At 66.6% G+C, this 455010-nt stretch carries 464 protein-coding genes, 2 tRNA genes, 1 other RNA gene and 7 pseudogenes (2 of these 474 only partly in view); 186 read left to right on the forward strand and 288 right to left on the reverse strand.

From position 1 onward, the window contains the following. The 3 genes from QXK92_RS10545 to QXK92_RS10555 form a co-directional block, all read left to right on the forward strand. A protein-coding gene (locus QXK92_RS10545) for a cytochrome P450 (RefSeq protein WP_306241581.1) crosses the window boundary here: on the forward strand, positions 1-253 show its end. 1067 nt of this gene lie to the left of the window's left edge; only the last 253 of its 1320 coding nucleotides appear in the window; its start codon lies beyond the left edge, outside the window; it ends in the stop codon at positions 251-253. A gap of 69 nt (positions 254-322) precedes the next feature. Further along, positions 323-1852, forward strand: a complete 1530-nt coding sequence (locus QXK92_RS10550; RefSeq protein ID WP_065162324.1) for an Hsp70 family protein — start codon at positions 323-325, stop codon at positions 1850-1852. Beyond that, entirely contained in the window at positions 1839-2504 is a 666-nt protein-coding gene (locus QXK92_RS10555; protein ID WP_065162323.1) for a nitroreductase family protein, read from the forward strand. The genes QXK92_RS10550 and QXK92_RS10555 overlap by 14 nt, the downstream gene beginning before the upstream one ends. A 44-nt stretch (positions 2505-2548) precedes the next feature. Here the strand turns inward: QXK92_RS10555 and QXK92_RS10560 are convergent, their stop codons facing one another. After that, positions 2549-3247 carry an MspA family porin gene (locus QXK92_RS10560; protein WP_172834720.1) on the reverse strand — a complete coding sequence of 233 codons (699 nt, stop codon included), beginning with the start codon at positions 3245-3247 and terminating at the stop codon, positions 2549-2551. Between the two features lie 177 nt (positions 3248-3424). On the opposite strand from QXK92_RS10560, the gene QXK92_RS10565 reads away from it, so the two are divergent. From QXK92_RS10565 to QXK92_RS10575, 3 genes are all read left to right on the forward strand, one after another. Continuing rightward, positions 3425-3688, forward strand: a complete 264-nt coding sequence (locus QXK92_RS10565) for a hypothetical protein (protein ID WP_306241582.1) — start codon at positions 3425-3427, stop codon at positions 3686-3688. A 72-nt stretch (positions 3689-3760) separates the two neighbouring features. Continuing rightward, positions 3761-4591, forward strand: a complete 831-nt coding sequence (locus QXK92_RS10570) for an oxidoreductase (protein WP_306241583.1) — start codon at positions 3761-3763, stop codon at positions 4589-4591. Beyond that, positions 4591-5319, forward strand: coding sequence for a hypothetical protein (locus QXK92_RS10575; protein ID WP_306241584.1), 729 nt, complete (start codon positions 4591-4593; stop codon positions 5317-5319). The genes QXK92_RS10570 and QXK92_RS10575 overlap by 1 nt, the downstream gene beginning before the upstream one ends. Here the strand turns inward: QXK92_RS10575 and QXK92_RS10580 are convergent. Continuing rightward, positions 5312-5737, reverse strand: coding sequence for a DoxX family protein (locus QXK92_RS10580; RefSeq protein ID WP_306241585.1), 426 nt, complete (start codon positions 5735-5737; stop codon positions 5312-5314). The genes QXK92_RS10575 and QXK92_RS10580 overlap by 8 nt on opposite strands. Positions 5738-5839: 102 nt before the next feature. Here QXK92_RS10580 and QXK92_RS10585 point away from each other — a divergent pair, with 102 nt between their 5' ends. The 3 genes from QXK92_RS10585 to QXK92_RS10595 all read left to right on the forward strand — a co-directional run bounded on the left by QXK92_RS10585 (position 5840) and on the right by QXK92_RS10595 (position 7438). Then, the gene (locus QXK92_RS10585; RefSeq protein ID WP_065162319.1) at positions 5840-6475 is read left to right on the forward strand and encodes an HD domain-containing protein; all 636 of its coding nucleotides are present in this window, start codon (positions 5840-5842) and stop codon (positions 6473-6475) included. An 85-nt stretch (positions 6476-6560) separates the two neighbouring features. After that, positions 6561-6884 (forward strand): multidrug efflux SMR transporter, encoded by a 324-nt coding sequence (locus QXK92_RS10590; protein ID WP_082977773.1) that lies wholly within the window; start codon positions 6561-6563, stop codon positions 6882-6884. After that, positions 6881-7438 (forward strand): TetR/AcrR family transcriptional regulator, encoded by a 558-nt coding sequence (locus tag QXK92_RS10595; RefSeq protein WP_065162318.1) that lies wholly within the window; start codon positions 6881-6883, stop codon positions 7436-7438. Before QXK92_RS10590 ends, QXK92_RS10595 begins: the two co-directional genes overlap by 4 nt. Here QXK92_RS10595 and QXK92_RS10600 read toward each other — a convergent pair. Further along, complete coding sequence (locus QXK92_RS10600; RefSeq protein ID WP_133436723.1) at positions 7435-7668, reverse strand: CD225/dispanin family protein; 234 nt, start codon at positions 7666-7668, stop codon at positions 7435-7437. The two genes, QXK92_RS10595 and QXK92_RS10600, sit on opposite strands and share 4 nt — an antisense overlap. 345 nt (positions 7669-8013) lie before the next feature. Between QXK92_RS10600 and helR the strand changes: the two genes are divergently transcribed. Then, on the forward strand, positions 8014-10227 hold the full coding sequence (gene helR / locus QXK92_RS10605) for an RNA polymerase recycling motor ATPase HelR (RefSeq protein WP_253872619.1): 2214 nt from the start codon (positions 8014-8016) through the stop codon (positions 10225-10227). Here the strand turns inward: helR and QXK92_RS10610 are convergent. Then, on the reverse strand, positions 10164-10805 hold the full coding sequence (locus QXK92_RS10610) for a TetR/AcrR family transcriptional regulator (RefSeq protein WP_370530860.1): 642 nt from the start codon (positions 10803-10805) through the stop codon (positions 10164-10166). The genes helR and QXK92_RS10610 overlap by 64 nt on opposite strands. Before the next feature lie 149 nt (positions 10806-10954). Here QXK92_RS10610 and QXK92_RS10615 point away from each other — a divergent pair, with 149 nt between their 5' ends. Then, complete coding sequence (locus QXK92_RS10615; protein ID WP_371934503.1) at positions 10955-13471, forward strand: glycogen/starch/alpha-glucan phosphorylase; 2517 nt, start codon at positions 10955-10957, stop codon at positions 13469-13471. Between the two features lie 19 nt (positions 13472-13490). Further along, on the forward strand, positions 13491-14927 hold the full coding sequence (locus QXK92_RS10620) for an APC family permease (protein WP_306241586.1): 1437 nt from the start codon (positions 13491-13493) through the stop codon (positions 14925-14927). Positions 14928-14939: 12 nt separating this feature from the next. Here QXK92_RS10620 and QXK92_RS10625 read toward each other — a convergent pair whose 3' ends face one another. Beyond that, positions 14940-15146 carry a long chain fatty acid-CoA synthetase Faa4p gene (locus tag QXK92_RS10625; RefSeq protein WP_306241587.1) on the reverse strand — a complete coding sequence of 69 codons (207 nt, stop codon included), beginning with the start codon at positions 15144-15146 and terminating at the stop codon, positions 14940-14942. A 149-nt stretch (positions 15147-15295) separates the two neighbouring features. Here QXK92_RS10625 and QXK92_RS10630 point away from each other — a divergent pair, with 149 nt between their 5' ends. The 3 genes from QXK92_RS10630 to QXK92_RS10640 are packed head-to-tail and all read left to right on the forward strand — an operon-like array spanning position 15296 to position 16799. Further along, positions 15296-16039: an alpha/beta fold hydrolase gene (locus QXK92_RS10630; protein ID WP_306241588.1), complete on the forward strand. Its 744-nt coding sequence runs from the start codon at positions 15296-15298 to the stop codon at positions 16037-16039. A 38-nt stretch (positions 16040-16077) separates the two neighbouring features. Continuing rightward, the gene (locus tag QXK92_RS10635; RefSeq protein ID WP_306241589.1) at positions 16078-16422 is read left to right on the forward strand and encodes a hypothetical protein; all 345 of its coding nucleotides are present in this window, start codon (positions 16078-16080) and stop codon (positions 16420-16422) included. Continuing rightward, on the forward strand, positions 16419-16799 hold the full coding sequence (locus QXK92_RS10640) for a PaaI family thioesterase (protein ID WP_306241590.1): 381 nt from the start codon (positions 16419-16421) through the stop codon (positions 16797-16799). The genes QXK92_RS10635 and QXK92_RS10640 overlap by 4 nt, the downstream gene beginning before the upstream one ends. Here the strand turns inward: QXK92_RS10640 and QXK92_RS10645 are convergent. Beyond that, on the reverse strand, positions 16784-17122 hold the full coding sequence (locus tag QXK92_RS10645) for a nitroreductase/quinone reductase family protein (protein WP_306241591.1): 339 nt from the start codon (positions 17120-17122) through the stop codon (positions 16784-16786). The two genes, QXK92_RS10640 and QXK92_RS10645, sit on opposite strands and share 16 nt — an antisense overlap. A gap of 54 nt (positions 17123-17176) precedes the next feature. Beyond that, on the reverse strand, positions 17177-17653 hold the full coding sequence (locus QXK92_RS10650; RefSeq protein ID WP_306241592.1) for a DUF1772 domain-containing protein: 477 nt from the start codon (positions 17651-17653) through the stop codon (positions 17177-17179). Positions 17654-17758: 105 nt separating this feature from the next. On the opposite strand from QXK92_RS10650, the gene QXK92_RS10655 reads away from it, so the two are divergent. The 5 genes from QXK92_RS10655 to QXK92_RS10675 all read left to right on the forward strand — a co-directional run bounded on the left by QXK92_RS10655 (position 17759) and on the right by QXK92_RS10675 (position 23621). Further along, the gene (locus QXK92_RS10655; RefSeq protein ID WP_306241593.1) at positions 17759-18331 is read left to right on the forward strand and encodes a TetR/AcrR family transcriptional regulator; all 573 of its coding nucleotides are present in this window, start codon (positions 17759-17761) and stop codon (positions 18329-18331) included. Positions 18332-18439: 108 nt separating this feature from the next. Next, a complete protein-coding gene (locus QXK92_RS10660) occupies positions 18440-18898 on the forward strand; it encodes a hypothetical protein (RefSeq protein WP_306241594.1) in 459 nt (152 codons plus the stop codon). A gap of 91 nt (positions 18899-18989) precedes the next feature. Then, entirely contained in the window at positions 18990-22184 is a 3195-nt protein-coding gene (locus QXK92_RS10665) for an AAA family ATPase (protein ID WP_306244334.1), read from the forward strand. Between the two features lie 52 nt (positions 22185-22236). Next, positions 22237-22701, forward strand: coding sequence for a ribonuclease HI (gene rnhA, locus QXK92_RS10670; protein WP_306241595.1), 465 nt, complete (start codon positions 22237-22239; stop codon positions 22699-22701). Between the two features lie 116 nt (positions 22702-22817). Continuing rightward, on the forward strand, positions 22818-23621 hold the full coding sequence (locus QXK92_RS10675; protein WP_306241596.1) for a DUF1906 domain-containing protein: 804 nt from the start codon (positions 22818-22820) through the stop codon (positions 23619-23621). Positions 23622-23645: 24 nt separating this feature from the next. On the opposite strand, the gene QXK92_RS10680 is transcribed toward QXK92_RS10675, so the two are convergent. Then, positions 23646-24509 (reverse strand): bestrophin family protein, encoded by an 864-nt coding sequence (locus QXK92_RS10680; protein ID WP_306241597.1) that lies wholly within the window; start codon positions 24507-24509, stop codon positions 23646-23648. A 222-nt stretch (positions 24510-24731) separates the two neighbouring features. Further along, positions 24732-26153 (reverse strand): DUF2252 domain-containing protein, encoded by a 1422-nt coding sequence (locus tag QXK92_RS10685; protein ID WP_306241598.1) that lies wholly within the window; start codon positions 26151-26153, stop codon positions 24732-24734. Positions 26154-26278: 125 nt separating this feature from the next. Between QXK92_RS10685 and galT the strand changes: the two genes are divergently transcribed. From galT to QXK92_RS10700, 3 genes are all read left to right on the forward strand, one after another. Beyond that, complete coding sequence (gene galT, locus QXK92_RS10690; protein ID WP_306241599.1) at positions 26279-27376, forward strand: galactose-1-phosphate uridylyltransferase; 1098 nt, start codon at positions 26279-26281, stop codon at positions 27374-27376. Beyond that, entirely contained in the window at positions 27373-28476 is a 1104-nt protein-coding gene (locus tag QXK92_RS10695) for a galactokinase (RefSeq protein WP_306241600.1), read from the forward strand. The genes galT and QXK92_RS10695 overlap by 4 nt, the downstream gene beginning before the upstream one ends. A gap of 108 nt (positions 28477-28584) precedes the next feature. Continuing rightward, positions 28585-29721 (forward strand): cellulase family glycosylhydrolase, encoded by a 1137-nt coding sequence (locus QXK92_RS10700; protein WP_306244335.1) that lies wholly within the window; start codon positions 28585-28587, stop codon positions 29719-29721. A 128-nt stretch (positions 29722-29849) separates the two neighbouring features. Here QXK92_RS10700 and QXK92_RS10705 read toward each other — a convergent pair whose 3' ends face one another. Next, on the reverse strand, positions 29850-30107 hold the full coding sequence (locus QXK92_RS10705; protein WP_306241601.1) for a DUF3297 family protein: 258 nt from the start codon (positions 30105-30107) through the stop codon (positions 29850-29852). Between the two features lie 222 nt (positions 30108-30329). Between QXK92_RS10705 and QXK92_RS10710 the strand changes: the two are divergent. Next, positions 30330-30539: pseudogene (locus QXK92_RS10710) on the forward strand (hypothetical protein); the annotation flags it as partial. A gap of 19 nt (positions 30540-30558) precedes the next feature. Here QXK92_RS10710 and QXK92_RS10715 read toward each other — a convergent pair. Further along, positions 30559-31242, reverse strand: a complete 684-nt coding sequence (locus QXK92_RS10715; RefSeq protein ID WP_306241602.1) for a TetR/AcrR family transcriptional regulator — start codon at positions 31240-31242, stop codon at positions 30559-30561. Positions 31243-31469: 227 nt separating this feature from the next. Between QXK92_RS10715 and QXK92_RS34075 the strand changes: the two genes are divergently transcribed. The 4 genes from QXK92_RS34075 to QXK92_RS10730 all read left to right on the forward strand — a co-directional run bounded on the left by QXK92_RS34075 (position 31470) and on the right by QXK92_RS10730 (position 37288). Further along, positions 31470-31808 (forward strand): hypothetical protein, encoded by a 339-nt coding sequence (locus QXK92_RS34075; protein ID WP_371934504.1) that lies wholly within the window; start codon positions 31470-31472, stop codon positions 31806-31808. Next, entirely contained in the window at positions 31736-34504 is a 2769-nt protein-coding gene (locus QXK92_RS10720) for an MMPL family transporter (protein ID WP_371934548.1), read from the forward strand. The genes QXK92_RS34075 and QXK92_RS10720 overlap by 73 nt, the downstream gene beginning before the upstream one ends. A gap of 271 nt (positions 34505-34775) precedes the next feature. Next, positions 34776-35534, forward strand: a complete 759-nt coding sequence (locus tag QXK92_RS10725) for an SDR family oxidoreductase (RefSeq protein WP_306241603.1) — start codon at positions 34776-34778, stop codon at positions 35532-35534. An 872-nt stretch (positions 35535-36406) separates the two neighbouring features. Next, on the forward strand, positions 36407-37288 hold the full coding sequence (locus QXK92_RS10730) for a PE family protein (RefSeq protein WP_306241604.1): 882 nt from the start codon (positions 36407-36409) through the stop codon (positions 37286-37288). 54 nt (positions 37289-37342) lie between these two features. Here the strand turns inward: QXK92_RS10730 and QXK92_RS10735 are convergent, their stop codons facing one another. The 30 genes from QXK92_RS10735 to QXK92_RS10880 all read right to left on the reverse strand — a co-directional run bounded on the left by QXK92_RS10735 (position 37343) and on the right by QXK92_RS10880 (position 66515). Beyond that, complete coding sequence (locus tag QXK92_RS10735; RefSeq protein WP_306241605.1) at positions 37343-37624, reverse strand: hypothetical protein; 282 nt, start codon at positions 37622-37624, stop codon at positions 37343-37345. Continuing rightward, the gene (locus QXK92_RS10740; protein WP_306241606.1) at positions 37621-38055 is read right to left on the reverse strand and encodes a hypothetical protein; all 435 of its coding nucleotides are present in this window, start codon (positions 38053-38055) and stop codon (positions 37621-37623) included. Before QXK92_RS10740 ends, QXK92_RS10735 begins: the two co-directional genes overlap by 4 nt. Next, entirely contained in the window at positions 38052-38501 is a 450-nt protein-coding gene (locus tag QXK92_RS10745) for a hypothetical protein (RefSeq protein ID WP_306241607.1), read from the reverse strand. Before QXK92_RS10745 ends, QXK92_RS10740 begins: the two co-directional genes overlap by 4 nt. Next, positions 38498-38878 carry a hypothetical protein gene (locus QXK92_RS10750; protein WP_306241608.1) on the reverse strand — a complete coding sequence of 127 codons (381 nt, stop codon included), beginning with the start codon at positions 38876-38878 and terminating at the stop codon, positions 38498-38500. The genes QXK92_RS10745 and QXK92_RS10750 overlap by 4 nt, the downstream gene beginning before the upstream one ends. Further along, positions 38871-39320, reverse strand: a complete 450-nt coding sequence (locus tag QXK92_RS10755; protein ID WP_306241609.1) for a hypothetical protein — start codon at positions 39318-39320, stop codon at positions 38871-38873. The genes QXK92_RS10750 and QXK92_RS10755 overlap by 8 nt, the downstream gene beginning before the upstream one ends. A gap of 64 nt (positions 39321-39384) precedes the next feature. Then, positions 39385-40590: a peptidoglycan-binding protein gene (locus QXK92_RS10760; protein WP_306241610.1), complete on the reverse strand. Its 1206-nt coding sequence runs from the start codon at positions 40588-40590 to the stop codon at positions 39385-39387. Then, positions 40590-41699, reverse strand: a complete 1110-nt coding sequence (locus tag QXK92_RS10765) for a M15 family metallopeptidase (RefSeq protein WP_306241611.1) — start codon at positions 41697-41699, stop codon at positions 40590-40592. The genes QXK92_RS10760 and QXK92_RS10765 overlap by 1 nt, the downstream gene beginning before the upstream one ends. A 67-nt stretch (positions 41700-41766) precedes the next feature. Further along, positions 41767-41976 carry a hypothetical protein gene (locus tag QXK92_RS10770; RefSeq protein ID WP_306241612.1) on the reverse strand — a complete coding sequence of 70 codons (210 nt, stop codon included), beginning with the start codon at positions 41974-41976 and terminating at the stop codon, positions 41767-41769. Continuing rightward, positions 41973-42413, reverse strand: a complete 441-nt coding sequence (locus QXK92_RS10775) for a hypothetical protein (protein ID WP_306241613.1) — start codon at positions 42411-42413, stop codon at positions 41973-41975. The genes QXK92_RS10770 and QXK92_RS10775 overlap by 4 nt, the downstream gene beginning before the upstream one ends. A gap of 9 nt (positions 42414-42422) precedes the next feature. Next, a complete protein-coding gene (locus tag QXK92_RS10780; RefSeq protein WP_306241614.1) occupies positions 42423-46376 on the reverse strand; it encodes a hypothetical protein in 3954 nt (1317 codons plus the stop codon). Beyond that, on the reverse strand, positions 46373-48169 hold the full coding sequence (locus tag QXK92_RS10785) for a hypothetical protein (RefSeq protein WP_306241615.1): 1797 nt from the start codon (positions 48167-48169) through the stop codon (positions 46373-46375). The genes QXK92_RS10780 and QXK92_RS10785 overlap by 4 nt, the downstream gene beginning before the upstream one ends. 1 nt (position 48170) lies before the next feature. Beyond that, complete coding sequence (locus QXK92_RS10790) at positions 48171-48506, reverse strand: hypothetical protein (RefSeq protein WP_133436623.1); 336 nt, start codon at positions 48504-48506, stop codon at positions 48171-48173. Between the two features lie 60 nt (positions 48507-48566). Continuing rightward, positions 48567-49427 (reverse strand): hypothetical protein, encoded by an 861-nt coding sequence (locus QXK92_RS10795; protein WP_306241616.1) that lies wholly within the window; start codon positions 49425-49427, stop codon positions 48567-48569. Beyond that, complete coding sequence (locus tag QXK92_RS10800; RefSeq protein WP_306241617.1) at positions 49427-54595, reverse strand: hypothetical protein; 5169 nt, start codon at positions 54593-54595, stop codon at positions 49427-49429. Before QXK92_RS10800 ends, QXK92_RS10795 begins: the two co-directional genes overlap by 1 nt. Continuing rightward, positions 54596-55033, reverse strand: coding sequence for an endonuclease domain-containing protein (locus QXK92_RS10805; RefSeq protein WP_306241618.1), 438 nt, complete (start codon positions 55031-55033; stop codon positions 54596-54598). A 1-nt stretch (position 55034) separates the two neighbouring features. Continuing rightward, positions 55035-55274: a hypothetical protein gene (locus QXK92_RS10810; RefSeq protein WP_306241619.1), complete on the reverse strand. Its 240-nt coding sequence runs from the start codon at positions 55272-55274 to the stop codon at positions 55035-55037. 58 nt (positions 55275-55332) lie between these two features. Beyond that, the gene (locus QXK92_RS10815) at positions 55333-56058 is read right to left on the reverse strand and encodes a hypothetical protein (protein WP_306241620.1); all 726 of its coding nucleotides are present in this window, start codon (positions 56056-56058) and stop codon (positions 55333-55335) included. Between the two features lie 48 nt (positions 56059-56106). Next, on the reverse strand, positions 56107-56976 hold the full coding sequence (locus tag QXK92_RS10820; protein ID WP_306241621.1) for a fibronectin type III domain-containing protein: 870 nt from the start codon (positions 56974-56976) through the stop codon (positions 56107-56109). Between the two features lie 237 nt (positions 56977-57213). Next, the gene (locus QXK92_RS10825; RefSeq protein ID WP_306241622.1) at positions 57214-57672 is read right to left on the reverse strand and encodes a hypothetical protein; all 459 of its coding nucleotides are present in this window, start codon (positions 57670-57672) and stop codon (positions 57214-57216) included. Positions 57673-57705: 33 nt separating this feature from the next. Then, positions 57706-58143 (reverse strand): hypothetical protein, encoded by a 438-nt coding sequence (locus QXK92_RS10830; protein ID WP_306241623.1) that lies wholly within the window; start codon positions 58141-58143, stop codon positions 57706-57708. Next, positions 58144-58554 carry a hypothetical protein gene (locus QXK92_RS10835; protein WP_306241624.1) on the reverse strand — a complete coding sequence of 137 codons (411 nt, stop codon included), beginning with the start codon at positions 58552-58554 and terminating at the stop codon, positions 58144-58146. It lies immediately after the preceding gene. Continuing rightward, complete coding sequence (locus tag QXK92_RS10840) at positions 58547-58948, reverse strand: hypothetical protein (protein ID WP_306241625.1); 402 nt, start codon at positions 58946-58948, stop codon at positions 58547-58549. Before QXK92_RS10840 ends, QXK92_RS10835 begins: the two co-directional genes overlap by 8 nt. Continuing rightward, positions 58945-59391, reverse strand: a complete 447-nt coding sequence (locus QXK92_RS10845) for a hypothetical protein (protein ID WP_306241626.1) — start codon at positions 59389-59391, stop codon at positions 58945-58947. Before QXK92_RS10845 ends, QXK92_RS10840 begins: the two co-directional genes overlap by 4 nt. Further along, on the reverse strand, positions 59388-59696 hold the full coding sequence (locus QXK92_RS10850) for a hypothetical protein (protein ID WP_306241627.1): 309 nt from the start codon (positions 59694-59696) through the stop codon (positions 59388-59390). Before QXK92_RS10850 ends, QXK92_RS10845 begins: the two co-directional genes overlap by 4 nt. Before the next feature lie 12 nt (positions 59697-59708). Further along, positions 59709-60767 carry a major capsid protein gene (locus QXK92_RS10855; RefSeq protein ID WP_306241628.1) on the reverse strand — a complete coding sequence of 353 codons (1059 nt, stop codon included), beginning with the start codon at positions 60765-60767 and terminating at the stop codon, positions 59709-59711. A 3-nt stretch (positions 60768-60770) separates the two neighbouring features. Further along, positions 60771-61238, reverse strand: a complete 468-nt coding sequence (locus QXK92_RS10860; protein ID WP_306241629.1) for a head decoration protein — start codon at positions 61236-61238, stop codon at positions 60771-60773. 15 nt (positions 61239-61253) lie between these two features. Then, the gene (locus QXK92_RS10865; RefSeq protein ID WP_306241630.1) at positions 61254-61922 is read right to left on the reverse strand and encodes a hypothetical protein; all 669 of its coding nucleotides are present in this window, start codon (positions 61920-61922) and stop codon (positions 61254-61256) included. Between the two features lie 147 nt (positions 61923-62069). Then, complete coding sequence (locus QXK92_RS10870; RefSeq protein ID WP_306241631.1) at positions 62070-63152, reverse strand: hypothetical protein; 1083 nt, start codon at positions 63150-63152, stop codon at positions 62070-62072. An 82-nt stretch (positions 63153-63234) separates the two neighbouring features. Further along, the gene (locus QXK92_RS10875; RefSeq protein ID WP_306241632.1) at positions 63235-64776 is read right to left on the reverse strand and encodes a hypothetical protein; all 1542 of its coding nucleotides are present in this window, start codon (positions 64774-64776) and stop codon (positions 63235-63237) included. 35 nt (positions 64777-64811) lie between these two features. Next, a complete protein-coding gene (locus QXK92_RS10880) occupies positions 64812-66515 on the reverse strand; it encodes a hypothetical protein (protein WP_306241633.1) in 1704 nt (567 codons plus the stop codon). A 100-nt stretch (positions 66516-66615) separates the two neighbouring features. On the opposite strand from QXK92_RS10880, the gene QXK92_RS10885 reads away from it, so the two are divergent. Then, positions 66616-66963, forward strand: coding sequence for a hypothetical protein (locus QXK92_RS10885; RefSeq protein WP_306241634.1), 348 nt, complete (start codon positions 66616-66618; stop codon positions 66961-66963). Positions 66964-67009: 46 nt separating this feature from the next. On the opposite strand, the gene QXK92_RS10890 is transcribed toward QXK92_RS10885, so the two are convergent. The 21 genes and pseudogenes from QXK92_RS10890 to QXK92_RS10990 all read right to left on the reverse strand — a co-directional run bounded on the left by QXK92_RS10890 (position 67010) and on the right by QXK92_RS10990 (position 76212). Beyond that, the gene (locus tag QXK92_RS10890) at positions 67010-67606 is read right to left on the reverse strand and encodes an HNH endonuclease (protein WP_306241635.1); all 597 of its coding nucleotides are present in this window, start codon (positions 67604-67606) and stop codon (positions 67010-67012) included. Between the two features lie 177 nt (positions 67607-67783). Further along, positions 67784-68101 carry an HNH endonuclease gene (locus tag QXK92_RS10895; RefSeq protein WP_306241636.1) on the reverse strand — a complete coding sequence of 106 codons (318 nt, stop codon included), beginning with the start codon at positions 68099-68101 and terminating at the stop codon, positions 67784-67786. Then, complete coding sequence (locus tag QXK92_RS10900; protein WP_306241637.1) at positions 68101-68256, reverse strand: hypothetical protein; 156 nt, start codon at positions 68254-68256, stop codon at positions 68101-68103. Before QXK92_RS10900 ends, QXK92_RS10895 begins: the two co-directional genes overlap by 1 nt. Positions 68257-68266: 10 nt before the next feature. Further along, complete coding sequence (locus QXK92_RS10905) at positions 68267-68488, reverse strand: hypothetical protein (RefSeq protein ID WP_306241638.1); 222 nt, start codon at positions 68486-68488, stop codon at positions 68267-68269. After that, the gene (locus tag QXK92_RS10910; protein ID WP_306241639.1) at positions 68488-68643 is read right to left on the reverse strand and encodes a hypothetical protein; all 156 of its coding nucleotides are present in this window, start codon (positions 68641-68643) and stop codon (positions 68488-68490) included. The genes QXK92_RS10905 and QXK92_RS10910 overlap by 1 nt, the downstream gene beginning before the upstream one ends. A 145-nt stretch (positions 68644-68788) precedes the next feature. Continuing rightward, positions 68789-69001, reverse strand: coding sequence for a hypothetical protein (locus QXK92_RS10915; protein WP_306241640.1), 213 nt, complete (start codon positions 68999-69001; stop codon positions 68789-68791). Positions 69002-69356: 355 nt separating this feature from the next. Then, positions 69357-69923 carry a GIY-YIG nuclease family protein gene (locus QXK92_RS10920; RefSeq protein ID WP_306241641.1) on the reverse strand — a complete coding sequence of 189 codons (567 nt, stop codon included), beginning with the start codon at positions 69921-69923 and terminating at the stop codon, positions 69357-69359. Between the two features lie 18 nt (positions 69924-69941). Next, positions 69942-70889, reverse strand: a complete 948-nt coding sequence (locus tag QXK92_RS10925; protein ID WP_306241642.1) for a hypothetical protein — start codon at positions 70887-70889, stop codon at positions 69942-69944. Between the two features lie 179 nt (positions 70890-71068). Further along, positions 71069-71371: pseudogene (locus QXK92_RS10930) on the reverse strand (WhiB family transcriptional regulator); the annotation flags it as partial. Next, positions 71335-71523, reverse strand: coding sequence for a hypothetical protein (locus QXK92_RS10935; protein WP_306241643.1), 189 nt, complete (start codon positions 71521-71523; stop codon positions 71335-71337). The gene QXK92_RS10935 and the pseudogene QXK92_RS10930, both read right to left, overlap by 37 nt. Further along, complete coding sequence (locus QXK92_RS10940; protein ID WP_306241644.1) at positions 71520-71771, reverse strand: hypothetical protein; 252 nt, start codon at positions 71769-71771, stop codon at positions 71520-71522. The genes QXK92_RS10935 and QXK92_RS10940 overlap by 4 nt, the downstream gene beginning before the upstream one ends. Further along, positions 71768-72043 carry a hypothetical protein gene (locus QXK92_RS10945; RefSeq protein WP_306241645.1) on the reverse strand — a complete coding sequence of 92 codons (276 nt, stop codon included), beginning with the start codon at positions 72041-72043 and terminating at the stop codon, positions 71768-71770. Before QXK92_RS10945 ends, QXK92_RS10940 begins: the two co-directional genes overlap by 4 nt. 233 nt (positions 72044-72276) lie before the next feature. After that, on the reverse strand, positions 72277-72648 hold the full coding sequence (locus QXK92_RS10950; protein WP_306241646.1) for a hypothetical protein: 372 nt from the start codon (positions 72646-72648) through the stop codon (positions 72277-72279). Further along, positions 72641-72892 carry a hypothetical protein gene (locus QXK92_RS10955; RefSeq protein ID WP_306241647.1) on the reverse strand — a complete coding sequence of 84 codons (252 nt, stop codon included), beginning with the start codon at positions 72890-72892 and terminating at the stop codon, positions 72641-72643. The genes QXK92_RS10950 and QXK92_RS10955 overlap by 8 nt, the downstream gene beginning before the upstream one ends. Beyond that, on the reverse strand, positions 72885-73898 hold the full coding sequence (locus QXK92_RS10960; RefSeq protein WP_306241648.1) for a hypothetical protein: 1014 nt from the start codon (positions 73896-73898) through the stop codon (positions 72885-72887). The genes QXK92_RS10955 and QXK92_RS10960 overlap by 8 nt, the downstream gene beginning before the upstream one ends. Further along, positions 73895-74254, reverse strand: a complete 360-nt coding sequence (locus QXK92_RS10965) for a hypothetical protein (RefSeq protein ID WP_306241649.1) — start codon at positions 74252-74254, stop codon at positions 73895-73897. Before QXK92_RS10965 ends, QXK92_RS10960 begins: the two co-directional genes overlap by 4 nt. A 12-nt stretch (positions 74255-74266) precedes the next feature. Continuing rightward, positions 74267-74431 carry a hypothetical protein gene (locus QXK92_RS10970; protein ID WP_306241650.1) on the reverse strand — a complete coding sequence of 55 codons (165 nt, stop codon included), beginning with the start codon at positions 74429-74431 and terminating at the stop codon, positions 74267-74269. Beyond that, positions 74412-74741 (reverse strand): hypothetical protein, encoded by a 330-nt coding sequence (locus QXK92_RS10975; protein ID WP_306241651.1) that lies wholly within the window; start codon positions 74739-74741, stop codon positions 74412-74414. Before QXK92_RS10975 ends, QXK92_RS10970 begins: the two co-directional genes overlap by 20 nt. A 120-nt stretch (positions 74742-74861) precedes the next feature. Further along, a complete protein-coding gene (locus QXK92_RS10980; RefSeq protein ID WP_306241652.1) occupies positions 74862-75011 on the reverse strand; it encodes a hypothetical protein in 150 nt (49 codons plus the stop codon). Further along, positions 75008-75211, reverse strand: a complete 204-nt coding sequence (locus QXK92_RS10985; RefSeq protein WP_306241653.1) for a hypothetical protein — start codon at positions 75209-75211, stop codon at positions 75008-75010. Before QXK92_RS10985 ends, QXK92_RS10980 begins: the two co-directional genes overlap by 4 nt. Next, positions 75208-76212 (reverse strand): annotated as a pseudogene (locus QXK92_RS10990) (site-specific DNA-methyltransferase). The gene QXK92_RS10985 and the pseudogene QXK92_RS10990 overlap by 4 nt, the downstream one beginning before the upstream one ends. A 31-nt stretch (positions 76213-76243) precedes the next feature. Between QXK92_RS10990 and QXK92_RS10995 the strand changes: the two are divergent. After that, positions 76244-76756, forward strand: a complete 513-nt coding sequence (locus QXK92_RS10995; protein WP_306241654.1) for a hypothetical protein — start codon at positions 76244-76246, stop codon at positions 76754-76756. Between the two features lie 109 nt (positions 76757-76865). Here QXK92_RS10995 and QXK92_RS34080 read toward each other — a convergent pair whose 3' ends face one another. From QXK92_RS34080 to QXK92_RS11025, 7 genes are all read right to left on the reverse strand, one after another. Beyond that, positions 76866-77093: a helix-turn-helix domain-containing protein gene (locus QXK92_RS34080; RefSeq protein WP_371934505.1), complete on the reverse strand. Its 228-nt coding sequence runs from the start codon at positions 77091-77093 to the stop codon at positions 76866-76868. Positions 77094-77318: 225 nt separating this feature from the next. After that, entirely contained in the window at positions 77319-77639 is a 321-nt protein-coding gene (locus QXK92_RS11000) for a hypothetical protein (protein WP_306241655.1), read from the reverse strand. After that, positions 77636-79147, reverse strand: a complete 1512-nt coding sequence (locus QXK92_RS11005; RefSeq protein ID WP_306244336.1) for a DNA cytosine methyltransferase — start codon at positions 79145-79147, stop codon at positions 77636-77638. Before QXK92_RS11005 ends, QXK92_RS11000 begins: the two co-directional genes overlap by 4 nt. Before the next feature lie 17 nt (positions 79148-79164). Continuing rightward, positions 79165-79623, reverse strand: a complete 459-nt coding sequence (locus QXK92_RS11010; RefSeq protein ID WP_306241656.1) for an HNH endonuclease — start codon at positions 79621-79623, stop codon at positions 79165-79167. Further along, positions 79611-79847: a hypothetical protein gene (locus QXK92_RS11015; protein WP_306241657.1), complete on the reverse strand. Its 237-nt coding sequence runs from the start codon at positions 79845-79847 to the stop codon at positions 79611-79613. The genes QXK92_RS11010 and QXK92_RS11015 overlap by 13 nt, the downstream gene beginning before the upstream one ends. Beyond that, on the reverse strand, positions 79847-80257 hold the full coding sequence (locus QXK92_RS11020) for a hypothetical protein (RefSeq protein ID WP_306241659.1): 411 nt from the start codon (positions 80255-80257) through the stop codon (positions 79847-79849). Before QXK92_RS11020 ends, QXK92_RS11015 begins: the two co-directional genes overlap by 1 nt. 33 nt (positions 80258-80290) lie before the next feature. After that, positions 80291-80983 (reverse strand): DUF6745 domain-containing protein, encoded by a 693-nt coding sequence (locus tag QXK92_RS11025; protein ID WP_306241660.1) that lies wholly within the window; start codon positions 80981-80983, stop codon positions 80291-80293. Between QXK92_RS11025 and QXK92_RS11030 the strand changes: the two genes are divergently transcribed. Continuing rightward, a complete protein-coding gene (locus QXK92_RS11030) occupies positions 80970-81392 on the forward strand; it encodes a hypothetical protein (RefSeq protein WP_306241661.1) in 423 nt (140 codons plus the stop codon). The two genes, QXK92_RS11025 and QXK92_RS11030, sit on opposite strands and share 14 nt — an antisense overlap. A 145-nt stretch (positions 81393-81537) precedes the next feature. Here the strand turns inward: QXK92_RS11030 and QXK92_RS11035 are convergent, their stop codons facing one another. The 5 genes from QXK92_RS11035 to QXK92_RS11055 are packed head-to-tail and all read right to left on the reverse strand — an operon-like array spanning position 81538 to position 84591. Further along, the gene (locus QXK92_RS11035) at positions 81538-81774 is read right to left on the reverse strand and encodes a hypothetical protein (protein ID WP_306241662.1); all 237 of its coding nucleotides are present in this window, start codon (positions 81772-81774) and stop codon (positions 81538-81540) included. Then, positions 81771-82028 (reverse strand): YegP family protein, encoded by a 258-nt coding sequence (locus tag QXK92_RS11040; RefSeq protein WP_306241663.1) that lies wholly within the window; start codon positions 82026-82028, stop codon positions 81771-81773. The genes QXK92_RS11035 and QXK92_RS11040 overlap by 4 nt, the downstream gene beginning before the upstream one ends. Next, positions 82028-82915, reverse strand: a complete 888-nt coding sequence (locus QXK92_RS11045) for a DUF2303 family protein (RefSeq protein WP_306241664.1) — start codon at positions 82913-82915, stop codon at positions 82028-82030. Before QXK92_RS11045 ends, QXK92_RS11040 begins: the two co-directional genes overlap by 1 nt. A 33-nt stretch (positions 82916-82948) precedes the next feature. Beyond that, positions 82949-83302 (reverse strand): hypothetical protein, encoded by a 354-nt coding sequence (locus QXK92_RS11050; protein ID WP_306241665.1) that lies wholly within the window; start codon positions 83300-83302, stop codon positions 82949-82951. 11 nt (positions 83303-83313) lie between these two features. After that, positions 83314-84591, reverse strand: coding sequence for a hypothetical protein (locus QXK92_RS11055; protein WP_306241666.1), 1278 nt, complete (start codon positions 84589-84591; stop codon positions 83314-83316). Between QXK92_RS11055 and QXK92_RS11060 the strand changes: the two genes are divergently transcribed. Continuing rightward, on the forward strand, positions 84590-84712 hold the full coding sequence (locus QXK92_RS11060; protein ID WP_306241667.1) for a hypothetical protein: 123 nt from the start codon (positions 84590-84592) through the stop codon (positions 84710-84712). The two genes, QXK92_RS11055 and QXK92_RS11060, sit on opposite strands and share 2 nt — an antisense overlap. A 16-nt stretch (positions 84713-84728) precedes the next feature. On the opposite strand, the gene QXK92_RS11065 is transcribed toward QXK92_RS11060, so the two are convergent. The 4 genes from QXK92_RS11065 to QXK92_RS11075 are packed head-to-tail and all read right to left on the reverse strand — an operon-like array spanning position 84729 to position 86699. Next, positions 84729-85574, reverse strand: coding sequence for a PD-(D/E)XK nuclease-like domain-containing protein (locus tag QXK92_RS11065; RefSeq protein ID WP_306241668.1), 846 nt, complete (start codon positions 85572-85574; stop codon positions 84729-84731). Beyond that, a complete protein-coding gene (locus QXK92_RS34085) occupies positions 85571-86143 on the reverse strand; it encodes an NUMOD4 motif-containing HNH endonuclease (RefSeq protein WP_371934506.1) in 573 nt (190 codons plus the stop codon). Before QXK92_RS34085 ends, QXK92_RS11065 begins: the two co-directional genes overlap by 4 nt. After that, positions 86125-86313, reverse strand: coding sequence for a hypothetical protein (locus QXK92_RS11070; protein ID WP_306241669.1), 189 nt, complete (start codon positions 86311-86313; stop codon positions 86125-86127). Before QXK92_RS11070 ends, QXK92_RS34085 begins: the two co-directional genes overlap by 19 nt. Positions 86314-86366: 53 nt before the next feature. Beyond that, on the reverse strand, positions 86367-86699 hold the full coding sequence (locus QXK92_RS11075; protein WP_306241670.1) for a hypothetical protein: 333 nt from the start codon (positions 86697-86699) through the stop codon (positions 86367-86369). Positions 86700-87097: 398 nt separating this feature from the next. Between QXK92_RS11075 and istA the strand changes: the two genes are divergently transcribed. Beyond that, positions 87098-88774, forward strand: coding sequence for an IS21 family transposase (gene istA, locus QXK92_RS11080; RefSeq protein ID WP_055578112.1), 1677 nt, complete (start codon positions 87098-87100; stop codon positions 88772-88774). Then, positions 88771-89661 (forward strand): IS21-like element helper ATPase IstB, encoded by an 891-nt coding sequence (gene istB, locus QXK92_RS11085; RefSeq protein ID WP_082275278.1) that lies wholly within the window; start codon positions 88771-88773, stop codon positions 89659-89661. Before istA ends, istB begins: the two co-directional genes overlap by 4 nt. 177 nt (positions 89662-89838) lie before the next feature. On the opposite strand, the gene QXK92_RS11090 is transcribed toward istB, so the two are convergent. The 10 genes from QXK92_RS11090 to QXK92_RS11135 form a co-directional block, all read right to left on the reverse strand. Further along, complete coding sequence (locus QXK92_RS11090; protein WP_306241671.1) at positions 89839-90090, reverse strand: hypothetical protein; 252 nt, start codon at positions 90088-90090, stop codon at positions 89839-89841. Beyond that, on the reverse strand, positions 90087-90293 hold the full coding sequence (locus QXK92_RS11095; protein ID WP_306241672.1) for a hypothetical protein: 207 nt from the start codon (positions 90291-90293) through the stop codon (positions 90087-90089). The genes QXK92_RS11090 and QXK92_RS11095 overlap by 4 nt, the downstream gene beginning before the upstream one ends. A gap of 216 nt (positions 90294-90509) precedes the next feature. Beyond that, positions 90510-91229 (reverse strand): hypothetical protein, encoded by a 720-nt coding sequence (locus QXK92_RS11100; protein ID WP_306241673.1) that lies wholly within the window; start codon positions 91227-91229, stop codon positions 90510-90512. Continuing rightward, positions 91226-91489 carry a glutaredoxin domain-containing protein gene (locus QXK92_RS11105; protein WP_306241674.1) on the reverse strand — a complete coding sequence of 88 codons (264 nt, stop codon included), beginning with the start codon at positions 91487-91489 and terminating at the stop codon, positions 91226-91228. The genes QXK92_RS11100 and QXK92_RS11105 overlap by 4 nt, the downstream gene beginning before the upstream one ends. Next, on the reverse strand, positions 91486-91752 hold the full coding sequence (locus QXK92_RS11110) for a hypothetical protein (protein ID WP_306241675.1): 267 nt from the start codon (positions 91750-91752) through the stop codon (positions 91486-91488). The genes QXK92_RS11105 and QXK92_RS11110 overlap by 4 nt, the downstream gene beginning before the upstream one ends. After that, positions 91749-91919 carry a hypothetical protein gene (locus tag QXK92_RS11115; RefSeq protein ID WP_306241676.1) on the reverse strand — a complete coding sequence of 57 codons (171 nt, stop codon included), beginning with the start codon at positions 91917-91919 and terminating at the stop codon, positions 91749-91751. Before QXK92_RS11115 ends, QXK92_RS11110 begins: the two co-directional genes overlap by 4 nt. 363 nt (positions 91920-92282) lie before the next feature. After that, a complete protein-coding gene (locus tag QXK92_RS11120) occupies positions 92283-92516 on the reverse strand; it encodes a hypothetical protein (RefSeq protein WP_306241677.1) in 234 nt (77 codons plus the stop codon). Continuing rightward, positions 92513-92905, reverse strand: coding sequence for a hypothetical protein (locus tag QXK92_RS11125; RefSeq protein ID WP_306241678.1), 393 nt, complete (start codon positions 92903-92905; stop codon positions 92513-92515). The genes QXK92_RS11120 and QXK92_RS11125 overlap by 4 nt, the downstream gene beginning before the upstream one ends. Beyond that, the gene (locus QXK92_RS11130) at positions 92906-93727 is read right to left on the reverse strand and encodes a phage antirepressor KilAC domain-containing protein (RefSeq protein WP_306241679.1); all 822 of its coding nucleotides are present in this window, start codon (positions 93725-93727) and stop codon (positions 92906-92908) included. Continuing rightward, positions 93724-94038: a helix-turn-helix transcriptional regulator gene (locus QXK92_RS11135; protein WP_306241680.1), complete on the reverse strand. Its 315-nt coding sequence runs from the start codon at positions 94036-94038 to the stop codon at positions 93724-93726. Before QXK92_RS11135 ends, QXK92_RS11130 begins: the two co-directional genes overlap by 4 nt. A 169-nt stretch (positions 94039-94207) precedes the next feature. Between QXK92_RS11135 and QXK92_RS11140 the strand changes: the two genes are divergently transcribed. Together QXK92_RS11140 and QXK92_RS34090 are read left to right on the forward strand one after the other, a co-directional pair. Further along, positions 94208-95086: a hypothetical protein gene (locus tag QXK92_RS11140; protein ID WP_306241681.1), complete on the forward strand. Its 879-nt coding sequence runs from the start codon at positions 94208-94210 to the stop codon at positions 95084-95086. A 176-nt stretch (positions 95087-95262) separates the two neighbouring features. Continuing rightward, a pseudogene (locus QXK92_RS34090) lies at positions 95263-95382 on the forward strand (hypothetical protein); the annotation flags it as partial. A 15-nt stretch (positions 95383-95397) separates the two neighbouring features. Here QXK92_RS34090 and QXK92_RS11145 read toward each other — a convergent pair. Then, positions 95398-95565 carry a hypothetical protein gene (locus tag QXK92_RS11145; RefSeq protein ID WP_306241682.1) on the reverse strand — a complete coding sequence of 56 codons (168 nt, stop codon included), beginning with the start codon at positions 95563-95565 and terminating at the stop codon, positions 95398-95400. Between the two features lie 17 nt (positions 95566-95582). Between QXK92_RS11145 and QXK92_RS11150 the strand changes: the two genes are divergently transcribed. Beyond that, complete coding sequence (locus QXK92_RS11150) at positions 95583-95813, forward strand: DUF3263 domain-containing protein (RefSeq protein ID WP_306241683.1); 231 nt, start codon at positions 95583-95585, stop codon at positions 95811-95813. Here QXK92_RS11150 and QXK92_RS11155 read toward each other — a convergent pair. From QXK92_RS11155 to pgm, 7 genes are all read right to left on the reverse strand, one after another. Next, positions 95788-96108 carry a type II toxin-antitoxin system PemK/MazF family toxin gene (locus QXK92_RS11155; RefSeq protein WP_306241684.1) on the reverse strand — a complete coding sequence of 107 codons (321 nt, stop codon included), beginning with the start codon at positions 96106-96108 and terminating at the stop codon, positions 95788-95790. The two genes, QXK92_RS11150 and QXK92_RS11155, sit on opposite strands and share 26 nt — an antisense overlap. 295 nt (positions 96109-96403) lie before the next feature. Next, positions 96404-96739, reverse strand: coding sequence for a hypothetical protein (locus tag QXK92_RS11160; protein ID WP_306241685.1), 336 nt, complete (start codon positions 96737-96739; stop codon positions 96404-96406). A 104-nt stretch (positions 96740-96843) separates the two neighbouring features. Continuing rightward, positions 96844-97989, reverse strand: a complete 1146-nt coding sequence (locus QXK92_RS11165; protein ID WP_306241686.1) for a site-specific integrase — start codon at positions 97987-97989, stop codon at positions 96844-96846. Beyond that, on the reverse strand, positions 97989-98270 hold the full coding sequence (locus tag QXK92_RS11170) for a hypothetical protein (RefSeq protein ID WP_306241687.1): 282 nt from the start codon (positions 98268-98270) through the stop codon (positions 97989-97991). Before QXK92_RS11170 ends, QXK92_RS11165 begins: the two co-directional genes overlap by 1 nt. Before the next feature lie 91 nt (positions 98271-98361). Next, on the reverse strand, positions 98362-98955 hold the full coding sequence (locus tag QXK92_RS11175) for an HNH endonuclease signature motif containing protein (protein ID WP_306241688.1): 594 nt from the start codon (positions 98953-98955) through the stop codon (positions 98362-98364). A gap of 89 nt (positions 98956-99044) precedes the next feature. Beyond that, positions 99045-99117 (reverse strand) — tRNA-Ala (locus QXK92_RS11180). Positions 99118-99261: 144 nt separating this feature from the next. Further along, complete coding sequence (gene pgm / locus QXK92_RS11185) at positions 99262-100890, reverse strand: phosphoglucomutase (alpha-D-glucose-1,6-bisphosphate-dependent) (protein ID WP_306241689.1); 1629 nt, start codon at positions 100888-100890, stop codon at positions 99262-99264. An 80-nt stretch (positions 100891-100970) separates the two neighbouring features. On the opposite strand from pgm, the gene crcB (QXK92_RS11190) reads away from it, so the two are divergent. The 3 genes from crcB (QXK92_RS11190) to QXK92_RS11200 are packed head-to-tail and all read left to right on the forward strand — an operon-like array spanning position 100971 to position 102825. Beyond that, on the forward strand, positions 100971-101366 hold the full coding sequence (gene crcB / locus QXK92_RS11190; RefSeq protein WP_306241690.1) for a fluoride efflux transporter CrcB: 396 nt from the start codon (positions 100971-100973) through the stop codon (positions 101364-101366). Next, positions 101363-101731 (forward strand): fluoride efflux transporter CrcB, encoded by a 369-nt coding sequence (gene crcB, locus QXK92_RS11195; protein WP_306241691.1) that lies wholly within the window; start codon positions 101363-101365, stop codon positions 101729-101731. The genes crcB (QXK92_RS11190) and crcB (QXK92_RS11195) overlap by 4 nt, the downstream gene beginning before the upstream one ends. Continuing rightward, a complete protein-coding gene (locus tag QXK92_RS11200; protein ID WP_306241692.1) occupies positions 101728-102825 on the forward strand; it encodes a DUF190 domain-containing protein in 1098 nt (365 codons plus the stop codon). The genes crcB (QXK92_RS11195) and QXK92_RS11200 overlap by 4 nt, the downstream gene beginning before the upstream one ends. Before the next feature lie 24 nt (positions 102826-102849). Here QXK92_RS11200 and QXK92_RS11205 read toward each other — a convergent pair whose 3' ends face one another. The 3 genes from QXK92_RS11205 to QXK92_RS11215 are packed head-to-tail and all read right to left on the reverse strand — an operon-like array spanning position 102850 to position 105012. Further along, entirely contained in the window at positions 102850-103719 is an 870-nt protein-coding gene (locus QXK92_RS11205; RefSeq protein ID WP_306241693.1) for an LLM class F420-dependent oxidoreductase, read from the reverse strand. Between the two features lie 21 nt (positions 103720-103740). Continuing rightward, a complete protein-coding gene (locus tag QXK92_RS11210) occupies positions 103741-104088 on the reverse strand; it encodes a DUF488 domain-containing protein (protein ID WP_306241694.1) in 348 nt (115 codons plus the stop codon). Between the two features lie 6 nt (positions 104089-104094). Continuing rightward, complete coding sequence (locus tag QXK92_RS11215) at positions 104095-105012, reverse strand: CoA ester lyase (RefSeq protein ID WP_306244338.1); 918 nt, start codon at positions 105010-105012, stop codon at positions 104095-104097. Between the two features lie 213 nt (positions 105013-105225). Here QXK92_RS11215 and QXK92_RS11220 point away from each other — a divergent pair, with 213 nt between their 5' ends. The 3 genes from QXK92_RS11220 (at position 105226) to QXK92_RS11230 (ending at position 109058) form a co-directional block, all read left to right on the forward strand. After that, positions 105226-105684 carry an SRPBCC family protein gene (locus QXK92_RS11220; protein WP_306241695.1) on the forward strand — a complete coding sequence of 153 codons (459 nt, stop codon included), beginning with the start codon at positions 105226-105228 and terminating at the stop codon, positions 105682-105684. Further along, positions 105677-107479, forward strand: coding sequence for a sulfatase-like hydrolase/transferase (locus QXK92_RS11225; protein WP_306241696.1), 1803 nt, complete (start codon positions 105677-105679; stop codon positions 107477-107479). Before QXK92_RS11220 ends, QXK92_RS11225 begins: the two co-directional genes overlap by 8 nt. Before the next feature lie 109 nt (positions 107480-107588). Beyond that, positions 107589-109058, forward strand: coding sequence for an NAD(P)/FAD-dependent oxidoreductase (locus tag QXK92_RS11230; protein WP_306241697.1), 1470 nt, complete (start codon positions 107589-107591; stop codon positions 109056-109058). On the opposite strand, the gene QXK92_RS11235 is transcribed toward QXK92_RS11230, so the two are convergent. Then, positions 109059-109448: a DUF5994 family protein gene (locus QXK92_RS11235; RefSeq protein WP_371934549.1), complete on the reverse strand. Its 390-nt coding sequence runs from the start codon at positions 109446-109448 to the stop codon at positions 109059-109061. It abuts the gene before it with no gap. A gap of 278 nt (positions 109449-109726) precedes the next feature. Between QXK92_RS11235 and QXK92_RS11240 the strand changes: the two genes are divergently transcribed. Continuing rightward, positions 109727-109960: a hypothetical protein gene (locus tag QXK92_RS11240; RefSeq protein ID WP_306241698.1), complete on the forward strand. Its 234-nt coding sequence runs from the start codon at positions 109727-109729 to the stop codon at positions 109958-109960. Positions 109961-109976: 16 nt separating this feature from the next. Continuing rightward, positions 109977-110471 carry a nitroreductase family deazaflavin-dependent oxidoreductase gene (locus tag QXK92_RS11245; RefSeq protein WP_306241699.1) on the forward strand — a complete coding sequence of 165 codons (495 nt, stop codon included), beginning with the start codon at positions 109977-109979 and terminating at the stop codon, positions 110469-110471. Here QXK92_RS11245 and QXK92_RS11250 read toward each other — a convergent pair. Continuing rightward, a complete protein-coding gene (locus QXK92_RS11250; RefSeq protein WP_306241700.1) occupies positions 110452-111009 on the reverse strand; it encodes a TetR family transcriptional regulator in 558 nt (185 codons plus the stop codon). The genes QXK92_RS11245 and QXK92_RS11250 overlap by 20 nt on opposite strands. Positions 111010-111114: 105 nt before the next feature. Here QXK92_RS11250 and QXK92_RS11255 point away from each other — a divergent pair, with 105 nt between their 5' ends. Then, positions 111115-111948, forward strand: a complete 834-nt coding sequence (locus QXK92_RS11255; RefSeq protein ID WP_306241701.1) for a mycofactocin-coupled SDR family oxidoreductase — start codon at positions 111115-111117, stop codon at positions 111946-111948. A 14-nt stretch (positions 111949-111962) separates the two neighbouring features. Beyond that, on the forward strand, positions 111963-113165 hold the full coding sequence (locus QXK92_RS11260) for a cytochrome P450 (protein WP_306241702.1): 1203 nt from the start codon (positions 111963-111965) through the stop codon (positions 113163-113165). A 4-nt stretch (positions 113166-113169) separates the two neighbouring features. Here QXK92_RS11260 and QXK92_RS11265 read toward each other — a convergent pair. Further along, positions 113170-113382 (reverse strand): annotated as a pseudogene (locus QXK92_RS11265) (LLM class F420-dependent oxidoreductase); the annotation flags it as partial. Between the two features lie 166 nt (positions 113383-113548). Between QXK92_RS11265 and QXK92_RS11270 the strand changes: the two are divergent. Further along, positions 113549-113968, forward strand: coding sequence for a PPOX class F420-dependent oxidoreductase (locus QXK92_RS11270; RefSeq protein ID WP_306241703.1), 420 nt, complete (start codon positions 113549-113551; stop codon positions 113966-113968). A 9-nt stretch (positions 113969-113977) separates the two neighbouring features. On the opposite strand, the gene QXK92_RS11275 is transcribed toward QXK92_RS11270, so the two are convergent. Then, positions 113978-114376, reverse strand: coding sequence for a DUF4267 domain-containing protein (locus QXK92_RS11275; protein ID WP_306241704.1), 399 nt, complete (start codon positions 114374-114376; stop codon positions 113978-113980). Between the two features lie 46 nt (positions 114377-114422). Between QXK92_RS11275 and QXK92_RS11280 the strand changes: the two genes are divergently transcribed. From QXK92_RS11280 to QXK92_RS11290, 3 genes are read left to right on the forward strand one after another with little or no spacing between them, the layout of a single operon-like run. After that, positions 114423-115310 carry an SPFH domain-containing protein gene (locus QXK92_RS11280; RefSeq protein WP_306241705.1) on the forward strand — a complete coding sequence of 296 codons (888 nt, stop codon included), beginning with the start codon at positions 114423-114425 and terminating at the stop codon, positions 115308-115310. Between the two features lie 36 nt (positions 115311-115346). Next, the gene (locus QXK92_RS11285; RefSeq protein WP_306241706.1) at positions 115347-117086 is read left to right on the forward strand and encodes a patatin-like phospholipase family protein; all 1740 of its coding nucleotides are present in this window, start codon (positions 115347-115349) and stop codon (positions 117084-117086) included. Positions 117087-117115: 29 nt separating this feature from the next. Then, on the forward strand, positions 117116-117712 hold the full coding sequence (locus QXK92_RS11290; RefSeq protein WP_306241707.1) for a DUF732 domain-containing protein: 597 nt from the start codon (positions 117116-117118) through the stop codon (positions 117710-117712). On the opposite strand, the gene QXK92_RS11295 is transcribed toward QXK92_RS11290, so the two are convergent. Continuing rightward, positions 117713-118648 carry a TIGR03619 family F420-dependent LLM class oxidoreductase gene (locus QXK92_RS11295; RefSeq protein WP_306241708.1) on the reverse strand — a complete coding sequence of 312 codons (936 nt, stop codon included), beginning with the start codon at positions 118646-118648 and terminating at the stop codon, positions 117713-117715. A 74-nt stretch (positions 118649-118722) separates the two neighbouring features. On the opposite strand from QXK92_RS11295, the gene QXK92_RS11300 reads away from it, so the two are divergent. Then, positions 118723-119151 (forward strand): arsenate reductase ArsC, encoded by a 429-nt coding sequence (locus QXK92_RS11300; RefSeq protein ID WP_306241709.1) that lies wholly within the window; start codon positions 118723-118725, stop codon positions 119149-119151. On the opposite strand, the gene QXK92_RS11305 is transcribed toward QXK92_RS11300, so the two are convergent. Next, the gene (locus tag QXK92_RS11305) at positions 119148-119507 is read right to left on the reverse strand and encodes an Rv2640c family ArsR-like transcriptional regulator (RefSeq protein ID WP_306241711.1); all 360 of its coding nucleotides are present in this window, start codon (positions 119505-119507) and stop codon (positions 119148-119150) included. The genes QXK92_RS11300 and QXK92_RS11305 overlap by 4 nt on opposite strands. 103 nt (positions 119508-119610) lie before the next feature. Between QXK92_RS11305 and QXK92_RS11310 the strand changes: the two genes are divergently transcribed. The 7 genes and pseudogenes from QXK92_RS11310 (at position 119611) to QXK92_RS11340 (ending at position 125131) form a co-directional block, all read left to right on the forward strand. Then, positions 119611-120039, forward strand: coding sequence for an ArsI/CadI family heavy metal resistance metalloenzyme (locus tag QXK92_RS11310; protein ID WP_306241712.1), 429 nt, complete (start codon positions 119611-119613; stop codon positions 120037-120039). Next, entirely contained in the window at positions 120036-121007 is a 972-nt protein-coding gene (locus QXK92_RS11315; protein ID WP_306241713.1) for a TauD/TfdA family dioxygenase, read from the forward strand. Before QXK92_RS11310 ends, QXK92_RS11315 begins: the two co-directional genes overlap by 4 nt. Then, a pseudogene (gene arsB / locus QXK92_RS11320) lies at positions 121004-122077 on the forward strand (ACR3 family arsenite efflux transporter); the annotation flags it as partial. The gene QXK92_RS11315 and the pseudogene arsB, both read left to right, overlap by 4 nt. 22 nt (positions 122078-122099) lie before the next feature. Then, positions 122100-122861 (forward strand): LLM class F420-dependent oxidoreductase, encoded by a 762-nt coding sequence (locus QXK92_RS11325; RefSeq protein ID WP_306241714.1) that lies wholly within the window; start codon positions 122100-122102, stop codon positions 122859-122861. A gap of 86 nt (positions 122862-122947) precedes the next feature. Next, positions 122948-123514 (forward strand): hemerythrin domain-containing protein, encoded by a 567-nt coding sequence (locus QXK92_RS11330; RefSeq protein ID WP_306241715.1) that lies wholly within the window; start codon positions 122948-122950, stop codon positions 123512-123514. A 7-nt stretch (positions 123515-123521) separates the two neighbouring features. Next, entirely contained in the window at positions 123522-123656 is a 135-nt protein-coding gene (locus QXK92_RS11335; RefSeq protein WP_306241716.1) for a hypothetical protein, read from the forward strand. Positions 123657-123739: 83 nt separating this feature from the next. Next, on the forward strand, positions 123740-125131 hold the full coding sequence (locus QXK92_RS11340; protein ID WP_371934550.1) for a YdiU family protein: 1392 nt from the start codon (positions 123740-123742) through the stop codon (positions 125129-125131). On the opposite strand, the gene QXK92_RS11345 is transcribed toward QXK92_RS11340, so the two are convergent. After that, positions 125107-125367: a hypothetical protein gene (locus tag QXK92_RS11345; RefSeq protein WP_306241718.1), complete on the reverse strand. Its 261-nt coding sequence runs from the start codon at positions 125365-125367 to the stop codon at positions 125107-125109. The genes QXK92_RS11340 and QXK92_RS11345 overlap by 25 nt on opposite strands. Between QXK92_RS11345 and QXK92_RS11350 the strand changes: the two genes are divergently transcribed. Further along, positions 125366-125815 carry a GAF domain-containing protein gene (locus QXK92_RS11350; RefSeq protein WP_306241719.1) on the forward strand — a complete coding sequence of 150 codons (450 nt, stop codon included), beginning with the start codon at positions 125366-125368 and terminating at the stop codon, positions 125813-125815. The genes QXK92_RS11345 and QXK92_RS11350 overlap by 2 nt on opposite strands. Here QXK92_RS11350 and QXK92_RS11355 read toward each other — a convergent pair. From QXK92_RS11355 to QXK92_RS11365, 3 genes are all read right to left on the reverse strand, one after another. Further along, positions 125812-126741 (reverse strand): DUF808 domain-containing protein, encoded by a 930-nt coding sequence (locus QXK92_RS11355; protein ID WP_306241720.1) that lies wholly within the window; start codon positions 126739-126741, stop codon positions 125812-125814. The genes QXK92_RS11350 and QXK92_RS11355 overlap by 4 nt on opposite strands. Before the next feature lie 61 nt (positions 126742-126802). Next, positions 126803-127807, reverse strand: coding sequence for a tocopherol cyclase family protein (locus tag QXK92_RS11360; RefSeq protein WP_306241721.1), 1005 nt, complete (start codon positions 127805-127807; stop codon positions 126803-126805). A gap of 109 nt (positions 127808-127916) precedes the next feature. Further along, positions 127917-128564: a TetR/AcrR family transcriptional regulator gene (locus QXK92_RS11365; RefSeq protein WP_306241722.1), complete on the reverse strand. Its 648-nt coding sequence runs from the start codon at positions 128562-128564 to the stop codon at positions 127917-127919. Positions 128565-128657: 93 nt separating this feature from the next. Between QXK92_RS11365 and QXK92_RS11370 the strand changes: the two genes are divergently transcribed. Genes QXK92_RS11370 through QXK92_RS11380 form a run of 3 tightly spaced genes read left to right on the forward strand, consistent with a single transcriptional unit; the run spans position 128658 to position 131845 of the window. Further along, a complete protein-coding gene (locus QXK92_RS11370; RefSeq protein ID WP_306241723.1) occupies positions 128658-129686 on the forward strand; it encodes a Rieske 2Fe-2S domain-containing protein in 1029 nt (342 codons plus the stop codon). Continuing rightward, complete coding sequence (locus QXK92_RS11375) at positions 129683-130762, forward strand: dihydrodipicolinate reductase (protein ID WP_306241724.1); 1080 nt, start codon at positions 129683-129685, stop codon at positions 130760-130762. The genes QXK92_RS11370 and QXK92_RS11375 overlap by 4 nt, the downstream gene beginning before the upstream one ends. Then, on the forward strand, positions 130763-131845 hold the full coding sequence (locus tag QXK92_RS11380) for a dihydrodipicolinate reductase (protein ID WP_306241725.1): 1083 nt from the start codon (positions 130763-130765) through the stop codon (positions 131843-131845). It begins immediately after the preceding gene. Here QXK92_RS11380 and QXK92_RS11385 read toward each other — a convergent pair. From QXK92_RS11385 to QXK92_RS11400, 4 genes are read right to left on the reverse strand one after another with little or no spacing between them, the layout of a single operon-like run. Next, positions 131822-132274 (reverse strand): universal stress protein, encoded by a 453-nt coding sequence (locus tag QXK92_RS11385; protein ID WP_306241726.1) that lies wholly within the window; start codon positions 132272-132274, stop codon positions 131822-131824. The two genes, QXK92_RS11380 and QXK92_RS11385, sit on opposite strands and share 24 nt — an antisense overlap. 44 nt (positions 132275-132318) lie before the next feature. Next, positions 132319-133329: an NADP-dependent oxidoreductase gene (locus QXK92_RS11390; RefSeq protein ID WP_306241727.1), complete on the reverse strand. Its 1011-nt coding sequence runs from the start codon at positions 133327-133329 to the stop codon at positions 132319-132321. Further along, a complete protein-coding gene (locus QXK92_RS11395) occupies positions 133326-134300 on the reverse strand; it encodes an LLM class F420-dependent oxidoreductase (protein WP_306241728.1) in 975 nt (324 codons plus the stop codon). The genes QXK92_RS11390 and QXK92_RS11395 overlap by 4 nt, the downstream gene beginning before the upstream one ends. Continuing rightward, positions 134297-135424, reverse strand: a complete 1128-nt coding sequence (locus QXK92_RS11400; protein ID WP_306241729.1) for an acyl-CoA dehydrogenase family protein — start codon at positions 135422-135424, stop codon at positions 134297-134299. Before QXK92_RS11400 ends, QXK92_RS11395 begins: the two co-directional genes overlap by 4 nt. Before the next feature lie 79 nt (positions 135425-135503). Between QXK92_RS11400 and QXK92_RS11405 the strand changes: the two genes are divergently transcribed. From QXK92_RS11405 to QXK92_RS11420, 4 genes are all read left to right on the forward strand, one after another. Then, positions 135504-135971: a helix-turn-helix domain-containing protein gene (locus QXK92_RS11405; RefSeq protein ID WP_306241730.1), complete on the forward strand. Its 468-nt coding sequence runs from the start codon at positions 135504-135506 to the stop codon at positions 135969-135971. 72 nt (positions 135972-136043) lie between these two features. After that, positions 136044-136385: a hypothetical protein gene (locus QXK92_RS11410; protein ID WP_306241731.1), complete on the forward strand. Its 342-nt coding sequence runs from the start codon at positions 136044-136046 to the stop codon at positions 136383-136385. Between the two features lie 159 nt (positions 136386-136544). Beyond that, positions 136545-136913 (forward strand): DUF4189 domain-containing protein, encoded by a 369-nt coding sequence (locus QXK92_RS11415; protein ID WP_371934155.1) that lies wholly within the window; start codon positions 136545-136547, stop codon positions 136911-136913. Positions 136914-136977: 64 nt separating this feature from the next. After that, complete coding sequence (locus QXK92_RS11420) at positions 136978-137418, forward strand: hypothetical protein (RefSeq protein WP_306241733.1); 441 nt, start codon at positions 136978-136980, stop codon at positions 137416-137418. Positions 137419-137430: 12 nt separating this feature from the next. Here QXK92_RS11420 and QXK92_RS11425 read toward each other — a convergent pair whose 3' ends face one another. Further along, positions 137431-137685, reverse strand: coding sequence for a hypothetical protein (locus QXK92_RS11425; RefSeq protein ID WP_306241734.1), 255 nt, complete (start codon positions 137683-137685; stop codon positions 137431-137433). A gap of 8 nt (positions 137686-137693) precedes the next feature. Beyond that, entirely contained in the window at positions 137694-138593 is a 900-nt protein-coding gene (locus QXK92_RS11430; RefSeq protein WP_306241735.1) for an oxygenase MpaB family protein, read from the reverse strand. An 83-nt stretch (positions 138594-138676) separates the two neighbouring features. On the opposite strand from QXK92_RS11430, the gene QXK92_RS11435 reads away from it, so the two are divergent. Continuing rightward, complete coding sequence (locus QXK92_RS11435; protein WP_306241736.1) at positions 138677-138901, forward strand: hypothetical protein; 225 nt, start codon at positions 138677-138679, stop codon at positions 138899-138901. A 5-nt stretch (positions 138902-138906) separates the two neighbouring features. Here the strand turns inward: QXK92_RS11435 and QXK92_RS11440 are convergent, their stop codons facing one another. From QXK92_RS11440 to QXK92_RS11455, 4 genes are all read right to left on the reverse strand, one after another. Next, positions 138907-139296 (reverse strand): VOC family protein, encoded by a 390-nt coding sequence (locus tag QXK92_RS11440; protein ID WP_306241737.1) that lies wholly within the window; start codon positions 139294-139296, stop codon positions 138907-138909. Next, positions 139293-140189, reverse strand: a complete 897-nt coding sequence (locus QXK92_RS11445; RefSeq protein ID WP_306241738.1) for a lytic transglycosylase domain-containing protein — start codon at positions 140187-140189, stop codon at positions 139293-139295. The genes QXK92_RS11440 and QXK92_RS11445 overlap by 4 nt, the downstream gene beginning before the upstream one ends. A 152-nt stretch (positions 140190-140341) precedes the next feature. Further along, positions 140342-140836, reverse strand: a complete 495-nt coding sequence (locus tag QXK92_RS11450; protein WP_306241739.1) for an LppP/LprE family lipoprotein — start codon at positions 140834-140836, stop codon at positions 140342-140344. Between the two features lie 105 nt (positions 140837-140941). Beyond that, positions 140942-141730: a spirocyclase AveC family protein gene (locus QXK92_RS11455; RefSeq protein ID WP_306241740.1), complete on the reverse strand. Its 789-nt coding sequence runs from the start codon at positions 141728-141730 to the stop codon at positions 140942-140944. 145 nt (positions 141731-141875) lie between these two features. Here QXK92_RS11455 and QXK92_RS11460 point away from each other — a divergent pair, with 145 nt between their 5' ends. Further along, complete coding sequence (locus QXK92_RS11460) at positions 141876-142520, forward strand: TetR/AcrR family transcriptional regulator (RefSeq protein ID WP_306241741.1); 645 nt, start codon at positions 141876-141878, stop codon at positions 142518-142520. A 22-nt stretch (positions 142521-142542) separates the two neighbouring features. Here QXK92_RS11460 and QXK92_RS11465 read toward each other — a convergent pair whose 3' ends face one another. The 5 genes from QXK92_RS11465 to QXK92_RS11485 form a co-directional block, all read right to left on the reverse strand. Continuing rightward, positions 142543-146064, reverse strand: coding sequence for a PE family protein (locus tag QXK92_RS11465; RefSeq protein ID WP_306241742.1), 3522 nt, complete (start codon positions 146062-146064; stop codon positions 142543-142545). A 136-nt stretch (positions 146065-146200) separates the two neighbouring features. Then, positions 146201-146842: a TetR/AcrR family transcriptional regulator gene (locus QXK92_RS11470; RefSeq protein ID WP_306241743.1), complete on the reverse strand. Its 642-nt coding sequence runs from the start codon at positions 146840-146842 to the stop codon at positions 146201-146203. 7 nt (positions 146843-146849) lie between these two features. Continuing rightward, the gene (locus QXK92_RS11475; protein ID WP_306241744.1) at positions 146850-147668 is read right to left on the reverse strand and encodes an NAD(P)-dependent oxidoreductase; all 819 of its coding nucleotides are present in this window, start codon (positions 147666-147668) and stop codon (positions 146850-146852) included. Beyond that, positions 147665-148468, reverse strand: a complete 804-nt coding sequence (locus QXK92_RS11480; protein ID WP_306241745.1) for an SDR family oxidoreductase — start codon at positions 148466-148468, stop codon at positions 147665-147667. The genes QXK92_RS11475 and QXK92_RS11480 overlap by 4 nt, the downstream gene beginning before the upstream one ends. Then, positions 148465-149919 (reverse strand): aldehyde dehydrogenase, encoded by a 1455-nt coding sequence (locus QXK92_RS11485; RefSeq protein WP_306241746.1) that lies wholly within the window; start codon positions 149917-149919, stop codon positions 148465-148467. Before QXK92_RS11485 ends, QXK92_RS11480 begins: the two co-directional genes overlap by 4 nt. Positions 149920-150003: 84 nt before the next feature. Between QXK92_RS11485 and QXK92_RS11490 the strand changes: the two genes are divergently transcribed. The 3 genes from QXK92_RS11490 (at position 150004) to QXK92_RS11500 (ending at position 152449) form a co-directional block, all read left to right on the forward strand. Beyond that, entirely contained in the window at positions 150004-150777 is a 774-nt protein-coding gene (locus QXK92_RS11490; protein WP_306241747.1) for an SDR family oxidoreductase, read from the forward strand. A 62-nt stretch (positions 150778-150839) separates the two neighbouring features. Next, the gene (locus tag QXK92_RS11495) at positions 150840-151568 is read left to right on the forward strand and encodes a carboxymuconolactone decarboxylase family protein (protein WP_306241748.1); all 729 of its coding nucleotides are present in this window, start codon (positions 150840-150842) and stop codon (positions 151566-151568) included. A gap of 35 nt (positions 151569-151603) precedes the next feature. Beyond that, the gene (locus QXK92_RS11500; protein WP_306241749.1) at positions 151604-152449 is read left to right on the forward strand and encodes a mycofactocin-coupled SDR family oxidoreductase; all 846 of its coding nucleotides are present in this window, start codon (positions 151604-151606) and stop codon (positions 152447-152449) included. Positions 152450-152454: 5 nt separating this feature from the next. Here the strand turns inward: QXK92_RS11500 and QXK92_RS11505 are convergent, their stop codons facing one another. From QXK92_RS11505 to QXK92_RS11515, 3 genes are all read right to left on the reverse strand, one after another. Beyond that, a complete protein-coding gene (locus QXK92_RS11505; RefSeq protein WP_306241750.1) occupies positions 152455-154590 on the reverse strand; it encodes a hypothetical protein in 2136 nt (711 codons plus the stop codon). A 128-nt stretch (positions 154591-154718) separates the two neighbouring features. Continuing rightward, a complete protein-coding gene (locus QXK92_RS11510; RefSeq protein ID WP_306241751.1) occupies positions 154719-155273 on the reverse strand; it encodes a TetR/AcrR family transcriptional regulator in 555 nt (184 codons plus the stop codon). Then, complete coding sequence (locus tag QXK92_RS11515; RefSeq protein ID WP_306241752.1) at positions 155260-155703, reverse strand: SRPBCC family protein; 444 nt, start codon at positions 155701-155703, stop codon at positions 155260-155262. The genes QXK92_RS11510 and QXK92_RS11515 overlap by 14 nt, the downstream gene beginning before the upstream one ends. 103 nt (positions 155704-155806) lie before the next feature. Between QXK92_RS11515 and QXK92_RS11520 the strand changes: the two genes are divergently transcribed. The 5 genes from QXK92_RS11520 to QXK92_RS11540 are packed head-to-tail and all read left to right on the forward strand — an operon-like array spanning position 155807 to position 159088. Continuing rightward, the gene (locus QXK92_RS11520) at positions 155807-156031 is read left to right on the forward strand and encodes a three-helix bundle dimerization domain-containing protein (RefSeq protein WP_306241753.1); all 225 of its coding nucleotides are present in this window, start codon (positions 155807-155809) and stop codon (positions 156029-156031) included. 42 nt (positions 156032-156073) lie between these two features. After that, positions 156074-157141, forward strand: coding sequence for a DUF2855 family protein (locus QXK92_RS11525; RefSeq protein WP_306241754.1), 1068 nt, complete (start codon positions 156074-156076; stop codon positions 157139-157141). 24 nt (positions 157142-157165) lie between these two features. After that, a complete protein-coding gene (locus QXK92_RS11530) occupies positions 157166-157537 on the forward strand; it encodes a DUF4345 domain-containing protein (protein ID WP_306241755.1) in 372 nt (123 codons plus the stop codon). A 7-nt stretch (positions 157538-157544) separates the two neighbouring features. Continuing rightward, positions 157545-158402, forward strand: coding sequence for a VOC family protein (locus QXK92_RS11535; protein ID WP_306241756.1), 858 nt, complete (start codon positions 157545-157547; stop codon positions 158400-158402). Next, entirely contained in the window at positions 158399-159088 is a 690-nt protein-coding gene (locus tag QXK92_RS11540) for a M15 family metallopeptidase (RefSeq protein ID WP_371934507.1), read from the forward strand. The genes QXK92_RS11535 and QXK92_RS11540 overlap by 4 nt, the downstream gene beginning before the upstream one ends. 2 nt (positions 159089-159090) lie before the next feature. Here QXK92_RS11540 and QXK92_RS11545 read toward each other — a convergent pair whose 3' ends face one another. Beyond that, complete coding sequence (locus QXK92_RS11545; RefSeq protein WP_306244342.1) at positions 159091-160449, reverse strand: serine hydrolase; 1359 nt, start codon at positions 160447-160449, stop codon at positions 159091-159093. Between the two features lie 226 nt (positions 160450-160675). Here QXK92_RS11545 and QXK92_RS11550 point away from each other — a divergent pair, with 226 nt between their 5' ends. Beyond that, positions 160676-161536: a phytanoyl-CoA dioxygenase family protein gene (locus QXK92_RS11550; protein ID WP_306241757.1), complete on the forward strand. Its 861-nt coding sequence runs from the start codon at positions 160676-160678 to the stop codon at positions 161534-161536. Here the strand turns inward: QXK92_RS11550 and QXK92_RS11555 are convergent. Further along, a complete protein-coding gene (locus tag QXK92_RS11555; RefSeq protein WP_306241758.1) occupies positions 161533-162912 on the reverse strand; it encodes a PE domain-containing protein in 1380 nt (459 codons plus the stop codon). The genes QXK92_RS11550 and QXK92_RS11555 overlap by 4 nt on opposite strands. A 125-nt stretch (positions 162913-163037) precedes the next feature. On the opposite strand from QXK92_RS11555, the gene QXK92_RS11560 reads away from it, so the two are divergent. Together QXK92_RS11560 and QXK92_RS11565 are read left to right on the forward strand one after the other, a co-directional pair. Continuing rightward, positions 163038-163805 carry an N-acetylmuramoyl-L-alanine amidase gene (locus QXK92_RS11560; RefSeq protein ID WP_306241759.1) on the forward strand — a complete coding sequence of 256 codons (768 nt, stop codon included), beginning with the start codon at positions 163038-163040 and terminating at the stop codon, positions 163803-163805. A 271-nt stretch (positions 163806-164076) separates the two neighbouring features. Further along, positions 164077-166101, forward strand: a complete 2025-nt coding sequence (locus QXK92_RS11565; RefSeq protein WP_306241760.1) for a sensor domain-containing diguanylate cyclase — start codon at positions 164077-164079, stop codon at positions 166099-166101. 41 nt (positions 166102-166142) lie between these two features. On the opposite strand, the pseudogene QXK92_RS11570 reads toward QXK92_RS11565, so the two are convergent. Continuing rightward, a pseudogene (locus tag QXK92_RS11570) lies at positions 166143-166271 on the reverse strand (alcohol dehydrogenase); the annotation flags it as partial. A 112-nt stretch (positions 166272-166383) separates the two neighbouring features. Between QXK92_RS11570 and QXK92_RS11575 the strand changes: the two are divergent. From QXK92_RS11575 to QXK92_RS11585, 3 genes are all read left to right on the forward strand, one after another. Then, positions 166384-166716 (forward strand): hypothetical protein, encoded by a 333-nt coding sequence (locus tag QXK92_RS11575; protein ID WP_306241761.1) that lies wholly within the window; start codon positions 166384-166386, stop codon positions 166714-166716. Between the two features lie 73 nt (positions 166717-166789). Further along, positions 166790-168571, forward strand: coding sequence for a serine/threonine-protein kinase (locus tag QXK92_RS11580; RefSeq protein WP_306241762.1), 1782 nt, complete (start codon positions 166790-166792; stop codon positions 168569-168571). 92 nt (positions 168572-168663) lie between these two features. Then, the gene (locus QXK92_RS11585; RefSeq protein ID WP_306241763.1) at positions 168664-169569 is read left to right on the forward strand and encodes a 2-oxo acid dehydrogenase subunit E2; all 906 of its coding nucleotides are present in this window, start codon (positions 168664-168666) and stop codon (positions 169567-169569) included. 8 nt (positions 169570-169577) lie between these two features. Here the strand turns inward: QXK92_RS11585 and QXK92_RS11590 are convergent, their stop codons facing one another. Further along, positions 169578-170741: a PE domain-containing protein gene (locus tag QXK92_RS11590; protein WP_371934508.1), complete on the reverse strand. Its 1164-nt coding sequence runs from the start codon at positions 170739-170741 to the stop codon at positions 169578-169580. Between the two features lie 119 nt (positions 170742-170860). Here QXK92_RS11590 and QXK92_RS11595 point away from each other — a divergent pair, with 119 nt between their 5' ends. Next, entirely contained in the window at positions 170861-171316 is a 456-nt protein-coding gene (locus tag QXK92_RS11595; RefSeq protein ID WP_306241764.1) for a PE family protein, read from the forward strand. 27 nt (positions 171317-171343) lie between these two features. Here QXK92_RS11595 and QXK92_RS11600 read toward each other — a convergent pair whose 3' ends face one another. The 4 genes from QXK92_RS11600 to QXK92_RS11615 all read right to left on the reverse strand — a co-directional run bounded on the left by QXK92_RS11600 (position 171344) and on the right by QXK92_RS11615 (position 176705). Beyond that, positions 171344-172111, reverse strand: a complete 768-nt coding sequence (locus QXK92_RS11600; RefSeq protein ID WP_306241765.1) for a hypothetical protein — start codon at positions 172109-172111, stop codon at positions 171344-171346. Between the two features lie 17 nt (positions 172112-172128). Further along, positions 172129-174672 carry a glycoside hydrolase domain-containing protein gene (locus QXK92_RS11605; RefSeq protein ID WP_306241766.1) on the reverse strand — a complete coding sequence of 848 codons (2544 nt, stop codon included), beginning with the start codon at positions 174670-174672 and terminating at the stop codon, positions 172129-172131. Positions 174673-174777: 105 nt separating this feature from the next. Then, positions 174778-175923: a peptidoglycan-binding protein gene (locus tag QXK92_RS11610; protein WP_306241767.1), complete on the reverse strand. Its 1146-nt coding sequence runs from the start codon at positions 175921-175923 to the stop codon at positions 174778-174780. Between the two features lie 215 nt (positions 175924-176138). Continuing rightward, positions 176139-176705, reverse strand: coding sequence for a hypothetical protein (locus tag QXK92_RS11615; RefSeq protein ID WP_306241768.1), 567 nt, complete (start codon positions 176703-176705; stop codon positions 176139-176141). Between the two features lie 152 nt (positions 176706-176857). On the opposite strand from QXK92_RS11615, the gene QXK92_RS11620 reads away from it, so the two are divergent. After that, positions 176858-177277 carry a hypothetical protein gene (locus QXK92_RS11620; RefSeq protein WP_306241769.1) on the forward strand — a complete coding sequence of 140 codons (420 nt, stop codon included), beginning with the start codon at positions 176858-176860 and terminating at the stop codon, positions 177275-177277. Between the two features lie 18 nt (positions 177278-177295). On the opposite strand, the gene QXK92_RS11625 is transcribed toward QXK92_RS11620, so the two are convergent. After that, complete coding sequence (locus QXK92_RS11625; protein ID WP_306244346.1) at positions 177296-177598, reverse strand: hypothetical protein; 303 nt, start codon at positions 177596-177598, stop codon at positions 177296-177298. Between the two features lie 196 nt (positions 177599-177794). On the opposite strand from QXK92_RS11625, the gene QXK92_RS11630 reads away from it, so the two are divergent. Further along, entirely contained in the window at positions 177795-178694 is a 900-nt protein-coding gene (locus tag QXK92_RS11630) for a universal stress protein (protein ID WP_306241770.1), read from the forward strand. 17 nt (positions 178695-178711) lie between these two features. On the opposite strand, the gene QXK92_RS11635 is transcribed toward QXK92_RS11630, so the two are convergent. From QXK92_RS11635 to QXK92_RS11645, 3 genes are all read right to left on the reverse strand, one after another. Further along, positions 178712-179515, reverse strand: a complete 804-nt coding sequence (locus QXK92_RS11635; protein ID WP_306241771.1) for a crotonase/enoyl-CoA hydratase family protein — start codon at positions 179513-179515, stop codon at positions 178712-178714. Positions 179516-179561: 46 nt separating this feature from the next. Beyond that, positions 179562-180332, reverse strand: a complete 771-nt coding sequence (locus tag QXK92_RS11640) for a DUF1206 domain-containing protein (protein ID WP_306241772.1) — start codon at positions 180330-180332, stop codon at positions 179562-179564. Positions 180333-180514: 182 nt separating this feature from the next. Further along, positions 180515-180730 carry a hypothetical protein gene (locus QXK92_RS11645; RefSeq protein ID WP_306241773.1) on the reverse strand — a complete coding sequence of 72 codons (216 nt, stop codon included), beginning with the start codon at positions 180728-180730 and terminating at the stop codon, positions 180515-180517. A gap of 161 nt (positions 180731-180891) precedes the next feature. Here QXK92_RS11645 and QXK92_RS11650 point away from each other — a divergent pair, with 161 nt between their 5' ends. From QXK92_RS11650 to QXK92_RS11660, 3 genes are all read left to right on the forward strand, one after another. Beyond that, entirely contained in the window at positions 180892-181203 is a 312-nt protein-coding gene (locus QXK92_RS11650; RefSeq protein WP_306241774.1) for a hypothetical protein, read from the forward strand. Positions 181204-181324: 121 nt separating this feature from the next. Then, positions 181325-182116 carry a methyltransferase gene (locus QXK92_RS11655; RefSeq protein ID WP_306241775.1) on the forward strand — a complete coding sequence of 264 codons (792 nt, stop codon included), beginning with the start codon at positions 181325-181327 and terminating at the stop codon, positions 182114-182116. Positions 182117-182316: 200 nt separating this feature from the next. Further along, positions 182317-182691, forward strand: a complete 375-nt coding sequence (locus QXK92_RS11660) for an FKBP-type peptidyl-prolyl cis-trans isomerase (protein WP_306241777.1) — start codon at positions 182317-182319, stop codon at positions 182689-182691. Positions 182692-182780: 89 nt separating this feature from the next. On the opposite strand, the gene QXK92_RS11665 is transcribed toward QXK92_RS11660, so the two are convergent. The 4 genes from QXK92_RS11665 to QXK92_RS11680 all read right to left on the reverse strand — a co-directional run bounded on the left by QXK92_RS11665 (position 182781) and on the right by QXK92_RS11680 (position 188806). Then, positions 182781-183989: an MFS transporter gene (locus tag QXK92_RS11665; protein ID WP_306244347.1), complete on the reverse strand. Its 1209-nt coding sequence runs from the start codon at positions 183987-183989 to the stop codon at positions 182781-182783. Positions 183990-184138: 149 nt separating this feature from the next. After that, positions 184139-187291 carry a cytochrome P450 gene (locus QXK92_RS11670; protein WP_306241778.1) on the reverse strand — a complete coding sequence of 1051 codons (3153 nt, stop codon included), beginning with the start codon at positions 187289-187291 and terminating at the stop codon, positions 184139-184141. A gap of 43 nt (positions 187292-187334) precedes the next feature. Further along, a complete protein-coding gene (locus tag QXK92_RS11675; protein WP_306241779.1) occupies positions 187335-187529 on the reverse strand; it encodes a ferredoxin in 195 nt (64 codons plus the stop codon). Beyond that, a complete protein-coding gene (locus tag QXK92_RS11680; protein ID WP_306241780.1) occupies positions 187526-188806 on the reverse strand; it encodes a cytochrome P450 in 1281 nt (426 codons plus the stop codon). Before QXK92_RS11680 ends, QXK92_RS11675 begins: the two co-directional genes overlap by 4 nt. Positions 188807-188908: 102 nt before the next feature. On the opposite strand from QXK92_RS11680, the gene QXK92_RS11685 reads away from it, so the two are divergent. Then, positions 188909-189544 (forward strand): TetR family transcriptional regulator, encoded by a 636-nt coding sequence (locus tag QXK92_RS11685; protein ID WP_306241781.1) that lies wholly within the window; start codon positions 188909-188911, stop codon positions 189542-189544. A gap of 41 nt (positions 189545-189585) precedes the next feature. Here the strand turns inward: QXK92_RS11685 and QXK92_RS11690 are convergent, their stop codons facing one another. The 8 genes from QXK92_RS11690 to QXK92_RS34100 all read right to left on the reverse strand — a co-directional run bounded on the left by QXK92_RS11690 (position 189586) and on the right by QXK92_RS34100 (position 198383). After that, a complete protein-coding gene (locus QXK92_RS11690; protein WP_306244349.1) occupies positions 189586-190512 on the reverse strand; it encodes an alpha/beta fold hydrolase in 927 nt (308 codons plus the stop codon). 996 nt (positions 190513-191508) lie between these two features. After that, on the reverse strand, positions 191509-192672 hold the full coding sequence (locus QXK92_RS11695) for a PE domain-containing protein (protein ID WP_306241782.1): 1164 nt from the start codon (positions 192670-192672) through the stop codon (positions 191509-191511). Positions 192673-193195: 523 nt separating this feature from the next. After that, positions 193196-193990 (reverse strand): type II toxin-antitoxin system death-on-curing family toxin, encoded by a 795-nt coding sequence (locus QXK92_RS11700; protein WP_306241783.1) that lies wholly within the window; start codon positions 193988-193990, stop codon positions 193196-193198. Positions 193991-193992: 2 nt separating this feature from the next. Continuing rightward, positions 193993-194232, reverse strand: coding sequence for a DNA-binding protein (locus tag QXK92_RS11705; protein WP_306241784.1), 240 nt, complete (start codon positions 194230-194232; stop codon positions 193993-193995). 164 nt (positions 194233-194396) lie between these two features. Beyond that, the gene (locus QXK92_RS11710; RefSeq protein ID WP_306241785.1) at positions 194397-195323 is read right to left on the reverse strand and encodes a restriction endonuclease; all 927 of its coding nucleotides are present in this window, start codon (positions 195321-195323) and stop codon (positions 194397-194399) included. 741 nt (positions 195324-196064) lie between these two features. Continuing rightward, positions 196065-196361, reverse strand: coding sequence for a hypothetical protein (locus QXK92_RS11715; RefSeq protein ID WP_306241786.1), 297 nt, complete (start codon positions 196359-196361; stop codon positions 196065-196067). Between the two features lie 1085 nt (positions 196362-197446). Continuing rightward, entirely contained in the window at positions 197447-197782 is a 336-nt protein-coding gene (locus QXK92_RS34095; protein ID WP_371934509.1) for a hypothetical protein, read from the reverse strand. Further along, entirely contained in the window at positions 197766-198383 is a 618-nt protein-coding gene (locus QXK92_RS34100) for a hypothetical protein (protein WP_371934551.1), read from the reverse strand. Before QXK92_RS34100 ends, QXK92_RS34095 begins: the two co-directional genes overlap by 17 nt. Here QXK92_RS34100 and QXK92_RS11725 point away from each other — a divergent pair. Continuing rightward, positions 198294-198554 (forward strand): hypothetical protein, encoded by a 261-nt coding sequence (locus QXK92_RS11725; RefSeq protein ID WP_306241788.1) that lies wholly within the window; start codon positions 198294-198296, stop codon positions 198552-198554. The genes QXK92_RS34100 and QXK92_RS11725 overlap by 90 nt on opposite strands. A 105-nt stretch (positions 198555-198659) precedes the next feature. On the opposite strand, the gene QXK92_RS11730 is transcribed toward QXK92_RS11725, so the two are convergent. From QXK92_RS11730 to QXK92_RS11745, 4 genes are all read right to left on the reverse strand, one after another. Further along, a complete protein-coding gene (locus QXK92_RS11730) occupies positions 198660-199751 on the reverse strand; it encodes a hypothetical protein (RefSeq protein ID WP_306241790.1) in 1092 nt (363 codons plus the stop codon). 302 nt (positions 199752-200053) lie between these two features. Further along, complete coding sequence (locus tag QXK92_RS11735; RefSeq protein ID WP_306241791.1) at positions 200054-203194, reverse strand: hypothetical protein; 3141 nt, start codon at positions 203192-203194, stop codon at positions 200054-200056. Positions 203195-203417: 223 nt separating this feature from the next. Then, complete coding sequence (locus QXK92_RS11740; protein ID WP_306241793.1) at positions 203418-204230, reverse strand: hypothetical protein; 813 nt, start codon at positions 204228-204230, stop codon at positions 203418-203420. Positions 204231-204999: 769 nt separating this feature from the next. Further along, positions 205000-206141, reverse strand: a protein-coding gene (locus tag QXK92_RS11745) for an IS3 family transposase (protein ID WP_306241794.1) whose coding sequence is annotated in 2 segments (ribosomal slippage) — positions 205000-205874 and positions 205874-206141 — 1143 coding nt in all. Because the reading frame shifts where the segments join, the coding sequence is not laid out codon by codon here. A 263-nt stretch (positions 206142-206404) separates the two neighbouring features. On the opposite strand from QXK92_RS11745, the gene QXK92_RS11750 reads away from it, so the two are divergent. Further along, positions 206405-206971: a hypothetical protein gene (locus QXK92_RS11750; RefSeq protein ID WP_306241795.1), complete on the forward strand. Its 567-nt coding sequence runs from the start codon at positions 206405-206407 to the stop codon at positions 206969-206971. 103 nt (positions 206972-207074) lie between these two features. On the opposite strand, the gene QXK92_RS11755 is transcribed toward QXK92_RS11750, so the two are convergent. The 5 genes from QXK92_RS11755 to QXK92_RS11775 form a co-directional block, all read right to left on the reverse strand. After that, on the reverse strand, positions 207075-207440 hold the full coding sequence (locus QXK92_RS11755) for a hypothetical protein (RefSeq protein ID WP_306241796.1): 366 nt from the start codon (positions 207438-207440) through the stop codon (positions 207075-207077). A gap of 18 nt (positions 207441-207458) precedes the next feature. Continuing rightward, positions 207459-207878, reverse strand: a complete 420-nt coding sequence (locus QXK92_RS11760) for a hypothetical protein (RefSeq protein ID WP_306241797.1) — start codon at positions 207876-207878, stop codon at positions 207459-207461. Beyond that, positions 207875-209140, reverse strand: coding sequence for an amidase domain-containing protein (locus QXK92_RS11765; protein ID WP_306241798.1), 1266 nt, complete (start codon positions 209138-209140; stop codon positions 207875-207877). Before QXK92_RS11765 ends, QXK92_RS11760 begins: the two co-directional genes overlap by 4 nt. A gap of 115 nt (positions 209141-209255) precedes the next feature. Then, positions 209256-209579 (reverse strand): YbaB/EbfC family nucleoid-associated protein, encoded by a 324-nt coding sequence (locus QXK92_RS11770; protein ID WP_306241799.1) that lies wholly within the window; start codon positions 209577-209579, stop codon positions 209256-209258. A 104-nt stretch (positions 209580-209683) separates the two neighbouring features. Continuing rightward, a complete protein-coding gene (locus QXK92_RS11775) occupies positions 209684-209896 on the reverse strand; it encodes an Ltp family lipoprotein (protein WP_306241800.1) in 213 nt (70 codons plus the stop codon). 314 nt (positions 209897-210210) lie between these two features. Between QXK92_RS11775 and QXK92_RS11780 the strand changes: the two genes are divergently transcribed. Beyond that, positions 210211-210405 carry a hypothetical protein gene (locus QXK92_RS11780; RefSeq protein WP_306241801.1) on the forward strand — a complete coding sequence of 65 codons (195 nt, stop codon included), beginning with the start codon at positions 210211-210213 and terminating at the stop codon, positions 210403-210405. Positions 210406-210831: 426 nt separating this feature from the next. Here QXK92_RS11780 and QXK92_RS11785 read toward each other — a convergent pair whose 3' ends face one another. From QXK92_RS11785 to prfB, 12 genes are all read right to left on the reverse strand, one after another. Beyond that, positions 210832-212607, reverse strand: a complete 1776-nt coding sequence (locus QXK92_RS11785) for an IS481 family transposase (protein WP_306244350.1) — start codon at positions 212605-212607, stop codon at positions 210832-210834. 487 nt (positions 212608-213094) lie between these two features. Beyond that, positions 213095-213462: a transfer-messenger RNA gene (gene ssrA / locus QXK92_RS11790) on the reverse strand. Between the two features lie 153 nt (positions 213463-213615). Further along, positions 213616-214578 carry a ferritin-like domain-containing protein gene (locus tag QXK92_RS11795; protein ID WP_306241802.1) on the reverse strand — a complete coding sequence of 321 codons (963 nt, stop codon included), beginning with the start codon at positions 214576-214578 and terminating at the stop codon, positions 213616-213618. A gap of 133 nt (positions 214579-214711) precedes the next feature. Next, a complete protein-coding gene (locus QXK92_RS11800; RefSeq protein WP_306241803.1) occupies positions 214712-215557 on the reverse strand; it encodes a maleylpyruvate isomerase family mycothiol-dependent enzyme in 846 nt (281 codons plus the stop codon). Positions 215558-215681: 124 nt separating this feature from the next. Next, positions 215682-216707, reverse strand: a complete 1026-nt coding sequence (locus tag QXK92_RS11805; RefSeq protein ID WP_306241804.1) for a tetratricopeptide repeat protein — start codon at positions 216705-216707, stop codon at positions 215682-215684. After that, positions 216707-217915 carry a 26S protease regulatory subunit gene (locus QXK92_RS11810; protein ID WP_306241805.1) on the reverse strand — a complete coding sequence of 403 codons (1209 nt, stop codon included), beginning with the start codon at positions 217913-217915 and terminating at the stop codon, positions 216707-216709. Before QXK92_RS11810 ends, QXK92_RS11805 begins: the two co-directional genes overlap by 1 nt. Beyond that, complete coding sequence (gene smpB / locus QXK92_RS11815) at positions 217912-218400, reverse strand: SsrA-binding protein SmpB (protein ID WP_306241806.1); 489 nt, start codon at positions 218398-218400, stop codon at positions 217912-217914. Before smpB ends, QXK92_RS11810 begins: the two co-directional genes overlap by 4 nt. A 2-nt stretch (positions 218401-218402) precedes the next feature. Continuing rightward, positions 218403-219296, reverse strand: a complete 894-nt coding sequence (ftsX, locus tag QXK92_RS11820; protein ID WP_306241807.1) for a permease-like cell division protein FtsX — start codon at positions 219294-219296, stop codon at positions 218403-218405. Then, positions 219297-219986: a cell division ATP-binding protein FtsE gene (ftsE, locus tag QXK92_RS11825; protein ID WP_306244352.1), complete on the reverse strand. Its 690-nt coding sequence runs from the start codon at positions 219984-219986 to the stop codon at positions 219297-219299. 44 nt (positions 219987-220030) lie between these two features. Continuing rightward, on the reverse strand, positions 220031-220504 hold the full coding sequence (locus QXK92_RS11830) for a hypothetical protein (RefSeq protein ID WP_306241808.1): 474 nt from the start codon (positions 220502-220504) through the stop codon (positions 220031-220033). Then, positions 220501-221490: a mechanosensitive ion channel family protein gene (locus QXK92_RS11835; protein ID WP_306241809.1), complete on the reverse strand. Its 990-nt coding sequence runs from the start codon at positions 221488-221490 to the stop codon at positions 220501-220503. The genes QXK92_RS11830 and QXK92_RS11835 overlap by 4 nt, the downstream gene beginning before the upstream one ends. Further along, a complete protein-coding gene (gene prfB, locus QXK92_RS11840; protein ID WP_306241810.1) occupies positions 221480-222595 on the reverse strand; it encodes a peptide chain release factor 2 in 1116 nt (371 codons plus the stop codon). Before prfB ends, QXK92_RS11835 begins: the two co-directional genes overlap by 11 nt. A gap of 42 nt (positions 222596-222637) precedes the next feature. Between prfB and QXK92_RS11845 the strand changes: the two genes are divergently transcribed. After that, positions 222638-223996 carry an FAD-dependent oxidoreductase gene (locus QXK92_RS11845; protein WP_306241811.1) on the forward strand — a complete coding sequence of 453 codons (1359 nt, stop codon included), beginning with the start codon at positions 222638-222640 and terminating at the stop codon, positions 223994-223996. 58 nt (positions 223997-224054) lie between these two features. Here the strand turns inward: QXK92_RS11845 and QXK92_RS11850 are convergent, their stop codons facing one another. Genes QXK92_RS11850 through QXK92_RS11860 form a run of 3 tightly spaced genes read right to left on the reverse strand, consistent with a single transcriptional unit; the run spans position 224055 to position 227254 of the window. Next, positions 224055-225644 carry an FAD-binding oxidoreductase gene (locus QXK92_RS11850; RefSeq protein WP_306241812.1) on the reverse strand — a complete coding sequence of 530 codons (1590 nt, stop codon included), beginning with the start codon at positions 225642-225644 and terminating at the stop codon, positions 224055-224057. A 10-nt stretch (positions 225645-225654) separates the two neighbouring features. After that, complete coding sequence (locus QXK92_RS11855) at positions 225655-225858, reverse strand: hypothetical protein (RefSeq protein ID WP_306241813.1); 204 nt, start codon at positions 225856-225858, stop codon at positions 225655-225657. 40 nt (positions 225859-225898) lie between these two features. Further along, positions 225899-227254, reverse strand: a complete 1356-nt coding sequence (locus QXK92_RS11860; protein WP_306241814.1) for an HNH endonuclease signature motif containing protein — start codon at positions 227252-227254, stop codon at positions 225899-225901. A gap of 173 nt (positions 227255-227427) precedes the next feature. Here QXK92_RS11860 and QXK92_RS11865 point away from each other — a divergent pair, with 173 nt between their 5' ends. Continuing rightward, positions 227428-228417, forward strand: coding sequence for an NAD(P)H nitroreductase (locus QXK92_RS11865; protein WP_306244354.1), 990 nt, complete (start codon positions 227428-227430; stop codon positions 228415-228417). After that, positions 228414-228842, forward strand: coding sequence for a pyridoxamine 5'-phosphate oxidase family protein (locus QXK92_RS11870; RefSeq protein WP_306241815.1), 429 nt, complete (start codon positions 228414-228416; stop codon positions 228840-228842). Before QXK92_RS11865 ends, QXK92_RS11870 begins: the two co-directional genes overlap by 4 nt. Positions 228843-228846: 4 nt before the next feature. Here QXK92_RS11870 and QXK92_RS11875 read toward each other — a convergent pair whose 3' ends face one another. Both QXK92_RS11875 and QXK92_RS11880 read right to left on the reverse strand, forming a co-directional pair. Then, entirely contained in the window at positions 228847-229260 is a 414-nt protein-coding gene (locus QXK92_RS11875; RefSeq protein ID WP_371934159.1) for a group III truncated hemoglobin, read from the reverse strand. Continuing rightward, positions 229260-230645 carry a wax ester/triacylglycerol synthase family O-acyltransferase gene (locus QXK92_RS11880; protein ID WP_306241816.1) on the reverse strand — a complete coding sequence of 462 codons (1386 nt, stop codon included), beginning with the start codon at positions 230643-230645 and terminating at the stop codon, positions 229260-229262. Before QXK92_RS11880 ends, QXK92_RS11875 begins: the two co-directional genes overlap by 1 nt. A 176-nt stretch (positions 230646-230821) precedes the next feature. Here QXK92_RS11880 and QXK92_RS11885 point away from each other — a divergent pair, with 176 nt between their 5' ends. Continuing rightward, on the forward strand, positions 230822-231811 hold the full coding sequence (locus tag QXK92_RS11885; protein ID WP_306244358.1) for a nitroreductase family protein: 990 nt from the start codon (positions 230822-230824) through the stop codon (positions 231809-231811). Here QXK92_RS11885 and QXK92_RS11890 read toward each other — a convergent pair. The 3 genes from QXK92_RS11890 to QXK92_RS11900 are packed head-to-tail and all read right to left on the reverse strand — an operon-like array spanning position 231800 to position 234994. Further along, entirely contained in the window at positions 231800-233533 is a 1734-nt protein-coding gene (locus QXK92_RS11890) for a GAF domain-containing sensor histidine kinase (RefSeq protein WP_306241817.1), read from the reverse strand. The two genes, QXK92_RS11885 and QXK92_RS11890, sit on opposite strands and share 12 nt — an antisense overlap. Next, entirely contained in the window at positions 233530-234177 is a 648-nt protein-coding gene (locus QXK92_RS11895; RefSeq protein WP_306241818.1) for a response regulator transcription factor, read from the reverse strand. Before QXK92_RS11895 ends, QXK92_RS11890 begins: the two co-directional genes overlap by 4 nt. A 25-nt stretch (positions 234178-234202) precedes the next feature. After that, positions 234203-234994, reverse strand: coding sequence for a universal stress protein (locus tag QXK92_RS11900; RefSeq protein WP_306241819.1), 792 nt, complete (start codon positions 234992-234994; stop codon positions 234203-234205). A 224-nt stretch (positions 234995-235218) separates the two neighbouring features. Here QXK92_RS11900 and QXK92_RS11905 point away from each other — a divergent pair, with 224 nt between their 5' ends. The 5 genes from QXK92_RS11905 to QXK92_RS11925 all read left to right on the forward strand — a co-directional run bounded on the left by QXK92_RS11905 (position 235219) and on the right by QXK92_RS11925 (position 241278). After that, the gene (locus QXK92_RS11905; RefSeq protein ID WP_306241820.1) at positions 235219-237513 is read left to right on the forward strand and encodes a nitric-oxide reductase large subunit; all 2295 of its coding nucleotides are present in this window, start codon (positions 235219-235221) and stop codon (positions 237511-237513) included. Beyond that, positions 237510-238136 carry a hypothetical protein gene (locus QXK92_RS11910; protein WP_306241821.1) on the forward strand — a complete coding sequence of 209 codons (627 nt, stop codon included), beginning with the start codon at positions 237510-237512 and terminating at the stop codon, positions 238134-238136. The genes QXK92_RS11905 and QXK92_RS11910 overlap by 4 nt, the downstream gene beginning before the upstream one ends. Next, positions 238133-238930, forward strand: coding sequence for a slipin family protein (locus QXK92_RS11915; protein ID WP_306241822.1), 798 nt, complete (start codon positions 238133-238135; stop codon positions 238928-238930). Before QXK92_RS11910 ends, QXK92_RS11915 begins: the two co-directional genes overlap by 4 nt. A gap of 186 nt (positions 238931-239116) precedes the next feature. After that, positions 239117-240241, forward strand: coding sequence for a PPE family protein (locus QXK92_RS11920; protein WP_306241823.1), 1125 nt, complete (start codon positions 239117-239119; stop codon positions 240239-240241). Beyond that, complete coding sequence (locus QXK92_RS11925) at positions 240238-241278, forward strand: PPE family protein (RefSeq protein ID WP_306241824.1); 1041 nt, start codon at positions 240238-240240, stop codon at positions 241276-241278. Before QXK92_RS11920 ends, QXK92_RS11925 begins: the two co-directional genes overlap by 4 nt. 4 nt (positions 241279-241282) lie before the next feature. Here the strand turns inward: QXK92_RS11925 and QXK92_RS11930 are convergent, their stop codons facing one another. Next, positions 241283-241639: a hypothetical protein gene (locus QXK92_RS11930; protein ID WP_306241825.1), complete on the reverse strand. Its 357-nt coding sequence runs from the start codon at positions 241637-241639 to the stop codon at positions 241283-241285. A gap of 23 nt (positions 241640-241662) precedes the next feature. Between QXK92_RS11930 and hisN the strand changes: the two genes are divergently transcribed. From hisN to QXK92_RS11945, 3 genes are all read left to right on the forward strand, one after another. Further along, entirely contained in the window at positions 241663-242454 is a 792-nt protein-coding gene (hisN, locus tag QXK92_RS11935) for a histidinol-phosphatase (protein WP_306241826.1), read from the forward strand. Positions 242455-242529: 75 nt separating this feature from the next. Continuing rightward, entirely contained in the window at positions 242530-243921 is a 1392-nt protein-coding gene (locus QXK92_RS11940) for an acyl-CoA dehydrogenase family protein (RefSeq protein ID WP_306241827.1), read from the forward strand. Positions 243922-243951: 30 nt separating this feature from the next. Beyond that, on the forward strand, positions 243952-245154 hold the full coding sequence (locus QXK92_RS11945; RefSeq protein ID WP_065133823.1) for an acyl-CoA dehydrogenase family protein: 1203 nt from the start codon (positions 243952-243954) through the stop codon (positions 245152-245154). Here QXK92_RS11945 and QXK92_RS11950 read toward each other — a convergent pair. Further along, positions 245147-245767: a TetR/AcrR family transcriptional regulator gene (locus tag QXK92_RS11950; protein WP_306241828.1), complete on the reverse strand. Its 621-nt coding sequence runs from the start codon at positions 245765-245767 to the stop codon at positions 245147-245149. The genes QXK92_RS11945 and QXK92_RS11950 overlap by 8 nt on opposite strands. A gap of 161 nt (positions 245768-245928) precedes the next feature. Then, complete coding sequence (locus QXK92_RS11955) at positions 245929-246783, reverse strand: oxidoreductase (RefSeq protein ID WP_306241829.1); 855 nt, start codon at positions 246781-246783, stop codon at positions 245929-245931. A gap of 161 nt (positions 246784-246944) precedes the next feature. On the opposite strand from QXK92_RS11955, the gene QXK92_RS11960 reads away from it, so the two are divergent. The 12 genes from QXK92_RS11960 (at position 246945) to QXK92_RS12015 (ending at position 256914) form a co-directional block, all read left to right on the forward strand. Beyond that, positions 246945-247913 (forward strand): NADPH:quinone oxidoreductase family protein, encoded by a 969-nt coding sequence (locus tag QXK92_RS11960; RefSeq protein WP_306244360.1) that lies wholly within the window; start codon positions 246945-246947, stop codon positions 247911-247913. Positions 247914-248009: 96 nt separating this feature from the next. Continuing rightward, positions 248010-249119, forward strand: a complete 1110-nt coding sequence (locus tag QXK92_RS11965) for a homogentisate 1,2-dioxygenase (RefSeq protein WP_306241830.1) — start codon at positions 248010-248012, stop codon at positions 249117-249119. Then, on the forward strand, positions 249116-250285 hold the full coding sequence (locus QXK92_RS11970) for an alpha/beta fold hydrolase (protein WP_306241831.1): 1170 nt from the start codon (positions 249116-249118) through the stop codon (positions 250283-250285). Before QXK92_RS11965 ends, QXK92_RS11970 begins: the two co-directional genes overlap by 4 nt. Further along, positions 250282-251481 (forward strand): CaiB/BaiF CoA-transferase family protein, encoded by a 1200-nt coding sequence (locus QXK92_RS11975; RefSeq protein WP_306241832.1) that lies wholly within the window; start codon positions 250282-250284, stop codon positions 251479-251481. Before QXK92_RS11970 ends, QXK92_RS11975 begins: the two co-directional genes overlap by 4 nt. Continuing rightward, positions 251478-252374, forward strand: coding sequence for a hydroxymethylglutaryl-CoA lyase (locus tag QXK92_RS11980; RefSeq protein WP_306241833.1), 897 nt, complete (start codon positions 251478-251480; stop codon positions 252372-252374). The genes QXK92_RS11975 and QXK92_RS11980 overlap by 4 nt, the downstream gene beginning before the upstream one ends. After that, positions 252374-252985, forward strand: a complete 612-nt coding sequence (locus QXK92_RS11985) for a TetR/AcrR family transcriptional regulator (RefSeq protein ID WP_306241834.1) — start codon at positions 252374-252376, stop codon at positions 252983-252985. Before QXK92_RS11980 ends, QXK92_RS11985 begins: the two co-directional genes overlap by 1 nt. Before the next feature lie 20 nt (positions 252986-253005). Then, on the forward strand, positions 253006-254244 hold the full coding sequence (locus QXK92_RS11990; protein ID WP_306241836.1) for an acyl-CoA dehydrogenase family protein: 1239 nt from the start codon (positions 253006-253008) through the stop codon (positions 254242-254244). 18 nt (positions 254245-254262) lie between these two features. Further along, entirely contained in the window at positions 254263-255216 is a 954-nt protein-coding gene (locus tag QXK92_RS11995) for a phosphotransferase family protein (protein WP_306241837.1), read from the forward strand. Next, positions 255213-255569 (forward strand): DUF6285 domain-containing protein, encoded by a 357-nt coding sequence (locus tag QXK92_RS12000; RefSeq protein ID WP_306241838.1) that lies wholly within the window; start codon positions 255213-255215, stop codon positions 255567-255569. The genes QXK92_RS11995 and QXK92_RS12000 overlap by 4 nt, the downstream gene beginning before the upstream one ends. Next, on the forward strand, positions 255566-255961 hold the full coding sequence (locus tag QXK92_RS12005; protein WP_306241839.1) for a nuclear transport factor 2 family protein: 396 nt from the start codon (positions 255566-255568) through the stop codon (positions 255959-255961). The genes QXK92_RS12000 and QXK92_RS12005 overlap by 4 nt, the downstream gene beginning before the upstream one ends. After that, on the forward strand, positions 255958-256500 hold the full coding sequence (locus QXK92_RS12010) for a YceI family protein (protein ID WP_306241840.1): 543 nt from the start codon (positions 255958-255960) through the stop codon (positions 256498-256500). Before QXK92_RS12005 ends, QXK92_RS12010 begins: the two co-directional genes overlap by 4 nt. 15 nt (positions 256501-256515) lie before the next feature. Beyond that, positions 256516-256914: a hypothetical protein gene (locus QXK92_RS12015; protein WP_306241841.1), complete on the forward strand. Its 399-nt coding sequence runs from the start codon at positions 256516-256518 to the stop codon at positions 256912-256914. A gap of 5 nt (positions 256915-256919) precedes the next feature. On the opposite strand, the gene QXK92_RS12020 is transcribed toward QXK92_RS12015, so the two are convergent. After that, entirely contained in the window at positions 256920-258197 is a 1278-nt protein-coding gene (locus tag QXK92_RS12020) for a PPE family protein (RefSeq protein WP_306241842.1), read from the reverse strand. Between the two features lie 319 nt (positions 258198-258516). Here QXK92_RS12020 and QXK92_RS12025 point away from each other — a divergent pair, with 319 nt between their 5' ends. From QXK92_RS12025 to nuoN, 15 genes are all read left to right on the forward strand, one after another. Further along, on the forward strand, positions 258517-268701 hold the full coding sequence (locus tag QXK92_RS12025; protein ID WP_306241843.1) for a PE family protein: 10185 nt from the start codon (positions 258517-258519) through the stop codon (positions 268699-268701). Positions 268702-268860: 159 nt separating this feature from the next. Further along, positions 268861-269238, forward strand: coding sequence for an NADH-quinone oxidoreductase subunit A (locus tag QXK92_RS12030; RefSeq protein WP_306244362.1), 378 nt, complete (start codon positions 268861-268863; stop codon positions 269236-269238). A gap of 12 nt (positions 269239-269250) precedes the next feature. Next, positions 269251-269805, forward strand: coding sequence for an NADH-quinone oxidoreductase subunit B family protein (locus QXK92_RS12035; protein WP_055580867.1), 555 nt, complete (start codon positions 269251-269253; stop codon positions 269803-269805). Continuing rightward, a complete protein-coding gene (locus QXK92_RS12040; RefSeq protein WP_306241844.1) occupies positions 269802-270530 on the forward strand; it encodes an NADH-quinone oxidoreductase subunit C in 729 nt (242 codons plus the stop codon). The genes QXK92_RS12035 and QXK92_RS12040 overlap by 4 nt, the downstream gene beginning before the upstream one ends. Further along, entirely contained in the window at positions 270530-271828 is a 1299-nt protein-coding gene (nuoD, locus tag QXK92_RS12045; protein ID WP_306241845.1) for an NADH dehydrogenase (quinone) subunit D, read from the forward strand. Before QXK92_RS12040 ends, nuoD begins: the two co-directional genes overlap by 1 nt. Continuing rightward, positions 271825-272586, forward strand: a complete 762-nt coding sequence (nuoE, locus tag QXK92_RS12050) for an NADH-quinone oxidoreductase subunit NuoE (RefSeq protein ID WP_306241846.1) — start codon at positions 271825-271827, stop codon at positions 272584-272586. Before nuoD ends, nuoE begins: the two co-directional genes overlap by 4 nt. Continuing rightward, the gene (nuoF, locus tag QXK92_RS12055) at positions 272583-273911 is read left to right on the forward strand and encodes an NADH-quinone oxidoreductase subunit NuoF (RefSeq protein ID WP_306241847.1); all 1329 of its coding nucleotides are present in this window, start codon (positions 272583-272585) and stop codon (positions 273909-273911) included. Before nuoE ends, nuoF begins: the two co-directional genes overlap by 4 nt. Before the next feature lie 7 nt (positions 273912-273918). Continuing rightward, positions 273919-276348, forward strand: coding sequence for an NADH-quinone oxidoreductase subunit G (locus QXK92_RS12060; RefSeq protein ID WP_306241848.1), 2430 nt, complete (start codon positions 273919-273921; stop codon positions 276346-276348). Positions 276349-276353: 5 nt separating this feature from the next. Continuing rightward, complete coding sequence (gene nuoH / locus QXK92_RS12065) at positions 276354-277625, forward strand: NADH-quinone oxidoreductase subunit NuoH (RefSeq protein ID WP_306244363.1); 1272 nt, start codon at positions 276354-276356, stop codon at positions 277623-277625. Then, positions 277618-278166, forward strand: a complete 549-nt coding sequence (gene nuoI / locus QXK92_RS12070; protein ID WP_306241849.1) for an NADH-quinone oxidoreductase subunit NuoI — start codon at positions 277618-277620, stop codon at positions 278164-278166. The genes nuoH and nuoI overlap by 8 nt, the downstream gene beginning before the upstream one ends. After that, positions 278163-278939, forward strand: coding sequence for an NADH-quinone oxidoreductase subunit J (locus QXK92_RS12075; RefSeq protein WP_306241850.1), 777 nt, complete (start codon positions 278163-278165; stop codon positions 278937-278939). The genes nuoI and QXK92_RS12075 overlap by 4 nt, the downstream gene beginning before the upstream one ends. Next, positions 278936-279235, forward strand: a complete 300-nt coding sequence (gene nuoK / locus QXK92_RS12080) for an NADH-quinone oxidoreductase subunit NuoK (protein ID WP_055580875.1) — start codon at positions 278936-278938, stop codon at positions 279233-279235. The genes QXK92_RS12075 and nuoK overlap by 4 nt, the downstream gene beginning before the upstream one ends. A 10-nt stretch (positions 279236-279245) precedes the next feature. Beyond that, positions 279246-281135: an NADH-quinone oxidoreductase subunit L gene (nuoL, locus tag QXK92_RS12085; protein WP_306241851.1), complete on the forward strand. Its 1890-nt coding sequence runs from the start codon at positions 279246-279248 to the stop codon at positions 281133-281135. Further along, entirely contained in the window at positions 281129-282700 is a 1572-nt protein-coding gene (locus QXK92_RS12090) for an NADH-quinone oxidoreductase subunit M (RefSeq protein ID WP_306241852.1), read from the forward strand. Before nuoL ends, QXK92_RS12090 begins: the two co-directional genes overlap by 7 nt. Continuing rightward, positions 282697-284274 carry an NADH-quinone oxidoreductase subunit NuoN gene (nuoN, locus tag QXK92_RS12095; RefSeq protein ID WP_306241853.1) on the forward strand — a complete coding sequence of 526 codons (1578 nt, stop codon included), beginning with the start codon at positions 282697-282699 and terminating at the stop codon, positions 284272-284274. The genes QXK92_RS12090 and nuoN overlap by 4 nt, the downstream gene beginning before the upstream one ends. Here nuoN and QXK92_RS12100 read toward each other — a convergent pair. The 6 genes from QXK92_RS12100 to QXK92_RS12125 form a co-directional block, all read right to left on the reverse strand. Continuing rightward, a complete protein-coding gene (locus tag QXK92_RS12100; RefSeq protein WP_306241854.1) occupies positions 284271-287468 on the reverse strand; it encodes a PPE family protein in 3198 nt (1065 codons plus the stop codon). The genes nuoN and QXK92_RS12100 overlap by 4 nt on opposite strands. 137 nt (positions 287469-287605) lie before the next feature. Next, complete coding sequence (locus QXK92_RS12105) at positions 287606-288040, reverse strand: hypothetical protein (protein WP_306241855.1); 435 nt, start codon at positions 288038-288040, stop codon at positions 287606-287608. A gap of 1 nt (position 288041) precedes the next feature. Further along, entirely contained in the window at positions 288042-289292 is a 1251-nt protein-coding gene (locus tag QXK92_RS12110) for a DUF58 domain-containing protein (RefSeq protein WP_306241856.1), read from the reverse strand. Then, a complete protein-coding gene (locus QXK92_RS12115) occupies positions 289289-290251 on the reverse strand; it encodes an AAA family ATPase (RefSeq protein WP_371934209.1) in 963 nt (320 codons plus the stop codon). The genes QXK92_RS12110 and QXK92_RS12115 overlap by 4 nt, the downstream gene beginning before the upstream one ends. 31 nt (positions 290252-290282) lie before the next feature. Next, a complete protein-coding gene (locus tag QXK92_RS12120; protein WP_306241858.1) occupies positions 290283-290765 on the reverse strand; it encodes a hypothetical protein in 483 nt (160 codons plus the stop codon). Continuing rightward, positions 290762-291712, reverse strand: coding sequence for a DUF4129 domain-containing protein (locus QXK92_RS12125; protein WP_306244365.1), 951 nt, complete (start codon positions 291710-291712; stop codon positions 290762-290764). Before QXK92_RS12125 ends, QXK92_RS12120 begins: the two co-directional genes overlap by 4 nt. A 285-nt stretch (positions 291713-291997) precedes the next feature. Between QXK92_RS12125 and QXK92_RS12130 the strand changes: the two genes are divergently transcribed. After that, positions 291998-293278 (forward strand): HNH endonuclease signature motif containing protein, encoded by a 1281-nt coding sequence (locus tag QXK92_RS12130; protein WP_306241859.1) that lies wholly within the window; start codon positions 291998-292000, stop codon positions 293276-293278. 4 nt (positions 293279-293282) lie between these two features. On the opposite strand, the gene QXK92_RS12135 is transcribed toward QXK92_RS12130, so the two are convergent. Beyond that, positions 293283-294080, reverse strand: coding sequence for an SDR family NAD(P)-dependent oxidoreductase (locus QXK92_RS12135; RefSeq protein ID WP_306241860.1), 798 nt, complete (start codon positions 294078-294080; stop codon positions 293283-293285). Then, on the reverse strand, positions 294077-294679 hold the full coding sequence (locus QXK92_RS12140; protein WP_306241861.1) for a TetR/AcrR family transcriptional regulator: 603 nt from the start codon (positions 294677-294679) through the stop codon (positions 294077-294079). The genes QXK92_RS12135 and QXK92_RS12140 overlap by 4 nt, the downstream gene beginning before the upstream one ends. Before the next feature lie 46 nt (positions 294680-294725). Between QXK92_RS12140 and QXK92_RS12145 the strand changes: the two genes are divergently transcribed. Together QXK92_RS12145 and QXK92_RS12150 are read left to right on the forward strand one after the other, a co-directional pair. Further along, positions 294726-295844 (forward strand): phosphotransferase family protein, encoded by a 1119-nt coding sequence (locus QXK92_RS12145; protein ID WP_306241862.1) that lies wholly within the window; start codon positions 294726-294728, stop codon positions 295842-295844. After that, the gene (locus QXK92_RS12150) at positions 295844-296959 is read left to right on the forward strand and encodes a hypothetical protein (protein ID WP_306241863.1); all 1116 of its coding nucleotides are present in this window, start codon (positions 295844-295846) and stop codon (positions 296957-296959) included. The genes QXK92_RS12145 and QXK92_RS12150 overlap by 1 nt, the downstream gene beginning before the upstream one ends. Here QXK92_RS12150 and QXK92_RS12155 read toward each other — a convergent pair. Beyond that, positions 296942-297928: a TIGR03617 family F420-dependent LLM class oxidoreductase gene (locus QXK92_RS12155; protein ID WP_306241864.1), complete on the reverse strand. Its 987-nt coding sequence runs from the start codon at positions 297926-297928 to the stop codon at positions 296942-296944. The genes QXK92_RS12150 and QXK92_RS12155 overlap by 18 nt on opposite strands. 73 nt (positions 297929-298001) lie before the next feature. On the opposite strand from QXK92_RS12155, the gene QXK92_RS12160 reads away from it, so the two are divergent. Continuing rightward, positions 298002-299348, forward strand: coding sequence for a flavin monoamine oxidase family protein (locus QXK92_RS12160; protein WP_306241865.1), 1347 nt, complete (start codon positions 298002-298004; stop codon positions 299346-299348). On the opposite strand, the gene QXK92_RS12165 is transcribed toward QXK92_RS12160, so the two are convergent. Further along, the gene (locus QXK92_RS12165) at positions 299343-300305 is read right to left on the reverse strand and encodes an alpha/beta fold hydrolase (protein WP_306241866.1); all 963 of its coding nucleotides are present in this window, start codon (positions 300303-300305) and stop codon (positions 299343-299345) included. The genes QXK92_RS12160 and QXK92_RS12165 overlap by 6 nt on opposite strands. Before the next feature lie 127 nt (positions 300306-300432). Here QXK92_RS12165 and QXK92_RS12170 point away from each other — a divergent pair, with 127 nt between their 5' ends. Beyond that, on the forward strand, positions 300433-301809 hold the full coding sequence (locus tag QXK92_RS12170; RefSeq protein ID WP_306241867.1) for an NAD(P)/FAD-dependent oxidoreductase: 1377 nt from the start codon (positions 300433-300435) through the stop codon (positions 301807-301809). 13 nt (positions 301810-301822) lie between these two features. On the opposite strand, the gene QXK92_RS12175 is transcribed toward QXK92_RS12170, so the two are convergent. The 3 genes from QXK92_RS12175 to QXK92_RS12185 are packed head-to-tail and all read right to left on the reverse strand — an operon-like array spanning position 301823 to position 303645. Next, positions 301823-302206: a nuclear transport factor 2 family protein gene (locus tag QXK92_RS12175; protein ID WP_306241868.1), complete on the reverse strand. Its 384-nt coding sequence runs from the start codon at positions 302204-302206 to the stop codon at positions 301823-301825. Further along, positions 302206-302937, reverse strand: coding sequence for a DUF2652 domain-containing protein (locus tag QXK92_RS12180; RefSeq protein ID WP_306241869.1), 732 nt, complete (start codon positions 302935-302937; stop codon positions 302206-302208). The genes QXK92_RS12175 and QXK92_RS12180 overlap by 1 nt, the downstream gene beginning before the upstream one ends. A gap of 24 nt (positions 302938-302961) precedes the next feature. After that, positions 302962-303645, reverse strand: a complete 684-nt coding sequence (locus QXK92_RS12185; RefSeq protein ID WP_306244367.1) for a TrkA family potassium uptake protein — start codon at positions 303643-303645, stop codon at positions 302962-302964. A 157-nt stretch (positions 303646-303802) separates the two neighbouring features. Between QXK92_RS12185 and QXK92_RS12190 the strand changes: the two genes are divergently transcribed. Further along, complete coding sequence (locus QXK92_RS12190; protein ID WP_306241870.1) at positions 303803-305299, forward strand: potassium/proton antiporter; 1497 nt, start codon at positions 303803-303805, stop codon at positions 305297-305299. Here the strand turns inward: QXK92_RS12190 and QXK92_RS12195 are convergent. Genes QXK92_RS12195 through QXK92_RS12210 form a run of 4 tightly spaced genes read right to left on the reverse strand, consistent with a single transcriptional unit; the run spans position 305296 to position 308907 of the window. Next, entirely contained in the window at positions 305296-306006 is a 711-nt protein-coding gene (locus QXK92_RS12195) for an acetoacetate decarboxylase family protein (protein WP_306241871.1), read from the reverse strand. The two genes, QXK92_RS12190 and QXK92_RS12195, sit on opposite strands and share 4 nt — an antisense overlap. A gap of 2 nt (positions 306007-306008) precedes the next feature. Next, positions 306009-306842 carry an SDR family oxidoreductase gene (locus QXK92_RS12200; protein WP_306241872.1) on the reverse strand — a complete coding sequence of 278 codons (834 nt, stop codon included), beginning with the start codon at positions 306840-306842 and terminating at the stop codon, positions 306009-306011. Between the two features lie 38 nt (positions 306843-306880). After that, the gene (gene hpnE, locus QXK92_RS12205) at positions 306881-308233 is read right to left on the reverse strand and encodes a hydroxysqualene dehydroxylase HpnE (protein WP_306241873.1); all 1353 of its coding nucleotides are present in this window, start codon (positions 308231-308233) and stop codon (positions 306881-306883) included. Beyond that, positions 308230-308907, reverse strand: coding sequence for a GntR family transcriptional regulator (locus QXK92_RS12210; RefSeq protein ID WP_306241874.1), 678 nt, complete (start codon positions 308905-308907; stop codon positions 308230-308232). Before QXK92_RS12210 ends, hpnE begins: the two co-directional genes overlap by 4 nt. A gap of 102 nt (positions 308908-309009) precedes the next feature. Between QXK92_RS12210 and QXK92_RS12215 the strand changes: the two genes are divergently transcribed. After that, on the forward strand, positions 309010-309990 hold the full coding sequence (locus QXK92_RS12215) for a cupin domain-containing protein (protein ID WP_306241875.1): 981 nt from the start codon (positions 309010-309012) through the stop codon (positions 309988-309990). Here the strand turns inward: QXK92_RS12215 and QXK92_RS12220 are convergent. From QXK92_RS12220 to QXK92_RS12245, 6 genes are read right to left on the reverse strand one after another with little or no spacing between them, the layout of a single operon-like run. Beyond that, positions 309944-310267 (reverse strand): STAS domain-containing protein, encoded by a 324-nt coding sequence (locus tag QXK92_RS12220; protein WP_306241876.1) that lies wholly within the window; start codon positions 310265-310267, stop codon positions 309944-309946. The genes QXK92_RS12215 and QXK92_RS12220 overlap by 47 nt on opposite strands. Continuing rightward, complete coding sequence (locus QXK92_RS12225; protein ID WP_306241877.1) at positions 310267-314370, reverse strand: SpoIIE family protein phosphatase; 4104 nt, start codon at positions 314368-314370, stop codon at positions 310267-310269. Before QXK92_RS12225 ends, QXK92_RS12220 begins: the two co-directional genes overlap by 1 nt. A 50-nt stretch (positions 314371-314420) precedes the next feature. After that, positions 314421-315872, reverse strand: a complete 1452-nt coding sequence (locus QXK92_RS12230) for an MFS transporter (protein WP_306241878.1) — start codon at positions 315870-315872, stop codon at positions 314421-314423. 36 nt (positions 315873-315908) lie between these two features. After that, complete coding sequence (locus tag QXK92_RS12235; RefSeq protein ID WP_306241879.1) at positions 315909-316313, reverse strand: hypothetical protein; 405 nt, start codon at positions 316311-316313, stop codon at positions 315909-315911. A gap of 11 nt (positions 316314-316324) precedes the next feature. Continuing rightward, complete coding sequence (locus tag QXK92_RS12240; protein WP_306244371.1) at positions 316325-316966, reverse strand: DUF1345 domain-containing protein; 642 nt, start codon at positions 316964-316966, stop codon at positions 316325-316327. Between the two features lie 5 nt (positions 316967-316971). Next, positions 316972-318396, reverse strand: coding sequence for a wax ester/triacylglycerol synthase family O-acyltransferase (locus QXK92_RS12245; protein ID WP_306241880.1), 1425 nt, complete (start codon positions 318394-318396; stop codon positions 316972-316974). A gap of 92 nt (positions 318397-318488) precedes the next feature. Between QXK92_RS12245 and QXK92_RS12250 the strand changes: the two genes are divergently transcribed. Next, a complete protein-coding gene (locus tag QXK92_RS12250; RefSeq protein ID WP_306241881.1) occupies positions 318489-319106 on the forward strand; it encodes a TetR/AcrR family transcriptional regulator in 618 nt (205 codons plus the stop codon). Positions 319107-319187: 81 nt separating this feature from the next. Further along, complete coding sequence (locus QXK92_RS12255) at positions 319188-320492, forward strand: FAD-dependent oxidoreductase (protein ID WP_306241882.1); 1305 nt, start codon at positions 319188-319190, stop codon at positions 320490-320492. On the opposite strand, the gene QXK92_RS12260 is transcribed toward QXK92_RS12255, so the two are convergent. Both QXK92_RS12260 and QXK92_RS12265 read right to left on the reverse strand, forming a co-directional pair. After that, on the reverse strand, positions 320469-321299 hold the full coding sequence (locus QXK92_RS12260; protein ID WP_306241883.1) for an enoyl-CoA hydratase/isomerase family protein: 831 nt from the start codon (positions 321297-321299) through the stop codon (positions 320469-320471). The genes QXK92_RS12255 and QXK92_RS12260 overlap by 24 nt on opposite strands. Next, the gene (locus QXK92_RS12265) at positions 321299-321733 is read right to left on the reverse strand and encodes a nuclear transport factor 2 family protein (protein WP_306241884.1); all 435 of its coding nucleotides are present in this window, start codon (positions 321731-321733) and stop codon (positions 321299-321301) included. The genes QXK92_RS12260 and QXK92_RS12265 overlap by 1 nt, the downstream gene beginning before the upstream one ends. A gap of 63 nt (positions 321734-321796) precedes the next feature. On the opposite strand from QXK92_RS12265, the gene QXK92_RS12270 reads away from it, so the two are divergent. Beyond that, complete coding sequence (locus QXK92_RS12270; RefSeq protein WP_306241886.1) at positions 321797-322423, forward strand: TetR/AcrR family transcriptional regulator; 627 nt, start codon at positions 321797-321799, stop codon at positions 322421-322423. Here the strand turns inward: QXK92_RS12270 and QXK92_RS12275 are convergent. Together QXK92_RS12275 and QXK92_RS12280 are read right to left on the reverse strand one after the other, a co-directional pair. Continuing rightward, complete coding sequence (locus QXK92_RS12275; RefSeq protein WP_306241887.1) at positions 322399-323748, reverse strand: DUF5933 domain-containing protein; 1350 nt, start codon at positions 323746-323748, stop codon at positions 322399-322401. The two genes, QXK92_RS12270 and QXK92_RS12275, sit on opposite strands and share 25 nt — an antisense overlap. A gap of 180 nt (positions 323749-323928) precedes the next feature. Next, positions 323929-325179, reverse strand: coding sequence for a KasA/KasB family beta-ketoacyl-ACP synthase (locus tag QXK92_RS12280; protein WP_306241888.1), 1251 nt, complete (start codon positions 325177-325179; stop codon positions 323929-323931). 272 nt (positions 325180-325451) lie between these two features. On the opposite strand from QXK92_RS12280, the gene QXK92_RS12285 reads away from it, so the two are divergent. Beyond that, positions 325452-326741: an alpha/beta hydrolase family protein gene (locus QXK92_RS12285; RefSeq protein WP_306241889.1), complete on the forward strand. Its 1290-nt coding sequence runs from the start codon at positions 325452-325454 to the stop codon at positions 326739-326741. Here the strand turns inward: QXK92_RS12285 and QXK92_RS12290 are convergent. After that, positions 326696-327805 (reverse strand): phosphotransferase, encoded by a 1110-nt coding sequence (locus QXK92_RS12290; protein WP_306241890.1) that lies wholly within the window; start codon positions 327803-327805, stop codon positions 326696-326698. The genes QXK92_RS12285 and QXK92_RS12290 overlap by 46 nt on opposite strands. 102 nt (positions 327806-327907) lie before the next feature. Between QXK92_RS12290 and QXK92_RS12295 the strand changes: the two genes are divergently transcribed. Continuing rightward, complete coding sequence (locus QXK92_RS12295) at positions 327908-328534, forward strand: TetR family transcriptional regulator (protein ID WP_306241891.1); 627 nt, start codon at positions 327908-327910, stop codon at positions 328532-328534. Positions 328535-328560: 26 nt separating this feature from the next. On the opposite strand, the gene QXK92_RS12300 is transcribed toward QXK92_RS12295, so the two are convergent. Further along, positions 328561-329505, reverse strand: a complete 945-nt coding sequence (locus tag QXK92_RS12300; protein WP_306241892.1) for an alpha/beta fold hydrolase — start codon at positions 329503-329505, stop codon at positions 328561-328563. Positions 329506-329671: 166 nt separating this feature from the next. Continuing rightward, a tRNA-Met gene (locus QXK92_RS12305) sits at positions 329672-329745 on the reverse strand. Positions 329746-329896: 151 nt separating this feature from the next. Between QXK92_RS12305 and QXK92_RS12310 the strand changes: the two genes are divergently transcribed. After that, a complete protein-coding gene (locus tag QXK92_RS12310) occupies positions 329897-331099 on the forward strand; it encodes an RtcB family protein (RefSeq protein ID WP_306241893.1) in 1203 nt (400 codons plus the stop codon). Between the two features lie 3 nt (positions 331100-331102). Here the strand turns inward: QXK92_RS12310 and QXK92_RS12315 are convergent, their stop codons facing one another. Further along, positions 331103-331630 (reverse strand): Dps family protein, encoded by a 528-nt coding sequence (locus tag QXK92_RS12315; protein WP_371934510.1) that lies wholly within the window; start codon positions 331628-331630, stop codon positions 331103-331105. Next, entirely contained in the window at positions 331623-332273 is a 651-nt protein-coding gene (locus QXK92_RS12320) for an HD domain-containing protein (protein WP_306241895.1), read from the reverse strand. Before QXK92_RS12320 ends, QXK92_RS12315 begins: the two co-directional genes overlap by 8 nt. Before the next feature lie 135 nt (positions 332274-332408). On the opposite strand from QXK92_RS12320, the gene QXK92_RS12325 reads away from it, so the two are divergent. Further along, entirely contained in the window at positions 332409-333323 is a 915-nt protein-coding gene (locus QXK92_RS12325; RefSeq protein ID WP_371934210.1) for a GlxA family transcriptional regulator, read from the forward strand. A 4-nt stretch (positions 333324-333327) separates the two neighbouring features. Here the strand turns inward: QXK92_RS12325 and QXK92_RS12330 are convergent, their stop codons facing one another. Further along, positions 333328-336309 carry a UPF0182 family protein gene (locus QXK92_RS12330; RefSeq protein ID WP_306241896.1) on the reverse strand — a complete coding sequence of 994 codons (2982 nt, stop codon included), beginning with the start codon at positions 336307-336309 and terminating at the stop codon, positions 333328-333330. Positions 336310-336378: 69 nt separating this feature from the next. Next, the gene (locus QXK92_RS12335) at positions 336379-337401 is read right to left on the reverse strand and encodes a PDZ domain-containing protein (protein ID WP_306241897.1); all 1023 of its coding nucleotides are present in this window, start codon (positions 337399-337401) and stop codon (positions 336379-336381) included. A gap of 78 nt (positions 337402-337479) precedes the next feature. Here QXK92_RS12335 and QXK92_RS12340 point away from each other — a divergent pair, with 78 nt between their 5' ends. Both QXK92_RS12340 and QXK92_RS12345 read left to right on the forward strand, forming a co-directional pair. Then, positions 337480-338850 (forward strand): zinc-dependent metalloprotease, encoded by a 1371-nt coding sequence (locus QXK92_RS12340; RefSeq protein WP_306241898.1) that lies wholly within the window; start codon positions 337480-337482, stop codon positions 338848-338850. Between the two features lie 37 nt (positions 338851-338887). Next, a complete protein-coding gene (locus tag QXK92_RS12345; protein WP_306241899.1) occupies positions 338888-339727 on the forward strand; it encodes a cyclodehydratase in 840 nt (279 codons plus the stop codon). Here QXK92_RS12345 and QXK92_RS12350 read toward each other — a convergent pair. After that, a complete protein-coding gene (locus QXK92_RS12350; RefSeq protein ID WP_306241900.1) occupies positions 339724-339897 on the reverse strand; it encodes a hypothetical protein in 174 nt (57 codons plus the stop codon). The two genes, QXK92_RS12345 and QXK92_RS12350, sit on opposite strands and share 4 nt — an antisense overlap. A 122-nt stretch (positions 339898-340019) precedes the next feature. On the opposite strand from QXK92_RS12350, the gene QXK92_RS12355 reads away from it, so the two are divergent. Beyond that, positions 340020-341363 carry an AarF/ABC1/UbiB kinase family protein gene (locus QXK92_RS12355; RefSeq protein ID WP_306241901.1) on the forward strand — a complete coding sequence of 448 codons (1344 nt, stop codon included), beginning with the start codon at positions 340020-340022 and terminating at the stop codon, positions 341361-341363. 7 nt (positions 341364-341370) lie between these two features. Here the strand turns inward: QXK92_RS12355 and QXK92_RS12360 are convergent, their stop codons facing one another. Together QXK92_RS12360 and QXK92_RS12365 are read right to left on the reverse strand one after the other, a co-directional pair. Continuing rightward, a complete protein-coding gene (locus tag QXK92_RS12360) occupies positions 341371-341634 on the reverse strand; it encodes a WhiB family transcriptional regulator (protein WP_306241902.1) in 264 nt (87 codons plus the stop codon). Positions 341635-342006: 372 nt separating this feature from the next. Then, the gene (locus QXK92_RS12365; RefSeq protein WP_306244373.1) at positions 342007-344106 is read right to left on the reverse strand and encodes an ATP-dependent DNA helicase UvrD2; all 2100 of its coding nucleotides are present in this window, start codon (positions 344104-344106) and stop codon (positions 342007-342009) included. Between the two features lie 99 nt (positions 344107-344205). Here QXK92_RS12365 and mrx1 point away from each other — a divergent pair, with 99 nt between their 5' ends. Together mrx1 and QXK92_RS12375 are read left to right on the forward strand one after the other, a co-directional pair. Continuing rightward, positions 344206-344451: a mycoredoxin Mrx1 gene (gene mrx1, locus QXK92_RS12370; RefSeq protein ID WP_306241903.1), complete on the forward strand. Its 246-nt coding sequence runs from the start codon at positions 344206-344208 to the stop codon at positions 344449-344451. 70 nt (positions 344452-344521) lie between these two features. Continuing rightward, a complete protein-coding gene (locus QXK92_RS12375) occupies positions 344522-345163 on the forward strand; it encodes a sensor domain-containing protein (protein ID WP_306241904.1) in 642 nt (213 codons plus the stop codon). Between the two features lie 15 nt (positions 345164-345178). Here the strand turns inward: QXK92_RS12375 and nudC are convergent, their stop codons facing one another. Genes nudC through QXK92_RS12395 form a run of 4 tightly spaced genes read right to left on the reverse strand, consistent with a single transcriptional unit; the run spans position 345179 to position 353557 of the window. Continuing rightward, positions 345179-346096 (reverse strand): NAD(+) diphosphatase, encoded by a 918-nt coding sequence (nudC, locus tag QXK92_RS12380; RefSeq protein ID WP_306241905.1) that lies wholly within the window; start codon positions 346094-346096, stop codon positions 345179-345181. Positions 346097-346105: 9 nt separating this feature from the next. Further along, complete coding sequence (locus QXK92_RS12385; RefSeq protein ID WP_306241906.1) at positions 346106-347191, reverse strand: TrkA family potassium uptake protein; 1086 nt, start codon at positions 347189-347191, stop codon at positions 346106-346108. Between the two features lie 10 nt (positions 347192-347201). Next, entirely contained in the window at positions 347202-350468 is a 3267-nt protein-coding gene (locus QXK92_RS12390; protein WP_306241907.1) for an ATP-dependent DNA helicase, read from the reverse strand. Further along, the gene (locus QXK92_RS12395) at positions 350459-353557 is read right to left on the reverse strand and encodes an ATP-dependent DNA helicase (protein WP_306241908.1); all 3099 of its coding nucleotides are present in this window, start codon (positions 353555-353557) and stop codon (positions 350459-350461) included. Before QXK92_RS12395 ends, QXK92_RS12390 begins: the two co-directional genes overlap by 10 nt. Positions 353558-353674: 117 nt before the next feature. On the opposite strand from QXK92_RS12395, the gene QXK92_RS12400 reads away from it, so the two are divergent. Further along, positions 353675-354409 (forward strand): alpha/beta fold hydrolase, encoded by a 735-nt coding sequence (locus tag QXK92_RS12400; protein ID WP_306244374.1) that lies wholly within the window; start codon positions 353675-353677, stop codon positions 354407-354409. 2 nt (positions 354410-354411) lie between these two features. Then, positions 354412-354708, forward strand: coding sequence for an MGMT family protein (locus tag QXK92_RS12405; protein ID WP_306241909.1), 297 nt, complete (start codon positions 354412-354414; stop codon positions 354706-354708). A gap of 14 nt (positions 354709-354722) precedes the next feature. Here QXK92_RS12405 and QXK92_RS12410 read toward each other — a convergent pair whose 3' ends face one another. The 4 genes from QXK92_RS12410 to QXK92_RS12425 form a co-directional block, all read right to left on the reverse strand. Beyond that, complete coding sequence (locus QXK92_RS12410) at positions 354723-359465, reverse strand: PE family protein (RefSeq protein ID WP_306241910.1); 4743 nt, start codon at positions 359463-359465, stop codon at positions 354723-354725. Between the two features lie 242 nt (positions 359466-359707). Continuing rightward, positions 359708-360562 (reverse strand): TIGR02569 family protein, encoded by an 855-nt coding sequence (locus QXK92_RS12415; RefSeq protein ID WP_306241911.1) that lies wholly within the window; start codon positions 360560-360562, stop codon positions 359708-359710. Positions 360563-360767: 205 nt separating this feature from the next. Further along, complete coding sequence (gene moeZ, locus QXK92_RS12420; RefSeq protein WP_306241912.1) at positions 360768-361946, reverse strand: adenylyltransferase/sulfurtransferase MoeZ; 1179 nt, start codon at positions 361944-361946, stop codon at positions 360768-360770. Between the two features lie 37 nt (positions 361947-361983). Next, positions 361984-363018 carry a DUF3152 domain-containing protein gene (locus QXK92_RS12425; protein WP_306241913.1) on the reverse strand — a complete coding sequence of 345 codons (1035 nt, stop codon included), beginning with the start codon at positions 363016-363018 and terminating at the stop codon, positions 361984-361986. Between the two features lie 181 nt (positions 363019-363199). Here QXK92_RS12425 and QXK92_RS12430 point away from each other — a divergent pair, with 181 nt between their 5' ends. Further along, positions 363200-363886 (forward strand): TetR/AcrR family transcriptional regulator, encoded by a 687-nt coding sequence (locus QXK92_RS12430; protein ID WP_306241914.1) that lies wholly within the window; start codon positions 363200-363202, stop codon positions 363884-363886. On the opposite strand, the gene QXK92_RS12435 is transcribed toward QXK92_RS12430, so the two are convergent. Then, entirely contained in the window at positions 363883-364137 is a 255-nt protein-coding gene (locus tag QXK92_RS12435) for a DUF3107 domain-containing protein (protein ID WP_306241915.1), read from the reverse strand. The two genes, QXK92_RS12430 and QXK92_RS12435, sit on opposite strands and share 4 nt — an antisense overlap. 217 nt (positions 364138-364354) lie before the next feature. On the opposite strand from QXK92_RS12435, the gene QXK92_RS12440 reads away from it, so the two are divergent. Further along, the gene (locus QXK92_RS12440) at positions 364355-365095 is read left to right on the forward strand and encodes an MmpS family transport accessory protein (protein ID WP_306244375.1); all 741 of its coding nucleotides are present in this window, start codon (positions 364355-364357) and stop codon (positions 365093-365095) included. Here QXK92_RS12440 and QXK92_RS12445 read toward each other — a convergent pair. Then, positions 365092-365796, reverse strand: a complete 705-nt coding sequence (locus QXK92_RS12445) for a ferritin-like fold-containing protein (RefSeq protein ID WP_306241916.1) — start codon at positions 365794-365796, stop codon at positions 365092-365094. The genes QXK92_RS12440 and QXK92_RS12445 overlap by 4 nt on opposite strands. A gap of 254 nt (positions 365797-366050) precedes the next feature. On the opposite strand from QXK92_RS12445, the gene QXK92_RS12450 reads away from it, so the two are divergent. Both QXK92_RS12450 and QXK92_RS12455 read left to right on the forward strand, forming a co-directional pair. Continuing rightward, positions 366051-367562, forward strand: a complete 1512-nt coding sequence (locus QXK92_RS12450; protein WP_306241917.1) for a DEAD/DEAH box helicase — start codon at positions 366051-366053, stop codon at positions 367560-367562. 16 nt (positions 367563-367578) lie between these two features. Further along, complete coding sequence (locus tag QXK92_RS12455; protein ID WP_306241918.1) at positions 367579-368793, forward strand: hypothetical protein; 1215 nt, start codon at positions 367579-367581, stop codon at positions 368791-368793. Here the strand turns inward: QXK92_RS12455 and QXK92_RS12460 are convergent. Next, complete coding sequence (locus QXK92_RS12460) at positions 368790-369593, reverse strand: ParA family protein (RefSeq protein WP_306241919.1); 804 nt, start codon at positions 369591-369593, stop codon at positions 368790-368792. The two genes, QXK92_RS12455 and QXK92_RS12460, sit on opposite strands and share 4 nt — an antisense overlap. A gap of 87 nt (positions 369594-369680) precedes the next feature. Here QXK92_RS12460 and QXK92_RS12465 point away from each other — a divergent pair, with 87 nt between their 5' ends. From QXK92_RS12465 to QXK92_RS12475, 3 genes are read left to right on the forward strand one after another with little or no spacing between them, the layout of a single operon-like run. Then, positions 369681-370292, forward strand: a complete 612-nt coding sequence (locus tag QXK92_RS12465; protein WP_306241920.1) for an acid phosphatase — start codon at positions 369681-369683, stop codon at positions 370290-370292. Further along, positions 370289-371386 carry an isochorismate synthase MenF gene (locus QXK92_RS12470; RefSeq protein WP_306241921.1) on the forward strand — a complete coding sequence of 366 codons (1098 nt, stop codon included), beginning with the start codon at positions 370289-370291 and terminating at the stop codon, positions 371384-371386. Before QXK92_RS12465 ends, QXK92_RS12470 begins: the two co-directional genes overlap by 4 nt. Next, positions 371383-371865: a GNAT family N-acetyltransferase gene (locus QXK92_RS12475; RefSeq protein WP_306241922.1), complete on the forward strand. Its 483-nt coding sequence runs from the start codon at positions 371383-371385 to the stop codon at positions 371863-371865. Before QXK92_RS12470 ends, QXK92_RS12475 begins: the two co-directional genes overlap by 4 nt. Here QXK92_RS12475 and QXK92_RS12480 read toward each other — a convergent pair. Continuing rightward, on the reverse strand, positions 371817-372248 hold the full coding sequence (locus tag QXK92_RS12480) for a hypothetical protein (RefSeq protein WP_306241923.1): 432 nt from the start codon (positions 372246-372248) through the stop codon (positions 371817-371819). The two genes, QXK92_RS12475 and QXK92_RS12480, sit on opposite strands and share 49 nt — an antisense overlap. 122 nt (positions 372249-372370) lie before the next feature. Here QXK92_RS12480 and QXK92_RS12485 point away from each other — a divergent pair, with 122 nt between their 5' ends. Beyond that, the gene (locus QXK92_RS12485; protein ID WP_306241924.1) at positions 372371-373327 is read left to right on the forward strand and encodes a diacylglycerol kinase family protein; all 957 of its coding nucleotides are present in this window, start codon (positions 372371-372373) and stop codon (positions 373325-373327) included. A gap of 290 nt (positions 373328-373617) precedes the next feature. Continuing rightward, entirely contained in the window at positions 373618-373872 is a 255-nt protein-coding gene (gene whiB1 / locus QXK92_RS12490) for a transcriptional regulator WhiB1 (protein ID WP_036353357.1), read from the forward strand. 57 nt (positions 373873-373929) lie between these two features. On the opposite strand, the gene QXK92_RS12495 is transcribed toward whiB1, so the two are convergent. After that, positions 373930-375432, reverse strand: a complete 1503-nt coding sequence (locus tag QXK92_RS12495; protein WP_306241925.1) for a sensor histidine kinase — start codon at positions 375430-375432, stop codon at positions 373930-373932. A gap of 22 nt (positions 375433-375454) precedes the next feature. Continuing rightward, positions 375455-375670, reverse strand: a complete 216-nt coding sequence (locus QXK92_RS12500) for a biotin/lipoyl-binding carrier protein (protein ID WP_306241926.1) — start codon at positions 375668-375670, stop codon at positions 375455-375457. A gap of 173 nt (positions 375671-375843) precedes the next feature. On the opposite strand from QXK92_RS12500, the gene QXK92_RS34105 reads away from it, so the two are divergent. Next, entirely contained in the window at positions 375844-375918 is a 75-nt protein-coding gene (locus QXK92_RS34105; RefSeq protein WP_089025046.1) for a 50S ribosomal protein bL37, read from the forward strand. A 6-nt stretch (positions 375919-375924) separates the two neighbouring features. Here the strand turns inward: QXK92_RS34105 and rsrA are convergent, their stop codons facing one another. Together rsrA and QXK92_RS12510 are read right to left on the reverse strand one after the other, a co-directional pair. Continuing rightward, complete coding sequence (gene rsrA, locus QXK92_RS12505) at positions 375925-376224, reverse strand: mycothiol system anti-sigma-R factor (RefSeq protein WP_306241927.1); 300 nt, start codon at positions 376222-376224, stop codon at positions 375925-375927. After that, entirely contained in the window at positions 376221-376865 is a 645-nt protein-coding gene (locus QXK92_RS12510; protein WP_306244376.1) for a sigma-70 family RNA polymerase sigma factor, read from the reverse strand. Before QXK92_RS12510 ends, rsrA begins: the two co-directional genes overlap by 4 nt. Positions 376866-377120: 255 nt before the next feature. Between QXK92_RS12510 and QXK92_RS12515 the strand changes: the two genes are divergently transcribed. Continuing rightward, positions 377121-377969, forward strand: coding sequence for an NAD(P)-dependent oxidoreductase (locus tag QXK92_RS12515; RefSeq protein ID WP_306241928.1), 849 nt, complete (start codon positions 377121-377123; stop codon positions 377967-377969). A 1-nt stretch (position 377970) separates the two neighbouring features. Next, complete coding sequence (locus QXK92_RS12520) at positions 377971-378459, forward strand: YbaK/EbsC family protein (RefSeq protein WP_306241929.1); 489 nt, start codon at positions 377971-377973, stop codon at positions 378457-378459. Here QXK92_RS12520 and QXK92_RS12525 read toward each other — a convergent pair. Genes QXK92_RS12525 through QXK92_RS12535 form a run of 3 tightly spaced genes read right to left on the reverse strand, consistent with a single transcriptional unit; the run spans position 378437 to position 382436 of the window. Next, the gene (locus tag QXK92_RS12525; protein ID WP_306241930.1) at positions 378437-379237 is read right to left on the reverse strand and encodes an alpha/beta fold hydrolase; all 801 of its coding nucleotides are present in this window, start codon (positions 379235-379237) and stop codon (positions 378437-378439) included. The genes QXK92_RS12520 and QXK92_RS12525 overlap by 23 nt on opposite strands. Then, the gene (locus QXK92_RS12530; RefSeq protein WP_306241931.1) at positions 379234-380922 is read right to left on the reverse strand and encodes an alpha/beta hydrolase; all 1689 of its coding nucleotides are present in this window, start codon (positions 380920-380922) and stop codon (positions 379234-379236) included. The genes QXK92_RS12525 and QXK92_RS12530 overlap by 4 nt, the downstream gene beginning before the upstream one ends. 2 nt (positions 380923-380924) lie before the next feature. Further along, positions 380925-382436, reverse strand: a complete 1512-nt coding sequence (locus QXK92_RS12535; RefSeq protein WP_306241932.1) for a long-chain fatty acid--CoA ligase — start codon at positions 382434-382436, stop codon at positions 380925-380927. A 132-nt stretch (positions 382437-382568) separates the two neighbouring features. Here QXK92_RS12535 and QXK92_RS12540 point away from each other — a divergent pair, with 132 nt between their 5' ends. Continuing rightward, entirely contained in the window at positions 382569-383759 is a 1191-nt protein-coding gene (locus QXK92_RS12540; RefSeq protein ID WP_306241933.1) for a CdaR family transcriptional regulator, read from the forward strand. Here the strand turns inward: QXK92_RS12540 and QXK92_RS12545 are convergent, their stop codons facing one another. Further along, a complete protein-coding gene (locus tag QXK92_RS12545; protein ID WP_306241934.1) occupies positions 383760-384629 on the reverse strand; it encodes a 3-hydroxyacyl-CoA dehydrogenase family protein in 870 nt (289 codons plus the stop codon). A gap of 141 nt (positions 384630-384770) precedes the next feature. Here QXK92_RS12545 and QXK92_RS12550 point away from each other — a divergent pair, with 141 nt between their 5' ends. Beyond that, positions 384771-385910, forward strand: a complete 1140-nt coding sequence (locus QXK92_RS12550; protein ID WP_306241935.1) for a cytochrome P450 — start codon at positions 384771-384773, stop codon at positions 385908-385910. A 3-nt stretch (positions 385911-385913) separates the two neighbouring features. Here QXK92_RS12550 and QXK92_RS12555 read toward each other — a convergent pair whose 3' ends face one another. Genes QXK92_RS12555 through fdxA form a run of 4 tightly spaced genes read right to left on the reverse strand, consistent with a single transcriptional unit; the run spans position 385914 to position 389700 of the window. Continuing rightward, positions 385914-387110 carry a PPE family protein gene (locus QXK92_RS12555; RefSeq protein ID WP_306244378.1) on the reverse strand — a complete coding sequence of 399 codons (1197 nt, stop codon included), beginning with the start codon at positions 387108-387110 and terminating at the stop codon, positions 385914-385916. 31 nt (positions 387111-387141) lie between these two features. Beyond that, positions 387142-388314: a PPE family protein gene (locus QXK92_RS12560; protein ID WP_306244379.1), complete on the reverse strand. Its 1173-nt coding sequence runs from the start codon at positions 388312-388314 to the stop codon at positions 387142-387144. Between the two features lie 31 nt (positions 388315-388345). Continuing rightward, positions 388346-389368, reverse strand: a complete 1023-nt coding sequence (locus QXK92_RS12565; RefSeq protein WP_306241936.1) for a PPE family protein — start codon at positions 389366-389368, stop codon at positions 388346-388348. Positions 389369-389370: 2 nt separating this feature from the next. Beyond that, positions 389371-389700, reverse strand: a complete 330-nt coding sequence (gene fdxA, locus QXK92_RS12570) for a ferredoxin (protein WP_306244381.1) — start codon at positions 389698-389700, stop codon at positions 389371-389373. A 329-nt stretch (positions 389701-390029) separates the two neighbouring features. Between fdxA and QXK92_RS12575 the strand changes: the two genes are divergently transcribed. Continuing rightward, positions 390030-391007 (forward strand): LysR family transcriptional regulator, encoded by a 978-nt coding sequence (locus QXK92_RS12575; RefSeq protein WP_306241937.1) that lies wholly within the window; start codon positions 390030-390032, stop codon positions 391005-391007. A gap of 31 nt (positions 391008-391038) precedes the next feature. Here the strand turns inward: QXK92_RS12575 and QXK92_RS12580 are convergent, their stop codons facing one another. Further along, positions 391039-391770 (reverse strand): phosphoadenylyl-sulfate reductase, encoded by a 732-nt coding sequence (locus QXK92_RS12580; RefSeq protein WP_306241938.1) that lies wholly within the window; start codon positions 391768-391770, stop codon positions 391039-391041. Between the two features lie 423 nt (positions 391771-392193). On the opposite strand from QXK92_RS12580, the gene QXK92_RS12585 reads away from it, so the two are divergent. Both QXK92_RS12585 and QXK92_RS12590 read left to right on the forward strand, forming a co-directional pair. Further along, positions 392194-393678, forward strand: coding sequence for a NarK/NasA family nitrate transporter (locus QXK92_RS12585; protein WP_306241939.1), 1485 nt, complete (start codon positions 392194-392196; stop codon positions 393676-393678). A 73-nt stretch (positions 393679-393751) separates the two neighbouring features. Beyond that, a complete protein-coding gene (locus QXK92_RS12590; protein WP_306241940.1) occupies positions 393752-394015 on the forward strand; it encodes a hypothetical protein in 264 nt (87 codons plus the stop codon). Between the two features lie 4 nt (positions 394016-394019). Here QXK92_RS12590 and QXK92_RS12595 read toward each other — a convergent pair whose 3' ends face one another. After that, on the reverse strand, positions 394020-394784 hold the full coding sequence (locus tag QXK92_RS12595) for an SOS response-associated peptidase (protein WP_306241941.1): 765 nt from the start codon (positions 394782-394784) through the stop codon (positions 394020-394022). 44 nt (positions 394785-394828) lie between these two features. Here QXK92_RS12595 and aroA point away from each other — a divergent pair, with 44 nt between their 5' ends. Then, positions 394829-396112, forward strand: a complete 1284-nt coding sequence (gene aroA / locus QXK92_RS12600) for a 3-phosphoshikimate 1-carboxyvinyltransferase (RefSeq protein ID WP_306241942.1) — start codon at positions 394829-394831, stop codon at positions 396110-396112. Next, positions 396109-397089 carry a ribosome small subunit-dependent GTPase A gene (rsgA, locus tag QXK92_RS12605; RefSeq protein WP_306241943.1) on the forward strand — a complete coding sequence of 327 codons (981 nt, stop codon included), beginning with the start codon at positions 396109-396111 and terminating at the stop codon, positions 397087-397089. The genes aroA and rsgA overlap by 4 nt, the downstream gene beginning before the upstream one ends. Here the strand turns inward: rsgA and QXK92_RS12610 are convergent. Next, positions 397076-397549 (reverse strand): helix-turn-helix domain-containing protein, encoded by a 474-nt coding sequence (locus QXK92_RS12610; protein ID WP_306241945.1) that lies wholly within the window; start codon positions 397547-397549, stop codon positions 397076-397078. The genes rsgA and QXK92_RS12610 overlap by 14 nt on opposite strands. A gap of 96 nt (positions 397550-397645) precedes the next feature. On the opposite strand from QXK92_RS12610, the gene QXK92_RS12615 reads away from it, so the two are divergent. Both QXK92_RS12615 and QXK92_RS12620 read left to right on the forward strand, forming a co-directional pair. After that, positions 397646-398836, forward strand: a complete 1191-nt coding sequence (locus QXK92_RS12615; protein ID WP_306241946.1) for a thiolase family protein — start codon at positions 397646-397648, stop codon at positions 398834-398836. Next, positions 398833-399342 (forward strand): DUF302 domain-containing protein, encoded by a 510-nt coding sequence (locus tag QXK92_RS12620; protein WP_306241947.1) that lies wholly within the window; start codon positions 398833-398835, stop codon positions 399340-399342. Before QXK92_RS12615 ends, QXK92_RS12620 begins: the two co-directional genes overlap by 4 nt. Here QXK92_RS12620 and QXK92_RS12625 read toward each other — a convergent pair. From QXK92_RS12625 to QXK92_RS12675, 11 genes are read right to left on the reverse strand one after another with little or no spacing between them, the layout of a single operon-like run. Then, entirely contained in the window at positions 399316-400617 is a 1302-nt protein-coding gene (locus tag QXK92_RS12625; RefSeq protein ID WP_306241948.1) for a carboxylesterase family protein, read from the reverse strand. The two genes, QXK92_RS12620 and QXK92_RS12625, sit on opposite strands and share 27 nt — an antisense overlap. Before the next feature lie 8 nt (positions 400618-400625). Further along, complete coding sequence (locus QXK92_RS12630) at positions 400626-401501, reverse strand: 3-keto-5-aminohexanoate cleavage protein (RefSeq protein WP_306241949.1); 876 nt, start codon at positions 401499-401501, stop codon at positions 400626-400628. A 4-nt stretch (positions 401502-401505) separates the two neighbouring features. Then, positions 401506-402042 (reverse strand): hypothetical protein, encoded by a 537-nt coding sequence (locus QXK92_RS12635; RefSeq protein WP_306241950.1) that lies wholly within the window; start codon positions 402040-402042, stop codon positions 401506-401508. Continuing rightward, positions 402043-403764 (reverse strand): GMC oxidoreductase, encoded by a 1722-nt coding sequence (locus QXK92_RS12640; protein ID WP_306241951.1) that lies wholly within the window; start codon positions 403762-403764, stop codon positions 402043-402045. Continuing rightward, entirely contained in the window at positions 403761-405242 is a 1482-nt protein-coding gene (locus QXK92_RS12645) for an NAD(P)/FAD-dependent oxidoreductase (protein ID WP_306241952.1), read from the reverse strand. Before QXK92_RS12645 ends, QXK92_RS12640 begins: the two co-directional genes overlap by 4 nt. Before the next feature lie 34 nt (positions 405243-405276). Continuing rightward, the gene (locus QXK92_RS12650) at positions 405277-406359 is read right to left on the reverse strand and encodes an AraC family transcriptional regulator (protein ID WP_306241953.1); all 1083 of its coding nucleotides are present in this window, start codon (positions 406357-406359) and stop codon (positions 405277-405279) included. 37 nt (positions 406360-406396) lie between these two features. Next, the gene (locus tag QXK92_RS12655) at positions 406397-407689 is read right to left on the reverse strand and encodes a fatty acid desaturase (RefSeq protein ID WP_306241954.1); all 1293 of its coding nucleotides are present in this window, start codon (positions 407687-407689) and stop codon (positions 406397-406399) included. Between the two features lie 56 nt (positions 407690-407745). Beyond that, complete coding sequence (locus tag QXK92_RS12660; protein WP_306241955.1) at positions 407746-408879, reverse strand: ferredoxin reductase; 1134 nt, start codon at positions 408877-408879, stop codon at positions 407746-407748. Between the two features lie 42 nt (positions 408880-408921). Beyond that, positions 408922-409428: a hypothetical protein gene (locus QXK92_RS12665; RefSeq protein WP_306241956.1), complete on the reverse strand. Its 507-nt coding sequence runs from the start codon at positions 409426-409428 to the stop codon at positions 408922-408924. Continuing rightward, a complete protein-coding gene (ppk2, locus tag QXK92_RS12670; RefSeq protein ID WP_306241957.1) occupies positions 409425-410261 on the reverse strand; it encodes a polyphosphate kinase 2 in 837 nt (278 codons plus the stop codon). The genes QXK92_RS12665 and ppk2 overlap by 4 nt, the downstream gene beginning before the upstream one ends. A 31-nt stretch (positions 410262-410292) precedes the next feature. Beyond that, positions 410293-411702, reverse strand: a complete 1410-nt coding sequence (locus tag QXK92_RS12675) for a wax ester/triacylglycerol synthase family O-acyltransferase (protein ID WP_306241958.1) — start codon at positions 411700-411702, stop codon at positions 410293-410295. A gap of 172 nt (positions 411703-411874) precedes the next feature. On the opposite strand from QXK92_RS12675, the gene QXK92_RS12680 reads away from it, so the two are divergent. After that, the gene (locus QXK92_RS12680) at positions 411875-412348 is read left to right on the forward strand and encodes an Rv3235 family protein (RefSeq protein WP_306241959.1); all 474 of its coding nucleotides are present in this window, start codon (positions 411875-411877) and stop codon (positions 412346-412348) included. Positions 412349-412351: 3 nt separating this feature from the next. On the opposite strand, the gene QXK92_RS12685 is transcribed toward QXK92_RS12680, so the two are convergent. Genes QXK92_RS12685 through mddA form a run of 3 tightly spaced genes read right to left on the reverse strand, consistent with a single transcriptional unit; the run spans position 412352 to position 414738 of the window. Continuing rightward, positions 412352-413500 carry a cation:proton antiporter gene (locus tag QXK92_RS12685; protein ID WP_306241960.1) on the reverse strand — a complete coding sequence of 383 codons (1149 nt, stop codon included), beginning with the start codon at positions 413498-413500 and terminating at the stop codon, positions 412352-412354. Between the two features lie 4 nt (positions 413501-413504). After that, positions 413505-413987: a cation:proton antiporter regulatory subunit gene (locus QXK92_RS12690; protein WP_306241961.1), complete on the reverse strand. Its 483-nt coding sequence runs from the start codon at positions 413985-413987 to the stop codon at positions 413505-413507. Then, positions 413920-414738, reverse strand: coding sequence for a methanethiol S-methyltransferase (gene mddA, locus QXK92_RS12695; protein ID WP_306241962.1), 819 nt, complete (start codon positions 414736-414738; stop codon positions 413920-413922). The genes QXK92_RS12690 and mddA overlap by 68 nt, the downstream gene beginning before the upstream one ends. Before the next feature lie 77 nt (positions 414739-414815). Between mddA and QXK92_RS12700 the strand changes: the two genes are divergently transcribed. Continuing rightward, entirely contained in the window at positions 414816-416456 is a 1641-nt protein-coding gene (locus QXK92_RS12700; protein WP_306241963.1) for an alkaline phosphatase D family protein, read from the forward strand. On the opposite strand, the gene QXK92_RS12705 is transcribed toward QXK92_RS12700, so the two are convergent. After that, positions 416440-418047, reverse strand: a complete 1608-nt coding sequence (locus QXK92_RS12705; protein ID WP_306241964.1) for an ATP-binding cassette domain-containing protein — start codon at positions 418045-418047, stop codon at positions 416440-416442. The genes QXK92_RS12700 and QXK92_RS12705 overlap by 17 nt on opposite strands. Positions 418048-418097: 50 nt before the next feature. Beyond that, positions 418098-419654, reverse strand: a complete 1557-nt coding sequence (locus QXK92_RS12710) for an HD domain-containing phosphohydrolase (protein ID WP_371934552.1) — start codon at positions 419652-419654, stop codon at positions 418098-418100. A gap of 70 nt (positions 419655-419724) precedes the next feature. Here QXK92_RS12710 and QXK92_RS12715 point away from each other — a divergent pair, with 70 nt between their 5' ends. Then, positions 419725-420600: an adenylate/guanylate cyclase domain-containing protein gene (locus tag QXK92_RS12715; RefSeq protein ID WP_306241965.1), complete on the forward strand. Its 876-nt coding sequence runs from the start codon at positions 419725-419727 to the stop codon at positions 420598-420600. Here QXK92_RS12715 and secA read toward each other — a convergent pair. From secA to QXK92_RS12730, 3 genes are all read right to left on the reverse strand, one after another. Beyond that, the gene (gene secA / locus QXK92_RS12720) at positions 420587-423436 is read right to left on the reverse strand and encodes a preprotein translocase subunit SecA (RefSeq protein WP_306241966.1); all 2850 of its coding nucleotides are present in this window, start codon (positions 423434-423436) and stop codon (positions 420587-420589) included. The two genes, QXK92_RS12715 and secA, sit on opposite strands and share 14 nt — an antisense overlap. 77 nt (positions 423437-423513) lie before the next feature. After that, positions 423514-424206, reverse strand: a complete 693-nt coding sequence (gene hpf, locus QXK92_RS12725) for a ribosome hibernation-promoting factor, HPF/YfiA family (RefSeq protein ID WP_306241967.1) — start codon at positions 424204-424206, stop codon at positions 423514-423516. A 229-nt stretch (positions 424207-424435) separates the two neighbouring features. Next, positions 424436-425068 carry a ComF family protein gene (locus QXK92_RS12730; protein WP_306241968.1) on the reverse strand — a complete coding sequence of 211 codons (633 nt, stop codon included), beginning with the start codon at positions 425066-425068 and terminating at the stop codon, positions 424436-424438. Between the two features lie 169 nt (positions 425069-425237). Between QXK92_RS12730 and QXK92_RS12735 the strand changes: the two genes are divergently transcribed. Continuing rightward, a complete protein-coding gene (locus tag QXK92_RS12735; RefSeq protein ID WP_306241969.1) occupies positions 425238-426134 on the forward strand; it encodes an Ig-like domain-containing protein in 897 nt (298 codons plus the stop codon). Here the strand turns inward: QXK92_RS12735 and QXK92_RS12740 are convergent. Beyond that, positions 426131-427594, reverse strand: a complete 1464-nt coding sequence (locus QXK92_RS12740; protein WP_371934553.1) for an HNH endonuclease signature motif containing protein — start codon at positions 427592-427594, stop codon at positions 426131-426133. The genes QXK92_RS12735 and QXK92_RS12740 overlap by 4 nt on opposite strands. Before the next feature lie 175 nt (positions 427595-427769). Between QXK92_RS12740 and QXK92_RS12745 the strand changes: the two genes are divergently transcribed. Next, a complete protein-coding gene (locus QXK92_RS12745) occupies positions 427770-428135 on the forward strand; it encodes a hypothetical protein (protein ID WP_306241970.1) in 366 nt (121 codons plus the stop codon). A 50-nt stretch (positions 428136-428185) separates the two neighbouring features. Here the strand turns inward: QXK92_RS12745 and QXK92_RS12750 are convergent, their stop codons facing one another. From QXK92_RS12750 to QXK92_RS12805, 12 genes are all read right to left on the reverse strand, one after another. Continuing rightward, positions 428186-428719: a hypothetical protein gene (locus tag QXK92_RS12750; protein ID WP_306241971.1), complete on the reverse strand. Its 534-nt coding sequence runs from the start codon at positions 428717-428719 to the stop codon at positions 428186-428188. 322 nt (positions 428720-429041) lie between these two features. Continuing rightward, the gene (locus QXK92_RS12755; protein WP_306241972.1) at positions 429042-429863 is read right to left on the reverse strand and encodes an LmeA family phospholipid-binding protein; all 822 of its coding nucleotides are present in this window, start codon (positions 429861-429863) and stop codon (positions 429042-429044) included. A 55-nt stretch (positions 429864-429918) separates the two neighbouring features. Further along, positions 429919-431679 carry an MtrAB system accessory lipoprotein LpqB gene (lpqB, locus tag QXK92_RS12760; RefSeq protein WP_306241973.1) on the reverse strand — a complete coding sequence of 587 codons (1761 nt, stop codon included), beginning with the start codon at positions 431677-431679 and terminating at the stop codon, positions 429919-429921. Beyond that, positions 431676-433343 (reverse strand): MtrAB system histidine kinase MtrB, encoded by a 1668-nt coding sequence (gene mtrB / locus QXK92_RS12765; RefSeq protein WP_306241974.1) that lies wholly within the window; start codon positions 433341-433343, stop codon positions 431676-431678. The genes lpqB and mtrB overlap by 4 nt, the downstream gene beginning before the upstream one ends. Positions 433344-433367: 24 nt before the next feature. Next, positions 433368-434054, reverse strand: a complete 687-nt coding sequence (gene mtrA / locus QXK92_RS12770; protein WP_065048905.1) for a two-component system response regulator MtrA — start codon at positions 434052-434054, stop codon at positions 433368-433370. An 80-nt stretch (positions 434055-434134) separates the two neighbouring features. Then, complete coding sequence (locus QXK92_RS12775; RefSeq protein ID WP_306241975.1) at positions 434135-434779, reverse strand: dTMP kinase; 645 nt, start codon at positions 434777-434779, stop codon at positions 434135-434137. Positions 434780-434873: 94 nt separating this feature from the next. Beyond that, positions 434874-436352 (reverse strand): adenosylhomocysteinase, encoded by a 1479-nt coding sequence (gene ahcY, locus QXK92_RS12780; protein ID WP_306241976.1) that lies wholly within the window; start codon positions 436350-436352, stop codon positions 434874-434876. Between the two features lie 103 nt (positions 436353-436455). Continuing rightward, the gene (locus QXK92_RS12785) at positions 436456-437073 is read right to left on the reverse strand and encodes a TetR family transcriptional regulator (protein ID WP_172834810.1); all 618 of its coding nucleotides are present in this window, start codon (positions 437071-437073) and stop codon (positions 436456-436458) included. Between the two features lie 29 nt (positions 437074-437102). Beyond that, the gene (locus QXK92_RS12790) at positions 437103-437285 is read right to left on the reverse strand and encodes a rubredoxin (protein ID WP_055576520.1); all 183 of its coding nucleotides are present in this window, start codon (positions 437283-437285) and stop codon (positions 437103-437105) included. 6 nt (positions 437286-437291) lie between these two features. Beyond that, the gene (locus tag QXK92_RS12795; RefSeq protein WP_306241977.1) at positions 437292-437465 is read right to left on the reverse strand and encodes a rubredoxin; all 174 of its coding nucleotides are present in this window, start codon (positions 437463-437465) and stop codon (positions 437292-437294) included. Continuing rightward, positions 437462-438697: an alkane 1-monooxygenase gene (locus QXK92_RS12800; protein WP_306241978.1), complete on the reverse strand. Its 1236-nt coding sequence runs from the start codon at positions 438695-438697 to the stop codon at positions 437462-437464. Before QXK92_RS12800 ends, QXK92_RS12795 begins: the two co-directional genes overlap by 4 nt. Positions 438698-438809: 112 nt before the next feature. After that, a complete protein-coding gene (locus tag QXK92_RS12805) occupies positions 438810-440294 on the reverse strand; it encodes an amino acid permease (RefSeq protein WP_306241979.1) in 1485 nt (494 codons plus the stop codon). Between the two features lie 93 nt (positions 440295-440387). Between QXK92_RS12805 and QXK92_RS12810 the strand changes: the two genes are divergently transcribed. Then, positions 440388-441767 carry an NAD(P)/FAD-dependent oxidoreductase gene (locus QXK92_RS12810; protein ID WP_306244385.1) on the forward strand — a complete coding sequence of 460 codons (1380 nt, stop codon included), beginning with the start codon at positions 440388-440390 and terminating at the stop codon, positions 441765-441767. Here the strand turns inward: QXK92_RS12810 and manA are convergent. The 4 genes from manA to QXK92_RS12830 all read right to left on the reverse strand — a co-directional run bounded on the left by manA (position 441751) and on the right by QXK92_RS12830 (position 446035). Next, entirely contained in the window at positions 441751-442989 is a 1239-nt protein-coding gene (gene manA / locus QXK92_RS12815; protein ID WP_306241980.1) for a mannose-6-phosphate isomerase, class I, read from the reverse strand. The two genes, QXK92_RS12810 and manA, sit on opposite strands and share 17 nt — an antisense overlap. A 7-nt stretch (positions 442990-442996) precedes the next feature. Beyond that, positions 442997-444067 carry a TobH protein gene (locus QXK92_RS12820; RefSeq protein WP_306241981.1) on the reverse strand — a complete coding sequence of 357 codons (1071 nt, stop codon included), beginning with the start codon at positions 444065-444067 and terminating at the stop codon, positions 442997-442999. Beyond that, positions 444064-445455: a phosphomannomutase/phosphoglucomutase gene (locus QXK92_RS12825; protein WP_306241982.1), complete on the reverse strand. Its 1392-nt coding sequence runs from the start codon at positions 445453-445455 to the stop codon at positions 444064-444066. The genes QXK92_RS12820 and QXK92_RS12825 overlap by 4 nt, the downstream gene beginning before the upstream one ends. An 88-nt stretch (positions 445456-445543) precedes the next feature. Further along, the gene (locus QXK92_RS12830; protein WP_306241983.1) at positions 445544-446035 is read right to left on the reverse strand and encodes a DUF3499 domain-containing protein; all 492 of its coding nucleotides are present in this window, start codon (positions 446033-446035) and stop codon (positions 445544-445546) included. A 127-nt stretch (positions 446036-446162) separates the two neighbouring features. Between QXK92_RS12830 and QXK92_RS12835 the strand changes: the two genes are divergently transcribed. Further along, entirely contained in the window at positions 446163-446621 is a 459-nt protein-coding gene (locus QXK92_RS12835) for a metallopeptidase family protein (RefSeq protein WP_306244387.1), read from the forward strand. 15 nt (positions 446622-446636) lie between these two features. Here the strand turns inward: QXK92_RS12835 and QXK92_RS12840 are convergent, their stop codons facing one another. Beyond that, positions 446637-447008 carry a WhiB family transcriptional regulator gene (locus QXK92_RS12840; RefSeq protein WP_306241984.1) on the reverse strand — a complete coding sequence of 124 codons (372 nt, stop codon included), beginning with the start codon at positions 447006-447008 and terminating at the stop codon, positions 446637-446639. A 331-nt stretch (positions 447009-447339) separates the two neighbouring features. On the opposite strand from QXK92_RS12840, the gene cofD reads away from it, so the two are divergent. The 4 genes from cofD to QXK92_RS12860 are packed head-to-tail and all read left to right on the forward strand — an operon-like array spanning position 447340 to position 451797. Beyond that, on the forward strand, positions 447340-448326 hold the full coding sequence (gene cofD, locus QXK92_RS12845) for a 2-phospho-L-lactate transferase (protein ID WP_306241985.1): 987 nt from the start codon (positions 447340-447342) through the stop codon (positions 448324-448326). Between the two features lie 5 nt (positions 448327-448331). After that, the gene (locus tag QXK92_RS12850) at positions 448332-449681 is read left to right on the forward strand and encodes a coenzyme F420-0:L-glutamate ligase (RefSeq protein ID WP_306244388.1); all 1350 of its coding nucleotides are present in this window, start codon (positions 448332-448334) and stop codon (positions 449679-449681) included. Beyond that, the gene (locus tag QXK92_RS12855; protein ID WP_306241986.1) at positions 449678-451246 is read left to right on the forward strand and encodes a class I SAM-dependent methyltransferase; all 1569 of its coding nucleotides are present in this window, start codon (positions 449678-449680) and stop codon (positions 451244-451246) included. Before QXK92_RS12850 ends, QXK92_RS12855 begins: the two co-directional genes overlap by 4 nt. After that, complete coding sequence (locus tag QXK92_RS12860; RefSeq protein ID WP_306241987.1) at positions 451243-451797, forward strand: NUDIX hydrolase; 555 nt, start codon at positions 451243-451245, stop codon at positions 451795-451797. The genes QXK92_RS12855 and QXK92_RS12860 overlap by 4 nt, the downstream gene beginning before the upstream one ends. Here QXK92_RS12860 and QXK92_RS12865 read toward each other — a convergent pair. The 3 genes from QXK92_RS12865 to rfbD are packed head-to-tail and all read right to left on the reverse strand — an operon-like array spanning position 451779 to position 454663. Then, complete coding sequence (locus tag QXK92_RS12865; protein WP_306244389.1) at positions 451779-452858, reverse strand: NDP-sugar synthase; 1080 nt, start codon at positions 452856-452858, stop codon at positions 451779-451781. The two genes, QXK92_RS12860 and QXK92_RS12865, sit on opposite strands and share 19 nt — an antisense overlap. A 1-nt stretch (position 452859) precedes the next feature. After that, entirely contained in the window at positions 452860-453768 is a 909-nt protein-coding gene (locus QXK92_RS12870) for a glycosyltransferase family 2 protein (RefSeq protein WP_306241988.1), read from the reverse strand. Then, complete coding sequence (gene rfbD / locus QXK92_RS12875; RefSeq protein ID WP_306241990.1) at positions 453761-454663, reverse strand: dTDP-4-dehydrorhamnose reductase; 903 nt, start codon at positions 454661-454663, stop codon at positions 453761-453763. The genes QXK92_RS12870 and rfbD overlap by 8 nt, the downstream gene beginning before the upstream one ends. 63 nt (positions 454664-454726) lie before the next feature. On the opposite strand from rfbD, the gene QXK92_RS12880 reads away from it, so the two are divergent. Then, on the forward strand, positions 454727-455010 hold the 5' portion of the coding sequence (locus tag QXK92_RS12880; RefSeq protein WP_371934511.1) for an LCP family protein. 1192 nt of this gene lie beyond the right edge of the window; only the first 284 of its 1476 coding nucleotides appear in the window; the start codon lies at positions 454727-454729; its stop codon lies off the right edge, out of view.

The following is a 455010-nucleotide window of genomic DNA, read 5'->3' on the forward strand; positions in this document are numbered from 1 at the left end:
CGGCACCCACTACTGCCTGGGAGCAAATCTTGCCCGTCTCGAGCTGGCCGAGGCTCTGTCCGTCATCACCCGCCGCATGCCCAACGCCCGCCGCACCGGCGCGGCCCCGTGGGCGCCGCTGACCGCGCTGACCGGCCCACTGAGCCTACCCATCGCATTCGATCCATCCGCCCAAACCACGAGTTGCCCTCAGCCGGGCATCAGACCTCAGCCGAATCGCAGTGAGTCCTCGCCCACCGGGCGGCGACCCTGACGCGGTAGCCGCGGCGCGCTGGGGCCTGCTGGTGTCGAACTGCGTTGCCGGTCCCTAGAATTGTGCGGAATGAGAGTCGGTATCGACTTCGGCACCACCCACACCGTCGCAGCGATTGTCGACCGTGGCAATTACCCGGTCGTCGCCTACGACGGTGTCGACGCGTGGCCGTCGCTGATCGCGGCCAACGCCGACGGCGAGTTGCGCTTCGGGTTGGATGCGGCGGCCGTGCGCCACGAGCCGGGCTGGGAGGTGCTCCGGTCGTTCAAGCGACTGCTGAACGACGCCGGGCCGCAGACCACCGTGCAACTGGCCGGCCGTGAACACCGATTGGCCGATCTGCTAGCCGGGTTTCTGGCGCAACTGAAAAGCGACCTGACCGAGCGCTCCAATGCCGGGGCCGCCAGCGGTGAGGCCGTGCAGGCGGCGATCAGCGTACCCGCCAATTCGTCCAGCGCCCAACGCTTTATGACCCTCGACGCCTTCGCCGCGGCGGGGTTCGAGGTCGTCGCGCTGTTGAACGAGCCGTCGGCCGCAGGACTGGAGTACGCGCATCGGTACCGCTCCACGATCACGGCCAAACGCGAGTATGTGTTGATCTACGACCTGGGCGGCGGCACGTTCGACGCCTCGCTGCTGAAGATGGCCGGGCACGTCAACGAGGTTGTGGTCAGCGAGGGAATTCAGCGCCTCGGCGGTGACGACTTCGACGACGCGATCGCGCAGTTGGTGCTGGCCGACTCACAGCTGCCGACGCTGCAGGGCGCACCCTACGACTTGCTCGTGGAAGAGTGCGCCACGCGCAAGGAGGCGGTCGGCCCACAGACCCGGCGTTTCCTGGTAGACCTCAGCGTCATCGACGGCGTCGACCGGCCACCGTTCTCCTGTCCGATCGACGACGTGTATGCGGCGTGCGCATCACTGGTCGACAGGACGACGGAGCTGCTGGGGCGCGTCCTGCACGACCCCGTGGGTGACGGCAGGGACGTCCCATGGTCGGAGGTGGCGGGCATTTATGTGGTGGGCGGTGCGGGCAGCTTCCCGATCGTTTCGCGGATGCTGCGCGCGAGTTTCGGCGACAAGCGGGTCAAACGCTCGCCGCACCCGTTCGCCGCGACGGCGATCGGACTCGCCGTATTTCTGGACACCGAGTCGGGTTTCGTGCTGTCCGAACGATTTTCGCGGCATTTCGGGGTGTTCCGAGAGGCGCACGCCGGAGCGGACGTGGTCTTCGACCCGATCGTGCCCAAAGACGCCGCACTTCCCGCCGACGGCCGCACCCCGCTGGTCGTCAGCCGAAAGTACCGGGCGGCGCACAACATCGGGCACTTCCGGTTCGTGGAGTGCAGCCGCGTTGTCAACGGACGACCCGACGGCGACGTCACGCCCTACGATCCCGTTCTGTTCCCGTTCGACCCGGCCCTGAGCGACCGTGACGATCTCGGGCGCCAACCGGTGGGCCGTTGGCACGACGGGCCCGACGTCGAGGAGATCTACACGGTCGCCCCTACCGGTGCGGTGGAAGTCACCGTCACTACCCAGCCGACCGGCATTCAACGCACCTTCCGGCTGGAACGGCGGGGCCATGGAGTTCTATGACGTGCTGCGAAGCACTTTCGCCGCAAGGGAATTCACCGACGATCCACTGCCCGACGACGTCCTGTACCGCATCCTCGACAACGCCCGGTTCGCGCCCAGCGGCGGCAACCGGCAGGGCGCGCACATCACGGTGGTGCGTGACGCCGGCACCCGCCGCCGGCTGGCGGAATTCGGGACGCCCGCCGCCCGCCGCTATTTCGCCCAGCTGACGGCCGGTGAAAACCCTTGGAATCCGGTGCATCCCAGCGCGGTGCCGCAAGACGTCATCGATGACACCGAAATTCCCCAGACGTTTGTCGCTCCGATGATCAACGCCCCCGTCGTCCTGGTCGTCTCCGTCGACCTGACCGTGGTGGCCGCCCTGGATCAGGGGCTGGACCGCGTCGGGCTCGCCGGCGGAGCCTCGGTGTACCCGCTGGTGTGGAGCATCCTGCTGGCCGCCCGTTACGAAGGCTATGGCGGCACCATCACAACGATGGCCATCCCACGCGAAGACGCGATCCGCGAGCTGTTGGCAATTCCGGCCACACACGCGATCGCGGCGCTGGTGCCGCTCGGCAAACCTCCGCGTCAGCTGACCAAACTGCGCCGCCGCCCGGTCCCCGATTTCGTCTCTCTGGAGCGCTTCGACGGTGGGGCCTTCACCCGCTGACCCGGCCTCTCGACGGCCTCTGACCCGGCCTCTCAGACGGCCTCTCAGACGGCCTTGGTGGTGCCGACGTAGGACACCACCACGTCAGACTCATCGGTGATGCGGGTCAGAGTGGAGTACGAGCGGATGAAGGACTGACCCACGCATCCGTCGATCTTGATGTGGAAGTCGCTGATCATGATCCAGGGGTTCGGACCTTTGAACTCTTTCCGCACCACCGGCACCACGACCACGAAGCCGGGCTTCATGCCCACGCTGACGACCCCGTTATACGAGCCGGTGATCAGCGGCAGTAGCACCGGGGGTTGGCCGGGCCCCAGGGGCAGCTCCGCACCGAGCGACGGAGCGATGCCGCCGCCGTTGGCCATGGTGACGCCGTTGGCGGTGCTCATGTCTATCCCGCAGCCGATCTCGTAGCCCACTTCCAAGATGCCGTGCGGCGGTTCGGGCCCGATCAGCGACGCGACGAAGACTCCGCTGGACAGGTATTCGCGGGACGATGCCGCGGTGGTCAGCGGCGCGACGGGAACCTGTTTCTCGTCTTTCGCGCCGAGGGCCAGCGTCCAGCCATCGGGGGTGTTGACCCGCGCGGGCGTGCCGGGGGGCAGGACCCCGTCGGCCGGCGACCCCGTGCCTGACACCGGTTCGGCACCGGGCTGGGCGGTCGCCGCAGCCGCGGGCGTCATCAAGAGAAGGCACACAGCGAATACCGCAGCACGGCGAACAACCGCGAACATCGGCATCACGGCCTCCACGCTAAGCACGGGCTGATCGGTCTCGGGTTTGGCCGGGGCGGCAACTCGAAGTCGTTGCACGTTTGTGGCTGGTTCGCGATGCAAACACGGGAGGCTGGACAAACCGCGTGGCGAGTAGACTCCGCAGGTAGCCGGGATCGTGCCCATCGGCAGGAAGGGCGACCAATGACACGTCACAGGTTCGCTTCAGCACTGCTGGCCGTCCTGATCGCAATGACGGCGTTGCTGGGCTGCGCCGGCGTGGCCCGCGCCGACCCGGAGGATGCGGCGCCTCAGATCATCGACGATCTGCTCATCATCGTTCCGGGATTGACGATTGATCCCCGTGACCGGGACGCCACTGAGAAGGGTCCCGGGCCGAAGGAATGGACCGGTAGCGGAATGTACTGTCAGAACCGAAACGTCAAGTGCCAGAAGATGGGATTCTAGGCCGACCGAGACACGTCGCGAATTCCGTTCCGCCTGCTGGCTTTAACGCCTTCGACCGGAAGGAAGTCGCCGATGTCCACCTGGCTCATCACGGGTTGCTCGACCGGCCTCGGCCGCGCCCTCGCCGAAGCGGTTATCGACGCCGGCCACAACGTCGTCATCACCGCACGCGACATCTCGAAAATCGCCGACCTGGCCGACACCGCATCCGAGCGCACGCTGGCCGTAGCCCTCGATGTCACCGACGCCGAACAGGTCAGCGCGGCGGTACAGCAGGCCCAGGAGCGGTTCGAGGGCATCGACGTCCTGGTCAACAACGCCGGCTACGGGTATCGCGCCGCCATCGAAGAAGGGGACGACGACGATGTGCGCGCCCTGTTCGAGACTCACTTCTTCGGCACCGTCGCGATGATCAAGGCCGTGCTGCCGGGCATGCGGGAGCGCCGCTCCGGTGCGATCGTGAACATCTCCTCTATCGGCGTACAGCTGACACCGGTGGGATCGGGTTACTACTCGGCCGCCAAAGCCGCCGTGGAAGGCATGAGCGGAGCACTTCATGGTGAGCTTGCGCCGCTGGGCATTTCGGTCACCGTCGTCGAACCCGGGGCTTTCCGAACGGATTTCGCCGGGCGTTCGTTGACCCAGTCGTCCGCCGTCATCGACGACTACGCCGACACCGCCGGGCGACGTCGCATCGAGAACGACACGATGCACGGCAGTCAGGCCGGTGATCCCGCCAAGGCGGCCGGGGTGATCATCACGGCAGTCGAGTCCGACGAGCCCCCTGCCTTCCTGCTGCTCGGCGAGGATGCCTTGTTCTCCTACCGCCACATCGCCGAACGCCGAGCGGCCGAGATTTCGGCGTGGGAAGAGTTCACCACCAGCACCAACCTGGACAGCTGATGCAGGCAGCGGTGATGGCGGCGGGAGTCATCGGCGCACTGGTCTGCACCGCGCTGGGTGTGCCCCTGCTGATCATCGGATTGCGCACTCGTTCGGCGCGGCGCAGTCAGGCCCCCATCGGTTACCCGCCGGGCTACCTGCCCGGGTACCCGGCCGGTTATCCGCCCGCGTTCCCCGGCTATCCCGGTGGCGGTTATCCGCCGGTGCCGCAGCCGCCGCGTAAGTCCGGCACCGGCTTGATCGTCACCGGCGTCGTGCTTCTCGCCTTGAGCGCCCTCGGCGTCGTGGGCACGGTGGCCCTGGCCGCCGGCCGGAGTTCCCGACTGGCGGTGGGCGACTGCTTCAGCAACGAGATCCTGGATAAGCAGCGCTGGAAGTCCAAGAGCTGCAGCAGTCCGGAAGCAGTGCTGGAATATGCCGCCACCGCGGACGCCGGGGGGAATTGTCCCGACGGCAAGCTGGACAGCAGCTCGTATCTATCCGTAGAGCATGACGGTTCGCGGCGGTGCTTCATACCCAATCTCCTTGTCAGCCATTGTTATTCCTCCGATCACAATGGCGAGACCATCCGCGCGGTGAGCTGCGGCGCCGGCGGCACCGTCGTTCGAATCACCACGCGGCTGGACAACACGGTGGACACCTCGGCCTGCCCCTCGGGAGCACGCACCGTCACCTTCCCCCAGCCCAGACGGACCTACTGCAGCGAACGCGTCGCCGGAATCATCTGAGCCGCAACCGCTTACCGCCCACCGCGTACCGGCCCGGCCCCATGAAGACCAACAGCAGGAAGCCGAAGCAGAACAAAATCGCCGGAGTTCCCCCGTTGCCGTCCGGCGGATTACTGATCGGCCAAAGCGCCAGCGGTTGATGCATCCAGAAGTACGCGACCGCCATCTGGCCGGAGGCCACGAACGCGGCGACACGGGTGAAGAACCCGAGAGCGATCAACAGCCCGGTGACGAGTTCGATCACGCCGGCATACCAGCCCGGCCAGTCGCCGACCCGGATGGGATGCCCGGACGGAACGGGCCAGTCGAACAGGATCATCGAGCCGTAGCCGGCGAAGAGAAGGCCGTAGACCAACCGGAACAGGCTCAGGACTTCCGGCGACAAGCCGGCCACGCGGTGGTTGAGGTCGTTCGTCATGGTGCCCACGTTACGGTTGCGGCCCGACATGGCCGAAATAGTGGGATCGGTGTCTGCTGCGCCACTCACACCCACACCGCCGCGGCTCGTACAGTCGTGCTCATGCAAACGATACCCTCCCTCGTCGACTCCCAAGTTGCTTGTGCTGCAATAGAATTAGCTCGGTCCACCGAGTCGTCGGCGGTTTTCAACCACAGCGTCCGCAGCTACCTGTTCGGCGAACTGCTCGCCGCACACGAAGGCCTGCAACCCGGATCAGATTTCGACAGCGAGACTCTGTTCCTGGGCTGCGTCCTGCACGATCTCGGCGCCGGCACCGCCGCCGCCGGCAAAGAGCGCTTCGAGGTCGAAGGCGCGGATCTAGCGGCGAAGCTGCTGACCGAGCAGGGCTGCGACCGGGCGGTGGTCGATGCGGTATGGGAAGCCATTGCGTTGCACAGTTCGTTCGGAATCGCCCAGCGCCGCGGGCCGATCTGCTATCTGGTCAACGGAGGCGTCGGAATCGACTTCGGGCGCAACGCCGACTTCATTGATGAGCAGTCGGCCGCTGCCATCCACGCAAGCTACCCGCGTCTATCGATGGCGAAGTCCCTGATGGACGCGATCGCCGCCCAGGCCCAGCGCAGTCCCGAGGCGGCACTGCCCTACACGATGGCCGGAGAGGTCTTGCGCGAACGTCTCGACGGCGGAATCACCCGGTTGGAACAGATGGCCGCGCTCGGCCGCTGGGGCGCTTGACGGTCGCGCAGCACGCCACGCCACAGCCCGCCACAGTGCTAGTGTACATTTGTACATGTACATCTGTGCACAAGGGAGAGTTGTCGTGGCTTATGCGTTCCTCCTGGTCGCCATCTTCGCGGAGGTCGCGGCGACCAGCCTGCTCAAGAGCACGGAAGGTTTCACCCGACCGTGGCCGACGGTGATCTGCCTGCTCGGCTACGCGGTGTCGTTCGCGCTGCTCGCGCTGTCCATCTCGCGCGGGATGCAGACCGACGTCGCCTACGCATTGTGGTCGGCGATCGGGACGGCCGTCATCGTGTTCATCGCGGTGGTCTTCCTCGGGTCACCCCTGTCGGCGGCCAAGCTGATCGGTGTCGGATTGATCATCGGCGGGGTGGTCACGCTGAACCTCGGGGGTGCGCATTGAGTGCTGCACCCGAACGCCGGCCGCGCGACCCGGCCGGTCGCCGTCAGGCGATCGTCGAGGCGGCCACCAGGGTGATCGCCCGCCGCGGGCTCGGCCAGCTGACGCACCGCCTGGTGGCGGCCGAGGCGGACGTCCCGGTGGGGTCCACAACCTACTATTTCGCCGACCTAGGCGAACTGCGGGAAGCAGCCCTGGCGCACGCAGCCACCGCCTCGACGGAGCAGCTGGAGCAATGGCGTCGGGAACTGGACGCCGACGCCGACCTGCCCGCCGTGCTGGCGCGGCTCACCGCCGACTTCCTCGTCGATCACGACCAGTATCGGACCCTCAACGAGTTGTACCTGGCAGCGAGTTACCGGGATGAATTGCGGCCCCTGGCCCGGATATGGAACGAGGGTCTCGTCGCACTGCTGGAACCGCGCGTCGGACGACGGGCCGCGGACGCCATCGCGGTGTTTCTCGACGGCGCCATGCTGCATCCGCTCGCGACCGGCACCCCGCTGAGCACCGACGCGCTGACCGACGCCATCACCCGCCTGGCGGACGACCGTTAGGAAACGTGGGAGCCGATCCTGCCCAGATAGGACAACCACAGCAGCCCGCCGAGAACCGTTCCCACGATGGCCCACGTCTTGGCCGTGTTCGCGGACCTGCTCGCCTCTGCCCAGCGCCCCTGCGCCCACAACCCGTCAACCTTGCTGGAGTACACCGTGGCCACGATGCCCGGAATCATGCACAGGAAGATCGTGATGATGGACCACACCAGGTAGTTGTTGGGCTTCATCGGCTGCCCGTAGGGCCCTTGCGGAGAGAACCCGCCATATGGCTGCGGCGACGGCGGCGGGTAGCCGCCATAGGGCCCTTACGGTGGTGGCGGCTGGTAACCGCCGCCCTGATACGGCGGATAACCCTCGGGCGGCTGGTAGCCACCGTACGGATTGTCGGGCGGCGGTCCGGTCATGGCGACTCCAGACGACGAATTGGAGCTCAAAGCCTTTTTCAAGCCCTTTTCACCTTATAACGGCTCCGGGGGCTTGCGGCAAGGCCCGGTTCATGCCGCACAATTGCTGGCCGGACGTGCTGGCCGGACGCCGCTGCCTGAGTTGGGGTCCATGGATTGGGGGGTGAATTGCGGGAGTCAGCTACCAACTTCGACGACGAACTGCGGTTGGAACAGGACTACGTCACCGGCCTGTACGCCCGGCTCGACGCCGAACGGGCGCAGGCGAAGTCGAGGTACAGCACCGCATTGCGGGGCGACGGCGAGACGCCGATGGATCGCGATGTCGAGGTGCGGGCACTGGCGCGACGGATGAAGCGACTGGATGTCGCCGACGACGGGTTGTGTTTCGGTCGGCTGGACGGCATTTCGGGCAGCCGGGCCTACATCGGACGCATCGGCCTGCTCGACGAGGACAACGAGTACGAACCGTTGTTGATCGACTGGCGGGCGCCGGCGGCACGCCCGTTCTACACAGCCACCGCCGCCAACCCGGAGGACATCAGGCGGCGCCGCCAGTTCCACACCCGCGGACGTCGCGTCGTCGATTTCACCGACGAAGTGCTCGGCCGGCCGGGCGACGGTGACCAGCGCGAAAGTTCAAGCGACGCAGCCCTGCTCGCCGCCATCAACGCCCCCCGTGGCGACGGGATGCGCGACATCGTGGCAACCATCCAGGCCGAACAGGACTCGATCATCCGCCTGGATCACTCCGGCGTGCTGGTGATCGAGGGCGGTCCCGGCACCGGCAAGACGGTGGTCGCACTGCACCGCGTCGCCTATCTGCTCTACACCCAGCGCGAGCGGATGGAACGGCACGGCGTGCTGGTCATCGGTCCCAATCCGGCGTTCCTGGACCACATCAGCCGCGTCCTGCCGTCACTTGGCGAATCCACCGTGGTCTTCATGACCATCGGCGACCTGGTTCCCGGACTGCACATCACCGACGAGGACGAGCCAACGGCCGCGCGGCTCAAGGGTTCCCTGGAAATCCTCGATGTGCTCGCCGCCGCGATCGCCGATCATCAACGGCTGCCGGAGGATCCGCTGTTCATCAAGCTGTCCGATGTGACTTTGCGCATCGACGCCGAGACGGCGCAGTGGGCCAGGGAGGAAGCGCGCGCCACCGGACTGCCGCACAATGCGGCCCGCGCCGCTTTCACCGACATCGTCACCTGGGTCCTGACCGAGCGCGCGATCGGCAGGATCGGGCGGGGCTGGCTGACCCGGTCGGACCGGGACGCGTGGGAGAAGCTTCGCGAGGAGCTGATCGAGGAACTCGCGGACAACACCGCGTTCGCCGCCGCCCTCGACGATCTCTGGCCGATATTGACTCCGGATGCGCTGTTGTCCACGCTGTTCGAGTCACCAGAAAGGCTGCGCGCGGCCGGTGCCGATCCAGCGCTCTGGCGGGAAGTCGGCGATGCGTGGACGGTGTCCGATGTGCCCCTGCTGGACGAACTGGTGGACCTGCTGGGCGTCAACAAGGAAGCCGAGGAACTCGCCAGACGGACCGCTGAACGCGAGCAGGCTGAAGAGGCGGCATATGCGGCCGGGGTGCTCGACCTCATGGTCAGCCGGGAAGACCTGATGGACGACGAAGACCAGTTGCTCGCGCAGGACCTGCTCTATGGCGCGGACCTGGCCGACCGGTTCGTCGAACACGACCTGCGTGAACTGGCGGAACGAGCTGCGGCGGACCGGAATTGGACCTACCGGCATGTGGTGGTCGACGAAGCGCAGGAACTGTCCGAAATGGACTGGCGGGTGTTGATGCGACGCTGCCCGGCCCGATCCTTCACCGTGGTCGGCGATCTCGCGCAACGACGGTCCGCGGCCGGAGCGACGTCCTGGGACGCGATGTTGCGACCGTATGTGCCCGGCCGCTGGGTGTACCGGTCGCTGACCGTGAACTACCGCACGCCGGCGGAGATCATGGCCGTCGCCGCGGCGTTGCTGGCTGAGTTCGCACCCGATGTCGTGGCGCCCGAGTCGGTCCGCGCATGCGGTGTCCCGCCGTGGTCGCGGCAGCTACAAGAAGGCCAATTGGCTTCGGCTATAGCGGAATTCGTGCAGTACGAGGAGTCCCGCGAGGGCACCAGCGTGGTGATCGGGCCACCCGGCGTTCCCGGCGCGGTGCCTCCGTCGGCGACCAAGGGGCTGGAATTCGACGCCGTTCTGGTGGTGGATCCGCAGCGGATACTCGCCGACGGCCCACGCGGCGCCGCCGAACTCTACGTCGCGCTCACCCGCGCCACGCAACGCCTCGGCGTCCTGCATCAGGAACCGCTGCCCCCGGTACTGGCCGGCCTGGCGACCACGTCTCCGTCGATGTACCGCTGAATATTGGGCGCGACGGCGGCTACCACGTCCTCCTCGGACATCGAGGCGACGGGTTCGATTCTCCAGATGAAGCGAATCAGGGCGAAGCCGATCAGCTGACTGGCGATCAACCCGCTGCGCCGCAACCGATCCGTCTCGTCGGTACCCAGTGTCGATCCGCCGATGAGGCTGCGCTCGACCACCGCGCGCAGCTTCTCCCGGGTGCGCTCGTCGTGCGCAGCCGTCAGCACCACCGCGCGCAATACCGGGCCGATCTCGTCGTCGGCCCAGGCGCCGAGCACGGCCCGCACCAGCTGGGTGCCCAACTCGGCGCGGGGCGTGGCCCACGTCGCGGCGACGGTCTCCAGCCATTTGGCCGGCGGGTCGGTCGCCGCGTCGAGCAGGCGCTCCTTGGAACCGAAGTAGTGATACACCAGCGCCGGATCGACGTCGGCGGCGCGGGCGACAGCCCTGATGGTGGTCCCCGCCCAGCCGTGCGTGGCGAATTCCTGCCTGGCGGAGTTGAGGATTCGTGCTTGCAGCACCCCGCGCTCGTCGCGCGGCCCGGGAGTCACCGCCTTCTTGGCCATCTGTTTCATCGTAGCGTGAGACTAATGCATAACGAGTACATAGCCCGCTGTTCATGTTTCGGAAGGCATTCGCGTGCCGGGTGTGCAAACATCGCTGACAGACTGTCTGCCGGTCTTCTGCCATGTTTCGGTGCGATTCCTAGGGAATAGGACCCACGATGACTGATCTCGATCAGACACCCTCCGACGAAATTCCTGCCGCCGGGAGGGCCGAACTGACCGAGCACTCCCGTACGGGGATGGGCGCCGCCGCGCTGCAACGCGCGATCACCGATCATCTGCGCTACTCGATCGGGCGCCCCGCGGCCGCGCTGCGGCCCGAGCATTACTACAAGGCACTCGCACTGGCCGTGCGCGACCGCATGCAGGACCGCCGGGTGGCCTCGACGCAGGTGTCCCTCGATCTCGGCCGCAAGGTGACCTGCTACCTGTCGGCGGAGTTCCTGATGGGCCCCCAGCTGGGCAACAATCTGCTGAACCTGCGCATGGAGCGGGCGGCCAGACAAGCGCTGTCCGCGATGGGCCAGAACTACGACGAGGTGCTGGCCTGCGAAGAGGAGCCCGGTCTGGGCAACGGCGGCTTGGGCCGACTCGCCGCGTGCTACCTGGACTCGCTGGCCACCCTCGAGCGTCCGGCGATCGGCTACGGCATCCGGTACGAGTTCGGCATCTTCGACCAGGAGATCCACGACGGCTGGCAGGTCGAGCAGACCGACAACTGGCTGGACAGCGGAAACCCTTGGGAGATAGCCAAACCCGACGTCAATTACCTGGTCAAGTGGGGCGGCCATGTCGAGCACTACACCGATGACGCCGGGCGCGACCACTCCCGGTGGGTGCCGGGTCTGATGCTCAAAGGCGTCGCCTACGACACCCCCATCCAGGGTTACGGTGTCAACACCTGCAACGTGCTGACGCTGTGGAGCGCGCGCGCGGTGAAGTCGTTCGCGCTGGAAGCGTTCAACACCGGCGATTACTACAAGGCGGTCGAGGACGAGGTCACCTCCGAGACGGTCACCAAGGTGCTCTACCCCAACGACGAGCCGGAAGCCGGCAAGCGGCTACGACTGCTGCAGCAGCACTTCTTCGTCTCCTGTTCGCTGCAGCACGTGCTGCACATCATGGACGACCTGGCCGACGTCTCGGTGCGTGAACTCCCCCAGCGATTTGCGCTGCAGCTCAACGACACTCACCCGTCGATCGGGGTTGCCGAGTTGATGCGGCTACTGCTCGACGAACGTCACCTGGACTGGGACGAGGCGTGGGACATCACCGTCGCCACGTTCGCCTATACCAATCACACGCTGTTGCCCGAGGCACTGGAAACTTGGCCGCTGCAGATGTTCGGTGAGTCGCTGCCACGTCACCTCGAGATCATCTACGAAATCAACCGCCGGTTTCTCGACGAGGTGCGCATCCGGTTCCTCGGTGATCACGACCGGGTGAGCCGGATGTCGCTGATCGGTGAGGACGGTGGCCGCAACGTCCGCATGGCACATCTGGCGACGGTCGGCAGTCACGCCGTCAACGGCGTAGCCGCGCTGCACACCGAGCTGCTGAAAGACAGTGTGCTGAAGGATTTTTACGAGATGTGGCCGGAGCGGTTCAGCAACAAGACGAACGGCGTCACGCCACGCCGTTTCCTGGCGCTGGCCAATCCCGGTCTGCGGGAACTACTGGACCGCACCATCGGTGACGGGTGGCTGACCGATCTGAGCCGGCTGCGTGGGTTGGAGCAGTACGTCGACGACTCCTCCTTCCGGGAGCAGTGGCGGGACATCAAGCGCAACAACAAGGCGCGCCTGGCCTCCTTCGTGCGGTCGGCGACGGGAGTCGAGCTGAACCCCGAGTGGATTTTCGACATTCAGGTCAAACGAATTCACGAGTACAAGCGTCAGCACCTCAACGTGTTGCACATCATTGCGCTCTACTACCGGCTCAAGCAGAACCCCACGCTGGCGATTCCGCCGCGCGCCTTCATCTTCGGTGGCAAGGCGGCACCCGGGTACTTCCTGGCCAAGCGAATCATCAAGCTGATCAACGCCGTTGCGGAAACGATCAACAACGACCCGGAGGTGAACAAGTTCCTCAAGGTGGCGTTCATCCCGAACTTCAACGTGCAGAACGCGCATCTGATCTATCCGGCGGCCAATGTGTCCGAGCAGATCTCAACCGCCGGTAAGGAAGCCTCGGGCACCGGCAACATGAAGTTCATGATCAACGGAGCCCTCACGGTCGGCACCCTGGACGGCGCCAATGTCGAAATCCGCGAGGAGGCCGGACCGGAGAACTTCTTCCTGTTCGGCCTCGACGTGCAGGAGGTCGAAGCGCTCAAGGCGAGCGGTTACCGACCCTCGGATTACATCGACAGCAACGAGGAGCTCACCGCGGTCTTGGACCTCATTTCCGGCGGGACGTTCTCGCACGGCGATCATCAGGTATTCCGGCCGCTGGTCGACAACCTGCGCTACCACGACTCCTTCCTGGTGTGCGCCGACTTCGCGTCCTACGTCGAATGTCAGGAGCGAGTGAGCCGGGCATGGCAGGACCGCGATGCCTGGACCAAGATGTCCATCCTGAACACCGCGCGTAGCGGAAAGTTCTCCTCGGACCGCGCCATTGCCGAATACTGCGAAGACATCTGGAAAGTCTGGCCGCTGACCGTCAAGATCTGAGAAGACTCAAGGGGGCTCAATGACCGAGTTTCGCGAGGAATACGGCTACGAGCCCGAGCTCAAGCGCACGCTGGGCTCCTTCCAGGTGTTCGCGGTCTCCTTCGCCTTCATTTCGGTGGCGGTGGGCATCTTCGGAACCTACGACGACCTGTTACGCAACTCGGGCCCGGTGGGAATCTGGACGTGGATCGTCGCGGCGGTCGGTCAACTGCTGATCGCGTTGGTGATCGCGCAGTTCGCGGCGCGCATCCCGCTGAGCGGTTCGTCCTACCAGTGGGGATCCCGGCTGGCCAACCCCAAGATCGGCTGGTTTTTCGGCTGGCTCACCTTCTGCTATCTGATCACCGGGTTGATGGCGATCGACAGCGCGATGGCGAGCACGTGTCTGATGCCGTTGTTCAACGTGGCGCCCGATGAGGGCACCGCGCGCCTGATCACCGTGACGGTCATGGTGATTCAGGCCGTGCTGGCGATCGCCTCGACACGGCTTGTGGCACTGATCAATTCGGCGGCCGTGGCGATCGAGTTGTCCATCGTGGTGGTGTTGGCCATCGCGCTCGTGGTGGCCGTCTCGGTGACGGGGAACGGCTCGGTGGGCAATCTGACGTCGCGCGGCATCACCGAGGGGGCCCCGAATTACTTCGCCTTCGGCGGCGGGTTGATGGCCGTCATGATCGTGGGCCTGGGAACGCTGGTGGGCTTCGACTCTGCGGCCAATATGGCCGAAGAGGCCAAGGACCCTTTCCGCAGTGTCCCGCGCGCCATCGTGGGATCGGTGGCGGCCGCCAGCGTGCTCGGCCTGCTGTTCCTGATCGCATTGACGATCGCCATCGACGACATCCCGCATGTGTCGGCCGCCGGTTCACCGGTGGCGATGATCATGCACGATCAGCTCGGCACGGTGACCGAGCGAATCTTCCTGGTCGCCATAGCGATTGCCTTCTTCGGCGGTGGAATGGTCACGCTGACCAGTTGCTCGCGCATGATTTTCGCGATGTCGCGCGACGATCGTTTCCCCGCGCACCGGCTCATGCGACGGGTGAATTCCCGCACCCAGACGCCGATTCCGGCGACCGTCGTGCCCGTCGTCATAGGAATCGCGGTGCTGGCGGTGCTGCCGGGCGACGCCCTCTTGGAGCTCATCACCTCCGGCACCGTGTTTCCGGCACTGACGTACGGCATGATCGTCGTTCTGTATTTGGGGGTGCGGAAGCGACTCGATCGTCAGGAGGGAGCCTTCGACATCGGGCGGTTCGAGCTACCGATCGCGATCGCTGCGCTCATCTGGTCGGTCTGCGCGCTGGTCATCCTGCTCTCCCCCGACGCCGCAACGGTCCCGATGATCATCGTGGCCGGCCTGCTCGGCACGGGCGCCCTCTACTTCGGGTACATGATGATCTTCAACCGCGAGGTGCTCGAGCACGAACCCGGAGACCTCACCGTCTTCTCGCACTGACGAGGGGTCAGGTCAACCGATCTCGTTGGCGACCCACACCGCGACGTAACCGATGGGAATGCCGGTCTTGCGCGCGATGCACTGCCGCGCTGCGAGTTCTACTGCCGACCGGCGGGCGGCCCGGGCGAACCCGTCCACCTCGGGTATCCGGATCAACCATCCGTCGGCGTCCCGGGTGATGTCGATGTCGAAGCACTGGCCAACCGTTACGCAGTTCATACGCTGTGTACGACCTCTGCGCGCGGAATGTGGGCGGCGCAGAGTGGGCTGAAGAGGCATAGGTGAGTTCCTGAGTCGATGACGGACCGCGCGCAAGACTAATGCGACTTGGGAGTAAAACCTAATCGGAACCCGTCGAAGGAGGCAGCGTGTCGATTGTTCTGGTGCATGGCAATCCGGAGACGGACGCCCTCTGGGGTCCGCTGGTCGAGGCGCTGGGGCGCGAGGACGTGGTGCGGCTGTCCCCGCCCGGATTCGGCGCTCCCCTGCCGGAGGACTTTCCGGCGACCTACCTTGCCTATCGTGACTGGCTCGAGGGCGAGCTGGAGCGGATCGGCGGCCCGATCGACCTGGTCGGCCACGACTGGGGTGGCGGGCACGTGATGAATGTGGTGATGCACCGCCCTGAGCTGGTCCGCAGCTGGGCGAGCGACGCCGTCGGCCTGTTCGATGCGGACTACGTGTGGCACGACATGGCCCAGGTCTGGCAGACGCCCGGTGACGGCGAGCAACTGGTCGACACCATGCTGGGCGGGACGGTGGCGGACCGGGCCGCCCAGATGGGTGCGCTCGGCATACCACCCGACATCGCCACCTCGATTGCCCGCGAGCAGGATGCGGCGATGGGCCGGGCGATTCTGGCGCTCTACCGCTCGGCCCAGCCCGCGATGGCCGAAGCGGGACGCGCACTCGAGAACGCCGCAACCCGGCCCGGGCTTTCGTTGCTGGCGACCGACGACCCGTACATCGGCGGTGCAGAGACGCGGCGCCGCGCGGCTGACCGGGCCGGCGCTCGCACCGCAGTGCTCGATGGCCTCGGGCACTGGTGGATGGTGCAGGACCCCGCCCGCGGCGCGGCCGTGCTGACCGAGTTCTGGAATTTGCTGGACTGAGCGCTGCCGACTCGCGCCGAGGCCTTACGCTTCGTCCCGTGGGGAAATATCTGGTGCTGTATTCGTCGGCCCACCGAACCGGCCAGGAACTTCGGTGGCGCCTCGCCGAGGACGCCGATGCCACCGACGTACGCCGTCGCCTCGACAAGGCGCAACCAGGCGAATTCGTTACGGTCCCCGTGGTTCTCGAGGACGAACTGGACACGCTGCTACTGCGCGTGCAGCCCCACCATTTCGGGGCGTGGCTCGTCCTCGACCTGCCGGAGGCACAGCGCTCGACCGCCCCACTGCCCGCCGCACGCGCCCGAGTGCCCGACTTTGGGCAGATCTTCCGCGATGCGGCCGAGGCGGTGCGCGAATCCACCCGCCAGCAGCGCAAGTGACGCAGCCCGCGGTGGGGAGTCATTTTGCTGCGTTCCTGGGTTTTCGCTACGTGCCGTCCGAGGGGCAGGACGCGATTGTGGAGGCCCTGCCGTCGGCCGAGCACTGCAACGAGCGCGGCACCATCCACGGCGGATTCCTTGCGGCTCTGCTGGACACCAGCACCGGCCTGGCGGTTCACTCTGCGCTCGCTGACGGAGTGGCGGCACCGCACTTCGACCTCACCATCCAGTACCTGCGACCGGCGGTTCCCGGGACCCTGTTGACCTGCACAGCACGCACGACGAGGGTCGGCCGCCGCGTCGTCGCCTCGGAGGCGGAGGTCTTTCAGGACGGCAAGCTGATCGCCCGTGCGATCGGCAGTCACGCGGTCGTCTGACCCAGCCGAACGATGACGGTGACGCGGCCGTTGTCGTCACGGGTGGCCACCGCGTGCCCGGCGCGCGCGATCCCGTTGAGTCGCAGGGTCAGCGGGCCGCCCTCGCCGAGAAAGTTGCGCCACCACGTCTTCGTCTGAGGCAGGTTGGCGTGGATGATGACCTGTTCACCGCTGCGCCGGTAGGCCACCGGGATGCTGAACTCGCGCCCGGACTGCCGCCCGGTGTAGGTCAGCATTGTGATGTTGCGATTCACCAGCCCGCCGAATCGGCGCGAACCGGCCGCCGCGGCCACCGGCGCATTGATCAGAGGTGCGGCCCGCATGAGAAGGCGCCCAACGGTTTTCGGTGCGTTTATCATTCGGGTGCACTTTCCCGATCAGGCGATCATGGCCAGGCACAGCGCGACGAGCGCGAGTCCTTGCAGTAAGGCGCGTGCGTCGATGATCCGATCCCAATCAGCCTGCAGTGCTCGCAAATTCGGCAACACCCGGCCGTCGTCGGCGGCGGCGGTGAGCTTTCGGTTGATCGGCGCACTCACGCGCAGGTATAGCAGCAGCCAGGCCACCAACAGCACCACAGCCACCCCGGCCGAAATGGCCTGGGTCCACTGCGCGGCCAGTGCGGCGAAAACGGTGCTGACGGCGGCCATGGCGACACCTAGCACCCCCGGCACGGGCATCCGCCGGTCACCATAGCGGTGCACGAATCCACTGACCGCGGACAGGGCCCGGTCGTCAACTTGGGCCAGCGCCGGTCGCAAGACGATCGCGCAGAACACATCGGTGCCGTAGACCACCCCGTTGCCGACTACGGCGAGCAACGCCGCAAGTTGTGCGAGTTGGGAAAGGGGCATATTAGGCACTCCTCGTATCGACGCTAGACATGCTAGCGATGCTAGGTAGCGCATCCTGGGCTGTCAATAGCGACGCTATTAGTTCTAGCGATGCTATCGTCGGGTATGTCAGCTGAAGATCGCCGTAGCCGCGAGCGAGCCGCACGCCAGCGGCTGATCGTCACCACCGCGCGGCGGCTGGCGGAAACCGAAGGCTGGGACGCCGTTACTACTCGGCGGTTGTCCACCGAGATCGAATACAGCCAGCCCGTGCTCTACTCGCACTTCACCAACATGGACCAGCTCGCGCGGGCTGTCGCTCTGGAGGGGTTCAGCGAACTAACCGAGAAACTGCGCGCTGCGCGCTCGGGCGCGGAGGCCACCACCGACGCGCTGAGTCGACTCGCGGACGCCTACGTGGACTTTGCTCGCGAGAATCCCGCGCTCTATGACGCGATGTTCACCCGCACGACCACCCTGCACTTCGCCGACGAAGACACCCCGCCCGAACTCGTAGCAGCCTTCGCCGAGTTGCGCGCAGTTGTCGCACCACTGGCCGAGCACGGAGACGCCGACACCCTCGCCGAAGTGCTCTGGTCGGCGCTGCATGGACTGGTCAGCCTCGGCGGCACTGGCCGGCTTCGTGCCGATTTTGAGGCCGAACGCGTAGCGCTTCTGATCGCTCAGCTCTCCGGATAAATCCGGCCGCTCCCCGCGCCCAATGCCGATGCATGAGTAGGCATGAAAAGCCCGGCACCGGGTAAACACCTGTGCAATAGACGCCTTGCAGAACCGGAGGACAGCGCAGTGAGGTGGGTGTTGGGTGTGCTGGGCACCGCGGCCGTGCTCGGAGCACTGTTCGGACTGTCGCTGCCGCTGTCGCTGCACGTCGTCGATCGCAGTGGCGCACCGATCGCCTGTGGCACCGGATTCCACCCCGACCATCGCCGCGCAGCCCGCGAAGACGACGTCAATCAGGACCTGCACGCCAGCTTCGGCGCACCGTACGAACTCAGCGATTACACCGATCAATGTGACGCACTGGTAGCCGCCCGGCGCAGCATCTCGCTCGATGTCATTGCCGTTGGCGGCGCGTTGCTGGCGACCACGTGCCTGCTGGGTTTGCGCGCAGGCGGATACCTGGACCTCTCCCGCGCCGGTCGACCGGGGCAATGGGTCGGCGCCAGTGCCTCGCAGCCGTCCGTCCCCTACTGCGATGATCTGCACCAAGCCCTCGGCACCATCGGCATCCGCGTCCAGCACTGAGCCGAGGCCCGAAGGCGGCGATTGGACGGACACCGCCGACACCCGGTGACACCATATTGAGGTGGGCCCCAAGGTGGACGACGGTCGCGGTGTGCGGACGGCCGCGCTCCGGTCGTGCGGGTCGTGTGGGACCCAGCTCTCGGCGAACGCCAAATTCTGCAGTGAGTGCGGTACGCAGGTCACGCGCGTCGGCCCGGCGGCTCAGTACAAACAGGTGACAGTGCTCTTTGCCGACGTGGTGCGCTCGATGGACATCGCCGCCGCCCTGGACATGGAGCGGTTGCGCGAGGTCATGACGGAGCTGCTGGTGCGCTCGGCCGCGGTGGCACGCCGTTACGGCGGCGGGACCGTCGAGTACACCGGTGACGGCTTGATGGTTATCTTTGGCGCCCCAGTTGCGTTGGAAGATCACGCTTTTCGCGGGTGTCTCGCTGCCCTGGCGATCCAGAAGGAAGTCGACCGACTGGCGGCGGGGGTCGCGCAGCGCGACGGCGTGGCACTGCGGTTGCGGGTGGGCATGAATTCCGGCCGGGTCATCGTCGGTGAAATGGGTGCGTCGACGTACGCCGCCACGGGTGAGACCGTCGGGTTCGCGCACCGGATTCAGTCCGTGGCACCCCCGGGCGGAGTGATGTTGTCCGAGGCGACCGCGCGGTTGGTCGAGCGCACGGTGCAGCTGGCTGAGCCCGAATGGGTGCAGATCAAAGGCGTCGACGACCCGGTGCGCGCCCAGCGACTTCTCGCAATCGACCCGCGCGATGGCCTGGTCGGGCGCGTCGAGACCAGTCTCGTCGGGCGGCGCTGGGAGGTGGCGGCCCTCGACGCGATGCTCGAGCGCACGATCGGCCGGCGCGGCGGGGTGATCAATGTGGTCGGACCGCCGGGCATAGGCAAGAGCCGACTGGCTCGAGAGGCTGCGGCCTTGGCGGCCGCTCGCGGGGTGGAGGTGTCCTGGGGATTCTGCGAATCTCACGCCCGGGATATCCCATTTCACGCCCTGACCCGGCTGCTGCGTGCGCGAACCGGCGTGGCCACCCTGGACGACCGGGCCGGCCGTGCCCTTTTGCGGCGGCAGCTGTCCGACGCGGACCCGCAGGACCTGCTGCTGCTCGATGACCTGCTTGGCATCGCCGACCCGGATGCGCCCTTGCCCCAGATGGACCCGGACGCCCGGCGGCGGCGGTTGACCGCGTTGGTCAAGGCTTATGCGCTGGCACAGACGCGACCGGTGCTGTTGATCGTCGAGGACGTGCACTGGATCGACGCGGTCAGCGAGTCGATGCTGGCCGACTTCCTGGCGGTGACTCCGCACACTGCGTCCATGGTGCTCATCACATCCCGCCCGGAGTATGCGGGGGCACTTCTGGGGGCGCCGGGCGCTCAGACCATACCCGTTGCGCAACTGAGTGATTCGCAGACCACCGTGCTGCTGCAGGAGCTACTGGGGTCGGACCCGTCGGTCGCACAGCTCACCGCGGTGATTGCCGAGCGCGCAGCCGGAAATCCGTTTTTCGTCGAGGAGATGGTGCGCGAGTTGGCTCAGCGCCGGGTGCTGGCCGGTGACAGCGGTGACTACACATGTGCCGCCGCCGTCGGCGAGGTGAGCGTGCCGGCCACGGTAGCGGCGACAATCGAGGCCCGCATCGACAGCCTGAGCCAGGCGGCGCGGCGGACGCTGCACGCGGCGTCGGTGATCGGAGCCCGCTTCGGGGCGGAGCTGTTGTCCACCCTGGGTGTCGAGGCGGAGTACGACGAGTTGCTGCGCGCCGAACTCATCGATCAGATGCGACTCGGCCAGCGCCCCGAATATGCCTTCCGCCACCCGTTGATCCGGTCGGTGGCCTACGAATCGCAGCTGAAGTCCGATCGCGCCGAGTGGCATCGGCGCCTGGCAACCGCCATCGAAACTGGTGCGCCGGGTTCGGCGGACGAGCATGCGGCGTTGATCGCCGAACATCTGGATGCGGCGGGCGAGTTGCACGGCGCGTACGCCTGGCACATGCGCGCCGGCGCGTGGTCAACCAACCGCGATCTCGTGGCGGCCCGGCTCAGCTGGGAACGGGCAAGCCGGATCGCCGATGCGTTGCCGGCCGATGACCGCGACCGGCTGGTCATGCGGATCGCGCCCCGGACCATGTTGTGTGCCACCGACTGGCAGGCCCGAGAGGCTCAGGAAAGCCAGGAACGTTTCGCGGTGTTGGGTGAGCTGTGTGAGGCGGCCGGCGACAAGGTGTCGCTGGCCATCGGCATGACCGGGCCTGCGACCGAGCACTGCTATGCAGGGCGCACGCAAGCGGCGGCGGCTGTTTCCTCCCGGCAGATGGAGCTGCTCGAGTCGACCGGTGATACCACCCCGGCCATGGGGCTGGTAGGCATCGCGTTCGTCAATTGGATCGGGGTCGGCGCGTTCGACAAGATCATCCGGTGGTCGCAGATCGTCATCGACCTGGCCGGCGGCGATCCCGGCAGAGGCGCCGGCTTTGGTGTGGCCTCACCCTTGGCGATCGCGTCGGCGTGGCGTGGCACCGCCCGTTGGTGGCTGGGCCGTACGGGATGGCGCGAGGATCTAAACGACGCCATGACGATTGCTCAACGCAGCAATGCTGAGACCTTCTCCGGAGCCTCCGCGTGGGCCTACGGTTTCGCGCTGCAGTACGGGGTCCTGCGGGCCGAAGACTCCGTGGTGCGACTGAGCGAGGACGCACTTCGGACGGCCCGGGCGGCCAGCAGCGATCGCGCCATGGGTCTGGCCACCTACACGTTGGCTGTCGGACTTCTCAATCGAGACGCCGCCGCCGAACGGCAGCGGGGCCTGGAACTGATGATGCAGACCCGCGACATCTGGCTGCGCAAGCGAGCCCTCTTCCTCATCCCCGTCACCGACATGTGGGCCGCTCGCGAAACGTCACTTCGCGGCGACCTCGCAGCCGCGATTCCGGTGATGCGTCAGGCGGTCGGGGAGTTGCGCCGGGCGGGACACCTCTTCTACGGCGTATGGGCCGCCGGCGTCCTGGTCCAGACGCTGCTGCAGCTCGGGGCGGAGGATGATCTGGTCGAAGCTCGAGAGGCGATCGACTGGTTGGCGAGCCTGGGGGCCGAGGGCGATTCGGCGATCCTGGAGGTCATGCTGCTGCGACTGCGTGCGCTGCTGTGCCGAGCCGTCGGCGACCAGGGCGTCTACCCCGACGTGGCGGAACGGTACCGCGCAAGGGCGACGGATTTGGGCTTCGAGGGTCATATGGACTGGGCGAACGAGATGCTGCAGGTCGGCCCGGCCGGAGGTTAGCGCATCGCGAGTCGGGCGCCCGATCGCGCGGCGCAGTGCCTATTCTCAGCGCATGGTCGACACCGTCAGCGACATCGTCGTCATCCACACCGACGGCGGGTGCAGACCCAACCCCGGTCCCGGCGGGTGGGGTGCCGTGCTGCGCCAACGGCACCACGTCCGCGAAATGTACGGCGGTGAGTCCACTGCGACCAGCAACAACCGGATGGAACTGACGGCGCCGATCATGGCGCTGGAGGCGCTCACCCGCGCGGTGGAGGTCCATCTCTATACCGACAGCACCTACGTCCGCAACGGCATCACGAAGTGGGTTCTCGGCTGGGAGCGCAACGGCTGGATGACCGCCGCCAAGCAGCCGGTGAAGAACGTCGACCTGTGGATGAGGCTGCAGGCGGCGTGCGCGCGACATCGAGTCGAGTGGTTCTGGGTCAAGGGGCACGCGGGTGTCGCCGACAACGAACTCGCTGACCAACTAGCCACCCGGGGTTTGCAGGAGGCGATCGGCCTGGCTCGGTGAGCGGGGCTGAGGATAAGCGGCCCTGTGGCTCTGGCCGGTGAACGACACGGACCGATTTGGTATCAGCTGTCAAACGCCACTTCTGTTAGCAACAGTCACATACTTAACATCGCGCGATGCAGGACTTGTCGTTTCAATTTTGCCTCCGGCCGCCGCGCCCCCTTGCTCGCCGTGACGTTTTGCGCTACGCCGTCGCGCTGTCCGCACTGCCAGGGCTGTCTGCGGCACTCGCCGCCGTTCCTGCTTCTGCCGCCGCCGCACCCAAGCTGATCGACTTCGCCATGCATCAGATTGCAGCAGAGCACATCAAAGCTGCCGGCTACTCCGGGGTCATCAACTACGTCTCACTCTCGCGTCCCGGGTCGTCCTTCGGCGCGAAGCCGATCACCCGGCCCTACGCCGAAGAGCTGACCGCTGCCGGTCTGATGATCGTGAGCAACTACCAATACGGCAAGCCGGGCGGGACGGCACAGTCGGACTTCAAGCGGGGGTTCGAGGGCGGCGTCGACGATGCCCGCACCGCGTGGAAGCTGCATACCGCCGCGGGTGGCGGCCAGAGCGCCCCGATCTTCTTCACCATCGACGAGGACATCAACCGCGACACGTGGAACAACGTGGCGCTGAAGTGGTTTCGCGGAATCAACTCCGTGCTGGGCGTGCAGCGCACCGGTGTCTACGGCGGCATCGCCGTGTGCCAGTGGGCGGCTGCCGACGGGGTGATCGGGAACTCGCGCACACCCGGCAAACGCTGGGCCTGGCAGACCAAGGCCTGGTCGGGCAGCAAGATCGACCCCGCCGCGGTCCTGTACCAACGGGTGGTCAGTACGGCGTCGAACCCGGGCCCGAAAGTGGGGGGACAAGAAGTGGACGTCAACGACGTGCTTGCCGCGGATTGCGGTCAGTGGCACCTGCATCGCTGAGCGCGGCACGGCGACCGGCAGCTCTTAAATGCCCGCCTGGGCGTAGATGTTTTTGTGGATGGTTTCGCAGATGTCCTCGAGGGGAAGGTCATTCGCGTCATGCCCGAAGGGGCTCTCGATTTCGACGCCGATTTCCTCGATGCCGAAAAATGTGTACGCGATGATAAGGACGTCGACAATGGTCGTCCAGCCGAAGGTGTCGACCATGGCAAAGGGCAGGGTGAAGCAATAGAGGACTAGCGCCCGGCGCAGATGAACGGCGTAGGCGAAGGGCATCGGCGTTTTGTGAATTCGTTCGCAACCACCGAGGTAGTCCACCAGGAGCTGAATGTTCTGGTCCATCGACGTGAGCATGATGTCAGAGATCAGGCCCCGCTCGTGCGCTTCCCGGAGGCAACCGGACATGTTGCCGGCAACAGCGAGAGCGGGATGCTGGGCGTTGATCGCCTCCTGTACCTCCGTGGGCGGAAGTTCGGGGATTTGTGGTCCGAGGCCTTCGGTACCGCGTAGGCGGTGCATGGCCGCCCAGGCAAAGGCAGCTGTCCATCGGGTGAGTCGGGCGACCAGCGCTGGATCCCCTGAGATGTATACGCTGGCGCTGCGGACGAGGTTGCGTGATTCGTTCACGATCCCGCCCCACAGCTTGCGCCCCTCCCAGAAACGTTCATAGCTGGAGCTGGTGCGAAAAACCAGAAGGAGACCGAGGGCGAGGCCCATCAGTGTGTGCAGCTGGATGGGCATGCCGACCGGTGCGACATATGTGTGAAAGGCGACAACCGCCGCCGACCAAGCGACGCACAGGGAGACCCGACCGATGATCTCCCGGACCAGCGAGCCGCGGATGTCAAAAAAGTGGTCCAGCCATTTGTGCGAATCGTATTCAATCATGGTCTATTTCGCGTTGTTGGGATAAACGGAGTCAGCAAGCGTGGGTTCTTCGGGTGCGTTCCATGGACTGCTACGACGGGACAGCTATGGCGCGATCCAACTGCGATCATGCCGCTTCCGCGCCGCCGCCGGATGGTTTCAGATTTCGGTGTCTGGCGCAACACCTTCCACCTCGTGGTTTCGCGAGTCCCACGCCGTTCTCTCCAACGCTTGGTGACCTGGCTAAACTCCGCGTTCAACTGGCAGCAATCCTCGATCGACGGCGCTGACCAATGCGGCGTGGTCTTTTTCGGTCTGATCGGCGTAACGCCGCGCGAAGGTGCACAGCGCCTTGTCGACCCGGGCGGAACTCCCCAGGTAACCGGCAATCATCGAGGCGCCGCTTGTCCTGGCGTGCCCCTTGGCCAGAAGCTGACCCACCACTCCGGCATAGTCAGCCAGCGCGGCCGCATCGATCGCCTCTAAAGGTATGCTTCCCTTCATGTTTCGGAACTGGCGCACGTAGTATTGCAAGCCGCCCATCGTGGTCCAACCCAGCAATGGATCGCTCACCGTCTGCAGTGACTGTTGGTATTCCACCACCCGTTGCCCCTGGTGCGCGTGCCATGCAGATTCACCGTGCACGTAGCGCGCAAGCACCGATCGACGAGCTTGCTTGAGCTGCAGAAAAACTACGTCCTCTTCCGACGAGCCTTCCAACAGCGCCACGTAGGCGCGCAGGCCGACACTGCCCACCCCGACGACCTTGTGTGCAACGTCGACCAACGTGTAGCCACCGAGCACGCGTCGCCAGTACGACGGCAGGGTTTCGACATACTCGTCGAGTGCTTCCGCCAGTAACGCGGATTCACCGGAGGACACCCGGGTGATCAAAGGTGGTTCCTCGACAATCTTCCGCTCGCCATCGACCTCATGGGTGAAGCGTGGCAACGCCCGGTCGCCGGTGCGGTGGCGTGCCCGCTTTGCCGATCTCACGACCTGTTTCCTGAGCCGACCTGACGTCTCGGCCGCCAGCCTGTCAACATCAAGCCTAACGAAAGACCTTGTGAATAAGGGCAAGTCGGCAAGCCGCCGCACTTCGTGACGATACGAAGCCACGCAGGACCGCACGGCATCGCAGCAGTCCTCTTCCGACGTCCCGTTCTGGCGCCCGGCCACCCAGATGCTCGCGGCCAACCGTCGCAGGTCCCACTCCCAGCTGCCTGGGTGGGCCTCGTCGAAGTCGTTGAGGTCGATCACCAGATCCCGCTCAGGAGATGCATAGAACCCGAAGTTGCCGACGTGCGAGTCACCGCACACGACGGGTGTGATACCGGTTGCCGGCAGATGCGCGACGTCCTCGGCAATCACCACGGCAGCGCCGCGCAGAAATCCGTATGGCGAGTCGACCATGCGGCCGACCCGGATCGGGATCAGCCGGTCGTCCCTCCCCTGGTGACTCATGTTGACCAGTTCCACGGGGTCGGGACGGTCGGAGGGCGCCGTCCAGTCGGCCAGCGACTTGCGCGGCACACGCTTACGCAGACTCTTCCCAAGCGCGTAGCGCTCGGCCCGTGTTACCGGTCGCTGCCGCAACGACCGATACGCGGCGGCGTCGGCGTCGGCGAGTACGGTGTGCACGCCGGCGCCTGCATCGCGATCCATATCGGCTAGATACCCCGATCGTTACGAGGTAAGTCCAGCAAAACCTGGCGAACGCTGACCCCGGTGCCATCGGGGCTGCGTCATCCACATCGGCCAAGCTAACCTTCAACGTCGTGGAGTCGCCGATGCGGGCAAAGCTGGCCGATGGCCGCGACTTGCTGTTTTTCTCGTTGCCCGGGCACCGTCCAGCACCGGTTCCGGATCGCCGGCCTTTGCCTCCGCAAGACCCCGACCAGTCGGAGTTGCGCTTCGACCGGTCAACCGGACAGTGGGTGATCATCGCCGCGCTACGCCAGGGCCGCACCTACAAGCCGCCCGCCGACCAGTGCCCGCTGTGTCCGGGTCCGACCGGACTATCCAGCGAGGTGCCCGCCCCCGACTATGACGTGGTCGTTTTCGAGAACCGGTTCCCGAGCCTCTCCGGCGCCGCACGGTCTACCCCGGCGTCACATGCCGCACGAATCCTGGCGCCTGCGGATGGCGGCTTTGTGTCCGCGCCGGGACACGGTCGATGCGAGGTGATCTGCTTTTCCAGCAAACACTCCGGGTCGTTCGCGGATTTGGAGCCGGCCCATGCCCGATTGGTCGTCGAGGCGTGGCGGCACCGCACCGCTGAACTGATGGCCGAACCGGGCATCGAGCAGGTGTTCTGCTTCGAAAACCGCGGCGAGGAAATCGGGGTGACGCTGACCCACCCGCATGGTCAGATCTACGGCTATCCCTTTCTGACGCCGCGGCTCACCGAGATGCTGGGTCAGGCACGCGAATTTCGGATGCGCCACGGCGGCAACCTCTTTGCCGACCTGTTGGCGCGCGAGGTGGCCGACGGCAGTCGCGTAGTGGCGCGCACCGAGCACTTCACCGCATTCGTGCCGTTCGCGGCGCGCTGGCCGGTTGAGGTACACCTCTACCCGAACAGGTTGGTGCGCAGTCTGGTCGATCTTGAGGACGACGAACTGGACGGGTTCGCGCAGCTCTACCTCGATGTCCTGAAGAGATTCGACAACATGTACGCCCCCACTCCGCTGCCCTACATTTCCGCCCTGCATCAGTTCACCGCGACTGAAGCCCAAGCCGACGGCTACTTCCACGTCGAGTTGATGTCGATCCGGCGCAGCGCCACCAAGCTCAAATACCTGGCGGGCTCCGAGTCCGGGATGGGGGCGTTCATCAGCGACGTCACGCCCGAAAGCGTGGCCCAGCGGCTGCGGGAACTCGGATGACGGTCCGCTTCGCCGCACCCGGGCGGATCAACCTGATCGGGGAGCACACCGATTACAACCTCGGCTTTGCACTGCCTATTGCGCTACCGGAGCGCACCACCGTCTCTTTCACCCCCGACGACAGCGATGCGATCACGGTCAGCAGCGATCGCGCGGACGGCTCCGTGCGCATTCCGCTGGGTACCGCACCGACTGACCCCGAGAGCTACATCGAGGGCTGGGCCGGCTACATCGCCGGGGTGATGTGGGCGCTGCGTGAAGCCGGCCACCCGGTGCCCGGCGGCGCGATGTCGATCACCAGCGACGTGCCGATCGGATCGGGCCTGTCTTCGTCGGCTGCGTTGGAGTGTGCGGCGCTGGGGGCGATCGCGTCGGCCGCCGATGCACACATCGACCGAATGGAACAGGCGCGGCTTGCGCAGCGCGCTGAGAACGACTATGTCGGCGCGCCAACGGGTTTGCTTGACCAGTTGGCATCGCTGTTCGGTGAACCGGCCACCGCTGTGCTGATCGATTTTCGCAACCTCACCCTCACGCCAGTCGCATTCGACCCGGACGCTGCCGGCGTCGCGCTGCTGCTGATCGACTCCCGAACACGCCACCGTCATGCCGGCGGAGAGTATGCCGCCCGACGCGCATCGTGCGAGAGAGCGGCCCAAGATCTCCAGGCGTCATCACTGCGTGAGGTTCAAGACCGAGGACTGTCGGCCTTGGCCGCGGTGACCGACCCTGTCGCTGCCCGGCGTGCTCGTCATGTGCTGACCGAGAACCGCCGGGTGCTTGACTTCGTTGTTGCCCTGGGTGATTCGGATTTCGCCCAAGCCGGCCGGATCATGACTGCCTCCCACGTGTCGATGCGTGACGATTTCGGCATCACCACCGAGCACATCGACCTGATCGTCGACGCCGCCATCGATGCCGGGGCTCTGGGTGCCAGGATGACCGGCGGCGGCTTCGGGGGCTCTGTGATCGCGTTGGTGCCGATCGACCGGGCGGATATGGTCGGCGAGGCGGTGCGCCGGGCGGCGTGTGACGCCGGGTTCGTGCGGCCGGTGATCACCCGAACCCGGGCTGCCGGGGGCGCCGGGGCGCTCGGGTGAGTATCCGGAAGCATTGGCGCCCTAGTACCGTCCATGTCAGCGCACCTCAAATGGTGGAAATCGTTTAAAGCTGCGCAATCACCTCATCCGGGGAACTATCGTCAATTCGTGCGGCGTCGAATGGTGCTGAAGCTGCCGGCGCTGCTGGCGGCGGGGCCCACACTGACGCGCGCGCCCCGCGCCGCCGCACAGCAGAGCCGGTGGTCGGCTGACCGGGCCAACCGTTGGTATCAAGCGCAGGCCTGGCCCGTCGGCGCCAACTACATCACCTCGAACGCCATCAACCAGCTCGAGATGTTTCAGGCCGACACCTTCGACCCACAACGCATCGATGTCGAGCTCGGCTGGGCCCAGCTGCACAAGCTGAACACGGTGCGGGTATTCCTGCACGATCAGCTCTGGGCCCAGAATCCCTGGGGCTTCCGAATGCGTCTGGCGGAGTTTGTCACCATCGCGGCGAAACATCGCATCAAGCCGATCTTCGTCTTCTTCGACTCCTGTTGGGATCCGTTCCCGAAGTTGGGCCCGCAGCGCGCACCGACGCCCGGCGTGCACAATTCCGGCTGGGTGCAAAGTCCGGGGGCTCAACACCTCGACGACCTGGACTACCGCCGCACGCTGCACGACTACGTAACGGGAGTGCTGAACCAATTCCGCTCCGACGATCGCATTCTGGCTTGGGATCTGTGGAACGAACCCGACAATCCATCGCGTGCCTACCGCAAGGTCGAGCGGAAAGACAAGCTGGAGCGGGTCGCCGACCTGCTCTCATTGGTATTCGATTGGGCACGTTCGGTGGATCCCAGTCAGCCCTTGACGAGTGCCGTGTGGCAAGGCGAGTGGGGAAACCCTAACCGCCGCAGCACAATTGCCAATATCCAACTGGACAATTCCGATGTGATCACATTTCACAGCTATGACCGGCCAGCGGCATTCGAGGCTCGGATCGCCGAACTCTCCCCGCTGGGGCGGCCGATGATCTGCACCGAGTACCTGGCCCGGACGCTCGGCAGCACCGTCGAAGGAATATTGCCAATTGCGAAGCGCTACAACGTAGGTGCGATCAATTGGGGTTTCGTCGCCGGGAAGACCCAGACCTACCTGCCCTGGGACTCATGGGATCATCCGTACACGACGGATCCCCAGACCTGGTTTCAAGACCTGATCCACCCGGATGGAAAGCCGTACCGAGACAGCGAGATTCAAACCCTCGCCAAACTGAGCGGTCCCGACGGCCCGGGATGACCGCCCGGGGTGAGTGTCGATCCGAATGAGCGTAACGGTCGAAGGAAGGCGGCTGAATTGTTCACACCGGACGCGGCGTGAGCTTTACCTCTACGACACGTCGTGGTCGCCAGGATGGGGCGGTAGCGCTATTCCGCCGGGCGGAAATACGGTTCGACCGTACCGTTGAGCTTGACGACCATAGGATTTCCGCGGCGATCTTTGGCTGTGGGAACTTCAACACGCACCCAACCCTCGGCAACGTCGTATTCGTGAACGTTGGTTTTCTCGACGCCGTTGAAGCGAATACCCACGTCGCGGCGCAGGGCCTCTTCGCTATAGAACGGGCTGCGCGGATCAATGGAGAGGCGATCCGGCGGGACGTCTTTCGTCTGGTCCTCGGACATCATGGCTTTCGATAGATCCTGCGTTGAGTCATGGGCTGACCTGAGCCTAACCCCACCCTGTCGTAGCGGGTTGCGGGGAGCGGCTTGGAAGGCTGCCTCGGGGGATGACGACGGTATGCACCGTCAGATCAGCTGACCACCTCACGAATTCCGGCGCAGCAAAAAACCCGAAGGATCTGACTTCGGGTTTTTGTGAGTGGAGCTAAGGGGGGCTTGAACCCCAACGTAGGTGCGATCAATTGGGGCCTCGTCGCCGGGAAGACCCAGACCTACCTGCCCTGGGACTCATGGGATCATCCGTACACGACGGATCCCCAGACCTGGTTTCAAGACCTGATCCACCCTGACGGAAAGCCATACCGAGACAGCGAGATTCAGACCCTCGCCAAACTGGCCACCCCCGACGACGGCGGCAACCGCCGCCCAGGGTGACCGTCGCTCCGAACGACGGTCACGTGATCAAATGCTGGCCAGTGCTTTCCGGCCCCGATTTTCCTTTGCGCCGCGGCTTGAGTTGACGCCCCAGCTTCCCGCTGATGTCCGTGGTCGTCACGACGAGGGCAGTGATGAATTCGATGAGTTCGGTTCGGCTGACGCTGATTTGGTGTCGATACCACTGCGTGACGAGTTCAAGTAGACCGCTGATGACGGTCAACGCCGTCAGTCTGAGGTTTTCGTCGGTTCCGGCGGCGTCACCGAGTAGTGCGCGTGCTTGGCCGACCATGATCTGAACGAGGACATCGATGATCTCGTGGCGCCGTTCGACAAGCGCCTCGGCGGTCTGCAGCTCGATCAGCAGCCGTGGTCGCCGCGGATCCTCGTCGATGAACGCCAACACGAACTCGAGGACGGCCTTCGCGCGGGGTTGCAGTTCGGGTGGCGAATCGGCGACCGTTCCCATGATTCCGGTCAGTGCGCGGGTGAACTGGTCATCGAAAGTGGCGAGAAGTAGCGCCTGGCAATCGGGAAAGCTCTCGTAGAAGTAGCGGTCGTTGAGTCGCGCACGTGCACTGATGGCGCGTACCCGTAGGGTGCTCACACCGTGTTCGGCAATCGCGTCGAGGGCCGCCTCCATGAGTTGCCGGCGACGTTCTTCACGCCGTTGATCGGCAGTTCGGCCGCGATGGATGCTCATCGACGCGTCGACGCTCCTTTAACTCTGCGGACACGGCTTGCATTGCCGCGCCGATTTGGTGAAGAATATCACCAATTACTTTGGTGAAGTACTTCACCATCAGGGGGGTCGACAATGACACGGGATGACCAGCCGCTCCAAGACCCGCCAGCGTTGCGCGCGTCTCCCCCAGCTGAAGCACCGACGTCGGAGGTCGAAGTTCGGCTCATTGCCGGCGGTTTGGCGTGATGCGGTCAAACGGGAGGACAACCCTTGATTCGCCCCGAAGTGGCCCGACGGGCCTGAGCCCGCTGCGTGAATCCACCGGTGAGTACAGCGCTCGCCTCGCGGCGCTGGGTGCATTCGCCCTGCGGCACAAAGCGCTGGTGATCGGGGCGTGGATCGGTGCGGCGGTCATCCTGGACGTGGTCTTCCCCCAGTTGGAGACGGTCGTGCGTCACCAGTCGGTACAGCTGCTGCCCAATGACGTCGCGTCGTTTCGCGCCGTCGACGACTGGCGGCCGCGTTTGACGAGCGGGGCGCCAAGACCACGGTCGTCATCGCAATGGAAGACCCCGCAGGTTTGACCCCGTCGGCACGGCAGCGCTATGACACGGTTGTTTCCGCGCTGCGCGCCGATCAAGCGCACGTCCTGCTGGTACAGGATCTCCTGGCTGACCCCGTCACCCGAACCGGCGCGGTGAGCACAGACGAGAAAGCGTGGTTCCTTCCGGTCGGGATCGCGGGCACACTCGGCGACCCCAAGTCAGCCGCGTCGGTCGACGCCGTGCGCGCGACCGTCGCCTCGGTATTCCACGGATCTCCGACTACCGCGTATGTGACCGGGCCCGCCGCGACGTTTCACGATCAGATCGCCGCCGGCGAGCACGACGCACTGATCGTCTCGGTTGTCACCGCCGTTCTCATCGCGCTGATATTGCTACTGGTCTACCGATCGGTGTTCACCGCACTGCTACCGCTGCTGGTCATTGGCGTCAGCGTGGCCGTCGCCCGCGGTGTCCTCTCGGCGCTCGGTCAACTCGGTGTGCCCGTCTCACAATTCACCATCGCCTTCCTGGTTGCCATCCTGTTGGGCGCCGGGACCGACTACACCGTGTTCTTCCTCAGCCGCTACCACGAACAACGACGACAAAACGTCGACCCGGAACAGGCGATCGCCCACGCGTGCGGCAGCATCGGACGCGTCATCCTGGCCTCAGCAGCCACCGTCGCGCTGGCGTTCGCCGCAATGGTGTTCGCCCGTCTCAGTGCCTTCAAGGGTGTCGGCCCGGCTTGCGCTGTGGCCGTGCTGCTCGGATTTATGGCTACCGTCACGCTGCTCCCGCCGGTGTTGGCACTCGCCGCCAAGCGAGGTATCGCCGAGCCCCGCGCCGACCTCTCCCGCCGGTACTGGAACCGTGTTGCGGTCGTGGTGGTGCGGCGGCCGGGCCGAATGCTGGCCGCCAGCGTAGTGGCGTTGCTGGCTTTGGCCGGCGTCGTGGCCGGGATGCGGATCACCTATGACGACCGGGCAGGCCAACCCGCAAGCACCGGTAGCAACCTGGGGTACCAGCTGCTAGACCGGCACTTCCCCAAAGACACCGCCATCCACGAGTTCCTGCTCGTCCGATCCAGTACCGACATGCGCACCGCGAAGGGCCTCGCCGACCTCGACGAACTGGCGTCCCGGGTCGCGCAACTCCCCGGCGTGAAGCGTGTTTCCGGCGTCACCCGCCCCACCGGAAAACGGCTCGACGAAGCGCAATTGTCATGGCAGAACGGACAAATCGGCGACAGAATGGCTGGTGCGGTCGCCGACGGACAAGCCCACCGAGACGACCTCGCCAAGCTCACCAATGGAGCCGACCAACTCGCTGCCGGCCTCGGGCAACTCGACACCACGCTACGGCGCGCACTGGCTCCGCTGACCGGCCTGCTCAGCCAAGCCCAAAACGCCGGCCAGAATTTGCAGAACGCCCGTCCCCTGCTGCAACAACTCAACGCCACCGCGCCGGGTCTCGATCAAGCCGCGCGCAGCGCCGGAGGACTGCGGCCACTGGCCGAACAAGCCGCGACCGCTATTGCGGTCATCGAGCCCCTGGTCCAGAGCCTCGACACCTCTGCGTGGTGTGCCACTACCCCCGAATGCCTGCAGCTGCGCGACCAAACCCGGGCACTCGTCACGCTGCGCAACGGCGGATTCTTCGATCAGATCGTCGGCCTGAGCGACCAATTCAGCCAGAACACATCCCTGGCCAGCACGCTCACCGGCATCGAAAACGCCGCCACCACCATGCAACAAACCCTCGGCGCCGCAGGGAACCCCGCGGACCTCGTCGGCAACATCCACCGCCTGCAAGACGGCGTCAGCCGTCTCGCCTTCGGCGCCCAGGCACTGGCGACCGGAGTTCACACCCTGGCCGACAGCAACATCCAACTGCTTGGCGGCATGAGCCAGATCGCCACCCAGCTGCAGAACTCTGCACGCGCTACCTCCGGATCAGACGCCGCCTCTGGCTTCTATCTGCCACCAGATGCATTCGGCGACCGCCGATTTGGCGATTTGGCCCGCCAATTCGTGTCTCCTGACGGGCGCACGGCCCGGTTCGCCATCGCCTCGTCCTATGATCCCTACTCGGCCGACGCCATGGCCTTGAACCGCACCATCGTCGACACGGCCAACGCCGCCAGGCCCAACACGTCGCTGGCGAACACTGTGATCTCCATGGTCGGCTTTCCCGCCGTGAACTCCGACCTGCAAAATCTGCTGTCCACCGACTTCGTCCGCCTGGCCACCGCTACCCTGCTGGTCGTCGGGATCGTCTTGATTCTGCTGTTGCGCGCTTTGATCGCCCCGCTCTACCTGCTGGGCACCGTCGTGCTGAACTACTTCGCCGCCCTGGGGTTGGGACTTCTCGTGTTCCAGTATGGGTTCGGCCACGACATCGCTTGGCCCGTACCGGTTTTGGCCTTTATCTTGCTGGTCGCCGTCGGTGCCGACTACAACATGCTGCTGGTATCCCGACTCCGCGAGGAAACGACCAGCAATATGCGCGTCGGCGTCCTGCGCACCGTCGCCAACACCGGGTCCGTTATCACCTCGGCGGGAATCATCTTCGCCGCCAGCATGTTCGGCATGATAATCGGATCAGTCGGCATGATGATGCAAGCGGGGTTCATTATCGGTTGCGGCCTTCTGCTGGATACCTTCGTCGTCCGAACCGTCACTGTGCCTGCCATCGCCACGCTGTTACGTGAGAAGAGTTGGTGGCCACATCGATGAGGCCAGCTGAGGTCGGTCAGGCCTCCGGCGTCCTGCAACAAACGTGCCGATAGCAGGGAACCCAGTCGGCTAGATCCGACCCATCAGCAGTCGGTCATGCGCTTTGGCCGGGTGCGCGGAGCGCTGTCGGTGCTAGATGTCATGCTGCCTTGGGGGGAGAACAGCGCATGGCGGTGAACGGAACTGGCGGCAACGGCTCGATTAGGAAAAGCCAACGACCGACTCCTCCAAGACATTCGACCGCCTGCACTAGAAGGAGGATCAAGCGGCAATGAGTGAACCAGCGAAGAAGATCACTGTCGTCGGCGCCACCGGTCTGATCGGGCGCCAACTCGTCCCCCTGCTCAGCAACGCCGGCCACGACGTCACCGAAGTGTCCCGCTCCTCCGGCGTCGACCTGCTCACCGGCGACGGCCTTGACAATGCCCTCGTCGGCGCCGACGTCGTCATCGACGTGATCAACTCCCCCACTCCCGAAGACTCCTCCGAAGCGTTCTTCATGCAGACTTCGGCCAACTTGTCCGCCGCCGCCGCCAAGGCCGGGGTCGGACATTACGTCGTCCTGTCGATCGTCGGCGCGGACGTAATGGCGCCTCACGCCGGATACCTGCGCGGCAAGGTTGCACAGGAAAGCGCGGCCGCGACCTCGGGACTTCCCTGGACGGTCGTGCGGGCCACACAGTTCCACGAACTAGCCGAATCCATCACCGAATCGCTCACCGTCGGCGACGAGGTGCGCGCACCGGTGGCTCTGATACAGACCATTGACTCCGCCGAGGTCACGGCGATCCTGGCACGCATCGCGACGGGCCAATCGCGAAACGCCATCCACAACATCGGCGGCCCGCAGAAAATTTCATTCGCCGACATGGCCCGCGCGGTCCTGCTCCATCAGAGCCGAACGCTCGATGTAGTCGACGACCCGTCGGCGACGTACTCCGGGCTGCACGTAGACGACACGACGCTCGTCACCGACGATGACGCCGAACTGGGCACCATGCGGCTGGCCGACTGGCTGGCGCGCCGCTGACCTGCTCGGACGATCTGCGCGTCCGGCTTATCAACGTGCCATGTGGGGAAGCCGGCTCTGCGCATTGGGGAGCGTCAGCGTGGGGCCTTCAGGTGTTCCACAAACGCTCGAATAGCGAAAGTCGTCAAGACTGCCGTTAGCTGCGCAACAGACGGTCCCTGTGCAAATGAGTGGAGCTAAGGGGACTCGAAAATATTATCCCCCGCCACAAAAGGCCTGCTGAGCAGCAGTTATCCGGGAGTAGGGCGGCAGCGGCGGACTGCAGTGGACTGGAAAAGACCAGGACGGTCACGCGTCGCATTGACGGTGTCAATCGATGAACGCGTGTGAGCCTGCAAGCGGTTTGCGCGACTGGGTCGGCGGTCTTCTGTCCCGCTGGGCGGATTGGCTGTTGTACGGCGATGGCCACGACCTCGTCATCCGCGATGGTGAGGGCAGTTGGGTCTGTACTGTTTCGGTGCCCGGGGGTTACGTTGCGTCTGGGCCGGTCAGCCCGTACACGATAGAGTGCTGTGAGGTTGAGTTATGAAGCACGAGTGCCCGCGGTGTGGTTACGAGACGGACAGGAAGTCGTGGGCGGAACGTCACCCGGCCGCGACTGCGGTGATCGCGGTCCCGCTGCTTCTCTCCGCCGTGTCGGTGACGCTCGCGCATCCGTGGTTCTTCGTGCCGCTGCTGATCGTTTCGTGTGCGGTGTGGGTTGATCGGCGGCAGCGGAGGCGTTCAGCGATTCTGGCCCGGGCGGATCACGATCACCGTAGCCTGATGGCGCGCGCTGTTTTCGGGGACCGGCCGCGGCTGCGGAGCCGACGTGGGGCTGATCATTGGTCGCCCACTCAACCAATCAAGCACTGACCGGGGGAAAAAGAGACATGTCGTTCGGGATTGTTCCGGAGTTCGTTTCGTCTGCGGCGGCGGACGTGGCGCGGGTCGGGTCGGCGGTCAGCGATGCGGCGGCGGCGGCCAGCTCGCCGACGACGGGTGTGCTGGCGGCCGCGGCTGACGAGGTGTCGGAGGCGATCGCAACCATGTTCAGCTCGCACGGGCAGGCGTTCCAGGCTGCCTCTGCTCATGTGGCGGCGTTCCATGATCAGTTCGTGGGGCTGCTGAACGCGAGTGTGGGCCGGTATGTGTCGGCTGAGGCGGCGGCGGCGAACCCGCTGCAGCCGCTGCTGGACGTCATCAACAGCCCGTTCCAGACGTTTCTCGGGCGTCCGTTGATCGGGGACGGCGCCAACGGGTACACCGACGCGTTCGGGAACGGCACGAACGGCGGGGCGGGTGGCCTGTTGTGGGGCAACGGCGGCCGGGGCGGCGATGCGACCAGGATCGGCGGCTCCGGGGGTACTGGTGGTGCGGGCGGCACGATCGGCAACGGCGGCGCGGGCGGCACCGGTGGCCCGTCCGGTCAGGTGATCATCGTGAAGAACGGTGTCCCGACTCCGGTGGAGTTCCGCGCCGGCGCGGGCGGCAGCGGCGGGCAGGGCGGCTGGTTGTTCGGTAACGGCGGCACCGGCGGCACGGGTGGGGTCGGGTTGAGTAACGGGATGGGTGGCTGGGGTGGTTTCGGTGGCTCGGCGGTGTTGTTCGGTCAGGGCGGGGACGGCGGCACCGGTGGTGACGCGAAGGCGGGGTTCCCTGATTCGATGCCGGGGATTGGTGGCCCGGGCGGTGTTGGTGGCGGGATCCCGAACCTGTTCCCGGGGATCTTTCCGAACGGGCGGATGGGTGTCAGCGGAATCCTGCTGCCGTAGGAACGACGAAAGCGCCCCCAGCCTCGCGGCCGGGGGCGTTTCTGTTGTGCGGGTTCAGTCGTCGATGACGACGGTGATGCGTGGGTGTCGGCGCAGTGCCTTGACGAGTGCGACGAACAGCAGATGGATCGGATCGAATCGGTCTGGGATTTTGTTTGAGAGATGCGCGTAGACCGCGAACAGCACCGCTTCGAAGGTCCATCGGTGCGACTTCAGATAGCGGTCCATCGCCATCGAAAGCTGCTCCGTCAGTGTGATGTTCACGCCGAGGACGTAGGCGATCAGCACGATCCACGCGATGTCGGTGGGCTGCAACTTCACAATGATCCGGCTCATGGCTGGGCCCTGATGATGGCGAATTTCACGGCCTGGTTTTCGCGGCGGAACTCGCGGAGCTTGTCTTCGGGGAGCCCGTCGACGTAGGGCAGGAGTTCGTCGACGACGTCGGTGCGTTTGATGAGCGCCATCTTGAAATCGACAAGCACCTCCCGCATGGCGTTGATCTCGTCGGTGTGCTGCTGGCGGATCGACGCCATCTCGTCGCGGTGCTCCCGCTTGGCTTTGGCCAGTTCCTTTTTGCAGTCGTCGCACTGGTCCTCGAGCCGCTGGAACGCTTCACGGGATTCGCTGATCCACGTTTCGGATTCGGTGCGGGCGGCTTCCGCGCGCTTCCCGCGGTAGGAGAACACGGCCTGCACAATCGCGACGACGATCCCGGCGCCGCCAGCACCCGTTGCTCCGTTGATCAGGGTGTCGGCGACGCTCATCTCCGAACCAGCTTTTCGATGCCGATGAGGCGGCGGACGTCGCGGGTGATGAACAGTCCGGCGGAGGCGCAGAGGGCGCTGGCGGCGTAGGAGCCGAAGCCGCCGGTGCCGAACGGTTCGACCTGGACGGTTCCGGAGATGTAGGCCAGCAGGGCGAGGAACACCATCAGGTCGCCGACGAACTGGAGCAGCATGCCTGTGTAGGTGAGGCGGCCGCGCATGATTTTCCCGATGAGCGATACCAGGGTGCCGGCGAGTAGCAGCCCGTACCAGAGGGTTGCGGTTTCGTGGTCGAGCTGGCCGCGCAGGGTGATTGGGGGTTGGCTGGCGGAGAAGAAGATGCCGTTGAAGCCGCAGAGGATGAATGCGACGCCGAACACGGCCTGGAACACGGCGATCGTTTCGGCGTCGATGGCGGCCCAGAATTGGGCTAGGAGCCGCTTCACGATGTCTGCCTTTGAGAGAGCATGACGGCGTGGAGTAGGAAGATCGCGGCGATGGTGCCCCAGTTGAGTGCGGCGATGGCGGCGTTGCCGCCGAGGACGCTGGCCGCGCCGGCGCAGACGGTGCCGCCGAGGATGTCGCCGGTGATGACGATGCGGCTCAATCGGAGGGTGTGGCCGATGACCTGGGGGACGGCGACGCATGCGAGGGCTGCGGGGAACAGCCAGTGGGGTGCGCCGAGGGTTTGGGCTGCGGTGCCGACGAGTGAGTTGGCGGGTGCGGTGAGTAGGGCGGCGAGGGTGGCCCATCCGGCGAGGAATAGGCCGAGCAGCCAGAGTCCGGTGCGGAGGTGGTCTGGGCTGACGTTGCGTTCAGGCATCGGGGTTGGTGATGTCGCCGTCCCAGTTGCGCAGTTTGGCGTTCTGGTTCGTTGCGACCACCGCGCCGGTGTCGGGTGTGGTGGTTTCGGTTCGGCGGACGTTGGCGGCCGCGAATCCGGACGTGATGAACGCGCCGAGTAGTGCGATGACGAGCATTCCGAGGGCGTTGTGGGAGATGCCGCCGATGCCGACCAGCAAGCCTTGGATGGGTGTGGCGAGTCCGAATAGCCATGTGCGCCAGCCGTTCGGGGCGAACACGGCGGCTAGGGCGGGCCCGATCGCGGCGAGGACGACCGCGATCACCAGATCAGCGCGGTCCTGCGACAAGCGCCCATCGGTGACGAGCTGGTACAGCCAGGCGGGGATCGCGACGTAGAGCAGCGCGCGCCCGTAGTTGAAGAACGGTGTGGTGAAGAACGCCTTCACGGATGAGAGGTTCATGCGGGTTATTCCTCTCGGGAGATGCGGGGGCCAGGCTCGCTGTTGAACCTGGTCGGGTGGGGAACTAGCGGCGGAAGCCGGCGATGTGGTCGTAAGCGCGGTCCATCATCACCGGATCGAACGGGTAGTTACCGTGCGCTTGCAGACCGGGCAGCGCGCCGATCAGCGTGCTCAGTCCGGGAATGTTGGACAGGACGCCGGTCGGCTTGAGCAGGTTGTAAAGGTCGTCGTCGACTTTCGTGTCTCCGGCGCCGCCGGCCATGCCCATCAGCTGCCCGAGCGCGGGGTTGCCGCCGAGTCCGGTCATGGCGCCGACGGACAGCTGCGCCACCGGCCCGAACGCGCCGCCGATCCCGCCGAGCATTCCGCCGATCGGGAGGAACGTCAGCCAGTCGGGGATGATGCGCGCGGCCAGCCGCAGAACGTGGACGAAGAACGGTAGCTCCATCTCGGCCTGGACGATGATCGCGTACATCGGCGGGCGGATCGCGTCGAGCGCGACGGCATAGAAGTCGTTGTCGTAGTTGACGTTCCGAACTAGCGCGTCCAGCCACGCCGGCCGGACCTTGCGCGCGATACCGGTTCCCTTGGTCGAGGGGTTGCCGAACTGAACCAGCCCGTTGATCCGCGACCGTAGGTGCCGATACTTTCCGGGTCCCACGACTTCGCCGGTCTTCGGGATGCGGAACCCGCCGTCGCCGAACAAGATCTCGAGTGCGTCTTCCATGCCGTCCGCCGACTGCGAGTAGCCCGAGAACCACAGTTCGACGTCGGGGTCGTTGATGTCGGGGTTGTGGTCGAGCAGCCATTCGAGCGATTTGTACTGGTCGTAGGTCACGTCGACGTAGGAGTACGTCGGGTCGCCGCCCATGAACCCCAGATAGCCGCCCTTCTGAAACGAGATGGGCTGGTGGTTGATGTGCAGCACGTCTTTGCAGCGGTTGCCCAGGTCGAACGAGGGGCCCTGGTCCCAGTTGCCGCCGGATCCGGGCGCGGAGTACAGCCAGATTTTCCGGTACACCGGCGCGGGCGGCGGGGTGGCGGTGCCGGTCCAGCGGTAGCCGGTGCGGTTGGCTTCGACGTCGCCGAAGCGGCCGGTGATCGGCAGCCCGAGGCGGCGTTGCAACTCAGACGTGAACCGGGCTTCGTCGTTGCCGTAGTAGCCGTCACGCTTGCCGAGCAGGTTCGCATACGACTTGGCCCACCGGGTGAAGTAGTCGTAGAACCGGAGGACTTCAGCACCTTGGCTGCCGATCTTGAGTTCGGGCATCACTTGTCCGCTGGCTGTTGCAGCACTACGACGGCTACGCCCGGCGCGGTGATCGCGGCGAGCAGCTTTTCGACGTCGCGCTTCTGTTCTGCCACGCCATCGCGGAAGGTCATTTCGTCGCCGTTGGGGTAGGCGCCCATTGACGAGTCCGGCCCCCAGTCGGGGTGTTTGGGTCCGAGCTGGTCGAAGATGTAGCGGACCTTGGTCAGGAGTTCGGTCTGTTCGTCGTCGGTGAGTGCCATGAGCGGGCCTTTCGTTGCGGGGGTGGTGAGTGGGACGAGGCCGGCGGCGAGTTGCTTCGGGTCTTCTCGCCCGGGAAGTCCAGCGCCCCAATCTGACCCGCTGGGGTTGCGGGTGAAGATGCGTGCGGCGACTATCGCCTGCTGCTGTGGAGTCGCAAACCGGGCGCTCGGCGCGAACTCGGTGCCGTTGTTCGCCCGCCACGTCCTCGGGGTGATCTGGAACAGCCCCTCTGCTTCGTTGCCGCCGGAGTTGACGTCGATGATCTGTTGGATGATGGTCGGGTTGCCGCTCGATTCGCGCATGATGAGATGTGCCCAGGCAGGATTTGGGGAGGTCCATGTGCCGTTCGCGTTCTGGACGAGCGGGACCGTCAACACCGACGGCGCGGCGGGTGTTGAACCGCGTCGGGCAGAGAAGCCGTCGGGGCGGATCTTCCGGTTGATGAAGTCGTCCACGAACGGGTTGCCGTAGGTGTTGATGTTCCCGCCGTTGGCGAGCGACGCCAACTGGAAGTGCATGGCGTCCTTGGGATCTGACCAGTCGTTGCCCCAGAAGATCGTGCCTTCGTACCAGTTCAGAAGCTCGCGGACCTTGGCCCGCTTCGCCTGGTCGAAGCCGGCGTCGGCGATCTGGAATGGGTGCGAGTTCCAGTTGAGGTCCATTGCGGTGCCGGACAGGTGGTTGGAATCGGCGACGGAGTTGCCGGGTGTCCAGCACGCCGAGTCGGCGTCACGGAGTGGTTCGACTTCTGCGTTGAAGTCCGCGGCGAACGCCCGCAGGATTTGGAGAGGTTGCCCGTTCTGGATTTGGAGGCTCACATCAGTGCCGGGGACGGTGACCCAGGTGCAGGAGCCTTCGTCGACCATCGGCCATCCGTTTGATGACCAGTTGTTTCCGTAGACAGTGCGACGCGCCATCAGGAGCCTTTCGTTTTCATCGCCGCAGCGGCCGGAGCCAGCGGGCGATGCGTGCGGGCAGTAGGTGCATGAGGTAGGGGCGGATCCAGTAGCGGAACGGCAGGTGATCTCGGCAGGGGTAACCGCAGCGCACGCAACGACTTTCCGGTGCTGGTGTGGGGTTGATGGTGAGTCGGCCGTGCGCGCGGCCGAGGTGGTATCCGTCGGTGGCGGCGCAGCTCGTCATGGCTGCCCCTGGTCTTCCGGCCCGGTCTCCGGCGCCGGTTCGGGTGTCGGTTCGGGATCCGGGTCTGGTGTCGGCTCCGGCTCGGGTTCCGGAGCCGGTGTCGGTGGTACCGGGTCCGGCTCCGGCGGGGCGTCCTTGATGTCGTAGACCGCCGCGACTTCCGTGTAAGGTTTCACGACGAAGTTGATGCCGTCCCACGTGATGCAGTCCTGTTCAGTGGCTTTCAGCGTGTTCTGGTCGGTCGCCACACCGTTGGTCGGGCGCAGCGTGACCGCGCACAGGATGTGATCAGGTGCCGACGGCGACGGGTCGAGATACCACTTGTTCGCGAGGGTGAATCCTAGGGGCGTGCACACCTTCGCCAGGTCGGGAAGGTCTTCCGGAATCTTGTATGCCTTCGTCTCGACAGGCTCTTTCGGGGTGATCAGCATCGGCATAGCCGTCTCCTATGAGTCTTGGACTGCGGTGATGTAGCAGGCGCCGGGAGCGCCAGGCGTGGAGTTGTAATCCGAGTTCTCGTATTGGTTGTGGGTCGATACTCCGCGCGCTCCACCAGCGCCGGGACTGGTTGCTAAGCCTGGCCCCGCAGGTAAGGAGGTGCCGCCAGCTCCGCCGAAGTATTTGACTCCTTGGAAGACCACATCTCCCGGGCTTCTCCCACTTCCGCCCGATGGCGCGGAGCCGGCGCCACCAGCGGCGGTGATTGTTGGGTGGCCAGGGATTGTGACTGTGGTATTGCCCCCGGCGCCGCCGTGTTGGGGAGTGTGAGTTGCGTGTACGGCGGGGGCCGCTGCCCCGGGTGCGCCCACCGTCACCGAGAATGATGTTGTGCCGGTTGGGATGTCATAAGCGTCGCCGTACCTGAGCCGGACCGGGTTCCATGAACCGGCTAGGCCGCCGTACTGGTACGCGGGGTTCGTTGTTCCCCCTTGTATTGGCGACGCCAGAACCCCCCAGTAGTCCCCGCCTGCCCCGGCCCCGATGGGGACGATGTCGATGTAGTCGCCGTCTTGGACCCAGGACGGAACCGTGTAGGTGAATGTTCCGGCGGTCTCGAATTCGGCTGTCTCGGGTAGGTGTTGCGCGCGGCCGGCGCCGCCCGCCAGAGAAATCCACGGCACGGCTGCGTCATATACGGGGACAGCGATCGAGCTAGGGGCCGAGCCAACCGTTCCATTTAGCACTACGGACACAGCGCCCCAGTTGTACGTCTGACTCCCGCCGACGTTTCTAGCTGTTTGGTTGAAGGCCGCGCCTGTCCCCGCCGCGTCTCCCATGATGATGTTATTGCTAGAAGTAGCCCCCCGGACGGTACCTCCACCAAAGTTGTCTATGCTGCCAGCCTGCCAAGAGGTGAATCCGGTGACAATCGTTGTGTTGGAGGGGGTTACGGGCGCTGCTTTTGTCATGGTACCCCCGGCTGCCACGGCTCCGGTGGTGGAACTAGCGGCGCCAACTGACGAGACACCCACCAAAGTCATTGCCTCACAGGAGATGTTGGCTGATGCGCCAGTGCATGTCGCGGATACGGAAACAGCAGAGCCTGTGGTTCCTGCCGCTGCCTGGGTTATACCCCAGATTTGGGTATACGCCGCGGTCCCACCAGACGGCCCATACTGGGCAACCGCTCCCAGTTGCGTCATAGCAACACCGTTGCAATACGCTTGGAGCCCAGTCACCTTGAAGACCAGGGCGCTGGTAACTGCCACGATGTAATCGCCTGCCGCAACGTTTAATGTCGTTGAGGCTGTGGAAATTCCACCTGTTCCGCCAAGCGCGAAGGTGCCGACGGTGCGAACGGTGGGCCGAGTGTCGCTGTTGCGGGTTGCGCCTAAACCCTTGGGGTAGACGCTGGTGTGCGCCGGCATCCACGCGTTGCTGACCCCAACGATGTTGTATGTGCCGGTTCCAGTTACCTGGATTTCGGCGACGTACCATTCCCCCTGCAGTGTGGGGAAGAAGTCGGTCATCGGCAGGTTGTAGAACTGCCAGCCGTAGCTGTAGCCCGGAAGGGGGCTCGTCAGCGACCCGATTATGTTTAACGACCGGTGCGTGCGGGTGAACACCCCTGTCGTGGTGTTCACTTTGTAGATGTTGACATAGACGCCGGTGATACCGGTGAGCGAACCACCAAGCCACACAACAGATTTCTTCAAACCGTTATCAGGTAGCCCTATGACCCCCATGACGCTTTTCGTCTGTGTCACCGCGACAGTTGTCGGGGATGCGCCGTTGATGTTGGACAGCGGGAACACTGGATCCGCGGAAGGGTCGATCGACAGATACGACTGCTTGGAGATGGATTGTTTGGCCTGGAACGCCGCCGCGGTCGCGGCGATGTCGGAGGCGTTGTTCAGGTCGGTGCGGACTTGCTGCGCCGCGGTCGACACCTGCGGCGGCGCAACACCAGACGGGATGCCGAGGAACGCCCGCAAACCCTGCCACACACCATCGGTGAGAGCCTGGACGGTGTTGCCCATGTTGGTGCCGAACCCCGTCAAACCTTGCACGGCGGTGTTCGGGATGTTCGCCAGGTAGGCGACGTTGGCGTTGAACCATTCCTGCACCTGGGAAACCGTGGTGTTGACCGGGGTGACGACGGTGCCGTTGAAGATGTCGGAGATCTGGGTGAGCATCGTGACGAGCTGCGTGATCAGCGCACCCAACGCGGCCGTCGTGGCTTCGCCGGCGCCGGAAAGCAACGCCGCGATATCGTCGCCGACGTCGCTGATCGCAGTCGCGGCGTCCGCTAACCCGGTGTCGAGGTTCCCGATCAGCGACCCCAACTGATTGAGCGTCGACAGGCCGAGGTCCGACAGCATCGCGCCGAGGTTGTCGGCCACCGTCGCCGCAGTCGACAAACCGGACGAGATGAACGTGACCAACTGCCCGAACGTGTGCCCCGTGCCGAGTATCCCGTCGATCATCGCCGCGAAATTCGCGAAGATCTCCGTCAGATCATCAACCAGCCCGGAAATGAACCCCTTCTGCATCAGCGACGTCCGGCGGATCGTGGCGTCGTCGAACCACACCTGCCCCGCCGACGCGGAATCCTTCACGCACAGGCGGATCCGGATCGTCTCAACACCCGACGGCACCGTGTAAGAACCGGCGATTTGCGCCCACCCGCCCGACGCGCCCGGCGACGCGACGGCCGCGACATCGGTGATCGCCCCGGTGTCGGTCAACACCTGCAGCGCGAACGGCGACCCCGTCGCGGACACCCCCGTCCACGTCACCCACGCCGCCAGGTCGAACGTCTGCCCCGCCTCGACCGGCACCACCGACCCCTGCAGGCCGTGTTCGGTTCCGGTCGCATGCACCGTCGCCGACCCGTCCGCAGTGTGCCCGATCAGATCCCACACGAAGTCGGGGTCGGTGATCAGCGGGTCCGGGTATTCCCGCGTCCACGCCGGCCCATCATCACCCAGCGATTCCGAATCGTCGAACCCGGGGTCGACCTGCAGGTTCGGTTGCACGTTGCTGATCGACCCGGCCGGGATCAGGAGCCGCGAAATGAACTGCTGCGCAGCAAGGATCGGGTTGAACGACTCAACACCAAGCCGCACGTTGCCGAGGAACTGCATCAGGTTCCGGAACGGCACCGTCAACTGGGGCAGCGGAGAATTCAACACGTCCCCGCCAGCGCCGAGCACGCGCACCACTTCGTTCAGGAAGTTGATGATCGACGTCAACTGCACGATCCACGGGTCGATCGCGTCGGTGATGAACTCGATCGCGTTGCCGAACCGCGCCAAGTCGATACCAGAGAACAGGTCGATGATCGGCTTGAGCACCAGCCCCAACGGACCCAAACCCGCGGCGGTGATACCGAGCGCCCCGAACAGCTCATTGATCGACGGCATCAGCCCGGCCAGCCCGTCGAACAGATCACCGACCGCCGTCAGCAACGCCTTCGTGTCCTTCACGAACTTCGGGTCGATGCCGAACACCTGCATCCAGGCGCCGATCATGTTGTTGATGACGTCGGTGAACTGCCGAGTCGGAACCACGTAGCCCAGGAAGAACCGTTCCGCCGCCTCGAACAGCGACAGCGGGAACGGGCCGTCGCCGAGCCCGAACAGCGCCCCCAGCGTGGGCAGGATGTATTGCAGGTCGCCGAAGTCGAGTAGCCCTTCGGCGAGCTGCCCGCCGCCCATCAGGACGATGACGTCGGCGATGAACTGCTGCAACTGCTGAATCGGGTTCTGCGTCGCCTCGTTAACGCCCTGCTGCAGCTTCTTCTGGTTCCCCGCAAGGTATTTGATCTGCGCGTCGTGCTGCTGCAGCAACCTGGTGAAGTCGGTGTCCTGCCCGATCCCGGGGGAGTCGGTGATCGAGGTGAGTGCCCGCGACTCCTGCCCGCTGTAGGGGCGGCCGCCGAACCCCGGCCGGGTCATATTTGGATGCTCGCGTCGTCGAACCAGACCTGGCCGGTGGTCATCGCCGCGTCGACGTGCAGGCGCATCGCAACCGAGGCGGCGCCGGTCGGGGCGAGCAGGTTACCGGCCAACCTGGTCCACGGGATCTGCCCGTTGCCGCTCACCGCGCCAACCAGGAACGCCGTCGTCGGGTTGTCGTCCTCATCGTAGAACTGCGCCACCAATTGCACTGCCCCACCACTGGATACGCCGTTCGCGCATTTCACTGACACCCCCATCGGGAAAATCTGGAACGGCGCCAAGCCGTACGGTTGCGTCATCAGGTCGTGGTGGCCGCCGTCGGCGTGCACAGTCGCCGAGCCGAGCCGGTTCGCGCCCTGCGCGTCGTCGTGCGACCAGCCCGGCCCCGTCGGCGTCCAGCCGTTCAGATTCAGGTCGAACGCCGAGTTGAAGATGATGTTCGTGACACCGGACGGGAAGAAGATCGGGTCGTAGTTGAACGCGCCCTCAGCCTTCAAAGTCAGTTGCACCACACCCTTTTCGGTGTCGACGGTGATCGCGATGACCTTGTGGTACTGGGCGACCTCACCGACCCACGGCATGTTGCCCTTGACGATGATCGAATCGCCGACATCGAACGAACCCAGCGGCGCGTTCGGATGGTTCGGCAGGATCGTGATCGTCTCCCAATACGGCGGCGTCTGCCGGCGCGCGAGACGCCGGTGCGCCCACGCCGCGGAGCGTTCGTTGGAGTCGATGAACGCGGTGTCTTCGTCGAGGTAGCGGCGCAGCCGATCCGGATCCGCATTCGCCAACCTCGACGAATACTCCTGGCCGGGGAAGTAGCCGGTGATGCCGACGTCAGACACCCAGTCGACCTGAGATTCGGTGTGCGGCTTCGCCGAAATCACGTTCTCGTTCAGGATGAACGCCAGATTCTCCTGAATCACACCCAGCCGCGGATAGCCCAGCTTGATCTTCTTCACCACGTCGGTGCGGTCGGTGTTCCACGCGGACTGCTCGACATAGTCGAACGGGACGTCGCGGGCCAGAGCGTCGATGTAGTCGCCGGAGTCCAGGCGGTCTGTTTGGCGGACTAACGTGGCGAAGAAGTTCAGGTTCAGCAGGTCACCGTCGAACGCGTACCCGGGCAGCATCTCCACACCCGCGGTCGTCGGATAGATCTCGACACCAAGGTCACCGTTGGGGAAATCTTTCTGCAGGTGCCGCCAGATCTCCACGACCGGCCGGTACACGTCGTTCGCCAACCAGTTCAGGTCTTCGAGCCACGGAATTCCCTTGGGGTAGCAGGAGAATCCCTTGGCTTTCAGTTGAAGGACGCCGGTGTTCTCGTCGATATCGGACGGCTGCACGATCCCGGTCCCCCAGAGGCGGCGCTTGCCCTGCATGATCTTCTCGACGTGGATGAGCTGCCGCCACGGCTTGAAGTAGATCCCGGCCGCCGAAGGGTCGTTCGGGTTGACGTCGCACTGCAGATCGAACGGGCCCGACAGGGCGCGGGTGATCCGCAGTTTCGTGACGTTCAGGTCGTAGGTGACGAACTCGCGGGCGCCGCGGGACTCTTGGACGCTGATCCGCCACCGGTCGTCTTCGGGCAGGAACACACCGTTCTCGGCGACGGATTCCAGAAACGTCCACGTGAAGGTGCCGGACGTGCCTGCGTGTTTGGTGCTGATACCGACTACGTTCGCGTCCCACGCGAAGGTGCCGGCGGCCTGGGCGTTGGCTGGGCGGCGCGCGGCGACGCTGCCGGTGAAGGTGTAGTCGCCGGCAGCGGTGGCTGACGTCATGTCAGGTGGCGGAGCCGTTCAGGTCGAACGTTTCGATCGTGATCACGCCGTTGGAGTCGAACGTGTTGTCCCCGGTCAGCGCGAAGTTGCCCTTCCACACTCCGGAGCCGGATGTGTTGGACCACAAAGAAATCCAGGTGACGGGTCCGTTTGGTGTGCCGCCTTCGAACACCATCGGCGCGGCCAGGCCGAAGTCTCCGTCGGCGGTCGGCGACGTCCACGACGGCACTTCCATCCCGGCGCTGGACTTACTGGCCGCCCCACCGGTGCCCGGGTTGGCGGTGTGCAGTTGCGCACCGCCCAGGTTGGAGCGGATACCGTTCGCCCCGTCAACCATCGCAGAATTCGATAAACCCATGCTTCTACCCCAACAATCAAGTGAGAGTGAATAATTCGATCAGATGGTGTGGTAGGCGTCGCGCCACAACACCAAGCATTTACTCGCAGAGCTGGTCGACGACGCCTCCCACGACATCGCCACCGGCGACGACGCAGGAAGCCGCAACTGGTCCAGATACTTCGTCGCCCCGATCACCGCGTTCCGCCAATTCACACCGTTCGAGTCGACGACCCGCCGCATCCACGGATAGCTCGAGACCTCGACCGTCACCCCGGCCAGAATGTCTAGGTCCAGCTCGATTTCGTTGTTCCCGACATTGACGATCGGATGCGACTGCGGCCCGATCAGCAGCACCCGGAACCACGCCGGGGCGTCACCGCCCGTCGCATAGAACACCGGATCCGCGCCCACCGTCAGCGACGCCAACGTCTCACTATCGGCGTGGCACAGCGTGTCCAGCCGCACGAACTCCGCGTTCACCGTCCGCCACAGGCTCGTCTGCGTCTTCGGGGTGTACTCGAACTTCCGCGGCCGACCCCAGATCTGCTTCGTCACCCCGTAGCGGTCGCAGTGGATCAGTGCCTTCGCCGCGCCGAACTGCTGTTTGACCTCGTCGGCCTTCCACTCCCCCTGCAACACACCCAGCAGCTTCGACGCCTTCGTCACCAAATCCGCCGGCAGCGTGTTCGGCATGTACCGGACCGGGGCGTTGTCCTTCACCCCGATCTTGAACGTCAACGTCCCGCCCTGAAATGTGTCCTGCCCGAACAGCATCGTGTCCGACAACGGAATCTGGGTGTCCTGGTTCTGCACGTTGTAGGAGCCGATCTTCGGCGGCATCACGTCGTACTGCGTGCCCGGACCCATCACCAGATCACCGATCTGCCACTGCCCGCGAACCAGATTCTTGGAAGCCATCAGAAGTTCGCCGGGGACAGGGCGCCAGCGGTGGCGCCAGAGTTCACCAGCCACATCGCCTCAGACATCATGTCATGCGGCGACTGGCCCGGACCGGCATAGATATTCAACTGCCCCACACCAGGATTCGCATTACCACTCCCGTTGTAGTCGTAGGTTTGATTCAGCCACGACGGCACGTTCTGCACGTTCTGATTCCCCGGGTTGTCCTGGCTGTAGGAGATCAACTGCCCGGTGTTCTTGTTCAGCAGGAACCGAACATCACCCATCAGCGGCGTCCCCAGCCCTCCGGCGGTCAACTGCGACAAGAACCTGCCAACGTAGGTTCCGGCGATGTGATACACCTGCTGACCGAAGTCGATCGCCGCGTTCACCCCCTGCAGAATCCCCGAGATCATCTGCGCGATCTGCCCCGCCGCCGACAACGCCATCGCCGCGCCCTGCGACCCACCCGACGGGTCACCCGAGCCGCCCGCACCGACCAGGCCGCCGATCATCGACAACACGCTGCCGGTGGCCTGGGCGACCTGCGAGGCGAACGTGATGTACTTCTGCACGTCGTCGATGATCTTGTTCACGTCTTCGGTATTCCGCACCCCGTAGACCAGCCGGTCAGCGATATCCTGCGTCGCCGCAATCGAATCCAGCCCGCCCTGAACGGCCTGCAGGACACTGCTGACCGCGTTCGACGCCCCACCCATGAACTGCGAGAACACCTGCATCGAGTTCGGGCCCTGCGCGAACCCCTGGCTCTGCGCGATCTGCTGCTGCGTCGACTGCAACGACTGGATCAGGTTCTGGTTCCCGACGGCGTCCTGTGCGCGCAGCCCGGCGATGGTGGTGTCGATGCCGGTGAGCGCGCCGAGCACCGCCTGGTCACCGGCGCCGGGGGTTTGCGCGGAGTTGATCTGAGCGGCGAGCGCAGGGTTTCCCTGCAGATAGGCTTGCAACTGCTGCTGGTTGATCGTCATCGTCTTGCCGCTGGAATCGACGAGCTGATCGAGCTGACGGCCGCCCGGCAGCGTGACACTGCCCGCGCCGAGCCCGGTCGCGGCGCCGAGCATCGACCCGGGCGGCACCTGGCCGTTCAGCAGCACGGGAACGTCTGTGCCCCAATGCACGTGATCGGTATGTTCCTGATAGCCGCCGCTGCCGGTGTAATACTGACCCTGTCCCTGCACCTGCCCGCTGGCGATGCCGTAATCCTGGCTACCGCGATAGATCAACTGCAGCGTCTGATCCCGCAGGTTCGCCATGATGAACTTCGCGAACGCTTCTTTGTTCGCCGACGGCCCATTGGGTGCGGCCGGGTCGTTGAAGTCGAACGCGTAGCCCATCTGATGCAGGCTGCCGCCGGTGGCGTAGGTCGACGCAGTCAGGTTGAATGCGGCGGCGAGTTGCTGCGCCCACGCCGGCACCTGATAGGCGTTCGGACCGGTGGTTGGGTACAAGGTGGGCAGGCCGCCGATCGCGCGGATACCGGCCTCAACGTTCGGCGCGTTCGGAACGCGCGTGGCCTGCGAGGCCGGGTTCAGCCCGATTCCGCCCTGCCCCGCAGGCGGCGCCGCGGCGGGCGGGGGCGGTGCCGGGGCTGCGCCGCCAGCGGCCGCCAGCGGCCCCAACTTCCCCGGGCCCCGCCACTGCTGCCCGGTCGGGTTCTTGCCGCCCTGATCGGAGAACACGGTGCCGTTGCCGTCGACCCAGCCCTTGGCTTCCGCGACGTACGTCAGCGGGCCCTTCGGCGCGATCGAACCCGCCGCCGGTGCAGCGATCGGCGGCACAGTGGGCGCCGGGCCGGCACCAGCACCGCCAGTCACCTGCGGCCACGTCGGCTGCTGACCCATGATCTGCTTCGCCAGCCCGAGCTGGTTCATCACGTCCTGCATGTACTTCGAGCCCTGAGCGCCGGACCCCAACTGCGGGTTCTGCGTCAACACCGCCGCCAACAGCGGATTACCCGGGTTCTTCGCTAACTCCCTGGTGAACGCGTCATAGAACGCGTTGATCGCATACTTCGGGTCGTTGACCTGATCCAACGTCCCCCACCCCGACGACGGCGACTGCTGGAACAACCCAGACACCAGACCGGCGCTGCCCTGCACGCCACCGGGGATCGTGGGGTTGAAACCGGATTCGGCGGCCGCGACCGCCAGCGCGGTCTGGATCGCCGCGTCGTCCAGGCCGCGCGCCTTCCCCGCCGCGATGATCGCCTGCTGAATCTGCTCCTTCGACGAGGACGCGGTGACGTCGATCGGCGCCAAATGCCCCGCCAAACCACCCGCCGGCCCGCCGGTGCCCAGGACGTCGTTCCACGACGGGCCCCGCTGCCCCGCCTTACGCATCAAATCCTCAGTCTGCTGGCGGGCGAACGCCTCCGGAGACATCTTCCGCCACGTCTGCTGATTACCGCCCGGCAGCGACGTCAACGTCTGCATCACCTGCTGAATGCCGTACTGCATCAGGAAATTCGAGCCCGACTGGAAACTCTGCACCAACGCGCCGAGATCCTTCGCCAAACCCTTCAGGCCGCGGTTCTCGGGGAACTCATGCCGCAGATACGCGGACAGGATGCTGGTGTCGGCGTTGGCGATGTTGTCGGGCAGCAGCGCCCCGCCGAGCCCGTCAGCACCGCTGGCGATCGCCGCGCGCCGCCCGCCCGCGCCCGCTCCTGCGCCGGACATGGCCCCCGAAGCGGCCTCTGCGGTCGAAGCGCCCGCCGCCTCAACAGCGCCCCGGGCAGACACCATGCCTGCGGCCAGATTGCCAACCAGCCGCTCCCCCATCTCGTTAGGCGAAGTGTCATGCAAAGGGCCGCGTTTGGCTGGCGACCGTGTCTTCAAGAAGTCCGGAATCAGACTGGCAACGCCACTGAGCGCACCGGAAAGTAGCCCGGAAACGCTGCTATCCGTGATCCCCCGGATAAGTCCCATGATCAGGTTCTTACCCCAGTCCATAGCCTTATTCGGCAGGTCGTTGAAGAAGTTGCCGAGCGTGTCCCAGATCCCGCGGATCGCCTGCGGCAACTCCTTCCCCAACGCGTCATTCAGGCCGCGGATGCCGTCGATGACGGAGCCGATGACTTCAACGAACTTCGTTATCACCGAAACGAATTCGCGGGTCAGCTCAATGATCACCGGCAGCAGCGGCACCAAAGCATTCAGCGCGTCGGTGACCGCCTGGAACAGCGTCGGCAACTGCGGGCCCACGTTCTGCACCAGCCGCAGGAACGCATCAACCAACGGCGGCAACTGCGGCAACAACGCCACGAACGCGTTCGCCAACGTCTGGAAAATCTGCGGCAACTGCGGCCCAACCTGCGCCATCAACTGCGAGAACGCCTGCGCCATCCCCGTCAGGAACGTGTTCAACGCCGGCGCCATCGCCACAATCTGCGGGCCGAGCTGCGCCATCGAATCACGGAACGTGTCGAAGAACGTCTGCCAGCCCGGCGCGATCCCGATGCCCAGCTTCACGAACGCCTCACCCAGCGACGCCAACCCCTGCACCAACGGCTTGAGCATCGGCACGAACGCATCAGTCGCCGTCCGCAACGTCTGGAAGAAATTCGTCAGCGTCTGCTGGCCCTCAGCGGACTGCGTCCACTTATCGAACTCCGCCGTCACCTTGTCCAACCATCCCAGCAGCCCGCCGCCGCCGAACCGGTCGGCCATCGTCATCACCGTGTTGAACGCCGACGCCACGTTCTCCACGATGTTCACCAGATGCCCAAACGCGTTGATACCGGTCTGAATCCACGCCTGCAACGACCCGTTGGCCGCCGACCGGTTGATGAAGTCACCGAACTGCTGCGCCAACTGCGCGATGTTGCCGCCGATCTGCTGAAAGAACGACGACCCCACCGTCACCAACTGCGTGAACACCCCCATCAGCGGGGCGATCGCAGGCTGCAACGCCTTCAAACCCGCCGCGAGGTTGTCGGTGAATGTGGTGAACGCCGCCATCGTCGCCGGCTGCTGCAAAATCCCCGCGAACTGGTGCGCGAAATCGCCGAAAATACCAGCCACCTGCGACATCGCCGACGTTACCGCCGGGAACCAGTTTTGAATCAACGGGGCGATGTCGGCGGCAATCTTCTCGAAGAACGACTGCTGAATCGCGCCCGCACCGGCCTTGAACATGTCGCGGAACTGCGCGATCTGCAGCATCGACTGCGCCGCCGCCGGCGCCATGTTCGCGATGTCCTCAAGGAACTTCTTCGGGTCCGAGTCCATCATGTCTTTCAGCGCGTCACCGACGCCGTGGAAAGCGATCTTCAACGTGCCCATCGAGAACGCCGCACCCGAAATCGCCGCCGGCAGCAACCCCAGCACACCCGACAGTTGCCGCACCGCGTCGACGATCTCGATGATGCCTTGCGCGCCGGCCGCGCCGCCCAGACCGGCCAGGCCGCCCACCGACGGCAACGCCAGTGTCAACCCCGAGATTTTCGCGAAAGACATCTCGAACTTCGCGATATCACGGATGAAATTCCGCAGATGCTCTCCGCTACGTGAAACCGCCGAACCGAGCTGCTGAAAATTGTCAGCGCCACCCGATGCGCTTTTCGACAGCACTTCAAGGCCAACACCTGCAGCTCTGCCCTCCGGACCAAGCACTGAAACGGCTTTTCCGGCAATCCCGAGCACTTTCGCCAGCGCGTTCGACTTATTCGCAACGTCGGTCTGCGCGTTACCTAGTTGCGTCAACCGCGAACTCACGTTAGGAATCAGGTCACGGAACGCTCCCATAGCCCGGTGCCCAATGTTCAATTCACTATGCAGCACCCGGTGCGCGTCACGCTCATCGCGGGTGGCCTGCACGTGCCGCTGCTTGGCTTCCTCAACCCGCTTGTAGGAACGCTCAATGTCGTCCATCGTGGATTTCGAGTTCAGCAGCACCTGCTGGTGATTACGCTCCGCCTGCGCGACGTTCTCACTGGCCTGACGGACCTCGTTCAGCCGCGCCTCGTACGCCTTCGCCGAGTTCCCCGACGTCTGCATCTGCTTGTCGGTATCCGACAGCGTCCGCTGCGTTTTCGACAGCGACGTATCAGCCTTCTCCGACGAAACGATGACCTTGTCGAGACCTTCGGCCGCCCGATCCGCGCCATCACCTGAGTAGTCGATCTCAATTTTTCCATAAGCCCTACCGAGGTTGTAATCGGCCAACTAGTCCACCACCCAAGATGCGTCGTGCCCCAGGTACTCGAGCGCCTTGCGGAGCCAGTCGGGACGTGCTTCGAGCACGCCCAGTTGGTAGTTGCAGGTGCGGCAGAGAAGACCGCGAATGCACGCCTTGCAACCGTGCTTGCAGCAACGGTGGTCATGATCGACTGAGAGCCGGTGCAGGCGGCCGCTTCTGTTGTCGACCACCGTTTCGTCGCGGCCACACAGGTTGCATACCGTGCCGTAAATAGCTTGCAGTTCTTCGTAAGTGATTCCCCACAGCCGAAGGTCTTCGATCCGGCGGACGCAGGTCTTGCACCTTCCGTTGTACCCGCTGGCTAGATTCGACTTCACACAGAACTCATCGAACGACTTCAGTTCTCCGCACGCTGTGCAGTTCTTCCAAAGTCCACTCACAGGCGGCGATTTCACGTCGGGCATGTCAGATCATCCAGCCGTCGCCGAGCGCGATTTCGTCCGGGTCGGCCGGGTTCTCCCCGACGACACGCACATACGGAGACTCCGCCTCACTCGGATCGGCGAAGCCAGTCGCTGAAATGTCCATGTCACCGCCCATCATTCGTTCGAACTCACGCTGACGCTGCGTCTGCGCGATCACCGGATTGCTCGACGTCGCCGCTTTCTGAACCTTCGTCTGCACCGCCTGACCGAACGCGGCCACATCCCGGTTGAAGCAAAATTTGCTGAATTCGGTTAGCTCGCAGTCGAATATCGCGACTTCACTCGGCAGCTTCCCGAACGTCTTCGCCGTCTCCCATACTTCCCAGACCAGCGGCTTGTTCCGGGCGTACCCTTTTGAGCGCGTCGTGCTGCGCCTCCAACGCAGCATTCTTCATCTCATCAGGCATCGCGTATTCGAAGATGATCCGCTTGTCGACCAAATCGATTTCCTCGACGTTGATCTGCTCATCGGTCGTCGAGCCGACCAGCACCACCGTCGGGCAGACGACCGCGGCGGCGGTGATACGGTTCAGCGGCCCGAACAGCTTCTCCCGGCTCTCCGCATCCTGAAGCGCCGCCTCCGCGCTCTGCAACGCCTCCGGGGAGAACCCGCCGTCGTCCTCGACACCCTGGAACAGTTCAGCGGCGAACGAGTCCTTCATGTTGAGTACGCCGAGTTCGATGACCTGGGTCATGGTCAACTGGCGGACCCGGACCAGCGCGCCGGACGGCAGGTCGACGTCGAACTCCGGGCGCTTGCGGAACCCGTACACGCGCGGCCGCGGCGCGGGCGTGGGTGCCTCAGACGCAGGCGAAGCCGCCGGCGCCGGCCCCGGCTGGGGGTCGGCGGCCGGCGGCTCCGGTGCAGCAGCTCGGGTGTCGCGCGGCTCGTACGCGCAACCCGCGACGTGCGGGCCCGTGACCAGGGTTCCGCAACACCAGTCCCGTTTCTTTCCTGCCGGGACTGATGTGATCTTCTGCTGCTTCTCGATTGGTGATGTCATCACGGCCTCCTACGGGCTCAATGGATGGGAGGGGCCGCCGCCAGCGGGCTAGCTGGCGGCAGTGGTGGCAGAGACCGGGGTGCAGTACTCGCCGGTCGTCGAACCGAACACGCCCGCGACGCGGAACTTGTACGCCGTGGACGCGGTCAAACCGGTGACCGTGGTGTCGGCGTCGGTCGGCTCGCCACCGGCACCGGAGCTGACGTCGGTCCACGACGTGAACGGCGAAACGGAACGTTGCACCTTGTAACTGTTCGCGGTCGGGATGTCCGTCCACGCCAGGTCCACAGTGGCCGCCGCGATCGTGCCCACGGTCAGGTTCATCGGGATCGGCAGCGGGTTGGCCACCGGCGTCGAACCCAGCGTCGTCTTCGTCGCGTTGTAGTCGATCTCCCACAGGTAGTCGGCGTCCTCGCCCGGCATCGGCGTGCCCATGAAGTCGATGCTCGGGATCATGAACGCGCCGTACTTCGAGTCGAGCGCGATCTTCCCGTTGGCCTTGCAGCGGAAGATGCGGATGACGTTGTCGCCGCCGCCGTTGGAGATGACCTGCCCCTCCACGCGCCAGTAGGGGCGCTGATCGCTGGCGCGCTTCCGGACCGTCCGCTTGAGCGTCGGACCGACACCGGACTCGATGAGCTGGGCGCCGGTGATGATCGCCAACGTGGTCAGGTCCAGGCCGCCGCCCTCGAGCGTGCCGGACACCGTGGAGCCCTTGCCCTGGATCGCCGCGGCCGGCTTGTCGTCGCCGTCGAGGGTGTCCGTGTCCTCGTTCTCGGTGAACGCCAGCGTGCGCGCCAGCGGCAGCCGGAAACTGGTTTCCGCCAGGATCGTGCCGTCAGTGTCGGTGTAGCCGGTGATCCAGAGCCGGTGAAGACCGTAAGGCTTGGTGTCCGGGTTCCCAAGTGATGCAACCATTTAAGGGGTTTCCTTTCGGGGGGAACGGGCTCCACGGCCTCTGAGTTCTTTCAACCTGATCGTTTTCTGCGGGGTGAAATCCGGCAGCGAGTATCGGTGCAGGACAACGGAATCCTTGTCGCTGCAATGCCTGCACTTGACTTCGACGGTGTCTCCGTCAACCACCTTGAAATGCAGCCCGCCCTGGCAGCGGACATCGACAATGTCCTCGGATGCGTCGGGCTGCGGCTGCACGGTCTACTTGTCGACGACTTTGTTGCCGGCGCCGTCGACCAGCTCGAACCGAACACCGTTGTACTTGCGGTCTTCCTTCAGCAGGTAGTTCAACTGCAGCTCCGACAGCTTCGACACCGGGATCCGCCAGTTGTTCTCGAAGTTCCACACCAGCGGTTCGCTCGCGGGGATGCCGACGGCGTTCCACTGCTGCGGGGTGATGCTGGTCTCCGCCGACGCCACACCCACCCGCGAAGCGGGGCTGCCGTCACCATCGAAGCCGCTGGGCCGCGACACGGTCTGGGCGGCGGCGCGCAGCGGAATCACGTACTGCACGAACCGTTCGCCCGGGTCACCCGGCTCGGCCTTCTGCTCGGCGGCCTGCGCCTGGGCCTTCTCGTCCTCCGACACCGCTGGCGCCGCACCCTCGGGCGACTCGATCGGCGGAGTGCTGCCGCCGCTACGCGGGGTTCCTGCTGCCATTACCGTTGTCCCTTCCTGATGGTTCCGCACCCGTTAAGGCGCAATTACCTTGCTGGCCAACGCCATATACGACGCCGACTTACAGATCGTCTGATAGCCCTCGTCCTCGAAATCCAGGCCGCGGCCCTCGAACCCGACGTAGTCCAGTTGCCAGCCGTCCTCACCGACAACCGGATCGGTGGAGTCCTCGACGGCCTTGAACAGCTCGTCGCAGCGGTCGATCATGTTCTCGATCCGCACGAAGTCCGTCGACACCTTCACCGGGATATGCACGTACAGCTCAAAGTGACGCTCGGCGTTCGCCTGAATTTCCTCGCTGAAATCGGTGTGCCGCCAACAGATCACGATGAACGCCGCCGCATCCGGCCGCTGATCAGTGGCGTACTGCTCGATCACCATGAACCCGGCCCCGCCCAACTCCGCGAGTCGGGCGTCGGCGTTCAGCAGCGTCCAAACCGCGTCGCGCGCCATCTATCCGGCGTTCTTCCGAACCTGCGACAGCGAGCCGCGGAGGTTCTTCATCATCCGCTTACCCATCTCCGCGACGGCCGGCATGATGATCTGCCACTTGCCGTTGTTCTTGATCTCCAACCAGATCCCGTAATCGACGCCGTGCAGGAACCAGATTGTTTTGTGGGAGCCCTTCAGCTCCGGAACCGTCTTCAGCCCAGCCCGGGCCGCCCCGGGAATCCGGTCCTTGCGGTTACCGGTGTCGTCACGCCAGCGGGCGTGTTGCTTCATGTAGGCGGTGCCGTCGACCGCCGTCAAACCCATGACTGTGTTGATGGTCCGTTCGTAGTCGTCCTTCAACTCGGACACGTTGCCGCGCAACTTGATCAGGCCGCGATTCAACTCCGTCAGGCGGCCGAAGGACTTAGCCAAAGCTGTGCCCCGCCACCTTCAGCCATGCCGTCACCGTCGCCTTCACCTGGTAGGGCTGGGTGCGGTCGACAACCTGCACTTCGTAGCTGGCAGCGTCGTCCTCCCACGTGTCACCCTCACCGATCACCGCGTCGTAGGCGCCGATCATGTCGAACTGAAACTTCCGCGACGTGCCGCGATCGGTCTGAGAATGCTCAGCACCGTCCAGTCCGCTGGTCTTGAACTTCGCGAACACCTGCGCCGGACGTGGAGCCGCGGGCGCGTAATCCCTACCCCGCCCCTCAGCCCCGGCCCCGGCGGCGACCGGTGTCAGCGCGATCGGCTGGCCGCGCAGCTCGAGCAGTTCCGCGACGAGTGACCTTGCGTCGCCGGTCATCTCGTCGGCGGGAATCATGGGCGGATGCTGTAGGGCGGAGGTTGAATTGTGATGGTGCCGAACTTTGTTCGGCGGGTGTGCAGCCGCACGCGGTCCAGCTCGTCGGAGGTGAACTGCACGCGTCCGCGCGTCGGATCTGCCCCGAAGGTGCGGCTGACCGTGATATCGGGCATGGTGCGCGTCAACTGATTCGCGCCGTCGGGGTGGCGGTACAGGTCGAGCACCTTATCGGCGACCAGCCGCACTACCCGTTGCCGCCGATCGGGGTCGCCGGCGGCTTCGGACTCGGCGTCGATGGCCGCGGCGTCCTTGCGCAGCGACGGCACCTGGAACATCAGTTCGTCTTCGACGTCGATGATCCGCTTCACTACCCAGGCCAGCCGGTTCGAAGGGAAATCGCCTTCGAACCGGCTGGTGACATCATCCTGGGTGGCGAACTTGCCGCCGGTGGGGTCGGTCATTCGACCGGGACACCGGCTTCCTGGCAGGCCGCGATGATCTCGTCGCGGTCCTTGCCTTCCACGTCGACTTCGTGGGATTCGGCGTAGGCCGCCCACGCGTCGCGGCTGGAACCGCGCCCGGACTGCGGCGGCGGCCCGTCGGTGCCCGGCTCGTCGTCCTCCGCGTCGGGGTCGACGCCGAGAACATACGGGTTGGTGATCTGCTTGCCCGCCCACGACGGGATCTCGTCACCGGGCAGCAGGCAGTGCTGCTTGCCCTTCTTGTCGGTCACGTACACCGCGAAATCGCTTTGATTGGTTGCCATTTCAGCTTCTCCTTATGCGACTGTTGCGACGAGGATCTTGCGGGGGTCCGCGAGCACCGGCAGCACAACGCCGTCGACGAACGTGGTCTTGCGGAACGGCGGCTGCTCCTCGCGGACCAGGATGCCGATGATCCCCTGCGCCGACTGAACCTGAACGTTGTTGGCGTTCAACTCCATCGACGTCGTCGGGACGCCCCATGCGGTGAAGCCGAGCGTGGACAGATCCGACGGGAGGAACAGCAGCTTGTTCGCGGGGAACGCAGCCGTGGTGGCACCGTCGACGTCGAAGCTCGAGTTGTAGATCGAGCCGCCGGGCTGACCGTCGGTCGGCACGACGAACGGCGGGATACCGAAGCCGGCCAGGAACGCGTTGATCTCCGCGATCGACACCCACGTCACACCGGTGTTGGCGCCCTTGATCGCGTTGATCAACTGGGTGTTCTGCATCAGATGCTGAACGACCGCCAGCGACGTCTTGAACTGGCCCTGCGGCATCCCGTTGACGGCCGCGTACACGCCGGTCCACGTGATCAGGTCAGTCAGCGGCGTCGACGCGCTGTGGTTGGACCACAGAGTGCCCGCGGTGACCAGTTGGCCGCCCGCGATGCCGTAGTCGACCTGCTGCTGCACACCGTTCTCGTTGATGGTCAGCACACCGTCGGTGAGAACGTCACCCCACGCCAGCTCGACACGGTTTTGGGCGTACCGGGTCAGGTTTGTCAGGTCGTCGTAGATCGCGTCGACCAGGATGTTCTGAATGGTGCCGCCGTAGCGGGCCATTTCCTTCTGCCGGCGCTCGTACTCGCCCACGCTTAACTGGCCGCCGAGCGGGAGCATCCGCACGCGCTTCTCGGCGCCGGTGTCACGCGGAGCGACCCAGAACGAACCATCCCAGTTCCGGAACTTCGCAGCCCGGTTGGTCTTGGTGATCGTCGCGAAGTCGATCTCGTCGGTGTCGTAGTTCCGCGTCGGGAACATCTGCGTGAACATGTTGTTCGACGGCAACGGCACCTGCTGTGTGAACGTGATGGTGTCTTCCAACGGCAAAGGGCCGTCCAGGAAAAGAGCCATTTGTTACGCCTCCCAACGGATCTGGTTCACAGCCGCCTTCGCGGCGGTGAGGCTGGCTGAAGCGGTGACGGTGCCCGTGTTCGACGTTCCGTCGAGCGCACCGGTGATGCCGGTGCCGGTCGCGAAGGGCAGCTTGCCCACCGACACGATCGCGTCGTTCACGACGGCTCCGGTGCCGACCTTCGCTGCGGTCGAACCGTTCTGCCGCACCGCGCGCACATCGGCGTAGGTCAGGCCATAGGCGGTCTGCCGGCCGTCGCTGGCCGCCGCGTCGTACGGGCCGAACAGTCCGGTCGCGGTGACCTTGCCCAGGACGGTGCCCGACGGGATGAACCCGTTCGGGTAGTGGGTGCCCGACGTGAACTTCGAGATGTCCAGGGTCACGTTGAGCTTGACGTCGGGCTCTTGCAGGAGCCACTGCTTGTTGCCGACCTGATAGGTCGTCGTCTGCAACGAAATGTCGGTCGACATAGCGTGCGTCCTTTCTTACGGGGTTTTGGTTTTGCCGAAGCGTTTTTCCGCCGCGGCCTTGCCGGCATCGCCGGGTCGAGCGGGAACACCTGTCCCGCCGCTGTGCTGTCCCCACGACCGCTGCTGGTGCCCGTTGTTGTGGCCCTGCTGCTGGTCCTGTCCACCCGTGCCGAAAATGGCTGTCAGGTGGCCCATCACCTTGTCTTCGTCGATCACGCCGTTCTCGTCGGCGAACTTGGCGGGGTCCGTAACCGCCATGAACGACTTCAGTTGCTCACCCTTGAGCACCTGGCCCGCCAAGCCCTTCAGCTCAGCAGCCTGGTACTTCGGCCGCCACTCAGCGTCGGCCGCCGCGCGAGCTTCCTCCGCGGCCTTCTTCGTCGCCGCGTTCAGCGCCTTCTCGTCAGATGACAACTTTTCGTTCCGCAGGTTTTCGTTCTCCTGCTGAAGCTGCGCAACCTGTTCTGGTGTAACACCTTTGAACGCTGCCAGCTTGTTGTCCGTTTGACGATTCTGGTGCTTGTAGTAGTTCGCGCGCTGCTCCGGGTTCATGTCAGCGACGGGCGTGTTCTCCGGGAACCCCTTATCGGGCGCCCCGAATTGCTGCCCTTGGCCGCCCTGCTGCTCGCCGCCCTGCTGGGCGCCGCCGTCTTGGGCTGCCTGCTGCTGGCCTTCGCCGTTCATCGCCGCCCCCCTGTCCGTGCACCCATAACGGGCTGCGCCAGGCCGAGGCCGGAGGTTAGGTGAAAAGGTAACGTGGACAATGCAACTCCCCATATCGGGTGGTGTTTCGCCCATAACGGGCGTCCCGCCGGAATCGGCGGAAGTTCTTTACTTGGCGAGTTCGGCTTCGAACTTCGCGATCTGCGCCAGGTGGTATGTGACCTGCGGAGAATCCTCAGCCAGACCGCGTGCGCGCAGGTCTTCCAGGCTTTTCTTCAGCAGCGGCAGGTGCCGGGCCGCTATGTCCGCCTTCGACTCAGGCTTCGCACCCGGATCGATACCGGTGCCGCCGGCTTTCTTCACCGACTGCGCAGTTCGTGGCCGGTACTTCTTCTGCGGCACCAACACCGGCCCCAGCTCGCCGTGCTCGTCGACCTGATAGCGGGTGCGCTTGAGATGCGCCACCGATGTACCGCCCGCGTCCTTGTACAAGGCATTCAGATCGACTGCGTTCAGATCATCGGCCGGATCGTAGTCCTCGGTTACCGCCGCGATCGTGCACTTGCAGTGCGCGTGGATCGGCATCAGTTCGGCGATCTTGTAGATCCGGTCAGACGCCGCGATGCACATGCCACACGTCCCGCCGCGCGACAGTTCCGGATGGATAACCCGCCGGTACCCGGTGATCTTCACGCGGTTACGGCCGCGCTGCCCGCCGCCGTCCAGGTTCACCGCCTGCGCGAGCACCTGCTGTTGCGCCAACCGCTGCGCCAGCATCAGGTTGTCGTCGATCAGGCTGTCGAGTCGCTGGCTGGCCTGCTGCGCGGCGTCCAGGCCGTCCTGCGACTGCACATACCGGAACAGCGCGGCCGGGCGCTGCAGCACACTTTCGGTGGTCATATCGGCCGCCGACACCTTCACGCCATCGACAGCCGCGTAATCGACCGTCACCGCGTGTCGGTGTAACTGCAACTGACCCTTCCGGAGCGACGCACCGGGCGCGCGCACATCAACAGGGTTCGACGGTGTCCCGGTGATCCGGATCCCCAGCGCGGCGAGCTGCTGGCTCTGCCCCGCCGCAGCCACCCGTGTTGCGGCAGTCTGCGCCGACGACAACAGCCCCGCCGCCTTCACCGTGAACTCGCGGACCTGCGCGTCGTCGTACGGGTTCACCGACAACCACAACTGGCCGATCGCCGCCTTCGCCCAAGCAGCCGCACTATCCCTGGCCGTGATGATCTGCTCCGACATTGCCGCCACCGCCGCGGCGGGATCAGGCGGGGCGCTACGCGCTGCCTGGACAGCCTCAGCGGCCGCCAGCGCCTCCGCGTAACTACTGGGTTTGGCTGGCGCTGTCATTCGCCGCCGCCGAGACACCAGGCGCCGCCGAAGGCGCAGCAGCAGGCGCAGCAGCCGGTGCCGCCGACTGCGACGACGTCGGCGCCGACGGCAGCCCAGCCAGTTGATCAGCCATCAGCCGCTGCACATTGCGCGCAGTCTCATCCGGAGACATGTTCCAGATCCGCTCGCACCGATCCTCAAGGGACAGTGTGCCCATCGCCTGCGACGACGCCGACCCCATCTCAGCCAGCGTCCGGAACTCAATCGGACCCCAATGCAGCCGCATCTTCCGGCCCCGGTCCTGTGCGCCGGCCAACGCGAACGCGATACGCCACAACAGCTTCAGCGACGGCGCCGAACGGGTCCGCCGGTCACGGACCTTCGACGTCAACGATTCCCGGATCAGGCCGGCTCCCTGTGCGGAACCATTCGCCGCGTCCGGCGTGATCAGGTGCAGCGGCGTGCTGGTCAGTGCGGCGAATTCCTCAACATCATCCCGCTTGCCCTTGAGTATTCCGCCGAAATCCGTCTGCTGCGACTCCCAGATCTTGAACCCAGCCGGTATGCGCCACATCGCGCCCGGGCCCGCCCGGAAAATCTTGTTCCAGTCGACAGGCTCAGATGATTCGGGGCTGTCTTGATCGTCTTCGTCTTCGTCGCCCTCGAGCGCGCGCTGCCGCAACGCCTGATACCAGAACCCGATGATCCGCTGCAGCGTCGTGTCGATGATCCGGTCCAACAGATCCAGGTGAGGCTCGTATTCGCCCAGCCCGTCGAGGTTTTCGAACCGCACAATCGGAATCCCGCCGAGCGCATCAAGACCTTCGATCGGCTCCGGCTCTGCGTCGGCCTGCCACAACCCCATACCGCCCTGATAGCGCAGCGTCCACTTCTCACCCGGCAAGAACAGAAACGCAACGTTCTCCTGCGTGATCGGGTCGAACTGATGCACCACAGCAGCACGCAGCCGAACGGGGTTCTGCCAGTCCGGGATCCCGATGCACCGCCGCGGATCAATCGCATGAATCGACGGCACCGGACGCCCATTCGACAACGTCGGCCCACCCTCAACACCCGGAACGACCATCGCATACGACTCGCCCATCGCGAACTCGAAAGCGTAAATGTCCTTGAGAACCGCAGCGAACCCAGTCTCATCCATGATGTCGGCGGCCATGTCATCGCCATCAGTGTCCGAATCCACCAACGTCGAAACCGACTGCAACTCAAGACGATCCAACATCGGCGCAATACACATCGGCGCATAATTCGACCGCGCCTTCCGCAACACACCGCGGAACACATCGTGATACTCCGGATCGAGCTGCGGCAGCGGCGGATCACCAACCTTGTACGACCACAACGTGTCCAAATATCGGTCCCGCGGGGTGCAGTACCGGGCAATGTGACCCGGCCCCTCAAGGCTGTGCACCGTCGCCGGCCGCGGCATCCGATCCCGCCACACCGGCCGCGTCGGCGCCGTGAACATCGCGTTGATCCGGTTAAACCATTCCTCGGGTTCAAGGTCAGTCACAGGGGCAGGAGCGGTCAAAGTCGTTCCACCTCCCCTTATCTGATTCGGGTGATCACACGTTTCTTGCGCCTGTTGCCGATACCGGCAGCGACTGCGTCCAGGCGCGCCTGCCATGCCATGACAGCCGCGTACGCGGCGTCGATCTTGTCTGGCGAGTCCGGGTACGCCTTGTAAAGCAGGTAGCCGGTCCGTACCTGGCGCCGGCGCGCGTTCAGTACGTGCCTGGTGAGTGCCGAAGACCCATCGTGGGTGCATTCTCCGTGCTCAATCGCAGCATGCAGCGACTTGACCGCCTCAACCGCGTTGACGCCCTTACCGCGCGGCCAGGCCGCGATCTTCGACTGCCCTGACGCGCGCACCTTCTGGTGCAGCTTGTCGCCGAACGCCGCTTCCCACTTCGCCACATGCTCAGCCCAACCAGACGGATCCGCGTAGAAGCCGACAACGGTGTACTTTCTGAACGCCATACGGATCACCGCGTCAACCTCAGCCACCGGCGGCTGCCAGCTGCTCTGATCGCCCGTCTTCACGCGATCGCGCCGCGACATCTCCGCGCGCGGAGGCTCCCACACCGACCGATCGCCGATCTCGAACAAGTGCCCATCTCGGACCCGGCAACCGATCAGCGCAGTCGCGTCCGCTTTGCCCTTCGTTCGGCCGCGGGAACCGTCGAACCCAAGAACGATGACGTCCTTGTCGGCGACGATCGCCTCGCCGTCGAAACACGCCCCCCACTCCGGTGCGGACACCCAGGAATCGGAGGCGTGGGTGATCTGATTCAGCAAGTCCGCGCGGAGCTGCTGCACATCCGACGCCGGGTCATACACCTGATCGATGAGCGGATCCAGCTCCGAATGCCCAGGAGGGCATGGCGGGTCGTGAATCACGCAACCGTCAGGGTGTGCAGATGAATCGCCGTAGGCGACACGCAGTCCCCACGTTAGCGACTCGACATCCCACATGTCGGTGTCCGCCGGCGCTTCCCGATGGTCGTACAGCAGACCGGGGTTTCGGGCGCGCCCATCGCGAATGTCGGCGGCATAGGCCGCGCTGGCCTCAGCGACCGAATTCTGCCCCGGGATGAACGCGTTCGGCGACTCAAGCGTCCGGCCACCGTTCTTCGCCGCGTTCGTCCGGATCGCCTGCGCCAACCTGGGACCGTTGTTCGACGGCACCCATTCCTCGGTCTGGTCCAGCGTCGCGAAGATGATCGGCGCTCCCTTGGTGGTGCGCGCCGACGTCGTGATCTGCTTGATCTCACCGCGAGGCAAGAACACAACCGAATCCATCGGCCGAAGCCCCGGGTAATTGTCGACCGCGGGACCGTTACGGACCATCTCAAGCAGCGGCTGCCACGTGTTGGCCGTCTGTTCCTCCGACACCGCGGCGATATGAATCAGCGGAGTCTTGATCGACCGCCACGGCCGACCAACAGGCTGCCCATCGGCATCCCAGCCCGCCGGAACCACATCAGCGAGCCCTTCCGCCAACGCGAGCGCCCCGAGCAGCGGGGACTTGCCCCAGCCACGCGGCCGCCCGAGTAGCCCGCGGTGGTGCTTGAACCGGCCTGTCTCCGGGTCGATCTCGTACCAGCGGAGGATGAAGTCTTCCTGCTCGGTATACGGCACGAACGGCTCGTACTCGTCGCGGCCGGGCGCGGCTAGATTCTCAGTGATCCAGTCAAGGACGTAGTAACCGAGTGTCGGCACCTCCCCGGGTACCGACGGTTTCCACGGCATCTACGCCGAATCTGGAACTGCCCGCAGCGGGCCGCGGCGGGCACGAGAACCGGTCGCATGGGGGGGAGTTGGCTTCGAATTGGCTGCCGGGTCGGCGAACGTGAACTGGATTCCCAACCTGGCCCGATCCTCCGGAGTCGCACCGAACTTCGCGGTACGCAACCGCAACTCCGAAGCCACCTTTAGATCACCGGACCAATACGCCGCGTGCAGCCGCGCTGTGTCCAGCAACTCCGACCAGTCGTTCGCCGTGAACTTCTTCGACAGCTCCGACTCCGACCACATCTTCCACCAAGACCGCGTCTGCGCCGGCCACCGAAACTTCGCCGACCTCGTCACGCCGTCCTCGTCAACCCACGTCACCGTGAACGACGGCAGCGGTGGCTGCTTCGCGACCTTGGCATCGATCTTCTCCGTGCCGGACTCGCGCGCCTTCGCAGCACCATGACCGGCCAGGCGGCCCGCCTCGGTAGGGGCTGGTCCACGTCCCGCCATCAGATCACCGCCAATTGCTCGCCGCCGCCGCGGGCACCTTTGACCGAGTTGCACCGAAAGCACGCCGTGGCCACATTCGCGCGGGTGTGCTCCCCTCCGCGCGACAGCGGAATCAGGTGGTCGATCGTCGGTGCCAACGGGTTCGGCACCACTTCAGACGCCCGGCACTTCTTACGGCAGATGTGGCACCGGTAGCTGTCTCGCAGGAAAATCTCGGCCGCCGTGAACTTCTCCACCACTGCCGTCTTCTTCCGCGCGCGCCGACGACGCCCGTGCTCAGCATGAGCTGCCCAAAACTCGGCCGTCTCCCGCCGCGATTCGTACGACGCCTTCGCGCCGCAGCGATTCGAGCAGTAGCGGCGGCCGGAATACTTCGACGTGAACTCGTCGTCGCAGACAACGCATCGGCCGACTCTCATCGGCTGGCGCTTGCGTTCTGCAGTTGCCTGAGTCCACTTCTCGAAGCGGCCATCCAGGCGAGCAGCAGCAGAACAGTTCGCTGCCTTGCAGGTGTCGTTGCAGTACCTGCGGCGAATATCGGCCTCATCAGGAAGCGGTGTCGAACAGAACCCGCAAATGCGTTGTGTAGCAGCCATATCGGCTTTCCTCCCAGCGCCATATCGGCTCGTCAGAGGTGATCACGAAATCGAAGGTGCCCGAATCGCCAGACCCAGGCTCAGCCCGAGCCACAGAACCCCACGGCGTCCGCCCTTGCCGCCTGGGAGGGGTGGATGCCATGGGGGGTATGCGGTGTACCGCCGGGGGTATCCCGGTCAGGTGTGGTGCAGGCGGGCCGGGTGCGACTCAGGCTGGCGTTTCCAGGCGCTCTGTCCGCGTGTGCTCTCGCCGCGGGTCTTGTCGCGGTGGCAGGGCTCGCAGATGGCGCGGGCATTGCGTGGGTCGAGCTTGGCGCCACCGGCCGCGACGTTGTGGTCGTGGTCGACCTCGTCGGCGTGGCCGATGCAGTTAGGGCCGCGGACTTGGCAGCGGTTGTGGTCTCGCTTGAGGACTTCGACGCGTAGTTTGCGCCATGCTCTGGTGCCGGTGATCTTGCTGCTTGCGGTCCTTGGCCCGGACCAAGCTGGGGGCATCAGTACCAGTAGCGGCGGCCGAGGACGGGGCGTCCGGTGGCGCCGAGTGCGAGTAGCACTGCGCCGATGAACAGCAGGATCCAGCCGAGGGTGACGAGGGGTGCGATGGCGAAGACGTAGCCGAAGATGAGCAGGATGACGGCGATGGCGATCATGGTGTTCCCCCTAGTGTTTGGCTGTTGGGCCGTGGCCGAATACGCGGACGAAGTATTCGGTTGCGAGTCCTTTGGCTTTGGCTTCGCTCATGTACTGGCGCAGCAGGTTGTACAGCGTGGTCCAGGGCTTCGGACTGTCGGCCCACTTGGCGCGGCCTGGCCCCGTGGTCCAATACGCGTTCAGCGATGCGGATGCGCCTACGCCGGGGCTGGTGTCTACTCCTGCGGCCATCAGCGGTTCCCCTTCATCAGCTTGGCCAGTGTGTTGCGGTCGATGAGTTTGTCGAGGATCGCGTTCCACAGTTCGGCGCGGAGTTCGTCGCCGGCGTTGCGGGCTTGGTTCTGGTGTTCGCGGGCGTAGGCGAATAGGCGTGGGAGTGCAGGCATGTTGGCCTCCTGCGGGCACAAAAAAGCCGCTTTGCCCGGGTCTGGGCATAGCGGTTCCAACTGGTTATTCAGGGTACTACAAATTTCGCCGCAGAATCGGCATTATTGCTCCCGACGTGTCTACCCTTACGCCGATCAGCGGTTCTTATGTTGGGTCGCAGTCGAGGTCGACAACGCCACGCTCGCGGTCGCGCGTTTTCCGTAGCAGCCGGAAATAAGCGCCGAGTGCTTCCTTCTCGTCGTCAGTGAAAGGCTGTACCGAGCAAAGGGTTACACCCTCGACGGTGGTGCTGAATTGGGTGGCATCGCCGCCGCCCACGAGATCATCGCGGCCCGTCGTGCCGTGGAAGTCAGGCATGTTTCCTCCTACCGATAATTGAGCGGACGGTCAGCTTGTCGAGACGTGGGGCGTCATGCGACTTGCCCTTTGAGTCTCCGCTTGAGGCGGACGAGTTCGATGTCTTCGATTAGCCAACGATCGTTGGTGGGGCGCACGCCGTACTGGCGTGGCCAGTTGGACCGTATTGACGCTGGCGACAGCTTGAACTCGAGTGCGACTTCGACCGTCGTCATCCAGTTCGGGGGGGCTTCGCTGTCAGGTATCGCCCAGGTCGCGCCGAGTTGATGAATGGCCGGTAGGAGTTGTGATCGGACTGTCTCGGGTGTGGCTTCCCAGAGCAGGGCAACTAGTTTGCTGAGTTTATCTTCCCGATTCATGGTCCGGTGACCCTGTTGTTGAGCAGTTCGATGACGGCGTTGGTCCATTCGTCGTCGGACCATTCTGTTTCGCAGTAGAAGCAGCGCAGGGTGTCGGTGGTTGGGATTCCTTCGGCGTCGACTTCTCGGTAGACGAAGAAGCGGCGGCATTTTAGGCATGGGTAGTGTTGGTGGGAGAATTCTGGTGGCGGGTCGTCGTCGGCGATGCTGTCGGGGCTTTGGAAGTGGTTGGCATCGCGGCCGAAGACGGATTGCGCTTGGGCGCGCGCTTGGCGCAGCCTGATTTCGGATTTGGGCGGCGGCTGGGGTTGCCAGGTGCCGGCGATGTTGTACTTCGGCGATTCACGGCGGATCGCGGACAGTTCGGCATCCATGAGTTCTTGCCAGGAGGTGAAGTGTTCCATGGTGGAGCTGGTGACTTCGGAGAACCAGGACTTTTCATGCTGGTGTGATTTGAAGCGGGAGCTTGGGTTTCGGGTGATTCCGATGTACAGCAGTTCGCCGTCCACGTTGAAGAACCGGTAGAGCACGTGGTGGCGTTCACGTTGCTCGCGTCGTTGCATATTTGTCATTTTATCTTGCTACACAGACGTTTTGGTGTGTTCTAGTACGGCGTTGGCGAAGTCTGCTGCGGATACGTTGGGGCAGTCGAGTGCGAGGGTGAACTTCCACGTCATCTCTGCGAGCAACCATTCCGCCCATGTGCGTTTTGTGCGTTCGTCTTCGATCGTGGTTTCGAACTGTTTGAGTTTCTCGGCGTCCATGTGTGTGGCCTCCATGTCTTCGGCGTCGCGGCGGCATCGGAATTGGTAGATCTCGAACGTCCAACTGCTTTTACATTCGGCGCAGGCAACGAAGTCGTCTACTCCGCCGTTCTTCCGGTGGGTAACGGTTCTGCTGCAGCGGCGTGTGTGGCAGTTCGGGCAGGCTAGTTGCACTGATTGGTGGGTGTTCTGGTCCCCGAGGATGGCATGGGCGACGCGGTGGCATCGGACGATCTCTAGTGCTATGTCGATTCCGGTTTTGTCGACGTAGGTGGTGGATTCTCCGGTCTTGCGCCATACGGTGACGGTTTCTGCTGGTGCTTGGAGCAGGCGGTCGATGTTGGGTTCGACGAGCCGGGTGCACGCTTGGACGATTCGTCGTTGTTCGCGGTCAATGCGGGACTTGGGTTGGGGGGTGTCGGTGTTGAGGTATTCAGATACGCGGGCTGCGGCCGCGATGAGCCATTCCGCCAGCGCGTCTTTCGCTGCGTCGACCTCGACGTCAATGGGAATGGGTGGAGTTTTGGTTCCGGAGATGCGTTCACTGCTGCCGCGCATGGCGCGATCGCCGAGTGCGTTGTGCAATGAGTCCCAGACTGTCAGTGATTCTGTGATAACGGTGTGTACGTTGCGTCGGCAGGAGTCGCAGAGGGTGTCGGGTTTCTCGGTGATGGCTGGAAGTTCGACGTTCTTTCCTTCGACTTCCTCGACGGCTTGGCTGCGGCACGCGCGGCCGGCGAGGCACCGGTGGCGGCTTTCGGTCATGCGGTTGCTCGGGTTTCGAGTCGGTTGCGGCGTGCGTCGCTGCCTGCTTGTTTGCATGCGTCGCAGGAGTTTTCACCTTCGCGGGAGTGTTTTTTCTGCCCCGCTTCGGTGCCGCATTGGGGGTGCTGGGTTGGCGGTTTCAGGGGTATGTGTTCGGTTCGTTGCGGGCGGCGGGGTCGGCCGATGTTGAGTTTCCGGCGTTCGCGTACGGACAGCCCGGCTCTGACTCCGAATCGGTCATCGTGGGAGAGTGCGTCGGTCAGGCATTCTTCGCGGACCTCGCAGTTCGCGCAGACCCGTTTGGCTTCTTTGGTTGACCCACCTTTGTCGGGGAAGAAAATTTCGGGGTCAACTTGTCGGCAGAGCGCCAGATCACGCCAATTCTCTTTGGGTTCATTGGCGTCAAGTCCCCAGGATGATCTGCGTGTGGACGTGTGATCTTCAGTCACGGGTTCCTCCTGGGGTGGGTGCCGGCTTGGCATGCTGGGCAGGTGGTTTGGTCGTTGGCGGTGTGGATGAGCCAGCCTTGGTTGCGTGCGGCCATGTGTGCGGCTTCCTGGTCGGCCGCGGTGACGGTGAACAGGGCGCCGCCGCAGTAGCGGCGGTCCCGGCAGCGGATCGTGTGGTCGGTCATTCCGTCGGACCCGCCAGATCGTCTGTCAGATAGCGGATTCCAAGAGTTGCGACACCCAGCGCGCCCTGCGGTGAAGCGTCAGAGGTTGCGTATCCGGTGACGTAGGAGATTCCGTTCGGTGTGTCTTCGCATTGGGTCATCACGCCGTATGAGACGAACCAGTCGGTGAGTGCGGCGACGTCGCCGTTGGCGTCGGCAATGTGGGCGCGGATCGCTGATTCGATCGCTTGCAGGGTTTCGGCGCTCATCGTTGGATCTTTCGGCGGATGGTGTCGCGGATTCCGCGTCCGCGGCCGTGGTTGGTGGCGTCGATGAGTCGGCGTGTGGCGAGGACGAGTGCGACCCAGGAGTCTGCGTTTCCGGGCCAGGTTGTTTCGAGGATGTCGGCGAGTGCGCAGGCGGCGAGGGGGTCGTCTGGGTCGGTGAAGGTGCCGCGGGTTTGGGTGATGATTTGGTCGAGGTGTTGGGCGGTGTCTTGGACGTACTTCGCTTGGAGGTCGAGTTGGGCCAGTTTCGTCACGGCTGCTGGGCGTGACGAAACTGGCCCGCTGGTGTCGTACCCCTCGCCGGGCGGGTTTTGTGGCTGTGCGTTTGAATCTGCCCCGGCATTGCGGGGTGGGCGCCAGCCGTCGCAGTCGCAGTCGGCGCAGGCGTACGGCTCGAAGTCGCTGTGTTCGTGATCTTCGTCGTGGAGTTGTTGCTTGCCGTCGTCGAAGGTGACCTGGCATTGGCAAATGCCTAGATTCGGCGCGGTCACGACGTCGGCCCGTTCTGCGTGGGGTGTTTGGTGTCGTAGTCGGCGTACAAGGCGCGGATCTGCTCGACGGCCCGTGAGGACAGCAGGGCGTGGTTGTCGGCGATGCGGCGTGCGGCGTGGAAGACCTCGAGCTGGGCGTTGAGTTTGCGTAGGTGTTCGACGGCGGCGTTGATCTTCGTCTGGCGTTCCGGGTCGGGCTGCTGCTCGAGTTCGGGTGTCGGGTAGCCAGGGCCGTCTGTTGCTGGCGCGGGGTTCTTGCCGCATGTGCCGCAGTTGCCGTGTGATCCGTCGCGGCGGGCGCAGGGGTCTGATTCGCGTGGCTGGTCCGGGCAGGCGATGTCGATCCGGAATCCGTCGCTGTCAGGCATGCGGTGCTCCTGTCGTGGTGTTGGCGGCTTTCGTGATCCGTGAGTTGCAGGGCATCTTCCGCAGCTCCCCGTTCTCCGGGTTGGTGCAGAACTCGCCGGCCGGGACGTGGCAGTTGTCGCAGTCGACTTCCAGGGCGTCGGTGTCGACGTACGCCTCGATCACGGGGCTTCGGGCCGGTGGCGGGACGCGGGCGGCGTGCCACGGCGGCGGGTACGGGTCACGGTCGTCGTCGAGGTCATGCATTGATCAGCGGCCAGTTGTGGTTGGGGCAGCGGGTGAGGCCGTCGTCGGTTTCGATGTGGCCGTTGTCGTCGCAGCAGCGCGATGCTCGGACGTCGGCCCAGAAGTCGGCGAGCTGGTCGCGTTGGGCTTGGGTGTGTTGCTCGTCCCAGCGTTCGCGGCGGCGGCGGTAGCCGGCGCACGCGCCGCAGTTGGGCGGGTCGGGGTGGTTGATGTGTTTTGGGCAGCGTTCGGGTGGGGGCCCGTTGGGGTCTGGCGGGGCTGCGGAGGGGACGGTTTCGGTTTCGGCCGCGGCCTCCCCAACGTAACCACCTACGAGGGTGGAAGAACCTGAACCTGAACCTGAACCTGAAATTGGTGGGATGCGGGGTGGGATACCGGATCCCATCTCGGCGGTTTGCGTTTCCGCAGGTCGGCTTATCCCACCAGTGATCCCATCAGGTATCCCATCTGGGTAGTCATCCAGGAAGGGATCTGGGATAGGATCCGGCATCCCTTCCGCGAGCGCGTCCAGATGAGTCACTGCGGCATCCCACGCCCGCTTCAAAGCGTCCTGCAATCTGTTTGCTGCAGCCTCGTTCCTGGCGGTCGAAATCACCGGCAGAGTGAGGCGGCCAAGCTCCGCGCGCAGCGGCACCGCGAACCGGCGACTGTCCAACACAGCGAGCATCCGAAGCGCGGACAGGAAGCTGGTGGGCTGCTTGTCGAGGTCGTCGCGGCGCATCCGCGACCGGATCAGGTACTCCCCGGTCGTCTCATCCACGTACACATACCGGCGACGCCCCTGCCGGATCAGCGACGCCTTCAACTCAAGGTCAGTCGCCAAATGCGGGCCGTCACGCATCATCCGTCGCCAGCGGGTGAAGTTGATGGGTGCGACGCCGATCAGGTTGACCGACCGAGTTCCGTTGAGCGCCTCCCAGAACAGCTTGTCGAACCGCGGCTGGTTCAGCCAGTCATCATCGATCCACTTCGCGAAGAGGTTTTTGGCGTACTCCCGGCTGGTCATCGGGTGGTGCCCTCCATGAGTTGTTGAGCGGCGCGCAGGAAATGCGCGGGGCACGGGTAGGCGCAAACCGCGTGGACGTCATCGACGGCCTGCTCGATCACTTCGGGTGTGACGAGAGGAAGGCAGCGGTCGATCAGGTCGGCCCACGCGGCCACTGCGGGAAGGTCTGCGGGGCTGTAGAAGTCGGGCCAGTAGCGGCGGGCGCGGTCGAACAGGACAGCGGCGACAGCGCGCCCGTTAGCGGTTCCGCCTTGACAGTGGCGTGCATACCACTGTTCCCACGGTTCGTGTCCGTCCGCGCATGACCAGATACTGCGGAGTCGCTGCGTTAGCGGCGTATTGGGAATGGCGGTCACTGTTCCTTCCGATCATTTAGGGCACTGCGTGAGTGCGTTGATGGCTGCTTTCGCCATGCGGCGGAAGCGGTAGCGGCCGTCGTCGCCGAGTCGCGCCCACTGGTATGCGGGTAGGTGTGCGGCGGCGATAGCGGCGGCAACCATGTCGACGTGCGGGTCATGTTGTTGCCGGGGCATCGGTGGTGTCTCGGGTCCAGGGGGTCGTCAGTCGGTGCACGACGTGGCGTTTGGTGCCGACCTGGAACACGGAGTCGAGGTAGGTGACGCGGTCGCGGGCTTGTTGTTCCGTGGGGTAGACGGATGGTGTGTTGTCGCCGAGCTGCCAGCCCCACTGCACTTGCAGGCCGAGCGCATCGATGGCGTTGCGGGCCATGCTTAGGTAGTAGGCTTGTTCCCCGCTGCCGGTCCAAGTGTCGGGGTCGCCCATCTTGAACGGGTCCGCCTGCCAGATGGCTTGTGCGACAGCAGCGATGATGTCGTCTTGCATCAGAACCAGATCCAGAGTGCGACAAGGACGGCGCTGAACACGACGAGCCATGCCGCTGCGAGGGTGAGGAACGGGTGGTCCGGCTGCTGCTTTGATGGTGTGCGTGCGAATGGGTCGTTGTCATGCATTCTGGTTGTCTCCTAACGGGTTTCGGAGGTACTTGTCATGGCAGTTGTCGCACCGCGGCCGTCCGGCGCTGTGCTCCACCTCGCCGCAGTCGACGCACAGGTTGGCCCGGTATCGGGCGTTGCGCTCGTCGCGGGTGCTCACCAGCACTCCCCGGCGTGGACGGTGAAGCAGCTAGCGCACACCTGGGGCGGCGCGGTCTCTTCCTTGTCGGCGCACCAGCAGGATTCGCACAACGGCCTGTCATAGCCGTCCGCGTAGCCGATGCGGTCGCCCTCTTCGATGCGGCAGCCGTTGGCGTCACAGCGGCCGGGGTAACGGGCGTTAAACAGGCGGGTGCTCATGCGCCGGCCTCGAAGTCCAACGTCGCCTCACGCAGCCGCGTGTTCAGCGTCAGGTCGAGGTATTCGCGGTTGATGTCGATGCCGATGTACTTGCGGCCGGTGCGTTGCGCGGCGAGCCCGGTTGTGCCGGAGCCGTTGAATGGGTCCAACACTGTGCCGCCCGGTTTGCAGCCAGCCACGACACAGCGTTCCGCGAGCTGCGGCGGCATCACCGCGAAGTGAGCGCCGGGGAACGGTTGCGCCGAAATCGACCAAACACTCCGCGCGTTGCGTCCGGGCTTACCTGGTCGAGAATGGATGCCGACGTTGTTGACATTCCCCGGCTGCCCACTGGCGGCCGCGCGGGCGGTGTGTGCGGTGTACTCATGGGCGTACCGCTCGTTGTGCGCTTGTTGGCGAGGGTCGGATTCCTCACGGATAGCGTCGGCGTCGTACCAGTAGCGCGGCGACTTCGCCATCAGGAACACGTATTCGTGCGCCCGTGTCGGCCTGTCGGTGACCGACTCTGGCATGAAATTCCTTTTGGCCCAGATGATGTCGGAGCGCAGGATCCAGCCGTCGTCTTGGAGTGCGAACGCGACGCGCCAAGGGATGCCGAGAAGGTTCTTCGGCGACGACCATTCGACGCCGCACCGGTCTTGCGGCCGCACCCAACCACGTCGCGCGGGCTGCTTCTCATCCGCCGAGTTCGGACCAGGGTTACCGCGGCCGCTGTAGTACGAATCTCCGAGGTTGATCCAGAGTGTGCCGTCGTCGGCCAGGACGCGGCGTAGCTCGGCGAACAGTTCACGCAGGCGCTCGACATACTCGGACGGTGTTGCTTCGAGCCCGTACTGGCCTTCGGTGCCGTAGTCCCGCAGCCCGAAGTACGGCTATGGGGGCGAAGTCACGATGCAGTCAACGGAAGTGCTTGGCATACGCCGAGCAACGTCGAGGGCATCCCCTAGATGCAGGGTCACTTGGTCGTCTTGGTAGTACGGCCGCGGAGTTTCTTCGCTCATCTCATCACCCCCTTGACGTAGGCTATTTGACATGACAATCCCCTCAGAACTCGCGGCCTATTTGGCCGGTGCTATCGACTCGGATGGGTCCATCGGAATCCGACGATCGACCTACGCGGCGCGCGTCAAAGGCGATGCGCGACAAGCCACCTACTCGGAGCGCATCTGCTTGAAGCAAGTCACCCCGGAGATACCGAGGCTCCTCAAGGAGACGTTCGGCGGCTCGCTGATGTTGCAGAAGCCATCGGCTACCCAAGGCCGCCCGCTGTACTACTGGGAAGCCACGAACAAGGTTGCATCCGATGCGCTTGCCGTGATGCTGCCGTACCTGCGCGTGAAGCGCGCCCAGGCCGAGAACGCACTGGCGCTGCGCGCGTCGAAGTCCCGCCCGCGCTCCGAAACCCACGCGCACCGTCAAGCGGTCGAAACAATGGCCCGCTGGGGCGCAACTATGGTGCGCCGGCTCGAGGTGTCTGCCGACACAATCGCGGAGCGCGAGGCCATATACGCGCGTGCCAAGGAATTGAACCGAGTCGGCATCTGAGTAGGGCGGGCTGGTGACGATGCAGTCTGCTGCTGCGGTGGGGAGTTCGCGGGCGACGGTGAGCGCGTCCCCGTGGTAGAGGGTGACCTGTTCGTCGGTGTAGTACGGCTCAGGCATCAGTAGCCGCCTCCCCGTTTCTAACCGGCCAGATCTCGGCCTCATGGAGCAACGAATCCCACAATTCAGGGCGTGGCCATGCCTTCCCGTTGAGAATCTGGGATAGGTGCTTCTCGGTGATGCCAACGGCTTTCGCGAGGCTCTTCTGAGGCCTGTTCCAGGTTGTGAGTGCGGCGTCGAGCCGTCCGATGAGTTGTTGTTGGATACCGGGGTCAGGCATCAGTAGCCGCCTCTGCAGCGCCGCCTGTGGTCTCCCAGAATGTCGGAAGCGTGGCAACGTGGCATTCCGCCTCTGGCGGTAGTCCGCACGTGCACAGCTTCGGGTTCCCGCCGAACTCAGGCGCTTGGTGTAGGTACTCGTGTGGGTGGCGGCGGTGTCTTTTCGAAGCCCCACATCGGCAGTTTCCGGCTCCGCTTTGTGGGTCTGGGGTGTAGTGGTGGTCCATCACTTCACCGCCTCTGCAGCGTCAGCAGCAGCCAGGAGAGCAGCCGCGAGAGCGCGGGCGTTCTTGGGATAGACGAGTTGGGCCTCGCCAGCACTGCTATCTAGTACGACCGCAGCCACATGATTGTCAGCTGTGTCGAAATAGACGCTGTCGCCGTCCTCCGCGTTGGCCGGGATGCCGAGCAGTTCGGCGACCTGGGTGCGGAAGCGTTGCAGGCGTTGGGTTTGCGTGGCGGCGTTGTCGGCCGCGGTGAGGACTGCGTCGGCGCCGGACTTGGTGTGTTGGGGGAAGAGGGCGGCGGCGAAGTGGATGTTGGTCATGCGGTGACTCCCAGCGATTCAGCGACGACGCCGACGAGATCCCGTGCGGCTGGCGGTGTTACGGCGTTCCCGGCCTGCCTGACTTGTTCGCGGCGGTTGCCGAGGATGCGGTAGGTGCCGGGGAAGTCCATTGCGGCGGCGATTTCGCGGGGCTCGAGCATCCGGAACAGGACGTCGTCGAGGTCGATGGTCGGCCGTTCGGCGGTCAGCAGCGACTGGTGGCCTGCGGTGGTGACGGTGCGGGCCGGTTCGCTGGCGGGCGTGACCATCTCGGCGCCGTCGCCCTTACTGCTGTTGTTGCGCATCAGCAGCGCGTGACGCTCCACCGCCGTGACGGTGGCCAGCGCGTCCCCGGCTGGGCGCGTCCCCCCGTTGCCGTAGTAGGTCGTAACGAGGCCGTGGTGGTTACCGTTCGCCACAACCGTGCACAGCGGATCGGACACGGGCCGATGCTTCGACCCGCCGCCGCGTAGCTCGGCGATGAACGCCAAGCCGTCGTTCTCTCGTGTCGTGCGGGTGGGCGCCGGATCAGTGAGAGCGGTGGCGCGGTCACGCCACGTGCCGCCAGTAGGTACGAGGAAACCAGTCTCGCTGCGCGTCGTCATCGTGCGCACCGGCTGGTCAACCGGCGCGGCTTGCTTGCCGTCGCGGCCTTCGACGGGCACCAGCAGCGGCGCCCAGTACCGGTCGATCCCGGCCTGGATGCGTGCCAACGTCTTCGCAGCGAGCGGCTTAGCCCTGTCCCCGATCCGCTGGCCCAATAGCGCCCAGTCGATGATGTCGGCAGCCGGACGGTAGTGGGGCTCAACGACGGTCAGGCAGCCGCGTACCGGGCAGGTGTAGACGTACTGTGACCTGTACCGTCCCCACGGTGCCCGGTCGGCGCGCTTGAACACCTGCCGCGCCCGGACGGTGCCATGATTCGGGCATACGGCGGCGGGCGCGGTCACGCGCTCGAAGTCGGGGCGCGGGTTGCCCTTGCGCCAGAACAGCACGTACATGCGGTCGCGCGACTGCGGTGCGCCCGGCCCGAGCGCCTGGGCGTGCATGGAGTTCAGGAACACGACGTGGTGGTTGTAGCCGAGGGAGTCCATTGCCTGCAGCCACGCCTGGAAGGGCTGCCAGTGCCAGGCGTCGACGACATTCTCCACGATGACTGCGCGGTAGCGGTGGTGCTCGGCGAACCGGGGAACGTCCCACATGGTTGCCCGCGATCGTTCGGCCGCCGCGTCCGGCAGGACCTCGCCGAACAGATCCGGTTGCGCGTCGACACGCTTCTTGCCGCGAGCAACACTGTGCGAAGTGCATTCGGGACTTGCCCAGAGAAGATCTGTCCGGGGGAATCGGCGCGGGTTGATCTGCGAAATGTCCGCGCAGATGTGATCCGCCTGGCGATGGTTCGCCCCGTGAGTCTCAATCGCCAACTGCCAGTGGTTAGTAGCCACGCGTACCTCAACACCCGGCACCTGTATCGCACCAGTGCTTGAGCCGCCCGCTCCGCAAAACATATCCAGAAGTTGCAAAGTCACTGTGCTGCAGCCTTTCTAGCCAAATACCGCTGACGTAAACTGATACGGTCACACTCGGCGCAGTACCGGCGACCATTCGGGCGCGTCCGCACATTGCGCGGGTCGCTCCAATCGTGACCCTCCCGGCGGCAACTGGTCTGAGCCTTGCCGAGCCGCTTCATGTTCTCGGTATGGGTGACCGCGTCATGATGGGATGGTCTGACGCAGGCAACATTTCGGCAAACGTGGTCCAGATCGAGCCCAACAATGTCTTGGCCCGTCATCATCTTGAAGACGACCCGATGCGCGGGCTGGTCCCGGCCATCAACGCGGATGTACGGATACCCAGCGGAGTTGTGCCAGGAGTCGAACAGCCAGCACCTGCCTTCAACTGGTCGCAGCGGGCCACTTGGGATCGGGCCATTCGTGTCGATCTTGTATTTGATCCGATCGGGCAGATCCGTCAGTGTGAGCATCCGGCCACCTCCCGCTGCAGCGCGTACGCGGCCCGCACACCCCGGTCTCGCTCGGCGATCTCAGCAGCCGTCAGCGGGCGGCCACCCGGGCGCAGCATCGACCCGAACGCGGTGCGGCAGTCGCAGCACGGCTCACCCACGGCGGCGACAGGGTTCGGGCAGCCCGGGATGACGCAGTCGGGGAAAGCGGCGAGTTGCCCCGCCGCCCCCACCATCGCGTGCATCAGTCCTGCACCATCCGGATTTCTTCTGCCATCTCACGCTGACGACGAATTTCGTAACTACCCGGCGCGATCCCGTTGTAGCCGTGCTCCGGATGCCCCAGATACGCGGTCGACCCCTCCGGCACCGACAGCAAAGCCACCCGCAAATCCCGGGCGGAACCGGGCAGCACGTCGCAGAACACCGGTCCGTCCGCGGCGTAGATGGCGTGCGTGTTACCGCCGGACTCGCCTTGCACCACCGGCGTTCCAGCCGCCGGCACCGGACTCGTGGCCGTCACCGCGGCAGGCCGGACCAAGACATCACCCTGGCGTTGCATCCCGCCCAGCACGGGGATGTCGACATCCGCCATGTCCGTCGCCGTGACGACATCGACGCCAGTGGCCTCGATCATCTCAGTTGTTGTTGCCATTCTTATTTCCTCTCTTTGTGTTTCGACCCGTTGCTAGGTTGCGCGGGCCAGTTTCTTGTACTCCCGTTCGGTGAGGTCGAACGTCCACGCCGACGCCGCTATCGCAGTCCGGCAATCCGTCGGCACGGTCAGCCCGAATGTGTGGCGCGAGCCGTCGCGTTCACGGGTAGCGTTGTGCGCAACCAACACCCGAACCGGCCAGTCCAAGACGTTGCGGGGAACGTCGTACAGGCGCAGCACCTGGCCGGGGTTACCGGGGTCGGGAGCCTCGTCGGCGAGCTTCAACCCTGCCGCGGCCACATACCGGTCCCAGCCCATCTTCTCGATCGCGCAACGCCGGACCTCAGTGTTGCGTTCGGACATGATCCGTTCGATGTCCCAACCGGTTTCGATCAAATCGGCGGGAACACGGGTTCCGTGCCAGTAGTGCAGGCCCCACCCGTCCGACCAAGCGACTGCGGGCCCGGTCTCGCAGTGCAGACGGTGCGCACCGGTCGCCGACTCAACATGCAACACAGCGGGGGTGTCGCACACCATGACGAAGTCGCGGTTGGGCCACCAGTAGCCGGCGGACTGCGCATCTTGGTAGGCCTTGGATCGTTCCCAGGTGTCGCCGTCGAGTTGCAGTTCGACGACGTCGCGGAAGTAGGAGACGAACGCGGGCCAGTAGCACCAGTGGCGGCCGCCGATGTAGCGGTGCCAAAACAGTTTCTTGCCCTTCTTCACGGCGCTGTCCACGGCGCTGTACACGGCGCTGTCCACGGCGCTGCCCACGGCGCTGCCCACGGCGCTGTACACGGCGCTGCCCACGGCGCTGTCCACGGCGCTGTCCACGGCGCTGTACACGGCGCTGTCCACGGCGCTGTCCACGGCGCTGTCCACGGCGCTGCCCACGGCGCTGTCCACGGCGCTGTACACGGCGCTGCCCACGGCGCTGTCCACGGCGCTGCCCACGGCGCTGCCCACGGCGCTGTACACGGCGCTGTCCACGGCGCTGTACACGGCGCTGCCCGGAGAAGAAATTTTCCGGACCGCCTCAATCGCCAAAGCAGCCAACGGAGCCGCGAACGCACCAACCATTGGCGACGACACCCGAATCACCGTGTTCGGCCACGGAATACCAGCGAACTCGTAACACCTCCGCGCCCCGGCTTCCCAAACCGCCCACTCCTCGTCAGTGAGTGGGGTTGTGCGCCAGCCGTATTCGATCCACTCCTGCGCGAAAGAGGACATGCGGTCGCGCTGGGCGGGCGTAAGTTCCGTCAGCTTTTTCTTGGTTGTCATTTCCAGCGTCCTACTCGTGGTTTGCGTGTGAGTCGTTGTCTGCGTGAGCGTTTGGGTTGTTGGTTGGCGGTGTCGCGGGCCATCTGCATGCGGGCGCCGTACCAGGCGGGCGGGTGTTTGATTGCGGTGGATTTGGGGCGGGCCGGGGTGGTGGCAGCCAGCAGGTGGGCGGGGACGTCGTCGACGCCCCATCCGTCTGGGCCGACGCCGGCGCGGATGTCGCGGAACCTCATGCGTGGGCCGCCAGTCGGAGGCAGGTGTTGCCGTGTTCGGCTTCGCGCATGTAGGCGGCGGTGTTGAAGCCGAACAACTGCACGATGGCGTCGATGCAATCCTGACGGTTCGTGTACCGCTCAGAGCTGACGGCGAGGACGCGACCGTTTCCGGCGTTGAGTGCGCGCCAGCGCCAGGGTTGTTGGCGTCCGAGTAGCCGTACGAGCGCGGGCGCCCGGATCAGGTCGACGTAGACGAGAGCGGTATCGGGCATCACTGCACCGCCAGGACGGGCTTGCCGGTCTGCCCGGTGACGGACTGGGTGATGGTGTACCAGGCTTCGCGGAGGATCTGGGCGGTCGGTTGGAGTTTGATCGCGAGTCCAAGGGAGCCGTTGGTGATGCGGGTCCGGAACTTGGCTTCGACGGGGTAGGTCTCGGGGTGTCCTTCCCACGGGCGCAGGTTGAGGATGATCACCTGTGGTACTTCGAGTTCGCGGCCCTTGCCGGCGGTGACGGTGTGGTCTTCGCGGTAGGTGAGTTTCAGGCCGCCGTGTGCGCGTTCGACTTTCGATTCGAATTCGCCGCTGGTTGATGAGCGGATGCTGTCGATGACTTCGAGCAGTTCGGCTTGGTCTGGGCTGGTGATGGTGTGTAGGAGTTCTTCGATTTTGTCGCCGAATTCGTTCTGGGGGTAGAGGCGTCCGGACATGGCGTGCCAGGCGGCCCAGTCGTCGTCTGCGGTGAGTTTCAGGGTGAGTTTGTCGTCGCGCCAGCCTGCGCCGGGGTCGTTGGTGGCGATGAGTCCGGCGTGGTCGTTGTAGATGGCGGTGAGGACGCCGCGCTTGGCGCTGCCCCACAAGGTGCCGGTGTCGCCGATCTGGTCGAGGGGTCGGCGGGCGAGTTCCGCGAGGAAGGAGTCGAGGTCGGCGACGGTGCGCTCGCCTTTGACGCGCAGCGGGGATGGGAATTCCGTGGGGTCGACTGCGATGTCGGTGACCTGCAGTCCGTGTTCTTCGGTGACGGCGACTGCGTGCTTCTGGTGCGGTAGCAGGCCGTTGATGATCTGCGCCTCATGCGGTGTCCGGACTATCGCCCCGGCTGGACCTTCGTAGCTGATAACGCCGAGTTCGGTTGCGGTGTCGTCGTTTGTGCTTGCCATGTTCAGAGTTGCCTTTCAGGGATTGGGTGAGGGTCAGTTGTCGCGGCCGGCGGCGGCGGATTTGTTGTCGGCGGGTTCGTCGTCGTAGAGGGATCGTTGGTTCGGGTCGTTGCGGTGCAGGCCGCCGTGGTCGTCGCCGAACCACATGGATGTGCGGGGGTCTTCGGGGATCTTGGCGGTGATCGAGTCTTGGATGCGGAATGCGTTGGGGATCTTGTCGACTGGCTTGATGTCGAGCTTCACGGTTACCGAGGCGGCTTTGCCGGTCTGCTGGACGGCTTCGACGGCCTCGCGGAGTTTCTTCGTGGCTTCGTCGTGGGCGCGGCCTTTGGCGTGTGTGAGTAGCAGGGTGGCGAATTCGGTTGCTTGATCGTTGTTTTCGGCCATGATGTTTCCTTTCAGTTGGTGCCGTCGAGGGTTTGTTGTTGGCCGCTTTCGGCGTTCATGTCTGCGGCGTCGAGGATTTGGCCGACCATGTCGGAGAGGGTGCCGACCTGGGACCAGGCGGTGAGGGTGTCGCGGATCTTCTTCAGGTCGGTGTCGGTGAGGACCGCCGGGTCGATTTCGTGGTGCGCGCTGCCGTGCATCTGGGCGAGTGCAACGAGCCGGTCGGAGTCGTTGCGGCAGCCGCCTTCGTCGAGCAGCTTCGTGACGTCGTCGGCAAGGTCACGGCGTGAGGCGGCGGGGATGCCGCCCTTCTTCGCTTTCGCCAGGGCGGCGGCTACCCGGTCGGTCTGTCCGGGCGTGGATGGGGTTGGCGCACCCGGGGGTGTGACATCGCGCTGAATCGGTTTCTCCGGAATGTCACTCGGCGCCGGATCGGTGGCCGGTCCCTGGTCACGTGAGTCAGTCAGCACGGTGGCGCCCGACGACGGCTCAGCGCCCTGACTCGCGTCGTTCTCGCCGCCCTGACCAGGATCCGCGGCTGGTGGTGCGGCTGGTGTTTCCTCAACAGCCGCGGACTTCACCTTGCCCTTCAGCTTCGACGCGGCAGGATTCTGCTGCTCGGCGGCGTCGGCTTCGCATGGCGCGGTGACAATTTCGGCGGCGACAGGGGGGAACAGTTCGTCGCGGTTCGCCTCCCCCGCCATGATCGACTTGCCAGCGATCTTCATCTGCGCAACGTCTTCAGCGGTCCACGCGCCCCGCTTCCGGCCGAGCCGCGATTCAAGCTGCTGTTGGCTGACGCCGATCTTCTCGCGGAACCAGGTGACCATCGTTTCGATGCGGTCGCGCAGCGGTTCCCCTTCGCCGTGCTCGAGGGTGCCGCGGCAGATGTCCTGGGCCTTCTCGGTGAACCAGCGCGGCAGGATCGTCTGGATACACTCACGCACGGCGCGGGCGCCGACATTTTGATTGTTGAGGTAAATGTCCGTCAGGTCGACGAGCTGGGTGCGTTGGCCGGCGCGCATCCGCTGATGCGGCACGATGAACGTCCGCGACGACCGGGTATTTTTCTGCATGTCCCAGCACGTCGCCAAGACTTCGGATTCGCCCTTCTCGTCATTGCGGGCCAGTTCCTTGACGCCGTAGTCGACGTTGCCCCAGATCCTGGCCAACTCCCGCATCAGGTGCACCGACGGGCCGGATCCGCGGTTGGTGACCTGGTAAAACGCCTGCTCAGCCATATCGAGGCGGCTGCACACGTACTCCATTTCGCGTTCGGCCTCAGCCATGTCGCGGGGGCAGTTCTGGGCGACGGTGACGGCGGCCTGGACGTCGGCGATCGCCCGGGTCTGCTCGACTGCGGTGGCTTGGCTGATGTTGGTGCGGGCGCCGTTGGCGGGCGGCTGGTAACGCTGCACGGTACTGGTCATGCGGAAAGCTCCTGTTCCTGTTTGAAGACGGCGTATGAGGGAAGGTCGAGTTCGTGGATGTGGTCGCCGTAGCCGGGCCAGACACCGGTTTCGGTGCATTCGCGGTAGACGTTGATCGCGAGGCGGTTGCGGCGCCGGCCCAGGTCGACGTGGTGGGGCCGGATGCGGATCACCGACACCAGGAACGGCGGCGTTTTGGACTGGAAGGCGAGCAGGAAGTCGGGGTCGTCGGCGACTTCGGTAGCGGCCAAACCGTCCAGGTACCAGGCATTCTGCATGTGGTAGCCGTACTCGGCGGCTGACTTGGCGCAGTGGCCCGGCTCGGCGTTGGTGGTCGTCTTGTAGTCGAGTCCGACAATGCGGCCGCCGATCTGGCAGAGCCAGTCGGGACGGAACTTCAATCGAACACCGGTTTCAGCGTCAACATAGACACCTGACAATTCCGGCTGCCCGTCCGCGTCGAACAGTGAACGCGCGACTGGGTGCGCGCGGACCACTTCCGCCATCGCTCTCGCCTTTGCGGCGTCCTTGGCTAGCAACGGAACTTGGGCTGCGGCCCAAGCTTCTTCTCGGGCCGCTCTGGCTTCACTGCTGCGCCAACTGTCGAAGGGCACCTCAACGATCTCGGATCCTTCACCAAGCACTAGTTTGTGAGCGCCGTGGCCAAAGTCATACTCCGGTTTTGGATTTGGTGGGTTCCGGCGCTCACAGTCGAAGATGGCGGGGCAACTCGGTGGCAGCAACGCGCGCGCACCTGAAGATGACAGCGAGCCAAGGTCCCGATGGTAGTCACTATCCGAGATGCCGGAATAGATTCCATCTTCGGCGGGAAGACCCGTCATCTAGCAACCCTTTCTTCGTAGTCTCGCTGGAACTTTCGGCGACACGTTCGGCAGACACGCTGCCCGCTGCCTGGATTGATATAGGTGTTCTCAGGTGTGAACTTGTGGCCACTCTTGCAGTGCGTTTTCGCTGCGTGAATGTGGTTGCCGTGCCGAACTAAGTCGAAGTTGTTCTCCGAAGGTGTTCCGTAGGAGAGGTTTTCGAGGCGATTGTCTGTCTGTTGTCCGTTCAAGTGGCGGACAACCATCCCTTGTGGTCTCGGCCCGACGAATGCTTCTAGAACCACGATGTGTACGCACCGAAGACCGTGTTCTTCAGTCCCGTTCCGCAGGGTTACGCGGGGATATCCGCCGGCCGCCGCGCAGACTGTTTGCTTGAGGACACGTCCGGCGATGCGTTGTCGACGAATGGTTCCGCTAGGCAGTGGATTCGATATCAACCGGTCCAGTGAACGCACCCGGCCCTGTGAGGAAACTTCGTATCGCCCCTCATAGCCGACTACCGGACGCCACTGTTCACGCTCTCCACTGGAGAATTGGGTCACGGGTTTCACCGCGCGGCCTCCCATGCGCGTGACATTTCCCGCGCCGCTTGGGCTTTCACGATCAACTGGTCCAGCGACGTCTGCGACATGTCCATCGAGCCGTGGCGGAACCGGACCGCGTACAGGGGTTCGGGCCAGCGGGACGCGTACGGGTGGATGTGGATCAGTTCGCCGAGGTTGATTGAGGCGGTCACGAACCTGTCATTGGAACGGACCAGGGTTGTGTGCGCGGATGGCTTGTCTGCGCTCATGCGTTGGCCTCGAGCGTTTGGGCGTAGGCGATGGCGCGGCGTAGGCGTGCGCTGTATTGGTCTTTCCGCAGGCCGAGTCGTGCGGCGATCTCGGCGAGACTGGCGTCGGGGTGTTCTACGCGGGCGGTGAGTGCCCGGTGGTACCTACCGAACATGCCGGCGGGCTTGCGGGTTTTGGGGTGGCCGGCCCATTTCCGCATGACCCGTAAGGCTTTCCGCGCGGCGACGACGGTGTGCAGGGCTGCGTGTTCCGTGCGGACGCGGTTGTTGGCGTGTAGTGCTTCGATGCATGTGGGGTTGATCCAGCGGGGCGCGGGGGCGATTGTCATGCTGATCTCTTTTCAGTTGGGCGGAAACGGCGCCGCCCCAATCCGGCCAGTTCGTAGGGTTGTCCGCCCATGGGGCAGAGGTCGATGCCTTCGGAGTCCCAGTGGGAGATGATGTTTCCGCCGCGGGTGGCATGTACGGTCTGCCAGCACACTGGGCAGTGGCGGCGCTTACCGGCCGCGCACTCGGTGCAGGTGTGGGGGGCAAGGTTAGACATCGCCTACCTCATCGCCGTGCGGGTGATGACGCTCCCAGTGGCTATGACAGTTTGATTCAGGACCGGTGTGACGGCCTGATTCAGGACCACCTTCTTTCAGACCGGTGTGTTGTGACGGTTTGATTCAGGACCACCCTCGACGGTTGGCGTGTCGATTATTGGCTCGCTGTCGGAGGGTTCCGGATGGGAAGTCGTGTGGAGCTGTTCGCCCAGATACGTAGGGACGCCCGGGTCGAGGGTTTGGGTATTCGGGCGCTTGCTCGTAAGTACAAGGTTGGCCGGGATACGGTCCGGCACGCGTTGGCGAATCCGGAGCCGCCGAGGCGGAAGACACCGGTGCGGGAGTCGCCGAAACTGGGCCCGCTCAAACCTGCGATTGATGCGATGCTGCGGACCGATCTGGATGCGCCCCGCAAGCAACGCCACACTGCGACAAGGATTTGCAATCGTCTGGCCGATGAACACGGCGTTGAGGATGTGTCGTATTCGTCGGTGCGTGACTATGTCCGGGTCCGTCGTGCGGAGATCATCGCCGAGTCCGGTAAGCAGGCGCAGGAAGCGTTCGTGCCGCAGGAACACCCGCCCGGCGCTGAAGCTGAGGTTGATTTCGGCGAGGTTCACGTCATCCTCGCTGGTGTCAGAACCCGCTGCTACATGTTCGTTTTCCGAATGTCGATGTCCGGCAAGGCAGTCCATCGGGTGTATGCGACTCAGTCGCAGGAGGCGTTCCTCGAAGGCCACATCGAAGCATTCGACGTGATCGGCGGCATCCCGGTGCGCCATATCCGCTACGACAACTTGAAGTCTGCGGTCACCTCGGTGGTGTTCGGCCGCGGTCGGGGCAGGGTCGAGAACGACCGGTGGGTGCTGTTCAGATCGTTCTACGGGTTCGACCCGTTCTACTGCCAGCCGGGAGTGAAAGGCGCCCACGAGAAAGGCGGAGTCGAGGGCGAGATCGGACGTTTCCGCCGCACCTGGCTCACGCCCATGCCGGAAGTGGACTCGCTGTCAGAGCTCAACGACTACATCCGCCGCTGCGAAGCACGTGAGGATCATCGGCGGGTCACCGGCCGGCTGCACACCGTGGGCCAGGACTTCCAGACCGAACGAGAACATCTCGCCGCTCTGCCTGCCGAGCGGTTCGACCCGGGGCTGGTGCTGCATCCACGGGTGGACCGGTCGGCGCTGATCACGGCGCGGTCGGCGAAGTACTCGGTTCCCGCCCGGTTGATCGGACGCAAAGTCAGGGTGTCGCTGCGGGCCTCGGAGTTGGTCGTCTTCGACGGCCGCACTATCGCCGCACGCCATGAACGCGTCACGACCCGCAACGGGCAATCGATCAACCTCGACCACTATCTGGAGGTGTTGCACTGCAAACCCGGCGCGTTGCCCGGCTCCACCGCGCTTGCTCAGGCCCGCGCCGCCGGCACTTTCACCGCAGCGCACGAGGCGTTCTGGCAGCAGGCCCGCCGCGTCGACGGCGATGCTGGCGGGACTCGCTCGCTAATCGACGTGCTGCTGCTGCACCGCAGCATGCGCGCTACCGATGTGATCGCCGGGATCCACGCCGCCCTGTCGGTCGGTGCCGTTTCAGCGGATGTGGTCGCGGTCGAAGCACGCCTGCATGCCGCCGGTGGTGGTCTCGAATCAGACCGTCACGCCGGTAACCATGCCAATACCGTCGATTACCGGGTCGTCAGTCTGACCCAGCGCCGCCTGGCTGATCCAGCGACCGTGATCGCCGGCCTGCCACCCGACACCCGGCCGCTGCCTGACGTCGCGGCCTACGACGAGCTGCTCCAACGCAGACCCCCAACACCGCCACCCGGTGACGGAATGGAAGGAACGACTGGATCATGAGCACGGCCACGAAAGTCACCAACACCCTGCGCCGCCAACGCGGGATGACCCCACAAGCGGCCCAAGCCGCCGTCGATTCCGCATGCCGACGCCTGCGGTTGCCGACCGTGCGTGCGGTGATCGACGAAGCAGTGAAAGTCGCCGAGCGTGAACAGCTCACCTACCACGGCTTCCTCGCCGAACTGCTCCTGGCCGAATGCGATGACCGGGACCGCCGATCCACCTTGCGGCGAGTCGCAGCGGCCGGGTTTCCACGTCAGAAATGGTTGGGCGACTTCGATTTCGACGCCAACCCAAACATCAACGCCGCCACCGTACATACCGTCGCCCAAGGCGATTGGATACGCCGAGGCGACCCGCTCTGCCTGATCGGCGACTCGGGCACCGGCAAGTCCCACCTGCTCATTGGTGTGGGCACCGCCGCCGCCGAGCAAGGCTTCCGCGTCCGCTACACACTGGCGACCAAACTGGTCAACGAACTCGTCGAGGCCGCCGATGAAAAGCAACTCGCCCGCACGATCGCCCGCTACGGCCGCGTCGATCTTTTATGTATCGACGAACTCGGCTACATGGAACTCGACCGCCGGGGCGCGGAGTTGCTGTTCCAAGTACTCACTGAACGCGAGGAAAAGGCGTCAGTAGCCATCGCATCCAACGAGAGTTTCTCCGGCTGGACCAAAACCTTCACCGACCCCCGACTCTGCGCCGCGATCGTCGACCGACTCACCTTCCACGGCACCATCATCGAAACCGGCACCACCTCATACCGGCTCAGCCATACCCGCGGTAGCAGCTCGCGATCACAGCCTACGAAGACGCCTGAGCCACCACCTCCTCGCCGAGGTGGTCCCGAATCAAGCCGTCACAGTGGTCCTGAGTCAGGTTGACATAGAGATCCCAGAGGTCGCGGGCCCGCTCGGTCGGGAATTCCTTGACGGACCGGCAGGTATCGCAGATCCCCAGGTAGTACGTCGGTGTGGGCATGCCGGCGGGTGGGTCGGTGATGGCGCCGCTCATGCTGCACTTACGGACGTTCGCGATGAACTGCTGGAACGCTTCAGGATTCACCGCGCACACACCAGGTCCAGGTGATACCGGGTTGAGACCGTGCACAGGCAGTCGGCGGGGTGTTCGCGTTCCGCGCGGGCCCGCTGCCGCTCCCACCGGAAGTTGATCCCGCCAGTCGCGGCGAGGCAGAGGATCGTGATCACCGCGCCGACCTTCAAAACCGTGGACATGCCGGTCAACAGGCCGGCGGTGGCGGCCAGCATCGCGATACCGGCGCCGACGACGAGGACGGGAACCAGCGGCCTCACAGCGACACCGCCGACAGGTGCAGCGCGGCGAAATCAGTGACCGCCTTCTCCACCACCGCGTTCCAGCGGCGCCAGTCCTCGATCGTGATCGACATGTGGACGCCTTCGGACTGCCCGAACGGGCTGGTGCGGATCATGGGCCCGCCCTGGTCTTGGAACACGACAGCGAACGGCGGGTGGGTGGGGTCGAGGTGTTGCGACATGCACACGTACGGCCGCCTCTGCGGTCGGCTAGTCTGTGGGTTGTCCATGACATTCCTTTCACGGGGTTGGTTGTGGACACTGGCCTCGCGCGGCGGACACCGCGCGGGGCCGACTTATTTACAGCGGTGGGGCGTCAATCTCGTTGCACACGAACGGATGATCCGGCCCAGACAACAGCGAGATGACATCGCAAAGCTGGGTGATGAGGGTGCGGATCATCGCGTCACCGCCCCCGCTGCTGCTTCCAGCTTTTCGGCCAGGCGCGTCCAGGCGTCGGTCCCGATCTCCGACGACGGAGCGATACGGTCCTCGACGTGCCGGCGCACCGCATACGCGGCGTCTTCCAGCTCACCCACCGTCAGGCTTGGGTGCCCCGCAGGGTTGTGAGCCCGAAGCTCAGACCCTGCGGGGACTTCAGCCGCCGAAGCGGATTTGGGTTGGCCCGTGATGGCGCTGCCCGCGCCGGGCCCCTCAGTGGGGCTGCAGTCCCCTGCTGAAGTTTGGGGACCCGCGCTGGCCGCTGGGGGGAGGGAGCCGAGCGCGGGGCCGTCTTCTGCTGTGGGGCCGCGGTGAGCGATGTCGCTGGCCTCGCCAGCAGCAGAAGAAGTCAGGTCGATACCGATTAGGTCGGCTAGGTCGTGGCCGAAGTCACCGGTGATCATCGCCGCGAGCAAGCGTTCATAGACCGTGACCGTGTTCGCCATCACGGTCGTCGGGATCGCGGTCTGCGCCGCCAACTCCCGCGCCTGGGCTTCGAGGGCGCGCGCCTCCCGGGCGCAGCGTTCCTTCGATTCCTCCCACAACCGGTCGGCGGGCTCGTTGAACATGTCGAAGTCGAAAAACGCGACCGGGAACGCGGGCCAGCGCATCGGCCATAGGCTGCCCAGAGTGAACGACGCGGCGCCACCGGCCGCGCGCAACAACGTCTCGATCACGATGCGACCGCCATCGTCAGCCGGTCGATCCGGTCAGGCCGATACCCGTCCCAAACTTGCTCGCCGGATTTCGTCGCCGCGCATACAACCGGCGCAGTCCGGAACCCCAGATACGCGATCGCTTCCATCGTCAACTCGTCGTCCCCGATGACGACTTCGGTGTAGGCGATCCCCCGGCGATCCATATGACGTTTCGTCTGGACGCAGGCCATGCAGCCCGGGCCGCTGGTATAGACCGTCACAACCGGCGCGTTGCTCATGCAGTCACTCCCCTGTGTTGCAGTGCTTTCGCGGTGTCGCGTTCCGCGCAGACCCGCTGGTTCTCCCCACGCAACCGCGCAACCTCAGCCCGCTCCGCTTCCAGACTCGCCTGCAGGTTCGCCTTCTCGCTGCGCAGCCGGTGGTTCTCCCGGCGCAACGCGGTCGCTTCGCTGACCGCCTCGTCGACGTCGCGCACCGCGGTCGCCATCGACGGCTTCGGCGGCCCGTACGCCTCGAAGCGCGCCATCCGCTCCGTCGTCATGGCCGCCTCCGGGCCCAGCGGACGAGCAGGACAGCGAACCCAACCAGCGCGGCGGTGAAGATCCACGCCACGCACCGCGAGTCCTCCGCGACGTTCGCGGCGGCCGTGATCGGGATAACGTCGAAGTAGTCGCCGGGCTGTATCCAGTCGGGCGTGTGCACGATCATGCGGTCACCCCCGGGGCGGGCAGTTCCTCGCCGCCGAACGGGTGATCCGGCCCCGACAGCAGCGCCACGATGTCGCAGAGTTGGGTGAGCAGTGTGCGGATCATGCGCTGCGCCTCCGCAGTGAAGCTGGCGTAACACCCAGCCGCACTGGGGCTTCCGCAGGCACCTCAGGCACCTTTGTGCCGCCGATGGTCAACGCCTCGATCGCGTCGAGGATCTGCTGGTCCGTCAACCGCACCGTGTGCCCGACGCGGACCGCCTGAACTTTGCCCTCACGGATCCGCCGGCGAAGCCACAACGCCGGATTCTTCAAAGAATCGCCGCAGATCTGGCGTGCAGCATCTTCAAGCGAGTGGGTGCGAGTCACAATTCGAGACCCATCGCGCCGTAGATCTCACTTAGTGAGCCGATCAACGTGCCCAGTTGTTCGCGCGTCAGAAGGGCGTCGCCGTATGGTGTGTTTCCACTGCTGGCCGCGATGCAAGCGGCGTCATGACCGTCGCCAACAGATCCCAATCCGATGACGACGGTTCCTGCTTCACAGTCGATTACGTGAGGATCGACGTAGAACGAGAAGGACTCAGCAGCAGTCGTCACGCTGTTCTCACCACCCGGACGTGGATCTCCTGCGTCGCCGGGTAGGTGGTGACCTCGTAGATGCCTGGCGACGGGATCCCGGGATCAGAAAGCAGGTGCCCCCGCCATGAGTGAGGTTTCTCCGCTGACGGGTCCGGATGCCAGACCTTCTCTGTGTAGACACCATGCTCAATCTGGGTGCCTGTCTTGACTTTTCGGCCGTCCGAGTAGGTGTTGATGTCACCGAACTTCGCGGCCAGAGCTTCGACGTCAGCACGGAGATACATGAGTGCGTCAAGTGGAATGTCGTGCCCGTGGCCACAGCACGCCCCACCGATTTCGTCAGTCGTCCACTCAATGCGCTCGCGGACCATCGCGGCGGCGTACTTGATGTAGTCGTCGGCGCGCATCTATGACACCGCCAGTTCTAGTTGTCCACTGCGGCGCAGTAGTCGTTGGTGAAGTTCGGCCAACCCTTTGGCCGTGATTAGGACAGAGGGGTCACCTTGCCTCCATTGCTCCGTCTTCTTGCACCAGTACTGCTCGCCCGGGCGGTGCTTGAGGCGGCCCAGCTCGACCTGGTCTTGGTAGGCCTTCCACCTGCCGCGGCGGCCACGGAATATCCAGTCGATCGAATTCATGTACTCATAGAGGCGGTCCCGTCCGATCTTGATGTTCAGATCGCGCGACAGGATCTTGGCGGCGTCGTCGACTTCGAAGTCAGCGCCGAGTTCATACAGCCGGTCCCATGCGATGGCGCTGGGCTCAAGCTGTGCGATCCGCTCGTCTTTGGCGGCGATAATCTTCTGCGCCTCGATGACTGCGTGGGCGAGAAGTTCGGGGCCAGTTAGCGCCGGCGAGCCGACGGCGGTTTCGGCTTGGCGGGTCTTGATGACGAAATACGTTTGAGCAGCTGCAATTTGAGGCTTCCGTGGGTCACCGTTGAGCGCGACGAGGTAGCAGGCATAGCGGGAGAGGTGAAAGTCCTCGGCGGCAGGCCCACTAGCTGCAACTTTGCGGGCGCCCGCAAAGTGCCTGTGTGGATCGGTCCCCGAGTTGGAGCACGCGATCCGGGCACGTTGCACTGCGTTGGCGAAGTCGCGCCACACTAGATATCCCAAGAGCGGCATCAAGTCGCGAGCCGACCAGTACTCGCGACCCTCAGGCGTGTAACGGCGGATCGCATCGAACGGCGAACCACCGGAGTCAGCTTGAACCAGATCGGCGCTCATGCCGCACCTGCCGCGGCCAGTTCCTCGCGCACGATTTCACGGATCAGTTCGCGAAGCGCAACATCATTGCCTTCCGCATCGACGTGCCGGCGCCGTTCTAGGACAGATACCGGGACGTTGAGCGCGGTGGCCAGTCTGCGAGTGGCGTCGGCGCTCGGCATCTGGCGGCCGCGTTCCAGATCTGACAAATACGAGAGCGACATCGGAGGGTCGCAGGAGTCGGCAAGGTCCGTCAGGCTGCGGCCATCTTTGGTGCGCATGATGCGGAGCTCGTGCCATACCCCATGGGGATTCCGGGCGGTGATGGGCATGCGACCGAAGCTACGCCGTAGCTTCGCGTAGGTCAAGCGTAGTACGCCGTAGGTGTGTCGGACCTACGCTGACCTGCAATGTTCGAATATGACATGCGTGTCATTACGTAGTTTGGCGAACCTACGAAGATTAGACTTCGTAGGTCTACGCGTAGGAAGCTGTTGCCTCATGGACGACGACTTGGTTCAGCCCCCCGAGGCAGTGCTAATCGAGGATCTTCGACAGGCATTTCCAAAGAAGGAAAGGGCGGTCTCGCGGTTCGCGAAGCTGGCCAGCATTAGCGAAGGTCGCTGGCGACAGATTGCCAAGGGGTACCAGCAAGCGACCCGAGACACACGGGTGCCTGTAGTGGCGCCGGCGGACACTCTGGCGCGGATGGCACGTGCGGTCGGGGCTACGCCCGACCAATTGCGATCAACCGGCCGTGATGACGCCGCCGACGAGCTCGAACGGATGATGACCGTCCGCGAAGCCGCTCAGTATGTGCGCGACGGAGGCACCCTCCGCACGGGAGGCATGCCGGAGGGACTGGGCAAGAATCTTGCGAAGCTATTTCCGCCGGAGGTAAACGAACCCCCCGCGCCAGCCGAATACACAATCTCCGATGAGAAGGCCGTGATCGAGTCCGGCTGGTCGACAGCGACCGATCTCGCTGCCGCAGTCCTTGGGCAATCCGAACCTTCGGAGGAACTACTGGCTGCGTCCCGCCGCGTCGTTTTCGATATCTCTGCGTATCTGATCATTCGGATCCTGGAGAGCGGGTTTGCTCCGCAATTGGAAAGTTGGCTCGCCCGCATCTATAGCGAACGCGAAAAACTCTATCGCCAACTTTCGACCGGTGAGCCAAATTTTCCGTGGGCAAAGGAAGCCTTCGCCGACGCCACAGAAGCTGCATCAGAGGTCGTACGCGAGTGGGGACATATTGGTCGTGGGCCCGAGCATGCCCCTCACTCGGCGCCCGATCAGTCAAACCCGTGGTGGGACGACCTCGGTCGATATAGCACGGCCGCCCGTGAAGAGGATTATGCGAAAGAAGACGAAACCTAGTTACACACGTGTAATTGCTGGTCAGCGGGGGTTCTTGTCAGTGTCCATGGTTAGCGTCCGATCCCATGAGCCAACGGTGGCACCCCTGGAAACACGCGGGCGAGCACTACCCGCACATCACGATCGACTGTCGCAACGAACTCCCTGACCGCGTGTGGGGGTTGCAGCTCGGTCACATGATCTGGTTGTGCAGGAAGCTCAACCAGGTCCGGCGCCGCTGCACCCTCACGCATGAACTGATTCACCTTGAGCGGGGTCCTGTGCCGGCGGAGCCCAGGGCGCGGGCCCGAGAAGAACGCGCGGTCAGCGAGCTAGCCGCCCGCCGCTTGATCCCGATCGCGGCGCTCATTGACGCGTACCGGTGGTGTCCGGCTGGCGACCCCGCCGAGCTTGCCGAAGAGCTGTGGGTTGACATCCCAACCCTGCGCACCCGAATGGCGAGCCTGGACCCGTTCGAAGTCGCTGAACTTGAGCACCATTTGAACGGAGAGTGGCAGTGGATAGCTTGAGCGATCTCGACGAAGCAATCTTGGCCATGGAACGTCAATTCTGGAAGGCCGCGGGCGCGAAGGAGGAAGCCATCCGTGACCAGCTCGGGATGACGCCGATCCGGTTCTATCAGCGCCTGAACCAGCTGGCCGCGTCGGAGGCTGCGTTGGTATACGACCCGGTGACGGTGAATCGGCTGCGTCGGATCGCCGCTAAGTCAGGCCGAATGCGACCTTGATAGCGTCGTTCACCTTCGCCATAGTGGGCGGCGACAGAGCGCCAGACGATATGCTCGGAAGCTCGTCGTCCCAGAGTGTGTCGATGTTGTCGGCGACAACCCAACCAGTGAAGGGATCTTGATGAGTTAGCTGCACCGCAGTAGGGATGTGGGATTTGTCGGTTGTGGTGATCATCAGGGCCAGCACGCTTTTAAGAGCTCGATTCCGCGCGTTGTTCGACACGACAACGTAAAAGTGGGGGCCGCGGCGGCCGATGTCGGCGTGAAACACCTGGCCACGGCTCGCAGTGGTCATAGGGCGCGAAGTGTGCGATTCCGATCACGGCGGGCGCGTCGGTCAGAGTCGATAGCCCTTTCCTCTTCGCTCTGCGCGGCTAGCCGTCTGTAGCCTGCGGCCAACCGCAAGTGTTCCAGCATTTCCGAGCTGGTCGCTGTCAGCTCGCGAAGTTGCCTTCCAACGTTGAGATGGTCGGAACCCGGAGCTCCCACTGCGGAACTGAATTCATAATGCTCGGAAACAGAGGAATTGGCTGAGACCACTAGCCGCTGTCCGCTGCCGGAGCTGGGCCGAGACAGCGTGATCGATGCCGTCATCTTGGAAGCTTCCCCAGATGACGACCGAGCGCGAGCCACATTTCTTCGGCACGGTCCCGGCCGAGTATGAAGCTGCCTTTCGGGGCTACGAGCAGGCTTCCGCCGGCTGCGGCTAGGCGTTCCTCCGCGGCGTCCGGCGATAGCCACGGCGGTGGACCTATGTGGCCCAGGTACATGTAGACCGCGTCCGAACTGGCCTGATCCCAGGCGAATATCACCTGGTTGACTGCCTCGACGTTGGCGCCCATGTCGTCGGGCCAGCGCACGTCAATCGCCTTCTCGACGATGTCGTGTTCGGGCTCGTCGGCTGAGTCCGCGCGGGGTCGGGTCATGTACCCATCTTGTCAGAACCTGGTCCGATATGGGGTGCGCTTCCAATCCGTCGGAAAAACCGGCACCGAGGCGACCACCACGGGAAAGGTCTGATCGGCACGTTTCAGGCTTCGATCGCTTTCTGCGTCGGCCGCGCCAGCAGTTCGCCCATCACCGCGGCGGCGGCTTTGGTGGCGGTGCGGTCCAGGCCGCCGTACACGTCGGCGGTCATGAGCGCGGATTCGTGGCCCATGTGCCGGGAGACGACCAGCATGGGGACGCCGGCCATGAGCATCCAGCTCGCGCAGGTGTGCCGCAGTGCGTGTGGCGAGGGCGGTGGGTCGAGCTTGGCGCGGCGCACTGCCGGATCCCATACCCGGCGCTTGAACCCGGCGTAGCGGACGGGGCCGCCGGCGCGGTTGACGAACAAGTATTCGTGGGAGTAGTCGAGTTTGTCGAGGACAGCGGTGTCGACGTCGATGGTGCGGTTCGAGCGTTTGGTCTTGGTGGCGCCGATCTCGTATCCGGCTGAGCTGTACTTGGTGGCACGGCGGATCCGAACGGTCCTGGCGGCACGATCAACGTCACCGGGGCGCAGGGCGACGGCCTCCCCCCAGCGGCATCCAGATGCGACAAGGAACTCGATCAACGGTTTCCAGTAGTCGGTGGTTGCGGCTAGCAGGCTGTCGAATTCGTCACGTGACAGCATGCGGTCGGTGGCCTCGGTGTCATCGCCTGTTCCTTTGGGCAGTCGGCGGCCGGCGGCAGGGTTCGCGGGGATGTAGCGGGGCACGGCGGCGGCCAGCGCACCCGACAGGAAGCCGTGAACGTTCTTGATGCTCTTGTGACTGAGTGGGCGCCCGGTCTTGGCGCTCGGCGTGGATTCCATGCGTTTGACCCAGGCGGCGATGTCTTCTTCGGCGAGCTTGTCGAGCGGGATCTGGCCGAGGGTGGGGGCGATGTCGTTGCGGACGTAGGCGCGGTATTTGTCGATGGTGCCTTGCTCGACGCCGGTGAGGTTGTCGATGTGGCGGGTGAGCCACTGTTCGACGGTGAAGTCGCGCGGCTTGGGGGTCGCGGACTTCGGCAGGGGGATGTTCTCGATCTCCATCGCCCTGCGCGCGCCGACGGTGTTGACGAGGGTGCAGAACTCGCGGGCTTCCAGCTCGGTCTGCCAGGGGACGGAGGTCTGCTTACCGTCGAGGTGGAATAGGGTCGCCCAAGTGACGGTGGTGCCGTTCTTGTGCTCGCGTCTACGGACTGAAGCCATTAGTCCGGCCACTTACAGAGCAGGTTGGTGCGCGATTCGTTCAGGCCGACGATCCTCCACACCACAGGGCCATCTGGGGATTGGTACGCGATGTGATGCCCAAGAAACACGTCGAGGCCGAATCGCCACGGGCCGTCGTCTTCCAACGGGTTGGGCATGTCGAGCTTCCATGACCAGCCTGGCACATGATCAACCCAGTCTGGATGGATCCACAATTCGGGGCATTTCCAGATCGGTCCATCCAGCGCGACTGGGACAGCGCGCATGATGCCCTCGGTCATTCCCGCTCCTCTTCGTCGTGACAATCACACCAGCATGGTGGCCCCGGAGCTTCCGGTGGAATGCTGCAGCAGTTCTCGCAGCCAACACCGTTCATTGTTGCCAGCCCGAGCATGCGCAGTTGATGACGTGACAGTGGGCAGGCAGTGAGGACACGGCCATTTGGTCGGGCGACAGCGGATTATGCCGCCGTTTCATGTGGCCGCAGTTTGCGCACCTTGTCGAAGTGGGAACGATGACCTTCGCCGTAGCGGCTCTGTCGATGCGGGCTTGGCACGTGCGTTCGTTCTTGCAATACCAATGATGGGCCTCCCACCTGAATCCGCGCTCGCCGAGACGGTGGCACCGGCGGCATTCCTTCTCGTCCGGCGCGGGCGGGAGGTGGGCTGGGCCGTGTCGGCGCCGCAGGTTTTCCCTGCGGGTCACTGCTTCCAGGTGTTCTGGGTTGACGCAGAGGTTGTTCTTGCAGACGTGGTCGACCTCGTATCCCTCGGGGATTTCCTTGTTGTGGTGTAGCACCCACGAGACGCGGTGCGCCCCGACGACGCGGCCGGCGACGTTCATGTGGGGGTATCCACTGCAGAGGAAGCCGGTCCAGATCCAGCAGCCGTTATCGTCTGGCTGGCTCTTTTTCGCGATGAGATCTCGCTGATGCTGGCCGATGAAACGCGGGTACGGGAATCCCATGGCGGTCAGTCTAATCAGCTACACTGATTGACACGGCGTTGACACCGGCTAAATCTGGAGATGTTTACTACATATGCTGCGCAAATGGGTGGAGCTAAGGGGACTCGAACCCCTGACCCCCACACTGCCAGTGTGGTGCGCTACCAGCTGCGCCATAGCCCCTCGTGCTCATCGAAGCTACACCACCGGCCACACGCGTTCAAAACCGCTGGTGAGCATGGCGCGATATCACCGGTGATATCGCGTTCGCCGATGAGCCTGCACTTCCCCGGAGGTACTGGTGTGACGCATGTGATGCCACGCCGCCTACCCGATCACGGAATTGACCAACTCCCGCGCCACCGCCTGCACCTCCGCCAGATGCTCCGGCCCCAGGAACGACTCGGCGTAGATCTTGTAGACGTCCTCAGTGCCCGACGGCCGGGCGGCGAACCAGGCGTTCGCTGTGGTCACTTTGAGCCCGCCCAGCGGCGCACCATTGCCCGGCGCGGCCGTCAGCTTCGCCACGATCGGCTCCCCCGCCAGCTCCGTGGCGGTCACCTCCGAGGCCGACAACCGCCCGAGCCGGGCCTTCTGCTCACGGTCGGCGGGCGCGTCCACCCGCGCATACACCGGCGCGCCGTACTTGGCGGTCAGCTGGGCATACCGCTGCGACGGCGTCAGCCCGGTCACCGCGAGGATCTCCGAGGCCAGCAGGGCCAGGATGATCCCGTCCTTGTCGGTGGTCCACACTGAGCCGTCACGGCGCAGGAACGAGGCCCCCGCCGACTCCTCACCGCCGAACCCGATGGTCCCGCCGATCAGCCCGTCGACGAACCACTTGAATCCGACCGGCACCTCCACCAGCTCGCGGCCGATGCCCGCCACCACGCGGTCGATGATCGACGAACTGACCGCCGTCTTGCCCACGCCCACCCCGGCCGGCCACGACGGCCGGTGCGTGTACAGGTAGTCGATCGCCACGGCCAGATAGTGGTTCGGGTTCAGCAGCCCACCGTCGGGTGTGACGATGCCGTGCCGGTCGGAGTCCGCGTCATTGCCGGTGGCGATCTGGTATCGGTCCCGGTTGGCAATCAGAGACGCCATTGCGTCCGGCGAGCTGCAGTCCATCCGGATCTTGCCGTCGTGGTCCAGCGTCATGAACCGCCACGTCGCGTCCACCAACGGATTGACCACCGTCAGATCCAGACGATGCCTCGAGGCGATCTCGGCCCAGTAGTCCACGCTGGCGCCGCCGAGCGGATCCGCGCCGATGCGCACCCCCGCCCCACGAATCGCGTCGATGTCGACCACATTGACCAGATCATCGACGTAGGCGCTCAGATAGTCGTGCCGCTGCACCGCCGCCAACGCACGAGACAGCGGCACCCGCCGCACCAATGACAAGTCTCGCAGAATCTCGTTGGCGCGCTTGGCAATCAGACCTGTCGCGGCACTGTCGGCGGGTCCGCCGTTGGGCGGGTTGTACTTGAATCCGCCATCGGCCGGCGGGTTGTGTGAGGGAGTCACGACGATCCCGTCGGCCAGGCCCTCGGTCCGGCCCCGGTTGTAGGTCAGGATGGCATGGCTGATGGCCGGCGTCGGGGTATAGCGGTCCCGGGAATCAATCACCGCCACAACATCATTGGCTGCCAGTACCTCCAGCGCCGAGACCCAGGCCGGCTCGGAGAGACCATGGGTGTCGCGGCCGATGAACAACGGGCCGGTGGTCCCCTGCGCCGCGCGGTACTCGACGATCGCCTGAGTGGTGGCCAGGATGTGCGCCTCGTTGAACGCACCATTCAATGCCGAACCCCGATGACCCGAGGTCCCGAACACCACCTGTTGGGCGACGTCGTCGGGATCGGGGGTAATCGTGTAGTACGCCGTCACCAGGTGAGGCAGATCGACGAGGTCTTCGGGCTGGGCCGGCTGACCGGCTCGCGGGTTGGCCATGGTCAACAATTCTGCCCGTAACCCGCGACACGCTTTAGGCTGCGTAGGCGCACAGTTGGCAGACCGGAAGGAAACAGCCCGTGGCACGGCCTGACTATCGCGAGTTGGCGGCCATCTTCGCCGGCGGTGCGCTCGGCTCGCTGGCCCGGGCCGCCCTGGCCACCCTGGCCGTCCCCGATCCGGCGCGCTGGCCGTGGCCGACGTTCGTCGTCAACATCGTCGGCGCGTTCCTGGTGGGGTACTTCACCACAAGACTGCTGGAACGGCTGCCCTTGTCGAGCTATCGGCGCCCGCTGCTCGGAACCGGATTATGTGGCGGCTTAACCACTTTCTCCACCATGCAGGTCGAAACCATCAGGATGATCGAGCACGGTCACTGGGCGCTGGCTGCCACCTACACCGTCGTCAGCATCGCAATGGGACTGGTGGCGGTATACCTGGCCACCGCCCTGGTACGCCGGGTGCGCATCCGATGACGACGGTCCTGGTCTGGCTGGGCGTCATGCTCATCGGCGGTATCGGCTCGGTGACACGGTTTCTGGTGGATCGCACGGTGGCCCGTCGCGTGAGCCGCCCGTTCCCCTACGGCACCCTGACCGTCAACATCACCGGTGCCGCCCTGCTCGGGTTCCTCAGCAGCCTGGCCCTGCCCAAGGACGTGTCCCTGCTGATCGGAACCGCGTTCGTCGGCGCCTACACCACGTTCTCCACCTGGATGCTGGAAACCCAGCGCCTCAGCGAGGAACGTCAGATGCTGGCGGCGTTCGCCAACATCGCCGTCAGTGTGCTGCTCGGACTGGGCGCGGTGCTGCTGGGACAATCGATCGCGGGGTTGATATGAGCGAGAAGTGCCTCAAGCTGACCGCGTACTTCGGCGAGCGCCAGCGTGCCGTCGGCAAACCACGGCGCTTCCTGGCCGACGAAATGCTGGACCTGTTCGGCGCTCGCGGCCTGGCAACCAGCGTGATGATGCGTGGGGTCGCGAGTTTCGGACCCACCGGCGGCCTCCACAGTGACGTGTCGTTGAGCCTGTCCGAGGATCCACCGGTGACCATCGTCGCCGTCGACGTCGAATCCAAGATCCGGGGCCTGGTGGACGACGTCACCGCCATGACGGGCCACGGGCTGGTCACCCTGGAACGCGCCCGCCTCATCACCCGCGACAGCGGAACCGACGCACTCAGTGAAATCGACAGCCGCACCGGAGACGCCGCCAAGCTCACCATCTACGTGGGCCGACAGGTACGCGTCGCCGGCAAGCCGGCCCACCTGGCCGTCTGCGACCTGCTCTACAGTCACGGATTCGCTGGCGCCACAGTCCTTCTCGGCGTCGACGGCACCGCATACGGTCAGCGGCAGCGGGCCAGGTTCTTCGGCCGCAACGTCAATGTGCCGCAGATGATCATCGGCATCGGGCTGCCCCCGCAAGTCTCGGCCGCGGCCGCCGAACTTGCCTCCGTGTTGCCGAACCCATTGCTGACGATCGAGCGGGTGCGGCTGTGTAAACGCGACGGCGAATTGTTCGCCCGGCCACAGGAGCTACCGCCTACCGACAGCCAGGGACGCACGTTGTGGCAGAAGCTGATGGTGCACACCGCCGACGGCGACAGCGACGAGGGCCAGCCCATCCATCGGGCGATCGTGCAGCAGCTGATGCGCTCCCGGACGGCCCGGGGCGCCACGGTGCTACGCGGCACCTGGGGTTTCCACGGAAACCATAAACCGCACGGAGACAAGCTTTTTCAGATCACCCGCAAGGTGCCGCTGATGACGATTGTGGTCGACACCCCCGATGCGATCGCCCGCAGCTTCACCGTCATCGACGATGTGACGGCCCGCCACGGACTGGTCACCAGCGAGATGGTGCCGGCGGCCATGTCGCTGGACGGCTCGCCGCGCACCCCCGAGACACCGCTGGCCGAATACGACTACTGAGCCTCACGCAGGGTCCCGGTCTGTTCATAGCGCGGATTTCCATTCGGCCGCCAAATCCGAAATCCAGTCGGGCACGGCGTCGGCGCTGCCCGGTGGTGACTCGACCAGTACCAGCTCGTCGACACCCAGCTCGGCCAGGGCGCCGACATCGTCAACCCGGGGTGCCGCCAGGGCGACCGCCAGCCGCAAGCCGGCCGGGTCGCGTCCGAATTCGCCGACCAGCCTCTTGAGCCGCCCGATGCGGTCGCGCACCTCGTCGAGGCTGTCGAGGTTGAACCCGTACCAACCGTCGCCCCAGGCAGCGACACGACGCAGCGCGGCCTCGCTGTTACCCCCGACCACGACGGGGATACCCTGCTTCGCAACGGGTTTGGGGTTCACCCTGATCGAGTCGAAGGCGGCGAACTGCCCGTCGAACGACGCGATGTCCTCGCGCCACAGGGTGCGCATGGCGGCGACGTACTCGGCGGTGCGCGCCGCGCGCCGCTCGAACGGAACCCCGAGTGCTTCGAACTCCTCCCGGGACCATCCGACGCCGATACCGAGCGTCAGCCGCCCGCCGCTGAGCCTGTCCAGGCTGGCCGCCTGCTTGGCCACGATCACCGGGTTGTGCTCGGGGAGCAACAACACGCCGGTCGCCAGCCGGATCCGGCTGGACGCGGCCGCGGCAAAGCTCAGGGCGATCAAAGGGTCCAGCCAGTCAGCTTCTGCGGGAACTGCGATCACACCGCTGTCGGAGTACGGGTAGCGGGACGTGGCATCGTCCACCATCACGACGTGCTCGCCCGCCCAGAGGGTGGCGAACCCGTGGCGTTCCGCCGCGGCGGCGACGGCGTCGATCACCCTGCGGTCAGCGCCGGACCCGATTCCCAGCGCATGCAATCCGAGTTGCATGCGCTGATCGTCTCACGGGAGTCAGCGGGTCTCGAGGAGCTTGGCCAGGACGGCGGCATCACTGCCCTGCAGGTCCCGGCTCGCGGTCACCAGTGTGACCGTGCCCCGCCGGGCCAGTTCGCGCAGATCTGCCAGCGCCGCGTTGCCGGCCAGCTCGGCCTCGTAGCGGGCCGCGAACTCGTCGAACCGTTCCGGCTGGTGGTTGTACCACTGCCGCAGTTCGCTGGACGGCGCAACGTCCTTGCGCCAGATGCCCACCCGCGGGTCGTCCTTGCGGATGCCGCGCGGCCAGAGCCGATCGACGAGGACACGCTGTCCGTCCCGCGGTGTGACGTCAGCGTAGACCCGGTCGATGCGAACTGCGGGCACGGCCGATCAGTAGTGATAGGTGTCCGAGGGCGCCGGCGAGTGCACCTGTTCGTCCTCGAACTCCGATGCCACGATGCCGTAGGACCTGGCCAGATCGAGGATCTTGGTGGCGCGGGCGATGCGGGGCAGGTCCGATCCATTGCGGATCTCTCCCCCGTCACGCTCGAACTCGGCGAAAAACTCCTTGGCCCAACCGATTTCATCCTGAGACGGGGACAGACCCTCGTTCACCACGGCACACTGGTCCGGTGACAGGCAGATCTTTCCGGTCATGCCGAACTCGACGGAGACCGCGGTCGCCTCGATCAGCTTCAGCGGGTTGGAGCCGATGGTGGGGCCGTCGATCGCACTGGGCAGCCCCGCCGCCTTGGCCGCAATGGTGAACCGGGAGCGCGCGTAGGCCAGGGTGGCCGGTTCTTCGCCGAAGCCGGTGTCACGCCGGAAGTCGCCAATGCCGAAGGCGAGCCGGAAGGTGCCCTTGGCCGCTGCGATCTCGGTAATGCGCTCGAGCCCACGGGCGGTTTCCACCAGCGCCACGATCGGCACATTCGGCAGGCGCTTGGCGGTCTCGGTGACGTGATCCACCGATTCGACCATCGCCAGCATCACCCCGCCCACCGGCGTATCGGCGAGTTTCGCGAGGTCGTCCGCCCACCAGGGAGTGCCGAAACCATTCACCCGGACCCAGTCGTTGCGGTCGTCGCCCAGCCACCGGACCACATTGTCGCGGGCACTGACCTTGTCCTTGGGCGCCACCGCGTCCTCGATGTCGAACACCACGATGTCGGCGCGGGAGTGCGACGCAGCCTGGAACCGGTCGGCATGCGTGCCGTTGACCAACAGCCAGCTCCGGGCCAGGACCGGATCGATGCGTGAGCCGACGTCGGCGGGATCCGTCGCGTCGTAATTGGCTTGGTCATACATTGCGTGCTCTGCCGCCTTTTTCTGCCGGTCGGTGTCGTGATCGCCCATTACCGTAGCGACAGTGCGGCCGTCCTGGGAAAACCAGACCTCCCCCGGGGCACCTTCACGCAGGAGAAAACGCAGCTAGCGGGCACTCGGTGCGGCTCGCCGGGTCCCACCGCCCGAATGGCGCTCGATTCCGAATCCCCGACAACCGTGACGCCATGGTGTTGGATGGCGGGCGTGGGAGATATCAGCCGCAGTCGGACCATCGCGGCGCAGCCGCAGGCTATCTGGGATGTCCTCGCCGACTTCGGCGCGCTGAGTTTCTGGGCGGACGGCATCGACCACTCCTGCATCCTCAATCACGGTCCCGACGGAGGGCCGCTGGGCACCACCCGCCGGGTACAGGTAGGCCCCAACACCCTGGTCGAGCGCATCACCGAGTTCGACCCGCCCGCGACGCTCGCCTACGACATCGAAGGCCTGCCGGCGCGGCTACGCAGGGTGGCCAACCGCTGGACGCTGCGACCGGTGGGCGCCCAGACCGCAGTCGCCCTGATCAGCACCGTCGAGGTGGGAACGAACCGGCCGGCCCGCATGGCTGAATGGGTGGCGCTGCGGGTGCTGGCCAAGCAGTCCGATGCACTGCTTGCCGGATTGGCACAACGAATGGAGAACGCGCATGTCTGACCGCCCCGACATCGTCATCGTGATGACCGACGAGGAACGGGCGGCCCCGCCGTACGAGACCGACGAACTGTCGGCCTGGCGCCGGCAGACGCTGACCGGTCGTCGCTGGTTCGACGAGCACGGCGTGAACTTCACGCGGCACTACACCGGCTCGCTGGCCTGCGTGCCGAGCCGTCCGACGATCTTCACCGGCCACTATCCCGACCTGCACGGCGTCACGCAGACCGACGGCATCGGCAAGCGCTTCGACGACTCGCGACTGCGCTGGCTGCGCCCGGGCGAGGTGCCGACGCTGGGCAACTGGTTCCGCGCCGCGGGCTATGACACCCACTACGACGGCAAGTGGCACATCTCCCACGCCGACCTCGAGGACCCGGCGACCGGCGGATCACTGGCCACCAACGACGACGACGGCGTCGTCGACCAGGCCGCGGTACAGCGCTACCTCGACGCCGACCGACTGGATGCGTACGGCTTCTCCGGCTGGGTGGGCCCCGAACCGCACGGTGCGGGCAACGCCAACAGCGGCTACCGCCGCGACCCGCTGATCGCCGACCGGGTCGTCGCCTGGCTCGAAGACCGGTATGCCCGGCGCCGTGCCGGCGACGCGGATGCGCTGCGGCCCTTCCTGCTGGTGGCCAGCTTCGTCAACCCGCACGACATCGTGTTGTTCCCGGCCTGGGTGCGGCGCAGCCCGATCCAGCCATCTCCGCTGGACCCACCGCAGGTGCCACCGCCACCCACCGCGGATGAGGATCTGTCCACCAAGCCGGCCGCGCAGATCGCCTTCCGCGAGGCCTATTACTCCGGGTACGGTCCGTCGCCGGCGATCAGCCGCACCTACAAGCGCAACTTGCAGCGCTATCGCGACCTGTACTACCGCCTGCACGCCGAGGTGGACACGCCGATCGACCGGGTGCGCCGCGCGGTCACCGAGGGCGGCTCGGAGAACGCGGTGCTGGTGCGTACCTCCGACCACGGTGACCTGCTCGGAGCGCACGGCGGCCTGCACCAGAAGTGGTTCAACCTGTACGACGAGGCCACCCGGGTGCCGTTCGTGATCGCCCGCATCGGCGCGGATGCGACTGCGGCGCGCACCGTTGCGGCACCGACGTCCCACGTCGACCTGGTGCCGACGCTGCTCGGCGCGGCCGGCGTCGACGTCGACGCCGTGGCGGCCCAACTTGCCGAGTCATTCTCCGAGGTGCACCCGTTGCCCGGCCGGGACCTGATGCCGGTGGTGGACGGTGCTCCCGCCGACGAGGACCGCGCCGTCTACCTGATGACCCGCGACAATGTGCTCGAAGGCGACACCGGCGCGTCGGCGCTGTCCCGGCAACTGGGCCGTGACGTGAACCCTCCTGCGCCACTTCGGATTAAGCTTCCCGCGCACGTGGCCTCCAACTTCGAGGGCCTGGTCGTGCGGGTGGCGGTTGAGGACGGCGGCTCGGGGCATCTGTGGAAACTGGTGCGCACCTTCGACGATCCGGCCAACTGGACCGAGCCCGGCGTGCGTCACCTGGCCGCCAACGGGATCGGCGGCGAGGCCTACCGCACCGACCCGATCGACGACCAGTGGGAGCTCTACGACCTGACCGTCGATCCCGTTGAGGCACAGAACCGTTGGACCGACCCCGAGTTGCACGACCTGCGGCAGCACCTGCGGATGCAACTCAAGCAGGCCCGGGCCTCGGCAGTGCCGGAGCGCAATCAACCGTGGCCGTACGTCAACCGACAGCCTCCGACCGGCGAGTCCGAGGGCCTGGTGCGCCGGGTGCTGGGGCGCTTCCGCTAGGGCTGGCATCGAAATTGCGGTAGTGGTCGCGTCTTCGCCATAGTGACGACCGTGGCGGCAATCTCGGCGGAAGCGGCGATCCGAGGGCACTTCGTGCGAAGGTGGCACGATGCCTGACAGCGTGGCAGTGATCGGAGCCGGGCCCGGCGGGCTCGTCGCGGCGCGCTGGCTGCTGGCGCACGGGTTTGAGGTGGCGCTCTTCGAACAGGCGCCGACGCTTGGTGGGCAATGGGCAGGCCTTGAAGGCAGCAGCGGCGTGTGGCCCGCGATGCATACCAACAGCAGCCGGCTCCTCACGGCTTTCAGTGACCTCCCACCCGAAGTAGCCACGCCCTATCCGTCGAACCGCGACATCCTGGCCTACCTGTGCCGCTACGCCGACATGTTCGGCATCACCCCGCGCATCCGCCTGGGCACCCGTGTCGATCTGCTCCGGCGCACCGGCAACGCGTGGCTGCTCAGCCACTCCGGCACCCGTGAAAAGTTCGAGCGCGTCGTGCTGGCACCCGGCCGGTTCCATACCCCCGCGATCCCGAATATCACTGGCCTGCAGTCATTTTCCGGCATACTCGGCGCGACGTCCACGTATCACTACCGTGGGCCGGCACCGTACCGGGGCTGGCGCGTGCTGGTGGCCGGCGGTGCGATCAGTGCCCTCGATGTTGCCACCGACCTCGCCCAGAGCGGCGCACACGTGACGGTCACGCAGCGGCGGCAACGCTACGTACTGCCGAAGTTCGTGGGCGACGTGCCGTCGGACCACCGGATGTTCACTCGTTACCACGCTCTGGCCGGCGAATCGCTCCCGGCAACAGAATTCGACTGCCAGCTCAAGCAGTTCGTGGTCGGAGCGGGCGGAAACCCTGCGGACTTCGGGGCTCCGGCACCGCATCCGTCGCTGGCCACCGCTGGTGTCACCCTGAACGACGGATTCCTGCCGCTGGTCGCCGAGGGCCGAATCACGTTGCGGCCGTGGATGAAATCCGTCCATGGCTCGCGGGTGACGTTCTCCGACGGACACGATGGGCAGTTCGACGCACTCGTGTTCGGCACCGGATATCAGCTGAGCCTGCCGCTCCTCGACGCGCGCACCCGGGCACTGCTGAACGTCGGTGCAACGCATTTCGATTCCGACCGCCATACCTTCCACCCCGATCTGCCTGGGTTGGCTTTCGTCGGGCTGTGGGATCAGTCAGGCGGCTACTTTGTGCCGTTGGAGCTTCAGGCCCGCTGGATTGCGTACACCTGGGGCGGTGCGATCTCTGCTCCGGCCGAATCCGACCAGCGGAGGTCTATTGAAGCGAGTCGCGGCAGCCAGAAGGCACGCATGGACCGTGTTGCGCTGACGTTCGCCCGCGCGGCCGGCGTGGAGCCGGAGCCGGATCGCTGGCCGCAACTGCGCCGCGCGCTGCTGTTCGGCCCGCTGGCGCCGAGCTGCTTCCGGCTCGAGGGCCCCGATGCACGCGCCGACGCGGCACGGCACTTCACTCGCGATGCCGCCGAGTTCGGTGCGATCACGTCCAATGAGCTGACCGAGCTGGAACGCAGCCGCTGGTCGCGACTGGCACCGGCCGGGTAGTCAGGTTGTGGCGCGTTGCTGGCGCGCCGCATAGAGGATCGAGCCCGCGGTCTGAAACGGCACCGTGTCGCGATGAGCGCTGGCGACGGGCAGGTCGGCAGCCCGGCGCAACATCATCAACGCGAGCGTGCCATTGGTGGAGTAGGGCACGATCAGGACGTTGGCCAGCGCGTCGGCACCCGTCACCGTCATCACATGCTGCTGCTTGTGCTGCCAGCCCTGCCAGTTCAAATCGGGCGGTCGTTGCAGTGGCGGCCAGTTGACCGCGATGTTGGTGATCTCGCCGAGCCGGGCACGCAGCGCCAGAATGAGATCCGGCAACTCGACGCCGATCCGGTCGGTCCGGGGCCACCAGGCTCCGTCGATGTCATTGCCGAGCTCAGTCGCCAGGGTGAGGCGTATCGGGGTGGACTAGCGTCGCACCCCCAGCGAATGGTTGACGAGATTCACCGGGGCTTTTCCTTCATGCTCGGCATCGTCCGCCCCGCGGCTGCGGGACGCCGGAGGAATCGCATTGCCCTGAGGAACGGCCCGTAGCTGGCTACTGGTCACCATCGCTGACAACGAAAAGGCTCGGCCATGACGGTACGCCACCTGCAGCACCGCAGAACCTTCGGCCGTAATGCTGATTGGTAACGGTTGCCCGCGACATAGGGGAGGATGGTCACATGGCCACAGACAATTGGTGCGATGCACCCGAGATTCATCCGTCGGAGATCCGGGTAGGTGACACCATTGGCACGGCGGCTCCCGACCATCGCCCGTACGAAGTCAGGATGATCAGCACGCCGCAAGCCGGCTCTACGCGCTGGACCTTCTTCGGTCGCGACAAGAACGGCCAACAGCACTCGGACACCTTCCGGGACGGTCAACTGGTCCGCCGGTACGCCAAGGCGTCCTGAGAGAGGTTAAAAGCGGATGCCGAAGTTCTCGCTGCCCGAGGAGAAGCCCGACGGGCTGGCCTCCCCCGCCACAACGAAGATCATCAAGTACGCGTCGAAGGCGCACGTCGCGATCTTCAAGCTGACCAATGGCCGCATCGGCAACAAGTGGCGCATCGGCGCCGGATTCGACAAGCCGGTGCCGACATTGCTGCTCGAACATCGTGGCCGCAAATCGGGAAAGTCGTTCACCACTCCCCTGCTCTACCTGCGCGACGGGGCCAATTACGTCATCGTCGCCTCACAGGGCGGCCATCCCAAGAATCCGCAATGGTACTTCAACCTCGTCGCCGCCCCCGATACCCGGATTCACGTGAAAGGCCAACGCAATCTTGAGGTTTCGGCACGGGTCGCCTCCACCGACGAGCGCGCCGCGTTGTGGCCCCGGCTCGTCGAACTCTATGCGGATTTCGAGAAGTACCAGCGATGGACCGAGCGCGAGATTCCGGTGATCATCCTCTCGCCGCGCTAGCGGTCAGCCGGAACAGGGCGCGGTCCAGCGTCGGCAAGATGTCGGTGATCGGGATCTCGCCGGCAGCGAACCGTGCGACCAAGCCGTAGGCGAGGTTGGACACGATCGGCGGCAGCTCCTCGACCAGGTCGGGTTCGGCGCCGGTAAGCACGGCCATCGCCGCGGGTATCACGGCGTCCAGGCCGTGGCTGACCAACTCCTGACCTCCGGGAGCCGACCGCGCCCGGAAGTACGCACGCAACATGTCCGGGTGACGCTCCCAGGGCTCGAAAATGGTCCGGAACACCCGCATCAGACCGTCGTAGACCGATTCGCCGGGCTCCGGTGTCTGTGAGGCCAGACCGGCATACCGGTTCTCGTCCATCCATCGCTGCAAGGCGGCCAGGATCAACGTGTCCCTGGTGGGAAAACGCTTGTAGATGGTGGTCAACGAGGTGCGCGCCCGCTTGGCGACTTCACGCAGTTGGACGGCGTCATAGCCCTCGGTCTCGAGGATCTCGACGACCACATCCAGGATCGGATCGGACTCGTCGGTCATGACCTCGGCGCTAACCACATCCACCCTTACTTCGAGTCTTGCCTCAACCCAGTAACGTGGTTACTGTACCGGGAGTAACCATGTTACTCAATCAGGAGGATGCCGATGCCCGGCCGAGTAGCAGGCAAGGTCGCATTCGTCACCGGCGCGGCGCGGGGCCAGGGTCGCAGCCACGCGGTGCGGTTGGCCCAGGAAGGCGCCGACATCATCGCCGTCGATGTCTGCCGACCGTTCGACAACTCCCCGGCACCCGCCTCGACGCCGGAAGATCTCGCCGAAACGGCCGATCTGGTCAAGGGTTTCGACCGCCGCGTGGTCACCGCCGAGGTCGACGTCCGTGACTACGACGCGCTCAAGGCCGTCGTCGACAGCGGCGTCGAGCAACTCGGCCGCCTCGACATCGTCGTCGCCAACGCCGGAATCGGCACTGGCGGTGTCCGGTTGGACCGGATGGATGAGGAACTCTGGCAGGAGATGATCGACGTCAACCTGACCGGAGTGTGGAAATCGGTGAAAGCCGCTGTGCCCCATCTGCTTTCCGGCGGCGGCGGTTCGATCGTGCTGACCAGCTCGGTGGCCGGCCTGAAGTCTTACGCGCACACCGGCCATTACGTGGCGGCCAAGCACGGCGTGGTCGGGCTGATGCGGTCGTTCGCGGCGGAGCTCGGTCCGCGCAACATCCGGGTCAATTCGGTGCATCCCACCCATGTGAACACACCATTGCTGATCAACGAGCCCACGTTCCGGCTTTTCCGGCCCGATCTGGAAAATCCGGGACCCGATGACCTGGCGCCGATCTGCCAGAGCTTCCACACCCTGCCGATCCCGTGGGTCAACGCCGAGGACATCAGCAACGCGGTGCTGTTCCTGGCCTCCGACGAGGCGCGTTACATCACCGGCGTCACCCTGCCGGTGGACGCGGGAAGTTGCCTGAAGTAGCGAAAGGACCTGTCGTGACCATCACTTCGGAGACCGACGTCTACTACGACCCGTACGACGTCAACATCACCGCCAACCCGTACCCCACCTTCGCCCGGCTGCGCAACGAGGCCCCGCTGTATTACAACGAGCGGTATAACTTCTGGGCGATCTCCCGCCACGCCGACGTCGAGAAGGCGCTGTCGGACTGGGAAACGTTCTCCAACAGTCGAAGTGACATCTTGGAGCTGATCCAGTCCAAGTTCCCCATGCCTCCGGGCGTGATGATGTTCGAGGACCCGCCGACGCACACCATGTTGCGTGGGGTGATGTCGCGGGTGTTCACGCCGCGCCGGATGGCGGCGATCGAGGACCAGATCCGGGCCTACTGCGTCCGGTGCCTGGATCCCCTCGTGGGCTCGGACGGTTTCGACATCATCGCCGAACTCGCGTCGATGATGCCAATGCGTGTCATCGGCATGTTGCTGGGCATCCCGGAGGACGACCAGATCGGGGTGCGCGACGCGAACGACGCCAACCTGCGGACCAAACCCGGCACCCCGATGAAGGTGGCCGATCCGGACTCGATTGCCGACGGGCGTATCTACGCCGACTACGTGGACTGGCGCGCCAAGAATCCCTCGGACGACCTGATGACCGCACTACTCAACGTCGAGTTCGAGGACGAAACAGGCGTGACGAGAAAGCTCACCCGCAAGGAGGTGCTGCACTACACGCAGGTGGTTGCCGGCGCCGGTAACGAGACGACGGGCCGGTTGATCGGTTGGCTGGCCAAGGTGCTCGCCGAGCACCCCGACCAGCGCCGGGAAGTCGAGCGGGACCGGTCCCTGCTGACGCGCGCCGTGGACGAGACGCTGCGCTTCGAGCCGACCGGCCCGCACGTCGCGCGCTACACCATCCGCGACTTCGAGGCATACGGCACCACCGTGCCGGCGGGCAGCGCTATGCTACTGCTCTTCGGATCAGCGAATCGGGATCCGTTGCGCTACAAGGATCCTGACACATTCAACGTGCACCGGGACAACATCTCCCACCTCACTTTCGGCAAGGGGGTCCACTACTGCCTGGGCGCGAATCTGGCACGCCTGGAGGGCAGGGTGGCGCTCGACGAACTGCTGAACCGCTGGCCTGAATGGGACGTCGACTACGACAGCCTCAAGCTGGCGCCGACCTCGACGGTGCGCGGGTGGGAAAGGCTGCGCATCGTCTTTCCCTGATGCCTCACGTCAACCGCGCGAGCTCGGCCAACTCGTCCAGCTGGCGCAGCGACTGGTCGCGTGGCGCGGTGTCCAACCTGAGTAGGACACGCTCCACTCCGAGCGGCGCGTAACCCTCCAGGGTCTGCGCGGTGGCTTCACCCCACTGGCACACCGTCACCGGGACATCGGGACCGGCGACCGCACGCAACTCCTCCAGCGGACCCGCCAGCGATTCGAAGCCCCGCTCTTCGAGCGCCGGGCCCAGCTCGGTCGGGCGGATGCTCTCGTCGGTGATGAATGTCAGAATTCCGTAGCGCATTTTCGTCCCTCTCCTCGGGTTCACTCTGGCAAGAAGACCCGGCTATGGGAATTAATTCCTGACCTGGGCGGTAGAACAACGCATGAAGCTCAACGACGCGGCACGCCAACTGATCGGCAACGGCGCCGACGCCACGCTGGTCACCCTCAATCCTGACGGCAGTCCCCAGGTGAGCCTGGTGTGGGTCGCGCTGCAGTCCACACCGGACGGCGACGAACTCGTCACCGCGCACCTGGCCGAACACAAGAAGGTGCGCAACGTCCGCAACGATCCGCGCGTTGCCGTCACGATCGTCTCGACCGGCGACCCGCACGGGGACATGCGGCCGTACCTCGCGATCAACGGGACGGCGCGCATCGTCGAAGGTGGTGCGCCGGAATTGTTGAAAGAGCTCGCGCAGACGTTGTCGGACCCGCAGGTGTTCCCGCCGGCCGGTGCGCCGCCGGGATTCCTCACCCGCATCCGCATCGACAAGGTCGGCGGCATCGGCCCCTGGAGTTAGGCGTTGGAGTTAGGCGTCGACGGCCACCTGCGGAACCCGCTTCGCCGGGCGTGCCGCGCCCCAAAGCCCAACGCCCACACCGACAATCGCGCCGCCGAGGCCGATGACCTGTTGGGAGCGCGTCAAGTCGTGATGCACGCTCATACCGCCAAGTAGGTCGGCCGCGTCCGCTCCACCCGACGCCAAGAACCACCCGCGGGTGTTTCTGCCACGCAGCGCAGCCGTGGCCAGCAGCCCGCCGATCAATGCGTCTCGGTATCCCATAGAGCGCAACAGCAGTCGTGCTTGCGCGTCCGGCTGGTGCGGGGTGCCCCACAGCCGGTTGGCACGGTCGGGGTCGACGAGGAAGGAGATCCCTGAAGCGAGTCGGATACTGCCCGCGATGAGAGCGGCACGATCGATGGCCATGGCGGCAGCTTAGAGTCTTCCCACACCACAGGAGAAGGAGTCTGGGATGACGTGGCAGATCGTGATGTTCGTCGTGAGCCTCATCGTGGCCGGCGTTGCGGCCCTTGGTTTGCTGCTCAGTCGCGACGACAAAGCCCGCAGCCGTCGCAGGACGGCGGTCTTCGGAGCTCTGGGCGGCGCGGTCCTGTTCTTCCTGTTGGGCTGTTTCACGATCGTGGGCACCCGGCAGATCGCGATCGTCACCACCTTCGGGCGCCCCACCGGGGTGAGTCTGAACAACGGATTCCACGGCAAGTGGCCGTGGCAGATGACGCATCAGATGGACGGTGCGGTGCAGATCGACAAGTACGTCAAGGACGGCAATCACGACGAGCGCATCATGGTCAGACTGGGCAACCAGTCCACCGCCTGGGCCGACGTGAGCATCCGCTGGCAGCTCAAACAACACGCCGCCCCCGAGCTCTTCCAGCAGTACAAGACATTCGACAACGTGCGCGTCAACCTGATCGAGCGGAACCTGTCCGTCGCGCTCAACGAGGTGTTCGCCGCGTTCAATCCGCTGGACCCGCAGAACCTCGACGTCTCTCCGCTGCCCAATCTCGCCAAGCGCGCCGCTGACCTGATGCGCCAGGACGTGGGCGGACAGGTCGACATCTTCGACATCAACGTGCCCACCATCCAGTACGACCAGGGCACCGAGGACAAGATCAACCAGCTCAATCAGCAGCGCGCCCAGACCTCGATCGCAGTGGAGTCCCAGCGCACCGCGGAAGCCCAGGCCAAGGCCAACGAAATCCTGTCCCGCTCCATCAGCAACGACCCCAACGTGGTTGTGCAGAACTGCATCACCGCGGCAATCAACAAGGGCATCAGCCCGCTGGGTTGCTGGCCGGGTACCACCGCGATGCCCACGGTGCCCGTACCCGGACGGTAATCGCACCCGGAGCCACCCATGAGAGGGTGGTTCCTCATGGAGATCCCGTTCGCCGACGTGCTGCGCGCCCGTTTCGGACCTGGCAGGGGACGCCACGTGCCCGAGTTTGATCTCACGCCGGCTGCCGAGGACCTTCAAGACCTCGAAGACCTCGAAGACCTCGAGACCAAAGCGACCGATGCCGCGTTGGACACCGTCGACCTGCCATCGGCGGACCCGGCCCTGCTGCTGCAGAAAATGGAAAACCGGCTGGTGCGCAATCACCTGGCCAATCCCGATGTGCTCAGCGACGAGCAGCTGCGCAGACTGCGCTACATCCTGAATTTCGCCCGGCTCGCCGACTTCGAACCCGGCGCCGCCGGCCCGGGCGGCAGCCGGGGCCGCGGTGACATCTCGGTGGGCGCGGAGATCGGGCCGTGGCGCTCGAGGGTCGTCGATGCGTTGTTCGTACCGTTGCGCGAGGAACCCGATCCGGTCAAGGCGTTGACGGCGGCCCGTGAACTGCTGGGGGGCCTGGCCCAGGATCAGGACGACCAGCGCCAGGTGCTCATCGACCGGCACCGCAATGACTTCTCGGCCGCCGAACTGGACGCCGAAGTGGGCTTCAAGAAGCTCGTCACCGTGCTCGGCGGCGGCGGTGGCGCGGGCTTCGTCTACATCGGCGGCGTGGCGCGATTGTTGGAGGCCGGCCAGGTACCCGACTACATGATCGGCTCGTCGTTCGGATCCATCATGGGCAGTTTGGTGGCCCGCGAGCTGCCGGTGCCGATCGAGGAGTACGTGGCGTGGGCGAAGACGGTGTCCTATCGCGCCATCCTCGGGCCGGAACGGGTCCGGCGCCGCCACGGCATGGCCGGTCTGTTCACGTTGCGTTTCGACCGGTTCGCGCACACCCTGCTCAGCACCGAAGACGGCGAGCGCCTGCGCATGTCGGACCTCGCGATTCCGTTCGACGTGGTGGTTGCCGGGGTGCGCCGGCAGCCGTATGCGGCGCTGCCCTCCAGGTTCCGCCGGCCCGAGCTGGCGGCGCTGCAATTGCGCTCAATTCCTTTCCGGCCCATCGGGATCGGGCCGTTGGTGGCGGCGCGCATGTGGCAGGTGTCGGCGTTCATCGACCTGCGGGTGGTCAAGCCGATCGTGATCTCAGGTGACGATCCGGCACTCGACTTCGACGTCCTGGACGCGGCATCGTTCTCCTCGGCCATCCCCGGCGTGCTGCATCACGAAACAAGTGACGCCCGGATGCTGCCACTGCTGGAAGACTTGTTCGCCGAGCGGGAGATCGCGGCCCTGGTCGACGGCGGGGCGGCCAGCAACGTGCCGGTCGAACTGGCGTGGAAACGGGTCCGCGACGGCAAGCTCGGCACCCGCAACGCCTGCTATCTCGCCTTCGATTGTTTTCACCCGCAATGGGATTCGCGACACCTCTGGCTGGCCCCGATCCTGCAGGCGATACAGGTGCAGATGCTGCGCAATCTGCCCTACGCCGACCACCTGGTCCGCTTCGAGCCGACCCTGTCGCCGATCAACCTGGCCCCGTCGGCCACCGCGATCGATCGCGCCTACCGGTGGGGAAGCGCCAGCGTCGAGCGGGCGATCCCGGTGACATCGGCATTGTTGGCGCCGACCTGGTGGGTGGGCGATGCACCGCCGGTTCCCGCCGCACAACCGCAGGAGCACGCGAAGTCGGTCGCGTCGTCGATGGGCTCGGTGATGGCGGCGATTAAGGCGCCGAGTGGCCGCCTGACCCGCTGGCGAAACCGCCACCTGACCTGACACGCGCCGCGCCGACTACCATGACCCCCATGGTCGACCGGGTCGGAGGCGCCGACTACAACGCTGGCGAAACGGCAGACTCGGCAAACCTGGCCTGGTCCAGCGGTAACGAACTCCCCGACATCCAGGACGCCCCGGCAGCCCCGGCCAGCCGGGCGAATCCCACCGCACCGCCCGACGACGTCGAGCAGTCCTGGACCACCGCGTGGACCCGGGCCGCCACCGTCCTGCTCGTCTGCCTCGCCCTGGCCGTCGTGATCGTCGTCGCGGGTTGGCTGATGCACCAGAACAACACATCCGAGAAAGCCGCAGAGCCGGCGCGGACCACGACCGCGCCGGTGACCACCACCGCGCCGGCTACCACCACCGTCTCGTCCACCGCGGACCAGGACAGCCGGTACATCGCCTCGCTCAACGAGAAAGGCATCCAGTTCGCCAACCCGGAAGCCGCCGTCTTCAACGGCAAGACGGTGTGCCAGAACATCGGGCAGGGCATGACGGTGCAAGAAGTGGTCGCGCAGTTCCGGTCCAGCAGCCCGGACTTCGCTGTGCACGCCGAAGACTTCGTCGCCATCTCCGTCCGCGCCTACTGCCCCCAGTACAGCAAGCTGGTCGCCGCTATCTGATCAGCCGGTGATCGCGCGGAAGGCACTGACCAGCTCCGCCAATACCTCCTGGGCCTGATCCGGATCTGAGGGCAGGGACCCCGAGAACCGGATGTCGGTGGCGCCGTCGGCGAGAATGCGCGGAACCACCGCCACCGAGGCACGCACATCGATTCTTCGATCGGAGCCCTTCACCAAGGCCGCCGAGCCCTGAACCTCGAGACCACTCGGATCTGCACCGGTGTCAGCGATCGCACGTTTCATCGCCGGCACGGCGCTGCCGAGGTCGGTGATCGCCGGTCCCCACGGAATCCAGCGCATGCCGAACCTGCTCAGCCGCCGCGCGACGGCGGAGTTGACGGTGCCGCTGACCCAGATCGGAACACCATTGGGCTGCAACGGCTTTGGCATCTGATGAATGCCGTCGAAGGACAGCTCCGGAGAGTCGTAGCTGGCACGCTGCTGCGTCCACAGCGTCTGGCACACCCCCAACGTGTGATCGAGCAGGCGGCCACGGCGCTCGAAGGGCAGTCCGGCGGCCTGGTACTCCTCGCGTTGCCAGCCGATTCCCACGCCGAGATCGATCCGCCCACCTGACAACACATCCATGGTGGCCAATTGTTTGGCCAGCACGGCCGGCCGTCTGAGCGCGGCCAGCAACACCGAGGTTCCCAGCCGGATACGGGTGGTGGTCGCGGCGATAGCCGTCAGCAGGATGAGCGGTTCCAGCCATTGGCCGTCGGGGCCGGTCGGCTGTCTACCACCGGTGGTGCCCCCTACCGCCGGATCGGCGTAGGCGTCCAGATTCTCACCGAACACCACGTGGTCGGACACCACGACGCGATCGACGCCGACGGCGTCCATGGCGCCGGCCACCTTCAGCGTCGGCGTCCAGTCCACGTCCGGGCCGTCACCGAAGTTGCGCAGATAGAGCGTGAGTTTCGGATGACCCGTCATACGCCGATTCCCGTCACCCACCGAGTATCTCGGATGCCTCCCGCACGGCACGCGCCGGCGTTAGGTTGAGAGCAATGAGTGCCAAACCGTCCGTTCTGTTCGTCTGCATCCACAACGCCGGCCGCTCCCAGATGGCCGCCGGCTTCCTCGCAGCGCTGGCCGGCGACGCCATCGAGGTGCGCTCGGCAGGCAGTGCTCCGGCCGATGCGGTCAATCCCGCCGCCGTGCAGGCCATGGCCGAGGTCGGCATCGACATCTCCGCCGAGAATCCGAAAATTCTGACCGCCGACGCGGTGCAGGACTCGGACGTGGTGATCACGATGGGTTGCGGCGATACCTGCCCGTTCTTTCCCGGCAAGAGCTACCGCGACTGGGTGCTCGAGGACCCCGCCGGCAAAGGCGTGGAGGCGGTGCGGCCCATCCGCGATCAGATCAGGGCCCGCGTCGAAGACCTCATCGCCGAGTTGCTACCCGACCGGGCAGATCACCGAAAGTTGTTCTAGGAGCAGCAGTCCGGGTCCAGGACCATCACCAGTGCGGCCACCGCGGCGCGGTGCGGACGGTGATATACGTTGGTGCCACGCCTGGTCGACTCGACCAGGCCGGCGTTTCGCAATTGATTCAAATGGTGGCTTACCGTGGATTCGCCGACGCCGATCGCCGCAGCCAACTGCCCACTGTTGCATCCATCCCCGGTCGCGCCGAACAGCAGGGACATGATCTTCACCCGTGCCGGATCGGCCAGCGCTTTGAGCCGGAGCGCCACGTGCAGGGCGTCGTCGTCGCTCATCACTCCTGCGGCGACCGGTGCGCAGCACACAGGCGCGGAGATGTCGATCACCGGCAGGGCCTTGGGCATGAACCCATCATGCCATAGGGTTTGACATATATCGAAAAAGTGGCATGCTAATGCCCATCAGATGAGTTCGACATATGTCGTAAAGGTTGCCAGGAGGCGCCCCATGTCCCGTATTCAGTTGGCACTCAACGTCGATGACATCGACGACGCCATCGCGTTCTACTCCAAGCTTTTCAACACCTCGCCCGCCAAGGTCAAACCGGGTTACGCGAACTTCGCGATCGAAGAGCCGCCGCTGAAGCTCGTCCTGCTGGAGAATCCGGGCCAGGGCGGCACGCTCAACCACCTCGGGATGGAAGTGGAATCCAGCGATCAGGTGCACGCCGAGATCGCCCGCCTGGCCGGCGAGGGCCTGTTCACCGAGGAGGAGATGGGCACCACGTGCTGCTTCGCCACCCAGGACAAGGTGTGGGTGAACGGCCCGGGCGGGCACCGCTGGGAGATCTACACCAAGCTGGCCGATGCGCAGACCTTCTTCGGAGCCGCTGACGAGCAGGCCCCCTGCTGCGGCGCGCAGGCCGCGGCGCAGTGAGGGCGCCGGTCCGGGCGCCCTCGGTGTGGACGCCCGGAGAGTTCCCCGACGAAGCGCTCTGGTCATTCGATCTCTCCCCCGCGGATCGGCAGGCGCTGATCGACTATGGACGCGGTGGCGAAATCGCGGATTTAGCGCGTCATCTCAGCAACGGAGCCCGGCATTGGGCCGAATTGCTCACCCAGGGGCCCGGTTTCGTGCGGTTGCGGCGATTCCCCATCGACGCGCTCACCGCGGCCCAGACCGAGCGAGCCTACCTCGGTCTGGGCGGACTGCTGGGCGAGCCGGTCGGCCAGGACCGCGACGCCAACGTCCTCACGCACATCCGGGACGAACGCCAACCCGCCGCGCCGGGCGTGCGCAAGTACCGCACCAACCTGCGTCAGGACTTCCACAGCGACGGCTCGGACCTCGTCGGGTTGCTGTGCCTGCACCCGGCCAAGACCGGTGGTGAGTCCAGGATCGTCAGCGCGCACGCCGTCTACAACGAGATGCTGCGCCGTGCGCCGCATCTGGTCGACGTGATGTATCAGTCGATGCCGTGGGACCGCAACGAAGAGCAGGGCGCCGGCGAGTCGCCGTTCTTCGAGCTGCCCCCGATCACCGACATCGACGGGATGCCGCGACTGTTCTTCGTTGCCTGGTACATCCGGGACTCCCAACGCCACCCGGACGCCCCCCGGCTCACCGAGAGTCAAAGCGCGGCATTGGATCTCGTCGAGGACATCGCCAACGATCCGGCCTTCCATATCGAGATGCGCTTCGAGCCGGGCGACGTTCAACTGCTCAACAACGCGGTCGTCCTGCACTCCCGGGAGGCCTACACCGACGAGGACGACCCCGCGCTCAGGCGACATCTGTTGCGGCTGTGGCTGAGAACCGCCACAGCCACCACCCATCAGCTCCTGCGTGCCGGCATCCCACGCCAGGACCAGAAAATCACGAGCATTCCAGGAGCACCTGCATGAGCGACGTGACCGCAGCATCCGAACAACCGGTGGTGGCCAAACTCTCCACCCTCGATCGGTTCCTGCCGGTATGGATCGGTGTCGCCATGGCCGCGGGCCTGCTGCTCGGCAGGTGGATACCAGAGCTGAACACCACTCTGCAGAAGGTTCAAATCGACGGGATTTCGCTGCCGATCGCCCTGGGCCTGCTGATCATGATGTATCCGGTGCTGGCAAAAGTGCGCTACGACCGCCTCGACACGGTCACCGCCGACCGCAGGATGCTGGTCAGTTCCCTGCTGCTCAACTGGGTGCTCGGACCGGCGCTGATGTTCGCCCTCGCCTGGTTGTTGCTGCCCGATCTGCCCGAATATCGCACCGGCCTGATCATCGTCGGATTGGCCCGCTGCATCGCCATGGTCATCATCTGGAACGACCTGGCCTGCGGTGACCGCGAGGCGGCCGCGGTCCTGGTGGCGCTCAACTCGATCTTCCAGGTGCTCATGTTCGCCGTGCTCGGCTGGTTCTATCTGTCCGTGCTGCCCGGCTGGCTGGGTCTGTCCCAAACCACGATCTCCACCTCGCCGTGGCAGATCGCCAAATCCGTTCTCATCTTCCTCGGCATCCCGCTGCTGGCCGGTTACCTGTCCCGCCGGCTCGGTGAACGCGCCAGGGGCCGCGATTGGTACGAGACCCGCTTTCTGCCCCGCGTCGGGCCCTGGGCTCTCTACGGATTGCTGTTCACCATCGTGATTCTCTTTGCGCTACAGGGGAAACAGATCACCAGCCGCCCCGCGGATGTCGCCCGTATCGCGCTGCCGCTACTGGCCTATTTCGCCATCATGTGGGGCGGCGGCTACGCGTTGGGCGCCGCGCTGCGCCTGGGCTACGAACGCACCACCACGCTGGCCTTCACCGCCGCCGGCAACAACTTCGAATTGGCCATCGCCGTGGCGATAGCCACCTACGGCGCCACCTCGGGGCAAGCCCTTGCCGGCGTCGTCGGACCACTCATCGAGGTACCCGTCCTGGTCGCCCTCGTCTACGTGTCGCTGGCCCTGCGGCGACGGTTCCCGCCGCGGAGCGCAACCGCCGGGGTGCATGCTTGACACCGTGAAGGTCGGCGTCCAGATTCATCCGCAGAACACGACGATGGCCGCCCTGCGGGCGGCGTGGCAGACCGTCGACGAACTCGGGGTGGACAGTCTCTGGACGTGGGACCACTTCTTCCCGCCGCTCTATGGAGCCGCCGACGAAGCCCACTTCGAGGGCTGGCAGATTCTGGGCGCGATGGCGGTCACCGCGTCGAACGTGTCCCAGATCGGGATGCTGGTCACCGGCTGCGGCTACCGCAATCCCGACCTGCTGGCCGACATGGCCCGCACCCTGGATCACCTCTCGGAGGGCCGCGCGGTGCTGGGGATCGGCTCGGGCTGGATGGACAAGGACGAGAAGGAATACGGCTACCCGGTGCGCACGCCCGCGCAACGGCTCGACCTGCTCGCCGAGACGCTCCCCCGCATCCGCCGGCGTCTGGGCCTGTTACAGCCGGGGCCGATCGGCCCACTGCCGATATTGATCGGGGGAAACGGGGAACGCCGCACGCTTCGTCTGGTGGCCCAGCACGCGGACATGTGGAACGGCTACGGCGACGCCGCCACCATCCGAGCCAAGAATCAGGTCATCGATCGGTGGTGTGAAGAAATCGGGCGCGACCCGCGGGAGATCGAGCGCACTGTGTGGATCGAGCGCGCAGACCCCGAGGCTATGGCGGCGCTGGCCGAAGCCGGCGCCGAGCACCTGATCCTCGGCCTGCGCGCGCCGTATGACACGGACGAGGTGGAACGCCTGGTCGCCCACCGGCTGGCGTTTTAGCGCCCAGTTGCCCGGGTATGCGCCGACAAGCGGTGCACAGCCCCCCGCCCGCAGTTTCCGAGCCCCCGCACCGGAGGTTTTCTGGTATGTCCGAAATGATTGTTGAAACACCCGAAGAAGTGATCGCCTTCCTCAAGGCCCAGCACGACCTGATCGAGGACATGTTCGACCAGGTCCTGCTCGCTTCCGACCCGCAAGCCCGCGAGAAGCCGTTCATCGAGTTGCGACAGCTTCTCGCCGTGCATGAGACCGCGGAGGAGATGTTCGTCCACCCGCGCGCCCGGCGCGAAGTCGATTCCGGCGAAGCGATCGTCGACAGCCTGCTGGCCGAAGAGCACTCCGCCAAGGAACTGCTGTCGAAAATCGAAAGCCTTGACATCACCTCAGAAGAATTCATCGACGAGCTCACCACGCTGCGCGAGGCCGTGCTGGCTCACGCCGAACACGAGGAACTCGAAGAATTCGAGCAGTTGCAGGCTGACATCGGCCCGGAGGAACTCAAGCGGATGGGAACGGCGGTGAAACTCGCCGAGGCCATCGCGCCGACGAGGCCGCACGCCGGCGTGGAATCGGCCAAGTTGAATTTCGCCGTCGGCCCGTTCGCGTCGATGCTCGATCGCGCGCGCGACTTGATCAAACACTCCGTCAGCTAGGAGATACATGAGCCACCCCGAAACACCGGAAGACCCGGAAAGTCCCGACGAAAGCGGCGACGACAGCATCGTGTCACCGCCGGCCTACCCGGCGTACTCCACGCCTCCGCCGGAAGGTTTGGCCACCAACGAGGACGGGTGATTCTCCGTAGTGTGTGACAAGTGAGCGTTACTCCCGACACCACGATCGCCCTGCAGAATCGCTTCGCAAGCGAGTTGCCCGAGATGGCGGTCTCCTGGCAGGCCGACGTGCCGCCAGAGGCTCGGCTGCTGGTGCTCAACGACCCGTTGGCCGCCGACCTCGGTTTGGACGCCGACTGGCTGCGCAGTCCGGATGGACTGCGGTTCCTGACGGGGAACTTGGTCCCCGCGGGTGCTGCGCCGGTGGCCCAGGCCTACGCCGGGCATCAGTTCGGTGGCTACGTGCCCCGACTGGGTGACGGGCGCGCCCTGCTGCTCGGTGAGCTCACCGACGCCGAAGGCCGACTGCGCGACATCCACCTCAAAGGCTCCGGGCGCACACCGTTCGCCCGCGGCGGCGACGGCTTAGCCGCCACCGGTCCGATGCTGCGCGAATATATCGTCAGCGAGGCCATGCACGCACTCGGGATTCCGACGACGCGATCGCTGGCCGTGGTGGCCACCGGACGACCGGTGGCCCGCGAAATCATGCTGCCGGGCGCGCTGCTGGTCCGGGTGGCGAGCAGTCATCTCCGAGTTGGTAGCTTCCAATATGCCTCTGCCACAGGCGATCTCGATCTATTGCGCCGGCTCGCCGACCATGCCATCGCCCGCCATCATCCGGAGGCGGCGAGCGCCGAGAACCCCTACCTCGCGCTCTTCGAAGGGGTGGTCGCCGCTCAGGCGTCGCTGGTGGCGCGCTGGATGATGGTCGGTTTCATCCACGGGGTGATGAACACCGACAACATGACGATCTCCGGCGAGAGCATCGACTACGGGCCGTGCGCGTTCATGGAGGCCTACGACCCCGACACCGTCTTCAGCTCGATCGACGCATGGGGCCGCTATGCCTACGGCAATCAACCGACGATCGCCGCCTGGAACCTCGCACGCTTCGCCGAGACGCTGCTGCCATTGTTCGGAGAGGACGTCAACGAGTCGATTGCCTTGATAGAGCATGCATTCGACGGTTTTCATGCTTACCACTCGGCGTGGCTTTCGGGCATGCACGCCAAGCTCGGCGTGCCCACCAACGTGGATGCCGTGCTGCCGCTGCTCGACGAATTGCTTCCGATGCTGCAGGAGAGCCACGTCGACTTCACCTCGTTCTTCCGCCACCTGGCCCGCGCCGCCCGCGGCGACGACGAAGCTGCGCGTGGACAGTTCGTCGACCCCGCGCAGTTCGACAACTGGGTGCAACGCTGGCGGGCCCTGGGACCGGACGCCGACGCGATGGACCGGGTGAACCCGATCTACATCCCGCGCAACCACCTCGTCGAGGAGGCGCTGACAGCGGCGACCGACGGCGATCTGGCCCCGTTCGGCCGGCTCCTGGACGCGATCCGCGCGCCGTATACCGAGCGGCCCGGATTCGAACGGTACGCATCGCCCGCGCCGACGGATTTCGGCGTCTACCGAACCTTCTGCGGCACCTGAGCGGGGGCATTCTCCTTGGTGGAGGCCGTGATTCCGATCGCGATCATGATGTCGATGTAGGTGATGAACAGGCCCCACCAGTACGCCCACTTCATCTGCGGATCTGTTGGTGCGGAAAAGAAGATGATCAAGAAGATCGGGCCGACGATGCCGCACACAAACACCATCGCCTGGATGACGAGGTAGCGCTTGAAGGTGGACACCGGCAACAGCATATCCCGCACAATGAGCGACATGGCCGACGTCTACCGCGCTCCCCTGCGCTCCCGCGACGACAGCATCGATCCGCGAGCCACCATCGGGCGCGCCCGCCGGCTGGGCCGGTGCGGCTTCGGACAGCAGGTGCGCAACCCGGCCGAAGCGGAACGTCTGGCCGCTCGGGTCGACCGCTTCGCCGCCGCGGCCGACGGGTCATTCGTGTGGACCCGTGACCAGGATGGCCTGTTCTGGCTCGGTCGCCTCGACGGGCCGTACTTCCGCGACGATGACGACGACGCGGTGGCCGTCGATTTGGTGCATGTGCGGCCGTGCTCCTGGCTGGATGAGCCGTTGCTGGAAGCCGAGGTGCCCGCCGCGGTGATCGCGACCTTCCGGCGTGGCGGACGCAACTTTCAACAGACACATGATGGGTCGGTGAGCCAACAGACACAACGGATCTGGGATCGCCGGCGTCCGCAAGGCTAGGCCTTCGAGCGTGACCGCCGAATCCGCTGAAACACGTTCACGACGGCCAGGACGAGCGCTCCGACCACCGATCCGACCACCGCAGACATCGCGGTGTTGACCAACCAGCCCAGGACGGCACCCACTCCCTGCACCGCGTGATGGGCCCATTCCTCAGCGTGGTGCACCAGGCCGTAAGGCATGTGCCAGCCCAGGTGGTCGGCGCCCATCAGCAGGATGTGTCCGCCCACCCACAGCATCGCCACCGTCCCCACCACCGACAGCACCGCCAGCAGTTTGGGCATCCCGGTCACCAGGGCACGGCCCACCGCCCTGCCGACCCGGGGCGAGGTCTTGGCGAGGTGCAGACCGACGTCGTCCATCTTCACGATGCCCCCGACGACGCCGTAGACCGCGACCGTGATCACCAGCGCAACGACGATCAGAATCACCAGTCGCGGCACGAACGCCAGGCTCGCGACCTCGTTGAGCGCGATCACCATGATCTCGGCGGAGAGGATGAAATCGGTGCGGATTGCGCCGGCCACTACATGACGCTCGTTCTCCGGCTGCTCGTCTTCGCCGTCGTGACCGCGCAGGCTGCTCCAAACCTTCTCGGCGCCTTCGTAACACAGGTACGTGGCGCCGAGCATCAGGATCGGGCTGAGTAGCCACGGCGCGAACTGGCTGAGCAACATCGCACCGGGCAGGATGAACAGCAGCTTGTTACGCAGCGATCCCAGCGCGATGCGCTTGATGATCGGCAGCTCACGCTCGGCGGAGATTCCGTCGACGAATTGCGGCGTCACCGCCGTGTCGTCGATGACCACTCCGGCGGCCTTCGCCGTCGCGCGTCCCGCCGCGGGCCCCACGCCGTTGAGTGAGCCGGCGGTCAGCCGAGCGAGCGTCGCCACGTCGTCGAGAAGGCCGAACAGACCCGCGCTCATGGCGTCTGCCTCATGGCGTTGCAGCGTACCGGGCTGCGCGCCGATCGGCTCATCACTGCGCTCATGAGGGGGGCCGGCTGCCGACCTCGAGGCCGGCCAATGTCGAAGTGCCCTCGAAGATCACGCGACCCCATTCCCGCACCCGGCAGTGCAGCGTGCCGGCCAGATATTCGTAGTCGGTGTCGATGTTGCGGCGCTCGGCCGGCAGAGGCACGGGCAACACGTGCGGCCCGTCCGGTGTGCCATGGCCCTCGAGTTCGACGCGGTACCGCAGGGTGCGGGCGTCGATGTGCCACCGCCGCACGTCGCAGCTGGACGACACCAAGGCGGGCGGAGTGATGCGTAGGACCCGATCACCAAGTCGCACAACGACTCCTGTGACATCCCGGTTGAGGGGACCGAGCTCGAGCAGACCGCCGGAGAACGCCACCGAGACGTCGTCGTCGCCGAAGTCGTGCGCCTGTCCCCACCACCACCGCAGCGGAAAGCCGGCTCCCCAATTTCGCTCGCAGTACAACGCGGCGTCGGTGAATTCCCAAAGCTGGTCTTGGTGCGTCACGGTGCCGGAGGCTTTGCCACCCAGTCGGTACGGGTGCCAGTACTGGTTGAGGAACGGTACCGAGGAGAACACTCCTCCGCCGCCGAACGGCTTGGGCCACTGATAGGGATCGTGAAACTTCAGGTCGACCGCGGTGTCGCCGAGAACCATCCGCAGGCGTTCTGTGCTCGCGTCGATCACGTTCCCGTCCGACTCCGCCTGCACGCTGAACCGCGCTTGACTCGCCGTCACACCCTCGACCGCGGCAGAACGCACCACCCCACCGGGGTGCAGCGCGATCGCAGCCGTCGACCAGTCGCCGTCGGACTGCCGGTTCGCGCTGCACAGAGCCACCACCACGCGCCCCTCGTCCCAGTCGGACAGCCGCCAGAACCAGCCCTCCATCTCGGTGCCGTGCGACGGGACCGGATCCCCGAACGGCACGTCGGCGCCCGTCCGTCGATACAGCGACACCAGGCCCGGAGCCAGCCTGAGCCCGGCGCGTGCTGCAGAACCCACGACATTCACACCAGCTTTGGTACCCCACACCCTGTCTATTGAACCCGCGGGCGCCCCGACCGGCTCCCCGAGTCACCGAGCGTGCTCTCACGGTCAAGAATCGGGCCAGACTCCCGCCCTACGGACACGCTCGACGAACCGACCCGGTCGATTCCCCCAAGTAAGCCACGATCGCGTTGGTCAGCCCCCGCCGCGCCTCGTCGAGGTCGGCGTAACTGCCGAGTTGCCGTTCCGAAACCAGGCCGCGCATCGCACCCGGGATCAGCGTCGCGATCTCGCGGACGCGCTGCGGATCGACCTGCAGATCGGCGAACGCCTTCTGACACGTCGCGTGCCAACCCTGGCCCCACGACCGCAATTCCGCCGCGGTGCGCGGGTAGAGCCGATCCAACTCGCTGGGTTCTCGCGGCAACGCGGCGCGCAGGTTCTCGATCGCCCGCGAGTCGGGCGCTGTCAGTCCGTCATACAGGGTGTCGATGATCTCGGCGACCCGCTCCTGCAATGACGCCCCGGTATCGGGGTTGGCGAACACATTGGCCCGCCGCTGCGCGGTGTGGTGCAGCACCGCCGCCCAGAACCCGTCGGCATCCCCGAACTGGTATTGCACTGTGCCCCAGGTGACCCCGATCTGTTTGGCGATCCGATTCGCTGACACCGCGCCGGGATCTCCCGAGGCCAGCGCGGTCACGGCGGCGTGCAGCATCGCCTCACGGGTGGCCAACCCGCGTTTGTTGGCTCTGCGATTCGCGCTGTCCGCCACTGCCATGTGCCGCATCGTAACGCGCGAAACGCGGTTTCGTTGACTCATCTATGACTTTTTCATAGAGTGCTTGATGATCGGATCGAGAGGACCGCATGCATGGCGAAGCCGCCTTTGTCGATGAAACCCACCGGCTGGTTTCAGGTCGCGTGGTCCGACGAGATCGGCGTCGGCGCTGTTCACACCATGAAGTACTTCGACCAGGAACTGGTCGCCTGGCGCGCCGACTCCGGTCGGCTCACGGTGATGAACGCCTACTGCGAGCACCTGGGCGCCCATCTCGGCTACGGCGGCAAGGTTGTCGGCGAGGTGCTGCAATGCCCGTTCCACGGCTGGCAGTGGAGCCAACAGGGCCGCAACGTCTGCATCCCGTATCAGGACCGTCCCAACAAGGGGCGCCGCATACGCACCTATCCCGTGGTGGAGCGCAATGACTCGGTGTACATCTGGCACGACATCGACAGCCGCGCACCGTTTTTCGAAGCACCCGACATCTTCGCCGACTTCGGCGACGGCCGTTCGCGCGCCGACTACTACCCGCAGCAACGACTCTTCCAACCGGGGTTGGAGTTGCACCCGCAGTACGTGCTGGAGAACGGTGTCGACTTCGCCCACTTCAAGTACGTCCACAACACGCCGATCGTCCCGATCTTCACCCGGCACGACTTCGACGAACCGGTGTCCTACGTCGACTTCACCATCACCTTCGAAGGTGACGACCAGCAGAGCATCGAGGATGTCCGCAGCGGCGTCGAGGCGATCAACGGCGGACTCGGGGTGGCCGTCACCCGCAGCTGGGGCATGGTCGACAACCGCACCATCTCGGCGATCACACCGGTCGACGAGCGCACGTCCGACGTCCGGTTCATGGTCTACATCGGCCGGGTTACCGGCAGGGACGACGAACGCGCCGAAACCAAGGCCCGCATGTTCGGCGAGGAGGTGATCCGGCAGTTCTCCCAGGACGTGCACATCTGGTCGCACCAGCGCTATTCCGACCCACCCGCCCTGGCGAACGCGGAGTACGAGGGGTTCACCGCGATCCGCAACTGGGCCAAGAATTTCTATCCCGATGGAAAGGGCGGCACCGCCGCCGAACTCAGCAACTCCGGAAAGGCACCCGCATGACGTCCCCGATCAAGGTCTTCCAGGTCGCCACCGGCAACGTCGGCTCCGAGATGATCAAGCGCATCGCCGCTCATCCGGACCTGGAACTCGTTGGAGTGCACTGTTACTCACCGGAGAAGGTCGGCCGCGACGTCGGCGAGCTGGTCGGACTGGCGCCCAACGGCGTCACGGCGACCGGCAGCGTCGAGGAGATCATCGCCGCGAAGCCCGATGTGCTGACATTTCATGGCGTGTTCCCCGACGAGGACCTCTACGTGAAAGTGCTTGAGGCCGGGATCAATATCGTCACCACCGCGGACTGGATCACCGGCTGGCACCGCGACCGCAACCATCCGCACCACTCAGGCAAACCGGTCACCCAGCTACTGGCCGAGGCCTGCGCGAAGGGCGGCTCGACGTTCTACGGGACGGGCATGAACCCCGGCGTCAACCAGATCCTCGGCGTGGTGTGTTCGGCCGATGTGGCCGAAATCGAGAATGTCACCACCATCGAGTCGGTCGACGTGTCGTGCCATCACTCCAAGGACACCTGGATCGAGGTGGGTTACGGCTTGCCCGTTGATGATCCGTCCATCCCGGGAAAGTTGGAGAAGTACACCCGCGTCTTCGCCGACAGCGTGCTGATGATGGCCGACTGCTTCGACCTGCAACTCGACGAGGTGAAGTTCGGTTACGAACTCGGCGCCTGCACCAAGGACGTCGACCTGGGCTGGTACACCCTGCCCAAGGGCTCGCTGGGCGGCAACTACATCAAGTACCAGGGCATGGTGGACGGCGTTCCCCGGGTCGAGACGCACCTGGAGTGGCAGATGACCCCGCACACCGACCCCAGCTGGGATATCAAGGGCTGCTACATCACTCAGATCAAGGGCGACCCGTGCATCTACAACAAGCACATGATCTTCCCCAAGCCCGGCGTTGATCTGTCGAACCCGGACAACTTCGCATCCATCGGCATGACAGTCACCGGGTTGCCTGCCCTGAACTCGATCAAGTCGGTGGTCGCCGCTCCCCCAGGGCTGATCACCAGTGCCGACCTGCCACTGCGCGCGTTCGCGGGCCGGTTCGCGATCTAGATGCTCCGCGTCATCGCCTGGGGCACCGGCGCCGTGGGCCGTGAGATGCTCACGGCCATCATCGATCACCGCCACGACATGCGCATCGTCGGCGCCCGGGTCTATTCAGCGGACAAGAACGGTGTCGACGTCGGCACCCTGGCCGGCCGGGATCCCATCGGCGTCGCCGCCACCACCGACGTCGACGACATCCTGGCTCTCGACGCCGATTGCGTGCTGTACACGCCCCGCCTGGCCCGCCTTGACGAGGTGTGCGCCCTGCTGGGGAGTGGCAAAAACGTTGTCACGACGGCCTTTCTATTCCACCCGCACCGCATCCCGCCCGCCGACCGGGACCGGCTGGCGACGGCGTGTAAGACCGGCGGAACCTCGATACACGGCAGCGGACTCAATCCCGGCAACCTGTCGGGCGTCCTGCCCCTGGCCCTGTCCGGGATGAGCCGCACCATCGACAAGATCACCCTGCAGGAGCGCGCGGACTGGTCGGTGTACGAAAGCACCTCGATCACGTTCGACAACATGGCTTTCGGTCAGCCGGTCGATCGGATCAGCCCCACCGCAAGCGAATTCCTGGCCTTCAACAGCTCGATCTTCGAGAATCAGGTCTGGTTCCTCGCCGACGAGTTGAACGCCGGCATCGACGAGGTGGTCACGGAAGTCGACGCGGTGCCCGCCCGGGAGGATCATCAAATCTTCGAGCATCTGCTGCGCGCCGGAACCACCGCCGGTCAACGCTGGACATGGTCGGGCCGGCGCGACGGAGAGACGCTGATCGAGATCGAGGCGTTGTGGACGGTCGGCGGCGAGTATCCCCCGCACTGGCCCAAACCCGAGCACGGCTGGACGCTGACCATCGAGGGCGACCCATCCATGCGAGCCCACTTCTTCGCGCTGGCCAGCTTCACCCGGGCTGCCGACATGGCCGAGCATGTGCGCTCGGCCAGCGTCGCCACCGCCATGCAGGTGCTCAACGCCGTACCAGCGGTGTGCGCCGCCCCGGCCGGGTTCGCGACCAGTGCCGTCCTGCCACTTGTACGCAGCCACACAGGGTTTGGGAACTCAGCCGTCCGTCTCGACGACTAACACCTCGGTCTTCGCCTTCCGTTCGACCGCCTTCGGGACCGATCCGATGACCTTGCCGACGATCGAATTGGCGCCGACGTTGCCGACCACCAAGAGGTCGGCGTTGACGTCTTCGGCCAACTGCACCAGCGCGTCCACCGGCACGCCTTCCACGGCGCGCTCCTCGACGTCGGAGGCTCCGGCCTCCTTGGCCCGGTCGGCCGCGGCCCGCAGCATGTCGTAGACAGGTGCGTTGCCCTGAGTGCGGTACTCCACGGTACGAAGCTGATCCGGGTCCGTGCCGCCCCGGTCACCATCCCCGTCGAGGAACGCCGAAGCCACGATCAGCTTCGCCCCGGATTCGGCCGCAATCGCCGCAGCGCGATCGACCGCGCGGAACGACGTATCCGACCCGTCAGTGCCGACTACCACGACCTGGTATTTGCCCATACCAGGTATCTAGCCGTCGTCGGCGCAAATCAAACACCTCGGCGTCAGGAATCGAGTGCCAGGATCAGTTTGCCAGTGTTGTCGCCCCGGAACAGTCCGAGCAGCACCTCGGGAAAGTCGGCTACGGTGCCCTCGATAATCTGTTCCCGCGAACGCAACTCGCCGGTGCGCAGCCAATCCGCAAGCTGCACAACCCCTTCGCGGTAACGATCGGCGTAGTCGAAGATGACGAAGCCGGTCATGGAGGCCCGAGCGACCAACAGCTGCATATAGTTCGCCGGACCACGCAATTCATCGCTCGCGTTGTATTGCGAGATGGCACCACAGATGACGACGCGGGCACCCCGGGCCAGCCGGGACAACGCGGCTTCGAGGGTGGCGCCCCCGACGTTGTCGAAGAAGACGTCGATGCCGTCCGGCGCGTGCGTTCTCAACTGCTTGCGCAAGTCGCCCGCCTTGTAGTCGATCGCGGCATCGAAGCCGAGTTCCTCGACCAGCCAGCGGCACTTGTCCTCACCACCCGCGATGCCGATAGACCGGCACCCCTTGATGCGGGCGATCTGGCCGGCGCTGCTGCCCACCGAACCGGCGGCGCCCGAAACGACCACAGTCTGGCCCGGCTGCGGCCTGCCCACGTCGAGCAGCCCGAAGTAGGCGGTCAAACCGCTGATGCCCAGTGCACCGAGGTGCACCGGAGCCGGCGCCAACGTGGTGTCGACCGGGGTGACGTCACGGCCGTCCGAGACCGCGTAGCGCTGCACCCCGAAGGTGCCGAACACCTCGTCGCCGGTGGCGAAATCCGGGTGCCGCGACTCGACGACGCGCCCGATGCCGCCGGCCCGCATCACCTCGCCGATCTCCACCGGCGCCACATAGGACCGTCCGGCGTTCATCCAGGTGCGCATTGCCGGATCGACCGACAGGTACTCGACCTGCACGAGGAACTCGCCCTCCCCCGGCGTCGGGACGGCTTCGTCGCCGATCTGCCAGTCGGAGACTTTCGGCAGTCCGACCGGACGGGCAGCCAGCCGGCACACGGTGTTGACGGGCGTCATGGCATCTCCTGACTCAAGGCGGTGAGAACCCTGCGGCCGCCGGGATCTTCGGCGGTCGACGGGACCACCGCGACGCAGTCGGCGCCCGCGTCCCGGTAGGCGCGGATGCGCTCGGAGATCCGCTTCGCGGGACCCAGGGCGCAAACGGTGTCGAGCAACTCGACGGGAATCGCGGAAGCCAGTTCGCGGCGGGAGACGCCGGTCCGGGCCCGCTGCACCAGATCGCCGAATCCCAACGCGCCGAACATCTCTCCATATCCGGGTGGCGCCAGGTAGACGCCGAGTTGACCGGCCAGCTGTGCGTGCGCGGCGGGGCCGGGATCGACTGCGACCGGCACCCACACCGTGAGACGAGGCGCGGGCCGTCCGCCCGCGGCGTGGTCGACGGCGTGACGCACCTCGGCCACCCGCGCGGGCGACGCGAGGTTGAGCACCACTTCGTCGGCCTGTTGCGACCCCAGCGCGATCATGCCGGGGCCGAACGCGCCCAGAGCGATTCGCGCCTCCGGGACGGGATTGCGCAACCGGAAACCATGGCTGCTGACGTGCCGGCCGGCGTAATCGACGCGCTCGCCGGCCAGCATCGGTCGCAGGCATTCGATGGTTTCTCGCATGACCGGGACGTGGTGAGCCCAGCCGCGGTTGTGCCAGCCGGTCACGATCGCCGGGCTGGAGGCTCCCAGGGCGAGGTCGACGCGGTTGCCGGTGAGGGAGGCCACGGTGCTCACACCGAGCGCCAGCGTCACCGGGCCACGGACACCGACGGCCAGCGGGCCGACCTTCAGCGGCAACTCCGACGCGCGCAGCCCGATCGCGGTCGCCAGGGCGAACGCGTCATAGGTGGCCATCTCCCCGATCCAGAGGGCCTCGAAACCACAGGAACCGGATTCGGCCACCGTCCGTGCGATCTCCAATGCCTCACGGTCCGGCCGGTCGAGCCAAAACGGAAGGACAACTTCGAGTTTCGTCACAGCATCGAGGTGTCGGCGTGCTGCTCGAGCAGCAGGCGGCCGGGCAGTTCGCGGGACGCTTCATTCACCTGGAAGTGGGCGGTCGCGGTGAATGCGTCGCGGAACCGGCGCTGCAGCGGCGAGGTGTCGTAGATGGCGGTGCCGCCGGCCAGGTCGTACATACTGCGCACCACGTCGGCGGAGGTGCGGGCGGCGTGCGTAGCCGCCAGCCGCAGCCGGTTTCGCAGGGCCACCGGAACACGATCGGGGTCCTGGCTGGCCTGCCACGCGGTTTCGGTCGCCTCGTAGTACCACGCGCGGGCCGCACCCAGTGCCGACTCCGCCGTCGCCACCGCGGCCTGGGTCGCCGGACGCTCTGCCAGGGTGCGCGTCGACCCGAGTCCCTTTTTGCCCCCGGCCAACTCGACGAGATCGTCGATAGCCGCACGGGCATTGCCCAGCGCCGCCGCGGCGACCGACAGGGCGAAGAAACCGAACACGGGAAAGCGATACAGCGGACGGTCGACGGCCGGCCCGTCGAACACCGAGAGCACCCGGTCGGCGGGCACGAAGACCTCCTCGGCGACGGTGTCGTGGCTGCCGGTGCCGCGCAGCCCCAGGGTGTGCCAGTTGTCGAGCACCCGCAAGTCTTCCTTGGGCAGCGCGACCACCGCGGGCACCCGGCTCTCGTCCACGAAACAACCCGCAAACAGCATGTCCGCGTGCGTGATTCCGCTGCAGAAAGGCCAGCGCCCGGACACGACCACGCCCCCGTCGACGGCCTTCGCCTTACCCCGCGGTGCCCACACCCCGGCGGCGACGCCTCGTCCACCGCCGAACATCTCCTCGCGCGCGGCTTCGGGCAGGTAGGCCACCAACAGCGCGCTGGTAATCGCGATCGACACGCACCAACCTGTCGCCGCATCACCCCGCGCGATCGCCTCCGCACACCGCAGTGCCGTGGGCGGCGACAGTTCCAGTGCATCGACCTCGCGTGGCATGGTGGCGCGCAACAGGCCGGCCTCGTTGAGGCGGGCCACGAGCTCGGGCGGAAGCCTGCGCTCCCGGTCGATCTCGGGCGCCATGTCACGGGCCGACAGCGCGATTTTCTCGGCAAGGACCTCTGGGGTGTCTGCGTGATTCATCGGCGGCTCCCGGTGCTGATGTCGTGCGGTCAAGGTATCACGTGCAGTTCAGTAATTGAACCGGTACAGTAACTGAACTATGACGTCCGCCGACCTGTCCCACCGCTTCGAGGGGGAATCGGTCGGCCGGGCGCTGGAATTGGTGGGCGAACGCTGGACATTGCTGATCCTGCGCGAGGCGTTCTTCGGGGTGCAGCGGTTCGGCCAGCTCGCCCGCAACCTCAGCATTCCGCGGCCGACGTTGTCGTCGCGGCTACGCATGCTCGTCGACGCGGGGCTTCTCGAGCGGGTGCGCTACTCGCAGGATCCGGAGCGCTACGAGTATCACCTGACCGAGGTCGGCCACGATCTCTTCGGCGCGGTCGTGGTATTGATGCGATGGGGCGACCAGCACCTGCCCAACCCGGACGGGCCGCCAATCCTGTTGCGGCACCAGGTTTGTGGTGAGGTCGCCGATCCGCGGCTGATCTGCGCACACTGCACCGAGGAAATCACCGCGCGCAATGTGACTCCTGAGGCGGGACCGGGTTTCTCAGCCCCGGCGTAAGGGGCGGCGGCACGCCGAGAATTGTGACTTTGGTCCCTACCCCCATGGGGTATGCGCCGTCACACTGGCATTATGACGCACGTTCCAGAATCTGCCGAACCGACCACCGGGACAGAGCAGTTGGGTCACCCGCGTTTCGCCGATCGACACAGCCGGCTCGATCATGCCTGGACCGTTGTCAGCATCACCGCCGGGGTCGTTTTCATCGTGGCGGTGATCTTCTTCTCGGGATTCTTTCTGGGGCGTAGCACATCCGGCCCCTACGGCGTGCACCGCGGCTACGGCGGCGAGACGGGGAGCACGTGCCCGATGATGGGTTCCGGCGGGGGCACCGGACCCGGGATGATGGGCCCGGGCGGCTCGATGGAGCCCCGGCAATCGACTGGCCCATCGCCATCAGTCCCCCACCCCTGACGCGAGAAATATTGACGCCCAGAGCAATTAGCTTCCGCATGCCGCGCGTCTCACCAGATCTGAACCCACAAGTAGTTCGAGAAGGGAGTTCAGATGAGGAATAAGCGTCGCCACCGAATCGCGTTCACCGTTGCCAGCGTAGGGGCTACAGCGGGCCTGATGATCGTCGCGCTTCCGCTGGTCGGGCAGGTGGGCGCCGATCTCGACAACGCTGCGGTCGCGGAGATGGGCATGCGGCCGGAAATGCCCGTCCCGCATGTGATGCGCTATGGCGCAATCGCCTACGCGCCGAGCGGCGCCTGGGGCCGATCGCAGGGTTACTCGGTCAAGGCCAAGGCAGAGCAAGTGGCGTTGCAAAACTGCGGCCAGAAGGACTGCCGAGTGATCATCAGCTTCAACCTCTGCGGCGCAGTGGCTTCCGACGGTTCGAATTACCAAGGTGGAACCGGTTACACCCGTGCAGCCGCGGAAGCCGACGCCCTGGACCGCCTCGGCGGCGGCCAGATCGTCAACTGGGTGTGCAACTGAACCGTGTATTGCGTCCCGCCGAGTCTCCTTGCATGCTGAACCGGGAAACCCGAGGAGGCACGGCATGATTCGCGCGGCAGTCGCAACGGCGTTCACCTTGTTCGCGGCCGGTATCGCTGCGCCCGCGATCGCCGATCCCGGTGCGGGTCGCCAGTACGTGAGAACCCAGTCCGGCGCGGTACGGTGCATCGTCATCTCGGCCGAACTGAACGACGGTGACTCGATGGTCACCTGCGAACACGGCCCGGGCTTTCCGCAGGCACCGGTAGGTCCGTACGGCGAACACTTCGACGAGGCCGTGATCCGGGCATCGGGCGCCTTCAGCTGGAACAACGCCAATCTCGGTGGCGGCGGCACGCCGCAGAACGACCTGGTGCTGAACTACGGCCAGACGTACCACGTGCTCGGCTGGACGATCGTTGCGAGCAGCGACGGCACCCGCTTCACCAATGGCGGCACCGGCCACGGTATGTTCGTCAGCATCGATAACGTCAAATCGTTTTAGGCACAGCGTTATTCACTGCTTCGCCGGGCACGCTGCGGCGATCTGCAACGACGCCGGCCACAGCGCTGCCGCCGCACCGAACGCCGCGACGTCCGCACCCACCGGCGAGACTGTCGCGATTCGCATCCTGATCTGCTCGACCTGACCGGGGTGCAGAGACGCCCACAGGAAGCCGACCACCAGATATGGGATCGCCAGCCACACGGCGATCTCGATGAGCGCGCCCACACTGAGCTGATAGTTCAGCACCCGACGCAGTCGCTCCATGCCCGGCCTCAGATCAGCGGACGGTGCCGTCGTACCCGGCGGCGCATGTCGGCGAGCAGCAGCTGACTGGCGCCCTGGCGGATGAACGGCGGCAGAAACCGGTTGACGAAGGCAACGAGAAGAAACAGCCGTTCGAATCGGCGCTGCTGCGCGTCGCTCCAGGAGATGTCGAGCGCGTCGCGAAAAACCGGGGCGAGAAAGCCGGCGGTCAGGAACTTCAGCAGCCGATGGAACGGAAGGCGCAGCAGCGGATTGACCATCTGCAGGTCGATGAGATTGCGCAGGTAATCCGCCACGACGTCATCGATCACCACGTGCCGGCATGCATCAATCCAGTACGCGTCGAATGCTTTTCGGGTCGGCGGCCATTGATCCTCGCGGACCTGCAAGGTGGTGCCCAGTGTCGCCGCCGAGCGGTAGAACTGTTCGGCCTGATCCTCGGTCATCGGCCCGCGCAGCAGTTGATAGGTGTCTTCCAGCCCGACGAACAGGCAGGCGGCCACCCACATCTGCAGGTTGCGGTCAAAGGCGTTGTAGCGCACCGGACTCTCGGCTGTGGACCTGACGTGTCGATGCGCACCGTCGACCGCGGCACGGAACGCATGGCGGTCGTCCGGCGACCCGAAGACCGCCACGGCCAGATACTGGAACGTGGTGCGCGCCCGCTTCCACGGGTGCTTGAGCAGGTTGCCCGAATCGACCGTGGATTCCACGACCCCATGGCCCACCTCGGGCCAGGACAACTGCATGATCACATTCGCCGCACCCGCGGCGAATGCCCAGAAGTCCATCGCCTCGCCGACGTCCACCTGCCCGCTGCTCCAGCGGGCTGTATGCCGGGCCACATGGATCCGCGTGTCGTCGAGCGACAGCAACTGCGGTTGCGCCCCGCCATGCGAAACAGCCATAAGCCACCCCCGGACCCAGGAATCGCCATTAACATAGCACTGCGTCATCACCGGCCGGGCCGCATTTCGAACAGGGGGTACCGATGCTGACAAAACTTCGCAGCGTGCTGGAGTACAAGCTGACCATCGCCGAACTGCTCGGCCTGGCGGTCATGCTCGGGGTCCCGTATCTCGTCGTGGGAGTGGTCTGGTCCTCGAGCCACACCGATCACCTCAGCCAGATGCACGGCGCCGACCTGGTCGTGTCCTACCTGGGTTCGATCGTGTCCTGGCCGGTCCTGCTGTTCTCCAACGTGTGCATGACCTGAGCGCCTCAGCCGGTCAGTTGTGCGATCTGAATGAGGTTTCCGCATGTGTCGTCGAACACCGCGGTGATCACCGGTCCCATGGCGACAGGTTCCCGGGTGAAGCGCACGCCGAGACCGGCAAGCCGCTCGTATTCGGCCCGGGCGTCGGCGACGGCGAAAGACGTGAAGGGGATGCCGTCGGCAACCAGTGCTGCCTTGAAGGGCTTGACCGCCGGATGGGCGTCGGGTTCCAGCACGAGTTCGACGCCGTCCGGATCTTCCGGTGACACCACGGTGATCCAGCGTGCGCCGCCCATCGGGATATCGGCCTTCGGCGTGAAGCCGAGAACCTCGGTGTAGAAGCGCAGGGCCTTGTCCTGGTCGTCGACGAGGATGCTGGTGAGATTGATTCTCATTGGGGATGACCGGCCAGGTAGTCGCCGACGGGAATCCGCTCGGAGGCGAAGTAACCGACAGGCAGCAACACGTCGCCCGAGGTCGTCAGGTAATACACGTCCCAGCGGTGGTAGCCGGGCAGGACGGCGGGATCGGCGGCGATCGCCGCGGCGTAATCCTTCACCGCTCCGACGTAGTGACTGGAATGGTTGTAGCTGTAGACGGCGCCGTCGCGATTGCCCGCGAAGCCGTTGGCGGCGAGCATGCGCCCGGCGGCCATGATGCTGTCGCGCGGGGAGTGGATGTCGCCACCCTCGGCGTACGCGGCGAAGGTCGACGGCAGGAACTGCATGGGCCCCTGCGCGCCGGCGGTGCTGACGCCGTTGATGCGGCCGAAGTCGGTCTCGACCATGTTGATCGCCGCGAGGTAGTTCCAGTCGACGCCGGAGGCCGCCGCGGCGGCCTGATAGTCGGCGACGAGTTCGCCCAGTGGTGCCGGCGCGTCGATGCGCCAAGCAGGCAGGGTGGGTTTGGCTTCTCCGGCGTTCAGGGCCATCAGGTGGTGGCGCGCGTCGACGTTCAGGTCGTAGATCCCGACGAGCGAGGCCGGGATGACGGGCCGGATGATCGGCTCCCACTCGGGGTGACGTCCGATGGCGCGGTAGGCGGCCTGCTGACGAAGGGCGGCCGCCTGCAGCACCGCATCCGAGGAGGACGGGTCGCGCAGCGCCTGCTCGTCGGACACCAGGTCGCGGGCCAGCAGCGCCGGCTCGGCAGCCAGCGCCGGCTGCCAGGGCAGCGGAGCCGCCGAAGCTCGTCCTGGCGCTGCCAGCGCGGCGATTGCGACCAAAATTGCTGCACTGTAACGCAATAACCACGTTTGCCAGCAACCACCCCGGTGGCGCACAACCATATTCTCGACCTTCAGACATACGAACCGACATCGTCGGCCCGTGCGGGCATTCCGCTCTACATCTTGTCCGCTGCGCGCCGTTTGACCAAGCTAAGGCAGCAGCAACCCGTCTGCAGGACGATATGCGCCAGCCGCTTGTCGATCTTCATCGCTCACCAGGCGGGAGCCGGGTCCAACATCGCGACGTGGTCGTTCTGCCATTGGTATCGCACGGTGGTGATCGGTCCCGGGCATGCCGTGCAGACCTCCCTGCCGTCCTTGTAGTCCAAGGCGACGGTGTCATCGGTGGTCTTGGCCGCATTCAAGCTGGTGAATGCATACGCCTTCAACGTCGCCACGCCGGCGTAACTGCCCTTGTGGAACAGCAACGCCATGTCGGGCGAACTGCCGGTGGCACCGACGACGGTGACGATGACCGTCGACAGCGTTGCGCACGGGTTGTAGTTGCTGCTCGGGTCGAAACTCTTGACGTTGTGATCCCACGCGGAGCCCTCCGGCAGCGCGGGTAACGAACCGAGCGCCGTTTCGATCTGGGGCGCATTCAGGTTCACCCCGCACGTCGACGTCGGATCGGCGCGAGCGGGCGATGCCAGCGGATTCAACACACAGAGCGCGGCGATCAGCGCGCTCAGGACAACTGCTCGCATCGAAACACTGCCTCCTTCTCGGCTGCAGTCAATCGTCGCGCTGTTTCCATCCCAGCTGGTAGGACCGCGATGACATTGTGTCGAAGAAGTGACCAACGCGCCGGGTTAGCGCGCGGGCTGATTGGGCACGCCGGGGAACAGCTGCTCGGTCGGGCCCGACGTCACCCAGCCACCCAGTTTCGTCACCAGGTGAGGCGCAAAGACGGCCCCGTACATGAGGTTTCCGGCGATCACCACGGCCGCGACGGAAAGCAGCGCAGACTGCCGGGAACTCGTCGACCGTTTGTCAGCCCACGCTTCGATGACGTTTCGGCCTTCGGAGTCGGTGCGCCCGAGCAGGTAGGTGAAGACCATCATCTGCACACCCATCGCCAGCGAGTCGTAGATCGGGTACTGGTGCCGCGTCCCTTCGAAGACAGCAAGGCCGGGGATGACATAGCCGTAGTAGAAGACACCCAGGCGGGCGCCGACGAACGCGTTGAAGACGAAGGCCCAGCAGAAGCCGACGACGAGGCCGACCGTGAGGAGCGTGAGGGGTCTTCTCCAGCCGAACCGCCGGCTGATCCGCTGCCCGAGGAAGGCGCCGATCGTGGCCGGCAACACGAAATAACCGATGTAGCCCACGGGCACCGACGACGGCAGTCCGCCCCACGTCATGTTCAGCGGCCACCACGACGGCATCCGCGGGAGAGCCGGCGGGAACTGCGCATACATCGCCCAGTCGTAGGGCGCTTCGATCCAGGAAAACGAGATCGCCGAGATGCACAGCAACAACAGCGGGTGCAGCCGCCGGCGGCGAACGCTCAGGTAGACGCCGGCCGCGGTGAACAGGATGCCGCTGCCCCAGCCGAAGATGACCGCGCCGGTGAGCAGCGGCGTCAACCCCGTGCTCATCGCCGGGCTTCGGGATCGAAGTAGCAGACCACGCCGTAAATGACGACGATCAGCCCGACCAGCGTGCCGAGCATGATGACTGCGCCCACAATTAATAGTGGACACTATCTTAATCGTGCGGTCAACCGGACTATCGTCGAAAGCCGTGTCCCAGCGCCCTTCTGAACGCGGGCCTGCCGCGGTCCGCCGGCCGCGCGGCGAACCGCGCCGACTGCTGCTCGATGCGGCCCGGGAACTGTTCGCGCGCAAGGACTACCGCAGCACCACCACCCGCGAGATCGCCGCGGCCGCCGGGGTCACCGAATATCTGCTCTTCCGCAACTTCGGTTCCAAGGCAGGCCTATTCCGGGAAGCCCTGGTCGTTCCCTTCACCAGCTTCGTCGACGATTTCGGCCGGACCTGGCAACAGATGGTGCCGGAGGAGACCGACGAGGACGAGCTGGCGCGCCATTTCGTCGGACAGCTCTACGACGTGATCGTCGAGCACCGCGGCTTGCTGGTGACCCTTGCCGCCTCGGAGGCCTTCAGCGAAGAGGACTTCGCCGATGCCGGTATCGCCGACATCCGGCAAGCCATCGCGGTGCTCGGGCAGATCAGCAGCGAAGGTATGCGGTTGCGAGGACTGCGCTCCGCGCGGCCCGAACTGCCCGCGCACTCCACGGTGGCGATGATCGTCGGCATGGTGGCATTGCGGTCGGCCTTCTTCGGCGCCGAGCAACCCTCACGCGACGCGATCGTCGAGGAACTGGTACAGGCCAGCCTGCACGGATTTCTGCACCGGCACAGCTGAATTGGCGAGCGACCGGGCTGCGTCAGGTCAGCAGCCCGGTGAAGCCGTTGAGCCCGTTGACACCGATCCGCGGCCCGGCCGCGCCGCCCTGACCGCCCGCACCGACGGTACCGGGGGCCGCGGTGTCCCCGCCGTTGCCGCCGTTGCCTCCGTTACCGATCTGTCCAGCGCTGCCGCCCATACCGCCTTTGCCGCCGACGCCGTTGACACCGGTGAGTTCGGGGGCGTTGCCGCCCGCGCCACCAGCACCGCCGAAGCCGACGATCCCCGGCGCCGCACCGCCGTTACCGCCGTTACCGCTGACAGCGAGAACGCCCACCGCGCCGGCACCGCCGGCACCGCCGATCCCATTGAACGCCCCGGCCCACCCGCCGTTACCGCCGCTGCCGCCGATGCCGATGAGGCTGACCCCACCGCCACCGCCCGCGCCCCCAGACCCGCTGAACAGGGCATTGCCTCCGGCACCGCCCACGCCACCGACACCATTGCCCGTGACGCCGCCGCTCCCGCCGGCTCCGCCGTTGCCGAGCCATTTGGCGTAGCCGCCGGCCCCCCCGGCCCCACCGTCGGATATGGCGCCGGCCCCGCCTGACCCGCCCGCTCCGCCGTCGCCGAATCCGAGTGCGTTTCCACCCGCCCCGCCGGTCCCGCCGGTGAAGACACTGGCTCCGCCGGATCCACCCGCACCGCCCCGGCCGAAAAAGCGGCCGCTGTCGCCACCGGCACCACCGGCCCCGCCGAAGCCGTTGGAACTGGCCCCACCGGCCCCGCCCGTGCCACCGTTGCCGAACATCGTGCCCGCGCCGCCGGCCCCACCGGAACCGCCCCCCAGGGTGCTGCTGGCCCCACCCGTCCCTCCGGTCCCGCCGTTGCCGAATACCCCGGCGACCCCGCCGTTTCCGCCGGCGCCGCCGACGCCGTTGATGCTGCCGCCGCCGAGGCCGCCGGCACCCCCGTTGCCGATCAAGCCCGCTGCGCCGCCGACACCGCCGGCACCGCCGGTCCCGCCGGGTGCGCCATTGCTGGCTCCGCCGGCGCCGCCGGCACCGCCGGCGCCGTAGAGTGCACCCGCCGCCCCACCGCCGCCGCCCGTCCCGCCGTCGCCGCTGGTGGAGCCGCCGAGCCCACCCGCACCACCGACGCCGCCGGTGCCGGTCAGCGGGCTGGCACCGCCGAGTCCGCCGGTCCCGCCAACCCCGGTCACACCGCCCGCGCCGCCGGCTCCACCGGCTCCGCCGTACCCGCCGAACAGCCCGCCTTGGCCGCCGTATCCGCCCGCACCGCCCGCGCTGCCCAGGGCACCCGCGCTGCCGCCGGTACCGCCGGAGCCGCCCGCCCCGTACAGCAGACCGCCGAATCCGCCGTTACCGCCGAACCCGCCGGGTCCGGTTGTAGTGCTCGCGCCTCCGGCCCCGCCGGAGCCGCCCGCGCCGAAAGGCCCGGCGTTGCCGCCATGACCGCCCGACATGTTGGCAGCACCGGAACCGCCTGCGCCACCGTCGCCGAACAGCCAGCCACCAGGCGTGCCGTCAGCTCCGCTGCCCGCTGCGCCGGGCGTGCCATTGCCGATCAACGGTCGCCCGGTCAGAGTCTCGAAGGGCGCATTGACCGCGTTCAGAAGCTGTTGTTGCGCGGTGTGCAGCGGCGAGGTGCTCGCTGCGGCGTTAAATCCGTCCAGACCCAACAGCAGCCCGCCAGTACCGCCGACACCGGTGCTGCCCGTGGTGTCACCGGTCCCGCCGACACCGGCGTTGCCCCCGTTCCCGATCAGCGCACCGCTGCCGCCGGCCCCGCCGGAACCGCCGGCCCCGGCACCGGCGCCCCCGGCGTTTCCTTGCCCGCCGGCCCCGCCGGCCCCGCCACTGCCGATCAGCAAAGCACCCTTGCCGCCGGCTCCGCCGTTGCCACCGGCCGCGGCTTCGCTCACTCCGCCGGCGCCGCCGACCCCGCCGGCACCGTTCACCGCGCCGCCGGCCCCACCGCTGCCGCCGTTTCCTCCGGGTCCCGCCTCGCTGAATCCGCCGGCGCCGCCCGCGCCGCCGGAACCGCTGAATGCGGTGCTGCCCCCGGCCCCGCCGTCACCGCCGCTACCGGCGTTGCCGCTGCCGCCGGCCCCGCCGGCCCCGCCGGTGCCGAACCCGATCGCGTTGCCTCCGGCCCCGCCGTTACCGCCGGTAGCCGAGCTGGCACCGCCGATGCCTCCCACACCGCCGGCGCCGAAGACAAACCCGCCGCTACCACCGGCACCGCCGACTCCGCCGGCTGCGGAAACGCTGGCACCACCCGCACCTCCCGATCCGCCGTCGCCGAACACCCCGCCGGCGCCGCCGGCACCGCCCACCCCCCCGACGTTGCCCACACTGCCGCCGCCGGCACCACCGGTGCCGCCCATTCCTACGAGCAATCCCGCGCCGCCGGTCCCGCCGGCACCGCCGACGCCGAAGTTGCTGCCGCCACCGGCACCACCGGCTCCGCCATCACCGAACACCCCGCCGGCTCCACCAGCGCCGCCGGCTCCGCCGGCGCCGGCCAAGGTGCCGCCACCAGAACCGCCCGCGCCGCCGTCGCCGAACAGCGCACCAGACCCACCGACCCCACCGGCGCCACCGTTGCCGACCACGTTGCCGGCGCCGCCGGCACCACCGGCACCCGCGGTGCCGTACAACGCGCCGGCCGCGCCGCCGGCCCCACCGGCCCCGCCGTTGCCGCCGCCCAAGCCCGCGATGCCGCCGTTCCCGCCGTTGCCGCCATTGCCGAACAACGGGCTGGCGCCGCCGCGGCCGCCCATACCGCCGGCGCCGTTGGAGCCACCATCGCCACCGGCCCCACCGGCCCCGCCGTAGCCGCCGAACAGCCCGCCGACACCGCCGGCCCCGCCGGTGCCGCCGGCGATGCCCAGAGCCCCGCCGGGGCTCGCGCTGCCGCCGACGCCGCCCGCCCCGCCGGTGCCGTACAACAAGCCACCGGCTCCACCGGCCCCGCCTACTCCACCGACGCCGCCGGCAACCGCACCCCCGCCGGCCCCGCCGGCACCCCCGGCGCCGAATAGGCCTGCGGCCCCACCGGCCCCGCCATTCTGGCCCGCCGCGCCGGACCCGCCGGCTCCGCCGTTGCCGAACAGCAAACCGCCGGCTCCGCCGGCCGCACCGGTTCCCGGCGCGCCGTTCGCCCCGTTGCCGATCAGCGGACGCCCGAAGAGACCCTGCGCGGGTGCATTGACGACATTGAGCAGTACCTGCAGCAAACCATCCAGCGGTGCGGCACTGGCGACCTCCGCAGTCGCATAGGCGCCTGCACCCGCATTCAGAGCCTGCAGGAACTGGCCGTGGAAGGCCGCCGCCTGCGCGCTGACCGCCCGGTATTCCTGCGCGTGCGAACCGAACAGGGCGACGATGCTCACCGACACTTCGTCGGCCGCCGCTGCCAGCAGGTCCGTCGTCGCGCCCGCTGCGGCCGCATTGGCGGTGCTGAGCGCCGAACCAATGCCGGCCAGATCCGAAACGGCCGCTTCCAACATTGACGGCGCCGCAATAACAAATGACATGACATCTCCCGAATACGACCAGCCCGATAGGTCCGAACAAGAAAACGTCACGGCTCCCGAATACCGAACCGCAGAAACGGAGAATAGCGCCATCTGAACCGAACATTCGGGTTTTCCCGAATTCAATATTTGCGGATTATCGCGAGAGCAGTTGCTGCGTTTCCGCGGACGCGGGCGCGGCAAGAAATCCCGCGAGACCGTCTACCACGCCCGCAACGAACAGTGCGAAAGGCACCACGGCGTCGTTGCGCCGAATCGCGCGCTCGCGTTCGGCAGCGAGGTGCACGGCGAGATCCTGCGCCTGCTGAATCCGTAGCGAGCGCGCCGGCTCCGGAATGTGCCCCAGCAGGCGCTGCATCCCGGAAACGAACTCGTCCTGTGACTTCATGGCATCGGATTGGCGCAGGAATACCTCCACCTGGCCGGTTCGCTGCAATTGATCGATGAACGACACGTAAGAACTGTCCGGGGATTCCGCCAACTCGATCAGCGGGACGATATGTGCCTCCAATTGCGCTCGAAGATCGTCGGGGCGTGCCCGGGCCCGCAACAATGCCCGGCGCTGCATGAGGTCGCCGAGGCGGTAGGTGAAGATCGCGCGCAGCAGATCATCCTTGGAACCGAAGTGGTACCGGATGGCCGAGTTGTTCGAGGAGCCGGCCTCGACCGAGATCTGCCGCAGCGAGACGCCGGCGAGCCCGTGTTCGGCGAACAGCCGCTCGGCCGCCAGCAGCAGCTGCAGGGCGGTTGCCGGAAGGGGGCCGTTCCGTGGACTCACCGTCAGATCATTGCGCATTGAGGCGCTTCATCGCGTCGACGGTGTTGGCCGCAACCTGGACGACCTCGGCGGAATCACGACCGGCCAGGTCCGCGAGCAGGTCGACGTCCTTGGCCAGCAGGGAACCCGCGAGTTGAGCCATCACCGCCAGGCTGTGTCCGGAATTGCCGATCACTTCGGCCGCGTAACTGCGGCCGCTGCCCTTCGACAGCACCGTGTTGAGGGCGTCGTTGTCTACGCCGAGCCGGTCGGCCAGAGCGAAGACGCTGGCGGCCAGTCCCAGATGCGCACTGAACAGCGCGTTGTTCAGTAGCTTCGCCGCCTGCCCGGCACCCAGACCCCCAAGGTGCACAAGCGGATTCGCGAATGTCGCCAGCACCGGCCGGCAGCGGTCGACCACGTCGCCGTCGCCGCCGAGCATCACCAGCAACGCCTTTGCCGCAGCCATGTGCCCGCCACCGGACACCGGGGCGTCGACGACATGCAGATGCGGGAAGTCGGCTTGCAGGCGCCGGCAAGTGTCCGGGTGGACGGTGCTGTGAATCACGACGATGCCACCGGCCGCCATCCCGGCCAGCGCGCCCTCGTCGCCGCGCAGTACCTCGTCGACGTCCGCGTCACCAACGACACAGAGGCACAACACATCCGAGGCAGCACCGAGCGCCCGACGATCGGATGCCACCGCGGCACCGGTGCCGGCAAAGGGTTCGACCGACTCGGGGCGGCGCGCCCATAGCGTCGTCGGGAACCCGTCCTCGACAATCCGCCTTGCCATCGGGCCGCCCTGTGACCCCAGACCCACGAAACCGACCCGCAAACCGCTCATCCCTGCGCCTCGATGGTCGCCCGGATGTAGGCCTCGATATCGGTGGCGCGCTGCATGAGTGCATCGTGCACCTCCGGAGCCGTCACCACCAGGAAGCGCCCGGCCTCCACCGCGTCGGCCGTCAGCTTCCCGACATCGTCGGCGCCAACGATCTGGTGCGCCGGCGCGCGCGGGGTCGGCGCCGCATCCCCGTACACCGTGATGCCTTCCAGGATGTTGGTGATCACCCCGGAAGGGCAAAGGCAGGTGACACCAACGCCTTTGGGCCCAAGATAGGCCGCCAGCGCCTCGGAGAGCCCGACGATGGCGTGCTTGGACGCCACGTAGGGCAACCGGTCGAAGCCGTACGCGAGCAATCCCGAGGCCGACGCGGTGTTGATGACATGACCGCTGCCCTGCGCGATCAGTCCCGGCAGGAAAACCCGGTTGCTGCGCGCAATGCTGAACAGGTTGACGTCGATGGTGCGGGTCCACGCCTCCTCGGGCAACGTTTCGGGCGCGCCGATCGCCAGGACGCCCACATTGTTCATCACCACGTCGACCCGGCCGAACCGCCGCAGGGCGGCGTCGCGCAGTTGCTCGAGCTCCGCTTCCACCGTCACATCCGCGCGCAACCCGATCGCCGGCCGGCCCAGCGCGGTGAGCTGGTCGACGACCTCGGTGACCCGCTCCTCCGACAGATCGCCCACCACCACGGAAGCCCCACGACCGGCGAATTGCAGGGCGGTCGCGCGGCCGATGCCGCTGCCGGCACCGGTGAGCACCGCGACCGCGCCGTCCAGACTCAACGGCCTGCTCATGCGATGCCGACCGCCTTGGTGCGCAGGAACTCGAACAGTCCCTCCTCGCCACCTTCGCGGCCGTATCCGGAGATGCCCACTCCGCCGAAGGCGAGTTCGCAGCCGGTGACCGGGCTGGCACCGTTGACGTAGACACCACCGGCCTTGAGCGCGGACACCATTCGCTGCACCCGGCCGACGTCACGCGTGTAAACGTAAGCGGCAAGGCCGTATTCGGTGCAGTTCGCCATCTCGATCGCCTGTTCCTCGGTCTCGAACCGCATCAGCGAGAGCACCGGCCCGAACACTTCGACCTGTCCGAGTTCGGAAGCCGGGTCCACGTCGCCGAAGACGGTCGGCTCCACGAAGAAACCCTGGGACAGATAGTCGGGAATCCCACCGCCGGCCAGCAACTTCGCGCCGTCGGCCTGCGCTCGCCCGATCATCGCCAGGATCCGCTGTTGCGCCTGCCGGGTCACCACCGGGCTGATGAGCGTCGCCGGGTCGAACGGGTCGCCACATCGCATGCCGGAGACCATTGCGACAACCCGATCCACGACGTCGTCGTAGACGTCGTCGTGCACGATCATGCGCGACGGGATCGCGCATCCCTGACCGGCCAGGGTGCCCAACACGCTGAAGGTGTTGACGGCGACCGCCGTATCGAGATCGGCATCGGGAAAGAGCACATTGGCGGACTTGCCGCCGAGCTCGAGGACGGCCGGTTTGAGGTATTCCGCGCAGGTGGCCAGGATCGTGCGCGCGGTGGCCGGACCACCGGTGAAACTGACCTTCTGCACCAGCGGGTGGCGTACCAGCGCATCCCCCGTGTCGGCTCCGCCGAGCACGAGATTGACCACGCCATCAGGGATTCCGGCTTCCCTGATGAGCCCCATCAGGTGTTCGGTCGCGTACGGAGTCAGCTCGGAGGGCTTCATGACCACGGTGTTTCCGGCGGCCAGTGCGGGAGTGAGTTTCATGCCGACCGAGACGACCGGGCCGTTCCAGGTCAGGATGATGCCGACGACGCCGTAGGGTTCGGGCAACGAGTAGGCGAGTTCGCGCTGGTTGGCCGGGAACGAGGTGACGCGGCCTTCCACCTTGTCGGCCCAGCCGGCGTAGTAGGCCGTCCAGTTGACCATGATCCCGACGAGCGGTTGGCCCATTCCGGCGGTCATTCCGTTGTCCAGCACCGAAAGCCGGGCGATTTCGGCGGTGTCGCGCTCCATGAGTTCGGCCAGCCGGCGCAGGACGCGGGCCCGTTCCGCGGGCCGCCATGCCCGCCACTCCCCGTACGCCCGGTGCGCCGCCTGCACCGCGGCGTCGACGTCGTCCGGGCCGGCCAGCGGCACCGGACCCTGCACTTCCCCGGTCGGGGGATAGACGTGGTGGTGCACGCCGCCCGAGCCGCTGGTGCGGGCCTCTCCCCCGATGTGCAGATGCACGACGGGAACACTCAGGTCGACGGTCATCGCATCCTCCGGCCGCTCGATTAAGCCATGCTACTTATTAATAAGGCACTTGACTTCATTAATCAAGTGGTGCCTAATGCTCGAATGGACGTGACACAACTCTTCGACCTCACCGGCAAGGTTGCCGTGGTCACCGGCGGCGCCGGCGGTATCGGTGAGGTCTACGCCGAGGCGCTGTGCGCGGTGGGCGCTGCGGTGGTGATCGCCGATATCAACCTGCAGGCGGCGCAGCGCACCACCGATAGTCTGCGAGACAAAGGTTTTCGGTCGCTTGCGGTGCACCTGGACGTCACCTCAGCCGAGTCGGCCACCGCGATGGTCGCCGCGACGACGGGCGCGTTCGGTGGCATCGACATCCTGATCAACAACGCCGCGATCATGACCGACCTGCCGCCCTACGGGTTGTCGAATATGCCGGTGGCGGACTGGGACCGGGTACTCAACGTGAACCTGCGCGGTCCGTTGCTGTGCACCCAGGCCGTCGTCGAGTCGATGGCCTCGCGCGGTGGTGGACGGGTCGTCAACGGTCTGTCGGCCGGCGCATTCATGGCCGGCGGCATCTACGGGGTTTCGAAGTATGCGCTGCACGGATTGACCTGCAACCTGGCCAGCGAACTGGGATCGCGTGGCATCAACGTCAACGGGATCGCGCCCGGACTGGTCGACAACGACAGCGCATACGTCAGCCTGCCGAAGGACTCGCCGATCCGCGACATCCTCGGCGCGCAGATCCCCGGCAAGACTTCCGGGCCGCCGGCCGACCTGGTCGGCACGATGCTGCTGCTGTGCTCACCCGCCGGAGACTGGATCAACGGCCAGACCATCTCCGTCGACGGCGGCTGGATCATGCGATTGTGATGGCGCAGTGGAGGACTCGCGAGGAACGGCGAGCGGTTGCGCGCGCCGAGTACGAACGCATCATGACCACCGCGAGCCCCGAACCGGCCGGGGCCTACCTCGAGGCAGGGGTCATCGGGTACGTCTTCGGGGAGATGTGGCGCCGCGGTGTCCTCACTGCGCGCGACCGCCGCTGGATCACCTTGACGTGCGTCGGCGCGGCAGGGGCGATCACCCCGATCGAAACCCACGTCTACGCGGCCCTGAAGAGCGGTGATATCAGCTACCCGGAGTTCGACGAGTTCGTCCTGCATTTCGCGACCCAGGCCGGTTGGCCCAAGGCCTCAGTCATGCAGGTGTACGGAATGATGAGCGCCTACAAGATCGCCGAGGAGTCCGGCTCCCCGGTCGAGGCGCCGGACTTCGAGCCCTGGGCGGAACCGGTCGACGACGACGTCCGCCGCGACCGCGGCATCTCGGCCTACCGGCTGGTCCACGGCGACGCGCCGCCGCAGGCCCGGACTGGCTTTCAAGGTCGTGCCCGCCTGGACTATCTGTACGGCGAAATATGGAGTCGGCACGGCTATCTCACCCGTCGCGACCGGCGCATCATCAGCATCTGCGGCGCCGCATCGGCCGCGATCGACGAGGAGGTCACCGAGCACCTGCGGGCTGCCCTGACCCTCGGTGACATGACCCGCACCGAACTCGAAGAACTCGTCGTGCACTTCGCCGTCTACCTCGGCTGGAATCTGGCCCGGCGACTCGACGACCTGTTGGTTGCGGTGGACGGCGGGACTGGCGACGGCTGAGGTGCTTTCGAGCCGCCATGGCAGGATTTGTCGCTATGGCAGAGAACAGGGTCGGCAGAGTCGCCGGCAAGGTCGCTTTGATCACCGGCGCAGCGCGCGGACAGGGCCGCGAACACGCGATCCGGCTGGCCGAAGAAGGCGCAGACATCGTCGCGGTCGATGTCTGCGCAGATATTGAGGGCGTCGCCTATCCCGGTGCCACCGACAGCGACCTTGCCGACACCGCCGACCTGGTGGAAAAGGCGGGCCGCCGCATCGTCACCGCGAAGGCCGACGTGCGGGATCTGGAGGGTCTGCGCGCTGCGGTCGCGCAAGGGGTCGACGAGTTGGGGCCACTCGACATCGTGGTGGCCAATGCCGGCATCAGCGGGATTCCCGCGCCCGCGGCGATGATCGAAGAAGCCGCGTGGCAGACGATGATGGACATCAATCTGACCGGCGTGTGGCACACGGTCAAAGTCGCACTGCCGCACATGACCAACGGCGGGGGCTCGATCATCCTGGTCAGCTCCATGCTGGGCATCCGCGGCGGCGGCTACATGGCGCACTACGCCTCAGCCAAACACGCCGTCGTCGGCTTGATGAACTCGCTGGCCAATGAGCTTGCCCCACAATGGATCCGGGTCAATTCGATTCACCCGGGCAATATCTTGACGCCGATGCTGGACAACGACTGGTTCGTCCGGACGCTGCGGCCGGACCTGCCGAACCCCACCGTGCAAGATGCCGGAGAGATCATCGGTCAATTTCACCTGTTGCCCAAGCCGCTGATCGAGGCGCGCGCCGTCAGCAATGCCGTGTTGTTCCTCGCCTCCGACGAGGCGCAGTACATCACCGGGGCGGCGCTGCCGGTCGACGCCGGCGCGGTGGCGAAGTTCTGACGAACTCACCCGCTGTGTGCGGCCTCTTCCGGTGAGCACCGCGCAAGGCGGTAGAGCCGGTCGGGGTCGGCTTCCACACAGAGGTAGGGCTGCCCGTCCGCGGCGGTGGCGACACTGAGTGGGAGTTCGTTCGCCCCTGCGGAGTCAGGTTCAACGAGGAGCTCGAGTTCGTCGGAGGCGACGTACAACAGCGCATCGTCATTGGACAGCTTCCACGGCCGGCCATCGGTGGGCCACTCGCCGCCGATCGTCCGAATCGCTTGAAATTCAGCATCTTCGGACTCCTCGGTCTGCAGGCAGCTCACCCACAACTTGCCGGGCAGCGGGCGGAAGTACACCGCCAGGCGCTGCCGGTTGAGGTTGACGTCGACCGGTATCCCGATAGGAGGCAACGAGGTTCCGTCGGGCTGGTCGTTCAGCGACTTCTTGACCTCACGCGACCCGATCCCGGTACCGAACCAGTCGATCGTCAACACGGTGGTGAGGTATTGAGCGATCGCCAACGTCAGCAGGCCGCCCGCCCCGGCCACACCGACTCCCGCCGCTCCTGCCGCCGCGGTGACGGGGAGTGCGATCAGGCCGGCGACGGCCACCGCGCCGGCCGCCGTGGCAACCTTTCCTGCCGCCGTCAGACTGAACTCCGGATTCACTTCGGGCTCAGGCGGATTCTGCATCGGTCGCACTCCCACGGTGCGCGGCAGTTCATCGAAGAGCTCGCTGACTCGCTTGACCTCCGCCTCGTACTCCTCGCCGCTGAGCTCACCCGCGCGCTTCTTCTCTCCCGCCGATTGCAGCGCCTCCTCGAGGCTTTCGACGGTCTTGAGGTTGGCGCGCCGGGTCTCCTCCACTTTCGGGTCGCGCGGTATCTCGTCGAGACCCATCTCGTAGGTGACCTTGAAGCCGGCCTTGAAGTCGTAGAGCTTGGTTTCGGCACTGACGGTACCGTCGACCACCAGCCGGCCATCTCCGGTGCGCGGCAGGATGTCGGCGTCCAAGGCGTCCAGGCTGCGCTCTTCGCCGCCGATGACAACGGTTCTGGGCCCCTGCAACAGACACGGCGCGTCGGGGTCGAAGTCGCCCTCGTCGAGTTCGAAGCTGTTCCTCACGGTGTCCCGGACCTGACGCAGGATGCCCCACCCGCTGACGGCCAATCCCGTTTTCTCTTGCGGGTTTTCGGCAAGAATCGACGGTGGGAGCTGCTCACCGGCGGGGAGCTCGCGCAGCGTCTGCAGCTGAACCACCATGGATTCGTGGACGGTTTCCCCGATCTCGAAGCGGTGCACGACCGCGTCGAGATCCTTCACCGTGCTGTCGTCCTGCGCCTGGGGATCGACGTCCAGCGGTGTGGGCAACAGGGATTGAATGCCGTCGTCGCCCATCTCGGCCAGCTGCGGGCGGACCGCATCGGCGATCTGTGTGGCGAGCGAGTCGAGCACCCTGGTCTGCGCCTCATCGTCGGAGAGGCCGGGATGTTGCAGCCGCTCCATGTTCACCAGCAGTTGGCCGGCGATGCTGTGGGTGATCCAGTGAACCTCGGCATAGTCGAGTTCCCAGCTGATCCGCGGGTCGCCCCCGGTGAGTGCGGTGGTGCCGTCGGCACGGCGCTCGACGTTCGGCCCGAACAGCCGGGCCGCGAAGGGGTCCGGCAGCGCATCCGCCAGCAGCACCGGCGCATCCTGCTCGGTGAAGTTCAGCGCGATGGTGTGCTTGCCCGGCTCGGACTCGTGCCGCTCGAGCTGATCGTGAATGGTCAGTCGCCCGAACAGTGGGATCTCGTTGTAGGGAATCTCGCGGGACTCCCCGGCCCGGGGCCCGTCCGGGATCGTGACCGTCGCCGGCGGCAGTTCCACCAGGGGAATGCAGGTCACCGAGTCGATCACGATCCTGGAATCGAAGACCACCAGGTCGATCGCGAAATGCCGCAGCGGATCGCGCGTTTCGCCATCGTGCTCTTCCTGCCACGCCCGCCCGTGGGCGTCGACGATGAACCACACCCGGTCGAGGGTGAGGTCGAGCGTGGCGGTTGCCGAATACCCGGTGCCATCCACGGACTCGGTGCGCTTGTCGCCGCTGAACATCTCGACCGTCTGGTCCTGCACGCGTTCACGATGGATTTCGATGATCGTGTCGGGGCGGTCCATGTCGGATGCTGTACCCACAAAAAGACCGCCGCCAACCACGCCGGTCAGGGGTTCTGGCGGCCCAGCAGCTCGGAGACGAAGCGGTCGATGAAGTCGTCCGGCGGCGCGGCACCGACCGGTCCGCTATTTCAGTCCCGGCTTAGTCCCGGCCCCCGGAGAAGGTCGGTGAAAGCGTGCACGGCGGTCGCGACACCGGCATCGTCGTCGGTGGCCACCAGGTCGAGCAGCAGTCCACGGGTGACGGCAAGGCCCAGTCGTACCAGCGCCGGGTCGTAGGCGGCGCCGGCGACCTTCGCCGCTTCGGCCAGCCAGCCGTCGACGGCGCCGGGCACCATCCGGGCAAAGGGCTCCTCACCCTGGGCACCGCGGGCGTAACACTCGAAGAACAGGCGCTCGAAAGGACGCAAGTCAGGGCGGCACAGGGTGGCCCACATCGCGGCGAAACTTCCCGCCGGGTCAGTCGGCAGCTCCGCCAGCACCGTCATCTGCCGGTTTTCCACCTCCTCGACGATCGCCAGCAACATCTCGTCCCGGGATGCGAAGTGGTGTAACAGCATCCGATGACTGGTTCCCACTGCGGCCGCCACGTCGCGCAGTGACCGGTCGCCGATTCCGCCGGCCGCGAATTCGTCGATCAGGGCATCGAGCAGCTGCCGGCGGCGCCCGACGTCAGTGCGGGCCAAGTGAATGTCGCAATTGCTCGCTGCGGGCCTTGAGCCCCTGGCCTTCCATCTCCAGGTAGCGGCGCGTGGTGCGGATCATCAGCCTGGCGATGAGCGCGCCTACCGGGCCGCCTTGATCGAGCACCTGACGAACGAGGGTCCTGTCATCGCCGATCGGGGTCAGCGAGTGCAGCGCTGAGGTGATGCCGCCCGGGGACCGCTGGACCCAGGTCCACGACACCCCAGGGACCACATCGGTCACTTCCCAGACGAGCTTGGGCAACTTGGGTTGCCTGATCTGGAACCGCTTGCCGAGGGCGAGGCCGGGGCCGTCCAGGGCGAGCAGTTCGGAGACCGACGCGGTCCATTCGGGCCAGCGCTCCACATCGCTGAAAACGTCCCACACCAGGGGCGCCGGCGCGTCGATTTCGACGCCACTCTCAGTAATCATGTACCAAATGGTACATGGGCTGCGGGCCTGCGCACAGTCCCTTCAACGCAATCGTTCACCTTGGGTTTGACGAACAGTCACCGTCCGGGCAATCCTTTTCACCATGCCGCCGCGCGCACGGATCAGTGAGCAGACCCGGATCGCTGAGATCGAGCGCCGCCTCAAGGAACAGTTCCCCGCGGTCAGCTTCGAGGTGCTCGACGCCGCCGTCCGCGAACACCATTCCCGATTCCAGGCGAGTCCCATTCGGGACTTCATCCCACTGCTGGTGGAGAAGCGCGTTCGTCAGGAACTCGCCGACGCCTCGCCGAGCCACCCGGTAGCCTGACGTCCGGTGCCCCGACGTTGACGTCGCCCATAGTCTCTTGGCATGGACTTCGAAATCCTTCGCAAGGATCTGCACCAGACCCGCTTCGTCTCCGGTGCCGCGCCGACGCCGGCCGACGGTGAAGCCCTGTTGCGGGTCGAGTCCTTCGGGCTGACCTCGAACAACATCACCTACGCAGTCTTCGGCGAAGCGATGCGCTACTGGGATTTCTTCCCCGCGTCGGACCCGGACTGGGGGAAGCTGAATGTCTGGGGATACGCCCACGTCGAGCAATCGCGACACCCCGACCTGGCGCCGGGCATACGCGTCTACGGCTACTTACCGTGTGCGAGCCACCTGCTGATCGTCCCGGACCGCATCGATGAAAAAGGGTTCATCGACGCCGCGCCCCACCGGCTGCCGCTGCCGTCGGCCTACCAGAGCTACCGCGACGTCACGACCGACCCCGTCTATGCCGCGAACCGGGAGGCGGAGCACATCCTGTTCTTCCCGCTCTTTTTCACCTCGTTCCTCATCGACGACTTCGTCGCGGACGAAGGCTTTTTTGGCGCCGACACCATCGTGATCTCCAGCGCCTCGTCGAAGACCGCCATCATCGCTGCGTACCTGCTCGCCAAGCGCGACGGCATCAACGTGGTGGGCCTGACCTCGGCGGGTAATCGCGCCTTTGTCGAAGGACTCGACGTCTATGGATCAGTTCAGTTGTACGACAACATCTCTGAGCTGCCCGGTGATCGCGCCGTGTACATCGACATCTCCGGTGACGGCGCGGTGCGCGCCGGCGTCCACGCCCGCTACGGCGACCGCCTCGCCCACAGCTCCGCCGTCGGGATGACCCACTGGACTCAGATGACACAGGGCAGCGGCGACCTCGCCGGGCCCAAACCCGTGTTCTTCTTCGCGCCGGACCGCATCAAGAAGCGCGGAGCCGACTGGGGCACCGCGAAGCTCGACCAGAATGTCGCCGACGCATGGGCGCCGTTCGCCGATTGGGCTTCCAAATGGCTTCGTGTCGAACGGATTTCGACTGAGGACGAGATTCAGCGCGGCTACCTCGACCTGCTCGACGGAAAGGTCGACCCCGCGGCCGGGACCATCGTCGACCTGTGATCGCCGGAGTGTCAGGAGGCACCAGTGACAGCAGCAGTGATCGCGGCAGCTGCGGTGTTCTTTCTCGGCATGGGCAGCTACGCGCTGGCCGCCCCGGCGAAGATGATCGAGGTGTTCGGCATCACGTTGCCGCAGCGCGAGTCCCGCTCGGAGGTACGGGCCGTCTACGGCGGCTTCGGCCTGGCAATCGCAGGCGTGCTGGCGTTTGCCGCTACCAGTGCAGGCCCGATGCGGACGGGAATCGTGGTCACCGTCGGGTTGGCGTTGGCCGGTATGGCGTTCGGCCGTATCGTGTCGGCCGTCGTCGAGGGCAAGACCCCGTTCTATCCCAATTGGTTCTACTTCGTCGTGGAAGTGGTCATCGCCGGCGCTCTGCTGCTGACCGCCCAGGGATGAGTCGGCAGTGTTCGACGCGCTAGACCACGTCATCGTCGCCGTGCGCGACCTCAGCGACGCCACGCGCCGCTACGCCACGTTGCTGTCCCGGAGCCCGTCGTGGCGCGGCGATCATCCGGGCTGGGGCACGGCCAACGCGTTGTTCAAACTCGACAACACCTATCTCGAGCTGATCAGCCCCCACGGCGAGGGGCCGCTGGGCCGCACGGTCGCGGCGCACTTGGACCGGCGCGGCGACGGACCGATCGGCCTCGCGTTCGCCACTTCCGACCTCGATGCCGCCCGCGCCCGGCTGGTCGCCAACGGCCTTGCGCCACCACCTGTCTCGCCGGGTGAAGGTCGCGACACCGACACCGGGATGATCCGGCACTGGCGCAGCATGCTGCTCCCGCAGGCGAGCACCCGCGGCGTGCTGGTCATCGCGATCGAGCACGAATCCCCGAATCGCCTTCCCGAGGCCGTGCCGGCGGGATCCGCAGATGCCGTGGTCACCGGAATCGACCATGCGGTGGTGCAGACCGCCGACGCGGATGCCGCGATCGCGTTCTACGGCGACGGGCTCGGCCTGCGCCTGGCGCTGGACCGCAGTTTTCCGGACTGGGGCATGCGGCTGGTCTTCTTCCGCGTCGGCGGCGTCACCGTCGAGATCGCTCAGCCGCTCGGTGACGCGCCGTTGCCGGCGCACACCGACCAGCTCTGGGGCCTGTCTTGGCGCGTCCCGAACGCCGACGCGGCCCGCGCGCGGCTCGCCGCAGCCGGTCTCGAGGTCTCGGAGGTTCGCCCCGGACGCAAACCCGGTACGCGGGTGCTCAGCGTGAAGGACGGCACCTGCGGGGTTCCGACGTTACTGATCGAACCGCGTTGAGCTCCCGGCTGGTAGCGGTCACCCTTCTCGCGCTGCTTCCCGTCCTGGCGCAGTGTTCCCGTGCCGCCCCACCCCACGCGGCCGCCCCGACCACTTCGCCCCCGTCCTCGTCGGCCGCTGCGGGACCGACCACCGCGGCGGTCGAGCCGGTCACTGCCACCGAGCTCGGAGCGAGCTGGCATCCGGGCTGCCCCGTGGAACCCACGCAGTTGCGGCGAATCCGCCTCGGCTACAAAGGCTTTGACGGCCAAACTCACCAGGGCGAACTGGTCGTGCACGAAGACCTTGTCGCGGATGTCACCGAAATCTTCACGCTGCTCTACCGGCTGGGCTATCCCATCGAGCGGATGCAGACGGTCGACCACTACCCGGGAGCTGACGACGAGCTGTCGATGGAGGACGACAACACCTCGGCGTTCAACTGCCGCACCATCCCGGGCACCGACCGATGGGCTCAACACGCTTACGGCCGGGCGATCGATCTCAACCCACGTCGCAACCCCTGCCGCTATGCCAACGGAACGTTCGAGCCGCACAACGCGGCACCGTATTTGGACCGCAGTCGCCCCGATCCCGGGATCCTGCACACCGGCGACGCGGCGGTGCGGACCTTTACGGATCGCGGCTGGCGATGGGGCGGCGACTGGACCACTCCGGTTGACTACCAGCACTTCGAACGTCCCTGAATTCAGAGGCCGAGTGCCCGCGCCGCCGCCGTCGCGACCTCACCCCGCAAGGTCGACATCGGCGGACTGCCCCGGGTGTGGATCGAGTTGGAGAGCAGCACGATGTACGTGTCGGAGCCGGGGTCTATCCACAGCGAGGTCCCGGTGAAGCCGGTGTGCCCGAAACTGCCGACCGGAAAGACCGCACCCCGTGGTGCCGACTGGCCGGTGTCGATGTCCCAGCCGAAGCCGCGCAGGTTCTGCCCCGCAATCGCCGGGTAACGCGCAGCGAGCAGCGGCTGAGGCCGGTTCGGCCGTTGCGCAAGGGCTTTCCGGGCGGCCTGGTTGGCCGCATCGACCTGTTGGGGCGAGTGTCCGGGCTGCTGGGGCGTGGTCATCATCACCAAAGTCGCTTGTTGCAAGGGGAATTCGCTGGGACGGCCGGCGAGCCGGTCGAGGAGCGCTTGCGCGAAGACGCTGACGTCGTGGGCCGTGGAGAAAACGCCGGCATGGCCGGCCACCCCGCCCATCCGGCGCGCCGTCGTGTCATGCACGGTGCCGCGCAGCAGGTGATCCAGATCGGGGTTACTGCGGGGGTCGGCTCTGCCCTCTTCGTCGCGTGCCGTCGGTGCGATACGCGCCAGCAGGCCGGTGTTCCAGGTTCCTTCCGGACAGGTGGTCGGCAGCTGGCCGGCCCCGGGTGCCCACGCGACCGCGGATCCGTATGTCGTGTGCGGACCACAGGCTTTGACGGGCGGGAGGAAGCCGCTCTCTTCCATGCCGAGCGGATCGAAAATATGTTGCCGCGCATACACATCCAGAGCTTCGCCGGAGACTTTCTCCACCAGCGCCCCCAGCAGGATGAAGTTGATGTCGGAGTAGCGGAAACCCTCGCCGGGCCCGGACTGCAGCGGCGTGCTGAGCGCCCGGTGGATGCCCTCGGCCTTGTCGGGCCCGTTGAGTCCCCAGGGATCTCTGAGATCGACGTCGCCCGGTTCGCCGGAGGTGTGCGTGAGCAGCATCCGGACCGTCACCCTGGCGCGCCGCGGATCGTTCGCGGGGTTGAAGTCCGGCAGATGCTGCTGTGCGGGATCGTCGACCTGCACCGTGCCCTGCTCGACGAGCTGCATGACGGCGGTGGAGGTGACCAGGTTCTTCGTCAGTGACGCCAGATCGAAGATGGTGTCCTCGGTCATCTGCTCCGCGGGGGCCGGCACCCCGTCCAGCCCGGGCTCACCGGCGTGCTTGCGCAACCCGTAGGCCCGGTGGAACGCGACCGCGCCCCCGTGCCCGATCTCGACCACGGCGCCGGGCAGCTTGTCGGCCGCGATCGCGTCGTTGATCAATGAAGAGACGGCGCCGAAGGCAGGTGCGTCCGCCATCTCGGGCAGCTGGCGTGGCGCCGCGTGAACGCGAGCAGGGGCCTGGTTCGGCGGGCCGCTGCTCACCGCAATCTGTGCCGCCGAGTCGTGCGTGCAGCCCGGGACGAGCGCCAGCAGAACCGTTGCGACTGCGATGGCGTTTCGCTTCACGTGATTCCCCGTGTTCACGGTCAAGGGCTGAGCAGTTTCAGCTTAATGTGGTCAGGAGTACTACCCGAAGGACCGCATGAACATCGACGAAGAGTCCGTGACGACGCTCGAAGACCTGCGGGGTGATCTGGCGCAGCGGCACAAATGGACGCCCAGCGGTGGCAGCTCTGTCGAGGGCGCGGTCGTGGAAGCCGACATGGCGGCCCTGGCCCGCGACGGCTACGTCGTCTGGGAGAACCTGCTCAGCGCCGAGCAGTGCCGGGAGATCCGGGATGCGGTGCGCCCCTGGCTGGCGCATACCGGGCGCAACTCCTTCGAGGGCCGGCGCACCCAGCGCGTCTACAGCGTGCTGAGCCGCACCCGGGTGTGTGACCGGCTCGTCGACAATCCGCGGGTGCTGGCGGTGCTGGATCGCCTGCTGATGCCCAACTACCTGCTGTCGGCATTGCAGGCCATCAACATCCAGCCCGGCGAGTCCGCACAGCTGGCCCACCACGACGACGGGTTCTACCCCATTCCGCGTCCGCGGGAGCCCTTGGCGGCGGCGACGATCTGGGCGATCGACGACTTCACCGCCGATAACGGCGCCACCGTGGTGATACCGGGTAGCCACCGCTGGGGTAAACACCGTCCTGGCCCGGAAGATCCTGCGATTCCGGTCGTGATGCCCGCCGGATCGTGTGTCTTCTTCGTCGGCACGCTGTGGCATGGCGGCGGCGCGAACACGACCACGGGCGACCGGCTGGCCGTCACCGCCCAGTACTGCCAGCCGTGGCTGCGACCGATGGAGGCGTTCACCCTGTCGGTAACGCGTGACATCGCGCGAACGGTGTCCGACGACATCCGGCGGATGATCGGCTACAGCATCCACCCGCCGTTCGTCGGCGCCGTGGACGGCCTGCACCCGTTGCGGCTGTTGGGAACCGAACAGGACTAGGCGGCGATGCCCAGTTCCTGGTTGATCTGCGACCAGTACTGCGGGCCGTCCAGGGTGAGGATGATCCAGTCGTGAATCTGGCCGTTCGCCAGCACGAAGTTGAACGGCGCGGCAACCGCCCTGGCCGCATCCTGCAGGCGCAGGACATCGGGGGAAAGTATGTCGAGATTGCCTGAGTAGACGTAGGTCTGCGGGAGGCCGGTCATGGCGCCGTAGAGCGGGCTCACCAAGGGGTTGGTGACCGACAGGTTGCCCGCCCACGCCCTGCCGATCTGCTGCGCAGGGCCGATCGGCAACAGCGGGTCCTGGACGAACGCGATGTTCGGATTGGTCATCGACACGTCCAGCCACGGCGACAGCAGCACCATCGATCCCGCCTGGTTGAGCCCGTTGCCCGCGATGTACTGGGTGGCCGCCAGCGCCAGGTTGCCACCCGCGGAGTCGCCGATGACGCTGACGTTGGTGGGCCCGTGCAGGGCCACCTGCTCGGAAATGAGGTTGGCCATGGCAGGCACCACGAGGCCGGCGGTACCGCCCTGCTGCAGCAGCGGATAGATCGGCACCTGGACGGTCGCTCCGGTTTGATACGACATCACCGAGTAGTGGATCCAGTGCAGGAATGACGGCGGCAGGATGAAGGCGCCCCCGTGGATGGCGACGACGTATTCGCCGGTCGGATGAGCCGGCGTGATCTGGACGACGCTCATCCCGTTGGAGGTGGTGTAGGAGACCGTCTCGCCGAGCAGCAGGTTCAGGAACGGCGGCGGAGAGTTGCCGATGAACCAGGACAGCGGCGGGACATCGCTGGCGATCAGCGACAGGATCGGCGAACCCGTCATCGACAGCTGAGGCTCGAGCCCGGACAGACTCAGCAGTGGTTTGACCGGGTAGAGCAGCGCTTCTTCGAGCCGCGTGATGAGTGAGGGCGAGCCGGTGAAGGTTCCGGTCTGATCGGCCGCGAATGGCGGAGCGGCCGGCGCTCCGAAGATCCCGGTGACAATCTCGTTGGCCAGCCGGTTGAACCCGCCGGCCAACGCCGCCGGTGCTTGCTGGATTTCCTGGGCAACGGCCTCGAAGGTGTTCAGCAGCGCGGCGTTGGACGCCTCGGCCGCGGCGTACGCCCCGCTTGCGCCGTTCAGCGCCTGCACGAACTGGTCATGGAACACCGCCACCTCGGCGCTGAGCAGCTGATAGCTCTGACCGTGGTCGGAGAACAACGACGCGATCGCAGACGACACCTCGTCCTCGGCGGCGGACAGGACCGCTGTCGTGGCAATGGCCACGTCCCGGTTTGCTGTCGCGACCACCGAACCGATCGACACCACATTCGTGGCCGCGGCGGCCATCACCTCGGGCAACACAAGAATGGATGACATCGAGCTCAACCCACCCCTCCGGGCAACCCCCACGATGCCCAGCCAGTAACGATCGCCGAATTACCGAAGCTTATGACGCCGCGGCGGACCCACAAGTCAATTCGCCCGAATCTATTGTTTAGCCCATGGACAGTGACGCGGACTCCGTCAGCCGCCGCCGGCTGTTGTCGCTCGCCGGCGGCCTGGGCCTGACGGCCACCATCGGGGCATGCGCCGGGCGGACCGCTGCGGATCCTGCCCCGGTGCAGTCCACCACGTCCGCCGTCCCCGCGACTCCCTCGTCAACCGCTTCGGCACAGCGGGCCGCCCCGGCGTCGGCGCTTTGCCGCGACGCGTGGGGCGCCCGTCCCGCCAAGCCCGGCGGCACACCCCAGACCATCGGCCGCATGACGCTGCACCACGCCGCGGTGGTGCTGGGCGCCAACAGCAATGCTCCGGCCCGCTTCCGCGCGGACCAGCGTTACCACCAGGACACGCTCGGCTGGATCGACATCGCCTACCACTTCGGTGTCGACGCCAACGGCAACATCTACGAGCTGCGCCGACCCGACATTGCGGGCGACACGGCCACCGACTACAACACGATCGGCCACTTCCTCGTCATCTGCGAAGGCGACTTCGACAAGGAAACGGTGCCGGATGCGCAGGTTCAGGGAGCTGCACGCGTATTCGCCTGGGCAGCAGCCAGATACGGCATCTCGACGAACACGCTGGCCGGCCACCGGGATCTCGCCCAGACCTCGTGCCCCGGAAAGAACCTGTACGCCTACCTTGCGTCGGGCGAACTCAAGCACCGCGTCGACACTCTCCTGGAAGCCGGCGGCGTGGACCTGCAGCCATTGTGCGGAGCCGCAGGCGCGGCGAGGGTCGCCGACATCGAAGCCGGCAACTGACGCACGGCATCTGTGGGCAAAGTTCTTTTACGCTGCACCACAGAGCTTTTGATCGATGGTCTCGATAATCCGCACAGTTGCCTGCATTCGACTGAATGCCGATCGCGGGACCGGCAGTGTGCCCTCGTCACGAAGCGCGCCGTGCCGCGGCAGTTCGTCGCGACGCAATCCCTGAAGCTTTGGGTGAACACCGGTCGACGAACCCTTATCCTTCGAGGGTGGATCTTGCACGTGAACGCGGGCGCGGGGCCGGTTCACCACGAGGACCGGGATGACTGCCGGAGACCATCCGCTCGCGCAGTCCCTGGCCGATTGCGCGAGCGAGCAGTTGCACCTGTCGGGCCGCATCCAGTCCCACGGGGCGCTGATCGCCGCCGACCTGCAGGACAGCCGAATCACCTATGCGAGCGCCAACACCGCTGAGTTGATCGGGGTGGCGCCGGACCAACTTTTCGACTCGCCGTTGCTGAGCGTCTTCCCTGCGGACGAACACCAGCGGCTCGAGGAGGCGATCGAGCAAACCGGCTACCGGCCCTCCTCCCCCGACCTCTACGGGGTACGCCTGGCCGCTGCCGTCGGCTTCAAGGTCGATGTGATTCTGCACCGGGTGGCCGGCCAGATCGTCGTCGAGATCGAGCGGGCGCACGGCGAGGATCCAGCCAATCTTGTTCCGGTCCTCTATGCCTCACAGGGGATCGGTGAAGCGATGAGCGTTCCCGACATCGAAGCCGCCGTTGCGAGCGCCGTCCGGGCGATGACCGGATTCGACCGCGCAATGGTCTACCGGTTCCACGAAGACGAGCACGGCGAGATCGTCGCCGAAGACCGTCTGCCCGGCCTGGTTCGATACCTCGGGCATCACTTCCCCGCCAGCGACATTCCGCCCCAGGCCCGCCACATCTACACGCGCAAAGCGTCGCGCTTCATCCCCGATGTCGACGAGGGCGACGTCGCGGTCATCGCGTCCCCGCGGATGGCCGGAACCGCTCTGGACCTGAGTCACGCTGCGCTGCGCAGCGTGTCGCCGTTTCATCTGCAATTCATGCGCAACATGAATACCGCTGCGAGCGTGTCGTTTTCGATGGCGGAGGGCGGCCGGCTGACCCGCCTCGTGTCGTGCACGTCGGAACACCCCCGTTGGCTTTCCCGCTCCGAGCGCCGAGCGTGTGAATTGCTGGTCCTGCAGGGGAAGCTCCAGGTCACCGCGGCCGAACAGATCTCCAGGCTCAATGATGCGGCCCGTCGTGAAGCTGTGCGCAACCGCCTGCGGGCCGCCATGCAGACGGCCCCTGCCATCGGCGAAGGCCTCGCTTCCGCTTCCGAGGACCTGCTGGATCTCTGCGGGGCGGAGAGCGCGGCAGTCTGTGCAGACGGGCACTACCAATCGATCGGCGCAGCGCCATCAGAGGATGCCGTCCGACGACTCGCGAGCGAAATCCGCGCCTCTAGATCGCCCGGCTCGCCATGGGCCGCTGACCGCTTGCAGCAACAGACCGCGGACGCTCTCGGGGCGGCCGGCTGCTTGTTCGTCGCACTCAGCGCACCCGACGACTTCGTGATCTGGTTCCGGCGAGACCGACTGCAACAACTCCGCTGGCTGGGCGATCCGCGCACGCATTCCACGGGGTCGCTCAATCCACGCAAGTCGTTCGACACCTGGCTCGAGCAGACCAGCGGCTCCAGCGTGCCCTGGACAGAGGCCGACCTGCGGGCGGCGCGCCTGCTGGCATACGACGTCGAATCCGCGCAACTCAGCCGCGCCCAGGCCCAGCTCGCCCACCTCGGCATGCACGACCCGCTGACCGGGCTACCGAATCGTCACCATCTGAGCAGTGTGATGGCCGCCATGCTGGCGGGAGCATCGTCCGCCGCCCCAGTGGCCGCCATCTTCATCGACCTCGACCGCTTCAAAGCGGTCAATGACAAATACGGGCACGAGGCCGGGGACTGTGTCCTGCGCGAGGTCGCCAAGCGCATCGCCGAGGTCACCCGCACCGGGGCAGACGTCGTGATCCGGGCCGGCGCGGACAGCCCGCCCGCGGTCAGACTGGGGGGCGACGAGTTCTTCGTGCTGCTGCCCGGGGCGGATGCCGCCGGGGCATCTCTGGTGGCGGAGCGCATCCGTCAGTCGCTGCTCGAGCCGATCGCCATAAACCCAGATCTCCGGCTGACCATCGGCGCTTCCATCGGGGTGGCGCTGGCGGCGGAGCCCGAAGAACTGCACCATCTGCTGAGCCGGGCCGACGCCGCCATGTACGAAGACAAGCGACGCCCCAAGCCCGTGGAAGCATCCTGATTCGTCGTCCTGCATCGTCACTGAAAGTCGATGAGCCCCCCGTCGGAGTGGCATATCCCGGCGACCGCCAGTTTCACCAGCGCCTCGCCGGCCCGCGGTGGATCCAGCTCGATCTCACGGATCTCCCATGTCCGGCCCGCGCCCAGCAACACCGCGCCTTGGCATTTCATCGGCCGAGCATTCCTTTGCGGCAGATCGGCCCGCCGACCAGGGACCATCGGCCCTACAGCGGGCCCACGCCGGGGGCGCATGATGCGTGCATATACCGGGAGGAGCGCCATCATGGCAGAAACAGACACCGAGAAGAAGACCGTCGCGGAACGGGCGGCTGACCTGACCGAACGAGCGGCCGGCCTTTCTGACGAAGTCCTCAAGTCGGTCGAATCCGGACAACGGGCGGCGATCGATGCGGTGCGCAAGTTCGTCGGCACGGTCGAGGATTCGTTGCCCGGGCACGGTGAGGATCACCCGTCACGACGCAACACCATCGTGGACGCCGCTTTGGACATGGCGGACAAACTGGTCAAAACCCAGTACGAGTTCATCCGGAGCGTCGTGAGCAGCGCAAACGAGTCGTTGCACAAGCAGCCCGAGGACAAGCCACCCGCTGAGTGATCGCCGTCGGCCGGGTGCGGTTGCGGTGGGTGAAATTCGCCCCCTCGCCGTGCCGGTTTGTAGGCTTTCGGGCATGCCGTTCAAAAACGGCGAGGTCTTCGCTGGCTACGTGATCGAGCGGCTGCTCGGCACTGGTGGGATGGGCGAGGTCTACCTCGCGCAGCACCCACGTCTGCCTCGTCACGATGCGCTGAAGGTCCTGTCCCTGGCGGCCACCTCCGACCAGGAATTCCAGGCCAGGTTCAAACGCGAGGCGGAACTGGCGGCCACGCTGTGGCATCCACACATCGTCACTGTGCTGGACCGCGGTGAGTTCAACGGCCGGCTCTGGATCTCGATGGAATACGTCGACGGTATGGATGCGGGCGAGCTGGTACGCGACCGCTACCCGGATGGCATGCCCGAGCGCGACGTGGCCGACATTGTGAGCGCGGTCGCAGAGGCGCTTGATTTCGGTCATGACCGCCGTCTGCTCCACCGCGACGTCAAGCCGGAGAACATCCTGGTGGCCGCGGCCGATGGGCAGCGGCGCCGGGTGTTGCTGACCGACTTCGGCATCGCCCGCAAGATCGACGATGTCAGCAACCTGACCGAGGCGAACGTCGCGGTGGGAACCATCAGTTACGTGGCTCCCGAGCAACTGCTGGGCAAGCCGCTGGATGGTCGGGCGGACCAGTATGCGCTGGCCGCGACGACCTTCTTTCTGCTGACCGGCGCTCCGCCGTTCCAGGACTCCAACCGCGCCGTGGTGCTCAGCCATCACCTGAATTCGCCGCCACCGCGCATCTCGCAGCGGCGGCCCGAGCTCGCTCGCCTCGACGCCGTTCTGGCGAGAGCGCTGGCCAAGGACCCGAACAAGCGCTACCCGACGTGCGCGGACTTCGCCCGGGCCCTCGCCGAGGCTGGTAAGGCCGGAAATGCCGGCCTGGCCGAGCGTCCCACCACCCAGCGACTCGAACGTCTGATCGTTACCGGTATCGCCCGCGGAGTCCGCTCGGACGGTGCACCAGATCAGGTCGGGACGCTGTCACTGCAGGTGGTGCCGCACGAACCGCTCGAGGACCTGCCGCCTGTGCTGCCGGTCGAAATCCAGACCGATCTGGTCGCCGGTCAGCTCTCCGACGGCGACGAAGTCGAGGTCACCGGCATGTGGGACGGCGAGACTCTCGACGCCGACAAGATCGTCAATCTGTCGGCCGGCGCACGCCCGAAGCGGCCCCGGCCCGAGGCCCCCGCCGCCACATCGACCAGATCGACCACATCGCCGACAGCGCCGATGGACAAGCCACCACGGCGCAAGAGGGCATGGATACTGGCCGCTCTCGCCGCCGTCGCCGTCATCGCGCTGAGCGCCGGTGCGGTGCTGTACTTCACGCACGGATTCGGCCGCGAGACACGCCCGGGGCCCATCGTCAAGCCGGTGAGCGCCACGGTGTTCTCCCCCGACGGCACCCCTGACAATCCGCAGGACGCCAAGCTGGCGATCGACGGCAACCCCAACACCGGTTGGTCCACCGTGACCTATACCGACGCCGTGCCCTTCCCGAAATTCATCCAGGGCATGGGTCTGATGCTGCACCTGTCCGAACCGACGGCGTTGAGCGTCGTGACGCTCGATGTGCCCAGCACCGGAACCCAGATCCAGCTCCGCTCGTCCCCCACCGAGAAGCCCGCCAAGCTGTCCGACACCACGGAACTGGCTCCGACCACGTCGCTGGAACCGGGACGCAACCGCATCACGGTGACGAGCAAGACCAAGACCTCGAATGTGCTGGTGTGGATCTCCCGGCTCGGCACCACCAACGGCGAGAGCCGCACGGAGCTGTCCGATATCACCCTGCAGGCGGCCGGCTGAGCCGCCTGACGAGGAGCTTTCGTCCGAAAGACCCGCCGGGCAGGGACCTTGTCCTCTGGCCGCCTGTGGCTGTGGTCACCGATTCTCAAACGATGACCGAGACCACGCCAGCCATCCCGTTCTCCGTCTGGCGAAAGATCGCCATGGCGACCTGGCGGCCGCGGACAGACCCGACTATTTCGGCCACGATCGACGTCGAAGCCGGTCAGCTGCTCGATTACATCGACCAGGTTCGCCTGGCGACCGGCCAGCACATCACCCCCGTAGACCTCGTCGGCCGGGCTGCGGGCAAGGTCGTCGAAGCCCTGCCCGGCCTCAACGGCCGCGTGGTATTCGGGAGCTTCCTGCCGTCCCCCACCATCGACTGCTTCTTCGTCGTATCGCTTCGCACCGATCCGGTGGCCGGGGTGGAGGCAGCCAGGACCGATCTATCCGGCACCGTTGTGCGCCGCATCAACGAGAAGCCGCCGTGGGCGATCGCCAAGGAGCTGGCCGATCGGGCCGGCCGGATCCGTCACGACAACGACCCGCAGTTCAAGAAGATGAAGGCGATGGTCAAAGGGCTGCCGCCGCTGCTGCTGCGCCCCCTGATGGCCGGCGTCGGATTCGTCACCGAGAGCCTGCAACTGCCGCTTCCGTTCACCGGCCTCGAAGCCCGCCCGTACGGATCCATCCTCGTCAGCAACGTCGGGACCTACGGCCTCGATTCAGCCGCCGCCCCGGTGCCGAACTTCTGCCACGTGCCCATCACAATCCTGATCGGTGCCGTGACCGACAAGGTGCTGGCGCGAGACGGTCAACCCGTCGTCCGTCCGGTGTTGCCTCTGACGATCAATCTCGACCACCGGTTCGTCGACGGCTACCAGGCGGCGACGATGGCCCGGATCTTTCGCGAGTATCTCGCTGATCCCGCCGCGTTCGACCCGGTGCCTGCGGCGATCCCGTCGGGCGAGCGGGAGCCCGCGCAGTCTGATGCGAAAAGCCCGGCGACCGCCTAAACCCGCGGTCAGGCCGCGATGCCGAGTTGCTGGTTGATACCAGGCCAGTAGGGCAGACCGCTCGGAGTGAGCAGGATGAAGTCGTGAATCCCGGTTTGATTCAGGATGAAACTGAACGGAGCACCCTGCGCGACGGCCGCTTGCTGCAGGATCGCCGCTTGCTGGACGAGTGGGTCCAGGGCGCCGGAGTAGACGTAGGTCGGGGGAAGCCCGGCAAGCGACCCGTACAGGGGGCTCACCATCGGGTTGGTCGTGGACAGACCGCCTGCCCAGATCCCACCGAGACCGCCGCTGTTGCCGACGTCCAGCCACGGCGATAGCAGCACCATGGACGACGGGACAGGCTGACCCTGGCCGACCAGGTACTGGACTGAGGCCAGGGCGAGGTTGCCGCCGGCGGAGTCGCCGACCACGCTGACATTGGCCGCCCCATGCTGGGTGATCAGCGAGGAAATCAGTCCCGCCGTTCGGGGCACCACCCAGCTGGCGGTACCGCCTTCCTGCACGAGCGGGTAGATCGGCACCTGGAAGGTCGCGCCGGTCTGGTAGGCCGTCACCGAGTAGTTGATCCAGTGGAAGAACGACGCCGGGAAGATGAACGCACCGCCGTGCAGGCCGACGACGTATTCGCCAGTCGGGTTGGCCGGCGTGATCTGTACGACGCGCATTCCGTCATACGACGTGAACTGGACGGTCTGGCCCAGCAGCGCGTTCAGCAGCGGTGGTGGCGAGTTGCCCAGGAACCACGACAACGGCGGGGCGTCGCTGGCGATCAGCGCCAGCAGCGGAGAACCCTGCACCGATGTCAGCGATGCGAATCCGGCGGCCAGCGTGGTAGGGATCTGCTGAATGCTGAGCACCGTCTGCTCGAATGCCGCCAACGGGGCAGCGCTTGCCGCCTCAGCGGAGGCATACGCTCCGGCCGCGCCGGCCAATGCCTGCGTGAACCGCTCCTGGAACACGGCCACCTGGGCGCTGAGTACTTGATAGCCCTCGCCGTGGGCGGAGAACAGCGTCGCGACCGCCGCCGACACCTCGTCCTCGGCCGCGGCCAATACCGCTGTGGTGGCGCCCGCGATGGTCTCGTTTGCGCTGGCGACCGCCGAACCGATGGAAGATACGTCGGTGGCCGCAGCAGACATCAATTCGGGAAACGCAACAACGTAAGACACAGCGCCGCTCCACCCTTCGATCGCCCGATTGTCGGGAGCTTAAGCCGCCGTGCAGCGTTCGGGAAGCGGTTTGCCGGAAACCGATGTCGGCCGTGGTCGGCGTGGATATGCTGCCGAAGATGCAGGTTGCGCCGGAAAGTCTCATCAGCGCGTCACGTCATTTGGCGGCCATCGGGTCCGATCTGGATTGCGCCCATCTGCGGGCAGCGGCACCGACAACGAACATCGCCAGCGCCGCGGGCGATGAGGTGTCGACGGCGATCGCCGGGTTGTTCGGCTCGCACGCCGAGGAGTTTCAGCAGGTCTCGTTGCAGGCGGCCGCGTTTCACGAGCGGTTCACGCAGGCCCTGACCAACGGCGCCCACGCATATGCGAGCGCGGAGGCGTCCAACGCCGCGGCGTTGTCGGCCGCCGCGCCCGCCGCGGACGACAATCCCTGGACATTTCTCGTCCAGTTGGGAGCCCTGATCCTGGCGCCGCCCATTTTCGTTGCGTTGCTGGGCCTCGCGTCGACTCTGCTGGCGACTTACTGGGCGGCGACGCTGTTCAGCACGATCGTGCTGGGCAACGCGTAGCGCTGCTTGCCCCGGGGAGCCTGGCGCTCAGCCGGTGATTACGCCCCACCCATTAGGGCCCCAGCCGACAGTCTCCGGTATCGCGCGTGTTGTTGCGGCTACTCGAAACGCGCGACCGTTGTCGTTGATGTCGATCGCGCCTTGCTTGCCATCGTCAGCAGACCACTGCAGCGTCGCAGTCCACTCACAGGTGCACGTGGTCGTCACGGCACTGATCCGCAGATTCTCGGGCGCAGCGCTACTGACGGTGTGAGGCAGCTTCTCGTCGGTCTCCGCTGTTACTGCAACCGGAGTTGCATCCAAGTTCAACCCGAACTGATACGTGTCCGTTGGCCCCTTCTGCCTCATCAGGACCACGTATGCCCCCCGCAGCGGCTCGGCCCTCGACACGACGTTGACGGTGATCCTCTGGATCACCACATGGTGCCCGTGCAGGCCCTGCAGCCTGAGCTCGACGACGTTGCCGCTGGCGGGAATGCCGCCGTTGTCCGATGCCCACCGGTCAACGTCACCGTGCTCGGGCGGCAAAGGCAATTGCGCAGGGGGCGTGGCGAATACCCAGCCGTTGTCGAACTCCACCGGTGACGGAACGGTGACCACTACCGCGAGATACTGCGGCGGGTGCAAGAGCTCGTTGATCCAACGCACACCCGCCGTCACCCCCAAAGTAAGGAGTGGGATCACCACCGCGGACGTGAGGACTGCCCCCACCCATACCCGTGTCTTCGTCCACCGCGCGCGCCGCCGGCCGGCGGTCGCGTCCGGTACCTCGGGTGCCTGTCCTGGCGCGCTCATCGTGCCCGGCCGACCGGTCAGGTGCCCTGCATAGACGCTGCGCCGCTTGGCTTTCTGCTCCGAGTGGCGGTCTTCTTCCGGGCGGGTGTTCGCCGCGAGCGCGAGGCCAACGGCGTGGCCGAACCGGGCTCCGCGGCTGCTGCGAGCGATGGAGTGACCGTCTGGTCGCCGTCTGCCCGCTTGAGAACCTCTGCCACGGCATCCACCAGAGTCCTGCCGTCGAGTTGCGGCCAGCCCTTGCCGTCGGGACCCAGCAACTGCTCCCAAATCTCCTGCAGCAGAATGTGATCGGTGGGTTCCGCCTTCTTCGGCTCCTCGACCTGCGTCGTCAACTTGCCGAACTGGTCGAACATACCGAGCATCGCCTTCTTCACCTCACCGCGGAACCATTTCATGTCCATGTCGCCCGGGTCCGGCTTGCCCTGTTTGTTGATGCCGAGAGGATTCTCCGCGCCGGCCCATTCCTTGTGCCCGATGACATGGCTTGCGTCGTCGTAGCCCAGCTTCGTGAGCACCGCCGCACTGGCGTCGCGCATGGTGTTGATCTGCGCGGGCGGCCACGTCTCATTGCCCGGATAGTGTGCCCCTGGTTGCCACGCGCACTCGAAGCCGATCAGCCTCGTGTTGCCACAGCCGTCGGGGATTCCCGGATAACAGCCGGGACCGGCGTGATTGCACGGACCGATAGCGACCAGGTGGAACTTCCCGTCGGAGGTGATCAACCCTTGCGACAGCGGGCCCGGCAGCCACCCTCCGGGTTGCATCACACCATCGCGGATGACCTCCCACTTTTCGTTGACGTTTCCGGTGTGATGGATCATCACCCCCCAGATCGGTCCCATTGAACTGGAACCGTTTTCACCACATCCGGTGCCACGGTCCTGCCAGCCGTCGTGAACGACCAGACGGTCGCCCAGCGCTTGGCGCAGAACTTCCTCCAACCACACAGGGTCCCCGGTGTACGGCATTTCTTTTCCTCCCTCTGGTGCTCCGGCGAAGCGTTCGAACATCTCGCCGGCTTTTGTCCTGCGGCTGCGAATTTCATCGAGATAATCGCGGCGCGCGTCCGGATCGTTGTATGCGTCGTCGGCGGACGTTTCACCGGGACGCTGCTGGAGCCAGAAGATGTTCTTCCAGATGTCCGACGATGCCCCTGCACTGCAACGCTTCTCGTCGAGCCGGTCGAGAAACACCCGAATGTTCTCGTTGGGATCGTCGCGGCCCGGGTAACTTCCGTCCTGTTGGTAGATACCGTGCCAAGCGCCGCCGCCGCCCTGCGCATCTGGGCGCAACCCCGACTCCTGAATCGCCGTCGACAGGCAGGCGATCGCTTCCTCGCGGTTGTAGCGGCGTCGCAGGGTTTCACCGATGATGACTTCGGCGACGGTATCGAAGCCGGACTGTCGGGTCAGCGAACCCAGCCGTTTCAGCGCCATCCAGCGCTCCGAATATTGTTGCACGGCAGCACTTGGTGCGGTGACGTCCCATTGGCCGAAGTCCTCCCGCAGGATGCGATTGCGATCTACGCCCACGCCGCCGACGCTCTGTTTGTCGATCTCGAACTGGTGCAGGTGGGCCGCCGGATGAACCTGCCCGCCGCTATGTCCCTCATCCCAGTTGTGCATCCAGAAGTACGTGCCGATGCCGTCTCGGATTGCCCAGTCGATACAGGGGTAATTGCAGTAGATGCCCATCCGCTCCTTGCCGAGCCGCTCCTGCCAGGCCAGCAAGTAGGGTCGGCACTGGGTGTTCCACTCCTGTTCGCTGGGGCAGGCGTCGATCGACACGTAGATCGGGGCGGTGTCCGGCCCGCCCGCTTCGGTATGCAGTTGCTGTCCACGTTCGGCGTCTTTATATCCCTGCGCCGCCCCGCCTTTCCAGTCGGCGGTGTCGGCCTTGCCGAACTGGTAGTTCGACACCACCACCAGGCCGTGGGCACGCAGGTCGTCGGCCTCCGCTTTGCGCAACGGCTTTCCCTGCATCCAGGTTGCGCGCGGATCCGACACGTAACGCACGGCGCCGGCGTACCCGGCGGCCTTGATCTGCTCGGCGCTGGGAACGCCGGCCGAGTAGTCGAGGAGGATCTGCCCGATGAGTGACTGTGCTGCTTGCAGTTTCGGAGCCTGGCGCGGGTCGACGGCGTCCTTGAGCCACGTCTTGTTCGGGTCACGGTCCGGCCCGCCACTGCGCCCGGGCGGGCCCCAGGTCTCGAAGTGCAGATGCGGGCCTGAGGAACTACCCTCGGAGCCCACCACCGCTATCTGTTGGCCGGCCCGCACGGTGTCGTTGGTTCGCCACGGTTTACCGGTGTCGGGGTTGACCAGTGATGACGGGGGCATGTGTCCGACGACGAAGTCCAGGCCCCATTCCTGCTGCGCGTCGATCCACAACCACGAACCGAAACCGCCTGGATCGTCATTGATTCCGACATGGACGAAGAATCCGTCGGCGGGCGCGTAGATCGGCGTTCCGTAGTTCGCCGCGATGTCGACACCACGGTGGTCGGGGCGGTCATCGGTGCGGTACCCGCTGCTGTCACCGGTATAAGTGCCAGGTGCCAACGGGTGGTACTTGACTTTAGTGGGACTATCAATCCTCAACTGGCGAGCTGGTTTTGGCTTTGTGGCGTGTTTTGATGCCATGATTCGTTTCTTTCTCTGCACACGTCATGCATTGGCCGGACTGGGTGTTGGCGGTGCCACCAGGCGACCGGTGAGCAAGCTCCGCACCCAGTTCACGCCTTCGTTGACGTCGTACGGGGAATAGTGCGGGTTCGGTTTGTCGTGGACGAAGACGACCCCGGAGATGATCGCCTCGATGATGGCCCATATCTCTTCGAGGGGCCGGCTGAACAGCTTGCTGATCTGGAACGCCAGCGAGATCGGGTCCGAGAAGAAGTCGCCGCGGGCGGCGGCCTGGTACACCGCCGCTTTCGCCTTGCTGGCGTTGTCGTCGCCGTTCTCGGCGAAGATGTCGCCCTCGCGGTAGACGTCCATCCAGTTGTCCGGCTTGACCGGGAAGCCGGGCAGGCCGAAGCGCCGGTAGGGATCCAGGCCATGTGTTCCAGTCTTTTTGATCCAACCGGTGGCCCAGGGAGCGATGCTGTCGGTTTGACGGCACGGGTTGCCGTAAGCCAGGACGCCGAGTAGGTCGGCCTCCCGCCACTCGAGCGGCTTGCCTGGTGCGAGATGGTTCATCCAGAAGTCGAAGCCGACGATGGCACCCTGACTGAATATCCCGAGCACCCACTTGGTGCCCGCCGGGAACGGCACCCCGTTGTCCATTACGGTCGCCCCGACCAGGCGGGCGAGTTCGTTCTCCCCGCTGGCGTTGTCGAACGGGAGGGCCGCGTTGTTATAGGCGATCGGCTGATGGCGGCACAGCCCCTCGCCTTCCAGCTGAGTCGCCGTGTCGGCCACCGGGCCGAAGAACATGTCCGACTGGTGCCCTTCGACGGTGAACATGATCGGCAGGGTCGGCGCGGAGCCCGAGCGCACCCTGTCACCGGTTCCGGGCGCCGGATAGCTGCCCAGCCGTTGCCGCACAGCGAGATTGGCGACCGCACGCCCGCTCGCGTCGCGGATGATCGGCAACCCGGTGCGCTGACAGAACTGTTCGACCGCGCGGGCCACCAGTTCGTCGTAGTTCGGTTGGGCTACCACTCCCAGATCGCGCGCCCACTGATATTTGTCGTGCAGTTTGGCCGTCAGCAGCCTGATCGCATCCCAGTTCGGGGCGTCGCGCGGGGTGTCGGGACTGTCGACGTCACCCACTCCCAAACCGATCCACTGTCCGTTCGCGTCATTCGCCATGTGGATCTCCTGCCTGACTGCCAGGACGAAAGTTCGGCCAGATGCCCTGGAGCGTCTGGCGTCGGCCCCCTCGCCAACAGCGACTTCGCCTATCGCCCATGATCTTCACCACCCCGCCCACCAGGGGATGCTTTGATCACAGCACCGGAGCGAACACGTCGATAGAGTCGAAAGTCCTAACTTGATTCAGTTTGTGCAGCAACGGAATTGAGTTGCTAATCGAGTACTTTCCAGGAGTTGGGACCGCCCTCCGCGGCCGAGCTGGTGCCGGACTCCACCCCCGAACAACTACCGCTGCGGGTTGTCCGCCATTGCCCCGGACCGGAGTGGTCGAGCACGGTTCCGTCCAGGCTGAACTCGAAGGTGGTCGGCACCGACGTGTCCGTCTGCCATCGGCAGCGCGGGTCGTTCGCGTCATGGCCGGTCTGATGAGTCGTCCACGTCCCCGTCATCGTCATCCCGGACAAGGTGCCGGTGAAGCTTCCGGTGTACGTATCCGCTTGATATGGCTGGTCCCAAGTCGCTGTGCAGGTGACCGCGGTGTCGACGACGTGGCAGTCCTGCACCGGCCCGTAGCTGTCACCACCGATCCGGAAGTGCTTCATCGGCGGCAGGCCGGCACCGTTCTGGTCCCGCGAGGTGGTGGTGCTGGAGGTAGTGCTGGATGGTCCAGTGATGATCGTGAACGGCGCAACCGGAGGCTTACTCGGTGTCGAGCCGCAGCCCGCGAGCGCGAATGCCGTCGACGCTGCCGCAACGGACCGAAATAAGTTTGCCCACATCAGGTTCGCCAGTATCGGCGCCCGCGCACATCGCGATTAGAGACTAAGGACCCTGGTTTTCGGGCCATAAGTCAGCCACCCATCCAGACGGGACCGAATAGAGTCAGCGGATGCGGTTATGGCGGTTTGGGGCGTTGGCTACATTGGGTGCGATGGCGATCTCGGTCGCACCGGCAGTCGCCGCACCCGGTGACCCACCGGTTGATGACCTCGACGGCTATCCGCTCGCCCCGGGCACCTACACCACCTCGTACCGCTCGTGGGTCTACTTCACCACTCCGGACGGGCGGTCATGCGGCCTCGCCCCCAACGGCGGTCCGGTTGGATGTGACGCGGTGCCCGCAGACGCCCCACCCGGCACCAACCAAACCTTCGCCGACGCGACCCACCCCGCCGAGTACCGTCATTCGGACACCAAGACTTTCACCGGCAACGTGACCGTGCTACCCGCTGGATACCGGGTGCAGACCCTCGGCGGTGTGTGCGCGGTCGACAACCAGGGTGCCGTGCACTGCCATACCGAGGGCAGCCACGGGTTCATTCTGTCGACGAGTCACGGGGTGCTCTGGTAAATGGCTGGTTCCTGAAGCCTATTCGCCCGGCTCCTTGACTTCTGCCTGCCATCGAGCGCGGCGCTGTTCTTCGCTCGCCTCCCACCATGGCGGTGAACCACGCTCCCCCAGAGCAACTTTCGTAGCATTGACACCCGCGCGGGCGGTCGACTCCGCAGGCGTTCCCTTGGTGCGACGCACCTCCCGGCGCCAGGCCATCAATATCCGGACGAGCTCTTGCCTGCGATCGTCGGGAATCGACGGATCCGTTGCGCGCCATTTGCGACCGTCAACGACGATGTAGTGCCCGTCATCGGTGGGTTCGGGTGCTCGATTGGAAATGCGCCACTCCTATCAGCCGACACTCTGGATACCCACCGCCATCGGGGCGGACACCGAACGCCTGAAGCTCCGCCGCGGCCTTCGAGCGCCAAACAGTGTCTTTGGTCCTTCGGCTTGCATCTCTTCGGCCCTGATAGTCACTACCTCGCTGAGTGATGCTGCGGGTGGGTAAATGGCCGATCAGAAAAGAGCCGACATGTGGCATCCACCACGCGGCGCGATCCTGGTATGCGTTGATGGCTCGGCCGCGGCGCTGGGTGCCGTCCGATGGGCGGCCCGCGATGCGGTGCTGCGGGGCGCCCCTTTGGCTCTGGTCCACATCTCCGACGCCGCCTTGCCGGAGTGGTTCGAGATCGCCGCGCCGCCCGGCTTCAGGCAATGGCAGGGGCAGCGGGCCCGCGATTTCATCGCGACGGCGATCACGGTCGCCGAGGAGTGCACTGCGGCGTCGGGTCCCGTGCAGATCGATAGCCAGGTGTTCAATTCGGCCATCGTCCCGACGCTCGTGGGCCTCTCCGCAGAGGTGGAGATGCTCGTGGTCGGCCACCGCGGACATGGCGGCGTGTTGGCCGGTGGCGGCCTGGGCTCGGTGAGTTCGGCACTGGTCTACCACGCGCATTGTGCGGTCGCCGTGACCCACGACGATCAAACCGTGAACGGCCATGTCGCGCGGGCGCCGGTGTTGGTGGGCATCGACGGCTCACCGGCATCGGAAGCGGCGACGGCCATTGCATTTGCGGAAGCATCGCGTCGAGGTGTCGCCCTCATGGCCTTGCACGTGTGGACCGAACCCTGGGTTTCCGGCTACTGGGGGTCGTTCCAGGACGCGACGTGGGACGCTCGGCTATCCGAGGAGGAGGAGAGCCTCGCTGAGCGGCTGGCCGGTTGGCCCGAACGCTATCCCGAGGTGCCGATCCGGCGCATCATCGAAATTGGCGATCCCGCACGGTGTTTGATCGAGGCTTCCAAGCAGGCACAGCTGCTCGTGGTCGGCAGCCACGGCTGCAGCTGGTTCCGCGGCAAGCTGCTGGGATCGGTCGGGGCGGCGGCCGTCAGCAGGGCGAAGGTGCCCGTGATCGTCGCGCGTCAGTCCTGAATCCCAGATGGCTCACGCTAAGCCGGGTTGGCGAAAACCGGCCGCTCCCCGGACATTCCAGCGACCACAGCAGCGATTTGGTTGGGCGAGCCGATCAGTCCGGTTTGCAACTCTGATTCGAGGGCGAGAGCAGCCGCGGGGTCATTGCTGACCCAGGTCTGGTCGTACAAGCGCTTCGCGGCACGGACGGCATGCGGCGACTTCTGCGCGATCTCGTCCGCGAGCGCAAGCGCCGCCGACAACGGGTCCGCGGCGGTTCGGGTGACCAAGCCGAGCTCGGAACCCTCACTGCCGGAAACGATGCGGCCAGTGAACGTCAACTCTTTCGCGACGTCGATAGGTAGGAGTCTCGGCAACGTCTGTGTGATTCCCATGTCGGGAACGAGGCCCCACTTGATCTCCATGACGCTCAGCTTCGCGTCGGGCGCGGCGATGCGGATGTCGGCGCCGAGCGCGATCTGCAGACCGCCGCCGAAGCAGTTGCCATGGATCGCGGCGATGACTGGCGCCGGTACCAACGACCAGTCGTAGCTCACGCGCTGGGCGAGGTTCGCCGGCCCGTCTCCGTCTCGGGTCAACAAGACGCCCGTGCCTCGTTCGCCGCCCATGAAACTTGCCACGTCCAGGCCTGAGCAGAAGCTCTTGCCCTCACCGTGCAGCACGACCGCGCGGACCGAGGTATCACGTCGGAGTTGCGCGGCGGCATCCACCAGGCCATCGAACATCGCCTGATCGAGCGCATTGTGCTTGTCGGCGCGCACCATCGTTGCCGTTGCCACACCGTTGTCTGCGATCCGAACCCGGACTCTGTCTTCGCTCACGAAGAGCAATCTATCGCGGGCACGCAGAGCGCCGGCCGGGACCGCGCTAGGTGGCGGGGCGGTAGCGCGCCTCGGCGAACGAGAACAATCCGTAGGCGAAGAGGCCGACGGCGATCAGCCAGAGGACCAGCTGTCCCCAGCTCTGGCCGGCGAGTTCGGCCAACAACCCGGACAATCCCTTGGCGTTCTTCGGGTCGAAGGTCAGGCCGGCGATGACGAAGAAGAAGCCGACGCCGATGGCCACCAGTCCGCTGCCCACGTAACCCGCCCGGCCCAGCGCTTCGATGACCTTGCGCTTGTCCTGGCTCAGGCCTCCGGTGCGCTTCATGAACTCGCAGTTGATGGCGTGTTTGTAGATCTCGTAGCCACCGAAGCCGATAGCGCCGAGGCCGACGATCAGCACGATCCAACGTCCGCCGGGCAGGCCCATGACCACCCCGGCGGCATGCTCCTGGCCCTCGCCACCACCGGCGCCGGGGACCGCGCCGGCATCGCCGCCCCAGTTCGCGATGAGAATCGACAGCGACGCCAGCGCCGCACCGCTGTAGAGAACGCCCTTGCCCGCGTATTTGGCCCGATGGCTGCCGTCGGACCCTTCGATCGGATCACCGGAGACGGCCTGGCTGAATTTCCACACCACCAGCGCGATCAAAGCCACCGTCAGGGCGATCAGCAGGAACTTGCCGAACGGCGCCTGCGCGACGGTCTGGATCGCCCCGGTCTTACTGGCGCCGGCCGAGGAGCCATCACCCATCGCGACCTTGATCGCCAGGAAACCCAAGAGCGCATACAGCGCTCCCTTACCGATCAGGCCCACCCTCGCGACCTTGGATCTGACGTCACCCGCATGCCTCTGTGCACTGACAGTAGTTCTGCTCATCGCGTACTCGCCTCCGCCTAGTGGACCGCTGTGCAATAAGCGATTACCCACCGCGAAGGCGCGCGACGCGCACCCGCGTCAATTCATGCGAGTTGGCACAGCCCCGGTCCCGAAGAGCGCTACGACTCGGCGCCCCGTTCGGACGGGCCACCTTCGCCCGGATCGCGCCCGGCAGCGCGCTCGCTCCGGCGGTTGTCATTGAGCTGCTGAATGACGCTTTGCGTGTCGCTGTCGCGCAGCCCGAAGTCCTTGCAGGCCGAGCGGATCTCGGCCTCGGTGAACATCGGCACGGGCGCTTTGTCCCCCCAGCCCCAGTTGGGTCGGTCTTCGTTCAACGGAACTCCACAGCCACCGATTGCTCCTTCGGGTGTCGTCCGACGTTACGACCAAGATATGCGCCTGACCTACGCAAGGTCTTGGGAGGCCCGGCCCTGCGCAAGAGTTCCGCAAGGCGTCAGGCGCACGCGGTGGTGACCAACGACGAGAGAGATCCAACATGAGCCGACGAATCGCGGCACTCGCGTCCGCTATGTTGACCGGCTGTGGCGTGGGGCTGGCCGCCCCGGCCCAGGCGGGACCCTTACCACCACACACCTGGTGCCCAGGCAACCCGATGGTGTACTCCCGTTACGACATGTCGTCGGGACCGGGAGTTGGCTACCGATGGGACATGAATGTCTGCCACACCTGGTACTGGGTCAAGAACTCGGCCGGCAACGTTCCGTACCAGGGGCAGCTCCCGAGCGACGTGTGGGACGGAGACAATCCGCCTCCCGTCAAAGAGGATTCGTGCGACTTCTGCTCGTAGGAAGCGGCGCAGACACAGTCCCTCACAGCCGTGCTGATCGCGTACTGATAGAAGTTGTTCTACTGCGGCAGGCGTTATCGCTCAGACATGCTCGCCGATGTCAGCTCTCGAAGGGAGCTTGATGAACTGGTACACCGGCAACACCACCTACGACACCGTCGTGACGATAGGTCTGGTCATCGCGGCATTGGTGATCATCGGCGGCCTGTTCGCGCAGAGTCCTTACGGCCGATTCGGCGCGACGGCGCGCGGGGTGAATCTCAATCCGAAGCTCGGCTGGTGGCTGATGGAGATACCCGCGACCGTGGTGTTCGCCATTTTCTACCTCACCGGGCCAAGCCGATTCGACGCCACGCCGCTCGTCCTCGCGGCCATCTGGCTCATGCATTACGGCAACCGGGGTTGGTTCTTCCCGCTCTCGATCAGACAGGTGCCGGGCAAACGCGGCAGCTTCAACATCGTCGTGCTCGCCTTCGGAATGGTGATCACCACGATGCACGGCTACCTCAATGGCGCGTTCTTCAGCCACGACTACAAGCACCAGTACGGCTCCGATTGGTTGACCGATCCACGGTTTCTGGTCGGGCTGGTGGTCTACCTCAGCGGATTCATCCTGCTGGTCCGGTCGGAGTCGATCGTGCGCAACCTGCGCGACAAGGCGAACCCGGGCGCAACCGAGTACAAGATCCCGTACGGCGGGGGGTTCCGGTTCGTCACCAGCCCGGCATATCTGGGCGAGCTGATCGCATGGGCGGGGTTCGCCCTGCTGACCTGGTCGCTCGCCGGAGTGATCATTTTTCTGATCACGGCGGGCAATTTGGTCCCGCGGGCGTTCGCCACTCACAAGTGGTACCAGGAGAAATTCCCTGACTACCCGCCCGAGCGAAAAGCGTTGATACCCGGACTGATCTGATCAGGTCAACGCTGCGACCGGCGTTTCCGCCGCCGGGAGGACGCTCGCCGACAAGCACGATCTCCTTTCGTCGGCGCTCAACGCCGCGATGCGCGCCGGCCACATCAAGGCCAAGCCCGGCAGCCGGAGTCCGGCTTCCATGACGCGAGCGTGCCCCCCGTCGACGAGCCCACCGGCGACCATCTGCCAAGGTGGTGAGCATGACTGCACAGAAGCCCGAGATCGATTTCCCCGGCGGCGAGCCGCCCACCGACCTGATCATCACCGACGTCGTCGAGGGCGACGGCGCGGAGGCTACCTCCGGAAAGACGGTGGTCGTGCACTACGTCGGCGTGGCTCACTCCACCGGCGAGGAGTTCGACGCTTCGTATAACCGCGGTGACCCGTTGACGTTCCAACTCGGCGTCGGCCAGGTCATCCAGGGCTGGGACCGGGGCGTGCAGGGCATGAAGGTCGGCGGTCGCCGGCAGCTGCACATCCCCGCCCACCTCGCCTACGGCGACCGTGGCGCCGGCGGCGTCATCAAGCCCGGCGAGTCGCTGATCTTCGTGGTCGACCTGCTCGACGTCAGGTAGCCGCGACCAAGGCTGGCTGGCGTGGACCGAGTCGGGAGTCTTGCAGCGGCCCACCCACGCTAAAGCGTTGTGGTGCACTGCTATTGGTATCAGACGTAGCGGTTGCGGCCCGCGAGGGCGCCCATCGTCATCTGCAGTGCGTAGATCACCAGCACGAAGATCCACGGCACGGTCCAACCGCTGGTGACGTCATGAAGCAGCCCGAAGAGGAACGGGCCGACGCCGGCAAGCAGGTAACCAAAGCCCTGCGCCATCCCTGACAACTGCGCGGTGTCCTCGGTGGTGCGAGCGCGCAGTGCAATCACGGTGAGCGCCAATGAGAAGACGCTCATACCCAGGCCGACGAGCACACTCCACAACAGCGGCGCCGCAGCCGGATTGATCAGCAAACCTACGACTCCGACAAGTCCGATGACACCCAGCGCGACTATCCAGCCACTCTGGCTGCCGGATCGAGCCGCCATCGGCGCGAGGAAAATGCTGATCGGCACGGCGATCAGCGACATCAGGCCGACAAGCATCCCCGCGGTCGCCTTGGGCACACCGCTGTCGATGAACACCTCGGGCAGCCAGCCCAACATGATGTATGCGAGTGTGGACTGGAAACCGAAGAACAGAGTTACCATCCACGCCAAGCGATTTCGTAGCAGCGATCCGCCCGTGGGACGGGCCGGCAGCTCGGCAGAGCTCACTCGCCGGGCACCCACAAGCCACGCGATCAGGGCCAGCAGCGCGAGGGCGGCCCAGCCGCCGAGCGCGCCACGCCAACTACCGAACGCAGACTCCATCGGCGGTGTCAGCGCCGACCCCATCGCGCCGCCACCCTGCAGGGCAGCGGTGTAAATGCCCGTCATCACCCCGATCTGAGCGGGGAACGACCCCTTGATGACCACCGGGATCAACACGTTGATCAATGCGATGCCGCCGGTGGCCACCACAGTGCCCGAGATGACAACGGAGGGTCCGTCGAGTACGCGCAACAGCAGGCCGACGACCAGTGTCACCAACGCGGCGCTGATGGCGTGCTGCAGTCCGATCCGGCGGGCCAGCCACGGCGCAGCGAGTCCGGCGGCGGCAAAACACAGTCCGGGCAGCGTGGTGAGCACTCCGGCCCAGGTGGCCGACGCGCCAAGCGATTCGCGCATCACGCCGAGTAGCGGCCCCACGCTGGTAAGCGCGGGTCGCAGGTTCAGCGCCGTAAGCACCACCGCGGCGATCAGCAGGCCACCGCCCGCTACCTTGACGGCCGGGCGGATCTCGTCAAGAGTGGCTGCGCCGTAATCGGCTTCGGCGCGCATGTCTGCCACTTCACAACTCGTTGAACTCTTCGGTGAATGAACCATCGGCAGGCGTATACCCCGATGAGCCGAGTCTCAGCGAGGCGCTGGGTGTGGACCGCAGCACAGTGCGAGAGGCGGTGCGCGCCTGACACACGCCGGAACCTGTTTCAGCCGGCCCACACATCCTCGACGTAGTGGTCGGATTCGATGAGACCGTTCAGCCAGTTGCGGGCCTGGGCTTCGTCAGCGCCCGTCCGTGCGCGGTAAATGTCGAGGAACGACCCGCGAACCGCGGGCGCCATCCGCGCGCCGTCACCACAGATGTAGACGTGGGCGTCCTTGGCCGGGTCACCCAACAGGTTCCAGACGTCGTCGGCGTCCGCGGTGATCCGGTCCTGCACGTAGCGAACCCCGTTTTGCGGCGCCCGAGAGAAGGCCGGGCGCATCTGCACGATGCCCAGGGCCTCGGCCTGTTCGAACCGGTCTCGGAAGATGTAATCGACCTCCGGGTCACGCACCCCGAAAAAGCACAACGCAGGCTCCACCGGCGCTCCGGCCTCCTGTGCGGCCAGCCGGTCGCCGAGGAAACCGAGGAACGGTGCGACGCCGGTACCGGCACTGACCAGTATCACGTTCTTGGCCGGATCGGCACCGGCCCGGAACGCCTGGCGGGCCGGGTCAACCCGCGCACGGATGGTTTGTCCTGGTTGAACTGTCGCGAGGTAGTTGGACGCGACACCTTTGAACAAACCGCGCCCCGAGCGAGCCGGCGCATCAAGCACGCTGACGACCAGTCCGACCGTGCGTGGTGACCGCAGTGACGACGATGCGATGGAATAGTGCCGCGGCACCATGGGGTCGAGCAGTTCGAGAAGTTCGGCGCCGGTGAGAACGCAAGCCGGATATTCGTCGAGGCATTCCAGCACGCTGAACGGGCAGCCGTCTGGGGCCTCGGCGAGTTCGGTAAGCCGCTGACGCTCGGCGGGATTGCTGTTGGCCGCCGCGAGACTGCGCAATTGGCTGCTAGTAGCCGGCTTCTGTAATTCGACGAAGTGCGTCAGCAGTTCTCGAACGCTGACCTCTCGGTCCAGCGCGATGAGCCGTCGTGAGCTGCGCCGCGGGTTGATTGCCAGCCGCAGTCCCGGGTCGAGGCCCAGTTGGGTCAGAACGGTGTCGACCACCTCGGGCGGGTTGTCGGCCATCACCGTGAGGTGGTCACCCGTTTGGTAGTCGACGCCGTCGGGAAGTTCCACGCGCACATTGGTTTTGGCTTGCCCAAGCCCGGGGCTGACCAGTTCGGTTCTCTCGACGACCGTCATCGGGATCACCGACGAACGTGCGTCCATTGCCGCCGTCACCGGACCCACGATCTGGCGCAGTTCGTAGAGCGGTTCGGCCGCATCCGTGAGCGGGGCGGCGTCGGGGTCACCGAAGCGTTCCGCCAACGACGACCACAGCGCGGCGGCGAACTCCTCGATCGTGCCGACCATGTCCCCCGAAGTGTCTGCCGCTGCCAGCGGAACCAATCGGTTCGCGTGCAACTCGCCGAGGCGCTCGTCGATGCGCCGCGGGACCGCCTGGTAGGTGTCGGCCCAATTGTGGTCACCCACCCCAAGGACTGCCACGTTGGGTATCGGGTTCAGCGTGGTATCCGTGTCGAGCAGCCAGCTGAGGAAGGCCCGCGCATCGTCAGTCGGCTGCCCGTTATAAGACGAGGCGATGATCACGACGGCCTCGGCTTCGGGGAAACCACCCGCGGCGTCGTCGAGCGGCGCCACGGTCGTCACGCAGCCTAAAGCCGTTGCATCGTCGGCGAATTGGCGGGCCAGAGCGCGGCAGGTGCCGAGGTTGGAGCCGTGCAAGATGGCCAGCCTGGTACCGGCCGTGATGGCCGTGGGGTGCTGCGCCGCACTCTGCGCACCGCCCGCCTCAACGCCGGGTGTGTCGGTCTTGCGGTCCTGTGCGGTGCGCCGGAGGACATCGAGCCGGAAGCCGATCGGCCGGCGACTGTTCGGCGTTTCCCACTGCGGCACATAGTGATAAGCGTCGATGAGACGATACCGATGTATCACCCGGGCAAGTGCCATGGCGGCCTCGTGCAGCGCGAATTGGCGGCCGATGCAGGATCGCGCACCGGTTCCGAAAGGTTTGAAGAGCGCGGTCGGCCTGCCCGCCGAGCGTTCGGGAGCGAAGCGGTCGGGATCGAAGAATTCCACATTGTCGCCCCACTGCGGCTGGCGATGCAATGCGCCGGTGAGTACCGTGACCGCCTCGCCGCGTTTGATCGGGTACTTGCCACCGATCACCGTGTCTTCCAACGCCATTCGATCGAACTGCAACACCGGTGGGGAAAGTCGCAAAGTTTCCTCGATGACCTGCCGCAGATAGGTCAGCTTGCCGATGTCGTCGTAGCCGGGCAGGTAGTCGTCTTCGGGTCCGAAAACGGTGTCCACCTCGGCCTGCACCCGATGCAACACCGCCGGACTGCTGACGATGTTGAACAGCGCATTGGGCATCAACTCCGACGTGGTGAGTTGACCGGCGATCAAAAAGGTCAGGATCTGGTTGCGGATGTTGTCGGTCTGCAGAACCGGATTGCCGTCCGCGTCTCGTTGCAGCATCAGCGCCAACAGATCCTCGGACTCACGCCCACCGGATTGATGCTCGGCTATGAGCCCGTCGATGAACGCGTGCAAGGTGGCCAATTCCTCGTTGAACACCGGCGTCGCCGTCCCAGATCCCAACTCACCCATAGCCGTTGTGAAGCTCTGCGGGATCGGAGCCAGGCCCGGGCACTCGAAAGAGTCGAAACGCGAACCGAATCCGGCCAGCGCCACGGTGTCCATCGCCAGCTTCTGCAAGTCGTTCGACACATCGACCGGTCCGACTCCCACGCTGGCGTCCCACCGGTCGATCAGCTTGCAGTTGATGTCCAGCATCGAGCCGTGATACGCGCGCAATCCCGCGTAACTGAAACCCGGTAACAGCACATCGTGCGCCTTTTGCCAGTTGGGCTCGCCGTGGTAGGCCGTGAACAGACCGTCACCGGCCAGCGGCCTGACTCGGGCCAGGGTTGCCGTCAGGTTCTTGGCGAACCGGCTTTCGTCGCACAACTCGGTCACGAGTTCCAGCGAGCACGCGTAGAGCTTTCTGATACCGCCGCCGAAGTCCGCATAGAACAACGGGCCATGCAATTCACCGAGTAGGTCCACGGGCAATGCCCGGGGCCGGCCTACTAATTGGTCGGGGCCGGGCAGGGGTCCCTCGGCCGAGGGGACACCGGGAAGGTCCGGGGGCGGCGACGGATGAAACTCACTCATGTCGGCAGCATAGGTTTCGACCCAGTTCGTCGCTCGGAAAACCTCAGTCCTCGACGATGCTGAGCGCCTGCGTCGGGCAGCTCTCGCACGCCTGCTCGAGATCCCCGCGCCGGTCGGCACCGATGTCCTCGATCAAAATGTTCATGACGCCGTCGGGTCCGACCTCGAAGATGTCGGGGGCGACGGCCTCGCACAGTCCGATCGAGGAGCACTTCGTGCGATCGACGACGACTTTCATTTCTTCGTCTCGGGGGTGAACTCCACGCGCATGGACAACACGGTGTGGAAGAAGTTGCCGGTGCCCAACTCCGGCTCACCGACCGTGTGGATGTCGGGCAGGCGGGTCAACAGTTCCCGGAAGGTGACTGACAGCTGCCGGCGGGCCAGTTGTGCGCCCAAGCAATGGTGGATCCCTCCGCCACCGAAGGCGACGTGCTTATTCGGCGAACGCGAAAGATCAAGCCGCTCAGGATGATCGAACACCTCGGTGTCCTGGTTGGCCGAGGAGTAGAACATGATCACCTTGTCGCCCTGAGTGATGTGCTGACCACCCAGTTCGGTGTCGTGCGCGGCGGTGCGCCGGAACGTCATGATCGGGGTGGCCCACCGGACGATCTCCTCGATGGCCAGTGGCATCCGACCGTCGAGATCCTCCATCAGCCAGGCCCGCTGCTCCGGGAAGTCGGTGAGCGCTTTCATGCCGTGCGACGTGGACTGCCGCGTGGTGTCGTTGCCGGCGACGATCAACAGGAAGAAGATCGACGAAATCTCCTCGTCGGTCAGCCGTTCGCCGTCGACCTCGGCCTGCACCAGTGCGGTGACCAGATCGTCCTCGGGCTTGCGCCGCCGTGCTTCGACAAGTTCCATCGCAATGGCGTTCACCGTTACGATCGCCTGCGCCACCCGGGCCAGCGGTTCGGACCCCTCCAGCAGCCGCGGATCACGCCAGCCGTCGACGAACTCCGACTCGTGAGCGATCGTGCGCCGGTGCTCCTCGGGGATGCCCGCCATATCGCAGATGTTGTGCATCGGCACCAGCCTGGCTACCTCATTGACGAAGTCCGCCTCGCCCTTGTCGGCGATGCCGTCGACCACGCGCCGGGCATTGGCCACGATGTGATCGTCGATGCGCGCCAACTGTTTTGGGGTGAACGCCGCGGCCATCAGCCGCCGCAACTTCGTGTGCCGCGGCGGGTCCATCGCGATGAACCCCTGGGCCGCGTCCAGCATCTCCTTGGGAATCGACTCGAACGCGATGCCCTCGCCGGACAGGAAGTCCTGCGGCCGCCGGGTGACCTCGACCAGATCGGCGTGCCGCACTACGGCCCAGAAGCCCTGATCGTTGGCATCCTCGAACAGTCCGTTGTTTACCGGCCGGTGCCACGAGATCGGGCGCTCGGCGCGCAGTTCGGCGAACGTCTTCTCGCGGTCCCGCCAGGTGCCGGACCAGAAAGCCAGCGACGACAGATCGGCGGGATCGTACGGACGCTCTGTCCGCGTATAGGCGAGAGTCATGGTGCCTCCAAAGCATTGTGGTATCCGTCACTGTAGACAATAATCTGAAAATGTCGACAGCAATCGACAATCTTCGGTTTTCGTCAGCTAGACTCCCTCTTGATGACCGTCGTAGACCTCCGCGCCGAAACCCGCGCCTATGGCCGCTCCCGCCTGCGCGAACTGGCCCTCGACGCGGCGCGGGACGTGGTTCTCGACCGCGGATGGTCGGCGGTGCGGATGGGTGCGATCGCCACCGCCATCGGCGTCAGTCGCGCCAGTGTGCACGCGGAGTTCGGGACCAAAGACGATCTGGGGCAGGCACTGGTGCTGCGCGAGGTGCGCATCTTTTTCGAGGAGATGAGCAACCGCTTGGCACAACGCCCCGGCGACCTGCCCGGCGCGATAGGGGACGCCGTCAGCTACATGCTTGACGAGACGCGCGACAATCCGCTGCTGCAGACCATCCTGACCCGCGCCCCGGTCGACGGCGACACGTCGTTGTTGCCGCTAGTGACGACTCGCGGTGAACCCCTGATCGCGGACGCCGTGGCAATCCTGAGCACCTGGTTGACCGATCAGTGGCCGGAGCTCCCCGCCTCCGATGTTGATCTGATGGCGGAATCCGTTGTGCGAACGGGCTTGAGCCACATCCTGACGCAGACCGAGCCGAAGGACGACGTCGCACGGAATCTCGCCCTGCTGGCATGCCGATGCCTGAAATTCCCCGATCCTGACTCCGGCCGGACTCCTCGGTAGATCGCCGACACAAACCCCGCCCGCGCGGAGTTCATCGAACGCTAAGTGCTGCCGGATTGCTCCGCGGCGCTCGTGTCAGCTGTCTGCTGACCGATGAACTCCACGCCGGCACGAATTGCGGGGCGGTGGCGCAAGATTCGATAGTGCGCCAACCTTCCGAGCCCTCGCGTTGTCAGTAGGCGCGCGCCCGGCCATGCGGTGGCCACGCGTTCACTGGCTGCATGGGGACTGTCCGGGTCGTCAGGGTCATGAATGAGAAGCAGCGGCGGATAGTTCGCAAGTCGACCGGTCCACGTCATGTTCGTCTCGTGCAGCTGCATCCCGATCCGCGCTTCGAGACGACGATGCAGGCCCGAGCGGATCCGTCGGCCGAAGTTGTGACGAGCGGCGAATAAATCGAGATAGAGCGGGAATTCGCCCATGGGCGCCAAGAAGACCAAGCGCCCTACCTGTGCACCCTGAGCCGCCGCAAGTACCGTCGAGTTCGCTCCGAGCGAGTGAGCGACCACCGCGTGCGCCGACCCATGAGCCTCGATCATGGCCTTGATCGCATGGGCACACTCGATCGCAGTGGTGCGCCCGGGCGCGAGTGCACCCCGTTCCGATTCGTTGTGGCTGGGCAAGTCGAACGCAACGACCCGATACCCCGCCTCAACGAGCGGTTTGACGAACACTGCCAAATGTGCGCGCTTGCCGCCCCAACCGTGAACCAGATACACCGGCGGCCCCTCGCCCCACTCCTCCCCGGCGACCCGGTGCCCGTCCCAGAACGCTTCTACCTGTCTCCCCGGTGGAACACCCGGCGGCATCCGCAGACTCGACTCAAGAACCGGCGGGGTGCACCACAACTCGACCGCCCACCGCGATCCCAACGACGGCGCCAACCGCTCAAGCAACCAGAAACGTCGGCGCACCGAGTCAGCCACGGGCGGCAGCACGCCGGAGCCTTCAATATCGAGCGGCGCCATCCCGCCAGCCGCTGCCTGCGCAGTTGCTGCTCCGGTTTCGCCTGCCGTCACAAGCCGCGACCTTTGTCAGCCCGCACAATCCGAAGGGCGGCGATACTGGCGAGCGTTTGGACATTGCGGGGCAGGTCAGCTACCGGCACTGGTCGGACTCGTAGGACTGGTCGTGGTCGTGGGAATCTTCGTGCTCGTAGGACTCGTCGTGCTCGTAGGACCGGTCGTGCTCGTAGGACCGGTCGTGCTCGTAGGACCGGTCGTGCTCGTAGAAGCTTTCGGGCTAGTAGGACTTGTCGGGGTAGTAGAACTTGTCGGGCTGGTAGGACTCGTGGGAGTGGGACTCGCAAGGCCTGGACCTTCGCCGCACCAGTCCTGCACATCCTTCGGGTACTGCTCGAGCGGTAGAGGGCAACGTTGCCCCGGCGGGAAATTGACGCCGGCATTGACTAGATCGCAGGGGACGTAGACCTGCTTGCCTTTGGGCGTGTTGGTCAAACATTTCGTCGGCGGATCGGCATGGCCCTGGGCAGGGACGATGATCACCACCGCCAACGCGGCGAGCATCCCGATTGCAAGGCGATAATTCACGAGCACTACTTTATCCAGAGCCCCCGACACGATGAACTCTGCTGGGAAGCTAGTCAGCCACAGCCCATGAAACGGAAATCTGGCCGGAGCCACTGACTCTGACCAGCATCTTCTAGGTGGAGCTGCCCGAGATCGAACCCCACGCTCCAGCTGGGATTTGGCATATGAGCTGCGGTTTCGTTCCCGTTCAGTCCCGCTTGTTACCTGCGGTTGCGTTCTCGGGTCTTGACCGCGTCGCAAGCCCGTCATTTGCAGGCGACAGCCAAGAAAAGCGACCGGAATCCGACATCAGCCTGACTTTGACCTCACTTGCCAAGGGTGCGGAAACACGGCCTCGACGCGCAGGCCCTCGATTGACCAGAAGACTTTGTAGGGCTGACGGTTCGTCGGTAGTCCGCCTCGCCTGACCAGCGATCAGGCCGCGATACCGAGTTCACGGTTGATCTGCGGCCACCGCAGCCAATCCGCCAGAGCCCAGTCGTGATGTTCGAAAGGCGCAGTTAAGAAGCTGAACGGGGCTCCCTGGCTAACGGCCGCCTGCTGGAGGGCATTAGCGGAGATTACGAGTACATCCAGCCCACCCGAATAGACATACGTTGGCGGGAGTCCGGCAAGCGACCCATAGAGCGGACTAACCATGGGGTTGGTAACAGAGAGGTTGTCGCCCCACCACATGCCGACCTCGCGTCCAAGCGTTAGGTCCAGCCACGGCGACAGTAGAACCATGGAAGACGGGACTGGGCCGAGCGGGTTCGTCTGCAGTATGTGTTGGACGGCCGCGAGTGCGAGGTTGCCGCCCGCGGAGTCGCCGATGACGCTGACGTTCTGGTACCCGTGTTGAGATATTTGCGAGGAGATGAAGTTGGCCGTCGTTGGTACCACCGTGCTGGCGGTACCGCCTTGCTGTATCAACGGGTAAATAGGCACCTGGAACGTCGCGCCGGTCAGGTAGGAATTCACCGAGTAATTGAGCCAGTGCAAGATTGTCGGCGGCATGATGTAGCCGCCGCCGTGCAAGGCAACCACGTATTCGCCGGTCGGGTGCGCCGGCGTGATCTGCACGACCTTCATCCCCTCGTACGTGGTATACGAAACCGTCTGTCCCAGAAGCAGGTTCAGTAGCGGTGGCGGCGAGTTGCTTCCCACGATCCACGAGAACGGCGGAATGTCGCTCGCCAGCAGCTGCAAGATTGGCGAACTTCGCACTGAAAATAACGATGCGAATCCGGTGGCCGCTTCGGCAGGAAGCCGCTGAACAGTGACCGCCGCCTGCTCGAAGGCCGCTAACGGCGCAGCACCGGCCGCCTCGGCGGCGGCATACGCTCCGGTCGCGCCGGACAATGTCTGGACGAACCGCTCATGAAACGCCGCCGCCTGGGCACTGAGAGCTTGAAACCCTGCGCCGTGAGCGGAGAACACGGCCGCGATCGCCGCTGACACCTCGTCCTCGGCGGCTGCGAGCAACCCCGTGGTGTCACCCGCCGCACCCCGGCCGGCCGTCGCGACCACCTCGCCGATCGAGGCGAGGTTCGTGGCGGCGGCGGACATCGCCTCGGGCAACGCAACGACATACGACATCGAGCAGCTCCACTCTTCGAAGCAACTGGTCACGTGCCAAGCCGGCACCGCCGACTAGCCGGAGCTTATGTCGTTGCCACAAAGCAGGCGACGGTTTCGCGAGAACTGCTGCGGCTCCGCGTCGCGGCCCCAAGTCGTCGATTAATCACCTTTGCAGCCCTGACGTGCCTGCGATGGGATAAAGCCAGGGCCGAAAACACACTCTGACCTGCTATTCCTCTGTGGAGCTGCCGGGAATCGAACCCGACGCTCTACCTGGGCTTTTGTCTATTCACCTGCGGTTTCGTTACGTCTCGTTTCGGTTCGGTCCCGCTCGTTACCAGCGGTTTCCTTGTCAGGTCTTGACGGCGTCAAGAGGCCGCGGTCGACGACGAGCTAGCCAAGTTGACCGAAATCGCCAACGAAGCGGGGATCTCGTTCAACGATGGTGTCGCCGAGCTAGTGGACACCGGCTTCGCCACCCCGAAGGCGTTGGCCACGCTGCGCGTCAAGAAATAGCCGGCCCGCGAGGCGCACACGCCCGTTACCGTCGGCGGCGCTTGGGTTGCTTCTTCGACCGGCCCGGGGATTTCCTGAGGCGTGGTTGCATCTCCAGGGCGTCGAGCATGATGAACAGGGGATGTGCGTTCACCTGGTCGGCCCACTCCGGCGGCATGTCTGGATGAATTGTTAACAGGTTATGCCGCATCCTGCGCAGACTTTGCAACGACTCTTCCTGCAGTGGGAGTCCGCTTTCGATTGATTGCGCCACTGTTTCGGCAGTCGTGTCTATTGCCTTCCACAGTTCTTTCGCGCTCGCTCGCAGATCGTGGTCGAGTCCGTGGGCGATTAGCAGCCCGTCGATCTCTTGGAGCATGTCGTGCGTGAGTTCGGTGATCTGATTTTCGTCAGTCCGGCGCAAGCGTGCCCGCTCCGGTGCGCTGTCCATCCAGTCGTCGTTGACCGGGACGGGTTGTGCCCAGCTCTTGAGGATGGCGGCGATGTCCTCGACGTCGCAGCGTCCTTCGGCGGCGTCCAGCATCAGTCGTACGACGTCATCACTCCGCACCGGGAGGACGTAACGGTGCAAGTCATAGAACGTCGCGGTCGCGGACCACGAGGTGCGCTTATTGCCGTCGACGAACGGGTGGTAGCAAGCCAGTCCGTGCAGCAGGGCCGCCGCTTTGTCGTGAAGGCTGGGGAATGCGTCCGCGCCGAACGCGCTGGACTGCGGACGCATTACCGCAGCATCGAGAAGGCCGTAGTCGCGGAGTTGACCCGGACCCACGAATTTCTGATTGATGTCCAACACGTCAGTGATGGACAGATAGGTCGTCACACCTACAGGTCCTTGAGCTTTTCAAGTGCCTCGCGGTGCTGTTCCATGACGCGCTCGAACGCCGAGCGCATGAGGTCTTGGCGGCCATGGACCTGCAGGTATTCCAGGAGCGCACGTTTGACGACATCGTTGCCGGACGTCTCAGTGACGAAGGCATAGTTCTTCAGCGCCTCGGCGAGCTCGACAGGCAAGCGCACCGTCAACGCTGTGGTGTCGGTCTTAGCATGCCTGATCTGCGTCATGACACCATGATGTCATGGCGTACCGACAGGCGTCCACCGCCGCCTCCCCGCTTGGCGTTTCCTCCCGTAGCCTGCCAGCTCAACAACGATGGCCGTTTGGACCTCAGCCTCCCCGGCTTTCTTGTGCGATTGACGGTCAGAATGAAGCTGTCGATCAAGGGCGGTTAGGCCCCCTGGTCGGCCAGCATCCATACTCGCTTGAGCGGCAGGCGGCTGCGAATGTCGTCATCCAGCTTCTCGTAGAGCGCCAGCACCGAGTCGACCACGTCGCTGGCCTCCCACACACGAATCCGTAGTTGGTGACTCTTGAGCACATCCAGGGCCTGCTTGGAGAGCCCTCCCCAAGCCACCAGCAAGCCCTGGGAGGCTCCGTAGGCCGACATCACGCCCTGTAGCTGAGAAACGACGGGGGAACCGACCTGGCCGCCAGACTTAACCTGCACCAAGATCGGGCTGTCCAGGCCCAACAATCCCTGACCGGCGACGATGTCGATCCCGCCATCCGGACCTGGTGGAGATTGCCTACAGCTCATTCCTTCCGCCTCGAGTAATGCGGTCACCAGCGAGGCGAGCCCGTGCCCGGAGAACTCTTCGGTAATCCTGATCGTGATCTGGTCTTTGGCAACCTCTTCGATATCTGGTGATAGTTCGGGCTCGTCTACACCCTCGGTCGTGTCAACCGTTTGCCCAGCCTTTTGTTTCGGCACTAGGGGCGTAACAACTTGCCCCGGATCGGTGCCGTGCTCAAGTAGTTGTTCCAATCGGGCCAGGGCATTGTTCTTGTTCGGACTGAAGATCGTCATCGCACTACCGAGAGTGAAGAGCAGGTCCTGCTTGACTGCCGTCCGGGGCAAGTCTGTCCTCTTCCAGTCCACCGCCACCAAATGGCGCTTACTGCCGTCCTGTTCGCTCGCGCGATATTCGTACAGGCCGGTGACCCGACCTAGGGCTATCTGTTTAGTCGTCTTCATTGGCATGACCATCAAGTCGCCTGGCTTGATCCGGCCACGCAGTGCCCATAGCTGGCCCGTGAAGTTGGCAAGCTTGGCTTCGCTCGCACCCGGGTAAGCCTTGGCGGTCGCGTGCGCCACGTCCTCCCGCGTGGAGCATTCGGATAAGTCTTCGACCTGCCCCAGCCTCCGCCCGAGCATCCTGATTGCAGCGCCCAGCTGTCACGCTCACCGTGTTGTCCGGAGCGAATCACCCATGCGTGCGTCATGCTTTCAGCCCTCCTGGGTCATCGCGGGTGGTTAAGGCAAGTGGCCCGGCCACATGGCCTTAATACCCGTTTCGCTCAACGGACAGAAGTCTCCTGGGCAAGCGGCTAGCAAGCCCTCCTTTCGCAGCGATCGACCACGTCCCGGGTGCCCGAAGTGGAAGACCAATCACTTCGACTGCAACCTGTTGCGCCACAACAAATTTCCGCGCGGTTGGGCGGCGGTGCGCAGTCCGGGCCCTGGCTGATGATGCCTTGAAAGTCTGTACACACTCAAGTAGCAGCTCGGCATTGTCGATTTCGCCATGTAGGGCGATCTGCAGCGAACCTTGGGCCGCAACCTGTTCTGAGTCCGGGATGGCCGTGGTCTCAGCCAGCAAGCCTTCGCCCTCGTGCTCGGCGTGAACCACACCTAGATGGGGGCGGCCTGTAGCGCGGCGAGCGGAACCTCACCCTCACTGCCGTGGAGCGCATCGCGGAAGTGCTCGAAATGAACCCCTGGACCTGCTCATCGAGGAAGGTTCACGGCACCGCGAACTAAGCACAATGACCACTCAAAGTTTCAGAGTCCGCTGGTTGTGAAAACTGTTGGTCCTCGGCGTGTGGCGGCGCAGCTCTAAAACGCGATTCCAATGCCGAAGGACCCGCCACCGCCACTCACGACGAACTGATACACCTGTAGCAGCAGAGTCACAGGCTTGTTCTTCTTGGTCACTCCTGCGTAGAGCGAGAACTGGCCTTCCGACGCCGAGATCACATAGCGCATCGAGTAGTGCACCACGGGTCCCTTCTCGGCCTTTACGGTGATGAAATCCGCATTCGCGTCGACCAGCTGTACAGCCCTGAACTCCGCTGGTTTCTCCAAATTGACGCCGATCAGCTCACCCTTGTGCGCTGCAATGATCCGGTGCACGCCGACTCCCCTCCTGAAAGCAAAGACCTTAACCAGCAGGACAGTTCCCTCAACGGGCGACCGTTATACGTCTTCAACTTCGACGCGCCGAGCGCGCAGCAGCGCCCTTGACAGCTTGGTCACTTTCTCTCTCGACGGCGTCCGGAGGGTCACCCATTCCCCCAGATCCCAGCAACCGAATGATCGTGCATCCGGCGAAGATTTGACCGCTCACCAACGCCACGGAGCGAGAGTACCCACGCCGGGTAGCCACCCCGTAGACATTGTGGAGGTTGACGGAAAGGGTAGTGGCGGTCACCGTGTTGGTCGCTTGGTCGATCACCGCACCGAATTCCTATCAGCGCGTCTCGGCGGTCTTAGCATCACTTCATGCTTACCGCGCACGCCCTTCCGTCGGCTGAGCCCGACCCACTTTGCTTAATGTGGCCGGATGCTGAGGTCCACTCATGTCGCGCTCGCATGTGTGTAGTGAACGAAGCAGCGCGTGGCGCTATCAAGACCATCTACGCAGCATCCTCGGCCGAAGGCTCACATCACGCGCCATTGACCGTCATCCACGTGGCCGCGGTCTCGGCCATCGTGTGCTCAGCGTGGTCCGCGACACAGGTTAGTCCCAGACGACGCCGACATCGCCCGGGTCAAGCGGTCAGGCGCCCCTGCGCCCACGCCAAAACCATTGTGTAGTTATGCGCCGCAACCAGCCCTTGACCCCCCGCCAGGTCGAGGTTTTGCAGTGGATCGCCAAGGGCTGCCCCGCAGGTGTGTGGCAGGACTTCACCTACAAGACAACCGCTTACGCGTTAGCCGTGCGCGGCTTGGTCACCGTGGACCGGCGTCGCAACAAGTGGTCGGCCCAACTCACCGATGATGGCCGGTTTTATATTTTGAATGGCAGCTACCCTTCGGACACCATCCCGAACGGCGGCGCCGGAAGTTCGCTGAACCGGCCCAAAGTAACGGATCTCGCCGCGGAACTCCTGGTGCAGCTAACGTCCGCAGGCAGTCAGCTCACGGTGCCATCCCCGACCGATCGCCAACGGGCGATGTACCGGCGAGCAATTCACCGCTTAATAACCGGCCATCACCTACCCGAGGGTTTCGTCCTGCGTCACACCGGACGCGATCATGGCGATCTGACGATCCGCCTGCAACACGACGATGAAGGCCCGCGACGGCCTCCATCGCCGAAGGTGACCGTGCCGCAGTCGAGCGTCGCGATCACCGATGCCGTGCGCGACCTGGTATCCGGGATTCGACTGCCCGTGACCGAACCCACGATGGAACGCGCGTTGCGGATTTTGCAGGCCGTAGCCAACGAATGTGCGGTGCGGGGATGGTCGATGAACCGCGACCCCGAAGACGACGGCTGGCTGAAGATCATTAGCAGCGATGGCGCCTTCCAACTCAGCCTGCGCGAACAACTCGTCGACTGCGACGTGCCTGACGAAGCGACGCTGAGCGCGTCGAAGTACTCCTGGCAGCGAATCCCCCTGCAAGCCAGAAAGGTCGGCTCCGGGCGCCTGACGCTGCAACTGGGCAAATACTACCGCACCAGATCGTGGTCGGATCGCAGCCGCTGGAGCCTCGAGGACAAACTCGGCGCCTTGTTCGCCGAACTGGATGCGAAGGTGGCCGAAGCCGTTGAAGACCGGCGGCGGCGCGAGGCTGACCTGCTAGGATGCCGCGGTATGCCGAAACAGCCGCTTCGGCGGCTTGCACGGCGGTTTCGGCATCGCCAGCACGAAGACTACTCAAGCCGTAGTTGTTCAACGCAGCAGCAATCATCTCATGCGCTTTGGGCGTGTCGGTGCGATCGGCGAGGATGGTCACTGCTTCGCCGGCGAGTTGCGCCGCTTGTACGTGATCGTCGAGCGCGCCGTATTGTGCGCTGGCGTTGTTCAGCGCTGAGGCGAGGGCGACCGCGTAACGATCGTGGTCGGCTTCGAACAGATCACGTCTGAAGTGCAGCGCTTGCTCGGCGGTGTCGACCGCGATGTTGTTGCGGCCCAAATCCAGATACACCGCCGCCAGGTTCTCCAGCGCCGTTGCCAAAGCATCGAGGTCGCTGTTGTTCTCGGCCGCAGTCGGCCCGAGTACTTCGACCGCTTCTCTCAATGTCGATTCCGCCTCCTCGAGGCGGTTCACGGCGCGTTGGTAGTTGCCGAGGTTGCTCAAGGATCGCCCCAGGGCTGACCAATTGCGGGTCGGGTCGACGTCGGTGTATTCGCGCCAAACTACAGTCGCGCTTTCTGCGGTAGCTACAGCGCGCAGGTCGACGCACGGTGGAACGGAGTCTGCTTAACTCCTCTGATATCCCGATGGCGTTATCGGCAGGTAGGCGGTGAGACTGGTCGAGTAGATTCTCCTATCCTGTTGCCGAACAGGAAGTTCCACATAGCGGTTATCGGTATCGTGCTCGCCGCTCGGTGGCTCCCACTCGCGCGGAATCTCGTACACGATGGGGACATGATGGGTCGCATCGTTCACCCCTGCAGCGTCGGTCTTAATCAGCTCGCTCGTGATCTTGCGCAGCAGGTTCATCGCCTCACGCACGGTGCCATAGACTGCCAATTCAACGGATGCCTTGCTGATGAGGTACACGCCTCCGCCAGCTGATCCGACGTAGCGACGTCGAGCGACTGACCAAAGCGACTCGATGGCGCGCCCAATGAGCGCCGACACACTCAACTCGCGCTGTGGATTCACATCGGCCAACGTGAAGTGCCACTGCCGTTCCGCCTTCCCGGCTGCGGGATGTCTCTTTCGGTGCAGGAACATGTGCATCGAACCCGTATGCAGGGGGATCTGATCACCATCACCAGTGGTGAAGACCATCTTCATGTCATCGTCGGTATCAACCGCGGCAAGTCCATGCTTGACTGCGTTGTAGAGGAACGAGTCTTCAATGAACCGCTTCGCGCAGTCGACGAGCAGCATCTGCAATCCGTCCACCGCGTCTTCAAAATCATCTTCGGGGACAGCGATCGCCGCATCTGCAGGTGTAGTGCCGCCGAGGAAAATCATGGCGATCTCATCGCGGTTGAAGCCGGTTTTAACGGCGTCGGCTAGGCGAATCTTGAATTCCGCAAAATCGGTGGAAGCCGACATGCCCAGCCACGGACAGTCTTTGACGTGATCAACATGTGCATAGAACAACCGAAGAAGCGCCTCAGAGGCATGGTGAACAATCATCACAGCTTCGGTGCGGATGTATCTCTCACGCGACTCGCGAGTCGGTGGCGTAGTCCCTGCGATCCTAAGTGTCCCGATCGTTCTATCTGCACCGTAGGCAGGCTGCAGATCCTCATCTTGGCACGCCATCAGTGATAGGGCTTCGGTTCTCATCCTGATGAAGTCAGCAGGATCGGCCATGTAGAAGACAGCATTCATCTCGGGGAACTGACGAGGGTCTAGCTTTCTTCCCTCAGCGTCACTCTGCTCCCACGGTTTGGGTCCGCCCCTGTACCTAGCCACGGGTAGAAACTGTAGTGCCGGGCACTGACAGAACTGCGGGGCACGGCTTCTCGAATCGTGGCCAAGATGACATGACGAAGCCGCCGATGCGTTGATGCAGGGAAGATTGATAGAATCGCCGGGCTACGTTGACGAGGCGCCAGCGTGTCGCGAAACCTTGATAATCTTTTGCCGCGCACACAATCACTTGCGATACCGCGCTCCGTCACCCAGCCTTATCACGGCGTGCGCAGTATGGAGCGCACCGACCACCTGGGATCATGAGAGAGCACGTCTCTGGCCTCTGCGCCGTTTCCTTCGTCAGCGCTGACCAATGCGCTTGCGAGAGCGCGCCTTACCCGGACATCGCGGTCTTGACTAAATACCCGCCCGAATTCCTCGGGTAGGCCGCCTGCCTCTGCCCAGAGAATGGCGGCAAGACTACGTAATGTCCAGCTGCCCCTTGCGAGTAGACCGACGCTGTCCCCCAGCTCAGATTGAACGAGTTGAAGCGTCTTTGTGACTCTGTAATCATCGTCTGAACCAAACCCTATGAGACGCAGCGCCGCATCGCGGACCTGTCGCTTCTCCTCAACAGTGTTCGCCAGATTCCCTGCGAGGAAAGTTGCTGCCGGCCGACAGTCACTATTGTCGCTAATCCGCATCATGCCTAGCGGACTACTCATCGAAGCGTTGAACGCATCTGCTTGCGATGGAGGCGGACTGGCCGCGAAATCTATGGCCGAGCGGAAGAATCGGATGCGATCAACTTCGTGTAAATCGTCCACGAGGTTGCTTGCCGCCAGAAGGTAACTGTCTCTGTTCGAAGACGGCTCCCATGGCGCGGCCGCGTTTGTCAAGAGCATCTCGATGCACGCAATGCGCCGCTCCACCGGCAGCACGGCGGCAAGCAGCGAGTCGTTGACCGCACCCGTTCCAGTCCCGAACCCGTTGGGTCCGTTTCTAGTCGGTTGACTCAGGCGCTCCGCCGCGGTTTGGGCCGCTTCCGGAGAGATGTGCTCGGGATCGCTATACCCGAGCAGGGCGCCAGCCTCATGGTGACCGTTCCCGGCCATTTCTTGCAGCCGATCACGGACTTGATCAAGGTTGCGAAGCAGCGTGTCGCGGGCAGACGCCCGGAACGGGTGCGCATCGCGCGCATACAATCCGACAAGCTGTTCAAGCGCGGTGGCCCGAAGGTTACCGTCGTGGGCGCGGGCGATGCCTGCCGCGATTTCAACATGGCTTTCGTCTGTGCGCCGATAGTGATGCTCCTCCACGACCACAGCGTCGGCGAGCATTTCGAGCAGCGTTCGGGCGTGAAATTCTGAGAGACGGTCGGCTAGCGCGGCGAGCAGGCCGTACGCCGACAAATAGATCTGCGGACCCAGGATTGGAGAGTCGAGACGCGCGCCCGTAGCGACCTCGTTGATTGCGTTTAGCGCGAGCTCAACAATGGCATCGAGGTCTTCGTCGGGTATGAGGTCGGCTTGTTCGGTGGCGAACTGCAGGGCGGATGCTGCCACCCACGACAGCGGGCTAGTTATCCATTCGGTCACATCGTGGTAGACGTCACCGAAGGCTGCGGCAACTGCGCCTGCTTCTTTCGGATCGCCTGCTCCGATTGTGTAATAGGCCGCCAGTGGCAGATCATCCGTCGTGCGGTATAGCTGGCCGAGCAGACGGCGGGCCTCACGTTCATCGTGAAAAGACGCCGATCGAATTCCGTCGAGGAGTTGCCGCCGAAGGTTGATCGCAGCGACCCTCGGCTCGTCGTAGTGTATTGCTGCAAACGCGCGCTCGCGCGCCTCGGTTGCATTTGTGACAATTCTTGGCCGCGAAGGCAAGTCGGAAAGCGCCTGTGCAAGAGGATGCCATGTATCTGCGGCAATTCCGCGGTAGCGGTTGGCGACGAAACGCTGGCTATAGAGCCAATCCGCCGCATCGGCGTGTCGCTGTGCCAAGCACGCCTCACCGATAGCTTCGCGCCACTGGCTGTCCGCGTCCGCCGGGGCCGCCTGAAGAAGGCTATGGCGGGCAAAACGTGCGAGTGTCAAGGCCTTCAGGTCACGACGCATCCGCGTTCTAGCAATGTGGACCAAGTCGGCCCACACCCCTGTGGCGTCGGCTATCACCAAACGTAGCCGGATAGCTAACTCGATGTCGCTGACGTCTACCTCGGCCGCAGTCGACTCGATCTGCTCCCGGTGTTCGACGATCCAGGGCAGATCGTCATTGCCCAGAGCGCGCTCCGCCGCAAAGACAATCGCCCGGGCGCGGTCGCCGCGAGCGGCGAGAGTAGTTGCCCCTACCGGCATCTCGATGCGCGCCGGGATGGGCGTATGCATTTGATCTGAAACGAAGTCTGCGATCTCGAACGCAGCGCCAAGTGTTGGCGTTCGCGGCACTTTGTTGTGGGTCGGCCCGAACTCCGGGAGGTCGGCGAGGTCTCGCAACCTGCGAACAACTCGGTCGACACCCAGTGAGTCACCCTTACCCTCCGCTGTCCACAGCGCGTCCATCAGTGGGCGGATTGCAGTGTCGGCTTGCCCTGTGCGAATAGATAGCGCTACCACTGTGTCATCGAACTCGGCAGCGTGGCCGGGGAACCCCGACACCGCTAGTCGGCTCTGCACCTCCCGGTAGAGCGCGAGTGCCGCATCGGGATCGTCGTTGGCGACATCGTTGGCTCTATCGACAAGTCTTTGAGCATCGGTACTTATAAGTGGTCCCAGCAGAACGGCGTCCGCTGTAGCCACTGCGTCGGGACTTGGAATCTCGAGGGGAACGAGCACATGTGGAACACAGAAGCGTTCAGCAGCCCGGGGCCCGAAGTACTTGATCACAATCTCGGGCTTGTCGCGCAGCATCTCAGAAATCCGTGACTGGTCCCAGATATCGATGTCTACCGGATGCAGTTGCTCGTTAAGAACCGCTTTGCGCTCCACCACAACTCGATCGTCCACTTTGGCACTCACACCGACGACGAGTCGAACTAGAGTGAACGGCACCGTGGATCGGGTGTACTTTTCCACTGCCGAGTCCAAGTCTGCGACGGTGAACTCCTGGTAGCGCTTCGACTGGATGCCTTCGGTCTTCCCGTGCGCATTCGCGCCGACGACGTCGAGTCCCTTCTGAGCTTGCCCGCGCCTACCGAAGTAGCTCAGTGAGCGCAGCCCCAGTTCGTGTCGCCCGAGATCTAGCAGCAATCGCTCGAAGTCCTCCCAGTCCATCAAGTTGGTAGGAAGTGACTCAAGCTGGGCATCGACCGGCGGTTCGATAATGTTGCTTGCGCGCTGGCGTATCGGGTCGTCGATGGGAATCGCGCGCAACTCAGCGCTTGTCGGCGAATCCTCCCGACTGGGTTCGCTTTCAGTCACAGGCCGCTGACCCCTTCATCAGTCGACAACGGTGGCGGTTGAGCTTCATCGGTGTAGACCTGTGGCGGCGTCCACAGCAGACGCGGTCGGTGGCTCTCGATCTCCAAAGAACGAGGTTCCACGAACTGTAGTCCATCACATCGCCCGAGAACTACGCGCAAAATCGACCCTATATCGCTCGGTCATAGCGCGGACTACCATCGCTCGATCACACAAACCGCATTCAGTGATCGTTGACCGGAACTGCTGCTGCGCCTGCGTTGAAGCTGTATCGCTTGTTCGGAACCTCGATTAGCAGCTCGGAAAGATCTGCGCGGTCCTTCTCGAATAAATTGCACCAGCTGTTGTGGTAGTCCCTGAGCCATTCGTACTTCAGTACGACTTTGAGCGTCCGGTTATATCTGTCTAGGTTTGCAATTATCCATTCTCGGTGCAGTCGCAGCTTGGCCCCGTTATCCGCCGAGGCCGGCATGAAGTTCAAGTAATCGAGGAAAAGGTGGCCGCTGCTTTCATCGCGCATGACATAGCTATTCTGAAAGTGGGCAGCGTTGATCATTTCTATATCCGAATTTCTGTAACTGTCCACGATCAGCTTATGTAGTCGATCGGCAACAACAATGCATGGCGGGGTCGCCGGATGCTGTTCCAATTGATACGCCTCGACGAGCGCCTCACTAAAAATCATCTGCTCGCTAACAAAGTGACGCCCCACGGTGACGGCTCCGCGCAACGGTACGCCCGCCTCAAGGCACATCCACGACTGCAGGTACGCGATCTCGTGGAAGAACGCATCTACATTCGTAGGATCTGCTGGGACCGAAACACAGATGCAGTCAGAGAACATCTTGACGGTGAACTCGCCGGTCTCCCAACTCCACCGCTGGCCAAGTCTTCTTCTCAACTCGCGAAGCGCGCCGTCAAGCATTTCGATGGTCGTTCGCGCCTCGTCGTCTCCCATGTCTCTGCTTACGAGGTCAGAGAAGCCTAGAATGTCGAAAAAGGCAACGAGGTGCGGGCCGTAAACCAGATTCGCCACGGCGCTCCTTAGCTAGGCCGACAACCGGATCCTACTGGGGATCTCAGTGTCGACGACCTAGTCCATGCCGGGCGAGAAGCCAGCATGGGATCATGACGGACGGCCCATGCCCACCCGCAGCAGCGAACTGGATTGCTCATGTCAGAAATGATGCGACGCCCTCACCGATACGTAGTGTCAGGCGACCCTGGCCGAGTTTTCTCGGACCCGGCCTACAAATTACGCCACTTGGAAACCATACGAGCTTGCCTCCGACGGATTTGGCCTGACTTTCAGGCGACCGTTACTAGCACGCCCACTGGCTACAACTATAAATATACAATCGCTATGACCAGTCCAGAAAGCGTCGACGTGTCTTTATTGGAGTCGATACGAGCAGATCTCGGACGGCAGGGCATTGATATCGTTTTCGTCCAGGATAGAGAGGGTTAGCGACTCACCCAGCCTGCGCGCCCAAGAAGGCCACTTAATCCCAGTGCAATGGTCGCCGCCGGCCCTCCATCTAGTTCTCGATCGCGGGTACCTGGTCGATTTCAGTTGTATTTGACGTGCTGTTTGCCTCGAGCCACAGTCGAAGCATCGCGTCACCGATCTCTTTCTGCTGACGCTTGGTGACTCCGAGATCGGACAATCGTTGTTTCACCGAATCGATGAGCTGGACATCTGCGGTCCATGGCATGTTCTGTGTTTTGGGAGCATCGCCGTGTACGTGGCGAGTCCCCGTTTCTGAGACCACCCGGTTTTAGAGTCGGGTTGGTGTGATTCAGATTCAGTTGATTTCGCAGGCCACCGGGGTGTGGGTGCACCTGCAGACCGCAGCGTACTCGGCGGGTGTGCGGTAGCCGAGTGCTGAGTGGCGGTGTCGGGTGTTGTGTTCCTCCTTGAAGTCGGCGATGACCACGCGGGCCTCCAGCAGGGTGTTCCAGTGGTTACGGTTGAGGCATTCCTTACGTAGACGGTTGTTGAATGATTCGATGTGACCGTTGACCCACGGACACCCCGGCGGGATGTAAGCCATGCCCGCCTTGCCATCGCAAAACTGTTGCAGCGCTTGAGAAACCATCTCCGGTCCATTGTCCAGACGCAGCACCTTCGGCGGCCCGCCTGCCGCGGTGAACACCTTCTCCAACTCCTCGACGAGATCGCAGCCGGTGATCGAACGCTCGACCATGTTCAACAGCGAGACTCGGGTGTGCTCATCGAGCATCGAGGCGATCTTGATGGCCTTGCCCTCGACGGTGGAGTCGAACTGGAAATCGATCGCCCACACCACATTCGGCGCATCGGCTTCGATCGGCGGGATCGATGACACCCCGGCCCGCTTGCGCGGCGAGCAGACCTTGACCTGCAGGCCCTCCTGGCGCCACAACCGGTGGACCTTCTTGTTGACCTCACGGCGCTCGTCGTAGCGCAGCGCCGCCCAGGCACGCCGGAACCCGTGACACGGGTGTTTGGCGGCGTAGGCACGCAGCCACGCCCGCATGTCGGCATCAGGATCAGCCGGGGTCTGGGCGACCGGCAGCCGGCGGTAGGTGGAGCGGGCCAGCCCAACAGCCTTGCACGACACCAGTTCCGACATACTCAACGTGTCCTTGAGCATGTCCACGGCGCGGCGCTTGGCAGCCGGGCTCAGAATTTTCCCTTGGCGACCTCCCTCAGCGCGTCCTTCTCCAACTCGGCTTCGGCCAATAACCGCTTCAAGCGAGCGTTCTGCTCGCGCAGTTCCTTGAGTTCCTTGGCGGCGTCGGTGTCCATCCCGCCGTAGGCGCGGCGCCAGTTGTACAACGTCGCCGCCGAGACACCAAGCTCGGCGGCGATCTGCTCACCGGTCTTACCTTGCGCCGCCAGCTCATCGGCACGGCGCAGTTTGCGCACGATGTCCTCCGCGGAATACCGCTTCCGACCAGCCATGTGTTCATCGTCCCTTCTCGGCCCCACATCGGGCCACAGGACTCTAAAACAAGCTGGACTCATTCACCGGGATCGCGCCAGGCCTCGCTGCGCCGGTCTTTACTTACGTATCGACCAAAAGTTTAAGTTCTGAGCAGTTTCAGACAACTGAGCGCAGAAATGCATACAGCGAGCTGCTCGCAAAAACATTAATCCTAGAGGACGCCGAGGATCGATCCCGGACACGAACCTTTGATGTCCCGCTTGACCAAGTAACTAAGCAGATGGTGGACGACCAATTAGAAGCCACCAAACAAGAGCGGTCGGCCGAAGAACAATTATCGCGTGCCACAGCCGGTGTCGACCTTGTCGGATCAGCCAAGGTTCGTGTCGCGACCTACAAGCTGCGAGACGCGCACTCTGACGTTCACTTCGCTTCGAGTGAAATATTCGTCCGGAACTCTCAATGGATTCTCGATCCGGCTAATAAACGCCAGGCACTAGACGTTGCGATCAAAGCCTACGACGAAAAAAGGTTAGCGGCCTCACGTGCTCGCATAGGTTTAATCGAAGCGGCACGAGAGGATCTTGGAATCTCGTTTGGCAAACCTGGATCGGTATTCGCTGAATACCAGATTCCGTACTGGGTAATAATGGTGACCTGTGTGGCAGCAATTTTCGGGATGATTCTTGGCCGGGGCGGATGGAAATTCGCAGGCGTAATTACGGCCGCCGAGCTGTCAGCGGCCTACCAATTGTGGCTCGGTAATACCCAGTCGGCCTTAATAATGGCGGCTTTAGGTCTCGTAGTCGCAATAGTCGCGCGTAGACCACGCGCCGCCCGACGATGAACCGCCGACGCCCACAGCTTAATGCCGGAAAGATACGGGCAATCGAAGGCCCCGAATGTGCAGCGAAAGGCCAGGAGTCTAAACCAAGCGCGGTTCGACCGAATTACTTTGATGGTGGCTGTCCGAGACCCTTGAGTGCGGTGGCAACACGGCTGAGGCCGGTCGCGTCGTCGGCGTCGATGTCCATTCCGCGCGTGTTGTCCGCGTTGTACATGGCTTGAGCGGACGAGACTATGGCGTTGCCCGTTCCGGCCAATCGAGTGATTGTGGACTCCATTTCGCGCTTGAGTCCGTCCGCCAAGGCCACCAACTTCGGCCCTGTGACGAAGCCGGGATTACCGCTCGCCGCAGGCTGCGCCGAGTCGAACAGCGGGACAAGCGCGGCGCGCGCGGCGGCTGCCTCGGTCTCGATGGTGCTTCCGGCGTTCTTGACTTCGGTGGGTGCTATTTGAACGAAGTCACCGCTCATGCGATCTCCCCTCAGCGCCTAACCCGAAGCCGGACACAACGGCCCTCCGTCGCTGCCACTCACGGTATAACGATCAACACCGGAGGTTGCATCGCTGTACCCGACGAGCAAGATGAACAACGACACCAGCAGAACGCCTAATACGCCAAGCGTCGCAATAACTTTAAGCCACCAGCGGTGCTTTCCGATCAGGACTAGCACGGAAGCTGCCAGCAGGCAGACCATCGTGGGGATAGCAAGCCCAACCGTCGCCCACCCAGGTGCGGTGAGGTTCGGTGCAGGGGGCCAGGGCGTAGCGCAGTGATTGCTTTCCAGCTGCTGCACCCAGGCGTCAACTCGCCACGTACCTGTATAGAGCGCCACCAATGAACCGGCCAGCAGTATCGCGGCAGCGACGAACCACCATCGAGCCTGCCTCACCACAGCGAAATTGCTCATTGCGCTCCAGGTGGGCGAATGACCACGACGGTCTGCGGATCTTGATCTTGGAGCCTGATCGGCAACCGGTCCTCAAGGCTGTAGTTTGTCGCGCCCGGCGTGTGCTGGGTGTAGAGCACTTCGCCGTTAGGAAGGACGCTTGACACGATTGCGGCGTGGTGGCTGACTTCACCGCCATGTGCGGCCGAGTCGCTCCAGTTGAAATAGATGACATCGCCGGGACGAGCCTGCGATAGAGGAACTGAGGAGCCTCCGCTATTTGCAAGAAAACTCCGTTGTTCGTCGGCGTTGTACCAGGACTTCGTATAGCGGTACTGGTCGGCGTCGAAATTTCTGTCGGAAAAGGGAATATGGACACTAGGCATGTTAGGTATCGGGTTTGCCCAATCCTCTTTGCTCCAACGGCCTTCCACCTCTGAGAGACCACCTGCCCGCAGCGATTCAGACACGAACAGTGCGCAGTTGTTGGGAAATCGGTTGAGACCCTCGTTGGGGGCATTGGCGTACGCCCACCTAACGGCCTCGATAGGGTTGTATCCCTTGCCGTTGTTGGTCAGCTGCGCTTTGACGTCGGCGGGTATGCCGGGCAGGTCATACAACTCCACGGGAGCAGCGAGGCGAAGTTGCTGCTGTTGTTGCGGAGTCAAAGCCGCCCACCACTTTCCAACTTCTTCGGGCGGTAGCCCGTCTGGGAGCTGATCGCGCATCTCTTCAACAGCTTTGCGCACCGCCGCGCTTTGCGCGTTCTGCGCTTGCTCGGTGGTGATGTCGGCGGGGTTGAGGCTTACCGCGTTCAAGGCATCGGCACACAGCTGGTCAGCCTGAGTGGCGGCCTGCACCGCATCGGCAATCCGCTGCTGATACCGCAACGCGGTCATCAAATCACCAACGGGGTCCACGCTGGCCTTCGGCAGACTCACCCTTCCGTCGTCACCGACCGAGAAGCCCTTAGCTGTCGCGTCGGCTACCGCAGCGTTCAGTTCCCGCTGGGCGATCTCTACTGCGTCCTGCAACGTATCCAAGGGTGTAGTCGCGCCGCGCGCCAGGACGCCGGTGTTAACCATTCGGTCGGCGGTCTGAACCAGCACGTTGCGAGCCAGGGTGCCGGTGTGATCCGGCCAGTGCTCCTCTAGCTTCCTCGCCCCGTTGGCGTGAATATTGCCCGCCGTCCGCTCGGATTGCTTGGCCACCGCCAGGAGGTCATCAGCGGCTGTCTGCCATAGCGCGGGCTGAGCGTCGCGCAACTGTGCGAAGGTGACCACAACCCCCTCCCCCATGACAATCAATCCGGCGGCAACCCTCATAGCCTATGTCGGGCGGTGGTCTAACCGTGTTGGCTTGCGGGACTCGATGTGCGGTCGGTTTACCGACCGTCGACTACCGCAACCGGTCGACAGCGGCGTGCAAATGCTCAAGCACACCGTTAGCAAGACCTTGTGTGCGGTCGTAGTCAGAGATCACGTCGGCCAGGCGGTCAAGCCGGTCATTGAACGCGGCACCACACACCTCCGCAATTGCCACCGCGAGTTCGTCCGCCGGGACACGAGACACTCGGTCGTCCAGCCACACATCGCTGACCCGGCCCCGGGTATCGACCTTGACCTCCACCAGGCCACCTTCCGACCGCGCCTCACCAACCACGTTGTCGAGCAAACTAGCCAGGCCATCGAGGTCGGCAGAGTCGTCGCAAATTCCCACCATGTCGGCTCCCCGGTGTCGCTAAAGTCCTCAAGTACGAACCTGCCGACGAGTGACAAGCGTGTGACGGCGACGGGTTGCTGTAATGGGCAGACTGCTAAGTGGCCTCAGTACCCGACGGCCGACACTCCGTACTGAGCTTGCGCAGTTGTGTACCCATCGCCTGTGACAAGTTGTTCTATCAGCCCGCTACGGGAGAAAGCACCGACGGTGAGGTATAGCTTCGCGGCTTTCGCTGCTTGCTGGTTCCAGTCAACGGTGAGGCTGTTGACAGCGGCTGTTGCGTCTTCGGTCGGGTCTGCTGCACGAATAGGTGACAACTGAGATGGCTTGCCCCGTGTGGGCGGGCTGGAAGGATGTCACTATGGCAAGGCCGGACTCGGCCTCGAGCGTCGGAGAAGAGTTGGTTCCAGCGTTCGAGACCGGGTGGAAGTCCACTGCGGGAGACGAACAACGCAAGTGGGTCGATAGTTCCGTCATCGCGGATGCGAACGGCTTTGGCGCGGTCCTTGTTGGTGAACCGGACCATCGGAATGCGCTGGGAGCCTGTGGCGACATACCAATTCCCCCGCCGCTCGATTAGGTCATCGACCACCAGCAGAGAGCCGTCGCGGATCTTGGCACGGAGGCCGCGTTGGGCCGCGTGCACGACCCGGTGCCGTTCTGTCCGGCGGTAGAGGTCGGTGGCGCGGGCTACCTGAGCGGTGATGTAGATGGATCGGACTACCTGCTTCTTGCCGAGCCGATCGAAGGCGTGGATGGACTCGGATCCCATCGTTTCCGGGACCGGCACCTCGGCGTCGAGAAGAAACGCACACTCCTCGCGTAGCAGGCCGGTGGTTGCCAGTAACAGCCCGTACACATAGTCGCGTTCGGGGTAGCCGGGCGCACTCGCCGGGACGTAGCCGTCACCGCGCATGCCGACTTCCAGGAAGTGTCTGGTCTGGGCCGCCTTGAGGAAGCGCGCGCGGCGATCGCGCCGTTTGTGGGAAATGAGGGTGTTGCGGTTGTTGCGCCCCCAGCGAGGGATCGGGTCTTTCGCCATCCAGCCGACCTGGATGGCGAAGTAGAAGAAGGAGGAGAAACAGCCGAATTCCGTAGCCAGTGTGGTGTCTTGGACTTCCAGCTGGCGGCCATCGCGGTAAGCCGTCAGATCCTCGGTCGTTGCCGCGGTGAGGTCTACCAATTCCCCGCAACGGCGCGCTTGACCTGTGAGGTCCCAAGACATACGCGACCTGTTGTCGTCGGGACATGGTTACCGTTGGCGGGGGCGGTGGGCGTTGAAGTTGCGGATGGGCTTGGTTGACGTCCGTGCGTGCAGTGACAGCTCTGTGGTGCCGTCCAGGACGCGGAAGTGGTGGTCATCGACTACGACGGTGACGATCGTTCCGACGTGCGTTCTGCCGACACGCAGACGTTGGCCGGCGACCATGATTACGCCGTCTTTGGGGACTCGCCGCTGAACGCTTTGGGGGCCGGACGGTGGGGGCGGCGGAAGCGGCGATGCTGCGGGTCTGACCCCCTTGAGCTGTTGGACTTCATTGCGGCTGAATGGGTTTGGCAGTGTCTTGAGCAACATGTTCCCTGCAGTCGCGTGGATGAGGCCACCGTCGAATCTCAACGTCACTCTGGTGCCGGCAATACCCGTACCCAGGGCCAGGTCGCGACCAGCGACCACAACGATGCCGTCGCGGCTTGCTGTGCGGTCGATTTCGACGGGTGCAGGCCGCTTACCCGCGGACACGCCTGTCGCGGCGGGCGCAACCGGGTCTGCTCGCCCGGCGCGGACACCGCGTAGCGACAGGTGCTCAAGGTCGGCGGTGGTGACTCGGGATGGGACAGTTTTGATGACCTCGTCGCCAAGCAGGACATGGATGCGGGTCAGGTCAATCCATAAGGTCACCGTCAGGCCGGCGTAGTTTTTGCCGACCCAGAGTTGCTGCAGGCCGGCGATGGCCACGACACCTGAGGGTGGGACGCGGACGTCCATCTCGATGGGCCCGGAGGCGCGGGTGTCGGTGGGTTGCACCAGCGGTGCGGCATTGGTGGTCTGGTCGGCGGAATGGGTCTCGTCTGACGGCGTGAGTGTGGATTCGCCTGCCCGGTTTCGAAACAGGCTGGCCGGTGTGGCCATGTCCAGCGATTGGTGCGGGCGGACCGTGTTGTAGGCATGTACCCATTCGTCGATCGCGGCCTGGGCCGCCTCAATGGATTCGAACGCACCGACTTCGTCGAGCAATTCGCGCCGCAGTGTGCGGTGGAAGCGCTCGACCTTGCCGGTGGTCGTCGGCGAACGACGTCTGGTCAAACGAGCCGTGATGCCGTTCTCGCGGCAGATCCGCTCGAAGAGCACCTCGACGGGCAGTGGCCGGGTGAATTTTCCGGTGAACTGCTTGCCGTTGTCGGAGAGAACCTCAAAGGGTGCACCCCAGCGGTTGATCGCCGCGAGGAACGCGTCACACACCGCCGGGCCGGACGGCTGCGGCAACACGGTGGCAGCGACGACGAATCGGGAATGGTCGTCGATGGCGGTCAGCATTTTGTGTTCGCGTCCGTTGACCAAGAACACCCCACCGACGATGTCGAGTTGCCACAGGTGCATCGGCGCCTCCCGCGCCCACCGCTTGTAGACCCGTTTATGTTGCTGCTCTTGAGTATTCACAAGACCGTTGCGCAGCAGAACCCGATGCACAGTCGAACGCGACGGAGCCTGTCCGCCGATTTCACGCTCCAGCTCATAAGCGATTCGCCGCGCTCCCCACCGCCGATGATGCCGGCGCATCTCGCAGATCAACGCCTCAACATCGGCGGCGATGCGGCCCGGGCTGGAATGCGGGCGACGTGACTGATCGGCCAAAGCCTTCAAGCCGCCGGCCTCGTAGCGTTTGCGCCAGGCAGTGACCGTCTGGCGCGTGACGCCATAGCGTTCAGCGACCTGACCAACGGGTGCACCGTCGTTGACTTCAGTGACAGCGCGCAGGCGGACCTCGATCGTGACGCGCGCCGCGACATCGGAATCTGATTCGTAAATCTCTGGATTGACCACCACAAGACCGTGTCAGCCACGGATTGCCCGTCAACGATGTCCTGGTGACGATCGGTCAAAGATGTCCTGAACCCATACAGATCACGCTCGGATAAACCGCAGCAGCCGGGCGAGGTGGTAGGCGTGGAAGCTCCGGAGGCTGTCGACGTCGTAGGCGCGCGTTGACGCCACGCGGTCAGCAGGTAGGAGTGTTGAGTCGGTCGCAACCGTTCAGCGAGCCATCGTCGTCGACGCTGAACGGCAGTCCGTCGGGACATCGTGTCGGTCGAGCGTTTCCACAACCGATGACCACGGGAGCGATGCCGCGCCGTCGGGAGCGCGCAGTGTTTCGCCTCCATGGGCGCTTCTCTGGACGACGACTATCCGCATACAGAGACCTCCTTGCCGACTGTGCATCCAGTGGTACTCCACGGGTATGACACTTTTTGCTGTCGGCAAGGAGGTCTCGAATATGAAGTTATCTGGGTACTACCGGTGGAGCTGCCGGGAATCGAACCCGGGTCCTACGGCATTCCCTCAAGGCTTCTCCGTGCGCAGTCCGCTATGTCTCTGCTCGGATCTCCTGGTCACGCGAACTAGCCAGGATGACGATCCCAGTCGCTGTTGGTGTCCCGATGAGTCCCGCGACCGAACTCATCGGTTGATCCCTCTAGCTGATGCCGGGGTCCGGGGCGAGGGCGTTCCCGGTCCGACAGACTAGCCGTCGCTTAGGCAGCGAGAGCGTAGTCGCGCTGATGTGAATCGGCGCTTATATGGTTGCAACGACGCTTACGGTGGTCTCTTGCCTGCACCGGCACGCTTCCCTTGATTCGATGCGCGAAGTCGAAACCGTTCAGCCCCTTGTCTTGATTCTTCGAGCATCCCTGCCGGTCTCCCGGCAGGACAACCAATGGTACGCCAGTATCAACCGGCGGCCACGCATTTTTCTTCCCGGCCACGTGCGGCCGAGTCCCCCCGGTTGGCGGCCCGGGGGGACTCGGTCGAAACACAGTGCTAGCTGATGCCGACGGCCTCTTTCGCGATGGCGGCAACGCGGGTCTGCCCAGCGGAGACGATCCGCTGCCGCGCCTTGTGCGCCTCTTCATAAGCGATCACCACGCGGACGTCCCGGGGAGTGGTGAGGTCCTTGATCGCGGCGACGGCGTCACTGATGTTCAGCTCGTCGTAGTTCGCGATCGGCAACTCACTGGCGTCCAAGACACCCACCGACTCGCGACCCTCGTGCAGTGCGTCGGCCGCGTTGTCCGCGCCCTCGCTGCGGGTGACGCGCTCGGCGGCCCGCAGTGCGGCGTTCTGCGAGGCGGACAGAGCCTTGGCCGCGATCTCGCCGGCGTTTCCGCCGCGCTCCACCAGCTCCCGGAACGCGGGACCAGCGGTGCGCAGACTTTCGACGGCACGGTCGATGCCACGCGCCGACCAGGTGACCGGCAGGTTGACCAGCTTCACCGCAGTGCCGGCGGCCATTTGCACCGGTGTGCGACGCAGCGCCGCCGGACCGCCGAGGGCGTCCTCGGCAAGCACCGTGGTCAGCCACTCCACCGTCGCGGTGTGCGCGGTGATCAGACGGTCGGCCAAGTTCTCGACGTCCTTGTTCTTGGCGGCGATCGCCAGCGCTTTGGTGTAGCGCGCGCGGTCCAGCAACTGGTCTTCGAGCGCGAGGTCACCCAACAGCGCCTCGTCGAACGGCTCGGCCTGCTCGGTCAGCGCCTTGACCGCGGCCGCGGCGCGACCCAGGAACGGGCCGATCACGTCCGGGTAGCCGCCCAGGTCCCGAATCCTCGCCTGGATCGCTTCGGCTCGCTCACGGCCGTTTTCCGCGTTCTGACTCAACTCGCGGCGTACCGCCTCGGTGCGCGCCTGAATCACCCGCGTCTCAGCTATTTGAATCTCGGTGTTCGTCAGATCGAGCAGAGTGCGAAGCTGCGCGAGCAGTCTGGTCGTATCCGGTGCAGTCATTATGTCTAGACCTCCCTGAGTGGATTTGGGTGGCGCGATGGCGCCCGTATTAGTCGGCTACCCATCTGGGCCGCCGAGCCAACATCCCTTTAACAGGTGTGATCCAGGTCGCTCCAAGCGACGAAACGCTTTGTCAAATAACGAAGTTGATGCGCTCGACGATCCGCCCCGCGACGTCGCGGTCACCGTCCAGTTCGACGTCCTGGCTGCGTGCGGGGCACAACGGACGCCCGCCGGCCAGCCGGGTGAACTGCAGTGCGTCGACGCGGATCGTCGCGGTCGGCTCTTGCCCGCCGAAGTCGTCGACGAGCTGGGCGCGGCCGTCTACGCTGACGCGGATCTCGTGCGCCGCCGGCCCGGTGAGGTCGAACAGGACGCGCGAACCTTCGGGCGCTTTCGCCAGTTTTCCGACGACGAAACCCATCGACGTCTCGACCTCGTCCAGCGACAGGCGCAACGCCGGTCCCTGCAAGTCTTCGTCGGACGACGGCCGCTGCAAACCGATCCGGATGTCCTGCTCGTGCATCCAGCAGTCGAACACCCGGATCCGCATGAATCGTCCGTAGCTGTCCGGCCCCGCCGGTGTGAACGACACTGCGTTCCACGCGTCTTCGGACATGTCCTGCAACACTTTTCGGCGCTGTCCGGTGACCTCGCGGAACTTCGCCAGCACCTGCGCACCCGATTCCGCGCTGAGGTGGCGGACCCAGCATTCGTTCATCACGCCGATGTCGTTGCGCACGTGGTCAAGTGCTTTGACGTCGATGTCGGGTTCGGGCGGACTGACGCCCTGCAGGAACGACTCGGTGCCGATGATGTGCGACACCACGGCCTTGACGTCCCATCCGGCCAACGCGCTCGGTGCCTGCCAGTCCGCCTCTGACAACCCGTCGAGCAGGACGTCCAGGGCGTCCCAGACGGCGAACAGACCCGCCAATATGTCGGACTTGTCGAGCAGGGTCACAGGACGGTCGGCCATGGATCGGATCCTAGTGGCGATCGCAAGGGCGGCGAAGCCGCTCGCCGCGGATCGCCACCATCGGCCTAGTGGCGATCGCAAGGGCGGCGAAGCCGCTCGCCGCGGGTCGCCACCATCGACCGATCTAGACAAGCAACCCGAACCGGACGATGAACAGTCCGCTGATGGCCACGAACACTCCTGCCGGGATTGCCCACGGCCCGCCGAACGCCACCGCATATGTCCCGACGACGGCCGCGAGCACGGCGTGAACGATGCGAACCACGACGCCGGCCCGGCTGCGCGCGGCCGACACCAGGGTGCGCCGCGGCACCGCGCGCAACAGCCAGACGAAGTTGCCGATCAGCACCACGACACTCATCACGATCAGCACCTGCATCAGCACGGTGCGGAAATCCCTGTCGTGCGACGAGCCGACAAAGGCCGACAAGATCCCCACCACCAGTGCCAGGACCGTGACGCGGCGCAGGATTGTCGCGAGAACCGCACCGATATTGCGGCGGACCAGGTTTCCCAGCGTCGGGTCGCTACCCGCGGCACCGAGGAAGCCGCGCAACGCGTGACCGAACTTTCCGCCGCGCAGCCGGTTGACGGCCAGATTGTTCTGCGCTTCGGCGTTGCCCGGGTCCAGTGACAGCGCCCGCTCGTACGCCGCGGAGGACTCTGCGATGTAGCCGAGGTCGTGCAGAATGGTGCCGCGCAGCACCAGGGTGTCGACGTCCGCCGGCGCGAGCCGCAACGCCTCGTCCACCTCGATCAGCGCGTCGTGATGACGGTGCGCCTTCTGCAGGATTCGGGCGTAGAGCCGGTGCGACAGAACCTCATTCGGGTGCTGAGTCACCGTCCGCCAGGCCATCCACAGCGCTTCCTGACCACGGCCCTGCCCGTCCAGTGCCAAAGCGTAGATTCGCATGGCGAGTTCGTCGTGCGGTGCCGCGGACAGGGCGGCGTAGGCGCTGGAAGCAGCCTGTGCATGGTCTCCGATCAGATACTCGGCCCGGGCGTGGTGGGCCAGCAGCCCCGGATCGTTGGGATGCTCGGCCAGTACCTGACGCAGCACCTCACGTGCGCGCTGGTAGTTCTTCGACTCGATGTAGGCGTCGGCGACCACGATGGCCTCGGCCACCGGGTCGGGGCCGGGCTGCGTCATTAACGAATTTTCCTGCGGCGCAGATATTTTGCCAACTCGTCGTAGCTGCCGTCGTTGTTGGCGAACTCGACGACGTTGCGCGCGGCCTCGAACCAGGGCCCGGTGCTGGGGCGGACCTGTGCGAGGGAGGCGGTGATGTCGGCCATCGACACGGGTCGCACCTGCCCGCTGCGCATGGAGTCCGCCATCGCCAATTGTGTTGCGCTGTCGCACACATGAGCCAGATCGGCACCCGAGAAGCCCTCGGTTCGCCCGGCAATGGCCTTGAGGTCGATACCTGCCGCCGGCCGATCCCTCAGGTGGTAGCGGACGATACCGGCCCTGGCTTCGGCGTCGGGTAACCCGACGAAGAGGGTGCGGTCGAAGCGTCCGGGCCGTCGCAACGCGGGGTCGACGTCCCACGGGGCATTGGTCGCGCCGAGCACGTACACACCGTCGTTGACCGAACTGGCCGAGTCGAGTTCCTCCAGCAAAGCGTTGACCACCGTGCGAATTCCCGTGTTACCGCCCAGCGCCGAACGGCGATGCCCCAGCGCATCGACCTCGTCGAAGAACAGCACGCAGGGCGCGTTGCGGCGGGCGTTGTCGAAGACTTCGCGCATGCTGCGCTCGCTCTCCCCCAGCCAGCGCTGCAGCACGTCGGCAATGCCCACCTGGTAGAAGCTGGCGCCGAGCTCACCCGAAATCGCTTTGGCAATATGGGTTTTGCCGCAGCCGGGCGGACCGTACAACAGCATGCCGCCGCGGGCGGATATCTTGAACGCCTTCATCAGGTCGGGGTTGCGAATCGGGCCCAACAGCGAAAGTTCAAGCTGCTGTTTGACATCGGCCATGCCGGCGACGTCAGCGAGTCGCACGTCACTGCGCTGCAGCACGTCGTAATCGCCTTCGTGGACGACGTCGGCGCTGTCCTCGCCTTCGACGAAGGCCGGCTCGATGATGTCGGCGACCTGCTTCTCCGCGCTGGACCAGTCGAACTGCGGCTCGGCCGGTCCCCCGCCCGCCAGCGCCGCACTGCAGCGCTGCAACACGCTCAATGCGTCGGCGTTGCCCGGGTCGCGCGTCAGCGCGGCGCTGCAATGTCCCAGGGCTTCGGCATGGCGGCCCTTGTCGGCCAGCAACCGCGCCAGGTGCACCCGCAACTCGACCACGTCGGGGCTGCGCTCGACCGCTGCCGAGAGCTCCCTGATGACGGGGTCTTCGCTCATCCCATGCCCTTGGCCCGGCGGCCGAGCTCTCTGACCACTTCACGCTGGGCGTCACGCTTGGCCAGGTCCTGGCGTTTGTCGTGCGCCTGCTTGCCGCGTCCCAGCGCCAGTTCGACCTTGACCTTGCCCTCGGAGAAGTACATCGACAGCGGCACCAGCGCGTAGTTGCCCTCGCGGATCTTGCCGATCAGGGTGTCGATCTGCCGACGGTGCAACAACAGCTTGCGGTTGCGTCGCGGCTCGTGGTTGGTCCAGCTGCCGTGCCGGTACTCCGGGATGTGCACGTTGCGCAGCCAGATTTCGCCGTCGTCGACCGTGGCGAACGCGTCGACCAGCGATGCGTGCCCCTCGCGCAGGCTCTTGACCTCGGTGCCCTGCAGCGCGATGCCGGCCTCAAAGACGTCGATGATCGCGTAGTTGTGCCGAGCCTTGCGGTTGCTCGCGATGATCTGTCTGCCGTCTTTTTTGCGCGCTTTGGTGGCCATGACTAGCGCCGTATGTAGAGGCGCAGCGTCGCGTATGCCGTCAAACCGGACATGGCCACGCCGAGCAGCAGCAGGATGGGTGAGATGTAGACGATGTCGGCGTAGTCCACCTTCGCGATCAGGTGGGCTTGATAGAACTGGCTCAGCGCGCCTTCCAGGAACAACGCCCGCACCAGGATCAGCCCGACGATCGCGATGACGACACCGACCGTCGCCGCCAGCACCGCCTCCACCAGGAACGGCAGCTGGGTGTACCAGCGACTGGCGCCGACCAGCCGCATGATGCCGATCTCGGTGCGCCGCGTGTAAGCCGCGACCTGCACCATGTTGGCGATCAGCAGAATGGCGCCGATGGCCTGCACCAGCGCCACCGCGAACGCCGCTTTACTCAGCCCGTCCAGCACCGCGAACAACCGGTCGATCAGCTGCTTCTCGTTGAGGATGCCGCGCACTCCGGGCTGACCCTCCATCGCGGCGGCGAACTCCGCGTGCTGGTCGGGGTTGCTGAGCTTGACGATGAACGACGCCGGGAACGAGTCCTTGCCGGCGACATCCTTGAACTCCGGAAATTTCTTGATCGCGTCGGCGTAGGCGTCCTGCTGGTTGATGAACCGAACCGACTTGACGTCCTGGCGCCCCTCGATCTTGTTGCGCAGCGCCTTACAGACGTCGCCGCTGCAGGTGGGGTCGTTGGCAGAAACGTCCTCGGTGAGATACACCTGCGTCTCGACCCGGTCGAGGTAGATGGCGCGGGAGTTGTCGGCCAACCGCACCACCAGCAGACCGCCACCGAACAGGCCGATGGAGATCGCGGTGGTGAGGATCATCGCGATCGTCATGGTGACGTTGCGACGAAGGCCGGTGACGACCTCGTTGAGAAGGAATCCGGCGCGCACTCAGCGATCCATCCCGTAGACGCCGCGCTGTTCGTCGCGAACCAGCCTGCCCAGCGACAGCTCGACCACCCGTTGGCGCATCGCGTCGACGATGTGGTGGTCGTGGGTGGCCATCAACACCGTCGTCCCGCTGCGGTTGATCCGCTCCAACAAATCCATGATGTCCTTACTGGTGTCTGGGTCGAGGTTGCCGGTGGGCTCGTCGGCCAGCAGAACCAGCGGACGGTTGACGTATGCGCGAGCGATAGCGACCCGTTGCTGCTCACCACCGGAGAGCTCGTGCGGCAAACGGTTGGCCTTGCCCGACAGTCCGACCGTCTCGAGCACCTCCGGAACCACCCGGTTGATCGCATCGGCGCGGCGGCCGATGACCTCGAGGGCGAAGGCGACGTTGTCATACACCGTCTTCTGCTGCAGCAACCGGAAGTCCTGGAAGACGCAGCCCATCACCTGACGCAGCTTGGGAACGTTGCGCCCACGCAGCTTGTTGACGTGAAACTTCGAGACCCGGATGTCGCCGGTGGTCGGCGTCTCCGCGGCCAGCAACAACCGCATGAACGTCGACTTCCCCGATCCCGACGGACCGATGAGGAAAACGAACTCACCCTTGTCGATCTTGACGTTGATGTCATCCAAGGCCGGACGGGCCGACGATTTGTACTGCTTGGTGACATGTTCCAGGGTGATCATCACGGCACGCCAGTGTAGCCGGGTGGTTCGCAGGGGCGCGAAACTCAGCGCGGCGGAGGCGCTGAGCTGGGCCCCGGAACAGGCGAGGGTCCCGGCCCGGGCGGTTGCTGGTCGGCGGGCGGTGTGGTCGGGGTCGTGGTTGCAGGGCAGAAGGGCGGCGGCAGCAGGCACGGCAGACCCGGTGTCGTCGTCGTGGTCGTCGTGGTCGGCGGAGGCGACGGCGTTGTCGTGGTCGGCGTGGGCGTCGTGGTGACGGGCTGCTGCTGCACCCGGGTGCGCGGCACCCACGTGTAGCCCGGGTCGGGGACGAAGCCGGGGGCCACCACCTGGCCGGGCGGCGGCGTGTCGCTGCGCGCCGGCTCGGGATGCGGACGGTAGGTGGCGTAGGTCCACCACAGCGCGAAGAACGCCACGATCAGCACCACGGTCGACGTCCGCACACGGCCCCCGAACAAGTGGCTGGGGGTGCGCTGCCTGTCACGCAGCCTCTGCAGCAGCGTGGATCCGAACTTTTTCATCGCTGCGCCACCGAACCTTTGTCGGCCTCAGGCACCTCGTCGGATGCGGGCACGCCGGCGTCGTCGACCACTCCAACCGTCGCGTCGGCCGCGGTCACGATGCCGGCCCGGCCCAGCGCACGGATGACCAGGACCCGCAACAGCCGGCCGGCCTCGAACTGCTTGCCGGGCAGGGTGCGAGCCACCAGCCGCAATGTGACGGTCCCGACTTCGATGCTCTCGACGCCCATCACTGTGGGCGAATCCAGCAGCAGCTCGCCCAACAGCGGGTTGTTTTGGGCGTTCTCACACTCCTGGTGCAGCACGTCGTTGACCCGGTTGAGGTCGGCGTTCGTCGACACCGGGATGTCGACCACCGCGCGCGCCCAGTCCTTGGAGAGATTGACCGACTTGACGATCTGGCCGTTGGGGACAGTAAACACCTCGCCGTCCGCCGAACGGAGTCTGGTCACCCGCAGCGTCACGTTCTCGACGGTGCCGGTGGCGTCGGTGGTCGAACCCTGAATCGTCAGCTTCACCAGGTCACCGAACCCGTATTGCCGCTCGACGATGATGAAGAACCCGGACAGCAGGTCTTTGACCAGTTGCTGGGCGCCGAAGCCCAGCGCGGCGCCGACGACCGTGGCCGGTGCGACCAGACCGCCGACGGAGAACTGCAGAACATCGGCGATCTGCATCATCACCATGATCGCGATGATCACGATGGAGACCCACCGGATCACCGAGGCCACGGCCTGACGGTGTTTGGTGGCCTCCGAGCGGACCAGCGCGTCGCTCTCGGCGAATCCCAGGTCGAGCTGGCGGGTGATGCGCTGGGCCACCCAGCTGACGAAGCGGGCCGCAAGCACTGCGGCGATCACCAGCATGGCGACCCGCAATCCCCTGGTGATGATCCATTCGCCGAGGGGGCCGCGCCAGAAGTCGTGCCATCGCTGCGCCGCGGAGGCGATGCCTTTTATGTGTAGAGCGAGGTTATTAGTCGTCATCTTTTCTGTTGCGCCACCGGATCCCGGCTTCCAGGAACCCGTCGATGTCTCCGTCCAGCACGGCCGCCGGGTTGCCCACCTCGTATTCGGTGCGCAGATCCTTGACCATCTGGTAGGGGTGCAGTACGTAGGACCGCATCTGGTTTCCCCAGGAGCTGCCGCCATCGCCTTTCAAGGCGTCCAGCTCCGCGCGTTCTTCGGAACGCTTGCGCTCCAACAACTTTGCCTGAAGCACTCGTAATGCCGAAACTTTGTTCTGCAGTTGCGACTTTTCGTTCTGGCAAGTCACGACGATACCCGTTGGGATATGGGTTAAACGAACCGCCGAGTCGGTGGTGTTGACCGACTGGCCCCCCGGCCCGCTGGATCGGTAGACGTCGACACGCAGGTCGCCTTCCGGGATTTCGATGTGGTCGGTGGTCTCCACCACCGGCAGTACCTCGACCTCCGCGAAGGACGTCTGACGTCGACTTTGGTTGTCGAACGGGCTGATTCGCACCAGCCGGTGGGTGCCCTGTTCGACGGAGAGAGTTCCGTAGGCGAACGGCGCGTGCACGGCGAAGGTCGCGCTCTTGATGCCGGCCTCTTCGGCGTAGGACGTGTCGAAGACCTCTACCGGGTATTTGTGCTGTTCGGCCCAGCGGATGTACATCCGCATCAGCATCTCGGCCCAGTCGGCGGCGTCCACCCCGCCCGCACCGGAGCGGATTGTGACCAATGCCTCACGTTCGTCGTACTCGCCGGACAGCAAAGTGCGTACTTCGGTGGCCTCGATGTCGGCGCGCAGTGCCTTCAGTTCCGCGTCGGCCTCGGCGAGCGCGGCTTCGGCCGCGGGTCCCTCTTCCTCGGCGGCCAGTTCATAGAGCACCGGCAGGTCGTCAAGCCGGCTGCGCAGCTCCTCGACGCGGCGCAATTCCCCCTGGGTGTGCGACAACTCGCTGGTCACCTTCTGGGCGCGGGCCTGGTCGTCCCACAGGTTGGGATCTGACGCCTCCTGCTCGAGTTTCTCGATGCGGGTTCGCAGACCCTCGACGTCAAGCACCCGCTCCACCGTGGTCAGGGTGGAGTCAAGTGCGGCGATATCGGCTTGACGGTCAAGTTCCACGGGCGACAACGTTACCGGCACCACCGTCTAGCATGCTTCTACATGCGTCCCTATCACGTCGCCATCGTCGGCTCCGGTCCGTCGGGCTTCTTCGCCGCAGCGTCTTTATTGAAGGCGGCCGACACCACCGATGAGATCGACGTAGCCGTCGACATGCTCGAGATGCTGCCGACACCATGGGGGCTGGTGCGCTCCGGTGTGGCGCCCGACCACCCCAAGATCAAGTCGATCAGCAAACAGTTCGAGAAGACCGCGACCGATCCCCGCTTCCGTTTCTTCGGCAACGTGGCCGTCGGCGAACACGTCCAGGCGCAGGAACTGGCCGAGCACTACGACGCAGTGATCTACGCCGTCGGCGCGCAGTCGGACAAGCCGCTGAACATTCCCGGGGAGAACCTGGCGGGCAGCATCTCCGCGGTCGATTTCGTCGGCTGGTACAACGCCCACCCGCATTTCGAGGAGAAGACACCGAACCTGTCCGGGGCGCGTGCCCTGGTGGTCGGCAACGGCAACGTCGCGATCGACGTCGCCCGCATCCTGGTGACCGACCCCGACGTGCTGGCGCTCACCGACATCGCCGACCACGCGCTGGAGTCGCTGCGGCCCCGCGGCGTCGAAGAGGTGGTGATCATCGGCCGGCGCGGCCCGCTGCAGACGGCGTTCACCACGCTGGAGTTGCGCGAGCTGGGCGAGCTCGAAGGGGTCGACGTGATCGTCGACCCGGCACAGTTCGCGGACATCACCGACGAGGACGCCGAGGCCGCGGGCAAGACCACCAAACAGAACATCAAAGTGTTGCGGGGCTACGCGGAGCGCGAGCCGCGCCCGGGACACCGGCGAATCGTGTTCCGGTTCCTCACCTCTCCGATCGAGATCAAGGGCGAGGAGCGCGTCGAGCACATCGTGCTGGGTCGCAACGAACTGGTCACCGACGAAAGCGGATGGGTGTCGGCCAAGGACACCGGCGAGCGCGAGGAACTGCCCGTGCAACTGGTGGTCCGCTCGGTGGGCTACCGCGGTGTGCCCACTCCGGGCCTGCCCTTCGACGAGAAGCGCGGCACCATCCCGAACACTGCCGGTCGTATCGAAGGCAGTCGCAACGAGTACGTCGTGGGCTGGATCAAGCGCGGGCCGACCGGAGTGATCGGCACCAACAAGAGCGACTCCCAGGAGACCGTCGACACGTTGATCGCCGACTTGGCCGGTGCTGCGCTGGCCGACTTCCCCGCGGATCACGCCGACCGGATCTCGGCCTGGCTGACCGAACGGCAGCCGAAGGTGATCACCTCAGAGCACTGGGACGTGATCGACCGGTTCGAGCGCTCGGCCGGCGAACCGCACGGACGTCCCCGGGTCAAGCTGCCCAACCTGGCGCGCTTGCTGCACATCGGGCACGGCTGATCCTTATCCCAACGTGGCGGTCGCGAACGCGGCCGAGGCCGGGCGAAGCGGGCCGCCACTATCCCACTAGCACTCCGGGATTGAGGATTCCGGCCGGATCCAGCGCGTGCTTGGTCGCGCGAAGCGCTTTCGCGAACGGGTCGGGCCGCTGCCGGTCGTACCACGGGCGGTGGTCGCGGCCGACGGCGTGGTGGTGGGTGATGGTGCCGCCGGTGGCGCTGATCGCTTCGGAGACAGCGGCTTTCACCTCGTCCCACTGCGCGTCCAGCGAACCCCACCGGCCGGCCGCGTAGATGCCGTAGTACGGCGCCGGGCCGTCGGGATAGACATGGGTGAACCGGCAGGTCACCACGCCGGTGCCACAGACCTTCTGGATCGCATCGCGGGCGGCACCCATTACCGCGTTGTGCAGATTCTCGAATCCGGTCCAGGTGCACGCGGTTTCGAACGTCTCGGCGATGACACCGCGGCGTGCCAGGGCATCCCGTTGGTAGGGCATCCGCAGGAAGGACGAGCGCCAGTTGGTCGCCGCATCATCTGGCCTGTCTTCTGTTGCGTCACTGTCGGATTCGCGGTTGCGGCGGGATATGACCGTGCCGCCGTGTTCGGCCGTGATCTCCAGTGCGCGGTTCAGCCAGGGGTCGATCGGATGATCGGCGGATTCGAACGCCAGCACCAGCAGGCCACCGTGCACCGGTACGCCGGCGTTCAGGAATGCTTCCGCGGGATCGAGCAACCGGCAGTTCGCGGGAAACAGACCCGCTTGGGCGACGGTCCGGGTGGCGGCGACAGCTGCCGCCCAACTCTCGAAGGCCACCGAGGCGGTGACCTGCCAGCGTGGACGGTACTGCAACCGCATCCAGGCCTCGGTGATCACACCGAGAGTGCCCTCCGAGCCGATGAAGAGCCGGTCCGGGGACGGTCCCGCGCCCGAGCCCGGTAGCCGGCGGGACTCGCTGACGCCGGCCGGGGTGACCACGCGGACGGATTCGGTCAGGTCGTCGATGTGGGTGTAGAGGGTGGCGAAGTGTCCGCCCGCGCGAGTGGCCAACCAGCCACCGAGGCTGGAGAACGCGAACGACTGCGGGAAGTGCCGCAGTGTCAGGTTGTGTTTGCGTAACTGGTCTTCGATCCACGGCCCGAGCGCGCCGGCCTGGATACGCGCGGCGCGGCTGACCTGATCGACTTCGATCACCGAGCTCATCGCGCTGACATCCAAGGTGACCGCGGGCTGCTCGAAACGTGGTTCCACGCCGCCGACGACGGAACTGCCGCCGCCGTAGGGAATGACCGAAATCTGTTGGCGGGTACACCAATCCAGCACGTCGACCACGTCCTGTTCGCGGCGCGGCCGCACGATCAGGTCGGGAAGATGGTCCAGCCGCCCCTGCAGGTTGCGCGCGACGTCGCGAAAAGCCTTGCCGCGCGCGTGCCCCGCCCGATCTACCACCTGGGATGAGCACAACCCGGCCAGGGACTGCGGCGGAGTGACCCGAGGGCTCGGCAGCCCGAGCGCGTTCGGGTCGGGGGGGCGGTGGTCGGTGAGGTCGTGGCCGGGCAGCATTGCAGCTACGCGGTCCACCAGATCTTTCGTCTCCTGCTCAGTGAGCGCCTGTTCGAGCGTGCCCCAACCCCACCACGACCGCATGCCGGTGGCGTCAGTGCTTGCGGAGAACGAGCACGCCGCCGGCCACCAGCAATATCAGGGCCAGCACGATTCCCCAGCCGGCGCCGGCGAAGTACCAGGTGACGGCCACCAGTGCGATCAGCGGCGAGACCGCGAAAAGCACAATCCCGGGGTTCTGCTTGATCACTGCCAGAGCGCTTTTGGCCCGGATGGGGTCCAGCTCATTGCCTGCCATCCGTACAGGATGCCAGGTCAACGGCACAATGCAAGCGCGATCAACCGGGTTCGTCGTCCTCGGGTGCGAACAGCTTTTCGGGACGATGGAACGTGTTGATGCGGGGTTGTCCGTGATCCAGGTGGGCGGGTGGGAGCCATTCGGTGTGGCCGTGGGCGTTTTTGCGGGTGGTCCAGCCTTTTTCGGCGAGGCGGTTATCGGGTCCGCACGCGAGGGTGAGGTCGTGGATGTCGGTGAGGTAGGTGTTCGTCCACCCGGAGACGTGATGCACTTGGCAGTGGTAGCCCGGGGTGTCGCAGCCGGGGCGGGTGCAGCCGCCTTCTTTGGCCAGCAACATTATTCGCTGGGCGAGGTTGGCCAATCGCTTGGTGTGGTACAGGGCTAACGGCTTGGCCTGGTCGAAGACCGCCAGGTAGTGATGCGCGGTGGCGGCCCAGCGGATCAGGGTGGTCAGGGGGATGCGGGTGCCGCCGGCGGTGCGGGCCCGCCCGGCCCCGGCTTCGAGGTCTTTGAGGGTGGTGGTGACGATGATGCTGACGGGCAGGCCGTTGTGGGTGCCCAGTTCGCCGGAGGCGAACAGTTCCCGGATGGCGGTAATCATGGCGTCGTGCTGGCGTTGCGGTTGGCTGCGGGTGTCGCGACGCACCGCGTCATCATCCGGATCGAACACGGGCTTGTCGTCGTCGGGGTTGCCGGCGCCGGGGGCGGCGAGTTTGGCCCACAGCGCTTCGATCAGCGCGCGGAGTTCGGGGGTGATCAGGCCGCTGATGCGTGACATGCCGTCGTACTGCTGGGGGCCCAGGACCAGGCCGCGGTTGCGGGCGCGTTCCTGCTCGGTGTAGTCGCCGTCGGGGTGCAGCAGTGCCATCAATTCGCGGGCGTAGGCGGAGACCTGGTCGGGCCGGAAGTCGCAGGCTTTGCCGGCGAGGTCTTGTTCGGCGGCCTCGCGGGTGCCGGCGTCGACGGTGGTGGGTAGGTGTGACATGAAGCTGCGGATCACCTTGACCGCGGTGTCGCCGATCAGACCGGCGCACTGGGCCGCCGCGGTTGCGGTCAGCAGTGGTGGCAGGGTTTCTCCGGTCAGGGCGCGGCGCTGGCCGAGGTCGTCGGCTTCGGCGATCCAGCGGTTGGCTTCGGCTTTGGTGATCCGTAGCCGCTCGGCCAGTGCGGCGGGCAGTTTGCCGCCGAGCTCGTCCGCACTGGCCTGGGTTTTGAGGTGGTTGATCAGGGTGTGGCGCACCGATCGGGATTGGCGCTCGCGGCGTTCCAGGCGCTCCAGGGCCCGCAGCAGCTCGGGGGTGGTGAGTGCGTCAAAGCTCAACGCGCACAGCCGGTCCTGCACCTCGTCGGACGCGTCGAAGACCTCCACGATCTCCTCACGCGTGCTCGATGACATACCCGAATTCTACGAAGGACCACCGACAACACAGGACCGGCAATTTCGGGCAAGATCAAGCGGCACAGAATATTTCGCTCACTTCGAGGCGTTGATGACACAGGACATGCCCCCCGGATGACCAAGGTCCCTACCAATCCCCCGGCGGCAACCGTAACGTCCCTGCCGTGGACATCGAGACCGTCAAGAGCGCAGTCTTGCTGGCCTGTCGGGCGCCGTCCATCCACAACAGTCAACCGTGGCATTGGGTCGTCGAGCATGACGCCGTCCACCTGTTCGCCGATCGCACCCGAACCGTTCGTGCCACAGACCATTCCGGGCGCGGTGCCCTGATGAGCTGTGGCGCGACGCTGCACCACCTCGAGGTTGCGATGGCGGCGGCCGGCTGGCGCGCCACCATCACCCGCTTCCCGGACCCGAATGACCCCCGGCACCTGGCCACCCTGCGATTCCGTCCGATCGACCTCGTCACCTCGGCACACCGCAACCGGGCCGAAGCGATCCTGCAGCGCTACACCGATCGGCTGCCTTTCGACCGCCCGATGTACTGGGACCATTTCGAGCCGGTGCTGCGCGACGCCCTCGACGACGACGTAGCCACCCTCCACGTTCTCGCCGACGAGCAGCGCCTCAGACTGGTCGAAGCATCGCAGCTGAGCGAGGAACTGCGTCGTGACGACGCGTCGTACCATGCCGAACTCGATTGGTGGACATCGCCGTTCGCGCTGTCCGAGGGCATGCCGCCATCAGCGTTGGCGTCCGACACTGAGCGGCTGCGGGTGGACGTCGCCCGGGAGTTCCCGATCCGCGGCCACCAGGAGCGCCGCCCCGGCATAGCCACCGACTGGTCGAAGATCCTGGTGTTGTCGACACCCGCCGACACAAAAGCCGATGTGCTGCGCTGCGGCGAAGTACTCTCGACCGTGCTACTCGAATGCACCATGGCCGGAATGGCGACCTGCACATTGACGCACCTGATCGAATCAAGCGAGAGCCGCGAGATCGTGCGGGACCTGATCGGCCGGCGCGGCGAACCCCAGGTCTTGATCCGCGTCGGTATCACCCCGGCGATGGAACCCCTTCCAGCTCCGACACCTCGCCGGCCATTGCATGCCGTCCTCGAAATCCGCCCCACGCCCCCAGCCGAAAGGATGAGCCAATGAGCATTGAGCCGATCACCGTCCTGTCCGAAAGCGAGAGTTGGGATCTGCTCGGCACCGCCTCGCTCGGCCGGTTGGTGACCAACTTCGGCGGCGAACCGGAGATCTTCCCGGTCAACTTCGTCGTGCAGGACCGGACCGTGTTGTTCCGGACAGCTGAAGGCACCAAATTGTTCTCGGCGGTCGGGCATCGCACGGTGATCTTCGAGGCCGACGACCACAACGTCGCCGAGGGCTGGAGTGTGATCGTGCGCGGCCGGGCCCGGCTGTTGAAGACCGACGCCGACATCCAGCAGGCCGATAAGGCCGGGCTGTATCCGTGGGTGGCGACGGCCAAGCCCAATTTCGTGCGCATCACACCGAACGACATCACCGGCCGCCGCTTCGTGTTCGGTCCCGAGCCCGACCACAACGAGACCGTCGCATAAAGCCTCAGCGGGCGAGTAGCGCGTCGAGCTCTCGAGCGTCAAACCCGTTCAACCGGCGGTGCATCGACCAGGCAATCCTGGCTGCCTGCAGCTTGGCGTGCTCGGCGACCGGCCCGTAGTAGAGCTCGTCCACCGCCTCGTTCCACAGATTAAGCCAGCGCACAAAGTGGTTCGCGGCCAACGGAGTTCGGCTGTGCAGGTCCCGGTGCACCCTCAGTGCGTTGCCGCGGTAGCGTCCGGCGCGGAAAAGTGTGGTCTCCCAGAAGTCGCACATCGTCGGGATGTGCCCGTCCAGCCCGGCGGCCCGCAACTCCGTGAACACTTCGTACAAAGTCTCGTCGTGCAATGCCGTCCCGTAGAAGCGGCGCAGCAAGGTCTCCACGTCGGCACGGTCGGTGAGATCCGGTGCGCCCGCCATCAGACCACCAGCGACAGCGGGCCACGGGTCGGAGGGTTCCTGCGTCGCTTGCTGATTTTGACCAATCTCGTGACGGCGGCCTCGATGCCGCGGGCCAGTTGGTCGACGTCGGTGACCACGTCGTAATCGGTGAGAATCCCGAAGAACATTTCGCCGGCGTAGCTGAGCATCGCCACGCCGGTGCGCAGGTCCATCGCCAGCGGTGGAACCGGGTACAACCCGGTGACCTGCCGGCCCATGATCCGCAGCGGGCGGCGCGGACCTGGCACGTTGGTCGCCACTGTCACCACGCCGCGTTGCGGCAGGCGCATCAGCAGCCCGACGGTCCATGCGCTCAGCGCAAACGGAATGCGGTTCGTCAATGCCACGAACATATTTCCCGCCTGCCGCTGACCGCTCGACTTCGCCCGGCCCAGACGGTCGTGCACCGTTCTCAGCCGTTCGAGCGGACTCTCCTCGTCCACAGGCAGATTCGGCAGCATCAACGACACCCGATTGTCTGTCTCACCGGCCGCGCCGGCCGACCGAACCGACACTGGGACCAGGGTCCGCAGCGAACCGCGCAGCGGCTTGAGCCCGCGCTCGACCATGACGTTGCGATAGCTCTCGGTAATGGCTGCCAGCGCAACATCATTGACCGTGACATCGAACGTCGAGGCGATCAGTTCGATGTCGCTCATGGCCACCCGCGCCCCGCCGTACCGGCGCTGGTCGCTGAGCGGGCCGTTCAGTGACGACGCGGACGGGATCAGCAGCCCGGCGGCGATCTCGCCGGCACCCTGGACGGCGCGGGCGATTCCGGCAGTCAGGGCAGCCGAGGCTTGCGCCACACCGCCGAACAGTGACGACCGTTGTGCGGGACTGGCTTTCGCAACTTTCCGCGGTGCACGAGCCTTACCGTGCGACACACTGCCGACACCGTCGTCACACAGCCCGGCGAGGATATGCGTGGCGGCGATTCCGTCGGCCATGCAGTGGTGCAGCTTGGTCAGCATCGCCCAGCGATCGTCGGCAAGCCCCTCGATGACCCACACCTCCCACAGCGGCCGATCCCGGTCCAAGCGCCGTGCCATCACGTCGGCGATCAACCCGAACAGTTCCCGGTCGTCACCCGGATGCGGCAGGGCGGCCCGCCGAACGTGCCGCCGGATATCGAACCCGGGATCGTCCACCCACTCCGGCGCACCAAGATCGAGGGGATGCAGCCGCAACCGCTGCCCGAACCGCGGGCAGCCGCGGATCCGTTGTGCGAAGACCGAGATCAGCGCATCCTGCTCCGGAGCCGGCCCTTCGATGACCGCTAGGCCCCCGATGGCCAGGCTGACGCGCCGATCGGCATCCTCTGCCTTGAGAAACCCGGCGTCCAGCGTCGTCAGGTGGTCCATGGATCAGCACCCTCCCAAGTATGTGCAACTGTCAGTTTCACTATCCGCCTTCGGCGGAGTCCGGAGCAGGGCCAAAGGTCCCACGCCAGTAGGGCTTCGGCCTCTGCCGCAGGTCGCGGCGCACCGACGATGCTGATTGCGTGACCACAGTCATGGACAGGAAGGGCTCGGCCCCGATGAACGCCCAATTCCCTGATGCCGACACGTTGCGAACGGTCCTCACCCTGGCCACCCGCGCTCCTTCCATCCACAACACACAGCCCTGGCGCTGGCGGGTCGGCACCGCCGGCCTGGACCTGTTCTCCGAACCGGACATGCAGCTGAAAAGCACCGATCCCGATGGCCGCGACCTGATCATCAGCTGTGGCGTCGCATTGCACCACTGTGTCGTCGCGCTCGCGTCAATGGGCTGGCATGCCAGGGTAAGTCGCTTTCCCGATCCCGAGAACCCGCGTCACCTGGCCACCATCGAGGTGGTGCCGCAGGTACCGGACCAGTCCGATATCGCGCTGGCCGCAGCGATCCCCCGCCGCCGGACCGACCGGCGCGCGTACAGTTCCTGGCCGGTGCCGGGCGGCGACATCGCGCAGATGGCCGCGCGCGCGGCCCGCAGCGGAGTCATGCTCCGTCAGGTCGACTCACTGGTCAGGATGCGGAACATCGTCGCCCGCGCCGTTTCGGATCACGCCGGCGACGACGCCTACATGCGTGAATTGACCACGTGGAGTGGGCGATACGGGGCCGTCGCCGGAGTCCCGGCCCGCAACGCGCCGCCGTCGGATCCGCAATCCCCGATTCCGGCGCGGTTGTTCGCCGGTCCGGGTCTGGCTCAGCCGTCCGGTGTTTCGCCCGCCGACGACTGTGGCGTGATCCTGGCGCTTGGCACCGAAAAGGACGACCGTCTGTCACAACTGCGCGCCGGGGAGACCACCAGCATCGTGCTGTTGACCGCCACCGCAATGGGTTTGGCATGCTGCCCGATCACCGAACCGCTGGAGATCGCGGAGACCCGCGCCGCGGTGCGCGCCGACGTGTTCGGCGACAGTGGCTACCCGCAGATGCTGCTCCGGGTCGGCTGGGCCCCGATCAACGCCGATCCCTTGCCGGCCACTCCCCGGCGCAGGCTGGTCCGTGTTGTCGACTGGCCCGAGCAACTACTGGACTAGCGGCGCTGACCACCGCACCAGTGTCCCACCCGAAGGCTGTGTGGCGATGGCGAAATCGCCGCCGGCCTCCTCCGCGCGCCGCTTGAGGTTGGTCAGTCCGCTGCCGGTGAACTCCCCAGGCATACCGCGGCCGTTGTCACCGACTTCGATGCACAGGTCGTCGTCGACCTTGACCCGCACCGTCAACGCCGTAGCCTGCGCATGCCGGACGGCGTTGCTGACCGCTTCCCGCACCACGGCCTCGGCATGATCGGCCAACATACTGTCGACCACCGAGAGCGGACCGATGTATTGAACGCTGGTGCGCAACCCGGAATCGGCGAACTGGCCGGCCGCCGCGTCGATGCGCTGACGCAGTCGGGTGATGCCCTGCGAGGACCCGTGCAGGTCGAAGATCGTGGTCCGGATCTCCTGGATGACTCCCTGCAAATCATCGATGGCCCCGGCAAGGCGTTGCTGCACTTGAGGTTCGATGGCCCGGGGAAGAGCAGCCTGCAATGACAGCCCCACTGCGAACAGGCGTTGGATCACGTGATCGTGTAGATCCCGCGCGATCCGGTCGCGATCGGTCAGCACATCGAGTTCGCGCATCTGCCGTTGTGACGTCGCCAACTGCAGGGCCAGCGCGGCCTGGTCGGCGAAAGCGGCCATCATCTCGAGTTGATCGTTGCTGAAGAATCCCGCGCCGTCCCGGCCCAGGACGACGACCACGCCCGCGACGGTGCCGGTGGCGCGCAGCGGCAACAACAACGCCGGACCTATTTCATCCAGGCCGTCCAAGTCACCTTCGGCCAACTGGTCGATCTGCCGTGGCATACCGTTGACGAAGACCTCCCCCAGCGACGTGCCGTTCACCGGAATAGTCTGTCCCGCAACGTGGCTCACTGCGGGCCCGAGCGTCTCGATCACCATCAGTTCGGCGACATCGGCAGGCGAGGCGGTCTCGTCGAGAGGAACGGCAACCAGGGCCGCCTCAGCGGCGGTCAGCTTGAGCGCCTCCTCCGCGAGCAGGCGGTAGACCGTGGCGGGTTCGGTGCCGGACAACAGTTCGGTGGCGATATCCCGGGTCGACTCGATCCACGCCTGGCGCTCTTTGGCCTGCTGGTAGAGAGCGGCATTCGCGATCGCGATACCCGCGGCCGCCGCCAGCGCCTGCACCAGTACTTCGTCGTCGTCGGTGAACGGTTGACCGTTGGTCTTGTCGGTCAGATACAGCGTGCCGAACGACTCCTCCCGCACCAGGATCGGCACGCCGAGGAAGGTCCGCATCGGCGGATGATTCGGTGGAAACCCGACCGATGCCGGGTGCTTCGAAAGATCGTCCAGCCGCAGCGCTTTCGGTTCATCGATGAACAAGCCGATGATGCCTTTGCCCTGGGGCAGGGGGCCGATGCGCCGCACTGTCTCTTCGTCGATGCCCTCGTGGACGAAGTTCATCACCCGCTGTTCGCCGTCGTGCACTTCCAGGGCGCCGTAGCGGGCGTCGACCAGCTCTGTCGCGGAGTGCACGATGGCGCGCAACGTGGCATTCAGCTCCAGTCCCGAGGTGACCACCAGCATGGCTTCCAGCAGCCCGTCGAGCCGGTCGCGGCCCTCGACGATCTGCTCGACCCGATCCTGCACTTCGACGAGCAGTTCCCGCAGCCGCAACTGGGACAGCGTCTGACGGAGCGGATGCAGACCACCTTCCTGGTCGGCCTCGACCGGCTCCCCGACGGTCATCGGCCGGCACCTTCGGAGCGCTTCAATTGCGTTGCGAAGACGGCAGCTTGGGTCCGGCGCTCCATGCCGAGTTTCGCCAGCAGCCGCGAGACGTAGTTCTTCACCGTCTTCTCGGCGAGAAACATGCGATCGGCGATCTGCTTGTTGGTCAGGCCTTCGCTGAGCAGACCCAGCAGCGCGCGCTCCTGGTCGGTGAGACCGGACAACGGATCCTGCTTCTCGGTCGCGTCGCGCAATTTAGACATCAGCGCCGCCGCCGCACGATTGTCCAACAGTGACCTGCCGGCGCCCACGTCCTTGACCGCCCGGGCCAGCTCCATGCCCTTGATGTCCTTGACGACGTAGCCGCTGGCGCCGGCCAGGATGGCATCCAGCATCGCTTCGTCGGAGGTGTACGACGTCAGAATCAGGCACCTCAATTCCGGCATGCGCGACAACAGGTCCCGGCACAGCTCGATACCGTTGCCGTCGGGCAGCCGGACATCGAGAACCGCGACATCCGGACCCGCCGCCGGAATCCGCGACATCGCTTCGGCAACCGAGCCGGCTTCGCCGACCACGTCGAGCTCGGGGTCGGCCCCGAGTAGGTCGATCAGACCGCGTCGCACCACTTCATGGTCGTCGACCAGGAAGACTTTTACCAAGGCATCACTCCTGATCTCGCCATTACTACAGATTGCCGCTTCGCACCGTCAGCACCGAGGAGCCCGCGTTGTACACGCTGCGCACCTGCGCGGCGTGCGCGTCGGTGACGAATAGCTGACCTGGCCCCTCGTTGTCAGCCATGTAGCGGCCACCGTGTCCCCGCACGATCGCCGACTCCACCCGCACATCGGGATACAAGCGTGTCCACCGGGTCAGCCTGCGGTCCAATTGCGCTTTCGCCAAGCGGTTTCCGTCACCCGCCTGCGCGTGGGTCTCCTGCACGGAAACGGCGCGCAGCGGGACGCCACGCAGGCGAGCCTCCTGGAAGGCATGGCGCAACACGGCGCCGTTGTCCGCTTCCGCGACCACTCGCCTGATCGTCGGGACCGTGGTGCCGTCGGGCGACCGGTGGATCACCGCGACGGGACACAGCGAGGATCCGGCCAGCGCGCCGGCAACGGATCCCTGACCGCTGTGCGCGTGATTGCGCCCGATCGAGCCGACACAGATCATCGACGCCGACCGGGACTCCTGCATCAGTTTGGTGAGGGGCCGGCCCCAGAGGATCTCGGTGTCGACCACCACCTCTTTGCCGGTCGCCTTGATCGCCTGCTGGGCGTCGAACAACGCCGCGCGCGCGGCTGCCTGGTGCCCGGCGATTCCGCCTGAGACTGGCGGCGATTCGATGACGTAGACCAGTCGCAGCGGAACGTCTCGGGTGACCGCTTCATCAATTGCCCACAGCGCAGCGTGCAGAGCCGCCCTCGAACCGTCGATACCCACGACGACTGCGGGACCTGAGTCGCGGCTGCTCATCGCGGTCTCTCCTTAACTCGAACGGTCGGCCAACCCGAACGCTATTGACCACTCGCCGGCCGCCCAAGAGGCCTTGGTCCCCGGATCGGTGGCTTAGGTCCCTAGAGCGAAGGGTTTCGCGCGAACTCTTGCCACCGCGGCACGGCGCGAATTTGATGGGTCTGGGCGCCCTGACGCTCGGGTGCCCGGGCAGAAGTTCGGTCGCCTACCCGGGGGTTCCTGTCATGGCCGTCCAAGAGACATCGCCACATTCCGCCCAGCCGACATCTCAGCCCCTGGTGGGCAAAGGGTGGGTCCAGGGCGTGGCGCTGGTGCTGATCTTCGGCTTTCTGGTGATGGGCATCCTGGCCTACCGGACCTACACGGCGGCGATGCCGATGCCGGACAAGGTGGTCACCGAATCCGGCCAGGTGCTGTTCACCGGTGCAGACATCACCGCCGGCCAGGAACTGTTCCAGGCCCGCGGACTGATGCAGTACGGATCGGTGCTCGGCCACGGTGCCTACCTGGGGCCCGACTACACCGCCGACTACCTGCGGATGGCGACAGACGATGTCACCGACCAGTTTCGCGCCGCGGGTGTGGCGGACCCGCACAGTCAGGTGGTCAGCGAGTTCCGCACCAACCGCTACCGTGCCGACACGAAAACGCTGGTGTTCACCGACCGTCAGGCCGCCGCCTTCGACCGCATCCAGAGCCACTATGCGGCCTACTTCGGCGAGAACTCCACCAAATACGGACTGCTGCCCCGGCTGATCACCGACAAGACCCAGATCCGCCGGCTGACGGCGTTCTTCGCCTGGACGGCGTGGGCGGCGGCCGCCGAACGGCCCGGCCACAAGTACACCTACACCAACAACTGGCCGGCCGAACAACGCGTCGACAACGGTCCGACCGCAGCGGTGATCGTGTGGTCCGCGCTGTCGCTCATCGCGTTGCTGGGCGGCATCGGGGTCATGTTCGCGATCTACGGACGCTGGAGCCAGAAGGTCGGCTGGCACGGCGCCGAAACGTCCACTCTGGCGTTCCGCCAGCCTGGCGAAGTGAGCCTGACGCCGGCACAGCGGGCCACCACCTGGTTCTTCGCCGTGGTGTCGGTGCTCTTCCTGGCTCAGTCGTTGCTGGGCGCGGCGGCCGAGCACTACCGGGCTGACCTGTCCACGTTCTTCGGACTGGACCTGGCTCGAGTGCTCCCCTACAACCTCGCCCGCACCTGGCATCTGCAGCTGGCCCTGTTCTGGACCGCTGCGGCGTTTCTGGCCGGTGGCATCTTCCTGGTGCCCTTCATCGCCCGCCGGGAGCCCAAACGCCAGGCGCTGCTGGCGTACGTGTTGCTCGGAGCGGTCGCGCTGGTGGTGTTCGGCTCACTGACCTGTGAGGCGCTGTCCATCTACGGCGTCATTCCCAGTGGCGGTCTGTTCTCTCAGCAGTGGGAATACCTGGACCTGCCGCGGCTGTGGCAGATCCTGCTCGTCGTCGGGTTGTTCGTCTGGATCGCGATCATCTGGCGCGGTATCCGCGCCCGGCTCAAGACCGAATCGAAGATGAACATGCCGTGGCTGTTCTTCTTCTCCGGCTTGGCGATTCCGATGTTCTACGCTGTCGGACTGCTCGCGAGCAGCGACACCCACTTTACTGTCGCCGACTTCTGGCGGTTCTGGGTGGTCCACCTGTGGGTCGAGGACTTTCTGGAACTGTTCACCACCGTGATGGTGGCCTACATCTTCGTGCTGCTGGGGGTGGTACGGGAGCGAATTGCGCTGGGCGTCATATTCCTTGACGTCATCCTGTACTCCGCCGGCGGCGTCATCGGCACCATGCACCACCTGTACTTCTCCGGGACACCGGTGGAACACATGGCGCTAGGTGCGTTCTTCTCGGCAGCCGAGGTGATTCCGCTGACCTTCCTCACCGTCGAGGCGTGGGCCTTCCTGCAGCTCGGCGCCCGCCAGCAGTCCGGGGACGCGAATCCGTTTCCGCACCGCTGGGCGGTGATGTTCCTGGTGGCGGTCGGGTTCTGGAACTTCCTGGGGGCCGGCATATTCGGCTTCCTGATCAACCTCCCAGTGGTGTCGTACTACCAGATCGGCACCGCGCTGACGGCCAACCACGGGCACGCGGCGATGATGGGCGTCTACGGGATGCTCGCCGTCGGTCTGGCGATGTTCGCGTTCCGCTACGTCATCCCCGCCGACAAGTGGCCCGAGCGGCTGGCCCGAACGTCGTTCTGGTGCATGAACATCGGTCTGGCCTGGATGGTATTCGTCACGCTGTTGCCGCTGGGGGTGCTGCAGCTCTACCACTCGGTCGGCGACGGCTATTTCGAGGCGCGATCACTGGGCTACATCACCAAACCCGGCAACGCGGTTCTGGAATGGCTCCGGCTGCCGGGAGACGTGATCCTGATCGTCGGCGGGGTACTGCCGTTCGTCTGGATCGCATGGACCGCGTTACGCAACTTCCGCTCCGGCACGACGGTCGATGAGTTGCCCGAGCGCCCGCTGTACATCGAGACATGACACCGCCCGCCACGGCGGTCTGGCTGATCGCCGGTTACTCGCTGATGCTGCTCGCCGTCGGGTGGTGCTTCGACGCCATGGCACGACACGCCTCGGCGCGCGCCGCGGCCTGGCGGACCGGCCGGTTCAGCTATCGCCCCGACCACGATGCCTGGGTGTGTCCGCAGGATCAGTGGCTGTGGCCGACGTCGTTTGACCCTAAGCACCGGGTGATGCGGTACCGCGCGCTGCCGGTCGTATGCAACAGCTGCCCGGTCAAGGCCACCTGCACCACCTCGGATCACGGCCGGGAGATCAGCCGCGAGGTCGATCCCTGGCCACATTCGGAGGCGGGACGCTTCCACCGCGGGATCGGTTGCAGCGTAGCGGGATTCGGAATCGTTCTGCCCACGGCGACATTGATCGCCAACCACTCGCTGTCGGAGGTGCTGGTCTTGACCGGCACCGTCACCGTCGTGCTGACGCTCGGGCTGCCCCTGGCCCGCCACCTGTGGAACACCCCGGCCAATGCGCCGGACCACCTGCCCCACCGCACCGCCATCGAGGACGAGGTAGCCGCCGCGATCGATCGCTACTCCACCCACTGGGGCGGCAGCTGGAAACCCAAGGAGGACCGGACATGACCGGACTGGCAGTGGGCTTGACCGCCCTCGTGATCGTGATCCTGGTTGTGGCGGCCGCGGCCTCGCTGGCGGTGCTGCGCGAGTACGAACGGGGCGTGGTGTTCCGGATGGGACATGTGCGGCACCTGTACCAGCCGGGATTACGTTTCTTGATTCCGTTGGTGGACAAAATGGTTCGCGTTGACCAACGACTGGTGACGCTGACCATCCCACCGCAGGAGGTGATCACCCGGGACAACGTACCGGCCCGGGTGAACGCGGTGGTGATGTTCACGGTCACCGAGCCGCTGAAAGCGATCCTGGCCGTCGAGAATTATGCGGTGGCCACCTCGCAGATCGCCCAGACCACGCTGCGATCGCTACTGGGCCGCGCCGATCTGGACACGCTGCTCGCACACCGCGAGGACCTCAACAGCGACCTGCGCACCATCATCGAGAAGATGACCGAGCCGTGGGGGGTGCAGGTGCGGGTCGTCGAGATCAAGGACGTCGAGATACCGGAGTCGATGCAGCGGGCGATGGCGCGGGAAGCCGAAGCCGAACGGGAACGCCGCGCCAAGGTGATCAACGCCCGCGGGGAACTACAGGCGTCCGAGGAGTTGCGCGAAGCCGCCGAAACCCTGTCCAAGAGTCCGGCCTCGCTGCAATTACGTTATCTGCAAACGTTGCTGGAGCTCGGCGCCGACCAGAACTCGACGGTGGTGTTCCCGTTGCCCGTCGACATCATCACGCCGTTCCTGCGTGACCCGGACACCCTGCGGGGCGTGCTGGACCGGGTCAACCATCGCGGGTGACCGACACCATTTGTTCACTCTGAACGCACCGTAAATTCATCGAATCCGACACGCTTCGCCCGCCGGCCTTGCCAGGTTTGATTGCACGCCCCGGGCTGCCGAAAAACAGCCGGCTGAGGCAAATGCTGTTCGGCCGCGCCACTTATCTGGTAGTGCATGCGTACGACATTAAGGAGAACTGTGACAATGGATTACGCCTTTCTGCCGCCGGAGGTCAACTCGGCGAGGATGTACACCGGACCCGGTTCGAGTTCGTTCCTGACCGCCGCAGGCAGCTGGGACGCGCTGGCCGCGGAGCTTGTCACCACCGCAGCGGGTTACGACGAGGTGCTGACCGGCCTGGCCACCTGGCAATGGAGCGGTCCCGCATCGCAGGCCATGACGGCCGCTGCGGCCCACTATGCCGGTTGGCTGCAGGCCACCGCCGAACAGACAAAGCAGACCGCGGCGCAGGCGCGGGCTGCCGGGGCGGCCTTCGAGCAGGCCTACGCGATGACGGTGCCGCCGCCGGCCGTCGCCGCCAACCGCATTCAGCTCGCGTCACTGATCGCGACGAATCTGTTGGGCCAGAACACCGCAGCGATCGCGGCCGCGGAGGCGCAGTACGCCGACTTCTGGGCTCAGGACGCCGCTGCCATGTATGGCTACGCCGCGTCGTCGCAATCGGCGACGCAGCTGCTGCCGCAGTTCTCCTCCCCCGCACAGACCGCCAGCCAGAGCGGCCTGTCCGCCCAGCAGGCCGCCGTCAGCCAGGCCAACGCCAGCGCCGCCGCGTCAGATCCGGTGTCGCAGTTCGTCGATGCGGCGACCCAGTCGTTGCAGTCGCTGGGCGGGTCGATCATCCCGGACGATCTGACCGCTCTGGATGTCATCGCAGCGGTCGGCACGTCGATCAACTCCACGTACTACTTGGAAGCGTTCGCCGCCGGGGTCATCGGCGCCGAGAACAATCTCGGGGTGCTGCCCAAGGCGGGTGCGGCGCTGGCGGCCGACGTAGCGCCCGCAGCGTCCGGCCTGACCGCCGCGCCCCCGCTGGGCGCGGGTCTGGGTACCGTCACCGCGACCCTGAGCCGGGCCGGCACGATCGGGCAGATGTCGGTGCCCGCCAGCTGGGCCGCACCGTCGATCAGCCGGTTTTCCGCCCTGGAGCCGGCGGGGTTCACGGTGATTCCCGGGACCGAGGACGCGGTGGTGTCCGGGTACCCCGGCTATCCCGGGCTGCCGGCCGGGACGTCGGCGCGAGGCGCTGGATCCCCGCCGCGCTACGGTGCCCGGCTAACGGTGATGGCGCGCCCGCCGGCCGCTGGATGACCGATTTCGCTTGGCTGCCGCCGGAGGTGAACTCCGCGCGGATGTACAGCGGCCCCGGATCGGGGTCGTTAATGGCGGCCGCCGAAAGCTGGGACTCCCTGGCCGCGGAGCTGGAAACCACGGCCCAGAGTTGCCAATCGGTGCTGTCCACCCTGACTGCATTGCACTGGCACGGGCCGGCGTCGGCGGCAATGACAGCGGCCGCCGCCCCGTACCTCGGCTGGTTGCAGGCCACCTCCGGGCAGGCGCGGCAGACGGCCATGCAGGCCCGGGCGGCGGCGGCCGCCTACGAGTTGGCACATGCGATGACGGTGCCCCCGCCGGTGGTCGCGGCCAACCGCGTCCAGCTGGCGTTGCTGATCGCGACGAATTTCTTCGGCCAGAACACCGCGGCGATCGCAGCCACCGAGGCGCAGTACGCCGAATACTGGGCGCAGGACGCCGCCGCGATGTACGGCTACCAAGCAGGCTCGACCGCGGCATCGGAGCTCACGCCGTTTACCTCGCCGCAGCGGGCCACCGCGGCCTCCCAGGAATCCTCCGGCGACCTGTCACTGCGGGCGCTGTACACCGCACTCGACCCCTCGTCGCTGTTCTACCTCGATGTCACCGTGTTCGACGAGATCCGCGTCGTGGGCACCACGATCGGTTCCGTCACCAAAATCGATCTGACCGCGTGCGGGGTCATCGGGGCCGAGAACAACCTGGGCATTTTGCCGACCGTGGCCACCCGATCAGCGGTGACACCGGTGCCGTCGAACCTCGCAGCCGGTTCGGGACTGGGTCAGGTGAGCGCGACACTGTCGCGCGCCAACACGATCGGCACGCTGTCGGTGCCGCCGAGCTGGGCCACGGAATCCGGTGGCTCGATCAAAGTGGCGCCGGCGCGGGCACTGCCGAATTTCTCCGCCGAGCCGGCCGGCACCGGTCTGGGTTTGCCCGGCGTGCCCGGAATGAAAGCGTCCCGGCCGTCGATTGTCGTGCCGCGCTACGGCCGCCGGCTGCGGGTGATGTGGCCCTCGCCCGCTGTCGGCTGAGGCCTCACCCGTCCAGCGGTTCGGGCGGCGCGGGCGGCTCGGGCGGCGCGAAGTTCCAATTGTCCGGATTGTTGGGCGAATACACGACGGGGAACTGCTGACCCGTGACCGGCCACTGGCCGGCGGTGACGATCATGCGGCGGTAGACCGCGTGCTCGTTGACGGTGGGTCCGTTGATGACGCCGGAAATGGTGACGAACTGCTCGCCGGCCTCGGCGCTGTCGGCTTCCCGCGAGCTGACTCCGGTGACCAGCAATGTGCCGCTGGCCAGGGCGCCGCGCGGGCCGGGACGGATGAACCGGGGCGCCAGAAACACCACCAGCACCGCCACCAGCAGGAGCAGCACCATGAATTCCCACATCTGGCCATGGTAGGACTGCTGGCGTGACGCATGCCGATGATCTGCAGTTCGCCCTGACGCTGGCGGACCGCGCGGACGACGTGACGCGCGCCCGGTTCGGTGCACTGGACCTGCGCATCGACACCAAGCCCGACCTCACGCCGGTGACCGACGCCGATCGTGACGTGGAGTCGCAACTGCGCCAGGCGATCGCGGCCGGACGGCCGGACGACAGCGTGCTCGGCGAGGAGTTCGGCGGAACCACCACCTGGAACGGGCGGCAGTGGATCATCGATCCGATCGACGGCACAAAGAATTTCGTGCGCGGAGTGCCGGTGTGGGCGAGCCTGGTCGCGCTGCTGGAGGACGGCGTCCCCGTCGTCGGAGTGGTGAGCGCACCCGCGCTGCAACGACGGTGGTGGGCGGCGCGCGGGCAGGGGGCGTACGCCTCGGTCGCCGGGACGCCGCCGCGCCGGCTCACGGTTTCGGCTGTGGCAGAACTGAATTCGGCGAGCCTGTCGTTTTCCAGCTTGACCGGCTGGGCGCAGCTCGGGTTGCGCGGGCAGTTCATCGACCTGACCGATGCCGTCTGGCGGGTGCGGGCCTACGGCGACTTCCTGTCCTACTGCCTGCTCGCCGAGGGTGCGGTGGACATCGCCACCGAACCCGAGGTCTCGGTCTGGGACCTGGCCGCGCTCGACGTCCTCGTGCACGAGGCAGGCGGGCGCTTCACCAGTCTGGACGGCACCGCCGGACCGCACGGCGGCAGCGCCGTGGCGACCAACGGCCTGCTGCACGACCAGGTCCTCGATCGCCTGCGCCCCGCTGTGAACTAGCTAACACGTGCCATCTATCTTACTCCGGAGTAAGATACGGTCATACGCATCGCCCCACCGACAGAGGCTGCTGATATGACCGACACACTTCCTGCTTCCGGCACCCGCTCCAAGAAGCGCCGTGGCCCCCAGACGACCATCGGGATGAAACCGCACAAGCGCACCGGCGTCGACATCGCCATTGCGTTGCTGACACCGCTGGTCGGCCAGGAGTTCCTGGACAAGTACAAGCTGCGCGACCCGCTCAACCGGACGCTGCGCTACGGCACCAAACAGGTGTTCTCCACCACCGCCGCCGCCAGCCGCCAGTTCAAGCGGGTGCAGAGCCTGCGCGGCACGCCGACCCGGCTCAAGTCGAGCGGCAAGAACTACTTCGACCTCACACCGGACGACGACCAGAAGATGATCGTCGAAACCGTCGAGGAATTCGCCGCGGAGATCCTGCGCCCGGCCGCCCACGACGCCGACGAGGCGACGACCTATCCGCCCGGCCTGATCGCCAAGGCCGCGGAACTGGGCATCACCGCGATCAATATCCCGGAAGACTTCGACGGCATCGCCGAGCACCGCTCCGCGGTGACCAACGTGCTGGTGGCCGAGGCTCTTGCCTACGGCGACATGGGCCAGGCGCTGCCCATCCTGGCGCCCGGGGGCGTAGCGTCCGCCCTGACCCACTGGGGCAGCGCCGACCAGCAGGCGACCTACCTGCGTGAGTTCGCGGGCGAGAGCGTCCCGCAGGCGTGCGTGGCCATCGCCGAGCCTCATCCGCTGTTCGACCCGACGCGGCTGCGGACCACCGCGGTGCGCACCCCTTCCGGCTACCGCCTGGACGGCGTGAAGTCGCTGGTGCCCGCCGCGGCCGACGCCGAACTGTTCATCGTCGCCGCACAGCTCAACGGCAAGCCGGCGCTGTTCATCGTCGAGTCCTCCGCCAAGGGCCTCACCGTCAAGGCCGACCCCAGCATGGGCATCCGCGCGGCGGCGTTGGGACAGGTTGAGCTGAACGGTGTTTCGGTGCCGCTGCACGCCCGGTTGGGTGAAGACGCGGCGACGGACGAGGACTACTCCGAGGCGATCGCGCTGTCGCGGCTGGGCTGGGCGGCGCTGGCGGTGGGCACCTCGCACGCGGTGCTCGACTACGTCGTGCCCTACGTCAAGGAACGCGAAGCCTTCGGCGAGCCGATCGCGCGTCGGCAGGCCGTCGCATTCATGTGCGCCAACATCGCAATCGAACTCGACGGGCTGCGGCTGATCACCTGGCGCGGGGCATCGCGCGCCGAGCAGGGCCTGCCGTTCGCCCGGGAAGCGGCGCTGGCCAAGCGATTTGCGTCCGACAAGGGCATGCAGATCGGGCTGGACGGCGTGCAACTGCTCGGCGGCCACGGATTCACCAAGGAGCACCCGGTCGAGCGCTGGTACCGCGATCTGCGGGCCATCGGCGTCGCCGAAGGCGTCCTGGTCATCTAACTCGTATTCTTCAACGGCGAAAGAGTAATCATGGCAATCAATCTCGAGCTACCCGGCAAGCTGCAAGCGGTGGTGACCAAGACCCATCAGGGCGTTGCCGAGTTGGTACGGCCCATCGCGCGCAAGTACGACCTGAGAGAGCACGCCTACCCGGTCGAACTCGACACGCTGATCAACCTTTTCGAGGGCGCGTCGGAGTCATTCAGCTTCGCCGGTGCCGGCGAGCTGCGTGGCAGCGACAAGAAGGACGACAACCACAACGGCGCCAACATGGCTGCCCTCGTGCAGACGCTCGAAGCCAGCTGGGGTGACGTAGCGATGATGCTGTCCATCCCCTACCAGGGCTTGGGCAACGCCGCCATCTCCGCGGTGGCCACCGAAGAGCAGCTCGAGCGCCTGGGCAAGGTGTGGGCCGCCATGGCGATCACCGAACCCGGCTTCGGCTCCGACTCGGCGGCGGTGTCCACCACCGCCAAGCTGGACGGCGACGAGTACGTCATCAACGGCGAAAAGATCTACGTCACAGCCGGTTCGCGTGCCACCCACATCGTGGTGTGGGCGACGCTGGACAAGTCCAAGGGCCGCGCGGCGATCAAATCGTTCATCGTGCCGCGCGAACACCCCGGGGTCACCGTCGAACGCCTCGAACACAAGCTCGGCATCAAGGGGTCGGATACCGCTGCTATCCGGTTCGATAACGCGCGCATCCCGAAGGAGAATCTGCTCGGCAACCCGGAAATCGAGGTAGGCAAAGGCTTCTCGGGTGTCATGGAGACCTTTGACAACACCCGGCCGATTGTCGCTGCCATGGCCGTCGGCATCGGGCGCGCCGCACTGGAGGAGATCCGCCGGATCCTCACCGACGCCGGAGTCGAGATCGACTACGACCGGCCCGCGCACGTACAGAGCGCCGCTGCCGCGGAGTTCCTGCGGATGGAATCGGACTGGGAGGCCGCCTATCTGTTGTCGCTGCGTGCGGCATGGCAGGCCGACAACAGCATTCCCAACTCCAAAGAAGCGTCGATGAGCAAGGCCAAGGCCGGCCGGATGGCCAGCGATGTCACCCTGAAGACGGTCGAATTGGCCGGCACCACCGGATATTCCGAGCAGATGCTGCTGGAGAAGTGGGGCCGCGACTCCAAGATCTTGGACATCTTCGAAGGCACGCAGCAGATTCAGCAACTGGTGGTGGCCCGCCGGCTGCTGGGCCTGTCGTCGGCCGAACTCAAGTGAGCTGGCGGGCGAGCTCGTAGATGGCCCGCCCGTGCAACTCGAACAGCGCGATCAGGTCGACCGCGTCGCCGCCGAGTTCTTTGGCGACGAACAGTCCGTCCGCACCGGCCATCGCGTACGTCGCCAGCTGATGCACGTTTGCCTCGCTGAGCTGCGGCATGGTCGCGCGAAAGTTGTTCTTGAGCTGGTCGAATGCGCGTGCCCGGACCTGGATGAACATCGTCTTGGCGCGGGGCTCGGCAGGCCGGCGCTCAAGGGCGAGCATCAGCCCAAGCCGCAGGAAGTCCGGCGCCTCCAGTAGCGCCTTGGCGGTCTGCTCGGTCAGTCCCCGAATCAACTCCCGGGGATCCGCCGTCGGTGTCGGTTCCGAGAGGTTCCACGCGGTCAACCAGGTGCCGAAGCTGCGCTCGATGACCGCGGCGATCAGGTCGTCTTTGTCCTTGAAGTGCCAATAGATCGAGCTGGCCGGCAACCCGCACTTCGCGCTGACCAGCCCGATGCTGGTGCCTTCGTAACCGCGTTCGGCCGCGATCTCGGTCGCCGCATCCAGAATCCGGGTGCGTGACAGTTCGCCGTCGGGCCGGCGCTTACGCTCGGTCTTCTTGGCGGCCATGTGACTCCCCCCGATTCCGGAACTCTCGCAAGATTACCGTAGCGATCACTACGGTACAACCGACGGGGGAACCGCCCGGCTGACCACCTTCGCCTAACGTGAACTGACGGTGAGATTTTCGCGATTTTTTCGCACTGAGTTCACGCTCGGCGAACGGGGGGCTAAACCACCGCGTCGAGCCGGGCCCGGAGTTCGTCGCCGAGTTGGATGTCTCTGACGGCCAGGTTCTCTTCCAGGTGGGCGACCGACGACGTGCCGGGAATCAGCAGCACATTGGGCGCCACACCCAAAGTCCAGGCCAGCGCGACCTGAGCCGGTGTGTACCCCAGTCGCTCCGCGGCACTGCGCACCAGTTCGTGGCCCAGGACCGGGTTCGACGGGGAGAAGGCCGAACCGAGCGGGAAGAACGGCACGAAGGCTATCCCGCGATTTGTACATTCCTCCAGCACCGGAGCCGAAGACCGGTCGACGAGATTGAAAGCGTTTTGAACACAGGCGATCTCGGTTCGCTCCAGCGCGTGCAGCAGATGCCGGTGGGTGATCTCGCTGAGCCCGATGCCGCCGATCAGTCCCTCGTCGCGGGCGGCGATCATCATCGACAGTTGTTCGTCGAAGAGCTCGTCGGGCTCGTTGCTGTCCATCAGCCGAAGGTTCACCACAGCAAGCTGATCGACCCCCAGTGTCCGCAGATTGGCTTCCAGGTCGCGGCGTAGATCGGCAGGATCGGTCAACGGCAGCCAGGCCCCTTTCTCGTCGCGGCGCCCGCCGACTTTGCTCACCAGGGCCAGGTTTTCCGGATAGGGATGCAGCGCCTCCCGGATCAGTTCGTTAGCGACGTCCGGCCCGTAGAACTGAGCGGTGTCGATGTGGTCGACACCGAGTTCGACGGCCCTGCGCAGCACGGCCAGTGCGCCGTCACGATCACGCGGGGGGCCGAGCACTCCGGGACCGGGAAGTTGCATCGCTCCGAAGCCGACCCGGGCCACCGAAAAACGACCAAGTCGGAATGAATCCATAACTGAGGCTAGCGTCGGACTACTTGGAGAAATTCCCCGTGCTGGTGGCGCAATCAAAGGACGTGGTCGGCGCACTCGACCAGGTGCGCGCCGGGGCCTTCACCGGACGGGCGGTCGTGCGGGTTGCGGGCGGGTTCTGGCCCGGAAGTAGGGTGATCGGCATGCGCGCAGCACGGGTGACTCGGCTTGATGGTCCGGAAGCTATTGAGGTGACAGACATCGACGAACCCACCGGCGACGGTGTGGTGGTCGACGTGCACGCCGCCGGGGTGGCCTTCCCGGATGCCTTGCTCACCCGCGGGCTGTACCAGTACCGGCCGGACCCGCCGTTCACGCTGGGCGCCGAGATCGCCGGGGTGGTGCGCTCGGCGCCGGAGGGCGCGCACGTGCAGCCCGGCGACCGGGTGCTCGGTCTGACGATGCTGACCGGCGGCATGGCCGAGGTCGCGCTGCTGGCGCCCGACCGGCTGTTCAAGCTGCCCGACAACCTCAGCTTCGAGGCCGGCGCGGGGGTGCTGTTCAACGACTTGACGGTGTACTTCTCGCTGGCCGTCCGCGGCCGTTTGCAAGCCGGCGAGACGGTACTGGTGCACGGCGCGGCGGGCGGCATCGGCACCTCGGCGCTGCGACTGGCCCCGGCACTCGGAGCATCGAAGGTGATCGCGGTGGTCAGCTCCGAGGAGAAGGGCCGCATCGCCACGGCCGCCGGAGCCACCGACGTGGTGCTGGCGGACGGGTTCAAGGACGCGGTCAAGGAGCTGACCGGGGGCCGTGGCGTCGACATCGTGGTGGACCCCGTCGGCGGTGACCGTTTCACCGACTCGCTGCGCTCGCTGGCGCCGGCCGGCCGTCTGCTGGTGATCGGCTTCACCGGTGGGGAGATCCCGACCGTCAAGGTCAACCGGTTGCTGCTCAACAACATTGACGTGGTCGGCGTGGGCTGGGGCGCCTGGGCCGGCCGCCACCCCGGCGCGCTCGAAGAGCAGTGGGCGGCGCTCGAAGAGCTGTTCACGTCGGGCAAGCTGAGCGCCCCCGAGCCCGAAGTGTTCCCGCTGGAAGAAGCGGCAGCCGCCGTCGCGTCGCTGGAAAACCGCAGCGCCAAAGGCAAAGTCGTGTTGCGGGTGCGCTAGCGCATCGAGCACGGTGTGACTTCGGGACTTGCCCGGCAGCAAAACAAAAAGTAATGTCACTTTTACTTATTGCTGTCGACCATCCGGAGCCGCTTCATGGAATCGTTCGTCCACCTGCGTAAGGGCAGGACACCGCACCGCGTGCACGCCGACCTCGACGGCCTCAAGGACGACGAAATGGGTCGCGGCGGGTTCGCCGGACGCACCGCCAACATCTACCGTCGCCACGACCCCACCGCCTACCGCGCGGTGGGCCCGCTGCGCCCGATCGATGTGCTGGCCGACCAGCTCAAGCCCAGTGACGCCACCGATGCCAACGGCGGACCGCTGGTGATGTTCACCAATCCCGACTGCCGGGTGCTGCTGAGCCGGCGCCACGACGAGATGCCCTTCTACACCCGGCACATTGACGGCGACCTGCTGTGCTTCGTACACAGCGGCGCCGGCCTGCTGGAAACGGAGTTCGGGCCGCTGCGCTACCGGCAGGGCGACTGGATCTATCTTCCGAAAGCCACCACGTGGCGCCAAATACCAGATACCGAAACCACATTGCTGATGATCGAGGCCACCGACGAGTTCCGGGTCCCCCCGCCCGGGACACTCGGACGGCACTTCCCCTTCGATCCGGCACAGGCGGTCATCCCCGAGCCGGCACCGATCGACGACGACGGCCGCGACGAGTATGAGGTCCGGCTGATTCATCGGGAATCGGGCAATGCTGGGTCGACCACTATCCTTTATTACCAACACAATCCGATCGACGTCGAAGGCTGGCGCGGGGACAACTTCGCGTTCACCTTCAACATCGCCGACTACAACGTGATCACCTCCAACAGTGTGCATCTGCCCCCGACAGTGCATCTCTTCATGCAGGCAACCGGCGTCTACGTGATGAACTTCCTGCCCAAACCGGCCGAGGGCGTCCCCGGCACCGAGCGCACCCCGTGGTATCACCGCAACGTCGACTACGACGAGATCGCGTTCTTCCACGGCGGATCGCTCTACGGCATACCGATGCCCCCGGGCCTGATATCCCATGCGCCGCAGGGGGTTCACCACGGCGCACCGGAGAAGGCGCGGGAACGCGCCCGGCGCAAGTTCGATGAGTATTCCAGCGTCGACTGGCAGGTGATCGCTATCGACACCCGGCGCCGGCTCACACCGTCGGCCGAGGTGCTGGCGCACGACCTGGGGCAGCACTCATGAAACACGAGTACGAGCGGATCCCCTATCTTGTTGCATTCCAGAACAATTCCGGCGTGCGTGACGTCTACGGCGGTCTTGCCGAGATCACCGTGCTGGAAAGCTATCTACTCAAGCCGAAGGACAAGCCGTCGGACACCGTACTGGTTTTCATGCATCCGATCGGCGGCGGCGCCTACCTGCCGATGATCAACGCGCTGGCCCGCGCCGGGCATCATGTCATCTACTGCAACAGCCGATTCCGCGGCACCGATTCGTCGTTGCTGATGGAGAAGGTGGTCGAGGACCTCGGCGAATGCATCAAGGACGCCAAGAACCGGTTGGGCTACCGCAAGGTGGTGCTGGCCGGCTGGAGTGGCGGCGGCTCGCTCTCGGTGTTCTACCAGCAGCAGGCCCAGCACGCGACCATCACGTCCAGCCCGTCCGGCGACGGGCCTGACCTGACCCAGCTCGAGCTGCCGCCCGCCGACGGCATCATGCTGCTGGCCGCGCACATCAGCCGGCACGGCACCCTGACCGAGTGGCTGGACGCCTCCATTCTCGACGAATCCGATCCCACCAGGCGTGATCCCGAGCTGGACATCTACAACCCGGACAACCCCAACCAACCGCCCTATAGCGAGGAGTTCCTCACCCGCTACCGCCAAGCGCAGATCGACCGCAACCGGCGGATCACCGCGTGGGTCCGCGACAAGCTGGCCGAATTGAAAGCGGCCGGCAGACCGGATGACGAGTTCTGCTTCGTCGTGCACGGAACCATGGCCGACCCGCGCTGGCTGGACCCCACGGTCGACCCGAACGAGCGGACACCGGGCACCTGCTACCTGGGCGATCCCCAGGTGGTGAACATGAGCCCGGTCGGCCTGGCCCGCTTCTCGACGCTGCGCGGCTGGCTGTCGCAGTGGAGCTATGACGAGGCCCGGGGCGACGGCGTAGCGTGCGGGAAGGATCTCGCGATCCCGGCCCTGGTGATCGGTAACCTGGGCGACGACGCATGCACACCCAGCCACACCCGACGGCTCTATGAGGCGATCGGGCACCCGGACAAGGAGATGCACGAAATTCCCGGCGCCACACACTATTACGCGGGTCCCGACCAGCGAGACAAGTTGCGGCAGGCGGTCGACATCGTCACCGACTGGCTGACGCGGCACGGGTTCGCTGAATGACGGGTGCGCTGGACGGCATCAGGGTGCTCGAACTCGGCACGCTGATCGCCGGGCCGTTCGTCGGCCGCCTGCTCGGAGACATGGGCGCCGACGTCATCAAGGTCGAACCACCCGGCGCCCCGGATCCGTTGCGGACCTGGGGTCAGGCCGAGGTGGACGGCCACCACGTGTTCTGGACGGTACACGCCCGCAACAAACGGGCCGTCACGCTCGACCTGCGCAAGCCACGCGGACGCGAGCTATTTCTGGAGCTCGTCGAGAAATCCGACATCGTGGTGGAGAACTTCCGGCCCGGCACCCTGGAGAAGTGGAACCTGGGCTATGACGTGCTCAGCGAACGCAATCCGGGCATCATCCTGGTCCGGGTCTCGGGCTACGGACAGACCGGACCGGACGCACACAAGGCCGGCTATGCGTCGGTCGCCGAGGCGGCCAGCGGCCTGCGGCACCTCAACGGCTTTCCCGGTGGCCCGCCACCGCGGCTCGCGTTGTCGCTGGGCGACACCCTGGCCGGCATGTTCGGAGCGCAGGGCGCCCTTGCTGCCCTGTACCGCCGCAGTGTCACCGGACACGGTCAGGTGGTGGACGTCGCGCTGACCGAATCCTGTTTAGCGGTACAGGAATCCACCATCCCCGACTACGACGTCGGCGGCGTGGTGCGGGGGCCGTCGGGCACCCGCCTGGAAGGCATCGCTCCGTCGAACATCTACCAGAGCGCCGACGGCTCGTGGGTGGTGATCGCCGCCAACCAGGACACCGTGTTCGCCCGGTTGTGCAAGGCGATGGAGCGTCCGGAACTGGTCACCGACGACCGCTTCGCCAACCACGGCGCGCGCGGCCGGAACCAGGACGAGCTGGACGCGATCATCGGCGCCTGGGCCGCCCAGCGCCGGCCCGCCGAGATCATCGAAACACTCTCGGCCGCAGGCGTGATCGCCGGCCCGATCAACACCGTCGCCGAGGTGGTCAACGACCCGCAGCTGCGAGCCCGCGACATGTTGGTGCCCCACCACGACGAACGGCTGGGCCGCGACGTCCTCGGTCCGGGCATCGTGCCGGTGCTGTCGGAATCTCCGGGCAGCGTGCGAAATGCCGGGCCGGCCCGACCTGGCCAGCACAACGACGACGTCTACACCGGGCTGCTGGGCAAGACGGCTGACGACATCGCCGAGTTGGTGGCCGAGGAGGTGCTGTGAACTCCCACGTCGACATCCGCGAGGTGGCGCTGCGCGACGGATTGCAGATCGAGAAGCCGATCCCGTTGTCGGCCAAGCTGGAACTGCTGGCCGCGGTGGCCGCCACCGGGGTGCGCGAGGTCGAAGCCACCGCGTTCGTGTCGCCGTCGAAGGTGCCGTCGATGGCCGATGCCGCGGAGTTGGCCGCTGAATTGCACAACTACCCCGACATCGACTTCTCCGCGCTGGTGGCCAGCCCGAACGGGGCCAGGCGCGCGATCGCCGCGGGGCTGCGATCCATCGAGTACGTGGTCGCGGCCTCCGATGCGTTCAGCCAGGCCAACGTCGGACGGTCCAGCGCCGAGGCAACCCGCCAGATCAGCGAAATCGTCGCCATTGCACACGACGCCGGCGCGTCCGTCGAGGTGATCGTCGCCACCGCCTGGGACTGCCCGTTCGACGGGCCCACTGCGTCACAACGGGTGCTCGACATCGCCGTAGCGGCACGCGAGCAGGGTGCGGACCGGTTCTGCATCGCCGACACCATCGGCACCGCCACCCCGGGGCGGGTGAGTTCGCTGATCGCGCAACTGCATCCGGTGATTGGTGAGCTGCCGCTGGGGGGACACTTCCACAACACCCGCGGCGCCGGGCTGGCAAGTGCCTACGCCGCCGTCGCGGCCGGTGTCACCCGGCTGGACGCTTCGGTCGGCGGCTTGGGCGGCTGCCCGTTCGCGCCGGGTGCGACCGGCAACATCGCCACCGAGGACCTGGTGTACCTGCTGACCGACAGCGGATTCGAGGTCGACGTCGATCTGCCGGCGGCGATCGCCGCCGCGCAGGTCGCCAGAACCGCTGTCGGCCACGACCTCCCGAGCGCCCTGCTGCGCGCGGGAGACCGGATGCGCACCTGATGCCGGCCGAGGTGCTCAGCGCCAAGGGCCAGCAGACCCGTCAGTCCATCGAACAGGCTGCGCGGAAGTTGTTCGCCGAAAGGGGTTTTCACGGCACCACTCTGGCCGACATCACTTCGGCGGCGGGAAAGTCGTCGGCTGTGTTCTACCGTTACTTCACCGACAAAGAAGATCTGCTGGCCGCCCTGGCGGAGTCGTTTCTGCATGACGTGGTCGAGCCGTCCGGGTTGCGGGTTCACCTACCGGAATCTCCCGACGACGACGCGTTCTTCACCTCGGTGGTCACCGGCTACTGGAGCATGTTCAAACAGAACATCGGCATCATGATCGCGGTGGCACAGCTGGCCGCCACGCAGCAGCGTTTCGCCGACGTCCAGAACGAGTTCCGGCGATTCGGGATGGATATCGTCGCGGCCTCGGTGCGCCGCGCGCAGGAACAGGGTTACGCCACCGAGCTGAATCCGGAGCATACGGCGGCGGCCATCGCGCTGCTGTTCGAGAACTTCACCACCGTGTTCGTCGGAAAGCCGGACCTGGGGGTGACGATCACCGACGACGAGGCCATCGCCCTGCTGTCGCGAATGTGGAAGAAGACGTTGTACGGCGCCTGACGACCTAAGGAGAGATCAACGTGGATTTCAGCCTCCCCGAACACCTTCCGGGCTTGCTCACCGAGATGGACGAGTTCATCGAGACGGAGATCAAGCCGCTGGAACGGGAGAACATCCAGTACTTCGACCACCGCCGCGAAAATGCCCGCACGGATTGGGACAACGGCGGCATCCCGCGCCGGGAGTGGGAGGACCTGCTCGGTGAGATGCGCAGGCGTGCCGACAAGGCGGGCTGGCTGCGGTACGGGCTGCCCGCGCAGTTCGGTGGGCGCGACGGCACCAATATCGACATGGCCGTCATCCGGGAGCACCTGGCGCACAAGGGACTCGGCCTGCACAACGACCTGCAGGACGAATCGTCGATCGTCGGCAACTTCCCGCAGGTCATCATGATGGACCGGTTCGGCACCGACGCGCAGAAACGGGAGTGGACCGAGGCGCTGATCACCGGCGAACGGTCGATGGCGTTCGGGCTGACCGAGCCCAAGCACGGCTCGGATGCCACCTGGCTGGAAACCACCGCCGTCCGCGACGGTGACGGCTGGGTGATCAACGGCGCCAAGCGATTCAACACCGGCGTGCATCGCGCCACCCACGACCTGGTGTTCGCCCGCACCTCCGGTGAACCCGGCCAGGCGCGCGGCATCACGGCGTTTCTGGTGCCGTGCGACTCCCCCGGTTTCACCATCCCGTACTACTGGTGGACGTTCAACATGCCCACCGATCACGCCGAGGTGGAACTCAAGGACGTCCGGGTGCCCCACGACGCGATACTCGGTGAGCTGGACCGCGGCCTGGAGGTAGGCCAGACCTTCCTGCACGAGAACAGGATTCGTCAGGCCGCCAGTAGCCTCGGCGCCGCTCAGTACTGCATCGACCGCGCCGTGGCCTATGCCGGGGAGCGTCACGTCTTCGGCAAACCGCTGGCCGTGAACCAGGCGGTGCAGTGGCCGCTGGTCGAATTGCAGACCGAGGCGCAGATGGTGCGCCTGTTGGTGTATTACGCCGCAACGCAATTGGACCAGAACCACCACATGGAGGTCTCGGACAAGGTGTCGATGGCCAACTACCGGGCCAACCGTCTGGTGTGCGACGCCGCCGATCGCGCGATGCAGGTGCTCGGCGGTATCGGGTACAGCCGCCACGAGCAACTCGAACACATCTACCGCCACCACCGGCGCTACCGGATTACCGAGGGCGCAGAGGAGATTCAGATTCGCCGGGTTGCCCAGCGGCTCTTCAAGTTCGGCAAGAAGTGACTTGGAAATGACCGAGCAATGACACTGTCCGACAGCCTGACCGGGCTGCTCGAACCGGTTCTGGGTGACGGCGTGGCCATCGACAACCTGCGGGTGCTCACCGGCGGTGCCAGCCGCACCACCTGGGCGTTCGACGCGGTCACCGGCGCCGATCGCCGGCCACTGATCCTGCGCACCGGGCCCCCCGATGACATCCACGCCGGGATGGAACTGGAAGCCCGGGTTCAGGCGGCCGCGGCAGCCGCGGGCGCGCCGGTGCCACACGTGCTGATCGCGGACAATTCGCTTGCAACACTGGGCAACCCGTTTCTGATATGCGAGGAGATCAAGGGCGAGACCATCGTCCGGCGCATCTTCCGCCAACTCGACGACCCGCCGCGGCTGCTGCGGCAGTGCGCCCAGGCCCTCGCCGCCATCCATCGCGCCGATGCCGGCGACCCCGATCTGGCACACGAGGACCCCGTCGAGCACTCCCGCCAACAGCTCGACGACATGGGCGACACCACAGCCACTTTCGAATGGACGATCCGCTGGCTGACCAGCCACCGGCCGGCGCCGTCGCCCACGGTGCTGGTGCATGGTGATTTCCGGATGGGAAACCTGATCGTCGACGGCTCCGACCTGGCCGCCGTGCTCGACTGGGAACTGGTGCACGTCGGCGAGCGCTACGAGGATCTGGCCTGGTTCTGCGTGCGCGCCTGGCGGTTCGGCGCCCCGGCCAGTTGCGCCGCGGGCGGGCTGGGCAGCATCGAGAGCTTCCTGCGCTTCTATGAGGAGGCCGGCGGGACGACCGTCGACCGGACCGCGTTCCACTGGTGGCTGGTGCTGGCCACGTTGCGCTGGGGGGTCATCTGCCGTTACCAGGCGGAACGCCACCTGTCCGGCCAGACCCGCTCGGTGGAACTGGCGACGATCGGGCGCCGGGTGTGCGAGAACGAGTGGGATCTGCTTGACCTGTTGGAGGATTCATGAACCTGCACGGCCGGCCGACCGCGGCCGAACTCGTCGCCGCCGTCGCCGAATTTCTGGAACGCGACGTCCGGGACGCCACCGCCGGGCAGGTCAACTCGCACACCAGTTTCCAGGCCCGGGTGGCGGCCAACGCGCTGCGCATGGTCGAGCGGGAACTGCAGAACCCGGGTGCATCCGACGTGGAAGCGGCACTGGCCGGGCTGGGATTCGCCGATGAAGCCGGGCTCGCCGCCGCCATCCGGGCCGGTGATCTGGACGGCCGCGACGGCGACGTGGTCGCCTGCCTGCGCAAGCTGGTGAGCCACCGGCTTGCTGCCGCCCATCCCGGATACGACAAGGAGCCGCAGTCATGACCGTCAATGAGCTGGCAGACCGCCTGTTTTCCGCCATCGAGAACGGCGATCGCGCCACCGTCGCTTCGATGTGGAGCGAGAACGTCGCCGTCTGGCGCACCGACGGCCGCCGTGACGCCACCACGTGCGATGACAAGCCGCGGGCGTTGCGCGTCATCGACTGGTTCCTCTCGACCACCGCATCGCGCGGCTACCAGATCCTGGATCGCCAGGTCTTCGAGAACGGATTCGTCCAGCAGCATGTGTTGCACGCCACCGGTCACGGCGGCCAGTCGATCGCGATGCGGGTTTGCATCGTGATCAAGGTGGACACAGAAGGACTTATCGACCGAATCGACGAGTACTTCGACCCCGCGGAACTCGCGCCCCTACAAGTGAGGGACCCACGATGACCACCCTGGAAACGCTGCTCAGCGACCCGGAATCCGTCGGGACCTGGGCTCTGGTGCCCGACCGCTCGGCGATCACCTTCAAGATCCGCAACATGTGGGGGCTGATGCCCGTCAAAGGTTCGTTCACCCAGTTCAGCGGCGAAGGACGGCTCACTCAGGGCGGCGCGGTATCGGGCCGGATCGACATCAAGGTGGCCTCGCTGGACACCGGGATCGGGCGCCGCGACAAGCACCTGCTATCGGCCGACTTCTTCGACGCCGAGCGCTTCGCCACGATCAGCGTCGTCATCAATGCGCTGCAACCGGGCACCGGGAAGTCCGCCGACCTACAGACCCACTTCACCATCAAGGGCATCACCGAACCGGTGTCGCTGCCGGTGACGATCACCGAACTCGATGACGGCTCGGTACGAATCTCGGGCCGTTCGCAGATCGACCGATCCCGGTTCGACCTGGGGTGGAACAAACTCGGAGTGATGTCCAATGCGGTCACGGTGTCCGCTGAGGCAGTCTTCATGCGGTCGGCCGACAGCGCGTGAATTAACATCGCACCCGTGCCCGACACCACCCCACTGCGCGTCCTCGTTTACAGCGACAACGTCCACACCCGCGAACAGGTGAAGCAGGCCCTGGGCAAACGGCTGCACCCGGACCTGCCCGAATTGAGCTACGTCGAGGTCGCCACCGGCCCGATGGTGATCCGCACGATGGACGAGGGCGGTATCGATCTGGCCATCCTCGACGGCGAGGCGACTCCTACCGGCGGCATGGGCATTGCCAAGCAACTCAAGGACGAGTTGTCATCCTGCCCGCCGATTTTGGTCTTGACCGGGCGCCCCGACGATGCGTGGCTTGCCAGTTGGTCGCGTGCCGAGGCGGCAGTGCCCCATCCGCTCGACCCGATCGTGCTGGGCCGGACAGCGCTGAGCCTGTTACGCGCCCCCGCGCACTAGGCACCCTAGGCGCCGGGGATCCGGATCCTCGCTTCTTCCTCTTCCTCGGCCTGCGGACGGAATTCTCCCGGCGCAATTTCCGGCCTCAACCTGGCGACTGATTCCTCGGCGACAGCGTCCGATGCACGGAATCCCGACGCCGGAATGCTCGATGCACCCCGTGTCTGCGCGGCCGGCTTCGCTTCGCCCGGGGCTGCCGCCGCCGCGGCGTCGGCGACCGCGGTGGGCAGCACGCTCATGGCCGGCACTTCTGCCTCTTGTGTTTCCACACCCTCGGCAGCGACGTCGGCTTCCTCGGTGGCCTCCTGGGCTGCGAGGGCCTCTTCGTCTTCCTTCTCCTGCGCTTTGGCGGGCATCGGCATCGACGGGCCGTCGCCCAGCAGGCCGGCACTTCGGGTCATTGCGCCCATCGGCATCGGCATTGGCATCATGCCGAAGCCCCCGACACCCGGGCTGGCCACACCGGGATTAGCGCTGGTGGCTGCCGCGCTACCGACGTCGGTTCCGGCCGCGGTGCCGCCGGCGTAAGCACCCGCGTCGCCGCCGGTGTAACTGGCCGGCGCGAGCCCAGTGTCTGCGCTACCTACACCGCCTCCACCACCACCGCCGCCGGCGGCGGCAGCGCCTTCGGCACCAGTAGGCGGCGCACCTGCTCCGCCGGCACTGCCCCCGGCGGCCGCAGCGGCGCCGCCACCACCGGTACCCCCGCCGCCGGCCGCTCCACTCAGACCGCTGGCGATGCCTCCGGCGAGCGCCGGGAAGCTCTGCAGCACCGACTGCCACGGCACCACCTGCGCGGCGGCGGCCGCCGCGCCGGCGTAGTAGCTCGCCATCGCGCTGACGTCCTGGGCCCACATCTCTTCGTAGATACTTTCGGCCAGTGCGATTGCCGGCGCGTTCTGGCCGAACAGGTTGGTCATGATCAACTGCACGAACGCATTGCGGTTGGCGTCCACCGCACCGGGATGGATGGTTGCCGCCTGCGCCGCCTCAAAGGCGCTGACCACCGCCAGCGCCTGCCCGGCCGCACCCTGAGATTGCGCCGCGGCCGCGGCCAGCCAGCCTGCATAGGGCGCTGCCGCAGCCGCCATGGCTGCCGACGCCGCTCCCTGCCACGCCTGGCCTGCCAGGTTCGAGATGACCGAGCCGAACGATTGGGCTGCGGTGCTCAACTCGGCTGCCAACCCGTCCCAGGCTGCCGCCGCCTGCAACATCGGTGCACTGCCGGCTCCGAGGAACATCCGCAACGAGTTGATCTCCGGTGGCAGCGTAAAGAAACTCACAGACCCCGTCCTCCCAGATCGGCCATCGTCATCCGGCGCTGACCTCGCAAAAGCGTGCAGCGACCCAGCTCAACAGTAACAACAAGCGCTCCGCACGTCTGGCCGTCACGCAGATCAATCGAATTTTCCGCGACCTCATCCCAGACAGCTTCCGACGAGCCGCGTAGGGACCAACGGCGCCGACCGAGGGACTTCTGGCCCTAACGACGATTCGGTCCCGCAACGAAGCATCGGAGAACGTCATTCTCTCGATACCCCACCGGGTGTGGCAGTTGATGGCTAACGGGCAGCAGTGAATTCGGGCGCAGGGGGTTTGACGATGTCGATGGTCAGCGTTTCGCCGGAGGTGGTGTCGCAGGCGGCGTTGGATGTGGCGCGGATCGGGTCGGATGTCAGTGCGGGTAGTGCGGCAGCTGTGCTGCCGACGACGCAGGTGATGGCGGCGGCCGGTGATGAGGTGTCGGCGGCGATTGCGGCGTTGTTCGGCACTCATGCCCGGGAGTATCAGGCGCTGGCTGCGCAGGCGGCGCGTTATCAGGACCAGTTCGTGGCGGCGTTGAGTTCGGCGGCGGCGGAGTATGCCGGGGCGGAGGTCAGTGCGGCGGCATGGCTGCAGGGTTCAGCGGCGGCCGTGGCGGCCTCGCCGGTGGCTGGGGTGTTTCAGCTGTTGGTGTACGGGCCCACCCACACGGTGAGTCAGTGGTGGATCAACAGTGTGTTCGGTCAGGTGCTGGACCCGATCCTTAACTTCCCCACCCAATTGTTGTTGGGCCGGGATCTGATCGGTAACGGCGCCGCGGGTACGGCGGCCAACCCGACCGGGGGTGCCGGCGGGTTGTGGTTCGGCGATGGCGGGGCGGGTTACAGCCCGACCGGCAGCACCCCGCTGGCCGGTGGGGCCGGTGGGGCGGCCGGGTTGATCGGCACCGGCGGCGCCGGGGGTGCGGGGGTGGCCGGCGGGGCCGGGGGCACCGGCGGCGCCGGGGGCTGGTTGATGGGCAATGGCGGTGCCGGTGGGGCCGGGGGAACGGCGGTCACTCTGGGCGGGGTCGGGGGTATCGGCGGGGCCGGTGGTCAGGCGTATGTGTTCGGCGACGGCGGCCTCGGTGGGGTCGGTGGTGCGGGCCTGAGCGGCACGGCCGGGCATCACGGGGTCAACCCCGGTGACTGGGGCACCAACGGCGGCCCCGCCGGCAACGGTGGGATGGGCGGGGCCGGAGGCCGGGGCGGGGTCATCGTCGGTGACGGTGGCTCCGGCGGCCTCGGTGGGGCCGGCGGTGCCGGTGGGGCCGGCGGCAGTGGCGTGACCGGCACGGCCGGGATCGCCGGGATCGACGCTGGGGCCGGCGGGACGGGCGGCTCGGGGGGGAACGGGGGCGCCGGCGGTGACGGGGCCATGGGTGGGGCCGGCGGGGCCGGCGGGTTGTTCGGTCAGACCGGGACGGCCGGCAACGGCGGGGCCGGCGGGGCCGGCGGGGCGGCCGGGCTGCCCGGCGATGGGGGCGCCGGAGCCGCCGGCACCGCCGGCTTCATCAACGGCGGGGCCGGCGGCAACGGCGGCAATCCGGGTGCGGCCGGAGGCGGCGGGCATGGTGGGGCGGCCGGCGGCGCGGGCGCGGTCGCCGGCGCCGACGGCGGGTCCGGGCTGGTGGTGCTCAGCGGCGGGTCCGGCGGCGCGGGTGGAGCTGGGTTCAGCGCGCTCACCCCGGGCGTCAACGGCGGCGCGGGCGGGGCCGGCGGTAATGGGGGTTCGGTCGGCAATGGCGGCGCTGGGGGCGCCGGCGGCAACGGCGCCGCCGGCGCTTCCGGCCCTGGCGGGCTCAATCCGGGTGACTCCGGCTCCCCCGGTATCGCCGGCGGAGCCGGCGGGCACGGCGGCGCCGGCGGTCTGGGCGGGGTCATCTCCGGTAACGGCGGCGCCGGCGGGACCGGTGGAGTCGGCGGGGCCGGCGGCAACGGCGGCGACGGCCTCAGCGGGGCAGCCGGCATCGCCGGGGTCAACAACGGCGCCGGCCAAAGCGGCGGATCGGGCGGCAGCGGCGGGGCCGGCGGGGCCGGGGGCACCGGCGGCGACGGCGGCGCGGCCGCCCACGGTACCGCCGGGGTCAACGGTGACGGCGGCGCGGGCGGGCGCGGCGGCAACGCCGGCACCCCCGGCGACGGCGGCGCCGGCGCGGCCGGAGACTCCCTGTTCATCAACGGCGGGGCCGGCGGCAACGGCGGCAACCCCGGCGCTGTCGGGGCCAGTGGGACCGGCGGCAATGCGGGTGTCGGCGGCACCGGCGGCACCAAAGGCCTCGACGGCGGGACCGGAGCCGCGGTCACCGCCGGCGGCAACGGCGGCACCGGCGGAGCTGGATTCAATGCCACCACCGCCGGGACTGACGGGGGCGCGGGCGGGGCCGGTGGCAACGGCGGCTCAGTCGGCAACGGGGGGGCCGGCGGGGTCGGCGGCAACGGCGCCGCCGGCACCGCCGGCCCCAACGGGGTGTTGCCCGGCGACTCCGGCTCGCCCGGTATCGCCGGCGGGGCGGGCGGCCACGGCGGTGCCGGGGGCTCCGGCGGTGTGGTCTCCGGTAACGGCGGCGCCGGCGGCGCCGGCGGTAACGGTGCGGCCGGCGGCAACGGCGGCAACGGGCTTGCCGGGGCAGCCGGGATCGGCGGCGTCAACGCCGGCGCCGGGCAAAGCGGCGGATCGGGCGGCAACGGCGGAGCCGGCGGGACCGGGGGCACCGGCGGCGACGGCGGTACCGCCGCCCACGGCACCCTCGGCGCCAACGGCGATGGTGGCGCGGGCGGGCACGGCGGCAACGCCGGCACCCCCGGCGACGGCGGCAACGGCGCGCCCGGCGAGGCCCTGTTCATCGACGGCGGCGCCGGCGGCAACGGCGGTAACGCCGGCACCCTCGGCGCCGGCGGGACCGGCGGCAATGCCGGTGTCGGCGGCACCGGCGGCACCAAAGGCCTCGACGGTGGGGCCGGGGCCGCAGTCACCAGCGGCGGCAATGGCGGCACCGGCGGAGCCGGATTCAACGCCACCACCGCCGGATCCGACGGGGGCGCGGGCGGGGCCGGCGGTAACGGCGGCTCAGTCGGCAATGGCGGGGCTGGCGGTGCCGGCGGCAACGGCGCCGCCGGCACTCCCGGTCCCAACGGGATCCTGCCCGGCGACTCAGGCTCCCCCGGCATTGCCGGCGGGGCGGGTGGTCACGGTGGAGCCGGCGGGCAAGGCGGCTCGATCTCGGGCAACGGCGGGGCAGGCGGCAACGGCGGGGCCGGCGCAGCCGGCGGCAACGGCGGCAACGGGCTCACCGGCGCAGCCGGGATCGCCGGAGTCAACAACGGCGCCGGCCAGACCGGCGGCTCGGGCGGCAGCGGTGGCGCCGGCGGAGCGGGTGGCGCCGGCGGCGACGGCGGCGCCTCAGCCCACGGCATCGTCGGCACCAACGGCGACGGCGGCCAGGGCGGTACCGGCGGCAATGCCGGCACCCCCGGCGACGGCGGCAACGGCGCGGCCGGCGAGGCCCTGTTCGTCAACGGCGGCGCCGGCGGCAACGGCGGCAACCCCGGCGATGTCGGAGCCGCCGGCACCGGCGGCGCAGCCGGAATCGGCGGCACCGGCGGCACCAAAGGCCTCGACGGCGGGGCCGGGGCACCGGTCACCAGCGGCGGCAACGGCGGCGCGGGTGGGGCCGGGTTCAACGCCCTCACCCCCGGCGCCAACGGCGGCAACGGAGGCGCCGGCGGCAACGGTGGAACCGTCGGCAACGGCGGCGCCGGTGGCATAGGCGGCAACGGCGCCGCCGGCCAGGCCGGGAACAACGGAGTGCTGCCGGGTGAATCAGGTACTGGCGGCGGCACCGGTGGCACCGGCGGCAATGGCGGGGCCGGCGGGTCCGGCGGCTCCGTGTCCGGCAACGGCGGCGCAGGCGGCAAGGGCGGCTCCGGTGCGACCGGAGGCAATGGCGGCAACGGCGTGACCGGTGCCACCGGAGTGGCCGGATTCAACAATGGCGCGGGTGGCAACGGCGGCTCCGGTGGCAACGGCGGCTCCGGTGGCAACGGCGGGACCGGCGGCGACGGCGGCGCGTCCGCCCACGGCATCGTCGGCGCCAACGGCGACGGCGGAGCCGGCGCCAATGGCGGCAACGCCGGCACCCCCGGCGACGGCGGCAACGGCGCCGCGGGCAACGGCACCTTCATCAACGGCGGAACCGGCGGTAACGGCGGCAACCCGGGCGCCATCGGAGGCGGCGGCACCGGCGGCGCGGCCGGCATCGGCGGCACCGGCGGCGCCAAAGGCACCGACGGCACCGGCGGGGCCGCAGTCAATAGCGGCGGCAACGGCGGCACCGGCGCCGCCGGGTTCAACGCGACCATCCCCGGCGGCACCGGCGGAAACGGTGGTGCCGGCGGCAACGGCGGCACCGTCGGCAACGGCGGCGCCGGCGGGCTCGGCGGCAACGGCGCAGACGGCGGCCCCGGCACCGACGGCGGCAGCGGCGGAGCCGGCGGCAAGGGTGGCAACGCTGGCGGCGGGGGCACTGCCGGTGCCGGCGGCAGCGGCGGTAACGGCGGAGCCGGCGGCGCTGACCTGGGGACCGGCGGAACCGTCGCCCCGAAGGGCGGCAACGGAGGCGATGGCGGCAACGCGGGCCTGATCGGCAGCGACGGCGTTGCCGGCAATGGCGGTAGCGGCGGTGCCGGTAGCACCGGCAACAACGGCAATGCCGGCCTAGCCGGAGACGCCGGCGGTGCCGGCGGCCGCGGCGGCAGTGGCGGTAACGCCACCGGCAATCTCGGGGTCGGCGGTAACGCCGGCAGCGGTGGCCGCGGCGGCGCCGGTGGCGCCGGCGGTTCCGACATCGGGGCCGGCGCCCCCGCAGGTGGCAATGGCGGAAATGGCGGTGACGCCGGCACGGCCGGGTTCGGCTTCACAGCGGGCACCGGCGGCACCGGTGGTGCCGGCGGCGACGGCGGTGCTGGCGGCGCGGGATTGAACGGCGGCTTCTCGGGCTCCAGTAGCGGCACCGACGGCGGCGCCGGCGGGACCGGCGGCAGTGGGGGTAACGCCACCGGCGCCGGCAGCGTCGGCGGCAAGGCGGGTAACGGCGGTGCCGGCGGCAGCGGCGGCAACGGCGGGATCGACAAGTTGCCCGGCGGCGGCATGGCCCCGAGCGGCGGCAACGGCGGTAACGGTGGCGACGCCGGCGCGTTCGGCACCGGCGCGACTCTCGGCGGTGGCGGCAAAGGCGGACACGGCGGCAACGGCGGCACCGGAACGGCCGGCAACAACGGCGGCCCGGGCCTTTCCGGCGACGCCGGCGGCAAGGGCGGCACCGGCGGCAACGGCGGCAACGCCACTGGAACCGGCAGCGTCGGCGGCTACGCCGGAAACGGCGGAGCCGGCGGCAACGGTGGCGACGGCGGTACAGGTCTCGCAGGCGGCGCAGCGCCGGCCGGTGGCGCCGGCGGAATCGGCGGTAACGCCGGCAAGGGTGGTACCGGTGCCATCGGGGGCATCAGCGGCACCGGCGGCGCCGGCGGCAACGGCGGCACCGGCGGCACCGGCGCGACCGGCAACCCCGGCGGCGCAGGCTTCGACGGCGGCGTCGGCGGCAGCGGCGGCAGCGGCGGCTCGGGCCTGGACGGCGGCAACGCCGGCCACGGCGGCGCCGGAGGCATCGGCGGTAACGGCGGAGCCGATATCGGCTTCGGTGGTCAGAATGGCGGCACTGGCGGCCTCGGCGGCAATGGCGGCAACGGCGGCATCGGAGAGGGCTCCGCACGCAACGGCATTGCCGGCGCCGCGGGTAACGGAGGTACCGGCGGTAACGGCAGTAACGGGAACGCGGGCGTCCCCGGAGAGGCCGGCCACGCGGGCGGCAACGGTGGCAGCGGCGGCAAGGGCGGCGCCGCCGGCAGCGGCCGCGGCGTCGGCTTCGGCGGCCAGGGCGGCAACGGTGGTAACGGCGGCGACGGTGGCGCCGGCGGTGCTGACACCGGCACCGGCGGGGGCATCGCCCCGTCCGGTGGTGCCGGCGGAAACGGCGGCCATTCCGGCTATCCCGGTGCCGGCACTTTCAACCAGTTCACCGGCAATGGCGGTAACGGCGGCAACGGTGGCGCCGGCAGCACCGGCAATGCGGGCAGCGCTGGTCTCGCAGGTGACGCCGGTGGCGCCGGCGGTATCGGCGGCAACGGCGGTGCGACCTACATCGGCGGCATCGGCGGCAACGCCGGCAGCGGCGGCGCCGGCGGCAACGGCGGCAACGGCGGCACCGACATCGGCACCGGCGGAACCGTCGCCCCCGCCGGCGGCGCTGGCGGCAACGGCGGCGCGGCGGGTACGCCCGGTATCGGCGGCGATGGCAAGGGCATTGGAGCTACCGGCGGCAAGGGCGGCACCGGAGGTGCCGGCAGCAATGGCAACGCCGGACTCGGCGGCTTCGCCGGTGACACGGGCGGCCAGGGTGGTGCCGGTGGTGCCGGCGGAATCGCGACCGGGACCGGCAGTGTCGGCGGCCGGGCCGGAGACGGTGGCGCCGGCGGGAACGGCGGCAACGGCGGGGCAGACAAGAACCTCGGCGGAGGGATCGCCCCCAGCGGCGGCAACGGCGGCAACGGTGGAGACGCCGGCGCGGCCGGCCTAGGTGTGACCGCGGGCAGCGGCGGCACGGGTGGCGCGGGCGGCAACGGGGGCAACGGCACCGCGGGCAACAACGGCAACGTGGGCCTCGCCGGCGACACCGGCGGCGCCGGTGGTACCGGCGGGAGCGGTGGCAACGCCACCGGCCTCGGAAGCGTCGGCGGTAAGGCGGGCAGCGGCGGCCAAGGCGGCAATGGGGGCAACGGCGGCCTCGACGCCGGGACCGGCGCAACCGTCGCCCCGGCCGGCGGCAACGGCGGCAACGGCGGCAACGCCGGCTCCGTCGGCACCGGCGACATCGCCGGCAGCGGCGGCACTGGCGGCAACGGCGGCAGCGGAGGTACCGGACGCACCGGTAACACGGGCAACCCCGGTGTTGTCGGCGACACGGGTGGTCAAGGCGGCGCTGGCGGCAACGGCGGCACCGCCACGGGTGTCGGCAGTATCGGCGGAAACGGCGGCAGTGGCGGCACTGCCGGCAGTGGCGGCAACGGTGGCACCGACCTCGGTACCGGCGGGACCACGGCCCCGGCGGGCGGCGCCGGCGGAAACGGCGGCAATGGCGGCGCGGCCGGCGGTGGCGCGACCTGGGGCAATGGCGGCGCCGGCGGCAAGGCCGGCACTGGCGGGAACGGCAGCACCGGCTACGGCTGGACCAGCGGCATAACCACCGCAGGCGACAACGGCGGGGACGGCGGGGCCGGCGGTGTCGGCGGCAACGGCGGCAACTCCGGGTCGGGTGGCACCAACGGCGCCAGCGGCGCCGGCGGTAACGGCGGCAATGGCGGCAACGGCGGCGTCGGCGCCTACGCCGGTGGCCCGCCCGGAGCCGGCGGCAACGGCGGCAAGGGCGGCGCCGCAGGATCTGCCGGCACCGGCGGTACCTCGAGCCCCGTCGGTGGCGCGGGCGGCAATGGCGGCAACGGCGGCGTCGGCGGCAACGGCGCCAACAACTCCGCCTACTTCAGCGCCGTTGGCACACCAGGGGGCGCCGGCGGCAACGGCGGCGCGGGCGGTGCGGGCGGTGTGGGTGACCTCGTCGAAACCGGCGGCAACGGCGGCCAGGGCGGCGCCGGCGGCAGCGGCGCCAACATCACCGTGGCCTTCGGCGCCACGATCTCCGGCGGCGCCGGCGGTGCCGGCGGCAACGGCGGCGCTGGGGGCACCAGCACCGGCGGTCTCGCCTCCAACACCGGCGGGGCCGGCGGCATAGCGGGAGCCGGCGGCGCCGGCGGTATCGGCGACTCCGCCTCGACCGTCGCACCCGGTGCAGGCGGCAAGGGCGGGGCCGGCGGGCTCGGCGGAGCCGGCGGTTTTGCGAGCGGTACCGGGGCCATCGGCGGCCAAGGCGCCATGGGCGGTGCAGGCGGCGCCGGCGGCGGCGGCGGAAACGCTGCGCTGGGCAAAGGTTTCGTCGGAGCAATCGGTGGCCAGGGCGGCGCTGGTGGCGGTGGCGGTGATGGCGGTGGCACCGGCGCCGGCGGCACGAACGGTTCCGGCGGCCTCGGCGGCAACGGCGGCGCCGGCGGCAACGGGGGCGCGGGATCCAGCGCCGGAGGCACCAGCATGGCCGGAGCGGCAGGCGGCAACGGCGGAGCCGGCGGCGACGCCGGAGCCGGCGGCGCGGTGGGCGGCGGTGGTACCGGAGGGAGCGGCGGTGCCGCGGGCACCGGCGGGACCGGAGGCAACGGTGGCACCGGTGGTAACGCCGGCCCCACCGGCCCAGGCAGCACCGGCCTCGTCGGCGGTGCCGGCGGCACGGGCGGCAACGGCGGCGCGGGCGGCACCGGGACCGGCGGCAACGCCGGTAACGGCGGCGCGGGCGGCAACGGCGGCAACGGCGGCCTTGACACCGGCACGGGCGGCACCGTCGCGCCGACCGGCGGCGCCGGTGGCAATGGTGGCGATGCCAGCACTCCCGGCAGCGGCGCCGTCTCCGGCAAGGGAGGTACCGGCGGCAACGGCGGCAATGGCGGCGCCGGCGCCAATGGCAACAACGCCAACAGCGGCTTGGCCGGTGATGCCGGCGGCCAGGGTGGCGCCGGCGGCAACGGCGGCAAGGCCACCGGCACCGGCAGCGTCGGCGGTAACGCCGGTAATGGCGGTACCGGCGGCAACGGTGGACACGGCGGCTTCGACACCGGAACCGGTGGAAGCGTCGCCCCGGCCGGCGGTAATGGCGGCAACGGCGGGGACGCCGGCACGGCCGGAACCGGCGCCAAAGCAGGTGTGGGTGGCGTCGGCGGGACCGGCGGCAACGGCGGCGACGGCACCTCGTGCAACGTCGCTGCCCCCGGAAAGGTCGGCGACACCGGCGGCGCCGGCGGCAACGGTGGCAATGGCGGTACTGCCAATGGAGACGGCAGCATCGGCGGGAACGCCGGAAACGGCGGTATCGGCGGCGACGGCGGTATGGGCGGCCAGGACACCGGCTCCGGTGGAGCCGTCGCCCCGGCAGGTGGTGCCGGCGGCAATGGCGGTAACGCGGGATTACGCGGCATCGGTTACACCGTGGGCAACGGCGGGATTGGCGGCAGGGGCGGTGCCGGCGGCACCGGCAGCATGGGCAGTGCGGCCAGCCCGGGTCTCGTCGGTGACACCGGCGGCGCCGGTGGTGTCGGTGGCAGTGGCGGCAGCGCCCCAGGCGGCACCGGAGGCAACGGCGGTGCCGGCGGCTACGGCGGCTACGGCGGCCACGGCGGCATCGACACCGGAACGGGCGCACGAGTCGGCGGCATGGGCGGCACCGGCGGCAAGGGCGGCAACGGCGGCGCTGCCGGTTTCGGCGCCACCTGGGGCAACGGCGGCACCGGCGGCACGGGTGGCCAGGGCGGAGACGGCGGCAACGGCGTCACGTTGGGCATCACCCAAGGCGACCCCGGCGGCATGGGTGGCGCCGGCGGCGGCGGGGGCAACGGCGGCGCTTCCGGCAACGGCGGTACGAACGGTGCCAGCGGCGCGGGCGGCTACGGCGGCACGGGCGGCACCGGTTCCGACGCCACCAACGGCAACGGCGGCGCGGGCGGGCGCGGCGGCGCGGGCGGCAACGCCGGTGCCGCCGGCACCGGCGGCACCATCGCCAGCGCGGCCGGGGGCAGCGGCGGTCACGGCGGCAAAGGCGGCGCCGGCGGCGCCGCGGCCCCGCAGGGATTCTTCGCCGGCGCCGGCGGCGACGGCGGCAGCGGAGGCAACGGCGGCTCCGGCGACCTCGTCGAAACCGGCGGCACCGGCGGCGACGGCGGCAACGGCGGCACGGGCGGCACTCCACCGGTCGGATTGAGTCAACAAGGCGGCTTCGGCGGCAGAGGCGGCAATGGCGGCACCGGCGGCTTCGCCTTCGGCGGACTTGCCAGCAACCTCGGCGGCGCCGGCGGCAACGGCGGAACTGGCGGCGTCGGGGGCGGCGGTTCTGCCGGCACACTGACCGCCGCACCCGGCGACGCCGGTCTCGGTGGTGGCGGTGGCAGCGGCGGGACAGGCGGCCAGGCTCAGGGTCCCGGCGCCGTCGGTGGCAACGGCGGTAAAGGCGGTCACGGGGGCATGGGCGGTACCGGCGCTGATGCCTTCTTCGGCTCCGCGTTCAGCGGCGGCAAGGGCGGGTACGCAGGCGCCGGGGGCACGGGTGGCGCCGGCGGATCGACATCCGGCGGCAGCGGCACCGGCGGCACCGGTGGCGACGGCGGCGACGGCGGCGACGGCGGTTCGGGCGGCACCAGCGGCAGCGGAAACCCCGGTGACGCAGGCCTGCCCGGCGGATCCGGCAAAGCCGGCTCCGCCCCCACCGGCCAGATCGGCGGCAACGGCGGAGGTGCCGGTGCGCCGGGTGCCGGCGGCGCCGGTGGCGTCTATCCGTAGGCCGTCCGATAGGCGTATCGGTAGGGTGCGCGCGACCGGCGAGCCGTTCCTGGCTAGGCTGTGGGCAAGGTCATGTCGGGGTACCTCAGTCCGGTTTCGTCACACCTGGTCGCCGCGTGACCGCTGTCGACAGCCCAAACGACGGAAAACGTGGAGCAAGTGAACGTCTACATACCCATATTGGTGATGGCGGGCATTGCCGCGGCCTTCGCCATCGGTTCGGTCTTCCTCGCCAGCATCACCGGCCCGACCCGATACAACCGCTCGAAGCTCGAGGCCTACGAATGCGGGATCGAGCCCACCGAAACCGGGTTCAGCGGACCGCATGCCGCGAGCGGGCAGCGATTCCCGATCAAGTATTACCTGACCGCAATGTTGTTCATCGTCTTCGATATTGAAATTGTGTTCCTCTATCCGTGGGCGGTTAGCTTCGATTCGCTGGGGGCTTTCGCGCTCGTCGAGATGGTCATATTCATGCTCACGGTTTTCGTGGCCTACGCATATGTGTGGCGCCGCGGCGGCCTGACGTGGGATTGAGGTAGGTAGGACGTGGGACTGGAAGAACAGTTACCCGGCGGGATCCTGCTGTCCACAGTCGAGAAGGTTGCGGGCTATGTCCGCAAGAACTCGTTGTGGCCGGCGACGTTCGGGTTGGCCTGCTGCGCCATCGAGATGATGGCGACCGCGGGTCCGAGGTTCGATATCGCCCGATTCGGCATGGAACGGTTCTCGGCGACGCCGCGGCAGGCCGACCTGATGATCGTCGCGGGCCGGGTGAGCCAGAAGATGGCGCCGGTGCTGCGGCAGATCTACGACCAGATGGCCGAGCCGAAGTGGGTCCTGGCGATGGGTGTCTGCGCCTCGTCGGGGGGGATGTTCAACAACTACGCGGTGGTCCAGGGCGTCGACCACGTGGTGCCGGTGGACATCTACCTGCCCGGCTGCCCGCCGCGGCCCGAGATGCTGTTGTACGCAATCCTCAAGCTGCACGAGAAGATTCAGGAAATGCCGCTGGGCGTCAACCGCGAGAAGGCCATCGCTGAAGCCGAAGAGGCGGCGATGGCGGCCCGGCCGACGATCGAGATGCGCGGACTGCTGCGATGAGCTCACCCGACAAGGACTCCCAGGGCGCGACGCTGACTCCGGGGGCCGACTTGCCGCCGGAAGGTCAAGAGGTCATCAACGTTCGCCGCGGCATGTTCGGCGTGCGCGGCACCGGCGACACCTCCGGCTACGGCCGGCTGGTGCGCGAGATCGCGCTGCCTGGCGAGAGCCCCCGCCCCTACGGCAGCTACTTCGACGACATCGCCGATCGCCTCGCCGAGGCGCTGGACCGCGAGGGTCTCTCCTTCAACGAGGCGATCGAGAAGGTCGTGGTCTACCGCGACGAGCTGACGCTGCACGTGCGCCGCGACCTGCTGCCGCAGGTCGCCCAACGACTGCGTGACGAACCGGACCTGCGGTTCGAGCTGTGCCTGGGCGTCAGCGGCGTGCACTTCCCGAACGAGACGGGCCGCGAACTGCACGCGGTGTACCCGCTGAAGTCGATCACGCACAATCGCCGGCTACGGCTGGAAGTTGTTGCGCCCGATAGTGATCCGCACATCCCGTCGCTGTTCGGGGTCTACCCCACCAATGACTGGCACGAGCGCGAAACCTACGACTTCTTCGGCATCATCTTCGACGGCCACCCGTCGCTGACCCGCATCGAAATGCCCGACGACTGGCACGGGCACCCGCAACGCAAGGACTACCCGCTGGGCGGCATCCCGGTCGAGTACAAGGGCGCGCAGATTCCTCCGCCCGATGAGCGCAGGGGCTACAACTGATGAGCACAACCGAAACCCTGGTGGTCGCAGGCGGTCAGGACTGGGACAAGGTCGTCGACGCCGCCCGCAAGGCCGACCCCGGCGAGCGCATCGTCGTCAACATGGGACCCCAGCACCCGTCCACCCACGGCGTGCTGCGGCTGATCCTCGAGATCGAGGGCGAGACGGTCACCGAGGCCCGGTGCGGAATCGGCTACCTGCACACCGGAATCGAGAAGAACCTCGAATACCGGTACTGGACGCAGGGCGTCACCTTCGTCACCCGAATGGACTACCTGGCACCGTTTTTCAACGAGACCGCCTACTGCCTCGGCGTGGAGAAGCTGCTCGGCATCACCGACGAGATCCCGGAACGGGTCAACGTCATCCGGGTGATGATGATGGAGCTCAACCGCATCTCGTCGCACCTGGTCGCATTGGCCACCGGCGGAATGGAACTGGGCGCCATGACGCCGATGTTCGTCGGCTTCCGGGCCCGCGAGATCATTCTGACCCTCTTCGAGAAGATCACCGGCCTGCGGATGAACAGTGCCTACATCCGGCCGGGTGGCCTCGCCCAGGACCTGCCGCCGGGTGGCGTCGACGACATCGCCGCGGCCCTCAAGGAACTGCGCATCCCGCTGCGCCAGATGGGCGAACTGCTCAACGAGAACGCGATCTGGAAAGCCCGCACCGAGGATGTCGGATACCTCGACCTGACCGGTTGCATGGCGCTCGGCATCACCGGCCCGATCCTGCGTTCCACCGGGCTGCCCCACGATCTGCGCAAGAGCGAACCCTACTGCGGATATGAGAACTACGAATTCGACGTGATCACCGCGGACACGTGTGACGCTTACGGGCGCTACATGATTCGCGTCAACGAGATGTGGGAGTCGATCAAGATCGTCGAGCAGTGTCTGGATCAGCTCAAGCCCGGCCCGACGATGGTCGAGGACCGCAAGATCGCTTGGCCCGCAGACCTTTCCGTGGGCCCTGACGGCATGGGTAACTCACCGGAACACATCGCCAAGATCATGGGCAGCTCGATGGAAGCCCTCATTCACCACTTCAAGCTGGTGACCGAGGGCATCCGCGTTCCGGCCGGCCAGGTGTATGTGGCGGTGGAATCGCCGCGTGGCGAACTCGGTGTGCACATGGTCAGCGACGGCGGCACCCGCCCTTACCGGGTGCACTACCGGGACCCCTCGTTCACCAACCTGCAGTCGGTGGCCGCGATGTGCGAAGGCGGCATGGTCGCCGACCTGATCACCGCGGTCGCCAGCATCGACCCGGTGATGGGCGGAGTGGACCGATGAGCGAATCAGGCAGCGGCGAAAGGGTTTTCCTGCGGCTCGGACCGCCGCCGGAGGAGCCCAGCCAGTTCGTGGTCGACGGCGCCCCGGAGTCGTATCCCCCCGAGGTGCAGGCGCGGCTGGAGGTGGAAGCCAAGGAGATCATCGCCAAGTACCCCAACAGCCGGTCGGCCTTGCTGCCGCTGCTGCACCTGGTGCAGGGCGAGGACTCCTACATCACCCCGGCCGGTATGGAATTCTGCGCGCAGCAACTGGATTTGACCGGTGCCGAGGTCTCGGCGGTGGCCAGTTTCTACACCATGTACCGCCGCGGCCCCACCGGCGATTACCTGGTCGGCGTCTGCACCAACACGCTGTGCGCGGTGATGGGTGGCGACGCGATCTTCGCCGACCTCAAGGAGCACCTCGGGGTCGGCAATGACGAGACCACCGAGGACGGTGCCGTCACGCTGCAGCACATCGAGTGCAACGCAGCGTGCGACTACGCCCCGGTGGTGATGGTCAACTGGGAGTTCTACGACAACCAGACCGCCGACTCGGCCCGCGAACTCGTCGACTCCCTGCGCGCCGGCCGGCCGGTGGCGCCCACCCGGGGCGCCCCGCTGTGCAAGTTCCGCGAGACCTCACGCATTCTCGCCGGTCTTCGCGACGAGCGCCCCGACGAAGGGCAGGGCGGCCCGGGCGCGGCCACCCTGGCCGGGCTGCGGGTGGCTCAGGAGAACGACATGCAGGCTCCCCCTGGTCCGGAAGGCCAAGCATGACAACACCTTTGACGCCGGTCATCAGCCGCTACTGGGATGACCCGCAGTCCTTCTCGCTGGAAACCTACGAACGCAACGATGGCTACCAGGCCATGAAGAAGGCCCTGGCCATGAACCCCGACGACGTGATCGCGACCGTCAAGGACTCCGGGTTGCGCGGACGTGGCGGCGCCGGGTTCTCCACCGGGACCAAGTGGTCGTTCATCCCGCAGGGCGACAAGGGCCCCGCGGCCAAGCCGCACTACCTGGTGGTCAACGCCGACGAGTCCGAACCGGGCACCTGCAAAGACATTCCGCTGATGCTGGCCACCCCGCACGTGCTGGTCGAGGGCGTCATCATCGCCGCGTACGCGATCCGGGCCAGCCACGCGTTCATCTACGTGCGCGGCGAAGTGGTGCCGGTGCTGCGCCGCCTGCAGAACGCGGTGGCCGAGGCGTACGCGGCCGGTTACCTGGGTCGCGACATCGGCGGTTCCGGTTTCGATCTCGAGCTGGTGGTGCACGCCGGCGCGGGCGCCTACATCTGCGGCGAGGAGACGGCGCTGCTCGACTCGCTGGAAGGCCGCCGCGGCCAGCCGCGGTTGCGGCCCCCCTTCCCCGCGGTCGCCGGCCTCTACGGCTGCCCCACGGTGATCAACAACGTCGAGACCATCGCCAGCGTGCCGTCGATCATCCTCAACGGCGTCGACTGGTTCCGTTCGATGGGCAGCGAGAAATCGCCCGGCTTCACCCTGTACTCGTTGTCCGGGCACGTCACCCGGCCCGGCCAGTACGAAGCACCGCTGGGAATCACGTTGCGCGAGTTGCTCGATTACGCCGGCGGCGTCCGGGCAGGCCACCGGCTGAAGTTCTGGACGCCGGGCGGTTCGTCGACTCCCCTGCTCACCGACGAACACCTCGACGTTCCGCTGGACTACGAAGGCGTCGGCGGGGTCGGCTCGATGCTGGGCACCAAGGCACTCGAGATCTTCGACGAAACCACCTGCGTGGTGCGCGCGGTGCGTCGCTGGACCGAGTTTTACAAGCACGAGTCCTGCGGCAAGTGCACGCCGTGCCGCGAGGGCACGTTCTGGCTGGACAAGATCTACGCACGGCTGGAGAACGGCCAGGGCACCCGCGAAGACCTCGACAAGCTGCTCGACATCTCGGACGCGATCCTCGGAAAGTCGTTCTGCGCGTTGGGAGATGGCGCGGCCAGCCCGGTGATGTCGTCGATTCAGCACTTCCGCGACGAGTACATCGCGCACGTCGAGACCGGCGGGTGCCCGTTCGACCCCAAGGATTCCATGTTGTCTTTCGAGCCGACTCTGAATGGAAAGGCCTGACGCTGCAATGACAAGTGCGGCCAAGACGGATACCGGCGACGAGGTCAAGCCGCCGGACATGGTGACGCTGACCATCGACGGTGCCGAAATCAGCGTCCCCAAGGGAACTCTGGTCATTCGCGCGGCCGAGCTGATGGGCATTCAGATCCCCCGGTTCTGTGACCACCCGCTGCTCGACCCGGTCGGTGCCTGCCGGCAGTGCCTGGTCGAGGTGGAGGGCCAGCGCAAGCCGCTGGCGTCGTGCACCACGGTCTGCACCGACGACATGGTGGTGCGCACCCAGCTCACTTCGGCGGCGGCCGACAAGGCCCAGCACGGCGTGATGGAGCTGCTGCTGATCAACCACCCGCTGGACTGCCCGATGTGCGACAAGGGCGGTGAATGCCCGCTGCAGAACCAGGCAATGTCCAACGGGCGAGCGGAATCTCGCTTCACCGACACCAAGCGCACCTTCGCCAAACCGATCAACATCTCCGCGCAGGTGCTGCTGGACCGCGAACGCTGCATCCTGTGCGCCCGCTGCACCCGGTTCTCCAACCAGATCGCCGGCGACCCGTTCATCGACATGCAGGAGCGCGGCGCCCTGCAGCAGGTCGGCATCTACGCCAACGAGCCGTTCGACTCCTACTTCTCCGGCAACACCGTGCAGGTCTGCCCCGTCGGCGCGTTGACCGGCATGTCCTACCGGTTCCGGGCCCGCCCGTTCGACCTGGTGTCCAGCCCCAGCGTGTGCGAGCACTGCGCGTCCGGGTGTGCCCAGCGCACCGACCACCGGCGCGGCAAGGTGACCCGCCGCCTGGCCGGCGACGACCCGGAAGTCAACGAGGAATGGAACTGCGACAAGGGCAGGTGGGCGTTCACCTACGCCACCCAGCCAGACGTCCTGACCACTCCCCTGGTCCGGGACGCCAATGGCGAGCTGGCACCGGCGTCCTGGGCGCACGCGATCGTGGCCGCGACCCAGGGCCTCGAGGCGGCACGCGGCCGCACCGGCGTGCTGGTCGGCGGCCGCGCGACCTGGGAAGACGCCTACGCCTACGCCAAGTTCGCGCGAATCGTGCTGAACACCAACGACATCGACTTCCGCGCCCGGCCTCACTCGGCCGAGGAGGCCGACTTCCTGGCGGCGCGCATCGCGGGCCGGCCGGTCAGCGTCAGCTACGCCGACCTGGAATCGGCTCCGGTGGTGCTGCTGGCCGGATTCGAGCCGGAGGAAGAATCGCCGATCGTGTTCCTGCGGCTGCGCAAGGCCGCACGCAAGAACGGCGTCCCGGTGTATTCGATCGCGCCGTTCGCCACCCGCGCGCTGGACAAGATGTCGGGTCGGCTGCTGCAGACCGCGCCCGGCGGTGAGCCCGCGGCGCTGGACGGCCTGGCCACCGGTGAAGTCGGTGACCTGCTCAGCACCCCCGGCGCGGTCATCATGGTCGGCGAACGGCTGGCCACGGTCCCCGGCGCGCTCTCGGCGGCGGCCCGGTTGGCCGACTCGACCGGTGCCCGCCTGGCCTGGGTGCCGCGACGGGCCGGAGAACGTGGGGCGCTGGAAGCCGGAGCCCTGCCCGCACTGTTGCCCGGCGGCCGCCCGGTCGCCGACGACACCGCCCGCTCGCAGGTCGCCGCCGCCTGGCACGTCGACGAATTGCCTTCCGCCGCAGGACGTGACGTGGACGGCATCCTGGCCGCCGCCACCGACGGCACCCTGGGCGCGCTGCTGGTCGGTGGCATCGAACCCGGTGACTTCGCCGACCCGGACGCGGTACTGGCCGCGCTGGACGCGGCGCCCTTCGTGGTCAGCCTGGAGTTGCGGCACAGCCCGGTCACCCAACGGGCCGACGTGGTGTTCCCGGTCGCCCCGACCACCCAGAAGGCCGGTGCCTTCGTCAACTGGGAGGGTCGCTACCGCGGCTTCGAACCGGCTTTCAAAGGCAGCATGCTGCAGGCCAGCCAATCCGATCACCGGGTGCTCGACACGCTGGCCGACGAGCTGGGCATCCTGCTCAACTGCTCGACCGTCGAGTCGGCGCGCGAGGAACTCGCGGGGCTGGGCACCTGGGACGGAAAGCATGCGGGCAGTCCGCACGTCGAGGCCGCGCCCGCCGCGCAACCCGAGTCCGGCGAGGCGGTGCTGGCCGGCTGGCGGCTGCTGCTGGACGCCGGCCGCGGGCAGGACGGCGAGCCGCATCTGGCGGGTACCGCGCGTACCCCGGTGGTGCGGTTGTCGGCCGACACCGCCAAGGAAATCGGAGCCACCGACGGCGAGTCGGTCACCGTCAGCACCGATCGCGGCTCAATCACCTTGCCGCTCAACGTGACTGACATGCCGGACCGGGTGGTGTGGCTACCGCTGAACTCTCCGGGCTCGGCAGTGCACCAGGAATTGGGCGTCACCTCCGGCGCTTTGGTAAAGATCAGCGCGAAGATCGGGGTGCCGGAATGAACGGTTTGACCGCCTTCGGACACGACCCGTGGTGGCTGGTGCTGGGCAAAGCCCTGGCCATCTTCGTGTTCCTCATGCTCAACGTGCTGGTGGCGATCCTGCTCGAGCGCAAGATCCTCGGCTGGATGCAGTTGCGGCCCGGCCCCAACCGGGCCGGACCGTGGGGCACCCTGCAGAGCCTCGCCGACGGCATCAAGCTGGCGCTGAAGGAAAGCATCACCCCCAAGGGCATCGACTGGTTCGTCTACTTCGCGGCGCCGGCCATCTCGGCGATCCCCGCGTTCACCGCCTTCTCCTTCATCCCGTTCGGCCCCGAGGTGTCGGTGTTCGGACACTGGACGCCCTTGCAGCTCACCGATCTCCCGGTCGCGGTGCTGTTCATCCTGGGCATGTCGGCCATCGGCGTGTACGGCATCGTGCTGGGCGGCTGGGCGTCGGGATCCACTTATCCCCTGCTGGGTGGGGTGCGCTCCACCGCGCAGGTCATCTCCTACGAGGTGGCGATGGGGTTGTCATTCGCAGCGGTGTTCCTGTTCGCGGGCTCGATGTCGACGTCGCAGATCGTCGCCGCCCAGGACCGGGTCTGGTTCGTGTTCCTGCTGCTGCCGTCGTTCGTGATCTACCTGATCTCGATGGTCGGCGAAACCAACCGGGCGCCGTTCGACCTGCCGGAAGCCGAGGGCGAACTGGTCGCCGGTTTCCACACCGAGTACTCGTCCCTGAAGTTCGCGATCTTCATGCTGGCCGAGTACGTCAACATGTTCACGGTGTCGTCGCTGGCCGCGGCCATGTTCTTCGGCGGCTGGCACGCGCCGTGGCCGCTGAACATGTGGGAGGGCGCCAACCACGGCTGGTGGCCGGTGCTCTGGTTCACCCTCAAGATGTGGACGTTCCTGTTCATCTACTTCTGGCTGCGCGCCAGCCTGCCCCGGTTCCGCTATGACCAGTTCATGTCGCTGGGCTGGAAGCTGCTGATCCCGGTCTCGCTGGTGTGGATCATGATCGCGGCGGTCATCCGCACGCTGCGCAACCAGGGCTACGAACACTGGACCACGCTGCTGGTGGTGTGCAGTCTCCTGTTCGCGCTGGCATTGATCGCCACCCTGCGAAAACCGTTCAGCGCACCCAGCCCCCGCAAGCGACGCAAGCAACTGGCCGCAACCGCCGACCAGGCCGGTTTCGAAGGCGGTTTCGCGCCCGCATTCCCGACACCGCCGCTGCCGTTCAAGACACTCGAGCAGCCGATAGGTGCGAGCAAGGAGAAGGCACGTGGCTAACATCTTCAAGCGCCTCTGGGATCCGGTAGCCGGATTCGGCGTCACCTTCGGGTCGATGTTCAAGAAGAACATCACCGAGGAGTACCCGGAGAAGCCCGGACCGGTGGCACCGCGCTACCACGGCCGCCATCAGCTCAACCGGTACCCGGACGGCCTGGAGAAGTGCATCGGCTGCGAGTTGTGCGCCTGGTCCTGCCCGGCCGACGCGATCTACGTCGAAGGCGCGGACAACACTGACGAGCAACGGTTTTCGCCGGGCGAACGCTACGGCCGGGTCTATCAGATCAACTACCTGCGCTGCATCGGGTGCGGGCTGTGCATCGAGGCCTGCCCCACCCGCGCTTTGACCATGACCAACGACTACGAGCTGGCCGACGACAACCGCGCGGACCTCATCTACGAGAAGGACCGGCTGCTGGCGCCGCTGCTGGAGGGCATGACGCAACCACCGCACCCGCGGGCCGAGGGCGCCACCGACAAGGACTACTACCTGGGCAATGTGACGGCCCAGGGCCTGCGCGAAGGTCAGGACGCTCGATGATCGTCACGTTCGCAGCGGAAACTCTGACCCGGACCTCCAGCGGCGAAGCCGTGATGTTCTGGGTGCTCGGCACGGCCGCGGTGATCGGGGCACTCGGGGTGGTGCTGGCGGTCAACGCCGTCTACTCGGCCATGTATCTCGCGATGACGATGCTCATCCTGGCCGTGTTCTACATGGCCCAGGACGCGCTGTTCCTGGGCGTCGTGCAGGTGGTGGTCTACACCGGTGCGGTGATGATGCTCTTCCTGTTCGTGCTCATGCTCATCGGCGTGGACTCCGCGGAATCGCTGAAGGAGACCCTGCGCGGCCAGCGGGTCGCCGCGGTGGTCACCGGCGTCGGCTTCGGTATCGCGCTGATCGCCGGCATCGGCAACGTGGCGACCGGCGGCTTCTCCGGCCTCGCCGCGGCCAACGCGAACGGCAACGTCGAAGGCCTGGCGGCACTGATCTTCTCGCGCTACCTGTGGGCCTTCGAACTGACCAGCGCGCTGCTGATCACCGCCGCCGTCGGCGCGATGATCCTGGCACACCGGGAACGGTTCGAGCGCCGCAAGACCCAGCGCGAGCTCTCCGAGGAGCGGTTCCGTCCCGGCGGCCACCCCACCCCGCTGCCCAACCCGGGCGTCTACGCCCGTCACAACGCGGTCGACGTCGCCGCGTTGCTCCCCGACGGCTCCTACTCCGACCTGTCGGTCTCCAAGATCCTGCGCACCCGCGGAGCCGACGGACTCGAGACACCCTCACCGGAAGCTGTCAAGGGAAGCTCATCATGAATCCGGCCAACTACCTTTACCTTTCGGCTCTGCTGTTCACCATCGGGGCTTCCGGGGTGCTGCTGCGGCGCAACGCGATCGTCATGTTCATGTGCGTCGAGTTGATGCTCAACGCCGTCAACCTGGCGTTCGTCACGTTCGCGCGGATGCACGGCAAACTCGACGGACAGATGATCGCGTTCTTCACCATGGTGGTCGCCGCGTGCGAGGTCGTCATCGGCCTGGCCATCATCATGACGATTTTCCGTGCCCGCAAATCGGCGTCGGTCGACGACGCGAATCTACTCAAAGGCTGAGAACGCCAAGATGACTGACTACACCTGGCTGCTGGTGGCGCTGCCGCTGGCGGGTGCTGTGATCCTGCTGTTCGGCGGTAGACGCACCGACGCGTGGGGCCACTGGCTGGGCACGCTGGCCGCGATCTCGGCGTTCGTCGTCGGCGCGATGTTGCTGTCTGAACTGCTAGGCCGCAGCGCCGAAGACCGTGTCATCCACCAGAAGGTGTTCACCTGGATGCCGGTGGGTCAACTGCAGGTCGACTTCGGCCTGCAGATCGACCAGTTGTCGATGTGCTTCATCCTGCTCATCTCCGGCGTCGGGTCGCTGATCCACATCTACTCGATCGCCTACATGGCCGAGGACGAAGACCGCAGAAGGTTTTTCGGCTACCTCAACCTCTTCCTGGCCTCGATGCTGCTGCTGGTGGTGGCCGACAACTATGTGGTGCTCTACGTCGGCTGGGAGGGCGTCGGTCTGGCGTCCTACCTGCTGATCGGCTTCTGGTACCACAAGCCGACGGCGGCCACGGCGGCCAAGAAGGCGTTCGTGATGAACCGCGTCGGGGACGCCGGCCTGGCCCTGGCGATGTTCCTGATGTTCGCCACGTTCGGCACCGTGTCCTACGCCGGCGTGTTCGCCGGCGCGCCCGCCGCCAGCCAGGGCGTGCTCAACGCGATGGGGTTGCTGCTGCTGATGGGCGCCTGCGCCAAGTCGGCCCAGGTCCCGCTGCAGGCCTGGTTGGGTGACGCGATGGAGGGTCCGACGCCAGTCTCGGCGCTGATCCACGCCGCCACCATGGTGACCGCCGGTGTCTACCTGATCGTGCGGTCCAACCCGGTCTTCAATCTGGCCCCCGGCGCGCAGCTGGCCGTGGTGATCGTCGGTGCCGTCACCCTGATGCTGGGGGCGTTCATCGGCTGCGCCAAAGACGACATCAAGCGGGCGCTGGCCGCTTCCACGATGAGCCAGATCGGTTACATGGTGCTGGCCGCCGGCCTCGGCCCGGCCGGCTACGCGTTCGCGATCATGCACCTGCTCACCCACGGCTTCTTCAAGGCCGGACTGTTCCTCGGGTCCGGGTCGATCATCCACGCGATGCACGAAGAGCAGGACATGCGCCGCTACGGCGGCCTGCGCAAGGCCCTGCCGATCACGTTCGTGACGTTCGGGCTGGGCTACCTGGCGATCATCGGTGTTCCGCCCTTTGCGGGCTTCTTCTCCAAAGACGCGATCATCGAGGCGGCGCTGGGCGCCGGCGGCGCCCGGGGCTATGTGCTGGGCGGGGCCGCCCTGCTGGGCGCGGGCATCACCGCCTTCTACATGACGCGCGTCATGCTGATGACGTTCTTCGGTCAAAAGCGTTGGGCGCCAAGCTCGCATCCGCACGAGTCGCCCGCGCTGATGACGGCGCCGATGATCATCCTGGCCTTCGGCTCGGTGTTCGCCGGCGGCCTGTTCGCGATGGGCGACTCCTTGCAGCACTGGCTCGAACCCGTGGTTGGTGTGCACGAAGAGGCGGCGCACGCGTTGCCTGAATGGGCCGTCAGCGTCGTCGCGGTGGCGGTGGTCGTCGTCGGCGCCTTGGTGGCCTACCGGATGTACGGCGGCAAGGCGGAAATTCCGCGGGTGGCGCCCGCTCAGGTTTCGGTGCTGACGACGGCCGCACGGGCCGACGCTTACGGCGATGCCTTCAACGAGGAGGTCTTCATGCGCCCGGGTGCGCACCTGACGGACAGGCTGGTGGCCGTCGACAACGCCGGCGTGGACGGGTCGGTCAACGGCCTGGCCGCCCTGGTGGGCCGGACGTCGAATCGGTTGCGAGGCTTCCAGACCGGCTTCGCCCGTAACTACGCGCTGTCGATGCTGGCGGGGGCGGCCCTGGTGGCCGGCGCACTGTTGGTGGTGAACCTGTGGTGAACGTGCCCTGGCTGAGCGTCCTGTGGCTGGTGCCGCTGGCCGGTGCGGTGCTGATCATTCTGTTGCCGCCGAGCCTGCGGCAGGTCGCCAAATGGACCGGCCTGCTGGTCGCCGTCGCGACGCTCGCGGTCTCGCTCGTCGTCGCGGTCGGGTTCAAGCCCGGTGGTGACACCTACCAGTTCGTCGAAAGACGCACCTGGATACCGGCTTTCGGGGCCGGTTACTCCCTCGGTGTGGACGGCATCGCGCTGATCCTGGTGGTGCTGACCACCATCCTGATCCCCCTGCTGCTGGTGGCCGGCTGGAACGACGGGGGCGACACCAATCCCCGGGGCGTGCACGCGTATGTCGCGCTGACGCTGGCCATCGAGTCGATGGTGCTGATCTCGGTCATCGCCCTGGACGTGCTGCTGTTCTACGTCTTCTTCGAAGCCATGCTCATCCCGATGTACTTCCTGATCGGTGGGTTCGGGCAGGGCCGCGACCGCTCGCGGGCCGCGGTGAAATTCCTGCTGTACAACCTCTTCGGCGGGCTGATCATGCTGGCGGCGGTGATCGGCCTCTACGTTGTCACCAGTCAGCACGGCGGCGGCACCTTCGATTTCGTCCGCATCGTCGACGACGTCAAGGCCGGCCGCCTCGCCGGAGTGGACCCGGTGGTGTTCAAGGCGATCTTCCTGGGCTTCATGTTCGCGTTCGCGATCAAAGCTCCACTGTGGCCGCTGCACCGCTGGCTGCCCGACGCGGCCGTCGAGTCCACTCCCGCCACCGCGGTGCTGATCACCGCCGTGATGGACAAGGTCGGCACCTTCGGTATGCTGCGCTACTGCCTGCAGCTGTTCCCGGACGCCGCAACGTATTTCCGTCCCGCGATAGTCACGCTGGCCATCATCGGGGTGATCTACGGCGCCATCGTGGCCATCGGCCAGACCGACATGATGCGCCTGATCGCCTACACCTCGATCTCCCACTTCGGGTTCATCATCGCGGGCATCTTCGTGATGACCACCCAGGGCCAGAGCGGCTCGACGCTGTACATGCTCAACCACGGCATCTCCACCGCGGCGGTGTTCCTGATCGCAGGGTTCCTGGTATCCCGCGGCGGTAGCCGCAACATCGCCGATTACGGCGGCGTGCAGAAGGTGGCACCCATCCTGGCCGGCACCTTCCTGGTGTCCTGCATGGCGACCCTGTCGCTGCCGGGCCTGGCTCCGTTCGTCAGCGAATTCCTGGTATTGCTGGGCACTTTCAACCGCTACTGGATGGCGGCGGCGTTCGGTGTGACGGCGCTGGTACTGGCGGCCATCTACATGCTGTGGCTCTACCAGCGGGTGATGACCGGCCCGGTGGCCACCGGGAACGAGAAGATCCGCGATCTGGTGGGCCGTGAGCTGGCCGTCGTCGCCCCGTTGCTCGCGCTGCTGTTCGTGCTCGGCGTCTACCCCAAGCCGGTGCTGGACATCATCAACCCGGCGGTGGAGAGCACCATGACCACCATCGGCCAGCATGACCCCGCTCCCACGATCAACGGCGTACCCCGGAAAGCCGAAGGACCGCACCAATGACGCTGCCCAGCCCCAGCATCGAGTACTTCCTGCTGTCCCCCATGTTCATTGTTTTCGGTATTGCGGTGCTCGGCGTGCTGGTCGAAGCATTCCTGCCGCGAAGGGCGCGCTACGGCGCGCAGGTGGTGCTGACGCTCGCCGGGCTGGTCGCGGCCTTCGTCGCCGTGGTCGCCGTGGCGAAGTCGGTCCCGGCCGAGGGTCGGCGTACGGTCCTCGGCGCGGTGGCGGTGGACCGGCCGACACTGTTCCTGCAAGGCACAATCGTCCTGGTCTCGGTGCTCGCCGTCATCTTCGTCGCCGAGCGCAGCCAGCGAACGGTCCCGGCCGCCGAGAAGAGCAAGGTCTTCGCCGGCCTGGATTCCTTCACCCCTCAGGCGTCCGCGGTACCGGGTAGCGACACCGAGCACGAGGCCGAACGCGCCGGCGTCGCCCAGACCGAGCTCTTCCCACTGCTGATGCTGTCCGTCGGCGGCATGATGGTGTTCCCCGCCTCCGACGACCTGCTGACCATGTTCGTCGCGCTGGAGGTCCTGTCGCTCCCGCTGTACCTGATGTGCGGGCTGGCCCGGCACCGCCGGTTGGCGTCGCAGGAATCGGCGCTGAAATATTTTCTGCTGGGCGCCTTCTCGTCGGCGTTCTTCCTCTATGGCGTGGCCTTGCTGTACGGCGCCACCGGCACGCTGACACTGACCGGCATCCGCGATTCCCTTGCCGGCGAGACCAATAAGTCGATGGCTCTGGTCGGCGTCGCGTTGCTGTCGGTCGGTCTGCTGTTCAAAGTCGGCGCGGTGCCGTTCCACTCCTGGATTCCGGACGTGTACCAGGGCGCCCCCACCCCGATCACCGGTTTCATGGCGGCGGCCACCAAGGTCGCGGCCTTCGGCGCCCTGCTGCGCGTCGTGTATGTGGCACTGCCACCGTTGCATCACGACTGGCGCCCGGTGCTCTGGGGAATCGCGATCCTGACGATGACGGTGGGCACCATCACCGCGGTGAACCAGACCAATGTCAAACGGATGCTGGCGTATTCGTCGGTCGCACACGTCGGCTTCATCCTCACCGGCGTGATCGCCGACAACTCCGCGGGCCTGTCGGGCACGTTGTTCTACCTGGTCGCCTACAGCTTCAGCACGGTGGGCGCCTTCGCGATCGTGGGCCTGGTCCGCAATTCCGAGGACGTCGAAGACGCCGACCTGTCGCACTGGGCGGGCCTCGGTCAGCGCTCCCCCATTGTGGGAGTGATGCTTTCGATGTTCCTGCTGGCGTTCGCGGGCATCCCGCTGACAAGTGGTTTCATCAGCAAGTTCGCGGTGTTCAAGGCCGCGGCGCAGGGTGGCGCCGTGCCGCTGGTGGTGATCGGTGTGATCTCCAGCGGCGTGGCCGCCTACTTCTACGTGCGGGTGATCGTGTCGATGTTCTTCACCGAACCCACCGACGACACACCGCATGTCATGGCGCCCGGGGTGCTGAGCAAGGCGGCCATCGCGGTGTGCGCGCTGGTGACGGTGCTGCTGGGCATCTTTCCGCAGCCGGTGCTGGACCTGGCCGAGCGCGCCGCGACATTCGTGAACTAGGTCTGGTCGAAGAATCCCGACTGGTCGTCACCCTTGTTGTAGAAGCCGGAACTGGCGTTGCCCGAGTTCGACACGCCGGAGCTGCCGGCGCCCGAAACGCCGATACCGGAACTGAACTGGCCCGACAGGTTGAACCCGGAGCCGAATGAGCCGGTGTTGCCGAAGCCGACATTGTTGAGCCCCGTGTTGTTGAAGCCAACCAGCTCCGAGCCGTTGTTACCGAAACCCGATATCGCAACGAAGCCACCGGTTTTCACGTTCTGGAAGCCCGACACGGTATCGCCTGAGTTGTTGAATCCCGAGACGTTGGTGGCGCCGGCTGCATGACCGAATCCGGAGACGCTGCCGGGCTGGTCGGTCGCGCTGCCGATGCCGGTGTTGACGCTGCCTGCGTTGAACAGGCCCGTGTTCAGGTCACCGGAATTTCCGAAGCCGGTGTTCAGGGAACCTGCGTTGAACGATCCGGTGTTGCCGCCGAGCCCAGCACCGGCCTGGCCGCCCGCATTGAAATCGCCGGTATTGGCGAAGCCGGCATTGCCGAATCCCATGTTGCTCAGACCGGCGTTGCCGCCGCCGACATTGTTGAAGCCGCCATTGCTGAACCCAGTGTTGTTGAACCCACCATTGCCGAAGCCGGTGTTGATCGCGCCTCCGTTCCAGAAGCCGGTGTTCAGGGACCCGCCGTTGCCGAAGCCGGTGTTGGTGTTGCCTGAGTTGAAGAACCCGAAGTTGCCGTCACCGGAGTTGAAGAAGCCGACGTTGTTGTTGCCCGAGTTACCGAAACCGATGTTGCCGACGCCCGAGTTGAGCGCTCCGATGCCGAACTGGTTGTTACCGGTCAGGCCGAAGCCGATGTTGTTGTTGCCGCTATTGCCGAACCCGAAGTTGAAATTGCCCTTATTGCCGAACCCGAAGTTGGATGAGCCCAGGTTGCCGCTGCCGAGGTTGGACGAGCCCGAGTTGCCGGTGCCGATGTTGCCGCTGCCCCGGTTTCCGCTGCCGAAGTTACCGTCACCGGCGTTATTGCCGAAACCGAGGTTCCCGCTACCGTTGTAGTTTCCGCCACCGAAGTTCAAGGTGCCGAAGTAATTGCCGTTGCCGAAGTTGGTGTAGCCGAGATTGCCGCTGCCCAAGTTGTAGGAGCCCCAGTTGCCGCCGCCCAGGTTGAGGTTCCCGAGGTTGCCGCCGCCTACGTTGACGTTGCCGATATTGCCGGAGCCCAGGTTGAAGTCGCCGGTGTTTCCGGCCCCCAGGTTCCAGCTGCCGAGATTGCCCAGCCCGGTGTTGACGTCAGGCAGTGCAAGGCCGAGTGCAGGTGCGCCGGGCAGCGCGGCCAGGGCTGGGGCCAGCGGTCCGATATCGAGCAGGAACGCGGGCGCGGCAGCACGCCCGAAGATGCCGGCCTGCCCATTACCTGGGTGGAAGAAGCCCGAGCTCGCATTGCCGGCAATCCCGATGCCTGAGCTACCCGCTCCTGCGATTGCGATACCGGCGCTGAGGTTGCCGGAATTCGCAATTCCTACCGTGTCCTGACCGGTGTTGAACCACCCGACCGCACCAGAAGCGGAGTTATTGAAACCTGAGATCAGGGTGGCTCCGACGCCGGCGTCCGAGTTCTGGAAACCGGACGAGAAGCTGGCCGTGTTGTTGAAACCGGAACTGTTTAGTCCTGTGTTGCCGATACCGGAGCCGGTCGCGCCCGGCGGCGTGATCGCACTACCGACGCCGGTATTAAAGTCGCCGGAATTCAGCAAGCCGGTGTTGGTGTTGCCCGCATTGCCGAGACCAGTGTTGAATCCGCCACTGTTCGACATGCCCGTGTTGAAGGCTCCTGTATTGAAGGAGCCCGTGTTGTGCAGCCCGGTATTCCCGGTGCCCATGTTCGATGCGCCCGAATTACCAACGCCCGCATTGAAATCCCCCGAATTTCCGATTCCGAAGTTCGAAGTACCTGCGTTTCCGAAGCCGGTGTTGGTACTACCCCCATTCCAGAACCCTGTGTTGACACCACCGGCGTTGCTGAAGCCGAAGTTGCCGTCGCCGGAATTGAAAATGCCGAAGTTACCGTTACCGGAGTTGAAGAATCCGACGTTGTTGTTGCCCGAGTTCCCGAACCCGAAGTTTCCGGTGCCGGAGTTGAGCGCACCGATTCCGAACAGGTTGTCGCCGGTCAGTCCGATGCCGATGTTGTTGTTTCCGTGGTTCCCGAATCCGAAGTTGTAACTGCCGTTGTTGCCGAACCCGATATTGGTTGAACCCAGATTGCCGCTGCCCAGGTTGAACGAGCCCAGATTGCCGCTGCCGAAGTTGAGACTGCCGAAGTTGCCGCCGCCGAGGTTGCTGCTTCCCCGGTTGCCGAAGCCGGCGTTGCCGTTGCCCGAGTGGCCGAATCCCACATTCAGATTGCCGGAGTGTCCGAGGCCGAGGTTCGTGAAACCGGTACTCCCGAAACCGAGATTGAAGGAACCGAAGTTGCCGCTGCCCAGGTTCAGATTCCCCAGGTTGCCGCCGCCGAGGTTCACGTTTCCGGTGTTGCCGTTACCGAAATTCAGGAAACCGTTGTTGCCGCCCCCAATATTCCATGACCCGATGTTGCCGATTCCGGTGTTCACGTCGGGAATTGCGGCCGCGGCAGCGGCGGCGGATGCCGCCACCTGACCCAACACCGGCAGACCGGCCAGTGCGTTACCCCACGACGACAACGTCGCGGCGGCCGCCGCCGCCCCGCCGTGATAGCCCACCAGTGCCGCCACGTCGGCCGCCCAGAACTCCTCGTACACACTCTCAGCCGCCGCGATGGCCGGCGCATTCTGGCCGAACAAGTTGCCGATCACCAACCGCACGAAGGCATTTCGGTTCGCCGAAACCGCCAGCGGATGCACCGTCGCGGCTCGGGCCGCCTCGAACGCGCTCGCGACCGCTCTGGCCGCCGCAGAAGCATCCCCCGCGCGGCTCGCCGCTACTGCCAGCGACCGCGCATAGACGTCCGCAGCAGCTACCATCTTCGCCGCCGCGGCGCCCTGCCACGCCTGCCCGGCCAACCCCGATGTCACCGCCTGGAACGACTGCGCCGCGGTCGACAACTCCTGTGCCAACCCGTCCCAGGCCAGACCCGCCTCCAGCATCGGCGCAGAACCCGCGCCACGGAACATGCGAATCGAATTGATTTCCGGCGGCAAGCCGAAGAAGCTCATGACCGCGTCCTCCCGATGGACCAGTACGATGACATGTCGCCTGTGACCGCTGTCACATAAGGCGCGTAAGTGACTGTAGAGAACTTGCCCATCGAATGCCGGATTTTTGCTGATTCCCGGCCGCGAGATTCGTTTGCCTAATTCAGAAACGGACGGGTGGCCAGGACATAAATCGCCAGCACGGCTAGCGGCGCCAGCAGCGGCAACCAGGGCACCTGCACCGGAAATGACGTCGCCACCAATCCGACGAAAGTGAAGCCGACGGCGGCGACGATCGTCGGCCAACTGCCGGTGACCACGTCGCCGGACGCATGCCGGCACACCAGGTAGGCCGCGGCGCACAATCCCGACAGCGCGGCCAGCACGTGGGAACCGTCTGAGACCGCGATGAGTAACACCGCCAACAACACGGCAATCGTTGCCGCAGAACGAAATACCGCGCCCAGTCCGACAGCGAGCACGGCAGCGGCTCCGGCGGCCAGCGCAGGCCCGTGCGATCCGATGGTGGCCGCCGCCACCATCAGCAGGCCGAACACCACCGAGAAGACGCGGGTCCCGGACTGCGCGAGCATGTCAGCGCCTCGATCCCCGTACGCGCATCCGACGGTCCGGCATCAGGGCCATCGACTGGTCGAGTGAGCGATCCGACGGCCAGGACAGCACGTCTACGCCGACGGTGGCCATGTCCCGATACATCCCCGAGCGCTGCAGCGCCCACATCTTGACGACCAGTGGGTCGTGCTCGCCCTCGAACGGAGAACTGTCCAGTACGTCCACCACCACCACCACATGGCCGCGCTTACGCAAATCGATGAGCGCCAAGGCGAATTCGGTGTCCAGCAGCGTGGAGAACGCGATGACGATCGCACCCGACGGGACGGCCGCGCGGGGAGCCAGGGTGCCGGTGGTGGTTTCGAATCGCCCGCCGGCATCGAGCACGGTGTCGAGAACGCGATAGAACTGCCGCTGACCGATGTCGGCGCCGAGCCAGCGGGGGCGATTGCCACCGAGAGCGACGATGCCCGCCCGGTCGCCGTGCCGCAGGGCGGTCTGCACCACCTGGGCAGCGCCGCGAACCACGCGTTCGGTGGCAGCGGTTGCGGGCCCGGCCGGCTGGCGATAGGTATCGATCAGCACCACCACGTCAGCGGCGCGGTCGGTCAGGCGCTGCGTCACATGCAGTCGGCCCCGCCGGGCGCTCACCGCCCAGTTCACCGCGCGCAGTTGGTCACCCGGCACATAGAGCCGGATGTCGGCGTATTCCACGCCGGGCCCGATGTGCCGGGTCAGGTGCGCACCCAGCCGGTCGAGCAATTCCACCTGCGGAAGTGACGTCGATTGTGGCGGCGTCAGGGGAAACACGATGACGTCGGCGACATCGACAGTTCCGGTCCCCCTGAGCAACCCGCCCCGCGCGACGACGTCCACCCGGGCCCGCAGGTGGTAGCGGCCCCACCGTTTCGCCACGGCTACAACTGTTTTCGCCTGCGGCTCGCTTTCGGCCTCGTCCAGTTCCATCCCGTCGACGGCCGAGACCGTGAGGTCCGCGGCGGCCGAGCCGTCCGTCGTGGTCCACACCCGCACCCGCGACTCCTCGTTCTCGAAACATCGTTGCGAGTCGGGGTCCGCGTGCACGTGAACCGTCGGGACCGGAGATTGCCAGCTGAGCGAGCACAGCACCCCCAGCAGCGGCGCGGCGAACGCGATGAGCTGCCAGCGTCCGCCCATGACTGCGGCCGCCAGCGCCACTCCTGCGCAGGTGGCGATCGCCAGCGTGAGTGCGGATGCGCGCCAGCGGATCTCGACTTCGCGATGGGTGATCACGTCTGCCGGCGGTCGGCGCGTGGCACGGGCAGGCGCCGCAACAGTTCTCCGACCACGTCGGCGCCCTGGATCTTGCGCACCCACATCTCCGGACGCAGCGTGATCCGGTGGGCAACGGCGGGTACGGCGAGCGCTTTGACGTCTTCGGGGATCACGTAGTCGCGGCCCAACAACAGTGCGCGGGCACGCGCGAGTTGCACCAGGTCGAGTTCGGCGCGCGGACTGGCGCCGACGGCAACCTGGGGATGGTGCCTGGTCGCCGTTGCCAGCGACACCACGTACTGCAGCACGTCCTCGTGCACGGTGACCTGCTCCACCGCTTCACGCATCGCCAGCAGATCGGTTGCGTCCACGACCTGGTTGACCGTTGGCTCCGCCGAACCACGGTCCAGGCGCCGGCGCAGCATCGCCGCTTCATCCTGTTCGGAGAGGTAGCGCAGTTCCAGCCGGATGGCGAACCGGTCCAGCTGAGCCTCCGGCAACGGGTAGGTGCCTTCGTACTCGATCGGGTTGTCGGTGGCCAGCACGATGAAAGGCGTTGGCAGCTTGTGGGTTTGGCCGTCGATACTGACCTGCCCCTCGGCCATCGCCTCCAGCAGCGCCGCCTGAGTCTTGGGGGGCGTGCGGTTGATCTCGTCGCCGAGCAGCAGGTTGGTGAAGATCGGGCCGCGGCGGAATTCGAAACGCCCCGACTGCATGTCGTAGATCGTCGAACCGAGCAGGTCCGCCGGCAACAGGTCGGGGGTGAACTGCACCCGGGTGAATTCCAGTCCCAGCGCGGACGCGAACGAACGCGCGATCAGCGTCTTGCCCAGCCCGGGTAGATCTTCGATCAGGACGTGCCCGCGGGCCAGCAGCGCGGTCAGGATGAGGTTCAGCGCCGAGCGCTTTCCGACCACGACGCGTTCGATCTCGTCGAGGACCGCTTCGCACTGGGCTGTGGTCGTACCAACGGGCATGGCCGCCGGGGTCGTCATCTGTGCTCCATCGTCATACCTTCTCCAACTTACGCAGAATTTCCTCCAGCGCCGCGCGGCCCGGTCCCGGCTGGCTGGCATCGGCATGCCCGACATTGTTCGGATTAACCCATTCCCAGAGTTCGGCGCCGAAAAGCATCTCGCCGGTGGCCCGGAACGCCGCCGGGTCCTTGGCCTGTCGTTGGCCCGTAGTGATCTCAAAGCGACGGGCCAGCATCGGGCGCAGATGACGGTCCCAGTCCTTGCGACTGGAGTCCGACCATCGGATCATCGTCTCGGTGTTCGACAACCAGCGGCGCAGTGAATCACCGAGATCGTCGTGTTCCACCTCAGCTTCCGGCTCACTCGGGTGACCCAGGACGCGGCGCACGTTGAGCAACACCAGCGCCAGGGCCACGCCGGCGCCCACCAGGACGAAGCGGCGGTCCTGCAGAATCAGCGCCAGCATCTCGATCCCGACGATGAGGCAAATACCCAGTGCTATAAGCTTTTTCATGCGACTCTGCCCGCGCGTGGAGCGATCTCGTCGAGCACCAGTTCAAGTACGCGGACCGCTGTCTCACGATGTGCTTCGTCCATCACATGCGGGCTGAACCGGGCTTCCTCGAAGAGATTCACCAACTGGACGGCGTTTTCGGCTCGCAGCGCACGCTGTTCGACCGCACGGGCGAGCACCTCGGTGGGCGTGTCGAACTCCTGCGGCACCGCACCCGGGACGTTGGCCAACTCGCGCTCCATTGCCGCGTAGCAGGCGATGATCGCTTCGCGTGGTTCCCGGCTGAGGTCTGTCATTTCGGCGAGCCCTACCTCCGCGGCCCGCACCAGTGACTCCGAAGCGACGTCCGCAGAGGGCAATTCGGCATGATCGGGAGCCGCTGGTGCTGTTGTCACCGCGCGGCGGCGCCGACGCGACACGATGAAGCCGCCGACGAAAAGCATCAGCAGTACCGGGACAAACGCCACCAGCGACCCGAGCATGTCCGGGCCGTCCTTGGGCCGCGCAGGCTGTTTCGGTTGCGGAGCACCTCCGGTGCCCGGCGGGGTAGCGCCCGAATCCGGTTGCGGCGCGTCAAGACTGATCTGTGGCGGGGTGAACCAGCGGGATACCAGCACCGCGATCAGGAGCCATGCTGCGACCACTCCCAGCGCGATCAACACCACGCGCCAGCTCGGCCGGGCGCTGCCGCCGCCCAGCATGTCGGGCAGCGGGCCGGCGCTGGGCGCCACCGCGCGCGGGTCGCGCAGTCTGGCGATGATCGAGAATGCCAGCAACGCCAAGGTGGCCGCGATCGCCGCGACGAGGAACATCAGCGCCGTCCTGCTCGGCCCCTCCTCGGCAATGCGGCGCCCGTGGTGCGCCGGGAGATACCCGCGTAGCGCGGCGGCAACAAGCATCAGGAGCGCGACCATAGCCACCACCCGCGTGGTGGGCTTGCCGAACATCAGTGACGGTTCCCCGGCGGTTTGGGCCCCATAGCCGAAGGCTAGTGGCGTCGGGCTACCCGGGTCCAGTCGCGGGGGCTTGTCGGCCGGGATGCCTGTTGTGATGTGCCAGGACATCGGCGGCGGTTGGTGTTTAGGAGTTTCGGTGAAGGTGAGCCGCTGCTGTTGGGCTGCGGTGAGCGGGGCCTTCCGTTGCCGACGTATCTCGCCCACGGCCGCGGTTATCCACAAACACGCGACCCTGCCAGAAAGTTTGAGTCAGTAGATCGTGGTACCATCGAACATGTGTTCGACTTCGCGCAGTTCTCGCAGGTGGCCCCCGATGCCACCGAAGCCGAACTCGTCGCGCGCATCGACGCGCTGGAGCAACTCAAATCCGCCGCCGCCGCCGGACAGGCCCGCGCCGCCGCCGCCCTGGACACCGCCCGGCGCGCCGCAGAATCCGCCGCCGGGATCCCCGCAGCCAAACGAGGCCGCGGAGTGGCCAGCGAAGTCGCGCTGGCCCGCCACGACTCCCCGGCCCGCGGCGCCCGCCACCTCGGATTCGCCAAAGCCCTCGTCCACGAGATGCCCCACACCCTGGCCGCACTGGAACACGGGGTCCTCTCGGAATGGCGGGCCACCCTCATCGTGCGCGAATCGGCCTGCCTGGACCTCGAAGACCGCCGCGAACTGGACCGCGAACTATGCGCCGACACCACCGCACTGCACGGCCTCGGGGACAAACGGATCACCGCCGCAGCCAAAACAATCGCCTACCGCCGCGACGCCCGCGCAGTCGTCGAGCGCGCCGCCAAAGCCCCCCAGGACCGCACCGTCACCATCCGCCCCGCCCCCGACACCATGACCTGGGTCAGCATCCTGCTCCCCGTGGCCCAGGGAGTCGGGATCTACGCCGCACTACGCCGCGCCGCCGACACCACCGTCGACCACCGCACCCGCAGCCAAGTCATGGCCGACACCGCCTTCGAACGCATCACCGCCACCCCCGCCACCACCCCCGCACCGATCGCCCTCAACGTCGTCATCTCCGACCGCGCCCTGCTCGGCGGCACCAACGACGCCGCCCTGCTCGAAGGCTACGGCCCCATCCCCGCCGAGGTGGCCCGCACATGGCTCAACGCCGCGCTGGCCGATCACCACGCACTGGCCACCCTGCGCCGCCTCTACGCCAACCCCACCACCGGTGCCCTGGTAGCCATGGAATCGCGCGCCCGAGCCTTCCCCCGCGCCCTGGCCGCCTTCATCAACCTGCGCGACCAAACCTGCCGCACCCCCTACTGCGATGCCCCCATCCGCCACCGCGACCACATCCAACCGGTCAAACACGGCGGACCCACCACCGCCACCAACGGCCAAGGCCTCTGCGAACGCTGCAACTACACCAAAGAAACACCCGGCTGGACCGTCACCGCCCACCACCACAACGGCCACCACACCACCGAACACCAAACCCCCACCAAAGCGCGCTACCGATCCACCGCCCCACCGATCTATTCATTCGTCCGCACCAGCGAAGCCGAAGACGCCATCGCCGTGAGACTGATCGAGTTCAATGCCGCCTGACGAGTTACACCGTGAACGGCGCGTAGCTGCCATCGAGCACCTGCAGGTGCCCGATCGTGCGGCCGGTCACCACGCTCGGGCTCACCCGGGCGAGTTGCAGTGCGGCCTGCGCGAATTCCTCGGCGGTGCTCTCGTCGTCGAAACCGCGGGCGTAGTAGGACAGGCCCGGCGTCATGATCGGCTTGGACGGCGCGAGCGCGTTGACCGCGATGTTGTGCTCGGCGAGATCGAGTGCAGCACAACCGGTGAGATGTTCCAGCGCCGCCTTGGAGCCCCCGTAGCCGGGCAGTCCGCCACCCAGCCGCGAGGCGATGGAGGTGATGTTGACGATCGACCCGCCGCCGGCGGTGATCATGTCCGGGCTGACGAGTTGCATCAGCTCATACGCGGCGAACACCGCGATCTCGAAATGCCGGCGGTAGGCGGTCAGCGGGATGCTGACGAATCCCGGATACCGCGCCTTCTCCGCCGCCGCTTTCTTGGCGCGCGGCGCGGCACCCGGCCGTCCCGGCGCGGTGAACGCCGCATTGTTGATCAGAATATTGATGGGCCCCAACGCATCCCGGGCCTCGTCGACCAACCGGATGATGTCATCGTGGTCGGTGAGGTCGGCCCGGATCGCCACCGCCCGTCCGCCGGCCGCCTCGATGTCGGCGACCGTCTCGCCGATGGTTCCGGGCAGCCGCTCATCCCATACGGCCTCGGTGCGTCCGACGACAGCTACCGCCTCACCGTCGGCCGCCAGCGCCAGCGCGATCTCGCGCCCCAGACCGCGACTGGCGCCCGTGACGATGGCCGTCACCGGGTCACCCCATGCACCACGATGGCGGCGGTCTGCTCCACCCAGGCGTCGTCCAACTTCTGGTCCGGATACAGCATCATCCGCAGCATGGTGGCTCCTCCGATAATTTCGATCAGCCGGTCCGGGTCGACGTCGGCATGCGCTTCGCCGCGGTCGATCGCCTCACGCAGCCGCATCCGCACCTCCGCGAACAAACCGTGGAAGCGCGACATCACCCGCGCGTTCAACTCTGGGTCAGCGGTCATATCGGCCACCAGTCCCGGTAGGGCGGCCCGCACCACGGGGGTGGTGAACACGTCGCGGGTGGCCTCGATCATCATCCGGATATCGGCGGCGAAATCACCGGCCGGGGCCACCAACGCCGTCGGCGCCACCGGGAACGCCGCCTCATGCACCAATTCGGCCTTGCTGGACCATCTCCGGTACAGCGCGGACTTCGTAGTACCGGCCCGCTCGGCTACCGCGGCCAGACTGAGATTCGAATAGCCGATGTTGACAAGCAGTTCCGCGGTCGCCGCCAGGATGGCAGAGTCAATGCGTGGATCCCGCGGCCGTCCGGCGCCGGGGACCTTGTCAAGGGTGGACGGGTCTGCTTTCATAACGCTACCTACCGTATCGTAATTACCCCGCAAAGGAAGCACACCCGTGGCCAATGAACCGGCTCTCGAAGATGTGGGCCGCATGCAACGCTCGAGCCGCGACACCGGCACTGTCCCGGCCCTGATGTCGGAGTGGCTGGCGACGAAGCTGCCGGTAAAGCCCGAGGTCACCGTGGAAAGCGGAGTGGACTCGACGGGCATGTCATCGGAAACCATCATCCTGACCGCGCGATGGGAAGGCAACGAACAGAAGCTGGTCGCCCGGGTCGCACCCACCGCACAAGACGTTCCGGTCTTCCCGACCTACCGGCTGGATCACCAGTTCGAGGTGATCCGGCAGGTCGGCGAACTGACCGACGTACCGGTACCCCGGGTGCGCTGGATCGAGAACACCGGCGACGTCTTGGGAGCGCCGTTCTTCCTGATGGACTACGTCGAGGGCGTGGTGCCGCCGGACGTGATGCCGTATACCTTCGGCGGCAACTGGTTCGCCGACGCACCTGCCGAGCAGCAGCGCAAGCTCCAGGACGCCTCGGTCAAGGTGCTGGCCACCCTGCACTCGATCCCTCACGCCGAGAACACGTTTGGCTTCCTCACCCAGGACTTGACCGGTGACACCGCGCTGCGCCGGCACTTCGGCTGGGTCAAGTCGTGGTATGACTTCGCCGTCCCTGACATCGGCAGATCACCCCTGGTGGAGCGCACCTTCCAATGGCTGCAAGACAATTGGCCGGCCGAGGCCGACGCGCGCGAGCCGGTACTGAATTGGGGCGACGCCCGGGTGGGCAACGTGCTGTACCAGGATTTCGAACCGGTGGCGGTGCTGGACTGGGAGATGGTGACCGTCGGCCCGCGTGAACTCGATGTCGCCTGGATGATATTCGCGCACAAGGTCTTTCAGGAGCTTGCCGGCCTGGCAACGCTGCCCGGCCTACCAGAGGTGATGCGTGAGGAAGACGTGCGCGCCACCTACCAGCAGCTGACCGGCATCGAACTCAGCGACCTCAATTGGTTCTACGTCTATTCCGGCGTCATGTGGGCGTGCGTGTTCATGCGGACCGGCGCGCGGCGGGTGCATTTCGGCGAGGTCGAGAAGCCCGACGATGTCGAGACGCTGTTCTACCACGCCGGGTTGATGAAACGTCTTATCGGAGAGGAGCACTAATGCTTGGCCCGCTCGACGAGTACCCGGTACACCAGATTCCGCAGCCGATCGCCTGGCCCGGCTCGTCCGACCGGAACTTCTACGACCGCTCGTATTTCAACGCACATGACCGGACCGGAGACATCTTCGTCATCACCGGCATCGGCTACTACCCGAACCTCGGCGTGAAGGACGCGTTTCTGCTCGTCCGTCGCGGGGATACGCAGACCGCGGTGCATCTTTCGGACGCCGTCGACCAAGACCGGTTGAACCAGCACGTCAACGGCTACCGCGTCGAGGTCATCGAGCCACTGCGCAAACTGCGCATCGTGCTCGACGAAACCGAGGGCATCGCAGCCGATCTCACCTGGGAGGGCCTGTTCGACGTGGTCCAGGAGCAGCCGCACATCCTGCGGTCGGGCAACCGGGTCACCCTCAACGCTCAGCGGTTCGCGCAACTGGGCAGCTGGAGCGGACAGCTCAGCGTCGACGGCGACGACATCAACGTCGACCCGGCGGTCTGGATCGGCAGCCGCGACCGGTCCTGGGGCATCCGGCCGATCGGAGAGCCGGAACCGGCCGGCCGCCCGGCAGACCCGCCCTTCGAAGGCATGTGGTGGCTCTACGTGCCGATCGCCTTCGACGACTTCGCCATCGTGCTGATCATTCAGGAGGAGCCCAACGGGTTCCGCTCACTCAACGACTGCACCCGGGTGTGGCGGGACGGCCGGGTCGAGCAACTGGGCTGGCCGCGCGTCAAAATCCATTACCGCTCCGGCACCCGGATCCCTACCGGCGCAACCATCGACGCGACCAGTCCCGACGGCACGCCGGTCCACTTCGACGTGGAGTCCAAGCTGCCGGTGCCGATCCACGTCGGCGGCGGCTACGGCGGCGACTCGGACTGGACACACGGCCTGTGGAAGGGCGAGAAGTTCGCCGAGCGGCTGACCTACGACATGACCGACCCCGGGATCATCGCCCGCTCGGGCTTCGGCGTGATCGACCACGTCGGCCGCGCGGTATGCCGGGACGGCGACGGCGACCCGGTCGAAGGCTGGGGCCTCTACGAGCACGGCGCACTGGGCCGGCACGACCCGTCCGGGTTCGCCGACTGGCTAACCGTCGCTCCCTAACTGGTCGATGATCTCGGCCAGCGTGGACAGCCCGATGGGCGCCGCCTGATACAGGAACACCGTGTCCGCGACGCCGTCCAGGCGGTCGCGGATATGCGCGGCGATCTGCGCCGGTGTACCGCACGCGGCGATGGTGTGCATCATCTCGTCGGTGATCAGCGAGCTCATCTCCTGCCAGCGGCCTTGTTTGGACATCGCGTTGAGCTCGGGCTGCAGGTCCTCCCAGCCGTGGGCGGCCAGCACCGGCCGGTACGCCGGCGTCGAACCGTAGAACGACAGCAGCCGCCGGGTCCCCGCGACCGCCTCGTCAGAATCGCCCGAGACGATGACTTCCGGGATGATCCGGAAATCGCGCCGCCCGCGGGCCTCCAGGCCCGCCCGAACTGCGGGCAGGGTGCTGCCGTGCAGAAAACGTTTCGAGCTGAACGGCATCACCAGCAGTCCGTCGGCGTGCTCGGCGGTGGCCCGCGTCAGCCGGGGTCCCAGCGCTCCCACGTAGATCGGCGGCGGGCCGTACGGGTTCGGGCCGGGATTGAACATCGGCGTCATCAGCGTGTGCCGGTAGTACTCGCCGCGAAAATCCAGGCGCCCGCCGGAATTCCACGCCTCGAAGATCGCCCGCAGCGCCGCGATCAGCTCGGTCATCCGCTCCACGGGATGTTCGAACTGCGCGCCGAAACGTTTCTCGATCTGCGGACGAATCTGCGTCCCCAGTCCCAGATGGAACCGTCCAGCACTGAGCAGCTGGTGGTCGTTGGCCTGGTGCGCCAGATGAATCGGGTTGCGCGGAAACGCAATCGCGACATTGGTCATCAGATCCAGCCCGCCCACCATGGCGGCCAGGGTCAACGGGGCGAAGACGTCGTGCGGGCCCTCGAAGGTGGCCACGCCGTGGGCTCCGGCGGCCCGCAGTTCGCGCGCCCGGTCGGCCGCGTCGGTCAGACCGTATAAAGCGGTGAATACCTTCAACGCACTCCCACCTCAAGATCCGGCACGGAAGTAACCCTACGGAACCGACCGGCAATGCTGTTCACTGGAGCACGTGCCGAACCCCCCCTGGAATGTCGACGTTGTCGTGGTGGGCGCCGGTCTCGCCGGGCTTGCCGCCGCTCGGGAACTTACCCAGCAAGGCCACGACGTGCTGGTGCTGGAGGGCCGAGACCGCGTCGGCGGCCGCTCGTTCAGCGGCAGCGTAGCCGGGCTGCCCATCGACCGGGGCGGCTCGTTCGTCGGCCCCACCCAGGACGCGGTGCTCAAGCTGATCAGCGAGCTGGGACTGCCCACCGTCCCCACCTACCACGACGGCAAGAACGTCATCCACTGGCGCGGTGCGGCCCGGCCCTACAGCGGCACCATCCCCCGGCTGTCGCTGGTCGGTCTGCTCGACATCGGCCGGTTGCAGTGGCAGTTCGAGCGGCTCTCGCGCACGGTCCCGATAACCGCGCCCTGGCATGCGAAACGGGCGCGCCAACTCGACGGCGTCTCGCTCGGCCAATGGCTGAGCATGGTGCGCGCCACCGACTCTTCCCGCGACCTGATGGCGATCATGACCCGGGTGACGTGGGGCTGCGAACCCGAGGACGTCTCGATGCTGCACGCTGCCCGGTATGTGCGCGCGGCCGGCGGACTCAACCGGTTGCTCGACACCGAGAACGGCGCACAGCAGGACCTGGTGCCGGGCGGCACCCAGCAGATCGCCGACCGGGCGGCGGCCGAACTAGGCGACCGCGTGGTGCTGGAGGCGTGCGTACGACGCATCGAACGGCACGGGTCGGGAGTTACGGTCACTTCCGATCAGGGCCAGGCCGAGGCCGGGTTCGTCATCGTCGCGATTCCGCCCGCCCACCGTGCCGGCATCGAGTTCAATCCCCCACTGCCGCCCGAATACACCGAACTCGCCCGGCATTGGCCACAAGGCCGCCTGACCAAGGCCTACGCCGCCTACGAAACCCCGTTCTGGCGGGCCAAGGGCTTCTCCGGCCAGGCATTGCTGGACAAGGGCCCGGTGTTCATCACCTTTGATGTCAGCCCGCACGCCGACGGCCCGGGCATCCTGCTGGGCTTCGTCGACCCCCGCGCCTTCGACTCGCTGCCCGCCGACCGGCGACGTCAGGAGGCGCTGCGCTGTTTTGCGTCGCTGTATGGCGAGGAAGCGCTCAACCCACTCGACTACACGGATTTCCGTTGGGGATCAGAGGAATTCGCGCCGGGCGGGCCGACCGCCGCGGTGCCGCCGGGGTCCTGGACCAAGTACGGCAAGGTGCTGCGGCGGCCGGTCGGGCCGATTCACTGGGCCGGCACCGAGACGGCAGACGAATGGACCGGGTACTTCGACGGCGCGGTGCGATCCGGCCAGCGGGCCGCCGCCGAGGTCGCCGCGCTGCTATGAGCTGATCAGCGTCACTCGGGCCTGGCGGTCGACGGCCGCTTCGGCCAGGGCACGCAGCTGCCTGTTCACCTCGTCCGGCTGTTCCAGCATGGAGCAGTGCCCGCCGGGCAACTCGACCAGGTCCACCACGTTGGGCGCGGTGCGCGCGAGCCTACGGGCCTGGCTGATCGGAGTGAGCCGGTCATGTTCGCTGCCGATGACCAGCGTCGGCACCGTGAGCCCCTCCAGGTTGAGGTGCCGGGAGCCGATCTCCTCGATGAGCATCCGCGCGCAGCCACCGCGGCCCATCGGTGAGGTTTGTGCGAACAGTTCGTAGACGAGTTGGACGACAGCCGGGTCGGCGCCGGCACCGCAGGCCATCATCGCCACCAGATACCGGCTCGGAATCCGGACCGCGCCCGGCAGCGGCAGCCCACCGACCGCGCTGATCAGGGTCCGCCCCGCCACCACTCGGGCCGGCGACAGACCGCGCGGCACCGAGAGCAGTCTGATCTTGTCCAGCAGATCACCGCTGGCCGTGTTGATCAGCGCAACGGCGTCGGCACGGCGGCGGACCTTGTGGCGGTAGCGCTCCGACCACGCCTGGATGGTCATGCCACCCATCGAGTGTCCGGCGATCAGCGCCCGTTCGTGCGGCGCCAGGGTCGCGTCCAGCACGCAGTCGAGATCGGACGCGAGGTGTTTGAGGCTGTACCCGCCGCGGCGCGGTACCGCACTGCGGCCATGGCCGCGGTGGTCGAAGGCGATCACCCGGTAATCGGTGGACAGCTCGGCGATCTGGTGCGACCACGCCCGGATGGCACAGACGAAACCGTGCGTCAGGACGATGGGGTAACCCTCGGGCGGGCCGAACACCTCTGCGTGCAGTGTGGTGCCGTCAGCTGCGCGAACTTTGACGGTGCGGCTCGGCGGCAAGGCGGCCGGCAACTGCCGAACCGGTCTTTCACGGGTAGTCATCCGAGCAATCATCACCGCTCCCGCCTTGGTCACGGCTCCGTTGCCGCCATCCAGTTGCCCGCGACTTTACCTGACCGTAATGTGCGGTCCGTCACAAACCAGAACACGATCAGATAACGGCGAAATCGTGCCAGAGTTATCCCGCCGCGGATTTTTGGCGGCAACGACCCTGCTGGCTGGTGGCTGCACTACCTCCGGGCATCAGGCACAGCGCTCCACCGCACCCACCGCCACCGGGCCGCCGGACACGAAATCGGTCCTGATCGTCGGCGCCGGAATGGCCGGCTTGGGCGCGGCGCGCAGCCTCGCCGACGCGGGCTGGCCGGTGCGGGTGCTCGAGGCCCGGGACCGGATCGGCGGACGGGTACACACCACCCGTGACTGGGGCGTGCCGCTGGAGATGGGCGCGTCCTGGATCCACGGCACCACCAACAATCCGCTGGTGGCGCTGGCGCAGCAGGTGCACGCCTCGGTCGTGCCCACCGACTACGACGACTCGACCAAACTGGTGATCGACCCCCAGCTGCAGCCGATGACGTTCGACCCCAAGACCTGGCGGCGGCTGGTGTCCGACGCGTGCGACGAGGTGACCGGCGGAACACTCGGCGCGGCCATCACCGCTCAGTCCGGCGATCTCACCGACCGTGAGCGCGCCGAACTGGATTTCTACGTCACCACCGAGATCGAGGACGAGTACGCCGCCGACGCCGGCCAGCTTTCGGCCACGACGTACGACCTCGGCAAGTTCACCGACGGGCCCCAGTCGGTGATCACCAGCGGATACGACGCGATACCGCAACTGTTGGCCGACGGGCTCCCGATCGTGCTCAACACCCCCGTCACTTCCATTGCGCGACAGGATAATTCGGTGACCATCCGGGCCGGCGACCGAACCTTCCAAGGATCCGCCGCGATCGTCACGGTGCCGCTGGGCGTGCTGAAGGCCGCGAGCATCACCTTCGATCCACCGCTGCCCGAAGGGCACGCGCACGCGATCGATGCGCTGGGTTTCGGCGTACTGGCCAAGAGCTACTTCCGTTTTCAGCGACGAAGCTGGGACACCGAGAACGCCTTCTACGAGTACCTGAGCCCCGAAAATGGCCCCGGGAAAGGAATGTGGGCCCAGTGGTTCACGCTGCCCGCGGCCTCCGGCCCGATCGTCTTGGCGTTCAACCCCGGTTCGCGGGGCCGCAGCGTCGAGTCCACTCCCCCGGCCGATCTGGTGAAAGGGGCGCAGCCCGTCGCGCGGCAAGTGTTCGGCGCCGACGTCACCGAGGTGCGGTCCTCGAGTTGGACCACCGACCCTTACGCGCTGGGCTCGTATTCCTTCCACGCACCAGGTTCCGGTCTCGACGACCGGCGCAGGCTGCAGGAACCGGTCGGCGACCGGCTCTACCTGGCCGGCGAGGCCATCGGAGCGGACAACCCGGCGACCGTCCACGGCGCTCTGCTCAGCGGCCGGCACGCGGCCGCCGAACTGATGCGCCGGCTACCCAAACCGTGAAACAAACTGTGTATCAGTAGTTTTCCAGCGCATCCACGCTACGCCAGCTCGGCCAGGTAGTCTCAAAGATCCGGTAGATGCGCCCGTCGCGATAGACGGCGATCAGCACCAACTCTATCCGGGTCGGTTCTTCGCCGGGACGTGACGTGGTGATCCACAACCGGCCCGCCAGCCTGTCCGCCGCCTCCACCCAGGCCTCCTCGTCGTACTCGACCGAGTAGGCGATCGACGTGGCATAGAGCCTGCGGTGGCTGTCGCGAAAGTCGGCGAAGCCCTGCGTCAGCCCGTCGGAGCACATCACGAACTCCGGATGGTAGTAATGCTCGATCAAATCGCCGTTCTTCGCGACGACCATGCGCTCGAACATCTCGCGAAGTAGGTCGACCGACGTCGTCATCAGGCCGGCACCTGCGCCGGGGTGCCACGCCCGAGGTTGCGGAATCCGACGGCGGGTTTCTTCAGGCCCACCAGGAACGGCAGCGTCTTCATCTCCAGGTTGAACCGCGCCGACAGTTTGCCCAGCCCGCCCCGCTGCGGCTCGGCGTCCGGCACCTCGGCGGTCGAGAGATCGACGTAGAACGTCGACGTCTCGCCGATGCCCTCGAAGTTGTGGATCAGCGGCATCGACGCCCGGCGCATCGATTCGTCCAGGCACTCGGCCACCGCGTCGGTCATCAGCAGGTACTCGGGGATCGGCACCGAGTTCTTCAGCATGCGGTGCACCAAAATGACGTCGACGCCCGCCAACTCGACGTAGCGCTTCACCTTCTGCTCGGCGACCTCACCGACGTGCGCCACGAATTTCAGCGACAGAGTGCCCAGTTGCTCGCAGCTGCGACAGTCGCAGAGCGCTTCCTTCTTGAACCGCTCGCGGCGCGCCAGGAACGACTGCCGCATCTTGGGCAGCCTCTCGCAGACAACGCGGGCGTCGCCGTCCGGCACCCAGAAGAAGGCGGCATCGCCCTCCAGCTTGGCCAGCTTCAGACCCTTGCCACCGGCGTCGATCACCGCCTCCAGCAGGGCGCCTACCGCCTGTTGCGCGTGCGCGAGGTGCAACCGGTTCCAGCTCATGTAGTTGGTGTATCCGCCGATATCCGCAATGAGCAGAACGGCGCGCCGAATCGCCATGGTGTCGCAAGTTTAGTACCGCGCTCAGGATCGGGGAATGTACGGGAGCCTGACCCTGTTGATGGCAGCCCACAGGGCACGCTCGCGAGCGTTGTCGGCGACGAACAGCAGCTGGTCACTGGCTTCGAGCACATCTTCGGGCCCGGGGACGATGACGTTCTCGCCGCGCACCACGGTGACCAGCGCGGTGTTGGCCGGCAGCCCCAGCTCGCCCACGGACTGCCCGACCAGTGGATTATCTTGCGGCAGAGTGAGTTTCGTCAGTGCGGTGCGTCCCTCCTGCAGCCCCATCAGACGCACCAGGTGCCCGATGTCGATGGCGCCCTCGATGCCCGCGACCATCGCGCCGGGCGTCGAGACCGCGACGTCGATCCCCCAGGACTGGCCGAACAGCCACTCGTTGCGCACGTCGTTGATCCGGGCCACCACCCGCGGCACGCCGAACTCGGACTTGGCCAGCAGACCCACCACCAGGTTCGCCTTGTCGTCTCCGGTGGCGGCGATCAGCACATCGCAGGTCTGCACTCCCGCCTCCTGCAGCGCGGACATTTCGCAGGCGTCGGCGTTGAGCCAGTCCGCTTCCGGCACCTTGTGCGGCTCGAAGTTGCGCCGTTGCCGCTCGATCAGCAGGACCTTGTGACCGGCGTCGAGCAACTCCTGGGCGACCGAGCGGCCCACATTGCCGGCGCCGGCGATGCCGATCCGCAATTTCCGCTTGGTCACGTGACCATCTTTGCGTATGGACAGAGACCCGGCACTTCCCGCTGTGCAACGCGCGGCGGCCCGGCGCGGGCTGATTTACTGACAGCACGCCGAAATCGGCGGCCTCGTCCACACCAGATCGCCTCGTCTGAACTGGAACCACATGACCCTGGAACAGCTGTACCTGACTGTGTCGATCGGCGGCCTCGTGCTGCTGGCGAGCATCGTCGGTACCCGCGTAGCCACCGTCGTCGGGTTCCCCAGCCTGCTGTTGTTCCTGCTGGTCGGCGTCGCGATCGGCGAGGACGGCCTGGGATTGCAGTTCGACGACGTCATCCTGTCCCGCAACGTGGGGATCGCCGCGCTGGCCGTCATCCTGGTGGAAGGCGGCCTCACCACCCGCTTCAGCGACATCCGCAAGGTACTGGCGCCGGCGGCCGCCCTGGGCACCCTGGGCGTGGTCATCAGCACCGTGGTCACCGCGGTGGGCGCGCACCTGTTGCTGCACTTCGACTGGCAGCTCGCGCTGTTGCTGGGCGCCATCGTGTCCTCGACCGACGCGGCGGCGGTGTTCTCGGTGCTGCGGGTGCTGCCGCTGCCGCGGCGGCTGGCCGGACTGCTGGAGGCGGAGTCCGGATTCAACGACGCACCAGGGGTGATCCTGGTTCTGATGTTCTCGGTGGTGCCCTTCGTGTTGAAGCCCGAAGGCGCGATCACCGACCTGCTGTACGAACTGCTCGGCGGCTCCGTGATCGGTTTGCTGGTGGGCTACCTCGGCTCGTTCGGTTTGCGGCGCATCGCGTTGCCGGCCTCCGGGCTGTACCCGATCGCCACGTTCGGTCTGGGGCTGGTGGCGTTCGCCGCCGCGGGAGACGCCCATGCCAGTGGCTTCATCGCCGCGTATCTCGCCGCCGTGGTGCTGGCGAACTCCGGCCTGCCGCACCGCTCGGCAACCCGTTCCTTCGCCGAAGGGGTCGGCTGGCTGGCCCAGATCGGTCTGTTCGTCCTGCTCGGACTGCTGGTGGACCCGAGCGAACTGGCGGTCGACGTGATCCCCGCGATCGTGATCGGGCTGGTGCTGCTGCTGGTGGCACGGCCGCTGTCGGTGGTGGGCACCCTGATCTGGTTCCGGACGCCGTGGCGCGACCAGGCTTTTCTATCCTGGGCGGGCCTGCGCGGCGCGGTGCCCATCGTGCTGGCGACCTTTCCGATTGTGGAGGGCGTGCCGGACAGCTCCCGGTTGCTCAACATCGTGTTCGTGCTGGTCGTCGTCTTCACCCTGATTCAGGGCCCCAGTCTGCGGCCGATCGCGCGCCTGCTGGGCCTGATCTCCCGTGAAGCGACTCGCGAGATCCAGGTGGAAGCCGCTCCGCTGGACATGCTGGACGCCGAACTGCTGACCATGCGGGTGCAGCGTCCGTCGAGGCTGCACAACGTGACCATCCTGGAACTGCGCCTGCCCGACCCGGCCGTCATCACGCTGATCATCCGCGACGGCCACACCTTCGTCCCGGAACCCGATACCCGCATCGAGAGCGGCGACGAGCTCCTGATCATCACCACCAGCAAGACCCGCGCGGCGGCCGAGGCCCGGCTGCGCGCGGTCAGCCGCCGCGGCAAGCTCGCGCACTGGTTCGACGAGTACGGCGAGCTGGATTAGTCCGCAAACCTCGGTTCGCCCAGGGTGAAGGTCGCCTCTTCGACGTACGCGCCCAGATGCAGTCCGGGGCGCAGCCACGTCGGCAGCGGGCCCGACGAGGACACACCGACGGTCACCAGTGCCGGGCGGATCCGGCCGTTGAAGGTGAGCAGCGAGTCCCCGACGCGACCGTCCGCGAACTGCTGGCGCGCGCTGCCCTTGACTTTCAGCGGCAGCGCCGGGCCCTTGACCCGCGGCGTCGCGCTGACCGTCCACGACGGCTCGGCGGTGCTGCTGCCGGTGATGAGATTCCCGTCCGCCAGCTCTCCGTCGAAGCGGGCCAGAGTTTTGGGCATCGCCCAGTTGGTGCGGCCGCCGACCAGACTGGACTCCGAATCCACCGACATGAAGGCGACGTTGCCCCAGGGTCGCAGGCCGCTGCGAGAACCGACGATGCCGAGGACCTCGTCGTAAGCGCCCACCGGGGTGTCGGTGTAACGGACGAAGGCGCCCAGGGTCACCAGGGCGGGGTTGCCGGACAAGGCCGGCGGCAAGGCTGCGGCCGCGGCGCGACCGCCGCGACCCAGCCACAGCAGGGCCGAGCAGCGGCACTCCCACGGAGCGGGCGCTTCGTTGCGCGGCAGCGTCGCGACCAGCGCATGGCTGAGCGCGCTTTCCGGCACGCCCCGCACGCCGGTCAGCTCGATGCGAGTGTCGTTGTCCCCCATAGTTACTCCTGATTCTCGATACGCGCCTGGTAAGCGGCCCGCTGCTCGCGGTCCAGCTCTGCGGTGACCTTGTTACCACCCGACAGCCGGAACACCGCATCGACCAGGGCAGCCGGCAATGGGGCGGTCCCGCGGGAAACCAGACCCACCGCCTTGGGCACGAACACGGTGCGGGAGGCGCCGTTGGCCAGTTCGGCGACCACTGCGGTGGCCACGTCCTCGGGATTGACCACCAAGAAGCGCTCCAGCGGCCCCGGTGCCGACATTCCGGCGATCAGTTCGGTACGGACGAAGCCGGGACAGATCGCCGAGATGTGGACGCCGCTGCCCCGCCACTCCTGACGCAACGCCTCACTGAAGCCGACAACGGCGTATTTGGACGCGCAGTAGGTGGCGGCGTTCGGAGAAGCCAGGGTTCCCATCACCGAGGCGATGTTGACGATGTGCCCCGATCCCTGCGCCGCGAAGCGGGCGCCGGCCAACCGGGTGCCGGTCAGCACGCCCAGCACGTCGATCTCGATGGTGCGCCGGGTGACGCCGGGGCTCTCCTGCAGGAACGGCCCGATGGGCATGATGCCCGCGTTGTTGACGAGCACGTCGAGCCCACCGAGATCCGAGGTCGCCTGGTCCAGGAAGGCCTCGAAGCCCGCCGTGTCGGTCACATCGAGGTGATGGCCCGTTGCCCCGATCTCGGCGGCGGTCTGCCGGACGGCGGCGTCCTGTACATCGCCGAGGGCCACCGATGCGCCCGCAGCGATCAGCACCTCACCAATCGCCCGCCCGATGCCTTGCGCCCCGCCGGTGACGGCAACCCGACGACCTCGCAGCTTCGCCATGCGGCCCAGAATCTCATACCGTGCGTCGCCAGCTGCGCTCAACTCCCCGACCCGAGCGCGGCACGAACGAGATCCACTGCGTACGAAGCGCTTTGCGCCGCCCCCTCCATGGTGGTGGGCCAGTCGTTGTGAGTCCAGTCACCCGCCAGAAACAGGTTGGGCACCGAGGTCCGGTTGCCGGGGCGGATGGTCGACATGCCGACCCGGGACGAGAACGTGGCCTTCGGCCAGGGCACGACGGTGACGTCGAGAACCCGGGCCTGCCGGGCGGCCGGGTAACTGGCGCGCAGCGCGCCGACCAGGCGGTCGGCCACTTCCGGGTTCTTCAGCGTCATCAGGTCATAGGCGGCGCAGGTGGTCAACGCGTAGAGATGGTTACCGTCCGGGCGCGGACCGTGCATCCGGTCGCGGTCGAAGACCCAGCCGATGTCGCTGTCCAGCAACGACTCCCACGGCGCCACGGTCCCCAGTGGCCGATCGAGCAGCACGTAGGCGTTCATGATCGGGATGGGCTCGAGTTGTTTGGCCGCCAACCGGATCTCCTCGGATCCCGGCACCTCATCCAGCAGCGAGCGCAGATTCCACGACGGCACAGCCAGCACCACCGCGTCGGCGTCGATCACGCTGCCGTCGGCCAACCGAACCCCGGTCGCCCGGCCGTCGTCCACTACCACCGCTGCCGCCCGGGTGCGCAACCGCACCTCTACGCCACGTTCGGCCATCACCTGCCGAGCGCCGTTGAGGTACAACGTCTCCAGGTCGACGGTCGGATAGCCGATGCGCATGGCCGACCGGCCGCCGCGGCGCACCCGGTCGGCGCCCGTACGCAGCAGCGCGGCGAAGGCGTGTGCCGAAGCGAGCCGCGGCAGCTCGTTCAGCAGGCCGATCACCATGGAATTAACCATGATTCGCCGCACCTCGGCCGGAAACCCACAACGGTCGAGCCATTCATCGACGGTGATGTCATCCAGCGCGTCGTCGAACCGCACCACGTCACGCATCAGCCGGGCCCACGCCGGCGCGGCACGCAGCAGAGCGGGCAGTCCCAGACCCCGCACCCTTCCGAGCAGCAAGCGACGCGCGTTGCGGGGGCGCAGGCCGAAGGTCTCGACGTGCCCGCCGGGATACCGCACGCCGAACTCGTCGGGAAACTCCAGAAGATGTTGTGTGCCAATGGATTTCAGATAGCGGAAAATGCAGTCGTAGGAACCCGCCAGCACATGCTGGCCGTTCTCGATGGAGTCGCCGTGCCCGGACGTCAGGCCGATGGTGCGCCCGCCCAGCTTGCCGTTGCTTTCCACCAGAGTGACCGCGTAGCCGAGTTCGGCCAGCCACACCGTAGCGGCCAGCCCCGCCAGGCCACCGCCCACCACCGCGACGCGCTGCGTCACTGTTCACCTCCGTCCAGGTCAGCTGCCAGGCCCAGGGCCCGCATGGTGCCCGAAAGGTGCGCCCGCACGGCCAGGCGCGCCCCGTCCCCGTCCCCGTCACGGAACGCCCGGGCGATGCGTTCGTGCTCGTCGATAATGGTGGCCAGGCGCTCGGGATGGCGCGCCGATTCGCCGATCATCCGCATCTGCCGGTCGCGCAGGGTCGAGTAGAAGCCGGCCAGGATGGCGTTACCGGCCGCTTCCAGCGTGGCGTTGTGGAAAGCGCGGTCGGACTCCAGGAACTCGTGCAACTCGGCGCCGGCGGCAGCCTTGCGCTGCCGCTGCACCTGCGCCGAAAGTCGTTCATAGACGGCCGCACACGCAGCGGGACCGCGCCCGATCACCGCCCGTACCGCGAACTCCTCGAGCACCAGCCTGGCCTGCAGGACCGCGCGCACCTCATCCGGGGAGACCGGCACCACCAGCGCTCCCCGCTTGGGATACAGCCGCAACAGCCCGGCCGCCTCCAGCTGCAGGAATGCCTCGCGCACCGGGGTGCGCGACATCCCCAACGCGGTGGCGACCTCACCCTCGCTGATCAGTTCCCCGCCCGGGAACTCCCCGGTCAGCACCTTGGCCTTGACGTAGTCCAGAGCACGGTCCTTGGCCGCGCCCGGACCGGTGGTGACCTCCAACGTCTCAGCCCTCCCTTGCGGCTCAGTGGTATCCCGACTCTATTCGGCGGGCGCCACACCCACGCGGTTGCAGCATAGATACAAGATAGATACGATATAGACATGAGCACCGCAATGGACGTCCACGCCGCGACAGTCGAGGACTGGGCTGAGCAGGCCCGCTACTTCGAGTACACCCAAGCCGCCGATCCGATCGGCTCAGGCCATACGCCCCGGGTGCCGATTGCCCAGTTCAGCCCGGAGATCTACCTGGACCGGCCCACCGGCGTGGTGCCGCTGGACCTGTCGGGCGAGCTCGGCATCAGCACGGGCGCGGCGACGAGTCCGGCGCTGCTGGCCAACTTCGTGCGCATCCGCGCGGGCGAGCAGATCGACACCTGCCCCAACGCCACCTCGCAGATGTACTTCGTGTTGTCCGGACAGGGCCTCGTCACGGTCGACGGACGCACGACCAGCTGGACCAAGGGCGATTTCCTCACTCTGCCAGCCGGTGCCAGGGCGGCCTTCCGCGCCGGCGAGGACGCGGCGATGTACTGGGTGCACGACGAACCGTTGCTGCGCCACCTCGGCGTCCGGGCGTCCGAACCGCGATTCCGTCCGACCAAGTTCCGCGCCGCGGACGTGGTCGCCGAACTCGAGCACATTGCGGCGCAACCGGGCGCCAACGAGAGGAACCGGGTCAGCGTGCTGCTGGCCAACGCCGAGCAGGAGCAGACCCTGACGCTGACGCATGTGCTGTGGGCGATGTTCGGCGTGCTGCCGCCCGGTCAGGAGCAGCGCCCGCACCGTCACCAGTCCGTCGCGCTCGACCTGATTCTGGATGCCCAACCGGGGTGCTACACGCTCCTGGGCACCCACCTCGACGATCACGGCCGTATCGCCGACCCGATACGGGTGGACTGGCAGGCCGGCGGCGCCTTCACGACGCCCCCCGGCATGTGGCACGCGCACTACAACGAGTCCGGCGCCCCGGCACACCTGATTCCGGTGCAGGACGCGGGGTTGCAGACCTACCTGCGCAGTCTTGACATGCAGTTCAGCCGTGTGCCTTCGACGCAGCCTCGACGTTCGCGATCTTGCTGAACCCGCTGACCGTGAGCACGCGCACGAGCAACGGGTGGACGATCACGTGCAGCGCGTCCACAGCGTCGGCCTGATCGAACAGGGCGTTGATGCCGGCGCTGTCCACATATCTGACGGCGCTCAGATCGATGGTTATCGGGTCGCGGCTGCCCGCGTTGGCGTCGGACAGAGCGCGCTTGAACACCTCGATGTTGCTCAGGTCGATCTCGCCGGTGGCCGTCAGGCGTGGCGACCCGTCGGAGTCACGGTCGGTGTTCAGGGTGAGCGGTGTCGCCATTACGTGATCCTTGCATGCATGGAGACGGTCGTACCGGCTTCGCTGGATTGGATGCTGCAGTCCTCCATCAGGACTCGCATCAGGGAGATGCCGCGTCCGCGGCTGAATTCGGCGACCTGGGTCGGCGTCTTCCATGCTCCGGTGTCGGTGACGGTGACCTGCAGCCGGTCGACGATCGCTGTCGCGCGCAGCGAGACGGTGCCCACCCGCTGGTCGCGGTGACCGTGCTCGATTGCGTTGGCCACCGCTTCGCCGGCGGCGATCAGCACGTCCTGAATCTGCTCAGGCTCGACACCCGCCCGAGTCAGCCAGCTGCGCAAGGCATCTCGACTGTCGGCGAGATAATTGGCGTCGGCCGCGAACTCCAGCGAGAACGGCGCAGGCTGCCGGTACAGCAACATGGCCACATCGTCGGGATAGCCGCCGCCAGGCTCCAGCTGGGACATCAGCCGGTCGGCCACCTCTTCGAGCTCCTGCGAGCGGCCGTTCTGCACCAGGTCGGCAGCACGTGTCATGCCGTCGTCCAGGGAGTGCCCGCGGCGTTCGACCAGCCCGTCGGTGTAGAGCAACAGCGTCGCGCGCGGCGGCATGGTGATGCGGCTTTCGGGGCGCTGCCAATTCGGGCGCAGCGCCAGGGGAAGCCCGTGTTCCCCACCCAGCAGCACCGTTGTGCCGTCCGCGTACACCATGATCGGGGGCGGGTGCCCCGCGCTGGAGTAGACCAATTCCCCCGTTTCCTGGGTAAGCACCGCACAGAAAGCCGTTGTGCAGCGGGCACCGGGGAGTCGCTCGGCGAAGCGGTCCAGGGCGGTGAGAACAGCGCCGGGGCTGGGCTGCTCGAGCAGCAGCGCGCGGCAGGCGCTGCGCAGTTGGCCCATGACGGTCGCCGCCGCCAAGCCGTGACCGACGCAGTCCCCGACGATCAACGCGACGCGATCCTCGTCGAGATCGACCACGTCGTACCAGTCCCCGCCCACCTGCAACGGATGGCTCGCGGGCAGATACCGCACCGCGAAACCCTGAGGCAGCGACGTCGGCCCCAACATCGCATGCTGCAACGCCACCGCGGTCTCGCGCTGCTCGTCCAGTTGGTAGACGCGCTGCAATCCCTGCCCGAGCCGCCCGGCCAGCACCGCGAGCAGGGTCTGGTCTTCCCGGGTGAAACGCCGGTGCTCGGTCAGTTCGACCCAGATGGCCAGAAGTCCGCGGGGATGCTGCGACGCGATACCGGCCACGCCCGCATCGACGGTGACGGTGCTCAGCAGATCCGTCTCGCGCAGGGACCCGATCTGCTGTTGCAGTTCCGGCGAGAGGTCGGCCCACTCGACCGGCTCTCCGGCGCAGACGACTCGCGGTGCGCGTTCGGTGGGGCCGTTGGCGAAGGTGACCGCCAGCACCCGGCGGGCCTGCCACACCCGGCGCAGCACCTCGGCGGCGCCCTGCAGGGCGTCGGTCAGCGTATCTGCTTGCACCAGTTGTTGATTGAGCTCCGCCAACGCACTCTGACTCTGCACGGCATAGTGTTCGGCCGTAATGTCGCGGAAGGTGCCGACCATGACACGGCGCCCGGAGTCGGGGTCATGAGCGTGGTTGAAGTTGACCGCGATCCACAGCCGGTGCCCGTCGCGGTGGGTGACCGGAATTGTCAGACTGCCCTCGGATTCGTCGAGCGACTTCGCGAACTCGTCCTCGACCAGCTGGCGGGCCGTGATATCGAGCTCGGGGTCCGGCCACCAGGCGTGCGGAGGATCGTACGGAAGTCCTTCGGGGCCGTAGCCGAGGATTTCGCCGAAGGCCGCGTTGATCTCGATGACGCTGCCGTGTTCGTCGATGACGAAGAAGGCTTCCTGCAGCGAGTCCACCAGCGCGGTGCGCCAGCGTGCGTGGTAGTTGCGCATCCGCGCCAATTCGACGTTGGCGCGCACCCGGGCGAGCAGTTCGGCGGCGGCGAACGGCTTGACCAGATAGTCGTCCGCGCCGGCCAACAGGCCTTCGATGGACGCTTCCTGACCGGCCCGCGCCGACAGCAGCAACACCGGCAACGCTGCCGTGCGCTGGTCGGCCCGCAGCGCGGCCAGCAGCTGCAGGCCGTCCATCTTGGGCATCATCACGTCGCTGATCACCAGATCCGGGAGCTGGACGCGGATCGCCTCCAAAGCCTGCTCACCATCCGCCGCACCGCTCACCTGGTACCCGGACGCACCCAGCAGATTGCCCAGATACTCCCGCATGTCGACGTTGTCGTCGGCGACGAGCACCCGGGGCTGCGCGGCGCCGCCCTTTGCGGGCAGCGCCGCCGAAACCGGTGTGGACACCGATTCGCCGGGCAGCCAGCGCAACGCCTCCTGCACATACGGCTCCGAGATCGCGCCGATACTGGTCCGGGGGGCGCTCGGGTCGACCAGTTCGTCCGCGGGCAGATGTGCCGTACCGAAGGGCAACCGGATCGTGAAGGTGGTGCCCTCGCCCTCCCGGCTGTCGGCGGTGATGGTGCCACCGTGCAGCCCGACCAGTTCTTTCACCAGAGCCAACCCGATGCCGCTGCCCTCGGTGGATCGCGCACGGGAGGTCTCGATGCGGTGGAAACGTTCGAACAGCCGCGGCATCTCGGCAGCCGACACACCGACCCCCGTGTCGGCGAAGCTGATCACCGCCTGCCCGCCCTCCTGGGTGACCCGCACCGAGATGCCACCGTCGAAGGTGAACTTCAATGCGTTGGAGAGCAGGTTGAGCACCACCTTCTCCCACATCTCGCGGTCGACATACACCGGCTCGTCCAGCGGCGGGCACTCCACCGTGAGCGCCAGGCCGACCTGGTTGATTGCCGAACGGAACACGCTGGCCAGTTCGGCCGTGAGGGACGCCAGGTCCACCGGCTCGAACTGGGCACGCATCCGCCCCGCCTCGATGCGGGAGAAGTCAAGGAGGGTGTTGACCAGCTTCGCGAGACGTAATCCGTTGCGGTGCACCAGCTCCAGTTCCTGACGAGCGGTCTCGTCGAGACTGTCGTCGCGGCTGCGCAACTCGTCGACCGGCCCCAGGATCAAGGTGAGCGGGGTGCGGAACTCGTGGCTGATGTTGGAGAAGAAGGTGGTCTTGGCGCGGTCCAGTTCGGCGAGTTCCTCGGCGCGCTGCTGCTGGGTCTGGTAGCTGCGGGCGCTGCTCACCCCGGTCGCGAGGTAGCCGGCGACCAACTCGACGAAACCACGGTAGCCGTCGTCGAGCTCGCGATACCGGTTGAGTCCCGCGACCAGAAACCCGAGCGGCGGGGCGCCCTGTTGCAGCAGCGGCACCATGAAGGCCTGTTTCGGCGGCTCGGGCCAGGCGCCGGTGGGCAGGTTCGCCGCCACGCCGTCGAGTTCGATCACCTCACATTCGCCCTGCGCCGCCTTGTCGGCCGGCCACAACGAGTCGCCGTCGCCGGTCAACGTCTCCGGTGCCGCCGGATGCCCGAACGCGATGCCGCTGACACCGGCCAGCTGTGCGTCGCCCCGCTCGCCGAACAGGTAGGTCAGGCTGAAGGGGAGGTCATAGGGGTTCTTGTTGAGCTGGCCTGAGGCGAAGTCGAGCATCTGGCGCTCGGTGCGGATGACGCTGGGGTCCGAGCCCAGATCGCGCAGTGTCGCGATGCGCCGTTGGGCAATGACCCGCTCGGTGTCCTCGCTGACCACACAGAGCAGTCCGACGACGCGGGCGTCGTCATCGCGCAACGGGCTGTAAGAGAACGTGTGGTAGGACTCCTCCGGATAACCGGACCGGCCCAGGATGAGCATCAGCGCCTCGTCCCAGGTCGCTTCACCCTCGCTGAGGACGCGCTCCACCCGCTGGGCGATATCCGGCCAGATCTCCGCCCAGACTTCGCTGGCGGGCCGGCCCAGCGCCCACGGATACTTGCGGCCCAAGGTGTCGCGGCGGTAGGCCGCGTTGCAGAAGAAGGTCAGCTCCGGGCCCCAGCCCATCCACATGGAGAACTGGGACGACAGCAGGATGTCCACGGCGGTGCGCAGGCTCTGCGGCCAATTATCAACTGGCCCAAGCGGAGTCGACGCCCAGTCGACGGCCGCCAGATCGCGGCCTATCTCCTGGTCTGCGCGAAAGACCACTGACGTCCCTTTCCCGTCCTCGGAACCCGTACCCGACACTCAGTATGACTTCACCTGGCCGCCAGCGGTGTGGCGATGTCCTCCAACGATTTGCCTTCGGCGTCGACGGCGAGGAACCAGGCGACCAGGCCGCCGATGATCATCACCGCCGCGCCCAACAGATAGCCCAGGAACAGCAGCAGCGGCCTGGAGCCGTCACCGATCAGTGCGCCGTAAATGACCGGCCCGAGGGCGCCGAAACACTGCGCGATGGCGAAGAACACCGCGATTGCCTTGGCACGAACCTCGAGCGGGAAGATCTCGCTGACGGTCAGATAGGCGGCGCTGGCACCGGCCGACGCGATGTAGAAGATGACGCACCAGGCGACGGTCTGGGTGATCGCGTTCAGCACGCCGGCCTGGAACAGGGCCGCGCTGACGGCCAGCAGCAGCCCCGAGAGCAGGTAGGTTCCCGCGATCATCCTGCGCCGGCCGATGGTGTCGAAGAAGTGCCCGATTGTCAGCGGCCCCAACAGATTCCCCACTGCGAACGCGATGAGGTACAGCGGCGTCGACGCAGACGGCACGCCATAGAACTTGCCCAGCACCAGGGTGTAGGTGAAGAAGATCGCGTTGTACAGAAACGACTGGCTGATCATCAGCACGGCACCCAGCGCGGCCCGGCTCGGGTAGTCGCGAAACAGCACGCGCGTCAGCGCGAGGTAGCCGATTTCCTGGGCGGGCCGCAATTCGATGGCCGTCGATTCGTCGACCGGCGGCAGCGCGGCCCCGGTGGCCCGCACCTCCTCCTCGATGTGGGAGATGGTCCGCTCGGCGTCCTCGGTGCGACCGTTCATCACCTGCCAGCGCGGGCTTTCCGGCAGGTTGCGCCGCACCAGCAGAATCACCAGAGCCAGCACCGGGCCGAGCAGGAAGGCCAGGCGCCAGCCCAGGCTCAGATCGATCGCGCGCAGGAAAATGAAGGTGCCCAGCGTGCCCAGGACCGCCCCGGCCCAGTAGGTGCCGTTGACCGCGATGTCCACCCGGCCACGGAACCGGGCCGGGATCAGCTCGTCGATCGCCGAGTTGATTGCGGCGTATTCGCCGCCGATGCCCATCCCGGAGATGAATCGCGTGAGATAGAGGAACGCGATCCAGGCCGCACTGTTCCCGAGCGTGGCGGCGGTGAGCGCACTGCCGAGCAGGTACACGCCCAGCGTGACCATGAACAGGTTGCGCCGGCCCAGCTTGTCGGACAGGCGCCCGAAGAACAGCGCACCGGCCACCTCGCCCGCCAGGTAGACGGTGGCGACGAACCCGACGGCGGCCGACGACAGATGCAGTGTCTGCGGTTCGGTCAGCGTTTCGGCGACCGCACTGGCGACCGTGATTTCCAGGCCGTCCAGGATCCAGGCCACGCCGAGTGCTACCACCATGCGCGTGTGGAAGGGCGACCAGGGCAGCCGATCGATCCGTGCGGGAATCAGGCTGCGGATCGCTCCACGTTCGTCGCTATTCGGCACACGTCCTCGTTCCCGTCTGGGGGATTCCAGAAACATTCATCCCGCAAGCTGATCGGCCGTCGGCGGCTGAGCGAACACGCGTTCTCCGGTGATCAGGTCGGACTCGTCGAAGCCGAACACCGCCCACAGCCGGAGCTCGAACGGCTCCGTCGCCGTAGTCGGAGTACCGCGCAACCAGAACTCGATCTGCACCTGCCCGTCGTCGAGGTGGGTCAGCTCGATCAGCTCGTTGGTCTGGTCGGGCACCAGCGTCCGGCCGTCGATCCAGTACCGCATCACCTCGTCGGCTCCGTCGAACACGGTGCCGTCGGGCAGTTCGTAACGGGGATGGCTGAATGTCGCCATCGTCCGGTCCCATTCCTGCACGTTCTCGCTCTGCATGTGCTCGATGACGCGAGCCGTGCGAGCCTCCTGATGCGCGCGCCGGTCGGGATCGGCCATGAACGCTCCTTTCATGAATTACTCAGCCCAACAACCAGATTGATGGTGACGGCCAGGATAACCGCCCCGAAGAGGTAGGACAGCAGGGCCTGGCACAGCGCGATCCGCCGCAGTTGGCCGGTCTTCAGCGTGGTGTCGGATACCTGGTAGGTCATTCCGATGGTGAATCCGACGTAGAAGAAGTCGAGAAAACGCGGGTTGTCCGTGCCGTTGAAGTCGATGCCGCCGGACGAGTCCGAGTAGTACACATCGGCATAGCGGATGCTGAACACGGTATGGACGACGCACCACGCTACGGCGATGCTGACCACTCCGATGGCTGCGGCGATGTCCTTCTCGGCCCCGGTCTTCGAACTGGCGGTCAGTAGATGCGCCACCCCGGCCAGACTCGCCACGCTCGCCGACAGGATCACCACGTCGATGAGCCAGCCGGTCGGCGGGTCCTCCGGCACCACGTGCTCACGCGTCCGCTCGGCGTCCATCGGCAGCACGACGATCCACGTCCACACCAGATAAACCAGCGCCGCCGTGGTCCAGCCGACGCTCGGCGCGTACTTCCAGCCCGTCGTGCCGGCGATCAGCGACACGGCGGCCACGCCGACGAGCCCCGCCACCATCAACCGGGTAACGACGTGTCTGCGCCAGCCTCGCATCGCGGTCAAATCAGCGCCGCGGCCGGCGGCAGGGTGGCAGCGACCGGCGTGAGGTCGCCGGAAAGTCCTGCGGCAGTGCGCAATTCGCGGAAGGAGTCGATCAGCGCGTCGGTGGCCTCGTGCGGATCGTCGAGCGTGCGGTCGTCGGTCAGCACCGAGACGGCCAGTTGGTCGACGTAGCTCCAGACCGTGATATTCATGCCGCTGCCGGCGACGATCGGCCCCACCGAATAGATTTCGTTGAGCGTCGCCCCCTCGATGCAGCCGCGTTCGCGCGGCCCGGGCACGTTGGACACGACCAGGTTCATGACGGCGCCCGACTCCATACGCCGGGCCTGGGTGCGAAAAATCCCCGGCGACAACGCCGTCGGCAGATAGGACATCCACGCGGGCAGCACGGTCCGACCGAGCAGCTGGTGATTCTCCTTCGCGATCCTGGTGGCCATCGCCGTGAGCGTCACCCGTTGCATCGGGTCATCGACGTGCACCGGCAGCGACGGTGTCATGTATGTGAATTCATTGCCGGCCAAGCGGTCTGGCGACGGGTTGTAACTCACCGGTACCCCGGCGATCAACGGGACGTCGGCGTGGCCGTCATAGCGCAGCAGCAATCGGCGCAGCGCGCCCGCGACGGTCGTCAGCACGACGTCGTTGAGCGTGACCCCGAGGTGCTTGCTCGTCTCCTTGACGTCGGCCAGCGCGAGCGGCGCGGTCGCGAACCGGCGCCCCGGGCCGACCCGGTGGTTGATGAAGCACGGCGGCGGGGCGAAATTGCGCGCCAGGTCGGGGTTGGCGCCCCGTTCCTTCGATCTGCGCCGCACCCGTGCGACGCCCGAGGCCGTCTCGTTGACCAGACGCGGCAGTTTCCGGATCAACCCGGCGTGGTCGCGGACGGCCTCCTTGAGCAGGTGCGAGCGCGTCGGCAGTTCGGGCGGCACCCGCCGCGGCTCGGGCTGATGCGGCGACAGCGCCTGAGCCATCTGGTTTGCCGAGGCCATGCCGTCGGCCAACACGTGATGGACCTTGTGAATGATGGCGATCCGGTTGTCGGCGAGCCCCTCCGCCACGTACATCTCCCACAGCGGGTGATCACGGCGCAACGGGGTGCTCGCGATCTCGCCGATCAACTCATCGAGTTCGCGGCGCCCACCCGGCGCCGGCACCTGAGCCCGGCGTACGTGGTATTCGAGGTCGATGTCGTCGTTGATCACCCACATGGGGTGGTGCAGCTTCAGCGGGATGTCCAGCAGCTGGTAGCGCAACGGCTCAAGAGCCATAAGCCGTTGGTACCCGACCGAGCGAAACAACTCGAAGTCGAAGTCCTGCTCCATATTCGACACGTCGAGGATGCCGATTTTCAGCGTGTGCATGTGGATCTCGGGTGTCTCGGTGTAGAGCATCAGCGCGTCGACACCGTTGAGTCGCTTCACACGCCTATTCCACCCCGTCGCGGGTTTGGACGCCAGACCCCCATCCCGGGCTTACACTTCGGTCGGTTGTCCGACTAATCAAGGAGCCGTCGATGGCATACGTGCGTGCGGAGCGGCGCCAGGAGGAGATCGTCGCCGCCGCGGTCCGGGTCCTGAGCGACGTCGGAGTTCCGGGGACGACCTTGCGCGCGGTGGCGGCCGAGGCCGGGATTCCGCTCGGCACGCTGCACTATGTGTTTCCGACGAAGGACCAGTTGCTGCGCGCGGTCATCACGGCGGTCATCGACGACGTGGTGGCGACGGTGCAGCCCGGCCTTGCGCCCGACCGCGGCGTCGCGCACGGGCTGCGGCAGGGTATGACGGGGTTCTGGAACGCGCTGGTCGAACGTCAGATCGGACTGCAGATCATGCAGTACGAACTGGCCATGTACTCGGTGCGTAGCGAAGGCGCGGGCGGACTGGCCCAGTTGCAGTACGACCGCTACACCGATCTGGTCAGCACGCTGTGCGAGCAGGCGGCACGGGCGGCCGGCGAACGATGCGCCGTCGACTTCCCGACACTCGGGCGGTTGGCGCTGGCCGTGCTGGACGGCCTGATCGTGCAGTACGTGGCCAGCACCGACGCCGCGCGCGCACGGCACGATCTCGAACGCGCCGTGGACATGCTGGTGATGTTCGCCGACCCCCAGCCGATCCCGGCGGCGCGGTGACCCGTGTTGCGCAGGCGCCACCGACTGTGGCTTACTAATTCGGTCGGTTGACCGACTTATTCTGGACGCGGGAGGCACTCGGTGCGGAACTCAACGGTTGTCGTGGTGGGCGCCGGTTTATCCGGACTGACCGCTGCGCACGAGCTCGATCGCCGGGGCATCGACGTCATCGTCCTCGAAGCTGCCGATCGCGTGGGCGGGCGCGTGCTGGGCCGGACCAGCACGCTGGGGTCGCGTTTCGACCTCGGTGGGCAGTGGATCGGCCACGACCACCACCGGGTCAAGGAGTTGGCCACCGAGCTGGGCGTGACGGTGTTTCCCATGCACACCGGGACGCTGCCTACGGTGATCGACGGCCCGCGGCGGGTTTCACCACTGGGCCCGTCGATGCTCGTCTCGGCTCTGGCGCTGACCGGGATTGGCGTGCTGGCACGGCTCGGGGCACCGGCCGGATTCAACGCGACGACACTCGACCGCTGGCTGAGCAAGGTGCCGGGCCGTACCGCTCGGCGACTGCTCGAGGTGGTGGCCCTGATCTCGTGGACCGGCGATCTCGACCGGCTGTCGGTGCGTGCCGCCACGGACATGATCCGTCACCAGGGAGGCCTGCTGACGATTCTCGGGACCAAAGGCGGCGCCCAAGAATCATTGCTGGTCGAGAGCGCCGGGGCGCTGGTCGAGCGGTTGGCGGCAGGGCTGGGCCCGCGGGTGCGCACCGGACATCGGGTGACCTCGATCGAGTGTGGCGACCGGGTGCTGCTTCGCACGCCGTCAGGGGTTGTGCAGGCCGACAAGGTGATCGTCACGGTGCCGCCGCCCGTAGCGTCGCGGATCGCGTTCGAACCCGCGCTACCCGCGGATCACGTTGCCCTGCAGTGCAATACATACATGGGGTCGGTCTTCAAGGCGGTCGCTGTCTATCAGCGGCCATTCTGGCGGGAACGGGGCGGCGGGGAGTTCCTCGTCCTGGGCAAACCCGGCAGCGCGGTTTTCGACACCTCCGCGCCGGGAGGACCCGGCCATCTGTGTGTGCTGGTCGGGGGCCCCGAGGCGCGCGAACTGTCCCTCCTGGACGACGCGGCGCGCCGCGAGGCAGTGCTGGCGCCGCTGGTGGCCCACATCGGTCATGAGGTGCTGCAGCCGGTCGACTGGCAGGAGAAGTCCTGGCACCTGGACGAATTCGTCGAAGGTGGGTACGTCGCACTGCCGAAACCCGGCACCACCGAGGGATTCGTGCCGATGGCATGCGCTCCGGTCGGCGACCTCCACTGGGCTGGATCAGAGACGGCCAGCGGGCATCCGGGCTATCTGGACGGGGCGATCGAAGCCGGCCGGCGCGCCGCCGCAGAAGTGACCGCTGCCCTACAGCCGTCCCTCGACCCGTAGTTTCGGGTGCACCCAGTTGGGCGATCGGCGTTCCTTGAAGGCCAGAAAGCCCTCGATCGACTCGGGCGCGCCGAGGCTGGACTGCATCCCGATCCGGTCGTAGAGGCCCAGGTAGCTGTCCAGGCTGGACTTGATCACTGCCCGGGCGGCAGGTGCGGTGCGGCAGCACTGTGCGAGCACTTCCCTTGCCGCAACGGGCAACTCGTCGTGGGCAACGACGCGCGCCACCATCCCCCACTCCAGCGCCTCGCGGGCGGACAGGGTGCGGCCGGTGAACATCAGGTCGCGGGTCCGTACCGGACCGATGAGCCGGGCGAGCATCTGGCTGTAATAGGTGTCGGCGATGCCGCGGTAGAGCTCGGGCACCCGGAAGGTGGCGCGGTCGCTGACCACGGCCATGTCGGCACACAGCGCGATCTGCAGTCCCCCGCCCTGACAGAGTCCGTTGACCGCGGCGACCACCGGCTTGGCGGACTGGCGCAGGGTATCGAAGGGCAGCGCGTCCATGCCGAGCGCCGAGCCGAAGGTCAGCCAGTTGTCACTACCGCCGCCGCCCATGTCGCCGCCGGGTGCGAAGACGTCCCCGGTGCCGGTGATGAGCAGGCCCGCCAGATCGGGATCGGAGCCGACGTGATTGACCGCGTACTTGATCCCGAAGTACATCGCCGGCGTCATCGCGTTGCGGGCTTCCGGCCGGTCCAGGGTGCAGACTCCGAAGGCGCCCTCGCGGGTGAACTTCAGAAACGGCGTTCCCAGCCAGTCGCCGTCGGGTGGCCTGGGGGCCGGTGGTTGCTGACCCTGCGTCATCAATGCCCTTGCTGTCCAGGCGCATTGGTGAACCACACGTTCTCCTCGCGTAGCTCGCGGCTGCGCCAGCCGTCTTGGGTCCGGACGAGTTCGTGGTGATAGTAGCCGCCGCATACGCTCATCTCCGCCGTGCCCGGCAGCTGCATCGGGTTGTAGAACATCGCCCGGACCCGCGCGGTGTCGCCGTCGATGTCGGCCTCGATGTTGGTGATGTAGTGCATGGTCCAGGGAATCACGGCCATTCCCTTGCTCAGCCAGTCGCTGACCTCATCGCGCGGGCCGGCGACCGCCCCGGCAGAGGTGTAGTCGATGACCGCGTCGTCGGTGAAGACCGAACGGTAGAGCTCCCAGTCCTTACCGTCGACGGCGCGCGCGTAGCGGTACAGCAGTGCGGCGATCTCGTGCTCGTCACTGATCTTCTGCGGATTTGTCATGATATGCCGTGACTCTAAAGATTTAGAGTCCTAGGCGCAATAGCCGGTATGATCCAGCCCATCGTGACTCCACACAGGGCCAAGGGTGAACACCGTCGCAGGTTGTTGTGCGACACCGCGATTCAGTTGCTCGCCGAGGAGGGCGCCAAAGGCCTGAGTCATCCGAAGGTGGATCAGCGGGCCGGCCTGCCCGCCGGCAGTACGTCGTTCTACTTCCGTACCCGCGCCGCGCTGCTGTTGGCGACCACCCGGCGGGTGTGCGAGCTGGACCTGGCCGACCTGTCCGCGGTGCTCGGACCCCGCGAGGACGACTCGGGCGGCATTTCTCCTCTGGCGGCCCTGATCATGCTCTCGGCGCAGGAGCCCCGGCTCAGCCGCACCAAGGCCCGGTTCGAACTCATTCTGCAGGCCAACAGGGACCCGGATCTGACGGCCGTGTTTCACGAGAACGTGCAGCTGCTCACCCGGATTCAGCGCGACATCGTCATCCGGTCGCAGCCGGGCCGTGAACTCGCCCCGGCGACCGTCGACGAACAGGTCTCTGCCACCTTGAATTTCGTCAGTGGCTTGTTCCTGCGGCTGGTCGCCAGCCAACGGGCGTTCGACGATGGCCACCATCTCGACCGGCTCCTCACCGGCATCATCAACGGCATCGCCGCGGCGCATCAGGACACAGCCGACGAACCCTGACCTACGAAAACGCCGCGTACCGGCAGGCTTCTGTCGTCGGCGGGCGCCGCCTGCCGGGCGAAGTAGGTCACGTAGAAGGCGGCGCTGAATGCCGCCAGCGTGCCGACGATGAGCACCCCGAAGGGCACCGAGAAGCGCGCCATGTCCGCCGCAAAATAGCGACAACACACCAACAATGCCGCCAGGAACGCGGCGCCGAAACCCGTCATGCCGATCCGCCACCACACCCGGTCGCGCACCGGTTCCCGCAACGCCGACTCCACCGTCAGGCACAGCACCCCGCCCGCCAGAAGATCGACGCCGTAGTGATACCCGAAGCCGAGGGTCGCGGCGACGGTGCACACCAGCCACAGCGCGCCACCTATCCGCAGCCACCGCGGTCCCCCGCGGGAGTGCAGGAACACCGCCAGCGCCCACGCCGTGTGCATTGAGGGCATGCAGTTGCGTGGGGTTGATCCGTCGAAGGCAATTGCCCTGGGCGACAAATTGATCCGCGGCACGGAGTGCGGCCAGAAGTCGCCGACTTCGAATCCCCGGCCCGCGCTCCCGAAGGCGAAATCCGGGCCGACCAACGGGAAGAACACGTAGATCAGCGGCCCGATCAGGCCGAGCACGAGGAATGTCGGGATCAGGAAATGCCGTGGCCAGCCGCCGATGCTGACGTTGCGCAGTTGATAGATCGCGACCACCATTGCCGCGACGGGCAATTCGATGTACACCCAGTGAAACGCCGCGTTGAGAACCGGACCACCCGCATGCAGGAGCCGGCCCAGTAGCCACGACGGTTGCGCGAGGGCGTGATCGGCCAGCAGTGCGTACTCGTCCATGACCACCGGCCGCAGGATCGCGGTAATGCGCAACCAGCTGTCGCCGACCTTCGTGGCGATGATGAGCAGCAGGCCGAAAGCGACTCCCCGCAGGGCCGTGCCGTGTTCCTCCCTGGCCCAGCGCCGCCACGCGACGATCACCGCCAAACCGGTGAGCACGATCAGCGGACCGTTGCCGAGCGTCCACGCACCCCCTCGCGCCAGCCGCACCGCCGCGAAAACCACGTCAAGGGCCGCTGCCAGCGACAACGACCAGAGCCGGTAGCGGCGGGACAACCCGACCATCGCCACACCCAGACCCACCCACGGAACGGTGGCCGACGTCGGCGTACCGACATAGTCGCCGGCCAGGCTGCGAAGCGGGCCCACGAATCCCGCGCCGCTGGCCGTGATCTGCAGTCCGATCACCACCGCGGCGATGAGCGCGACGGCGGTCGGCGCCCACAGGCGGCCCGCCTGAGATTGCCACTGCGCTGCGCGCAGCTCGCCGGTGAACACCCGACGAATAATAGGTGTCAGGTTGGCGTCCCGGGCAAGACTGGGTGGATGCCGCGCCCCGGTGTGTCTACCCCTGGGGGCGGCGCCGGACACCGAAAACCGGGACGAGACCCGAGTGATTGTCTATGTCGGAATGGGCGACCGGTTGGCCGGGCCGACGACGTCGGGGGCGCAAGTGAGTCAGGCCGCGCCGAACACCACCGCGACGTTGTTTCCGCCGAAGCCGAACGACTCTGCGACGGCGTAGCGGTAATTGCCGCGACGCGGCTCGCCGGCGACGACGTCCAGCGCGATTTCAGGGTCCGGTTCGGTGAAATTCAAAGTGGGCGGCACAATTCGGTCACGCAGCGCCTGAACGGTGAGCACCGCCTCGATCGCGCCGGCCGCCCCCAGTGAATTTCCCAGTGCAGCCTTCGGCGCGTATACGGCGGGCGAGTGCTCACCGAGTGCCCGGTGGATCGCGCGCGCCTCGGCCGCGTCTCCGAACGTGGTTCCCGTCGCGTGCGCCTTGACGAGGTCGATGTCGGCCGGCGCCAGTCCGGCCAGGTAGACGGCACGGCTGATGGCGTCGCCGGCGCGCTCACCGGCCGGGTCCGGCAGCACGGCGTCGCATCCGTCGGACGTGACGGCGGCGCCCATCAGCCGGGCCAGGATGGGCGCGCCCCGCGCTTTCGCGTGTTCCTCGGTCTCCACCAGCATCATCGCGCCGCCTTCGGCCAGCACCATGCCGTCGCGGTGCTTGTCGAACGGGCGGCAGCCACCGGTCGGGTCGTCGTTGTTGGTGGAAAGCATGCCGAGCTGCCAAAACGTGGCCAGGGGAACCGCCTCGATCACGGTCTCGACACCGCCGCAGATCGCCATGTCGGCATCTCCGAGGACGATGCTCTGCCACGCTTGCGCGATGGCCGCGGTGCCCGACGCGTCAGCCATCACCGACGTCTCGACGCCCGCTTTGGCCTCGCGGTCCAGTCCGATCACCGCAGCAGGCGCGTTCGGCATGTATTTCTGCACCGAAATCGGCGAGATCGCCTTCAGTCCCTTGACCTTCCAGATGTTGTGCCAGAGCGGGATGTCCTCGGTACTGCCCAAGCCCAGGCCGACCGACACCATCAGCCGATTGGTGTCGACCTCGGGCGAGCCGGCCTGCTCCCACAGGCGCCGGCTCACCACCGCCGACAGCTTCTGCATGAACGCGAACCGGCGCAACTCGACGCGGCCGAATTGCTCGTCCAGATCTTCGCGTAACGGACCCCCGATGCGCACCGGCGAATCGAATTCGGTGACGAAGTCCTTATCCAATTTGCGAATTCCGCTGCTGCCCTGCAACAGTTGCTGCCAGGTTTCCTCGGCATCTGGGGCGAGTGACGTCGTGGACGCCACCCCGGTGACGACTACGTCAGGGAAACCTTCACCCGTTCTCAGTGCTGCCATGCCGATCCCTCGTGTCGAACATCGACGTCACGTCCCCCTCCAGGAGCCACGCCTACTCTAGGTATCAACTTCCCAGGAAGTGCCGGCGAAAACCCGTCATGGGCAAATCGCACCATGATGATAAACAGCCCCGCAGGAGCAGCAAAGACCTCGTCGAACTCCGGCGGCGGCATGCCACGTTTTCACCGCTCGGCTGCGGGTAACACTGTCGATCTGCCGAATGAAGGGTCGCCGTGGGGCACGCCTCGCTGATGCATGGAACTATTCCCGCCGTGGTGCAATTCCTCACCGCGGTGGCGCTGCTTTATGCCATCGGGTGGCGTGGGCGGCGGTGGCGCCTGGTGTGGATTCCGTTGGCAGTCACCGCGGGGGCGGTGACCGTCGCGGCGGCGCATTGGGCGTACGACACGCTCGGGATCGCCAGTGAGCCCGCGCCACGACGACTTTGGTTGTGGGTCTTCCTTTTCGGACTCGCCGCCGCCACGGCCGTCGCCGGGTGGCGTGGTGCCGGCGGATGGCGCCGCAATGCATCGGTATTCGCGGCATCGTTCTGCTTACTGAGCGCCGGTTTGACGATCAACAGCTGGCTGGGTTACTTCCCCACCGTTGATGCCGCATGGAGCCAGCTGACCAACAGGCCACTGCAGGATCAGGTTCATATCGGAACCGCCTACGCCATGCAGCGCAAAGGCGCTGCGGTGCAACGCGGAAAGCTGGTGGCGGTGACGACGGGCACCAAGGTGTCCGGGTTTTCACACCGCCGCGACTGGGTCTACCTGCCGCCGGCCTGGTTCGCCGGGCCACCGTCCACGCCGATTCCGGCGATCCTGATGATAGGAGGCGAATTCGGCACTCCGGCCGACTGGATTCGCGTCGGCAATGCCACCACCGCCCTCGATGCGTATGCCGCCGCGCACGGCGGCAACGCCCCGATCGCTGTTTTCGCCGACGCCACCGGTGGATTCACGGTCGACACCGAGTGCGTCGACGGACCGCGTGGCAATGCCGCGGAGCACCTGACCGCGGAGGTGATTCCGGAAATCAATGAGCTGTTCGGCCTTGGCGGAGAGCCGAAGTGGGGCGTGGTCGGCTTCTCCTCCGGGGGTACCTGTGCCGTCGATCTGGCGGTGATGCACCCGAACACCTTCAGCGCTTTCGTCGACATCGGCGGCGATATGGGCCCGAACGCCGGCAACCGGGAACAAACTATCGACCGGCTCTTCGGCGGTGAAGCGGATGCATACTGGCGGTTCGACCCTAGGACGGCGATCGGCCGGCATGGCCAGTACGCCGACCTGTCCGGCCTGTTCGCGGTGCCCGGCACGTCTGGCGATCACGACGGTGTGGGGCAAGACGCCGCGGAGGCGCTGTGCGAGACAGGTGCCGCCAGCGGCATTGCCTGCGAGGTGATCGCGCTGCCCGGCAAACACGACTGGCCGTCGGCCGCGAATGCCTTTGCGGTGACGCTGCCGTGGCTGGCCGAGCGGCTGGGCACGCGAAGCGGTGCCGCTTCGCTTCAGCGGATCGCCTCGATGGCACGACCGGAGTCCAGGTCGCGGTAGGCGGTCAGCAGCCGAATGTGGTTGCCCACGTTGATCTCCCAGCCGTAGTTCTCCACCGGGCAGGTAAGCCAACCGATGTAGGTGTTCCACGCCTGCGCACGGCGGTACTCCTCGAACGCCTCGGCGGCTGTCGGCAGATCCTCGATGCCGTGGCCGCGCAGCAGGCTCAGGTGCAAGTCGATGAGCCGTCGTTCGTGGGCGCGCCGTTGCGCGACGTCCAGTCCGGTGACGATCAGATAGGACAGGTCGTGCATGTAGTAGCCGCGGACGCTGAGCTGCCAGTCCACGAATCCCATTGAGCCGTCGGGGAGCACGAAGGTGTTGCCCACGTGGCAGTCACCGTGCACCAGAGTCTGCTGCAGCTGTGACTGATGGCGCTGGACCAGCTGCACCTTCTCGTACAGCGAATCCGTGCTCTCGTTTACCGACTGCACCAATTCCCGCTTGTGCAGGTTGTTGCCCACCTCGTCCGCGATCATCGCCGGCACGAGATCGGGATGGGTGAACAGTTCGTGCAGTTCTCCGGCAACCTGCGTCTGCGCCCACTTGAGCTCGGGGGCCGACCAGTCGGCGCGCGTTCCCCAGTGCCGCGCATGGAATCCCGCGAGCTGCCGGATGGCGTCTTCCAGGCTCGCCAACGACGGCGATGACGCCACGGACGGAAACTGTGCCCCCCGGGCGGTGAGGTCCTCCAGGGCCAGGCCGAAACTTCCGGTGGCCGCGTCGAACCATGCCCCCAAGCATTGCGGGGTGCGAACCATGGTCCAGGGCCACAGGCGGCTGTACGCCTGAACCTCGTTGCGGTAGAGCGGATAGGCCGGCAGGTCCGGCCGAGCGAGCTTCAGCACGACCTGCCGGGGCAGACCGGTACCCGCCCCGTCGTACGTCAGCTCCAGATCGACGCGTCCGGACGTCGACACCGCGTCGCCCTCACCCCACTGCCACACCCTGCGGACTCGGAGGTCGCGCACCCCGACGCCGGGATTGAGGGTGCCGATCAACTGCTCGATGAGCTCGGGCGTGATCGCTGCCGCATCGGTGGGGATTTGACCAAGTTCAGACATTGAGGACCCTCCGGAGTCTGAGCGGCAATCGGCCGCCCTGCCGTTTGGCACGCTAATACAAATGGGTTATTTCTGCAATACGATCGTGATAGAGTCTGCGGCGTGGAAGAGGGCAGCAGAGAACCCGCCCGGGTAACGCTCATCGACACCGCCGAACGGCTCATCGCCGAGCAAGGTCCCGCCGTGTCGCTGCGCCAGGTGGTAGCCGCAGCCGGGCAGCGCAACAGCGCCGCGATCCGCTACCACTTCGGCACCCGGGAACAACTCATCACCGCGGTCGTCGAGGCACGACAGAGCGTCTTCGAACCGCAACGCCTCGAGCGGCTCGCGGCGCTCGAGGCGGGAGCCGACTTCACCGCCCGCGGACTGCTGGAGGCGTTGCTCGGACCGGTCTTCGAATACCAGCGTGCGTGCGCTCCCGGCTTCCATGCGCGGTTCATGGAGAAGATCCGCGACTACCCGGGTATCGACCTCACCGGCCGGCGCGACTGGGCCGCGACCACCCTGATCGTGCGACGCCTCGAAGCCCTGGCCCCACCCCGGCCGGACGGCCTTCGGGCGCTTCACACCCGGGGCTTGATCACCGTCGTCTTCGCCCTGCTCGCCGACCTTGAACGGGCACAATACGAATCGGGCGAGGAGCGGACGCTGGCGGAGCAGGCCACCCTGGAGATGGTGCTCGGGGTGGTCAACTCGGTCACCAATGACGGCGGCGACGGGCAGTCCTAAAGCCCAGTCGCAAGCCTCGATTCGAGCTATGGGCGCGTGGTTGCACCGATGAATTCCACCCCGGCGCGAATAGCGGGGCGGTGGCGCAGGATTCGGTAATGCGCTAAGCGGCCGAGCCCTTTGGTGGTCAGAAATTGTGCGCCTTGCCACGCCGCGGCCAGTCGCTCGGTGGCGGCATAGGGGCTGTCCGGGTCGTCGGGGTCGTGGATCAGGAGCAATGGTGGGTAGTTGGCTCGCCGACCGATCCGCGTCATGTTCGTCTCTTCCAGCGGCATAGCGATTCGCTTTTCCAGCCGGCGGTGCAGACCCGCGCGGATCCGGCGACCGAAGCCGTGGCGTGCGGCGAACCAGTCGAGATAGAGGGGAAAATCGCCCATTGGCGCCAATAGGACCAAGCGCCCTACGGGTGCGCCCTGCGCCGCCGCCAGCGCAGTCGCGTTCGCTCCGAGTGAGTGAGCCACTACCGCATGGGCTGGCCCGTGGGCCTCGATCATGGCCGCAATCGCGTCGGCGCACTCGGTGGCGGTGGTACGCCCGGGCGCGAGCGCACCCGGATCGGATTCGTTGTGGCTGGGCAAGTCGAAAGCAACGACTCGATACCCAGCCTCCACCAGCGGTTTGACGAAGATTGCCAGATGCGCGCGCCGGCCGCCCCACCCATGGACCAGATAAATCGGCCGTCCCTCGCCCCACTCCTCGCCAGCGACCCGATGCCCATCCCAATACGCTTCTATCGGCCTGCCTGGGGACACACCCGGCGGCATGCGCAGACTAGATTCGAGAATCGGTGGGGTGCACCACAACTCGACTGCCCACCGTGATCCCAACGAGGGCGCGAAGCGCTCGAGCAGCCAGAAAAGTCGGCGCACTTTGGCATCGACCGGGGGAAGGACTCCGGAGCCATTGACATCGAGCGGGGCAATCGCGCCGGCCTGCGCTTGTGCCGACGGTCGCGGAGCTCGTTCAGTCATGATTCGCGATCGTAGCCTCCTCCCACCTACCGCCTGCTGAACCTTCGATTACTCGACCTCAAACGTGGACCGCCAAGAAAACGTTAGCTTGGCGAATGTTCCCCACGAGGTTCCTATCGGGAAAAAAATGGCCCCCGGAGAAGTCTCCGGAGGCCATCCCACTTTGTAGCGGGGACAGGATTCGAACCTGCGACCTCTGGGTTATGAGCCCAGCGAGCTACCGAGCTGCTCCACCCCGCGTCGGTAAACGCAAGGTTACCCAACACGTGGGGACCTCTCCAAATCGCGTGCTCACCAGCACTGAGGCAGGCGGCCCGGGCGAAATTCCGTTGCATACGCGGCGCCGCCGGGAATACCGTTCACCAGCCAACCCACGTTCAAGGAGACCGTCATGCCCGAACAGCTCGGGCCCAAGCTGCTCAACTTCGCCACCGACATCGCCGGCAACACCGTCGAGCAGGCCAAGGTCACCGCGTCGATGCCGTTCGTGCACCCGCACGTCTCACTGATGCCCGACGCGCACCTGGGCAAGGGGTCGGCGGTCGGAACCGTCATCCCCACCCGCGGCGCGGTCATTCCCGCGGCGGTTGGCGTCGACATCGGCTGCGGCATGGTCGCGGCCAAGACCCGATTCACCGAGCAGGACCTGGCCGGCCGGTTTGGCGACTACCGACCCAAGCTGTCGGCACTGCGCCAAGCGGTCGAGGATGCGATCCCGCTCTCCCCCGGCAACTACAACAAGAGCCTGCAACGGTTCTCGTTCACCGCTCGCAAGCACGACGAGCTGCTGAAGTTACAGCAGGACCTCGACGTCGACCTGTCGCATAGCCCGAAGTGGTTGCAGCAGCTGGGATCTCTCGGCGGCGGCAACCATTTCATCGAACTGTGCCTGGACACCGACGACAACGTCTGGCTGTTTCTGCACAGCGGCTCCCGCGGCGTCGGCAACAAGATCGCCCAGCGGCACATCAAGATCGCCCTGGACCAATGCACGGCCAACCCATCGATCAGGCTTCCGAACCGCGACCTGGCGTACCTTCAGGAGGGCACACCCGAATTCGACCGCTACATCAAGGATTTGACGTGGGCTCAGCGCTTCGCCTACCTCAACCGGGCCGAGATGATGGACCGGTTCATCCACGTGTTCGCGGAGTGGATCGGGGCCCAGGCGCAGCGCGTGGCGGTCGAGCGCATCAACACGCATCACAACTACACGGTGCCGACCACCATCCAAGGCGAAACCGTGTGGCTGACCCGCAAGGGCGCAATCGATGCCACCGAAGGCAAGCTGGGCATCATTCCCGGCTCGATGGGCACCCGCTCATACATCGTGCGGGGCAAGGGAAACGCAGACGGTCTGTGGTCGGCTCCGCACGGAGCCGGCCGGCGGTTCAGCAGGACCAAGGCCAAGGAACTGTTCAATGAGCAGGACCTGGCCGAGGCAATGCTGGGCATCGAATACCGGCACGGCAGGGAGTGGATCGACGAGATCCCGCAGGCCTACAAGGATATCGACCAGGTCATGGTCGACGCCGCATCCCTGGTCGACGTGGTGACCTCGTTGCGGCAGATCATGAACGTGAAGGGGACCTGAGCTTTACGCCGTCTCGGTCTCGGCCTTGAGCAGCCAAGCCTGCTTCTCCAGGTCGTCGATGATGGCGTGCAGTAGGTCCGCGGTGGTGGGGTCCGCGTCGTCGACGTCGTCGTGCACTGCGCGCAGGGTGCCTACGACGGCGTGAATCCGAGTGGTGATGATGTCGACGGTGTCGGCGACGCTGACCAGCCCCGGCGGTGCCGCGGGCACGGTGGTGCCGGCAACGACCGTGTCGGAACGCCCGTCGGGAACCGCGTTCAGGGCGCGCATCCGTTCGGCGATCGTGTCGCTGGCTTCCCGCGCGACGTCGACCAGGCTGTCGAGTTGCAGATGCAGATCCCGGAAGTTCGTCCCGACGACGTTCCAATGCGCCTGCTTGGCCTGCAGGTGCAACTCGATCAGGTCGACGAGCACCTTCTGCAGATTGTCGAACAAGCCGGCTGGGGCCTGAAATCGGTTGATATCGTTGCTGTTACGGCGATTGGTGGAGACTGATGTGGTCACGGTCGGTCCTTTGGCTTGTTCATTCATCCCACCCGTTGCCCAGGATGATGTCGACGAAGTTCGCCCGCTGGAACGTCGGGTCGAAGTGCGCCAGCACGTCGTCGTTCATGGTGCCGAAGGTGCTGTCCGGGCGGTGCTTCATGCCGTCGTTGAAGGCGGCCAGGATGCGGTTCTTGAAGTCCGGCCGAGGGTGCGCCGCGGTCACCGCGTCCCGTGCCTCCGGTGCCAGGTCCTCGCGGCCCGTGCCCAGCACGTCCGTCTCCACACCGGCTGTGACCAAGGCGATTTCGGGGTCGAGGAACTCGGGCACGCCCGGCGTGGTGTGTAAGGCGATGCCCAGCCACACCTTTCGGGCGTCGGCCGGGTCGTGGCCGCGCTCCAGCAGGAAGTCGCGCGCCGCGTTGGCGCCGTCGACTTCGAAGCGCAGCGTCGACGTACGGTAGCGCTCGGTCAAGCCGATGTCGTGAAACATCGCCCCCACGTACAGCAACTCGAGGTCGGGTTGCAGGCCCAGCCGGCGCCCCTGCAGGGCGCCGAAGAGATACACCCGCCGGGAGTGGTCGAAGAGCAGATCGTCTTCGGCGGCGCGGATGTAGTCGGTGACCTCGCGGACCAGTGGCGTGTCCGGGATGGCGATGCCGGCGATGGTGTCTATCGATTGAGTGCTCATCCGGTCAGTCTGCGGCGGTCAAACCCTGACGGCGGGTAGCCGTTTGCGCCGTCTTTCCCACAGAAAGCGACATGGCCGCAGAATGGACGGGTGGGGGCTCGCGTGGTTGTGATCGTCGTCTTCGACGACGTGACGATGCTGGATGTCGCGGGAGCCGGCGAAGTGTTCGCCGAAGCCAACCGCGCCGGTGCCGACTATCAGCTCAGGATCGCGTCGGTGGACGGCCGCGACGTCACCACGTCGATCGGGACCCGGCTGGGCGTCACCGACGCAATCACGTCGATCGAATCCGCGGACACCGTCCTGGTCGCCGGCAGCGACGACCTGCCTCGGCGCCCCATCGACCCCTCCCTGGTCAAGGCCATCAGGTCGATCGCCGGCCGGACCCGCCGGCTGGCCTCCATCTGCACGGGATCGTTCATTCTGGCGCAGGCCGGGCTGTTGCAAGGCCGGCGCGCCACCACGCACTGGCATGACGTCCGGTTGTTCGCGCGAGCGTATCCCGACATCTCAGTTGAGCCGGACGCAATCTTCGTCCGCGACGGCGACGTCTTCACCTCGGCCGGGATATCGGCGGGCATCGATTTGGCGCTGGCTCTGGTCGAAATGGATTACGGCACAGAGCTGGTCCGCGCCGTGGCCCGATGGCTGGTGGTCTACCTCAAGCGCGCGGGCGGGCAGTCACAGTTCTCGGTACTGGTCGAGGCGGACCCGCCACCGCAGTCTCCGCTGCGCAAGGTCACAGCGGCGATCTCGGCCAATCCGGCCGACAACCACAGCGTGAACGTCCTTGCGCAGCGGGCCTCGTTGAGCACCCGGCAGCTGACCCGGCTCTTTCAGTCCGAACTCGGGACGACGCCGGCCCGCTACGTCGAGATGGTGCGCATCGACGCCGCCCGCGCTGCCCTCGACGCGGGGCGCAGCGTTGCGGAGACGGCGCGGTTGGCGGGGTTCGGCAGCGCCGAGAGCCTGCGCCGGGTGTTCGTCGACCACCTGGGCGTCACGCCAAAGGCCTACCGGGAGAGGTTCCGCACCGCGGCGCGCGGCTGAGCGCCTACTTCGTGTTGTTGAACTTCGTGATGGCTTCGTCCAGGCGCTGCAGCGCGGACCCGTAGCCGGCGAAGTCGCCCTTCTTCTGCGCGTCCCTGGCAGCGCCGATCGCCGCTTGGATCTCTTGCAGCACAGCGGCTTTGGCGGGCGACAGCGTGGTCGACGCGTCAGGCGGGGGCGGTATCGCCGCCGTCGGCGGTGGTGTCCCCGGCCCGTTGGCCGGCGGCGGAGGATTGGCCGGCGGGGCGGCCGGCACTCCGGCGTCGGTGGGTTGGATTCCGGTCGCGGCGGCTCCCGCACCGGGGCCGAACAGCGCCGTCAGCGCATCACCCACGGTGGGCCCGTAACCGATCTTGTCGTTGTACATCATCGCCACGCGGATCAACCGCGGATACGACGAGGCCGCGTCACTGGCCCCCGGCGATGCGTAGACCGGCTCGACGTACAGCAGGCCACCCTGACCCACCGGGAGCGTGAGCAGATTGCCCCAGCGGATGCGGTTCTGGTTGTCACGGCCGATCACGCCGAGGTCCTGGGACACCGCGGGATCGGTGGTGATCGCGTTGTTGGCCAGCTTCGGCCCGTTGACCTGACCCGGGATGGTCAGCACCGTGATCTTGCCGTAGGTCGCGGGATCCGAACTGGCGCTGATGTAGGCGGCCAGGTAGTCGCGCTTGAACCTGTTCATCGCGCTGGTCAGCTGATAAGACGCCGAACTGTCGTTCTTGGCAATGTTTTTCGCGACGATGTAGTACGGCGGCTGGTAGCTGCTGGCGGTGGGGTTGGGGTCCAGCGGCACGTCCCAGAAGTCCGAGGTGGAGAAGAACGTCACCGGGTCGTTGACGTGGTACTTGGCCAGCAGCATGCGCTGCACCTTGAACAAGTCCTCGGGGTAGCGCAGGTGTTCGGCCAACTCGGGGCTGATGTCGCTCTTGGGCTTCACCGTTCCCGGAAACACCTGCATCCAGGCCTTGAGCACCGGATCGTTCTCGTCCTGCTGATACAGCGTCACGGTGCCGTCGTAGGCGTCCACGGTCGCCTTCACCGAATTGCGGATGTAGGAGACCTTCTTGTCGGGCGCCAGCCGGTTAAACGCCACCTCGGTCGAGTCGGCCGTCGCCGAGGACAGCGAGGTGAGCTCGGAGTACGGGTAGTTGTCCAGCGTGGTGTAGCCGTCGATGATCCACACCATCCGCTTGTTCACGATGGCCGGGTACACCGCGCTGTCGGTGGTCAGCCACGGCGCCACCGCCTCCACCCGCTGGGCGGGGTCGCGGTTGAACAGGATCCGGCTATTGGAGCCGATCACGTTGGAGAACAAGAAGTTTCGTTCGGCGAACTTCGCGGCGAACACGCTGCGGGAGATCCAGCTGCCGATCGCCACCCCGCCGGCACCGGTATAGGTGTAGTTCTTGGTCTCGGTGCTGGTCTCGTAGTCGTACTCGCGGTCGGCCCCGGTCTTGCCGACGATCGCGTAATCGGCGGCCGCGTTGGCGATGACCGGCCCGAAATAGACCCGCGGCTGGTCCAGCTGGGCCGGGCCGTCCGACACGATGCTGCCGTTCGCCCCGACGACGTTGACCAGGAACTGCGGGTAACCGCCGTTCTGGTTCGGGTCGTTGGCGATGCCGCGCACCGTGTTGGCCGGCGAAGCGATGAAGCCGTTGCCGTGGGTGTAGACGGTGTGCCGGTTGATCCAGTCGCGCTGGTTATCGATCAGCCGGTCCGGGTTGAGTTCCCGGGCGGCAACCACGTAGTCGCGCAAACTGCCGCCACGGTCCTGGTAGCGGTCGATCGACAGCTGGTCGGGGAAGTAGTAGAAGTTCTTACCCTGCTGGAACTGGGTGAACGCCGGGCTGACGATGGTCGGGTCGAGCAGGCGGATGTTGGAGGTGGTAGCGCGGTCGGCGGCCACCTGCTGCGCGGTCGCCTGCCCGTCGCCGGTGTAGTTGCGGTAGGTCACCACGTCCGGCGTCAGCCCGTAGGCCTGTCGGGTAGCCGCGATACTTCGGCTGATGTATTCGCTTTCCTTCTGCGCCGCATTGGGTTTGACGCTGATCTGCTCGACGATCAGCGGCCAGCCCGCCCCCACGATCAGCGACGACAGCAACAGCAATACCAGGCCGATCGCGGGAATGCGCAAGTCGCGCAACGTGATCGCGGAAAACACCGCGGCCGCGCAGATCAGAGCGATCGCCATCAAAATCAGCTTGGCCGGCAGCACCGCGTTGATGTCGGTGTACCCGGCTCCGGTGAACGGCTTGCCTCCGCGGGTGTGTGAGAGCAGCTCGTAGCGGTCCAGCCAGTACGCCACCGCCTTGAGCACCACCAACACCCCGACCAGGCTGATCAGCTGGATGCGCGCCGAGCGGCTCAACGCCCCCGCCCGCCCGGACAGCCTGATCCCGCCGAACAGGTAGTGCGACACCAGATTAGCCACCAGGGCCAGGAACACCGCCACGAACAGGTAGCTGAGCACCAGCCGGTAGAACGGCAACTCGAACGCGTAGAAGCCGAGGTCCTTGCCGAACTGCGGATCGGCGATGCCGAAGTCGCCGCCGTGCAGGAACAACTGAATGCGCACCCAGTAGCTCTGCGCCACCATTCCGGCCAGCAAACCGATCGCCGTCGGCACCCCGATGCCCACCAATCGCAGCCGGCTCAGCACGACAACCCGATAGCGCGCCACCGGATCGTTGTCGTTGCTCGGGACGAACACCGGGCGGGTGCGGTAGGCCAGCGCGAGCCCGCCGAACACGATGCCGCCCACCAGCAGACCTGCCACCAGGAACACCACGATGCGGGTGACCAGCACGGTGGTGAACACCGAGCGGTAGCCCAGCTCGCCGAACCACAGCCAGTCGACATACGCGTCGATCAGCCGGGGGCCGGCCAGCAACAGCACGATCACACCCAGCGCGATCAGGATCAGAATCCGGCTACGCCGAGTCAACTTCGGCATCCTTGCGGTGGGCCGCATTCCCACTGGCTACGCTCCCTGCTTCGTTTTCCCGATGGCGACAACTGTACGCAAGTGGCCTGACTGGCAGCTCGGCTAGCAGCTCGGAGTGGCCGCCCCCGACGTCATCGCATGCAGGGCGTCCACCGCGGAACCGAGCGTTTCGACCTTCACCAGCTTGAGCCCCGACGGAATGTCGGACATCGCCTCGTAGCAGTTCTTCGCGGGCACCAGGAACACCGAGGCGCCGGCGGCACGGGCCGCGGCCATCTTGTGCGTGATGCCGCCGATGGGACCCACCTTGCCGTCGACGGTGATCGTGCCGGTGCCGGCGACGAACGTCGAACCGGCCAGGTCACCGGTGGTGAGCTTGTCGACGACGGCGAGGCTGAACATCAGCCCGGCCGACGGCCCGCCGATGTTGGCCAGGTTGAAGTCGACGGTGAACGGTGCCCAGGGCGCGTCGAGCACCGCCACGCCCATGAACCCGTAGTCGCGGTCCTTGTTGGTGCCCAGCGTGATCTCTGCGATGCCGGCCGGCTCATTCTTGCGGCGGTAGTCGATCGTCACTACCTGGCCGGGCTTGGATTTCTTGAGCAGCGAGGTGAACTCCTCGACGTTGGCCACCGGCGTCCGGTCGACGGCGTCGATCGCGTCACCGGGCTTCAACTTCCCGGCCGACGGGCCGGGGTCGGTGACCGTGGCGATAGTGACCGCTTCCGGGTACTTCAGGTAGCCCAGGGCGGCGTACTGCGCGCTGTCCTCGGAGTTCTTGAAATCGGCGTTGTTGGCCTGGTCGACCTCGTCGCGGGACTTGCCGGGCGGGTAAATCAGGTCGCGCGGCACCAGCTGCTCCTGACCCGAGATCCACAGACTCAGCGCCTCGCCCAGGGTCAGGTCGTCGCGCTGGGAAACCGTCGTCATGTTCAGGTGACCCGTCGTCGGGTGGGTCTGGGTGCCCTCGATCTGCACGACCTGCTTGCCGTCGACCTCGCCGAGCGTGTCGAAGGTCGGTCCCGGCCCCAGTGACACAAACGGGACCGTCACCACCGCGAGCAGCACCCCGAAGACCACGATGGGGACGAGCGCGACCATCAGGGTCAAAATCCGCCTGTTCACGCCGCTTACCCTAACCGGCGTGGCCTCGGACACGTTCAGCTGAGAGCGTGACCGTGCCGCGCGCTTTCCGTCAGCGTGGTGAGTACGGTTGACCTCATGGCTGACCTGCCTTTCGGCTTCTCCAGCGGAGACGACCCCGACCGTGAGAAGCGCGAGAAGAACGATCCCAACGCCGGCGCGGGCAACAACCCGTTCGGGTTCGGGGGTGACTTCGACATGGCCAACCTGGGCCAGTTGTTCACCCGACTGGGTGAGATGTTCGGCGGTGTCGGCAGCGCGATGGCGTCCGGCAAGGACGCCGGCCCGGTGAACTACGACCTGGCCCGACAGGTGGCGTCGGGTTCGATCGGGTTCGTCGCCCCGATCCCGGCCACCACCAACTCGGCGATCGCCGACGCGGTGCACCTGGCCGAGACCTGGCTCAACGGCGCGACGGCACTGCCGGAAGGCACCACCAGAGCGGTCGGCTGGAGCCCGTCGGACTGGGTCGACAACACGCTGGGCACCTGGAAGCGGCTGTGCGACCCGATGGCCCAGCAGATCTCCTCGGTGTGGGCGCAATCGCTGCCAGAAGAGGCCAAGGGCATGGCCGGCCCGCTGCTGCAGATGATGTCGCAGATGGGCGGTATCGCCTTCGGTTCTCAGCTCGGCCAGGCACTGGGCCGGCTGTCCAAAGAGGTGCTGACGTCCACGGACATCGGCCTGCCGCTCGGACCCAAGGGGATCGCCGCCATCCTGCCGGACGCGGTGGAGTCCTTTGCCGAGGGCCTCGAGCAGCCGCGCAGCGAGATCATGACGTTCCTGGCGGCCCGGGAGGCCGCCCACCACCGCCTGTTCAGCCACGTTCCCTGGTTGTCCAGCCAGTTACTGGGAGCCGTCGAGGCGTACGCCGCGGGGATGCAGATCGATATGACCGGCATCGAAGAGCTGGCCCGGGATTTCAACCCGGCATCGCTGGCCGATCCGGCCGCCATGGAAAACCTGCTCAGCCAGGGCGTCTTCGAGCCGAAGGCCACGCCCGCGCAGACGCAGGCGCTCGAACGGCTCGAGACGCTGCTCGCCCTGATCGAAGGCTGGGTGCAGACGGTGGTGACCGCCGCACTCGGTGACCGGTTGCCCGGCGAGGCGGCGCTCAGCGAGACGCTGCGCAGGCGCCGCGCCAGCGGGGGCCCCGCCGAGCAGACCTTCGCGACCCTGGTCGGGCTGGAGCTGCGGCCGCGCAAACTGCGCGAAGCCGGTGCGTTGTGGCAGCGACTGACCGACGCCGCCGGGATGGATGCGCGGGATGCCGTGTGGCAGCACCCCGACCTGCTGCCCGGCGCCGACGACCTCGACGACCCGGCGGCCTTCATCGACCGGATCGTGGGCGGTGACACCAGCGGGATCGACGCGGCGATCGCCGAGCTCGAGGATGACATCCGGGACGACCCGGGTCCTGTGGATAACTGACCACAGCCGCGCGCCCGGCCTGGCACCGTGACATCTCATGGCGTCGGCCGCACCACCGTTGTTCTCCCTCGATCCGGCGATGCCGGTGCTGTTGCGGCCCGACGGTGTGGTGCAGGTCGGGTGGCATCCCCGCCGTGCGGTGCTGGTGCGTCCCCCGGGCGATCTGACCGCGCCGAATCTGGCGGCACTGCTGCGGTCCATGCGGTCGCCGGTGTCGCTCACCGAGTTGCAGCGCCAGGCCGGTGGGTTGGCCGGCGACGACCTGACGGATCTGCTCACCCAGCTGGTCGAGGCCGGAGTGGCCACCCGCGGCGGCGGCGACCCGTCGGGTCGGACGGCGTCGATCCGGGTGCATGGCCGGGGTCCCCTGTCCGACCTGCTGGTGCACGCGTTGCGCTCTTCGGGCGTGCGGACCGGGCACACCAGCCAGCCGCACGCTGCCGTCACAACGGCCAGCGTGGATCTCGTCGTGCTGACGGATTTCCTGGTGGCCGACCCGCGCATGGTGCGCGACCTGCACAACGCGGGTGTCCCGCATCTTCCCGTCCGGGTACGCGACGGCACCGGCCTGGTGGGGCCGCTGGTCCTGCCCGGTGTGACCAGCTGCCTGGGCTGTGCTGACCTGCACCGTCGCGACCGCGACGCGGCGTGGCCGGCCATCGCGGCGCAGCTGCGCGACACCATCGGGGTCGCCGATCGGGCCACCATCCTGGCCACCGCAGCGCTGGCGCTGAGCCAGGTCAATCAGGTCGTCGCGGCAGTGCGCGGGCAGCAGCCCGATCCGCCCGCAGCGCTCAACGCCACCCTGGAGTTCGATCTACGGGCGAGCACGATCATGGCCCGCCCGTGGACCCGGCATCCGCTGTGTACCTGCTAGCCGAGCCGGCCCTGCTCCGGAACGCAGGTCGAGATCGACGCGTAGGCACGGCCGAGGGTGTCCAGCACGTCCTCGGTCAGGGTGCGCTCGTTGCGGTGCTTGTCCAGCACCTCGATGATCGCTCGGAACAAGGAATCGGCGGCGTCGTGCTGCGATTGTCTGGCTGCCATGGCTGTTGGTGTCCACCCTCCGGACGTGGGGATCGATGCGTCACACGGATGCGCGACCCGAAGAGAGTACATATCCCAAAAGAACTACGACTCAAATCGATGCAGACGATGCGGTGGCCGTCGTGGATGATGGGGGTGTGTCAGAGATCAAGCGCGGCCGCGCCGCCCGCAATGCCAAACTCGCCAGCCTGCCGGTCGGCATGGCCGGCCGGGCGGCCCTCGGGTTCGGTAAGCGGCTGACCGGCAAGTCGAAGGACGAAGTCAACGCCGAGCTGATGGAGAAGGCCGCCAACCAGCTGTTCACCGTTCTGGGCGAGCTCAAGGGCGGGGCGATGAAAGTCGGGCAGGCGCTGTCGGTGATGGAGGCTGCCATCCCCGAGCAATTCGGCGAGCCGTACCGCGAAGCGCTGACCAAACTGCAGAAGGACGCTCCCCCGCTGCCCGCCGCCAAGGTGCACCGGGTTCTCGACGCCCAGCTGGGCACCAAATGGCGGGAACGCTTCACGTCGTTCAACGACACCCCCGTCGCCTCAGCCAGCATTGGCCAGGTTCACAAGGCCATCTGGTCCGACGGCCGCGAGGTGGCCGTCAAAATTCAGTACCCGGGCGCCGACGAGGCGCTGCGCGCCGACCTCAAGACGATGCAGCGCATGGTCGGGGTGTTCAAGCAACTCTCCCCCGGCGCCGACATCCAGGGCGTGGTCGACGAGCTGATCGAACGCACTGAGATGGAGTTGGACTACCGGCTGGAAGCCGACAACCAGCGCAAGTTCGCCAAGGCGTACGCAGGCCATCCCCACTTCGCGGTTCCGCACGTGGTGGCCAGCGCGCCGAAGGTGGTGATCCAGGAGTGGATCGACGGCATCCCGATGGCCGAGATCATCCGTCACGGCACCCCCGAGCAGCGTGACTTGATCGGCGTTCGGCTGCTGGAACTCACCTTTGACGCGCCGCGGCGGCTGGAAATGCTGCACGGCGACGCCCACCCGGGCAACTTCATGCTGCTGCCCGACGGACGGATGGGCGTCATCGACTTCGGCGCCGTCGCACCGTTGCCCGGCGGATACCCCATCGAACTCGGCATGACCATTCGGTTGGCCCGCGACAAGAACTACGACCTGCTGCTACCCACCATGGAGAAGGTCGGGTTCATCCAGAAGGGTCAGCAGGTCTCGGTCCGCGAGATCGACGAGATGTTGCGCCAGTACGTCGAGCCCATCGAGGTAGACGAGTTCCACTACACCCGTAAGTGGCTGCAGCGGATGACGGTGAGCCAGTTCGACCGCTCGGTGGCCCAGATCAAAACGGCGCGGCAGATGGACCTGCCGCCCAAGCTGGCGATCCCGATGCGGGTGATCGCATCGGTGGCCGCGATTCTGTGCCAGCTGGATGCGACGGTGCCCATCAAGGCGCTGTCGGAGGAGCTGATTCCCGGCTTCGCCGAACCAGACGCTGTCGTGGTTTAAGCGCCCGTCAGGCGGCCTCTTTGCGAGGCCGCCCTCGGGGACGCTTACGACCGACGACCGAGCCGCGCTCGAAGATCTCGCCACCCCAGACACCCCACGGCTCGGCTCGTTCCAGCGCCGCGGCCAGGCACTGGCGCCGCACCGGGCAGTGCACGCACAACGTTTTGGCACGTTCGAGGTCGGCCGGGGTTTCGGCAAACCATAGGTCGGGATCACCGGCATGACACGGCAGAGCCGGCTGCGTCCGTCTAGGGACTGTCGATGCCGACATGTCCTTTTCACCTGCTTCCTGGTCGGTTGGTTGTCCTTTGCGTGATCCGGACCAGGGAAGTTGTCTGCGGAGACAACGATGGCCACGGATCGACTTCCGGTCCGTGGCCATGTGGCGAAAACTGGCTGCTTACGTCTTTACGTTGAGCCTCACGGACGCTTCAGTCGCGGCGGCGACGCGGTGCTTGCCCGCTGCCGCCGGGGTAGCGGCGGCATGGCGGGCGGCGGCGCGTACGCCGTACAAATTCATCGAAATCATCGCGGGCCACCCTCCTTCCGTGTGCGCTACGAGCGGCCGACAAAATACGTTACCGAGACTAAACGGTACCGGCCGGGCTCGGCAACCGATTTTCTGACCTGCGGATATGCCGCTTCACTGAGCCTGCCGGACCAGCTCGAGCACGTCGGGGCCGTACTGCTCGAGTTTGCGGGCACCGATGCCGGGGATGGCGATCAGCGACGCCTCGTCGGTGGGCCGCAGTTCGGCGATCGCGATCAGGGTGTTGTCGCTGAACACGATGTAGGCCGGCACATTCTGTTCTTTCGCCGCTGCCAGGCGCCAGTCTTTAAGCTGCAGCAACAGTTCCTCGTCGACGTCTCCAGCGCAGGTTTCACATCGCCGCAGCATGATGGACGCCGGCGTGGAGAGGTCCTTGTTGCAGACTCGGCAGCGCGCCGGGCCCTTGTTGCGCCGCGACTTGCCGGGCGCGGCCTCCACCCGGGTCTGGGGGGCGATGCCGTTGAGGAACCGGGACGGCTTGCGGGTCTGACGGCCACCCTGGGACCGCGCCAGCGCCCAACTGAGCGCCAAATGCATTCTGGCCCTGGTGATTCCGACATAGAGCAGTCGGCGCTCTTCCTCGACCGGCTCGCTGTCGGCGCCGCGCGCCAGCGCGTGCGAGATCGGCAGGGTGCCGTCGGCCAGGCCGACCAGGAACACGGCGTCCCACTCGAGACCCTTGGCGGCGTGCAGGGACGCCAGTGTCACGCCCTGCACCACGGGTGGGTGCCGGGAATCGGCCCGCAACCGCAACTCGGCCACCAGACCCGGCAACTCCAGCCCCGGACGCTGGGCCACCTCGTCGTCGACCAGTTCGGCCAGTGCGGTGAGGGCATCCCAGCGGTCGCGGGCCTTGGTGCCGGCGGGTGGCTCCTGCGTCAGCCCGAGTGGCTCGAGGACGCCGCGGACGACCTCTGCCAGGTCGCCTTCGGGCCCGCGGTCGGCCGCGCGCTGCAACGCAAGCAGGGCCTGTTTGATCTCCTGACGATTGAAGAATCCCTCCCCGCCGCGGACCTGGTAGGCGATGCCGGCCTCGGTCAGCGCCTCCTCGTAGATCTCCGACTGCGCATTGACGCGATACAGGATCGCGATTTCCGATGCCGCAGTGCCGTTTTCGATCAGCTGCGCGATGGCGGCCGCGACCGAAGCGGCCTCGGTGTGCTCGTCGGGATGCTCCCGGAAGGACGGCGCCGGGCCGGGCGGCCGCTGACCGATGAGCTGTAGCTTGCTGCCCGCGACGCGGCCCCGGGCGGCGGCGATCACCTGGTTGGCCAGCGACACGACCTGCGGCGTGGACCGGTAGTCGCGTTCCAGGCGCACCACCGTGGCGTCCGGGAAACGCCGGGAGAAGTCCAGCAGAAAGCGCGGTGAGGCGCCGGTGAAGGAGTAGATGGTCTGGTTGGCGTCGCCGACGACGGTGACATCGTCGCGGTCGCCGAGCCAGGCCGACAGCACCCGCTGCTGCAGCGGGGTGACGTCCTGGTACTCGTCGACCACGAAGCAGCGGTAGCGATCGCGGAATTCGGCGGCCACCGCGGCGTCGTTCTCGATCGCTGCGGCGGTGTGCAGCAGCAGATCGTCGAAATCGAGCAGCGTCACGTCCTCGTCCCGGACCTTGAGCGCCTCGTAGGCGGCGTAGACGGCCACCACCTTCTCGGCGTCCAGCGGCGTGTCCCGCCCGGCCCCTGCCACCGCACCCGCGTACTGCTCGGGGGTGATCAGCGACGCCTTGGCCCACTCGATCTCGCCCGCCAGGTCGCGCACGTCGTCGGTGCTGACGTTGAACCGGCACCGGCTGGCCGCCCGGGCGACGACGGCGAACTTGGTGTCCAGCAGTTCCCAGCGGGTGTTGCCGACCACCCGGGGCCAGAAGTAGCGCAGCTGACGGTGCGCGGCGGCGTGGAAGGTGAGCGCCTGCACAGTGCCGACGCGCGAGCCATTCTGCGCCGCCGCGTCCAGCGCGCGCAGCCGGGACCGCATCTCACCCGCCGCGCGCTGGGTGAACGTGACCGCCAGCACCTGGCCGGCGGCGACGTGACCGCTGGCGACCAGCTGAGCGATGCGATGGGTGATGGTGCGCGTCTTGCCGGTGCCGGCACCCGCCAGCACGCAGACCGGGCCGCGCGGAGCGAGCACGGCTTCGCGCTGCTCGTCGTCCAGCCCCGAGATCAAGGCATCGGCCATCACCGGCATGCCGTCCATCTTGGCAGTGCCCGCCGACAAGCCGGGCGTGTCCCGGTTCTCGGCGGGCCGACACAGGAATGGTTCATCGTCGGGCTACGTTATCGAGTCATGACCAACGCTGCGCTGACCATGTACACCACCAGCTGGTGTGGCTACTGTTTCCGGCTCAAGACGGCGCTGAAGGCTCAGGGCATCGCCTATGACGAGGTCGATATCGAACAGGATTCTGCCGCCGCCGATTTCGTCAGCTCCGTGAACGGGGGCAACCGGACGGTGCCGACCGTGAAGTTCGCCGACGGGTCGACGATGACCAATCCGAGCGCGAGCGAGGTCAAGGCGAAGCTAACCGGCTGAACGCGGGCGGCCGACACGGGCGGCCAATTGGTGCGGACCGTCGCGTCCTGTCGCGCTTACGATAAGGACCATGGCAGGGGCGCTGGTCCGGCGGGCAATTTTCGTCGTGTTCTTCGCACTCGCCGCGCTCACCGCGTGCTCACACCAGAGCACCCCGGCAGCTCCCAGCACCTCGGCGGCCACCGGAGTAGACGCGCTGATCGTCAGCGTCGAAGACGTGCGGCGCATCGCCAACTACGAAGAGCTCACCACGCACGCCCATGCGAACCTCAATCACCCGCCGGCCGGCGACGTCAACGCGCCGGGGCCCTGCCGGGCGGCCGGCACCAGCGATCTCACCTTCGCCAGCGGCTGGACCGAGTTTCGCAGCGCGGGCTACAGCGGGGTGACCGACGACCTCGACCCGGGCGGCCGCACCATGAAGGACTCGGTGAGCCAGGCCGTCGCGATCTACCCCGATGCGCAGGCGGCCCGCTCTGCTCTCGATCAGCTGGAAGCCTCACTGAACGCGTGCGTCGCGTTGAACGACCCGAAGTACGCATTCAAGCTGGACAAGCCTGATGCGATGAGTCTGCGGATCACCGACAACGGGTGGAGTCACCAGTACCGGGCCCGCAAGTCGGTGTTGATGTCGGTCGGCGTGCTGGGCATCGAGCCGGCCGAGCGGATCGCCAGCACGATCCTGGACAACATCTGCGACCGCATCAAGTAGCGCGCCCCGGCCGGCTCAGCCTTCGGCGGCCCAGGACTCGATGATCACCCGGGCGATCGAAATCGAGCCCGGCAACAGCAGTTTGGAGTCCGACGCACTGGACCAGTCACCGGCCTCGAGTGCCGCACGGATCTCGTCGCGGGTGAACCAGGTCGCCTCGGCGATCTCGCCGTCGTTGAACGAGAACGGTTCCTCCGGGTCGCCCACGGCGTGAAACCCGACCATCAGGGAGCGCGGAAAAGGCCAGGGCTGGCTGCCGAGGTAGCGCACGTCCGTGACGGTCAGTCCGATCTCCTCGCGGATCTCACGGGCGACGCAGACTTCGAACGACTCGCCGGCCTCCACGAACCCGGCCAGCAGCGAGAACATCCGCTGCGGCCAGACCGCTTGGCGGGCCAGCACCGCGCGATCGCCGCCGTCGTGGACCAGGCAGATCACCGCCGGGTCAATACGGGGGAACTCTTCGTGGCCGGTGAGCGGGTTGACCCGCGCCCAGCCGGCGCGGGCCGGCTTGGTCGGAGTGCCGTCGACCGGGCTGAAGCGGGCGCTGTCGTGCCAGTTGAGCAGCGCCAGCGCGGACGACACCAGCTGGCTGCTGGTGTCGTCGATGATGCGTCCGAGCCGGCGCAGATCCAGAACCTCGACTTCGCCGTCGTCGGGTGGCTGCAGCGGGCCCCGAATCGCCCAGACGTGACGGCCGCCTTCGACGCGCCCCAGGAACACGGCGTCCGGAGGCGGTGTGTCACCCTCCGCTGCCGCCGGGCCGAGCACCACTTTGCCGCCGGCGGCCAGTACCTGGTTGCGGGAATCGACGCGCAGCAGCGCCGCGTCGGGCCACCCGGCCGCGGCCGCGTCGATGTCGGTGCGCAGCTGGTCGGCGCGATCGGCCCCGACGCGCGACAGCAGCGGAATGTCCCGCAACCTGAAGTCCACGCGCAGGCCCTATCGTTCGTCCGCGATGTGGCGGACATAGAGCAGCCGGTCGCCCGCCTCGATGGCGTCCACCTCGGGCGCGCCGATGCGGAGCAACTGCCCACCGCGGACCACCCCGAGCACGATGTCGCGCAGATGCCGCGGCGACCCACCGACCTCGGACTGTTCCACCTCGCGTTCGGCGATCGCCAGCCCCTGGTCCGGGGTCAGCAGGTCCTCGATCATCTGCACCACTGTCGGAGTGGTGGTGGCCAGGCCGAGCAGCCGGCCGGCGGTCTCGGAGGACACCACCACCGAGTTGGCTCCGGATTGCTGCAACAGATGCTGGTTTTCGGCCTCACGGATGGAGGCGACGATCATTGCCTTGGGTGAGAGTTCCCGCGCGGTCAGCGTGACCAGTACCGCGGTGTCGTCACGATTGGCGGCGACGATGATCGAGGCGGCGTGCTGCGCGCCGGCCAGCCGCAATACGTCGGATTTCGTGGCGTCGCCGTGGACGGTGACCAGGCCGGCCGAGGCGGCGCGCTCCAGGGCCGCCCGATCGGTGTCGACGACGACGATTTCGCCGGGTGGCACTTCGTCGCTGAGCATGGCCCCGATCGCCGTCTTGCCCTTGGTCCCGTAGCCGATGACGACGGTGTGGTTGCGCACTCTGTTCCTCCAACGCTGGATCTTGAAAGCCTGCCGCGATGTTTCGGTGACGACCTCGAGCGTCGTGCCGACCAGCAAGATCAGGAATGCGATGCGCAGCGGCGTGATGATCAGAACGTTCGTCGCCCGGGCGAATTCGGAGACCGGCGTGATGTCGCCGTAGCCGGTCGTCGACAACGTCACCGCGGAGTAGTACAGGCAGTCCAGAAACGTCAGGCTGTCGCCGCGCGAGTCGTGGTAGCCGTCGCGGTCGAGGTAGACGGTGACCGCGCCGACCAACAGCGCCACCAGCGCGATGCTGACCCGGCGGGAGATGATGCGGGCGGGACTGGAATGGCCCTGCGGGATCCGCAGCACGCCGACGAGCGCATAACTGGGCTGGACGGTCAGCCTCTCGTCGAGACGCCGCAGCCGCCGCCAGCTCCCTTTCGCCACGGAAGTCATGTAACCACGATCAGGCGAGGGTGGGGCGACCGGAGTCGACCAGCAGCGTGCTCAACTCGTCGGCGTCGGGCAGCTCATCGGGCACGACGGTGGCCCCGCTGCGGACGTAGTAGAAGGCGGTACGCACCGACGATTCCGGGCAGCCCTGCAGGGCCGCCCACGCCAGCCGGTACACCGCCAGCTGGACGGCGGCGTGGCGCCTGGCGTCCAGCCCGCGCGGCGGCTCACCGGTCTTCCAGTCCACCACCGTGACACCGCCGTCGTCGTCGGCGAAGACCGCATCGATGCGCCCACGCACCACGGTGTCGCCGATCGGCATCTCAAACGGCACCTCGATCGCGATCGGGGTGCGGGCCGCCCATGGCGAAGCGGTGAATGCCTGCTGCAGAGCGGCCAACTCCTGCGGGTCACCCACGTCGGAGTCGGCCGCGCCGGGCAGATCACCCAGGTCGAACAGCAACTCGGCGCCGTAGAACTGCTGCACCCACGAGTGAAAGGCGTTGCCGAGCAACGCATGTGGATCTGGCCGGGTGGGGAGCCGGTGGATCAGCCGCTGCGCCGCCGCTTCGGGGTCGCGGGCCAGATCCACCAGGCCGCTGACCGAGAGCTGGCTCGGCAACGCATGTTCCGGGGGCTGGGCGGTGCGCGCCCGCTCGGCGAGTAATGCGTCGACGTCGGCGGCCCAGCCTTCGAGGTCGGCCTTGCCCTCGACGTCCATCGTGTTATCCGCCGACCTTGCCTTGCTGACCAGCGCGGCCCCGCGTTCGACGTCGGCGCGCCGCCGCGACAACGGGTCGACAGGCCAGACCGCTTCGACAACGTTGTCCTGCAGGGGATTTCGCTCGCCGTCGGCGGGTGCGGGTGCCCAGTGCTCGACGACCCCGCACGCTTGGCCGGCCTGCGCGGACTCCTCGATGATGTTTTTGAGTTCACCCAGGAACTCCGACGGCCCACGCGGCTTGATCCCGGTGGCACCCCAGTGGTGCCCGGATATCAGCAGCGTGTCCTCGGCCCGGGTGACACCTACATAGAGGAGTCGGCGTTCCTCGTCGACGCGTCGCTGGTCGAGCTGAGCGCGGTGCTCGGTGATTGTGTCGGACAATTGCTTTCGGTTCGTGACGGCCGAGGTGTCCAGGACCGGGATGCCGAGCGCGCCGGCCGCGGCGCGATCACCGCGCAGCAGCGGCGGCAGTTCACCGGCGTCGGTGAGCCAACTGCTTCGCGACGCGTTCGACGGGAAGGTCCCGCCGGACAGGTGTGCCACCGCGACCACCTGCCATTCCAGGCCCTTGGCGGCGTGCACCGTGAGCACCTGCACCCGGTCGCGGGCGGCGATCGGCTGTGCAGGTGTCAGGCCGTTCTCCACTTCCGCGGCCACGTCAAGGTAGGCGAGCAAGCCGGCCACTGAGGCCTTGGCTGCGCCGCCGGCGCGCTCCGCGTAGCCGACGACCTCATCGGCGAAGGCATCGAGATGCTCGGCGCCAGACCATTGCCCGGTGGCGGCGGCGCGAACCTCGCAGTCGACCCCCAGGACGCGGCGAACCTCAGCGACCAGGTCGGGCAGGGAGTGACCCAGATGCCCCCGCAGCGCGGTCAGTTCGGCGGCCAGAGCTGTGATCCGTTGATGGCCGGCGGCCGAGTAGCCGCCGGGCGGGCCTGGGTCCGAAACGGCGTCGGCCAGGCAGGCGACGTCTGCGTCCGGACCGGTTGCCTTCGCGATGGACTCGGCCGAGAGCGCTTCGGTGGCCCGCCCGGAACCGCCCAACTCCTGAGCGCGCCGCCACAACGCGGCGATATCCCGCCCGCCGAGGCGCCAGCGCGGGCCGCTGAGAACCCGCATCGCCGCCGCGCCGGCCGTCGGGTCGGCGACCAGGCGCAGCATCGCCACCACGTCGGCGACCTCCGGGACGGACAACAGGCCCGCCAGGCCGACGACCTCCACGGGGATCCCGCGGGCGCGCAGCGCATCCGCGATGGGGGCGGCATCTGCGTTGCGGCGCACCAGGACCGCGGCCGTGGGCGGCGCGATCCCTTCGTCGCGGGCGTGCCGGTAATGCTCCTGCAGGTGGCCGGCGATCCAGTCACGCTCGGCCACGATATCGGGCAGCAGCGCACAGCGGACGGTGCCCGGCGGGGCGTCCGGGCGGGGGCGCAGCGGCCGCACGGCGACCGAGCGCCGCCGCGCCTCGGCCGATATGGCGTTGGCGAGCTGCAACGTTCGCGGGGGGTTGCGCCAGCTGGTCCGCAACTCCAGCGTCGGCGCCGGCGATCCGTCGGACAGCGGGAAGTCGGTGGTGAATCGCGGCAGGTTGGTCGCCGAGGCGCCGCGCCAGCCATAGATCGACTGGATGGGGTCGCCGACCGCAGTCAAGGCCAGCCCGTCATCGGCGCCGCCGCCGAACAATGACGACAGGGCGATGCGCTGAGAGTGCCCGGTGTCCTGGTACTCGTCGAGCAGCACCACGCGGTAGCGACTGCGCAGGTCCCGTCCCACCTGCGGGAACGTCGCTGCCAGCCGCGCCGCCGACGCCATCTGCATGCCGAAGTCCATGACCTTGGCACCGCGCATGCGTTGCGCCAGCGCATCCAGCAGCGGCACCAGCTCGGCGCGCTGAGTCTGGGTGGCCAGCATGCGCAGCAGCGACTGGTTGGGACCGCTACCGCGTTGCTGCGGCCCGGCCGGCAGGGTGTGCACCAGCCGCTCCAGCTCGAGATGGGTGTCGCGGAGCTGGTCGGTGCTCACGAGGTGTTCGGTCAGCTGCCCCCACAGCCGTAACACCAGCGCGGTGACGGCGGCCGGCGTCTTGTCGGTTTCCAGCGCGCCCTCGTAGCCGTTGACCACATCGAATGCCAGCTGCCAGAGCTCGGTTTCGGTGAGCAGTCTGGTATCGGGTTCCACCGGCAACAGCAGGCCGTATTCCCGAAGTAGCGAGCCTGCGAACGCGTGATAGGTGCTGACCGTCGGCGTCCCCTCCCCCGGCCCCGGGCCAACTCCAGATAGCCGCGCAAGACGCGAGCGCACCCGCCGCAACAGCTGGCCGGCGGCCTTGCGGGTGAAGGTCAAGCCGAGCACCTGGCTGGGTTCGGCGTAGCCGTTGGCGACGAGCCACACCACGCGCGCCGCCATGGTCTCGGTCTTGCCGGCCCCGGCGCCCGCGATGACGACGAGCGGGCCCGGCGGTGCGGCGATCACCGCCGCCTGTTCCTCGGTGGGCGGGAAGATGCCCAGCGCATCGGCCAATTCAGTGGGGCTGTACCGCGGGCTCGTCACGCGCACCCCTCGTGGGCGGGGCAGGACGGCCGCAGCGGGCAGTGCGAGCAGCCGTCGTTGCGCCGGGCGATGAACTGGGGCCCGGCCGTGGCCTCGGCGGCCTGGCGAACCAGGTCACGCCAGTGCTCGCGGGCCTGCGGGGTGAGCGGATCCTGCTCGCGCTGCGTGGCACCGGCGGCTCCGGTCTTGCCTGGGTAAACCAACCGCGCTCCACCGGGCTCGTCTGGTCCGCTTTGGAAGTCCGGGATCATGCCCTCGGCGACGGCCAGCTGATACATCGCCAACTGGGCGTGCTGCTGGGCGTCATCCTTGCTGACCGGGGTCTTTCCCGTCTTGACGTCGACGATGACCAGCCGGCCCGCGGCGTCGCGCTCCAGCCGGTCGACCCGGCCGCGCAACCGGACCTGTCCCCCGTCGCTGCGCGGGGCCTCCAGGACTCCGTCGACGCCGATTTCGACGCCGACCTCGGTCAACTCGGCGCGCGTCTGTGCGCGCCACTCAACGAACGCCTGAATCATGGCGCGGTGCCGGCTGAGTTCGTTGGCCGAATGCCATTCGGCGTCGAACGGCAGGTGCTGCCACACTCGGTCCAGCTCGGTCAGCAGTTGAGACTCCGTCTTGCCGGGTTCGGCGATCAACGCGTGCACCACCGAACCGATCGCCGAGCGCAGCTCGCGCGGATTGCTTCCCCCGTGCCGCTCGGCGAGCCAGCGCAGCGGGCAATCCGTCAAGGTCTGCAGTGTGGACGGTGTCAGCGTGACGACGTCGTCGCTGCCGCACAGCGGAGCGTCGGTGCTGACCGCAACCAGCCCGTGCCATGCCGAAGGGTCGGCCCCCGGCACCCCGGCCTCGGCCAGGCGGGCCAATTGCGTTGCGGCACAGGATCTGGCGTTCTCGTCGACCGTGCCCTCTGGTGCGCACACCACCGACCGCAACCGGCCCACCACCGCTGCGGCGGACAGCACCCGCGGTGAGCAAACGGGTTGGGCCACAACGGCTTCCTCGCCTGCCAGCGACGCGATCTCGAAGAAGAACGGCGATGGCAGGGCGGCTTCTCCCCCGCTGCCGCCGGTGTCGCTGTCGATCGCCGTCACCAGCAACGCGCGGCGGGCCCGGCCCATCGCGGCAACCAGCAACCGGCGCTCCTCGGCCAGCAGCGGCGCCCGCACCGACGCCTCGCCGGTGACGCCGTCGAGTCCGTCGAGCAGTCGCTGGGTGGCCAGGATGCCGCCGCGCGGCACCGTGTTGGGCCACAAGCCGTCCTGCAACCCGGCGATGACCACCACATCCCATTCCTGTCCCAGCGCCGCGTGCGCGCTGAGCACCTTGACCTGCTGCGTCTGCGAACCCGAATCGCGGCCGGCGGGCGGCAGCCGCAGCGCCTCGACATGCTCGACCAGCCCGCGCAGCGACGCGCCGGCGGTGCGTGTGACGTAGGCGTCGGTGACATCGAACAACGCGGTCACCACTTCCAGATCCCGCGTGGCCTGGGCCCCCGCCGGGCCGCCCCGCTCGATGGCTGCCAGCCAGCGCCGCTGCAGGCCGCTGCGGTGCCATGCCGCCCACAAGGTGTAGCGCGGGTCGCCTCCGCCGCGATGGCACCGGGCGGCGGCGGCCAGCACGGCACGTACCCGTCGCAGCGCGCCGGACTGCGGCCCCGCCAACGCCCCGTTGCCGTTGAGCGTCTCCACAAGCAGTTCGCCGAAGGCTTCCGACCGGCCGCGTTGCAAGGTTCTGCGCAGCTGCCGCAACGAGACCGGGTCCACCCGGCCGATCGGCCCGGACAGCAGCGCCAGCGCCTGGTCACTGTCCAGCCCGTCGGCAGTGGCGGCCAGGACGGTGAGCAGCGTGCGGGCTGCCGGCTCGTCCGACAGCGACCCGCCGGTCGGCGGTAGTGCGACCGGGACGCCGGCGGCGGCCAGCGCGCGGGGTAACCGGGCGCCCGCACGCGGCACCGATCGGACGATCACCGCCATCTGGGACCATGGCACGCCGTCGACGAGATGTGCCCGGCGCAGGGTGTCGGCGATCAGTGCGGCCTCCGCGTGCGCCGAGGCGGCCAGGCGCGCGGTGACCGCTCCTTCCTCTTTGCCTAAGCCCTCGATGCACCTGCCGGCGCTGGAGCCGGGCAGCCGGCCGGCGATGCCGCTGATCACCCGGGCGACGGCGGGGCCGCAGCGATGGGACTCCGTCAATGTCACCGCCGGTCCGTCGACGCCGAGCAGCCCGGCGGACTCGCCACCCCGGAAGCCGAAGACCGCCTGGTTCGGGTCGCCCGCGATCAGGGCGGTATCGGCACCGGCCGCCAGCACCCGAACCAGTTGCGCCGCTTGCGGATCGAGTTGCTGAGCGTCGTCGACCAGCAGCACCCGGACCCGGGCCCGTTCGGCGGCCAGCAACTCGGGATCGACCGCGAGGGCCTCCAATGCGGCGCCGACGAGTTCCGCGGCGGCCAGGGCCGGCGCCGTCGCCTGCGGCGCCGCGGTGCCGACCGCCGCCCGCAGCAGCATCACTTGTTCGTACTGTCGGGCGAACTGACCGGCCGCGGCCCACTCCGGGCGTCCGCAACGACGCCCCAGCCGCTCCAACTGCTGGGGGTCGAGGCCACGCTCTGCGCAGCGCGCCAACAAGTTTCGCAGTTCGTTGGCGAACCCCGCGGTGCACAGGGCGGGCAGCAGGTGCTCGGGCCACCGGTTGGCGTCCTCGGCGTCCCCGGCCAGCAGTTCCCGGATGATGGCGTCCTGTTCCGCGCTGGTCAGCAGTCGTGGCGGGGGTCCGCCAGCCCGCTCCGCCGCGCGGCGCAGCACGGCATAGGCGTAGCTGTGCAGCGTACGTACCAACGGCTCGCGCACGGCCGCCGTCGTGCTCGATGCCAGCATCGCCCTGGTCAACGCGCTGCGTTCGCGCATGCCGATCCGGCCCGAACCAGCAAGCAGCAGAACAGATTCCGGAGCTATGTTCGCCGCGATATGGGCGATCGCAGCCTCGACCAGCAAGGTGCTCTTGCCGGTCCCGGGGCCGCCGAGGATGCGCACCTGACCGCGCGACCCGGGCTGCAGCACCTCGCGCACCTGCCCATCCCACTGCAACGCCATGCCCGGCATGCAACCACGGAGGTCCGACAAGTTGCCGCGAGCAGGTATGACGCGGACTGGCATCATCGAAGCGTGACCCTTCATGTGCACCGCTTCGGCCCGGCCGGCCCGCTCCAGATGCTGGCATTGCACGGATTGACCGGTCACGGGCGGCGCTGGCAGCACTTCGCGGACTACGTGCCGGAAATCGCGGTGGCCGCACCGGATCTGATCGGGCACGGCCGCTCGTCGTGGGCCGCACCGTGGACCATCGACGCCAACGTCACTGCGCTCGCCGCCCTGCTCGAGGCGGACGCCGAGGCTCCGGTGCTGGTGGTCGGGCATTCGTTCGGTTCTGCGGTGGCGATGCATCTGGCGGCGGCCCGACCGGACCTGGTGTCGTCGTTGCTGCTGCTGGATCCCGCGATCGGCCTGGACGGGCAGTGGATGGCTGAGATCGCCGAGGCGATGTTCGGCTCCCCCGACTATGCCGAGCGGTCCGAGGCACGCCAGGAGAAGGGCGGCGGCGTGTGGGCGGACGTGGATCCGGCGGTGCTGGACGCCGACGTGGAGGAGCATCTGGTGCAGCTGCCCAACGGGCGGTACGGCTGGCGAATCAGCCTGCCGGCGATGATGGCGTACTGGAGCGAGTTGGCACGTGCGGTTGTGCTGCCCCCGCCCGGGGTGCCGACGACGCTGGTGCGGGCCCGGTGGACGTCGCCACCCTATGTCAGCGAGGAGTTGGTCGCAGGACTGCGTGAGCGATTGGGCGACGACTTCGAGCTGCTCGACTACGAATGTGATCACATGGTTCCGCACGCCAAGCCCGACGACGTCGCCGCCCTGGTCCGCAAGCGGCTGCAGCTGGTTTAGCCGTGGCCGCGGTGACCGACGAGCAGATCGAGCGGGTACGCGCTCTGGTCGCGGCCATCCCGCCCGGCAGAGTGTCCACCTACGGTGACATCGCTTCTGCCGCAGAGCTTTCCAGCCCACGCATCGTTGGCTGGATCATGCGCACAGACTCCGCGGACCTGCCTTGGCACCGGGTTATCACCGCGTCGGGCAGACCCGCCGCCCACCTCACCACCCGGCAGCTGGAGCTGCTGCGCGCGGAGGGAGTGCTGGCGGTCGACGGGCGGATACGGCTGTGCGAGGTCCGGCACGAATTCTGAAGTGCCGCAAGCCGTCAGCCTGCTAGGCCGGCTGCACCGGACGTCCCGGTCTCACCCGTCAATCCGATGGGGCCGTAATTGCCCGGTGCACCCCACTGGCCCTGCACGTAATTGAGGGGATAACCAGGAGGTCCGCCGCTGCCGGGTGCGCCGCCGGCTCCTCCGCCGCCGCCGACGCCGGGGTCGCCGCCGGCACCCCCGGCACCGCCGCCGCCGTTGACGCCACCGTTGGGTCCCGTGCCGCCGGTGCCGCCATTGCCGCCCATACCGCCGGTACCGCCGGTGCCACCCATGCCACCGTCGCCGCCACTACCGCCGTTGCCGCCACTGGTGTTGCCGCCGCTGCCACCGGTGCCACCCGTGCCGCCGGGCGCGCCATAGCCGCCGGTACCGCCGGCGCCCCCGGCACCCGCGTTGCCACCGACGGCGTTGCCGCCGCCGTTTCCGGCGTTGCCGCCGTTTCCACCGCTGCCACCGGCACCGCCGGGCCCGGCGCCGTAGCCATACCCGTCACTGAGTGACGCGCCCTTTCCGCCAGTACCGCCACTGCCGCCGGTGCCGCCGGCCGGGCCGTTAGTGCTGAGTAGGGGATTGATCGGGCCATTACCGCCGATCCCGCCGATGCCGCCGGTACCGCCACCCACGCCGCCGGTGCCGCCGGCGCCGCCGTTGCCGTAAGTGTTGCGCGTCCCCAAGAAATCTTCGACGGGAAAAGCGTTGTATCCGCCGTTGCCGCCAGTGCCGCCGCTGCCCCCGTAGCCACCGGTGCCGCCTACACCGCCATCGCCGGCGTAGGCATAGAAAACGGGGAAGTTGGAAGCGTTTCCGCCCCAACCGCCGTTGCCACCTTGTGCGCGGAACCCGCCGGTACCGCCGACGCCGCCGGTGCCGCCGAAGGCACGGATGTTGATATTGAGTTCGCCGTTCACGGCGGCTGCGCCATCGCCGCCATTGCCGCCTCTTATGCCGGGAAGCGAGGAGTCCGGCCCACTTGCGCCACTGTCGCCTATCAGGTGTTTGACCCCGAAGCCGACATCTTCGAGCCTGGTACCTGCCCCATTGGCACCGGATCCCACTTGCCCGGTGTTGATTTGCCCGGGGGGGTTGTAGCCGTTCGCGCCGGTCCCGCCGTTGCCCCCGACGCCTCCCGCGCCGCCGCTTCCCGCGTCGCCCTGATTACCGGCCTTGGCTCCGGCGCCGCCGGCGGCGCCGCCCGCGCCGCCATTGCCGCCGTTGCCGCCGTTGCCGCCGTTGCCGCCGGCTCCGCCGCTGGCGGCGCCGGTGACGCCGTTGCCGCCGGCACCGCCAGTTCCAGCGGCACCGCCGCGTCCGCCGTCGCCACCTCCGGTGGCACCGTCGACGGCGGGGGCCCCACCTTTTCCGCCAGCGCCGCCATCACCGCCGATGCCTCCAGCGGTACCGGGAGCACCCGCAGTGGCGTAGCTCATACCGTTGCCGCCGTTCCCGCCGATGCCGCCGACACCACCGGTGCCGCCGGTGCCTACGGCGCCTATCTGCCCGCCGAGTGACAGTGCGGCACCGCCGAGGCCGGCCTTTCCACCAGTACCACCCCCGCCACCGGTGCCGCCGGTGCCGCTGACCCCGCCTCTGCCGCCCGTGCCGCCGATACCACCCTCGCCACCGGCGCCCCCACTTCCACCGATAATTCCGCCGGTTCCGCCGCTGCCGCCCGAGCCGCCGTTGCCGCCAGCACCTCCGGCAATGCCCGCGTCGCCGAACCAAATGCCATCCGTTCCGGTGCCACCGACACCGCCGGCGCCGCCGGTGCCGCCGCTGCCACCGGCGCCCATTTCGCCTGGTTTGCCGCCGGCAGCTTGGGCGAGACCGCCGAGCCCGCCGCTGCCTCCGCTGCCGCCGTTACCACCGTCGCCGCCGCTACCGCTGGCGGAACCGCCGGCACCCCCGGCACCCCCCGCGCCGGCCAGGCCGCCGGATCCACCGTCGCCGCCGCCACCGGAGCTCTTACCCCCGAGGCCACCGGCCCCGCCGCTTCCACCGCTACCGCCCGTGCCGCCCGTCATGCCGTGTTGACCGGGATCGGTCGCATTGGCACCTGGAACGCCCTTCGCGCCATTTCCGCCGTTGCCACCAGCGCCGCCGTTGCCGACCGAACCGCCGTCACCGCCTCTACCGCCGGCGCCGCCCGCGCCGCCATCGCTGGTCGCCGAGGCCCCGGTTCCGCCGACGCCGCCGTTGCCGCCAGCGGACGGGGCGTTGCCCGACGCCCCGTCAATGCCAGGGCGGGCGCCGGCGCCCCCAGCTCCGCCAAGGCCGGCGAGACCGCCAGCGCCGGGCTCGCCGCCGCGGCCGCCGTCCCCACCGTCGCCCGCAGTGCCGTTGACCACCACCCCGTTCCCGCCGCTACCGCCGTCGCCCGGCGCTCCGCCCTGACCGCCATTACCGCCCGCTCCGCCCTGACCGCTGGTGCCCTTCCCGATCGCGGTGCCGCCGAGGCCACCAACGCCGCCTTTGCCGCCCACACCACCGCTACCACCGTCACCACCGGTCAACCCGGCACCGCCGGTGGCACCCTTCGCACCCGAACCGCCGCTCGCGCCGTGGCCGCCCGCACCTCCGACACCGCCGTTGCCCGACGTCGAACCGCCCGCACCGCCGTCGCCTCCGGCGCCACCGCCACCGCCGGCACCACCGTCGCTACCGGGGCCTGGTCCCTGAGTACCCGCCAATCCGTTACCGCCGGCACCTCCGTTACCGCCGTCGCCTACCGATCCCCCGGCACCACCCTTGCCTCCGCCACCGCCAGCCCCACCAACAGCGGTCGCGTCGGCGCCGGAACCGCCGGCGCCGCCCTTCCCGCCGGCGGTAGCAGTTGAACCCGCATTACCGTCGGCCCCAATTGCACCCGGTTGAGTTCCGGTACCGCCGGCGCCACCCAGACCCGCGGCTCCGGCGGCACCGGGGTCACCGCCCTTGCCTCCGTCACCGCCGCTGCCCGCAACACCGTTCACAACCGCGCCGTTGCCGCCGGCACCGCCATCACCCGGAGCTGCGCCGTGACCGCCGTTGCCACCGGCACCGCCATGACCGCCGGCCCCAATGCCGAGCGCGGCCCCGCCGGCGCCACCGGCGCCCCCCTTACCGCCGGCACCACCGTTGCCGCCATCAACGCCGTTGGCGCCCGCACCGCCGACCGATCCGGTGACGCCGCTACTACCGTCTGCCCCAGTACCACCGGAGCCCCCGGCACCGCCATTACCCGAGATCGTCCCGCCGGCACCGCCCGCTCCGCCGGCCCCGCCGGCACCGCCGGGGGTGCCGCTGGCGCCCGGCTCGGTGACCTGCGCAGCGGACATCCCATTGCCTCCGGCGCCACCGGCGCCGCCGTTGCCCACGGAGCCACCCGCACCACCTTTGCCGCCGGCACCGCCGGCTGCGCCGGCAGTTGTCGCATCGGCGCCGGAACCGCCCGCACCCCCATCGCCACCGGTGATCCAGCTTCGGCCGTGCACCCCGGCAACTCCACCGTGTGCGCCGGCCCTGCCGCCAGCACCGCCGATGCCCGCATTACCGCCTCTGCCGCCGTCGCCGCCGCTACCGGCGATCCCGTTGACTACGGCGCCATGACCTCCCGCTCCACCCGAGCCGGCAACTCCGCCGTCACCGCCGGCACCGCCGACACCGGGTGCACCAGCCTTGCCGAAAAGGCCGCCTCCGTGACCCGATGCCCCACCGATGCCGCCGGACCCCCCGAGGCCACCGTCACCGCCCGCCCCGCCGGTGAGTCCGAGGTCGCCACCTGCACCATGACCGCCGCCACCCCCCACCCCACCCGTACCGCCGGCGCCGCCGGCGCCGCCGGCGCCGAACAGCAGGCCGGCGTGGCCACCTGCACCACCGTGTCCGCCGACGCCGCCAACTCCGCCGTTGCTGCCGTCTGCGCCCGGCAGGAACCCGTCATAGCCCGGGAGCCCGACTGCGCCGTCTCCGCCGGAACCCCCCGCGCCACCGTTGCCGAACAGCAATCCGCCACGGCCGCCGGCACCGCCGGTACCGCTGTGTGGGCCGCCGGAACCCCCCGTCCCACCGTTGCCGAACAGCAGTCCGCCGGAACCGCCGGCACCACCGCGACCACCGGTACCGCTAACCGAGAGCCCCCCCGCACCGCCGACGCCACCAGAACCGAGCAACCCTGCCGCGCCACCCGTACCACCGGCGCCGCCGATCCCTGTCGTAGAGGAACCGCCGGCACCACCGGCACCACCGGAGCCGATCAATCCGGCAGCGCCACCCCTGCCGCCCACTCCTCCGTTGCCGCCGTTCGCCCCGGTCGCGCCGGAGCCTCCGGCACCGCCGTTGCCCCAAAGGATGCCACCGGCGCCACCGCTTTGGCCGGTACCCGGCGCGCCGTCGGCGCCATTCCCGATGAGCGGGCGTCCGAAGTATGCAAAAGTGGGAGTGTTAATGGCATCCAGCGATTGCCGAATTATTTCGGCACCCAGGGCTTCGGTGTGGAAATACGAAGCCGATCCGGCCGCCAAAGAGTGCAGAAATTGATCGTGGAAAGCGGCCGCCTCGGCGGCGACCTTCTGGTAGCCCGCTGCGTGTGCCCCGAAAAGGTCCGCGACGCGCGTCGAGACCTCGTCGGCGGCCGCCGACAGCACCTCGGTGGTGGGCAGCGCCGCAGCAAAAGTGGCTGCGCTGATCGCTGATCCGATGCTCGCGACGTCCGACGCCGCCGCGATGAGGGCGTCGGTTGCAGCGATCACATACGACATGGCAACGGCCCCACTTTCCCGCAGAGATTCCCGATCCGCAGATGTTATTCGCGGTGCCAGATATGAGGCCAGATTTTTACGTTCGTTATAGAAAAGTTATTCGTTGTGCGGGCTGTGTCGAACAATTTTACAGATCGATACCTATTGCGGAGAAAGGGGCCTCTTGTACGGTTTCTGGGCAGCAAATTGCCATACCCCTGGTACTTCCGCGTGAGATATCTGGCGTGAAGTAGGCCGGCGCGCTAGAGGATCATCCGCACCATCGCCGCGGTACGGGCCAGACCCGGAAACGCCTCGGCGGTGGACCGTGGATGCAGAGCATGGACCGCAAGACGAAACATCAACGCGCGCAACAGCATCTGTGACCATTCCGGCAGCGCGCTCCAGCGTTCGATGAGGCCGTCGTCGGCCTCGCCCCAGGACAGCGCGTCGACGACGACCACACCGGCCGCCCAGGACGCCGGCCGCCAGTACGGGGTGATGTCGGTGATGCCGGGAGGCGCGGTGCCCGCGAAAAGCACTGTGCCGTAAAGGTCTCCGTGTACCAGTTGATTGGGGCTGCGGGTGGGCTTGCGCAGCGTGGCGAGTTGATTGATCAACTCTACGGAGCGCTGCGCGTCCGCGGATGCCGGCGCGGTCTGCGCGCCGGGCGGCACCGACTGCAACGGCCGTTCCTCCCACGCGGCACGGTCGGCGGCGATGAAGACGTCGACGTCAGCCCACGGTGCGGTGGGTCCCTGGGTCAGGAAACGGGGGCGCTCCAGCTTGCCGGTGGCCTCGTGCAGGCGAACGGCCGCCGAGACGACCTCGTCATGGCGGGCTTCCGGTGCACCCGCGACGAAGGTGTCCGCCCGCCAGCCCGACACCACGTAGCGACCGTCGGTGGATCGGACCGGCCGGGCCAGCCGCACACCGTCGACGAACAACGTCTCACGCACCCGGGCCGACCATGTCGCGCGGGCGTTGTCGGCCACCATGGACAACACCACTTCACCGCACCGCCAGCCGCCTTCCCAGGCGGCGCCGAGGGGCGCGGGCTGGACTCCGGTCAAACCGAACGCTGCCAGCACATGCTCAGGCGGCGGCTCGACAGTCACAGCGGTCAGCCTAGTCGGGCGACGATGCGCGTCGGAACGGACGCGCTGAGGAGCCCGACAATCCAGCCCAGCGGGCGACGATGCGCGTCGGAACGGACGCGCTGAGGAGCCCGACAATCCAGCCCAGCGGGCGACGATGCGCGTCGGAACGGACGCGCTGAGGAGCCCGACAATCCCATCTGCCAGAGGCGCCTGCGCGCCGCAGTCAGTACACCACCATGTCGGGCTGCATCTGCGCGGCCCACGCCAGGATCCCGCCCTGCAGGTGCACGGCATCGGAGAACCCGGCCTGCTTCACCGCAGCCAGCGCTTCCGCCGAGCGCACCCCGCTCTTGCAGTACAGGACGGCCACCCGGTCCTGCGGCAGCTGCGCCAAGCCCTCACCGGAGATGATCAGCCCCTTCGGCACGAGCTGGGCGCCGTCGATGTGCACGATGTCCCACTCCACCTGCTCGCGAACGTCGATCAGGGCCAACTTCTTGCCGGCATCCATCATGGCGCGCAGCTCCTGCGGTGTGATGGTGGAACCGCTCGCCGCCGCGGCGGCGTCCTCCGAGACCACACCGCAGAACTGCTCATAGTCGATGAGTTCGGTGATCTTCGGCGTAGTGGGATCCTTCCGGATCCTGATGGTGCGATAGCTCATCTCCAGCGCGTCATAGATCATCAGCCGGCCGAGCAGGGTCTCGCCGATGCCGGTGATCAGCTTGATTGCCTCAGTGCCCATGACCGACGCGATCGAGGCGCAGATGATGCCCAGTACACCGCCCTCAGCGCAGGACGGCACCATGCCCGGGGGCGGCGGTTCCGGGTAGAGGTCGCGGTAGTTGAGCCCGAGCCCGTCGGGTGCGTCCTCCCAGAACACCGACGCCTGGCCTTCGAAACGGTAGATCGATCCCCACACGTACGGCTTGCCCGCCAACACGGCGGCGTCGTTGACCAGATAACGGGTGGCGAAGTTGTCGGTGCCGTCCAGGATCAGGTCGTACTGGCTGAAAAGGTCCACGGCGTTGTCAGCTTCCAGCCTGAATTCATGGAGTCGCACCTCGATCAGCGGGTTGATCGCAACGATCGAGTCGCGCGCCGACTGCGCCTTGGACCGTCCCACGTCGGCCGTGCCGTGGATGACCTGGCGCTGCAGATTGGATTCGTCGACGACGTCGAAGTCGACGATCCCGATAGTGCCGACACCGGCGGCTGCGAGGTAGAGCAGCGTCGGGGATCCGAGCCCTCCGGCCCCGATCACCAGCACCCGGGCGTTCTTCAGCCGCTTCTGTCCGTCGACACCCAGGTCGGGAATGATGAGATGGCGACTGTAGCGCGCCACTTCCTCACGGCTGAGTGTCGCGGCGGGTTCCACAAGCGGCGGCAACGTTGGCGTCACAACATCGAGGTTAGGCGATCAGCACGCCCGCGAGAACCTACGCGATCGGGTAAGGCCAGGGATTGAACCGGCACGTCTTGCCGTCGGCCTTGACCTGGTCGGGGTCGAACTTGGCCCCGTCGTCGTTGGACGTGGAGAACGTCTGCTGCATCATCACCGGCGCCAGCGCGCCCTGCTGATCGCACGGCTCGTGCTTAACGTACCCGATGGCGTGTCCCACTTCGTGATTGATCACGTACTGCCGGTAAGAGCCGATGTCACCCTCGAACGGCACGGCTCCCCGAATCCAGCGCGCCTCGTTGATGAACACCCGAGACTGCCGATCAGACCCGAAAGACGGGTTGTAGCACGACGTCTCGAGCCGGAACTCGTAGCCGCAACCCTCCCGCACCGAGACCGGTGAGACCAGCGAGACCCGGAAATCCGGCTTGCTCCCACTGTTTCCGTCGATCCGGATGAACGCGAATTGCGGGTTGTGGGTCCAGCCCTTGGGGTTGGCCAGCGTCATGTCGACCATCTGCGCGAACGCGTTGTCGCCGCCGTACATGTTCGGGTCCAGACCGTTCTCGATTTCGATGGTGTAGCGGAACACTTTGCTGGTGCCCTGACCGATCTGCGGAGTGGTCCCCTCGATGACGCGGTAGGTCTTGTCGCCCGCCTCGGTGTACGGGCCGCCGTCGGGCAGCGTTCCGGCCGGCAGGTTTGCGTCGAACGCGACCAGGCCGCGCGGCGGCGTGTCGATGATCGACGTGCCCACCGCACCGATGGTCGGCGGCTCCTTGTGGATCGTGTGAGCCGCGGGCTTGGGCGTGCTGGTGCCGGTGACCGTCTGGTACACGACGACGAGGGTGAGCACCGTCAGCAGCGGAAGCGCGTACGCCCGCCAGCCGTAGGTGGACACGAACCGCCCCAGCCAGGTCTGCTTGCGCCACTGGCGCGGCCGGTCCCGGTCCGCGCGCACCCGCCCCGCGCTCTGGCCGAGCGGGTCACGCTGCGCCCGCAGCGGCTCACGCCAGTCGTCACGCAGCACTGGCGCCCGACCGGTATCGCGGGGCGGCCACTGGGACGTCATTTCCCCAGGATGGCACAGTAGCCGGGGGCAACCGGCCCTGGCGCGCCCGAAAACCCGCCGACCTGCTTCATATCGACCTCACACCCCAACGAGTCCGCAGGTAGTAAGGTCATGGCAATACAAGGGCGGCCCAGGGGGATGGCTGAACGGTCGCCGGCCGAAAGCGATCAGATTGAGGACGATGAGCGATCTAGCCAAGACGGCGCAGCGACGTGCCGTCAGATCGGCCGACGGTGTTCGGCCGATCGAAGGCGCTCCGGTCTCCAACCGCCGGGGCAACCGGTTGCCGCGCGACGAACGCCGCGGCCAGCTGCTTATCGTCGCCAGCGACGTCTTCGTGGAAAGCGGATACCACGCCGCCGGCATGGATGAAATCGCCGACCGCGCCGGAGTGAGCAAACCGGTTCTGTATCAACACTTTTCGAGCAAGTTGGAACTCTACCTGGCGGTGCTGAATCGGCACGTGGAGAACCTGGTCAGCGGCGTGCAGCAGGCACTGGGCCGCACCACCGACAACCGGCGCCGACTGCACTCGGCGGTGCAGGCTTTCTTCGACTTCATCGAGCACGACAGCCAGGGCTACCGGCTGATCTTCGAAAACGACTACGTCACCGAGCCCGAGGTCGCCGCGCAGGTGCGGGCGGCCACCGAATCGTGCATCGACGCTGTTTTCGCACTCATCGCCGAAGACTCGGGCCTGGACCCGCACCGCGCCCGGATGATCGCGGTGGGACTGGTCGGCATGAGCGTCGACTGCGCCCGGTACTGGCTGGACTCGGATCGTCCGATCTCGAAGTCCGACGCGGTCGAGGGCACCGTGCAGTTCGCCTGGGGCGGCCTGTCACACGTGCCGCTCGCCCGTTCCTAAGCCTTGGCTTTGGCCACCGCTTCGGCGCCGACCCCGAATCCGACCCGGCGCGCGTCCGCGACACCGATTTCGACATAGGCGATCTTGGCCGCGTTGACCAGGATGCGCCGGCCGCGCTCGTCGTTCAGGCTCAGCAGACCGGAGTCCTCGCGCAGCGCGGCACCGACGAGCTCCTCGACCTCACCAGGCGTCTGCGCACTGGAGAAAACCAGCTCGCGCGGACTGTCCGTGATACCGATCTTGACCTCCACCGGGGCCCCTTCCGTTGGCATTTTCGTCGCAGGCGTCTGTGCAGCAGGCTAGTGGACGGGTCGGACCGGCACAGCGCCCCGCCCCCCAAACCGGCAGTTCGCGGTTAGTGAACAAACCCATCACGATTCGGTTTAGGCACCCGTCGCAGCCCTGAACCGGTCCGTCCACGTCATTAACATCGGCACCATCAGTAACATCCGTGACACCCTCTACGACATCGTCCGAGACCTCGAAGAGTTCCCGGGCGATGACGCTCGCGCGGAAAGCTACGCCGCAGACTTCGACGACGACGACCCGGAGACCGACAGCTGGGACGATTCCGACTACCAAACCGACGAGGAATGGGCATGGCCCGCCGACCGCCGCTGGCGCCCGATCGCCATGTTCCTCGGCGCCGTTGTGGCGATCGGAGCCATTGCCACCGCGGTGATCATCAACAGCGGCGACAGCGCCACCACCAAGGCGACGGTCGGGGTGCCGGCCCCCCGTACGGCCATCACGACGCCCCGATCCAGTGCGCCGCCGAGCGCGACCGCGAGTGCCCCGCCGACCTCATCCCGCGGCCTACTCCCCCCGGAGACGGTCACCACCATCGCGCCCAGCGACGCGCCCACCAAGACGGCAACGCCGCGGCTACCGACCGCTGCCCCGGCTCCGACAGCCGCCCCGCCCGGCGCGGCGATCAACCCACGCACCGTCGTCTACAGCGTGACGGGCACCAAGCAGCTCTTCGATCTGGTCAACATCGCCTATACCGACGCCCGCGGCTTCCCGGTGACCGAGTTCAACGTCGCGCTGCCCTGGACGAAGGTTGTCGTGCTCAATCCTGGCGTGCAGACCGAATCGGTGATCGCGACCAGCATCTACGGCCAGCTGAACTGCTCGATCGTCAACGCGCAGGGTCAGGTAGTGAAGGCGTCGACCACCAGTTCCGCCCTGGCGACCTGCACCCGCTAACTCAACCCGAGTTCGCGCATCCGGCTGTCGTGGGTGTGCTGTAGCCGCTCGAAGAACGCGCCCAGCTGCCCCAGCCCGCCCGTCCCGGAAACCACCAGGTCGACCAGTTCGTCGTGATCGGCCAGCAGGAACTGCGCCTGGGTGATCGCTTCGCCGAGCAGCCGCCGCGACCACAGCGCCAGCCGGCTGCGTTGCTTGCCGCTGGACGTCACCGCCGCCCGCACCTCAGCGACGACGAACTGGGAGTGCCCCGTCTCGGACAGGGCCTCGCGCACCACGTCGGCCACCTCGTCGGGCAGCCCGTCGGCGATCTCCAGGTACAGGTCGGCGGCCAGGGCGTCGCCGACATACGTCTTCACCAGGGCTTCCAGCCAGGTGCTCGGGGTGGTCAGCCGGTGGTAGTTCTCCAGCGCCGAGACGTATTTCGACATCGCCGGCACCACGTCGACACCGCGCCGTTCCAGGGCGTCCCGCAGCAGCTCGTAGTGCCCCATCTCGGCGGCGGCAATGCTGGCCATCGAGATCCGGCCCCGCAGGTTCGGGGCCATCCGCGCCTCTTCGGTCAACCGGTAGAACGCCGCCACCTCGCCGTATGCGAGCAGCGCGAACAATTCGTTGACGCCAGGGTGATCCGCCGGCAGCCGGGGCCTGGGCGAATCGGCCGCCTTGTCGTGGGAGTCGGCGGTGGATGGCGAAGGCATGGTGACACTTTAGTCGGCAGGATTAACGGAACATGGGTGCCCGCTGGGCGACCAGGTATCATGCTTGGTAGGCAGTGGCTGAATCTGTGCTGTCACTGCCCAAAAGAAATGTGCGTGCACGCAACGGCCCGCCCCGATCAAGCAGCGGGCCTCGGCGACGTAATCGGAGTCGGAAATCGTGCGCGCGAACCGCGACACAGACGAAGTACCGACTCAAACTCGATTACTGTCACCGAAAGGCTCTCCTCCCGCGTATGACCGCACTAAAAAGCACCACCCCGTTGACCTTTGCCAGCCTTGGAGTTCGCGACGAAATCGTCAGCGCACTGGCCGAAAAGGGCATTGAAACCCCATTTGCTATCCAGGAACTCACCCTGCCGCTCGCGCTCGCCGGCGAAGACGTCATCGGCCAAGCGCGCACCGGCATGGGCAAGACCTTCGGGTTCGGCGTACCGCTGCTGCAGCGCATCACGTCCGAGACCGCCACGCGACCGCTGACCGGCGCACCGCGGGCCCTGGTTGTGGTCCCGACCCGTGAGCTGTGCCTGCAGGTCAACGGCGACCTGGCCACCGCCGCCAAGTACCTCAAGGTGAAGAACGAAGACGGCACCGAGCGCCCACTGTCCGTCCTTGCCATCTACGGCGGTCGTGCCTACGAACCGCAGATCGAAGCGCTGCACAAGGGCGTCGACGTCGTGGTGGGCACCCCGGGCCGGTTGCTCGACCTGTGCCAGCAGGGCCACCTGCAGCTGGGCGGATTGTCGGTGCTGGTCCTCGACGAGGCCGACGAGATGCTCGACCTGGGCTTCCTTCCCGACATCGAGCGCATCCTGCGCCAGATTCCGGCCGACCGGCAGTCGATGCTGTTCTCCGCGACCATGCCGGACCCGATCATCACCCTGGCCCGCACGTTCATGGTTCAGCCCACCCATATCCGGGCCGAGGCACCGCACTCGCTGGCCGTGCACGACACCACCGAGCAGTTCGTCTACCGCGCCCACGCGCTGGACAAGGTTGAACTGGTCAGCCGGATTCTGCAGGCCCAGGATCGCGGCGCGACGATGATCTTCACCCGCACCAAGCGCACCGCCCAGAAGGTCGCCGACGAACTCCAGGAACGCGGTTTCGCGGTCGGAGCCGTGCACGGCGACCTCGGTCAGATAGCCCGCGAGAAGGCGCTCAAGGCATTCCGCTCCGGCGACATCAACGTGCTGGTGGCCACCGACGTGGCCGCGCGCGGCATCGACATCGACGACGTCACGCACGTCATCAACTATCAGTGCCCGGAGGACGAGAAGATGTACGTCCACCGCATCGGGCGCACCGGCCGCGCCGGCCGCACCGGCGTCGCCGTCACCCTGGTCGACTGGGACGAGCTGGAGCGCTGGTCGGCGATCGACAAGGCGTTAAGCCTGGGCTCCCCCGACCCGTCGGAGACCTACTCCAACTCGCCGCACCTGTACTCGGAGTTGGTCATCCCCACCGACGTCGGGGGTAGCGTCGGCACGCCGCGCAAGGCGCCCGTCAAGCAACGCGAGGCCAGCAGCGGCACATCGCAACGCCCGCCCCGGCGTCCGGACCGCCGCAAGCGCACCCGCGGCGGCAAGCCCGTCACCGGCCATCCCGAGGCGAACACCGCTGCCGCCGCTGACGCGGCTCCGGAGAACGCCGCACCCGCCGGGGCCGGCACCGGCGCTCCGTCCAGCAGCACCCGCCGTCGTCGCCGTCGTCGCAAGCCGGCAGACGCCGCCGCGGCGGCCAACTGACGGCATACTCACATCCGTGGTCCGACCCGAGCGCCGCACCAAGACTGACATTGCGGCCGCCGTGGCAATCGCGGTCGTCGTCGCGGTAGCCGCGTCGCTCATCTGGTGGACGAGCGACGCGCGGGCCACCGTCAGTCGGCCGGCCGCGACTGCCGCCCCGACGCCCAGCCAGGCCCGCGACGTCCCGGCCACCCTGCGCCAGCTCTGGACCGCTCCCAGCCCGGGAACCCGGGTTCCGGTGGTGGTGGCAGGCTCCGTCGCCACCGGCAACGGGCGCGAGGTGCAGGGGCGCGATCCCGGCACCGGTCAGGTCCAGTGGAGCTACTCGCGGGACACCGACCTGTGCGGGGTGACCTGGGTATACCACTACGCCGTCGCCGTCTACCGGGACGACCGGGGCTGTGGCCAGGTCAGCACCATCGACGGATCGACCGGGCGGCGTGGGCCGGCCCGCAGCAGCTACGCCGATCCGAAGGTACGGCTGTCCTCTGACGGCACCACCGTGCTGTCGGCGGGCGACACCCGGCTGGAGATGTGGCGCTCCGACATGGTCCGGATGATGGCGTACGGCGAGACCGACGCGCGCGTGAAGCCGGTGAACCGCGGCCTGCACTCCGGCTGCACCCTCGAATCGGCCGCAGCCAGCTCGTCGTCGGTGGCGGTGCTCGAGGCCTGCACGAACCAGGCGGACCTCAAGCTGATCCTGCTGCGACCCGGCAAAGAGGACGACGAACCACAGCAGCAGGTGGTGCAGGAAACCGGGGTGCGGCCGGGCACCGGTGCCCGCGTCGTGGTGGTCTCGCAGAACCGCGCCGCGGTGTACCTGCCGACACCGCAGCCTCACCTCGACGTGGTCGACGAAACCGGGACCACGGTGTCAAGCACCCTGCTGGCCGGACCGCCGTCACCGTCGTCGGTGGTGTCCAGCACCGGGAACCTGGTGACCTGGTGGACCGGCGATGCGCTGCTGGTGCTGGAGGCGACCAACCTGACCGCGCGTTACACGATCGCCGCCGGAGAGACGGCCGCCCCGCTCGGCCCGGGAGTGATGATGGCCGGTCAGCTACTGGTGCCGGTCACCGGTGCGATCGGCGTTTACGACCCGGTCAACGGCGAGGCCAGCCGGTACATCCCGGTGGAACGTCAGCCGGGCAGCTCGGCGGTGATCCCGGCGGTCTCGGGCTCCCGCGTGATCGAGCAGCGCGGGGACACCGTGGTGGCGCTCGGTTAGTTGTAGTCCACCGCGAAGGTCGGCAGGGCCTTGCCGGTCTTCCAGTGCTTGATCAGCGCCTTCGCCAGTTCGCGGTAGGCCAGCGCGCCCTTGTTCTTCCGCCCGGCCAGCACCGAGGAGCCCGACGCGCTGGCCTCGGCGAAGCGCACCGTCCGCGGAATCGGCGGCGCCAGCACCGGCAGCTCGTAGCGGTCGGCGACATCGAGCAGCACATCGCGGGTATGGGTGGTCCTCGAGTCGTACAGCGTGGGGAGAGCACCCAGCAGGCGCAGATCCGGATTCGTGATCTGCTGGACGTCGGCCACCGTGCGCAGGAATTGCCCCACCCCGCGGTGCGCGAGCGTCTCGCACTGCAGCGGCACAATGACCTCGCCCGCAGCGGTGAGCCCGTTGAGCGTCAGCACCCCGAGCGACGGCGGGCAGTCGATGATCACCACGTCGAAATCGTCCGCGAGTTTGGCCAGCGCCCGCTTGAGCGCATATTCGCGCCCGGCCCGCATCAGCAGCATCGCCTCGGCACCTGCGAGGTCAATGTTGGCCGGCAGCAACGTCATTCCCTCGGACGTCTCGACCAGCGCGGCACCCGGTTCGACATCGCCGAGCAGCACCTCATGGACGGAGACCGGCAATTTGTCCGGATCCTGGCCCAGCGAGAAGGTCAGACACCCCTGTGGGTCCAGATCGACGAGCAGCACCCGTTTTCCCTCGTCCACCATCGCCGCACCGAGCGACGCGACCGTCGTCGTCTTGGCCACACCGCCCTTCTGATTGGCCACCGCCAGCACGCGCATGTCACTCACAGTGCCCATCCTGGCACGGAACCCATTGCCCCGTTCGGGTGGCGGGCCCGGCACCGCCCCCGGCGTGTCTCGGGCAGAATCGCGGGCATGGGCGTACACAACCGGAGGCTGGTGCTGTTGCGCCATGGAGAGACCGAATGGTCGAAGTCGGGGCAACACACCGGCCGCACCGACATCGAGTTGACCGCCGCCGGCCGGGAGCAGGCCGAATTCGCCGGCGTGGTGCTCGGCGATCTCAAACTCGACAGGCCATTCGTGTACTGCAGCCCCCGACGCCGGACGCTGGTCACCGCCGACCTGGCCGGACTCATCGTCGACCAGGTGACGCCCTTGGTCGCCGAGTGGGACTACGGCGACTACGAAGGCCTGACCACGCCGGAGATCCACGAAACCGACCCGGACTGGCTGGTGTGGACACACGGATGCCGTGGCGGTGAAAGCGTCGCGCAGGTCAGCGAACGTGCCGACCGGGCGATCGCTCTCGCATTGGAGAACATGGAGTCGCGGGACGTTCTTTTCGTGAGCCACGGTCATTTCTCCCGGGCCGTGATCACCCGCTGGGCGCAGTTCGACCTGAGCGAGGGCAGCCGCTTCGGTATGCCAACCGCCACCATCGCGATCTGCACTTTCGAGCACGGTATACGGCAGCTCGCTCAGCTCGGCCTGAGCTGCCATCCCAAACCGGCTGCGATCGCGTGAGCCGCGAACCGGCCTTTGCGCTCACCGGTCCCCGGGGAACCCTGATCGCCGAGCGCGCCGGCGACCGCTACCCCGACATCGCCGCGGCACACGCGGCGCTACGCACGGGACGTGCGCCAATCGTGTTGGGCGCGTTGCCGTTCGATGTGCACCGGCCGGCCGCGCTGTTCGCCCCGGAGAACCTGAGCCACGTCAACGCCCTGCCCGGCTGGCCGACCGGTCCACTGCCGAGCGTCCGCATCGACGCCGCCCTACCGCCCAGCGACGAGCACCGCGACCGCATCAGCCGCGCCCGCAAACAGCTTGCGGCGCAGGATAATCCGCTGCACAAGGTGGTGCTGGCCCGCGCCTTGCGGCTGGCCGCCGATGCTCCACTGGACGGCCGCGTCGTCCTGCGGCGACTGATCGACGCCGACCCGACGGCATACGGCTTCCTCACCGACCTGAGTGCGGCCGGCCCGGACTACGACGGGACGGCGCTGGTGGGTGCCAGCCCGGAACTGTTGGTGGCCCGAACCGGCACGCAAGTGGTGTGCCGGCCGTTCGCGGGCTCGGCTCCCCGCTCGGCCGATCCCGACATCGACGCGGCCAACGGCGCCGAACTGGCCGCATCCGACAAGAATCGGCACGAACATCAGCTGGTCATCGACACGATGCGCGCGGCCCTCGAGCCGCTGTGTGACGACCTGACCATCGCCGCCGAACCGCAACTGAGCCGCACCGCCGCGGTCTGGCACCTGTGCACGCCGATTGTCGGCGAGCTGCGCGACAGCTCAACGAGCGCAATCGATCTGGCGCTGGCGCTGCACCCCACCCCGGCGGTCGGCGGGGTGCCGACCGAGCAGGCCACCGAGTTGATCGCCACCTTGGAGGGCGACCGGGGCTTCTACGCCGGCGCGGTGGGCTGGTGCGACGCGCGCGGCGACGGCTACTGGGTGGTGTCGATCCGGTGCGCCGAGTTGTCGGCCGACCGCTGGACCGCGCTGGCCCGCGCGGGCGGCGGCATCGTCGCCGAATCTGATCCCGACGACGAAGTCGCAGAAACCACAACGAAATTCGCGACGATTTTGAAAGCGCTGGGAGTAGAGCAGTGAGTGCGCAGATCCGCCGCGCCACGCCTGCCGACGTGGCCGACATCACCGCCATGATCCACCAGCTCGCCGAGTTCGAGCACGCCGCCGATGAGTGCACGGTGACCGAAAAGCAGATTGCCACAGCGCTTTTCGGCGATTCCCCGACCGTCTACGGGCATGTCGCCGAGTGCGACGGTCAGGTCGCTGCGATGGCCCTGTGGTTTCTGAACTTCTCCACCTGGGACGGCGTGGCGGGCATCTACCTGGAGGACCTGTACGTGCGGCCGCGGTTTCGCCGTCGCGGCCTGGCCCGCGGGCTGCTCGCGGTCCTGGCAGCAGAGTGCGTGCACAACGGTTACAGCCGGCTGGCGTGGGCGGTGCTCAACTGGAACACCGACGCGATCGCCTTGTACGACGGCGTCGGCGGGCGGCCGCAGACGGAGTGGACCACCTACCGGGTGTCCGGCCCGGAACTGGCCGCACTGGCCGGCCCCGCCTGATCGCGCCCGGCTGCCCAGCGCACCGACGGCCCACTGAACAACAGCGCGAGGGTCACCAATGCCACGAGCGCGACGGGTGTTCCGAACACCGGCCGGTGCGAGCCGACCGCCAGGTACCAGGCCACCGGCAGCAGCAGCAGCTGCGTGAACACAGCCAGTCCCCGGCCCCAGCGCTTGCCCTTCACCAAGGCGAGCCCAGCCGCCAGCACCGCGCCCCCGATCACCGCGAACCAGGCCGCGGTACCCAGACCGTTGACGACATGCTGATCGGCCCCGGCCAGGCCGCGGATTACCAGAATCACGGCGACCACCAGCCCCGCGACTCCCTGAGCCGCGACGATGAAGCCGGCACGACGGACGGTGGACGGGGCGGAGTGAGTCACAGCGCCAGCGTAGTCAGGCTGGCCGGGCGCTCTTGAGATTGCCGCGACGGTCGTGCTCTGCGCCCAGTCCGCCACCATGGCGGCAATCTCGGTGGGACGAAGCCCGCATAAGCTCACTCATCATGCGTGCCATGTTGATCGTCAATCCGATTGCCACCACCATCACGCCGAGCGCCCGCCTGCTGGTGACACGCGCCCTGGGCAATCGCCTTGACCTCACCATCGAGCCCACCAACTACTCGGGGCACGCCGAAGAGCTCGGTCGCAAGGCCGTCGCCGACGCGTTCGACCTGGTCGTCGTCCACGGCGGGGACGGAACGGTCAATCAGGTGGTCAACGGCATGCTCGGCCGGCCCGGCACGCCCCAGTCAGGGCCGGTCCCGGCGCTGGGCATCATCCCCGGCGGGTCGGCGAATGTGCTGGCCAGGGCGCTGGGCATCCCCCGGGACGCATCCGGCGCGACCGACCAGCTCATTGCGCTGCTGGACTCCTACCAGCATCACCACGAGTGGCGCCGCATTAGCCTGATCGACTGCGGCGAGATATACGCGCTGGTCAACGCCGGCATGGGGGTGGATGCGGAGGTGGTCCGGGCCGTCGAAGAGGAACGCAAGAAGGGCCACAAGATCACCCCGGTGCGCTACTGGCGGGTGGCGACTCCCGTCTCGGTGCGCTTCAGCCGCCGCGAACCCAACCTGATTCTGGAACGGCCCGACCACGAGCCGGTCTCCGGCGTGCACTTCGTCTGGGTGTCCAACACCAGCCCCTGGACCTACAGCGACGACCGGCCGATGGTCACCAACCCCGGCTGCAGCTTCGAGTCGGGGCTGGGCCTGTTCGCGCTCACCGAGATGAAGCTGATCCCCACCCTGCGACTGCTGCGCCAGCTGCTCGCCAAGCGGCCGAAGCTGGAAGCCAAGCAGCTCATCCGCGACGATGACATCGACCACATCCGGGTCGGCACCATGACCGGTCCGGCCGCCTGCCAGTACGACGGAGAATACCTCGGCCTGCGCGAAACCATGACGTTCCGGTCCGTTCCGGCCGCTCTCGCGGTCGTCGCGCCACCGCCAAAATAAGCCCTCTGAGCTGCGCAAATCAAAGATGTGACAAGCCCGCGATGAAAAATGGGGCGAAATTCGGCAGTTAGTGTAGTACAACTGAGTAAGGGCCTGGGTAAGAGATCGGCAAAGTGAGATACCCCACGGGCTCACGTAACACTATTGACATCTGTTGAGCCTGTGAAACGATCAAAAGGTTGCATGCAGAAATATGCAGAGGTACGGAAACCTTTCTTGCGCACGCTCAACAGCCAAGAAGAAAAAATGCCCGTGCGCGGTGCTGCGCACTTAGTGAGGAGTAGCAACTAATGGATTGGCGCCACAGGGCGGTCTGCCGTGACGAGGATCCGGAGCTGTTCTTCCCGGTAGGGAACAGCGGCCCGGCACTCGCGCAGATCGCTGACGCGAAACTGGTCTGTAATCGGTGTCCGGTGACGACAGAGTGTCTCGGATGGGCTCTGAACACGGGTCAGGACTCGGGCGTCTGGGGTGGGATGAGCGAAGACGAGCGGCGCGCACTCAAGCGCCGCAACGCCCGGACGAAGGCCCGAAGCGGAGTCTGACAACTCAGCTAAGCAGCAATACGGCCCCGATGAAATCGGGGCCGTATTGCTGCGTGCTCACACCAGCAGCCGCCCCATGCGGCCGATCGGAACCCGCAACACCACGTCGGTTCCGCGGTCGGGGCCTTCCCGCATTCCCAGGGAGCCGTCCAGCTCCGCGGACACCAGCGTCCGCACGATCTGCAGACCCAGGCTGTCGGACTTCTCGAGGCTGAATCCCTCGGGCAGACCACGCCCGTCGTCGTGCACCACGACGTCCAGCCAGCGCGCCGAGCGTTCCGCGCGAATGGTCACCGAGCCACCGGTGGCCGACGGATCGAAGGCGTGCTCGATCGCGTTCTGCACCAGTTCGGTGATCACCATGATCAGCGCCGTCGCCCGGTCGGAATCCAGCACACCCAGGTCACCCACCCGGTTGATCCGGATCGGCCGGTCCACCGACGCCACGTCGTTCATGATCGGCAGGATCCGGTCGATAACCTCGTCCAGGTTGACCTGCTCGTCCACCGACATGGACAGCGCGTCGTGGACCAGCGCGATCGACGACACCCGGCGCACCGACTCGATCAGGGCCTCGCGGCCCTCAGCGTTGACGGTGCGGCGGGCCTGCAACCGCAGCAGCGCGGCCACCGTCTGCAGGTTGTTCTTCACACGGTGATGTATCTCACGAATCGTCGCGTCCTTGGAGATCAGCGCGCGGTCGCGCCGCTTCACCTCGGTGACATCGCGGATCAAGATCGCCGCGCCGACGTTCTCCCCGTGCACCACCAGCGGCAGCGTCCGCAGCAGCACGGTGGCGCCACCGGCGTCCACCTCCATACGCATGCTCGAGCCGCCGGCCAGCAGGTTGAGCACGTGTTCGGCCACCTCTTGGGCTTCGAACGGGTCGGAGATCAGGGGACGGGTGACCTTGATCAGGTTGTGGCCCTCGAGTTCGCTGGAAAGGCCCATCCGGTGGTAAGCCGACAGCGCGTTGGGGCTGGCGTAGGCGACGATGCCTTCGACGTCGAGGCGGATGAACCCGTCTCCCGCACGCGGCGTCGAACGCGACATGGCGACGTCGCCTACGTCGGGAAAAGTCCCTTCGGCGATCATGTGCAGCAGGTCGACAGCGCATTCCCGGTAGGCCGTCTCCAGGTGGCCCGACATCCGCTGCGCGGCCAGCTCGGTCTGATGCTGGGTCAGCACCGCCACCACCCGGCCGCCGTAGCGAACCGGCGACGCCGCGATATTGGGGCCCGGCAGCTGCCACGAATGTTGTTCGCCCGCATCGCTTTCCTGGATGGCGACACTGCTGGTGAAGGTGTCGGCAACCAACGGCAGCCGCTCGGCGGAGACGACGCTGCCGACCGCGTCGGTCTGCAGGACCGTGGGCGCGGTGTTGGGCCGGCACTGCGCGACGCACACCAGCATCCCGTCGTCACGGCGGACCCACATCAGGTAGTCGGCGAAGGAGAGGTCGGCCAGCAGCTGCCATTCCCCCACTACGGCATGCAGGTGGTCGACGGCGTTGCCGGGCAGAACCGTGTGCTCGGCGAGCAGATTACCGAGAGTGGACATGCAGGTACGTGAAGCCCAACGGCTAGCTGATCACGGCTATGAGGTCGCCGGCCTGGATGACGTCGCCGACGGCGACGCTCACCTTGCTGATGGTGCCAGCGATCTCGGCCAGGACCGGAATCTCCATTTTCATGGACTCCAGCAACACCACGACGTCACCCTGGCCGATTTGGTCGCCTTCGTTGACCACGACTTCGAGCACGCTGGCCACGATCTCGGCGCGAACCTCCTCGGACATCATCACCCCACTCGTATCGGCCGCTTCTGCGTATATCGAACCATAAGGCCGGCCGGGGTGGCGGCGCGCGGGCTCATGAGGGCGCGTCGCCGTCCGCATGAGACACTGGAAGGCAACCCGGCGGCCCGCAGGCCGCCCAGTACCGCCAGATTCAGACGAAACGAGGTTCCATCATGGCCAAGCGTGGCCGCAAGAAGCGTGACCGCAAGTACAGCAAAGCCAACCACGGCAAGCGCCCCAACGCCTGACCCGCGTCAGGCCTGAAACTCCCCCCGGACGATCGTCGTCCGGCGGATCTCCAGCCGTAGGCGCTCCCGCAGGCTGTCGGGCGCCTTCTCACCACTGCACTTGGTGGCGATCAAAGCCTTGAGCCGTTCCTCGATGCCGTAGTGCTGGAAGCATCCCGGGCATGCCTCTAGGTGCCTACGCAGGCTTTCCTTCTTCTCCGGGGTGCATTCACCGTCGAGCAGCGTCCATACCTCGGCGATCACCTCGGCACAGCCGAAGGCGCCGTGGTCGTCGTGCCCGCTGGGCCGACCGCAGGACTCACTCATGACGACACCTCCTCGTGTGCCTGTTCGCCGCGGATAAAGCCGCGATCCTTGGCCACGTCGGCCAGCAATTCGCGCAGCTGACGCCGGCCTCTGTGCAGCCGGGACATCACGGTACCGATCGGCGTGCCCATGATCTCGGCGATCTCTTTATACGGAAAACCTTCGACGTCCGCGTAGTAAACAGCCATCCGGAATTCTTCCGGCAGCGCCTGCAACGCCTCTTTGATTTCGGTGTCGGGCAGCCCCTCGAGCGCCTCGACCTCGGCCGACCGTAATCCGGTCGAGGTGTGCTCGGCGTTGGCCGCCAGCTGCCAGTCGGTGATCTCCTCGGTCGGATATTCCGAGGGCTGACGCTGTTTTTTGCGGTAGCTGTTGATGTAGGTGTTGGTCAGGATGCGGTACAGCCACGCCTTGAGGTTGGTGCCCTCGCGGAACGACCGGAACCCGGCATACGCCTTGACCATGGTCTCCTGCAGCAGGTCCTCGGCGTCGGCCGGATTCCGCGTCATGCGCAGCGCACCGCCGTAGAGCTGGTCGAGCAGCGGAATCGCGTCGCGCTCGAAGCGCGCCGTCAACTCGGCGTCGGTCTCCTCCGCGGGCACGGCACCGTCGGGCCCGGTCGCGCCATCGATGTCGGCCATCTTGATTAACACGGTCCCTTCGGTTGCGGCGTCGCCGGAGCGCTCAAACCACGCCACCGGACTCGCAAGGAAGCGATCCAACCGCTCCGCACCCAAGAGGCTCGTCGCAGTTGACACCGAACTCCCTCCTTCAATCTAAAGGCCGCCACCGACTCGTGCAGTCACCGCCTCTCACAACGGCAATTTCCGGCGCGCTATTTCCGGGCCTTGATCCCGCGGTCTGCCCCGATCGAACGTGGCGTTAATGTGACGGCCATGTCCCTTAACGGCAAAACCATGTTCATCTCCGGCGCCAGCCGCGGTATCGGCCTGGCGATCGCCAAACGCGCCGCTCAAGACGGCGCCAACATCGCCCTGATCGCCAAGACCGCCGAGCCGCACCCCAAGCTCCCCGGCACGGTGTACACGGCCGCCAAGGAGCTCGAGGAAGCGGGCGGACAGGCCCTGCCGATCGTCGGAGACGTCCGTGACCCGGACTCGGTCGAGTCCGCCGTGGCCAAGACCGTCGAGCAGTTCGGCGGCATCGACATCTGCGTCAACAATGCCTCGGCCATCAACCTCGGATCGATCCTCGAGGTCCCGATGAAGCGCTTCGACCTGATGAACGGCATCCAGGTGCGCGGCACCTACGCCGTGTCGCAGGCCTGCATCCCGCATCTGAAGGGCCGCGAGAATCCGCACATTCTGACGCTGTCGCCGCCGGTGCTGCTCGGCAAAGAGTGGCTGAAGCCGACGGCGTACATGATGGCCAAGTTCGGCATGACGTTATGCGCCCTGGGGATCGCCGAAGAGATGCGCGAAGAGGGCATCGCCTCGAATACCTTGTGGCCGCGCACCCTGGTGGCCACCGCCGCGGTGCAGAACCTGCTCGGCGGCGACGAGGCGATGGCGCGCGCCCGCAAGCCCGAGGTGTACTCCGACGCCGCCTACGTCATCCTCAACAAGCCGTCCCGGGAGTACACCGGCAACATGGCGCTGTGCGAGGACGTGCTGCTGGACTCCGGTGTCACTGACCTCTCGGTCTATGACTGCGTGCCCGGCGGCAAGCTCGGCGTCGACTTCTGGGTGGACGGCGTCAACCCGCCGGGGTACTCCCAGCCCTGACGTGGCCGCCGCCGCGACACCGGCTCTGGCGGCACTGGGCAAAGCCGGTGTGCCGCACCAGGTGGTGAAGTACGACCACGATTCCCGCGAACGCTCGTTCGGCACCGAAGCGGTGACCGCCCTCACCGAGTCCGAAGGCATTGCGGCAGAACAGATCTACAAGACGCTGATCATCGAGGTGACCGGTGGCCTGGCGGTGGCCATCGTGCCGGCGTCCGCGAAACTGTCGTTGAAAGCAGCAGCCGCAGCGCTGGGGGTCGGTAAAGCCGCCATGGCTGATCCCGCTGTCGCCGAACGAACGACGGGCTATGTGCTGGGCGCCGTTTCGCCGTTCGGGCAGCGTAAGCGGTTGCGCACCGTGCTCGATTCCGGCGCGCTGTCGTGGACGACGATCTATTGCAGCGCGGGCCGCCGCGGTTGGGACGTGGCGGTGTCGCCGCAGGATCTGATCCGGCTGACGGGAGCGGTCACCGCGGCGATCCAGGCGTAGCGGTCAGGAACTGCTCGATGACCGGCGCCAGTTCGAGCGCGTTGTGTACGACGTCGATGTGCCCGCCCGAGTGCAGGTGCAGACGCGAGTGCGGCAGCAACCGATGCATGATGTGCGCGTTGACCACCGGGATGATCGGATCGTCGGTGCCCGCCACGATCAGCGTCTGCTGACGCACCGCGCGCAGGGCGAACAGGCTGGTCCAGACGGAGCCGGCGAGCAGCTGGTGCAGGTAGCCGACCTTTGATCCGGCATGCACCTGTCTGAGGAAGAGCCGTGCGACGTCCTCGCCGTGGGTGCGGACCGTTCCGCCGTACAGCTCGCCGGCGATGAGCCCGGCGTAGCTGGGATCCGAGAAACGGCGCGGGGTAACCATTTTCGCGAGCACGCGCGGGTGTGCCGGCACCATCAGCGCGCCCGTCCCGGTCGCCACCAGTACCAGCCGCCGGCACCGGCGCGGATTCTGGAACGCGAACTGCTGCGCCAGGGCACCGCCCCAGGACAGCCCGAGAACGTCCACCACCCCTATGCCCAGCTTCGTCAGCACCCGGCCCAGCACCCAGGAAAGATAGGGGAAGCCGTAGGGCAGCGGCGATGTCGGCGAGCCGCCGGTGCCCGGGACATCGAATCTGACCACCGGGCAACTCAATTGATCCACTAGCGGGTCGAGCACTTCGAGGCTGGCGCCGATACCGTTGCACAGCACCAGCGGAACTCCGGTTCCGGGCCGAACCTCGACCCGGATCCGCTGACCGCCTGCGGTGACGTAGTGGCTCATTTTTCCATCACATAACTGCCGGGTGCCGGCCCCAGCGGCGGAAGGCCATCCCCGCCAAGGGCTTTGGGCGCGTCGACCTCGGGACCGCTGCGCTGCGCCAGCCATTCGACGTAATGCGGCCACCAGGAGTCGGCGAATTTCTCGGCGGCGCCCAGCCACTGCTGCGGGTCCTCGTCGCCGACCGGGCCGACGCGGTAGGAAGCCTTCGGGTTGCCCGGCGGGTTGACCAGCGCCGCGATGTGGCCACTGGTCGACAGCACGTAACTGTTGTCCTTGCTGCCCAGCAGACGGGCGCTGCGGTAGGTGGCCTGCCACGGCGAGATGTGGTCGGCGACGCCGCCGATCACGTAAGCGTCCGACGTGATCTTGCCCAGGTCGACCGGACTGCCCAGCATGCTGACCGCACCGGGGGTGACCAGCGCGTTGCGCAAACCCATCAGCACCATGTCGCGGTGCAGGGCGGCAGCCATCCGGGTGGTATCGGCGTTCCAGAACAACACATCGAACGCGGCCGGCTTACGGCCCTGTACATAGTTGTTCACCACATACCGCCACACCAGATCGGTAGGCCGCAGCCAGGCGAACATCTCGGCCATGTCGCGTCCGTCGAGGAATCCCTTCTTGGCCGACACCCGAATCGCGGCCTGTGCCGCGCGATCGCTCATGGCCGCCGCGGCGAATCCGGCTCGGGTCTCGTCCAGAACCGTGACCGCCAAAGTCAGCCCGGCGACTCGGTCGCCCACGCCGATCTCGGCCAGATGGGCAGCCGTCATGGCCGCAAGGATGCCGCCCGAGCAGGTCGCCAGCAGATGGGTGCTGTCGGTGCCGGCGATCTTCTGCACCGCGTCCATCGCTTCGATGATCGCCGCGCCGTAGGCGTCGAAACCCCAGTCCCGGTGCCGCGCTTGCGGATTACGCCACGACATGACGAACACCTGCTGACCCTGCGCGACGAAGTACTCGATCATGCTGCGGCCCGGCGCGATGTCCATGACGTAGTACTTGTTGATCACCGGCGGCACCATGAGCAGCGGAATTTCCCGCACCTTCGCGGTCTGCGGTGCGTACTGAATCAGTTCGAACATCGAGTTCTGCAGCACCACAGCCCCCTTGGTGACGGCCACCGTCTCCCCCACCACGTAGGCATCGGGCTCTACCATCGCCGGCACCCGCGGCTTCGACAGCATGTCGCGGGCAAAGGCTTTCAGCCCCCGAACGGCGCTCAGGCCGCCGGTGTCGATCAGGGCTTTCCAGCCGAGCGGGCTGATCAGCGGATTGTTGCTGGGCGCGAGGCCCTCGACCAGGTTGTCCAGGACGAACTGCATCTTCTCCTGGTCGCGCCAGTCGAGTGCGGCGTCCTCGAGCAGCCCGCCGGCGGTCTCCGCCCCGGCCAGGTAGGCCTGCATGATCCGGTGCAGCAGCGGATTCTCCTGCCACGCAGGGTCACTGAAGCGTTTGTCGGCGCGCGCCGGAGCGCGATGTGACTTACCCGTGGTGATGTTGCCGAGTTCGCGGGTCAGCGTGCCGACCCGGTCCGCGACGGCGCCGGGGTGTTGCGCGAGGTTCCCGGCGACCCGCGCCCAGGTTGCGTCGGGCAGCATCCGGCTGAAGAAGGGCCGGGTGGCGCTGGTGAGCAGCAGGTCCAGGGGTGCGGCCAGTTCGTCTGGTTTGGGTTGGGCGGCCATGATCAGCAGGTCCTTTCGGTTGTCGGAATGGTGATGTCGCGCTTCTGGACCTTGCCGGTCGGTCCCTTGGGCAGCTCGTCGACGAGCCAGACCACGCGCGGATATTTGTAGGCGGCGACCCGCTCCTTGACGTGGTCGCGCAATTGCTCGGCGGTCACCGTGGCGCCCTCCTTCAGGGCGACCGCGGCGCCGACTTCCTCCCCGAGCGAGTCATGCGGGAGGCCGATGACGGCGGCTTCGGCGACCGCCGGATGCTCGTAGAGCACTTCTTCGATCTCGCGCGGATACACGTTGTAGCCGCCGCGGATGATCAGGTCCTTGATGCGATCGACGATGTAGTAACAGCCGTCGTCGTCGACACGCCCGACGTCGCCGGTGTGCAGCCAGCCGTCGTCAGTGATGGTGGCTTGGGTGGCTTCAGGCAGGTTCCAGTAGCCCTTCATCACGTTGTGGCCGCGGATCTGGATCTCTCCGGTACCGCCACGGGCGACCTCGACTCCGCTGAGGTCGACGACCCGCATTTCGACGCCGTCGATGGGCGTGCCGATCGAACCGGGCTTACGTGCGCGGTCAGGATGATTGAAGGCGGCCGCCGAGGAGCTTTCGGAGAGCCCGTACCCTTCGAGAACGGTGCAGCCGAAAGTCTTCTCGAAGTCGGTGAGAACCTGCACGGGCAGCGCGGCGCCGCCGGACACGCAGGTCCGCAGACTCCGCGTCGCCCCTGCCGGCGCTTCGGCTGCAGCGCCGAGCAGCGCAGAGTACATGGTCGGCACTCCCTCGAAGATCGTGACGGCGTCGCGCTCGATCACGTCGAGCGCCCTGCGGGGGTCGAAGCGGGGCATGAGCGTCAACGTCGCACCCGCGAGCACCGCGCTATTCAGCGCGCCGGTCAAGCCGAATACGTGGAACAGCGGCAGACAACCCATCACCACATCGTCCGGACCGATCTTCGCCAGCGTGCGCACCGTGACGTCGGCGTTGTGACCAATGTTGCCGTGAGTCAGCATGGCGCCCTTGGGTTTTCCGGTGGTCCCCGAGGTGTGCACGATGACGGCCACGTCGTCGGCGCCGCGCTGGACCGGGCTCTGCTGGGCGGGTAGGTCGGCGATCAGGTCGGCCAGTCCGGCGTCGTCAACCAGCCAGCACCGGGCGCCGACCTCGTCGGCACCGGCGGTGGCCTCCGCGGCGAACGTTGGGGTTGCGAACAGCGCCGCGGCACCGGTGTTGGAAAGGTAGTAGGTAACCTCGCGGGCCTTGAGCAAAGGGTTCATCGGCACCGCGATGGCGCCCCGGTACATGATCCCGAAGAAGGCGATGGCGTAGGCGGGGGTGTTGGCCAGCATCAGCCCCACCCGGTCGCCGGGCTCGATGCCGGCCCGCTCCAACAGCGTCGCCACCCGCGCGGCCGCGGCGTCCAACTGGGCGAAAGTGACCTGCAGGTCATCGCAGCGCAGCGCGATGCTTTCGGGATAAAGGTCCTTCGACACAACGAGATTGGTGCTCAATGCGGTCATGGAATGCCTCCGGGAAATGCTGTTCTGGGCCTGACTCCAGCGTCGTGCCGGCGGCTGCGCACGACAATGTTCGGGCAAACAACGTCAAGCCTTCTTCGGTGTGACCGCGCACATCGGGCCTACAGTTTGTGCATGGCCGTCGGCACCACGGTTGACCCGCACGTCATCGAACTCGGCAGGCTCATGTTGGCCCGCGCCCCGAGTTTGGGTGAAGCCATGGCCGAACAGCTGTGCCGCGAGATCGACGCGTACAGCGACGGGACCGTCGTGACGAAGGACGAAGTACGCGAAAGCTGCGTCGCGAACCTGACATTCATCTTCGACTCGCTCGCTGATGATTCCGATGCCGATGCGGACGTAGCGCCCGCCGAGCGCACCGGCACCGCGCGGGCGATCAGCGGTGTGCCATTGCCGGCGGTGATGACCGCCTACCGCATCGGCTTTCGCTTCATGTGGGAGCAGACCCTCGCCGTGGCACGCGCGGCGGCAATACCCACCGACTCGATCCTCAATGCCACCTCCCGGGTCTTCTTCGCGCAGGAGAGGTTCACGCAGGCGATGAGCGACGCCTACCGCCAACAACTGACGGTGCAGATCCTGGAACGGGAAGAAGAAAGATCGGCAGTGGTGGAGGCGTTGCTGACGCGCCGGATGACCGACCGGCAGAGTCTGTGGGAGGCCGCGGACCTGTTACGGCTGCCCACCTCGGGCCCCTACGTGGTGGTGGCCGCGGTGCTACCTGCGATCGGCAAACTGGGTCTGCCGGCCATCGAGAACAAGCTGTCCGCCCGTGACATCCGGTCGGCCTGGCGACTGCTGCCCGAGCTTCAGGTCGGCATCGTCCATGTGCGGGAACCGGCCCACACCCTCGACGCTCTTGTCGAGGTGCTCCGGCAGGCCGCCAAAGCACGGGTGGGAATCAGTCCGCCGTTCCACGAACTGCCCGAGACCGCTGACGCGTTGCGCTACGCGCGGCTCGCGGCGGGGGGCAACTCGCCGGAACTGGTCACCGCTTTCGATGACACACCGCTCGCCCTCGCAGCGGTCAGCGCGCCCGAGGTCATGACGCGGATCAGATCGTCGGTGCTGGGACGCCTGGACGCCATGCCGGCCGAGGAACGAGCAGTCCTGATCGATACCTTCCGGGCGTGGCTGGATGTCGGCGGCTCGGCGAATGACACTGCGGCGCAGATCTATTGCCATCCGAACACGGTGCGGCACCGGCTGCGCCGCATCGAGGAGCTGACCGGCAGGACACTCACACGTCCCAGGGACGTCGCGGAACTCTGTCTTGCGTTCGAAGTTGAGCAGCGGCTGTATTGACTACCGGTAGTTGTAGAACCCCTCGCCCGTCTTGACCCCGAGCTTGCCCGCGTCTACGTACGAGTGCAGCAGGTCGCGCACGTTCTCGGGCAGATGCGGAAACTCCTGCGCGTAGTTGTTCTCGATGTCGAGCACCACGTCCAGGCCGACCAGGTCCATCATCTGGAACGGCCCTACCGGGAAGCCAAAGTTGACCTTCCAAATGCCGTCGACGTCTTCGGGACGGGCGACACCCTCGGCCACGACGGCGAGGCACTCGCGCTTGATAGCGGCCCATACCCGGTTGAAGATAAACCCGGTGCACTCCTTGCGAGCTTCGAAGGGATGCACTCCGAATTCGGGAAGCACGGCCAGCAACGTGTCGAGCAGACCACGGTCGGTCTGGCCGTTCGACATCAGTTCCAGCGCGTTGAACTGGGGCGGCATATTGAAGTGCATGTTGCACAGCCGTGTTTTGTCGCGGACGTTTTCGGCCATCAGCCGCGACGGGAACGACGACGAGTTGGTGGCGAAGATGGTGTCCGGCGGCGCGGCTGCGTCGATCTCGCCCCAGAGCGGAATCTTGATGTCCAACCGCTCGGGCACCGACTCGATGGCCAGCCAGGCACCGTCCAGCGCCTCCTGCAGCGTCGCAGCGCCGACGGCGGCGCCCGGCTCTCCAAAACCTCGGTCTTGCAGGAGCTTCGGCAGATTGTCGGTGACGTACCCGACTGCCTCGGCCCGCTGTTCGGGACGGCGTGCGTAGATCCGCACCGTGCCCCCGCGGCTGGCCATCATCAATGCGATGCGGCGTCCCAACGTGCCGGCGCCGATCACCGCGACGGGCCGGTCCTGGATTTCTTCGAACGTGTGGGTGTACTTGCCGGTCACATACGCATGTTAGGACGTGTTGGCCCTGACCGGATTCACAGCCCATTGGGATCTATGTCCCAGTCTCGCCTCATAACATCGTGCTTGGACGGACTCACGGAATACCTTCCGAGAGATTTTGCCCAACCAGTAGAGCCGACAATGGAATTCACAGTAGAACCTGCCTTCTTGCCCCGGCTGCAGCATGCCGGACTACCGATGGCCGCGGACCGTGGCGTCGGGTGGAGGGCGTTGCGGGATGCAGGGCCGGTGGTGTTCATGAACGGCGCGTATTACCTGACCCGCCGTGAGGATGTGCTGGCGGCGTTAGGCGATGCCAAGCTGTTTTCAGCACAACTGGCGCTTCAGCCACCCGGCAGCCCGGTGCCGGTGCTGCCGTCCGCATTCGACCCACCACAGCACACTCGCTACCGCAAGATCCTTCAGCCGTTCTTCAGTCCCCACGCCCTGGCGAAGCACCAGCCGGTGATGGAGCGCCACGCCGCTGACATGATCGCTGCACTCGCGGACCGGGGCGGATGCGAGGCGATGGGTGATTTCGCACGCCTCTACCCGTTCCAGGTTTTCCTGGACCTCTACGGGCTGCCAGTGCGGGACCGCGACCGGGTGATCGCCTGGAAAGACGCCGCGGTGGTCGGCAAGCCGGAAGGACAGGAGTTGCTGTCCTATTTCGCCGACGCCATCCGGCAACGCCGGACCACGCCGGGACGTGACATGTTGTCGCAGATCATGGCGGACCCGGGCGACCTCAGCGACCTCGAACTGCTTGGCATGAGCCATCTTCTGGTGCTGTCCGGGCTCGACACCGTGGCAGCGGCCATCGGATTCTCGCTGTTCGAATTGGCCCGCAGGCCAGGACTGCGCGCAGAGCTTCGCGAGGATCCCGAGCAGATCAGGGTCTTCATCGAAGAGATCGTTCGTCTCGAGCCCGCCGCGCCGTTGGCGGCGCGGGTGACCACCGACTTCGTCCACGTGGGCGGCATGACGCTTCCTCCTGGCACACCGGTACGGCTGTGCACTGCGGCGATCAACCGCGACGGCAGCGACGCAATCTCCACCGATGAGCTGGTTATGGACGGAAAAGTGCACCGCCACTGGGGATTCGGCGGCGGGCCGCACCGCTGCCTGGGTTCCCACCTGGCGCGGATCGAGCTGAGCGTGATCATCGCTGAGTGGCTGCGCCAGATCCCCGACTTCGAACTGCCGCAGAACTACACTCCCGAGATCGAATTCCCGTCGAACTCCTTTGCCCTCAAGGCGCTGCCGCTGAGTTGGAGCTGAGCGCTAACCGGCGAACGGTGGGCGGGTCATGACCGTGGGACGGACGCCGTATTTGGGACTTGCGCCGCCCTGACCCATCCCCGGGCCGGCCAGCGGCATGCCGCCGAGCAGGTTGCCGGGCCCTGCGGCGTCGGACGAGGCGGGTGCGAGGTTCTCCACCACGAGCGGCCCCGAATGTCCGGTCACCGGGTTCGCCCCGGCCCAAGTCGGGGGGACCGACAATTTTCCGATAGACGCGGCGTTACCCAGTCCGGCCGACGTCGGCCCACCGCCACCGCTAAGCATTCCGCCCAGACCTCCCAGACCCTTGGGAACGGCGGCCGCGGCATCCGGCGCCGCGCCGCCGATCGCTCCCGTGGTCTTGGCAATCTGCACCCCGAAGTTGGCCATACCGACGCTGAAGTACGGCAAGCCTTCGGTGTTGTACCAGAGGGCGGAGTAGCTGTTATAGCCGGTAACCAGGGTGCCGAGGTTGTTGGGCAGCGTGTTCTGCCCGCTCAACAGGAACCAGATCTCGGTGAGCACCGGATTGGACTGGATCGACGAAAGGGGCGACGCCAGACTCTGCAGCTGATTCGGCAATCCGTTGATCAATTGAGTCAGCGTGGACTGCGCGGTACCCGCTGAGCCGACTCCGCTGGTAACGGCGGTGGCTTGCAGTGCCTGGGCGGCCGGGTTGGCGATCTGAGGTGCCGCGGTGAAGGGCGCCAGCCTGGTCGCTGCCGCGGACTGACCCGCGTATCCGTACATGGCGGTGGCGTCCTGTGCCCACATCTGGCCGTACTGCGCCTCGTTGGCTGCGATGGCACTGGCGTTCTGGCCCAGCAGGTTGGTGTTCAGCAACTGCGTCAGCTCAACACGATTGGCCGCCACCAGCGGCGAGGGCACCGTCGCAGCGATCGCGGTCTCGTACGCCGCCGCGGCCAGTCGGGCCTGTGTGGCCGCTTGTTCGGCTTGCTCCGCGGTCGTGCTCAGCCAGGCCAGGTAGGGTATGGCGGCCCGTGCCATCAGTGCCGACGCCGGCCCCAGCCACTCTTCCCCGCTCAGTGTGGCCAGCACCTTGTCATACCCGCTTGCAGCCGAATTGAGTTCTGCTGCAAGCGCACTCCAGGCCGCTGCCGCACTCATCAGTGGGCCTGACCCCGGGCCCGAATACATCAACGCCGAGTTGATCTCCGGCGGTATAGCTCCAAAATCCAGCATGTTGACCCCTTATCTGTTCCTGGTCGCTTCATCCGGCCGACGGCGGGCGGGTTACCACCTTGTAGCGCAGCCCGTACTTGTGGACATAGCCTGCGGTTCGTCGTCCTCCGGCCCCGGTAGGCATCCCACCGAGCACGGTGTTGCCCGTTCCCGATGTCGAAGTGGTTTGGAGGGAAACATCTTTCGCGACGACGGACGGATTGGCTGCTGGCGACCAAGAGGCCCAGTTCGGCGGAACCGACAGCGTCCCGACCTTGCCTGCCTGACCCGCACTCGCCGACGCGGCGCCACCGGACCCCAGATGGGCGAACTGTGGCGTCGGGTACCAGGCGCCGCCACCTCCGGCCGTGGTTCCCCCGGGTCCGAACGTCAAAGTCTGGTCGAGGTTGTAGCCGTGGTAGCCCGTTCCGTAGGCGTTATAAATCTGCAAGAGGTTGTGGAACCACGTGTAGTACGTGGCCTGGTTGATGCCGGAGGTATTCCACGCGGTGGGTATCTCGTTCAACGGCCACGGCAACGCCGATGGGTTTGTCATGAAATCCGTGAGAAGCTGCTGCAACGACTGGGGCGCGGTGGTCGCCGAACCCGTCGACGCGACCATCTGGGCGGAGTTCCCGGCCGGCGTCGCGACGGCCTGCGCAACCGCGACGTTCTGACCCCCAATTGCATTGGGGGCCATCGTATTCGGCGGCGATGTGAACGGAGTCAGGTCCCGGGCGGTCGCCGACGCGGACGCGTAACCGTACATGGCGGCGGCATCTTGGGCCCACATCTCCATGTACTGGGCCTCGGTGGCCGCGATCGCCGGAGTATTCTGGCCGAAGAAGTTCGTCTCGATCAGCGTCATCAGCAGAATTCGGTTGGCTGCCACTATATTTGGAGGCACCGTCATCGCAAACGCTGCCTCGAAGGCACCGGCGGCCAGCCGCGCCTGACTGGCAGTCTGTTCGGCCAGCGCCGCCGCCGCACCGAGCCAGCTGACATACGGGGCGACCGCAGACATCATCGCAGCCGACGCGGGCCCAACCCACGGGGCGCTGTTCAGCTCCGAGAGTTTGGAGCTGTAGCCGGCCGCTGCGGTGTCCAATTCTGCGGCCAGTTCGTCCCAGGCCGCCGCGGCCAGCACCATCGGCTCTGCTCCCGGCCCGGAATACATCCGGCCGGAGTTGATTTCGGGCGGCAACGCACCGAAGTCGAACACCTGATCCCCCTGTTCTCCGCCAAAACCGGATTCAGTCACCGTGTTCCGTTGTTGTCGTGTGCCACCCGCCGGCGGGCCGAGCGAGCTGCGGATCCGCGACGTGGACCAGATGGATCGGCTCGCAGACCCAGCCCCGCGGCAGTGGCTCCGCGGCAGGGGCGGCGGTCTCCGTGATCCAAATCGGCGGTACAGTCAGGCGCCCCAGGGGTTTTCCCCGACCGAGAGCGGCGGCGCAGTCGCCCGCACTCCCGGGGCCCGGTGAGAGGCAAGCCAATGCCGCCGCCTTGTTGAGTCCATTCAGATAGAAGATCGCGAAGTCGGACGGGGCGCTCAGGGACGCCAGCCTGGACAGAGAGGCTGTGATCGGCGACAGAGTCACGTCGAAGGAAGCCAGTGGCGAACGGCAGAGCGCACGCAGCGCATCGGGAATCGTCGCGATCACCTGGCACCCAGCCGAGATGATCTCCGGGCCTACCCGCAGCGCCCAGGCGCGAGAAGGCGGGCAGGAGGCACCGCCTTGTGCTGTCGACACGGGCGTCCCACCGGGCGGCGGAGTGAACGGAGTCAATACCGCGGCTTCGGCCGACGCACGGGCGTAGGCATACATTGCATTGGCGTTTGTCGTCCACATCTGCTCGTACGCCGCGTCGATCTCCGCGATCGCCGGACTCGTTTGGCCCAGGCAATTGGTCGCGGACAAGGAAAGCCGATGCGCGCGGTTCGCGCTGATGTGGTCCGGGTGAACCAAGGCCGCGAAGGCCGACTCGTGGGCGCTCGCCGCCGCCGAGGCCCGGGTAGCCGCCTGCTCGGCTTGGGTCGCGGTGAGTGCGAGCCACCTCAGGTACGGTGTGGCGGCGTCGCGCATCGCGATCGCCGCGGCGCCTTTCCATTCCTCTGCGAGCGTCGCGGTCGCCTCACGGCAATATGCCACCGTCTCCGAGAGATTCGCCGCCAGCCGGTCCCAGGCATCGGCGGCCTGCAACAATGATTCCGATCCGGGACCGGAATGCATTCGGCCGGAATTGATCTCCGGCGCCTGCCTCCCGAAATCCATCCCTAGCCCTGGTGAGTTGAGCCGGAGCGCAGGCTCTTGACGGCGTCGGGATCGTCTTCGGTCACTCCGACTTTCGCCGCACCGCCCGGCGATCCGAGGTCCGCAAAAAAAGCAGCGTTGATCTGAAGGTACTGACTGAACTCGGCGGGCAAATCTTCTTCGTAACTGATGGACTCGACCGGGCATACCGGTTCGCAGGCACCGCAGTCAACGCACTCGTCAGGGTGGATGTAAAGCATCCGGAGGCCCTCGTATATGCAGTCGACAGGGCATTCCTCCACGCATGCCTTGTCTTTGATGTCGACGCAGGGTTCAGCTATCACGTATGTCACTAATGTTCCTCCCCACTTATTGCTGAACGGCAAGTTCGGCAGGTCTGTTGCGGGCTCAACGCCTTCGCGGCGGCCGATAGCGGCCAAGGAGAAATAGCGTCACACCGCAACAGAATCGGCGCGTCCCTGTGCCGATCATGGCTCCGATTCTTCCGCGAAGAATCGGGCGGCAGTAGAGGGTCTGATGTTGTGAAGTCACACGGTTAGGTTGTGTCAGTTCGGGTGCGCCGCATAACGAATGGCCATCCAGGAACAGGTCAGCGGATGCGCTGCGATAAAGCGCAGCGTCTTGCCAGCTCATTACAAGCTAATTGTGATTTCGTGGAAACATGGCGTTAAGTTCCTATATGCCCGAACTCGCCTCGTTCGAAGTTCTGTTGGCGATCGCGGAGACCGGCAGTCTTGGTGGAGCTGCCCGTGAACTAGGAATGACCCAGCAGGGAGTATCCAGACGCCTTGCGTCGATGGAAGCCCAAGCAGGCGTGGCCTTAGCCGTTCGGACGACGCGTGGCTCGGATCTCACACCCGCAGGAGTCGTCGTCGCCGAGTGGGCCGCCCGCCTGCTCGACGTCGCCCGCGACATCGACGCCGGCCTCGGCTCCCTCCGCGAAGGGCGTCGCCAGCGGATCAAGGTGGCGGCCAGCCAGACGATAGCCGAGCACCTCATGCCCCAGTGGCTGCTGTCTCTGCAGGCCGCCAACAGTCATGGCGACGCCGCCCCACAGGTGATTCTGACCGCCACCACCAGCGAGCAGGCCATCGCGGCGGTCCGGCACGGCGCCGTCGATCTTGGCTTCGTCGAAAAGCCAGGTCCATTAACGGGATTGGGTAGCTGCGTGGTGGGACACGACGAACTGGTCGTGGTAGTGCCGCCGAGCCACAAATGGGCTCGGCGATCACCGGTCATCAGCGCCCTCGAGTTGGCCCAGACACCGCTGGTTTGCCGCGAACCCCATTCCGGTATCCGCGATTCACTCACTGTGGCGCTGCTTCATGTGCTCGGCGACAACCTGCGGCAGCCGCCGCCGGTGCTCGAACTATCCTCGGCAGCAGCGGTTCGTGCTGCCGTCCTGGCCGGTGCGGGACCGGCGGCTATGAGCCGGCTGGCCGTGGGCGACGATCTCGCGGTGGGCCGATTGCGTGCCATTGCCGTGCCCGAACTCGATCTGGGACGGCAACTTCGTGCGGTCTGGGTGGGCGGACGGACTCCCCCCGCCGGCGCCATACGGACGCTGCTGCGCCACATCAGTAGCCTCCGTTGTGAGCAACCGGCATCAGCTGACGAGCTGACTCTGGAAAGGACCTAGCAGGCGACTCCTGCCGGTGCACGGTGCGAGCTTAGGAAAGGTGCAAACCGCATTCGGTCTTGCTTCGTCCCTGCCAGCGCCCGCTGCGGGGATCGGCCCCCACCGCCGGCCTGGCGGTGCACGGCTCGCAGCCGATGGACAAATAGCCCTCATCCACCAGCGGGTTCACCCATACATTGTTCTCGGCGATGTAGTTCTGGACATCCTGTTCGGTCCATGCAGCCAGCGGATTGACCTTCACCAGGTGAAATACCTCATCAAAGGAGATCAGCGGGGCGTTGGCGCGAGACGGCGCCTCCACCCGGCGCAGCCCGCTCACCCACGCGGAGAATCCGCGCAGCGCCCTGGCCAACGGGACAACCTTGCGCAGCCGACAGCATTCGTTGGGGTCGCGGGCGAACAGATCGCTACCCATCAACTCGTCCTGCTCGGCCACGGTGTGCGCGGGCGTGATGTTCAGGAGCCCGATGTCGTAGCGGGCATCGATCGCATCACGACTGCCTATGGTTTCCGCGAAGTGGTAACCGGTGTCCAGGAATATGACCGGAACTCCTGGGCGGACCTTGACGGCGTGATCGATCAGCACGGCGTCCTGCATGTTCGAGGCGACGACGTAGTCGCACGAAGACTGCCCATCGACTTCCGTTGCACCGCCGAAGGTCTCGTCCGTCCAGCGCAACAGATCGGCAGCGCCGGCACCGGCCAGCTCCGCCGCCCCCCGGTCGGCCAGCTCACGCAGCCGGACCTCATTGCGATCGTTCACAGCCGACTCATTCCGTCGCCCCCGTTATGAATGCGCTTCTGAAGCAGAGTTTTCCAGTCTCCCGGAGCTCAATGGCCCGGCGCGCTCCTTCATCAGGGCCATGACTTCAATCCTGCCCCGCCGGAATCGATTTCAGTAGAGATTGGCAGTTGTGACCCCACACGAATGAGTTGTGACCGCATGGCTGCCGAAGTCTGATGAATGGCAGTACCACGTCCAGAGCAAGCGCATATTCAAAATTGCAGCTGCACAACGTATTTCATTCATTTGCTGCGGAGCGCGCGACTTTACCGCCCCCTCCCTTCAGCAACTCTTCAGGTATTGCCCAGCAGTTTGCAGCCTCGAAATCTGCGTCATGACGCCACCGGCCTGGCAACCTGGTTTCTCGATGCCGTTACACCAGCGGGGAATTCGAGGATTGTGATGGAACAGCAGGTCCTGAGCCAAGACGGGGAATCACCATCGAACCCGGGCTGCCCCACAGAGAGAGCCATCGGCTCGCGACCGCACTGGGAGAGGGTTCGAAGCCCGATGCGACGCTCGCGTCATATTGCACATTGGGATCCCGAGGATCTGACCGCCTGGGAAGGGGGCAACAACGTCATTGCGCGGCGCAATCTGATCTGTTCGGTGATGACGGTGCACCTCGGCTACTCGATATGGTCTTTGTGGGCGGTGATGGCGCTGTTCATGCCCGAGGACGTATACGGATTTTCTGCGGCCGACAAGCTCCTGCTCAGTTCCACCGCCACGCTGGTCGGAGCGTGCCTGCGCATTCCCTATGCGCTGGGCACTCCGATCTTCGGAGCTCGTGTGTGGACGGTCTTCTCCGCTTGGGTGCTGATCATTCCCACGGTCGGAGCGATGGTGCTGCTGGACCATCCGGGGCTGCCGTTGTGGCCCTACCTGGTGTGCGCAGGCCTCAGCGGGTTGGGCGGCGGAAATTTCGCGGCGTCGATGTCCAATGCGAACGCCTTCTATCCGCACCGACTCAAGGGGCGGGCGCTGGGGTTGACCGGGGGGCTCGGCAACCTCGGTGTCGCCGGAATCCAGATGGTGGGGCTGCTGGTCATCGCGCTTGCCGGAGACCGGCAGCCATACTGGGTTTGCGCGGTGTACCTCGTGCTCCTGGCGGTGACCGGACTCGCGGGGACGCTGTTCATGAATGACCTGGAGCAACACCGGATCCAGGCGCCTCACCTCGCAAGGATCCTGCCGTCCATCCTGTCCAACCGGAACACCTGGTTTCTCGCCCTGCTCTATCTCGGCACCTTCGGCTCGTTCATCGGCTTCGCATTTGCGTTCGGCCAGATCATGCATATGGAGTTCCGTGCCGACGGAGAGAGTGCCGGGCAGGCGTCGCTGCACGCCGCGGCGCTGAGCTTTATCGGACCGCTGGTGGCGGCGGCAGCCAGAATTTACGGGGGCCGGCTTGCTGACCGGTGCGGCGGGAGCCGCGTCACCCTCGCGGTGTTCACCGCCATGGTGCCCGCCACCGGTGTGGTGCTCATCATGAGCACTCTCGACGACCAGTCCGGCGGCGACTCCGGAGCCACGATGGTCGGCTACATCGGCGGCTTCATCGCCTTGTTCATTCTTGCCGGCCTCGGCAACGGTTCGGTCTACAAGATGATTCCGACACTTTTCGAGGCCTCCAGCAACTCCGCGGAACTCGACGCTGCCGGACATCCCTCACCACGTGTCATCTCGGGAGTGGTAATCGGCTTCGTCGCGGGTCTCGGCTCACTGGGTGGCGTGGGCATCAACCTCGCTCTGCGGCAGTCCTACCTCAGCACCGGCTCCGAAACCTGCGCGTTCTGGATCTTCATGTGCTACTACGCCGCTGCCGGGCTGCTGACCTGGGCGGCATACGTGCGCCGACCCGCCCTGGCGTCAGTTGGGCAATGAGTCACCGGATTCACCCTCGCGGCTCGGGTAAAAACCCGATCGACCTGTCGCGAAACCACTTACGATGCCGACCATGCCCACGCCAGAAGACCTCGACAGCGTCCTAGCAAATCTCAGTGCGCGGGTCGCCGCGGTGGAACGAACGCAGGCCGACTATCGCTCGATGACCGAAGCGATCAAGGCGTTCGGCGACACTCAGCAATTGCTGGCCGATGTGCTGCGGTCGAATATCAGCGAGATGCGATCGACGGCCGACGATTCCAATCAGCGCATCCGCGCCCTCGAGGCGTCCGTTGCGACGATCGTGGGGCTGCTCGGGCAGTCGATTCAGCGCTGACCGACTACAAGAGCGTCATCTGCCCGGGCTCCGGCTCTGCCGGCTCCAACAGCTCCGGTCCGTTGTTGCGGATGTTGTTGACCAGCTTCGATACCTCGCGGAGCTCGATGTCGTGCACATCCGGTGGACGGGCCAGCAACTCGGGATCCAGCGGCGCATCCGGATTCAACCAGGCATCCCAGTCGCCCTCGCCGAGCATCAGCGGCATGCGGTCGTGAATTTCGGCCAGCTCGCCCACGGCGTCGGTGGTGATGATGGTGCAACTCAGCAGCGGCTTGGCTTCTTTGTCCGCCTTCCACACCGACCACAACCCGGCGGCGAACAGCGGTTCGCCATCGCTGCGATACATGAAAAACGGCGTCTTGCCCGCTTTCTTGGCCGTGCCCCCGTCGGGATTCGCGCGCCATTCGTAGTAGCCGTCCATGGGCACCAGGCACCGTTTGCTCTTGGCCGAAGCCCGGAAGGCGGGCGACGTGGCGACCTTGTCGGCACGGGCGTTGATCAGCAGCGGGCCCTTGTTCTCCGGCGCGCCATCCGGACCCGCCTTGACCCAGGGCGGCAACAGGCCCCACCGCATCAGCCGCACCCGGCGGGTGGCCTGGTCGTCCGGCTCGTCATGGCGGGTCACCACCGTCGCGATCGTGGTGGTGGGCGCCACGTTGTAGTTGGGCTCGGACGCCCGTTCGTCGGTGCCCGTGGCCTCGTCGATTGCCTTGATCTTCTCGGCCAGCAGGGCCGGATCGGTGGTGACTGCAAAACGTCCACACATATCTCCAATGGTGGCAGACATGGCTGACACGGAATGATGGACCGGTGAGCGCATGGCAGGCCCCCTCCACGACGGCGCCGGTGCACGCCACCGTCACCGTTCCAGGCTCGAAATCCCAGACCAACCGCACCCTGATCCTGGCTGCGCTGGCGGCCGCGCAGGGCCGGGGCACCTCCACCATCACCGGCGCCCTGCGCAGCCGCGACACCGACCTGATGATCGGCGCGCTGCAGACGCTGGGCCTGCATGTCGAGGGCGCCGGGTCCGGCCTGACGGTCAGCGGCCGCATCGACCCCGCCCCCGATGCCCGGGTGGACTGCGGGCTGGCCGGCACCGTCCTGCGCTTCGTGCCACCACTGGCCGCGCTGAGCGCCGGCGCGGTCACCTTCGACGGCGACGAGCAGGCGCGCGCCCGGCCGATCGCCCCGCTGCTCGACGCGCTGCGCGGACTGGGCGTGCCGGTGGACGGCTCGGGATTGCCGTTCCGGGTGCAGGGCAACGGCGCGGTGGCGGGTGGCACCGTGGCCATCGACGCCTCGGCGTCCTCGCAGTTCGTCTCAGGCCTGCTGCTGTCCGGCGCGTCCTTCACCGAGGGCCTGACGGTGCAGCACACCGGTGCGTCGCTGCCGTCGGCACCGCACATCGCCATGACGGTGGCCATGCTGCGGCAGGCCGGTGTGGTCGTCGACGACGCGCAGCCCAACCGATGGCAGGTGCTGCCCGGCACCGTCGCGGCACGGCACTGGGAGGTCGAACCCGACCTGACCAACGCGGTCGCATTCCTCGCCGCGGCGGTGGTGACCGGCGGCACCGTACGCATCACCGGCTGGCCGCAGCACAGCGTGCAGCCTGCCGCACACATCATGGACGTGCTGAACAAGACGGGTGCTGTCGTCACACAGGGTGATTCGATCCTGGAGGTACGGGGCGCGGCGGACTACGACGGCTTCGACGTCGACCTGCGCGACGTGGGCGAGCTGACACCGACGGTGGCGGCGCTGGCGGCCCTGGCAGCGACGGGCGCCACCTCCCGGCTGAGCGGTATCGCGCACCTGCGCGGCCACGAGACCGACCGGTTGGCCGCACTGAGCACCGAGATCAACCGCCTCGGCGGCGACTGCCGGGAAACCGAAGACGGACTGGTGATCACCGCGACGCCGCTGCGGGCGGGCCTCTGGCACGCCTACGCCGATCACCGGATGGCGATGGCGGGCGCCATCGTCGGGTTGCGGGTTCCCGGCGTCGAAGTCGACGACATCGCCGCGACCACCAAGACGCTGCCCGAATTCCCGCAACTGTGGGGCGACATGGTGGGTTCTAACGCTTGAGGCCTGGCGACTACGACGAATCCGACGTCAAGGTCCGATCCGGCAAGGGATCGCGGCCCCGGACCAAGACTCGTCCGCAGCACGCCGACGCCGAGTCCGCCATGGTGGTCAGTGTCGACCGCGGCCGCTGGGGATGTGTCCTGGGCGGGGACCCCGAGCGCCGCGTCGTCGCCATGCGGGCCCGCGAACTGGGTCGCACCCCGATCGTTGTGGGCGACGACGTGGACATCGTCGGTGACCTGTCCGGGCGAACCGACACCCTGGCCCGCATCGTCCGTCGCGGTCCCCGACGAACGGTGTTGCGGCGCACCGCCGATGACACCGACCCGACCGAACGGGTGGTGGTCGCCAATGCCGATCAGCTGCTGATGGTGGTGGCCCTGGCCGACCCGCCGCCGCGCAGCGGTCTGGTGGACCGCGCGCTGATCGCCGCGTACGCCGGCGGCCTGCGGCCCATCCTGTGTCTGACCAAGACCGACCTGGCGCCGCCTGAACCGTTCGCCGAGCAGTTCGTCGACCTGGACCTCACGGTGGTGGCCGCGGGCGTCGACGATCCGCTACTGGCAGTGGCCGACCTGCTCGACGACAAGATCACGGTACTGCTGGGACATTCCGGGGTGGGCAAGTCGACCTTGGTCAACCGCCTGGTGCCCGCTGCGGACCGGGCGGTCGGTGAGGTCACCGACATCGGCCGTGGCCGGCACACCTCCACGCAGTCGGTCGCGCTCCCGCTGGCGAACGGCGGCTGGGTGATCGACACGCCCGGCATCCGCTCGTTCGGGCTGGCGCATATTCAGCCGGACGACGTGATGAAGGCGTTCTCCGATCTCTCCGACGCCATCGAAGACTGCCCGCGCGGCTGCGGCCACATGGGCCCACCGGCCGACCCCGAATGCGCGCTGGACGCGCTTGCCGGGACCGCGCCGCGTCGCATCGCGGCGGCGCGCCGGCTGCTGGCCACCCTCAGGGAGACTTGACCACCCGCATACCCAGCTCGTCCGCCGGCACGAGATGCCCTTCAGCGCAACGTATCTGGACTTCGGCTGCGGCGCCGCAACCCAGGTGTTCCAGCCTGAGCCGATGGCGCCCCGGCAGATGCCGCTGCCCCCACTGGAACATCGACCACACCACCGGCATGAACTCGATGCCGGACTCGGTGAGCACATACTCGTCGCGGCTGCGCTGCCCGGGCTCCCGGTAGGGCCGGCGCTCCAGCAGCCCCAGGTCGACGAGCTCGGCCAGCCGCGCCGAGGTTGCCGCCTTGGTGATGCCCACCCGGCGGGCGAAGTCGTCGAACCGGGTGGTGCCGTAGTAGGCCTCGCGCATGATCAGCATCGCGGACTTGGTGCCGACCACGGCCATGGTCTTCTCAATCGCGCACTCCCCGACCGCCGACCACGCATCCCGATCGGCCAGCCTGCCCTGCAGCATTGTCACGCACATCACCTCCCGACCTGGGTTGCTTTCACTATACCTAGGTGTTATAGCTGGATATAGCAGAACATACTCAGCTGCTGGACTCAAGGAGGAGCCATGACCCGTGACGCCGTAATCGTCGGCGCTGTTCGCACCCCCGTCGGCAAAGGCAAGGCCAACGGTGCGTTGCACGACGTGCTGCCGGCCGACCTGCTGGCACACAGCCTGCGCGAGGTGGTGGCCCGTACCGGCGTGGACCCGGCCCGGATCGACGACGTCATCGCCGGCGCCGTCACCCAGGTCGGCGACCAGGCCGTCAACATCGCCCGTAATGCGTTGCTGGGAGCCGGTTTTCCGGAGTCGGTGCCCGGAACCACGGTCGACCGGCAGTGCGGCAGCAGCCAGCAGGCGATCAGCTTTGCCGCCCAGGGCGTGATCGCGGGCGCCTACGACATCGTCATCGCCGCCGGCGTGGAGTCGATGAGCCGGGTACCGATGGGCACCTCGGTGTTGCCGGGCAGCAACCCGTTCGGCGAGGACATGACGCGGCGCTACCCAGACGGACTCGTCCCACAGGGCATCAGCGCGGAGCTGATCGCCGCGAAGTGGGGCTTCTCGCGCGCCCAACTCGACGAGTTCTCCGCGGCCAGCCACGAGAAGGCCGCCCGTGCCACCAAGGACGGATTGTTCGACAACGAACTCATCCCGATCGCCGGGCTGTCCACCGACGAGATCATCCGCCCGGGCACGACAGTCGACACGCTGGCCGGGTTGAAGCCGGCGTTCTACAGCGAAGCCACGGCGGCCCGGTTCCCGCAGATCACCTGGCAGATCACGCCGGGCAATTCCTCGCCGCTGTCCGACGGCAGCGCCGCGGTGATGATCACCAGCAGCGAGGTGGCGGCGAAGCTGGGCCTGAAGCCGCTGGCCCGCATCCACACCGCCACCGCGGTGGGCTCCGACCCGCTCTACATGCTGACCGGGGTCATACCCGCCACCGAACGAGTGCTGCAGCGTGCCGGACTGACGCTGGCCGACATCGATCTGTTCGAGGTCAACGAGGCGTTCGCGCCGGTTGTCCTGGCGTGGGCGAAAGACGTCGACGGGGACCAGACTGGCATCCTCGAGCGGACCAACGTCAACGGCGGCGCCATCGCGATCGGCCACCCGCTGGGCGCCAGCGGCGCCCGCATCATGACCACCATGGTCAATGCTTTGGAGCAGCGTGGCGGACGTTACGCGCTGCAGACGATGTGCGAGGGCGGCGGCATGGCCAACGCCACTATCGTCGAGCGCCTGGGCCGATGACACGCGAAATCCAGTTCGACGGCGTGCGGGTGCGCTACGACAGCAGCAAGAGTTACGACGAGGTGGTTGCCGCGTTGCTGGCCGACATCGGCCGGCAACCGGTCCCCATCGCCGCGGTCACCCAACCGTGCGACGACTGGGACACCTATCGGGCCACCGTCGAAAAGCACGTCGGACCAAGCGGTTTCATGCTCTTCGCGCTGATCGATCATGGCACCTGGCTGCCAAATGCGGGCATCGAACGCCGGGCGCTGCGGGTCATTCTCGGCAATCCCCTGATTGCGATCACCATGCTGCGCCACGACGTGACCGCGGGCCTGTTCGCCCCGGTCGAACTGCTGATCCTGGACGAGCCGGACGGCAGCAGTCTGACCTACGTCAAACCGTCGTCGCTGATGGTCGTCGAGCCGAATCCGGAGTTGCTCAGCGCCGCAGAGCAACTCGACGCCAAGCTGGCGGCGTTGGCCGAGAAGGTCACCTCAGATTCTGAGCGAGGAACAACCTAGCCCGGCGACGCCGTGGTGGGCGAAGGCAGCCCAGTAACCCCGTACCTTGCGACCCAGTTCGATGTCGATCGGGTCAGGCCCGGGACCGAGCATCGGCGCGTCGGCCCAGCACTCCGGTGTGCCGAACAGGAGCGGCAATTCGATGCAGTGACAGGCGCGAAGCGGTGCGCCCGGCGGTGCCCAGTCCACCCGGAAGGTCGCGGCCGCACCGCCGTTCGATGTCCAGAACTTGGCGAGCTCACGCGCCGGCGCGCCGAATATTCGCCTCGTCAGAACGTCGCCCACTATTCGTGCGATGACCCGGCCCGGTAGACCCAGACGCGCGAGTCGCCGGCCTCGGGAGTCCATCGCGACGAAGGCGTCGGCATCATTGCGGGTGTAGCCGACGAGGAGCTCGACCCGGCCTGCCGCCTCGGCGAGTACCCGGCTTTCGTCGCGCGCGGACGGCAGCGGGTCGGTACCGGCGATCGGCGCGAACGGGAAACCGCCGAGCATGCCGAATCGCTGTGCGGTTGTCACGGCGGCATTCTGGGCGTCGAGCAGCTGTTCGACGGTGGCCTCGCCGGGTGCGACACCGGCGAGGGCGGCAAGCACCGCCTCCCGCATGGCAGCCGTCATCGCCTGCCTGCCCTTGCGCAGGCCGAGTGGCGCGCTTTGCAGGATTGCGCGGGTGAACAGACCCGCGGTCTGGCTGCTGAGCATCAGCGACAGCACCGAATCTCCGCCTGCCGATTGACCGAAGATCGTCACACGCGACGGGTCGCCGCCGAACGCCGCGATGTACTGCTGGGTCCACCGCAACGCCAGAATCTGATCCCGCAGCCCCAGATTGGCTGCCCCGTCGGGGCTGAGGTATCCGAAGATGCCCAGACGGTAGCTGACGTTGACGACGACGACCCGGCCTTCCCTGACCAGCGCGTCGGGGTCGTACTTGGGCGCCTCACCGCTGCCCGACATGTACGCGCCGCCGTGGAACCACACCATCACCGGCAACCCCTGGGCGTCACGAGGCGCGGTGACCGAAAGCACCTGACAGTGCTCGCTTTTCGCCAGATCGTCGGCTATCGGCCCATTGACGAAGTCCAACCGCGACGGCAACTGCGGGCATGCCGCACCGCGCCGGGTCGCGTCCAGCACATCCCGGTGCCGCGGCGCGGGCACCGGCGCGGCGAATCGCCCGGCGGTCGCATAGGGGATGCCGCGGGCCCTGACAAGAGTGCCGTCGTCGTCGACAAGCACTGGGCCGCAACCCAGCTCGAGGAGTCTCGCTGCCACCGGGTCAGCTACCGCAGCCGTGGCAATCCGAGTATCTGCGCGGCCTCCTCAGCAGTGGCCACGGCACGTCCGGCTTGTTCGCAGAGCTCCACGGCCTCGTTCACGAGTTCCACGTTGGTCGGGGTGCGGTCACCCCGGTAGAACTCCAGTCCCAGGTGCAGGTGCCCGCCGCGCTCGAGCGCGAGCCTGGCCAGCGGGCTGGCGCACAGGTCACCTCCGACGACGGAGACTGCCCACGGAATGTCACACCCCGCAAGCAGTTCCAGATACGCCTCAAGTGCACGCTCGGTCGGGGGCAGCCCGAACGGCGCTCCCAGGTAGCCCAGTTCGGTGGAGAAGTAGAGCTTGATCATCGCGCCCTGCGGCAACCTCCCCGCTCGCCACCAGGCGAGGGTGGTCCGCAGGAAGCCGGGTTCGTAGATGGCCAGACTGGGACCCAGTCCGGCTTGGTGGCAGATCTCGAACGCGCGGCTGATGGTGTCAAAGGAGTTGCTGTAGACCAGATTTCCGGTGGGAACGCCATCGGCGTCGGTGCCGCCGAGGTTGACCGACCCGGGATCGGCCAGCCCGACACGCAGCCCGGCCGCGGCGAGCGGAAGAAGGTGTTCATACGAGATGGAAAAGCCCTCGCCGAAGTGGATCGTTGGGTAGAGCAGCGCGTCGGGCCGGGCCGCGAGGACGGGCCGCCACGCTTGCAGATAACGCTCGGCGGCCTCCTCCACACTCACGCCGTAGCGGTCGATGTGGTTGTGGATGATCGCCGCACCGGCCTCGATGCAGGCCAGCGCGTCGGCGGTGATCTCCGAAGGATCAACGGGCACATGGGGATTGGCCGACTTCGGAGTTGCGCCGTTGATGGCGCACTCGATGATGACGGGACCCACGTACTCAGAGCCAGCCGGTGCGGGCCGCGGCCACCGGCTCGGGAGGTGACGGGGCCAACTGGCCCTCGCGCACCCCGTCGAGCATCCGCTTGACGGTGGCGACGATCTCGGGCGCCGTTGCGGCGAGCCCGGTCAGGTCGGCTTCGGTGACGTCGGAGGCGTCGACGCCGGCCCGCTCCAGCACCGCGGCCGGATCGGCCAGTTGACCGGCCAGCCACGACACCGGATCGGCGGAAAGCTCAGGGACGAAGTGCCGCCGCCCGGGCTCCCATCCGTCGAACCGGGGGTGGTGATGGGCGCGGTCCAGGGTGCCCGGCGGGCTCTCGGTGGATCCGAACAGGTCCACCCGCCATACCGGCCGGGTGAACGTGATCGGGATGCCGGCGTAGATCGAGCCCTGCGGATCGGCCCGGTCGACCAGACGGAGTTCGAGCCGCACTCCCCGTTCCGGGGTTTCCTGACCTGTCATCGGGGACGGGTCGACGAAGTACATGTCGCCGACGACCACACCCAGGGTTTCGAATCCGAACGCTGCGAGCATCTATCGAGCGTAGTCCCGGTTGCCCCGCAGTGCCCCCGGCGCACTCGCCGGAACCGCCGGGCTGACCGGCGGCACCGGATCGACGCGGACGTAGGACGAGCCCAGGGGCGGGCGCGGATCCCGCTCGCCCTTGTTCGGCCACAGCGACGCGGCGCGCTCGGCCAGCGCGGTGATGGTGAGCGACGGATTCACGCCCAGGTTCGCGGTGATGGTCGAGCCGTCGATGACGTGCAAACCGGGGTGCCCGTGCATGCGGTGGTAGGGGTCCACGACACCGTCTGCCGCGGTCTCGCCGATGACACAGCCGCCGATGAAGTGACCCGTCATCGGAATGTCCGCCAGATCCGCCCAGGCCCCGCCGGCGATGCCGTCGGTGTGCTCGGCCGCCCGGCGGGCGACCTCGTGGCCGACGGGTATCCAGGTCGGGTTCGGCTCGCCCACGCCTTGCCGGGTCACCATGCGCCGACCGAACAGCCCACGCCTGGTGAAGGTGGTGAGCGAGTTGTCGTGAGTCTGCATCACCAGCAGCGGGATGGTCTGTTGCGACCAGCGGCGCGGGTTGAGCAGCCGGCGCAGGTCCTGGCGTTGGCGCACAAGCTCTTTCATCCCGGTCCGCCAGCGGCCACGCCGTCTTCCGACACCGTCCAGTCCATCGACGAGGACCGTGCCCATCAGCCCCATCAGGTTGGAGTCGTGACCGTAACGACAGGGTTCGACGTGGGTGTGCTCGTCCGGGTGGATCGACGACGTGATGGCGACTCCCTCGGAGTAGTCGACATCGTCACGGCGCGCCCGCACCGCCAGAATGGCCTCGGAGTTGGTGCGCGACAACTCCCCCAGTCGCGGCGAGATGCGCGGGAGGCTGCCGCCGTCGCGCAGCCGGTGCAGCAGGCGCTGGGTGCCGAGCGCGGCCGCCGAGAACACCACCTGCTCGGCGGTGAACGTCCGGCGCCGGCGGCGGATCTTGCTCCCGGTGCGACGGGTTATCACGTCGTAGCCGCCGTCGCCGCGTGGCCGGACATCGACCACGGTGGTCAGCGGATGGATTGTCGCGCCGAGTTTTTCGGCCAGGTACAGGTAGTTCTTGACCAGCGTGTTCTTGGCATTGTGCCGGCAGCCGGTCATGCACTCGCCGCAGTGCAGGCAGGCGTTGCGGTTCGGGCCGGCACCACCGAAATAGGGGTCACCCACCGGCGCACCCGGCGCGGCCAGGCCTTCCGCGTCGCTGAAACACACCCCGACGGGGGTGGCGTGAAAGGAGTCGGCGACGCCCAGGTCGGTGGCGATCTGCAACATCACCTTGTCCGAAGGTGTTGTGCGCGGATAGGTTTCGACGCCGAGCATCCGGGTGGCCTGGTCGTACCAGGGGGTGAGCTCGTCTTTCCAGTCGGTGATGCCGCTCCAGCGCGGGTCGGCGAAGAACGAGTCCCCGGGCTGGTACAGCGTGTTGGCATAGACCAGCGAGCCACCGCCCACCCCGGCGCCACTGAGCACCACAGCGTCCGACAACACGTCGATCCGCTGGATGCCGTAGCAGCCGACCGACGGCTTGAACAGGTAATCCCGTACGTGCCAGCTGTTCTTGGCGAAGTCCTCGTCGCGGAACCGCCGGCCCGCTTCGAGAACGCCTACCCGGTAACCCTTTTCGCTCAGGCGCAGTGCGGTCACGCTGCCGCCGAAGCCGGACCCGATGACGAGCACGTCGTAGTCGAAGCCAGTCATGCGTTGACCTCCGCCCGTACCGGTAGCACTTCGTGATAGTCGTCGAGAGCCGCGAACCGGGTGCGGCGCTGATATTCGTGGACCAGTCCCGGCCAGTTGGTGGTAACCCGGCCCGACGAGGTGCGGTACCAGGAGTCGCAGGTGGTCCACACCCCGCGCTCCAGGCGGGACTGCACCCCCGAGTCGTAGGACTGCTCGACATCGCGCCGGACCTCGAATGCCCGAGCCACCCCGCCGCGGGCCAGCTCCTGCACGATCTGCCGGATGTAGCGGGCCTGCTGTTCCATCATCAGGATGATCGAGCTGCTGCCGAGATTGGTGTTGGGGCCGTAGATCAGGAACATGTTCGGAAAGCCCGGAACGGCCATGCCGAGGTGGGCGCGGGCGCCCTCGGCCCACTCGGTGTGCAGGTCGCGGCCCTCGCGGCCGGTGATGGTCATCGGGGCGAGGAATTCGGTGGCCTTGAATCCGGTGCCGTAGATGATCACGTCGACCTCGTGCAGCCGGCCGTCCGCGGTGCGCACGCCCGTCGGCGTCACCTCGCGGATGGTGCCGGTCTCGACGTCGACGTTGTCGCACGCCAGGGCCTGGTACCACTCACTGCTGAACAGCACGCGCTTGCAGCCGATCGGATAGTCGGGCGTGAGCTTGGCCCGCAGCACCGGATCCTTGATGTGGCGCTTGAGGTTTGACATCGCGAGGGTCTTCAGCACCCGCGCCAGCGGGGCCGCCTTGGTCAGCGCGAAGCCCAGTAGTTCGGTGGTCTCCCAGATGGTTCCGCGCATGGCGGCGGCGAATCCGGGGACCTTCGCGAACGCGGCGTGGTGCTTGTCGGTGTAGGCGCGATCCAGCTTGGGCACCACGTAGGGCGCGGAGCGCTGAAAGACCGTCACCTGCGCCGCATCCTGGCGGATGCGCGGGACGAACTGGATCGCCGATGCGCCGGTGCCCAGGACGGCCACCCGCTTGCCGGTCAGGTCGACGTCGTGGCGCCATTGCGCGGAGTGGAACGAGGGACCGGCGAACGTGTCGAGCCCCGGGATGTTCGGCAGCGCCGGCCGCGACAGCTGCCCGACCGCGGGCACCAGCACGTCGGCTTTGAGGGTGTCGCCGGACGAGGTCGTCACCCGCCAGGTGGCGGTGCCGTCGTCGTATTCGGCGGAGGTGACCTCGACGCCGGTGCGCACCAGTCCGCGCAGACCGAACCGGTCGGCGGTGTCGTGGATGTAGTCCAGGATGTCGGGCTGCTCGGCGTACCGCCTGCCCCAGTCGGTCTTGCGGGAGAAGGAGTAGGAGTACAGGTTCGACGGGACGTCGCAGGCGGCGCCGGGGTAGGTGTTCTCCCGCCACACGCCGCCGATGTCGTCGGCCTTCTCCAGCACCGTGACGTCGGCGAGACCGTCCTTGGACAGCTCGTAGGCGGCGGCCAGGCCTCCGAAGCCGGCCCCGATCACTAAAACGCGGGGTGTCGATGTCATACGTTCGACGTTAGAGGCGATCGGGGCCGCGGCGTCAGCCGATTGCGGTCGGCAAATCCATGATTCCGGCCAAACGTGGCGCGACCGACCGCTGATAGCGGGCCGGCGTGGTCCCCGTCCAGCGCTTGAACGCGGCGATGAAACTGGTCGCTTCGGCATAGCCCAGCCGCAGCGCCACGTCCTCCACCGACAGCGCGCCGGTGGCCAGCAGCTCCTCGGCCAGCCCCCGGTGGACCTCCTCGACCAGTTCCCGGAAGGTGGTGTTCTCCTCTGCCAGCCGCCGGCGCAGTGTCCGCTCGCTCATCGCCAGCTGCCGGGCGACGGCCGCGATCGTGTGGGGTTCGCCGTCGATCGACGCCAGCCGGTCGCGAACCCGCCGGGCGACGCCGGTGCGCTGCCGGCGGCGCTCCAGCAACGCCTGGCACTGCTGCTCGCACATCACTTTGCTGATCTCGCTGGCCTGCGGTAGCCGGTTGTCCAGCAGCCCCACCGGCCAGCGCGCCACCGTGGCGGGCGAGTCATAGCCCGGAGTCACGCCGAACGCCTCGCGGGCCGCGGCGACTCCGGAGGCGGGCGCGGGACCGGCGAAGTCGATCGAGGTGAAGGGAATGGGGCTGCCCAGCAACTCCGACATCACCCGGGCGATCGCTGCCAGGTCACGCCGCATCAGGAATTCGGCAACCGGACCGGTCAGGTCGGGCAGGTCGAGTCGCAGCGCGACTTCGGGCCCCTCCACGGTGACCGTCGGCAGGCAGAATCCGTAACTGAGGTCGTAGTAGCGGGCCGCGAACCGGACGGCATCGCCCAGCGTCGAGCTGGTCAGGCAGGCGAAACCGAAGATGCCGAACGAGCCCACGTAGTAACTACGGCCCACCCGCACGCCCAGATCGGCCGGCTCGCCGAGCAGCTTCACCAGGTTCGTCGCGACGGCGAGTTCCTGACGCCCCAGGATCATCCGCTCGTGGTCGTGCAGGTCGGCCTCCGACAGTCCGGAGTCGGCGAGCACCTCGGCCACCGAAAGCCCGTTCTGGCAACCGAATTCGGCCATCAAGGCGACGCTGGCCGTGGTTCGCGGAAAATCCCAGTGCGACACCTGGGACCCCACGAACACCTGCACTAGACCAGTATGGCCGCCCGGGCGAACCTGGCCGGCGCTATGCCGCCAGGTCGTCGTCGGAACCGGATGTGGGGGCCGCGGCCACCGACCGCCGGTTGCGCCGCCAGCCGCGCACGGTGGCGATCGCCGTCTTGAGCCCGCGGCGGCGTCCGGTCGTCGGGTCGGTGCCGGCGAAATCCGGCCCCAGGTCGGCGAACATACGCTCGCTGCGCGTCTCGGGCGCATTGTCGGCGCCGTCGCGCAGGTACTTGTCCGGCAGCGACAGCTTGGCCAGCGTGCGCCACGTCTTGCCGTATTGCACCAGGAATGAGCCTGTGGTGTAAGGCAAGTCGTACTTGTCGCAGACTTCGCGCACCCGCACCGAGATCTCGTGCAACCGGTTACTGGGCAGATCCGGGTAGAGGTGGTGCTCGATCTGATGGCACAGGTTGCCGCTCATGAACCGGAGCAACCAACCGCCCTCGAAGTTCGCGCTCCCCAGCATCTGCCGCAAGTACCACTGGCCCTGCGTCTCACCGACCATGTCGGTCTTGGTGAATTTCTCTGCGCCGTCCGGGAAGTGGCCGCAGAAGATCACGGCGTTGGCCCAGACGTTGCGGATCACATTGGCCAGCACGTTGGCCTTCAGTGTCGAGGAGTAGGTCGCGCCCGGCGACACCGAGGTGAGCGCCGGAAATGCGACATAGTCCTTGAACACCTGGCGGCCGGCCTTGAGGAGAAACTCGTCGATCCGCTCGCGAGCCTCGGCGTGATCCATCCGCTTCTTGACGATCTTGCCGATCTCGACGTGCTGCATGCCCACGCCCCATTCGAACAGCAGCAACAGCAGGCTGTTCCACACCAGATTGAAGATGTTGAAGCGTTTCCAGGGCTGGTCGCGGGTGACGCGCAGCAAGCCGTAACCCACGTCATCGTCGATGCCCAGGATGTTGGTGTACTTGTGGTGCACGAAATTGTGGGTGTACCGCCAGTGCTTGGACGACCCGCTCATGTCCCACTCCCAGGTGGAGGAGTGGATCTCGGGGTCGTTCATCCAGTCCCACTGGCCGTGCATGACGTTGTGGCCGATCTCCATGTTCTCGATGATCTTGGCCACGCCCAGGGTCGCCGCGCCGGCCCACCAGGCCGAGCGCCGGGAGCTGGCGGCCAGGATCACCCGGCCGGACAACTCCAGCGCGCGCTGGGCGGCGATGGTGCGGTGGATGTAGCGTGCGTCCCGCTCACCGCGCGAGTCTTCGATGTCGCGGCGTATCGCGTCCAATTCGGCGGCCAGATTTTCGATGTCGGCGTCCGTGAGGTGCGCGAATACGTCGACGTCCGTGATCGCCATGGTCTCCTCGTGGATCGGGGTCAACCTACGTACCCGTAGGTTACCTGTGGGTAACTCTAGATGTCGACCACGCAGTCGCCCGACGCGGCCGACACGCACGTCTGCACGCGGGTACCCGGGTCGTGCTCCTGGCCGGTGCGCAGGTCACGAACATGACCCTCCACCAGGTCGACGACGCAGGACTGACAAATACCCATCCGGCAACCGAACGGCATCTGCACACCGGCCCCTTCGCCGGCGTCCATCACCGACGTCGCCGCATCGGCGGCCACGCTCTTGCCACTGCGGGCGAACGTCACCGTTCCGCCCGCTCCCGCCGGCGCCGCTTTGGCCACCGCGAAGCGTTCGAGGTGCAAGCGGTCGGCGATGCCCGCAGCGCCCCACACCTTGGTGGCCTGGTCGAGCATGCCCTCCGGCCCGCAGGCCCACGTCTGGCGCTCGCGCCAGTCGGGCACCTCGTGGTCGAGCCGGGACAGATCGAGGCGACCCTGAGCCCGGGTCTCGCGTATTGACAGGCGATAACCGGGGTGGCTGTCGGCCAGTGCGGCGAGTTCGGCGGCGAACATGACGTCGGCTTCGGTGGGCGCCGAATGCAGGTGCGCGATATCGCCGATCTGGTTGCGCCGCAACAAAGTTCGCAGCATCGACATCACCGGGGTGATCCCGGAACCGGCGGTGAGGAACAGGATCGCCGGCGGCGCCGGGTCCGGCAGCACGAAATTCCCCTGGGGTGCGGCCAGTCGGACGATGGTGCCCGGTTCAACACCGGCCACCAGGTGGGTGGACAGGAAGCCTTCGGGCATCGCCTTGACGGTGATGGTGATGGTCCCGGCGCTCACCGGGCTCGACGTGAGCGAGTAGGACCGCCAGCGCCAGCGTCCGTCGATGAACAGGCCGATGCCGATGTACTGGCCGGGCTGGTAGTCGAAGCTGAATCCCCAGCCGGGTTTGATGACCAGCGTCGCCGAGTCCTCGGTCTCGCGTCGTACCTCCACGACGCGGCCCCGTAACTCACGGGCCGACCACAGCGGGTTGGCCAGGCGCAGGTAGTCGTCGGGCAGCAGCGGGGTGGTAATTCGCGCAGCGAGCTTGCGTATCACATGCCAACCGGGATGGCGATCGGCACCGGCGACGCTTGGCCGCCTGGTGTTGACGACGTTGGCGGACAGTACCGCGTTCTTGATGCCCATAACGAAAGCTACGGTACCGTAACTTACGGTGCCGTAGCTAGTTCAGAGCAGCTCCAGCAGGAAGGGCAGCTCCTGGGTGGCGTACCAGGCCAGGTCATGATCCTGGGCATCGCCGACGATCAGGTCGGCGTCTTCGTCACCGAGGTCCGCCTCATCGATCACCTCGATCGCCGCCAGCACGGCCTGTTCGGCGCCGGCGTTGTCCACGTATGCGGCGATCACCCGGTCTATGGGCACCGAGCCGGACAACCTGACGACGGCGTCGTCGAGGTCCGGACGGAAAGCGAGCCCGTCCGGGTCGACGTCGGCCGCCACCACCGCGCGTCGCGCAGGCAGCCCGCCACCGGGCTCCACCGCGAGCAATCGCAGGGAGGCCAGGGCCGCCTCGCGTAATGCCACCTCGGCGAGCTCGTCGTCATCGCCCTCTGCGTAGGACTCCCGCAGTGTCGGTGTCACCGCGAAAGCGGTGCCGCCGACCGGGCGCAGGGATCCGTCGGCGACGAGTTGCTGCAGCATCGCCAGCGTGGCGGGGATGTAGACCTGGGTCATGAGCCGCGCATCAATTGGGCGACGTGGTCGTCGACGTACTTGGACAATTCCCGCGCTGGCCGCTTGTAGTTTCCGCTGACCACCGGGTGCGCCGGCAGCTTGACGACCGGTTTTTCCACATCGCGGTACTCGATGGTGGACAGCAGATGAGACATCATGTTCAGCCGCGCGTGCTTCTTGATGTCGGATTCCACGACATACCACGGGCTGACCGGGGTGTCGGTGTGCACCATCATCTCGTCTTTGGCCCGCGAATAATCTTCCCAGCGGTACACCGACTCCATATCCGTAGGACTCAATTTCCATTGCCGCACAGGGTCATTGAGCCTTGCCTTGAAACGTCGCAACTGCTCGCCCTCGGAGACCGAGAACCAGTATTTGCGCAGCAGTATGCCGTCGTCGATGAGCATCTGCTCGAAAATCGGTGTCTGGCGCAGGAACAACGCGTGCTCGTGGGGCGTGCAGAATCCCATGACCTTCTCGATTCCGGCGCGGTTGTACCACGAGCGGTCGAAGAGCACGATCTCGCCTTTGGCAGGCAGATGGGTGATGTAGCGCTGGTAATACCACTGCCCGCGTTCCCGGTCGGTCGGCACCGGCAGCGCGGCGATGTGAGCGACCCGGGGGCTGAGGTATTCGGTGATCCGCTTGATGGCACCGCCCTTGCCCGCGGCGTCGCGGCCTTCGAAGATCACCACCAGCCGCGCTCCGGTGTGCCGCACCCACTCCTGCAGCTTCACGAATTCCGTTTGCAGCCGGAATAATTCGGCCTCATACAGGTCATTCGGAATCTTCGGCGCGGCCGCGGATTTCTTCTTCTTCGGAGTGCTCACATCAATGGATGGTATCGGTACCGGGGCAGAACTACCGGGAAGCTTCCAGCAGCTCGTCCAGCGCCTGGGTCAGCAGGCCCGGCAACAGGTCGACGTCGCTCATCGCGTCGCGGTCGGCGTTGATCCCGAAATACAGCATGCCGTTGTAGGACGTCACGCTGATGGCCAGTGCCTGGTTGTGCAGCAACGGCGGCACGGCATCGGTTTCCAGCAATTTGGTGCCGGCGATGTACATCTGCGATTGCGCTCCCGGCGCGTTGGTGATCAGCAGGTTGTAGGAGCGGGCGGCGAAACTGGTCGCCACCCGGATGCCCATCGCATGCAGGGTCGGCGGGGCGAAACCCGACAACGTCACGATCGTCCGGGCGTCGACCCGGCTGGATGCCGCCGGATTGGACTCGGTGGCATGGGCGATCTGTGACAGCCGCACCACCGCGTTGCCCTCCCCCACCGGCAGGTCGACGAGAAACGGTGTCACCTCGCTCATCGCCTGACCGGGACCGGTCGAGTCGAGCTGTTCGTCGGCGTACACCGACAGCGGCGCGAGCGCGCGCACCGTCGCGGTCGACGAGACGGCCTCGCCGCGCGACATCAGCCAGTTGCCCAGCGCCCCGGTCACGACAGCGAGCACCACGTCGTTGATGTCACAGTCGTAGCGCGCGCGCACCGCCCGATAGTCTTCGAGCTTTCCGCGGGCGACGGTGAACCGTCGGTTGCGCGACACGGGCGCGTTGAGCGGGCTGCTGGGCGCGGTGCCGCGCGCCACCGTGCGCGCGATGTCGACCACCCGGCGTCCGGCCTCGACGATCTGAGTGGAGCTGGTCACCAAGCCGGCGAGGGAGGATCCAACGGCCCGCATCTGCGCGCCCGGACCCGCGATCCAGTCGCCGATGGCGCCGACCATCAACCGGGCGCTGCCGGGGTCGCGTTCGGGAACCCAGATGTCCTCTGGGAACGCCGGGGACCGGCGCGTCCGGTCGGCGATCACATGGTTGATCTCCAGCGCGCCCATGCCGTTGATCAGCGCCTGGTGCGACTTTGTGTAGATCGCGATGCGGTTCTTTGCCAGACCTTCGACGAGGTACATCTCCCACAGCGGCCGGGACTTGTCCAGGGGCCGCGCGGCCAGCCGCGCGATCAGTTCGTGCAGTTGCTCGTCGCTGCCCGGGGACGGCAGCGCCGAGCGCCGGATGTGATAGGTGATGTCGAAGTCGCGGTCGTCGATCCACACCGGCCGGGCCATCCCGAACTTGACCTCGCGCACCTTCTGCCGATACCGCGGAATCTGCGGTAACCGCTGCTCAACGGTGGCCAGCAGCGTCTCGTAACTCAACCCGGCCCGCGGGCGGCGCAGAATCGACAGCGAACCGACATACATCGGGGTGGCGGTGTTTTCCAGCCGGTAGAAGGACGCGTCCGCAGTGGACAAACGAGTCACCATCGCGGCTCGGTCCTCCTCGTCAAGTCGCCCTCTTTCGTTTCAGGGACATGTTGTCGCCCACGGTAACCGCATCCGCGGTTCTGCGAAGGTCGGGGTTCGCGCCGGCAGCGGTTGTGGATGGACGCCGGTGGGTGAATACCGCAGACCGGCGATCGTCTGCCACCCTCCACGGGTGCCCGTTTCCGACACCGCCGTAACGCCGGTGATCGACTACGAACCGCCGACACACCTGCCCGGCCCTGACGCGCCGCGTTGTCTGCCGACGGCGGCGGCGCCGGCCGCTCGCGCGCGCCCTCACCCCGCGCCGAAGACGCCGTTGTCTCCGCGGATGCGTCAGGCCGCCACCTTCGCCGACGCCGCCCTGCGCCGCGTGCTGGAGGTGATCGACCGCCGCCGCCCGGCCGCGCAACTCGGTGCGGTGCTGGCGCCGTACCTGGTCGATGCGGTGGTTGCGGTCAGCCGCGCGGCAGCCGGCACGACGGGGGCCGCGGTGCTACGGCGAATGCGGGTTCAGCCTGCCCTCGGCGATGACGCGGCCGAGGTGTTCGGCTCGTACAGCCGCGGCGAGCGGGTCCACGCCATCGCCTGCCGGGTGGAACGGCTGCCCCCGGGCCGATGGCTGGTGGTGGCGCTGCACATCGGCTGATCACTACCTGGTTTTCGCCGGCAACCGGCCACCGGTGTACCGGGACAACACCGGGCCAGCGATCGCCATGATGAACACATAGGCGGTCGCCAGCGCCGCCACCGCCGGGATCGATGTGCCGACGAGCCCGATGATGATCAGGGAGAATTCGCCCCTGGCGATCAGCGCCGTGCCGGCCCGCAACTGTCCGCGGCGCGCCACTCCGTCACGCCGCGCGGCGAACATCCCGGTGAGCACCTTGGTAGCCGAGGTGACGACCGCCAGTGCGATGGCTACCGCCAGCATGGGCAGCAGCTCTTTGGGATCCACCGACAGCCCGATCGCCAGAAAGAATATGGCGCCGAACAGATCTCGCAGCGGACCCAAGACTTTGCGGGCACGTTCAGCAGTGTCGCCGGTCAGTGTGAGACCCACCAGGAACGCGCCGACCGCGGCGGATGCGCGCAGGGTTTCGGCCAGCGCAGCCACTATCAACGTGATGCCCAGTACGCGTAGCAACATCTGCTCGGAATCAGGATGTGTCACCAGGCGGCCGACGTGATGGCCCCAGCGGTAGGACGCCGCGAACGCCGCAAGCAGCGCACCGATCGCCGCCAGCATGCCACCGACAGCGTCGACCCAGTTGCCCCGCGCCGCCAGCACGGCAACCAGCGGCAGGTAGCCCGCCATCGCGAAGTCCTCGAGTACGAGTACGGCCAGCACTGCGGGTGTCTCGCGATTGCCCAAGCGTCCCAGGTCTTCCAACAACCGCGCGATGACGCCCGAAGACGAGATGTAGGTGACACCCGCCAGCGCCAGTATGGCGACCCCGTTCATCCCCAGCAACCAGCCTGCCACCGCACCTGGAATCGCGTTGAGGACGATGTCGACGCCGGCTGACGGAAGATGGTGTCGCAGACTGGACGCGAATTCCGTCGCGGAGAACTCCAATCCCAGCGTCAGCAGCAGCAGCACGACCCCGATGGGGGCCGCTGTGATGACGAAGTCGTCGGCAGCGGCCACGGGAAGTAGGCCGCCCTTGCCGAGCGCCAGTCCCGCGATCAGATAAACCGGTATCGGGGACAGCGCGAACCGTCGGGCGCCGGCCCCCAGCAGCGCAAGCATGGTCAGGAGTGCGCCGAGCTGAAACAGCAGCGCACTGGAAACTTCCACTGGTTCAGCCCTTGCCGATGATCTGCTCGACCGCGGCGATCCCCTCCTGGGTGCCGATCACGATCAACACGTCCCGTGCCCGCAGGGTTTGCGCCGGACCGGGCGACGCCAGCACCTCGTCGTCGCGCACGATGGCGACGATCGACGCGCCGCTGCGGGTTCGGGCACGGGTGTCGCCGAGGGGACGGTCGACGAAGGGACTGTCAACCGTGACATGGACTTGGCCCGCTTCCAGTCCGGGTACTTCCCGGGTAAGTTCGGCAAACCGCTCGGCAATCCTTGGCGCACCGAAAATCTGGGCGACGGCTTCGGCTTCGTCCTCGGCCAGGCGGAAGACCGGACGGGCCTCGTCCGGGTCCTCCGCCCCGTACACCACTACGTCGAAGTCACCGTTGCGCCGTGCGACGATGCCGATCCGCTCACCCTGGTGGCTGGTGAATTCGTACCGCAGACCGACACCTGGCAGCAGCACCTCCTTGACGTCCATGGTGTCCATCCTTGACGAATCTCCGGCCAGAAGGAACAGGGATCAGCATCGGTACCCGGCGCTGGTAGTCGCGGTACCGCTCACCCAGGTGTGCGGTCAGGTCGTGCTCTTCCAGCTGCAGGGCCACCAGGATGTAGGCCGTGATGCCGACCGAGAACAGCAGGTGCCCGGCCGTCATCGTGGGGGCCGCCCAGAATGCCACCAGGAAGCCCAGCATCAGCGGGTGGCGTACCACCCGGTAGAGCAGGTGGGTGCGAAAACCCAACTCGCGGTAAGGCTTTCCCTGCCATGCCAGGTACACCTGTCGCAGCCCGAACAGGTCGAAATGGTTGATCATGAAGGTCGAGGACAACACGATCGCCCACCCGAGCCAGAACAGCGCCCAGATCGCCCAGCGCCCCGCAGGCTGACGGACCTCCCACAGTTGGCCAGGCATGGCGCGCCACTGCCAGTAGAGCAGCAGCAGCACCGCACTGGCCAGCAGCACATAGGTGCTGCGCTCGATCGCCGCCGGCACCCATCGGGTCCACCAGCGTTTGAAGGCGGGCCGGGCCATCACGCTGTGCTGCACGCCGAACAGGCCCAGTAGCGCCAGGTTGATCGGCACGGCCTGCCACAGCGGGGCGGTGATGCCATTGTTCACCGTGCGCGGCACCAGGATTGCGCCGGCGAAGCCGACGGCATAGCCGAAGGCGACCAGGAAGATCAGGTAACTCAGGGCGCCGTAACCGATTGTCAGAGTGCGTTTCATGAGCTGATTGTTCGCCGGAGAGACGAATCGGGTCATGGGGCGGATGCCTCAAACATCGGTGCCCGTAGGGTGGTTTGATGGCGCTCTTGCTCGGGCCCGCGTTGCGGCACGTATCCGACACGACGGCATTGGTGTGGGTCCAAACCGACAGTGCGGCAACGGTGGACGTACTGGGGGCATCCGCGCGGACGTTCGCCGTTCAGGGTCATCACTACGCTCTGGTGACGGTCACCGGGCTGACTCCGGACACGGTCACCGAATACGAGGTCAGGTGCGACGGCGAAGTCGTCTGGCCGCTGCCGGACTCACCCTTCCCGCCGAGCGTCATCCGCACCCGGGGGCCGAAATCCACCGGCCGGTTGCAGGCCATCTTCGGATCGTGCCGTTATCCCAAGACCGACGACGCCAGCGTCGAGTCGAAACTCGGACTCGACGCGCTGGACGTCTACGCCGCGCGGATGGCCACCCAGCCGATCGACGACTGGCCAGAGGCACTGATCCTGCTCGGCGACCAGCTGTACGCCGACGAACTGACTCCCGAAGCCAGACGGCGCCTGGCCGGCCGCCGCACCCGGACCACGCGCGCCAAGCGACCGCCGGACGAGGTGGTGAGTTTCGCCGAATATGAACGGCTGTACCGGCATTCGTGGAGCGATCCGGAGATCAGATGGCTGATGTCCACGGTTCCCACCGCGATGATCTTCGACGACCACGACATCAGGGACGACTGGAACACATCGGCGCCGTGGCGCGCCGAGATGAACGAGAAGCGGTGGTGGCGCGACCGGATCCGGGCGGGCCTGGCCTCCTACTGGGTATACCAACACCTGGGCAATCTGAGCCCGCAGGAGTTGGCCGCCGACGAGGACTATCGGCGGCTGATCACGACCGACGGCGACACCTGGCCGCAGCTGACCGAGCTGGCCGACCGCGCCGATGCGGAGGTGGACGGCACCAAGGGCGTCCGGTTCAGCTACCGCTGGGACCTGGGACGCAGCCGGCTCATCATGATCGACTCCCGCAACGGCCGGATCCTGGACTCCGGTCGGCGCATGATGGTCGGGGACCACGAGTTCGCCTGGGTGGAAGCACAGGTGGCCGACCGCCTCGACGAATTGGACCATCTGATGCTGGCTTCGTCGGTGCCGTGGCTCATGCCGCCCGCGCTCGGGGACCTGGAGGCGGCCAACGAGCGTAACGCCGACCGGCTGGGGCTGCGTGGCAGGATCGCCGAAAAGACCCGCCAGGCTTTGGATCTCGAGCATTGGCCGGCATTCCATAAGTCGTTCGAGCGGCTCGCGGAGCTGATTCACTCGGTGGCCGGCCGCCCCGACGGGCCCGCCACCGTCAACGTGCTGTCCGGCGACGTGCACCACAGTTACGCCGCTCGCGTCGCGTGGACCGGTGCGCCCGATGCGCCGGCCGCGGTGCACCAGCTGGTGTGCTCGCCGGTGAACAACTACGTGCCGCTGTTCGTCAAGCCGGTGTTCACGCTCGCGTGGACGCGTCCCGCCGCGCAGTTGGCCCGATGGTGGGCACGTCTGCACCGCGTCCCGTCGATGCCGTTGTCCTGGGCGAACACCTGCGGTCCGCTGTTCGGAAACACCATCGCCACCCTGCTGGTGGACGGCCGCAGTGCCGAGGTGCTGTTCGAACAGCCCCGCGGCACTGCTGCGCTAGAGGAGGTGGGCCGGGTTTCGCTCAGCCGGCCCACCTGACGGCCGAGCGCCGGTCCAGCACCCAGATGGTGGCCAGCGTCAGGACGACGGCGAATGCGCCGAGCGCGAGCAGACTCCCGCCGGTGCTGCCGTTGAACGTCGACCGGTAGGCGGACATGGCCGGCAGCGTGGCGGTGAGCCGGTCCAGATCGAGGTCGCGGCCCAGCGCTTCGAATGCGTGCCGGTTGGCCAGGCCGAGGCTCATCAGCCGTCCCGGGAATGCCATTTTGTCCACCGGGACGATGGCACCACCGAACAGCACCTGCGGGAAGCACAGCATGGGCAGCGCGAGTGCGGCCTGCGCGGCGTTGTGCACCGCGGCGGAGGCGAGCAGGCCGAGGGCCAGCGCGGAGGTCGCTTCGATCAGCATCGTCACGAACAGCAGGATGTACACATGCCACCCGGCGGCGGGCAGCCGGCCGAGACCGCGCAGCACGATCAGCAGCACCGCACTCACCGCGGCCAGCACCGGGAGCAGCGCGGTGACTTTGGACGCCACGTAGGCGCCCACACTGAGCCCGGCGAGGCGCTCCCGCCGGAACACCGCGATCTCCCCCACGATCTGCAGCAGTCCGTAGGTCAGGCCGAAGAAGAAACCGTCGAACGCGATCCAGAAGACGATCTGGGCCGGGCCGACGTCGGCCGCGCCACCGGCGTCGAACGCACCGCGCCGGAACAGCGTCGCCATCATCGCCGTCACCAGTACCGGTGAGCCGAGCAGCACCGCCAGTGTCAGCCGGTTTCGGGCCAGCACCTCGACATTGCGGCGCGTCAGCAGCCACCACTGCTGAAAGATGCTCGGACGCTTTATGTCTGGAGTGGACGCCGGAACGGGGCCGGGCCGGACCGCGGTGCGCGGTGCCCACGTCATCACGGGACTGCCGTTGGCCAGTCTGTCGTAGACCTCGGCGAGGTCCTGCACCCCGAAATACCGCCGCGCATCGATCGGGCTGCCGCTGAATGCCAGACGGCCGTCCCGGGCCAGGAAGATCACCCGGTCGCACCGGTCGATGCTGGCCGGCTCGTGCGTGGTCAGCACGACCGTCACCCCCCGCTCCGTCAGGCCGCGCAGCAGCCGCAGCACGTCGGCCGCGGTCGAGGGGTCGAGCCCCGAGGTGGGTTCGTCGAGGAAGAAAAGAGTTGGGCGGGTGAGCAGTTCGACCGCGATGCTGGCGCGCTTGCGCTGACCGCCGGACAGCGAACGCACCGGCACCTCGGCCCGGTCGCTCAGGTCGAGATCATTCATGGTCTCCTCGACCGCACGATCGGCCTCGGCGGCCGAGGTGCCCGCCGGCAGTCGCAGCCGCGCCGCGTAGCGCAGCGTGCGGCGTAGCGGCATCTCGAGGTGGATGATGTCGTCCTGAGGTACATAGCCGATACCGGCACCTCTACCGGCCAGGTTGTGCACCACCTCACCTGCGGACGGCGGCTGAAGTCCCGCAAGGATTTTCAACAGGGTGGTCTTTCCCGCTCCGCTACCGCCGGCGATGGCTACCAGCTCGCCCGGTTCGATGGACAGCGACAGCGGCTGCAGGATTTGTCGTGTGCCGACCCGGCGGCTCACGTCGATGGCATCTACTCGTGTGGTCATAGTGGGAGATCATCGGCCGGTCGCGGGATCGGTTACATGGGGCGCTTGCCTCAAATCAGTCCACGGTCGATGGCCGCGAGACTGGCCTGCGTGCGGTTGTTGACGCCCAACTTCGCATAGATCCGCTCGACGTGATTGCGGGCGGTCTTCTCGGCGATGAACAACTGAGTGGCGATCTCCCGGTTCGACCGGCCCTGCGCGACGAGCCGCAGGACCTCCACTTCCCGGGCGGTGAGCCCCGCCGACCACGAGGCGCGCCGGGTGCTCCGGTGCCCGGCCGCGGCCAGGGCGGCTTCCACCGACTCGGCATCCAGGCGGCCCTCGCGCGCGTCCTGGCGCAGCTGAGCGGCAGCGGCGGCCGGATCCAGAGCGGCCCGGTTCGGGCGCGGCTCGAGCAATTGATGATAGGCCGCCACGGCGGCCAGCAGCCGGTCGTGCGGCGTCAGTTCGTTGCCGGAAAGCCCACGGGGAAAGCCGGATCCGTCGATACGCTCCTCGTGCTTGGTGGCGACGGACACCACCGACTCCAGACCCTGGATCCGGCTCAGTATCCGCCCCGTCAGGTAGGGGTACATCCGCACCCGCTCCCATTCGGCGGTGCTCAGCGGCCCCTTCTTCTCCCAGATCTGGTTGGAGACCCCCAGTCTGCCGAGACCCTGGACCAGGCCCGCACGGTACAAACGGGTGATATCGGCCGGGGGCATCCGGCAGTGCCGGGCCGCCGCGGCCGCGAGGTCGGCGACACCGCGGGAGTACCCCGGCGAGCAGGGACACTTCAAGTCGACGAAATCCGCCATCGCCCTGAGTAATTCGTTGATCTCCTCAGCACCGATGATGCGGTCGCGATCCGGCGCCTGCGCCAGAGCCGCGGTCCACACATCGATTTCGAGGAGCCCGTCCACGATCGCGGCGGCATCGGCGATGAAGACATCGGCCACGGCGGGGCTGAACTGTGTGCCACGCCGGGCCCGGGCGATCTCGAGCGCCTGATCCAGGCCGCCCGTGCGCAGGTGGACCTCGATGACATCGGACAGGTGGACTATGTGTATTTCGAGCGGAATCTCTTCTTCCCGAGCACCATTCGGCATCCCCCGGCCGTCCCAGCGCTCGAAGATGTACGCCAGCGCCGTTGCGACGTCACTGTCGAGTCCGATCCGGTCAGACAGCACCCCGGCCGAACTGCAGTGCGAACTGATGAGATTGGCCACCTGATTGCGCGCGGTGAGCAGGAAGGCCGCCGAACGCAGGCCGCGTTCCCACACCGGCAGCCCGCGCCCCACGTGACTGACCATGAGACGCAGGAACGGCAGGCCGGCCATGTCCACCCCGTAGGTGTCGGCACGGAAGGCGATGTCGTCACCGAACAGCGCCGAGAGCTCATGGGAATCGGCGTGACACCCGATCCAGCCCACCAGGTTGGCGTAGTACACCGTCGCGCGCTGCCGCGCGTCCAGGCCCATCCGGTCGGCAATGCGAGTCGCGATCAGGGTGGACCGCAGCATGTGTTCCATCGGCTGACCCAGACCGAGGTCGATCGCCGGCGAGATGGCCGCCAGCAACTCGGCCTTGCGCAGGCCTTTCGGCGGGTCGTGCAGCGTCGGGTGCACGACCTCATTCTGCACTTTCTGGGGCAGTTGCCCCATGCGACTGCCCGGTTCGCCGGCCTACCCTCGGCCCATGGTGACGGTGATTGAGCACAACCCCTGGCACAGCGTGCTGACCGAAGGGCATGCGTCGTTGGTCAAGGCGCGACGCGTGTTCCGTTATCTGCCCTCGGCGCCACGGTGCAAGCTGTGCAACAACCCGTTCGGCGGCCCTGCCGGGCGGGTGCTGGCCGTCGCCGGGTTCAGTCCGTCGCGCAAGAACCCCAACCTGTGCAGCCGTTGTTGCGACGCGCTTCCCGCAGGTGGTGCCGAGGTGGATGTCGCGGTGCTGTTCGCCGACGTCCGCGGGTCCACCGCCCTGGGACAGCGCGGTGCGGCGACGCACTTCGCGGCGCTGCTCAACCGGTTCTACGGCGCCGCGACCCAGACGCTGCTGCGTCACGATGCGGTGATCGACAAGCTCATCGGCGATGAGGTGATGGCCTTCTTCGTTCGCGGCATCAGCGGTCCGGGGTACCGCAGCCAAGCCGTCGCGGCCGGGGTAGAGCTGTTGGAAGCGGTCGGTTATGGCAGCGACCGCGGCCCTTGGCTGGAGTTGGGTGTGGCGGTCAACGCCGGCGTCGCGTACGTCGGCAACGTCGGTGGCGCCGTCGTCGACTTCACCGCGCTGGGTGATCCGGTCAACGTCGCCGCACGCATGCAGCAGCACGCTGCCGGCGGAGAGTTGCTCGTCGCTGCTGGAGTGGCCGACGAGCGCGTCGGGACGGCTCCGCGTCGCCCCCTGAACCTGCGGGGGCACGCTGCGCCGGTCGACGCGTTCGTGCTGGGGGCTGAGCCAGCGCCCGGTTGGTCGAACGTGCAGCCAGCCGCACGTTCGGCGTCGAGCGTGCGGCCAGCTTCACACTCGGCGCCGCGCATGGCGCCGATCCCGGACGCTAGCGCTTCTTGACCGATTTGGGGGGCTTGGCACCGCGGCCCTGCTGGCGCGCCGCGGCACGCCGCTCGCGGCGACTGCCGCCGGCGGCCGCACCGGCCGAGGTTTTCGCCGCCCCGCCGCCGTTGCGCTGCAGTTGCGCCGAACCGTCTTCCGATGGGCCGGAGTAGGTGAGCGCGGGCGTGTCGCTGTCGTCGATTCCCTTGGCGCGCAACGTACTCACCGGCTCTTTCGCGCGCACGGGCTCGTCGTCGCCGTCGGAAGCCGCTGCGGCAGTGGCGAACTCGGCCAAGCCCTCGGGCGCTTCGACCGGCGCAACGTCGACCTGAGGTGCCGGCACCGCCTCCACGCTGACGTTGAACAGGAAGCCGACCGACTCCTCCTTCATGCCGTCGAGCATGGCCATGAACATGTCGTAGCCCTCGCGCTGGTATTCGACCAGCGGGTCGCGCTGGGCCATCGCCCGCAGCCCGATGCCCTCCTTGAGGTAGTCCATCTCATAGAGGTGCTCGCGCCACTTGCGGTCGATCACATTGAGCAGCACGTTGCGCTCCAGCTGACGCATCGCGCCCTCGCCGGCGATCTCCTCGAGCTCGGCTTCCCTTGCGGCATAAGCCTTGTCGGCATCCTTGAGCAGCGCGTCGAGGAGTTCCTCGCGGGTCAGGTCGTCGCGCTCGGAGTCCGCGTCGTGGTGGGTGAGTGCCTCGTGGCTGATGCCCACCGGGTACAGCGTCTTGAGCGCCGTCCACAACGCGTCGAGGTCCCAGTCCTCGGCGTATCCCTCAATGGTCGCCCCGTTGACGTAGGCGGTGATGACGTCGGTCAGCATCTCCTTCGCCTGTTCCTTGAGGTTCTCCCCCTCCAGGATGCGGCGGCGCTCGGCGTAGATCACCTTGCGCTGCTGGTTCATCACCTCGTCGTACTTCAGGACGTTCTTGCGCATCTCGAAGTTCTGCTGCTCGACCTGGGTCTGCGCGCTCTTGATGGCGCGGGTGACCATCTTCGCCTCGATCGGCACGTCGTCGGGCAGGTTCAGCCGGGTCAGCAGGCTCTCCAGCGCGGCCCCGTTGAAGCGGCGCATCAGCTCGTCGCCGAGCGACAGGTAGAAGCGCGACTCCCCCGGGTCACCCTGGCGGCCGGAGCGGCCGCGCAACTGGTTGTCGATGCGGCGCGACTCGTGGCGTTCGGTGCCCAGCACGTACAGGCCGCCGGCTTCGATTACTTCGGCGGCCTCTGCGTTTGCTTCCTTCTTGACCTTGGGCAGCTCCTGGTGCCACGCCTCTTCGTATTCCTCGGGCGTTTCCACCGGGTCCAGGCCGCGCTCGCGCAGCCGCTTGTCGGTGAGGAAGTCGACGTTGCCGCCCAGCACGATGTCGGTACCGCGGCCGGCCATGTTGGTGGCCACGGTGATGCCCCCACGCCGGCCGGCCTCGGCGATGATGCCCGCCTCCTGCTCGTGGTACTTGGCGTTCAGGACGTTGTGCGGGATGCGGCGCTTGGTGAACTGGCGCGACAGATACTCCGAGCGCTCCACGCTGGTGGTGCCGATCAGGACCGGCTGGCCCTTCTCGTACCGCTCGGCGACGTCGTCGACCACCGCGATGTACTTGGCCTCTTCGGTCTTGTAGATGAGGTCGGACTGGTCGGTGCGGACCATCGGCTTGTTGGTCGGGATCGGGACGACACCCAACTTGTAGATCTCGTGCAGCTCGGCCGCCTCGGTCTGGGCGGTACCGGTCATGCCGGCCAGCTTGTCGTAGAGCCGGAAGTAGTTCTGCAGGGTGATGGTGGCCAGCGTCTGGTTCTCGGCCTTGATCTCCACGTGCTCTTTGGCCTCGATGGCCTGGTGCATGCCCTCGTTGTAGCGGCGACCGATGAGCACACGGCCGGTGAACTCGTCGACGATGAGCACCTCGCCGTTGCGGACGATGTAGTCCTTGTCGCGGTTGAACAGCTCCTTGGCCTTCAGCGCGTTGTTCAGGTAGCTGACCAGCGGTGAGTTGGCGGCCTCGTAGAGGTTGTCGATGCCGAGCTGGTCCTCGACGAACTCCACGCCCTTCTCGTGCACGCCGACCGTGCGTTTGCGCAGGTCCACCTCATAGTGGGTGTCCTTCTGCATCAGCGGCGCCAGCCGGGCGAACTCGGAGTACCAGTTGGACGCGCCGTCGGCAGGCCCGGAGATGATCAGCGGGGTGCGCGCCTCGTCGATCAGGATGGAGTCGACCTCGTCGACGATGGCGAAGTTGTGGCCGCGCTGCACCAGGTCGTCCAGCGAATGGGCCATGTTGTCGCGCAGGTAGTCGAAGCCGAACTCGTTGTTGGTGCCGTAGGTGATGTCGGCGTTGTAGGCGACACGACGCTCCTCCGGGGTCATCTGGGCCAGGATCACCCCGACGTCCAGGCCGAGGAAGCGGTGCACCCGGCCCATCCACTCGCTGTCGCGTTTTGCCAGGTAGTCGTTGACGGTGACGACATGCACGCCCTTGCCGGCCAGCGCGTTGAGGTAGGCCGGCAACACACAGGTCAGGGTCTTGCCTTCACCGGTCTTCATCTCGGCGACGTTGCCCAGGTGCAGCGCGGCAGCACCCATCACCTGCACATCGAAGGGGCGCTGGTCGAGCACCCGCCAGGCGGCCTCGCGGGCCACCGCGAACGCCTCGGGGAGCAGGTCTTCGAGGTCTTCGGGGTTCTTCTCGTCGGCGAGACGCTTCCTGAACTCGTCGGTTTTGGCCCGCAGCTCCGCGTCGGTGAGTTTCTCGACGTCGTCGGACAACGTGTTCACATAGTCGGCCACCTTCTTGAGGCGTTTGACCATGCGACCTTCACCAAGGCGCAGCAATCTCGACAGCACAGCTTTGTTCCCCTGTTGGGTAGGAGTCTTTCAGGCGACCCCCATCCTAGGTGACGGGGTGATCAGGCCAGGCTGAGTCAGGCCAGCCGAATCAAGCCGTAGTCGTACGCGTGCCGGCGATAGACCACCGAAGGCCGTTCCGTCTCCTTGTCGAAGAACAGGAAGAAGTCATGCCCGACGAGTTCCATCTCGTAGAGCGCGTCGTCGACCGACATCGGCTTGGCGGGGTGTTCCTTGGTGCGCACCACCTTGCCCGGCTCGTGGTCCTTGTGCTCCAAGTCGGCGCCCACGTGGTCATGCGCATCCGCCGGCTCGGCGTTGAACGCCTTGTCCAGTGGCGGCAGCACCGCGGTGGCCTCGGCCAGCGATACCGGCGTCTTGTCGCCGTAGTGCACCTTGCGGCGGTCCTTGCCGCGGCGCAGCCGGTTCTCCAGCTTGGCGACGGCGGACTCCAGCGCGGCATAGAAACTGTCGGCGCAGGCCTCGCCGCGCACCACCGGTCCCCGGCCGCGGGCGGTGATCTCTATGCGCTGACAGGCCTTGCGCTGGCGGCGGTTGCGTTCGTGGTCGAGCTCGACGTCGAAAAGGTAGATGGTCTTGTCTAATCGCTCGCAGCGCGCGAGCTTCTGCGAAACGTAGATGCGGAAATGGTCGGGTATCTCGACGTTGCGTCCCTTGAACACGATCTCGGCCTGGGCCGTTGGTTCGGCCTGGTCCCCGGTTCCGGTTGCATCGAGAACTTGCTCGGAATCCGCTGTGAGCCTTGGCATTCGTGACAACTCGTTTCTCTTTTCACGTCACACGCGACCTGCGTGCCCGGCACTGATTCAGATACGCACCGACGGGGTTAGAGCGGTATGGAGGAGCCACCGCCGCAGGCTGCCCGCCGGAGCAAGAGATCGTATTCTCACCTCCTACCGCGGGTGCTGCTGGTGCTGTCGACGTTAGCCCTTGTTCGCCTTAACGTGCCACCTAATTCGCAGACCTGTTGCGAGTTCTTCACGCGGCGGCGATAGCGAGGACCGCGGCGACCGGCACGCCGGCAGCGCACAGCACCCGAACGGACTCGCGCGACGTGGCGCCGGTGGTGATGACGTCGTCCACGACCAGCACCTCGGTGGCCGGCCGGCGGCCGCGCAGCCGTACCCGGCCGGCGATGTTGCGTTCGCGGGCCGAGATGTCCAAGCCCACCGAGTCGCGGGCCAGGGCCCGCATACGCAAGGCGCCGGTGACGGCGATGTCCGGGTTGGCCGCCACGGCGGCGTCCGCGATTCGGGTGACGGGGTCCCCACCCCGTCGCCGGGCCGCGGAGCGCCGGGTCGGTGCCGGCACGATCGTCAGCGGGGTGCTGACCATACCCCAGCACCACAAACGGTGGATCCCGACGGCCAGGGCCTGCGCGAGAGGTAGGACGAGGTCGCTGCGGCCGCGCTCCTTGAGCGCCAGGATCGCCTGGCGCCGGACGCCGGTGTAGCGGCCGAGTGCGAAGACCGGTACTTCGGGATCGATGCGGGGACTGACCACCAGCGGTTCGCCGGGTTCCACGGCGAGTGCATTCGCGCAGGCCGGACACCATCGGGTGGCCGGGGCTCCGCAGCCGCCGCACTGCAGTGGCAGGACGAGGTCGAGCATCCAGTCAGTGTCGCCGCCGGGGGTGACAAGTCCGGACGGAGACCTACTTGTAACCAAACACTGACCGACTTGCGTTCGCGCGCTTTCAGTTTCGCGCTGGTAGCGGCCCTACCATTCCAGCAGCGAAGGCTTATTACCCATCCGACTAATTAACCCTGGAGAGAAAGCCATGCGGGCGGCGATCCGGTCTCTGCTGGTGTTCCTGGGCATCACTTCGACAGTGATGGCCGGGCACGCCGGCGTCACGCTGATGGCGGCGAGCAAGTCGGCCAGCTACGCCGACATCGTTGCGCTGCTGCCCGTGCGCGGCTCGGTGGTGGGTGTCGCACACCCCGTCGTGGTGACATTCGGCGGACCGGTAGCGAACCGCGAGGCCGTGGAGCATGCCATCGAAGTGACGTCGGCACCCGCGATGAGCGGCAAGTTCGAGTGGCTGGACAGCAACGTCGTGCAGTGGGTGCCCGACCGGTTCTGGCCGGCGCACAGCACCGTGGCGCTCTCGGTGGGCGGTTTGCGCACGGAGTTCAAGACGGGCCCGGCCGTCGTCGGCGTCGCGGACATCACCAACCACACGTTCACCGTGAGCATTGACGGGGTCGAGGCGGACACGCCGGCGCCGGCGCTGCCGGCGCCGCATCACCGCACGCACTTCGGCGAGCCGGGCGTGCTGCCCGCGTCCATGGGCAGGCCGGAATATGGAACGCCGGTGGGGACGTACAGCGTTCTCGCGAAAGACCGCTCGGTGATGATGGATTCGAGCAGCGTCGGCATTCCCGTCGACAACCCCGATGGTTACCGCCTGCAGGTGGACTATGCCGTGCGCATCACCAACCACGGTCTGTACGTGCACTCGGCTCCGTGGGCGGTCAACGCGATGGGCGTCGACAACGTCAGCCACGGCTGCATCAGCCTGAGCCCCACCGACGCGGAGTGGTACTTCAATACGGTCCACGTCGGTGACCCGGTGATCGTCAAAGAAGGCGTCCCGGCCGTGGACAGCGGCAAGGAAGCCGACCCGAAACCGCTGCAGCCGTCGACCCTGAACCCCGACCGGCCACCCAGCTAGAACGGTGGGGGTTCGTCGTCGGGTGGGCCGGTGGCGGTGATGCGGGCCTGGCGGTTGGCGCGGCGTTCGGCGGCGACGCGGGCGGCGCGGTCTTGGGTGCGGGTGCGGCGGCGGGTGGGCATCATCGCGGTGCGCTCGGCGCAGTAGTCCTGTGGTGGGGTGTGGGCTTCGGGGGCGGGCATGCCGCCCACGGCGTGGCACAGGCTGGGAAACAGCAGCGCGCTACCGGGGGTGGTGACGTGGGTGTCCCCGCCCGGGGAGGTCAGGATCAGGGTGCCGTCGGCGAGTTGCTGCTCGGTCCAGCCCCAGAACGTTTTCATCAAATGGTGCGCGCGGCAGTAGCACTTGAGGTTGCCGGCATGGGTGGGCCCGCCCTGGGCGTAGGGGATGGTGTGATCCAGGTCGCAGCCGGTGGCCGGTACCTCGCAGCCGGGCCAGCGGCACGTCAGATCCCGGGCCCGCACGAAATCGGTCAATCCCTGCGAGGGGGTGTAGTGGGGTTCAGGGGCGGCGTAGCCGGGATGGATCAACGGCACCTGTTTGGCGGTCAGCGCCACCTCGGCCAGCAGTTCAGGGGTGATGAGGTCCTGCCCGCCCAGTAGGTAGGCGGGGCTGTCGGCGTGCCCGTTGAGGGTGGCTTGTTCGGCGATCACCTGAATCACCACCGGGCCAGAAGGCTTTCTGCCGGCGGCGGTGCAATCGGAGCGGCCGCATTCACAGCCCAGCCGGGTCGCCGCAGCGGCCAGCGCCCCCAACGCATCAGCGCGGCGCTGGGCGGCGGTGCGCGGATCATGCGGGCACACCGTGGCCGCCAACACCGTCAGCCGCGCCTCCACGGCCCGGGCGTCGGTACTGCGCAACCGGCCCTCGATCGGGCAGATCCCGTCGGCCGGCGCACCGATCCACACCTCCCGATCAGCCTGCGCTTCTTTGCGGCGGCGCAGCGCATCACCATCGGCGCGAGCCACGATCGCATCGACCTTCTTAGCCAGCCGCCCCCGGCTCAACGACGGCCAGCGCGTCACCCGCGCGGCGATCGCGGCGTCCACCGCCGCCAGCACCTGCGGGTCCTCGATCAGATCGGTACGGAACACAATCGTCGAGAACGCCTCCAGATCGATATCCCCGGCACACAACACCGCGCCCACCTGCGGTAGCCGCTCACGCATCGCCCGGGCATAACGCACCTTGGTCTCCGCACGGCCCTGACTGATCTTCAACCCCGCGGCCACCTCCCCAGCCACCGCCCTGGTCGTGTCGATCGCCCAGTCCTCCCGCTCCCCACCCCGGGCCAGCCGGTAGGCGAACAACTCCCCAATCGCCACCAACTCCGCAGCCGCACCCTGATTGACCCAGCGCGCCGCAGCACCGATCCGCGCCATCCAGCCCACCGACTCCTCAGTCGCCACGGCCAACACCTGACGACGCACCACCGACTCGCGCCAGCGGGCATCCCACACCGCCCACTCCCCCACCGTCGGCGACCGGGGACCCGGTGTCTCCCCGGAGGGAGCGCCGCCACTGGATGATTCGAACACCTGTTCGAGTATACAAGGCCCCCTGACACTCCGGTGTCACCGCAGGTCAGGCCCCGTCACTCGTGCGAAAGGCCACCGAGTCGCCGACAATCAGTCCATGCCCGCACAGAATTCGGCCCTCCGAACGGGAAGGGGCAACGGCGGGGCAATTGGGCTAGTCGCGCTGCATGCCGTTCTGGTGCTGTTCACGGTGCTGCTGAATCTGGCACTTCTGGTCACCGCCGATCCACACGATCAGTGCCGCATTCACCACGTGCATTGCGAGCGCGGGTCTCATCTTCGGGAGGCCGCGTTGATCAGCGCGGTGGGAACCGGCGTGCTGATCATCGTCGAGGTCGTTGCGACGACCTACGCCTACTTGTGGAGACGCCGACGACTCCCCCTCGTCATCCCGCTCCTGTGCTCCATCGGCCAATCCCTCATCCTCGTCACCGCTTTCACTCTCGGCTCAGCGGGCCTGTAGCACTCGAGGCGGGTCAGATGCCTCGTCGGGGATTCGCCACCTTGCGACTCCTACTGCGCCGGAGCGCCCACCGCCCCACACGCCGGCAATGCGGTCGTCGTCCCGGCCAGCACGGCCGGGATAGGTGCCGAGGGCACCTCGGCGGCCACGGCCTGAGGCGAGGGCGCCTGCGGCCCCGGCAGCACGACCGGGTCGGCGGCCTTCCCACTGGACGGAGTCATGGGTGCACCTTTGCCGGTACCGGCCTGCGTCGCGATCGGAGCAGCGACCCCTGCACCTTCGGCCGCCCCGGCCCCCGCGCCCGCGACCGGAACAACCGGCGCCACCGGAGGCACCACGGGCACTGGGGGCACCGGAGGCACGACCGGCACGACAGGTACCGCGGGCGCGATCGGCACCGGACCGGGCAGCACCACGGGCGCCGCGGCCACCGGCCCGGCAGCGAATCCCATCTGCTGCTCGATGCAGTTCCCGCCGCCGGTGCGCAGTGGAGTGGCCACCGCACCCGGACTCAACGCCAGCGCAGCCCCGCACAACCCCGCGCCGGCAGCAACCGCTACGCAGAATCGATCGATAATCCGCAACGCCAACTCCGTTCGTTCTCCCCAATTGCCCCCGCAATCAATAACAATGGGGAACCGTATTGGCGTGTCGAATTCTTGCCTAGAGCACAAAATTGATGGTTGCCGAACCGATGCCAAGCACCGGCCGTGCCGTGACAGTGTCTTTCCCAAACAGTTACGAGCGGAAGGGTTTTGACCCTCAAAACTGTGCTACCCGGTCGCCCGGGTCGCCATCGGGTCGCAATCGCCGAATGGCAGAAAAAGCGCGAGAAATGACTATTCAGCTACCGTCTACATCGAATTACAGCGATGTAATTTACAGACATGTAATTCGCTCGCCCGATCAGTCCGAGCCCCACCACAGCGACGGCCAGCTGAAGCTCAGCGCACCCTGGCTCAGCCGGGTGATGAGCTCTTCGAGCGCCCGCAGCGGCAACTCCATCCGCCACTCCGGCAGCAGACCGGCCAGGTGCAGGGAATCCGGTGTGAGCTCGACCCCGGTGATCATCAATCCATGCGGCAGCTCCGGCAGCGCCACCTGGTAGGCCGGCGTCCGCAATGGCAGCTTCCACCGCCGCTGGCCGGCCACCACCGCCCGCGGGCGCAACCACAAAGTCGAGCCCACCACGTCGGCGTCCACCTCGAGACCGCCCAGCCCGGGTCGCCGCGCCCAACTCAGCCGCGCCGTCCCGTCCTCCCCCGACTCGCTGCGCAGATGCGGTGCCGCCTGCTCCAGCACATGGTCGAAGACGTCCTTCGGCAACTCGGTGGTCAGCTCTGTCGGGGCCGCAATGACCAGCGGCGGCACCCCGGGACGGATGTGCACGTTGCGCATCACGGCAACCGCGCTCTGCAGGCGGTTGTCGGCCCAGCAGATATCGCGTGCCGCCACCCGGACTTCGCCGAGCTGGCCCACCGGCAACCCCTGCGGATCCAGCTCCGACTCCAGCTCGACGACGGTCAGCGTCACGTCCTGATCGCCGATGCGAACGGTGACTTCCTTACCGACCAGCAGCTGCTGCAACGTGGCGAACAAGGTCCGGTAAGGCATCGCCACCGCGTGGGCCCCGACCGACGGAATTCCGGTCGAGGACCACAGCGAAGACAGCATCTCCAAGGCGCGGAACGGGTCGTCCCAACGCAGGAATGGAACCTTGGGCGACATCGGCAAGCGCCTCCTCACCAGCAGGGTAGCCGGTGGGGTCAGTTGCTCGACACTGTTATCCCGGCAGGACCGGCGCCGCGCCGCCGATCATCAGTCCGGCCACTTCTGACCAGCCCTGTTGGTTCTCCGCGGCAGACGCGGAGTACATCAGCACGCCCTGTGGACCGGCGACATAGACGGTGGACGGATTGGCGGCGATGGCGAACAACGGGATCTGCAGCCCTCGTGCGGGCGCATCGGAGTTGACGCCGTCGAGGTTGACGTAGGACACCGGGTGGGTGGCGTCGTTGCGGGTCACCACGATGTCGTCACCTGTTCGCCAATACAGGGACACCACTGACGTTCCGAGTCCGAAGCCCAGCCGCCGGGGGTATGTCAGCGCGAACTGGCCGGCCTGAGTCTGCTCGACACCGGCGAGAATCACCTGTCCCCCGATCACCATCGCCGCGCGGGTCCCGTCGCGGGACAACTGCAGGTCGGTGATCGGCCCGGGGAAGCGGCTGGACACCGCGGTGGAGTCCACCGGGATACGGGCCGGCTGTCCGGTCGCGGGTTCCTGAATCGCCCGCAGCACGTTGTTGGCGTCGACCACCACCCACACCGCATCGTCCAGCGACCAGCTGGGCCTCGACAGGTTGTGCCCGTCGGCGGACTGGACCGCCTCGCCACCGAGGTCGCCGATCCACAGGGAGGCCGCCATGTCCGGCGCCCCGCGGCGCAGTGTCACCACCGATGCCACCTGCCGCCCGCTGCGTGACAATGCGGCGCCGGTCTGGTCACCCATGCGACCGAACGCTCCGGGCAACGTGGTCACATGCTGTCCGTCCAGTTCCACCAGCGATCCACCCACCAGGGCGTGCAATCCGGCGCCGGCGCCGTCGGCCACGCCCGGGTCGGTCGTGGCGACGTCGGAGGTGTTCCAGCCCTGGGCAAACCGATCGTCCAACGGGGCGCCGTCGGCGTTGATGACGTAGGGCCCGCGGATATCGGCCCGCGCCAGCGTCCAGATGATCTGTGCGGCGAGTAGAGCCCGGCTGTGCGGGTCGGTGGTGGAAAGCTTCTCGAGCTCGATGCGGGCGCCGCCATAACCCTTCCCGACGCCGCTCTTGCCGCCGTCGGCCCGGGTGACCGGGCCGCGCAACCGCAGCGGCGGTGCCAGCAGGTTTCGCACCGTGTGCGCCATCTCCGGACGCGGCCCGGCCAGCAGCTTGGAGATCAGCTCGGTGGCCAGCTGGTCGTGGTCGGACACCGCGACGTAGCGCGGGTCGGGCACGACGGTCTTCCCGGTGGGGTCGGCGAAGTACAGCGTGTTGCGTTTGTAGGTCGCCTGGAACTGCTGCCAGTCCAGGAAGACGCCGTTGGGCAGGCGGTCGATGCGCCATCCGCCGGACGTCTTGACCAGCTCGATCTGTCCCGGGTCCGGCAGCTGGCCTTCGGCGGTCTCGAAAACCCCGATATCGGACAGCGAGCCGAGGATGTCGGCCCGCATGCTCGCGGAAACCTTCTCGGCGCCACGGGTTTCCACGAACACCACATGGTCGATGAGCAGCGCGCTACCGGCGTCGTCCCAGGAATTGGAGGCCGACTGGGTGAGGAACTGCCGGGCCGCCAGGTGCCGGTTGGCCGGATCGGCGGTCGCCTTGAGGAATTCGCGCAATAACACGTCGGGATCCATGCCCGGGGTGGGCTTGGGCAGGTTCGACGGCGCCGGTCGCTCGACGGTGCCGATGGCCTGCGGCGCCGACGAACTGGGCACGCTCGCGCAGCCGGCCAGCACGCTCACCGCTGCCATCAGGACACCCAGCAAGCGCCTCATCCGGCGTGCTCCCGGGTGCGCTGATCGGCGACGGATGCGGGGTTGGCCGCCGGCGCCGGCTGCGGGATCGGCTTCATGGGCAACGGGCTGGTGGTGACCTTGTGTCCGCGCACCAGCGGCAGCGTCAGCCGGAAGCATGCACCCTGACCGGGCTCGCCCCACGCCTCCAGACGCCCCTGGTGCAGCCGGGCATCCTCGATGCTGATCGCCAGACCCAGCCCGGTGCCGCCGGAGCGCCGCACCCGAGAGGGGTCCGAACGCCAGAACCGGCTGAACACCAATTTTTCCTCGCCGGGTCGCAGGCCGACACCGTAGTCGCGGACGGTGACGGCGACGGTGTCCTCGTCGGCGGCCATCCGGATCCGCACCGGCTTGTGCTCGGCGTGGTCGATGGCATTGGCGATCAGGTTGCGCAGAATGCGTTCCACCCGGCGCGCGTCGACCTCGGCGATCACTTCGTCGGTCGGCATGTCCACCAGCAGCTCGATGCCGGCCTCTTCGGCCAGGTGGCCGACGTTGGTCAGTGCTTTGTTGACGGTGGTGCGCAGGTCGAGCGCTTCCACCGACAGCTCGGCCACACCGGCGTCGTGCCGGGAGATCTCCAGCAGGTCGTTGAGCAGGGTTTCGAAGCGGTCCAGCTCGTTGACCATCAATTCGGTGGAGCGGCGCAGCGCGGGGTCCAGGTCTGCGCTGTGGTCATAGATCAGGTCGGCGGCCATCCGGACCGTGGTCAGCGGGGTGCGCAGTTCGTGGCTGACGTCGGAGGTGAACCGGCGCTGCAGGTTGCCGAACTCTTCGAGCTGGGTGATCTGCCGGGAGAGGCTTTCGGCCATGTCGTTGAACGAGACGGCCAGCCGCGCCATGTCGTCCTCGCCGCGCACCGGCATCCGTTCGGACAGGTGCCCCTCGGCGAAGCGCTCGGCGATCCGCGACGCCGACCGCACCGGCACCACCACCTGACGCGAGACCAGCAGCGCGATGCCGGCCAGCAGCAGTAGCAGCACCAGCCCGCCGGTGGCCATCGTGCTGCGCACCAGCGTGATGGTGGCCTGCTCGTTGGCCAGCGGGAAGATCAGGTACAGCTCGAGGTTCGCCACCCGCGACGACGTCGGAGTGCCGACGATCAACGCCGGACCGGAGAAGCCCTCGGTGTGCACCGTCGCGTACTGGTAGGCGGCCTGGCCGGCTTTGACGAAGCCGCGTAGCGCGTTGGGCACCTGGTCGACCGGGCCTGCGGTCGAGGCGGCCCGCGGCCCGTCGCCGGGCACCATGAGCACGGCGTCGAAAGCTCCCGCCAGGCCGGCACCGGAGGCGGGATCGGTTTTCGAGGTCAGCGTGTTGCGGGCCAGCTGCAGGCTGCTGTCCAGCGAGCGCGTTTCTTCACCGTTGACGATGCCGCTGACGGTGTTGCGGGCCCGCTCGATCTGATCGGTCGCGGCCTTGACCTTGACGTCGAGCACCCGATTGGTGACCTGACTGGTCAGTACGAAACCCAGCGCCAGGATCACCGCCAGCGACAACCCCAGGGTTAGGGCAACGACACGTAACTGCAGGGATCGACGCCAGACCACGGCGACGGCTCGGCTCACAGCGCTCAAGCCGCGCGGCAAAGGGCCGGAACGCCCCCAGCGACCTCGACTACGTCGTGGCGAGCGCCAGATCACCTACACCGCACTTCCCCGGCCGGATCACGGGGGGCCGGCCTTGTAACCCACTCCTCGAACGGTCAGAACCACGGTCGGGTTCTCGGGATCCTTTTCGACCTTGGCGCGCAGGCGCTGGACGTGCACGTTCACCAGGCGGGTGTCCGCCGGGTGCCGGTAGCCCCAGACCTGTTCGAGCAGCACATCACGAGTAAACACCTGGCGAGGTTTACGCGCCAACGCGACCAACAGGTCGAATTCCAGGGGCGTGAGGGAGATCTGCTCGCCGTTGCGGGTGACCTTGTGGGCCGGCACGTCGATGTCCACGTCGGCGATGGACAGCATTTCGGCCGGCTCGTCGTCGTTGCGACGTAGGCGTGCCCGCACCCGCGCGACCAGCTCCTTGGGCTTGAAGGGCTTCATGATGTAGTCGTCGGCGCCGGATTCCAGGCCGAGCACCACGTCCACGGTGTCGGTCTTGGCCGTCAGCATGACGATCGGCACGCCCGAATCGGCACGCAGCACCCGGCAGACGTCGATGCCGTTCATACCGGGCAGCATCAAGTCCAACAGCACCAGATCCGGGCGCAACTCGCGCACCGCGGTCAGGGCCTGAGTGCCATCGCCGATGACCGCGGTGTCGAAACCCTCCCCACGCAACACGATGGTGAGCATCTCGGCCAGCGAAGCGTCGTCATCGACGACGAGAATCCTTTGCCTCATGGTCTCCATGGTGTCACCAGATCAAGACAAAACTCGGCTACCACACGCGTGTTTCTCGATTGATAAGGCCAAATGGCACCGAAATTGTGCTAAACGGCCGCCTCGGACCCCCAAAGGGACGTGGCCAGAGCGACCGGATCGATGTCTGCGTCCACCACCAGCCACCGCCCGGACCAACCCGCGGCGGCCAGTCCGGCGTACACCGCGCCGGTCCGCCGCTGCAGCCCGTCGTCGCGTTCATAGCTGTCGCGCGCCCGGCCCGGGTCGCTCTCGGCCCGGCTGCGGGCGCGCTGCCCCGCCAGCTCGGCCGGCACCGCGAGCAGGATCTGCCAGTCCGGCACCGGCAGGGCGAGCCGCTCGTATTCGAGCGTGCGCACCCACTCCACCGCGTCCCCGGCCGCGTCCTGATGCAGCCGCGCCGCGCTGTAGGCCGCGTTGGACGCGACATAGCGGTCCAGGATCACCACGTCGTGCTGCTGGGTGAGTCGTTCGATCTCCGCGACGGCCCCGGACCGGTCGAGCGCGAACAGCGTCGCCATCGCATAGACCGAGCCGGCGAGGTCGCCGTGCTGACCGTGCAGCGCTTCGGCTGCGAGATCGGCGGTGATCGACTGCCCATAGCGGGGGAACGCCAGCGTTGCGACCGACTTGCCGGCGACCGCGAATGCCGTGCGCAGCCCGTCGGTCAGGGTCCGCTTGCCGGAGCCGTCGACGCCTTCGATCGCGATCAGCACGGCGCGATGCTATCCGCCCAGCGCCGAATGTGCGGCAGGCCGCACGCTCGACGCTGGATGTGCGGCTGGCCGCACACTCGCGACGGGACCCGGCTCAGTAGCGGTAGTGGTCCGGCTTGTACGGGCCCTCGACGTCGACACCGAGGTATTCGGCCTGGTCCTTGGTCAGCTTGGTCAGCTTGCCGCCGAGCGCCTCGACGTGGATGCGGGCCACCTTCTCGTCGAGGTGCTTGGGCAGCCGGTACACCTCGTTGTCGTACTCGTCGTTCTTGGTCCACAGCTCGATCTGGGCGATCGTCTGGTTGGCGAAGCTGTTGCTCATCACGAACGACGGGTGGCCGGTGGCGTTCCCCAGGTTCAGCAGCCGACCCTCGGACAGCACGATGATCGAGCGGCCGGTCTCCTTGAAGGTCCACAGGTCGACCTGCGGCTTGATGTTGGTCTTGGTGGCACCGGAGCGCTCCAGGCCGGCCATGTCGATCTCGTTGTCGAAGTGGCCGATGTTGCCCAGGATCGAGTGGTCCTTCATCGCCTTGATGTGATCGAGCATGATGATGTCTTTGTTGCCGGTCGAGGTCACCACGATGTCCGCGTCGGCGATGGCGTCCTCGACGGTCACCACGTCGAAGCCCTCCATCATCGCCTGCAGCGCGTTGATCGGGTCGATCTCGGTGACCTGGACCCGGGCGCCCTGGCCCTTCATGGCCTCGGCACAGCCCTTGCCGACGTCGCCGTAGCCACAGATCAGCACCTTCTTGCCGCCGATCAGGGCGTCGGTGCCGCGGTTGATGCCGTCGATCAGGGAGTGGCGGGTGCCGTACTTGTTGTCGAACTTCGACTTGGTGACCGAGTCGTTGACGTTGATCGCCGGGAAGGCGAGGTCACCGGCCGCGGCGAACTGGTACAGGCGCAGCACGCCGGTGGTGGTCTCCTCGGTGACGCCCTTGACCGACTCGGCGATCTTGGTCCACTTGCCCTTGTCGGTCTCGAAGCGGTTGCGCAGCACGCTCAGGAAGATCTTCCATTCCGCCGAGTCGTCTTCCTCGGCGGGCGGCACCACGCCGGCCTTCTCGTACTGCATGCCGCGCAGCACCATCATGGTGGCGTCGCCACCGTCGTCAAGAATCATGTTGGCCGGCTTGTCCTCGTCCGGCCAGGTGAGCATCTGCTCGGCGGCCCACCAGTACTCCTCGAGCGTCTCGCCTTTCCAGGCGAACACCGGGACACCCTTGGGCTCTTCGGGTGTGCCATGCGGGCCGACAACGACGGCGGCCGCCGCATGGTCTTGGGTCGAGAAGATGTTGCACGACGCCCACCGAACTTCGGCGCCCAGCGCGGTCAGGGTTTCGATCAGCACCGCGGTCTGGACGGTCATGTGGAGCGAACCCGAGATCCGGGCCCCCTTCAGCGGCTGCACCTCGGCGTATTCGCGGCGCAGTGACATCAGGCCGGGCATTTCATGCTCGGCGATCCGGAGCTCTTTGCGGCCGAAATCCGCCAGCGACAGATCGGCAACCTTGAAGTCGATGCCGTTGCGAACGTCGGGGGTCAGCGAATTTTCGAGCGTCGTCATAGGGGTTTACATCCTTCTTTGGGGGCTTCTTTGAGTCCGAGCAGGCGCGTCAGCCTAGATACTCTCTGGACTCACTCTAGCCTCCGGCCAATTGCCGTCCTGGTCAGGGCACGTTGATGACGCCGTGGCGCTCGGCGAACGGGGTCATCATCCTGGCCAGATCGGCCGCCACGTCGTGGTCGGCTTCCGGCGGCATCGACACGTAGCTCAGGCACAGCCGGACGATCGCCCGCGACAGCACGCCGGCGTCGTCGTCGCTGGTGGCCAGCCACGTCTGGGTGAACGCCGTGGCCAGCCGCGCCGAGGCACGACTGATGATCGGCGCGCTGTCGGTGGTGATCAGCTGCAGCAGGTCCGGCTTGGCGACACCGGTCAACAACGAGATCACCAGCGGGTCGGCCGCCGACTCGGCGAAGAAGGCCCGGAACCCCTGCAGGAACGACTCGTAGATGTTGCCGATGTTGGCGTCCAGCGCACCCTTAACGGTGTCGACGAGCCGGTCGGCCAGGCGCAGGGCGTAACCCTGCGCCAGGCCCTGCCGGGACCCGAACTCGTTGTAGATGGTCTGCCGGCTGATGCCGGCGGCCCGGGCCACGTCGGACAAGGTGATGGCGGACCAGTCGCGGGTGAGCAGCAGGTCCCGCATCGCGTCCAGCACGGAGTCCCGCAACAAGGCTCGTGACGCTTCGGCGTAGGGAATCCGCTTCACAGGCGCGACCATATCTGTTTTCGGGGCGAAGTTCGTGCCGATCATGACCGGGCGACCTCCACCATGACGAAGTCGGACTTGGCAGCACCGCAGTCGGGGCAGCTCCAGTCCTCGGGAATGTCGTCCCACCGGGTGCCGGGCGCGATGCCGTCTTCCGGCCAGCCCAGCTCTTCGTCGTACTCGAAACCACACTGGACGCACTGGTAGAGCTTGTAGTCACTCATGTCATCTCATCCTTCCTGGACTAGTTCGAAATCGGGCTTCTCGCGGACGGCGCAGTCCGGACAAGTCCAGTCATCGGGGATCTGGTCCCAGCCGGTGCCGGCCGGAAAACCTTCGCGGGCGTCGCCTTTGGCCTCGTCGTAGCGGTAGTCGCAGACGGGGCACTTGTACGCGGCGCTCATGCTGCCGCTCCGTACTTGGCGAGCAGCTTCTTGCGCAGCCGCGGTTGCACATTGACCTTGGTGATGTCGCCGTCGTAGTGCTCGAGCACCCGGTGGTCCATGACCTTGCGCCACAGCGGCGGGAAGTAGGTCAGCGAGATCATCGATGCGTACCCGCTGGGCAGGTTGGGCGCACCTTCCATGCTGCGCAGGGTCTGGTAACGCCGCGTGGGGTTGGCGTGGTGGTCGCTGTGCCGCTGCAGGTGGTAGAGGAACAGGTTGGTGACGATGTGGTCGGAGTTCCAGCTGTGCACCGGAGCGCAGCGCTCGTAGCGGCCGTTGGCGTTCTTCTGCCGCAACAGCCCGTAGTGCTCGAGGTAGTTGACGGCTTCCAGCAGGCTGAAGCCGAAGATCGCCTGAATGATCAGGAACGGGATCACGCTCACCCCGAAGGCCGCGATCAGCGCGCCGAACAGCACCACCGTCATCGCCCAGGCGTTCAGCACGTCGTTGCCCAGGTAGGTCCGCGGGTCCCAGGGGCTCTTGCCGAGCCGGCGGATGCGCTGCGCCTCCAGGTGCACCGACGAGCGGGCGCTGCCGACGACGCTGCGCGGCAGGAACTCCCAGAACGTCTCGCCGAAGCGGGCCGAGGCGGGGTCCTCAGGGGTCGAGACCCGAACGTGGTGGCCGCGGTTGTGCTCGATGTAGAAGTGGCCGTAGGCCGTCTGCGCGAGGGTGATCTTGGACAGCCAGCGCTCCAGCGAGTCCTTCTTGTGCCCCATCTCGTGCGCGGTGTTGATGCCGACGCCGCCGAGCACGCCCACCGAGAGCGCCACGCCGATCTTGCCCAGCCAGCCCAGTCCGCCCTCAAAGCCCAGCCAGTGCAGGTTCGACGCGGTGAACAGGTAAGCACCCAGGATCACGCTGGCGTACTGGAACGGGATGTAGATGTAGGTGCAGTAGCGGTAGTACTTGTCGTTCTCCAGCCGCTCCATCACCTCATCCGGCGGGTTCTGCCCGTCCGGGCCGAAGCGCAGGTCCAGCAGCGGCAACAGGATGTAGACCAGGAACGGCCCGATCCACAGCGGCAGTTCGGCCGCCGTGTGCCAGCCCAGCTTGTTGACGCCCCAGATCACCGGCAGCATCACGAACAACGCCGTCGGAGCGATCAATCCCATCAGCCACAAGTAGCGCTTCTTGTCGCGCCACTCGGCTACCGGCACCTCCGGAGTGCCGTCGATTTGTGTGGTCATACGCCATACCTCCTTGTGTGAGTCTCACCACTTGAGGTTGGACATTACAACCGTTTACGTCTCGTGTCTAGACACAAGACGTTGTTTTGTAAACTAACTATCCAAAATTAGCTCAAATGTCCAGGTCGGCGTCACCCTTCTCGCGCCGGGCCTGGACCGAGTGCCGCCGGCCGTAGCCGACGTAGATCGCGACCCCCACCAGCAGCCAGATGCCGAAACGGAGCCAGGTGAGCGCGGTCAGATTGAGCATCAGCCAGAGGCAGGCGCACACCGACGCGATCGGCAGCACCGGCACCCACGGCGCGCTGAAGCCCCGGGGCAGGTCGGGACGTGTCCGGCGCAGCACGATGACGCCGGCGGAAACCAGGACGAAGGCGAACAGCGTGCCGACATTGACCATTTCCTCGAGCTTGTTGATCGGGAACACCGACGCGGTCGCGGCGATCACCACCGCAACCAGCACGGTGATGCGCACCGGGGTGCCTCGCGAGCTGGTCTTCGCCAGCCCCCGGGGCAGCAGGCCGTCGCGCGCCATCGCGAACAACACCCGGCACTGACCGAGCATCAGCACCATCACCACGGTGGTCAGGCCGGCCAGCGCTCCGACCGAGATGATCCCGCTGGCCCAGTAGATGCCGTTGGCCTGGAACGCGGTGGCCAGATTCGCCTGACCGTGGCCCGGGACGCTGCGCAGCTGGGTGTAGGAGACCATCCCGGACAGCACGATCGCCACCGCGACATACAGCAGCGTCACGACCCCGAGTGAGGCCAGGATGCCGCGCGGGACGTCGCGCTGGGGATTCTTGGTTTCCTCGGCCATGGTCGCCACGATGTCGAACCCGATGAAGGCGAAGAACACGATCGAGGCGCCGGCCAGGACGCCATACCAGCCGTAGTGGCTACCGCCGGCGCCGGTCAGCAGCGACAACACGGACTGGTCCATCCCGCGGCCCTGGTGCTCGGCCTCCGGCTTCGGGATGAACGGGGTGTAGTTCGCGGCCTTGATATAGAAGGAGCCGACGATCACAACCAGGATCACGACCGACACCTTGATGGCGGTGACCACCGCGGAGAACCGGGACGAGAGCTTGGTGCCGAGCACCAGCAGGACGGCCACCAGCGCGACGATCAGCAGCGCGCCCCAGTCGAATTCGATCGGCCCGAGCGCGAGGGTGCCGCCGGCGAAACCGAACACCGTACCCAGGTAGCTGGACCAGCCCTTGGCGACCACCGCCGCGCCGATGGCCAACTCCAGCACCAGGTTCCAGCCGATGATCCAGGCCAGGAACTCGCCAAAGGTGGCATAGGAGAAGGTGTAGGCGCTGCCGGCCACCGGAAGCGTGGACGCGAATTCGGCGTAGCACAGCGCCGCCAGCGCGCAGGTCCCCGCGGCGATGAGAAACGAGATCCAGATGGCCGGTCCGGTGATGTCGCCGGCGGTGGATGCGGTGACGGTGAAAATGCCGGCCCCGATCACCACCGAGACACCGAAGACCACCAGATCCAGCCAGGTCAGATCTTTGCGGAGCCGGGTGGCCGGCTCGTCGGTATCGGCAATCGATTGCTCGACCGATTTCGTGCGCCAGCGACCGGACATCTGCCCGCCCCTTCTCCTCACCTGCAGTTGTGACCGCACAGTACTGGGTACTCTGCGGGAATGGTGGGGAGCGTAGAGAACAAAAATCATGCGGTGGTGATCGGTGCGAGCATCGCGGGGCTGTCGGCGGCCCGGGTGCTGTCCGACTACTACGAGCGGGTGACCGTCTTCGAACGGGACGACCTGCCGAGTGCACCGGCCAACCGCGCGACCGTCCCTCAGGACCGTCACCTGCACATGCTGATGGCGCGCGGCGCCAACGAGTTCGAGAGCCTGTTTCCCGGTCTGCTGAATGACATGGTGGCGGCCGGTGTGCCGATGCTGGAGAACCGCCCGGACTGCATCCACCTGGGCGCCGCCGGTCACGTGCTGGGCACCGGGCACACGCTGCGTGACGAGTTCACCGCCTACGTACCAAGCCGCCCGCATCTGGAGTGGCAGATCCGGCGCCGCGTCTTGGAGATCGACAACGTCGAGATCGTCCGGCGCCCGGTCGCCGAGCCTCGTTTCGAACCTGCCGCGCAACGGGTCACCGGAGTGCTGCTGGACCCTGCCGTGCGCGGTGAGGAACCCGAATTCATAGCCGCGGATCTGGTGGTCGACGCGGCCGGACGCGGCACCCGACTGCCCGTGTGGTTGGACCAGTGGGGTTATCAGCGTGCTCCGGAAGCCACGGTCGACATCGGAATCAATTACGCCACACACCAATTCCGCATGCCCGAGGGCTTGATCGCGGAAAAGGTGGTGGTCGCCGGCGCCTCGCACGACAAGTCGCTGGGGCTGGGCATGCTGTATTACGAGGACGGCACCTGGGTGCTCACGACCTTCGGCGTGGCGCACGAAAAGCCGCCGCGCACCTTCCCCGAAATGCTCGCGCTGGCAGACGATCTGCTGCCGGAACATTTCAACAAAGCGCTGGCACAGGCCGAACCACTCGGTGAGCCGGCGTATCACGCCTTCCCGGTGAGCAGATGGCGTCGCTACCACAAGCTGGAGCGGTTCCCGGCCGGGATCATCCCGTTCGGTGACGCCGTGGCCAGCTTCAACCCGACGTTCGGACAGGGCATGACGATGACGTCGATCCAGGCCGGCAACCTGCGCCGGGCACTGGAGTCACCGGACGGGGATCTGGCAGCGACGCTCGCCCGATTCACTGCCAAGACGACGTTCCCGGTGTGGATGATGAACGCCATCGGCGACGTGGCTCTGCATCATGCGACCGGTCACCCGGAGCCGCGGTGGTGGCGCGCGGTCGGCGGTCTTTTCGATCAGTTCCTCGGGGCCGCCGAGACGGATCCTGTTCTGGCGGAATGGTTTTTGCGCCGGTTCTCGCTGCTGGACAGTCTGTACATGATTCCGCCGGCCCGGTTGATCGGGCGAACCATGGCGCACAACATGCGGCTGTGGATGAAGGAGCGCCGGGAGTTACGCGCTCAGGGTCGGCAGCGCGGGTTGGTCACAAGCCCACGGTAGCCCGGAACAACTTTGCCGGGCGCTCCGCGGACAGCCGGATCGGGCCGTCGTCGGCGCCGACCCACGCAGCCGCGCCGCGATCGAGCGTCACCGACCCGGATTTGCCGTAGACAGTCAGAGATCCCTCCGCGCACAACAGGATCTGCGGCCCGTCGTGGCTGCACGGCGCGTCGACCTCGTGCCCGAGGTGATCGCCGTCGAGCACCAGCAGCGCCAGCGCGAACTCGTCGGTCGGAGTGTCGTAGACGCGCTCCAGGCCGTCGCGGTGCACCGACGGGCGCAGGTGCGCTTCGGGGGTCGGCGTGAAGTCCAGCACCCGGAGCAGCTCGGGCACGTCGACGTGCTTGGGCGTGAGTCCGCCGCGTAATACGTTGTCGGAGTTGGCCATCACCTCCACCGCGAAACCGCGCAGGTAGGTGTGCAGGTTGCCGGCCGGCAGGAAGATCGCCTCGCACGGGGCCAGGGTGATGCGATTGAGCAGCAGCGCCGCGAGCACCCCGGCGTCACCGGGGTAGCGCTCCCCCAGTTCCAGCAGCGTCTTCACTTCGGCCGCGAATTCCGTTGCCCCGGAACTGATGTACTGGATCGCGCCGTCGAGCACCGCAGGCACCAGCACGTCGAGGTCGGGCTGGGGCGCGGTGATCCACGTCGTGAACAGCGCGCGCAGGCCGTCCGCATCGCTCTGGTCATCGGACCCGGCACTGAGCAACTCGATGAACGGATCGAGATCGGACACGTTCAGCGCCCGCAGCAATTCGACGGTCCGCGAGGCCTGACGGAAACCGGCGAGCGCTTCGAAGGGCTGCAACGCCACCAGCAGTTCCGGCTTGTGGCTGGTGTCGCGGTAGTTGCGCACGGGCGAGTTCACCGGGATGCCCAGCCGCTCTTCGCGGGCGAAACCCTCAAGGGCCTGCGCCGCACTAGGGTGTGCCTGCAGCGACAACGGCTCGTCGGCGGCGAGCACCTTGACCAGGAAGGGCAGCACGTCACCGAACCGCGCCCGCAAGGTGGGCCCGAGCTGACCATCCGGGTCAGAGGTTAGTGCGGCCAGCAACGAGGCTTCGCCGTTCGGCGTCTCCAGCCAGGCCGGGTCACCGGGATGGGCGCCGAACCACAGCTCGGCTTCGGGATGCGCGGCAGGCACCGGCCGTCCGGTGAATTCGGCGAGAGCGGTGCGTGATCCCCAGGCGTACGTCCGTAACGCTCCGCGTAGCAGTTCCACCGTTTATCTATCCCCGTGCCAGTCGCAGGTAAACCGCGGCCATCTCCAGCCGAACGGCCAATACTGCCAGTTGCTGCTCGGCGCGGGCCGCGGCGGTCGGCGGCGGGGGTCCGTCCTGCATGTCTTCGGCACCGATCAGATAGACGTCGTCGAGTCCGGCCACCCGGGCGGACACCACCGTCCGCTCGGCGGCCAGCGTCAGTGCCAGGACCCGCAACCGCTGGGGCAGCGGACCGTCGATCTGCTCGTCGTGGAACAGCGCATCGGCAGGGTCGGCGAAGCCGCTCGGTCCGTTGCGCAGTGCCGCCACCGCGTCGCCCAGGCCCGCGGCCGCCGCGGCCTGCTGCGCGACCCGCAGCAGCACCGCACTACCGTGCCGGGCCAGGGCCAGGGTCGCCGCGTTGTCACCGGCCAGCGCGACCCGGCAGTCGGTCATCCGGGCGGCCAATGTCTTGGCGGGGTTGGTGAACAGGTCGCGGCCTGCGCTGTTGCGCAATGCCTCGGCGTCGAGTTCGTCGGCCAGCGCGGCCAGATCGATGGTCAGCCGCGAATCGACGGTTTGCAGCACCGCCAGCCCGGCCGCCAGGTACCGGCACAACCCGAACTCCTCGGGACCCGGCAAGCGCGGCGACAACACCGCGACCCGGCCGGCGGTGGAATCGCGCAGGGGACCCTCGAACGGCGCCACCACCACGACCCGCGCGCCCCGGCGCACTCCGGTGGCGGCCGCGCCCACCAGCGCGGGATCACCGGGATCGTCACCGGCGACAATCAGCACATCCAGCGGACCGACCCACGGCGGCGCTTCGGTGACGAGAACAATCGGCTCGGCGGCCGCGGTGGCCAGCGTCGCCGCCAACAATGCGCCGGCGGTTTCCGCTGCGCCGCGACCGGCCACCCAGATCACGCTGCGCACCCGGTCCTCACCGCGCAGCGAGTCCAGTTCGCCTTCACTGAGAGCGGCCGCGACGGAACGCACCTGCGCGCCGGCCATCGACGCCGCGCGCAGCAGCCCGTCCCGGTCGGCGGCGATCAGGCCGTCAGCGTCCTCGAGATCGACGGCCCCCACGGCACTCACGGTCCGGCTCCGCTTGCCTGCGCGGCGATTTCGGCGCTCACCTGTGCGACCACGGCGTCCACATCCTCGATGCTGCGCCCCTCCACATTCAGCCGCAAGAGCGGTTCGGTGTTCGAGCTCCGCAGGTTGAACCAGCTGCCGTCGCCCAGGTCCACGGTGACACCGTCCAGATGGTCGATGGACTGGATCCGGCCCGCGAAAGTCTTCAGGACGGCGTCCACACAAGCCGGTGCGTCGGCCACGGTGAAGTTGATCTCGCCGGAGGATTCGTAGCGCTGGTAGTCGGCGGTGAGATCAGACAGAGGTCGCTCCTGCTCGCCGAGCGCGGCGAGCACATACAGCGCCGCCAGCATGCCGGAGTCAGCGCCCCAGAAGTCGCGGAAGTAGTAATGCGCCGAGTGCTCGCCACCGAAGATTGCGCCGGTTTCGGCCATCAGTGCCTTGATGTAGGAATGGCCGACGCGCGAGCGCAGCGGCGTGCCGCCGCGCTCGACCACCAGCTCCGGCACCGCGCGCGACGTGATGACGTTGTGAATCACCGTGGCGCCGATCTCGCGGCCCAGTTCGCGGGCGGCCACCAGGCTGGTCACCGTCGACGGCGAGACCGGATTGCCGCGCTCATCGACGACGAAGCAGCGGTCGGCGTCGCCGTCGAAGGCCAGGCCGATGTCCGCGCCGGTTTCGCGCACGTAGTTCTGCAGGTCCACCAGATTCGCCGGGTCCAGCGGGTTGGCCTCGTGGTTGGGGAACGTCCCGTCCAACTCGAAGTACAAGGGCAGCAACGTGATCGAGTCGATGGCGCCGAGCACCGCCGGTGCGGTGTGGCCGGCCATGCCGTTGCCCGCGTCCACCGCCACCCGCAACGGACGCAGGCCGGTGGTGTTGACCAGCGAGCGAAGGAACACCCCGTAGTCGGCCAGGACATCTTTGTCGGTGACCGAGCCGCGCGGCCCGTCATGACCCGGGACGCCCGCGATCACGTCCTCGCTGATGGTCTTCAGCCCGGTGTCGGCGCCGACCGGCTTGGCACCGGCACGACAGAGTTTGATGCCGTTGTACGCGGCGGGGTTGTGGCTGGCGGTGAACATGGCGCCAGGGCAATCCAGCTGCCCGGAGGCGAAGTACAACTGGTCGGTGGACGCCAGCCCAATGCGCACCACATCCAGTCCCTGCCCGGTGACCCCGGCGGCGAACGCCGCCGACAGCGACGGGGAACTGTCGCGCATGTCGTGACCGATGACCACCTGGCTCGCGCCTTCGCCGCGCATCAACCGGGCAAACGCCGCCCCGACATCGGTGACCAGCGCCTCGTTGATCTGTTCGCCCACCAGGCCGCGAACGTCGTAGGCCTTGATGACACGGTGGACAGCCTCGGCGGGCCACGACATTCTGCGGTGCTCCTGACGACCTGGGTGGGATGACTCTTGGCCGCCAGCCTATCGGCCCGGCGGAGCCCCGGACCCAGACGGTGGCGAACTAACCGGGAGGATCCGGCAGTACCCGCAGGTGGCCACGTCGGCGTCCGGAGCGGTGCTCGGGCGGAGCGAGCAGACCACCACTCGGCGCGGTGGCGTGGGCGCCCGCATGATGCAGATGCGCGTCGGCGGCGGTCCCCGCGGAGCGCGGTACGTCGTCGAAACCGTCACTGGCGATGAAGCCGTTCACCAGCGCGGGGGTGCGGGCCGGGGTACGCCCAGAAGCCCCGCCCTCGCGGACGGCATCGGCCAGCGCCACCAGTTCGTCGTCCTCGTCCGGATGGGTGGGTAGGGGTCCGGCATGGCGGACCAGTTCCCAGCCGCGCGGTGCCGTGATGCGGCCGGCGTGGTTGACGCACAGATCCCACGAGTGCGGTTCCCGCGCGGTAGCGAGCGGGCCGACCACCGCCGTCGAGTCCGAATAGACGAACGTCAACGTTGCCACTGCATAATGCGGACACCCGGGCCGGCAGCAGCGTCGGGGTACGTTCACGCTCGAAAGGCTATCGCGGGAAAACGCCACCGCAGCGGCGGACACGCGCATCGGCGGGGGCGATGTCCAACCGTTACCATCGGCGTCCAACCGTTACCATCGGCGCGTGAGCGGGGAAAGATCGGCTCTGCCGTTCGGCCGGCCGGGCCGCCGAAGAGGCCGGGATCTACGGGGTCCTTTGCTGCCGCCGACGGTTCCCGGGTGGCGCAGCCGGGCCGAGCGCTTCGACATGGCCGTATTGGAAGCCTACGAACCGATCGAGCGGCGCTGGCAGGACCGGGTGTCCGAACTCGACGTCGCGGTGGACGAGATCCCGCGTATCTCCGCCAAGGATCCCTACAGCGTGCAGTGGCCGCCGGAGGTGATCGCCGACGGTCCGATCGCGCTGGCCCGGTTGATACCGGCCGGTGTCGACGTCCGCGGAAATGCCACGCGGGCGCGAATTGTGTTGTTCCGCAAGCCCATTGAGCGACGAGCCAAAGACACCGTCGAACTCGGCGACTTGCTGCATGAAATCCTGGTGGCCCAGGTGGCGATCTATCTGGACGTGGAACCCTCAGTCATCGACCCCTCGATCGACGACTGAGCTACAGACCTCGGATCAGATGATGCCGCGCTTGAGGCGGCGACGTTCGCGTTCGGACAGACCACCCCAGATGCCGAACCGCTCGTCGTGCGCGAGGGCGTACTCCAGGCACTCGTGCCGGACCTCACAACCCAGGCAGATCTTCTTGGCCTCGCGGGTGGACCCGCCCTTCTCCGGGAAGAAGGCTTCGGGGTCGGTCTGGGCGCACAGCGCCTTGTCCTGCCATTGGTCGGCGGGGATCTCCTCGATCGGCTCCGGTTCGAATGCGGCAGGCGCATCGGGAACCACGCTCAGATGAGGACGGACGTGCGGCATGTAGGTTTCAGCCGGCTCGGGAGTGGTGTGCGGTGTGCCTGCCGTTACTCCCCGAAGGTACTCATAGGACATGCTCCGCCTCCTCACTAATAGAGAGTGAAATGGTTTCCCACTGTTTTGATGTACAGATGCCCAATTCGAACAAGTGATCGAATCTCGGTCTGCGACACCGGAACCGGCCGGCCAACCGGGAAATGACACTGATGTGATTAGACACGGGCCAGGGACCCTGGTCAAGCACTTCGGCGCATTTCCATACCATCTCGTGATCGAATTTCGGCGATTCTGTTGTCCGCGAAGCACGGCGTGTCGAGTACGAATTGATCACAAGTCCCTTGCGCCACATTGGTTACCAAGATTCACCCCACCCTAACGTGTCCCGGCGGGCAGGTACTGTCCTGGTGTGAAAGTCACCGTTCTGGTCGGGGGAGTCGGGGGCGCCCGCTTCCTGCTCGGCGTGCAGCGGTTGCTCGGCCTGGGCCAGTTTGCTCAGGGTGAGGATGCCGGCCACGAACTGAATGCGGTCGTCAACATCGGCGACGACGCGTGGATCCACGGCGTGCGCATCTGCCCGGACCTCGACACCTGTATGTACACCCTCGGCGGTGGCGTGGACCCGGAGCGGGGCTGGGGCCACCGCGACGAAACCTGGCATGCCAAAGAGGAACTCGCCCGCTACGGCGTGCAGCCCGACTGGTTCATGCTCGGCGACCGCGACCTGGCCACCCACCTGGTGCGGACCCAGATGCTCAACGCAGGCTATCCGCTGTCGCAGATCACCACGGCACTGTGCGACCGGTGGCAACCCGGCGCACGGTTGCTGCCGGCCAGCGACGACCGGTGTGAAACGCATGTGGTGATCACGGATCCGGCCGACGGAAACCGGCGGGCCATCCACTTCCAGGAGTGGTGGGTACGGCACCGCGCTCAGGTGCCCACCCACAGCTTCGCGTTCGTCGGCGCCGAAAAGGCCACCGCGACAACCGAAGCGGTGGCAGCCATCGCCGAAGCCGACGTCATCCTGGTGGCGCCGTCCAATCCGGTGGTCAGCGTCGGCGCCATTCTGGCGGTGCCCGGGATCCGTGGCGCGTTGCGGTCGGCCCCCGCCCCCGTTGTCGGCTACTCCCCCATCATCGGCGGAAAGCCGTTGCGCGGCATGGCCGATGCCTGCCTGTCCGTGATCGGGGTGGACTCCACCGCGGAGGCGGTCGGCCGGCATTACGGCGCCCGCAGCGCCACCGGGATACTGGACTGCTGGTTGGTGCACGACGGCGACAACGCGCAGATCGACGGTGTCGCGGTACGTGCGGTCCCGCTGTTGATGACCGACCCGGAGGCGACCGCCGAGATGGTGCGTGCCGGGCTGGACCTCGCGGGCGTGACGGTGTGACCGCCCTGCCGCCGGCCGGCGAGCACGGCGCCGCGGCCACCGTCGAAATCCTGCCCGTCACCGGGCTTCCCGAGTTCCGTCCCGGCGACGACCTGAGCGCCGCGCTCAGTGCGGCAGCGCCGTGGCTGCGCGACGGCGACGTGGTCGTGGTCACCAGCAAGGTGGTGTCCAAGGCCGAGGGCCGGCTGGTACCGGCGCCCGAGGATGACGAGGAACGAGACCGGTTGCGCCGCAAGCTGGTCGACGAAGAGGCCGTTCGGGTGCTCGCGCGCAAAGAGCGGACGTTGATCACCGAGAACCGGCTGGGGCTGATCCAGGCTGCGGCCGGGGTGGACGGATCCAACGTCGGGCGAAGGGAATTGGCGCTACTGCCGCTGGATCCGGACGCCAGTGCCGCCGCCCTGCGGGCCGGATTACGGGAGCGGCTCGGCGTCAACGTCGCGGTGGTGATCACCGACACCATGGGCCGCGCCTGGCGCAACGGTCAGATCGACGCGGCGATCGGCAGCGCGGGTCTGGCGGTACTGCACAACTATTCGGGCGCCGTCGACCAGCACGGCAACGAACTGGTGGTCACCGAGGTGGCGGTCGCCGACGAGATCGCGGCCGCGGCCGACCTGGTCAAGGGCAAGCTCACCGCCATGCCGGTGGCCGTGGTGCGAGGGCTGAACCCGGCCGACGACGGTTCGACGGCCCGCAGCCTGGTGCGCGCGGGCACCGAGGACCTGTTCTGGCTCGGCACCGCCGAGGCCATCGAGTTGGGCCGCTCGCAGGCTCAGCTGCTGCGCCGCTCCGTGCGCCGGTTCAGCGACGAGCCGCTGGCGCCGGAACTCGTCGAAAGCGCCGTCGCCGAAGCGCTCACCGCCCCGGCCCCGCACCACACCCGCCCGGTGCGGTTCGTCTGGTTGCAGGACAACGACGCCCGGACACGCCTGCTGGACCGGATGAAAGACAAGTGGCGGACCGACCTCACCGGCGACGGCAGGCCGGCCGACTCCGTCGAGCGCCGCGTCGCACGCGGCCAGATTCTCTACGACGCGCCCGAGGTCATCATCCCGTTCCTGGTGCCGGACGGGGCGCACAGCTACCCGGACGCCGCCCGCACGGCGGCCGAGCACACCATGTTCACCGTCGCGGTCGGCGCGGCCGTGCAGGCGCTGCTGGTCGCACTGGCGGTGCGCGGGGTGGGGAGCTGCTGGATCGGCTCGACGATCTTCGCCGCCGACCTGGTCCGCGAGGAGCTTGCGTTACCCGCCGACTGGGAGCCGCTGGGCGCCGTCGCGATCGGGTATGCGGCCGAGCCCGCCGGGTTGCGCGATCCGGTGCCCACCGCGGAGTTGTTGATCCGCAAATGAAGACGTTCGCGGGCAAGGCGGCCGTGACGGCGGACAAGATTCGCGGCGGCTACTACACGCCCGCGCCGATCGCCCGCTTCCTGGCCGGCTGGGTCACCCAGGCCGGCCCGCGGGTGCTGGAACCGTCCTGTGGCGACGGGCGAATCCTGCGCGAACTGGCCGCCCTCAGCGATCAGACGCGCGGCGTGGAACTCGTTGCCGCAGAAGCGGCGAAGGCGCGCACCTTCGCGCCGGTCGACACCGCGGACCTGTTCTCCTGGTCGGGCGGGTGCGAATTCGACGGCGTCGCGGGCAACCCGCCCTACATCCGGTTCGGGCACTGGGCGGCCCAGCAGCGCGAGCCCGCATTGGCGATGCTGCACCGAGAGGGGTTGCGGCCCAGCCGGTTGACCAATGCCTGGGTGCCGTTCGTGGTGGCGAGCACCGCCCTGGTGCGCGAGGGCGGCCGGGTGGGCCTGGTGCTGCCCGCCGAGCTGTTGCAGGTCGGTTACGCTGCGCGACTGCGCGACTACCTGGTGAGCCGCTACCGGGAGATCACGCTGGTGACCTTCCGGCGCCTGGTGTTCGACGGGGTATTGCAGGAGGTGGTGTTGTTCTGCGGCATCGCCGGCGCCGGGCCGGCCCGCATCCGCACCGTGCAGCTCGACTCCGCCGACGCCCTCGCCGATGCGGATCTGGAGGTGCCGTCGGCGCCGGCGCTACTGCACGAACGGGAGAAGTGGACGGCGTACTTCCTCGACCCGGCGCAAATCAGACTGTTGCGAGCCCTCCAAGAATCCGACGTCCTGAGCCGGCTCGGCGGGGTCGCCGAGGTGGACGTGGGCATCGTGACCGGCCGCAACAGCTTCTTCACGTTCACCGACCCGCAAGCGCACGAGCTGGGACTGGTGCCGCACTGTGTGCCGCTGGTCTCGCGCAGCACTCAGCTGTCCGGGCTGGTTTACGACAACGATTGCCGCACAAGCGATTCGGCGGCCGGTCAGCGTACCTGGCTGTTGCACGCACCGGCGCAGCCGCAGGACGGCGCGCTGCTCGCGCACATCGCGGCCGGCGAGGCGGCCGGCGTGCACCGGGGCTACAAGTGCTCGCTGCGCAAGCCGTGGTGGACCACGCCGTCGTTGTGGGTTCCAGACCTGTTCATGCTGCGCCAGATTCACCTCTCCCCGCGGCTGACGGTCAACGCCGCGCAGGCCACCAGCACCGACACCGTGCACCGGGTGCGGGTTGCGGCCGGGATCGATCCGCGCGCGCTGGCGGCGGTGTTCCACAACAGCGCGACGTTCGCGTTCGCCGAGATCATGGGCCGCAGTTATGGCGGTGGCATCCTGGAGCTCGAGCCCGCCGAGGCCGAGCGGTTGCCCATCCCGCCACCGGCGTGCGCCGACCCCGATCTGGCCGTCGACGTGGATCTGCTGTTGCGGGCCAACGAGATTGAGAAGGCGCTGGACCTGGTGGACCGGCGGGTGCTGATCGAGCAGCTCGGCGTTTCGCCGGATGTGGTGGCCCAGTGCCGCGCCGCGTGGCGTGCGTTGCGCCGCCGCCGAACCGGGAGGGGGACGCGATGAGCGTGCGGGACTCGGTGATCGCGCTGCTCACCGACTGGCAGGCACCCAACCCGGCTCAGGACTCGCTGGCCGAGGCGGTGCTGGCGTTCGTGCTCGCCCGCACCGACTCCTGCCTGCGCGAGTGCGAACCAGGACACGTCACCGCATCGACTCTGGTGCTCGACGACACCGGCACGCGGGTGTTGCTCACGCTGCACCCGCGCCTTGGCCGCTGGGTGCAGCTGGGCGGGCACTGCGAGGACGACGATCCCGAGATCCTCGCCGCCGCCCACCGGGAAGCGACCGAGGAATCCGGCGTCTCCGGCCTGTGGTTGCGGCCCGAACTGGCCGCGGTGCACGTGCATCCGGTGACCTGCTCGCTGGGAGTGCCGACGCGGCACCTTGACCTGCAGTTCGTCGCGCACGCCCCGGCCGGCGCGCAGATCGTGGTCAGCGACGAGTCCGACGACCTGCGGTGGTGGCCGGCCGACGAGCTGCCGCCGGGCACGGATCATGCGCTGGAATACCTGGTGCGCCAAGCCCTGAGCCGGGCTCAGACGTCCGAGGAGTAGCGGATCCCGCCGTCGGGGATTGAGACGCCGGGCCACACCCGGGCACCACGCAACAGCTCGCAGCGCGCTCCGATGTCGGCGCCGTCGCCGATCACGCCGTCGCGGATCAGCGCCCGCGGGCCGATGCGGGCGCCGAAGCCGATGATCGAGCGCTCGATCACGCAGCCGGCCTCCACCTTCACCCCGTCGAAGATGACCGCGCCGTCCAGCCGGGCACCGGGACCGATCTCGGCGCCGCGCCCCACTACCGTGCCGCCGATGAGCAGTGCCCCCGGGGCCACGGCGGCGCCGTCGTGCACCAAACTCTCCCCGCGCTGTCCGTGCAGTGCCGGCGACGGGGCGATGCCGCGCACCAGGTCCGCCGAGCCGCGCACGAAGTCCTCCGGGGTGCCCATGTCACGCCAGTAGGTCGCGTCGACGTAGCCGCACACTTTGACGTCCGGGTCGGACAGCAGGGCCGGGAACACTTCGCGCTCCACCGACACCTCGCGGCCGCGCGGGATCCGGTCGATGATCCGGCGCTGGAAGACGTAGCAGCCGGCATTGATCTGATCGGTCGGCGGATCCTGAGTCTTCTCCAGGAACGCCGTGACGCGGCCGTCGCTGTCGGTGGGCACGCAACCGAAGGCCCGGGGATCGCTCACCCGCACCAGGTGCAGCGTGACGTCCGCCTGGTGTTCACGGTGAAAGGCCAGCAACTGGCCCAGATCGGTGCCGGACAGCACGTCGCCGTTGAACACCATGACGGTGTCGTGGCGCAGCTTTTCGGCCACGTTGGCGATGCCGCCGCCGGTGCCCAGCGGCTTCTCCTCGGTCACGTAGTCGATCTGCAGTCCGAGCTTGGAGCCGTCGCCGAATTCGGCCTCGAACACCTCGGCCCGGTAGGAGGTACCGAGCACCACATGCTCGATGCCGGCGGCGGCTATTCGCGACAACAGGTGGGTCAGGAAGGGCAGCCCCGCCGTCGGCAGCATCGGCTTGGGCGCCGACAGCGTCAGTGGGCGCAACCTGGTGCCCTTACCGCCGACCAGGACCACCGCATCCACGTCGTGGGTTGCCACTTCAGCGCCGCCCTTCTGCCAGTTGTTGCCGCGTCGACCGGCGCGAACGGCGCACCGCATTGCGCACCATCACGCGCGAGCGCACCGCCAGCGAGCCCCGCAGCGTCCAGCGCAGCGGAGCACGCCACCAGCCGGTGTGCCGATCCGCCAGGAAGATATAGGTACTGCGGTGATGCGCCGCCAAATGACGGCCGGGGTCGTGGCCGGTCGAGTGCCCCTTGTGGTGCAGCACCTCGGCCGACGGCACGTAGATGGAGAGCCAGCCCGCCCTGCCCAGCCGGTCGCCGAGATCGACGTCCTCCATGTACATGAAATAGCGCTCGTCGAAGCCGCCGATCTGGTCGAACGCCGACCGCCGCACCAGCAGGCACGACCCCGACAGCCAGCCCACCGGCCGCTCGCTGGGGTCGAGATGCTCCTGCCGGTAGGCGCGCGTCCAGCGGTTGCGCGGCCAGACCGGCCCGAGCACCGCGTGCATGCCGCCGCGGATCAGGCTGGGCAGGTGGCGCGCCGACGGGTACACCGAGCCGTCCGGATCGCGGATCAGCGGGCCCAGCGCGCCGGCGCGGGGCCAACGGGCGGCCGCGTCCAGCAGCGCGTCGATGCTGCCCGGACCCCACTGCACATCCGGGTTGGCGACGATCACCCACTCGTCGTCCCACTCGCCGTCGCGCAGTGTGGCCACCGCACGGTTGACCGCCGTCCCGTATCCGAGATTGGCGCCGGTGGGCATCAGGCGCACGTTGGGGTAGCGCTCCACAGCCGCTTCCGGTGTGCCGTCAATGGAGCCGTTGTCAGCCAGGACCACCCCGACCGGACGGTCGGTGGCCAGCGACAACGACGCCAGGAACCGCTCCAGATGTGGGCCCGGCGAGTAGGTCACCGCGACGACCGGCAGCACGTCAGTCACGCGTAGAGGGTAACGGTCGTTCGGCGGCGGCCGTCAGCGCCGCTGTGAGCGCGGGGCGCCACGGGCGTAGCGGGGTCAGCCCGGCGGCGGCCCACGACCGGCCGGACAACGCCGAATAGGACGGCCGTTCCGCGGGCCGTGGAAACTCGTCGCTGGTGCACGGCGTCACCCGCTGCGGGTCGGCGCCGCTCTCCTCGAACACCGCGCGGGCCTGCTCGAACCGGGAAACCACGCCCTCGTTGGCGGCGTGCAGCACCCGCCCGCGCACGGGGCTGTCGGCCAGCTCCAGCAGCGCGCCGGCCAAATCGGCGGCGTAAGTGGGCGAACCGGTCTGGTCGTCGACGACCTTGATCGGCCCGTCTTTCGCTGCCAGCCGCTGCATGACCGCGACGAAGTCGCTCCTGTCGACGCCGCCGGTGTACACCCAGGCGGTACGCACCACGACGGCCTCCGGCAGCGCGGCGACCACGGCCCGCTCCCCGGCCAGCTTGCTCTGGGCGTACACACCTTGGGGACCGGTGGGGTCGTCGGGTTCATACGGACGGGGGCCGCTCCCGTCGAACTCGCCGTTGAAGACGTAGTCGGTGGAGACGTGGATCAGGTGGGCGCCGGTGCGGGCGCAGGCACGGGCGAGGTGCTCCGGGCCGGTCGCGTTGACGGCATAGGCGCGGGCCTGGTCGGTTTCGGCACCGTCGACGTCGGTGTACGCCGCGCAATTGATAACGACATCGCCGGGCCGGATGATCTCGTCGGCGGCGGCCTGGTCGGTGACGTCCCACTCCGACGACGTCCTGGCCAGCACGTCGCGACCCGCGCGGGTGGCCTGCGCCGCCACCAGAGTGCCCAGTTGCCCGCCCGCACCGGTGACTAGGAGCCTTTCCGGCCTGCTCGACATGGTTCGAGTCTGGCACGCCGAGCCCGGCTACCCGGAAAGCGGCTGTTGCACAAGTAGCCTACAGTGATGCCTGCGCAAACTGTGGCTCGTGTGACTCGTGTGGTCTCGACGGCTCTGGCCCTGGTGGTGGTGATTGGCACCGGCGTGGCCTGGAGCAACGTCCGCTCCTTCGAGGACGGCATCTTCCATATGTCGGCAGCCTCGCTGGGCCACGGCGCCGACGACGGCGCGATCGACATCCTGCTGGTCGGCCTGGACAGCCGCACCGACGCGCACGGCAACCCGCTGACCTCCGAGGAACTGGCCACGCTGCGGGCCGGCGACGAGGAAGCCACCAACACCGACAC

The organism is Mycobacterium sp. TY815 (assembly GCF_030755135.1).
Classification (GTDB): Bacteria; Actinomycetota; Actinomycetes; order Mycobacteriales; family Mycobacteriaceae; genus Mycobacterium.

Bases quoted from the DNA above. Each gene is read 5' to 3' on its own strand.
- QXK92_RS10550 (WP_065162324.1), top strand. From the start codon at position 323: ATGAGAGTCGGTATCGACTTCGGCACCACCCACACCGTCGCAGCGATT.
- QXK92_RS10555 (WP_065162323.1), top strand. From the start codon at position 1,839: ATGGAGTTCTATGACGTGCTGCGAAGCACTTTCGCCGCAAGGGAATTC.
- QXK92_RS10560 (WP_172834720.1), bottom strand. From the start codon at position 3,247: ATGCCGATGTTCGCGGTTGTTCGCCGTGCTGCGGTATTCGCTGTGTGC.
- QXK92_RS10565 (WP_306241582.1), top strand. From the start codon at position 3,425: ATGACACGTCACAGGTTCGCTTCAGCACTGCTGGCCGTCCTGATCGCA.
- QXK92_RS10570 (WP_306241583.1), top strand. From the start codon at position 3,761: ATGTCCACCTGGCTCATCACGGGTTGCTCGACCGGCCTCGGCCGCGCC.
- QXK92_RS10575 (WP_306241584.1), top strand. From the start codon at position 4,591: ATGCAGGCAGCGGTGATGGCGGCGGGAGTCATCGGCGCACTGGTCTGC.
- QXK92_RS10580 (WP_306241585.1), bottom strand. From the start codon at position 5,737: ATGACGAACGACCTCAACCACCGCGTGGCCGGCTTGTCGCCGGAAGTC.
- QXK92_RS10585 (WP_065162319.1), top strand. From the start codon at position 5,840: ATGCAAACGATACCCTCCCTCGTCGACTCCCAAGTTGCTTGTGCTGCA.
- QXK92_RS10600 (WP_133436723.1), bottom strand. From the start codon at position 7,668: ATGAAGCCCAACAACTACCTGGTGTGGTCCATCATCACGATCTTCCTG.
- QXK92_RS10610 (WP_370530860.1), bottom strand. From the start codon at position 10,805: ATGAAACAGATGGCCAAGAAGGCGGTGACTCCCGGGCCGCGCGACGAG.
- QXK92_RS10615 (WP_371934503.1), top strand. From the start codon at position 10,955: ATGACTGATCTCGATCAGACACCCTCCGACGAAATTCCTGCCGCCGGG.
- QXK92_RS10620 (WP_306241586.1), top strand. From the start codon at position 13,491: ATGACCGAGTTTCGCGAGGAATACGGCTACGAGCCCGAGCTCAAGCGC.
- QXK92_RS10625 (WP_306241587.1), bottom strand. From the start codon at position 15,146: ATGAACTGCGTAACGGTTGGCCAGTGCTTCGACATCGACATCACCCGG.
- QXK92_RS10645 (WP_306241591.1), bottom strand. From the start codon at position 17,122: ATGCGGGCCGCACCTCTGATCAATGCGCCGGTGGCCGCGGCGGCCGGT.
- QXK92_RS10650 (WP_306241592.1), bottom strand. From the start codon at position 17,653: ATGCCCCTTTCCCAACTCGCACAACTTGCGGCGTTGCTCGCCGTAGTC.
- QXK92_RS10655 (WP_306241593.1), top strand. From the start codon at position 17,759: ATGTCAGCTGAAGATCGCCGTAGCCGCGAGCGAGCCGCACGCCAGCGG.
- rnhA (WP_306241595.1), top strand. From the start codon at position 22,237: ATGGTCGACACCGTCAGCGACATCGTCGTCATCCACACCGACGGCGGG.
- QXK92_RS10675 (WP_306241596.1), top strand. From the start codon at position 22,818: ATGCAGGACTTGTCGTTTCAATTTTGCCTCCGGCCGCCGCGCCCCCTT.
- QXK92_RS10680 (WP_306241597.1), bottom strand. From the start codon at position 24,509: ATGATTGAATACGATTCGCACAAATGGCTGGACCACTTTTTTGACATC.
- QXK92_RS10685 (WP_306241598.1), bottom strand. From the start codon at position 26,153: ATGGATCGCGATGCAGGCGCCGGCGTGCACACCGTACTCGCCGACGCC.
- galT (WP_306241599.1), top strand. From the start codon at position 26,279: ATGCGGGCAAAGCTGGCCGATGGCCGCGACTTGCTGTTTTTCTCGTTG.
- QXK92_RS10695 (WP_306241600.1), top strand. From the start codon at position 27,373: ATGACGGTCCGCTTCGCCGCACCCGGGCGGATCAACCTGATCGGGGAG.
- QXK92_RS10705 (WP_306241601.1), bottom strand. From the start codon at position 30,107: ATGTCCGAGGACCAGACGAAAGACGTCCCGCCGGATCGCCTCTCCATT.
- QXK92_RS10715 (WP_306241602.1), bottom strand. From the start codon at position 31,242: ATGAGCATCCATCGCGGCCGAACTGCCGATCAACGGCGTGAAGAACGT.
- QXK92_RS34075 (WP_371934504.1), top strand. From the start codon at position 31,470: ATGCGGTCAAACGGGAGGACAACCCTTGATTCGCCCCGAAGTGGCCCG.
- QXK92_RS10725 (WP_306241603.1), top strand. From the start codon at position 34,776: ATGAGTGAACCAGCGAAGAAGATCACTGTCGTCGGCGCCACCGGTCTG.
- QXK92_RS10730 (WP_306241604.1), top strand. From the start codon at position 36,407: ATGTCGTTCGGGATTGTTCCGGAGTTCGTTTCGTCTGCGGCGGCGGAC.
- QXK92_RS10735 (WP_306241605.1), bottom strand. From the start codon at position 37,624: ATGAGCCGGATCATTGTGAAGTTGCAGCCCACCGACATCGCGTGGATC.
- QXK92_RS10740 (WP_306241606.1), bottom strand. From the start codon at position 38,055: ATGAGCGTCGCCGACACCCTGATCAACGGAGCAACGGGTGCTGGCGGC.
- QXK92_RS10750 (WP_306241608.1), bottom strand. From the start codon at position 38,878: ATGCCTGAACGCAACGTCAGCCCAGACCACCTCCGCACCGGACTCTGG.
- QXK92_RS10755 (WP_306241609.1), bottom strand. From the start codon at position 39,320: ATGAACCTCTCATCCGTGAAGGCGTTCTTCACCACACCGTTCTTCAAC.
- QXK92_RS10760 (WP_306241610.1), bottom strand. From the start codon at position 40,590: ATGCCCGAACTCAAGATCGGCAGCCAAGGTGCTGAAGTCCTCCGGTTC.
- QXK92_RS10765 (WP_306241611.1), bottom strand. From the start codon at position 41,699: ATGGTCGACGAAGGCTCCTGCACCTGGGTCACCGTCCCCGGCACTGAT.
- QXK92_RS10770 (WP_306241612.1), bottom strand. From the start codon at position 41,976: ATGACGAGCTGCGCCGCCACCGACGGATACCACCTCGGCCGCGCGCAC.
- QXK92_RS10775 (WP_306241613.1), bottom strand. From the start codon at position 42,413: ATGCCGATGCTGATCACCCCGAAAGAGCCTGTCGAGACGAAGGCATAC.
- QXK92_RS10780 (WP_306241614.1), bottom strand. From the start codon at position 46,376: ATGACCCGGCCGGGGTTCGGCGGCCGCCCCTACAGCGGGCAGGAGTCG.
- QXK92_RS10785 (WP_306241615.1), bottom strand. From the start codon at position 48,169: ATGACGTCAGCCACCGCTGCCGGCGACTACACCTTCACCGGCAGCGTC.
- QXK92_RS10790 (WP_133436623.1), bottom strand. From the start codon at position 48,506: ATGGTTGACGGGGCGAACGGTATCCGCTCCAACCTGGGCGGTGCGCAA.
- QXK92_RS10795 (WP_306241616.1), bottom strand. From the start codon at position 49,427: ATGGCTTCCAAGAATCTGGTTCGCGGGCAGTGGCAGATCGGTGATCTG.
- QXK92_RS10805 (WP_306241618.1), bottom strand. From the start codon at position 55,033: ATGCCCGACGTGAAATCGCCGCCTGTGAGTGGACTTTGGAAGAACTGC.
- QXK92_RS10815 (WP_306241620.1), bottom strand. From the start codon at position 56,058: ATGACATCACCAATCGAGAAGCAGCAGAAGATCACATCAGTCCCGGCA.
- QXK92_RS10820 (WP_306241621.1), bottom strand. From the start codon at position 56,976: ATGGTTGCATCACTTGGGAACCCGGACACCAAGCCTTACGGTCTTCAC.
- QXK92_RS10825 (WP_306241622.1), bottom strand. From the start codon at position 57,672: ATGGCAGCAGGAACCCCGCGTAGCGGCGGCAGCACTCCGCCGATCGAG.
- QXK92_RS10830 (WP_306241623.1), bottom strand. From the start codon at position 58,143: ATGGCGCGCGACGCGGTTTGGACGCTGCTGAACGCCGACGCCCGACTC.
- QXK92_RS10840 (WP_306241625.1), bottom strand. From the start codon at position 58,948: ATGATTCCCGCCGACGAGATGACCGGCGACGCAAGGTCACTCGTCGCG.
- QXK92_RS10845 (WP_306241626.1), bottom strand. From the start codon at position 59,391: ATGACCGACCCCACCGGCGGCAAGTTCGCCACCCAGGATGATGTCACC.
- QXK92_RS10850 (WP_306241627.1), bottom strand. From the start codon at position 59,696: ATGGCAACCAATCAAAGCGATTTCGCGGTGTACGTGACCGACAAGAAG.
- QXK92_RS10855 (WP_306241628.1), bottom strand. From the start codon at position 60,767: ATGGCTCTTTTCCTGGACGGCCCTTTGCCGTTGGAAGACACCATCACG.
- QXK92_RS10860 (WP_306241629.1), bottom strand. From the start codon at position 61,238: ATGTCGACCGACATTTCGTTGCAGACGACGACCTATCAGGTCGGCAAC.
- QXK92_RS10865 (WP_306241630.1), bottom strand. From the start codon at position 61,922: ATGAACGGCGAAGGCCAGCAGCAGGCAGCCCAAGACGGCGGCGCCCAG.
- QXK92_RS10870 (WP_306241631.1), bottom strand. From the start codon at position 63,152: ATGTCGGAGCAGATCATCACGGCCAGGGATAGTGCGGCTGCTTGGGCG.
- QXK92_RS10880 (WP_306241633.1), bottom strand. From the start codon at position 66,515: ATGCCGTGGAAACCGTCGGTACCCGGGGAGGTGCCGACACTCGGTTAC.
- QXK92_RS10890 (WP_306241635.1), bottom strand. From the start codon at position 67,606: ATGGCTGCTACACAACGCATTTGCGGGTTCTGTTCGACACCGCTTCCT.
- QXK92_RS10895 (WP_306241636.1), bottom strand. From the start codon at position 68,101: ATGCCCCCAGCTTGGTCCGGGCCAAGGACCGCAAGCAGCAAGATCACC.
- QXK92_RS10900 (WP_306241637.1), bottom strand. From the start codon at position 68,256: ATGATCGCCATCGCCGTCATCCTGCTCATCTTCGGCTACGTCTTCGCC.
- QXK92_RS10905 (WP_306241638.1), bottom strand. From the start codon at position 68,488: ATGGCCGCAGGAGTAGACACCAGCCCCGGCGTAGGCGCATCCGCATCG.
- QXK92_RS10910 (WP_306241639.1), bottom strand. From the start codon at position 68,643: ATGCCTGCACTCCCACGCCTATTCGCCTACGCCCGCGAACACCAGAAC.
- QXK92_RS10915 (WP_306241640.1), bottom strand. From the start codon at position 69,001: ATGCCTGACTTCCACGGCACGACGGGCCGCGATGATCTCGTGGGCGGC.
- QXK92_RS10920 (WP_306241641.1), bottom strand. From the start codon at position 69,923: ATGCAACGACGCGAGCAACGTGAACGCCACCACGTGCTCTACCGGTTC.
- QXK92_RS10925 (WP_306241642.1), bottom strand. From the start codon at position 70,889: ATGACCGAAAGCCGCCACCGGTGCCTCGCCGGCCGCGCGTGCCGCAGC.
- QXK92_RS10935 (WP_306241643.1), bottom strand. From the start codon at position 71,523: ATGACCGACCACACGATCCGCTGCCGGGACCGCCGCTACTGCGGCGGC.
- QXK92_RS10940 (WP_306241644.1), bottom strand. From the start codon at position 71,771: ATGAGCGCCGAAACCCTGCAAGCGATCGAATCAGCGATCCGCGCCCAC.
- QXK92_RS10950 (WP_306241646.1), bottom strand. From the start codon at position 72,648: ATGCCTGACAGCGACGGATTCCGGATCGACATCGCCTGCCCGGACCAG.
- QXK92_RS10955 (WP_306241647.1), bottom strand. From the start codon at position 72,892: ATGCATGACCTCGACGACGACCGTGACCCGTACCCGCCGCCGTGGCAC.
- QXK92_RS10960 (WP_306241648.1), bottom strand. From the start codon at position 73,898: ATGACCAGCCGGGAGTACGCCAAAAACCTCTTCGCGAAGTGGATCGAT.
- QXK92_RS10970 (WP_306241650.1), bottom strand. From the start codon at position 74,431: ATGCCCCGGCAACAACATGACCCGCACGTCGACATGGTTGCCGCCGCT.
- QXK92_RS10975 (WP_306241651.1), bottom strand. From the start codon at position 74,741: ATGCAAGACGACATCATCGCTGCTGTCGCACAAGCCATCTGGCAGGCG.
- QXK92_RS10985 (WP_306241653.1), bottom strand. From the start codon at position 75,211: ATGAGCACCCGCCTGTTTAACGCCCGTTACCCCGGCCGCTGTGACGCC.
- QXK92_RS10995 (WP_306241654.1), top strand. From the start codon at position 76,244: ATGACAATCCCCTCAGAACTCGCGGCCTATTTGGCCGGTGCTATCGAC.
- QXK92_RS34080 (WP_371934505.1), bottom strand. From the start codon at position 77,093: ATGCCTGACCCCGGTATCCAACAACAACTCATCGGACGGCTCGACGCC.
- QXK92_RS11000 (WP_306241655.1), bottom strand. From the start codon at position 77,639: ATGACCAACATCCACTTCGCCGCCGCCCTCTTCCCCCAACACACCAAG.
- QXK92_RS11005 (WP_306244336.1), bottom strand. From the start codon at position 79,147: ATGTTTTGCGGAGCGGGCGGCTCAAGCACTGGTGCGATACAGGTGCCG.
- QXK92_RS11010 (WP_306241656.1), bottom strand. From the start codon at position 79,623: ATGCTCACACTGACGGATCTGCCCGATCGGATCAAATACAAGATCGAC.
- QXK92_RS11015 (WP_306241657.1), bottom strand. From the start codon at position 79,847: ATGCACGCGATGGTGGGGGCGGCGGGGCAACTCGCCGCTTTCCCCGAC.
- QXK92_RS11020 (WP_306241659.1), bottom strand. From the start codon at position 80,257: ATGGCAACAACAACTGAGATGATCGAGGCCACTGGCGTCGATGTCGTC.
- QXK92_RS11035 (WP_306241662.1), bottom strand. From the start codon at position 81,774: ATGAGGTTCCGCGACATCCGCGCCGGCGTCGGCCCAGACGGATGGGGC.
- QXK92_RS11040 (WP_306241663.1), bottom strand. From the start codon at position 82,028: ATGCCCGATACCGCTCTCGTCTACGTCGACCTGATCCGGGCGCCCGCG.
- QXK92_RS11045 (WP_306241664.1), bottom strand. From the start codon at position 82,915: ATGGCAAGCACAAACGACGACACCGCAACCGAACTCGGCGTTATCAGC.
- QXK92_RS11050 (WP_306241665.1), bottom strand. From the start codon at position 83,302: ATGGCCGAAAACAACGATCAAGCAACCGAATTCGCCACCCTGCTACTC.
- QXK92_RS11060 (WP_306241667.1), top strand. From the start codon at position 84,590: ATGTCGCGGGGGCAGTTCTGGGCGACGGTGACGGCGGCCTGGACGTCG.
- QXK92_RS11055 (WP_306241666.1), bottom strand. From the start codon at position 84,591: ATGGCTGAGGCCGAACGCGAAATGGAGTACGTGTGCAGCCGCCTCGAT.
- QXK92_RS11065 (WP_306241668.1), bottom strand. From the start codon at position 85,574: ATGACGGGTCTTCCCGCCGAAGATGGAATCTATTCCGGCATCTCGGAT.
- QXK92_RS34085 (WP_371934506.1), bottom strand. From the start codon at position 86,143: ATGGGAGGCCGCGCGGTGAAACCCGTGACCCAATTCTCCAGTGGAGAG.
- QXK92_RS11075 (WP_306241670.1), bottom strand. From the start codon at position 86,699: ATGACAATCGCCCCCGCGCCCCGCTGGATCAACCCCACATGCATCGAA.
- istA (WP_055578112.1), top strand. From the start codon at position 87,098: ATGGGAAGTCGTGTGGAGCTGTTCGCCCAGATACGTAGGGACGCCCGG.
- istB (WP_082275278.1), top strand. From the start codon at position 88,771: ATGAGCACGGCCACGAAAGTCACCAACACCCTGCGCCGCCAACGCGGG.
- QXK92_RS11095 (WP_306241672.1), bottom strand. From the start codon at position 90,293: ATGTCGCAACACCTCGACCCCACCCACCCGCCGTTCGCTGTCGTGTTC.
- QXK92_RS11105 (WP_306241674.1), bottom strand. From the start codon at position 91,489: ATGAGCAACGCGCCGGTTGTGACGGTCTATACCAGCGGCCCGGGCTGC.
- QXK92_RS11110 (WP_306241675.1), bottom strand. From the start codon at position 91,752: ATGACGACGGAGCGGATGGCGCGCTTCGAGGCGTACGGGCCGCCGAAG.
- QXK92_RS11115 (WP_306241676.1), bottom strand. From the start codon at position 91,919: ATGATCGTGCACACGCCCGACTGGATACAGCCCGGCGACTACTTCGAC.
- QXK92_RS11125 (WP_306241678.1), bottom strand. From the start codon at position 92,905: ATGCGCGCCGACGACTACATCAAGTACGCCGCCGCGATGGTCCGCGAG.
- QXK92_RS11130 (WP_306241679.1), bottom strand. From the start codon at position 93,727: ATGAGCGCCGATCTGGTTCAAGCTGACTCCGGTGGTTCGCCGTTCGAT.
- QXK92_RS11135 (WP_306241680.1), bottom strand. From the start codon at position 94,038: ATGCCCATCACCGCCCGGAATCCCCATGGGGTATGGCACGAGCTCCGC.
- QXK92_RS11140 (WP_306241681.1), top strand. From the start codon at position 94,208: ATGGACGACGACTTGGTTCAGCCCCCCGAGGCAGTGCTAATCGAGGAT.
- QXK92_RS11145 (WP_306241682.1), bottom strand. From the start codon at position 95,565: ATGGTGCTCAAGTTCAGCGACTTCGAACGGGTCCAGGCTCGCCATTCG.
- QXK92_RS11155 (WP_306241684.1), bottom strand. From the start codon at position 96,108: ATGACCACTGCGAGCCGTGGCCAGGTGTTTCACGCCGACATCGGCCGC.
- QXK92_RS11160 (WP_306241685.1), bottom strand. From the start codon at position 96,739: ATGACCCGACCCCGCGCGGACTCAGCCGACGAGCCCGAACACGACATC.
- QXK92_RS11165 (WP_306241686.1), bottom strand. From the start codon at position 97,989: ATGGCTTCAGTCCGTAGACGCGAGCACAAGAACGGCACCACCGTCACT.
- QXK92_RS11170 (WP_306241687.1), bottom strand. From the start codon at position 98,270: ATGACCGAGGGCATCATGCGCGCTGTCCCAGTCGCGCTGGATGGACCG.
- QXK92_RS11175 (WP_306241688.1), bottom strand. From the start codon at position 98,955: ATGGGATTCCCGTACCCGCGTTTCATCGGCCAGCATCAGCGAGATCTC.
- pgm (WP_306241689.1), bottom strand. From the start codon at position 100,890: ATGGCCAACCCGCGAGCCGGTCAGCCGGCCCAGCCCGAAGACCTCGTC.
- crcB (WP_306241691.1), top strand. From the start codon at position 101,363: ATGACGACGGTCCTGGTCTGGCTGGGCGTCATGCTCATCGGCGGTATC.
- QXK92_RS11200 (WP_306241692.1), top strand. From the start codon at position 101,728: ATGAGCGAGAAGTGCCTCAAGCTGACCGCGTACTTCGGCGAGCGCCAG.
- QXK92_RS11205 (WP_306241693.1), bottom strand. From the start codon at position 103,719: ATGCAACTCGGATTGCATGCGCTGGGAATCGGGTCCGGCGCTGACCGC.
- QXK92_RS11215 (WP_306244338.1), bottom strand. From the start codon at position 105,012: ATGTATGACCAAGCCAATTACGACGCGACGGATCCCGCCGACGTCGGC.
- QXK92_RS11220 (WP_306241695.1), top strand. From the start codon at position 105,226: ATGGCGGGCGTGGGAGATATCAGCCGCAGTCGGACCATCGCGGCGCAG.
- QXK92_RS11225 (WP_306241696.1), top strand. From the start codon at position 105,677: ATGTCTGACCGCCCCGACATCGTCATCGTGATGACCGACGAGGAACGG.
- QXK92_RS11230 (WP_306241697.1), top strand. From the start codon at position 107,589: ATGCCTGACAGCGTGGCAGTGATCGGAGCCGGGCCCGGCGGGCTCGTC.
- QXK92_RS11240 (WP_306241698.1), top strand. From the start codon at position 109,727: ATGGCCACAGACAATTGGTGCGATGCACCCGAGATTCATCCGTCGGAG.
- QXK92_RS11245 (WP_306241699.1), top strand. From the start codon at position 109,977: ATGCCGAAGTTCTCGCTGCCCGAGGAGAAGCCCGACGGGCTGGCCTCC.
- QXK92_RS11250 (WP_306241700.1), bottom strand. From the start codon at position 111,009: ATGACCGACGAGTCCGATCCGATCCTGGATGTGGTCGTCGAGATCCTC.
- QXK92_RS11255 (WP_306241701.1), top strand. From the start codon at position 111,115: ATGCCCGGCCGAGTAGCAGGCAAGGTCGCATTCGTCACCGGCGCGGCG.
- QXK92_RS11270 (WP_306241703.1), top strand. From the start codon at position 113,549: ATGAAGCTCAACGACGCGGCACGCCAACTGATCGGCAACGGCGCCGAC.
- QXK92_RS11275 (WP_306241704.1), bottom strand. From the start codon at position 114,376: ATGGCCATCGATCGTGCCGCTCTCATCGCGGGCAGTATCCGACTCGCT.
- QXK92_RS11280 (WP_306241705.1), top strand. From the start codon at position 114,423: ATGACGTGGCAGATCGTGATGTTCGTCGTGAGCCTCATCGTGGCCGGC.
- QXK92_RS11285 (WP_306241706.1), top strand. From the start codon at position 115,347: ATGGAGATCCCGTTCGCCGACGTGCTGCGCGCCCGTTTCGGACCTGGC.
- QXK92_RS11290 (WP_306241707.1), top strand. From the start codon at position 117,116: ATGGTCGACCGGGTCGGAGGCGCCGACTACAACGCTGGCGAAACGGCA.
- QXK92_RS11295 (WP_306241708.1), bottom strand. From the start codon at position 118,648: ATGACGGGTCATCCGAAACTCACGCTCTATCTGCGCAACTTCGGTGAC.
- QXK92_RS11300 (WP_306241709.1), top strand. From the start codon at position 118,723: ATGAGTGCCAAACCGTCCGTTCTGTTCGTCTGCATCCACAACGCCGGC.
- QXK92_RS11305 (WP_306241711.1), bottom strand. From the start codon at position 119,507: ATGCCCAAGGCCCTGCCGGTGATCGACATCTCCGCGCCTGTGTGCTGC.
- QXK92_RS11310 (WP_306241712.1), top strand. From the start codon at position 119,611: ATGTCCCGTATTCAGTTGGCACTCAACGTCGATGACATCGACGACGCC.
- QXK92_RS11330 (WP_306241715.1), top strand. From the start codon at position 122,948: ATGTCCGAAATGATTGTTGAAACACCCGAAGAAGTGATCGCCTTCCTC.
- QXK92_RS11335 (WP_306241716.1), top strand. From the start codon at position 123,522: ATGAGCCACCCCGAAACACCGGAAGACCCGGAAAGTCCCGACGAAAGC.
- QXK92_RS11340 (WP_371934550.1), top strand. From the start codon at position 123,740: ATGGCGGTCTCCTGGCAGGCCGACGTGCCGCCAGAGGCTCGGCTGCTG.
- QXK92_RS11350 (WP_306241719.1), top strand. From the start codon at position 125,366: ATGGCCGACGTCTACCGCGCTCCCCTGCGCTCCCGCGACGACAGCATC.
- QXK92_RS11345 (WP_306241718.1), bottom strand. From the start codon at position 125,367: ATGTCGCTCATTGTGCGGGATATGCTGTTGCCGGTGTCCACCTTCAAG.
- QXK92_RS11355 (WP_306241720.1), bottom strand. From the start codon at position 126,741: ATGAGCGCGGGTCTGTTCGGCCTTCTCGACGACGTGGCGACGCTCGCT.
- QXK92_RS11365 (WP_306241722.1), bottom strand. From the start codon at position 128,564: ATGGCAGTGGCGGACAGCGCGAATCGCAGAGCCAACAAACGCGGGTTG.
- QXK92_RS11370 (WP_306241723.1), top strand. From the start codon at position 128,658: ATGGCGAAGCCGCCTTTGTCGATGAAACCCACCGGCTGGTTTCAGGTC.
- QXK92_RS11375 (WP_306241724.1), top strand. From the start codon at position 129,683: ATGACGTCCCCGATCAAGGTCTTCCAGGTCGCCACCGGCAACGTCGGC.
- QXK92_RS11380 (WP_306241725.1), top strand. From the start codon at position 130,763: ATGCTCCGCGTCATCGCCTGGGGCACCGGCGCCGTGGGCCGTGAGATG.
- QXK92_RS11385 (WP_306241726.1), bottom strand. From the start codon at position 132,274: ATGGGCAAATACCAGGTCGTGGTAGTCGGCACTGACGGGTCGGATACG.
- QXK92_RS11390 (WP_306241727.1), bottom strand. From the start codon at position 133,329: ATGACGCCCGTCAACACCGTGTGCCGGCTGGCTGCCCGTCCGGTCGGA.
- QXK92_RS11400 (WP_306241729.1), bottom strand. From the start codon at position 135,424: ATGAATCACGCAGACACCCCAGAGGTCCTTGCCGAGAAAATCGCGCTG.
- QXK92_RS11405 (WP_306241730.1), top strand. From the start codon at position 135,504: ATGACGTCCGCCGACCTGTCCCACCGCTTCGAGGGGGAATCGGTCGGC.
- QXK92_RS11410 (WP_306241731.1), top strand. From the start codon at position 136,044: ATGACGCACGTTCCAGAATCTGCCGAACCGACCACCGGGACAGAGCAG.
- QXK92_RS11415 (WP_371934155.1), top strand. From the start codon at position 136,545: ATGATCGTCGCGCTTCCGCTGGTCGGGCAGGTGGGCGCCGATCTCGAC.
- QXK92_RS11420 (WP_306241733.1), top strand. From the start codon at position 136,978: ATGATTCGCGCGGCAGTCGCAACGGCGTTCACCTTGTTCGCGGCCGGT.
- QXK92_RS11425 (WP_306241734.1), bottom strand. From the start codon at position 137,685: ATGGAGCGACTGCGTCGGGTGCTGAACTATCAGCTCAGTGTGGGCGCG.
- QXK92_RS11430 (WP_306241735.1), bottom strand. From the start codon at position 138,593: ATGGCTGTTTCGCATGGCGGGGCGCAACCGCAGTTGCTGTCGCTCGAC.
- QXK92_RS11435 (WP_306241736.1), top strand. From the start codon at position 138,677: ATGCTGACAAAACTTCGCAGCGTGCTGGAGTACAAGCTGACCATCGCC.
- QXK92_RS11440 (WP_306241737.1), bottom strand. From the start codon at position 139,296: ATGAGAATCAATCTCACCAGCATCCTCGTCGACGACCAGGACAAGGCC.
- QXK92_RS11445 (WP_306241738.1), bottom strand. From the start codon at position 140,189: ATGGTTGTGCGCCACCGGGGTGGTTGCTGGCAAACGTGGTTATTGCGT.
- QXK92_RS11450 (WP_306241739.1), bottom strand. From the start codon at position 140,836: ATGCGAGCAGTTGTCCTGAGCGCGCTGATCGCCGCGCTCTGTGTGTTG.
- QXK92_RS11455 (WP_306241740.1), bottom strand. From the start codon at position 141,730: ATGAGCACGGGGTTGACGCCGCTGCTCACCGGCGCGGTCATCTTCGGC.
- QXK92_RS11465 (WP_306241742.1), bottom strand. From the start codon at position 146,064: ATGTCATTTGTTATTGCGGCGCCGTCAATGTTGGAAGCGGCCGTTTCG.
- QXK92_RS11475 (WP_306241744.1), bottom strand. From the start codon at position 147,668: ATGAGCGGTTTGCGGGTCGGTTTCGTGGGTCTGGGGTCACAGGGCGGC.
- QXK92_RS11480 (WP_306241745.1), bottom strand. From the start codon at position 148,468: ATGAGCAGGCCGTTGAGTCTGGACGGCGCGGTCGCGGTGCTCACCGGT.
- QXK92_RS11485 (WP_306241746.1), bottom strand. From the start codon at position 149,919: ATGACCGTCGACCTGAGTGTTCCCGTCGTGCATCTGCACATCGGGGGA.
- QXK92_RS11490 (WP_306241747.1), top strand. From the start codon at position 150,004: ATGGACGTGACACAACTCTTCGACCTCACCGGCAAGGTTGCCGTGGTC.
- QXK92_RS11495 (WP_306241748.1), top strand. From the start codon at position 150,840: ATGACCACCGCGAGCCCCGAACCGGCCGGGGCCTACCTCGAGGCAGGG.
- QXK92_RS11500 (WP_306241749.1), top strand. From the start codon at position 151,604: ATGGCAGAGAACAGGGTCGGCAGAGTCGCCGGCAAGGTCGCTTTGATC.
- QXK92_RS11505 (WP_306241750.1), bottom strand. From the start codon at position 154,590: ATGGACCGCCCCGACACGATCATCGAAATCCATCGTGAACGCGTGCAG.
- QXK92_RS11515 (WP_306241752.1), bottom strand. From the start codon at position 155,703: ATGATTACTGAGAGTGGCGTCGAAATCGACGCGCCGGCGCCCCTGGTG.
- QXK92_RS11520 (WP_306241753.1), top strand. From the start codon at position 155,807: ATGCCGCCGCGCGCACGGATCAGTGAGCAGACCCGGATCGCTGAGATC.
- QXK92_RS11525 (WP_306241754.1), top strand. From the start codon at position 156,074: ATGGACTTCGAAATCCTTCGCAAGGATCTGCACCAGACCCGCTTCGTC.
- QXK92_RS11545 (WP_306244342.1), bottom strand. From the start codon at position 160,449: ATGGCGGACGCACCTGCCTTCGGCGCCGTCTCTTCATTGATCAACGAC.
- QXK92_RS11550 (WP_306241757.1), top strand. From the start codon at position 160,676: ATGAACATCGACGAAGAGTCCGTGACGACGCTCGAAGACCTGCGGGGT.
- QXK92_RS11555 (WP_306241758.1), bottom strand. From the start codon at position 162,912: ATGTCATCCATTCTTGTGTTGCCCGAGGTGATGGCCGCCGCGGCCACG.
- QXK92_RS11560 (WP_306241759.1), top strand. From the start codon at position 163,038: ATGGACAGTGACGCGGACTCCGTCAGCCGCCGCCGGCTGTTGTCGCTC.
- QXK92_RS11565 (WP_306241760.1), top strand. From the start codon at position 164,077: ATGACTGCCGGAGACCATCCGCTCGCGCAGTCCCTGGCCGATTGCGCG.
- QXK92_RS11575 (WP_306241761.1), top strand. From the start codon at position 166,384: ATGGCAGAAACAGACACCGAGAAGAAGACCGTCGCGGAACGGGCGGCT.
- QXK92_RS11580 (WP_306241762.1), top strand. From the start codon at position 166,790: ATGCCGTTCAAAAACGGCGAGGTCTTCGCTGGCTACGTGATCGAGCGG.
- QXK92_RS11585 (WP_306241763.1), top strand. From the start codon at position 168,664: ATGACCGAGACCACGCCAGCCATCCCGTTCTCCGTCTGGCGAAAGATC.
- QXK92_RS11595 (WP_306241764.1), top strand. From the start codon at position 170,861: ATGCAGGTTGCGCCGGAAAGTCTCATCAGCGCGTCACGTCATTTGGCG.
- QXK92_RS11600 (WP_306241765.1), bottom strand. From the start codon at position 172,111: ATGAGCGCGCCAGGACAGGCACCCGAGGTACCGGACGCGACCGCCGGC.
- QXK92_RS11610 (WP_306241767.1), bottom strand. From the start codon at position 175,923: ATGGCGAATGACGCGAACGGACAGTGGATCGGTTTGGGAGTGGGTGAC.
- QXK92_RS11615 (WP_306241768.1), bottom strand. From the start codon at position 176,705: ATGTGGGCAAACTTATTTCGGTCCGTTGCGGCAGCGTCGACGGCATTC.
- QXK92_RS11620 (WP_306241769.1), top strand. From the start codon at position 176,858: ATGGCGATCTCGGTCGCACCGGCAGTCGCCGCACCCGGTGACCCACCG.
- QXK92_RS11630 (WP_306241770.1), top strand. From the start codon at position 177,795: ATGTGGCATCCACCACGCGGCGCGATCCTGGTATGCGTTGATGGCTCG.
- QXK92_RS11650 (WP_306241774.1), top strand. From the start codon at position 180,892: ATGAGCCGACGAATCGCGGCACTCGCGTCCGCTATGTTGACCGGCTGT.
- QXK92_RS11655 (WP_306241775.1), top strand. From the start codon at position 181,325: ATGAACTGGTACACCGGCAACACCACCTACGACACCGTCGTGACGATA.
- QXK92_RS11660 (WP_306241777.1), top strand. From the start codon at position 182,317: ATGACTGCACAGAAGCCCGAGATCGATTTCCCCGGCGGCGAGCCGCCC.
- QXK92_RS11665 (WP_306244347.1), bottom strand. From the start codon at position 183,989: ATGCGCGCCGAAGCCGATTACGGCGCAGCCACTCTTGACGAGATCCGC.
- QXK92_RS11670 (WP_306241778.1), bottom strand. From the start codon at position 187,291: ATGAGTGAGTTTCATCCGTCGCCGCCCCCGGACCTTCCCGGTGTCCCC.
- QXK92_RS11675 (WP_306241779.1), bottom strand. From the start codon at position 187,529: ATGAAAGTCGTCGTCGATCGCACGAAGTGCTCCTCGATCGGACTGTGC.
- QXK92_RS11680 (WP_306241780.1), bottom strand. From the start codon at position 188,806: ATGACTCTCGCCTATACGCGGACAGAGCGTCCGTACGATCCCGCCGAT.
- QXK92_RS11685 (WP_306241781.1), top strand. From the start codon at position 188,909: ATGACCGTCGTAGACCTCCGCGCCGAAACCCGCGCCTATGGCCGCTCC.
- QXK92_RS11690 (WP_306244349.1), bottom strand. From the start codon at position 190,512: ATGGCGCCGCTCGATATTGAAGGCTCCGGCGTGCTGCCGCCCGTGGCT.
- QXK92_RS11695 (WP_306241782.1), bottom strand. From the start codon at position 192,672: ATGTCGTATGTCGTTGCGTTGCCCGAGGCGATGTCCGCCGCCGCCACG.
- QXK92_RS11705 (WP_306241784.1), bottom strand. From the start codon at position 194,232: ATGACGCAGATCAGGCATGCTAAGACCGACACCACAGCGTTGACGGTG.
- QXK92_RS11730 (WP_306241790.1), bottom strand. From the start codon at position 199,751: ATGAATGCTGTCTTCTACATGGCCGATCCTGCTGACTTCATCAGGATG.
- QXK92_RS11750 (WP_306241795.1), top strand. From the start codon at position 206,405: ATGGTGGACGACCAATTAGAAGCCACCAAACAAGAGCGGTCGGCCGAA.
- QXK92_RS11755 (WP_306241796.1), bottom strand. From the start codon at position 207,440: ATGAGCGGTGACTTCGTTCAAATAGCACCCACCGAAGTCAAGAACGCC.
- QXK92_RS11760 (WP_306241797.1), bottom strand. From the start codon at position 207,878: ATGAGCAATTTCGCTGTGGTGAGGCAGGCTCGATGGTGGTTCGTCGCT.
- QXK92_RS11770 (WP_306241799.1), bottom strand. From the start codon at position 209,579: ATGGTGGGAATTTGCGACGACTCTGCCGACCTCGATGGCCTGGCTAGT.
- QXK92_RS11795 (WP_306241802.1), bottom strand. From the start codon at position 214,578: ATGACTGCACCGGATACGACCAGACTGCTCGCGCAGCTTCGCACTCTG.
- QXK92_RS11800 (WP_306241803.1), bottom strand. From the start codon at position 215,557: ATGGCCGACCGTCCTGTGACCCTGCTCGACAAGTCCGACATATTGGCG.
- QXK92_RS11805 (WP_306241804.1), bottom strand. From the start codon at position 216,707: ATGACGCAGCCCGGCCCCGACCCGGTGGCCGAGGCCATCGTGGTCGCC.
- QXK92_RS11810 (WP_306241805.1), bottom strand. From the start codon at position 217,915: ATGAGCGAAGACCCCGTCATCAGGGAGCTCTCGGCAGCGGTCGAGCGC.
- smpB (WP_306241806.1), bottom strand. From the start codon at position 218,400: ATGGCCACCAAAGCGCGCAAAAAAGACGGCAGACAGATCATCGCGAGC.
- ftsE (WP_306244352.1), bottom strand. From the start codon at position 219,986: ATGATCACCCTGGAACATGTCACCAAGCAGTACAAATCGTCGGCCCGT.
- QXK92_RS11830 (WP_306241808.1), bottom strand. From the start codon at position 220,504: ATGAAAAAGTTCGGATCCACGCTGCTGCAGAGGCTGCGTGACAGGCAG.
- QXK92_RS11835 (WP_306241809.1), bottom strand. From the start codon at position 221,490: ATGACGACTAATAACCTCGCTCTACACATAAAAGGCATCGCCTCCGCG.
- QXK92_RS11845 (WP_306241811.1), top strand. From the start codon at position 222,638: ATGCGTCCCTATCACGTCGCCATCGTCGGCTCCGGTCCGTCGGGCTTC.
- QXK92_RS11850 (WP_306241812.1), bottom strand. From the start codon at position 225,644: ATGCGGTCGTGGTGGGGTTGGGGCACGCTCGAACAGGCGCTCACTGAG.
- QXK92_RS11855 (WP_306241813.1), bottom strand. From the start codon at position 225,858: ATGGCAGGCAATGAGCTGGACCCCATCCGGGCCAAAAGCGCTCTGGCA.
- QXK92_RS11860 (WP_306241814.1), bottom strand. From the start codon at position 227,254: ATGTCATCGAGCACGCGTGAGGAGATCGTGGAGGTCTTCGACGCGTCC.
- QXK92_RS11870 (WP_306241815.1), top strand. From the start codon at position 228,414: ATGAGCATTGAGCCGATCACCGTCCTGTCCGAAAGCGAGAGTTGGGAT.
- QXK92_RS11875 (WP_371934159.1), bottom strand. From the start codon at position 229,260: ATGGCGGGCGCACCGGATCTCACCGACCGTGCCGACGTGGAGACCTTG.
- QXK92_RS11880 (WP_306241816.1), bottom strand. From the start codon at position 230,645: ATGGACCACCTGACGACGCTGGACGCCGGGTTTCTCAAGGCAGAGGAT.
- QXK92_RS11885 (WP_306244358.1), top strand. From the start codon at position 230,822: ATGAACGCCCAATTCCCTGATGCCGACACGTTGCGAACGGTCCTCACC.
- QXK92_RS11890 (WP_306241817.1), bottom strand. From the start codon at position 233,533: ATGACCGTCGGGGAGCCGGTCGAGGCCGACCAGGAAGGTGGTCTGCAT.
- QXK92_RS11900 (WP_306241819.1), bottom strand. From the start codon at position 234,994: ATGAGCAGCCGCGACTCAGGTCCCGCAGTCGTCGTGGGTATCGACGGT.
- QXK92_RS11905 (WP_306241820.1), top strand. From the start codon at position 235,219: ATGGCCGTCCAAGAGACATCGCCACATTCCGCCCAGCCGACATCTCAG.
- QXK92_RS11910 (WP_306241821.1), top strand. From the start codon at position 237,510: ATGACACCGCCCGCCACGGCGGTCTGGCTGATCGCCGGTTACTCGCTG.
- QXK92_RS11915 (WP_306241822.1), top strand. From the start codon at position 238,133: ATGACCGGACTGGCAGTGGGCTTGACCGCCCTCGTGATCGTGATCCTG.
- QXK92_RS11920 (WP_306241823.1), top strand. From the start codon at position 239,117: ATGGATTACGCCTTTCTGCCGCCGGAGGTCAACTCGGCGAGGATGTAC.
- QXK92_RS11925 (WP_306241824.1), top strand. From the start codon at position 240,238: ATGACCGATTTCGCTTGGCTGCCGCCGGAGGTGAACTCCGCGCGGATG.
- QXK92_RS11930 (WP_306241825.1), bottom strand. From the start codon at position 241,639: ATGTGGGAATTCATGGTGCTGCTCCTGCTGGTGGCGGTGCTGGTGGTG.
- QXK92_RS11940 (WP_306241827.1), top strand. From the start codon at position 242,530: ATGACCGACACACTTCCTGCTTCCGGCACCCGCTCCAAGAAGCGCCGT.
- QXK92_RS11945 (WP_065133823.1), top strand. From the start codon at position 243,952: ATGGCAATCAATCTCGAGCTACCCGGCAAGCTGCAAGCGGTGGTGACC.
- QXK92_RS11950 (WP_306241828.1), bottom strand. From the start codon at position 245,767: ATGGCCGCCAAGAAGACCGAGCGTAAGCGCCGGCCCGACGGCGAACTG.
- QXK92_RS11955 (WP_306241829.1), bottom strand. From the start codon at position 246,783: ATGGATTCATTCCGACTTGGTCGTTTTTCGGTGGCCCGGGTCGGCTTC.
- QXK92_RS11960 (WP_306244360.1), top strand. From the start codon at position 246,945: ATGCGCGCAGCACGGGTGACTCGGCTTGATGGTCCGGAAGCTATTGAG.
- QXK92_RS11965 (WP_306241830.1), top strand. From the start codon at position 248,010: ATGGAATCGTTCGTCCACCTGCGTAAGGGCAGGACACCGCACCGCGTG.
- QXK92_RS11970 (WP_306241831.1), top strand. From the start codon at position 249,116: ATGAAACACGAGTACGAGCGGATCCCCTATCTTGTTGCATTCCAGAAC.
- QXK92_RS11975 (WP_306241832.1), top strand. From the start codon at position 250,282: ATGACGGGTGCGCTGGACGGCATCAGGGTGCTCGAACTCGGCACGCTG.
- QXK92_RS11985 (WP_306241834.1), top strand. From the start codon at position 252,374: ATGCCGGCCGAGGTGCTCAGCGCCAAGGGCCAGCAGACCCGTCAGTCC.
- QXK92_RS11995 (WP_306241837.1), top strand. From the start codon at position 254,263: ATGACACTGTCCGACAGCCTGACCGGGCTGCTCGAACCGGTTCTGGGT.
- QXK92_RS12000 (WP_306241838.1), top strand. From the start codon at position 255,213: ATGAACCTGCACGGCCGGCCGACCGCGGCCGAACTCGTCGCCGCCGTC.
- QXK92_RS12005 (WP_306241839.1), top strand. From the start codon at position 255,566: ATGACCGTCAATGAGCTGGCAGACCGCCTGTTTTCCGCCATCGAGAAC.
- QXK92_RS12010 (WP_306241840.1), top strand. From the start codon at position 255,958: ATGACCACCCTGGAAACGCTGCTCAGCGACCCGGAATCCGTCGGGACC.
- QXK92_RS12025 (WP_306241843.1), top strand. From the start codon at position 258,517: ATGTCGATGGTCAGCGTTTCGCCGGAGGTGGTGTCGCAGGCGGCGTTG.
- QXK92_RS12040 (WP_306241844.1), top strand. From the start codon at position 269,802: ATGAGCTCACCCGACAAGGACTCCCAGGGCGCGACGCTGACTCCGGGG.
- nuoD (WP_306241845.1), top strand. From the start codon at position 270,530: ATGAGCACAACCGAAACCCTGGTGGTCGCAGGCGGTCAGGACTGGGAC.
- nuoE (WP_306241846.1), top strand. From the start codon at position 271,825: ATGAGCGAATCAGGCAGCGGCGAAAGGGTTTTCCTGCGGCTCGGACCG.
- nuoF (WP_306241847.1), top strand. From the start codon at position 272,583: ATGACAACACCTTTGACGCCGGTCATCAGCCGCTACTGGGATGACCCG.
- QXK92_RS12060 (WP_306241848.1), top strand. From the start codon at position 273,919: ATGACAAGTGCGGCCAAGACGGATACCGGCGACGAGGTCAAGCCGCCG.
- QXK92_RS12075 (WP_306241850.1), top strand. From the start codon at position 278,163: ATGATCGTCACGTTCGCAGCGGAAACTCTGACCCGGACCTCCAGCGGC.
- nuoK (WP_055580875.1), top strand. From the start codon at position 278,936: ATGAATCCGGCCAACTACCTTTACCTTTCGGCTCTGCTGTTCACCATC.
- nuoL (WP_306241851.1), top strand. From the start codon at position 279,246: ATGACTGACTACACCTGGCTGCTGGTGGCGCTGCCGCTGGCGGGTGCT.
- nuoN (WP_306241853.1), top strand. From the start codon at position 282,697: ATGACGCTGCCCAGCCCCAGCATCGAGTACTTCCTGCTGTCCCCCATG.
- QXK92_RS12100 (WP_306241854.1), bottom strand. From the start codon at position 287,468: ATGAGCTTCTTCGGCTTGCCGCCGGAAATCAATTCGATTCGCATGTTC.
- QXK92_RS12105 (WP_306241855.1), bottom strand. From the start codon at position 288,040: ATGCTCGCGCAGTCCGGGACCCGCGTCTTCTCGGTGGTGTTCGGCCTG.
- QXK92_RS12115 (WP_371934209.1), bottom strand. From the start codon at position 290,251: ATGCCCGTTGGTACGACCACAGCCCAGTGCGAAGCGGTCCTCGACGAG.
- QXK92_RS12120 (WP_306241858.1), bottom strand. From the start codon at position 290,765: ATGAAAAAGCTTATAGCACTGGGTATTTGCCTCATCGTCGGGATCGAG.
- QXK92_RS12125 (WP_306244365.1), bottom strand. From the start codon at position 291,712: ATGTTCGGCAAGCCCACCACGCGGGTGGTGGCTATGGTCGCGCTCCTG.
- QXK92_RS12140 (WP_306241861.1), bottom strand. From the start codon at position 294,679: ATGAAAGCAGACCCGTCCACCCTTGACAAGGTCCCCGGCGCCGGACGG.
- QXK92_RS12150 (WP_306241863.1), top strand. From the start codon at position 295,844: ATGCTTGGCCCGCTCGACGAGTACCCGGTACACCAGATTCCGCAGCCG.
- QXK92_RS12165 (WP_306241866.1), bottom strand. From the start codon at position 300,305: ATGACTACCCGTGAAAGACCGGTTCGGCAGTTGCCGGCCGCCTTGCCG.
- QXK92_RS12175 (WP_306241868.1), bottom strand. From the start codon at position 302,206: ATGACGACGTCGGTCGACCTACTTCGCGAGATGTTCGAGCGCATGGTC.
- QXK92_RS12180 (WP_306241869.1), bottom strand. From the start codon at position 302,937: ATGGCGATTCGGCGCGCCGTTCTGCTCATTGCGGATATCGGCGGATAC.
- QXK92_RS12190 (WP_306241870.1), top strand. From the start codon at position 303,803: ATGACCCTGGAACAGCTGTACCTGACTGTGTCGATCGGCGGCCTCGTG.
- QXK92_RS12195 (WP_306241871.1), bottom strand. From the start codon at position 306,006: ATGGGGGACAACGACACTCGCATCGAGCTGACCGGCGTGCGGGGCGTG.
- QXK92_RS12200 (WP_306241872.1), bottom strand. From the start codon at position 306,842: ATGGCGAAGCTGCGAGGTCGTCGGGTTGCCGTCACCGGCGGGGCGCAA.
- QXK92_RS12215 (WP_306241875.1), top strand. From the start codon at position 309,010: ATGAGCACCGCAATGGACGTCCACGCCGCGACAGTCGAGGACTGGGCT.
- QXK92_RS12220 (WP_306241876.1), bottom strand. From the start codon at position 310,267: ATGGCGACACCGCTCACCCTGAACACCGACCGTGACTCCGACGGGTCG.
- QXK92_RS12235 (WP_306241879.1), bottom strand. From the start codon at position 316,313: ATGGCCGATCCCGACCGGCGCGCGCATCAGGAGGCTCGCACGGCTCGC.
- QXK92_RS12240 (WP_306244371.1), bottom strand. From the start codon at position 316,966: ATGCGAGGCTGGCGCAGACACGTCGTTACCCGGTTGATGGTGGCGGGG.
- QXK92_RS12250 (WP_306241881.1), top strand. From the start codon at position 318,489: ATGGCATACGTGCGTGCGGAGCGGCGCCAGGAGGAGATCGTCGCCGCC.
- QXK92_RS12260 (WP_306241883.1), bottom strand. From the start codon at position 321,299: ATGACGCAGGGTCAGCAACCACCGGCCCCCAGGCCACCCGACGGCGAC.
- QXK92_RS12265 (WP_306241884.1), bottom strand. From the start codon at position 321,733: ATGACAAATCCGCAGAAGATCAGTGACGAGCACGAGATCGCCGCACTG.
- QXK92_RS12280 (WP_306241888.1), bottom strand. From the start codon at position 325,179: ATGGCAGCACTGAGAACGGGTGAAGGTTTCCCTGACGTAGTCGTCACC.
- QXK92_RS12290 (WP_306241890.1), bottom strand. From the start codon at position 327,805: ATGTCTGAACTTGGTCAAATCCCCACCGATGCGGCAGCGATCACGCCC.
- QXK92_RS12300 (WP_306241892.1), bottom strand. From the start codon at position 329,505: ATGACTGAACGAGCTCCGCGACCGTCGGCACAAGCGCAGGCCGGCGCG.
- QXK92_RS12310 (WP_306241893.1), top strand. From the start codon at position 329,897: ATGCCCGAACAGCTCGGGCCCAAGCTGCTCAACTTCGCCACCGACATC.
- QXK92_RS12315 (WP_371934510.1), bottom strand. From the start codon at position 331,630: ATGAATGAACAAGCCAAAGGACCGACCGTGACCACATCAGTCTCCACC.
- QXK92_RS12320 (WP_306241895.1), bottom strand. From the start codon at position 332,273: ATGAGCACTCAATCGATAGACACCATCGCCGGCATCGCCATCCCGGAC.
- QXK92_RS12325 (WP_371934210.1), top strand. From the start codon at position 332,409: ATGCTGGATGTCGCGGGAGCCGGCGAAGTGTTCGCCGAAGCCAACCGC.
- QXK92_RS12345 (WP_306241899.1), top strand. From the start codon at position 338,888: ATGGCGTCGGCCGCACCACCGTTGTTCTCCCTCGATCCGGCGATGCCG.
- QXK92_RS12350 (WP_306241900.1), bottom strand. From the start codon at position 339,897: ATGGCAGCCAGACAATCGCAGCACGACGCCGCCGATTCCTTGTTCCGA.
- QXK92_RS12360 (WP_306241902.1), bottom strand. From the start codon at position 341,634: ATGTCGGCATCGACAGTCCCTAGACGGACGCAGCCGGCTCTGCCGTGT.
- QXK92_RS12365 (WP_306244373.1), bottom strand. From the start codon at position 344,106: ATGCCGGTGATGGCCGATGCCTTGATCTCGGGGCTGGACGACGAGCAG.
- mrx1 (WP_306241903.1), top strand. From the start codon at position 344,206: ATGACCAACGCTGCGCTGACCATGTACACCACCAGCTGGTGTGGCTAC.
- QXK92_RS12375 (WP_306241904.1), top strand. From the start codon at position 344,522: ATGGCAGGGGCGCTGGTCCGGCGGGCAATTTTCGTCGTGTTCTTCGCA.
- QXK92_RS12385 (WP_306241906.1), bottom strand. From the start codon at position 347,191: ATGACTTCCGTGGCGAAAGGGAGCTGGCGGCGGCTGCGGCGTCTCGAC.
- QXK92_RS12395 (WP_306241908.1), bottom strand. From the start codon at position 353,557: ATGGCGTTGCAGTGGGATGGGCAGGTGCGCGAGGTGCTGCAGCCCGGG.
- QXK92_RS12400 (WP_306244374.1), top strand. From the start codon at position 353,675: ATGCTGGCATTGCACGGATTGACCGGTCACGGGCGGCGCTGGCAGCAC.
- QXK92_RS12410 (WP_306241910.1), bottom strand. From the start codon at position 359,465: ATGTCGTATGTGATCGCTGCAACCGACGCCCTCATCGCGGCGGCGTCG.
- QXK92_RS12425 (WP_306241913.1), bottom strand. From the start codon at position 363,018: ATGACGTCCCAGTGGCCGCCCCGCGATACCGGTCGGGCGCCAGTGCTG.
- QXK92_RS12430 (WP_306241914.1), top strand. From the start codon at position 363,200: ATGAGCGATCTAGCCAAGACGGCGCAGCGACGTGCCGTCAGATCGGCC.
- QXK92_RS12445 (WP_306241916.1), bottom strand. From the start codon at position 365,796: ATGCCTTCGCCATCCACCGCCGACTCCCACGACAAGGCGGCCGATTCG.
- QXK92_RS12450 (WP_306241917.1), top strand. From the start codon at position 366,051: ATGACCGCACTAAAAAGCACCACCCCGTTGACCTTTGCCAGCCTTGGA.
- QXK92_RS12465 (WP_306241920.1), top strand. From the start codon at position 369,681: ATGGGCGTACACAACCGGAGGCTGGTGCTGTTGCGCCATGGAGAGACC.
- QXK92_RS12485 (WP_306241924.1), top strand. From the start codon at position 372,371: ATGCGTGCCATGTTGATCGTCAATCCGATTGCCACCACCATCACGCCG.
- whiB1 (WP_036353357.1), top strand. From the start codon at position 373,618: ATGGATTGGCGCCACAGGGCGGTCTGCCGTGACGAGGATCCGGAGCTG.
- QXK92_RS12495 (WP_306241925.1), bottom strand. From the start codon at position 375,432: ATGTCCACTCTCGGTAATCTGCTCGCCGAGCACACGGTTCTGCCCGGC.
- QXK92_RS12500 (WP_306241926.1), bottom strand. From the start codon at position 375,670: ATGTCCGAGGAGGTTCGCGCCGAGATCGTGGCCAGCGTGCTCGAAGTC.
- rsrA (WP_306241927.1), bottom strand. From the start codon at position 376,224: ATGAGTGAGTCCTGCGGTCGGCCCAGCGGGCACGACGACCACGGCGCC.
- QXK92_RS12510 (WP_306244376.1), bottom strand. From the start codon at position 376,865: ATGGCCGACATCGATGGCGCGACCGGGCCCGACGGTGCCGTGCCCGCG.
- QXK92_RS12515 (WP_306241928.1), top strand. From the start codon at position 377,121: ATGTCCCTTAACGGCAAAACCATGTTCATCTCCGGCGCCAGCCGCGGT.
- QXK92_RS12525 (WP_306241930.1), bottom strand. From the start codon at position 379,237: ATGAGCCACTACGTCACCGCAGGCGGTCAGCGGATCCGGGTCGAGGTT.
- QXK92_RS12530 (WP_306241931.1), bottom strand. From the start codon at position 380,922: ATGGCCGCCCAACCCAAACCAGACGAACTGGCCGCACCCCTGGACCTG.
- QXK92_RS12535 (WP_306241932.1), bottom strand. From the start codon at position 382,436: ATGACCGCATTGAGCACCAATCTCGTTGTGTCGAAGGACCTTTATCCC.
- QXK92_RS12540 (WP_306241933.1), top strand. From the start codon at position 382,569: ATGGCCGTCGGCACCACGGTTGACCCGCACGTCATCGAACTCGGCAGG.
- QXK92_RS12550 (WP_306241935.1), top strand. From the start codon at position 384,771: ATGGAATTCACAGTAGAACCTGCCTTCTTGCCCCGGCTGCAGCATGCC.
- QXK92_RS12565 (WP_306241936.1), bottom strand. From the start codon at position 389,368: ATGGATTTCGGGAGGCAGGCGCCGGAGATCAATTCCGGCCGAATGCAT.
- QXK92_RS12575 (WP_306241937.1), top strand. From the start codon at position 390,030: ATGGCGTTAAGTTCCTATATGCCCGAACTCGCCTCGTTCGAAGTTCTG.
- QXK92_RS12585 (WP_306241939.1), top strand. From the start codon at position 392,194: ATGGAACAGCAGGTCCTGAGCCAAGACGGGGAATCACCATCGAACCCG.
- QXK92_RS12590 (WP_306241940.1), top strand. From the start codon at position 393,752: ATGCCCACGCCAGAAGACCTCGACAGCGTCCTAGCAAATCTCAGTGCG.
- QXK92_RS12595 (WP_306241941.1), bottom strand. From the start codon at position 394,784: ATGTGTGGACGTTTTGCAGTCACCACCGATCCGGCCCTGCTGGCCGAG.
- QXK92_RS12615 (WP_306241946.1), top strand. From the start codon at position 397,646: ATGACCCGTGACGCCGTAATCGTCGGCGCTGTTCGCACCCCCGTCGGC.
- QXK92_RS12620 (WP_306241947.1), top strand. From the start codon at position 398,833: ATGACACGCGAAATCCAGTTCGACGGCGTGCGGGTGCGCTACGACAGC.
- QXK92_RS12635 (WP_306241950.1), bottom strand. From the start codon at position 402,042: ATGCTCGCAGCGTTCGGATTCGAAACCCTGGGTGTGGTCGTCGGCGAC.
- QXK92_RS12640 (WP_306241951.1), bottom strand. From the start codon at position 403,764: ATGACTGGCTTCGACTACGACGTGCTCGTCATCGGGTCCGGCTTCGGC.
- QXK92_RS12645 (WP_306241952.1), bottom strand. From the start codon at position 405,242: ATGACATCGACACCCCGCGTTTTAGTGATCGGGGCCGGCTTCGGAGGC.
- QXK92_RS12655 (WP_306241954.1), bottom strand. From the start codon at position 407,689: ATGGCGATCACGGACGTCGACGTATTCGCGCACCTCACGGACGCCGAC.
- QXK92_RS12660 (WP_306241955.1), bottom strand. From the start codon at position 408,879: ATGGGCATCAAGAACGCGGTACTGTCCGCCAACGTCGTCAACACCAGG.
- QXK92_RS12665 (WP_306241956.1), bottom strand. From the start codon at position 409,428: ATGACCCAGGTCTACATCCCCGCCACGCTGGCGATGCTGCAGCAACTC.
- QXK92_RS12675 (WP_306241958.1), bottom strand. From the start codon at position 411,702: ATGGTGACTCGTTTGTCCACTGCGGACGCGTCCTTCTACCGGCTGGAA.
- QXK92_RS12690 (WP_306241961.1), bottom strand. From the start codon at position 413,987: ATGGACGTCAAGGAGGTGCTGCTGCCAGGTGTCGGTCTGCGGTACGAA.
- mddA (WP_306241962.1), bottom strand. From the start codon at position 414,738: ATGAAACGCACTCTGACAATCGGTTACGGCGCCCTGAGTTACCTGATC.
- QXK92_RS12700 (WP_306241963.1), top strand. From the start codon at position 414,816: ATGGCGCTCTTGCTCGGGCCCGCGTTGCGGCACGTATCCGACACGACG.
- QXK92_RS12705 (WP_306241964.1), bottom strand. From the start codon at position 418,047: ATGACCACACGAGTAGATGCCATCGACGTGAGCCGCCGGGTCGGCACA.
- QXK92_RS12715 (WP_306241965.1), top strand. From the start codon at position 419,725: ATGGTGACGGTGATTGAGCACAACCCCTGGCACAGCGTGCTGACCGAA.
- hpf (WP_306241967.1), bottom strand. From the start codon at position 424,206: ATGCCAAGGCTCACAGCGGATTCCGAGCAAGTTCTCGATGCAACCGGA.
- QXK92_RS12730 (WP_306241968.1), bottom strand. From the start codon at position 425,068: ATGCTCGACCTCGTCCTGCCACTGCAGTGCGGCGGCTGCGGAGCCCCG.
- QXK92_RS12735 (WP_306241969.1), top strand. From the start codon at position 425,238: ATGCGGGCGGCGATCCGGTCTCTGCTGGTGTTCCTGGGCATCACTTCG.
- QXK92_RS12745 (WP_306241970.1), top strand. From the start codon at position 427,770: ATGCCCGCACAGAATTCGGCCCTCCGAACGGGAAGGGGCAACGGCGGG.
- QXK92_RS12755 (WP_306241972.1), bottom strand. From the start codon at position 429,863: ATGTCGCCCAAGGTTCCATTCCTGCGTTGGGACGACCCGTTCCGCGCC.
- lpqB (WP_306241973.1), bottom strand. From the start codon at position 431,679: ATGAGGCGCTTGCTGGGTGTCCTGATGGCAGCGGTGAGCGTGCTGGCC.
- mtrA (WP_065048905.1), bottom strand. From the start codon at position 434,054: ATGGAGACCATGAGGCAAAGGATTCTCGTCGTCGATGACGACGCTTCG.
- ahcY (WP_306241976.1), bottom strand. From the start codon at position 436,352: ATGACGACGCTCGAAAATTCGCTGACCCCCGACGTTCGCAACGGCATC.
- QXK92_RS12785 (WP_172834810.1), bottom strand. From the start codon at position 437,073: ATGGTCGCGCCTGTGAAGCGGATTCCCTACGCCGAAGCGTCACGAGCC.
- QXK92_RS12790 (WP_055576520.1), bottom strand. From the start codon at position 437,285: ATGAGTGACTACAAGCTCTACCAGTGCGTCCAGTGTGGTTTCGAGTAC.
- QXK92_RS12795 (WP_306241977.1), bottom strand. From the start codon at position 437,465: ATGAGCGCCGCGTACAAGTGCCCCGTCTGCGACTACCGCTACGACGAG.
- QXK92_RS12800 (WP_306241978.1), bottom strand. From the start codon at position 438,697: ATGACCACACAAATCGACGGCACTCCGGAGGTGCCGGTAGCCGAGTGG.
- QXK92_RS12805 (WP_306241979.1), bottom strand. From the start codon at position 440,294: ATGTCCGGTCGCTGGCGCACGAAATCGGTCGAGCAATCGATTGCCGAT.
- QXK92_RS12825 (WP_306241982.1), bottom strand. From the start codon at position 445,455: ATGTCGTGGCCCGCCGAGGCTGTCCACCGTGTCATCAAGGCCTACGAC.
- QXK92_RS12840 (WP_306241984.1), bottom strand. From the start codon at position 447,008: ATGTCCTATGAGTACCTTCGGGGAGTAACGGCAGGCACACCGCACACC.
- QXK92_RS12855 (WP_306241986.1), top strand. From the start codon at position 449,678: ATGAAGACGTTCGCGGGCAAGGCGGCCGTGACGGCGGACAAGATTCGC.
- QXK92_RS12860 (WP_306241987.1), top strand. From the start codon at position 451,243: ATGAGCGTGCGGGACTCGGTGATCGCGCTGCTCACCGACTGGCAGGCA.
- rfbD (WP_306241990.1), bottom strand. From the start codon at position 454,663: ATGTCGAGCAGGCCGGAAAGGCTCCTAGTCACCGGTGCGGGCGGGCAA.